This window comes from Hymenobacter cellulosivorans, from assembly GCF_022919135.1.
Lineage (GTDB): Bacteria > Bacteroidota > Bacteroidia > Cytophagales > Hymenobacteraceae > Hymenobacter > Hymenobacter cellulosivorans.
The window spans coordinates 4,334,107-4,791,944 of the sequence record NZ_CP095049.1 but is presented as its reverse complement, the minus strand read 5'-3'; the positions used below and the strand labels follow the sequence as shown (position 1 = coordinate 4,791,944).

The 457,838-nt window shown below is 59.9% G+C and carries 393 protein-coding genes, 5 tRNA genes, 1 pseudogene and 2 riboswitches (2 of these 401 only partly in view); of the genes and pseudogenes, 184 read left to right on the top strand and 215 right to left on the bottom strand.

Annotated elements, in window-relative coordinates:
• Both MUN80_RS20290 and MUN80_RS20285 read left to right on the top strand, forming a co-directional pair.
• Positions 1-1,714: the 3' portion of an eCIS core domain-containing protein gene (locus MUN80_RS20290; RefSeq protein WP_244715748.1), read on the top strand. It extends 707 nt beyond the left edge of the window; only the last 1,714 of its 2,421 coding nucleotides appear in the window; its start codon lies off the left edge, out of view; it ends in the stop codon at positions 1,712-1,714.
• Between the two features lie 46 nt (positions 1,715-1,760).
• Complete coding sequence (locus MUN80_RS20285; protein WP_244715746.1) at positions 1,761-2,033, top strand: hypothetical protein; 273 nt, start codon at positions 1,761-1,763, stop codon at positions 2,031-2,033.
• A 15-nt stretch (positions 2,034-2,048) separates the two neighbouring features.
• Here the strand turns inward: MUN80_RS20285 and MUN80_RS20280 are convergent, their stop codons facing one another.
• The 23 genes from MUN80_RS20280 to MUN80_RS20170 all read right to left on the bottom strand — a co-directional run bounded on the left by MUN80_RS20280 (position 2,049) and on the right by MUN80_RS20170 (position 36,592).
• A complete protein-coding gene (locus MUN80_RS20280; protein ID WP_244715744.1) occupies positions 2,049-4,430 on the bottom strand; it encodes a glycosyl hydrolase family 18 protein in 2,382 nt (793 codons plus the stop codon).
• Positions 4,431-4,508: 78 nt separating this feature from the next.
• On the bottom strand, positions 4,509-5,870 hold the full coding sequence (locus MUN80_RS20275; protein ID WP_244715742.1) for an ATP-binding protein: 1,362 nt from the start codon (positions 5,868-5,870) through the stop codon (positions 4,509-4,511).
• Positions 5,861-10,642: a contractile injection system tape measure protein gene (locus MUN80_RS20270; RefSeq protein ID WP_244715740.1), complete on the bottom strand. Its 4,782-nt coding sequence runs from the start codon at positions 10,640-10,642 to the stop codon at positions 5,861-5,863. The genes MUN80_RS20275 and MUN80_RS20270 overlap by 10 nt, the downstream gene beginning before the upstream one ends.
• 12 nt (positions 10,643-10,654) lie before the next feature.
• The gene (locus MUN80_RS20265; protein ID WP_244715738.1) at positions 10,655-13,171 is read right to left on the bottom strand and encodes a hypothetical protein; all 2,517 of its coding nucleotides are present in this window, start codon (positions 13,169-13,171) and stop codon (positions 10,655-10,657) included.
• Complete coding sequence (locus MUN80_RS20260; RefSeq protein WP_244715736.1) at positions 13,168-14,040, bottom strand: contractile injection system tail -fiber like adhesin; 873 nt, start codon at positions 14,038-14,040, stop codon at positions 13,168-13,170. Before MUN80_RS20260 ends, MUN80_RS20265 begins: the two co-directional genes overlap by 4 nt.
• Positions 14,037-17,801 (bottom strand): baseplate J/gp47 family protein, encoded by a 3,765-nt coding sequence (locus tag MUN80_RS20255; RefSeq protein ID WP_244715734.1) that lies wholly within the window; start codon positions 17,799-17,801, stop codon positions 14,037-14,039. The genes MUN80_RS20260 and MUN80_RS20255 overlap by 4 nt, the downstream gene beginning before the upstream one ends.
• Before the next feature lie 22 nt (positions 17,802-17,823).
• On the bottom strand, positions 17,824-18,246 hold the full coding sequence (locus tag MUN80_RS20250) for a gp25 family contractile injection system sheath assembly initiator (RefSeq protein WP_244715732.1): 423 nt from the start codon (positions 18,244-18,246) through the stop codon (positions 17,824-17,826).
• Between the two features lie 16 nt (positions 18,247-18,262).
• On the bottom strand, positions 18,263-18,562 hold the full coding sequence (locus tag MUN80_RS20245) for a PAAR domain-containing contractile injection system baseplate protein (protein ID WP_244715730.1): 300 nt from the start codon (positions 18,560-18,562) through the stop codon (positions 18,263-18,265).
• Between the two features lie 50 nt (positions 18,563-18,612).
• Positions 18,613-20,385, bottom strand: a complete 1,773-nt coding sequence (gene vgrG / locus MUN80_RS20240) for a type VI secretion system tip protein VgrG (protein WP_244715728.1) — start codon at positions 20,383-20,385, stop codon at positions 18,613-18,615.
• Positions 20,378-21,079 carry a CIS tube protein gene (locus MUN80_RS20235; protein WP_244715726.1) on the bottom strand — a complete coding sequence of 234 codons (702 nt, stop codon included), beginning with the start codon at positions 21,077-21,079 and terminating at the stop codon, positions 20,378-20,380. The genes vgrG and MUN80_RS20235 overlap by 8 nt, the downstream gene beginning before the upstream one ends.
• 18 nt (positions 21,080-21,097) lie before the next feature.
• Positions 21,098-21,280, bottom strand: a complete 183-nt coding sequence (locus tag MUN80_RS20230) for a DUF5908 family protein (RefSeq protein WP_244715724.1) — start codon at positions 21,278-21,280, stop codon at positions 21,098-21,100.
• 5 nt (positions 21,281-21,285) lie between these two features.
• Positions 21,286-21,807 (bottom strand): phage tail protein, encoded by a 522-nt coding sequence (locus tag MUN80_RS20225; protein WP_244715722.1) that lies wholly within the window; start codon positions 21,805-21,807, stop codon positions 21,286-21,288.
• A gap of 10 nt (positions 21,808-21,817) precedes the next feature.
• Positions 21,818-22,270, bottom strand: a complete 453-nt coding sequence (locus tag MUN80_RS20220; RefSeq protein WP_100336406.1) for a phage tail protein — start codon at positions 22,268-22,270, stop codon at positions 21,818-21,820.
• Positions 22,271-22,328: 58 nt separating this feature from the next.
• A complete protein-coding gene (locus MUN80_RS20215) occupies positions 22,329-24,728 on the bottom strand; it encodes a contractile injection system sheath protein (protein WP_244715720.1) in 2,400 nt (799 codons plus the stop codon).
• Positions 24,729-24,764: 36 nt separating this feature from the next.
• On the bottom strand, positions 24,765-25,820 hold the full coding sequence (locus tag MUN80_RS20210; protein WP_244715718.1) for a hypothetical protein: 1,056 nt from the start codon (positions 25,818-25,820) through the stop codon (positions 24,765-24,767).
• Positions 25,817-26,386: a contractile injection system cap protein gene (locus MUN80_RS20205; protein WP_511181440.1), complete on the bottom strand. Its 570-nt coding sequence runs from the start codon at positions 26,384-26,386 to the stop codon at positions 25,817-25,819. Before MUN80_RS20205 ends, MUN80_RS20210 begins: the two co-directional genes overlap by 4 nt.
• Before the next feature lie 503 nt (positions 26,387-26,889).
• Positions 26,890-29,307: a hypothetical protein gene (locus MUN80_RS20200; protein ID WP_244715714.1), complete on the bottom strand. Its 2,418-nt coding sequence runs from the start codon at positions 29,305-29,307 to the stop codon at positions 26,890-26,892.
• 66 nt (positions 29,308-29,373) lie between these two features.
• Positions 29,374-30,507, bottom strand: a complete 1,134-nt coding sequence (locus MUN80_RS20195; RefSeq protein ID WP_244715712.1) for a DUF4249 domain-containing protein — start codon at positions 30,505-30,507, stop codon at positions 29,374-29,376.
• Complete coding sequence (locus tag MUN80_RS20190; protein WP_375373964.1) at positions 30,508-33,273, bottom strand: TonB-dependent receptor; 2,766 nt, start codon at positions 33,271-33,273, stop codon at positions 30,508-30,510.
• Positions 33,274-33,331: 58 nt separating this feature from the next.
• Positions 33,332-34,078 carry a hypothetical protein gene (locus MUN80_RS20185; RefSeq protein WP_244715708.1) on the bottom strand — a complete coding sequence of 249 codons (747 nt, stop codon included), beginning with the start codon at positions 34,076-34,078 and terminating at the stop codon, positions 33,332-33,334.
• A gap of 331 nt (positions 34,079-34,409) precedes the next feature.
• Positions 34,410-34,481 (bottom strand) — tRNA-Glu (locus tag MUN80_RS20180).
• Between the two features lie 272 nt (positions 34,482-34,753).
• Positions 34,754-36,379, bottom strand: a complete 1,626-nt coding sequence (locus tag MUN80_RS20175; protein ID WP_244715706.1) for a T9SS type A sorting domain-containing protein — start codon at positions 36,377-36,379, stop codon at positions 34,754-34,756.
• Between the two features lie 141 nt (positions 36,380-36,520).
• Positions 36,521-36,592: transfer RNA gene (locus MUN80_RS20170), tRNA-Glu, on the bottom strand.
• A gap of 332 nt (positions 36,593-36,924) precedes the next feature.
• On the opposite strand from MUN80_RS20170, the gene gap reads away from it, so the two are divergent.
• The 4 genes from gap (at position 36,925) to MUN80_RS20150 (ending at position 39,907) form a co-directional block, all read left to right on the top strand.
• Complete coding sequence (gene gap, locus MUN80_RS20165; RefSeq protein WP_244715704.1) at positions 36,925-37,932, top strand: type I glyceraldehyde-3-phosphate dehydrogenase; 1,008 nt, start codon at positions 36,925-36,927, stop codon at positions 37,930-37,932.
• Positions 37,933-38,042: 110 nt separating this feature from the next.
• Positions 38,043-38,930, top strand: coding sequence for a diacylglycerol/lipid kinase family protein (locus MUN80_RS20160; protein WP_244715702.1), 888 nt, complete (start codon positions 38,043-38,045; stop codon positions 38,928-38,930).
• Positions 38,931-39,033: 103 nt separating this feature from the next.
• A complete protein-coding gene (locus MUN80_RS20155; protein ID WP_244715700.1) occupies positions 39,034-39,384 on the top strand; it encodes a translation initiation factor in 351 nt (116 codons plus the stop codon).
• 88 nt (positions 39,385-39,472) lie between these two features.
• Positions 39,473-39,907, top strand: coding sequence for a DUF1622 domain-containing protein (locus MUN80_RS20150; protein WP_244715698.1), 435 nt, complete (start codon positions 39,473-39,475; stop codon positions 39,905-39,907).
• Between the two features lie 7 nt (positions 39,908-39,914).
• Here the strand turns inward: MUN80_RS20150 and kdsB are convergent, their stop codons facing one another.
• Positions 39,915-40,667 (bottom strand): 3-deoxy-manno-octulosonate cytidylyltransferase, encoded by a 753-nt coding sequence (gene kdsB / locus MUN80_RS20145; protein ID WP_244724922.1) that lies wholly within the window; start codon positions 40,665-40,667, stop codon positions 39,915-39,917.
• Positions 40,668-40,929: 262 nt separating this feature from the next.
• Here kdsB and MUN80_RS20140 point away from each other — a divergent pair, with 262 nt between their 5' ends.
• Positions 40,930-41,916, top strand: a complete 987-nt coding sequence (locus MUN80_RS20140; protein ID WP_244715696.1) for a LysM peptidoglycan-binding domain-containing protein — start codon at positions 40,930-40,932, stop codon at positions 41,914-41,916.
• A 75-nt stretch (positions 41,917-41,991) separates the two neighbouring features.
• A complete protein-coding gene (locus MUN80_RS20135; protein ID WP_375373993.1) occupies positions 41,992-42,765 on the top strand; it encodes a TIGR02757 family protein in 774 nt (257 codons plus the stop codon).
• 139 nt (positions 42,766-42,904) lie between these two features.
• Here the strand turns inward: MUN80_RS20135 and MUN80_RS20130 are convergent, their stop codons facing one another.
• From MUN80_RS20130 to MUN80_RS20115, 4 genes are all read right to left on the bottom strand, one after another.
• On the bottom strand, positions 42,905-44,476 hold the full coding sequence (locus tag MUN80_RS20130) for a hypothetical protein (protein ID WP_244715693.1): 1,572 nt from the start codon (positions 44,474-44,476) through the stop codon (positions 42,905-42,907).
• Positions 44,477-45,028: 552 nt separating this feature from the next.
• A complete protein-coding gene (locus MUN80_RS20125; protein ID WP_244715691.1) occupies positions 45,029-46,630 on the bottom strand; it encodes a hypothetical protein in 1,602 nt (533 codons plus the stop codon).
• A gap of 108 nt (positions 46,631-46,738) precedes the next feature.
• Positions 46,739-47,380 (bottom strand): hypothetical protein, encoded by a 642-nt coding sequence (locus tag MUN80_RS20120; RefSeq protein WP_244715689.1) that lies wholly within the window; start codon positions 47,378-47,380, stop codon positions 46,739-46,741.
• Between the two features lie 6 nt (positions 47,381-47,386).
• Positions 47,387-48,337, bottom strand: coding sequence for a WD40/YVTN/BNR-like repeat-containing protein (locus MUN80_RS20115; protein ID WP_244715687.1), 951 nt, complete (start codon positions 48,335-48,337; stop codon positions 47,387-47,389).
• Positions 48,338-48,704: 367 nt separating this feature from the next.
• Between MUN80_RS20115 and MUN80_RS20110 the strand changes: the two genes are divergently transcribed.
• Positions 48,705-51,128, top strand: a complete 2,424-nt coding sequence (locus tag MUN80_RS20110) for an endonuclease MutS2 (RefSeq protein WP_244715685.1) — start codon at positions 48,705-48,707, stop codon at positions 51,126-51,128.
• A gap of 95 nt (positions 51,129-51,223) precedes the next feature.
• Here MUN80_RS20110 and MUN80_RS20105 read toward each other — a convergent pair whose 3' ends face one another.
• The 3 genes from MUN80_RS20105 to murB all read right to left on the bottom strand — a co-directional run bounded on the left by MUN80_RS20105 (position 51,224) and on the right by murB (position 55,811).
• A complete protein-coding gene (locus tag MUN80_RS20105) occupies positions 51,224-53,512 on the bottom strand; it encodes a phospholipase D-like domain-containing protein (RefSeq protein ID WP_244715683.1) in 2,289 nt (762 codons plus the stop codon).
• Positions 53,513-53,644: 132 nt separating this feature from the next.
• A complete protein-coding gene (locus MUN80_RS20100; RefSeq protein WP_244715681.1) occupies positions 53,645-54,631 on the bottom strand; it encodes a fibronectin type III domain-containing protein in 987 nt (328 codons plus the stop codon).
• A 145-nt stretch (positions 54,632-54,776) separates the two neighbouring features.
• The gene (murB, locus tag MUN80_RS20095) at positions 54,777-55,811 is read right to left on the bottom strand and encodes a UDP-N-acetylmuramate dehydrogenase (RefSeq protein WP_244715679.1); all 1,035 of its coding nucleotides are present in this window, start codon (positions 55,809-55,811) and stop codon (positions 54,777-54,779) included.
• Positions 55,812-56,259: 448 nt separating this feature from the next.
• Here murB and MUN80_RS26290 point away from each other — a divergent pair, with 448 nt between their 5' ends.
• Both MUN80_RS26290 and MUN80_RS20085 read left to right on the top strand, forming a co-directional pair.
• The gene (locus MUN80_RS26290) at positions 56,260-56,886 is read left to right on the top strand and encodes a Riean_0653 family protein (protein WP_511181439.1); all 627 of its coding nucleotides are present in this window, start codon (positions 56,260-56,262) and stop codon (positions 56,884-56,886) included.
• Positions 56,887-57,039: 153 nt separating this feature from the next.
• Complete coding sequence (locus MUN80_RS20085) at positions 57,040-57,300, top strand: hypothetical protein (RefSeq protein ID WP_244715675.1); 261 nt, start codon at positions 57,040-57,042, stop codon at positions 57,298-57,300.
• Between the two features lie 207 nt (positions 57,301-57,507).
• Here MUN80_RS20085 and MUN80_RS20080 read toward each other — a convergent pair whose 3' ends face one another.
• Entirely contained in the window at positions 57,508-58,908 is a 1,401-nt protein-coding gene (locus MUN80_RS20080) for a sugar MFS transporter (RefSeq protein WP_244715673.1), read from the bottom strand.
• A 140-nt stretch (positions 58,909-59,048) separates the two neighbouring features.
• Here MUN80_RS20080 and MUN80_RS20075 point away from each other — a divergent pair, with 140 nt between their 5' ends.
• Positions 59,049-60,236 carry a THUMP domain-containing class I SAM-dependent RNA methyltransferase gene (locus tag MUN80_RS20075; RefSeq protein ID WP_244715671.1) on the top strand — a complete coding sequence of 396 codons (1,188 nt, stop codon included), beginning with the start codon at positions 59,049-59,051 and terminating at the stop codon, positions 60,234-60,236.
• Between the two features lie 61 nt (positions 60,237-60,297).
• Here MUN80_RS20075 and MUN80_RS20070 read toward each other — a convergent pair whose 3' ends face one another.
• Entirely contained in the window at positions 60,298-60,552 is a 255-nt protein-coding gene (locus MUN80_RS20070) for a hypothetical protein (protein WP_244715669.1), read from the bottom strand.
• 54 nt (positions 60,553-60,606) lie between these two features.
• Positions 60,607-62,049: an NrfD/PsrC family molybdoenzyme membrane anchor subunit gene (gene nrfD, locus MUN80_RS20065; RefSeq protein WP_244715667.1), complete on the bottom strand. Its 1,443-nt coding sequence runs from the start codon at positions 62,047-62,049 to the stop codon at positions 60,607-60,609.
• Positions 62,050-62,471: 422 nt separating this feature from the next.
• On the opposite strand from nrfD, the gene nudK reads away from it, so the two are divergent.
• Entirely contained in the window at positions 62,472-63,059 is a 588-nt protein-coding gene (nudK, locus tag MUN80_RS20060; RefSeq protein WP_244715665.1) for a GDP-mannose pyrophosphatase NudK, read from the top strand.
• A 98-nt stretch (positions 63,060-63,157) separates the two neighbouring features.
• Here the strand turns inward: nudK and MUN80_RS20055 are convergent, their stop codons facing one another.
• The 4 genes from MUN80_RS20055 to MUN80_RS20040 all read right to left on the bottom strand — a co-directional run bounded on the left by MUN80_RS20055 (position 63,158) and on the right by MUN80_RS20040 (position 66,800).
• The gene (locus tag MUN80_RS20055; protein WP_244715663.1) at positions 63,158-64,174 is read right to left on the bottom strand and encodes a helix-turn-helix transcriptional regulator; all 1,017 of its coding nucleotides are present in this window, start codon (positions 64,172-64,174) and stop codon (positions 63,158-63,160) included.
• A gap of 159 nt (positions 64,175-64,333) precedes the next feature.
• Positions 64,334-64,897 (bottom strand): GNAT family N-acetyltransferase, encoded by a 564-nt coding sequence (locus MUN80_RS20050; RefSeq protein ID WP_244715661.1) that lies wholly within the window; start codon positions 64,895-64,897, stop codon positions 64,334-64,336.
• 131 nt (positions 64,898-65,028) lie between these two features.
• The gene (locus MUN80_RS20045) at positions 65,029-65,751 is read right to left on the bottom strand and encodes a LytR/AlgR family response regulator transcription factor (protein WP_244715659.1); all 723 of its coding nucleotides are present in this window, start codon (positions 65,749-65,751) and stop codon (positions 65,029-65,031) included.
• Positions 65,748-66,800 (bottom strand): sensor histidine kinase, encoded by a 1,053-nt coding sequence (locus MUN80_RS20040; RefSeq protein ID WP_244715657.1) that lies wholly within the window; start codon positions 66,798-66,800, stop codon positions 65,748-65,750. The genes MUN80_RS20045 and MUN80_RS20040 overlap by 4 nt, the downstream gene beginning before the upstream one ends.
• Before the next feature lie 244 nt (positions 66,801-67,044).
• Between MUN80_RS20040 and MUN80_RS20035 the strand changes: the two genes are divergently transcribed.
• The 14 genes from MUN80_RS20035 to MUN80_RS19970 all read left to right on the top strand — a co-directional run bounded on the left by MUN80_RS20035 (position 67,045) and on the right by MUN80_RS19970 (position 82,036).
• Complete coding sequence (locus tag MUN80_RS20035) at positions 67,045-68,442, top strand: S41 family peptidase (RefSeq protein WP_244715655.1); 1,398 nt, start codon at positions 67,045-67,047, stop codon at positions 68,440-68,442.
• Between the two features lie 213 nt (positions 68,443-68,655).
• Positions 68,656-70,209, top strand: coding sequence for a T9SS type A sorting domain-containing protein (locus tag MUN80_RS20030; protein WP_244715653.1), 1,554 nt, complete (start codon positions 68,656-68,658; stop codon positions 70,207-70,209).
• A gap of 79 nt (positions 70,210-70,288) precedes the next feature.
• Entirely contained in the window at positions 70,289-71,524 is a 1,236-nt protein-coding gene (locus MUN80_RS20025) for a helix-turn-helix domain-containing protein (protein ID WP_244715651.1), read from the top strand.
• A gap of 75 nt (positions 71,525-71,599) precedes the next feature.
• Positions 71,600-73,063, top strand: a complete 1,464-nt coding sequence (locus MUN80_RS20020; protein ID WP_244715649.1) for a S41 family peptidase — start codon at positions 71,600-71,602, stop codon at positions 73,061-73,063.
• A 92-nt stretch (positions 73,064-73,155) separates the two neighbouring features.
• A complete protein-coding gene (locus tag MUN80_RS20015) occupies positions 73,156-73,998 on the top strand; it encodes a hypothetical protein (protein ID WP_244715647.1) in 843 nt (280 codons plus the stop codon).
• A 20-nt stretch (positions 73,999-74,018) separates the two neighbouring features.
• Complete coding sequence (locus MUN80_RS20010) at positions 74,019-75,050, top strand: S41 family peptidase (protein WP_244715645.1); 1,032 nt, start codon at positions 74,019-74,021, stop codon at positions 75,048-75,050.
• A 294-nt stretch (positions 75,051-75,344) separates the two neighbouring features.
• A complete protein-coding gene (locus MUN80_RS20005; RefSeq protein ID WP_244715643.1) occupies positions 75,345-75,917 on the top strand; it encodes a hypothetical protein in 573 nt (190 codons plus the stop codon).
• Entirely contained in the window at positions 75,910-76,794 is an 885-nt protein-coding gene (locus MUN80_RS20000) for a hypothetical protein (RefSeq protein WP_244715641.1), read from the top strand. Before MUN80_RS20005 ends, MUN80_RS20000 begins: the two co-directional genes overlap by 8 nt.
• 202 nt (positions 76,795-76,996) lie before the next feature.
• The gene (locus tag MUN80_RS19995) at positions 76,997-78,391 is read left to right on the top strand and encodes a T9SS type A sorting domain-containing protein (protein WP_244715639.1); all 1,395 of its coding nucleotides are present in this window, start codon (positions 76,997-76,999) and stop codon (positions 78,389-78,391) included.
• Between the two features lie 56 nt (positions 78,392-78,447).
• A complete protein-coding gene (locus MUN80_RS19990) occupies positions 78,448-79,677 on the top strand; it encodes an FISUMP domain-containing protein (protein WP_244715637.1) in 1,230 nt (409 codons plus the stop codon).
• 106 nt (positions 79,678-79,783) lie between these two features.
• Positions 79,784-80,203: an NUDIX hydrolase gene (locus tag MUN80_RS19985; RefSeq protein WP_244715635.1), complete on the top strand. Its 420-nt coding sequence runs from the start codon at positions 79,784-79,786 to the stop codon at positions 80,201-80,203.
• Between the two features lie 160 nt (positions 80,204-80,363).
• A complete protein-coding gene (locus MUN80_RS19980; RefSeq protein WP_244715633.1) occupies positions 80,364-80,816 on the top strand; it encodes a DinB family protein in 453 nt (150 codons plus the stop codon).
• A gap of 124 nt (positions 80,817-80,940) precedes the next feature.
• Complete coding sequence (locus tag MUN80_RS19975; RefSeq protein ID WP_244715631.1) at positions 80,941-81,504, top strand: GNAT family N-acetyltransferase; 564 nt, start codon at positions 80,941-80,943, stop codon at positions 81,502-81,504.
• Positions 81,491-82,036: a GrpB family protein gene (locus tag MUN80_RS19970; RefSeq protein WP_244715629.1), complete on the top strand. Its 546-nt coding sequence runs from the start codon at positions 81,491-81,493 to the stop codon at positions 82,034-82,036. The genes MUN80_RS19975 and MUN80_RS19970 overlap by 14 nt, the downstream gene beginning before the upstream one ends.
• Before the next feature lie 247 nt (positions 82,037-82,283).
• Here the strand turns inward: MUN80_RS19970 and MUN80_RS19965 are convergent, their stop codons facing one another.
• The 5 genes from MUN80_RS19965 to MUN80_RS19945 form a co-directional block, all read right to left on the bottom strand.
• Positions 82,284-83,861, bottom strand: coding sequence for a flavin-containing monooxygenase (locus tag MUN80_RS19965; protein ID WP_244715627.1), 1,578 nt, complete (start codon positions 83,859-83,861; stop codon positions 82,284-82,286).
• Positions 83,862-83,949: 88 nt separating this feature from the next.
• The gene (locus tag MUN80_RS19960) at positions 83,950-84,492 is read right to left on the bottom strand and encodes a hypothetical protein (RefSeq protein WP_244715625.1); all 543 of its coding nucleotides are present in this window, start codon (positions 84,490-84,492) and stop codon (positions 83,950-83,952) included.
• Between the two features lie 228 nt (positions 84,493-84,720).
• Positions 84,721-85,302: a cysteine hydrolase family protein gene (locus tag MUN80_RS19955; RefSeq protein ID WP_244715623.1), complete on the bottom strand. Its 582-nt coding sequence runs from the start codon at positions 85,300-85,302 to the stop codon at positions 84,721-84,723.
• 102 nt (positions 85,303-85,404) lie between these two features.
• Positions 85,405-86,403 carry a helix-turn-helix transcriptional regulator gene (locus tag MUN80_RS19950; protein WP_244715621.1) on the bottom strand — a complete coding sequence of 333 codons (999 nt, stop codon included), beginning with the start codon at positions 86,401-86,403 and terminating at the stop codon, positions 85,405-85,407.
• Positions 86,404-86,672: 269 nt separating this feature from the next.
• Positions 86,673-86,849: a hypothetical protein gene (locus MUN80_RS19945; protein WP_244715619.1), complete on the bottom strand. Its 177-nt coding sequence runs from the start codon at positions 86,847-86,849 to the stop codon at positions 86,673-86,675.
• Between the two features lie 432 nt (positions 86,850-87,281).
• Here MUN80_RS19945 and MUN80_RS19940 point away from each other — a divergent pair, with 432 nt between their 5' ends.
• The gene (locus tag MUN80_RS19940; protein ID WP_244715617.1) at positions 87,282-87,905 is read left to right on the top strand and encodes a hypothetical protein; all 624 of its coding nucleotides are present in this window, start codon (positions 87,282-87,284) and stop codon (positions 87,903-87,905) included.
• A 200-nt stretch (positions 87,906-88,105) separates the two neighbouring features.
• Here the strand turns inward: MUN80_RS19940 and MUN80_RS19935 are convergent, their stop codons facing one another.
• The 6 genes from MUN80_RS19935 to MUN80_RS19910 all read right to left on the bottom strand — a co-directional run bounded on the left by MUN80_RS19935 (position 88,106) and on the right by MUN80_RS19910 (position 98,695).
• Positions 88,106-88,675: a GNAT family N-acetyltransferase gene (locus tag MUN80_RS19935; protein WP_244715615.1), complete on the bottom strand. Its 570-nt coding sequence runs from the start codon at positions 88,673-88,675 to the stop codon at positions 88,106-88,108.
• Between the two features lie 164 nt (positions 88,676-88,839).
• Complete coding sequence (locus MUN80_RS19930; RefSeq protein WP_244715613.1) at positions 88,840-90,768, bottom strand: PKD domain-containing protein; 1,929 nt, start codon at positions 90,766-90,768, stop codon at positions 88,840-88,842.
• A 275-nt stretch (positions 90,769-91,043) separates the two neighbouring features.
• Positions 91,044-92,501 carry a T9SS type A sorting domain-containing protein gene (locus MUN80_RS19925; protein WP_244715611.1) on the bottom strand — a complete coding sequence of 486 codons (1,458 nt, stop codon included), beginning with the start codon at positions 92,499-92,501 and terminating at the stop codon, positions 91,044-91,046.
• Between the two features lie 8 nt (positions 92,502-92,509).
• Positions 92,510-94,285, bottom strand: coding sequence for a phage tail-like protein (locus MUN80_RS19920; protein ID WP_244715609.1), 1,776 nt, complete (start codon positions 94,283-94,285; stop codon positions 92,510-92,512).
• 445 nt (positions 94,286-94,730) lie between these two features.
• Positions 94,731-96,005, bottom strand: a complete 1,275-nt coding sequence (locus MUN80_RS19915; protein WP_244715607.1) for a T9SS type A sorting domain-containing protein — start codon at positions 96,003-96,005, stop codon at positions 94,731-94,733.
• A gap of 155 nt (positions 96,006-96,160) precedes the next feature.
• Positions 96,161-98,695 carry a DUF5686 and carboxypeptidase-like regulatory domain-containing protein gene (locus MUN80_RS19910; RefSeq protein WP_244715605.1) on the bottom strand — a complete coding sequence of 845 codons (2,535 nt, stop codon included), beginning with the start codon at positions 98,693-98,695 and terminating at the stop codon, positions 96,161-96,163.
• Positions 98,696-99,187: 492 nt separating this feature from the next.
• Between MUN80_RS19910 and MUN80_RS19905 the strand changes: the two genes are divergently transcribed.
• Together MUN80_RS19905 and MUN80_RS19900 are read left to right on the top strand one after the other, a co-directional pair.
• Entirely contained in the window at positions 99,188-100,048 is an 861-nt protein-coding gene (locus tag MUN80_RS19905) for an NAD(P)-dependent oxidoreductase (protein ID WP_244715603.1), read from the top strand.
• A 171-nt stretch (positions 100,049-100,219) separates the two neighbouring features.
• On the top strand, positions 100,220-102,103 hold the full coding sequence (locus MUN80_RS19900) for an alpha-amylase family glycosyl hydrolase (RefSeq protein WP_244715601.1): 1,884 nt from the start codon (positions 100,220-100,222) through the stop codon (positions 102,101-102,103).
• Between the two features lie 129 nt (positions 102,104-102,232).
• Here MUN80_RS19900 and MUN80_RS19895 read toward each other — a convergent pair whose 3' ends face one another.
• Positions 102,233-103,945 carry a T9SS type A sorting domain-containing protein gene (locus tag MUN80_RS19895; protein WP_244715599.1) on the bottom strand — a complete coding sequence of 571 codons (1,713 nt, stop codon included), beginning with the start codon at positions 103,943-103,945 and terminating at the stop codon, positions 102,233-102,235.
• Between the two features lie 448 nt (positions 103,946-104,393).
• Here MUN80_RS19895 and MUN80_RS19890 point away from each other — a divergent pair, with 448 nt between their 5' ends.
• Positions 104,394-105,014, top strand: coding sequence for a hypothetical protein (locus MUN80_RS19890; protein WP_244715597.1), 621 nt, complete (start codon positions 104,394-104,396; stop codon positions 105,012-105,014).
• Positions 105,015-105,084: 70 nt separating this feature from the next.
• Here MUN80_RS19890 and MUN80_RS19885 read toward each other — a convergent pair whose 3' ends face one another.
• Entirely contained in the window at positions 105,085-105,828 is a 744-nt protein-coding gene (locus MUN80_RS19885; RefSeq protein WP_244715595.1) for a hypothetical protein, read from the bottom strand.
• 254 nt (positions 105,829-106,082) lie between these two features.
• On the opposite strand from MUN80_RS19885, the gene recQ reads away from it, so the two are divergent.
• From recQ to MUN80_RS19855, 6 genes are all read left to right on the top strand, one after another.
• Entirely contained in the window at positions 106,083-108,314 is a 2,232-nt protein-coding gene (gene recQ / locus MUN80_RS19880; RefSeq protein ID WP_244715593.1) for a DNA helicase RecQ, read from the top strand.
• A 327-nt stretch (positions 108,315-108,641) separates the two neighbouring features.
• Positions 108,642-109,328: a DUF2306 domain-containing protein gene (locus MUN80_RS19875; RefSeq protein ID WP_244715591.1), complete on the top strand. Its 687-nt coding sequence runs from the start codon at positions 108,642-108,644 to the stop codon at positions 109,326-109,328.
• Between the two features lie 101 nt (positions 109,329-109,429).
• Positions 109,430-109,609 carry a hypothetical protein gene (locus MUN80_RS19870; RefSeq protein ID WP_244715589.1) on the top strand — a complete coding sequence of 60 codons (180 nt, stop codon included), beginning with the start codon at positions 109,430-109,432 and terminating at the stop codon, positions 109,607-109,609.
• Positions 109,606-111,291: a hypothetical protein gene (locus MUN80_RS19865; RefSeq protein WP_244715587.1), complete on the top strand. Its 1,686-nt coding sequence runs from the start codon at positions 109,606-109,608 to the stop codon at positions 111,289-111,291. The genes MUN80_RS19870 and MUN80_RS19865 overlap by 4 nt, the downstream gene beginning before the upstream one ends.
• Before the next feature lie 257 nt (positions 111,292-111,548).
• Positions 111,549-112,358: a LexA family transcriptional regulator gene (locus MUN80_RS19860; protein WP_244715585.1), complete on the top strand. Its 810-nt coding sequence runs from the start codon at positions 111,549-111,551 to the stop codon at positions 112,356-112,358.
• A gap of 152 nt (positions 112,359-112,510) precedes the next feature.
• Positions 112,511-113,230, top strand: coding sequence for a pirin family protein (locus tag MUN80_RS19855; RefSeq protein ID WP_244715583.1), 720 nt, complete (start codon positions 112,511-112,513; stop codon positions 113,228-113,230).
• 376 nt (positions 113,231-113,606) lie between these two features.
• On the opposite strand, the gene MUN80_RS19850 is transcribed toward MUN80_RS19855, so the two are convergent.
• The 11 genes from MUN80_RS19850 to MUN80_RS19800 form a co-directional block, all read right to left on the bottom strand.
• Positions 113,607-114,452, bottom strand: a complete 846-nt coding sequence (locus MUN80_RS19850; RefSeq protein WP_244715581.1) for an alpha/beta hydrolase — start codon at positions 114,450-114,452, stop codon at positions 113,607-113,609.
• Between the two features lie 15 nt (positions 114,453-114,467).
• Positions 114,468-114,776 (bottom strand): hypothetical protein, encoded by a 309-nt coding sequence (locus tag MUN80_RS19845; RefSeq protein WP_244715579.1) that lies wholly within the window; start codon positions 114,774-114,776, stop codon positions 114,468-114,470.
• Positions 114,777-114,803: 27 nt separating this feature from the next.
• Positions 114,804-115,298, bottom strand: coding sequence for a hypothetical protein (locus tag MUN80_RS19840; protein WP_244715577.1), 495 nt, complete (start codon positions 115,296-115,298; stop codon positions 114,804-114,806).
• A gap of 6 nt (positions 115,299-115,304) precedes the next feature.
• The gene (locus tag MUN80_RS19835) at positions 115,305-117,191 is read right to left on the bottom strand and encodes a M2 family metallopeptidase (protein ID WP_244715575.1); all 1,887 of its coding nucleotides are present in this window, start codon (positions 117,189-117,191) and stop codon (positions 115,305-115,307) included.
• A 391-nt stretch (positions 117,192-117,582) separates the two neighbouring features.
• On the bottom strand, positions 117,583-118,530 hold the full coding sequence (locus MUN80_RS19830) for a M90 family metallopeptidase (protein ID WP_244715573.1): 948 nt from the start codon (positions 118,528-118,530) through the stop codon (positions 117,583-117,585).
• Positions 118,531-118,572: 42 nt separating this feature from the next.
• Positions 118,573-119,874 carry a hypothetical protein gene (locus MUN80_RS19825; protein ID WP_244715571.1) on the bottom strand — a complete coding sequence of 434 codons (1,302 nt, stop codon included), beginning with the start codon at positions 119,872-119,874 and terminating at the stop codon, positions 118,573-118,575.
• A gap of 79 nt (positions 119,875-119,953) precedes the next feature.
• Positions 119,954-120,859, bottom strand: coding sequence for a carboxypeptidase-like regulatory domain-containing protein (locus MUN80_RS19820; protein ID WP_244715570.1), 906 nt, complete (start codon positions 120,857-120,859; stop codon positions 119,954-119,956).
• A 36-nt stretch (positions 120,860-120,895) separates the two neighbouring features.
• Positions 120,896-121,060 (bottom strand): hypothetical protein, encoded by a 165-nt coding sequence (locus MUN80_RS19815; RefSeq protein ID WP_244715568.1) that lies wholly within the window; start codon positions 121,058-121,060, stop codon positions 120,896-120,898.
• Positions 121,061-121,263: 203 nt separating this feature from the next.
• Positions 121,264-121,860, bottom strand: a complete 597-nt coding sequence (locus MUN80_RS19810) for a hypothetical protein (protein ID WP_244715566.1) — start codon at positions 121,858-121,860, stop codon at positions 121,264-121,266.
• Positions 121,861-121,889: 29 nt separating this feature from the next.
• Positions 121,890-123,272, bottom strand: coding sequence for a DEAD/DEAH box helicase (locus tag MUN80_RS19805; RefSeq protein WP_244715564.1), 1,383 nt, complete (start codon positions 123,270-123,272; stop codon positions 121,890-121,892).
• A 298-nt stretch (positions 123,273-123,570) separates the two neighbouring features.
• Positions 123,571-125,049 carry an aminotransferase-like domain-containing protein gene (locus tag MUN80_RS19800; protein WP_244715562.1) on the bottom strand — a complete coding sequence of 493 codons (1,479 nt, stop codon included), beginning with the start codon at positions 125,047-125,049 and terminating at the stop codon, positions 123,571-123,573.
• Positions 125,050-125,185: 136 nt separating this feature from the next.
• Between MUN80_RS19800 and MUN80_RS19795 the strand changes: the two genes are divergently transcribed.
• Both MUN80_RS19795 and MUN80_RS19790 read left to right on the top strand, forming a co-directional pair.
• The gene (locus tag MUN80_RS19795; protein WP_244715560.1) at positions 125,186-125,956 is read left to right on the top strand and encodes a metal-dependent hydrolase; all 771 of its coding nucleotides are present in this window, start codon (positions 125,186-125,188) and stop codon (positions 125,954-125,956) included.
• Positions 125,957-126,071: 115 nt separating this feature from the next.
• Positions 126,072-126,554, top strand: coding sequence for a GNAT family N-acetyltransferase (locus MUN80_RS19790; RefSeq protein WP_244715558.1), 483 nt, complete (start codon positions 126,072-126,074; stop codon positions 126,552-126,554).
• Between the two features lie 73 nt (positions 126,555-126,627).
• Here MUN80_RS19790 and MUN80_RS19785 read toward each other — a convergent pair whose 3' ends face one another.
• Positions 126,628-127,596 carry a YihY/virulence factor BrkB family protein gene (locus MUN80_RS19785; protein WP_244715556.1) on the bottom strand — a complete coding sequence of 323 codons (969 nt, stop codon included), beginning with the start codon at positions 127,594-127,596 and terminating at the stop codon, positions 126,628-126,630.
• A 98-nt stretch (positions 127,597-127,694) separates the two neighbouring features.
• Between MUN80_RS19785 and MUN80_RS19780 the strand changes: the two genes are divergently transcribed.
• On the top strand, positions 127,695-128,231 hold the full coding sequence (locus MUN80_RS19780) for a DUF2062 domain-containing protein (RefSeq protein WP_244715554.1): 537 nt from the start codon (positions 127,695-127,697) through the stop codon (positions 128,229-128,231).
• Positions 128,232-128,429: 198 nt separating this feature from the next.
• Here the strand turns inward: MUN80_RS19780 and MUN80_RS19775 are convergent, their stop codons facing one another.
• The 6 genes from MUN80_RS19775 to MUN80_RS19750 all read right to left on the bottom strand — a co-directional run bounded on the left by MUN80_RS19775 (position 128,430) and on the right by MUN80_RS19750 (position 133,941).
• Positions 128,430-129,407 (bottom strand): enhanced serine sensitivity protein SseB C-terminal domain-containing protein, encoded by a 978-nt coding sequence (locus MUN80_RS19775; protein ID WP_244715552.1) that lies wholly within the window; start codon positions 129,405-129,407, stop codon positions 128,430-128,432.
• Positions 129,408-129,524: 117 nt separating this feature from the next.
• Positions 129,525-129,959, bottom strand: a complete 435-nt coding sequence (locus tag MUN80_RS19770; RefSeq protein ID WP_244715550.1) for a c-type cytochrome — start codon at positions 129,957-129,959, stop codon at positions 129,525-129,527.
• Positions 129,959-130,645 (bottom strand): SCO family protein, encoded by a 687-nt coding sequence (locus MUN80_RS19765; RefSeq protein WP_244715548.1) that lies wholly within the window; start codon positions 130,643-130,645, stop codon positions 129,959-129,961. Before MUN80_RS19765 ends, MUN80_RS19770 begins: the two co-directional genes overlap by 1 nt.
• Entirely contained in the window at positions 130,642-131,076 is a 435-nt protein-coding gene (locus MUN80_RS19760; protein WP_244715546.1) for a hypothetical protein, read from the bottom strand. The genes MUN80_RS19765 and MUN80_RS19760 overlap by 4 nt, the downstream gene beginning before the upstream one ends.
• Positions 131,077-131,405: 329 nt before the next feature.
• Positions 131,406-132,572 carry an LLM class flavin-dependent oxidoreductase gene (locus MUN80_RS19755; RefSeq protein ID WP_244715544.1) on the bottom strand — a complete coding sequence of 389 codons (1,167 nt, stop codon included), beginning with the start codon at positions 132,570-132,572 and terminating at the stop codon, positions 131,406-131,408.
• 61 nt (positions 132,573-132,633) lie between these two features.
• A complete protein-coding gene (locus MUN80_RS19750) occupies positions 132,634-133,941 on the bottom strand; it encodes an APC family permease (RefSeq protein WP_244715542.1) in 1,308 nt (435 codons plus the stop codon).
• 346 nt (positions 133,942-134,287) lie between these two features.
• A riboswitch (SAM riboswitch) is annotated at positions 134,288-134,379 on the top strand.
• Between the two features lie 567 nt (positions 134,380-134,946).
• On the opposite strand from MUN80_RS19750, the gene MUN80_RS19745 reads away from it, so the two are divergent.
• The 3 genes from MUN80_RS19745 to MUN80_RS19735 are packed head-to-tail and all read left to right on the top strand — an operon-like array spanning position 134,947 to position 142,064.
• Positions 134,947-137,997 carry a SusC/RagA family TonB-linked outer membrane protein gene (locus MUN80_RS19745; RefSeq protein ID WP_244715540.1) on the top strand — a complete coding sequence of 1,017 codons (3,051 nt, stop codon included), beginning with the start codon at positions 134,947-134,949 and terminating at the stop codon, positions 137,995-137,997.
• A 15-nt stretch (positions 137,998-138,012) separates the two neighbouring features.
• On the top strand, positions 138,013-139,368 hold the full coding sequence (locus MUN80_RS19740) for a RagB/SusD family nutrient uptake outer membrane protein (RefSeq protein ID WP_244715538.1): 1,356 nt from the start codon (positions 138,013-138,015) through the stop codon (positions 139,366-139,368).
• A 44-nt stretch (positions 139,369-139,412) separates the two neighbouring features.
• Positions 139,413-142,064 (top strand): M14 family zinc carboxypeptidase, encoded by a 2,652-nt coding sequence (locus MUN80_RS19735; RefSeq protein WP_244715536.1) that lies wholly within the window; start codon positions 139,413-139,415, stop codon positions 142,062-142,064.
• Between the two features lie 168 nt (positions 142,065-142,232).
• Here the strand turns inward: MUN80_RS19735 and MUN80_RS19730 are convergent, their stop codons facing one another.
• Positions 142,233-142,748, bottom strand: coding sequence for a DUF4112 domain-containing protein (locus tag MUN80_RS19730; protein ID WP_244715534.1), 516 nt, complete (start codon positions 142,746-142,748; stop codon positions 142,233-142,235).
• 131 nt (positions 142,749-142,879) lie between these two features.
• On the opposite strand from MUN80_RS19730, the gene MUN80_RS19725 reads away from it, so the two are divergent.
• Positions 142,880-143,869, top strand: a complete 990-nt coding sequence (locus MUN80_RS19725; protein ID WP_244715532.1) for an aldo/keto reductase — start codon at positions 142,880-142,882, stop codon at positions 143,867-143,869.
• A gap of 223 nt (positions 143,870-144,092) precedes the next feature.
• Here the strand turns inward: MUN80_RS19725 and MUN80_RS19720 are convergent, their stop codons facing one another.
• A complete protein-coding gene (locus MUN80_RS19720; RefSeq protein WP_244715530.1) occupies positions 144,093-145,565 on the bottom strand; it encodes a diadenylate cyclase in 1,473 nt (490 codons plus the stop codon).
• Between the two features lie 229 nt (positions 145,566-145,794).
• Between MUN80_RS19720 and MUN80_RS19715 the strand changes: the two genes are divergently transcribed.
• Positions 145,795-146,061: a hypothetical protein gene (locus MUN80_RS19715; protein WP_244715528.1), complete on the top strand. Its 267-nt coding sequence runs from the start codon at positions 145,795-145,797 to the stop codon at positions 146,059-146,061.
• Positions 146,062-146,080: 19 nt separating this feature from the next.
• Here MUN80_RS19715 and MUN80_RS26045 read toward each other — a convergent pair whose 3' ends face one another.
• Both MUN80_RS26045 and MUN80_RS19710 read right to left on the bottom strand, forming a co-directional pair.
• A complete protein-coding gene (locus MUN80_RS26045; RefSeq protein ID WP_375373963.1) occupies positions 146,081-146,293 on the bottom strand; it encodes an NAD(P)/FAD-dependent oxidoreductase in 213 nt (70 codons plus the stop codon).
• Complete coding sequence (locus MUN80_RS19710; protein ID WP_262922022.1) at positions 146,233-147,324, bottom strand: TIGR03862 family flavoprotein; 1,092 nt, start codon at positions 147,322-147,324, stop codon at positions 146,233-146,235. The genes MUN80_RS26045 and MUN80_RS19710 overlap by 61 nt, the downstream gene beginning before the upstream one ends.
• A gap of 161 nt (positions 147,325-147,485) precedes the next feature.
• Between MUN80_RS19710 and MUN80_RS19705 the strand changes: the two genes are divergently transcribed.
• Entirely contained in the window at positions 147,486-148,673 is a 1,188-nt protein-coding gene (locus tag MUN80_RS19705; protein ID WP_244715526.1) for a cation:proton antiporter, read from the top strand.
• Between the two features lie 210 nt (positions 148,674-148,883).
• Here MUN80_RS19705 and MUN80_RS19700 read toward each other — a convergent pair whose 3' ends face one another.
• The 4 genes from MUN80_RS19700 to MUN80_RS19685 all read right to left on the bottom strand — a co-directional run bounded on the left by MUN80_RS19700 (position 148,884) and on the right by MUN80_RS19685 (position 152,378).
• Complete coding sequence (locus MUN80_RS19700) at positions 148,884-150,662, bottom strand: chloride channel protein (RefSeq protein ID WP_244715525.1); 1,779 nt, start codon at positions 150,660-150,662, stop codon at positions 148,884-148,886.
• Between the two features lie 111 nt (positions 150,663-150,773).
• Complete coding sequence (locus tag MUN80_RS19695; RefSeq protein ID WP_244715523.1) at positions 150,774-151,601, bottom strand: mechanosensitive ion channel family protein; 828 nt, start codon at positions 151,599-151,601, stop codon at positions 150,774-150,776.
• A gap of 100 nt (positions 151,602-151,701) precedes the next feature.
• A complete protein-coding gene (locus MUN80_RS19690) occupies positions 151,702-152,070 on the bottom strand; it encodes a magnesium citrate secondary transporter (protein WP_244715521.1) in 369 nt (122 codons plus the stop codon).
• Positions 152,070-152,378: a hypothetical protein gene (locus MUN80_RS19685; RefSeq protein WP_244715519.1), complete on the bottom strand. Its 309-nt coding sequence runs from the start codon at positions 152,376-152,378 to the stop codon at positions 152,070-152,072. Before MUN80_RS19685 ends, MUN80_RS19690 begins: the two co-directional genes overlap by 1 nt.
• 136 nt (positions 152,379-152,514) lie before the next feature.
• Between MUN80_RS19685 and MUN80_RS19680 the strand changes: the two genes are divergently transcribed.
• From MUN80_RS19680 to cobA, 9 genes are all read left to right on the top strand, one after another.
• Positions 152,515-153,456 (top strand): ADP-ribosylglycohydrolase family protein, encoded by a 942-nt coding sequence (locus tag MUN80_RS19680; RefSeq protein WP_244715517.1) that lies wholly within the window; start codon positions 152,515-152,517, stop codon positions 153,454-153,456.
• A 411-nt stretch (positions 153,457-153,867) separates the two neighbouring features.
• Positions 153,868-156,372, top strand: a complete 2,505-nt coding sequence (nirB, locus tag MUN80_RS19675; RefSeq protein ID WP_244715515.1) for a nitrite reductase large subunit NirB — start codon at positions 153,868-153,870, stop codon at positions 156,370-156,372.
• Between the two features lie 149 nt (positions 156,373-156,521).
• Complete coding sequence (nirD, locus tag MUN80_RS19670; protein ID WP_244715513.1) at positions 156,522-156,878, top strand: nitrite reductase small subunit NirD; 357 nt, start codon at positions 156,522-156,524, stop codon at positions 156,876-156,878.
• A 53-nt stretch (positions 156,879-156,931) separates the two neighbouring features.
• Entirely contained in the window at positions 156,932-158,221 is a 1,290-nt protein-coding gene (locus MUN80_RS19665) for an alginate export family protein (protein WP_244715511.1), read from the top strand.
• A gap of 62 nt (positions 158,222-158,283) precedes the next feature.
• The gene (locus MUN80_RS19660; RefSeq protein ID WP_244715509.1) at positions 158,284-159,606 is read left to right on the top strand and encodes an MFS transporter; all 1,323 of its coding nucleotides are present in this window, start codon (positions 158,284-158,286) and stop codon (positions 159,604-159,606) included.
• Between the two features lie 36 nt (positions 159,607-159,642).
• The gene (locus tag MUN80_RS19655) at positions 159,643-163,179 is read left to right on the top strand and encodes a molybdopterin-dependent oxidoreductase (RefSeq protein ID WP_244715507.1); all 3,537 of its coding nucleotides are present in this window, start codon (positions 159,643-159,645) and stop codon (positions 163,177-163,179) included.
• On the top strand, positions 163,176-164,681 hold the full coding sequence (locus MUN80_RS19650; protein WP_244715505.1) for a rubredoxin: 1,506 nt from the start codon (positions 163,176-163,178) through the stop codon (positions 164,679-164,681). Before MUN80_RS19655 ends, MUN80_RS19650 begins: the two co-directional genes overlap by 4 nt.
• Before the next feature lie 49 nt (positions 164,682-164,730).
• Positions 164,731-165,456 (top strand): precorrin-2 dehydrogenase/sirohydrochlorin ferrochelatase family protein, encoded by a 726-nt coding sequence (locus MUN80_RS19645; protein ID WP_311136248.1) that lies wholly within the window; start codon positions 164,731-164,733, stop codon positions 165,454-165,456.
• Positions 165,449-166,237, top strand: coding sequence for a uroporphyrinogen-III C-methyltransferase (gene cobA, locus MUN80_RS19640; protein WP_244715503.1), 789 nt, complete (start codon positions 165,449-165,451; stop codon positions 166,235-166,237). The genes MUN80_RS19645 and cobA overlap by 8 nt, the downstream gene beginning before the upstream one ends.
• On the opposite strand, the gene MUN80_RS19635 is transcribed toward cobA, so the two are convergent.
• The 3 genes from MUN80_RS19635 to MUN80_RS19625 all read right to left on the bottom strand — a co-directional run bounded on the left by MUN80_RS19635 (position 166,207) and on the right by MUN80_RS19625 (position 170,611).
• Positions 166,207-166,800: a DUF4202 domain-containing protein gene (locus tag MUN80_RS19635; protein WP_244715501.1), complete on the bottom strand. Its 594-nt coding sequence runs from the start codon at positions 166,798-166,800 to the stop codon at positions 166,207-166,209. The genes cobA and MUN80_RS19635 overlap by 31 nt on opposite strands.
• Before the next feature lie 195 nt (positions 166,801-166,995).
• Positions 166,996-167,430, bottom strand: coding sequence for a nucleoside deaminase (locus MUN80_RS19630; protein WP_244715499.1), 435 nt, complete (start codon positions 167,428-167,430; stop codon positions 166,996-166,998).
• Between the two features lie 211 nt (positions 167,431-167,641).
• Complete coding sequence (locus MUN80_RS19625; protein WP_244715497.1) at positions 167,642-170,611, bottom strand: PD-(D/E)XK nuclease family protein; 2,970 nt, start codon at positions 170,609-170,611, stop codon at positions 167,642-167,644.
• 112 nt (positions 170,612-170,723) lie between these two features.
• On the opposite strand from MUN80_RS19625, the gene MUN80_RS19620 reads away from it, so the two are divergent.
• Positions 170,724-171,479, top strand: a complete 756-nt coding sequence (locus MUN80_RS19620) for a YwqG family protein (RefSeq protein ID WP_244715495.1) — start codon at positions 170,724-170,726, stop codon at positions 171,477-171,479.
• Positions 171,480-171,496: 17 nt separating this feature from the next.
• Here the strand turns inward: MUN80_RS19620 and MUN80_RS19615 are convergent, their stop codons facing one another.
• On the bottom strand, positions 171,497-172,756 hold the full coding sequence (locus tag MUN80_RS19615; RefSeq protein WP_244715493.1) for a TCR/Tet family MFS transporter: 1,260 nt from the start codon (positions 172,754-172,756) through the stop codon (positions 171,497-171,499).
• A gap of 190 nt (positions 172,757-172,946) precedes the next feature.
• Here MUN80_RS19615 and MUN80_RS19610 point away from each other — a divergent pair, with 190 nt between their 5' ends.
• Positions 172,947-173,615: a zinc ribbon domain-containing protein gene (locus MUN80_RS19610; protein WP_244715491.1), complete on the top strand. Its 669-nt coding sequence runs from the start codon at positions 172,947-172,949 to the stop codon at positions 173,613-173,615.
• A gap of 28 nt (positions 173,616-173,643) precedes the next feature.
• Here the strand turns inward: MUN80_RS19610 and MUN80_RS19605 are convergent, their stop codons facing one another.
• Positions 173,644-177,057, bottom strand: a complete 3,414-nt coding sequence (locus MUN80_RS19605) for a UvrD-helicase domain-containing protein (protein ID WP_244715489.1) — start codon at positions 177,055-177,057, stop codon at positions 173,644-173,646.
• Positions 177,058-177,160: 103 nt separating this feature from the next.
• Here MUN80_RS19605 and MUN80_RS19600 point away from each other — a divergent pair, with 103 nt between their 5' ends.
• Positions 177,161-177,979: an energy transducer TonB family protein gene (locus tag MUN80_RS19600; protein WP_244715487.1), complete on the top strand. Its 819-nt coding sequence runs from the start codon at positions 177,161-177,163 to the stop codon at positions 177,977-177,979.
• Positions 177,980-177,996: 17 nt separating this feature from the next.
• Positions 177,997-178,122, top strand: coding sequence for a hypothetical protein (locus MUN80_RS26040; protein WP_262922021.1), 126 nt, complete (start codon positions 177,997-177,999; stop codon positions 178,120-178,122).
• A gap of 49 nt (positions 178,123-178,171) precedes the next feature.
• On the opposite strand, the gene MUN80_RS19595 is transcribed toward MUN80_RS26040, so the two are convergent.
• Positions 178,172-178,591 carry an acyl-CoA thioesterase gene (locus tag MUN80_RS19595; protein WP_244715485.1) on the bottom strand — a complete coding sequence of 140 codons (420 nt, stop codon included), beginning with the start codon at positions 178,589-178,591 and terminating at the stop codon, positions 178,172-178,174.
• A gap of 403 nt (positions 178,592-178,994) precedes the next feature.
• Between MUN80_RS19595 and MUN80_RS19590 the strand changes: the two genes are divergently transcribed.
• Complete coding sequence (locus MUN80_RS19590) at positions 178,995-179,186, top strand: cold-shock protein (protein ID WP_244715483.1); 192 nt, start codon at positions 178,995-178,997, stop codon at positions 179,184-179,186.
• Positions 179,187-179,653: 467 nt separating this feature from the next.
• A complete protein-coding gene (locus MUN80_RS19585; RefSeq protein ID WP_244715481.1) occupies positions 179,654-181,618 on the top strand; it encodes a DEAD/DEAH box helicase in 1,965 nt (654 codons plus the stop codon).
• A 109-nt stretch (positions 181,619-181,727) separates the two neighbouring features.
• Here MUN80_RS19585 and MUN80_RS19580 read toward each other — a convergent pair whose 3' ends face one another.
• The 4 genes from MUN80_RS19580 to MUN80_RS19565 all read right to left on the bottom strand — a co-directional run bounded on the left by MUN80_RS19580 (position 181,728) and on the right by MUN80_RS19565 (position 188,999).
• Positions 181,728-182,180 (bottom strand): ferritin-like domain-containing protein, encoded by a 453-nt coding sequence (locus MUN80_RS19580; protein ID WP_244715479.1) that lies wholly within the window; start codon positions 182,178-182,180, stop codon positions 181,728-181,730.
• 316 nt (positions 182,181-182,496) lie between these two features.
• Positions 182,497-186,333: a beta strand repeat-containing protein gene (locus MUN80_RS19575; RefSeq protein WP_244715477.1), complete on the bottom strand. Its 3,837-nt coding sequence runs from the start codon at positions 186,331-186,333 to the stop codon at positions 182,497-182,499.
• A gap of 339 nt (positions 186,334-186,672) precedes the next feature.
• Positions 186,673-187,920 (bottom strand): BaiN/RdsA family NAD(P)/FAD-dependent oxidoreductase, encoded by a 1,248-nt coding sequence (locus MUN80_RS19570; RefSeq protein WP_244715475.1) that lies wholly within the window; start codon positions 187,918-187,920, stop codon positions 186,673-186,675.
• Positions 187,921-188,147: 227 nt separating this feature from the next.
• On the bottom strand, positions 188,148-188,999 hold the full coding sequence (locus MUN80_RS19565) for a Rossmann-fold NAD(P)-binding domain-containing protein (RefSeq protein WP_244715473.1): 852 nt from the start codon (positions 188,997-188,999) through the stop codon (positions 188,148-188,150).
• 108 nt (positions 189,000-189,107) lie between these two features.
• Here MUN80_RS19565 and MUN80_RS19560 point away from each other — a divergent pair, with 108 nt between their 5' ends.
• The gene (locus MUN80_RS19560; RefSeq protein ID WP_244715471.1) at positions 189,108-189,983 is read left to right on the top strand and encodes an SDR family oxidoreductase; all 876 of its coding nucleotides are present in this window, start codon (positions 189,108-189,110) and stop codon (positions 189,981-189,983) included.
• Between the two features lie 346 nt (positions 189,984-190,329).
• Positions 190,330-191,655 (top strand): hypothetical protein, encoded by a 1,326-nt coding sequence (locus MUN80_RS19555; RefSeq protein ID WP_244715469.1) that lies wholly within the window; start codon positions 190,330-190,332, stop codon positions 191,653-191,655.
• 126 nt (positions 191,656-191,781) lie between these two features.
• On the opposite strand, the gene MUN80_RS19550 is transcribed toward MUN80_RS19555, so the two are convergent.
• Positions 191,782-192,636: a DUF1571 domain-containing protein gene (locus MUN80_RS19550; protein WP_244715467.1), complete on the bottom strand. Its 855-nt coding sequence runs from the start codon at positions 192,634-192,636 to the stop codon at positions 191,782-191,784.
• 85 nt (positions 192,637-192,721) lie between these two features.
• The gene (locus MUN80_RS19545) at positions 192,722-193,021 is read right to left on the bottom strand and encodes a hypothetical protein (protein WP_244715465.1); all 300 of its coding nucleotides are present in this window, start codon (positions 193,019-193,021) and stop codon (positions 192,722-192,724) included.
• 102 nt (positions 193,022-193,123) lie between these two features.
• Between MUN80_RS19545 and MUN80_RS19540 the strand changes: the two genes are divergently transcribed.
• The gene (locus MUN80_RS19540; protein ID WP_244715463.1) at positions 193,124-193,873 is read left to right on the top strand and encodes a glycosyltransferase family 2 protein; all 750 of its coding nucleotides are present in this window, start codon (positions 193,124-193,126) and stop codon (positions 193,871-193,873) included.
• Positions 193,874-193,875: 2 nt separating this feature from the next.
• Here the strand turns inward: MUN80_RS19540 and MUN80_RS19535 are convergent, their stop codons facing one another.
• The 4 genes from MUN80_RS19535 to MUN80_RS19520 all read right to left on the bottom strand — a co-directional run bounded on the left by MUN80_RS19535 (position 193,876) and on the right by MUN80_RS19520 (position 198,844).
• On the bottom strand, positions 193,876-195,168 hold the full coding sequence (locus MUN80_RS19535) for a metal-dependent hydrolase family protein (protein ID WP_244715461.1): 1,293 nt from the start codon (positions 195,166-195,168) through the stop codon (positions 193,876-193,878).
• Positions 195,152-195,775 carry a hypothetical protein gene (locus MUN80_RS19530; RefSeq protein WP_244715459.1) on the bottom strand — a complete coding sequence of 208 codons (624 nt, stop codon included), beginning with the start codon at positions 195,773-195,775 and terminating at the stop codon, positions 195,152-195,154. Before MUN80_RS19530 ends, MUN80_RS19535 begins: the two co-directional genes overlap by 17 nt.
• 145 nt (positions 195,776-195,920) lie before the next feature.
• On the bottom strand, positions 195,921-198,179 hold the full coding sequence (locus MUN80_RS19525; RefSeq protein WP_244715457.1) for a S46 family peptidase: 2,259 nt from the start codon (positions 198,177-198,179) through the stop codon (positions 195,921-195,923).
• Between the two features lie 146 nt (positions 198,180-198,325).
• On the bottom strand, positions 198,326-198,844 hold the full coding sequence (locus tag MUN80_RS19520; protein ID WP_244715455.1) for a YkvA family protein: 519 nt from the start codon (positions 198,842-198,844) through the stop codon (positions 198,326-198,328).
• Between the two features lie 99 nt (positions 198,845-198,943).
• Between MUN80_RS19520 and MUN80_RS19515 the strand changes: the two genes are divergently transcribed.
• A complete protein-coding gene (locus tag MUN80_RS19515; RefSeq protein ID WP_244715453.1) occupies positions 198,944-199,477 on the top strand; it encodes a DinB family protein in 534 nt (177 codons plus the stop codon).
• A gap of 434 nt (positions 199,478-199,911) precedes the next feature.
• Here the strand turns inward: MUN80_RS19515 and MUN80_RS19510 are convergent, their stop codons facing one another.
• The 3 genes from MUN80_RS19510 to MUN80_RS19500 all read right to left on the bottom strand — a co-directional run bounded on the left by MUN80_RS19510 (position 199,912) and on the right by MUN80_RS19500 (position 202,129).
• Positions 199,912-200,535: an AlbA family DNA-binding domain-containing protein gene (locus tag MUN80_RS19510; RefSeq protein WP_244715451.1), complete on the bottom strand. Its 624-nt coding sequence runs from the start codon at positions 200,533-200,535 to the stop codon at positions 199,912-199,914.
• Positions 200,536-200,613: 78 nt separating this feature from the next.
• Positions 200,614-201,489, bottom strand: a complete 876-nt coding sequence (locus tag MUN80_RS19505) for an SDR family oxidoreductase (RefSeq protein ID WP_244715449.1) — start codon at positions 201,487-201,489, stop codon at positions 200,614-200,616.
• Between the two features lie 214 nt (positions 201,490-201,703).
• A complete protein-coding gene (locus tag MUN80_RS19500) occupies positions 201,704-202,129 on the bottom strand; it encodes a DUF3127 domain-containing protein (protein WP_226180213.1) in 426 nt (141 codons plus the stop codon).
• A gap of 150 nt (positions 202,130-202,279) precedes the next feature.
• Between MUN80_RS19500 and MUN80_RS19495 the strand changes: the two genes are divergently transcribed.
• Complete coding sequence (locus MUN80_RS19495) at positions 202,280-203,260, top strand: isoaspartyl peptidase/L-asparaginase family protein (protein ID WP_244715447.1); 981 nt, start codon at positions 202,280-202,282, stop codon at positions 203,258-203,260.
• 199 nt (positions 203,261-203,459) lie between these two features.
• Here the strand turns inward: MUN80_RS19495 and MUN80_RS19490 are convergent, their stop codons facing one another.
• Together MUN80_RS19490 and MUN80_RS19485 are read right to left on the bottom strand one after the other, a co-directional pair.
• Positions 203,460-204,401, bottom strand: a complete 942-nt coding sequence (locus MUN80_RS19490) for a cyanophycinase (protein ID WP_244715445.1) — start codon at positions 204,399-204,401, stop codon at positions 203,460-203,462.
• Between the two features lie 92 nt (positions 204,402-204,493).
• On the bottom strand, positions 204,494-206,281 hold the full coding sequence (locus tag MUN80_RS19485) for a M1 family metallopeptidase (protein ID WP_244715443.1): 1,788 nt from the start codon (positions 206,279-206,281) through the stop codon (positions 204,494-204,496).
• A gap of 273 nt (positions 206,282-206,554) precedes the next feature.
• Here MUN80_RS19485 and MUN80_RS19480 point away from each other — a divergent pair, with 273 nt between their 5' ends.
• From MUN80_RS19480 to MUN80_RS19470, 4 genes and pseudogenes are all read left to right on the top strand, one after another.
• The gene (locus MUN80_RS19480; protein WP_244715441.1) at positions 206,555-208,318 is read left to right on the top strand and encodes a L,D-transpeptidase family protein; all 1,764 of its coding nucleotides are present in this window, start codon (positions 206,555-206,557) and stop codon (positions 208,316-208,318) included.
• A gap of 340 nt (positions 208,319-208,658) precedes the next feature.
• A pseudogene (locus tag MUN80_RS26230) lies at positions 208,659-208,826 on the top strand (helix-turn-helix transcriptional regulator); the annotation flags it as partial.
• A 228-nt stretch (positions 208,827-209,054) separates the two neighbouring features.
• Positions 209,055-209,255, top strand: coding sequence for a hypothetical protein (locus tag MUN80_RS19475; protein ID WP_244715439.1), 201 nt, complete (start codon positions 209,055-209,057; stop codon positions 209,253-209,255).
• 709 nt (positions 209,256-209,964) lie between these two features.
• Positions 209,965-210,135 (top strand): hypothetical protein, encoded by a 171-nt coding sequence (locus MUN80_RS19470; RefSeq protein WP_244715437.1) that lies wholly within the window; start codon positions 209,965-209,967, stop codon positions 210,133-210,135.
• Positions 210,136-210,244: 109 nt separating this feature from the next.
• Here the strand turns inward: MUN80_RS19470 and MUN80_RS19465 are convergent, their stop codons facing one another.
• The gene (locus MUN80_RS19465) at positions 210,245-210,733 is read right to left on the bottom strand and encodes a hypothetical protein (protein WP_244715435.1); all 489 of its coding nucleotides are present in this window, start codon (positions 210,731-210,733) and stop codon (positions 210,245-210,247) included.
• Between the two features lie 245 nt (positions 210,734-210,978).
• Complete coding sequence (locus MUN80_RS19460) at positions 210,979-212,433, bottom strand: DEAD/DEAH box helicase (protein ID WP_244715433.1); 1,455 nt, start codon at positions 212,431-212,433, stop codon at positions 210,979-210,981.
• 218 nt (positions 212,434-212,651) lie between these two features.
• On the opposite strand from MUN80_RS19460, the gene MUN80_RS19455 reads away from it, so the two are divergent.
• Positions 212,652-213,164, top strand: a complete 513-nt coding sequence (locus MUN80_RS19455) for an NUDIX domain-containing protein (RefSeq protein ID WP_244715431.1) — start codon at positions 212,652-212,654, stop codon at positions 213,162-213,164.
• 112 nt (positions 213,165-213,276) lie between these two features.
• On the opposite strand, the gene MUN80_RS19450 is transcribed toward MUN80_RS19455, so the two are convergent.
• Positions 213,277-213,828, bottom strand: a complete 552-nt coding sequence (locus MUN80_RS19450) for a hypothetical protein (RefSeq protein WP_244715429.1) — start codon at positions 213,826-213,828, stop codon at positions 213,277-213,279.
• Positions 213,829-214,049: 221 nt separating this feature from the next.
• On the opposite strand from MUN80_RS19450, the gene MUN80_RS19445 reads away from it, so the two are divergent.
• From MUN80_RS19445 to MUN80_RS19425, 5 genes are all read left to right on the top strand, one after another.
• A complete protein-coding gene (locus tag MUN80_RS19445) occupies positions 214,050-214,244 on the top strand; it encodes a hypothetical protein (RefSeq protein ID WP_244715427.1) in 195 nt (64 codons plus the stop codon).
• Positions 214,237-215,115 (top strand): UDP-2,3-diacylglucosamine diphosphatase, encoded by an 879-nt coding sequence (locus MUN80_RS19440; RefSeq protein ID WP_244715425.1) that lies wholly within the window; start codon positions 214,237-214,239, stop codon positions 215,113-215,115. The genes MUN80_RS19445 and MUN80_RS19440 overlap by 8 nt, the downstream gene beginning before the upstream one ends.
• Before the next feature lie 43 nt (positions 215,116-215,158).
• A complete protein-coding gene (locus MUN80_RS19435) occupies positions 215,159-216,169 on the top strand; it encodes a glycosyltransferase family protein (RefSeq protein ID WP_244715423.1) in 1,011 nt (336 codons plus the stop codon).
• 48 nt (positions 216,170-216,217) lie between these two features.
• On the top strand, positions 216,218-217,639 hold the full coding sequence (locus tag MUN80_RS19430) for a GH1 family beta-glucosidase (RefSeq protein ID WP_244715421.1): 1,422 nt from the start codon (positions 216,218-216,220) through the stop codon (positions 217,637-217,639).
• Between the two features lie 134 nt (positions 217,640-217,773).
• Entirely contained in the window at positions 217,774-220,515 is a 2,742-nt protein-coding gene (locus MUN80_RS19425; protein WP_244715419.1) for a choice-of-anchor I family protein, read from the top strand.
• Between the two features lie 169 nt (positions 220,516-220,684).
• On the opposite strand, the gene MUN80_RS19420 is transcribed toward MUN80_RS19425, so the two are convergent.
• From MUN80_RS19420 to MUN80_RS19410, 3 genes are all read right to left on the bottom strand, one after another.
• Positions 220,685-220,758 (bottom strand) — tRNA-Asp (locus MUN80_RS19420).
• Between the two features lie 203 nt (positions 220,759-220,961).
• On the bottom strand, positions 220,962-221,519 hold the full coding sequence (locus tag MUN80_RS19415) for a GNAT family N-acetyltransferase (RefSeq protein ID WP_244715417.1): 558 nt from the start codon (positions 221,517-221,519) through the stop codon (positions 220,962-220,964).
• 106 nt (positions 221,520-221,625) lie between these two features.
• A tRNA-Asp gene (locus MUN80_RS19410) sits at positions 221,626-221,699 on the bottom strand.
• Positions 221,700-221,976: 277 nt separating this feature from the next.
• Between MUN80_RS19410 and MUN80_RS19405 the strand changes: the two genes are divergently transcribed.
• The 7 genes from MUN80_RS19405 to MUN80_RS19375 all read left to right on the top strand — a co-directional run bounded on the left by MUN80_RS19405 (position 221,977) and on the right by MUN80_RS19375 (position 228,087).
• Positions 221,977-222,924: an acetyl-CoA carboxylase carboxyltransferase subunit alpha gene (locus tag MUN80_RS19405; RefSeq protein ID WP_244674556.1), complete on the top strand. Its 948-nt coding sequence runs from the start codon at positions 221,977-221,979 to the stop codon at positions 222,922-222,924.
• 133 nt (positions 222,925-223,057) lie between these two features.
• Positions 223,058-223,906, top strand: a complete 849-nt coding sequence (locus MUN80_RS19400; RefSeq protein WP_244715415.1) for an MBL fold metallo-hydrolase — start codon at positions 223,058-223,060, stop codon at positions 223,904-223,906.
• 34 nt (positions 223,907-223,940) lie between these two features.
• Positions 223,941-224,729 carry a patatin-like phospholipase family protein gene (locus tag MUN80_RS19395; protein WP_244715413.1) on the top strand — a complete coding sequence of 263 codons (789 nt, stop codon included), beginning with the start codon at positions 223,941-223,943 and terminating at the stop codon, positions 224,727-224,729.
• Positions 224,730-224,899: 170 nt separating this feature from the next.
• The gene (locus MUN80_RS19390; protein ID WP_311136247.1) at positions 224,900-225,364 is read left to right on the top strand and encodes a 1-acyl-sn-glycerol-3-phosphate acyltransferase; all 465 of its coding nucleotides are present in this window, start codon (positions 224,900-224,902) and stop codon (positions 225,362-225,364) included.
• 89 nt (positions 225,365-225,453) lie between these two features.
• On the top strand, positions 225,454-225,972 hold the full coding sequence (locus tag MUN80_RS19385; RefSeq protein WP_244715409.1) for a hypothetical protein: 519 nt from the start codon (positions 225,454-225,456) through the stop codon (positions 225,970-225,972).
• Between the two features lie 323 nt (positions 225,973-226,295).
• A complete protein-coding gene (locus MUN80_RS19380) occupies positions 226,296-227,240 on the top strand; it encodes a helix-turn-helix domain-containing protein (RefSeq protein ID WP_244715407.1) in 945 nt (314 codons plus the stop codon).
• A 94-nt stretch (positions 227,241-227,334) separates the two neighbouring features.
• Positions 227,335-228,087, top strand: a complete 753-nt coding sequence (locus tag MUN80_RS19375) for an SDR family NAD(P)-dependent oxidoreductase (protein ID WP_244715405.1) — start codon at positions 227,335-227,337, stop codon at positions 228,085-228,087.
• Positions 228,088-228,416: 329 nt separating this feature from the next.
• On the opposite strand, the gene MUN80_RS19370 is transcribed toward MUN80_RS19375, so the two are convergent.
• Positions 228,417-229,076, bottom strand: a complete 660-nt coding sequence (locus MUN80_RS19370; RefSeq protein ID WP_244715403.1) for a DUF4159 domain-containing protein — start codon at positions 229,074-229,076, stop codon at positions 228,417-228,419.
• 176 nt (positions 229,077-229,252) lie between these two features.
• On the opposite strand from MUN80_RS19370, the gene MUN80_RS19365 reads away from it, so the two are divergent.
• Together MUN80_RS19365 and MUN80_RS19360 are read left to right on the top strand one after the other, a co-directional pair.
• Entirely contained in the window at positions 229,253-229,819 is a 567-nt protein-coding gene (locus tag MUN80_RS19365) for a YdcF family protein (protein ID WP_244715401.1), read from the top strand.
• A 112-nt stretch (positions 229,820-229,931) separates the two neighbouring features.
• Complete coding sequence (locus tag MUN80_RS19360) at positions 229,932-231,374, top strand: RtcB family protein (protein ID WP_244715400.1); 1,443 nt, start codon at positions 229,932-229,934, stop codon at positions 231,372-231,374.
• An 88-nt stretch (positions 231,375-231,462) separates the two neighbouring features.
• Here MUN80_RS19360 and MUN80_RS19355 read toward each other — a convergent pair whose 3' ends face one another.
• Positions 231,463-232,173, bottom strand: coding sequence for a 16S rRNA (uracil(1498)-N(3))-methyltransferase (locus MUN80_RS19355; RefSeq protein ID WP_244715398.1), 711 nt, complete (start codon positions 232,171-232,173; stop codon positions 231,463-231,465).
• Positions 232,174-232,315: 142 nt separating this feature from the next.
• Between MUN80_RS19355 and MUN80_RS19350 the strand changes: the two genes are divergently transcribed.
• A complete protein-coding gene (locus MUN80_RS19350; protein ID WP_244715396.1) occupies positions 232,316-233,386 on the top strand; it encodes an SDR family oxidoreductase in 1,071 nt (356 codons plus the stop codon).
• A 93-nt stretch (positions 233,387-233,479) separates the two neighbouring features.
• Here MUN80_RS19350 and pckA read toward each other — a convergent pair whose 3' ends face one another.
• Positions 233,480-235,102: a phosphoenolpyruvate carboxykinase (ATP) gene (pckA, locus tag MUN80_RS19345; protein ID WP_375373992.1), complete on the bottom strand. Its 1,623-nt coding sequence runs from the start codon at positions 235,100-235,102 to the stop codon at positions 233,480-233,482.
• Between the two features lie 261 nt (positions 235,103-235,363).
• Here pckA and MUN80_RS19340 point away from each other — a divergent pair, with 261 nt between their 5' ends.
• Positions 235,364-236,788: a peptide MFS transporter gene (locus MUN80_RS19340; RefSeq protein ID WP_244715392.1), complete on the top strand. Its 1,425-nt coding sequence runs from the start codon at positions 235,364-235,366 to the stop codon at positions 236,786-236,788.
• A 252-nt stretch (positions 236,789-237,040) separates the two neighbouring features.
• Here the strand turns inward: MUN80_RS19340 and groL are convergent, their stop codons facing one another.
• The 9 genes from groL to MUN80_RS19295 form a co-directional block, all read right to left on the bottom strand.
• Complete coding sequence (groL, locus tag MUN80_RS19335) at positions 237,041-238,678, bottom strand: chaperonin GroEL (RefSeq protein WP_244715390.1); 1,638 nt, start codon at positions 238,676-238,678, stop codon at positions 237,041-237,043.
• A gap of 43 nt (positions 238,679-238,721) precedes the next feature.
• Positions 238,722-239,012, bottom strand: a complete 291-nt coding sequence (gene groES, locus MUN80_RS19330; RefSeq protein WP_135391854.1) for a co-chaperone GroES — start codon at positions 239,010-239,012, stop codon at positions 238,722-238,724.
• Positions 239,013-239,310: 298 nt separating this feature from the next.
• Entirely contained in the window at positions 239,311-239,715 is a 405-nt protein-coding gene (gene secG / locus MUN80_RS19325; protein ID WP_244715388.1) for a preprotein translocase subunit SecG, read from the bottom strand.
• Positions 239,716-241,269: a DUF8458 domain-containing protein gene (locus MUN80_RS19320; RefSeq protein ID WP_244715386.1), complete on the bottom strand. Its 1,554-nt coding sequence runs from the start codon at positions 241,267-241,269 to the stop codon at positions 239,716-239,718.
• A gap of 151 nt (positions 241,270-241,420) precedes the next feature.
• Positions 241,421-241,957, bottom strand: coding sequence for an LptE family protein (locus tag MUN80_RS19315; RefSeq protein WP_244715384.1), 537 nt, complete (start codon positions 241,955-241,957; stop codon positions 241,421-241,423).
• Positions 241,938-243,260: a sigma-54 interaction domain-containing protein gene (locus MUN80_RS19310; protein WP_244715382.1), complete on the bottom strand. Its 1,323-nt coding sequence runs from the start codon at positions 243,258-243,260 to the stop codon at positions 241,938-241,940. The genes MUN80_RS19315 and MUN80_RS19310 overlap by 20 nt, the downstream gene beginning before the upstream one ends.
• Positions 243,261-243,331: 71 nt before the next feature.
• Positions 243,332-243,643: a hypothetical protein gene (locus MUN80_RS19305; RefSeq protein WP_244715380.1), complete on the bottom strand. Its 312-nt coding sequence runs from the start codon at positions 243,641-243,643 to the stop codon at positions 243,332-243,334.
• Complete coding sequence (gene miaB, locus MUN80_RS19300) at positions 243,643-245,103, bottom strand: tRNA (N6-isopentenyl adenosine(37)-C2)-methylthiotransferase MiaB (RefSeq protein WP_244715378.1); 1,461 nt, start codon at positions 245,101-245,103, stop codon at positions 243,643-243,645. Before miaB ends, MUN80_RS19305 begins: the two co-directional genes overlap by 1 nt.
• A 329-nt stretch (positions 245,104-245,432) precedes the next feature.
• Positions 245,433-246,128 (bottom strand): HAD family hydrolase, encoded by a 696-nt coding sequence (locus MUN80_RS19295; protein WP_244715376.1) that lies wholly within the window; start codon positions 246,126-246,128, stop codon positions 245,433-245,435.
• A 68-nt stretch (positions 246,129-246,196) separates the two neighbouring features.
• Here MUN80_RS19295 and MUN80_RS19290 point away from each other — a divergent pair, with 68 nt between their 5' ends.
• The gene (locus MUN80_RS19290; protein ID WP_244715374.1) at positions 246,197-246,844 is read left to right on the top strand and encodes a chloramphenicol acetyltransferase; all 648 of its coding nucleotides are present in this window, start codon (positions 246,197-246,199) and stop codon (positions 246,842-246,844) included.
• Positions 246,845-247,155: 311 nt separating this feature from the next.
• Here the strand turns inward: MUN80_RS19290 and MUN80_RS19285 are convergent, their stop codons facing one another.
• The 5 genes from MUN80_RS19285 to MUN80_RS19265 all read right to left on the bottom strand — a co-directional run bounded on the left by MUN80_RS19285 (position 247,156) and on the right by MUN80_RS19265 (position 252,804).
• Positions 247,156-248,448, bottom strand: coding sequence for an anthranilate synthase component I family protein (locus MUN80_RS19285; protein WP_244715372.1), 1,293 nt, complete (start codon positions 248,446-248,448; stop codon positions 247,156-247,158).
• Positions 248,449-248,496: 48 nt separating this feature from the next.
• Entirely contained in the window at positions 248,497-250,059 is a 1,563-nt protein-coding gene (locus tag MUN80_RS19280) for a tetratricopeptide repeat protein (protein WP_244715370.1), read from the bottom strand.
• 81 nt (positions 250,060-250,140) lie between these two features.
• Positions 250,141-250,893 (bottom strand): zinc ribbon domain-containing protein, encoded by a 753-nt coding sequence (locus tag MUN80_RS19275; protein ID WP_244715368.1) that lies wholly within the window; start codon positions 250,891-250,893, stop codon positions 250,141-250,143.
• Complete coding sequence (locus MUN80_RS19270; protein ID WP_244715366.1) at positions 250,883-251,983, bottom strand: Nif3-like dinuclear metal center hexameric protein; 1,101 nt, start codon at positions 251,981-251,983, stop codon at positions 250,883-250,885. The genes MUN80_RS19275 and MUN80_RS19270 overlap by 11 nt, the downstream gene beginning before the upstream one ends.
• Positions 251,984-252,105: 122 nt before the next feature.
• Positions 252,106-252,804, bottom strand: a complete 699-nt coding sequence (locus MUN80_RS19265; protein WP_244715364.1) for a uracil-DNA glycosylase family protein — start codon at positions 252,802-252,804, stop codon at positions 252,106-252,108.
• A gap of 164 nt (positions 252,805-252,968) precedes the next feature.
• On the opposite strand from MUN80_RS19265, the gene lpxK reads away from it, so the two are divergent.
• The 4 genes from lpxK (at position 252,969) to MUN80_RS19245 (ending at position 257,232) form a co-directional block, all read left to right on the top strand.
• Positions 252,969-254,024 carry a tetraacyldisaccharide 4'-kinase gene (gene lpxK, locus MUN80_RS19260; RefSeq protein ID WP_244715362.1) on the top strand — a complete coding sequence of 352 codons (1,056 nt, stop codon included), beginning with the start codon at positions 252,969-252,971 and terminating at the stop codon, positions 254,022-254,024.
• Positions 254,017-256,032, top strand: coding sequence for a putative porin (locus MUN80_RS19255; RefSeq protein ID WP_244715360.1), 2,016 nt, complete (start codon positions 254,017-254,019; stop codon positions 256,030-256,032). Before lpxK ends, MUN80_RS19255 begins: the two co-directional genes overlap by 8 nt.
• Before the next feature lie 41 nt (positions 256,033-256,073).
• Entirely contained in the window at positions 256,074-256,685 is a 612-nt protein-coding gene (locus MUN80_RS19250) for a MiaE family protein (protein WP_244715358.1), read from the top strand.
• 88 nt (positions 256,686-256,773) lie between these two features.
• Positions 256,774-257,232: a hypothetical protein gene (locus MUN80_RS19245; RefSeq protein WP_244715356.1), complete on the top strand. Its 459-nt coding sequence runs from the start codon at positions 256,774-256,776 to the stop codon at positions 257,230-257,232.
• 107 nt (positions 257,233-257,339) lie between these two features.
• Here the strand turns inward: MUN80_RS19245 and MUN80_RS19240 are convergent, their stop codons facing one another.
• From MUN80_RS19240 to MUN80_RS19230, 3 genes are all read right to left on the bottom strand, one after another.
• On the bottom strand, positions 257,340-259,187 hold the full coding sequence (locus MUN80_RS19240) for a glycoside hydrolase family 2 protein (protein WP_244715354.1): 1,848 nt from the start codon (positions 259,185-259,187) through the stop codon (positions 257,340-257,342).
• Positions 259,188-259,444: 257 nt separating this feature from the next.
• Positions 259,445-260,230, bottom strand: coding sequence for a DUF6252 domain-containing protein (locus MUN80_RS19235; RefSeq protein WP_244715352.1), 786 nt, complete (start codon positions 260,228-260,230; stop codon positions 259,445-259,447).
• 124 nt (positions 260,231-260,354) lie between these two features.
• Entirely contained in the window at positions 260,355-261,632 is a 1,278-nt protein-coding gene (locus MUN80_RS19230) for an asparagine synthetase B (protein WP_244715351.1), read from the bottom strand.
• A 238-nt stretch (positions 261,633-261,870) separates the two neighbouring features.
• Between MUN80_RS19230 and MUN80_RS19225 the strand changes: the two genes are divergently transcribed.
• From MUN80_RS19225 to MUN80_RS19210, 4 genes are read left to right on the top strand one after another with little or no spacing between them, the layout of a single operon-like run.
• Complete coding sequence (locus MUN80_RS19225; RefSeq protein WP_244715349.1) at positions 261,871-263,109, top strand: ABC transporter permease; 1,239 nt, start codon at positions 261,871-261,873, stop codon at positions 263,107-263,109.
• Between the two features lie 30 nt (positions 263,110-263,139).
• Positions 263,140-263,646, top strand: coding sequence for a hypothetical protein (locus MUN80_RS19220; protein WP_244715347.1), 507 nt, complete (start codon positions 263,140-263,142; stop codon positions 263,644-263,646).
• Between the two features lie 24 nt (positions 263,647-263,670).
• Positions 263,671-263,949, top strand: coding sequence for a hypothetical protein (locus tag MUN80_RS19215; protein ID WP_244715345.1), 279 nt, complete (start codon positions 263,671-263,673; stop codon positions 263,947-263,949).
• A gap of 17 nt (positions 263,950-263,966) precedes the next feature.
• A complete protein-coding gene (locus tag MUN80_RS19210) occupies positions 263,967-264,773 on the top strand; it encodes a ribonuclease E domain-containing protein (RefSeq protein WP_244715343.1) in 807 nt (268 codons plus the stop codon).
• A gap of 108 nt (positions 264,774-264,881) precedes the next feature.
• Here MUN80_RS19210 and mtaB read toward each other — a convergent pair whose 3' ends face one another.
• The 3 genes from mtaB to MUN80_RS19195 form a co-directional block, all read right to left on the bottom strand.
• Positions 264,882-266,222, bottom strand: coding sequence for a tRNA (N(6)-L-threonylcarbamoyladenosine(37)-C(2))-methylthiotransferase MtaB (gene mtaB / locus MUN80_RS19205; protein ID WP_244715341.1), 1,341 nt, complete (start codon positions 266,220-266,222; stop codon positions 264,882-264,884).
• A gap of 99 nt (positions 266,223-266,321) precedes the next feature.
• Positions 266,322-266,684 carry a hypothetical protein gene (locus MUN80_RS19200; RefSeq protein WP_244715339.1) on the bottom strand — a complete coding sequence of 121 codons (363 nt, stop codon included), beginning with the start codon at positions 266,682-266,684 and terminating at the stop codon, positions 266,322-266,324.
• A gap of 51 nt (positions 266,685-266,735) precedes the next feature.
• Positions 266,736-268,592: an LTA synthase family protein gene (locus MUN80_RS19195; protein WP_244715337.1), complete on the bottom strand. Its 1,857-nt coding sequence runs from the start codon at positions 268,590-268,592 to the stop codon at positions 266,736-266,738.
• A 279-nt stretch (positions 268,593-268,871) separates the two neighbouring features.
• Here MUN80_RS19195 and MUN80_RS19190 point away from each other — a divergent pair, with 279 nt between their 5' ends.
• Positions 268,872-271,061, top strand: a complete 2,190-nt coding sequence (locus MUN80_RS19190) for a glutamine synthetase III family protein (RefSeq protein WP_244715335.1) — start codon at positions 268,872-268,874, stop codon at positions 271,059-271,061.
• Positions 271,062-271,229: 168 nt separating this feature from the next.
• Here MUN80_RS19190 and MUN80_RS19185 read toward each other — a convergent pair whose 3' ends face one another.
• From MUN80_RS19185 to MUN80_RS19165, 5 genes are all read right to left on the bottom strand, one after another.
• Positions 271,230-271,649, bottom strand: coding sequence for a hypothetical protein (locus MUN80_RS19185; RefSeq protein WP_244715333.1), 420 nt, complete (start codon positions 271,647-271,649; stop codon positions 271,230-271,232).
• Positions 271,650-271,714: 65 nt separating this feature from the next.
• On the bottom strand, positions 271,715-272,137 hold the full coding sequence (locus MUN80_RS19180; RefSeq protein WP_244715331.1) for a hypothetical protein: 423 nt from the start codon (positions 272,135-272,137) through the stop codon (positions 271,715-271,717).
• A 63-nt stretch (positions 272,138-272,200) separates the two neighbouring features.
• Positions 272,201-272,440: a hypothetical protein gene (locus tag MUN80_RS19175; RefSeq protein WP_244715329.1), complete on the bottom strand. Its 240-nt coding sequence runs from the start codon at positions 272,438-272,440 to the stop codon at positions 272,201-272,203.
• A gap of 407 nt (positions 272,441-272,847) precedes the next feature.
• Complete coding sequence (locus MUN80_RS19170; protein ID WP_244715327.1) at positions 272,848-273,183, bottom strand: hypothetical protein; 336 nt, start codon at positions 273,181-273,183, stop codon at positions 272,848-272,850.
• 374 nt (positions 273,184-273,557) lie between these two features.
• A complete protein-coding gene (locus MUN80_RS19165; protein WP_244715325.1) occupies positions 273,558-273,737 on the bottom strand; it encodes a hypothetical protein in 180 nt (59 codons plus the stop codon).
• Positions 273,738-273,938: 201 nt separating this feature from the next.
• Between MUN80_RS19165 and MUN80_RS19160 the strand changes: the two genes are divergently transcribed.
• On the top strand, positions 273,939-274,388 hold the full coding sequence (locus tag MUN80_RS19160; RefSeq protein ID WP_244715323.1) for a hypothetical protein: 450 nt from the start codon (positions 273,939-273,941) through the stop codon (positions 274,386-274,388).
• Between the two features lie 42 nt (positions 274,389-274,430).
• Here MUN80_RS19160 and MUN80_RS19155 read toward each other — a convergent pair whose 3' ends face one another.
• Positions 274,431-276,062, bottom strand: coding sequence for a T9SS type A sorting domain-containing protein (locus MUN80_RS19155; RefSeq protein ID WP_244715321.1), 1,632 nt, complete (start codon positions 276,060-276,062; stop codon positions 274,431-274,433).
• 103 nt (positions 276,063-276,165) lie between these two features.
• Entirely contained in the window at positions 276,166-276,681 is a 516-nt protein-coding gene (locus tag MUN80_RS19150) for a hypothetical protein (RefSeq protein ID WP_244715320.1), read from the bottom strand.
• A 215-nt stretch (positions 276,682-276,896) separates the two neighbouring features.
• Here MUN80_RS19150 and MUN80_RS19145 point away from each other — a divergent pair, with 215 nt between their 5' ends.
• Positions 276,897-281,471: a PAS domain-containing protein gene (locus MUN80_RS19145; RefSeq protein ID WP_244715318.1), complete on the top strand. Its 4,575-nt coding sequence runs from the start codon at positions 276,897-276,899 to the stop codon at positions 281,469-281,471.
• Between the two features lie 8 nt (positions 281,472-281,479).
• The gene (locus MUN80_RS19140; protein WP_244715316.1) at positions 281,480-282,448 is read left to right on the top strand and encodes an NAD(P)H-quinone oxidoreductase; all 969 of its coding nucleotides are present in this window, start codon (positions 281,480-281,482) and stop codon (positions 282,446-282,448) included.
• A gap of 218 nt (positions 282,449-282,666) precedes the next feature.
• On the opposite strand, the gene MUN80_RS19135 is transcribed toward MUN80_RS19140, so the two are convergent.
• Both MUN80_RS19135 and MUN80_RS19130 read right to left on the bottom strand, forming a co-directional pair.
• Positions 282,667-283,284, bottom strand: coding sequence for a thioredoxin family protein (locus MUN80_RS19135; RefSeq protein WP_244715314.1), 618 nt, complete (start codon positions 283,282-283,284; stop codon positions 282,667-282,669).
• 29 nt (positions 283,285-283,313) lie between these two features.
• Positions 283,314-283,799, bottom strand: coding sequence for a TlpA disulfide reductase family protein (locus tag MUN80_RS19130; protein WP_244715312.1), 486 nt, complete (start codon positions 283,797-283,799; stop codon positions 283,314-283,316).
• Between the two features lie 241 nt (positions 283,800-284,040).
• Here MUN80_RS19130 and ispG point away from each other — a divergent pair, with 241 nt between their 5' ends.
• The 4 genes from ispG to MUN80_RS19110 all read left to right on the top strand — a co-directional run bounded on the left by ispG (position 284,041) and on the right by MUN80_RS19110 (position 287,628).
• Positions 284,041-286,122 (top strand): (E)-4-hydroxy-3-methylbut-2-enyl-diphosphate synthase, encoded by a 2,082-nt coding sequence (gene ispG, locus MUN80_RS19125; protein ID WP_244715310.1) that lies wholly within the window; start codon positions 284,041-284,043, stop codon positions 286,120-286,122.
• Between the two features lie 76 nt (positions 286,123-286,198).
• Positions 286,199-286,495: a hypothetical protein gene (locus tag MUN80_RS19120; protein WP_244715308.1), complete on the top strand. Its 297-nt coding sequence runs from the start codon at positions 286,199-286,201 to the stop codon at positions 286,493-286,495.
• Between the two features lie 77 nt (positions 286,496-286,572).
• On the top strand, positions 286,573-286,932 hold the full coding sequence (locus tag MUN80_RS19115; RefSeq protein ID WP_244715306.1) for a hypothetical protein: 360 nt from the start codon (positions 286,573-286,575) through the stop codon (positions 286,930-286,932).
• A 33-nt stretch (positions 286,933-286,965) separates the two neighbouring features.
• Positions 286,966-287,628: an NAD-dependent epimerase/dehydratase family protein gene (locus MUN80_RS19110; RefSeq protein ID WP_244715304.1), complete on the top strand. Its 663-nt coding sequence runs from the start codon at positions 286,966-286,968 to the stop codon at positions 287,626-287,628.
• A 133-nt stretch (positions 287,629-287,761) separates the two neighbouring features.
• Here MUN80_RS19110 and MUN80_RS19105 read toward each other — a convergent pair whose 3' ends face one another.
• A complete protein-coding gene (locus MUN80_RS19105; RefSeq protein ID WP_244715302.1) occupies positions 287,762-288,691 on the bottom strand; it encodes a DUF389 domain-containing protein in 930 nt (309 codons plus the stop codon).
• A gap of 139 nt (positions 288,692-288,830) precedes the next feature.
• Between MUN80_RS19105 and MUN80_RS19100 the strand changes: the two genes are divergently transcribed.
• Entirely contained in the window at positions 288,831-289,484 is a 654-nt protein-coding gene (locus MUN80_RS19100; protein WP_244715300.1) for an HAD family hydrolase, read from the top strand.
• Between the two features lie 115 nt (positions 289,485-289,599).
• Positions 289,600-289,920: a DUF6984 family protein gene (locus tag MUN80_RS19095; protein ID WP_244715298.1), complete on the top strand. Its 321-nt coding sequence runs from the start codon at positions 289,600-289,602 to the stop codon at positions 289,918-289,920.
• Between the two features lie 26 nt (positions 289,921-289,946).
• Here MUN80_RS19095 and MUN80_RS19090 read toward each other — a convergent pair whose 3' ends face one another.
• Positions 289,947-290,405 (bottom strand): nuclear transport factor 2 family protein, encoded by a 459-nt coding sequence (locus MUN80_RS19090; RefSeq protein ID WP_244715296.1) that lies wholly within the window; start codon positions 290,403-290,405, stop codon positions 289,947-289,949.
• A 154-nt stretch (positions 290,406-290,559) separates the two neighbouring features.
• Here MUN80_RS19090 and MUN80_RS19085 point away from each other — a divergent pair, with 154 nt between their 5' ends.
• From MUN80_RS19085 to MUN80_RS19070, 4 genes are all read left to right on the top strand, one after another.
• Positions 290,560-291,252, top strand: a complete 693-nt coding sequence (locus MUN80_RS19085; RefSeq protein WP_244715294.1) for a phytanoyl-CoA dioxygenase family protein — start codon at positions 290,560-290,562, stop codon at positions 291,250-291,252.
• Between the two features lie 105 nt (positions 291,253-291,357).
• Positions 291,358-291,570 carry a DUF6728 family protein gene (locus tag MUN80_RS19080; RefSeq protein WP_244724969.1) on the top strand — a complete coding sequence of 71 codons (213 nt, stop codon included), beginning with the start codon at positions 291,358-291,360 and terminating at the stop codon, positions 291,568-291,570.
• Between the two features lie 87 nt (positions 291,571-291,657).
• Entirely contained in the window at positions 291,658-292,023 is a 366-nt protein-coding gene (locus tag MUN80_RS19075; protein ID WP_244715292.1) for an MmcQ/YjbR family DNA-binding protein, read from the top strand.
• Positions 292,024-292,279: 256 nt separating this feature from the next.
• Entirely contained in the window at positions 292,280-293,497 is a 1,218-nt protein-coding gene (locus MUN80_RS19070) for a Bcr/CflA family multidrug efflux MFS transporter (protein WP_244715290.1), read from the top strand.
• Between the two features lie 98 nt (positions 293,498-293,595).
• Here MUN80_RS19070 and leuS read toward each other — a convergent pair whose 3' ends face one another.
• On the bottom strand, positions 293,596-296,373 hold the full coding sequence (gene leuS / locus MUN80_RS19065) for a leucine--tRNA ligase (RefSeq protein ID WP_244715288.1): 2,778 nt from the start codon (positions 296,371-296,373) through the stop codon (positions 293,596-293,598).
• A 488-nt stretch (positions 296,374-296,861) separates the two neighbouring features.
• On the opposite strand from leuS, the gene MUN80_RS19060 reads away from it, so the two are divergent.
• Positions 296,862-297,395: a hypothetical protein gene (locus MUN80_RS19060; protein ID WP_244715286.1), complete on the top strand. Its 534-nt coding sequence runs from the start codon at positions 296,862-296,864 to the stop codon at positions 297,393-297,395.
• 82 nt (positions 297,396-297,477) lie between these two features.
• Here MUN80_RS19060 and MUN80_RS19055 read toward each other — a convergent pair whose 3' ends face one another.
• Entirely contained in the window at positions 297,478-298,170 is a 693-nt protein-coding gene (locus MUN80_RS19055) for a spheroidene monooxygenase (protein WP_244715284.1), read from the bottom strand.
• 118 nt (positions 298,171-298,288) lie between these two features.
• Entirely contained in the window at positions 298,289-298,795 is a 507-nt protein-coding gene (locus tag MUN80_RS19050; RefSeq protein WP_244715282.1) for a pyridoxamine 5'-phosphate oxidase family protein, read from the bottom strand.
• 118 nt (positions 298,796-298,913) lie between these two features.
• On the opposite strand from MUN80_RS19050, the gene MUN80_RS19045 reads away from it, so the two are divergent.
• Positions 298,914-299,519, top strand: coding sequence for an acyl carrier protein phosphodiesterase (locus MUN80_RS19045; protein WP_244715281.1), 606 nt, complete (start codon positions 298,914-298,916; stop codon positions 299,517-299,519).
• Positions 299,520-299,538: 19 nt separating this feature from the next.
• On the opposite strand, the gene MUN80_RS19040 is transcribed toward MUN80_RS19045, so the two are convergent.
• Both MUN80_RS19040 and MUN80_RS19035 read right to left on the bottom strand, forming a co-directional pair.
• Positions 299,539-299,856, bottom strand: a complete 318-nt coding sequence (locus MUN80_RS19040) for a hypothetical protein (RefSeq protein WP_244715279.1) — start codon at positions 299,854-299,856, stop codon at positions 299,539-299,541.
• A 284-nt stretch (positions 299,857-300,140) separates the two neighbouring features.
• On the bottom strand, positions 300,141-300,656 hold the full coding sequence (locus MUN80_RS19035) for an FKBP-type peptidyl-prolyl cis-trans isomerase (RefSeq protein ID WP_244715277.1): 516 nt from the start codon (positions 300,654-300,656) through the stop codon (positions 300,141-300,143).
• Between the two features lie 233 nt (positions 300,657-300,889).
• Between MUN80_RS19035 and MUN80_RS19030 the strand changes: the two genes are divergently transcribed.
• Positions 300,890-301,444, top strand: a complete 555-nt coding sequence (locus tag MUN80_RS19030) for a hypothetical protein (RefSeq protein ID WP_244715275.1) — start codon at positions 300,890-300,892, stop codon at positions 301,442-301,444.
• Between the two features lie 88 nt (positions 301,445-301,532).
• On the opposite strand, the gene MUN80_RS19025 is transcribed toward MUN80_RS19030, so the two are convergent.
• Entirely contained in the window at positions 301,533-302,621 is a 1,089-nt protein-coding gene (locus tag MUN80_RS19025; protein WP_244715273.1) for a LacI family DNA-binding transcriptional regulator, read from the bottom strand.
• 577 nt (positions 302,622-303,198) lie between these two features.
• Between MUN80_RS19025 and nagB the strand changes: the two genes are divergently transcribed.
• From nagB to MUN80_RS18985, 8 genes are all read left to right on the top strand, one after another.
• Positions 303,199-305,115 (top strand): glucosamine-6-phosphate deaminase, encoded by a 1,917-nt coding sequence (gene nagB / locus MUN80_RS19020; RefSeq protein WP_244715271.1) that lies wholly within the window; start codon positions 303,199-303,201, stop codon positions 305,113-305,115.
• 139 nt (positions 305,116-305,254) lie between these two features.
• Positions 305,255-306,541 (top strand): sugar MFS transporter, encoded by a 1,287-nt coding sequence (locus MUN80_RS19015; RefSeq protein WP_244715269.1) that lies wholly within the window; start codon positions 305,255-305,257, stop codon positions 306,539-306,541.
• Between the two features lie 730 nt (positions 306,542-307,271).
• On the top strand, positions 307,272-310,316 hold the full coding sequence (locus tag MUN80_RS19010; RefSeq protein WP_244715267.1) for a SusC/RagA family TonB-linked outer membrane protein: 3,045 nt from the start codon (positions 307,272-307,274) through the stop codon (positions 310,314-310,316).
• A gap of 36 nt (positions 310,317-310,352) precedes the next feature.
• Entirely contained in the window at positions 310,353-311,942 is a 1,590-nt protein-coding gene (locus tag MUN80_RS19005; RefSeq protein WP_244715265.1) for a SusD/RagB family nutrient-binding outer membrane lipoprotein, read from the top strand.
• Positions 311,943-312,134: 192 nt separating this feature from the next.
• Positions 312,135-314,006 (top strand): beta-N-acetylhexosaminidase, encoded by a 1,872-nt coding sequence (locus MUN80_RS19000; protein WP_244715263.1) that lies wholly within the window; start codon positions 312,135-312,137, stop codon positions 314,004-314,006.
• 297 nt (positions 314,007-314,303) lie between these two features.
• Positions 314,304-316,529, top strand: a complete 2,226-nt coding sequence (locus tag MUN80_RS18995; protein WP_244715261.1) for a glycosyl hydrolase family 18 protein — start codon at positions 314,304-314,306, stop codon at positions 316,527-316,529.
• Positions 316,496-316,888 (top strand): T9SS type A sorting domain-containing protein, encoded by a 393-nt coding sequence (locus MUN80_RS18990; protein WP_244715259.1) that lies wholly within the window; start codon positions 316,496-316,498, stop codon positions 316,886-316,888. The genes MUN80_RS18995 and MUN80_RS18990 overlap by 34 nt, the downstream gene beginning before the upstream one ends.
• A 68-nt stretch (positions 316,889-316,956) precedes the next feature.
• On the top strand, positions 316,957-319,089 hold the full coding sequence (locus tag MUN80_RS18985) for an Ig-like domain-containing protein (RefSeq protein WP_244715257.1): 2,133 nt from the start codon (positions 316,957-316,959) through the stop codon (positions 319,087-319,089).
• A gap of 116 nt (positions 319,090-319,205) precedes the next feature.
• On the opposite strand, the gene MUN80_RS18980 is transcribed toward MUN80_RS18985, so the two are convergent.
• On the bottom strand, positions 319,206-321,188 hold the full coding sequence (locus tag MUN80_RS18980) for an AAA domain-containing protein (protein ID WP_244715255.1): 1,983 nt from the start codon (positions 321,186-321,188) through the stop codon (positions 319,206-319,208).
• 261 nt (positions 321,189-321,449) lie between these two features.
• Between MUN80_RS18980 and MUN80_RS18975 the strand changes: the two genes are divergently transcribed.
• Entirely contained in the window at positions 321,450-322,553 is a 1,104-nt protein-coding gene (locus MUN80_RS18975) for a DUF5700 domain-containing putative Zn-dependent protease (protein WP_244715253.1), read from the top strand.
• Between the two features lie 79 nt (positions 322,554-322,632).
• Here the strand turns inward: MUN80_RS18975 and MUN80_RS18970 are convergent, their stop codons facing one another.
• Both MUN80_RS18970 and MUN80_RS18965 read right to left on the bottom strand, forming a co-directional pair.
• Positions 322,633-323,235: a hypothetical protein gene (locus tag MUN80_RS18970; protein WP_244715251.1), complete on the bottom strand. Its 603-nt coding sequence runs from the start codon at positions 323,233-323,235 to the stop codon at positions 322,633-322,635.
• 89 nt (positions 323,236-323,324) lie between these two features.
• On the bottom strand, positions 323,325-323,969 hold the full coding sequence (locus MUN80_RS18965) for a hypothetical protein (RefSeq protein WP_244715249.1): 645 nt from the start codon (positions 323,967-323,969) through the stop codon (positions 323,325-323,327).
• A 120-nt stretch (positions 323,970-324,089) separates the two neighbouring features.
• On the opposite strand from MUN80_RS18965, the gene MUN80_RS18960 reads away from it, so the two are divergent.
• Entirely contained in the window at positions 324,090-324,284 is a 195-nt protein-coding gene (locus MUN80_RS18960; protein ID WP_244715247.1) for a hypothetical protein, read from the top strand.
• Positions 324,285-324,372: 88 nt separating this feature from the next.
• Here MUN80_RS18960 and MUN80_RS18955 read toward each other — a convergent pair whose 3' ends face one another.
• On the bottom strand, positions 324,373-324,744 hold the full coding sequence (locus MUN80_RS18955; protein ID WP_244715245.1) for an Imm51 family immunity protein: 372 nt from the start codon (positions 324,742-324,744) through the stop codon (positions 324,373-324,375).
• A 142-nt stretch (positions 324,745-324,886) separates the two neighbouring features.
• Between MUN80_RS18955 and MUN80_RS18950 the strand changes: the two genes are divergently transcribed.
• On the top strand, positions 324,887-325,822 hold the full coding sequence (locus MUN80_RS18950; RefSeq protein WP_244715243.1) for an alpha/beta fold hydrolase: 936 nt from the start codon (positions 324,887-324,889) through the stop codon (positions 325,820-325,822).
• On the opposite strand, the gene MUN80_RS18945 is transcribed toward MUN80_RS18950, so the two are convergent.
• The 7 genes from MUN80_RS18945 to MUN80_RS18915 form a co-directional block, all read right to left on the bottom strand.
• A complete protein-coding gene (locus MUN80_RS18945; protein WP_244715241.1) occupies positions 325,819-326,247 on the bottom strand; it encodes a DUF1810 domain-containing protein in 429 nt (142 codons plus the stop codon). The two genes, MUN80_RS18950 and MUN80_RS18945, sit on opposite strands and share 4 nt — an antisense overlap.
• A 66-nt stretch (positions 326,248-326,313) precedes the next feature.
• Positions 326,314-326,817, bottom strand: a complete 504-nt coding sequence (locus MUN80_RS18940; protein ID WP_244715239.1) for a PPC domain-containing DNA-binding protein — start codon at positions 326,815-326,817, stop codon at positions 326,314-326,316.
• A 151-nt stretch (positions 326,818-326,968) separates the two neighbouring features.
• A complete protein-coding gene (locus MUN80_RS18935; protein ID WP_244715237.1) occupies positions 326,969-327,832 on the bottom strand; it encodes an aldo/keto reductase in 864 nt (287 codons plus the stop codon).
• A gap of 146 nt (positions 327,833-327,978) precedes the next feature.
• Positions 327,979-328,329, bottom strand: coding sequence for a hypothetical protein (locus MUN80_RS18930; protein ID WP_244715235.1), 351 nt, complete (start codon positions 328,327-328,329; stop codon positions 327,979-327,981).
• A gap of 83 nt (positions 328,330-328,412) precedes the next feature.
• Positions 328,413-329,003: a hypothetical protein gene (locus tag MUN80_RS18925; protein WP_244715233.1), complete on the bottom strand. Its 591-nt coding sequence runs from the start codon at positions 329,001-329,003 to the stop codon at positions 328,413-328,415.
• A gap of 172 nt (positions 329,004-329,175) precedes the next feature.
• A complete protein-coding gene (locus MUN80_RS18920; protein WP_244715231.1) occupies positions 329,176-329,625 on the bottom strand; it encodes a hypothetical protein in 450 nt (149 codons plus the stop codon).
• A gap of 289 nt (positions 329,626-329,914) precedes the next feature.
• On the bottom strand, positions 329,915-332,215 hold the full coding sequence (locus tag MUN80_RS18915) for an efflux RND transporter permease subunit (RefSeq protein ID WP_244715229.1): 2,301 nt from the start codon (positions 332,213-332,215) through the stop codon (positions 329,915-329,917).
• A gap of 158 nt (positions 332,216-332,373) precedes the next feature.
• Between MUN80_RS18915 and MUN80_RS18910 the strand changes: the two genes are divergently transcribed.
• The 6 genes from MUN80_RS18910 to MUN80_RS18885 all read left to right on the top strand — a co-directional run bounded on the left by MUN80_RS18910 (position 332,374) and on the right by MUN80_RS18885 (position 335,781).
• Positions 332,374-332,595, top strand: a complete 222-nt coding sequence (locus MUN80_RS18910) for a hypothetical protein (protein ID WP_244715227.1) — start codon at positions 332,374-332,376, stop codon at positions 332,593-332,595.
• A gap of 163 nt (positions 332,596-332,758) precedes the next feature.
• Positions 332,759-333,493 carry a protein phosphatase 2C domain-containing protein gene (locus MUN80_RS18905; protein WP_244715225.1) on the top strand — a complete coding sequence of 245 codons (735 nt, stop codon included), beginning with the start codon at positions 332,759-332,761 and terminating at the stop codon, positions 333,491-333,493.
• Positions 333,494-333,551: 58 nt separating this feature from the next.
• Complete coding sequence (locus MUN80_RS18900) at positions 333,552-334,037, top strand: cupin domain-containing protein (RefSeq protein ID WP_244715223.1); 486 nt, start codon at positions 333,552-333,554, stop codon at positions 334,035-334,037.
• A gap of 136 nt (positions 334,038-334,173) precedes the next feature.
• Entirely contained in the window at positions 334,174-334,644 is a 471-nt protein-coding gene (locus MUN80_RS18895; protein WP_244715221.1) for a nuclear transport factor 2 family protein, read from the top strand.
• Positions 334,645-334,677: 33 nt separating this feature from the next.
• Positions 334,678-335,472, top strand: coding sequence for a thymidylate synthase (locus MUN80_RS18890; protein ID WP_244715219.1), 795 nt, complete (start codon positions 334,678-334,680; stop codon positions 335,470-335,472).
• A gap of 3 nt (positions 335,473-335,475) precedes the next feature.
• Positions 335,476-335,781 carry a hypothetical protein gene (locus tag MUN80_RS18885; protein ID WP_244715217.1) on the top strand — a complete coding sequence of 102 codons (306 nt, stop codon included), beginning with the start codon at positions 335,476-335,478 and terminating at the stop codon, positions 335,779-335,781.
• 533 nt (positions 335,782-336,314) lie between these two features.
• On the opposite strand, the gene MUN80_RS18880 is transcribed toward MUN80_RS18885, so the two are convergent.
• From MUN80_RS18880 to MUN80_RS18860, 5 genes are all read right to left on the bottom strand, one after another.
• A complete protein-coding gene (locus MUN80_RS18880; RefSeq protein ID WP_244715215.1) occupies positions 336,315-337,124 on the bottom strand; it encodes an aminotransferase class IV in 810 nt (269 codons plus the stop codon).
• Between the two features lie 94 nt (positions 337,125-337,218).
• Positions 337,219-339,738 (bottom strand): T9SS type A sorting domain-containing protein, encoded by a 2,520-nt coding sequence (locus MUN80_RS18875; RefSeq protein ID WP_244715213.1) that lies wholly within the window; start codon positions 339,736-339,738, stop codon positions 337,219-337,221.
• A gap of 28 nt (positions 339,739-339,766) precedes the next feature.
• Positions 339,767-340,897, bottom strand: a complete 1,131-nt coding sequence (gene dprA / locus MUN80_RS18870; RefSeq protein WP_244715211.1) for a DNA-processing protein DprA — start codon at positions 340,895-340,897, stop codon at positions 339,767-339,769.
• Between the two features lie 76 nt (positions 340,898-340,973).
• Complete coding sequence (locus MUN80_RS18865; protein WP_244715209.1) at positions 340,974-341,723, bottom strand: DUF4241 domain-containing protein; 750 nt, start codon at positions 341,721-341,723, stop codon at positions 340,974-340,976.
• Positions 341,724-341,789: 66 nt separating this feature from the next.
• Positions 341,790-342,152 (bottom strand): MerR family transcriptional regulator, encoded by a 363-nt coding sequence (locus tag MUN80_RS18860; protein ID WP_100336180.1) that lies wholly within the window; start codon positions 342,150-342,152, stop codon positions 341,790-341,792.
• A 260-nt stretch (positions 342,153-342,412) separates the two neighbouring features.
• Between MUN80_RS18860 and alaS the strand changes: the two genes are divergently transcribed.
• From alaS to MUN80_RS18815, 9 genes are all read left to right on the top strand, one after another.
• Positions 342,413-345,097, top strand: coding sequence for an alanine--tRNA ligase (gene alaS, locus MUN80_RS18855; RefSeq protein WP_244715207.1), 2,685 nt, complete (start codon positions 342,413-342,415; stop codon positions 345,095-345,097).
• Between the two features lie 170 nt (positions 345,098-345,267).
• Entirely contained in the window at positions 345,268-345,993 is a 726-nt protein-coding gene (locus MUN80_RS18850; protein WP_244715205.1) for a hypothetical protein, read from the top strand.
• A 139-nt stretch (positions 345,994-346,132) separates the two neighbouring features.
• A complete protein-coding gene (locus MUN80_RS18845; RefSeq protein WP_244715202.1) occupies positions 346,133-346,702 on the top strand; it encodes a hypothetical protein in 570 nt (189 codons plus the stop codon).
• Positions 346,703-346,737: 35 nt separating this feature from the next.
• Positions 346,738-347,481 carry an energy transducer TonB gene (locus MUN80_RS18840; protein ID WP_244715200.1) on the top strand — a complete coding sequence of 248 codons (744 nt, stop codon included), beginning with the start codon at positions 346,738-346,740 and terminating at the stop codon, positions 347,479-347,481.
• A gap of 57 nt (positions 347,482-347,538) precedes the next feature.
• On the top strand, positions 347,539-347,937 hold the full coding sequence (locus tag MUN80_RS18835; RefSeq protein ID WP_244715198.1) for a toxin-antitoxin system YwqK family antitoxin: 399 nt from the start codon (positions 347,539-347,541) through the stop codon (positions 347,935-347,937).
• A 231-nt stretch (positions 347,938-348,168) separates the two neighbouring features.
• Positions 348,169-348,918 (top strand): energy transducer TonB, encoded by a 750-nt coding sequence (locus MUN80_RS18830; protein WP_244715196.1) that lies wholly within the window; start codon positions 348,169-348,171, stop codon positions 348,916-348,918.
• The gene (locus tag MUN80_RS18825; protein WP_445991643.1) at positions 348,919-349,764 is read left to right on the top strand and encodes an LIC11966 family surface protein; all 846 of its coding nucleotides are present in this window, start codon (positions 348,919-348,921) and stop codon (positions 349,762-349,764) included.
• A 149-nt stretch (positions 349,765-349,913) separates the two neighbouring features.
• Positions 349,914-351,371: an Asp-tRNA(Asn)/Glu-tRNA(Gln) amidotransferase subunit GatB gene (gene gatB, locus MUN80_RS18820; protein WP_244715192.1), complete on the top strand. Its 1,458-nt coding sequence runs from the start codon at positions 349,914-349,916 to the stop codon at positions 351,369-351,371.
• A 146-nt stretch (positions 351,372-351,517) separates the two neighbouring features.
• Positions 351,518-352,648: a TlpA disulfide reductase family protein gene (locus MUN80_RS18815; protein ID WP_244715190.1), complete on the top strand. Its 1,131-nt coding sequence runs from the start codon at positions 351,518-351,520 to the stop codon at positions 352,646-352,648.
• A gap of 166 nt (positions 352,649-352,814) precedes the next feature.
• Here MUN80_RS18815 and MUN80_RS18810 read toward each other — a convergent pair whose 3' ends face one another.
• The gene (locus MUN80_RS18810) at positions 352,815-353,348 is read right to left on the bottom strand and encodes a hypothetical protein (RefSeq protein WP_244715188.1); all 534 of its coding nucleotides are present in this window, start codon (positions 353,346-353,348) and stop codon (positions 352,815-352,817) included.
• A gap of 25 nt (positions 353,349-353,373) precedes the next feature.
• Between MUN80_RS18810 and MUN80_RS18805 the strand changes: the two genes are divergently transcribed.
• Positions 353,374-353,661 carry a hypothetical protein gene (locus MUN80_RS18805; protein WP_244715186.1) on the top strand — a complete coding sequence of 96 codons (288 nt, stop codon included), beginning with the start codon at positions 353,374-353,376 and terminating at the stop codon, positions 353,659-353,661.
• 124 nt (positions 353,662-353,785) lie between these two features.
• Here MUN80_RS18805 and MUN80_RS18800 read toward each other — a convergent pair whose 3' ends face one another.
• Positions 353,786-354,304, bottom strand: coding sequence for an acyl-CoA thioesterase (locus MUN80_RS18800; RefSeq protein WP_244715184.1), 519 nt, complete (start codon positions 354,302-354,304; stop codon positions 353,786-353,788).
• Positions 354,305-354,452: 148 nt separating this feature from the next.
• Entirely contained in the window at positions 354,453-355,106 is a 654-nt protein-coding gene (locus MUN80_RS18795) for a protein-L-isoaspartate(D-aspartate) O-methyltransferase (RefSeq protein WP_244715182.1), read from the bottom strand.
• Between the two features lie 170 nt (positions 355,107-355,276).
• On the opposite strand from MUN80_RS18795, the gene MUN80_RS18790 reads away from it, so the two are divergent.
• From MUN80_RS18790 to MUN80_RS18775, 4 genes are all read left to right on the top strand, one after another.
• Positions 355,277-356,695, top strand: coding sequence for a sugar transferase (locus tag MUN80_RS18790; protein ID WP_244715180.1), 1,419 nt, complete (start codon positions 355,277-355,279; stop codon positions 356,693-356,695).
• Between the two features lie 263 nt (positions 356,696-356,958).
• On the top strand, positions 356,959-357,549 hold the full coding sequence (locus tag MUN80_RS18785; protein WP_244715178.1) for a riboflavin synthase: 591 nt from the start codon (positions 356,959-356,961) through the stop codon (positions 357,547-357,549).
• 69 nt (positions 357,550-357,618) lie between these two features.
• Positions 357,619-358,311 (top strand): phosphodiester glycosidase family protein, encoded by a 693-nt coding sequence (locus tag MUN80_RS18780; RefSeq protein ID WP_244715176.1) that lies wholly within the window; start codon positions 357,619-357,621, stop codon positions 358,309-358,311.
• A gap of 283 nt (positions 358,312-358,594) precedes the next feature.
• Positions 358,595-358,798: a hypothetical protein gene (locus MUN80_RS18775; RefSeq protein ID WP_244715174.1), complete on the top strand. Its 204-nt coding sequence runs from the start codon at positions 358,595-358,597 to the stop codon at positions 358,796-358,798.
• Positions 358,799-358,882: 84 nt separating this feature from the next.
• Here the strand turns inward: MUN80_RS18775 and MUN80_RS18770 are convergent, their stop codons facing one another.
• Genes MUN80_RS18770 through hemF form a run of 3 tightly spaced genes read right to left on the bottom strand, consistent with a single transcriptional unit; the run spans position 358,883 to position 360,993 of the window.
• Positions 358,883-359,446 (bottom strand): flavodoxin family protein, encoded by a 564-nt coding sequence (locus MUN80_RS18770; protein WP_244715173.1) that lies wholly within the window; start codon positions 359,444-359,446, stop codon positions 358,883-358,885.
• A gap of 15 nt (positions 359,447-359,461) precedes the next feature.
• Positions 359,462-360,046 (bottom strand): phosphatase PAP2 family protein, encoded by a 585-nt coding sequence (locus MUN80_RS18765; RefSeq protein ID WP_244715171.1) that lies wholly within the window; start codon positions 360,044-360,046, stop codon positions 359,462-359,464.
• Positions 360,043-360,993 carry an oxygen-dependent coproporphyrinogen oxidase gene (gene hemF, locus MUN80_RS18760; protein ID WP_244715169.1) on the bottom strand — a complete coding sequence of 317 codons (951 nt, stop codon included), beginning with the start codon at positions 360,991-360,993 and terminating at the stop codon, positions 360,043-360,045. The genes MUN80_RS18765 and hemF overlap by 4 nt, the downstream gene beginning before the upstream one ends.
• Before the next feature lie 359 nt (positions 360,994-361,352).
• Between hemF and MUN80_RS18755 the strand changes: the two genes are divergently transcribed.
• Complete coding sequence (locus tag MUN80_RS18755; protein ID WP_244715167.1) at positions 361,353-363,542, top strand: alpha-ketoacid dehydrogenase subunit alpha/beta; 2,190 nt, start codon at positions 361,353-361,355, stop codon at positions 363,540-363,542.
• Positions 363,543-363,812: 270 nt separating this feature from the next.
• Here MUN80_RS18755 and tamL read toward each other — a convergent pair whose 3' ends face one another.
• Positions 363,813-366,350: a translocation and assembly module lipoprotein TamL gene (tamL, locus tag MUN80_RS18750; RefSeq protein ID WP_244715165.1), complete on the bottom strand. Its 2,538-nt coding sequence runs from the start codon at positions 366,348-366,350 to the stop codon at positions 363,813-363,815.
• Here tamL and MUN80_RS18745 point away from each other — a divergent pair.
• Positions 366,341-367,084: a TrmH family RNA methyltransferase gene (locus MUN80_RS18745; protein WP_244715163.1), complete on the top strand. Its 744-nt coding sequence runs from the start codon at positions 366,341-366,343 to the stop codon at positions 367,082-367,084. The genes tamL and MUN80_RS18745 overlap by 10 nt on opposite strands.
• A 75-nt stretch (positions 367,085-367,159) precedes the next feature.
• On the opposite strand, the gene MUN80_RS18740 is transcribed toward MUN80_RS18745, so the two are convergent.
• The 7 genes from MUN80_RS18740 to MUN80_RS18710 form a co-directional block, all read right to left on the bottom strand.
• Entirely contained in the window at positions 367,160-368,305 is a 1,146-nt protein-coding gene (locus tag MUN80_RS18740) for an outer membrane beta-barrel protein (protein WP_244715161.1), read from the bottom strand.
• 21 nt (positions 368,306-368,326) lie between these two features.
• Complete coding sequence (locus MUN80_RS18735; protein WP_244715159.1) at positions 368,327-369,187, bottom strand: hypothetical protein; 861 nt, start codon at positions 369,185-369,187, stop codon at positions 368,327-368,329.
• Positions 369,168-369,743, bottom strand: coding sequence for an RNA polymerase sigma factor (locus tag MUN80_RS18730; RefSeq protein ID WP_244715157.1), 576 nt, complete (start codon positions 369,741-369,743; stop codon positions 369,168-369,170). The genes MUN80_RS18735 and MUN80_RS18730 overlap by 20 nt, the downstream gene beginning before the upstream one ends.
• A gap of 432 nt (positions 369,744-370,175) precedes the next feature.
• A complete protein-coding gene (locus MUN80_RS26035; protein WP_262922020.1) occupies positions 370,176-373,451 on the bottom strand; it encodes a T9SS type A sorting domain-containing protein in 3,276 nt (1,091 codons plus the stop codon).
• 264 nt (positions 373,452-373,715) lie between these two features.
• Positions 373,716-374,075 (bottom strand): CoA-binding protein, encoded by a 360-nt coding sequence (locus MUN80_RS18720; protein ID WP_244715155.1) that lies wholly within the window; start codon positions 374,073-374,075, stop codon positions 373,716-373,718.
• A gap of 130 nt (positions 374,076-374,205) precedes the next feature.
• Positions 374,206-375,783: an NAD(P)/FAD-dependent oxidoreductase gene (locus tag MUN80_RS18715; protein WP_244715153.1), complete on the bottom strand. Its 1,578-nt coding sequence runs from the start codon at positions 375,781-375,783 to the stop codon at positions 374,206-374,208.
• Positions 375,784-375,984: 201 nt separating this feature from the next.
• Complete coding sequence (locus MUN80_RS18710) at positions 375,985-376,395, bottom strand: acyl-CoA thioesterase (RefSeq protein WP_244715151.1); 411 nt, start codon at positions 376,393-376,395, stop codon at positions 375,985-375,987.
• A 172-nt stretch (positions 376,396-376,567) separates the two neighbouring features.
• A riboswitch (cobalamin riboswitch) is annotated at positions 376,568-376,769 on the bottom strand.
• 169 nt (positions 376,770-376,938) lie between these two features.
• On the opposite strand from MUN80_RS18710, the gene MUN80_RS18705 reads away from it, so the two are divergent.
• Positions 376,939-378,246 (top strand): MFS transporter, encoded by a 1,308-nt coding sequence (locus MUN80_RS18705; RefSeq protein WP_244715149.1) that lies wholly within the window; start codon positions 376,939-376,941, stop codon positions 378,244-378,246.
• A gap of 3 nt (positions 378,247-378,249) precedes the next feature.
• Here MUN80_RS18705 and MUN80_RS18700 read toward each other — a convergent pair whose 3' ends face one another.
• Together MUN80_RS18700 and MUN80_RS18695 are read right to left on the bottom strand one after the other, a co-directional pair.
• On the bottom strand, positions 378,250-378,519 hold the full coding sequence (locus tag MUN80_RS18700; protein ID WP_244715148.1) for a hypothetical protein: 270 nt from the start codon (positions 378,517-378,519) through the stop codon (positions 378,250-378,252).
• A gap of 87 nt (positions 378,520-378,606) precedes the next feature.
• Positions 378,607-379,569 carry a tetratricopeptide repeat protein gene (locus MUN80_RS18695; protein WP_244715146.1) on the bottom strand — a complete coding sequence of 321 codons (963 nt, stop codon included), beginning with the start codon at positions 379,567-379,569 and terminating at the stop codon, positions 378,607-378,609.
• A 214-nt stretch (positions 379,570-379,783) separates the two neighbouring features.
• On the opposite strand from MUN80_RS18695, the gene MUN80_RS18690 reads away from it, so the two are divergent.
• Positions 379,784-380,185, top strand: a complete 402-nt coding sequence (locus MUN80_RS18690; RefSeq protein ID WP_244715144.1) for a hypothetical protein — start codon at positions 379,784-379,786, stop codon at positions 380,183-380,185.
• Between the two features lie 107 nt (positions 380,186-380,292).
• Here the strand turns inward: MUN80_RS18690 and MUN80_RS18685 are convergent, their stop codons facing one another.
• Positions 380,293-381,270: a tryptophan 2,3-dioxygenase family protein gene (locus MUN80_RS18685; protein WP_244715142.1), complete on the bottom strand. Its 978-nt coding sequence runs from the start codon at positions 381,268-381,270 to the stop codon at positions 380,293-380,295.
• A 216-nt stretch (positions 381,271-381,486) separates the two neighbouring features.
• On the opposite strand from MUN80_RS18685, the gene sdaAB reads away from it, so the two are divergent.
• From sdaAB to MUN80_RS18650, 7 genes are all read left to right on the top strand, one after another.
• On the top strand, positions 381,487-382,167 hold the full coding sequence (gene sdaAB, locus MUN80_RS18680; RefSeq protein ID WP_244715140.1) for an L-serine ammonia-lyase, iron-sulfur-dependent subunit beta: 681 nt from the start codon (positions 381,487-381,489) through the stop codon (positions 382,165-382,167).
• A gap of 39 nt (positions 382,168-382,206) precedes the next feature.
• Positions 382,207-383,739 (top strand): TolC family protein, encoded by a 1,533-nt coding sequence (locus tag MUN80_RS18675; protein WP_244715138.1) that lies wholly within the window; start codon positions 382,207-382,209, stop codon positions 383,737-383,739.
• 126 nt (positions 383,740-383,865) lie between these two features.
• The gene (locus MUN80_RS18670) at positions 383,866-385,251 is read left to right on the top strand and encodes an efflux RND transporter periplasmic adaptor subunit (RefSeq protein ID WP_244715136.1); all 1,386 of its coding nucleotides are present in this window, start codon (positions 383,866-383,868) and stop codon (positions 385,249-385,251) included.
• Between the two features lie 152 nt (positions 385,252-385,403).
• The gene (locus MUN80_RS18665) at positions 385,404-386,393 is read left to right on the top strand and encodes an NAD(P)H-dependent glycerol-3-phosphate dehydrogenase (RefSeq protein ID WP_244715134.1); all 990 of its coding nucleotides are present in this window, start codon (positions 385,404-385,406) and stop codon (positions 386,391-386,393) included.
• Positions 386,394-386,906, top strand: a complete 513-nt coding sequence (locus MUN80_RS18660; RefSeq protein WP_244715132.1) for a hypothetical protein — start codon at positions 386,394-386,396, stop codon at positions 386,904-386,906.
• A gap of 491 nt (positions 386,907-387,397) precedes the next feature.
• Positions 387,398-387,793 (top strand): DUF4259 domain-containing protein, encoded by a 396-nt coding sequence (locus MUN80_RS18655; RefSeq protein ID WP_244715130.1) that lies wholly within the window; start codon positions 387,398-387,400, stop codon positions 387,791-387,793.
• Between the two features lies 1 nt (position 387,794).
• On the top strand, positions 387,795-388,223 hold the full coding sequence (locus MUN80_RS18650; RefSeq protein WP_244715128.1) for an EamA family transporter: 429 nt from the start codon (positions 387,795-387,797) through the stop codon (positions 388,221-388,223).
• On the opposite strand, the gene MUN80_RS18645 is transcribed toward MUN80_RS18650, so the two are convergent.
• A complete protein-coding gene (locus MUN80_RS18645; RefSeq protein ID WP_244715126.1) occupies positions 388,220-388,663 on the bottom strand; it encodes a hypothetical protein in 444 nt (147 codons plus the stop codon). The two genes, MUN80_RS18650 and MUN80_RS18645, sit on opposite strands and share 4 nt — an antisense overlap.
• A gap of 299 nt (positions 388,664-388,962) precedes the next feature.
• On the opposite strand from MUN80_RS18645, the gene MUN80_RS18640 reads away from it, so the two are divergent.
• Entirely contained in the window at positions 388,963-390,117 is a 1,155-nt protein-coding gene (locus MUN80_RS18640) for an MFS transporter (protein WP_244715124.1), read from the top strand.
• A 271-nt stretch (positions 390,118-390,388) separates the two neighbouring features.
• Positions 390,389-392,083, top strand: a complete 1,695-nt coding sequence (locus MUN80_RS18635) for a catalase (protein ID WP_244715122.1) — start codon at positions 390,389-390,391, stop codon at positions 392,081-392,083.
• 85 nt (positions 392,084-392,168) lie between these two features.
• Here the strand turns inward: MUN80_RS18635 and MUN80_RS18630 are convergent, their stop codons facing one another.
• On the bottom strand, positions 392,169-393,641 hold the full coding sequence (locus MUN80_RS18630) for a hypothetical protein (protein WP_244715120.1): 1,473 nt from the start codon (positions 393,639-393,641) through the stop codon (positions 392,169-392,171).
• Between the two features lie 231 nt (positions 393,642-393,872).
• Between MUN80_RS18630 and MUN80_RS18625 the strand changes: the two genes are divergently transcribed.
• Positions 393,873-395,060 carry a glycoside hydrolase family 88 protein gene (locus MUN80_RS18625; protein WP_311136246.1) on the top strand — a complete coding sequence of 396 codons (1,188 nt, stop codon included), beginning with the start codon at positions 393,873-393,875 and terminating at the stop codon, positions 395,058-395,060.
• A gap of 137 nt (positions 395,061-395,197) precedes the next feature.
• Here MUN80_RS18625 and MUN80_RS18620 read toward each other — a convergent pair whose 3' ends face one another.
• The 3 genes from MUN80_RS18620 to pdxH form a co-directional block, all read right to left on the bottom strand.
• On the bottom strand, positions 395,198-395,806 hold the full coding sequence (locus tag MUN80_RS18620) for a Maf family nucleotide pyrophosphatase (protein ID WP_244715118.1): 609 nt from the start codon (positions 395,804-395,806) through the stop codon (positions 395,198-395,200).
• Positions 395,763-397,094 carry a DUF1015 domain-containing protein gene (locus MUN80_RS18615; protein WP_244715116.1) on the bottom strand — a complete coding sequence of 444 codons (1,332 nt, stop codon included), beginning with the start codon at positions 397,092-397,094 and terminating at the stop codon, positions 395,763-395,765. The genes MUN80_RS18620 and MUN80_RS18615 overlap by 44 nt, the downstream gene beginning before the upstream one ends.
• A gap of 119 nt (positions 397,095-397,213) precedes the next feature.
• Positions 397,214-397,864: a pyridoxamine 5'-phosphate oxidase gene (pdxH, locus tag MUN80_RS18610; RefSeq protein ID WP_244715114.1), complete on the bottom strand. Its 651-nt coding sequence runs from the start codon at positions 397,862-397,864 to the stop codon at positions 397,214-397,216.
• Positions 397,865-398,314: 450 nt separating this feature from the next.
• Between pdxH and MUN80_RS18605 the strand changes: the two genes are divergently transcribed.
• From MUN80_RS18605 to MUN80_RS18580, 6 genes are all read left to right on the top strand, one after another.
• Positions 398,315-398,857 carry a YqgE/AlgH family protein gene (locus MUN80_RS18605; protein WP_244715112.1) on the top strand — a complete coding sequence of 181 codons (543 nt, stop codon included), beginning with the start codon at positions 398,315-398,317 and terminating at the stop codon, positions 398,855-398,857.
• 63 nt (positions 398,858-398,920) lie between these two features.
• Positions 398,921-401,353, top strand: a complete 2,433-nt coding sequence (locus tag MUN80_RS18600; RefSeq protein WP_244715111.1) for a DUF349 domain-containing protein — start codon at positions 398,921-398,923, stop codon at positions 401,351-401,353.
• A gap of 42 nt (positions 401,354-401,395) precedes the next feature.
• Positions 401,396-401,468 (top strand) — tRNA-Thr (locus MUN80_RS18595).
• Between the two features lie 128 nt (positions 401,469-401,596).
• Positions 401,597-402,883 carry a site-specific integrase gene (locus tag MUN80_RS18590; protein WP_244715109.1) on the top strand — a complete coding sequence of 429 codons (1,287 nt, stop codon included), beginning with the start codon at positions 401,597-401,599 and terminating at the stop codon, positions 402,881-402,883.
• Between the two features lie 571 nt (positions 402,884-403,454).
• Entirely contained in the window at positions 403,455-403,880 is a 426-nt protein-coding gene (locus tag MUN80_RS18585) for a thermonuclease family protein (RefSeq protein WP_311136245.1), read from the top strand.
• A gap of 55 nt (positions 403,881-403,935) precedes the next feature.
• The gene (locus MUN80_RS18580) at positions 403,936-404,571 is read left to right on the top strand and encodes a DUF6266 family protein (RefSeq protein WP_244715105.1); all 636 of its coding nucleotides are present in this window, start codon (positions 403,936-403,938) and stop codon (positions 404,569-404,571) included.
• Between the two features lie 218 nt (positions 404,572-404,789).
• On the opposite strand, the gene MUN80_RS18575 is transcribed toward MUN80_RS18580, so the two are convergent.
• On the bottom strand, positions 404,790-405,185 hold the full coding sequence (locus MUN80_RS18575) for a hypothetical protein (protein ID WP_244715103.1): 396 nt from the start codon (positions 405,183-405,185) through the stop codon (positions 404,790-404,792).
• Between the two features lie 288 nt (positions 405,186-405,473).
• On the opposite strand from MUN80_RS18575, the gene MUN80_RS18570 reads away from it, so the two are divergent.
• From MUN80_RS18570 to MUN80_RS18555, 4 genes are all read left to right on the top strand, one after another.
• The gene (locus MUN80_RS18570; protein ID WP_244715101.1) at positions 405,474-405,830 is read left to right on the top strand and encodes a hypothetical protein; all 357 of its coding nucleotides are present in this window, start codon (positions 405,474-405,476) and stop codon (positions 405,828-405,830) included.
• A gap of 114 nt (positions 405,831-405,944) precedes the next feature.
• Positions 405,945-406,394 (top strand): macro domain-containing protein, encoded by a 450-nt coding sequence (locus tag MUN80_RS18565; RefSeq protein ID WP_244715099.1) that lies wholly within the window; start codon positions 405,945-405,947, stop codon positions 406,392-406,394.
• A 119-nt stretch (positions 406,395-406,513) separates the two neighbouring features.
• Complete coding sequence (locus MUN80_RS18560; protein ID WP_244715097.1) at positions 406,514-406,978, top strand: hypothetical protein; 465 nt, start codon at positions 406,514-406,516, stop codon at positions 406,976-406,978.
• Positions 406,979-407,184: 206 nt separating this feature from the next.
• Positions 407,185-407,463, top strand: coding sequence for a DUF1294 domain-containing protein (locus MUN80_RS18555; protein ID WP_244715095.1), 279 nt, complete (start codon positions 407,185-407,187; stop codon positions 407,461-407,463).
• Positions 407,464-407,513: 50 nt separating this feature from the next.
• On the opposite strand, the gene MUN80_RS18550 is transcribed toward MUN80_RS18555, so the two are convergent.
• The 6 genes from MUN80_RS18550 to MUN80_RS18525 form a co-directional block, all read right to left on the bottom strand.
• Positions 407,514-408,407, bottom strand: coding sequence for an alpha/beta fold hydrolase (locus tag MUN80_RS18550; RefSeq protein WP_244715093.1), 894 nt, complete (start codon positions 408,405-408,407; stop codon positions 407,514-407,516).
• 77 nt (positions 408,408-408,484) lie between these two features.
• Entirely contained in the window at positions 408,485-409,405 is a 921-nt protein-coding gene (locus MUN80_RS18545; protein WP_244715091.1) for a helix-turn-helix domain-containing protein, read from the bottom strand.
• 306 nt (positions 409,406-409,711) lie between these two features.
• Positions 409,712-410,152 (bottom strand): cupin domain-containing protein, encoded by a 441-nt coding sequence (locus tag MUN80_RS18540; protein WP_244715089.1) that lies wholly within the window; start codon positions 410,150-410,152, stop codon positions 409,712-409,714.
• 150 nt (positions 410,153-410,302) lie between these two features.
• On the bottom strand, positions 410,303-411,073 hold the full coding sequence (locus MUN80_RS18535) for an SDR family NAD(P)-dependent oxidoreductase (protein ID WP_244715087.1): 771 nt from the start codon (positions 411,071-411,073) through the stop codon (positions 410,303-410,305).
• Between the two features lie 12 nt (positions 411,074-411,085).
• The gene (locus MUN80_RS18530; RefSeq protein WP_244715085.1) at positions 411,086-411,598 is read right to left on the bottom strand and encodes a cupin domain-containing protein; all 513 of its coding nucleotides are present in this window, start codon (positions 411,596-411,598) and stop codon (positions 411,086-411,088) included.
• 778 nt (positions 411,599-412,376) lie between these two features.
• Positions 412,377-412,844: a nuclear transport factor 2 family protein gene (locus tag MUN80_RS18525; protein WP_244715084.1), complete on the bottom strand. Its 468-nt coding sequence runs from the start codon at positions 412,842-412,844 to the stop codon at positions 412,377-412,379.
• Positions 412,845-412,898: 54 nt separating this feature from the next.
• On the opposite strand from MUN80_RS18525, the gene MUN80_RS18520 reads away from it, so the two are divergent.
• Positions 412,899-413,303 (top strand): winged helix-turn-helix transcriptional regulator, encoded by a 405-nt coding sequence (locus MUN80_RS18520; RefSeq protein WP_244715082.1) that lies wholly within the window; start codon positions 412,899-412,901, stop codon positions 413,301-413,303.
• 137 nt (positions 413,304-413,440) lie between these two features.
• On the opposite strand, the gene MUN80_RS18515 is transcribed toward MUN80_RS18520, so the two are convergent.
• Positions 413,441-413,779: a TfoX/Sxy family protein gene (locus MUN80_RS18515; protein WP_244715080.1), complete on the bottom strand. Its 339-nt coding sequence runs from the start codon at positions 413,777-413,779 to the stop codon at positions 413,441-413,443.
• A gap of 1,381 nt (positions 413,780-415,160) precedes the next feature.
• Here MUN80_RS18515 and MUN80_RS18510 point away from each other — a divergent pair.
• The gene (locus tag MUN80_RS18510; protein WP_244715078.1) at positions 415,161-416,351 is read left to right on the top strand and encodes a PDDEXK-like family protein; all 1,191 of its coding nucleotides are present in this window, start codon (positions 415,161-415,163) and stop codon (positions 416,349-416,351) included.
• 97 nt (positions 416,352-416,448) lie between these two features.
• Here MUN80_RS18510 and MUN80_RS18505 read toward each other — a convergent pair whose 3' ends face one another.
• Together MUN80_RS18505 and MUN80_RS18500 are read right to left on the bottom strand one after the other, a co-directional pair.
• Positions 416,449-417,102, bottom strand: a complete 654-nt coding sequence (locus MUN80_RS18505; RefSeq protein WP_244715076.1) for a PD-(D/E)XK nuclease-like domain-containing protein — start codon at positions 417,100-417,102, stop codon at positions 416,449-416,451.
• 11 nt (positions 417,103-417,113) lie between these two features.
• Positions 417,114-417,410 (bottom strand): hypothetical protein, encoded by a 297-nt coding sequence (locus MUN80_RS18500; RefSeq protein WP_244715074.1) that lies wholly within the window; start codon positions 417,408-417,410, stop codon positions 417,114-417,116.
• Between the two features lie 989 nt (positions 417,411-418,399).
• Between MUN80_RS18500 and MUN80_RS18495 the strand changes: the two genes are divergently transcribed.
• Both MUN80_RS18495 and MUN80_RS26030 read left to right on the top strand, forming a co-directional pair.
• Complete coding sequence (locus MUN80_RS18495; protein ID WP_244715072.1) at positions 418,400-418,855, top strand: hypothetical protein; 456 nt, start codon at positions 418,400-418,402, stop codon at positions 418,853-418,855.
• 27 nt (positions 418,856-418,882) lie between these two features.
• Entirely contained in the window at positions 418,883-419,164 is a 282-nt protein-coding gene (locus MUN80_RS26030) for a hypothetical protein (protein WP_262922019.1), read from the top strand.
• Positions 419,165-419,359: 195 nt separating this feature from the next.
• Here MUN80_RS26030 and MUN80_RS18485 read toward each other — a convergent pair whose 3' ends face one another.
• The 6 genes from MUN80_RS18485 to MUN80_RS18460 all read right to left on the bottom strand — a co-directional run bounded on the left by MUN80_RS18485 (position 419,360) and on the right by MUN80_RS18460 (position 427,207).
• Positions 419,360-419,794, bottom strand: a complete 435-nt coding sequence (locus MUN80_RS18485) for a DMP19 family protein (protein ID WP_244715070.1) — start codon at positions 419,792-419,794, stop codon at positions 419,360-419,362.
• A gap of 774 nt (positions 419,795-420,568) precedes the next feature.
• A complete protein-coding gene (locus tag MUN80_RS18480) occupies positions 420,569-420,862 on the bottom strand; it encodes a DUF3349 domain-containing protein (protein ID WP_244715068.1) in 294 nt (97 codons plus the stop codon).
• Positions 420,863-420,864: 2 nt separating this feature from the next.
• A complete protein-coding gene (locus MUN80_RS18475; protein ID WP_262922085.1) occupies positions 420,865-421,512 on the bottom strand; it encodes a DUF1308 domain-containing protein in 648 nt (215 codons plus the stop codon).
• A gap of 59 nt (positions 421,513-421,571) precedes the next feature.
• Positions 421,572-421,895: a hypothetical protein gene (locus MUN80_RS18470; protein ID WP_244715064.1), complete on the bottom strand. Its 324-nt coding sequence runs from the start codon at positions 421,893-421,895 to the stop codon at positions 421,572-421,574.
• A 2-nt stretch (positions 421,896-421,897) separates the two neighbouring features.
• Entirely contained in the window at positions 421,898-426,325 is a 4,428-nt protein-coding gene (locus MUN80_RS18465; RefSeq protein ID WP_244715062.1) for a DUF6531 domain-containing protein, read from the bottom strand.
• Between the two features lie 45 nt (positions 426,326-426,370).
• On the bottom strand, positions 426,371-427,207 hold the full coding sequence (locus MUN80_RS18460) for a hypothetical protein (protein ID WP_244715060.1): 837 nt from the start codon (positions 427,205-427,207) through the stop codon (positions 426,371-426,373).
• Positions 427,208-427,524: 317 nt separating this feature from the next.
• Here MUN80_RS18460 and MUN80_RS18455 point away from each other — a divergent pair, with 317 nt between their 5' ends.
• Positions 427,525-427,863, top strand: a complete 339-nt coding sequence (locus tag MUN80_RS18455; RefSeq protein WP_244715058.1) for a hypothetical protein — start codon at positions 427,525-427,527, stop codon at positions 427,861-427,863.
• A gap of 152 nt (positions 427,864-428,015) precedes the next feature.
• Here the strand turns inward: MUN80_RS18455 and MUN80_RS18450 are convergent, their stop codons facing one another.
• The 9 genes from MUN80_RS18450 to MUN80_RS18410 all read right to left on the bottom strand — a co-directional run bounded on the left by MUN80_RS18450 (position 428,016) and on the right by MUN80_RS18410 (position 438,105).
• Complete coding sequence (locus MUN80_RS18450) at positions 428,016-429,338, bottom strand: Y-family DNA polymerase (RefSeq protein ID WP_244715056.1); 1,323 nt, start codon at positions 429,336-429,338, stop codon at positions 428,016-428,018.
• A gap of 9 nt (positions 429,339-429,347) precedes the next feature.
• Positions 429,348-429,815 carry a LexA family protein gene (locus MUN80_RS18445; RefSeq protein ID WP_244715054.1) on the bottom strand — a complete coding sequence of 156 codons (468 nt, stop codon included), beginning with the start codon at positions 429,813-429,815 and terminating at the stop codon, positions 429,348-429,350.
• A 368-nt stretch (positions 429,816-430,183) separates the two neighbouring features.
• Positions 430,184-434,077, bottom strand: coding sequence for a hypothetical protein (locus tag MUN80_RS18440; protein ID WP_244715052.1), 3,894 nt, complete (start codon positions 434,075-434,077; stop codon positions 430,184-430,186).
• Between the two features lie 369 nt (positions 434,078-434,446).
• On the bottom strand, positions 434,447-435,181 hold the full coding sequence (locus MUN80_RS18435; protein WP_244715050.1) for a DNA adenine methylase: 735 nt from the start codon (positions 435,179-435,181) through the stop codon (positions 434,447-434,449).
• Entirely contained in the window at positions 435,174-435,683 is a 510-nt protein-coding gene (locus MUN80_RS18430; protein WP_244715048.1) for a VRR-NUC domain-containing protein, read from the bottom strand. The genes MUN80_RS18435 and MUN80_RS18430 overlap by 8 nt, the downstream gene beginning before the upstream one ends.
• A 3-nt stretch (positions 435,684-435,686) precedes the next feature.
• Complete coding sequence (locus tag MUN80_RS18425; RefSeq protein ID WP_244715046.1) at positions 435,687-436,433, bottom strand: hypothetical protein; 747 nt, start codon at positions 436,431-436,433, stop codon at positions 435,687-435,689.
• Positions 436,426-437,427, bottom strand: a complete 1,002-nt coding sequence (locus MUN80_RS18420) for a hypothetical protein (RefSeq protein ID WP_244715044.1) — start codon at positions 437,425-437,427, stop codon at positions 436,426-436,428. Before MUN80_RS18420 ends, MUN80_RS18425 begins: the two co-directional genes overlap by 8 nt.
• A 118-nt stretch (positions 437,428-437,545) precedes the next feature.
• Positions 437,546-437,845 carry a helix-turn-helix domain-containing protein gene (locus MUN80_RS18415; protein ID WP_244715042.1) on the bottom strand — a complete coding sequence of 100 codons (300 nt, stop codon included), beginning with the start codon at positions 437,843-437,845 and terminating at the stop codon, positions 437,546-437,548.
• Positions 437,845-438,105: a hypothetical protein gene (locus MUN80_RS18410; protein ID WP_244715040.1), complete on the bottom strand. Its 261-nt coding sequence runs from the start codon at positions 438,103-438,105 to the stop codon at positions 437,845-437,847. The genes MUN80_RS18415 and MUN80_RS18410 overlap by 1 nt, the downstream gene beginning before the upstream one ends.
• A gap of 145 nt (positions 438,106-438,250) precedes the next feature.
• Here MUN80_RS18410 and MUN80_RS18405 point away from each other — a divergent pair, with 145 nt between their 5' ends.
• A complete protein-coding gene (locus MUN80_RS18405) occupies positions 438,251-439,063 on the top strand; it encodes a S24 family peptidase (RefSeq protein WP_244715038.1) in 813 nt (270 codons plus the stop codon).
• A 399-nt stretch (positions 439,064-439,462) separates the two neighbouring features.
• Here MUN80_RS18405 and MUN80_RS18400 read toward each other — a convergent pair whose 3' ends face one another.
• The 7 genes from MUN80_RS18400 to MUN80_RS18370 all read right to left on the bottom strand — a co-directional run bounded on the left by MUN80_RS18400 (position 439,463) and on the right by MUN80_RS18370 (position 444,935).
• Entirely contained in the window at positions 439,463-439,828 is a 366-nt protein-coding gene (locus tag MUN80_RS18400) for a hypothetical protein (RefSeq protein WP_244715036.1), read from the bottom strand.
• Positions 439,829-440,450: 622 nt separating this feature from the next.
• The gene (locus MUN80_RS18395) at positions 440,451-441,359 is read right to left on the bottom strand and encodes a hypothetical protein (protein ID WP_244715034.1); all 909 of its coding nucleotides are present in this window, start codon (positions 441,357-441,359) and stop codon (positions 440,451-440,453) included.
• Between the two features lie 293 nt (positions 441,360-441,652).
• A complete protein-coding gene (locus tag MUN80_RS18390; protein ID WP_244715032.1) occupies positions 441,653-442,120 on the bottom strand; it encodes a hypothetical protein in 468 nt (155 codons plus the stop codon).
• Positions 442,121-442,221: 101 nt separating this feature from the next.
• Positions 442,222-443,850, bottom strand: coding sequence for a T9SS type A sorting domain-containing protein (locus MUN80_RS18385; RefSeq protein ID WP_244715030.1), 1,629 nt, complete (start codon positions 443,848-443,850; stop codon positions 442,222-442,224).
• 109 nt (positions 443,851-443,959) lie between these two features.
• Complete coding sequence (locus tag MUN80_RS18380) at positions 443,960-444,247, bottom strand: hypothetical protein (RefSeq protein ID WP_244715028.1); 288 nt, start codon at positions 444,245-444,247, stop codon at positions 443,960-443,962.
• Positions 444,229-444,396: a hypothetical protein gene (locus tag MUN80_RS18375; RefSeq protein WP_244715026.1), complete on the bottom strand. Its 168-nt coding sequence runs from the start codon at positions 444,394-444,396 to the stop codon at positions 444,229-444,231. Before MUN80_RS18375 ends, MUN80_RS18380 begins: the two co-directional genes overlap by 19 nt.
• Before the next feature lie 395 nt (positions 444,397-444,791).
• Entirely contained in the window at positions 444,792-444,935 is a 144-nt protein-coding gene (locus tag MUN80_RS18370; RefSeq protein WP_244715024.1) for a hypothetical protein, read from the bottom strand.
• Between the two features lie 214 nt (positions 444,936-445,149).
• Here MUN80_RS18370 and MUN80_RS18365 point away from each other — a divergent pair, with 214 nt between their 5' ends.
• The 10 genes from MUN80_RS18365 (at position 445,150) to MUN80_RS18320 (ending at position 455,360) form a co-directional block, all read left to right on the top strand.
• Positions 445,150-446,877, top strand: a complete 1,728-nt coding sequence (locus tag MUN80_RS18365) for an OmpA family protein (RefSeq protein ID WP_244715022.1) — start codon at positions 445,150-445,152, stop codon at positions 446,875-446,877.
• 141 nt (positions 446,878-447,018) lie between these two features.
• A complete protein-coding gene (locus tag MUN80_RS18360; RefSeq protein WP_244715020.1) occupies positions 447,019-447,309 on the top strand; it encodes a hypothetical protein in 291 nt (96 codons plus the stop codon).
• A gap of 822 nt (positions 447,310-448,131) precedes the next feature.
• Positions 448,132-448,383 carry a hypothetical protein gene (locus MUN80_RS18355; protein WP_244715018.1) on the top strand — a complete coding sequence of 84 codons (252 nt, stop codon included), beginning with the start codon at positions 448,132-448,134 and terminating at the stop codon, positions 448,381-448,383.
• 426 nt (positions 448,384-448,809) lie between these two features.
• Positions 448,810-450,126 carry an SWIM zinc finger family protein gene (locus MUN80_RS18350; protein ID WP_244715016.1) on the top strand — a complete coding sequence of 439 codons (1,317 nt, stop codon included), beginning with the start codon at positions 448,810-448,812 and terminating at the stop codon, positions 450,124-450,126.
• 2 nt (positions 450,127-450,128) lie between these two features.
• A complete protein-coding gene (locus tag MUN80_RS18345; RefSeq protein WP_244715013.1) occupies positions 450,129-451,712 on the top strand; it encodes a DUF5691 domain-containing protein in 1,584 nt (527 codons plus the stop codon).
• A 79-nt stretch (positions 451,713-451,791) separates the two neighbouring features.
• Entirely contained in the window at positions 451,792-452,889 is a 1,098-nt protein-coding gene (locus tag MUN80_RS18340) for an ATP-binding protein (RefSeq protein WP_244715011.1), read from the top strand.
• Between the two features lie 8 nt (positions 452,890-452,897).
• Complete coding sequence (locus MUN80_RS18335; RefSeq protein ID WP_244715009.1) at positions 452,898-453,437, top strand: hypothetical protein; 540 nt, start codon at positions 452,898-452,900, stop codon at positions 453,435-453,437.
• Between the two features lie 34 nt (positions 453,438-453,471).
• Positions 453,472-454,047, top strand: a complete 576-nt coding sequence (locus tag MUN80_RS18330) for an SMI1/KNR4 family protein (protein WP_244715007.1) — start codon at positions 453,472-453,474, stop codon at positions 454,045-454,047.
• A 95-nt stretch (positions 454,048-454,142) separates the two neighbouring features.
• Positions 454,143-454,685: a prolyl hydroxylase family protein gene (locus MUN80_RS18325; RefSeq protein WP_244715005.1), complete on the top strand. Its 543-nt coding sequence runs from the start codon at positions 454,143-454,145 to the stop codon at positions 454,683-454,685.
• 30 nt (positions 454,686-454,715) lie between these two features.
• Positions 454,716-455,360 (top strand): SMI1/KNR4 family protein, encoded by a 645-nt coding sequence (locus MUN80_RS18320; RefSeq protein ID WP_244715003.1) that lies wholly within the window; start codon positions 454,716-454,718, stop codon positions 455,358-455,360.
• A gap of 146 nt (positions 455,361-455,506) precedes the next feature.
• On the opposite strand, the gene MUN80_RS18315 is transcribed toward MUN80_RS18320, so the two are convergent.
• Positions 455,507-457,838 carry the 3' portion of a T9SS type A sorting domain-containing protein gene (locus MUN80_RS18315; protein WP_244715001.1) on the bottom strand. 803 nt of this gene lie beyond the right edge of the window, so 2,332 of the gene's 3,135 nt are visible here — the last part of the coding sequence; its start codon lies off the right edge, out of view; its stop codon occupies positions 455,507-455,509.

Here is a 457,838-nt window from a genome sequence, read left to right as displayed (position 1 = left end):
GGACAAGCATTTGCAGCAGTGGTATAAGGCGGCTAATCAGTATTCGGCGGAACCCGAGGAGGCCATGAAAATCATTTATGCCCGCTTTGGGTACGCCATTGAAACCCTGGTAAACAATGAATTGAGTGCCCGGCTGGAAGGTCTGGACATTATTAAGCAGCATGCTTCCGGCCACACCCGCCCCGATATTGTGGCCGCGGATGGGGACAACCAGATTGCCTGGATTGACATTACCAGTGAAGGTTCCCGCGACCATATCCAGAGCAAAACGGGTACGAGCTGGCGCAACCGACCCTTCGTGTACGAGATTCGTTACAACCAACTCGACCTGAAGGAGGTACTGAGCGCCACCAACGACGAATTTTACAACGAGTACGGGCGCTTCGTGGCCGATGAGCGCAACATCGAGCTAGCCGCTATTGAGGCCAAGCGTAACGAGTTGAGCCAGACGTTTATAGCCTTGCAGGAAAAACACCAGTGGCGGACGGGTACCGATAATGCCAAGACCAAGCAAAATATAACCCAGGAACACTTTTTTGGCAAGCTCCGGACGGAAGACGAGGATTCAGACGACTACCGCTTTAAAAAGCAGGCTACCCGCGGTGCCTTGGCGTATGCGGGCGTAAACCCGGGCACCTTTGGCTTTAACGTTGGGAAAATAGGCGCCAAAATCGAGCTGGCTCGGGAAGAGGTGCGGAAGCAAGCCGGGCCCGCCATGGAAGCCGGCAAGCTGAAGCTGACCGTTGGTAAGGCCCAGGAGCTACTGACTTTCTTTGCCGGCCACTCGCAGCATCTGGTAGTGCGCGAGTATATCGATATCGTCAGGATGAATGCGGATTCCCGCGAAGTAATCAAGCTCGGGTTTATGCTCAAGCACGCCGTGCTGGACCTAGCTCAAATCGGCAATGCGCTGGGCTCGATCCACGCTGATCTGAATCGGGCCGACGAGCGGGTGCGGGAACTGGTGCCCGCTTTGCAGGCGCAGCAGCTATTCCGGATTGAGGAAGCCGATTTTGAGCTGATTCAAAGTTGGCGGCAGCAAACCAGCCGCCTGCTGGCCTACGCGCAGCGGCTCCACACCACGATGCAGGTGCAGGAAAGATTCAAAGCGTATGTTCAGCAGCAGTTTACTTTCTTCGATCGGCCCGCTGAGGTAAACCGGATTTTAAGCGGCCTAGGTGAAAAGCCAGGAGATGCCCGCTACGAAGTGCAGGCCGAGCACTGGATGCACAAAAACCTGCTGGGCCACGCTACCACCGACCTGAACCGGCTGGAGCATGCCCTGCTGTTCGTGCGCAGCCACCTGCCCGCCTCCGACGCGCGGGTGCAGGAGTTGGAGCAGCTCTTAGCTAATCAGCTGGGAGCCAACCTTCGGGCCGCCGACTTTGCGGGCCTGCAGCAGTGGCGGCAGCACACCGCGGAGTTGGAGCAGTACACTCAGCTGCTGAACACTACCTTGCGAATGCAGCAATTGTTTCAGCAGTACGTGCGCGCCAAGTATGGATTCTTTGACCGGCCCGCTGAGGTAACTACGCTGCTCAACGCCCTGGCCGCCCGGCCAGTTGATCAGCAGGTGCACCTGCGGGCCCAGCACTGGATGACGCAGCATCCCATTGGGGCACCGGCCCCGGAAGCCACCTCGCCGCTGGTGCTTTCGCCCACCGCCGAGCCCGATGAAGGCTATAATGAAGAAATGGAACACGAAAGCAGCTGATTGGGGAGCCTAGCGCCCGCCATTCACTACTTCTTAGTATCACTATATGAAAGACTTTCTGGCCAACCTGAAGCAGTCCTTTTTGCGGGAGTTTCTGTGGTTGTTTGGGGCCCTGATTGTGGCGCTGCTGCTCTCCACGGGCCTGCGCGAGCTGCTGGAAATATCCACGGTCAACTACGAGCGGATTGTGCAGGAGCTGCACCACAACGAAACCACCCTCAAGGTGTTGCTCTTCGTGCTGTGCCTGGTGGGTATCTACCTGACCCGGCTGGTCGTGGCGGCCGTGAGCATGCTGGCCGACACGGCTACGGTAGAGTAAGTCAGTGGCGGCTGATTAGGGCAATACCTGCTGGCGCCAGTAGCGGCTGTACACAAAGCCGATGAAGACCAGCAGCCACAGGCCGGCCATAGCCAGAATCCAGGGCAGCTGGGTAGAGGAAAAGTCGAGCTCATCAATAAACCACAGGTAAAGGCCCAGGCTGGCCACGCATAGCACAATGAGTACGCAGATGGTAGCAAACAGCGTCGGGTTGGGCACAATGGCGTAGGCCCGCAAGGCCAGGGCCAAGGCCAGCCCAAACAGGAAGAACGCCACCAGCACTGCCACCGACAGCAGCAGCACGTGCAGAACCTGGTCGAGCAGGGGTTCGGCAATAGGTACGCCAAACCGTTCCCGTAGCAGGTTCCAGGTTTGGTCGTCGCTGTTGTCGTAGCCCAGGGCCCAGATGCCCACGCCGGCCAGGTGCTGCTTGGTTATCCAGTAGTACTTGGGGCCCAGTGTAGCCGAATCCTCCACCCAGGCCTGCATTTTTCGCAAATCCGTCAAGGTGCCGAGCGTGGTGCTGTCGGGCTGCGCGAGCAGGGTGTTCTGAGTCCAGAATACGCTGTTGGTCAGGTAGCGGAAGGGTGCCTGGTCCTGCCCGGCGGCTCCCAGCAAGCGGGACGGCAATTGATTGGCCTGGGGCCATACCTTATTGAGGTGGGCAAAAGTTACCAGCAGTTGGCCGGGCAGCACCCCCTGGTTCAGGTAATACTTCACGGAGGTGCTGACTGCGTGCCCGCCCGATTGGGGCGTGGGCTTCAGCGGCATGATAGGGCCGGGCGGCAACTGGCCGGCGGTGTAGTCGTGAGGCTTGATAACGAACAAGTCCACCACTTTGGTCAGCACCTGCAAGTGGGAGTAGGTGCCGGCCGCGTCGACGGCCGGCAGGCTGAGCGTGAGCACAAATGAGGAGTCTTCCTGGCGCAGGCTCATCGCCAGATCAGCCACGAAGGAGCGCAGGCGCCCGGCCCGGGCCTGCTGGGTTTGCAGGCGCTGGGGCAGCTGCTGGGCGTAGGTAGCCGAGTCGGCGGCGGCCTGCGTCAGCAACTGGTCCAGCGCGACCTGGTCCTGGGCTACTACGGCCGAGTCGGCTTTGTAGGCCGCTTTGCGCCGGGCATAACTGGCCGCCAGTTGCTCTACTTCCTGCTCCTTATAGGCCGAGTCGAGCGCAGCCCGACTGAGGGCTGCCTGGGCCGCCTGCCGCTGACCTGCCAGCGTGCCACGGTCAGTCAGGCTTTGCCTGTAAGCAGCCATCTGTTGGCGGTAGGCAGCCACGTCTTGGCGGTGTTGCTGTAGCTGCAAGCCATACGCCACCAGCAGCGTCGAATCCTGACGGTAGCGCAGCAGCTTTTTCTGGTAGTTGAGCCGCACCATAGCGGGCCACTTCTTGCGGCGCTCCAGTTTTTTCTTCTGGCTGGGCAGCTGCTGGTTTTTGGCCGTGAGGGGCTGTTTGCGCAGACCCAGGTCCACATATTCCTGAGCTTGCCGGTTCAGTTCAGTGGACAGGCGCTGCATTTCCTTCTGCAAATCAGCGGTTTTGGTGGTTAGCTGCTCGGTGCGCTGGTTGAGGTATTTGCGGGCCGCATCCAGGGAGCCCTGGGCCAGCAGCACCATCACCTGGGCGTGGTTGAGGGCCGCCAGAGCGGGACCCAGCGAGTCGCGCTTTTGCTGCCAGGCCTGTTGGCGCTTGGCCAGTTGCTTGCTTTCCTGCACCAGCTGCTGGCGGGTTTGGGGCGTCCAGGTGGCAGCGGGTAGAGCGAAATCCAGATTCAGGTTTACACCGTCGGCATTCTGGGCCAGCACCTCATCTACCACGTTTTCTACCAGTTGGTTGCGGGCCGCCGTAGCGACACTGTCGGCGCTGAAGAGCAGGGTATCAGCCTCCGTTTCGCGGTACGCCACGCTGAGCAGCACTTTGCAGTGCGGATTCATGCGGTGGGCGGACCGCAGCAGCCCGTCGAAGTCGCCGCGCGGGGGCTCCGTAAGCTCGCCTTTCCGGGTGGCCTCGTAGCCGTGAAATGCCACGTAGGTAAGCAGGTTGAAATCGTAGTTGACGTAGGCGTTGTCCATCCAGTAGGGGTGCCAGCCAAACACGGTAGCGCCCCGGCGCAGCTGATAGCGCACCGGGCTGTGGGGCCGGGGCCGGGCCTGGTACACTGTGTCGTGAGCCAGGCGCTGCTGGTCGAGCCGGTCGTACTGCTGAAAATCGAATAAACTGCCCGGGGGTGTGGCCGTGAAAGCTGCCGAGGCCGGAGCCACAGCCGGCTGCTGGGCGCGGGCAGGCCGCTGACTGCTATAGAAAGCCAGCCCGTTGAGCCCGATAATAAAGGCCAGCAGCACCGCCAGGAATCGGGCGCTGAAGTAAGAATTGGCTGCCGAGAAAAGCTGCTTCACGAGGCTAGGTCGCTAAAGGTAACCGGGCAACTTGGCGGGCCCGTTGGAAACGTACTGCTTGGGGAGCAACAAGCATAATCAAAGAGTTTTGCCGTCCTTGGCTACTTCGCGTTGCACGCCCCGCACAATGTCGGCGCGGGTAATGGACCGGGCCGGCTGCAGGGTGTGGAGCACGCAGTAGCGCAGCACGTTAATAATGGCCCCGCCGGTAAGACTGTACTCTTCGGCCAGGTCGCGAAAATTCACGTCGTCGGCTAGCTGCAGCGGGGCGGCAAAGGCCTGGCGCCAGAGCCGTTCCCGCTCGGTAGGTTTGGGAGCCAGAAAGTGAATCATGGCTTGGAAGCGGCGGGCAAAGGCTTCGTCGAGGTTGGCTTTCAGGTTCGACGACAGCACGATGATGCCGGGAAAGTCCTCGATGCGCTGCAGCAGGTAGGCCACTTCCTGGTTGGCATACCGGTCGTTGGACGAGGACGTGGCGGTGCGCTTGCCAAACAGGGCATCGGCCTCGTCAAAAAACAGGATCCAGCGGCGGTGCTCGGCCAGATCAAACACCCGGCCCAGGTTTTTCTCGGTTTCCCCGATAAACTTCGACACGACCATCGACAGGTCGATGCGGTAGACTTCGTGGCCGGTGATGTTGCCCAGCAAACAGGCCGTAAGGGTTTTACCCGTGCCGGGCGGGCCGTAAAACAGAGCCCGGTAGCCCGGCTTGAGGTGGCGGCGCAAGTGGGGGCGTCGCAGCAGCTCGTCCTGGTTTTCCAGCCACACCCGCATTTCTAGCAGCTGTTCCTGCACGTGGTGGTCCAGCACCAGGTCGGTCCACTCCAGGGTGGTGCTGACGCGCTTGGCCGGAAAGTCGGGGCTGTAGTCGGGGCGGGGCGGCTGCCCGGTCGTGAGCAAGGCCAGCGTATCGGCCGGTACCGTGAGGGCCCCGCTTAGGGCCGGCTCCCCGGCTTCGGTGGTGCCTAGCTGCACGAGTTGGGCCCGGCCCAGCGGCGAATGGTGCCAGAGGGTGCTGTGGTAGGTCAGACGCTGAGCCAGGTCGGGCCCAGCCAGCAGAAACAGCGCTGTTTCGCCAGTGGGCAGAAAGCCGCTATGATTTTTGCCTTTCAGGCCCCCAAACTCGGTAAAGCCCCGGTCGTAGGTGCTGTTGCGGATAAACAGCGCGTCCAGCGCCTGGGGCCGCAGGTGGGGCGCCAGGGCCAGGGCTAGTACCAGCCGGTCGGCCCAGGCCAGCGCGTGCCGGCTGACGAGCTGGGCGTAGAAGTCGTCGGGCATGACAAGCTCCGGGGCCGGGAACACGGGGAGCGGGTCGGTGCTGTTCTCGAAAAAGTGGTGCAGGCGGGCTTCAAGTACGTGCGTGAGCCAGTCGAGCTCCCGGGCCAGGGTAGCCCCGGTGGCAGCCACGGCCGTCGGAGAAAGGGTAGAGGTTAGCGCCATGTTACGTAAAGAGGAAGCTGCATCCAGGGCAGGCGGATAACGGCAATGGACCAGGGACGCTGGTCGAGCAGCATGTCGAAGGCCTTGGTTTCCACGGTGAGTAATACTTTGTCGTCCTGCCAGTCAAGGCGGCCGTTGCGGGCCAGAAAAGTCTCGCGCAAGCCCGCCACGCTGGTTTTCTTTAAAATTTCCCAGCGGCTGATAACGGCCCCGAGCAAGCCGTGGCCGGTTTCTTTTTCCTCGTCGGTCAGGGCTAGTTCCCGCACCACGGGCTGGGTTTGTTGCACGCCGCAGAGCAGCTTGTTGAGCACCAGCATGTACTCGGGAAAATCTTCGGCCCCGGTAGCCAGAAATTGCAGCAGATGCACGGCCCGGTACGCCTCCTCAATTGACTTAAACTGGCGGTTTTCGAGGTAGCCCAGCCGGTCGAAGAGCATGGTCAGAAACGGCCAGAGCAGCACCAGCCCGGCATTGGTAATATAAGCCGTGGCCAGGGCCGGTACTTCGGGCGCTTCTACCGTTGCCGGAGCCACTGCCGCGGCGGCCTTCTGCCGGTCGGCCAGGCGGGCCGTGGTGTCCAGGTGTTGCAGCAGCGCCGGCAGCCGGCTCCGGAACGGTAGTCCGGCCCGGCCCGCCTGCCGCAGGATGATGCCCGCTACCGAAGCCCCGCGCGCCGCTGGCGCCTGCTGCTTCCCCAGCGTGGTTTCGGCGGCCAACAGGCGGCTCAGCAGCAGCTCGGTATGAAAGCGGGCCGCCGCCGTGGTTTCCACCGCCGTCAGTACCAGTTCCCATAGCGCCGCCGCTTGGCTGCCCAGGCGCACCACACCTTGTGCAGCCAGGGCCAGCCAGTCGTGCAGCGGGGCGGCCAGAATGCGGAAATGCACCGGATACAGGCGTCGCAGCAGAGTAAAAAACTGGTCCTGGCTAACGCTGCCGGCCACCCGCTCCCGCACTACGCTCAGCGTCAGGTACGGCCGGATTCGTAGTAGCAGGGCCCGGTTTGCGGGCCGCAGAAAAGTCGTCCAGAGGCTGGCTACGCTCCCGGCCGCGCCGCCGGGCGTTGGGTGGGGCAGCTTGCCGGTTTGCAGGTAGTGCTCCAGCCCGTCATAAAGCGCAGAATAGGCCGGACGTGTGCCGGACGTAGTCTGTGGCGGCTGGGCGGCAGCCTGGCGCGCCCGGGCAATGATCGGGCGGCGGTTGTGGCGCCGTTGTTCCTCGGCTTCCTGCGCCCCGAGCAGCCAGGCAAAAAACGGTTCCGCGGCCAGGACCGGCTGCTGCTGGCTTAGTTCGTCGATGAGGTGCAGCATGCTCTTCCAGCTTAGGCCGTAGCTTGCTGCCAGCTGCCGCACCACGCGAAGCGCCGGTATAGCCGATGATTGGGCCAGGGAGAAGTGGAAAAGCAGGTACGTTTCCTTGAGAAAAAGCCGGAACTGCTCCGCGGTGTACTGGGAGGTGTGGGGCACGGCCTGCTCCAGCGCCAGCAATGCCCGCCGAATACTCGTCCCCCGGCCGGAACTCGGCCCGGTGGCCGTTGTAAGCTGGGTAAGCGTAGCAAAATCGGCCAACTGGGCCAAGCGCTGCCGCACGGCGGGCTCGGCCGCGTGACTGGCCAAAAAAGTCTGAACTTGAGCCGCCCGCGCCCGCACGAGCTGGGCCAGATGCCGGCGCAGCTCGGGTAAGGTTACGGCCGTGGGTTGCCACCACGGCAGCTGGCCGTGGCGCAGGAAGTGAAACACCAGGTCCTGCATGGCAATGGTCAGCAGCGGAGGCACCGTAGCCGCGCCGGGAGCTGCCTCGTAAGCGGGGGCCGGATTGGGAAACCCATTGGCCGAGCTCTGGAAAGTGGCTGAAGCAGCGGAAGCAGCAGAGGCCGGTATGCCGGCACCCGACTTCCCGGAGCTAAACGCCGGCCGTTTTCTGCCCGGGCTCACGAATACGGAGTGACTAAGCGTGGGGCGCGGCGCGGCTGGCGCGGGCCTGGAAGGAGCCACCAGAAAAACCTGGTTGAAAAGCGGCTCCCGGGCCAGGTTGGGATGTTGGGTAGCCAGTTGGCGCATCGTGCGCAGCACAGCCGCCCACGACAGGTTGTGGGCGGCAGCCATCCGGCGGGTTTCCCGCTGCTGAGCTGGGGCAGAAAGCCGGTGGTCGGTCAGCGTAAACCGGTAATACACGGCTTGTACCAGGCGGCGGAGCCGGGGAGTTACGACAGAAGCTCCGCTCCGGTTCTGGGTGCCGAAAACCTGAACCACCGGCTCCCACAGGTGCCGTGCCCGGTTTGCCCGGGCCGGTGCCACGTCGCGCAGCCGAAGCAGCAGGTCGAAGTCGAGCAGCGCCGAGAGGCGCTGCTGCGCCAGCGCCTGAGTCGGGTAAATACGCAGAAATGCCAGGGTTTCGGCGTCGCCTTGTTCAATAAGATGACGTAGCAACTGCCGGATGGCATGGCCCGATAAGCGGGCCGCTACCAGCACCGCGTCGCCCGCCCGCAGGTATTGGTGCACCATGCCGCGGCTTACCGGGAGTGGCCACTGGTGAAGCGGCAGCTGTTCCGGTCCGGCTCCGGGTACTTGGTTTAGGGTCAGTTCTTTAGCAGCGACTGTCGTGCCGTAATCAGCGGCCATTGCGTAGCCCGCTGCTGACCTCCCCGACTCCACGTTTGCGAAAAAGGGCTCTATAGTGCCGGAAGCAACCGCCGCAGGACTGGCTTGAGATAGGGCACCCGCACCCCCGGTTGAATGACCGGGAAAGAATCCGGTGGTAGCGGTGTGGCCGGCCGTAGCAGCCAAAGAGGTTCCCGAATGTCCAACATACGGTTGGTTTGGGCGCTGCTCTGCCAGCGCCGCAGTGGTACGGTCCGCATAGCCAGCGGCCCCCAAACTCTGGGGCGCTGATAGGGCGGATGGTACTAGGCGGTTTGCTATTTGGGCAGTCGAAAGCTCACTCACTAGGTGCCTGTCCGGCAGCTCCGAGCTGGAATAGCTGGTTGGGGCCGCCGGAGAAGGGCGCTGACCGGCTGGCAAGCTAGCCGGTTGAGCCAGCCCGTCAGACCTGGCTGCCAGCGGGGAGGCAGCAGGTGCTAAAGGACTGTTTGCCAGCGCCTGATTGGAGGCCGCTGAATAAGGGCCGCTGGGGAAGATACCGGTGGCACCCAGCGGCTGGCGTTGCGGCGCGACAAGGACCTCTCGGCCGAGGGCATCGTACGCAGCGCCCTCTGTCGTATTGAGAGGAAGCAAAATGGGCAAAGGCTGGTCCCGGAGCTCTTTCCGGCTCCCAGCCGGGGGGCTGATGGTTTGCAAGGAGCCAGCGGCCGGCCCCAAAGTCGGTGGCCCAACGCTTGCCGTAGCCTGTGCACCCGCGGCCAGCACGGCCGGCTCCGGACCGGCCACGGACAACTGCCGGGCCAGCCAGCGGCTGAAATGCTGACTGTTGAACGGCGTCGGCTTATGGGGTAGCAGGTACTGGAAGGACTTCTCCCATAATTGTTGCTGAGCTGCCGCCGCCCCGAAGTGTAGCGCGGCCACCTGACGATGCTCAGCCAGCACGGCCAGAAAAGGCCGCACCTGCCCCGGCACCGCCAGCCGAACCACCTGCTGCAGCAGGTCGGTCGGAAAGCGGCGGGCCAGCGTCGCGGCGGCCGGTTGGGGACCGGCCTGGCGCACCACACTCACCAACGCTTCCCACCCCTGCTGCAGCACGGTGCTGAAAGTAGCCCGCAGATCGGTGGCGGTGCGGCGGGCCCCGGCCCAGTAAGGCAGCGACTCGTGGCGGAGAAAGTAAATCAGCATTTCCAGCGGGGCGGCGGCCGCTTCGGCTGCCTCCGTAACCACCGCCACGACTGGGCGGCCAGCCGTACTGGCCGGGGGCGGCGCGACGTGCGGAGGGGTGGGGCTACTGGGCGCTTTGGTCGAAATATCCTGATAAATAGAGCGCAGAATGCCGGGCAAGGACGATTGGGCCGAAAACGGCAGCGGCTTCTGCGACAAGACGACCAAGCGGCGCAGTAGCCCCTCGAAGGTCAGGTTGAAGCGGGCCGCCAGCCGCCGAATCTGGCTTTCCACAAAGGTGCGGCGGTTGAACTGCGTGCTGCGGCTGATAAGCAAGTCGGTCAGCACCAGCTCGTACACCACCTGCTGCAGGTCGGCGTCGCGCACTGGGGCCAGGCGCTGCGCTTCCTGGGCCCGAATGGTTTCCTGAATGTAGGCCTGAATCAGCAGCGCGTGCGTGGGCTCCAGCAGGCCAATCAGGCGCTGCAGATGATCTGGGCGCAGCTGTCGCACCAGCCGCTGCCGCACCGATTCCTGCTGGCCAAGGCGGCGGAGCAAGCTGCGAAATTCGACCGGCGTCTGGTTGAGCGCCTGCAATACGGCTTCGGCCAGGGAAAAATGGCTGGCGTCGGTTTGCCAGGGCAAGTAGCCGTGCGCCAGAAAAAAAGGCAGCACGCCCAGCGCCCCGGCGGCCTGCTTCGGCTCAAAATGGGCCTGGGTGGCCCGGCGCTGCAATTCCGGGCCCAGCGCCGCGTATAAGGCCTGCCGCAGCCGGGCCGGCAACTCGTTTTCCAACTGGCTGTCGGCAATGCTTCCCAGGTCCAGCACTAGCTCAGGCAAGGTCAGCAGCAGGTCGGGCGGGCAGTTGTGCGACAATTCTTCCCCAAGCAGCGCCTCCAACTGGTGTCGGTACAGGCTGCTGACTCGGTCCTGCAGCCGGGGCGCCAGTTGGGAGTTATCTGACGCAAGCTCGAAGCGAAGCTGCTGAATGGCGTGGGGCTGCCGGGACATAGAAGCGCGGGCCTAGTAGGTGTGGGCCGCCAGATGGCGCCGTAAAAAAGCCGTCAGCTGCTGCTGGGGCTGCACCCGCGCCGCCGAATTGTGGCGCTGCAGGGCCGCCCGGAACTCCAGGTACAGCGTTTCCCAGGCTCGCAGTTCCTCATAGCTGAGCCACAGCACGTTTACCAGCAGGTGGGCCGGAGCATTCTGCTGCACCAGGTGTTGGAAATACTCCCGGTAGGAGTAGGTCGAGCGGTGGTCCTTGGCTTCGGTCTTGAGGCTGAACCGCCGCGTGAAGGAGGGCAAGACCAGCGTGGCCTGGTACTGGAAAAAGCCGGGTTCGGGTTTGCCCGTAGCAGGGGCGTCGGTATCGTCGGCGGGCCGCAGCAGCACGTGGTCCAGCAGGTAGAAGCGTTCCAGCTGCTCGTCCAGGTTCTGAAAATACCGCTGCACCCACTGCACCACGCCCACCCGGGCCACGCGCGGCAACTTCCGGCGCAAGCTCAGGGCCACGGTTTTACCACCCAGCGCAAGGTGCACCGAGGTGGGGGTCAGGCGGGTGGGGGCCGTGGTGCGGGCCTGCTGCATCAGCCGCAGAAATGCCGCAAAATCGGGCACGTCGCCCTGCACCAGCAGCTGGGCGGCGGGCTCGGGACCGGTTCCGCGGGCTGAAAGATGTACCCGGGCCTCCAGCTGAGCCAGGGTAAGCTGCCGGGCTATTTTCAGTTCAACATACTCAACGCCGGTGAGCAGATACAGGAAAAATTCCAGGCCCGAGGTTTCGTGCGCCTCGGCTAGGCCCGGCAGCGTGACCTCGAAGCGCGCCGCGCCCCGGTGGTAGGTAGCCGCCGAAAGGTAGCGCAGCAGCTGTTCCCGCGTTCTGATGGCGTACTGGTTGATGGCGCGGGCCTGGCTGAGCAAAGGCTGGTAGGGACTGATGCTGTAGCCAAACCGGGCCAGCAAATGCACCAAAAAAGCGTTGCGGCGCTCCAGAAACTCATCCGGCTGCTCCCGCAACGAGCGGCGCAGGGTGCGCTGGTAGCGGGTATCGGCCGTGGTCGGGCTCTGCTGCTCGCGCCGCCGCTGGTAGCTGGTAGCATCGTGCAGAATCTCGTGGGAGGAGGCCGGCACGTCGCCCAGCAGCAGGTCCCAGCGCGGAACCGTGTGCAGGGGCTGGCTAAAGTAGGTAGTGCGCTGCGAATCGGCGGAAAGCAAATCCTTGGCGTGGTCTACCTGGGCGCAGAAATTGGCCATAATCTGCTCAAACAGCAGCAAGTAGCCCTTGAGCTGCAAGGCCTGGGCCTGGGCTAGCAGGGAAGAATTGCTCGGTGGTCCTTCTTCGCCCAACCCGTAAATGGCCGGGAAAGCAGTTTGAATCGACTCGTAGTGGCTCAGATTCAGGTAGTCGCCCAGGGGCGGAGCAAAGTGCAGCTGCTCTTCAGGCAAGCGGCTGCGCAGGCGGTTGTCGGCCAGCCGTTCCCGCTCCTTGAACAGCCGAAAAACCCGCTGCCGGTCAAAGTCCAGCCCCATGCCTTGGTAATTTACGACTAGGTCGGCGAGGCTGACGCGGGCGTCCAGCACCGGAAACTCGTCCGCTTCGAGTAAAACCACGCCCGTGGCCGGGCCCTGGTCGAGGCGGAGCATCAGGCCGCTGGTGCCCCGCACACCGGGAAGCTTCAGCAGGCGCTTGAGAATACTGGCCAGGTGCACTTGCTGGTGCCGGGCCCGGAAGGCGGTTTCCTGCAGCAGGTAGCTTTTAAGAAGGGGCCCGGCATAAATATCCTCCACCCGTTGTCCGGCCGCCCGCTGATCCTGCAGGTGCTGCGGCGATACGTACGGGTCCAGGTAGAAATCAATCAACCATAGGATTTCGGCCAGAATTTCTTCCTGCGCGAAGCCCTTCTCAATCTCGATAGTGCCGCTGATGCTGACCTGGCGGGGCTTGAGAATCACCACTTTGGTAAAACTCTCGCCCAGGTTGCGGTGCAGGTTCAGAAAGTCCCGGATGTCGTCGGCCAGCACGGCCTCGCGCAGCTGAGCCGCCGCTTCCAGGCGGTTGTTCTGGCCCAGGGCCAACACGTCCATCGGCGGCTTGCTCAGCACTACTTCCACCTGATACTGGCCCGGCTGCTCCTGCGGCGTCGCGTGCTCAAGCGGCTCAATCCAGACGTTCTTAAGCTGGGTCCGAAAGTTGTCGAGCAGCAGGGCCTTGTAATCGGCCAGGGTTACGGGGTGGTTGGAGAAGGCCTCGTGGGGCGGCGTAAAGGTGCTGCTGACCGCTGCTTCGGGCTGGCGTGGGTCGGGAGCCAGCAGGTCGGGTACCGACTGATTCGCCCGGTTTGTGAGGTCGGTCAGGGCGTAACATAAGGCTTCCAGCATCGTGATGCCCGGGTCGTGGACGTTGTAGTCGGTCCAGATTCGCCCGCTCAGTTGCTGGAGCATTTCCAGGCCCTGGTGGCGCAGAAAAGCGTAGTCCTCGCCCGGTTCCAGGGGCAAATCCTTATAGATAGCCGGGTTTTGGTCGAATAAAGGACTGCTCATGGCACGAGGGGACGACGGTCGTCGAACAGATGCGTGATGGAATAAGTAATGTAGCCCCCCGGCCCGTAGTGGCTGGCCGAGCGCATTTCCAGGGAATAGTTGTGCAGCTCGCCGGTCCAGCGGAACTGAATTTTCTGAAACCAGCCCCGGAACCAGGCATTTTTGCGGTAAATGCGGCTGCGCGACTTGCCGAACGCACTCAGGGCCGTGGCGTGGGTCAGGGCGTAGCGACCCTTGCCGGTAGGGCCGTAGGCGGCGGCCACAATCTCGAACACGTGCAGCCCATCCAGGCCTTCGATAATGGGGTGCCACTCCCGGTCGGCCGGAACGGCCTTATTGTTGGGTCGCGAGCCGATATAGGTGCCGATGCGGCCCTTGCTGCCTACAAAGCCGTTCACGTCCAGGCGCTCAGTTGGGTGGGTTGTCCCGATGCCTACGTTGCCGCCCGGCTGCAGCAGCACCCGGCTGACAGTTTTGGGCCGGGCCGGGCCCACGCTGGCGTCCTCGTCGTCGCAGCCGCAGTCGTAGCCGACCGGGTTGCCGGTCGAATCCGGGTCCGGGTCCGTCTGCAACTCCGAGAAGCTCAGCCCGGCCGAAGGAGCCTGACTATCGCTCTGCAGTAGCTCCAGCAGCCAGGCCGGGGCATCTTCCTGCAGCTGGCGCATGTTTTTGTACAACGACAGCAGCCGGCGATAGTCCTCGCTGGCCGCCAGCATCATGCCCGCTTCCGGCGACTTCTCGAAGCCGTCGTCGCGGCGATTAACCACCGATTCAATCAGGTTGGCAAAGCTCTTCTCGGTGGGCATGGCGCCCTGTTTGAAGTAATCCTTTAGCTCCTGGCGGTTTTTGAGCCCGTCGGTATTTCTCATAACGCGGCAGCCGGCGGGCCCGATTCGTGGTCGAAATGCAGGCCAATAGTAAAGCCTTCCTCAATGCGCAGGTCGCCGATGCCGGTGGGCTGCGGGGCGGCCCACTCTTTCTGGGTTTTGATTTCCAGGTAGTGGCGCGGGGCGGGCACAAACACCGTCCAGGGCCAGTCGGCCCGGATTTCCACGTCGTCCTGCTCCTGGAAAGCAGCCGAGTCATAATAGCGGTGCAGCTCGTCGACCAGGCCAGTTTTGATCAGCGAAAAGCCCCAGATCCGGTCCACGTAGGGCCGCTGGTTGATGAAGGAGGTAATCAGGGACGTGTGAAAATGGTCGTGAAACCCGCCACGCAGCGCCTCCGTCAGGCCCCAGGGCGAAAGGAAGTCGGCCAGGTCGCGGTGCAGCTGCCGCGACTGGTCGAATTTCTGGTACACCGGCTTGTAGAGAATCTGGCAGCGCACGGTCAGCACCTCGTACTGCGGGTTGCGCACTTCCACCTCCACGTGGGGCGAGGCCACGGCCTTCACCCAGTTGCGGATGCGCTGGAGCTGGGCGGCATTGAAAAACGGCCACGTAGTGCTGGGTTCCCCGCTTTCGGACAGGGCATGCTGGTGCGGCAGCACGGCCAGAATGATGCGGCCCGGCGGATAGCCCAACTGGCGCACCTGCTGAGCTGTGAGGCATTTGACGCTGTGCACTTCCGGAAACTGGGCCAGCACGATCCGCTCGTAGTCCCAGGGCGTAATGGCGCGGTTGCGGTGGCGCAGCCGCTCACTAACGCGGGTGTAGTAGGCCGCAGTGGTTTCCGCGTCGCGGCCACCAAGCCAGGGCAAGGCCAGGCGCACCCCCGCTACGCCCAGCAAGCCTTTGGGCGGGGTCGGCAGCGGGTCGGGCAGTACCTGCACCACCCGCACTAGCTGGGGATGTACCGCCTGCACGTGGCTGAATAGCTTGGTGTTGTTCTTCACCTGGACCCGCACCCAAAACAGGCCGCTGGGCATCAGCGCGTGCTCGGTTTGCAGCAGGTCGGGCAGCGTCAAATACGTCTGGCCCAGGTGGGTAAACCCCTCACTGACGTCGCGCAGCGTATGGCCCGGGACAAACGAAACCCACTGGTCATCGGCCAAGTAAGCCCAGCTAACGGCCGGAAAATCCTGAGCCGAGGTAATCGTGCGGCTTTGTGGGTGCAGCACGAACACCAGGTTAATAATCGAGCCCGGCGTAAGGTTGCTCAGGCCCAGGTACAGGCTGCCCTCGGCCGGAAATTCGGGGAGCAACGGCACCAGGTGGCTGTCGGCGGCCTGCTGGCCCAGCATCCGGGCCGGCTCGTACTCGGCAAAGGGATGCACGTGGAAAAAGTGGCGGTGCTCGACGCCTTGCCGCAGCGACATCAGCGACATATCCAGCTCATCCTCGGCCTGGTAAGAAAGCTTGAGGCTTTTCACCTGAGGCACAAACGGGGGCCGGGGCAAAGGACGCTTGGTGGAGCTGCGCACGTTGTGTTGCAAGGTTTCAGCCAGCAGCAGTGGGTACTGCTCGTCGCCGAAGCCCATGGCCGGCTCCCGCAGCTCCAGGCGCACATAGCCCGGGTCGTTGAGCGGGCCTGTCGTCGCGGTTGACGTTGCCTGGACGGCGCCTACCGGCGTAAGATCAAGCTGGGTGCAGGTCCGCAGCTGGTCCGGCGCACTGGGCTCGGGCTGAAACAGCGGATACCGTTGGCGTTGCGGCAGTGTCGGCACCCACTGCCAGCCCGAGCGGAAGCTGGTTTCGACCGTAAAAGAGTCGTTGGAAATGGGCGGGGTGTAGCCCCGGTAGTAAGACGTGAAGCCGCCGGGCTCGGTGGGCAGCTGCAGCCAGTCGACGAGCAAGGTAAGCTTGGTGACGTGCTTGCCGTAGAGCTCGGGCAGACCCACCTGCAGGTAGGAGCCGCAGCGTACGGCCGCCCCAAACGGGAAAAACGGCTTGCTGGCGTCGAGGCGGCCGAGCTGGTTGCTCAGCAGCAGCCCCTGCACGTGCCGGGCCCTGACTGAAAGCTGAATCTTGCGGGGGCGCAGCGCGGCAAACGACGAGTAGCCGTATTCCGCCACGTTCGGGTTCAGCACCAGCTTCACCACGGGCTGGGTGGTAGCGTAGCGGCCCGGGTGCAGGGCCGGGTCGTAGCCCACCACGGCGGGCTGGCCCGCGTCGAGGGTGAGCAGCCACGTAACGGTGTTCTGCCCCCGGTCCAGGGTCAGGGTTCGGATGGTGAGCGGCTGCCAGCCGCCCGCCCCGGTGATGTGCGCCTGGAAAGCGGGCAGCCCCAGCCGCTCAAAGGCCGTTACCCAGTGCTGGGCACGGTGGGCGTCGGTGGTCGTGCGGTGGGCATTAGCGGCAAAGAGTTGCAGGCCTAGCGCTTTAATATTGTCGGGCGGGCAGTGCAGGCACAGCTGAATGGTACGGTGTCCTTCCTGGAGCAGCAGCACGGGCGAGGCCACCGCAAAGCCCACCGTGGCATCGGCCATGGTGCGGTATAGGTGGCTTTTCAGGGCCTGATCTTCGCCAAACAGCGGCCAGTTTGCATTGGTCAGCCCTGCGCCCGGTCCGGCCGCGGCGTCGGCCACGCGGGAAAGGTAGAGGCCCGTCACCGCGGCCCCGGCCGCCGTGCGGGCCACGTGCAGCGTCGACAGGGTTTCGAGGCGCCAGGGGGTGAGGGTCTGTTCTTCGGCCGTGCGGAAAAAGGTGCGCTGCCCGGCCTCGTCCTTGTTTCCTTCCACCAGCAGCTCATTGGGTATGCGCACCTCCCGGCTGCCTTTAAGCAATTCAAAGTGGGCGTAGGAGTGGGGTACTACCGCCTCGCGGGGCTGCATGCGCAGCACTTTGCGGTAGTAGTAATCAAGATGGCGCGCCGGAATGTTGTTCAGAGCCCGCTGCGCGTACCGGTACAGGTGAGTAAACGTAATGAGCAGGCCGATTTCGGGCAGGTAGTCGCCCTTGCCTCTGGCGTCCTGGCGCAGGGTTTTCTGGGCCAGGTTGGCCAGGTGAATCTGGGTGTTCTGAAACTTGCGCAGTAGGTCCAGCACCTCATTGACCACCGTGGAGGGGTGCAGCGTGTGGGCCAGCAGCTGTTGGTGCAAGGCCTCTACTTCCGCCGGCACCAGCCAGGCCTCTGCCGCCTGCGAATGGTGCCAGTTGCGCAGGTTAAAAGCCTGCAGAAACTCTTCGGTCAGAGTCGTGCGCCGCACTACCTGCTGCCGGGCCAGCACGGCTTCGTAGAGCGCCGCGCCGCGCAGCACGGGCCCAAGCTTGTCGAGGGCTTCTTCCAGCTCGCCCTGAAACACGGGGTGCAGGCCGGCCATGCGGTGGTACTCACACCATTTGTTGAGCGTGGTAGCCATGGTGCCGATAGCGGCAAACAAACGCTGCAGGGCCTTACGCTGCTGCACCGTGTCGTTGTTTTTGGCGCGCAGCCGCCCAATCAGGGCCGCGTAGTTTTCAGCCTGGGTTTTCACCGGCTGGGCCGCAATGACGGCCAGAATCAGGGTGCTGCGGTGGTGCTCCAGGCTCCAGAAGCCGTCGGCAATGAGCTGGTCTTCGGCCACGCGGTAGTAGCGCACCACCTCCGAAAACCGGGTGATATAGGCCAGCAGGTCTTCCGGCTGGCGGGCATCCAGCTCCAGGTGCCCGGGCAGCAGGTCGGGCAGCAGGCGGGCGTGCTGCGAAATGCCGCCGCTCTGCAGGTGCGCTTGATGCTTGGGGGTGGAAAAAGTAGGGGCCGGAGTGGACATTAAGCTAAAGCGTAATCAGAAGTTAAATCTTGCCGCCCAGCAGCGTAGCCTCGCGCAGGAAGGGAAACACCACGTTGTGGCGGCTGTTGACGGTGCGAATCGTGTAGTCGACGTGAATGAAGAGCAGCGCATCGTTGAGTTGCTGGGTATCGACGAGTACGGCCTGCACCAGAATGCGGGGCTCAAAGCGCAGGATGGCCTTGGAAATCACATCCTGCATGTGCGTAATAGTCGAGAGGGAAGGATGCTCGAACAAGAACTGGCGCAGGGCACAGCCGTACTCGGGCTGCATGATTCGCTCGCCCGGCTCGGTGTGAAACAGAATGTGCAGGCTCTGGCGGATGTCGTCCTCGTCGGTGGCCGTCACCAGCAGCTTGGTACGCTCATCGAAGTGGGGTGGAAAGCTCCAGCCCCGGCCCAGAAAAGAGGCAATGCCGTGTTCCATGAAGAAGTAGGGTTGCTTAGCCGCCAATCAGGACTGTAGGGAAGCCCAGCACAATGCTGCCCCCGTGGGCCGTGGGGTCGCCCATGCGGGCCGCCGGTCTGCCACCAATCATGACCGTGGTAGAGCCCATGACAATAGAATCGGGTGGACCAACGCACACGGCCGAGTCGCCGAGCACGGCCGCGGGCAGCCCCCCGATGAGCACCGTGGGCACGCCCGGGCCCACGATGGGGCCGCCCACGTGCGGAATAGGCGGCACGGCCGGGGTTTGCATGGGGCAGGTATGCATGTCGGTAAGGCGGGCGGCGAAGGGCATAGCGTGAAGAGGAAAGCGGTTGGTAGAAAGAGAGTTGCGGTAAGGAAAGCTTAGTTGATCATGACCATGGCCCCGCGCACGGTGGTCTGGCCGCTGGCGGAAAGCTCGGCGCTCACGGAGCCGCTCATTTTAAGCTGGGTTTGGGCGGTGCCGGCCACTTCCAGGCCTTCGAACGATAGTTTCTGGGTGGCCTTGAGCGTCACGTTGCCGGTGCTGGCTTCGGCCTGCACGTCGGTCTGGGCTTTGAGCTGAATGCTGCCCGCGCTTTTAAGCAAAATGCCGGACGAGGACAGCTCAATCTTGTTGTTGTTCTGGTCGGAGATGGTGATGCCCTTGGCGTCGTCGCTGATAATGAGCTGGTTGTTGCCGGGCGTCTTGAGGGTAATAACTTTTTTCTCGTCGTCGAACGCCAGGGTGAGCTTATTAGGCGTGGTCCAGGCTTTGGTGGCGTTTTTCTCGTCGGGGGTGTAGCCCGGGGCCCGGCCGCTGCTGTAGAGGCTGCCCAGAATCACGGGAAATTGCGGGTCGTTGTTGAAAAAGCCCAGGATTACCTCGTCGCTCACCTCGGGAAAGCTGTAGAGCCCGTTGCCGGAGGAAGCGTAGGGCAGCCCTAACCGGGCCCAGAGGGTCTTATTCTGCATAATCGGCACCGTGACCTGCACCCGGAACTGGTTGTCGGGGTCAGCATTGATTTTGGTAACCACCGCGTTATAAAGGCCCTGCACGCCGGGCACGATGCCCGCCGGGGTGTTATTCAGGTCCGGATTGCGCTCTGTAAACCAGTGCTCATCCAGGCCCAGGCCCACTTCGGTGGTCCAGTTGCCGTCGGCAATGGCGTGCGTTACTTCCGAGACGTAGGCGGCCCCGTTGAAGCGCGCCCCCAGGCCCTTGAGCTGCACCACGCTGCCCGGCTTTACGTTGGCCGTGCCCGGAAACTTAACGGTGCCCCGCACTTTGGCCAGCACCGACTTCAGTTGCAGCGCATCGGCCCAGCTTTGCAGACTGGGCTTGTCCAGGGCGGCGCTGGTTTGCAGGCTGTACACGTCCGGCGACACCACGTCGGCCAGCGTCGGGCTGGTCACGTTGCCGGGGCCCTTGGCGCTGGGCGTCGCGGCTGTGGCTTCCAGCATCTGCTGGTTTTTGAAGTCCCAGCCCTGGCTGGTCACCGATTTGTACTGGCTGCTGGCGTCCAGCTGCAGGGCAAAGCTGAGCAGCGCGTCGCCGTAGGTCAGGGTCAGGACCGGGGAAGCCGAGGGGTCGGGCTTGGTTACGGTTAGCTTGCCTTGCTCACTGAGTACTACCAGGCCGTTGGCCTCGGCCCGGGCCACTATAAAATCCCAGTCGGTGCAGTAGTACTGCACCAAGCTGGCGTGGGTGGTGCTGGTCGAGTCCACAGCCGTGCTCAGGCCATAGGTGCCGATAATCTGGCTGATGGCGGCGCTGTCGGTACTGTCGGCAAAGACTTGGCTTTTGCGGCCTACGGTCATTTTCAGGGCCTTGTCCCGGCATTCCAGCACCAGCATCGGTGCCTGGCCTTCCCGCACTTCAATGCCGTGCTTGACGATGATGCCCTGAAAGATAGTTGTGTCTTCGGTGTGGTAGCCGGCCTGAATAGTAATGGCGGCCCCGGGCAGAAACGTGGCCGAGTCGCTGATGGGAAAGTCTTCGTCGGAAGGGCTGCCGTCGTGAATGTGGACGAAGGCCGTACTGATACGGTTGACGGCTTTATACACCTCCAGCGCCTCCACGATGTAGGCGCTGCTGATTTCCTGCCCGTCGGTCAGGATGCGGTAGGTAACTAAGTCGGTAGAGGTATCAGGCATCGGTGCGGGTAGTCAGGCGGGGAAATACCAGGTAGGTGCCCGGCTGCAGGTGGCGGAAATGCACCAGCTTGTTGAAGCGCGCCACCTGCAGATAATACTCGGAGGAGCCGTACACCTGGTGGCAGAGCAGCGGCAGCGTGTCACCACTTTTGACCAAATGCTGGTGCGACAAATCGGCCGACTGCTTATCGGCCTGCTGGGCCAGGGTTTTGGGGTCGGTGAAGCTGATGAACGTCATCGACACCTTGGCCCGCAGCGGCGAGCCGTCGGGCCGGAACAGCGTGTAGTCGACCTTGAACTTGGTCAGGCGGCACTTAAAGATAAAGCTGCCCCAGAGCAATTGCAGGTAGTAGGGCCCGTGGAGCTTGCCGTGGTAGTCGAACACGACGTCGCGCAGCTTTTTAATCTCGTTTTTGACTTCCCTGGGCTTGCTGACTTTGTTGGGACTAGTGCCCGGACCAGTGGGCCGGATAGCCCCGGTGCTGTCCAGAAACAAGTCAAAGCTGACCTCGCCGTTGTCCAGGTTCTTGAACTTGGGCGAAGGTCCCAGTCCGCCCGGTCCCTGATTATTACTATAGTTAATGGACTGGGTGTGCGACAGGGATTCGGGGTTAATCAGGGCGTCGTAGCTACTGGCCTCCATGCTGAACAGGGGGTCCTTGTAGGCCTGAATCTTGAGCTTAACGAGAGTCATAACACGCTACTGAGATACTTACCGTTGCCGGCGTTTGCTGAGTTCACTGAGTACCTGCTGAACGCAGCTGTCGGTCAGCTCCTTGCGCAGGCGGCGCAGGGCATCTTCGCCCACGATGCCAGCCGCTGCCGGCTCGGGCAGCGGCCGGGCATCGTCGTGCACGGTTACTTTGATGACTAACTCCCGGATTTCGATGGGCATAGTGGTTACTTCTTATTCAGTTTTTTCTTGGCTTCTTCGGCGTCGTAGTCCCGCGCCGCCGCCACCGTCTGCACTTTCTCAAACCGGGTGTAGCTGAGCTCCAGCGTTTCAATGGCCAGTTCGGCCTCTTTCATGGCCCGGAAGTCTGAAAGGCTGCACTTCACGGGCCAAGCGTCGATAAAGGTCCACTTCTGCAGGGGCTGCTGGGCCTCGCTGAGTAGGGTCAGCAGCACATTGTGCAGCACGATGGGCGCGGAAAGATCCGCGCCCACTGTACTCATGCACCACTCCGTCAGGGGCGACTGGGCGTTCATCAACCCGCGCTTCAGCACCAGGTTGGTGTATTTGGCCACAGTCGGGACCCGGTACTTGTACTGGTTCTGGCCGCCTTCCCGGATTTCCATGGTTTCCATTTCGGCCGTCAGCCCCGACACTTCCTGAAAAGCATTGTCGACCGAGGCCTTGGGCAAGCCCACGATTTCGAGGGTGAAATAGAAACTGAGCAGCGGGTAGCCCTCGTCTGGCATAGCTTTCGGCTTAAGCGTTGGCTACGGTCAGGGTTTCGCAGGCAATTTCCAGGGTTTCGACGGCCACCTCGTTGCCTTCCGACTTGAGGTCGGTGCCCTGAATCTTGACCGGCCAGGCGTTGTTCAGCGTCCAGACCATGGTCGGGTTGCCGCCCTCGTCGAGAAGCTTAATAACCACCGTCGAGCGTTTGATGGTGTTGAGCTTGATGGTCGAGTACCAGTCCCAGAACTTGTTGTCCTTGGCGAAAATGCCCTTTTTCAGGGTCACGTTGCCCACTTTGGCAATGCCGGGCATCTTGATGACCGAAAACACCGGGCTGTTGCCGGCGCGGTATTCTACCACCTGGGTTTCGACTTCGAGCCCACTTACTTCCTGAAAGGGCACGTCCGTTTGGTCGCCCAGGTCTACTTTGAAATAAAATTTAGGTAGGGGCCAATTGTTATCCTGTGCTTCGCCAGCCATCTGTGAAAAAGGTTAAAGAGTAAATGCTTGAGTGAGAGACGTAAGTGAATAGTGCGGACTAGGATTTCTGCATCTGCTGCTGGAAAGTCAGCACGATAAATTCGGCGGGCCGCACGATGGCCAGCAGCACCGTGACGTTCATGTAGCCGTTGAGAATATCTTCAGCCGTCATCGTCGAGCCCAGCCCGATCTGCACGCTGTAGGCATCGTCGGGGGAGCCGCCGGCCAAAGCGCCCTGCTTCCAAAGGTTGAAGAGGAAGTTATTGATCATGCTGCGCACTGTGGTCCAGGTGTTGGCATCGTTGGGCTCAAACACGTAGGCGCGGGCTGCCAGCTTGATAGACTGCTCAATCATAATCATGGTGCGGCGCACGTTGATGTAGCGCCAGTCCTGGCTGTTGCCGTCCAGAGTGCGGGCACCCCACACCAGCGTACCCAGGCCGGGGAAGGGCCGGATGGCGTTGATGGACTTGCCCGACACAGCGTCGATGTTTAGGCGGCCCTGGTCTTTGTCGCTCAGGGCCACGGTGGGGGCCACCACGCCGTTCATGCTCACGTTGGCCGGCGCCTTCCACACGCCACGGTTGGTATCTACGGCCGTGAAAATACCGGCCATAGCTGCCGCCGGGGGCAGGGTGTTGAGGTAGGTCATGATGGCCTTCACCAGCACCATATAATCCTTGCTCAGGGTCTTCATGGCGTTGTGCACCACCGTGTTGTCCAGGGCTTCGCGCTGCGGATTGGCCGACACGGGCAGGTTCATGTCCTTGGCCAAATCGAAGATGTTGGTCTGGGTAACCCGGGTGAGCAGGTTGCTCTTGTCGGTCACATCCTTGTAGGCCGTCAGGGAGTTGTACTCGGCATCCTTGAGGGGCTCCTTTCTCAGGTTGAGTAGTTCTCCGGTGGTGCTGGTTTCCGCCTCGATAACCGAAATATCCAGTTGGTTGCCGGGCTCTACCCGGGCCCGTTGAAACTGGCTCAGGGTCTTAGCCCGGATGGTGTCCATGAGCGAATCAGAGAAGTTAGCAAACGACACGTTGGCCTCCGAGAGCACTGCCGACTTCACCCAGGGGAAGTAAGCGGCCCCGTAGTTCAGGTAATTCTGACCCACGCCTTCGCGGAAGTCCTTGATAATCGGATCAATAATGGGTGCCTGGGGCATGGTCACGGCGCCGTTGTACACGTCCAGCAGAGCCACCCGGTTCTGGTTGTCCTTGCAGTGCATCAGCATGTACTGGGCCACAGTGTAGTAATCCTGCTTCGAGAGCAGCAGCGCGTCGGGGCACACCAGCATGGTCGGGTCCTGCTCGTACTCCAGCGAGTCGATGGCCGTCAGGAAGTCCTCCTTCTTCACCGTTACCCGCTCGTACGTCACAGTGGAGGCCACCGCTACTGCCGTTCCGCCGGCCGGAGCACCTAGGTCGTCGACCAGCTTTTGGGCCTTGTCTACTTTGGCATTGACCAGCGTAAGCCGCTGGTGGGCGTCCAGCAGGGCCTGGGCGTGCTCCTGCATTTGCAGTTTGAAGGTCAGGACCGAGTTAGCAGCATCCTTGTACGCCTGCTGGGCTTTCTGCAGATCCTGAATCAGGGGTTCACGCTGGGCGGCATCCGTTTCTTTATCCAGCGCGGCCTGAGCGTCGTCAATGGCTTTTTCCAGGGCCGCGTCCAGGGTGGGGGCAGTAGCGGCAGCATCGGCATCTACGGCGGCCTTGGCATCAGTCACTTCTTTCAGCACAGCCTTCTGTTCGTCCTGCACGATGGCCAGAGCTGATTTGGCCGCGGCTTGCTTCTGCTTCCGCTCTACCGTCGCCACCGCGGCCGCGGCCGTGCCCTGGGCCAGCACCAGCGCCTGACTCGACTGCTGGAATGAAAGCTGCGCCTGGGCCGAGTCTACGTCGGCCTGAGCGGCTGCCACGGCCGGATCATCGGCTTTCAGAGCGGGGTCCAACGCTTTTTGCCGGTCCTGAGCGGCTTTTAGTTGAGCCTGGGCCTTTTCCAGGGAGGCCTGATTGCCACCCGCGCTGGGTGCCGCTGCGCCGCTGACAGGCGTTTGATAGAGCCCGATGGAAATGACGTAGCAGGTAGCCCCGCCGTTCAGGTAAAACAGTCGGACGCTGTTGTAGAGGTAGAATGGGTCGGTATCGGGCACCAGCAAAAAGGTGCTGCCGTCGCTGAGTTGCACATCGGGCGTGGCCACGTGCCGGGTTTCCCGGACCTCCGGTACAGCCCCGCCAGCCTTGTCGAGCAGGCTAAACTTGACCGTGGCGCCCTGGCCGAAATAGTCCTCAAACTCTTTCAGCGAATCGACCCGCACGGGCTTGTTGCTCATGTTCAGGCCGTTGAAGTCGGCCTTGGCCGTGTAGCCGATAAAGGCCGGAATGGCCGTGGCCACCTCCACCACAGAATTGGGAAAGGCGTTTTTCTCGACGGTGTAAACACCCGGGGTTTGGTATTCCATGTTCGCTGATTAGGTAAAGGGTTGGGGATATGAGAGTTAGATTTGGATGAAGACCTCGGAGAATACTGCGGCCTGTCCGGCGTGGCGCTCTACCCGCACCGAGGCCACATCGGGCTGGGGCAGGTCGGGCAATACTACCTGTGGAGTGTCGGGGGCAGCGGGCAGCGTACTTAGCAGTTGGTAGGCAATGGTGGGACGCTCGGTCAGCGCAATTGCCTCGGCCGACACAAAGCCTGCACTGATGCCTTTCGGCTGGGTTTGGGTAGGGGCGAAGGTGACCAGCGGGGGGGGCACCGCCGCTGGCTTCGCGGCCCCGGCCGGCTTTTTTCGTGGCGAGGCCACAATGCTCAATGCGGGCGGCAACGGGGCGCTTTTGCTGGTCAGCCAGTAGTGCCAGAAGGTAGCGCGGGCTCCGCACTCCAACTCAAACGTGGGAGCCTGGTCCTGCGGCAGCTCCCGAATTTTCAGTAGGCCCCAACCCGGGAAAATTTCCCGCGAATCAGCAGCGTAGAAGTCCAGCAGCGTTGTAGTAGCCGTCCGGAGCTGGTAGCGGCCACTGCCGCGGCGGCGCAGGTCCACGGGCCAGGCGGTGACTTCCGCTGGCAGCTCGGCCTTCTGCACCAGTTCGTTACGCATCAGGTCAAATAGCTCCAGCTCTACCTTCTGGCCCGGGTGCGCATCCACGGTAAAGTCGAAGGCGAGCGGGCGGAGCGGCAGCAGGTCGGCTGCGCCCAGCTGGGTTTCTGCCGTTAGTCGCCACGGAGCCACTTCCGGGCCCGGGGCACTCAGGTAATAGAACTCCCCAGCACCGGTAGTTAAGGGCAGGTCGGTGAAGTTGTGGAAATACGGGCTGTCGGGCTGCACCCGAAACGTAAGGGGGAAAAAGCCCGCCGGCCACTTGTGCTCTACCAGGGGCCTAGGCGAGAGCACCACGAAGTCGGAGCCTACGTAGCGGGTTAGCAGGCCGGCCCGCCGCAGCCGCTCGGCCGTGGTCGGAGTGGGCCCGATGGTCAGGCACTTGGTAGTCGGGTCCTGAAAGTAATGGTGCCGCACACGGATGGTCAGCAGTACCGAGTAGGTGGTCTGCCTCATGCGTTGGAGCCGGCTTGGCCGATGGTTGAAATGACGGGCAGGGCCGCACCTGGCCGTTCGTTCTGGACCGGCACCATCCGGAGCTTGTAGATGACGCCAGGCAGGTACTTACCGCCCAGCATCCCCCACACCTTGCTCCACTCGTCGTAGCCGGTGCGCTCCAGCTCCACAATCAGCTTATCGAAGCCGGCATCGAGGCGGGGTGAGTTTTGGGGGGTGAAAACGTTCCGGTCCTGAAAAAAAGCCAGGGTGTAGGAAATAAATTTCAGCCCTTCCAGATAGTCCGTGAAGTTGGCCGCGCATAGTACGTACAGGTTGAGCTTGATGGCCGGATTCAGCCTTGCTGACGTTCCAGCCGCGCTTTTACCGGCCGGGGCATTGCGTGTAGCCGTCTCCTGTTCCAGGTTGATAAGCGTCACGCAGAGCTTATTTTGGTTGAGAGTGACAACCGAACCTTCGTGGGTTACGTAGGAAGAAAGCACGGCCTTACCTTCCGGACTGCGAGCTACGCTCTGGAGGTAAACGTTGAGCTCGTCAACGAAGAAAGACAAAGCTGAGTGAAGCATGGCACGGCCGGCCGCAGCCGGTTGCAGATTGCGTAAATCCAGCAGTCTTAATCAAATACCGGCCGTTTTAGAGCACCATTGCCAATCTTGGCAAACCCGGTTCGAAAGAACATAGCTTACCTGTTAAGCCAAGAAATGGCTCATGACAAACACCTCACCGGACAGTAAAGCCGGTAGGGCAGAAGCAAGCAAAGAGGGGGTGCGGGTAAAAAGGTGGCTCTAGATAGAAGACGGCTAGGGGTGGGATAAAGCAAAGGCAATAAAAATCCTTCCTAAAAGACGCAAGCGCCCAGTTGGTGGAAGGATCAGGAGCCAGGGCTCCCATACAATAGGATAGGTAAGGACTAGAGGAGCGGGGAAATAAGTACCTCCTTACTGGTATTCACCGACAAGTATAGCAGTTTTCAGGTGAATAGTATACTGTCCCGACGAGTTTAATTGGGAAATATTTAAAGAAAAAGTAGCACCGATACCGGAGACTGCAAGCTACGCCATAGGCTCGGCTATAAGGCCGGCTTCACCTGTAGCAGAATCCGGCGGCTGCCTGTCAGTCCATTGGCTGCTAGACCTTGCACCACCACGACGTAACTGCCGGGCTGGTCGGCGGTGTAGAAAGACAGCGTTGCGGCAGGGTTGGCGGCGGTAGTAGTTACCTGCGGGTTCCAGTACAGCAGGTTGCGAAAGTCGGGCAGGCGGCTCTGCTGGGCCTGGGGCGTATCGTAGCGCGGCGCGTAAAACTCGCGCTGCAGTTGCAAGCCTTCGTACTCCTGAAGCAAGGCGTGGGCGTCGAGCTTGTAGCTGCCCAGGTCGCCCTTGTACGTGGTGTAGCTGACCAGGCCCTGGTGAATCTGACGGCCATGGAAGTATTTGCTGGTAATGACGTCTAGCCGCTGAATTTTCAGCGGATCGAGGGCTATAACCTTGTTGATGTTGAAAATCGGTACCCCGTCCAGTAGCACCAGCGGGTCATCGGTCATGGGAGCATCGTTCAGGTGGTTTATTACCTGGAAGTGGAACTGGCGCTTCCGAATCCGGACCATCACGCCCGGTACGTATTCGCGCATCACTTCTTCCATCACCTTGAATCGGGTATAGGTATCAAGCATATACCGCTCGTCGGGCTTGCCGTAAAAGGGCAGGCTGTCGGTTTGGGGCAGGGTGTAGCGGTTGGTAAACTTCTTGAAGTAAGCCGTTTGCACCTGGGCCTGCAGATGGCGCTGCGCCAGCTCGGGCCGGAGTGTTTCGGACAACTGCAGGGTGGGCACCCGGCTGGGGGCGTAGGCCGTCGAAAATGGCGAGTCAATCTCCACCCGGTAGGTGCTGTCTACCTGCGTGTTGGTTTGCACCACGATTTCCTTCGGGCCGTAGAAGTCCCGCAGATCGAACTGCACGCGGCCATTGGGTTGGCTAACTGCACTGTATAGGCGGGGCTGCCGGCTCGGGCTGGCCAGGTACACCGGAATCCCGGGCGCGGCCTGCCCGGTGGCGCGGTGGGTAAGCTTGCCCTGAATCCAGTGCCCGCTCGTCTCGGGGTAAAATGCGGGGGCTGGTCGGGGGCCGCCTACCACATCGGCCCAGCGGAAGCGGCTCCAGCCCTGGGTTAGCATCAGGTTGTCGGCGGCCTGGGCTACTTCTGGCGAGGTGGGGGAGAAATAGTAGTCGGGGTTTTCAATGCGGCCCTTCAGGTCGGCACTCAGCCACAGGTAGCTGTTGATAGACGCGCCGGGGGCCGTGGCCAAGGAGTCGAGGCGGTACACGGCTACCGAGGCATTGGCAGCCAAAGGCTGGGCGCCCGGCCCGGCGGCAGAAAGCTGCAGGCTCACTTTTTCGCGGGCCTGGTATTCGGGCTTATCGGTCGAGGCGCTGAGGCTAAGCTGCTGAGTGGGTGGGGTAAAGTAGAGCCGCTCGCAGAGCGGCTGCCGGGCATTATTGAACACCGTAAAGTGGGCAACGCCGTCGGGTAAGTCCTTTTTGTTGATGGTAAAAACGGCCTTGTTGTCCCGGAATCGGCCCATGGTGGCTACGAAGGGCTGCTGGCGGGCATGGCCGAGCAGCAGCACGTCGGCGGCTTCGGTGGCTGTGGTCTGGACTGTGACGGTTAGCACGTCGGCCGCGGTAGGAGCCAGGTGCAGCACGTAGCCTTGCTCCTGCACGGCGGGCAGCTTACGGGTCAGCGTCTGGTTATTGGGCAGCTGAATAATGGCGCTGTACGTAGCTCCGGCCTCGGTGGGCGTAAACGTAAACGAGCCCAGACCGAATTTGAGCGTATTGAACTGGGCCACGTTCTGGCCGCGCTGGTCCACGATAATGCCGGAGGCCGCCACGCCCTGGTCCCACTGGTCGGTTACCTTAAAGGCTACGGTGCTGGTCAGACCCTTCACCAAATGCCCACCTTCGGGAAAAAACTGCGTGTCGAAACCGCTCTGCGCCGGGGGGCCAGCCTTGGTCACGCTGCCAAAGGTGTTGACCACCGTGACGCTGCTCTGGAAATAGTACTCCGGAGGGAAGTTCTTCATCCAGTTGGTATAGGCCCGTAGCGTGTAAGTACCCGACGCCAGGGACTTGGGCAGCACAAAGGAGCCCTGGCCGCTGGCCTGCTGCAAGTCGATTTTGCCCTGCAGCACGGGCTTATGCTCCCGGTCCAGCAGCTCCACGTAGGCCACCTTGCTTACGGACAAGGGCTTGTGCTGCACGCCATCTACGGCATACACCTTAAACCACATGAGTTCCCCGCTGACGTATAACGGCCGGTCGACGTGCAGAAACAGCTTTTCTGGCAGACGCTGCTGGCTGTAGCGGCTCAGCTGCCGGTCCAGGGTCCGTAGCGAGTCAGACTGGGCGTGGGCGGAGCCTAGGCTCAGGCTCCAGAGCAGCCCGCCCGTAAGCAGGCCTGCCCCAACGCGGGCGACGCAGCGAGACATGAAGGAAAAAGCAGGCAGATAGGCAGTAGATGGTTGCAACACGGGAATAGTGACGTAAGGCAAGAGTTACTTCCAGAACGAGGGCGGGACGTTGGTACCCCGGCGGCGGCAGTCGGCGCAGTCGGCTGGACTGCCCAGATAGACCTTGCCCTCCAGTTCGACAAGGGGTAGGAAGTTAGGGTCCCTAAAGACGTTTATCTCGGAAGGTAGGATGGTATCGGGCCGCAGGCAGTTGCCAAATCCGGTTTCGGGCACCCAGTCGGCGGGCAGCTCATCCCGGCTGATGAAAATTCTTTTTTCCTGCACGGAATATGCTCCGATGTAGCCCAGTACCACTTCGGTCGGGTCAGTTACGCAGTGAATATTGCCCGTCAGCTGGGAAGGCAGCGGGTCAAAGAGCGTCCCAATGTTTTCAGTGTTCTTGCGAATGAGCTCCCAGTACGCAAATTCCTCCACGGTCTGGGCATACTGCTTTACCAACACGCTGTACTTGAAGCGCAGCTTGGTGGTGGTGGAGGGCAGCGTCAGCAGCGGGTTGTCGGCCACCACGTCCTGGCTGAGCTTGGTGGTGGTAGCGAGGCGGATAAAAGTGCTGGGCTGGCTGGTCCAGCATCGGAAGGTATTTTCGGTGCGGTAGCGTAGCCCGCCATTGACGTACTCCAGGTAGCTGCGGAAGGCCGAGGTAAACTCCCAGGTTTCGTTCATGTCCCAGCGGTAATACTGGGTTTGGTTGGTCGCGTCGTGGGTGCTGACCAGCACCCGCACGCCGTTGCCCTCCACGTCCCAGCTTACTTTGTCGATGGGCGGGGTGATTTTGGCCCGGGTGTAGTCGGTTACATACTCGTGGTTATTGGCCGTGTTGAAGTGCAGGCGGTAGCGCTTGGCCGGGTTCAGACTCAGCCGGGCCGAAATGTAGGTGCCGGCCGTGGTTTCGGTCAGGGCGTAGCGCGGCCCGTTTTCCTCTTCTATAAACAGCTTGGCCCTGGCTTCCACCGGCGGGTCCGTTTTGGTCTTAAGGCTCAGGCTGCGGGTGAGCTTGATCGTAGTCACGCCGTCGCTATTCAAAAAGCCGTCGACCACTAGAAAATTCGGGTTAGCGTTGCCGCCGCTGGGCTCAAACGGCTCAATGCAGCTGCTCAGGCTCAGCAGCAGCGCGCAACCCAGCAGCAGGCCGGCCCGCAGGTGTAGGAGGATGTTCATCTAGAACTTGAAGTTGTAGGTAATGGTCGGGATGGGCCGGCCGAAGATGGAGAGCTGGTAACCGTTAATTTGCCCATTCTCGGCCTTGTAGTACACCGAATACGGGTTTTTACGCCCGGTCAGGTTGTAGACCGAAATGGTCCAGGAGCTGTGGGCCAGCTTCTTGATTTTGTGGTTGCCCTCAATGTTGAGCGCAAAATCGGCCCGGTAGTAGTCGGGCACGCGGAAGGCGTTGCGCTCCGAGTAGTACACCCGCATGGAGTTGCCGGCGTAGAACTTGGCCAGGGGCAGGGTGATGGGGCGGCCGGTGCTGTAGTTGAAGTTGAGCGAAGTGCTGAACCGCCGGCTAAACCGGTAGTTGCCAATCAGGGTCACGTCGTGGGGCTTGTCGAAATTGCTGGGGTAGAACTTGCCGCCGTTGATAACGTCGCCGTTGGGGCCGGTATCCACCTGTACCAGGGAGCGGGAATAGGTGTAGCTTACCCAGCCGTTGAGCTTACCGGTCAGCTTTTTTACCATTACCTCCACCCCGTAGGCTTTGCCCTTGGCGTTCACCACGTCGGTTTCAATGTGGTTGTTGAGCAGCAGCGTAGCCCCGCTTTTATAGTCTACAAAGTCGTGCATGGCCTTGTAGTAAGTCTCTACCGAGGTTTCAATCGTGTTGTTCTTGAAATTGCGGTAGTAACCGATGGAGTACTGGTCGCCGACCTGGGGCCGGATATGCTCGTCGCTAAGCTTCCAGATGTCGGTCGGCGACATGGAGGCCGTATTCGAAAGCATGTGAATGTACTGGCGCATGCGGTTGTAGCTGGCCTTCACCGAGGAGTTGTCCGACAGCGAGTACTTGGCCGAAATCCGGTATTCGGGGCCGTGGTAGGTGGCAATGCTCGAACCGGCCTTGTGCGAAACCGTGTCGGTTATCGTGTTTTCCGACTTGGATAAGCCTGGGAGGTAGCGGTAAGTGTCGCGCGGACCCAGGGCGTTGAAGAGCGAGTAGCGCAGCCCCAACGAGACGGCAAAGCGGGGCGTCACGTCTATTTTATCCGATACGTAGAGGGCGTGCTCCAGGGCCTGTTCCCGCGGCAGCACATTGCGCTTGATGAGCGACTCCGACCCGAGCGGCACCAGGCTGCCGGCCGCCACCGAGTAGAAGATATTATTTAGCCCAAAGTCGATGGTGTGCTTGTTGTTATGAAAGTAGCTGAAGTCGGCCTGCAGGTTGCTTTGGTTGATGCCAAAGGCCAGCTCGGCGGCGTTGACCGGGTTTTTCTGGTTCGTGATGCTGTACTGGTACTTGCTGAAGGAGCCCGTCAGCACGCCGTAGAGCCGGTTGTTGAAGTTGTGCTGCCACTTCAGGCTGGCCGTCTGGTTCAGGTACTTATACAGCGTGTCGGAAGCCAGCTTAAACTGGTCCCGGCTGAGGTAGCCGGTGGCGTAAATTGTGTTCTTGTCGTTGATCTGGTGGCTGATATGAGCATTCAGATCATAAAAAGCGGCGGAGCTTTCCTGGTAGGTCTTGTTAGGAATCTGGTGCAGAATCCAGTCGGAGTAGCTGGTGCGGCCGGCTACGAGAAACGACGAGCGGTCCTTGATAAGTGGGCCTTCCAGGGCGAGGCGGCTGGTCATCAGGCCAATGCCGCCCGAGCCGGTGAACTTCTTCTTGTTTCCGTCGCGGGTAGTAATTTCCAGCACCGACGACAACCGCCCGCCGTACTTGGCGGGCACGGCGCTTTTATACAGCTCCACGCTCTTGAGCACGTCGGGGTTGAAGGCGGAAAAAAAGCCGAACAAGTGGGCCGGATTGTAGATAGTCGCGTCGTTGAACAGAATCAGGTTCTGGTCGGTAGCCCCACCGCGCACGTTCATGCCGGTGCTGCCCTCACCCACCGACTTCACGCCGGGCAGCGTCAGCACGACGCGCAGGATGTCGGTTTCACCAAAGGCTGTGGGCACCTGGCGCATGGTTTTGATGTCGAGCTTTTCCACGCCCATCTGCATGCCGGCCACGTTGCGGTCCTTCTCGGCTTCAATCACTACCTCCTTGAGGGGCGTGATATCTTCCTCCACTTCGATTTCCAGCTTCCCATCGGCGTTTAGCTGCACCTGGCGCTTGGTGTTCTTGATGCCAATGCCGCGCACGCGCACCTCGTAGCGACCCGCAGGCAGGGTAAGAGCATAGTAGCCGAACTGGTCGGTGGTAGTGCCGGTAGTTGTGGGCGCTTCCACGAATACGGCCGCCCCGATGACGGGCTCCCCGCTGGTCTTGTCGCGCACGTGGCCCGCCAGCGTTACGCGACCGGGGGCAGTTCCCGCCGTATTTCGCCCAATTTCGTAGAGCCGCAGCTCGGACCCGCCCGTGGTCGGCTTCGATTCCGGCGTTGGCTCATCGGCTACTACCACGGCTTCCGTCGCGCCCGAAAGGAAAAACGGGTTGGGCAGGTTGGGCTGAATGGCGCTGCCGGTGGTGATAAAGACGCGCTGCTGCTGGTCGATAGCGAATCGAAAGGGCGTTTTGGCCAGCACGGTGCGCAACACGCTGTCCAGCGGCTGATTCTGGGCCCGCAGCGTTACGGTGAGCGTATCCAGCGCGTCGGGCTGATAATACAGGCGGTAGGGCGTCTGGGCTTCCAGCTGTTTTACCAGCTCCGGAAACCGACTCTTATTGAAGTCCCCGCTGAACAGGGGCGCCGGCTGCTGCTGGCCCAGCGCGACACCACTGGTGCCCATGCACAGAAAAAGAAAAGCTAAACGGTAAAAAGACCTCATAACAACAGATGTGCAGCAGGTAACGGAAGAATAGGAGCGGACCAGAAAAAGTTGCCGCTTAGCGCAGGGTATCGTAGTACTGAACCAGTTTCACCAGAGAAGCTTCTTGCTTGCTTTTGCTGAATTTCAGCTTCTGGGTACTCACGTACTGCCGTAGTTCCTTCTTTTTGTCGGCTAAGGCCGTCAGTAGGTCCCCTTTACCACCAATTGAATAGGTTTTGCCGTCCTTTTCCAGGTAAAACCGGTTCGACTCCTGGAAAGAAAGCTCTACTGCGCCGCCGGTCAGGGTTTCCCGGGTCTTTTTTAAGCGCTTGGCCAGCAACTGTGCCCGGCCTTCAGACAGCGCCTCGTAAAAACCCGTTGGGAGGGACTCCGGCGCGGGGCCGGCAGCTACCCGTACAAACCGGCGGCCGCTGACGGTGAAATAAGCCACTTTCTCGTTGAGCAGCTTAAGTTGGTAAGGGGTACCGGGAAAGCGCAAAACCAGTTGGTCATACCGGATATCGTACTGCAGTGGCACTTTCAAGTACAGGGCCCCGTCGTAGAAAATATCCCCAGTTTGCTCTTCGGCAGCTAGAAAGAACTGGTGCCCCTTCACGGTGCGGTAGTTCTTCTCGTAGTGCACGTATTCGGTGCCATTGTAGAGGTTGGAATTGTCTTCCACGGGTACCATTTGCAGATTGCCCAATCGGGCTGCCGCCGTGGCCACTAGGCCGGAGTCATGCGCCGGAGCTTGGCCCACTGCCTGATGAATACCAAGCCAATTGGTCAATGTCAGACAGCAGAGCGGGTAGAAATACTTCATAAAAGCAAGCAGGTGTGATAAGCGGGCAGTACGGAGAGTAGAATAGCAGCTTAAAAGGTAGACAGGGATAGGTGAGTTTTAATATATTGTTAGATAAGTTATATATTTTATTAGGAATGCATCAGGTATTGCCGTAAACAGTTTGCCGGGTATTACGTAGCGGGTAAGCGTCATAGCTACATGACCAGGAATCCGGCATCCGCGTTGCATCAGCTAACCGATACTTTGCCGCCGCACTAAGCGGGACAAGAAGACGTGTGGTCGGGCCGGAAAACAAAAAAGCCTTCTGGGGTGAACCAGAAGGCTTTTCGTGTCTCAAAACGAGGGGTAGTAGTCCGTAGGGGAATCGAACCCCTGTTGGTAGAATGAAAATCTACTGTCCTAACCCCTAGACGAACGGACCAGATAACGTTCCAACCCCGTTTTGATGCTGCAAAGGTAGTAAAGGGATTCGTTAGGATGCAAAAGAAAATGTAGAATTCCCCCAGATTTGAATAATCATTGCCTGTATTTTTGAAGTAATTACTAGACTATCAATCTCTTCAATGAGAAGCAAGCCTAGTAAAAATCTTGTATACTTTCAGTAGGGGATAAGTAGTCTGAGCATATTTCGTAGGTAGTGTATGCTCAGACCACTCATTGCCTGTCTTGTTCTTGCCCAGGGTCAGCGTAGGCTTATTGCAAGACAATCTGCTGCGTAGCCAGGTAGCCATTTGGGGCTTGCAGGCGCAACAGATACAATCCGGCTGGGTGCTGACCGATGGATAAAGGCACTTCGGTGCTGCCAGCCGACGCAAGATTCTGAGAACTTACCACACGCCCCGTTGCATCGAGGAGCGAAACGTGTAAGCCGGTACGGGGGAAATCCTGGGGGAGAGAAAGAGTCAACTCCGACTGGGCCGGGTTAGGGTAGGTGCGCAGTACTTGGCGCGCGGCAGCCGGCGTGGTAGCGGTAGTCGTGCCGCTGAGCTTGACTACCCAATAATCCCGGTCGCCCTGGCTGGCCTGGGTTTTATCCCCACTGAGGGGCGAATTGGAGTACCCCCCCACAATATAACCGCCATCCTTGGTTGCCTCCAGCGCAAATGAAAAGTCGGCGCCGCTGCCGCCGAAGGAACGGTCCCAGAGTTTGTTGCCGCTGGCGCTGAGCTGGATAAGCCAGAAGTCATTGAGGCCTTGGCTGGCCTGCGTTTTATCAAAACCACTGCCCGACTGGGAATAGCCGCTGAGCAAATAGCTGCCATCGGGGGCGAGCTGGAAGGTAAACAGATTGTCATCAGCGCTGCCGCCGTAGGAACGGTCCCACTGCTTATTGCCCAAGGCATCGGTTTTAACCAGCCAATAGTCAGCGCCGCCGTGGCTGGCCTGGGTTTTCGTACTGCTCGCCGGCGAATCGGAAGAGCCGCCCAGCAACAGGCCGCCGTCGCTGGTCAGGCGCACAGCCTGCGGCCGGTCGAGCCCGCTGCCCCCGTACGACTGGTCCCAGAGCTTGGTGCCCGTGGCATCGGTTTTAACCACCCAAAAGTCGTTGCCGCCGTAGCTGGGCTGGGTTTTGTCACCCCCCTGGCCCGAGTTGGAATAGCCGCTGAATAGGTAGCTGTTATCGGGCAGTTGCAGCAGGGACGTCAGCACCTCATCGCCGCTGCCGCCAAAGGTTCGGTCCCAGAGTTTGTTGCCCATAGCGTCGACCTTCAGCACCCAGTAATCCGTGCCACCCTGCCGGGTCTGGGTTTTGTCGCCGCTAATTAGGGAATAGGAGTTGCCGCCGAGCAGAAAACCACCATCATTAGTGGGCTCAAGCAAACTGATAATATCGGCTTCACTGCCGCCAAAGGTTCGGTCCCAGAGTTTATTGCCGTTGGCGTCGATCTTAATCAGCCAGCAGTCGAAGTCGCCCTGGCCGGCTTGGGTTTTGTCGGGGCCGCTACCGGAGTCCGAATAGCCGCACAGCAGATACCCGCCGTCGGGGGTGAGGCGCACAGTTTGTAGCCGGTCGCTGCCCGTGCCGCCGAAAGAACGGTCCCAGATTTTATTACCCGTGGCGTCGAGCTTGATTACCCAATAATCAGCTTGCCCTTTGCCGGCTTGCGATTTATCGGAGCTGGTGCCCGATGCAGAGTGCCCTCCCAAAATATAGCCTCCGTCGGGCGTAGGCTGTACTGAGTAGAGGTAGTCGGCACCACTGCCGCCGAAAGAACGGTCCCACTGCTTGGTAGGGGCCTGAGCGGAGGCCTGGTAAATCGAAGGGCTACCAAGCAGTAGCGTAATGCCGAACAGAACGGAGGGTAAAACTTGAGGCATAGCAACAGGGTAAGGTAAAGGACGGGAAAAGTAGCGGAAATATACTGCTGTTCCAATCAGAGTAGGGCCTGTGGGGCCGGAAAACAAAAAAGCCTTCTGGGATGAACCAGAAGGCTTTTCGTGTCTCAAAACGAGGGGTAGTAGTCCGTAGGGGAATCGAACCCCTGTTGGTAGAATGAAAATCTACTGTCCTAACCCCTAGACGAACGGACCAGATAACGTTCCAACCCCGTTTTGATGCTGCAAAGATAGATACGGGAACCTTCACCGCAATACCCTCTCGAAAAAAAAGTGCCTTGATAAGCTAAAATGGCTGATTTACAGGGTGAAAAAATGTTACCAGATTGTTGCCTGTCCGGGTAGCATACCTCGGTGCGCTCAAATAAATGCCCGAGTAAAGAAAATTGCCAGAGCCCGGAAATGCCCTCGGTAGACTGGCTTTTACCTAGTTGGATATTGATTTGGCGAAGTTAGCAGGACCCGGTACCTTCGCTCCGCGTTTTCACTCGGCCTCTTGTGGGCCGTTAAACCTCATCTCCCTTATTATGGCTAAAATTAAAGTCGCCATCAACGGCTTCGGCCGCATTGGCCGCCTGACGTTCAAGTCTCTTCTTGGCCGCGACAACGTGGAAGTTGTAGCAATCAATGACCTGACTGATAACAAGACGCTGGCGCACCTGCTGAAGTACGACTCGGTACACGGCCGCTTCGATGGCACCGTGTCTTACGACGAGGAAAGCCTGACGGTAAACGGCCAGCGTATTGCCGCCCTGGCTGAGCGCGACCCCAAATTGTTGCCCTGGGGCAGCATGGGTGTTGACGTGGTGCTGGAATCGACCGGCCGCTTCGTGGACGAGGCTGGCGCTGGTCAGCACATCACTGCTGGCGCCAAGAAAGTTGTGATTTCGGCTCCTGCTACCGGTAACATTCCGACCGTAGTACTGGGCGTTAACGAAGATATCCTGACCGGCGAGGAGACCATCATCTCTAACGCCAGCTGCACTACCAACTGCCTGGCCCCCATGGCCAAGGTACTCGACGAGGTGTTCGGCATCGAGAAAGGCTACATCACCACGGTACACGCCTATACTTCCGACCAGAACCTGCAGGACGCTCCTCACAAAGACCTGCGTCGTGCCCGCGCCGCGGCGTACAGCATCATCCCGACCAGCACCGGTGCCGCCAAGGCCGTTGGTCTGGTGCTGCCCACGCTGAAGGGCAAGCTCGATGGTTTGGCTATGCGCGTACCCGTGCCGGACGGCTCGATGACTGACCTGACCGTGATTCTGAAAAAAGAAGCCACGAAAGAGCAGATCAACGAGGCCCTGAAGTCGGCTTCGCAAGGTGCCATGAAAGGCATCATCGAGTACGCCACCGACCCGCTGGTAAGCATCGACATCGTGGGCAACACGCACAGCTGCATCTTCGACTCGGAGCTGACGGCCGCTAGCGGTACGCTGGCCAAGGTTATCGGCTGGTACGACAACGAAACCGGCTACAGCACCCGCACTGCCGACCTGATCCAGAAGCTGGGTGAGGCCATGACCAAGTAAGCAGAAACCGTTTTTGCTGCCCAATAAAAGAAGCCTGCCCGCTTGGGCGGGCTTTTTTTATTGGGGCCCGGCCGTTCAACTTTTCACTTCTCCCTGCGTTGTTGCCGTCTATGTCTGACCAGCTGCGAATCTGCTTTCTTATCAACCCCAACTCCGGCACCAACCGGCGGCAGGATGTACCCGCCCTGATTGCGCGGCACCTGCAGGGCACGGGGGTAGCCTACGAGGTGCGCCTGACCCAGTACGCCGGGCACGCCGTGGAGCTGGCCCAGCAAGCTGCCCTGGAGGGCTTCCGCATCGTGGTGGCCGTGGGCGGGGACGGGACGGTAAATGAAGTAGGCCGCGGCCTGCTCGGTACGCCGGCGGCGCTGGGAATTTTGCCCCGGGGCTCGGGTAACGGGCTGGCCCGGCACCTGCGCGTGCCACTGGATTTGCCGGCAGCCATCCGGCAGCTGGCCCGGCCTTCATTTCAGCGCATCGACGTGGGCTATATCAATGAGCGGCCGTTTTTCTGCACTGCGGGCCTGGGTTTCGATGCCCACGTGAGCAAGTGCTTTGCCTCGGCCGGCACCCGGGGGCTGGGCACCTACGTGCAGGTGGCCCTGCGCGAGTACCGGCGCTACCGCCCCACGCCCATTACAGTGACCATGAAGGGCCAGACCACGGACACCAACTGCTACGTGCTGGCCTTTGCCAACGCGGCTCAGTACGGCAACAACGCCTACATTGCGCCCCTGGCCGATATTTCCGACGGGCTGCTGGACTTGTGCCTGATCGACGCCTTACCGCTGTTGCGGGCCGTGCGCGTAGGTTTGGGACTGGCCCTGGGCAACTTGCCCGCGTCCGGCGCGGCCGTATACCACACCTGCAGCGCCGTGCAGGTGCAGGCCGCTCAGGACCTGGGCTACCACGTCGATGGTGACTACGTGGGCGACGCCCGCACCTTCGATGTAAAGTTGCAGCCCCTGGCCCTGGAAGTTGCCGTTCCTTTTAAGTAGTAAAATGGTGAGGTGGATGCTGGGATGGCGCACTGACACGCTCATATCATTTCTCACATTCTTCCACCTGAGCACCTGAGCACATTTCTCATATTCACCCCTTATGAAAGCCGATAAGAACCGCAAGAGCCGGGAAGGAGTGGTGTATTCCACCAGCTCCGATTTCGAGTACCAGCACAGCCAGGAGGAAGAAACCGAAACCCTGCCGCCCCAGCAGCAGAACCTGCGGGTCCAGCTCGACAAAAAGTCGCGCGGGGGTAAGCAAGTAACCCTCGTTACGGGCTTCGTGGGCACCGATGCCGATTTGCAGAGCCTGGGCAAGCTGCTCAAAACCAAGTGCGGGGTGGGCGGCAATGCCAAGGATGGGGAAATCCTGATTCAGGGCGACTTCCGCGACAAAGTGCTGGCCGTGCTGCTCGAACAAAAATACAAGGCCAAAAAGGCCGGTGGGTAAAATGCCTCAGCTCGTTTATGGCTGCCGGTGCCCATGCAAGTTGCCAATGTAGGCACGTGTTGGTCTTTCTTTTTCTCAGTTGCTTACCATGCTGCTTCTCTCTGAACCCACTACGACTCTTACCCTGGCCGAGCACGGCGTTATTACCGCGGTGCAGTGGCTGAAGCTTGGGGTCGAAACAGTGGGGGCCTTCATTATCGGGCTCGGGATTCTGGTGGCCGGCCGCCTGTTCGTGCTGGCGCTCTGGCACCGCCGCACTGCCGACTTTACCGCCATCCGCCTAACGCTGGCCCGATATCTGGCCCTGGCCCTGGAGTTTCAGCTCGGCGCTGATATTCTGTCGACGGCCATAGCGCCGAGCTGGGAGCAAATTGGTAAGCTGGGCGCCATTGCCGTTATCCGCACGGCGCTCAACTTTTTTCTGTCGAAGGAAATGAAGGACGAGCGCCACATGCAGGGCGAAGAGCGCGTAGAGCGCCGCACCGACCGGATAACCGGCCCAAGCCCGGAGCCACGGCGCTAGGCGGGTCTTAGTGGCCCGAGCCGTCCAGCTGCTGGCGGGCCCGCTCCACGTCATCGGGCGTGTCGATGCCGAGCGTGGCTACGGTAGTTTCGGCGGTCTGAATCTGGTAGCCGTGCTCCAGCCAGCGCAGCTGCTCCAAGGACTCGGCCAGCTCCAGGGTGGAAGGTGGCAGCCGGGTTATTTCAGCCAGAATATCGGCCCGGTAGGCGTAGAGGCCGATGTGACGCAGGTAGCGGTGCTGATCCAGCCACTGCTCCTGCGGGTATTGGCGCTGGTAGGGCAGGGGGTGGCGGCTAAAATACAGGGCCTGGCCTCTGCCATTGAGCACCACCTTGGGCATGTGCGGGCTAAACAGCTCCTCATTTGTTTCCACGGGCTTCACCAATGTGGCCAGCTGAGTGCTGGGAGCCTGGACGAATAAGTCAATCAGGGCGTTGATCTGCCCGGGCTGAATGAAGGGCTCGTCGCCCTGGATGTTGATGATGCAGTCGGCGGGCGTGTCGAGCTGGCAGTAGGCCTCAAATACCCGGTCGGTGCCGCTGGGATGGTCGGCGGAAGTCAGCACGGCTTCGCCCCCGAAGCTGCGTACGTGGTCTAGAATCCGCTCGTCGTCGGTGGCTACTACCACGCGGCTCAGGCGGCTCAGGCGGGCCTGTTCCACCACCCGCTGAATCATGGATTTGTTGCCCAGATCAACCAGGGGCTTGCCCGGTAGGCGGGTGGAGGCGTAGCGAGCGGGAATAATGCCGATGGCGTTAATCATGGTGGGAGCGGGCTGGGAGACGGAAAAATACGGCCGAAAGTAAGGCCAATACGAGCTTTAACCCAATATGGCGCTAAATTGGCTTACGCGGCCCTGGGTAGCTAGCTCTCAGCCCAAACGCCGCGTCAGGGCCGGTTTTCCGCGTCTTATCCAGTCTGCTCAAGGATTATTTATTTATCTTTCGGCTGCGTTTATTCTGCTGGCAGCGTGCCACCCGTCTCGATTTTCGCCCGTTGCCTGTTTTTCGCGCCCTGTCCGTATGACTCGTTTTTCTTTGCTGCTTGCCACGTGTGTTTTCTGTGGTTTTTCCGCCTCGGCGGCCGTTCGTCCCGTCGCCCTACCCGATTCCATCGGCGTTGAGTACCGCAACAACAAAGTAATCATCAAGCACCGCGTGGCGCCCGGCGAAACCCTCTACGGCTTGAGCCGCCGCTACAAAGTGCCCGTCGACCAGATTGTGGAGGAAAATCCCAAGCTCGAAGGCACCCTCGTCACGGGCCAGATTGTGCTGGTGCCCCGCAACCGGGTGGTTATGAGTACGGCCGGCGCGGCCAAAAAGACGGCTCCAGCCCCAGCTACTCCAGCCCCCGCCGCTACGGCCGGCCTGACCACCGACGCCCGCGGCAACAAGGTCTACAAAGTGGAAAAAGGCCAGACCCTGTTTTCCATTGCCCGGCGCTTCAACACCACGCCCGCTACCATTACGCGCGTCAATAAGCTGCCCGACAATGCTGGCGTACGCATCGGCCAGACCCTGATTATCGTGCCCGCCAGCGGCGCGGCGGCCGCGCCCGAGCCGGCCCCGGTAGCCGCTGCTCCGGCCCCTAAAGCAGCTCCGGCCGCGCCCGCCAACCGCCCTGAGCGGGCCGAGGACACCGACCGGGATAAGGAGAAGGATAAGGAAAAAGAAACAGCCGCTGCTACCACCCCCGCGCCCAAGGAAGAGGAGAAGGTACCCGAGCGGGCCAGTGAGATTGTGCGCAAAGTTACGGAGGGCGGCCTGGCGGCCGTGATTGAAGGCGGCGGCACCGACAAATACCTGGCCCTGCACAAAACCGCTCCGGTGGGCACCATCATGCAGGTGCGCAATATCATGAACGGCCAGTCGGTATATGTGCGCGTGATTGGGCAGCTGCCCGATACGGGCGAGAACAGCAACATCCTGGTGCGCCTCTCGCGCCGGGCCGTGCAGAAGCTGGCCACCCCCGATTCGCGCTTCCGGGTGGAGACATCCTACGTGCCGTAGGGTACTTTTCTTCGATTGTATTGCAAAGGCCGTCAGTACGATGGCCTTTGTGGTTTTCAGCTTCTTCTCCCGCGTATTCCCGTGCAAGCTTCCCAACTCCAAGAAATCCGGTCGGTGCTGGAAGAGCGTTATCAGCGCTACAACCAGCCCGGCTTTATCGAGCACGACCCCATCAGTATTCCTCACCGCTTCAGCCAGCTTCAGGACGTGGAAATCAGCGGGCTGTTTGCGGCCCTGCTGGCCTGGGGCCGCCGACCCACGATTATCAGCAAGGTAACCGAGTTGCTGCGCCGCATGGACGACGCCCCTTACCAGTTCATTACCCAGCACCACGACGAGGACCTGAAAAAACTGCTTGGCTTCTGCCACCGCACCTTCTGCGACACCGACCTGCTGTACTTCGTGCACTGGCTGCGCTGGTTTTATGCCGACCATAGCACGCTGGAAGAGGCCTTTCTGCACGGCACCACTCAGCGGGAGCGGCTCGAAAATTTCCACGACCTGTTCTTTAGCCTGGCAGATGCTCCGCCGCGCACCCGCAAGCACGTGGCTACGCCGGCCCGGGGCTCGGCCTGCAAGCGGGTGAACATGTACCTGCGCTGGATGGCCCGGCAGGACGGCCGGGGCGTGGATTTTGGCCTTTGGACCCGCCTGCCTATGGCCGAGCTTATCTGCCCCATCGACGTGCATGTGGAGCGGCAAGCCCGGCAGCTGGGCCTGCTTGTCCGCCCCGTTGTCGACTGGCGGGCCGCCGAAGAGCTGACCGCCAACCTGCGCCTGCTCGACCCCCTGGACCCGGTGAAATATGATTTCGCCTTGTTCGGGCTGGGGGTAGAGCAGGCGCACTAACTCCTCGTGGGTGCCCAGCAGCAGGCGGAACGCAGCCTGCTCTGGTCGGGTGATGTGCTGCTACAAAACAGAAGCCCCCTCGTCCGGCAGCGCAAGACGGAGCCGCGGACGAAGGGGCCAAAAAGAAGGCTGTGCCGTCTTACTTAATTGTGTAGACGTTGATTACACCGTGATTCTGCTTGGTATAGTCGATAAGCAATGGTGCCGAGCGGCTGGTGGCCTGACCAACATAGTACCGGATGTGTTCCTTCTCGGGTACTTTCAACAGGTTGTCGTACAGCGTCAGGTAGAGCGGCGAGCTTTCAATGAAATAGTAAATGGGCAGGGTTTCATCCACTTTGGGCGTGGTGCTGCCGTAGGCGTTGTAGGAGAAGTTTTTCGGGTTGGAAGCCAGTCGGTATTGCAGCCAGATATTCTCGGACAACTTATCATGCTCCTTGTCGGTGATGTAAGTCGACCTTTCAAATTTGAGGTTGGGGTCGAAGTACATCGTGACATACCCGTCGGCAATTTTTACCTCTGCCGCGACTTTGCGGGTCAGGTTGTCGGGGATGATGGTTACCTCATCGGTTTCGGCGAGCTGCTTGGCCAGGCCTTTGTGCTTATCCGACAAGGCATTAGCGTACACCACCTGCTTATGGGAAAGCAGGCGGCCAGTCAGGTCATAGCGCTCAAAGAAGAACCCTTCGGTGGTTGGATTGGGTGCCTGTTTGTTTTTGGATAGTTTCTGATAAGCCCCGCAGAAGACGATGCTTTCATTGGCCTCATCAATGTAAAAAGCCGGCTCGTGCAGCTTTTTTCCTACCGTCCGGTAAGCGCCCAGCTGCAGCTCGGGCTGGACGGAAGCCACCAGCTTGCCTTGGTTGTCGAAGCCTAGGAGCTCGAACCGTTGTTCTACTACATGCTCCGCGGTAGAGCCTTTATCCGACTTAAAGCGTCGGGATAAATACGTGACGCCCTTGTAGCGGGTAAGCAAATGCCAGTCCTCCTTGAAGTTAGGGGCCCACTTTTCGTTAGCGGGCTTGGCTAGTGGCAGCCGGATATGCTGAGTTTCTTTCCCCGTTAAGCTGAAGGAGTTCAGGAAAAAGGCGTCAGTGTCCTTTCGGTAGTTAACCTCCCGGCTGATCTGGTAGAACGTGTCGTTCTCGACATAGCTCAAGTAGCTGAATACCGTAGTGGAGGGCGAAATGGTAGCGTAGGTCAGGATCTGCTCCTTTTTTGCGCCCGTAGAATCCAGGCTCTGCAGAAGGATATCGTGGGGGTGTATATTTTCTTTTTTAACGTTCCGTTTTAAGTCGTCGTCGAGCACTTCGGCCGCATAAATGGTATTGCCGGCGGCAAATACTTCCAGGGGGTCGAGCGTCGGATACAGGCTTTCAATCGGGGTGCCGTTGGGCTGATTGGCCGCCGTGGCACCCGGAACCTTGCGAAATATGGTCTGCATCTTGGTGAGCGACTTCTCCCAGCGCAGCTTTCCTTCCCCATTGAGCATCAGTACCCGCACGTTGCTTTCCTCGGGTTTGGATATGAAAAGCGCAACGTTGCCATTTTGCAGCTGTAGGGCTGCTCCCAGCAGTTCCTTCTTGTTAAGCTTAACGGCCGTTGCCAATTGGGTTTGCCCAACCGCCGGCAGGGAAAAAGCACAGGACACCAGGGCGGCGGTGAGCCAGCCGTACCAGGTACTAGAGGACTTTGGTAAGTTTGAAATCATAGTTGAGTGAGAGTGAAGCGGGTAGTAGTGGAGTGGGAACCTGCCAGAGCTTGCGGGTATGGTTGAGCTTGAGGGGGTGGGTGGAGAGATATTTATTCAGTGCTATTTTTTCTTGCTCACAACCCAATAATCCAAAAAGAGAAGAAATACTTCTCAGTAATAAGCCACTATTCATATCTTAGACGTAGGGCTAGTCCAAAAATAAGTGGCGCGCCGCACAATTGAAAGCAATGAGGCCCGAGGCCAAAATTTTCTTCTCTCCCCGCCGACTTTCTTTGTCTACCGAAGCTTTTCTTAACTACCACGGGGGTACCTTATTATGCTCTTCCTTAGTCCGCGCTACCCGGATTACCCACTACCGAGTTTGATCCTTCCCCATAACTTCGAGCAGGAAACCGGCTTCGCACAGCTGCGCAAGATGCTGGAGAGCCTGTGCCTGAGCACCCTGGGACCGCCATGCGGTGTCCGAGAGTGGAGTTAAACTAAAAGCCACGGGGCGCAAACCAGCATTGGTTTGCGCCCCGTGGCCTTTAGAGAAAAACGAATACGGTGTTACTTGATAGTATACACGTTGATTACTCCGTCATTCTGATCGGTGTAGTCTACCAGGAGGGATGTCGCGTTACTGGTCGGCCTGCCAATATAATATCGAATATGGTTGTTCTCGTGCTCTTTCGAGAGGTTAGCCGACATGGTTGAGTAAAGTGGGGAGCTACCTTTGAAATAATAAATGGGCAGTGTTTCTCCCATCATGGGCTCTTTCTGCCTGAGGCCATAGTAGGTAAGGCCTTGAAAGTATGGTACTCGCTGGTTATAGGATAAATTTTTAAAAGTTGATGCTAGCTTATATTGCTTCCAAGTGTGCTTTGATACTTTATTACGCTCCTTTGTAGTGACAAATACCGATTTTTCAAATTTTAGATTCTGGTCGAAGTACATAGTAACATACCCGTCCGATATTTTTACTTCGGCTGCTATATTGTTGGTGATATTATCTGGAATAATGGTCACGTCATCCGTTCCCAGAAACTGCTTGGCCAGGGGTTTGTGCTTATCTGATAAAGCTTCCGCGTAAATTACCTGCTGATGGGAGAGCAATTTTCCTTGCAGACTATACTTTTCTAAATAGAAGCCTTCCGTTGTTGGATTGGTGAGCAGCTTGCTTTTAGTAGTTTTTTGGTACACTCCACAGAATACGATATTATCATTTGCTTCATCGATGTAAAATGAAGGCTCGTGCGCGTTTTTGTCAACGATACGGTAAGGCCCCAAGTCTAGCTCCGGTTGAATACGAGCAGCTAGGTTTCCCTGGTTATCGAAGCCCAACAATTCAAATCGTTGTTCTATAAAACGATCAGCAGTAGCCCCTTCGGTTGACTTATAACGACGATATAAATAAGTGATGCCTTTATACCGGGACAATACGTGCCAGTCTTCTATGAATTCAGGTACCCACTTGCTGTTAGATGGCCGGGCTAATGGAAGACGAACACGCAGAGTGTTTTTGCCACTTAAATCGAAAGAATTGAGGAAGAAGTCATCTGTATCCTTTCGGTAGTTTCTCTCCCGGCTTATCTGGTAAAAAACATTGTTCTCGAAGTAGCTGAAGGCGCTCGTTACGGCCGTTGCTTGTGGAATGTCCGCGTAGGTCAGAACGTGACGCTTTATTGCACCGGTGGAATCTAGGCGCTGCAGGAGGATATTATGGGCGTCAACTTTGTCTTTTTTATCATTTTGAAATAAGTCTTTATTGATAACCTCCGCCGCGTAAAGCGTATTGCCGGTAGCAAATACCTCTAGGGGGTCAAGCGTAGGATAATAATCTTCGATAGGCGTGCCGTTTAATAGAGTCGCTAATCCTTCCGAATCCTTAAAAAAGATATTCTGCATTTTAGTAAGAGGTTTCTCCCACCGTAGTTTGCCATCAGCATTCAGAAGCAATACCCGTACAGTGCTTTCCTTCGGTTTCGAGACAAAAAGCGCAACGTCACCGTTCTTGAGTTGGAGCGCGGCCCCAAGCAACTCTCTTTTATTTAGCTTGATAGTGTTTACTAATTTTTTTTGTCCGGCCGCAGGCAATGCTATGGCAAACGACAACAAGCCTGCTGACAGCAGGCCAAGGCAGGTGCTACGGAAGGTAGAATTGAACATCATTAGAAGAAAAGTAGATAAGCGTTGCAAAGGGAAATTCCACCGAAGCGGTGGAGCGGAAAAACAGGGAAGGACTAGTATGTCGGAATGGGCAGCCGAGCGGCTTAGGCATCAGAATGACATGCCTAGTATCACGTGCAGTTGCTGCTGAATCGACAGCGACTCAACCAGACCCTCACTGGAGTAATCGGAGTAGAGGCGGCTGGGCACCAAATCGGAAGAGAGTCGTAGGTAAATGTCACTTTTGCCATAAGTGTGCACGCCTTCTACCATCACGCTGGGAGAGCTGAATGGAACAGCATAACGGGCATAGCGGTAGCCCGCCCCCAAACCGATTCCCCAGGATTTATCAGAGTCCCGGGTGGCCTTGCAGCCGTAGCGCCAGGTCACGTACTCCGGGAAATCAAGCAGGGCAGATTTGTTGAATCCCTCGATATCCTGGGGCGCGCCAATCAGTCCGCCATTGATATTGAGGGAAAGCCCCAGGGCCTGGTCTTCGCTGATTTTCCAGATGGGCGCATCAAAGGCAAAACCTAGCGAAACCAGTAGCGCCCGGGCCCGGACATCCTTCAGAACGTACTCACCTCGGTCTTGGGTAGCTGTTGGCTGCTCCAGCAGTTCTACGTAGTGTGCCTTCACAGGCAAGGTACCCACGCCGAAGTTCATGGAGAAATGACTGACTTGCGCCTGGGCTGCGGAAGCAGTTAAAGTAGCGGCTACCGCAATGGCTAGCTGGGTAAGCGTTTTAAGCATAAGAATTTACCTGTAATCAAAGCGGGAAATAATACCTTCTTCTCCCACCGCGTAAAGAGCGGATGCGTCACCGAAATCAGCGGAGTGGTACGCGTGCTGGATAGTTGTGCCGTCCTGATCCGAGAGGGTTACCCAGGGCGTTTGCTCGGGTTCGGCGGCATAGTCGGGATAGTTGCGCAGCAAGGTTTTTTTGCCCACGGCCACCACTTCCCCCTGGTACTGGGCGAAGTCGTACACGGGTACATTCAGCAGATCCTGCGCCGAAACCTGCCGATACTCTTTCGTGCCCGGCTGGTACGTCATCGACCAGAAAGCATTGTTGCGGTTGATATCGTCGGTGCCCGTTATCAGGTAATCCGTGCCATTAGGGTAGGCAAACAGGTCAAAAACCTGGCGGGGCTTTTCCAGCACGGTTGATTCCCAGGAGGCACCTCCATTGAGCGTTTTAAAACTCTGGTTTTCTCCTAAGACAAAGCCCACTTGAGGGCTGGCAAAAGCAACCGCCTGCAGCGTGGTCGTAACGGGAGGCCACACCAGAAAAACATAATCTTTCCACGTCCGGCCACCATCGGTAGTTTTGCTGAGCAGCCCGGCGTTGCCCACCAGGAAGCCCGTGCTGGCATCCAGCATCTGCAGGTCGGTAAGGGCGGCGTAAGACCCTTGTTTAACTAAGACCCAGCTCCGGCCGCTGGTTGTGGTCCGATACAAGCCGGTGGTGGTGAGTGCTAAACCGGTGGTAGCCGAAGCGAAGTGCAACTGCTTGATATCGCCTAGAGAAGGGGTACTCAGAATCTGCCAACTAGAACCACCCGTGTCGGTACTGAGCAGTGCCCCATTCTCTCCGCCTACATACCCCGTAAGCGCCGTTACGAAATCAACGCTTAACCAGGTGGTTTTGGGTATCGAGGCCGGGACGGCCAGATCGACGTGGCGAATAGTAGCGTGCTTCTCCAGCACTATCTTATCCTGTTCGCAACTGAAAAGTACAAAAGCACTACAACACAGTAAGAGTCTATTCATTGATCCGTCTAAAGGAACTTCAAAAGTAGATCTATGAAAGCGTAATTGAAAACGATGGCAGGCCACCGGTGAAATTTACTCTCATAGAAGGTGTTTGCTTGAGCTTGGCTGCGCTTTTCTTGATCTACGGCAATGGGTTGGCGTACCTGGACGCCTAGCCAACTGCCTGGGGCAAAAGGGCTGGCAGCTAGGTGATACTCTAACCCTCACACTTTATTAACTCTCTTGAATCTTTCCCGTCGCTGCAGATGTTTACCTTAGCATTCTCTTTCTAATTCCGCAGTACCAATCCCCACTACCGAGTTTGATTCTTCCCAATAACTTCGAGCAGAAAATCGGCTTCGCGCAGTTGCGCGAAATGCTGGAAAGCTTGTGCCTGAGTGCCCTGGGCCGCCAGTTTGTGGCCAAGATGCAGTTTCAGACCAAGCACGACCAGCTGGAAAAGCTGCTGCTGCAAACCGACGAGTTCCGCGTCCTGCTCCAGTCGGGCGCCGACTTCCCCAGCCAGCACTACCACGACGTGCACCCCCATCTGGTGCGGGCCAGCCTGCCTGGTGCCTACCTCGACGTGCCCGCGTTTTTCGCGGTGAAAATGTCGCTGCGCACGATTCGCCAGGCCCTGACTTTCTTCACCCACGCCGAGGAAACGCTCTACCCCACGCTGCGCCTGTTGGGCATCGGCGTGCAGGTCGACCGTAACTTAATGGCGGCCATGGACAAGGTAATCGACGACGAGGGCCAGGTGCGCGACAATGCCTCTCCGCTGCTTTCCCAGCTGCGCCAGGAGCTGATTAACCGCCAAAGCATGCTGCGCAAGCAGATTTCCGGCATCCTGCGCCACGCCAAAACCGAAGGCTGGATTCCCGGCGACGCTGAGCCTACCATTCGTGGGGGGCGCCTGGTGCTGCCCGTCATTGCCGAGCACAAGCGCCGCGTCAAGGGCCTGATTCACGACGAGTCGGCTTCGGGGCAGACCGTGTTTATCGAGCCGGAAGCCGTTTTTGAGCTGAACAACGACATCAAGGACCTCGAAAATGCCTACCAGCGCGAGCTGATCCGCATTCTGACGGCCCTCACCAGCCAGCTGCGCCCCCACATTCCGGACTTGCGCAAGGCCTACCAGTACCTGGGCCTTTTGGACTTTATCCGGGCCAAAGCCTTGCTGGCCGGCCGCCTCGAAGCCACCATGCCGGTGCTGCACCCCCGCCCGCTGCTGCTTTGGAAGCGGGTGCGCCACCCGCTGCTCTACCTGACTTTCAAGGAGCACTTCAAGGACAACCCGCGTGAGGTAGTGCCCCTGGACATGGACCTCAATCCTGACCAGCGCATCCTGCTGATTTCAGGCCCCAATGCCGGTGGTAAGTCGGTAGCTATGAAGACCGTGGGCCTGGTGCAGTACATGCTGCAGTGCGGCCTGCTGATTCCGGCCGGCGACGGTTCGGAGGCGGGCGTGTTCGACGATATTTTCCTCGACATCGGCGACGAGCAGAGCCTGGAAAATGACCTGAGTACCTACTCGTCGCACCTGCTGAGCATGAAGCAGTTCGTGACTCTGGCCGGCAAGCGCAGCCTGGTCCTCATCGACGAATTCGGTACCGGCACCGAGCCTGCTCTCGGCGGGGCCATTGCCGAGGCCGTGCTCGACCAGCTCAACCGGGCCCGCAGCTTCGGCGTGATTACCACGCACTATACTAACCTGAAGAACTTTGCCGAGCGCAATGCCGGCATCGTCAACGGGGCCATGCGCTACGACCCCGAGCAGCTCCAGCCGCTCTACCGCCTCGAAATCGGGAAGCCGGGCTCTTCGTTTGCCATCGAAATTGCCCGCAAAATCGGCTTGCCCAAGCAGATTGTAGAGCGAGCCACCCAGCTCGTGGGCAAGGATAAAATCCGTTATGACCGGCTGCTGGAAGGCCTGGAAAAGGAAAAGGCGGACCTGGAGCAGCGCACCGCCGAAGCCGCTAAGGCCGAGAAACGCATGAAAAAAGCGGCTCAGGAATACCAGGACCTCAAAAAGCACCTCGACGAAACCACGCTCGACGTGTTGCGCAACGCCAAGGCCCAGGCCAAGCTCCTGCTCAAGGACACCAACCAGCAGATTGAAGCCACTATTGCCGAAATCCGCTCCAACCAGGCCGACAAGGAGAAAACCAAGGACGCCCGGCACAAGCTCGACACCTTCGTCCGCGAGAAGCTCCAAATCGAGCCGCCCAAGCCCAAGGCTACCCGCGAAACGGCCGACCCGAAAACCCTCAAGGCCGGCGACAAAGTGGCCCTCATCGGCCAGGATGGCTACGGCGAGCTGATCAGCATCAAAGGCAAAACGGCCGAGGTGCTGTTTGGCGGCATGAAAACCATTGTTAAGGCCAGTCAGCTGGAAAAGGTGGGGCGGGCCGAAATTCGGGAACGGGAGAAGAAGGCCGAAAAAGCCAGCTTCAGCTCCTCGGCCAGCCTGGGCATGGACCTGACCGGCCGTATGGCTAACTTCAGCCCGGTGCTCGACTTGCGCGGGGAACGGGCCGAAGACGCCCTGCATAAGGTGATGGCTTTCGTGGATGATGCCGTGATGCTGGGAATTCCCGAAATCAAGTTCCTGCACGGCCGCGGCAACGGCGTACTGCGCCAGGTGGTGCGTGACTACCTGCACCGGGTGCGGGCCGCCGCCAGCGTGGCCGATGAGCACGCCGACCGGGGCGGCGACGGGGCGACGGTAGCCGTGTTGAAGTAACAAACACCAACAGCCCTGTCTGCATACTTCCAGCTACAAAAAAGGCGGCCTCCAAATCCGGAGGCCGCCTTTTTTGTGGCTGGAAGGTGAGAAGATTACTCTACTACCACGCGGCTTACCTGCGTCGATTCAGGCGTTACGACCTGCACCATGTACAAGCCGGCTTTCAGGCTCGAAGCGTCTACTTTCACTTCTTCCCCGGCTCCAATCGCCTGGGTTTGGGTCAGGGCTACGCGGCCGGTAGCGTCGCGCAGGGTTACGGTAGCGGTGCGGGCCTTGCCGGCTTCTACGCGCAACTGGAACTTGCCCTTGGTCGGGTTCGGGTACACCTGAATGGAGGATTGCTGCACCGTGGCCGTTTTGTTGGCCAGTACCAGGTTACACACCGAGATGCCCCGGTTCTGGTCGGCAATGCGGGCCGCAAATTCTTGGTAGTAACGGTTCACCACCAGCGGGTCGTGGACCACCAGGGTGTTTTCGTCGTTGGTCGTGTTGGCCGACAGGCTCCAGTTGTGCGAGCCCACGAATACCTGCGGATCCGACTGCGAAGCCCCAGCGTCCACAATCAGCGTTTTGTGGTGCATGATGCCGCCGGTGTTCTTCACCATAATGCGGGTACCCAGGGCCGTGCGGATAGTACGGAAAATAGAGCCCGTGCCCGTGTTGGAGGTGTCATTGAGCAGGACCTCCGAGCAGCCAGCAATGTTACGCAGCTGCACCTGGTCCCGCACTACCTGCCCGATTTCGCTCAGCGTGATGAGCATAGTCTCGATGTGCAGGTCGTTGTCGGCCGTGCGGATGCTTTCCAGCAGGCGGGCGTTTACGTTGTCGGTGGGGCTGAACCACGACTCCACGCGCGAGCCCCCAATGACGAAGAAGTGGGGTGTATTGTCCGTTTTACGGTTGCCGAAAACCGGCGTGCCGGGTGTCAGGCCCGTCGACCCCCAGATTTCCTCAAACTCCATCGTATAGGTGCGGGCCAGGCTCTGGTCCTGCACGGCAATGACGTTGTTGTTGTCGGTAAACAACTGGGCCTGAGTCCAGTTGGTGGAGCCAGTCCACACCCAGGGGCGGTTGGCGTTGGTGCTGTTGGCGTCGATGACCACAAACTTGTTGTGCATGATGCCGCGGTTGCTGGCATCACTATCCGAGTCGCGGCCGATGCGGGGAATAGCTGCGTTCAGGAGCTTTATGCTGTTGTTGGCGTTGGTGGCCTCATAAATCAGGCGCACTTTTATCCCCCGAGCCTGGGCCCGGTTAATAGCATCCACAATCGTTTGGTTGTTCCAGTTATAAATGGCCACGTCCAGGGTTTCCTGGGCCCGGTCGATATAGCGGGCCAGCGTGTCGGGCACGGTCTGGTTCAGGTACAGGGCCGCGTTGGAGGGCAGCGCCAGGCTGGTGTTGACCGAGCTATTGAAGTAGTTGCGGATTTTGCCCGTCGAGTTCGACACCGTAATCATGGGCACGATGCCGCTGGAGGAGGTCCCGTTGGCATTGGTCGAGGATACGCGCACGTAGTAAACCGTGGCGGGCTGCAGGCCGGTCAGGCTCACCTGGTGGGCCGTAGTGGCCGCGGGCGTAGTTAGCACGGTGCCCAAAGCGGGGGTGGTACCGTACTCCAGCTTCGTGTCGCCGGCAAACTGGGTGGCAAAGGAAACCGTGAAGCTGGTGCGCGTCAGGGCCGAGGGGGTAGGACCGTTCAGAATCTTGGGGCCTTCCAGCACGATATCCGCGTACAGGCGCGGCAGCAGCTGGTAGCCGCCCGCACCCGTGGTAGAAAACTGGCTCATGATGCCGATGATGTCAAACGGGCCTGTGGGTACAGGTTTACCCACTAGGCCATTGGCCCCCGTTGAAGACGTGTTGGGCCGGAAAACCAGCGTGGGCTGGGCGTTGAGCAGGTAATTGGTATTGCCCGCAAAAACCGTGGCGGTGCCCCCGTTAGCCGCCGTGACGCTCGTGGCGTCGTTGATGCGCACCAAGCGGCCCTCATACGCTTCGGCGTACACCGAGCTGGCCGTGGCGATATCCACCTGGGCTACCGTCAGCGGGCGATTCTGCCCCAACACCGTAACGGAAGTCACGGGGTCTATTTCCAGAATGCCGTTGAAGTTTTTCAGCGTGCCCCGCACCTCAATACTGTCGCCCACGCCCAGGCTAGTAAACACGGACGTCGTTGCATAGGCGGCCAGGCCGGCTTCTTTATCCTGCAGGTAGCGAATGGCGCCCAACTCAGCTCCGTTGGAGACGGTACCGCGCACCGCTACCGTTGCGCCCACCCCCTTGGCCCGGGCGGAGGCAATGGTTTCCACGCTTTGAGCAAAAGCCGGCCGGAAGCTTGCCCCAAGAGCAAGCAGGCCTAAAAGAGTAAATTTTTTCATGAAATGTGGGTAGGAAGCACTAAAAAAGGCGCACAAAGAAACACAGCGCCGGGTTAACCACAGGTTAAGTTATGGCTGACCCGGCGTTTGTGAGCAAAGCAGGATTACAAAAGAATGGTTCGGCGGGCCGGATTATTCCGCGCTGTCGGTGCTGCGCGTGCGGGTCGTAGCGCGCTTTTTGGTGTCGGTAATCATCGGTACAGCCGCCGACTCCGACTTGCCCACCGCGTTAGTGGATGATACCTTGACGTAATACACCGTGCCGGGTTGCAGGTCGGTCAGGGCAATGCTGTGCTTGGTGGTCTGGTTGGCGTTGGTCACGACCGTGCCCAGGTCCGAGGTCTTGCCGTACTCCACGCGGGTGTCGCCGGGGTTTTGGGTGGTAAAGGACACGGTGAAGCCGGTGCGGCTCATTTCCGTCGGTACGGGCTCCCCCACAACATTGGGCAGACCACCGCCGAGAACGAAGTCGGTGTAGAGACGGGGCAGAATCTGGTAGCCGCCGGTGCCGCTCGGGGAGAACTGGCTCACCACACCTACCAGGTCGAAGTCGGTCTTGGGCACAGGCTTGCCGACCAGGCCGATTTCGGTGCTGGAAGCGCTGTTGATGCGAATGGGCGCCGTTTTCTGGCCGTTGATGAGGTAGTTGTTGTTACCGTTCATGGCCGCCAGGGGCGAACCATTGGTGGTGGTAATGTTGGTTACACCTTTAATTCTTACCAACCGGCCCTCGTAGGCTTCGGCATATACTTTAGCCAGATCGGCGGCGGGTACTTCCACCACGCTCAGGCGGCGGTTTTTGGCCAGAACTTTCACCGACGCAATCGGGTCCATTTCCAGCAGACCGTTGTAGTTTTTCAGGGTCCCGCGCAGCTCTACACTGTCGCCCAAGACCAGGTCGGCAAAGCCAGGGGCGCGCAGGGAGTAAGCAGCTAACCCAGCGTCTTTGTCTTGCACGTAGCGCAGGCCGCCGAGCTCGGGACCATTGCTAACTGTGCCCCGAATGGTTACGGTAGCTCCGGGGCCCGCCGTTCGCGCGGCCGAGATGGAAACAGGAGCTTGGGCATACGTACTAGTTGCCCCGCTAGCCAGCAGGGCAAAAAAGGTAAAGGTTTTCATCAGGCAAAAAAGCAATAAGTGGGAAAGTCAGGCCAGTACGGAAAACACAAATATGCCTATTTTCAGGCTAATTGTATTGTAAGGTTGGTGCCAAATGCCCTGCTTTGTTGCGCAGATGATAGAATTTAGTCGAATAGCTGCGGATTTACAAAATATTGACCTCGGGGTGCAGCTCGATGCCGAACTTTTCGCGCACCGACGCAATGATTTCCTGAGCTAAATCCCGGATGGCGCTGCCCTGGGCTCCGCCGTGGTTGACGAGCACCAGCGCCTGCCGGTCGTGGACGCCGTGGGCCCCGAAGCGCCGGCCTTTCCAGCCGCATTGCTCGATGAGCCAGGCGGCCGGCACCTTCACGCCGCCGGGCACGGGGTAGCCAGGCAAATCGGCGTACTGGCTTTTGAGCTCGTCGTACTTGGCCTGGGAAATTTCGGGGTTCTTGAAAAAGCTGCCGGCGTTGCCAATCTGGGCCGGGTCGGGGAGTTTGCTGCGCCGGATCTGGATGACGGCCTCGCTCACGTCGTGGGGCGTGGGGTCGGTTTCGATGCCCATGTCGGCCAGGGTGGTGCTGATGGCCCCGTAGCTGACGTTGAGCTGGTGCTTACGCTGCAGCTGCAACACCACGCCCGTGACGATGTACTGGTTGCGCAGGGGGCCCTTGAACACACTTTCGCGGTAGCCGAAACCGCACTGCTCGTGGGTGAAGGTGCGTAGCTGTCCTGTGCTGATTTCCACGGCTTCGAGGTGGTCGAAGGTGTCTTTGAGCTCAGCCCCGTAGGCTCCGATATTCTGCAAAGGCGCCGCGCCCACCGTGCCCGGAATCAGCGACAGGTTTTCGATGCCGCTCAGGTTTTGGCTTAGTGCGTACTGCACCAGTCCGTGCCACGACTCGCCGGCGCCGGCCCGCACCAGAGCCGTGTCGTGGGCTTCGTCCTGGGCAATGATTTCGAGGCCGGTTATTTCGTTTTTGAGCACTACGCCGTCGAAATCCTGGGTGAAGAGCAGGTTGGAGCCCCCGCCCAGCACCAGCTTATCGGCCTGCTGCACTTCGGGCAAGGCCAGCAGGGCACGCAACTCCTCGACCGAGCGGAAGCGGGCAAACAGGCGGGCCTGGGCATCGATGCCGAAGGTGTTGAAAGGCAGCAGAGAAACGTGGTGTTCTAAAACGGGAGCCGAAGCCATAGCAAAGCGGAATAAATGCGTGTAACGGCAAAGTTAGCCGTTTGCTACTTGTTGGCGCAGCTTACAGGATTTAGTGAAATGATGCCTCCGAAATCGTCGGGCGAAACGAAAAGCCTACTGGTTGGACTAGCTTGCCCTTAGCCCAATCTTCTGAAACCGATGAGTTCACGAAACTTATCCCTAATCTGGGTTTCCTGAACCTTGAAAGGTGAACCAGTTTCTTGGACTTAATCTGGTCTGTAGGGCTGCTTTGCTATGCCACTAGATGTAGATGGGTAGCGCTTCAGGAAAAGGAGCGTTTGGGTTGACGTCCGGTAGAGCGCCTTGCGGGTAATGTCCTTTTATAGGCAGTTAATAATCTGACATAAAACAAATTATTGACACTAGGCACCGTGAAAGAAGTCAAAACAGGCTGCCGATTGGCGCGCGGAGGCCCGGTCGGCGTGCTATGTTTGTGTACCGGCTCGCCAGTGGGCCATGCTACTCTTCTACTGCCGTGACCATTCGTCTTCCTGTGCTCCTGTTAGCCATCACTTTAGGCTTAAGCCACTGCAAAAAGAAAGAGGTGACGCCCCAAGACCAGCTTCCGCCCGCTACCCAAAACGGCCAGAATACCGCTGGCTGCCGCGTAGATGGTATTGCCTGGACTGCCCAAGCCTCAGGCCTTTTTAGTCCTAAGCCCATTTTTGCGTCCTGGGATAATGCATTCACTACGAAACGCGGGTTAAGGCTTTCCTTCGCTAAGGTCCTTAACTATGCTGAATCGCACGTGCATGCCCGGACCAGAATTAGTTTCTTCGTGCCCGACCTGCGTAGCGCCAGCACCTTTGTGCTTGACCAACCTGCCAATCCTCAACTCGCTAGCTCCAACCCCGCCTACGGTTCTTTCACCTTCGCAAAGCCCTCGCCCGAACAAGTGCTGCTCACTGGCCCCTCGGCCACGGGCCAGTTGGTTATCACCCGGTTCGACTCCGTGGCGCGGGTCGTGGCCGGCACCTTCGAGTTCACGGCCCACGAGGCTTCGGGCGGGGCTACTGTGCGCGTGACCGAGGGCCGGTTTGACTGCACATTTTAGCCGCGTTCCGGCGTGCGGGCACTGGCCCCCGGTGCGCATCCGCAGAGTCACGGCAACGATTCAGAGTGAGAAGCCCCGTTCACTGAAACGGTCGAAACGCTAAACGAGCTATATATTGCACGGTATCTTCTTTGCTTACCCTATACGCTCGTTATGTTTCCCACAACAGACTATTCCAAAATGACCCAGGAGGAATTGGAATCGGAAGAGAAAAAAATGAACTCGCAGAAAACACTCACGGCGTTACTCATCGGGGTGACGGTGGGCGTGGCAGTATGGTCGGCTACTCACCACGGGGGCATCCTGACCTTCGGGTTGCTTGGGCTGGCAGTTATAGTGGGGTACCGGGCCTCACACGCCCGCAAGCGCCTCCAGGCTGAAATAAGTCGCCGGGACAAGGCCCCCAATGACTGAATGCCCCTCAGAGCACAAGTTCACCTAAACGCTGGTTGTCATTAAAAGAGTGGTGCGTGCCGCTCACTGTGCTACACCTCCCGTTTTTTTGAGAGGTACCCGACAATAATAAAAAAGTGTTTCAGCTTGGGACCAAAACACTTTTAAAATTTGGGTAACAACAAGCTGTTAGAACGGCAGGCTTTCGACAGAATCAATCAAGCCACTCTACCGTACCCGGTAGCCGCTCAAGCTATAAAACAGCAGGTAGGCATAGCACAAGGCCGGCAACACGAAGGCCACGCGCAGCCCGCCGCCGTTGGTGGCAATCCAGCCCATCAGGGGCGGAATGATGGCCCCGCCCACAATGGCCATAATCAGGTAGGACGAGCCCTGCTTGGTGAACTTGCCCAAGCCGGTAATGGCCAGCGGAAACACCACGGGCCAGATAATGGAGTTGCACAAGCCGCAGAGCACCACCAGCCACAGAGCCGTTTCGCCGCTACTGGCAATGGAGGCCAGCACGAATAGGGTGCCGGCCGCGCACACGCCCACCAGCAGCTTGCGGGCATTGAAGCGGCTAAGCAACGGAATACCGATAATGCGGCCCACCATCAGCCCAAACCAGTAAGACGAGACCAGCACGGCACCCACGGCCTTAGTGAAGCCGGTGGCCGTGTCGATGGGTTCGGGGGAGTGGCCAAACAAAGCTGCCGCCCAGCCCGTAGCCAGACTCAGGCCCCGCACCAGCTGCTGAGTAAAGCCGCTGAGCTGGGTGATATTCTGGCTTTCCCCGTAGCGAATCAGGAAGGAACCCAGGCCCACTTCGACGCCCACGTACATAAAAATAGCGCCCACGCCCAGGGCCAGGTGGCGGTAGTCGAGGGCGGAACGGCGGCCGGTGGGGCCGGCTTCGGCAGTCAGGGCGGCTTCCTCCTCAGCGGGGATACTCTCGATTTCGGGCAGGCGCACCAAGAAAAACAGCACGGCCAGCATCGCCAAGAACAAGGCTAGGCCCAGGTAGAGCGGCTTGACCAGGGTGGCTTCCTGGGTTAGGCGCTGCTCCAGGGGCATGGCCGCCAGCTGAGCCTTGAGCACGGCCGAGCCCCCGAACAGAATCAGGCCGCCGATAAGCGGGGAGATAGTGCCGCCCAGCCCGTTGGCCACGCCGACAATGCTAACCCGGCTGGCCGCCGTGCGGGCCGGGCCCAGCACCGACACGTAGGGGTTGGCCGCTACCTGCAGCAGCGTGACGCCCGCACCTAATAAGCTCAGGGCCAGTAGAAACAAGCCAAAGGTGCGCGAATTGGCCGCCGGAACAAACAGCAACGCCCCGGCCGCCATGACCAATAAGCCCAGCACAATGCCGCGCTTGAAGCCGATACGCTCCAGCACCTTGCCGGCCGGCAATGACATCAGAAAGTAGGCTCCGAAGAACGCCGACTGCACCAACGACGACTGCAAATCGGTGAGCTGGCACACGTCCTTGAGGTAGGGCATGAGCACGTCGTTGAAGTTGGTAACGGCCCCGAACAGGAAAAACAGGGTCGTCATCAGCAGCATGGGCCCGGCGTAGGAGCGGGTGGCAGTGCTGGCAGAAACGGAGGAGGAAGAGACGGGAGCAGCCATGCAGGCAGGATAGGGAGAAAGTGAAGGCCTTAAAGATAGGAATTCGCGCGAAGCCCAGCAGCAAGACGAACATGGGTGAAATTGACCCGCCAAAAACTCCGACCTTTGCCGCTCTACTTTTCCCTAGCACTCCCTGCCTTATGTCCGAGAACCGCCGCGACGCCACCTTCTTTATGACCGCCACCACCCAGTTTGGCCTGGAAGAAGTGCTGGCCCAGGAGCTGCGGGACCTGGGCGCCAAAATCGAGAAGGTGGGACAGCGGGCTATTGAATTTACCGGCACCAAGCAGCTCCTCTACGAAGCCAACCTCTGGTGCCGCACCGCCGTGCGCATCCTGAAGCCCTTTGCTGGCTTCTACGCCCGCGACGAAAAAGCCCTCTACCGCGAAGTCGGCCGTATCGACTGGCAGGACTACATCCGTCCCGACCAAACCTTTGCCATTACGGCCGTAGTCAACAAGTCCTCCTTCGAGCACTCCTTGTATGTGGCCCAGCTCACCAAGGATGCCATTGTGGATCAGTTTCGCAACCGCACCGGCTCGCGGCCCAGCGTGGACGTCAAGAACCCCGACATCCGGCTGCACCTGCACATGATTGAAAACGACGTGGTGCTCAGCCTCGACGCCTCTGGCGACTCGCTGCACCGCCGCGGCTACCGTCAGCAAACCAACGTGGCTCCGCTCAACGAGGCCCTAGCCGCTGGCATTATCCTGCTTACCGGCTGGGACGGCAAAAAGCCCTTTATTGACCCTATGTGCGGCTCGGGTACCTTGCTAACCGAAGCGGCCCTCATTGCCCAGCGCATTGCGCCCGGCCTCTACCACCAGGGCAAGTTCAGCTTCCAGAATTGGGCCGACTTTGACCAGCAGCTCTGGGATTCGGTGGTGATGGACGCCCGCAGTGCCCGCATTGAGGAGTCCCAGGCCTACATTGCCGGCTCCGATTTGTCGCGCGAGTACATTGAGCTGGCCCGGGAAAACGTGGCCGCCGCCGATTTGGAGGACTATATCCGCCTCGGCGTGCGCGACGTGAAAGACGCCCAGGCGCCCAAGAATGAGCCGGCCGGCATCGTGGTGTCGAACCCGCCGTACGGGGAGCGAATCGGGGAGGAAGCCCAGATGGAAGCCTTGTACAAAACCATCGGCGACACGCTCAAAACCGGCTTCCAGGGTTACGATGCATACTTATTTACCGGCAACCTGGAAGCAGCCAAACGCGTGGGCTTGAAAGCCTCCCGCCGCATTCCCTTGTTTAACGGCCCCATCGACTGCCGCCTGCTCAAGTATGAGCTCTACCAGGGCACGCGTAAAGTATCGAAGCCGGAGTAGCAGGCTGTAGCCAGGTTTCACCCGCTTAGTAGGGTTCCGGTAAGTGCGGCGGCCTGCTTGGCTAATAGCGCATCCCTACTTTCGGGGCGGCAGCCGTAGCCAGGATCTGCTTGGCCTCCCGCACTAGTCGCTCGCCGGGCGTCATTTCCTTGCGGTACAGCAACACCGTAAGCACTACGAAAGACACCCCCGGCAGCACGACGCCCAGTCCGCACCAGAGCGCGAAGGAGCGGCCGTAGCTGTAGGCGCAATAGCCCGTTACCAGGGGCACGAAAATCAGGACGCTCAGAGCGGCTAGTAATAGGTCAATCAGCATGATAAGGGGAAGTAACGCGTGTGAAGGATAGGCCCCAGCAGTGATACTTGCCGGCTAATGGTGCGGCGTGGCGGCAGATGGTGCCGAGGCTGCTGGGGTAGAGCGTGTGAGATGGTGCGGGTCGTGACCGGTGTAGGTCGGACCATTGTCCACCGTGTATTTCAGCACGGTCTTCACTTCAGCCATGTTTACCACGGGGAAGAACTTAGCGAAGAGCAGGAACAGGGTGAAGAATAAGCCCATCGTCCCCACATAAATACCGATGTCGATAATCGTGGGCGAGAACATGACCCAGCTCGAAGGCAGGTAGTCACGGTGCAGCGAGGTGACGATAATCACGAACCGCTCGAACCACATGCCGATGTTGACGATGATCGACAGCACGAACGTGAGCGGGATACTGTAGCGCACTTTGCGGATCCACACCAGCTGGGGCGTAATCACGTTGCAGGTCATCATCGACCAGTACGCCCACCAGTACGGACCCGTGGCCCGGTTGATGAAAGCGTACTGCTCAAACTCCACCTGCGAATACCAGGCAATGAAGAATTCGGTGATGTAAGCTACCCCGACAATCGAGCCGGTGATCATCATGATTTTGTTCATCAGGGCGATGTGCTCCATCGTGATGTAATCTTCCAGCTTGAACACGACCCGGGTGATGAGCATCAGGGTCAGTACCATGGCGAAGCCCGAGAAGATAGCCCCGGCCACGAAGTAGGGCGGGAAGATGGTCGTGTGCCAGCCCGGCACCACCGAGGTGGCAAAGTCCATTGACACGATGGTGTGGACCGAGAGTACCAGCGGGGTCGACACCCCGGCCAGGATCAGCGAGACGGTTTCGTAGCGGCTCCAGTGCTTGGCCGAACCCGTCCAGCCCATGCTCAGCAGCGAGTAGGCTACTTTGGCAATCGGGCCCTTAGCACGGTCGCGGATTGTAGCGAAGTCAGGTACCAGACCCGTGTACCAGAACACGAGCGAGACGGTGAAATAGGTCGAAATAGCGAATACGTCCCAGAGCAGGGGCGAATTGAAGTTTACCCACAGCGAACCGAAGGTGTTTTGCAGCGGGAATACCCAGTAAGCGAGCCACGGACGGCCCAGGTGAAGCACGGGATACATAGCGGCGCAGATGACGGCGAAAATCGTCATGGCTTCGGCCGCGCGGTTGATAGAGCTGCGCCACTTCTGGCGGAACAGCAGAAGCACGGCCGAAATCAGCGTGCCGGCGTGGCCGATGCCCACCCACCACACGAAATTGGTGATGTCCCAGGCCCAGCCCACAGTTTTGTTCAGACCCCATTCCCCGATACCATACCACAGGGTGCGGTACACGGAGTAGAAGAAGATGCCCAGCAAGACCAGGGCCCCAGCCAAAGCGGCCATCCAGCGGGCGTTTGGCCGGGCTTCAACGTGGCGGCTGATATCCTGGGTGACGTCGTGAAGGGTTTTGTTGCCGGTGACGAGCGGCTCGCGGAGTGACGATACGTGCTGCATAACTGAAGTAATTGACAGCAGCAAAGCACGGGGCTGGGCACAAGCAAAATCTTGATTGAGCGCAAGATTTAGCGGTAATTTCACACAAGCCCGAAACCAGGTCGGCCTATGGATACCGCTGGCCCCATCAGGATCCGGAAGGAAGTTAAGTTGTGCTGTGGGTGGGGCTATAAGCGGCCCCGACTGCCGGGCTGGTACAGCCGAGCGCTTGACCTGGGCCCCGATAAAAGCGGCTGGCAACGGCAATTTATCCGTCTGGCAAAAGTTCCGAGAAGTCGTACCCGCTACTTTTGCCCGGCAGCTGCCTTTGTCGCCGGCCAGCAGCCTGGGCCGCTTAACGCTGGCGGGGCGCTACCGCAAATGGGCCAGCCGCTTGGGCCCCGCTCCGCATTCCTTTTTTAATTTACCCGAATACGGCAACCATGTATATCCCCGAAGTTAAGACCACCTCAATTGAAGTTCTCTCCGACAACTGGTTCACGTTGCGTAAGATTACCTTTTCATTGCGGCACCCGGATGGGCAGTGGGGCGCATCCCAAAGCCGCGAGGCCTACGACCGGGGCAATGGGGCCGTGATTCTATTGTACAACCCCCAGAAAAAAACCGTGGTGCTTACCCGGCAGTTTCGCATGCCCACCTACCTGAACGGCAACGAAACCGGCCTGCTTATCGAGGCCTGCGCCGGGCTGCTGGACCAGGACGATGCGGAAGCCTGCATCCGGCGGGAAACCGAGGAAGAAACCGGCTACCGGGTGCACAACGTGCAGAAAGTATTCGAGGCTTATATGTCGCCGGGCTCGGTGACGGAGCTGGTCTATTTCTTCGTGGCCGAGTATTCGGAAGAGCAGCGCATCCACGGCGGGGGTGGCGTGGCCGAGGAGCAGGAGAACATCGAGGTGCTGGAGCTACCCTTCACCCAGGCCGTGCGCATGATGCAGACTGGCGAAATCCGGGACGGTAAAACCATCATGCTGCTACAGTACGTGCAGATTAACCGCCTGCTGGAGTAAGTTTTACCCGGAAATACCCGTTGCCAGGTAAGCCGCCATTACCCGGCTGGGGCTCAACCGTTCGCACCCCGGCACAGCTATGAGTCAGTCTCGGTAGCTTAGTGCGCAAGAAGAGCAGCCGACGAAGTAAGGTTTAGGCCAGCGGCAAAGGCCTGGGGTGCCCGGCGCACGTGGGAGGGGCTCAGTCCAAACTTGCGGCGAAAGGCAGTGGCAAAGTGAGCCGGGTTGCCAAAACCCACACTTTCGGCGACTTCCTGCACGGGCTGATCGGTGAGGGTGAGCAGCTGCCAGGCCACGGTGAGGCGTCGCTCGGCAATGTAGCCAAAGACGGTGGTGCCGAACAGCTCGCGGAAGCCTTTCTTAAGTTTGAAGTCGTTGGTGCCGAACAGGCGGGCCAGCTCGAGCAGGCTCGGCGGCTCGGCGTAGTGCGTGTCGAGAAAGTCGCGGATGGCGTGCAGCGTGTCCCGGTCGCGCGAGGAAGCGCCACTGGGCCGCAGCACAGGCTGGGTTTGCTGCTCGATAAACAAGTCCAGGAAGCGGGCCTCCAGAAACAGCTTTTTCAAAGCCCCGCTGTAGGGACACTCGATGATTTGCTGGATGATGGCCCGCTGGGCCGTAGTAACGGCCATGCCCGGGGGCAGCAAGACGAAAGGCGTGGGGTTGACCAGGCGGGCTTCGTGCTTGGCTAACCACTCGGGGTTACCCTGCACCAGCCGGGAAAAGAAGGCGGGGGCGAGGTGGGCCGAAAAACAGGTATACTGCTCTCCCTCAAAGGTGTAAGTGTTCGCCGAGGCCTCGTCGGCCATCAGGTTGTGCTGGCCCGGCCCGATGTGCAGCGGCCGCAGCGCGCACGACTTGGAGCTGACCTGACCCTCAAGCTGGAAGAGAGTCGCCAGCCAGGGCCGCTCCACGGCCAGCTCTATCTGGAAGGGCCGCTGCAGGTGCCCACGCACCACCGACATCTGCAAGCCATCCAGAAAATAATCCTGGAAGTTTATGTGGCTGTCGGCTAGTTGCCACCGCGTGGCGGCCTGCACAAAGCCGGGTTGTTGCTGTAGAATAGTTTGCGCGTTGTCGGTGAACTCAGCCGTGCGAAACTGGAAGAATGTCTCCATAGAGCTAAATGGTTTTAGCGAGCTATATATTTTTGATACCTATTTAATTCTGCTGCTACGCCAGAGTGCAGATTCGTACTAGCCTCGCTCCATCGGGCTTGCACGAAATGAGTGGCAATTAGAGAGTTAACCTGTTAATTTCCAAGCGTTGCCCACATCTTATGCCTTCTGGCTTTCTGACTGGGCCGGGCGTTCGAGCAACAGCGCCGGCTCATCGTGGTAGGTAGTGCGGGCATACTCCCGGTAGCCGAATTTCTCAGCCAGCCGCCGCGAGGCCTCGTTGTCGGGGTCCATCAGGCAGACCGTGCGCGCACCCTGGAAGTGCTTGTCGCCCCAGGCAATGACGGCCTGCACGGCTTCCGTGGCGAGGCCCTGGCCGTGCACGGCGGGGTCGAGCAGCCAGCCAATTTCCGGCGCGTCGCCAATAGGAGGGACGATGTCGCGCTTCCGGTCGACAAAGCCGATGGAGCCGATAAAATGACCTGTAGCCTTTTCTTCCACGGCCCAGAAGCCGAAGCCCTTCAGCACCCAGTGCCCGGCGCTGCGCATAATGGCCACCCACACGTCTTCCTCGCCCAGGGGCTTGCCGGTGAGGTAACGGTAGAAATCCGGGTTCTGGAACATAGCCACAAAGGCCGGCAGGTCGTCAGGGTGGTAGCCGCGCAGCCACAGGCGGGCCGTCTCGAGGACCGGAACAGGATGATTCGGGGTGGCAGCAGGCATAGAGGTAGTATAAAATGGGCTTCAAAAATAACAGGCAGCTCCCATTATGGAAGCATATTCACGTCGCCCGGCAGGCCCAACTATATAATTACGATGAAGTAAAAATGGGCAAGGAGCGGCGCACAACGGCCTTAGCCTGCCTGCGCGGCCCGGTAGAGCTGCTCCCAAAAGGCTTTGCCCACGGGCAGCACGGCCGGGCCGACCTGCACCTGATGCCGCTCGATGAGCTGCACCTGCCGCAAGGCCACGATAAACGATTTGTGCACCCGCACAAAATGCGCGGCGGGCAGCAGCGCGGCGGCTTCCTGCAGCGTCATCAGCACCGATACCTTGCGCATGGTCGTCACGAAGGTGCAGTAGTTACGGTCGGCTTCCACGTACAGGATTTCATCCAGGCGCAGGCGCACCAGCTGCGGGCCGCTTTTCAGAAAGACAAATTCCGGGCTGGGTAGCGGCGCGGCCGAGGGTGCCACCGGAGCGGGTGACGGTCGGGGCAGGGCATCGGTGGCTTTGTGCACGGCTCTGAGGAACCGGTCAAACTCGATGGGCTTCAGCAGGTAATCCACGGCGTCGAAGTCGTAGCTTTTCACGGCGTACTCGGTGTAGGCCGTGGTGAACACCACCAGAGGCGGGTGGCGCAGGGCCTTGAGCAGCTGAATGCCGGACAAATCGGGCATGTTCACGTCCAGAAAGAGCAGGTCGACGGGGTGGGCCTGCAGATAAGTAAGGGCCTGAATGGCGTCCTGGAACGTGTGGGTCAGGTGCAGGGCGGGCGTGAGGCGGGCGTAGTCGCGCAGCACGTCCAGAGCCAGGGGCTCATCGTCGATGGCAATACAGGTCAGCGGGAGGCTCATGGGGCGAGGTCCAGGGTAAGGCAGATGGAAAACGTATCGGGAGCGGCTTTTACCTGCAGCTCATGCCGGCCGGGATAGAGCAGGGCCAGTCGGCGGCGCACGTTTTCCAGCCCGATGCCGCCGGCCGTGGGCAGGGACTCGTGCGTGCGTGGCGCCAGGCTGTTGCGCACGCTAAACCGCAGCTGCCCAGGCTCGGCGGCGCTCAGCTCGATGGCAATAAACGAAGCCTGGCGCAGACTTACGCCGTGCTTGAAGGCATTTTCCACGAAGGGCAGCAGCAGCATGGGCGGCAGCTGCACGGCAGCTAGCGGGCCGGCTTCATCCAGGCTGATGCGCACGGCCTGGTCGGCGGCAAAGCGCATTTGTTGGAGCTCGATAAAGTCGCGGATGTACTGCAGCTCCCGCTCGGCCTCCACCAACGGCACGTTGCTCTCGTAAAGCTGGTAGCGCATCATGTGGGCCAGCTTGGCTACGCTGCGCGCCGTGGTAGGGGCCTGTTCCTGCCGGGCCTGGGCAAAGATGTTGTTGAGTGTGTTAAAGAGAAAATGCGGATTGACCTGGGCCTTGAGAAACTGCAGCTCGGCGGTAAGCTGCTGCTGGGCCCGCTCGTGCTCGGTGCGCTGCCGGGCCATCAGCTCCTGCACGTAGCGGTAGGTAAAGGCCAGAAACACGATGATAAGGTTGTGCACCACTTCCTGATGCAGGGCAAACCAGAACCGGCGGGGCGGCCGCAGCGCGTAGTAATCGTGGAAGGCGTAGACGGTGTATACTTCCACCAGCGACACAACCAGCAGCACCGGCAGCAGCGCCGGCAGGTAAGCCCACCAGCCGCCGGTGCGCAGGCGCCGGGGCATGAGCCAGAGCGTGTTGGCGTAGAAAAGAGTTGCGTTGGCCAGGGTCCAGACGGCGTTGGGCAGCCAGAGCGTATCGGCGGCCAGCCGGTATACCTGCCCGCCCCGGATAAGGTCGAGGCTGGCGGCCAGGTAGCCGGCCACCCAGGCCAGAAGGTGCCACCAGATTTTACGGTTCCAGGTTCGTGGGCTGCGCATAAGGGGCGTTTGAGTGAGCAGTAGGCTGCCATATTGCCTATCGGCGAAAGTACAAAGGCCCACAGGCTCCAGCGCCCAGGAAGGACGAAAGAACGAGAAAGCAGGACGAACGACAAATCAGCAACCCAGTGGCTGTTGGTCCGGGCTAGCCGTCGTTGGGCCCTAATTCCGGGCCGTTGGTGAAAAGGCGTTGGGTGGGGCCGGTGGGGTAGGTTGGTTTGGGCCTTCATCAACTCCTTCCGTTATGCCCTACTTTTCACTCCCGGTTCTTTTCCGCCGGCTCAGCTCAGCCGGCAAGGTGTTGCTGCTGTTGCTGGTTTCTTTCCCCACCGCCGCCCAGCATATCCGCAGCAACGAAGCGCCCATCGACAAGGCCTTCGTGCGCGAGGCCGTGCAGCGCGGCGCGGCCCTGTTCGAGCAGGAGTACATCTATCCGGCCGTGGCGCGCAAAACCAGTCAGCTGCTGCTGCGCAACCTGCAGAAGGGCCGCTACGACGCCATTACCGACATTCACGCGTTGGCTACCCGCCTCACGGCCGACATGCGCACCGTCTGCCCCGACCAGCACGTGGGCTGGCGGGTGCAGGCGCCGCGGCCTGCTACAGCCGCGCCCCGGCCAAGCGGTATCAACGTCAAGGGCTTTTACCGCGTCGATATTCTGCCCGGCAACGTGGGCTACCTGGAAGTGCGCGCCTTTCCCGACGAGAGCGTGGCTGCCCACCAAGTCGTCGGGGCCATGACCTACCTGAGTGGCTGCGACGCCGTGATTCTGGACTTTCGCCAGAACGGGGGCGGCAGTCTGCTCAAAGACCTGCTGCTGGGCTACTTCTTCCCCAAACCTGTGCACCTGAATGACATCGTAAGCCGCGACTACGTGGAGCACGAGTACAGCCAGCCCGTGCAAGTCCGGCTGCGGCGTCTGAAACTCGATTCGGCCAGCAACCAACTGCGTGCCGATACGCTGCTGCGCGTGCCAAGCAAGTTGCAGCAGGCTCCCGTGTACGTGCTGACCAGTTCCCGCACGTTTTCGGCGGCCGAGGCGGTGGCCTACGAGCTGAAAGCGTTGAAGCGCGGCCTTACGGTTGGCGAAACCACCCGGGGCGGGGCCAACCCGGTCGGGGGCAAGGCCGTCAACGAGCGGCTGCTGCTGCGCATTCCCTTTGCCCACGTCGAAAATGCGGTGACCAAGGCCAACTGGGAAGGCGTGGGTGTGCCGCCCGACATCCCCGTAAAAGCCACTCACGCCCTGGAAACCGCCCATTTGGAAGCCCTGAAGCGCCTGATCGAACAAGCTCCCACCCCCGAAGCTAAGCAGCGGCTAACCTGGGACCTGGAAACGGCGCGGGCCCTGTACCGCCCAGCCCCGCTCGACCCGGTTGCCGCTGAACGCTACGTGGGCAGCTTTGATTTCGAGCAGATCGTGCGGGAGCAGGGCCGCCTCTTCCGCCTCGACCGGGGCTACCCCGTGGCCCTGACGCCCCTGGGCCCGCACACCTTCGTGGTGGATGAAGAGCTGCGCTTCGAGTTTCAGCCCGACGCCAGCGGCGCCATTACCTCCCTGACCCTGCTCCGCAAAGACGGCAGCCTCGTCAGTTTGCCACGCCGCGCTACGGGCGAGAAGCCGGCCAGTGCCAGCCAGTAAAGGCTGTTGGCCGGGGCTCAGGGGCACAGTTGACGCGCCGCGAATAATCCCAGAAACAGAAGGAGGAATCCGTTTGGCGAAGGTCGGCGACGGTAGCGGCCGGTAATTTTGCTAGGCGCCAGAAGGGAGAACAAAGGAGCTGTCCTGCTGGCTGCTGGTGGGGCGCTGCGGCACCCCGGTTCGCCTATTTCTTCCCTTGCCCATTGTACCGTTATGAAATTCTCATTCGCTCTGCTAGCCGGTAGCCTGTTGCTTGCTACTTCCGCCCTGGCTCAAATTCCGACCAAGCAGTGGGATGTTACCGTCGGCGGCAGCGACGAGGAGCGCTTTGCCAATATGCAGCCCACGCCCGATGGCGGCTATATTCTGGTGGGTACTTCCGTTTCGCCAGCCTCGGGCGACAAAAGCCAGGACAACCAGGGAGGGGAAGATATCTGGGTGGTGAAACTTGATGCCAACCGGACCAAGCAGTGGGACCGGACCCTGGGCGGCACCAGCTACGACGGGGCCCAGCGCGTGCTGCCCACCGCCGACGGCGGCTACCTGATAGGCGGCTATTCCAATTCCCCGATATCAGGTGACAAAACCCAGCCCAGCCAGGGAGATACCGATTTCTGGCTCATCAAGCTCAATGCCCAGGGCCATAAACTCTGGGACCGGAGCTTCGGCGGAACCGGCGACGATAACCTGCTAAGTCTGGTGCCAACGCCCGACGGCGGGTTCTTGGCTGGAGGCAGTTCCAACTCGCCCGTGTCGGGGCAGAAAACCCAGGCCAGCCAGGGTGGCAACGACTTTTGGCTGGTGAAAGTCGATGCCCAGGGTACCAAGCAGTGGGACCAAACCTACGGGGGCAGCGCCGCCGAGGTGCTGGCCAGCGTGCAGGTGCTGGCCGACGGCAGCTACCTGCTCGGGGGCTCTTCCAAATCAGGCGTTTCGGGCCATAAAACGCAGGCGAGCCAAGGCAACTGGGATTACTGGCTGGTAAAAACCGATGCTCAGGGCCGTAAGCTCTGGGACCGGACCTTCGGCGGCGCTGGCAGCGACTACCTGTCTGATATGCGCCTAAGCGCCGATGGCAGTGTGCTGCTGGCCGGCCGTTGCGCCTCCGCGGCCGGCGGCGACAAAACCCAGCCCCAACTGGGCAGCTGGGACTACTGGGTTGTGAAAACCGATGGGCAGGGCACCAAGCTCTGGGACCGGACCGTGGGCACGCCCCAGGAAGACCTGCTCAACTGCCTGCTGCCTACCACTGACGGTGGCTGCCTGCTCGGGGGCAGTTTAGGAGCTGCTGCCATGTATGGCGTGGTGAAGCTGGATGCCCAGGGCACCCAGCAATGGACGCACCGCTGGGGTGGCGACGGGGACGCGCGACTGATGCAGATGCTACCCGCTGCCGACGGAAGCTACCTGCTCGGAGGCATGTCCACCTCCACCGCTACGGGCGACAAAACCCAGCCCAGCCGGGGCGGCCTGCTCTACGGCGACTACTGGGGCCTGAAGTTCGATATCAGCCAGCCTCTGCCGGTAGAGTCTGCTCAGGAGGCCTCCGGCCGCGCGCTGGCCGTATTTCCTAATCCCGCTGCCCGCTCCAAGCCGGTGCAGCTGCGGTACCGCCCGACGGCGGCCCCGGTAGGGCTGTTTACGTATCTGGGCCAACTCGTGCGGCAGTGGCCGGCCGGTACTACTCTCCTCGACGTGCAGCATGTGGCTCCGGGTCAGTATCTGGTGCGGGTCGGGACGCATACTACCCGCCTGATCGTGCAGTAAATGCTGGTTGGAAACTGAAGGAGGCGCAGCGCGAATTCGCGCGGCATAACGTATTTTTCCTGCTCAATTAAGGGCCGTTATGTCAATTTTCGCGCTGCAGATTCTATTGGTGGGGGGCGCCACGCAGGGGCTGTGCCTGGCCTTGCTGCTGGCCACCCGCCACGCCAATCCCTTGGCTAACCGGCTGTTGGCCCTGCTAATGCTACTCGTGTCGGCGCAGTCGGTGCTGGTGGCCTTCGACACCCGGGAGTTCTTTCTGGCCTTTCCGCACCTGAGCCGGATCGGCTGGCTGCTGCCCAGCTTGTTTGGGCCGTTGCTTTACTTGTTTACCCGCAAGCTCACCAGTCCCGCGCCCCGCTTGCGCCGCGCCGATGCCTGGCACCTGCTGCCCTTCGCCTTGGTGCTGGCTTATCTGCTGCCGTATTACCTGCAGCCGGCCGCCGCCAAAATAGCCTACCTCCGTGACTTCCAGGCCGCCTCGCGCGACGACTTTGGCTGGCTAAACCAATTGCTCAACCTGGAACATATCGGTTACCTGCTGGCCGCCCTACACGCGCTGCGACGCCACGGCCAGCGGATACGCGACGAGTTTTCGGACCTGACCCGCCTGCGTCTGCGCTGGCTGCGGCAGTTTCTGCTTTTCACCCTGGGCATCGTCTTGGTGGGGGTGGCCGCCTTTTACGGCCGCAAGTGGGGCCTGTCTTGGATCAGCAACGTCTACCATTTCCACTACCTGGGCGTCATTGGCCTCATTTATTGGATTGGCTACCGGGCCCTGGCGCAACCCGAGCTGTTTAGCTCCGCCCAGCAGGATATTCCGCCAGGTGCGGCCGCCGGGGGGCCAAACGTCGGTGCGGCTGCCTTGGTAGTGGCACTGGAGCCGACCCCCGCGGCCCTGCCCGCGCCTCCGGATACAACGGCAGCGCCAGCGGCCAAGTACCAGAAGTCGACCCTGACGCCGGAGCAGGCCCAGGAAGTAGCCGACGCCCTGCTCGCCTTTATGCGGGCGCACAAGCCCTACCGCCAGAATAGCCTTACTATCCAGGAGCTGGCCCGGCAGTTGGAGCTGCCCAAGCATCGTCTCTCGCAAGTGCTCAATGAGCAGCTCGGGAAAAACTTTTACGATTTCGTGAATGAGTACCGGGTGGAGGAGGTGAAGCACCTGCTCCGCGACCCGCGCTACGCCCACTACAGCACCCTGGGAATAGCCGAGGAAGCGGGCTTCAACTCCAAGGCTACCTTTAACGCCGTTTTCAAGAAAATAACGGGTGTGACTCCGTCGGAATACGCCAAACAGTCGGAAATAGGGGTCTGAATTCGCCGGGTCGGACGACGCGCCTGGTGTGGCTGCCTACGTTTGCAGCTTCAGACAACCACTTTCTCTTTCGTTATGAAAACGACTATTTGGCCCCTGCTGCTGGTTCTGTTGCTCGGGGCCCCGCGAATGGTATTCAGCCAAGATGAGCCCGCCCAGCGCCAGCTCACCGTCGAGCAGCAGCAGACCGACTTTCGCCTGTTCCGCGCCGCCCTGGAGCAGGTGCACCCGGGCGTGTACCGCTACACGCCCAAGGCCCGGTTCGATGCCCTCTTCGACAGCGTGTATGGCCGCCTCCAAGCCCCGCTGAGCGAGCAAGCCTACTACGCCATGCTCACCCCGCTGATGGTGCAGCTGCGGTGCGGCCACACCAAGTTCATTCCCGCCCAGCGCGACGATAAGTACCCGTACCACACCAGTCAGCTGTTTCCGCTGCGTCTGCACCTGCTCGGCGGCCGGGCTTACGCGCTGTATGCCTATGATGGTAGGAATATCGTGCCGCCCGGGGCCGAAATCCTGCAGATCAACGGCCGCCCGGTGGGGGATATCCTGACCGGCCTGCTGCCCTACGTGTCGTTTGCTGACGGGGCCACTACCACGGCCAAATGGCTGGAGCTCGATGCCTTCTTTGCCGGTTATTACGCGGCTTTCGGTCAGGCCGCCGACCGCTACACGGTGCAGTACCGGCAGCCCGACGGGCGCCTGGCCCAGGCCGAGCTGCCCGCCACCACGCTGGCCACGATTAAGGCCGTGGAAAAGCAGCGGGCCCCGGCTCCGCGCTACCCGGTGCGCCTGGAGTTCTTGCCCAACGACGTGGCTACGCTGACCATCGACCATTTCTGGGTAGGCGAGCAGGAAGAACCGTTCGAGAAGTTTCTGGCCTCGGCCTTCCGCCAGCTGCGGGCCCGCGGCACCAAGGCGCTGATCTTGGACGTGCGCAACAACGAGGGCGGCATGGACGGCTACGGCTCCCTGCTGTATTCCTACCTGGCCCGGCAGCCCTTCAGCTATTATAGCCGCATTACGACCCATCCGCGCCGGGTGGCTATTCAGGAGCAAGTCCACAGCGAATGGTTTTACGGGATATACCGGCACCTGCTGATTAGCCGGGCCAAAGACGGCACCTACGAATACCGGCACCGCCAGGGCCTGAAACGGCAGCAGCCCCAGAAAAAAGCCTTTGTCGGCGACGTGTACGTGCTGACCAACGGCTGGAGCTTCTCGGCCACGGCCGAGTTTGCCACCGCCGTCCGGGCTCAGGGTCGAGCCACGTTTATCGGGCAGGAAACCGGCGGGGCTGCCGGGGGCGACAACAGCGGCTTTTTTGCCTTTGTCAACCTGCCCCACAGCGGCATCACGATGGGCCTGCCGGTGTGGAGCTACTACATGGCCCAGCCCGGCAGCCACCCGGAGCGCGGCATCATTCCCGACTACGTAGTGGAGCCCACCGCCGCCGATGTCCTCAGCGGCACGGACCCCGAAATGCAGCTGGCCCAGGACCTGATCCGCAAAAAAGCGGAAGCAGCCGCCCGCCAGTAACCCGCTTCCTTCCTGTCTTTTCTCCTGCTTTTTTCAGAGCAGCTGCCACCGGCTTGCCCTGGTCATTCGTGCTTTTTCCTGTTGAACCTCTTATGAAAACCTATTGCCTTGCCCTGGCGCTGGCTGCGCTACCGGGCGTCCTCCTGGCCCAGGATGCGCCGGCGGGCTTCGCCACCCGAAACCAGCTGACCGTCGGGCCTACTTTGGGAAACCGGAAAGTGAAAGATCTGCAGGCCTCGCCGCTGATGTACGTGGCCAACCCCGCGGGCCTGCAGCTGACCTACGCCCACATTTCCGAGCGCAGCCGCTTTCGGGCCGAAGTGCAGGCCGGCACCAGCTCCTTTACTGCCCCGGCCCTGGGACCCCGCACCTACATCTTCACCGACGAAAAAATAACCGGCGAAACCACCCGCAGCACCCTGGTGCTGGCCCCCGACCTCTACCAGGGCTCCGTGCAGATTAGCTACTTGCGCCGGGTAAACACTGCCAACCCGGCCAACAAGTGGCGCAGCTTTGCCGGCCTGAGCCTGCACGACCAGGTGAGCTATGCCGACGGGGTAGCCATGACCACCTGGGCCCTGAACTCGGCCACGCTGAATCTGGCCCTGGCCGGCGAGTGGCACCTGCGGCCGGCCCACGTGCTGACTCTGCAGGGCGCTGTGCCGCTGGTCGGGCTGGTGTCGCGGCTGCCTTATAGCAACGTGCTGTCGTACCCGGAGCGCAGCTACGCGCACTTGTTTTTCAGCCAGGGAACCCGCCTGGCCACCTGGAACCGGCTGCAGCGCCTGCAGCTGCAGGTCGGCTACGAGGCCCAACTCAGCCCGCATTTCGGCCTGGGCCTGCAGTACCAGGTCGAGTGGTTTCACTATAGCCGGCCCCGCTCCATTACGAGCTTGTCGAACCAGGGCAACCTGCAGGTTATCTATCATTTCTAGGCCGACGTCCGGCATCTACTATGAAAGCAACGAAACAACTAGCTCGGGCAGTAGCCCTGGGCCTGCTGCTACTAACGGGGACCGGCTGCGAGAAAATGCTGGTGGGTCCTCAGGTCACGAATACGCCCGAGGAAAACTTCGACCTGCTCTGGCGCGAGTTCGATCAGCTTTACGGCAGCTTCGAGGTGCGGGGCGTCGACTGGAACGGCCTCTACGCCCAGTATCGTCCGCAGGTGACGCCCGCTACGTCCGAGGCCGAGCTGCTGGGCATCGTGGGCCACCTGCTCGACCACCTCAACGACGGCCACGTCTGGATTGCCACGCCCGGCGACCCGCCCCGGCGCTACGACAGTGGCAAGCACTACGCCAAAACGGACTTCGATCTGAGCGTGGTGAAAAGCCGCTACCTAAAGAATGCGCAGCAGATCGGGAACGACGTTACGTATGGCACGCTCGCCAACGGCCGCCTGGGCTACGTGCACTTGCTCAGCCTGGGCGCTTCCCCCAAATTCTACGAGGAAGCCATGGGGAAGGCCCTGGACGCGTTAAAGGACACCGAGGGTCTCATCGTGGATGCGCGGGAGCTGACCGGTGGGGATGACCGCAGCAGCCAGCTCGTGGCCAGCCGGTTTGCCTCGGCCCGCAAGCTCTTCATGACCAGCCGCTGGCGCAACGGGCCCGGCCACCAGGATTTCACGCCCCGGGTAGAGTGGTACGTGCAGCCCGGCGGCGCCTGGCAGTACCGCAAGCCCGTGGTGCTGCTTACCAACCGTTTTACGCAGAGCGCGGGCGAAACCTTCACGCTGGCCATGCGCCAAAACCCGAACGTGACGCAGCTGGGCGACTCCACCTACGGCATCTTCTCGGAGGCCACCCGGCGGGAGCTGCCCAACGGCTGGATCGTGAGCCTGAGCGTGGGCGACTACCGCGCCGCCGACGGGCAGAGCTACGAAGGCATCGGGCTGGCCCCGCAGGTGCTGGTGAAAAACCGCAAGCAAGACGTGCTGGCCGGCCGCGACGAAGCCCTGGAAAAGGCCATGCAGCGCCTCTAAACCGGGAGTGGGGTGGGGGCGGAGGAGGACATCGAACAAAAAATCCGGCTCAGAAAAGCGGGAATCCGGCTGGCAAAAGTCCCCGCGACCAGGGCCCGGTAGCTTTGTTCATGCTTCACGCAACCGTGCTGGCAGCTCACTTCTACTCCCTTTCCCGTGCTTGCCTTCTTCCTTTCGACCCGGTTTTGGGCCTTTCTTTATTCGTCGGGCTTGGCCTTACTTCTGCTTGGGGCCGGCTGCGAACTTTCGGCGCCCCAGTCGGCTGAGCAACCGTCCGCAACTTCTGGGCAGGGCTTGGGAACAAGCGCCCCGGCAGCTTCCGCTGACTCGGCTCCGGGTGTCCCGCTGCCGGTGGCGGCCAGCCTGACGGGAGCACCGCGCCCGGAAGTAGAAGCTTACGACACCGTGCCCCCGGCCAGTATTCGGATAAATGAGCACCCGCTGGTGCAGCGCCGGGTCGATGTGATACGCCGCCTGGGCGCGGCTGATTCCACCTTTGGCTTCACCGACGATATTGCCTCCTGCCTGCGGGCAGCTGATACGGCAGCCGTGTACGAGGTCTACGACCGGGCCGTGTATCTGCGCCGCGGAGGCCGGCTGCAGTTTATGCAAAGCTGGCCGGTAGGAGCCGAGTTCAGCGTGGAAGTTGGCAACAGGCGCATCCGGCGGGGCGACCCGCTAACGGCCCTGCAACGTCTTTTTCCCGTGAGCTACCAGCACCGTATCACCCTGGCCGACCCGCGTTACCAGAGCCTGGTGATTTGCCCGCCGGCTAAGGTGGCCGATGATGAGCAGTATGAATTCGTGTTGTTTGAGGGCCGCGTGGTGCAGTTCAAACGCACCCTGATTTGTGACTACCATGACTAAGCCGCGGTTAACTCGCCGCCAGTCCGGCGCGCCCCGCCAGTTGCGTTGGTGCCTGGCGCTTGCCGTACTACTGGGGTGTAGCCCGGAAAACACGCCCCAGGGAATTCTACCTTCGGCTTTAGCCGCGGCTGCCACTCCCACGAATCTGGTAGTTCCGCTGCCGCTCGAACCTTCACTGGCCAAACCCACCGCAACGCCGCAAGAGTGGGAGGGCAGCTGGCAGCTGAAGTCAACCTTTGCCGCCTCGAACCTAACGATAACGCCCGGCCGGGACGGTACCTTCAAATTTGCGCTGTCGGCCTACGATGGAGCCCATACCGGGGAGCTTTCGGGCTCGGCCACCATCTACCAGAACACGGCTACTTTCACCGGCAATGCCGAGGAAACCGCCGGTTGCCGCCTGCGCTTTGAGCTGGAAGGCAACATCATCCGGGTCGAGCAGCTGGCCGGTACCTGCGACGCTGGCGTGGGCGTTACCTACGCGGGCCGCTATACCAAAGCGGCTGAATTCCGCCAGCAGGCCGCTAGAGTAGCCACCATGCGCAGCCTGGGAATTCTGACTGAGCCCCAAGACGAGGCCTTACGCCGCCTGGTGGGGCCCGACTACGCCCTGTTTACCGGCTCCTCCCAGCTTAGCGACGAGGCTCCGGACAGCACCGGAACCGGCGCCACCGTGCATCATTCCTATGTGCGGGGCCTGGCCAGCATTCTGGAAAACGTGGTTCTGACCAAGCATGACGCGGTGCTTTGGGCCGCCGTGATTCAGGACGACAGTATCCTCTTTTACTCCACCCAGCCCCGGCAGGCCGCCCTTCCGCTAACCCGTATTCAAGAGCTGCTGGGCGACAAGACCGTGCGTGATAAAACGCCCCGCTGAGCTAGCCTCTGGTGGTTTTTGCCCCCGCGTTTCGCTTCCGCTGCCGGTTTGAATCCGGCAGGGACAAGTTGTAATCCGTTTGGCAAAAGTCCTTGGAAAAGCGGTGCTCTAGCTTTGCAGCATCGATAAACACTTCCGCCCAGGCCTGCTATTCCGGCGCGAGAGCCGACCCATCGGTGCTACCTCTTCAACTGCTTTTGCCATGAGTTCTTCCCCTCGGCCCCGGCTTGCCCAGGCAACCTTCCGGGCGGCCTTCTGCCTACTCTTGCTATTCGTAGGCTCTACCAGCGCCCAAGCCCAAATACCAACGGCCTGGCAAACCACTCACTCGTTTCCGTACGGGCCCAAAATGGGCCTGGCCGCTACCGGCGACTCGACGCTGATAACCGCCGTGGAGGCCGGAGTTTTGCGCACTGCCAATCGGGGCCGCACCTGGACGCTGGCGCTGCGGGCCCACTATGTGACCTCCATTTTTGCCACGCCCAGTGGGCTGCTGTTGGCTGGCGGCGTGGGTAAACTATACCGGAGCCGCAACGGCGGGCTCAACTGGGACTCAACCCGGCTGGCCACTGTTTACCCGGTCGTGGCTATGACCGCAGCGCCGCAGGGGGGCTTGCTCGTAGGCACTGGGGCCCTTGATGCTGCTGGCAACGAAGTCGGCAGCGGGGTGTTTTTCTCCGCCGACAACGGGCAAACCTGGAGTGCGCGCAACACCGGGCTGGGAGCCGGGCGCTTTGTGAATCACGTGGCCGCCGACAGTCAGGGCCGCCTCTACGCCACTGTTACGGATGAGGTAGTAAAAAACCAACCTGGGCTGTATATGTCCTTCGACGACGGCCTGCACTGGCAGTATTTGCCGATTCGCCTCGCGGGCCCCGGCTGGCCCGACCCGGTATCGGCCTTCGATGTAACGGCCCTGGCGGTAAGCCCCCAGGACTCCCTGCTGTGCAGCTTCACCGGCGCCTATCAGGGCATTGGGGTGATGGGCAACTTCGCCAAGAGCCTGAGCCAGATAACGGACCCAACCATCGGCTGGACCGTGCGTGGGGGCACCAGCGGCCAAAACTGGTGGTTTCGGGAGCCGCTGAATACCTTCTTTTTCGCCCGCAACGGTACCTGGTTCAACTCGCGGCAGGGCCTGCCGAATACCGGCGGTACTCTGATGTCCCGAAACCATGGCCGCTCGTGGACGCTGCTGCGCAATGGGCTGGGCGTGGGGGTGGGTGGGCTCCGCGAAGTACAGCAGTTCGCCGAGTTTGCCGACGGCAAAGTCTACATGGTGCAGAACACCGACCCGCTGGTATACTGGCTTGATGCGGGCACAGCGCTGGCCAGCGCCCCGCCCCAGCTAACGGCCTCGCTCCAGCTATTTCCTAATCCGGCTACCAGCGTGGTGCACCTGGCAAACCATACGGGCCAGGCCATCCGCAGCCTTACGCTCACCGACCTGAGCGGCCGCCTCGTGCGCCGCTTCGAGGTAGCCGCCGCCGACAATGCCCCGGCGCTGCCTCTCCACGACCAGGCTCCGGGCCTCTACCTGCTCAACGTCACGCTCGGTGATGCCCGCGTTGTGCGGCTGCACCTGATTCGGCAATAATACCGGGCCGCATGGCTCACTTCCTTACTTCTCGCTCCTCCAACCTTTTACCCGCTATGAAATCAACAAAAATCTTCACCCTCCTCTTACCCCTCGCCCTGCTGACCGGTGTGCTCGGCGGCTGCAAAGAAGACGGCGCCGCGCCGGCCAACCCGACGACGAACCCGCCGACTACCGACCCCGAGCCGCTGCCGAACACGCCGTTCACTACCATTCCCAATGAGCTGGTCGGTACCTGGTTTGCCGCTCACAACGCCGAGCCGCTGACGACCAACTGGGAAAAGGGGACCTTCCAGGGCGAGCAGGGTTACCGCGAATTCCGCACGATGGTCTTTACCAAAGACGGCAAAAATGCCCAGGAGTATACCTCGCAGGTGTACATCAACGGCGACGAAACCAAGCAGTACCTCTCCAAAGTTACCGGTACGCTGGAGTACAAAACCACGCCCGCGTCCCTGATTTTTCACGCCCAGGCCGGCACCGTACGGGTGTTCAGCAACAAGTATTCGGGCTATAAGGAGTCGCCCATCATCCGCAAGGACATTGACGCCTATATCAGCGTGCTCTACGGCCCCCAGGCCACAACCTTTCCGACTGCTACCAACTTCCTCGACGCGCAACGCGCAGATGGCACGAATCACTTTTCGGTGCGGTATCAGAAGGTGAGCGGGACGGACGCGCCTCCCACCAACCCGGACGGGCTCTACACCTCGCCGCCGGCCACGGGACCCTACGTCAAGGTTGGGAGCCTGTACTATCCCACCGTCGTCATTGGCACCCAGGAGTGGATGAGCGTCAACTACGCGGGCGACGGGGGCATCAAAGTCAACACCAAGCCCCACTACGGTACCTTCCTCAAATTCGCCGACCTGAACACGATTCCGGTGCCCGCCGGCTGGCGCATTCCGACCAAGGACGACTACGTGAAACTGCTGGCCTCCCAGGGCCTGGTTATGAGCAGCTGGGAATCGACGGACGGGTCGGACCTGGAATCGAAGCGGCGGCTGGGCAAGCTCATGGCCACCACCGGCTGGCTGAAGCAGGACGGCTACGCCACCAACAGCTCGGGCTTTACGGCGGTGCCGGCCAATATGCAGGCCGTCAACGGCACTCCCAACGGGGAAGGCGCGAACTGCCTGCTCTGGACGGCGGAGAGAAACGCCGAGGATAACCCGGTAGCCTTCAAGATTATCCAGCTGCCCAGCGACTCCTTCGCCGCCTTCGGTCCGTACCCGGTCGGCTACAATCCCGCGCATTTGCCCGTACGCCTGGTGCGGGATAAATAAGGCCCTACGGTCGGCCGTGCTAGCTGCTTGCAGCTGGCCCGGCCGGCTTTTCTTTTTTATACTTCTGCTTCCGACTTGAACCAACCGCTACTACTTGCTTACTGCCATGATTGATAAACTAGCCTGGATACGCGTTGAGAACGGCAAGATCCTGACGGCCCGCAGCCGCAACCGCGACATCTACTACATTCCCGGCGGCAAGCGGGAAGCCGGGGAAACGGACGAGCAGGCCCTGCGCCGCGAAATCAGCGAGGAGCTCACCGTCGACCTGATTCCTGAGTCGGTGCAGCTGCTCGGCGAGTTTGAGGCCCCGGCTCACGGTCAGCCGGCGGGCACCCTGGTGCGGCTGCGCTGCTACTCGGCCGAGTATGCGGGCGTTTTGCACCCCTCGGCCGAAATCGAGGAAATGCAGTGGCTCAGCTACGCCGACCGGCACCGCGTCTCGGAAGTGGCCCGGCTCGTGTTCGACTTTCTGCACCAGCGCGGCCTACTGACCGGCAGCCTGGTGGCCGCAGCCGGCTTATAGCAGTACTGCAGCGGCAGTGACCCCCAGGGCTCTGCCCAATACAGGTGCTAACCCCGCCTGGCCGTCGGTGGCGGCCGAGCGGGGCGTACTATTTTTTCCGCCTGCTTTTTGGGGCCCGCCGATTACACAAGCTACGGGCTCCGCAACCCAGCCTCAACCGATGACTACTTTCTTCGAAAAGCTATTCGACTACAACTACCAGAGCAACCTGCGGGTGATAGAAGCGCTGTTGATCCAGGAGACGAAAAGCTCCTCCAAAGCCCTGGAGCTGCTCGGCCACATTCAGCAGGTGCATGCCGTGTGGAACCGCCGGGCCGCTACCCCAGGGCAGCTTGAGGAAGCAAACCTGGCGGCCGGGCTCCAGGACACGGAAACCGTGAATTATCAGAATACCCTGTGGCTTATTCGTCACGCGAGCCTGTCGGAGCTGGTGCACTACCAGACTACCACCGGTCTGGCCCGGGCCGATTCGCGGCAGGATCTACTGTTTCACATCCTTAATCATTCCACCTACCACCGGGCCCAGATTGCCACCGAGTGTCGGCACCAAGGAACAGAGCCCGTAGCCACGGACTATCTACTGTACGCCTGGAAAAGCAAGCCCTATCAGTAGGCCATCCGCTAATAAAAAGGCTGTTGGAGGCTGGTATTCTCGAGGAGAAGTGGTTTGTCACCCCTTGTCCTGCTGCCTGGCACCCTTGACATAAGAGTTCATTTAAATCAGTTAAACCAAAAGAATGGAGAAACTACTTCCCCACGTATTGTCTACCCCGCGGCTGCTGTTGCGGCAGTGGCGTCCGCAAGACCTCGACGCGTTTGCCGCCCTGAATGCCGATACGGAGGTAATGGAGCATTTTCCGGCCGTGCTAAGCTGGGAAGAAAGCGCCGCGCTGCAGGCCCGGCTTTCGGCGCACATAGCGGCTACGGGCTGGGGCTTATGGGCCGTAGAAATACCCGGCCTGGCGCACTGCATCGGTTATTGTGGTCTAAAACACGTGCCGTTCGAGTCGTTCTTCACGCCGGCCGTCGAAGTGGCGTGGCGGCTGGCCCGCCCGTACTGGGGCCAGGGCTACGCCTGGGAGGCGGCTACGGCCGCCCTGGCGTTTGGCTTTCAGGAGCTGGGCCTGCCCGAAATCGTGGCCTACACCATTCCCAGAAACTACCGCTCGGAGCGGCTTATGCAGCGCCTGGGTATGGTAAAACAAGGCCCGGAAACCTTTGAGCACCCACTTCTGTCGCCGGGCCACCCAATGCGCCCGCACGTGCTTTACCGCAAAAGTCAACTTGATGCAACCCATTGAAATCGTAGACTATAATCCGGCCTGGCCTTCCTGGTTTGAGGAGCTGAAAAACGTGTATGCAACTGAAGTAGGGCCGTGGGTACGGGCCATTGAGCACGTCGGCAGCACTTCCGTGCCCGGCCTGGCCGCCAAACCGATTCTGGACATTGACCTGATAATTGAGTCGCCCGGGCGACTGGCCTTGTTGGTTGAGAAGCTGGCCGGGCTGGGCTATCAGCACGCGGGCGACCAGGGCATTCCGGAGCGGGAGGCATTTAAACGGCTTGATGAAACTGTGCCCTATATTTCTCCCCGTCGCAGCTGGCCCGCGCACCACCTCTACGTGTGCATTGCCGGCAGCGCCAGCCTGACCAACCATCTGACCCTGCGCAACTACTTACGAACTCACCCGGCTCAAGCCCAGGCATATGCCGCGCTTAAGCGCAAATTAGCCCGGCAGCATCCTTATGCTATAGAGAGTTACGTTGAAGGCAAAACAGCGTTTATCCTCGATATTATCGGCCGAAGTTCCGCTCAGCCCGCGGCCAAGTAGGAGTGTTCGTGGTAAGTGCGGGCTGAGTTCTCCACCTGACTCATACTTCTTCCACCGGCTAGACTGTTGAACTTGCTACAATAAAGCCCGCAAAGCAAAAGCCCCGTGCTGGGCGGACAACAAATCTGTTATCTGCCCGGCACGGGGCTTTTGCTTTGTAAACAAAAACGGTACGCAGCAACACGTCCCGCCCACGAACCTCCGGCCAGAGGAGCGCGAGCGAAACGGAAGCCGGGGCCAGCCGCTGCTAGGCTACTAGCTCGGGCTGTAGCTGCTGCACTAGCTCTTGCAGGGCCTGGTGCTGGGGCAGGCGGGCGGCCAGCATCTGCAGTTGCTGCAGGTGCTGCGGCGTTAGGGGCATGGGCTGGCCATCCGTGAAGTAGCGCACGTTGCGCTCGAACCGGGCACGGGCGTCGGGCTGACTGCCGTGGCCTTCCATGCGGAATTGGGCCGGGGCCAGCATACCGAAAAATAGCTCCTGGGCCAGCTCTGGGTAGCGGGACAGGGCAGGGGCCACGCCCAGGTTGCCGGCAAACAGCTCAGCGGCTTCCTGACAGGTAAACATGCGCCGATATTGGCGAAAATGCTGGAAATCAGCCACGCCGCCGACCATTTCTTCGGCCGTGGGCGGCATGCAGGCCCCACTCCAGCAGCCGGCAATCCAGCGGGCCTGCAGCTCGGCCGACACGAAGTAGGAGCCAATCTGCTCGAACATCCCCATAAAGGCCATGTTGGGCAGGGCGGGGTGAAAGGTGAAGTCGTGCAGGTCAATGAACTTGTCGTCGAGGTTGGTTTCCCGCCGCAGCTCTTCACTCAAATAGGGCAGGTTCAAATCGTAGCCCGTGGCCAGAATAATGGCATCGATGGGCAGCTCCCGTCCGTCGGTGAGCACCACGCTGGTGGTGGTGAAAGACTCCACGCCTGGCACGGCCTGGATGCGGCCTGCGGCCACGTGGTCGAGGTAGTCTTGGCACTGCGACACGCCGGCTTCGAGCAGGCTCTCGGCCGGACGTGGGGCCCCGTAGTCGGCCGGGTTGCCCACGGCGCTCAGGATAATCTGCCGGAGGCCTTCGGCGGCTTCGGCCGGGGGCAGGGCCTGGTTGGCATAAGCGCCGAAGCGGGTGAAGGCTAGCTGGTCGGTGGGCACGCCGTGCATGATTTTGCGGGCAATGTAGCGGGGCTTGCGGCAGGAGGAAATCACCTGCGTGCCCTCGGCGCTGGCCACGTCGCTGGCAATTTCCAGCCCGCTGATGCTGTTGCCCACTACTAAGACGCGTTTTCCCCGGAACTCCTCCCGGCCCCGGTAGTCGAAGGAGTGCAGCACCCGGCCCCAGAACTGGTCGAGGCCCGGCGTGGCGGGGTAGTAGGGCTTGTTGTAGCGGCCCGAGGCCACGATGACGTGTGAGAAAAGCTCCGTGCGTCGCTCCCCGGCCTCATTTACGGTCTGAAGCAGATACTGGCCCTGCGGCCCGCGGCTAAGCTGCTCCACGCGGGTATTGAAGCGCACGTGGGCATTCACGCCAAACCGCTCGGCATAGGAGCGCAGGTAAGCCAGCACCTGCTCAGTGGGCGGATACATGGGCGTGCCGGCGGGGTAATCGGCATCGGAAAACGACATTTTGATGTGGCAGGAGTTGGCCGGCATTCCCGGCCACTGCCCGCTGTGGGCGGCGCCCTGGTTCCACTGGCCGCCCAGCCCGTTGCTTTGCTCAAAGAGTACCGGCGTGAGGCCGTCTTCGAGCAATGATTTGGCCGCCACGATACCGGCCGGCCCCCCGCCGATAATGGCCACTTTGGGGGAGAAAAGAGAGGAAGTTGTGTTCATAGCTGTAGAAAGAGAGTGGAAAAGCGTGATTTCAGAGAGCAGAAAATTGCACCGGCAGCGGTAGAAATTCCGGCTGCCGAATGGCGCACTAGGGCGCTACGACGGAGAATTCGCCGCTAAACGACTTGCCGGCCTTCGAGCACTCGTCCTCTGCATTCTGGTCGAGCAGTTCGCCGGAAAAGGTGCCTTTGGCGCGCTTGCCAGCCACGTACTCCGTCAGCTGCACCTGGCCGGTGGTAGAGTAGTAGTCTGACGTGGTGGGGCACAGCAGGGCCTTGTAGTTGTTGAATTTCGTGTCGTGAATCTGGTACTCTACCTGGCTGACCTGCTCGTAGATGTTGAGGTCGGTGCGGTAGGGGTAGTTGCCCGGGGTGGAGCCGAATACGGAGATGGTCAGGTAGTCCTTGCTCGTCGAGCCGGCAGTAATTGTCAGGCTCTTGATAGAGCCCATCTGCCCAACACTGATGCGGGCATCGGAGTACACCTTGGTCTGGCCGTCGAAGTTTACTTTCAGATACCCTTGCGCGGCCGTGGGCGTGGGGTCCTGATCTTTGGAAGAGGAATTGGATTGGCACGAAGCCAGCAGACTCACCAGCACGCTGGCAGCGGTAATTGTGGTCAGCAGACGCATGACGAACAACGGTTAGATGGAAAAGAGAAGGGTGGAAGCAGGCTGGCAAGGCTGCCACTCGCCGCTTGGCGAAATGGTGCGCCAGGTACACTCGCGAGGTTGGCTAACTTGCTGATACAAAGCTACCGGGCGTAGCTGCTGCGGGCTTTTTCCAAACGGACTTTTCCTTTTCTCTACCGGATTCTAACGGCGCGGCTTTGCCTGAGTACTTACCAAAAGGGTGTGGAATTAGCTCTGTAGAGCGAGTTTCGAAGTAATTTTATCTATCACCTGGTCGGTGGTCAGAACGGTGGCAAATTCGCCGTGCAGGCTGGCCAGGGCGGTGTGGTGAACCAGCTCGGCGGGGTAGAGCTGCCCGTCGAAGCCCTGTTTGTCAAACGTGGCTGAAGCATCGGCAACCAGGTAGGTTTCGAAGCCCAGGTTGCCCGCCATGCGGGTCGTGGTCGACACGCAGTGGTCGGTAGTAAGGCCGGCAATGACGAGGGTGTGAATCTGCTGTTCTTCCAGGTAAGCTTGCAAATTGGTGCCAATGAAAGCACTGTTCACCGACTTGGCGAAAACCGGCTCTTCTGCAATTGGCTTCATCTCGTCCTTGAACTCGTTGCCCGGCTGGCCTAGGCGCAAGGGCGAAGTCGGGCTGCTGGAGTCATGCTTTACGTGGATGACCGGCCAGCCCTGCGTCCGCCAGTGCGTAAGCAGCCGCCCGGCATTGGCTTCGGCCTGCATATTATTTCTATTTCCACCCCAATAGGCCTGGTCGTCAAACGCCTTTTGAATGTCGATAAGTAGCAGTGCGGGTGTAGTCTTCATGGCCTAAATCAGGTGAAATATAGCTAGGGATAAATGTCGATGGGAGGTCGGGAAAGAACTCCGGCCCCGACATTCGAATAGGCAAAGCAGCTGGGAATCCGCTTACCGCATGCTTACCAGGTCGGCGTAGTGGGCGTGGGGCACGCGGCGTACCTGGGAAGGCGTTTGCCCAAACTTGCGGCGGAAAGCGGTGGCAAAGTGGGCGGCATTGACGAAGCCGACGCTTTCGGCGACTTCCTGCACGGGCTGGTCGGTGAGGGTGAGCAGCTGCCAGGCCACGGTGAGGCGACGCTCGGCAATGTAGCCAAAGACGGTGGTGCCGAACAGTTCGCGGAAGCCTTTTTTGAGCTTGAAGTCGTTGGTGCCGAACAGGCGGGCCAGCTCGAGCAGGCTCGGCGGCTCGGCGTAGTGGGTGTCGAGAAAGTCGCGGATGGCATGCAGCGTGTCCCGGTCGCGCGAGGAGGAGCGGGTTTTCATCTGGGTGAGCAGGGTTTGCTGCTCGATAAACAAGTCCAGGAAGCGGGCTTCCAGAAACAGCTTTTTCAGGGCCCCGCTATACGGGCACTCTATAATCTGCTGGATGATGGCGCGCTGCTTAGGCGAAATACCGATGCCCGGGGGCAGTAGCACGAAGGGGTCGATGCGGTCCAGGCGGGCCCGGTGAATGGTGAGCCACTCCTCGTTGCCAACGACCAGCTGGGTAAAAAACTCGGGCTCCACGTGCACCGAGAAGCTGGCGTAGTCCTGTCCCTGAAAGGTGTAGTGGTTTTTCGTCGTCTCGTCGCCCATTACGTTCTGGTGGCCGTGCCCGATATGGAGCGGGCGCATAGCGCAGGACTTGGAGTTGATCTGTCCGTCGAGCTGGTAGAGCATGGCCGTCCAGGGGCGCTCCACGTCCAGCTCCAGCTTCAGGGGCTGCTTCAGGTTGCCGCGCATGGTGGTGAGCTGCACGCCACCGAGCAGGAAATGGTCCGTGAACTGCAACTGCCCATTGTCGCTTTGCCACGTCGAATCGGCCTGTAGCAGGCCCGCCTGCTGGTGCAGCGTGGTCTGGCAGTTGTCGGTAAATTCGGCCGTGCGAAATTGGAAGAAGGGTTGCATAAGCATTCCTGGTAAGTACCGTGTAAGAATAAGTAGCGTGGGCACCGCAAAATTGGCCTTTCCCCGTACGCGTGGCAATCGCACAAACATGTTACGCCCCAAAGTCGGGAAAGCGTTGCCGATATTGCCCACCAGGCCCGTCCGGCTCTGATACGGTAGATTCCGGCTTGGAATTGATATGGGGAAGCTGCAAATGCGGGAGCGGCAATGGTTAGCAGCGACCTGCCAAAGCCAACTTCGCCGGTCCACACAAAGATGTTAGCCTGGGCTTAGCAGAGTCCGGCCTGAAGCTCTTTGCCGGGGCGGTAGTGGCAGTTGTCGGGGCCCGTTTTGGTTAGTCCGGCCGGAGCAGTCTGGGCAGGCTCCGAAGGGCGAAGCTGCTTTTTGTTTTGGGTGTTTAAGCAGGCCATACCATTCAGAAAGGCGTGTACAAAATGAGGATTCATTACGGGTGCCAGATAAGAGTTAGGCGAAAATTTTACGTGGTGGCAGTTCCGGTGCTGGTCGGCTAGGACGGCGGTTGCAGGCCGTTAGGCCAGCCCCGGAAGTGAATGCAAAACTAAGCGGCCCTTTCCTGGCTGGCTTTCGCGAAACGGAGTCATACTTTCCTCTGCAGGACTTTCGGACCCGCCCGGCAAGCCTATTAGCGGGCAGCTAAGTGGCTAAGGGCGACATAGAATTGGGTGGGTGAGCTGCCCAGCGCCGGCCAAAAATCCGGGAGGCACAAATGGGAATCCGTTTGAGGAAACTCCGCCGCAAAAGGGGGCTGTAATTTTACACTACCAGTAAGCTGCCTGCTCCCGCCCCGCGCCTACATGCGAAGTGCCGCCGTGCCAGACAGCTTCGGGAATACGCCGCGCTTTTTTCTATTAGACACTATGTCAGAGTCATCGGAGCCACTACCGCTCCAGGAGGAGGGTCCCATGCCCATCTCATTCCGGGCTACCCCTTATGACGCTGCCGGCCCCGCTCCGGTAGTGGCCATGGGGTATTACTTCTATTTTCCGGTCCCGGGCCGCTGCCAGAGCCAGATTCATCACACCCCCCACAATACGGGGCGGGCTAGGCTGGGTCAGCAATATCTGCGGCTGCAGTTCTCGTCTCTGCTCGACGCCGTTCATTTCCGCATCGACCGGACCGAGCTGCTACCGGGCTGGATCGGTACGTACCAGCTGCGCTGCCCCACGGTACCCGCCGCGCCCGGCCGCGTTACGTATTGCTATACCTGCCAGGAAAAGCCCGGCAGCGGCGTCAGCCGCCTGCGCTTCCGTGGCGTGGGCTCCCGGCTCACGGGCGGAGTTACTATCACGGCGTATGATCCGCAGCGCCAGTTGCTTAGCGGCTACTACGAGGTTCGGGCCAGCAACCAGCCAGCTCCCGCGCATCGGGGCCTGGCAGAGCACCGGTGCACGATTGTGCTGGCCGGCGACTTCAACGACCTTTGCGTGGGAGCCAAACCAGCACCCGATACACTGCCGGTGCCGACTACGGGCGGCATTTGAACGTGCTATATGTACAAAAGCAACAAGGGCTCGGCATTGCCGGGCCCTTGTTGCTTTTGCAGGGTTCAGAGCTTATAACACGCCTGGTCGCCACGAACGCCGGCCTGCGAAATGCCTAAGTGGTTGAAAAGTTGTAATAATCGGTTGATTATAAGGCAAAAGCGAGGCGCTTGAAAGTGTCTGGTTTTCATGTAGCTTAACTACTGCAGTTGCCAACTGTCCCATTCATCGAACAGCAGCACGTAGCGGTACTCATCGCCCCAGGCTCCCTTCAGCCAGGTGTTTTTTCGCAAATGGACCTCTTGCCGCATGCCTACCCGCTCCAGTAGTCGGGCGGCAGCCAGGTTCAGCGAGTCCGTAATGGCTACCACCCGCTGAAGCTTTAGCTCCGCGAAACAGTAGTGCAGCAAGCCGTGCAGGGCTTCCTGGGCATAGCCGCGGCCCTGCACGGCCGGCGCCAGCGTAATCCCGATTTCAGCAGTGCCCGGATCGTGAGCATACAGTTGCAGGGCACAGTTGCCTAAAAGCATATTCGTGCGGCGCCCGGCAATGCCAATCGGGGCCCAGGTGCCGGGCGCGGCGGGCACGCCGGTTTGCCCGTGCTGCCCCAGAAATTCGGCGGCCTGAGTTCGGAAAAAGGACTCCCAGCTCGGGTAGCGGGCCTCTTCCGGACCGCCCTGGCAGGCACTGAAAGCAACCAGGTCGGTTGGCTGCAGGGGGCGCAGAATCAGGCGCGAGGTCGCCAGGGTAAAGGGAACGGTAGGGTTCATTGGTAAAAAAGCAAAAGCCAGAAAAGATTGGGGAAGCCACCACCATTGTTTGGGCGGCTTCCCCAATCTTTTTGGGTATTCGGCCCGCTACGCGAGGGGCGTAGCGGGCCGGAAGAAACAAGAGGGGAGCCTGGCTACGAGAGTTAAGCCGGGCCTGAGCGGGGCTAGTGGCTGTCGTAGTGAATAGTGGCCCAGGTTTGCCAGGTGCCGGCATACACGCCCTTCCAGTCGTTGTTGGCCGGGCTGTCGGCGCTGCCATTACCATTGGAGTCGCCGCCGCGTGTGTCGTCTTTGTAGGACGTGAAGGCAACGCCGGTGCCGGCCGCATTCTGGAGCTGCTCGGCCTTTTCGCGCAGGAAGACCTCCGTGCCGGGCAGGAACTTAAGCGTCACGCTATTGCCCAGGCGCAGGGTTTTGCCGGCCACCAGGTCAATGCTTTGCGAATTAACGTAGGCCACTTCCGTTTCCTCCCAGTTCACGCTCTGTTTGGTAGCGTTGACGTCCCAGTACACGACAATGCCCTGAAACTGATTTTTTTCGTTGGTGTTCTGTGGGTTATGAAATGAGTTGGAGTTGTCCAGATCAAAGCTGGAGGCAATAGAGAGCGGGCGGACGTTGTCGTAGAATACGTTGTCCTGAATAACGGTGCCGGCCTTGGCCCGCGAGGCATCCACGGTGCCTTCCGTTATCTGGTCGTCCTGCCCGTTGTGGGCGAAAGTGCAGTGCGTAATGCGGACCGTGCAGGCAAACAGGTTGATGGTGCTGCCCCCGTTGCCGCCGTACATGAACTGGCAATGGTCAAACTCCGAGTCGGCGCTGCTGCCGGCGATGATATTGCGCCAGTCTTTCTTGGCCGGGGCCGAGGCGCTGCCGTCGTGGTTGGTGTCGCCGCCGTGGGCATCGTCCTTGTAGGAGGTAAAGATAACCGGCTGTGCGGCCGTGCCGCGGGCCGTGAGGTAGCCACCGCTGCCAAACTGCATGGCCGCGTTGGGCAGCAGCTTCAGCGTCACGCCCGGGCCCAGGGTCAGCTGGGACTGCCAGTAGGTGTTGTCCAGCACGAAGGGCACTTCCGTCTCGTTCCAGCTCAGGGGCAGGGAGCTTGCCGAGGGGTCCTCCACCCAAATGCCGTTGTAATCGTTTTTCTGGCTGGCATTCTGAGGGTTATGAAACGAGTTAGAGTTGTCCAGGCTAAAGAGCGTACTCACGCGCAAAGGCATCTCGTTGTCGTAGAACGTGTTGTTGTCGATAACCACGTTGGCCGAGGCTTCGCCCGCGTTCAGGGCGCCGCGCATGCTGGCGCCGCCCCCGGCGTTGTGGGCAAAGGTGGAGTTGCGGATGGTAGCCTCGCCGCCGCTCAGGCCCAGGGCGTAGCTGTAGGTACCCCCACCGCCGGCGTACAGAAACTCGCAGTACTCCAGGCGGGAGCCATTTTTACCGTTCAGGTTGACGTGGTCCCAGTCTTTGCGGGCCGGCACCGAGGCGCCATCGGCGTTGGTGCCGCCACCGTGGGCGTCGTCTTTCACCGAGGTAAAGACAATCGGTGCGTTGGCCGTGCCGACAGCTTCGATGCGGCCCGCGCCGTTCAGCGTAAGGCCGCTGCCGGGCTTAAACTTGACGACCGTACCGGGCTGCAGCGTCAGGATGTTGCTGATGCCCACGTCGCCATCCACCACGTACACGTTGCACGATTCCCAGGTCGTAGCCGTGGTAATGGCATTCGTGACGGGAATAATTTGGCGGATGCAGCCAGTAGGCACGCCCACAGTAATGCGCTGGCTGGTGGTATCGGCGCCCCCGGCGCCAGTGGCCGTCAGCTTCACGCGGTACACGCCGGCCTGAGCATAGGCGTGGTTGAAAGTGGCGTCGGTGCTGGTGCTGGTGGTATTGTCGCCGAAGTTCCAGGTGTAGCTGCTCGCGTTCTGCGACGTATTCTGGAACGACACCGGGCATACACTCTGGCAGGCGCTGGCCGTGTAGGCGAAGGCCGCTTTGGGTTTGGGCGAGCTGGCTACCGGGTCGTCCTTTTTACAGGCGCCCAGGGCCAGGGCTGACAAGACGACGCACTGGGGCAGTCGGGGAAAGGAAAGCTGCATGACAATGAAGGAAATGAAGTGAGAAATCGATTAGAATCTGATGGTGCATAGAGGAGGCCGGCCCAAAAGGCAGCCCGTGCCGGGTGCCGGCCAGGGTAGTGGGGGTAGGGCGGCCCGGTATGCCGACTGCGGCAGAAACAGGGGCAGCTACTGGGCCGCTAGTGAGGGCTTAGCGCGGTTGCGGAGCCGCGTGCCGGTCCGGCTTCTCGGTAAGAGGAGCTAGTTATAATCTGAAAAAGCTGAGCCTCCGAAGCGGGGCTGCCAGACTTATTCCGCTAGTTGCGCACCACTTTCAGCGTGGTGTGCTGCTGGACCTGGATTAAGCGCAATTGGTACACTCCCTGGGGCCACTGAGCAGCTTCGGGCAGCGTAAGAGTGGTACTACCAGCGGGCAAGCTCAGGCGGCGCTGCAGCAGGGCTCGGCCCAGGGCATCGACGACAACCAAGTCGGCCGCGCCGGCCTGCCCGGTCAGCACGCGCAGCTGCAGCTGTTGCCCAGCGGGCAAGGGCACCGGGAAAGCTTCGGCTACGAGCTTGGTAGGAGCGGGCACCTGCAGGGTCCGGACGGGCGAAAGGGTTTCCGCGCCATCCGCATCTACCTGGCGCAGGCGGTAATACACGATGCTGGCCGCGTAGCGGGCCAGGTTTGCATCAACGAACTGGTAGTCGCTGCGCCGGGTAGTGCTGCCTTGGCCCGCTACCCGCCCAAGAGCGTGGAAGAGGCGGGCATCGGTGCTGCTTTCTACCACGAAGTAGGCGCTGTTTTTCTCCGAAGCCGTAGCCCAGCGCAGCAGGCCGTCGGTGTTGCGACGCTCGGCCGAGAAGCTCACCAGTTCCACGGGCAGGGGAGCCTGCGTATTGCCCACTGTAAAGCGGCCCAGGCTGGTGGTGGTAAAGCTGATGCGGCGCGAGGAAGCATCGGCCCGGGGGCCAGTTGGCGCCCAGGCAGTAGAACTGCCGGCTTGCTGCCACACCTGGGCGGCGCTTCGGTTGGTAAACCCGTTGTCGTCGGCAGCGGGCCAGGTTACTTCAACCGCAACGGGCGCAACGGGGGCATTGGCGCTCGTAATCCTCCAGATCCGGTCGATGCCGGGGCCGGTGCTGCCCAGAGTGGCGTAGCTGCTGCCGTCCTGGTGCAAGCCAGAGGTGCGCGTTACGGAGATTAGGCCCAGGTTCTGACCCTGGGGGTCGAGCGTGAAGCCGTGGCCAAAGTCGGTGCTGCCGCTGGCGGTTCGGCTAATGCGCAGATTGCCCTGCACGGTGCGCCCGGCCGTTTCGCCCACCAGCACGGCCCCGGCGGGCAGGCTGATGGTGCTCGTAGCCGTCGTCCGAATCAGGCCGGTGGTGAGGCGCAGCTCCTGATCCACGGTCAGGCTATTGGCTACGAGCAGCAAACTTTGTGGCGCATTGCCGGTATTGTCAGCTTCCAGCTTCGCAATGCCGAAGCCGTTGTGAGCCAGTCGCTGCTGGTCGGAGCCGCTGAAGCGCAGCAGACCGGGGGAAGTCATCGTGCCCGTATTGCGCAGGGTGCGGCCCACTTGCAGGGTACCCGCGTTGTAGACCTGACCCACCGGCAGGTTCAGGAGCGAATCAGCTACGGCCAAGAAAGTGCCGGGCTGCACCGAGATGCGGCTGCCGTGGTTGGTCAGGGTCTGAGCGGCCAAGGGTGAGAAACTCAGGGTGAGCAGCGCCAGCGCCAGGGGCCGGGGTAGGGAAGGGAGAGGATGTTGCACGGCCGGCTCTAGTTACGGCTGGTGACAATCCATTTGGCTCCGTCACTCTGCACGGTAATCCGCTGGTTGGTCGGCAACGAGGTAATGGCGGCGTTCAGCACGTCATCCTGAATAGGAGCGTTGCCACCCGAGTACAGGTAAAGGGTCGTGCTGCCCCCTTGCGAAGAGTTAATCAGCGTGTAGATACGGCCTTTACAGGTGCTGGGCGTCGGCAAGGTGATGTTATTGCAGATGCCGGTGCGGCGCACCGTCTGGTGGGCGCTGGTCAGGATCATGCTGCTGCTTACGCTGCTGGTTTCCGTGTAGGGCGCTACGTTCGTGGCCGCCGCCGTATTCTGGGCGGTGCCGTCGGGGAAGATCAGGGCACTGCCCGCGCTGCTGATCAAGACGCTGCCGGCTACTTCCAGGCGCTGCTTGGGGGCAGTGGTGCCGATGCCCACGTTGACGGCGTCGATATCGGTGCCGCCCAGCACCAGCGAGTTGCTCTGGCTGACCTTGGCCCGGTAGCCGATAGCCCCGGCGTTGGTGAGCCCATCTACGCTCGGGCCGGCCCGGTAGCCAAGGCCCAGGTTGTTGCCACCGACAACGTTATTTTCTCCGCTTTCAGCGCCAAGAAACACGTTGTAGCTGCCGGTGGTAGTCCGCCAGCCGCTGTTGGCGCCGCTGAAGGTATTGTTCTCCCCGGTCGTGTTGCTCGAGCCGCTACTTCTGCCGGTAAACGCGTTGTAGGAGCCGGTCGTGTTAAAGTAGCCGCTCATGTAGCCGCTGAACAGGTTGTGGGCTCCAGTGGTATTTTTCCACCCGCTGCTATAGCCGCTGAACACGTTGGCTTCCCCGGAGATGTTGCTGTAGCCGCTCTCATTTCCCACGAACACGTTGTAGTTTCCTATCGTGTTCTTCAGGCCGCTGCCACTGCCAAGAAATACGTTCTTTTCCCCGCTCGTATTGTAGTGGCCGCTCCCGTCGCCGACGAACACATTTCGGCTGCCTGAGATGTTATAGTAGCCGCTCACGTTCCCGGTGAATACATTTGAATTCCCTGTCGTGTTATAGTGGCCGCTGGCATAGCCGGTAAACACGTTGTCAGATCCAGTTGTATTAGACTCGCCAGTGAAGGTGCCAGTAAACACGTTGTTACCACCGGTCGTGTTAACTTCTCCACTGGCGTAGCCGAGGAACACGTTGTTGGAGCCGGTCGTGTTGACGGTGCCGGTGCGGTTGCCCAAAAAGACGTTGTCCCGGCCAATGTTTTGCTTGCCGCTGCTGTAGCCCACAAACACGTTGTCGTAGCCGGAACCCGAATAAGGAGCACCGGTCTTGTAACCCAGGTACACGTTGTTATTGGGGGCGTTGCCAATATCGAGGCCGCCCAGGGCACTCACGCCGATGCCCAGCGTGCCGGTACCCAGCAGCTGAAAGTTTTGCAGGCTCACATTCTGGGTAGCCGTATGGTTGCCCAGGTCGTCGTCGCCCACCCGCTGCCAGCTGGGAGTTGTGGCCGTGCCCTTGTTCTGCCAGAGCCCGGCTTCGGCGCCGTCCGTTTGGTACACGAGCAGGCCCTGGGCCGGGTTCTTGAGGGTAGCGCGCTCGGTGCCGCTCATGCGCGGCGGCAGCAGACCCTGAGTGGTAGAGCGCATTTCCAGCAGGGCGCTGGGGTCGGGGGTAAAGATGCTGGCCCCGATGCTGACGCCCGTGCTCTGGGCCAGGCTGGTAGTAGAAAGGGTGCCGGAAAGGCCCAGCAGGCAAAGCAGGCCAAACTGACGTGGACGAGTCGAAAAGTGCATGGTATTATGAAAAGGAGTTCTGTTAAGTAGCCGGCCGAATTCGGCCTCGGTAGCCGTTGCCAGGCTGCACCCCGGCGGGGCCGGCAGGGCGGGCTAAACCAGGGCCGGAGCGCCAGGACTTCCGGTGGCGCGTCCCGGTTGCGCTTGTCGGACTACTAGGTGGAGGGGCGGCTGCAGCCTTCGTTCGGCTCGTTGCGCCGCGGGTGAGAGCCAGGCTACCAGATGGTTATAAATGTTTATGCAAAACTACCGGCGCCCTGCTCCGCAAGCTTTTGCCAAACGGATAAGAGGTTTTCAAAAGCGGATTTTGTCGGGCGCCTCTGTCAAAGAGGCGGCTATCCGAAGGCTGGATATAGGCACACAGGTGCTGTATCCGGCCCGGTAGAGTTACCGGGCCCGGAAAAAAGCTGGATGCAATGGGTATGCGCAGGTGTTCTGCCGGAGCTTACTCTTTGCTGAAATGGCCCGTGCGTACTTCTTCACCGGCTGTGAGGCGCACGTGGTAGAGGCCCCGGGGCCAGGACTGCACTGCCAGTTGCACCGATTGGCGGCCAAGTACCTGCTCCTGGTGCAGCAGGCGGCCGGCCGTGTCGTACACGGTCAGGGCGTAGCGGGGCAGGTCGGCGCGCACTTCCACCGTCGCGGAGGCCGGGTTGGGCACCATGGTCAGGGCCAGCTTGGTTTCGGGAGCTCGTTGCGCCGTCACGACGGTTTCGTACACGGCCAGGCCCTGGTCGGCGGTGCCTACCCAGACCTTGAGCCGGCCCCCGGTTTGCTGCAAAGCCACCGAGGAAAGCAGGTTGGTGGGCAAGGCCGAGTTAGCCATGTTGAACTGCTGCACCACGGTGTTGCTGTTGGAATCGTACACCAGCAGGCCCCTGGGGGCAGTTCCGGCCGTGCCGAAGCTTTCGGTGGCTACCCACACGCGGGCCGGGTTGCTGGGGTCGGGGGCCATGCCGCCCAGGGCCACGCAGCTGCTAGGCGTGGGGGTGCTCAGCCAGCCGTTATCCAGGGTCAGCAGCATGCTGGTGTTGCAGGTGCCTATTACCACGGCGCCCAGGTTGTTGACGGCCACGCCGTGCACGCAGTTGTTACCGGTCAGTTTATGGTAGCGGAAGGAGAAATTGAGCGTGTTTAGCCCATACAAGCCGCTGTTGGTGCTGTTGCAGTTGGTGCCAATCCAGAGCATGTTCACGGTTTCGTCCAGGGCCAGGGAGGTTACGGCCTCTTCCTTCAGGCTGGAGTTTGAGCTGTTGAATTTGGTCCAGGTAATGCCGTCGAAGCGGGCTATGCCCCGGCTGCCGGCCATCCACACCGTGCCCGTGCTGCTGATTACCAGCTCGGTAATAGTCAGGTCATTGCCTCCGAACCGGCCCACGGGTAGCTTGGTCGGGTCGTTGAAGTAGGTCCAGGTGGTGCCGTCGAAGCGGCTCAGGCCCTTGTCGGTACCCACCCACACGATGCCGTTGCGCACGGCCAGGCTCACCACGTTGCTGGAGGGCAGCCCGTTGGCGGCCGTAAAAGTCGTCCAGGTGGTGCCGCTCAGGTGTTGCAGGGCGCGCTGGGTGGCAATCCACTGGCTGCCGTCGGAATCAATGGCTACTTCCCGCACCACGTTGCTGTGCAGGGGCGAGTTAGTCACGTTCAGGGTTTGCCACTGGGCCAGGGCCGCCGTGCCGGTCAGCAGCCAGGCGCAAAGAAGGGTAACCATGGATTTCATATGCGGATTCTAAGTTGCGGTGCCACCGACTCCAGCTGGAGGTAGTTCAGGCACCTGGTGGAGAATAAAGACCTTTGGGAATCAGACTACAGGCGCAAGGACACTGGTAATCAGGCTTACTTTTGCGCCCGGCCAGCCGAGCTTCGGCGGCCGACTTAGAGCCGGAACTGGGCGCCGACTTTGATGCCGAAGTTGTCGGCATTCGGATGGTGGCGGTAGGTGAGGCGATGCATAAAGTCGACCCGGACAAACTTGCAGATGTTCTCGATGCCGTAGCCGGCTTCCAGGTAGGGCTGCCGGTCCAGGGTCGGCACCCCGGGCAGGGCGTGGCCCTCCTGGTCGTAGCGGGGCTGCACGCGGTTGTTGGCCGAGAGGCCCCCATAGAGCACGTTGGCCGTGCCCACCAGCCGCCAGTTCAGGGCCCGGATACCAGGCAGGCTGTTGAGCAGCAAACCCTGGAAGTGATGATCCAGCCGCAAGGACACGCTACGGTCAGTGACGAACTCGAAGTAGTTCATCAGGTTGAAGGCGTTGGCGTTATAGAAGGGCGTCTGGTTGCCAAGCGGGGTTTTCAGCACCAGGTAAGGTACTGCGTCGGGAATGTAGCTGCCCTCCAGGCGGTAGTTGAGGCGCCCCAGCTGCCCAGCCGACACGCTATGGGTCAGCAGCAGGTTGAACTTCTGGTAGGCCGGCGGCGTGCGTGGGGTGAATATATTGCGGAAGCCCAGCGTGTAGCGAAACGTCACTATTGGCCAGCGCTTTAGCCCGATGGAGCGGCGGCGGTTGTCGCTCTGCACCAGGTTTTCGTCCCGGGCGTAGCGCGATTCTAACACCAGTTCCGACAAGGTCAGATGGTGGCCCAGCGGGGCGGCGGGGCCGTGGTCGTCGGTGGCGTAGTAGGCAAAGTCGTGCAGGGGCTTGATGTCCTGGTGGCGCAGGGTCAGGGTTTGGGTAAAGCCCCGGAACAGGTCGCGCTGCCCGGACACGGCGTAGAGGTTGCGCAGAATGGGCCGGCCCTGGGCGAAGCGGCCCCAGCGGGCGGCGGCCAGAAACAGGTTGTTGTCGGGCAGAAAGTCGTTGTCGAGCAAGGCCACCTGCTCCACGTCGTGGCGGTATTCGGCGCTGAGCACCGACCAGTGACGGCGCTCGGCTATAAAGCTGGTTTTCAGCCCGTACTTCAGGCGCTCGTCCAGGGTACCGTAGGCCAGGTAGCCCTGCGTCACCCAGTCGCGGCTGATATCGGACGTGGTGCGGAAGCCCACCCGGATGCGGCTGCCTTCATAGTCATTGTGGGCGTAGGTGTTCAAAATCGGGCCCAACTCCCAGCGGCCCACGCGCTTGTAGCCGTTCACGAGCAGCTCCACCCAGTCCAGCACATTGCGCACCGAGGGCAGCTGCCGGGCCGAGTCGAGCACGGCAAAGGTCTGCTGCTCGGCCAGACTGAGCGTGTCGGGCCGGTGCTGGTCGAAGTAGCCCGGCACGCCGGCCGGGTTGGCGTCTGTTTCGGTTGATTCAAGAGAAGCCGCGACGATGGACTGGTCGTAGAAATCCGGCTCGGCGTGCACCCGGTTGCGCACGAAGTGGCTATTTACGGTGGTAAAGCGCAGCTGCGTGGCTACCTGCTTGCGGGCCGGCCGCACGCTCACGACCAGCTTGGTGCGCACCGGCAGCCCGGGGCCGTCGGTAGGCGAGGTCAGTTCCTGAAAAATGCGCAGGTCGCTGACAAAATTCAGGTTGGCCTCGGGGCTGGCTACCAGGTCGGCGCGGCGCAGGGCGTAGCTTTCGGCCGTAATCCAGACGGTGCCTTTAAAGGCCAAATCGTGGGCGCGCTTGGGTGTTACGGCAATTCGGTAGCACCAGTCCGGGCCCACAAAGACCGAATCCTGTAGCTCGTAGTCGTAGGTCAGGCGGCTACCCTCGGCCAGGGGCGAAATGAAGTCCTTGCCCAGGATATTCTGCCAGTTGGGGTAGAAGTCGAAGTTCTGAAAGTTGGCGCCCAGCAGCTCCGAGGCCACCGAGCCTTCCCGGGGGGCAGCCCCGCGCATCTGCCGGTGCAACAAATCTTCCCGGCGGCGCAGGGGCGAGTAGGTCTGGTACACCCGCGAGCTGACTTCCGACGCAAAAATGGGCAGGGGTGCGTCGGGGTCGGCAGCGGCCGTGGCACCCTGGCGCACGGCCAGCTGGCGGATGTCCTGGATGACCTTGCGCTTAGCCAGGCGCTGGGGCAATTCGATCAGGCTGGTTTCGATGCGGTTGTAGGAGTCGTACTCGGCAGCCTGCAACGCCGTGCGAGCGTTTTGGGGCTTGTGTTTCTGCACTTCGCGCAGAATGCGGAAGGCCGGGTTTTCGGGCTGACGGGCGTGCACCACTACTTCGGCCAGCACCCGGCTGTCGGTTTTGAGGCGGAACAGCACGGTTTGCTCGGCGGCCGAACTGAGCTTCAGGCGCTGGGTAGCGAAGCCCAAAGCCGAAGCGGCAATGGAATCGGGGGCGGCAGCTACGGCCAGTTTGAAGCGGCCCTCGGCGTCGGCGGTAGCGCCGGTCGTAGTTCTTGGAACGAAGACGGAGGCAAACGGTACGGGCTCCCCGGTACTAGCTTCGACCACTTGCCCGCTCACGACGAGGCGTTGGGCAGCAGTTGGCAATACACGCAGATTCAGGAGTAATACTAGTAAAGCAAGAAATTTCATAAAAATTCTACTTGAAGCAGTTAGTCATTTAGGCCGCCGGACTACTAGAGCGCAGCAACGGAGTAGGGGTGAGGACCTGACTCGGGCGTTGCTGCCGGTTCTGGCATAGCCAGGGCGCTGCTGCGCGGGCGTTGCCGGGTCTACCCCATTGTGCCTGCGTTTCTATGGGCCTATTTTCAATAGGTTGCGCAGTTAGGAAGCGTTGCCGGGTACAAAAGTAGAGTGGGCTTCAGGGCCGGACTTTGGTCAAACGGATTCCGTTCTTTCTGTCGCGGATTCTGTGGGCGGCACTTCCGAAAGCTGCGTTTTGGCGCCGGTTTATGGCTCGGATGTTACCAGTGCCTGGTTGGCAGGCTGAATTTTCAGCTCCGAGTATGCGCCCTGACTCGGCAGCCCGTCAGGTTTGAGAGCAAAATGCGGCGGGCTACAACTAATCCGGCCCGGGCCTGTATAGCATACCTCACCTCTTTTTATCATTTCCCGCAATACAAAATGAGTGCATTAACCACCATCGGCTGGATTGGGCTAGGAAACATGGGCACCCCCATGTCGCAGCGGCTGCTGAGTGCCGGCTACCCGGTTTTCGTCTATAATCGAAGCCCGGAAAAGACAACCGCCCTGCGCGACCTGGGCGCTACCGTGGCCACTTCTCCGGCGGCCCTGCTAGCCGAAACGGACGTCGTGTTCCTGATGGTTTCCGATGACCAGGCCGTGCGGGAGCTGTTTACTGGTTCCGAGGGACTGTTGCAGGCTCGGGCCACTGGTAAGCTGCTGATTAACATGAGCACCGTGTCGCCGGGCGTAAGTCGGGAAGTAGCCGCGCTGTGCCAGGCCCAGGGCCACACTTACCTTGATGCCCCGGTATCGGGCAGCGTTAAGCAGGCCGAGTCGGGCCAACTGGTAATTATGGTGGGCGGCGAGGAAAGCGGCTTTACCCAGGCCCAGCCCCTGTTTCAGCACCTGGGCAAGCTGGCCCGCCACCTGGGTCCTACCGGCAACGGCAACCTGGCTAAGCTGGCTATGAACACCCTGCTGGGTTTTCAGGCCCAGGGTCTGGCCGAGGCCCTGCTGTTTGCCCAGCAGCACCAGCTCAAAACTGACGACCTAATGGAGCTGATTAACAACAGCGCCCTGAGCAGCGTCTTTATCAAGCTCAAAGGCGAGGCCGTGCAGGCCGATAATTACGCGGCGGCCTTTGCCCTGAAGCTGCTGGCCAAGGACTTACGCCTGGCTCAGGCCGAAGGCTTGGCTACGCCCCTGGCCGAAACCGTCGTTCAGACCTTCCAGCAAGCCGAACCCGCCCTGGGCGACGAGGATGTAATAGCTATCCTCAAGCACCTGAAGCGTCGGTAAGCATTTGGTTAGCTATTGGTTGCTATAATCAACGAGCCGCAGAGCGGAAACGCCCCGCAGCCTGGAAGTCATTAGAGAATGTCCTGTTGAGCAGACCGCTCGGCAGGACATTCTTTCTTTTGGTGGCTCATCTTCTAACTTACGGCTCTGTTCCAACTCTCTCTCCCGCCCATGAAACAACATTTTTTACAGCTGCTGCTAGCCGCCGCACTGCTGCCCTTGGGCGCCACGGCCCAGTCGATTACCCGCGTAAACCCAACCAACTGGTGGACGGGCATGAAAAACGGCAACGTGCAGCTGCTCATCTACGGGCCCCAGGCCGGCACGCTGAGCTATACCATCAGTTATCCGGGCGTCAAGCTACTGAAGGCCAGTACGGTGGAAAACCCGAACTACGCTTTTCTCGACCTGGCTATTGCCGCCTCCGCCAAGCCTGGTACGGTCAGCATCATCGGCAAAAAGGGCACCCAGACCGTAACCCAGAAGTGGGAGCTGCTGGCCCGCGACAACCGCCCCAAGGGCCAGGGAGTGACGCAGGCCGACCTGATTTACCTGGCCATGCCTGACCGGTTTGCCAACGGGGACCCCTCAAACGACAAGTTTGCCGATATGGCCGACCCCAACTCGGACCGCGCCAACCCGTTCTTCCGCCACGGCGGCGACCTGCAGGGTGCGGCCCAGCGCATCGGCTACCTCAAGGACCTGGGCGTGACGGCCGTGTGGTTTACGCCCGTGCTGGAAAACAACCAGGGCCTGACCAACGAGGGCGGCACCATGCGCTCGGCTTACCACGGCTACGGTTTCACCGACCATTACAATGTGGACCGGCGCCTGGGCGGCAACGCGGCGTACAAGGCCTACGTGGAGCAGGCCCACGCTGCGGGCCTCAAGGTGGTGCAGGACGCGGTGTACAACCACGTGGGCAACAACCACTGGTTTATCAAGGACTTGCCCATGAAAAACTGGGTTCACCAGTGGCCCACTTACACCAACACCAGCTACCGGCAGCAGCCCATCACCGACCCCCACGCCGCCCAGATTGACCGGGCCGTGACGCTCAACGGCTGGTTTGTACCCTTCCTGCCCGACCTCGACCAGCAGAATCCTTACGTGGCCAACTTTCTGATTCAGCACGCCATCTGGTCGGTGGAGACCTTCGGGGTGGATGCCTGGCGCATTGATACCTACATGTACAACGACCAGCCCTTCATGAACCGCTGCAATGCGGCGTTGCTAGCCGAGTACCCCAAGATTCACATCTTCGGTGAGTCGTCGGTGACCAGCACCGTGGACCAGGCCTACTACGTCAAGAACAAGATTGACTTTCCGTTCAAGTCCAACCAGCCCGGCGGGTTGGATTTCGTGCTGGAAGGCTCCATGCTGGCCGGCCTCAAGGAAGTGGGCACGCCCGCTGCTACCGGTTGGGACAACGGGCCCCAGCGCGTGTACCAGGCCCTGGCCCAGGACGCCGTGTACCAGGACCCGACCAAGCTCGTCACCTTTATCGATAACCATGACCACAACCGGTTTTTGTCGGAAGTAGGCGAGGACTTCGACCGGTACAAAATCGGGCTGACCTGGCTGCTGACTACCCGCGGCATTCCGAGCCTATACTACGGCACCGAAATCCTGATGAAAAAATTCAAGGACCCCACCGATGCCGAGGTCCGCAAGGACTTTCCCGGCGGCTGGCCCGGCGACAAGGAAGACAAGTTCACCGCCGCTGGCCGCTCGGCCAAGGAGAACGAGGCCTTCCAGTTTGTGAAAACCCTGGCTACCTACCGCAAAACTCACCCCGCGCTGCACAGCGGCCAGCTGATGCAATACCTGCCCGAAAACGGCCTTTACGTATACTTCCGCTACGATGCTACCGGCACCGTGATGGTCGCCACCAACACCACCGACAAGCCAGCCACGCTGCCCACGGCCCGCTTCTCGGAGCGCCTTAGCGGCTTCAGTAAGGCCCGCAACGTGCTGACTGACGAGCCCATTGCCAGCCTGACGACGCTGCAGCTGCCGGCTAAAACCGCTCTGGTCCTGGAGCTCGGAAAGTAGTGCCGGAGCCGTTGCCGGACGCTCAACGGCTGCCCGTCCGGCAACGGCCTCTATTGGTTAAGCAAAACAGCGGCGGCTTCCTGAGTAACAGGAAGCCGCCGCTGTTTTGCCAAGAAAGTTTACCCGGCACTACTCGACTACCAACGGCCGGGCGGCGCGCAGCTTCCCGAGCTGCACCTGCACGTAATACAGGCCGGCCCGCAGTCCGGTCAGGGGCACTTCCACCACCCCGTTGGCCGTGGGCGTCACCAAGCTGCTGCGCACGATTCGGCCGGTGGCATCAAGCAGGGTGGCAGTGGCCGCGGCTCCTGAGCCGGCCGGCAGCTGTAGCATCACGCGGTGGTGGGCCGGGTTGGGGTAGAGGCTCAGGCCAGCCAGCTCTGCTGCCTCGGCCTGGGCCGTAATGACGTTGGTATCCAGCAGTGTAGCCAGGAAAGAGGTAGTGGTGCCGGCCGTGCCCGAAAGCTGTTGGCTGCCGAAGCGGGCCGGCAACGTGACACTCCCGACCATATACACCCGCGCCCCCGATACAGCCAGGCCCTTGGCATAATCGTGCTGCGGACTGCCAGCCTGTTGGGCCCAGGTAAAGTTATTGCTCGGACCCAGGTCGTTGATTTTAGCCACCAGAATATCGAAGAAGCCGCTCTGGCTGTTCGACAGCGCCGCGGCGGTGCCAAAGCCAACCAGCGGGCTGTTGAACTGCCCGGCTACATAGAGGCTGCTGCCATTCAGGGCCAGCGCCGTGGCCTGCTCGAAGCCAGTCCCCCCGGCCCGCTGGGCCCAGCTAAAGACCGGTGCCGTGGTGCCTATATCGTTGAGCTTCGCCACGAATAAGTCGGCATTGCCGTTGTTGGCCAGAATAACACCGGTGAAATTGGCGGCAATACTGGCGAAACTGCCGGCCACGTATACCCCGCTGCCCCGCACGGCCAGGCAGGTGGCCAGGTCGTCGTTGGCGCCGCCCGCACGCTGCACCCAGGCGAAGCTGCTGGTGCTGCCCGCATCGGTCAGGCGCGTTACAAACAGGTCCTGGTTGCCGGCGCTGAATACCAGGTTGGTACCGAAGCTGCCGGTGTTGCTGAAGCTGCCGGCCACGTACACGTTGGCCCCGCTGACGCCCACAGCCGTAGCGGCATCGGGGCCGGGGCCGCCCGCGCTTTGGGTCCAAACGAAGCCGCCTGCGCTGCCGGTAGTTGTAAGCTTGGTGATGAATATATCGGGGCTGGTGCTTACGGAGCTGGTTAGAAATGCGTTGCCGAAGCGGGCGGAGCCCACAAATGAGCCCACGGCGTATACATCGGCGGCTGTAGCGGCCACGGCGTTCAGCTCGTCGTTGGCGGTTCCGCCGGCCTGCTGGGCCCAGTTAAGATTGGCGGCCGAACCCGCGTCGGTATAGCGGGCCACGAAAATATCGGTGGTTGGCGCGGTGCCGGCATTGGTGAGCGTGGTGCTGCCAAACGCCGCCGTGGCTCCGGCAAACGTGCCGCCTACGTACACACTGCCGCTGTGAGTGGCTACGGCCGTGGCTGCGTCGTCGCCCACGCCCCCGGCCCGTTGGGCCCACACAAAGCCGCTGGTATTCCATTTGGCTAGGAAGACATCTGTGCCGCCCACGCTGGTAAGGGTCTGGCTGCCCAGGGTTACAGTCCCGGAGAAGGCCCCCGCCAAGTACACGTTACCAGCTTCATCGGTGGTAGTAGCCCGCACATCGGAGATGTTACCGCCGAGGTTGGCTACCGACTGCCAGTCGCCCTGAGCGTAGCCTGGGGAACCGGCTAGTGATAGTCCCACGAAGAGCAGCCACCGACGGTGCGAGAAAGTGGACAGGAAAGATGTTTTCATAGAAGAGCGACAAGGTGAACAGAATAACGCGGTCCGACAGCAGAAACCTGCTGAAGGCTTCTGCTGTCGGGCCTCGGCAGATACGGGAGCAAAAAAACGGAGTTGCGTTCAAAGCATTCTGCAATTATTCAAAATGCAGATTATTATTTGGTATTATATTTACAATATATTGATTATTTCTAATAAACTAAGTGTACCTAATTCGGGCGCTGGTCGCAAGTAGGGCAGGGACTAGGATGGGGAGCAGTGCTCTATTGCTGGTTTGGTCCTGGCCAGTGGCAGTAATTGGGTAGCTACCCCAGGGCCCGGCCGCGGCTATCCGAAGCTTAGCGCCTGTTGGTAGCCTTCTTACTGCTTCTGCCCGCGGTGAACTCTGTGGGCAAGCTCGGGGAAGAAAAAAGCAGCCTATTTTGGGCCTTCGAAGAAGAAAGTATCCTTGCTCAGCACCATGGCTCTGAAAATACTCTATATCGTGGGCAGCATAGTCGTAGCCGTCGTGGCCGGCGGCGTGCTGGTCTTTTCCCTGGGCCAACGGTCCGTGGCCTACGAGCTCCGGCTCAGAGTGCTCGACGCCGCTGGCCGGCCGCTGCCGGCGCAACGGTTGCTGCTCTGGGACCGGAGCAGCGGGCAGCACGAGTTTCGCCTCGACGAGAACGGACACTTTAGCCGGGAGCTTTCCGAGTCGTTTGGCTCCAGCGCCCTGGGGCCGTTGCGGCCGGAGTCGTTCGGCGTGCGGCTGGTGTTTCCCGACCTAGCGCCGCTGTATTACTGGTTTGCTGTCCGCCGCAGTGGCCCGGTTTCTTCCTACGAGGTGTATAATGACTACTACAGTTCGGGCACCAGTCAGTGGGTTGGCGACTTCAACGCCCAGGGCTTTACCCGCCGCCAAACCAAACCCGACGCTACAGGCGCGGTAGCCACGGCCGTGCCGCCCCGGGGCGGGCAGGTACCGCGCTGGCAGGCCACGGCTACGCTGCAGCGGGCTGGCAACACGCCCGACGGCCGCCGCAAATACACCCTCGACCTGACCCTGCAACAAAGTGGGACGGAGCTTGTGCAGCCCGATTAAACAAGCGCCCGGTCTGCTACGAAAAGCAAACCGGGCGCGGAAATTCGATGCTTACTTTCCGCGGCAGCGGCTACGGTTGCAGCATCAACTCACTTTCGGTGAAGCAGGTGTAAGGACAGGGCATGGAGATGTCGTAGAGCAGGCCCTTGGTCATGTCGGCGCCTTCCTTATCTACGCCGACCAGTACGAAGCATTCCTGCTTGTCTTCCTTGATGCCCCGGTAGATGCGGATGCCAATACAGCCGGGCTGGGCCAGCAGATTCGTATAGACATAGGCGCTGTAGTAACCGGCCCACAAGGCGGCAGGGTGCTGCTTCTGGTAGAGCTTGGTCATGGCCGCCGCCTGGTCTAGCTCAATCATGCCGCCCGCGGGCAACGTGGGCGGCAGGAGCTGTTCGGCGGGCTTCGCGAGCAAAATACTATTATAATGGCCTGGTGGGCAGGGAGTGGCCATATCGGCTACCAGCTTGGTCATATCGGCCCCGGCATCATTGACCCCCACCATCACGATGGTGTTCTTGCCCTGCGGGGTAGTGGCGTGGTAGAGTCGGATACCCTGGCATTTCTCCTGGGCCAGCAGTTGCTTATACACGCTGGCCTCCGTGAATACCGCCCACACTTCGTCGGGGTACGCCTCTTGGTAGCTCGTCGTCCAGCTCACGGCCTGAGCCGAGGAAATGATTTCCCCCGTCAGCGGCACGACACTGGCATTTTGCACGACTAATTCCTGCTTCTGGGCTTGCTTTTCCGCGCAGCCCGCAGCTCCCAGCAGCAGTATTGCTGCTGCCAGCATCCAGGTAACGTGTTTTTTCATAAAGAGAATTAGTTGAAAGTGAATAAGTAAGGAATGTAAATTATTTACCTGGAATATAAATAATATTGAATGTTAAGGATTATGGTGCTAGCCTGGCCGGTGGCGAAGGGAAAAGGGCAAACCAGACGTTCCGAAGCTCTACGGGAAGCTAGCTGCCGGGACGGTGTAGGATTCTGCCAAACCCGCGCACTATTTCCCCACCGCCGCGGTTTATTTACGTCTGTCAAGTCCTGGTTTAGCCGTATTTTTACCGCATGTTATTTGCCCCCGAACCCCTCGCGCCCACGCTGGCTTCTGCCCGGCGCGTCCTGAAGCAGTATTATGGTTACGATACGTTCCGGCCTATGCAGGAAAGTATCATTTCCAACATCATGAGCGGCAAGGATACCGTGGTGCTCATGCCCACCGGGGGCGGCAAATCGGTGTGCTTCCAGGTGCCGGCCGTGGTGCAGGAAGGCGTCTGCGTGGTCGTCTCGCCACTGATTGCGCTGATGAAGGACCAGGTCGAAGCCCTGAAAGCCAACGGTATACCGGCCGAATACATCAACAGCAGCGTGGGCCAGAGCGAGCAAACCAGCATTGCCTCCGACTGCCTCAACGGCTACCTCAAGCTGCTCTACGTAAGCCCCGAGAAGCTGGTCTCCCCGGGCTTTATCCAGTTTCTGCAGCGCCTGCGCATCAGCATGTTTGCCATCGACGAGGCCCACTGCATCTCGTCCTGGGGGCACGACTTCCGCCCCGAGTACACCCAGCTGCGGGTCTTGCGGGAGCAGTTTCCGCGGGTGCCCATCATTGCCCTCACCGCCACCGCCGACCGCCTCACCCAGCGCGACATCCAGCAGCAGCTGCGCATGCACGAGCCCCAGGTGTTTTTGTCGAGCTTCGACCGGCCCAACCTCAACCTGATTGTGCGGCCCGGCCAAAACCGGGTGGGCAGCATCGTGGAGTTTGTCACGGGCCGACCTTCGGAAGCGGGCATCGTGTACTGCCTCTCGCGCAAGCAGTGCGAAACGTTGGCCCAGAAGCTCAAGGAGAAAGGCGTGCGCGCCGGCCATTACCACGCCGGCATGACGCCCAACCAGCGCGGGGCCGTGCAGGAAGCCTTTCTGCGCGACGATTTGCAGGTCATCGTGGCTACCATTGCCTTCGGCATGGGCATCGATAAAAGCAACGTGCGCTGGGTAATCCACTACAACCTGCCCAAGAACATCGAAGGCTACTACCAGGAAATCGGGCGGGCCGGGCGCGACGGAGCCCCGTCCACGGCGGTGCTCTTCTACAGCTACGCCGACGTGATGAGCCTGCGCGACATGCTCACCAAGGACGCCGACCCGCGCCTGGCCCAACTCAGCCTGACCAAGCTGGAGCGCATGCAGCAGTTTGCCGAAGCCGCCAGCTGCCGGCGCAAAATTCTGCTCAACTACTTCGGTGAAACCCTGGCTACCGACTGCGGCAACTGTGACATCTGCCGCAACCCGCCCACAACGTTTGACGGCACCGAACTAGCTCAGAAAGCCTTGTCGGCGGTGGTGCGTATGCGCGAAAAAGCCCCCATCGGCCTACTCATCGACGTGCTGCGGGGCATGCGCAACCAGGCCATCCTGCAGGGCGGCTACGAGCAGATCAAAACCTACGGCGCGGGCCGCGACCTGCCGTATCTGGACTGGTACAGCTACATCCACCAGATGCTCAACGACGGCCTGCTCTACATTGCCTACGAGGAAGGCTACGCGCTGAAAATCACCGACCTGGGCAAGCAGGTGCTGCAGGGCCAGCGCCAGCTGCCGATGAAGAAGTTTCAGCCCGCCGAAAAAGCCGAAAAGCAGCCCCGGGGCAAGAAAGCTGCCAGCGCCGCCGCTACGCCTACCGATGCCACGACCCAGCTCTTCGAGCGGCTGCGGCAGCTGCGCAAGCGCATTGCCGACGAGCAGAACGTGCCCCCGTACGTCATCTTCACCGATACTACGCTCCAGGAAATGGCGGCCGAGCGGCCCATGTCGCGTACGGCCATGCTGGCCATTGGCGGCGTAGGCATGAAAAAGTTCGAGAACTACGGCGAGGTCTTTATCAAAGCCATTCTGGAGCACGGCGGCGCACCCAACCCCGCCGATACGGAGGACAACGATGAAGACGAGGACCTGCCCAGCACCCGCAAGCCTCGCCGCCCCCGCGAGGCCGGCGACACCCACGAAAACACCCTGCAGCTGCACCGCGCCGGCCTGAGCGTAGAAGCCATTGCCGAGCGCCGCAGCCTGAGCCCCAGCACCATCCGGGCCCATATCGAAACGCTCTATGCCAAGGGCCAGCCCATCCGCCTGGAGGAGTTTCTGAGCATGGACGAATTCGCCAAGATCCAGACCGCCATCGGGCAGCTCGGCGGCGACCCGCCCCTGCGCGACCTGTTCGACCACCTGCGCGAACAGTATGACTACTTTAAGCTTCGCCTGGCCGTGATGTACCAAAAGCGCCTGCGGGGAAACAAGTGAGATAGTGAAGTGGTGTCATTGCGAGGCCAAAGGCCGTGACAATCCGTCCGCTGCAATGTGCTGAGCTTTCTAAAGTGAAAAGCCCTGACGTCTGTTCTGGCGTTAGGGCTTTCTGGTAAAAGAGCGTTTGTCACCAGCAGCGGACGGATTGCTTCTCGCTGCGTCCTCGCAAGGACAAGGCAAAGACACCCCGCTGGAAGCTGGGTCTTCGGTTGTATTTTGCGGGTTGAACAGTCTGGGAAAAATACTTTTCCGGCGGTATCATAAGAATATGCCAGCCGCGTTATATTGCCCTAGTGCTTCGCCCGCCTGCCCATGTTTTCCTCTTTGTCTTTTCCGAGCCTGCTGCAGTGGCTGGCGGGTGCGGCCGTTGCCGCCTTTACCATTCTGATGGGCACCAAAGTGTGGCCCTACCTGTCATTCGAGCCCGGTATACATTTTCTGACTACCAAGTCAGAAGCGACGAATAGCAGTGGGCTGTTTCGGTTGGGTTTCTACGTGCACATCACTAGCAGCCTGTGGGTACTGGCGACCGGGCTGGCCCAGTTTTTTCCGCGCCTGTTCCGAGGCCGGGCGGCGCTGCACCACCGCCTGGGTAAGCTCTACGTCGTGTCTGTTCTGGCCCTGGCCGCACCCTCGGGGCTGATTCTGGCCGGCTTTGCCAACGGTGGGCTGGTGGCCAAAGTGGGCTTTTCCCTGCAGTGCGTGGTATGGTGGCTCAGCACCTGGCAGGCCTACCGCCTGGCCCGGCAGCGCCGCTGGGAACCCCACACCGAGTGGATGATCCGCAGCTTTGCCGTCACGCTGGCGGCCATGAGTCTGCGCACCGAAAGCTACGTGCTCTACTACGTGTTCGGCACCAAGCCTATCGAAACCTACCTGACCGTGACCTGGCTTTCCTGGACTGGCAATCTGGTGCTGGCCGAGGTGCTCATTCAGCTGGGCGCGGCCCGGCGCCTGCTGCGGCAGGCGCGCTTTACCCCGGCCCGGGAAACGGCGGTAGTTGCCCAGTAATTCCTTGCCTCGTTTTCGTCCTGCTTTTATGACCAAATTCCTACTGCTTACTGGGCTTCAGAGCGCTGCGTGTAGCGCTGGCTTGCCAACGCCAGGGCCAAGTGCAAACTGGCACGGGGGTGGCGGCCCTGGAATGCGATGAGGTTCCAGACCCCACCAGCCTGCCTTTGCCGCCCGGTGACACCACCCCGACCCGCCACCGGTACTCCCGGGGCCTGCGCCAGTTGGTATCTGTGGAGGCCCACCCGGTGGCGGGCATCGATACACTGCTGCCCCAATGAAACTATTGCTGCTCCCCTTGGTATTGCTCACGCTGCTGGCCGATCCGCCCTCAGGCCGGCCCGCGCCCAAGTCGGCCCCGGCAGCTGGCGTGGCCACGTCGTTCCGCCGTTTTAACCTGGCACCGTTGTGGGTGCTTTACCCCCGGGAAGCCGAGGCTCAGACGATGCTGGGCTGCATGGGCCCGCAGTACCGACCTTTCAACCTAGTGTTTGAGAAAGTGCAGCGCGACGCAAAAAAACCGGCCCTGTACCATGTGCGGGGCAAAAGCCGGGAGCAGGAGCGGATCCTGCCATTTAGCGGCACCATCACGCTGACTTCCCTGAAAAAGGTGCGGATACCGGATTATGCCAACAATGACCAGTTTAAGTCGCTGGGACACTACCAGGCCAATGGGCGCTTCCGCTTCGTGGAAAGCGCCACCGAGGAGGGCGCGGGTACCTTCACGGGGCAGCTTACCATCACTTTTTCCCGAACCGCCAGCGGCTTGGCTTATATGCCCAGGCTGGCATCTTGGTGGGACGAGGGCAGCGCCAGCGAGGGTAGCAAGTTTACCAGTACCTGGACCAGTCCGGCCCACCCCGCAGCCGTTAAGCTGGTATGGGCCAGTAACTTCATGGAAATTGCCGGCAGCGTCATGGAGCGTTTCAACGTGGGTGACCGGGGCCGCACATCAACCGCAAGTACCGGCAGGTGGGTTGGCAAAGCTTCTGGGAAAATGAGGAATGGTGGGTCGAAGACGAGAAGCCAGTTTTGTAAACCTGAAAGCAGTATTTTACCGGCTCAACTTCTATTTATACTACTCTTACGCCTTATGCGCACGTCACTGGTTATTTCCTTCCTTGCTATGCTCGCCAGCTCGGGTTGTCAGCAGCAAACCGCTTCTACGGCCACGGAGGTTGCCCCTGTAGCCCCCGAGGTTACGGCTGCCTCTTCCGCAGCCACTACTGCCGCACCGCTGGCTCCTGTTGCCTCGGCATCTTCCCTCACCAAGCTGCTGCCCGAAAAGCGAGCCTTCCTGCAGCAGAATAACATAGCCCCTTTGTGGCAGAACGATACGGAGGAGCGCCGGCAGTATCCTGCTTTCTCGGGTTTTTACGGTGCCGACCACTACCGCATCAGCTTCGTTTTCACCCGCGTAACCCAGGACCAGCAGCGCCCCGAGCTGTTTCACGTGCAGGGGAAAAGTCAGTTTAAAAAGGCTGTTACCCCCTTTGCCGGTACGCTGACGGTGAGCCAGATAGCCGAGTTGGATACCTTCCTCGACCTGGATTCGGCCAGCAGTGCTACGGCGAAGGCCTACACGGTCACGGCCGGCTTTGAACTCCGGGAAAACTCGGCCGCAAAAGGGGCCGGAGTGTTTCGGGGAACCGGCTACCTGGATCTGTACCGCACCGCCGACGGCAAGCTTCACCAATGCAGCAGTATGCCCAGCTCGGCCGACAAAGACCCGACCCGGGGCTCAGGCTTGTTATTTTCCGGCGAATGGGTGAGCAATACCACTGGCCAGCACAAGCCCCTGCTGTTGGCCAACGACCCCTTCGTTATAGCTCCCGATGTGCTCAAAGACTTCGGAATCGGGGAAAGAAGTGGCGAAATCAACCCGAAATACGCCAAGCTGGGCTGGACGGAGGTGTGGGAAAATGAGGAATGGTGGGCCGATAAGCCCGTATCATCTTTATAAGAGCCTTTGAACCTGAAGGCTGCTATTCCGCTGAAAAAGCTCTTTTACCCGCTGCGAAGCCCGTTGTACTGTGTTAGCCAAGCAGGCTTGGGCGGTGGCCGAAAGTCTCTAATAAGTAGAACGGGGCTATAAAGCATGCCCGGAACTTTTTTCTAAAAAATTAAAGCTAATTGAATTAGTAAAGCTGCGGGTTTGTTGCTAATTTCACGAGCCGATAACCCTTTGATGTCGAAGCCTTTCCCGGCTCCCTACCCGCGATGATAAATACTAACCTGAAATTCTGGCGGCGCGAACTGGCCCTGACTCAGGCTCAGATGGCCGAAAAACTAGGTATCAAACGCTCACTAGTAGGTGCTTACGAGGAGGGCCGCGCCGAGCCCAAGCTCAGCACCCTGGTGAATATGGCCCGCCTTTTCGGCATCAGCCTCGATTCCCTGGTCACGACTGACTTCACCAAGAAGAGCGCCCAGAAGGCCGCTTTGCGCCAGCTAGAGCCCGCTTCCACCTCGCCCGAGCCGCCCACGCCGCGCCCGGCCAACGGCCTGCGCATCCTGGCCCTGACCGTCGATAAAGAGCAAAACGAGAACATCGAGCTCGTGCCGCTTAAAGCCAGTGCCGGCTACCTCAATGGCTACGCCGACCCCGAATTTATTGAGGAGCTGCCCAAGTTCCGCCTGCCCATGCTCAGCACCGGTGGCACGTATCGAGCCTTCGAAATTGCCGGCGACTCGATGCTGCCCATTGCTTCGGGTACCGTCATCGTAGGCAAATACGTGGAGGATTGGATGACTATCAAGGACGGCACGCCCTGCGTGGTGGTCAGCAACAAGGAAGGCATCGTTTTCAAGCGGATCTTCAACAAGCTCAAGGACGGCGCCACGCTTTCCCTGCACTCCGACAACCCTGTGTACTCGCCCTACGAAATCGGGGTGGAGGACGTGGTGGAAATCTGGGAAGCCAAGTCTTACATCAGCAGCACGTTCCCCATTGCGGACCTGTCGCTCTCGCGCCTGGCCAGCATCGTGCTGGACCTGCAACAGCAGATGAGCACGCTCAAAAAGGCTTAGTCTGCGCTTCGCCGCTGAGCAGCTACTCGTATAGTGAGGCTCACTCGTATTTGACGGGTGAGCCTTGCTGTTTGGGGGTGGTTTCTAACTTAGCCCAGCTTTAGCGCGTATGCTTTAGGCAATTTGCTACCACACCAACCCCTGAACCTGCCATGCTGAAGTATATTCCCGCCACCGACCGCCACCACGCTGCGCCCGTGAGCTGGCTGAGCAGCTACTTCCTGTTTTCCTTCGCCGACTATTACGACCCCAACAACGTGCAGTTTGGGCCGCTACGGGTGTTCAACGACGACAGCATTGCGCCCAATTCGGGCTTCCCGCAGCATCCGCATTCCGAAATGGAAATCGTGACTATCGTGCTGGATGGGGAAGTGACCCACGAAGACACGATGGGCAACAAAACGACTATTCCCAAGGGCGAGGTGCAGCGCATGACAGCTGGCACCGGCCTGGCCCACTCCGAGTTCAACCACTCCGATAAGCCCCTGCACATCTACCAGCTGTGGTTTGTACCCAATCAGAAAGGGCTGGCGCCCAGCTACGAGCAGAAAGACCTCGATTTGCTTGATAGCAAAAACGAACTGATGCCGCTCGTGTCGGGGCAGAAAGTGCTGGAAGACGTGGTGTATATGAACTCTAACAGCACGATCTACTGGTCGAATCTGAAAGAAGGCAAGGAAATCGAGTTCAAGACCTTCCCGATTCGCAACACCTTTATCTACGTCAAAGAGGGCACAATTTACGTGAACGGCACCGAGCTGGGCCCCAACGACCAGGCCCGCATGACCGACGAGCACGTCGTCCAGATTCGGGCCACCAAGGATTCGCAGTTTATCCTGATTGATTTGCCCGCCGCCGAGGCCAACTTCTAGGCCCTACAAAAGAGCGACGAAAAAGGCCCGGAGATTCTCCGGGCCTTTTTTGTTAGAGCTGCTGAATAAGTACCCTAGTTTGCCTCAATACCCAGTATGAGAAGAATAAGGGGAAACTGTAGAGTATCGTTTGTGGCAGGAAATAGACCACGCGCTGCGGATAGGTTTTGCCCGCAACGGGAAGGAGCCCAACCAGAACGGTCGTTGCTAATCCAATGGCCAGTTGGAACCCAAAACTATAGCGTACTCCGTCCCAGGTAGTACGGTACAGGCTCCGGAGGTTGCCTAACACCGTGCTGGCCCCGTGCAATGCAAGGATGAGGAGCATCAGGAGCTTGGGGCGGTTGAGAGTGTAGTGCATACGCAGGTAGGAACTCTACTTCGTCGCGCTTTCTGGGGCAGGCTTAAATACGTACCGGAAGCCCCGCAGCGCCGAGGGGTGGTAAATGGTGCCGTGGGTTTCAGTAGGCATCGACTCGTAGTGCCAGGTAAGGGCGGGGTTGGGCGTGTCCTGCAGAATCTTGGCCAGGCGGGCCGAGGCGGCGGCAATAACCGGCTCGTCGCTCGAAGTCATGAACAGGGTTTTAGCCGGGCCCTTGTAAGCCTTGATGGTTGCGGCGGCTTGGCTAACGAGCTGCTCGTTGTTCCACCACAAGCTGGGGTCGAAGGCCAAGTAATGGTCGAACAGGTCGGGCTCCAGCAGCAGGGTTTCGACCACAAACAGGCCCGCCAGAGACTCGCCGACAATGGCTTTTTCCGGGGTGGTGCGGTAGCGGTGCTGCACCTGGGGCATCAGTTCCTGGCGGATAAACTTGCGAAACGCCACCGACTCGCCCACTTTGGGCGCAATCTTCTTATCCTCGGCCACCGTCGTGGGGCCGGTCAGGTCGCGGCGACGCTGGGTGTTTTCGATGCCGACCAGGATAAAGGGCCGCATGGTGTTGTTGCCGACCCCTACCTGCACCAAACCCGCCACGTGCAGAAAGTCTTCGGCTAGGCCACCGTCGGGCATGTAGAGCACCGGCAGCCGGAGCGTCGGGGTTTCGGCGTAGCCGGCGGGCAGGTACACGTTGATGCGCCGCGTTTCACCCAGGATTTTGGAAGCAATGGTGAAGGTTTCACCGATGACCAGGGGGGCAGCTTTGGTTTGGGCCGTGGCCTGGGAGGCAACAGTGGCCAGCAGGAGTAATAAGAAACCGCAGAAAAGATGCTTGGTATTCATGTTGGAGGATGGATGCTAGAGTTCTGCTACTTGAATGTCCTCATTCGTAGTAAGCATGAATTCGCATAGTTGCTTGAAGATGAGAGCCGCTTCCTGGGCGGCACAAAGATTGTCGCAGAAGTAGAATCCGGTGGCTTCCACGCTTACGAACACTGGAGGCCACGTTTCAGGGCTACTGAGCCGAGCCGACGTGGCTTCTGGAGTCAGCATAAAAAGACCCATTAGCGAGGTGCCGTGTTGCTCTACACGAAAACGGCGCTGCACGAACTGTAGCGCCGCTTCGGGATTGAAATTCTGGCCACTAAGCCGAAGCTCTTTGCCCATTACAGGATGTACTTTGTGATTCGACTGCTAAAGCAGGGTTTTCCAAACGTCAAGATAGTAGACAGAACTATCATCAGCCGTTTCATTGGCAGCTGAGGTAGCAGCCGCCAACTCATCCCAGGTAATTCCATCGTGGTATTTGGAGCTCAGGAAGGCGGACAAGATACTGTTGAGGTCAGCCGTAAGCCGAACCGGACAGCCAAAGGGCAAAGCCGCCGCGCTGGCCGAAATAAGGCTAAACCGCAATTGCGCAGCCTGCTCATCATGCCAGCAATAGAACTGCATGGGGTAACTCTGGCCGCGCTGAGCGAGTAGCTGCTGCCGCTTTGCTCCCATAATACCCAGCATCATCCGGTGTAGGTTTTCGGTGGTCAGTTGCCCGGCCTGTTCTGCCGTCAGAGACATAGAATGCTGATTGCTCAGCGCTTCCTTATTCACATCTTCAAACCCTGAACCAAGAAACAAGGGCGTCACCGAAAAGTCCCGCTCTACTTCAGCCACAAACTCCAGCGCATCACGCATACCTGACTACATCGTGTACTTGCGGCCCTTGTTCTGCTCCTTAAGGTAGGCCATCAGGGGCTGGAAGTAATCCACCATGGCGCGGGCCGAGAGGTCTTCGCCGGTTTTCTCCTTCAGCACCTGCCGCCAGTCCTTGCTGGCCCCGGGCCGCATGATGTCGGCCAGGAACGTGCCCACTTCCTTGCTGCCGTAGTAGTTGGTAGCGTGCGGGTCCTGCTTCAGGATTTTCTTGCTGATATGGTCGTGGAGCTGGAACAGGATGACGTAGCTCAGGGCATAGTCGTAGTACTGGGCTGGGTCGTCGTTGATGTGGGTTTTGGTGGCCGGGTCGAGGAAATTCTCCCCGCGCGTGGTGGGCGGCACGATGCCCTGGTACTTTTTCACCAGCTCCCACCACTTGGCGTTGAGCTGGTCGGCGGGCAGGTTGTCGGCGTAGAAGCTGTTTTCCCACTCGCTCATCACGCCCGAGGAGAAGGGAATGAAGGTCACGTAGTTCAGGGCTTCCTTAAGCAACGTTTGGGTCTGGTCGGTTTTGGCCTTGGCATCCTGCAAGCCCAGGCCCACCAGGAAGGGCTTCTGGGTGGCGGCCAGGCCCATCAGGCTGCCCATGGCCTCGTGGTAGGCACGGTTGGCCCCGGCCCGCAGCAGCACCGGCACCTCGGGGTTGGTGTAGGTCAGGTAGTAGTAGATGTGGCCCAGCTCGTGGTGGGTCGTTTCGTACCACTCGGTATTGGGCTCCACGCTCATCAGGCTCCGGACGTCGTTGTTGAGGTCCAGGTGCCAGGCCGAAGCGTGGTTATTCTTCTTGTAGGTCGCGGTTTTAGGTAGCGGATACAGACTGCTTTTCTCCCAGAACACCGGCGGCAGGGCCTGAAAGCCCAGGCTCTGGTAAAACCGCTCGGCCTGCTTCACTTGCCACTCGGCGCCTTTCTTAGCCAGTGTCCCGTCCAGGTTCACACCTTTCACATCGACCATGGCACTCCAGTCCTGGCCCCAACGGTTGGGCAGCCAGGAGGCGGGCAGGTAGTCGGGCACTTGCTTCTGCCCGTACTTTTTGGCCAGCTCGTAGCGGGCGTAGGTATGCAGTTCGCGGTACAAAGGCCGCAGCTCCTCGTTGATTTTGCGCACCAGCTGCATCATTTCCTCCCGGCTCATGCCGTAGTCGGAGGCCTGGTAGGTGAAGTAGTCGGGGTAGCCCAGGGCCTGCACGGTCTGGTTGCGCAGCCCGCGCAGGTTCAGCAGGCCGTCCTTGAGGGTGGGGCCAATGGCCTTGCTGGCTTCCCAGATGGCCTGGCGCTTTTTGGGGTCTTTTTCCTTGCGCAGCAGCTCGTCCAGGTCGTTGGTCGTGACGGACTTGCCGTTGTATTTATAGTCAAAGCCGTAGAGCTTTTCCGTCTGTTGGGTTTCGGCCTTGATGCGGCGCTTTACCACGTCGGCAATGGTCTGGGGGGAGTTGGCGGCGTTATAGAGGGCCGTTTGCAGCTGCTTGACCTGGATTTCGGTGAGCTGGTCTTTGTGCTCGAGCAGCTGGCGCAAATCGGCAATGTTCTGGCTGCTGCCCGTGAAGGCGGCCATGGCCTCGTTAGCCCGGGCTGTAGCGGCCGAGTTGGTCGTGTCGCCAGCTACAATGCGGGTGTTGGAGCGCCACTCCGCCTCCGCCGACTGGGTGTAGAGCTGCTGGTATTGAGCCGAGTAGTTGGCCAGAAACTCATCGGCCTGCCGGCCCCAGTCGATGGGGGCGGGTGGGGTAGAGGACTGAGCAGGAGCCGCGTCGGCAGCCGGGGCGGTGGCCGTAGCCGTCTTGGCCGTAGCCGTCTTGGCCGTAGGTGCGCAGGCCCAGAGCGCCGAGCCCAGCGTAGCCAGGGCCAGGCCCGAAATCAAAGGTTTTTTCATTGGAAGGGAAGTGGAGCGGAAAGGGCAAAGGGGTATTTCACGGGCTAAAATAGCCACTTGCCGGCAAAAGAAACCGAAGAGGCCACAAGGAGCCTCTATTTGCTTTTGGTTGAGAGCAGTCGGCAAACAACTGCCCGCTGCTTGCTTTACTTTTTAACCGGCTTCTAAAAAAAGTAAAGCAAACCGGTAGCGCTGCGCAACCCGGGAAAGTGCCGTTTAATGAGCGTGTCCTTGCCCGGCACAGCGTGGTAATCCGTCCTCTGAAATGGGCTGGGTGTTCTAAGGCGCAAAGCCCCTTCCTGCGGGGTGTAGGAAGGGGCTTTCTGGTAACAAAACGTTTATCACGAGCCGAGGACGGATGGCTTCGTTCCTCGCCATGACGGCGGAAAATCTAGGCGGCTTGTGCCTCCTGTTGCAGCAAATGACAGTCCTTGTACTTCTTGCCGCTACCGCAGGGGCAAGGGTCGTTGCGGCCGAATTTGCGCTTGGAGCGCAGGGTCTTGAGCCATTCCCGTGGGTCGACGCTGAAGCGCAGAAATCGTTTCTTGGGGTTTTGGCGCAAAGCCCGGCTTAGGAGCTGATACAGTTCGGGGTGGTTTTCCTGGAGCTTCTCGGGCTTTTCAAAGAAGTACTCCGTCACGACGGCGAAGAACTCGGCCTCGTTGGTGCCGCCGTAGGAATTGATTTCCGACTTGCCTTCCCGGATGGCTGCAATTTCGCGCTCCATCACCTCGGCCCAGGGCTTGAGCAGCTCGGGCGGCAAGGCCAGCTTGGGCACCCCGTCGATAACGCCGTCGGCCTCGTCGAGCATGTGGGCAAACTCGTGAATGCCCACGTTCTGCTTGTCCATGCCATCCTGAAAGCCTTTCTCCAGCGAGGCTTTCGACAGGTGCATGTAGTGCTGATTCTGGAAGTTGCGGACTGAGCCCAGTAGCTGCCCTTGCAGTGGGGCCAGCTCCCGGTTTGGGTCCCGGGCCTCCCGCCAGGCGTCGGGCACGATGAGCACCTCACCCAGGTTGCCGTACTCCCAGTCGCGGAAGCCGAAGATGGGAATGATGGCCGAAGCCGCCACCAGCACCCGCGTCACGTCGTCGACCTCGGTTTGCAGGCCCGTAATGCGGGTTTGGGCCAGAAACACCTGCACTTCCCGCTCGAAGCGCTTCTTCTCATCGACGGTGAGCGAGAGGTAAAAGGCCACGCGGGTAGCCAGAATCTGTCGCCATTCCTCGGGAAAATCGGCGGCCAGGGCGGCGGCTTTCACGCGGCTGTCCCGGGTTGCGTAGCGGTAAAAGAGGAAGATAATCCCGGCCAGTACGGCCAGGTAAATGATGTAATTCATGGCCCGCTAAACGGGTGGAAGCGGTTTAGGTTGGCCTGCGCCTTATTTTGCGCGGAAGGTCTTATCGGGGTTACGCCCCAGCCGGTAAGCCAGGCCCAGGCGCGCCACATAGTTGTTGCCCACAAAGGCCTGGATAATGTAGGAGTCGGAACCGGTGCTGCTGGCATAGAGCTGCCCGTCGAGGGTAGCGGTCAGGCGCTGGGCCCGCCAGCCCAGGCTTATGTTGGGCAGCAAGGTGGTGGCGCCAAATTTCAATTCCCGGGTATCCGGCGCTACCAGCAGCGGAGTAGAGGCACTGACCTCGGGCGAGAAGACCTTATTCAATTCATAGCCAAAGCCGATGAGCCACTGTTGCTCGCTGTGCGCCAGCGGGAACACAAAGCGAATCCCGAGGCGGGCCGTACCCAGCAGGGCCCGGTAGGTGAAGGGAGTGTAGCCGAGGCCAGCGGGGGTAAACTGGGTATACTGGCTGCCGCGGCTTTGGAACGGGCTCAGACTCAGCTCCCCGTAGACGGCCGCAATTCGGCCCGGCTGAAACAGTTCGGCATACAGACCGCCAAAGGGGCGGGGCTTGCAATCCGAGCAGCTGCCGTCGGTGCGGCCATACACCGACTCGATGCGGTTGTAGCGGACGCCGCCCAGCAGGCCCCCGCGAAAGGCCACGCGCCGCCGCAGCGTAGACTGCGACAACCAGCTGCGGCTAGGCTGCCTTTCGGGCGCGCACTCTGCTGAATACGCCTGAGCTACCGCCGCCAGCCCTTCGGCCGTGAATGGAGCAGAATCCACTACGGTTAAGGCCGCCGGACAATCGCCAAAAAGCAGGCCCAGCTGGCTGCGGTAGTTGTTGCCCTCAACTATGACCAGCTTACCCTGGCTGTCTATGCTCAGGTATTTTCGCTCACTCAAATCGAGGACGGGCTGGCCCGGGCGGTCCAGAAAGTAGTGCGTCGTGCTGATGGTAACCACCCGCAGGAGCCTGACCGGACCCTCCAGTAACACCTCCGCCAGGACTGAGTCGAGGCGCACATCGGGATAGAAGCCCTTGGGAAGCCGGTCAAGGCGGGTTTCGGCGGCGTGGTCGAGGGGCAGGGCCTCGTAGCGGAAGTACCGCCCGCCGGTAAAGCTGACGGTCCGGAGCTGCCGGGGTCTAAACAGCTCACTCGGACCTTGGGGAGTAGCCCGAAAGCGGATGTAGGTCGGCGGCTCCGTCCAGAAGCTGTTCTCTACTTCGCCCCGGAGTGTGTCCCCGTTGCTGCGTACCAGCAGGCCCGGCTCAAAGGTCTGGGCCTGGGCGGCAAGGCAATGAAGGAGAATATAGGTTAGTAACAGTAAACGTTTACGCATACGCTGGAATAATGCGGTTCAGTGCTTTAGAAATAAGGCTCTAAAGGTATAGCGTTTGGGGGCCGGCCAGCTCTATTTTTTACCGTTGTCGGCGAGGCCTGGCGCCGGCTGGCTGCCAGCTGGTGGCGGCGGTCAGGTAGAAAGCCGGCGCCGTCCCTTGCAGCTGCTGCCAGGGCTCCTGGGCCGTGTTTCGGGTCAGGTACTGCTGGGCCCGGCCGGGTGTGGAGGCCACCACAAAGCTGTTGCGGTGTACCGCTACCGTATCGTGCCTGATCCACTGCAGACTAGCCACCAGCTCTTCGCCCGCCGCCAGCTCTACATTCAGCTCCCGCAGGTCTACCTGTATCCAGCCGCGCTTTTGGGCTACGGCTACCGGTACGCTGTAAGTTGGCAGGGCCGGCGTAGGCTGTCCGGCGCGGGTGCGGTACAGATTTAACCGGACCGGAATCGTGCGAAAGGTGTTGAAGGCAACCCCGAAGTTAAAATACTGCAGCGTGCAGGCCTGGGGCATGGTCAGCCGGGCCGCTATTTCGTGGGCCGGCGCCGTGCTGATCAGGTTATGGGCGTTGTAGGCGTCGGTGGTCAACTCCTTGGCGCTTCGCCGGGTTCCTACCGTAGTGGTCGTTTCCAGGCGGGGCCGAATCGTGACCTCCTGCAGCGTCTGGGTCGTGACGGCAAGTCGCACGAGCTGCGGACCGGCCGAAAAAGCTGTGGCCGCCAGCCGCTGCGGCTCGTAGCCCAGGCACGAAATAAGGAGCTGAGCTTCCGGCGCCAGGGGCGAGGGTAGCGGAAGTTCAAATTTGCCCTGACCGTCGGCGGTGGTTCCGAGCGAGGTGCCCACCAGGCTGATGGTGGCGAAAGGAACACTGGTCAACGTCCGCGCCTCCAGCACCTGGCCCTGCGCCAAGAGCGTTTGCCCAAGAGTTGCCGGAATCGAAAGAAAAGAAAAGGCCCAGGACAGGAGCCACGCAAACAAGCCTTTCATTGGTGCGGTTAGCAAGAGCAGTGCGGGCAGGGAAAGCTAGAACGGCTGAGTCAGGTGCCCTTGCAGCCGCTCGCGCAGCAACTCAACCAGCAGCGGCGCCAGAAACTGGAATTTATCAGGAATGCGCAGATTGACAACGCGCTTGCCCGCCAGCTCCTCCCCAAACTTGTCGCGCAGAATATCGGCGTGGCGGCGCTCCATTACGAAAATAACGTCGGCCCACCCAATATGCCCGGCCTGCACGCGCACCCGGGCGCCCGGCTCGGTGCCGGCCGAGCGGGCCTCGTAGTGCGGGTGCCCGTCGAAGAGCCGCTCGGCCGTGAGGCTGCGCCAGCGGTTCTGGCTACAGATAAACAGGAGTTGGCGCAGGGCGGGGGCTGTAGTCGGATCGTTAATGGTAGAAGCTATTTTTTGAGCGTGAGCTTTTCGATAGAAGCCAGTAAAGCTGTCCGGTTTTTAGCTGATTTGATAAACGACGGCAGCCGTTCAACCATCGGTGAGTACGTAAGGGTCTGACGTTGGCGCAGCTTTGCTTGAATGTACTCCTTCAGATGCTGCAGGTGCTCGTAGTTATATGCCCATAAGATATCCGCCCCAAAGGAGGTTTGCAGCCAGAGCGTGGTTCCAAAGTAGGGTTCCGTTTCCGCACTCTGCGTTTTAACCGGGGCAAGATCTTCGTAAGTAGGGGTAAACTTGCTGGTCTGTAAGCAGGCTGGGCATTTGAGCCGCACAAAGCTTGTTTTTTGCTTTACCTTCTGCTGACTAGACGTAACCCGGTACCCGCATTCAGGACAGTATTGATGGACGGAGAGCTTATACAGCGGCCGGTGCGCAATAGCCCGGTGGCAGGCATAGCAGTGAAATTCGTGGTGCCCGGAGCTGGTTCTTTTGCTGACTTCAGCCCGTTGCCCGCAATGTGGGCACTCGACTACAAATGAATTGGTAAAGCTGTAAATGGTGTGGGGGCCGCCGGTGAACCGTTCAGAACCTTCGTCCTTCATTATGCTGACCCCCACATCAAAGGTTGTCTTTATTCGACGACCGATACCCGAATTTTCCGGCCCTTAATCTTGGCGCCCGTCACGCGGTTGGCTACTTCCTGGGCCTGCTCTCGGGGCACGGCCACGTAGCTGTAGTGGTCGAATACCTCGATGTGGCCTACCGCGTCGCGCTCCAGGCCACCGTGGGCGACGAAGGTACCTACCAGGTCGTGGGCACTGACTTTGTCGCGGCGGCCGGCCGATACGTGCAGCGTCGTGCTGGTGGGGCGAGGAGCCTTGGGCGCGGCGGGCGGCAGCTTGGGCGCGTGCATGTCCTGCCACTGGATGGTTTCGGCCACCGGCCACTTCTGCACGTGCTTCTGCTCGTGGGGCGTGGTCAGGATGTGGGCCACGCCCTCGGCGCCGGCGCGGGCCGTGCGACCCGCCCGGTGCTGGAAGGAGTCGGCCTTGTCGGGCGCATCGTACTGAATGACCGTATCGAGGGCCGTAACGTCGAGGCCGCGGGCGGCTACGTCGGTGGCTACTACCACTTGGCTGGAGCCGTTGCGCAGCTTCATCAGGGCCTTGTCGCGCTCGGGCTGGGGCATCTTGCCGTGCAGCACTTCAGCTGCTACGCCCCGGCCCTGCAGGAAGCGGGCCAGCTCGGCGCACTTTTCGCGGGTGTTGCAGAAAATCAGGGCCCGGCCGGTTTCGGGCTGGTGCAGCAGGTGCAACAGGGCAGCCGGCTTCTTCTCGATGGGGCCCACGTGGCCGCGCAGGGTCAGGTTTTCGGGCAGCGTGCCTTCGTCTTCACCGGCATTTACCACCCGGGGCCGGGTCAGATTCTTGCGAATCAAGTCCAGCACCTTATCCGACATCGTGGCCGAGAACAGCAACGTCTGGCGGCGGCGGGGCAGGCGCTTGATGATTTCGACCAGCTCGTCCTGAAAGCCCAGTTCCAGCAGCTTGTCGGCCTCGTCCAGAATCAGGACTTTGAGCTGGTTGGGAATAATGGTGCGGCGCTCGAAGTGGTCGAGCAAACGACCGGGCGTGGCCACCACAATGTGGGGCGCCTGCTTGAGCGAGGCGGTTTCGTCGCGGAAGGCGTGGCCCCCGTAGAAGGCCGCTACCCGCAGGTTGGGAATGTATTTGCCGAGCTTTTTGAGGGCATCACGCACCTGCAGGGCCAGCTCCCGGGCCGGCACCAGCACGATAATCTGCACCGCGTCGAGCTTCACATCCACCTGATGCAGGATAGACAAACCGTAGGCAGCGGTTTTACCCGAGCCGGTCGGTGCCTGTCCCACCACGTCCTGGGCGGCCAGCGCCATCGGAATAACTTGTTCCTGCACAGGCGTGGGAACGGTAAAATTCAGTTCTTCCAGGGCTTGTAACAGGGAAGGCGCGAGGCCAAGGTCGGCAAAAGAGGGCATGCGAATCGAAATAGTAGAAAGACAAAGGTACGCCGGATTTCGGCGGGAGTGGTAACCGTGCGCCTAACCGTGTAGTAAGGGGCACCCCGACCTGGCTGGGCTAGTTGTTTATTATTGGCTTTCTGAGAATAAACAACTAGCACGGTCGAGGCCAGCCGGGGGAGCGGGCAAGTCCTTACCAGGGTGGAAACTTCGGGTCGGCTATACACTCCTGCTTAGATACCTACCGGCGACTAAATGCCGGAAGCTTCGCGAAACTAGGGCAGAGGTGTGCGGGATAGAGAATGTTTTCCTTGCATCAGCCGGGGTATAGATGCTGCAGGACCTGGCTCAGAATCCGGATACTTTGGGCCAGCTCCTCGCTGTTCAGGGCGGCAAATCCCAGCCGCACGTGAAAGGGGCTGGCTTCGACGGCCGTCTGGTAGAGTTTACCGTCGCTTATTCCCAATCCTTGCCGCTGGCACTGCCGGGCAACTTCAGGCAGGTCCACGCAGTCGGCAAACCGGCCCCAAACGGCCAGCCCTCCCGTGGGCGCTTCGAACGTAAACCAGGCCGGCAGCTGTTCGCCCAGCAACTGGCAGAACACGTCCCGCCGCTGGTGATAGGCCAGGCGGGCCCGCTTTAAGTGAGTACCCATTTCGCCCTCGGCAAACAACTCGGCAATACCCTGCTCCAGTACCGTGTCGCCTTGCCGGTCGATGCGCCGCTGCCAGTGGCCCAGCTCCTCCACGACATCAGCGGGAGCCACTATATAGCCCACGCGGAAAGCCGGCGCCAGTACCTTGCTGAGTGAGCCCATATAAAGCACCCGACCGGTGCGGTCGGTGCTGGCCAGCGGCAGAATAGGGGCCCCGTCGTAGTGGAAGTCGAAGTCGTAGTCGTCTTCCAGAATAATAAAGTCGTGCTGCGTGGCGAGCTGCAACAGGCGCACCCGGCGCTCCGCGGACAGGGTGACGGTCGTCGGGTAATGATGATGGGGCGTCACGTACACAAGGCGCACAGCCTGCTGCTTACAAAGGGCCGCCAGTTCCTCGATACACAAGCCCTGGGCATCAACTCCCACACGGTGGAGGCGGGCGCCCTGGACAAGGAAGGCCCGGTCGGCGCCGTGGTAGCTGCGCTGCCCCACCACGACGGCGTCGCCGGGTTGCAGGAGCAGTTGGGCCAGCAAAAACAGCGACATCGTGCCGCCGCGGGTGATGGCCACGTTCTCCGGCTGAGCCGGCAGGCCCCGGGTAGCACGCAGATGCTCGGCCAGCTGCTGGCGCAAAGCCAGACTGCCGTTGGCCCCGGCATAGCCCAACAAATGGCGGCGGGCTGGCTGCAGGCACAAGGCGCGGTACTTGCGGGCCAGCGCCGCCAGCGGGGCCAGGCGGCTGTCGGGCGTGCTGCTCAGGGTCAGGGGGAGCGGCGCAGCAGGCCGCGGTGCGGCAGCCGGTCGGGACTTCGGGTACGAAAAAGCGGCCCGGGGCGCAATGTGGCGGGCCGCTTCCGATTGAAACGGCTGGGGTGCCACCGTCGGCAGGCGGGAGCTGACTACGGCTGCCCGGCAGGACCGCTGCTCAATCCAGCCCTGGGCTTCGAGCTCGTCGAAGGCCACCACGACGGTTTGGCGGTGCACGGCCAGCAGGCGGGCCAGGGTGCGCGTGCCCGGGAGCGGGTCGCGGGCGGCCAGCAGGCCCTGCTGCATCAGGTGAATCAGGCCGGTGGTCAGCTGCTGACTCAGGGAGGTGGCCGCGTGACGGTTTAGGGGAAGCAGCGTGGCGTAGGGAAGCATAACTGGCCCACTAGCTATCTGCAAACCGGACTACGCCACTGGGCCGGCAAGCTACTACGTTTGGGGGTGCTTGCGAAATAGCCCCGCCGGCAGCGGCTGCTTGCCATCCGTTTACTAGCTACCCTTTCCCGAGTCTATGTACCCCGAACCCACTACCATTCAGCTCCTAGGCCACGCCACGTTCAAAATAACCACGCCCGAAAAGAAGGTTATTCTGGTCGACCCCTGGCTGTTCGACAACCCCTATATCCCCCGGGGCCTGGAGCAGCAGCCGGTGGTGGACCTGATGCTGGTAACGCATGGGCACGAAGACCACATGGATATTCGGCTGAAAGAGCTCATCGACCAGACTTCGCCGACTATTATTGCCAACAACATCTGCCGGCGCTTTCTCATCGAGCAAGCCGTGGAGGAGGGCTTGTTTGAGCCCATGAACCTGGGCGGCAGCCTGCAGGTGCACGGCGTGACCGTGACCATGGTCAACGCCTTTCATCACGCGCACGTCTACCTCACCGAGAAGACCGTAACCTTTCCGCACGCCGCCAATGGCTTTGTGGTGTGCCTCTCGGACGGCACGACCGTGTATTTTGCGGGCGACACCTGCGTCTTCGGCGATATGCAGCTGATTCGGGAGCTTTACCAGCCCACGATTGCCGTGTTGCCCATCGGGGGCCGCTCCATGATGGGCGCCCTGGAGGCGGCCCACGCGGTAAAGCTGCTCCAGGTCGACCATGTGATTCCCTTCCATTACGGCACGGCCCCCGAACACACCCAAACCCCGGACGAGTTTGTGGCCCGCACCCGGCAGTATCCTAATACCCACATTCATCTGCTACAGGCCGGACAGGTATTGGATTGCTCGTCCATGACCGTGGGTGCTATGGCAAACCCCGAGTCTGCTTTGTAATCTTGCCAAACGTCCTTACGGCTTGGTCTTGGGCCGGCAGCTGGCTGGGCCGCCTATTCCGCCGCCTGTGCCTTCCCCCAAATAACCACCTATCCTTTTCTTTCTCTCCTTTCTGATGCTTCACCTTCAGCGGACCACTGGCACTCATCCTGATTTTCAGACCCTGGTTGCCCTCTTGGATCAGGACCTAGCCTTACGTGACGGGACCGAGCACACCTTCTACGCGGCGTTTAACAGCAGCACCTCGCTCCAGCACGTCGTCGTGGCCTATGAGCAGGGTTTTCCGGTCGGCTGCGGGGCGTTTAAAGAGTATGCCCCCGACCTGGTGGAAATCAAGCGCATGTTCGTGCGGGCCAGTAGCCGAAGAAAGGGGGTGGCCGCTAAAATTCTGCGCGAGCTAGAGGTCTGGGCCCAGGAGCTGCACTACGCGGGCAGCGTGCTGGAGACGGGCAAAAGACAACCGGAAGCCATTCGCCTGTATCAGCAGAGCGGCTACCGCTTCGTGCCTAACTACGGGCCCTACGTCGGGGTTGAAAACAGCGTGTGCCTGCAAAAAGCCCTGGACATTTCCCCAGCGGCAGATAGGGAAGCCCGCTAAGAAAAGGCCCGCCGCTGTGTTAGGAGCCTGGTTTCCGGCCCCGGTAGAATTTCAGGCTTGCTCCCTTGCCGCCTTACCAGCTGCCCGAGGCGCCGCGGTGCCGGGGCTCGTCGGGCAGGTCGACGAGGCGGTAGCGCACCGCGTTTTTCTTGGGCCGGATATCCAGGCCCACGTAGTGCGCATAGACTTTGGTAAAGCAGGCCCCGAAGTAGAAAATCATGGCCGAGTAAAACACGAACAACAGCACGAGCACGATGCTGGAGGCGTGGCCGTAAATCGGACCCAGGTTGCGGGGCACCAGCAAATGACCCAGGGCAAATTCCCCTAAATCGATGAGTACGGCCGTAACCAGGGCCCCGCGCAGCACGGCCTTCCAGGGCACGTGGGCGTAGCTCAGGTTGCGAAACGTGACGCCAAACCACACGGCCAGAATCAGCAGGGACACCAGCTGGTTGAGCGCCTGTACCACAAAGTAGCCGAAATTAGGGTCGAAGTCGCGGATGTAGTCGGCAAAGAAGGCCAGCCCGGCGTCGCTTCCAAAGGCCACCAACGAGAGCAGGCCCGTAGTGAGCAGCAACCCCAGGGAGCGGGTACGTTCCTTGAGCATCTTGCTGAAGCGGCCGGTTGTGCGGTTGGAACGCACCTGCCAGAGCTGGTTCAGGGAGTTCTGGATGACCACGAACAGCGTAGTGGCAATGAAGAGCAGGAAGCCGAATCCCAGCCAGGTAAGCAGGCGGCTGCGCTCAATGTTGCCTACGTTGAGCAAAATCTGCTCGACCAGCTCGGCGGCCGAGGTACCCAGCAGGGCCGAGAGCTTATCGAGCAGCCGCTGGCGCACTCCCGAGGTCGAATACACCGAACCCAGCACCTGAATCAGGATAATCAGGATGGGAGGGAGGGCAAACGTGGTGAAAAAAGCGGTGGCCGCGCCCAGCCGTAGCGGGTCGTTGAGGGCAAACTCCTTGGCGGCGCGGCGCAGCAGCAAAAAGAAATCTGTCCAGACTTTTCGGCGGGGCTGCCCCGGCTGGCGTACCTTTGTCATCGGCTTCACGTACGAACTTCGGGGTAAAGCCGTTTGGTGCGAACAACGAAGGTAAGGTGCCAGCGTCGTACTGTCTAGTCTCTTTTTTCCTGCTGTCCGTGTCTGCTCCCGTCCCCTCCGTGCTGCCCGCCGCCCCGCCCCCGCGCCCCGAGAACTGGTGGCGCCGTCGGGTGCTGGGCCCGTTGCGCAATATTCTGAAGCAGGGCCTGACCCCGCCCCAGCTGGCCCTGACCGTCGCTTTGGCCGTGCCGCTGGGCTTGGTGCCGATACTGGGCATCACCACGCTGCTGGCCTCATTTGCCGCCGTGCGCCTGCGTCTGAACGTGGCCGCCACACTGATTGTGAGTCACTTGATGAGCCCGCTGCAACTGGTGGTCCTGATTCCGCTGCTGCGCTTTGGGGCCCGTCTGCTCGGCAACGGGCAGGGGCCGGAGCTTAGCCTCAGCCAGTTGCAACACCTGTTTGCCACCGACTGGACCAGCGCCCTGTCGTTGTTGTGGCGGGCCGGGGCCGGGGCCGTGCTGCTCTGGGCCCTGGTATCGGTGCCGGTGGGGCTGGGGCTGTACTTTGGCCTACGGCCCGTGTTTCGGCGCCTGCTGGCCCGGCAAGTGGCGCCGGCCCAGGTGCAAGCGTAAAAACTACCAGAATCAGGGCGCAGCTTGGCTTAGTTTAGTGCAGTCTTCTATCTGCTGTGGCTCAGACAAAAGCAGGCTGCTTCTGAGAAGCTACTCTGAATCCACCCCGAAGAACCCACAGCGGGAAAATACGAAAGGCCGCCCCAGTTTCCGGGGCGGCCTTTGGCTTGGTGCGTAGCACGAATGCGGACTAGGTGGTTAGACCTCGGTGCGCGTATATACCGGAATGGCCTGCAGGAAGTACTGGTTGAGGGGCTCGTCGGAGTTCTTGTCGAGCACCATCACGTCTACCAGGTCGTCTTCCTTGAGCTTGCCCTGCACTACGGGGCCCATTTCCTCCAGGAAAGCGGGGTCGTTGTCGTCGGTGTAGAAAGCCAGCAGCAGGCGCGGCGGCGTGGTTTCGTCCTGGAAGCGTACCAGCGCTACGTGGGCCGTTTCAATCTGGGGCTTGCTCTGGGCAAAGCCCTGAATGGCCTCAATCAGGGGCATGTGGGCTTCGGTGGCGGGGCCCAGCGTGACCTGCATGTTGCCGCCGGGAGGGCCCTGCATGATGCTGCTGCTGAGCAGTTCGGCAATTTCATTGGCCGGCAGCATTTTGCCCACCGTCGAGAAGGGGTTCAGGGCGCAGTCGGCTCCTTGCACCATCTGGAAGAAATCGAGGCCGCGCAGGCGCATGTAGGGCAGGGAGTCTTGCTCGGTGCCACTTTCGAAAATCCGCTCCTTGGAGGTAAACACCGGAATTTTACCGTCGTTGAGCACCTGGAGCTGGATTTCCATGCCTTCCACCGGCGTTACTTCGCCCAGCGGCTCGCCTTCCTTCGGAATGGTCACCACGAATACTTCCTCATTGAGCAAAGCCTGGTAGAAACCGGGGCGGAACTCGGGCATGGTCGCGGCGTTGAAGAGCAACTGCTCCAGTACGTTGACGGGCTCGAAATGAGGCATGCTGGGCAGTTCCGGAATCGGCATCTGCGGCATGGGCATCGGCGGCATTTGCGGTATGGGAGCCGGGCTGGCCGGTGTGGGCGAGGTATAGCTGGAGCCCTTGTAGCGCGGGCCGCCCGGAGCCGGGGTTTCAGCGGGGGCGGAAGAAGCGGCGCCGGGAGTGGCGGGAGCCGGAGTTTCCGGCGTCTGGGGGGCCGGTTTGTTGGATTTCAGAAAGTCGAAGAGACCCATAAGACGTAGTGGATTGGATACGCAAGCTAAGGAGGTTTGCGGAAGAATGCCGCCAAAAATGCTCCTTCGTATGACTTTTATGGTAGCAATTTGGTTCCCAGCGGGTTTGAGAAGGCCTTAGCGCCCGTCGCTCGCCCCGCAGCCCCGCAACTGCTCGGAGACCTCCCGAATCGTGAAAATCTCGCCCTGATTGCCCCAGGACGTCTGCACGAAGTTCAGAATGTTGGTAATCTGCGAATCGGTCAGGTGAGTGTCGGCTGGGGGCATCACCTGATTGAACTCCACGCCATTTACCAGCAGTGGCCCTTTCAGGCCCTTGCGCACTAGGCAGGCCAGGCCCTGGCGGTTTTTGGTCAGGTAATCGGAGCCGGCCAGGGGCGGAATCAGGCGCTTGAGTCCTTCGCCCTTCGCGCCGTGGCAGTTGGAGCAGTGGGTTTCGTACAGCTTGGCGCCCTCGTTCTGCCGGTTGGAAAAGCAGCCCATAACGCTGGCGCCCCCGGCCAGTACGGCCAGGGCACGCAACATCCATACGGGCTGCTGGAGCATTTTCATTACTGCGCTTTTTTCTGCTTGGCGGCCTCTTCCTGTAGCAGCACGGGCAGGTCCTTAATAAGCTGGTCGACTTTCTCTTTCACCATGCCGTCGTACACGCCCCGGATGTGGCGGTCGGAGTCGACCAGGGCGAAGGCGCCGCTGTGGGCGTAGCCGCCGGCCACGGTGCTGTCTTTCTGGGCCGCGGCAAAGTAGCGCGGGGCCAGGCGAAAAATCGTGTCGTGGGGGGCCGTAGCGAAGTGCCAGCGGCTGGCGTCCTTGATGCCCAGGCGCTCGGCGTAGTCGCGCAGCACCGGGATGGAGTCGTGGGCCGGGTCGATGGTGTGCGACAGAAACACCACCTGCGGGTTGTCCTTGAATTGCTCGTACACCCGCAGCATTTCGCTCTGCATCTTGGGGCAGATGCTGGGGCAGGAGGCAAAGAAGAAGTCGGCAATGTAGACCTTGCCGGCAAAGGTCTGGTTGGTAATGGTCTTGCCTTCCTGGTTGGTCAGCGTGAAGGTGGGAATGGCGGCGAAAATCGTGTCGGCCGGGCCACCATCGGCGCGGGGGCGCACGTCCCGCTCCCCGTAGTAGGGCAGGGTTTGGGCGGTGTCGGCTTTATCGGAGCAGGAGGCAAAAGCCAGGGCACTGCCCACGGTCAGCAAAGAGACCTGGCAAGCGCGGCGGAAGGACAAGGAAATCATTGAGCGGAAGAGTTAGCGGCCGGAGTAGCCAGTTGTAAAACCAGCTTGGCCGAGTCAAGGTTCTGGCGCATGAGCTGGCCCACCGAATCTATTTTCTGCTGCTGGACGGCGAAGTAGCGCAGCTTAGCGGCGGTGGCTACCGTGTCGGCGGGCTTGCGGTACTGGTGCATCCAGCCCATCATGGCCGCATCGGCCCGGAGCAGGTTGTGACGCTGCCGGCCGGCCAGCACGGTGTCGGGCCCGGGAGCCTTTTGCAACTGCTGGCGTAGGTCGTAGAGCTGGCCCATCTGGGCCATGAGGGTATCGTGGCTGGCCAGCACGGCTTTTTCGGCAGCCTCCACTTGCTGCTGCTCATCGGGGCCGGCGCTGCAGGCAGCTACCAGGGCTGCGCAGCCCACGGCCAGCAGCAGGGAAGGACGGAATGTAAACACGCGGCAAAGGTAAGCCACGCGGCCCGGACTAGGAGGCGTGGCGGTGGTTAGTTGTCAGTTGCTGGTTGTCAGGCAAAGAATGTCACGTCCGGCAACGCGAGACATTCCGCGTGCTGTCGTTGCTATAGCGCCTGTCTGCCTGAGCTTTACGAAGAACTGTGTAGAATAGAAACGACCAGCAGAACAACAACTCGTGCTGATGTGCTAAGGCTCTTCGTACGTGGAATGCTCAGGATGACGGCCAGTTTCCAACAACGTCAGCACGCGCAATTCCTCGGCAAGCTCGGAATGACGTTCTGATTGCTCACCACTACTTCCTTTACCGCACTTTACCGCAGCGGGGCCGTGGTCAGCGGGGTGACGGGCGTTTCACGGGGCACCCGGCCCTGGAAGTGGGGCATGGAGACGTTTGGCAGGCGGGGCAGCACGTAGCGGGCAAAGTAGTCGGCCTCGCCCAGCAGGGGGTAGCCCGAGAAGATAAAGGCCCGGAAGCCCATGTCCATGTAGCGGTTGAGCTTCTCGACAATCTGGTCAGGGTTGCCAACCAAGGCCCCACCGGCCCCGGAGCGGGCCTTGCCGATATCGGTCCAGAGCAGGGGCTCCACGAAGCCTTCCATGTCGGCGTGCTCGCGCAGCTGGTTCTGGCGGTGCACGCCCAAGGACCACGAATCCTGGGCCCGGCTCTTGATTTCGGCGCCTTTCACGGGGTCAAACTTGGACATGAGCTTTTTAGCGTAGGCCCGGGCCTCGTCCTCAGTTTCGCGCACGATGACGTGAATGCGCAGCCCAAAGTCAATCTGCCGGCCGTGGGCGGCAGCCCGGGCGCTGAGGTCCTGCATCGTGTCGTAGAGCATTTCCTCGGTTTCGGGCCACATCAAAAACATGTCGCAGTACTGGGCGCACACCGCCCGGGCGCCTTCCGAGGTGCCACCGAAGTAGAGCAGGGGTCCGCCGTTTTGCTGGTAGGGCTTGGCCGGGTCGGCGGGCATGTCAAACTGGTACAACTCGCCTTGGTGCACGATACGCTCCTGGGTCCAGGCCTGGCGCAGGATTTCGATGGTTTCGGCGCAGCGCTGGTAGCGCAGCTCGGGCACCTCGCGCAGGCCGGGCAAGTCGGAGTTGATGATGTTGATGGTCAGCCGGCCCTCCAGCATGTGGTCGAGCGAGGCCAGGGCCCGGGCCAGCATGGGCGGGTGAATTTCCCCGGTCCGGATGGCGGTCAGTAGGTTGATGCGCGAGGTCTGGGGGGCAATGCCGGCGGCAAAGGTCATGACGTCCTGACCTACGGTGTAGGAGGTCGGCAGCAGGATGTTGGAATAGCCCAGCTCCTCGGACTTGAGCACGATGTCGCGGCAATGGGCCCAGGAACTGCGGTAGGCCCCGTCGAGCACGCTCAAATACTGGGTGTCGCCGCCGCAGAGGTCGTCGAACCAGGAGACTTCGGCCACCCGCTGCGGGGTGCGAATGGCAACGGAGGAAATGGGAGTGGAGAGCATCGGTAACGAGTCAGGAGTAGGATCGGCAGTAAGTAGTTGAGGCGTAACGGGCAAGTTGCGCTTACGAGGGAGAAGCCTGCCGCCGGTTAGAAACAAAGTAGAGCACCAGGCCCGCTACGGCTACGATGGCCACGTCGCGGGCCTCGTGGGCCGCGCTGTTCGACAACAGCCACAGACAGAGCCCTACGCACAACGCCGCCACCGCCACCCCACCCCACACCCGAAACGGCGCGGGCCGCTCGGGGTGGCGCCGCCGCAACACCGGCAGCGCGGCGCAGGTCAGGGCAAAGTAGGTCAGGCGAATAATGGTGCTCAGCGTCAGGGCGTAGATAAACGTGCCGGAAATGGCCAGTGCCAGCTTCAATACGGCCGACACCAGAATAGCCACGTAGGGCGTGCGAAACCGCGGGTGAGTCGCGCCGAAAAAGGCCGGAATCTGACCCTGCTCGGCCAAGGCAAACAGCAGACGGGGGCCAGTCAGCATCAGGGCGTTGAGCGTGCCCAGGGCCGTGAGCATGGCCGCTGCCGCCACGAAAGCCGCCCCAATGGGACCCAGAAACTGCTGGGTGGCACTGGCCAGGGGCCGCTCGGCCGAAGCCAGGTCGGGCAGGGTGCCGATGCACACCACCTGGACCAGCAGAAACAACACGGCCACGGTGGCAATGGCCGTGAATAGGGCGAAGGGCACGTTGCGCTGGGGCTGCTGGATTTCGGCGGCCGGAATAGCGGCCACATCGAAGCCCGAGAAGGTGAAAATCAGCAGGAGCACGGCGCTGGAAAAGCCGGTGTAGGTGGGCACCACGGCAAAGGAAAACGCCTGCCAGTCGACGAAAAACAAGCCCACCACCGTGAACAGGATAAGTAGCAGGACCTTGCTGACCGTAAACACGTTATTGGCCAGCGAAGCCCGCCGCACACCCACCAGGTTCAGCAGCGTCAGGGTTACAATCAAGGCGGCCATGAGCAAGCCACGGCCCAGGCCCGCGCCCATGCTGGGCCAGAAGTAGGCGGCGTAGTCGACAAACAGGTTGCAGAGGGCCGCGAAGCTGGCCAGGCGCGACACCCACAACAGCCAGCCGACTTCAAAACCGACCAGCGGCCCGAAGGCTTCCCGGGCGTAGAGGTAGGGCCCGCCCGCCCCGCTGAAGCGGCTGCTGACCTCGGCAAAGCAGAGAATAATCAGGGTTACAAGAGCGGCTGCGGCCCCGTAGGCCACCAGGCTGTAGGCGCCTACCAGGGCATAAATCTTGGCCGGCAAACCCAGGATACCGGCCCCGATGGTGATGTTGACAATAAGGGCCACGAAGTCCCAGCGGCGGATGCCACGCACGAGGTCGGGCCGCGGGGCGGCGACGGAAGGGGAGGACATGCAAAAAGCGAAAAGCAACGGAAAACGGGCGGCGCACTCGGCCCCCACGACGCGGAAGTCAGGTAGTTGCGGGGCAACAACAACAGCGGTTTTCGAACAACTTAACGGCAGGCATGCGGGTAAAAAACAGGAAAGGCGGGCAGCAGAATCACCCGATTTTTAGGAGCCATGACCGGCTGCGAGTGGCGGCAAATATAGACAGCGCGGCTCGCAGTGCAAGTTTTTAGCCGGGACGACCTGGGCGGTGAGAACTCAGGATTTTACCCGGATGAAAAATAATATTTGCGTTTCTGAAATCCGCTGCTTTACCTTTGGAGCACCAATTCTTTTACCCATCAAAGGATTGTTTTTATACAGAGGCGTGGAGAGACAGGCTCTATGAAACGCCGACAACCCCCGGAACATCCGGAACGGTGCCAAGTCCTGACCATATAAAAACAACAACGCCGTGAAAGCCTTTACCAGCTCCTCCGCCTTCCTCGCACCCCGCGCTGCCCAATCGTTTGGCTGTTGTGGGATGATGTGTTGCGCGGTCTGTATGCCCACGCTGGGCTAGAGCTGCTAAGGATCAGGTACTTCCTCGTTTTCCTTCTTGTTTGCTCACGTAGTCGGCTGACCTAGCACGTTGGCTTGCTGCACCCCCGCCGGGCCGCGTCTGCGCCGGGCGGGTCAGGCCGCGGCCGTTTCCGTCGGCCTGAATGACCAGATTTTCTTTCTGGCCACTCCGCTTTTTCTGCTCATAATCCTATTTTGGCTGCCCTATCGCAGTTGGAAGCAGTCCGGCTGTGCACAAGTCGGACTGGAGCGAAGAAGCCCCATGTTTTCTGATTTTACCCCCTCCCGTTTGGCGCCGCTGGTACCGTTACGCTGGGCAAGCTGCGACCTTTCTGGTATGCGTGATTTGTCGGGTAACTGCTTGGTATAGTGGCGATAAATGGCGGGTAGAATCGGAGTGGGGCAGGGTTGGCCGGGAGCTTTTGCTTCCCAGATAGCCACTTCCTTTTTATGAAATCCTCTACTCTTCTGGCGGTGCCGGCCGCCTTAGCGGGCATCGTGTGCATCGCCAGTCCGGCCTGGGCCCAAACTGCACCGTCGGCTCAAACCGCCGCGCAACCCATTACGGGCACTATCACCGACGCGGCCGACGGCAGCCCCCTTCCAGGCGTTACCGTCGTGGTGAAAGGCACCACCGTCGGCGCCTCCACTGACCCCAGCGGACAATTCACGCTGAGTTTGCCGGCGGGTAGTAATGCGTTGGTCATTAGCGCCGTAGGTTACGAAAGTCAGACGGTAACAGCCTCCGGCGGCCTGGTGCGCGTCCGGTTGAAAGCCGACATCAAGCAGCTCTCCGAAGTAGTCGTGACCGGCTACAGTGAGCAAAACCGCAAGACGCTGACCAGCGCCATCAGCTCGGTGAAGGGCGACGCGCTAAAGGACATACCGGCCGCCAGCCCCGACCAGCTCCTGCAGGGCAAGGCGCCGGGCGTGCAGGTATCGGCCAATTCGGGCGTGCCCGGGGGCGGTATTTTCATCCGCATCCGCGGGAGCAACTCGGTGAATGCCAGCAACGACCCGCTCTACGTGGTCGACGGTGTATTTATCAACAATACCAACCTTATTGCTACCGGCCTAGGCAACCAGGTGTCGTCGAACCCGCTGGCCGATCTGAATCCGCAGGACATCGAAAGCATCGAAATCCTCAAGGATGCCAACGCCACGGCCATTTATGGCTCCCGCGGGGCCAACGGGGTGGTGCTGATTCAAACCAAGCGCGGCAAGGCCGGCGACAAAACCCGCATTACCTTCAACACCTACCACGGTTGGTCGAGGGCGGCCAAGCAGTACGATTTGGTAACTGGGCCCGAGCTAGCCGAATTGGAAAATGAGCGGTTTCTGAACGACGGGGGCAACCCGGCGCAATTGCCCTACCGCTCGGTAGCCTCGGGCGGGCGGGGTCTGCCCGAGGAGCAGCCCACTTACGACCGGCTTTCCGACGTGTTTCGCACGGCCCAGACCCAGAGCTACGAATTGTCGGCGGCCGGGGGCTCGGACAAAACCCAGTTCTACATCGGGGCGGGCTATTTCCAGCAGGAATCCATTGCGAGGCCCAGCGCCTTCGACCGGTTTTCGCTGCGCGTAAACCTCGACAACTCCGTGACTGACAAGCTGCGCATCGGCACCAGCACGGCCCTGGCCCGCACCCACCGCAACGTGAGCAGCAACGACAACAACCCGGTGGGCGTCATCAACTCGGCCTTGTTTCCGCGCACGAATTTGCCGGTGTATAACCCTGACGGTACCTACGCCAAGTACGGCTCCTTCGACAACCACCAGGCCCTGATTGACCACCTCAACAACGACGCGGTAGGCACCCGTATCATTTCTAACGTCTACGGCGAGTACCGCCTGCGGAAAAACCTGACGTTGCGCAGCAGTTGGAGCATCGACTTCAACGACATGTACGAAAACAACTTCAACAACACCCTGATTCTGGCCGGTCAGCCCCGGGGCACAGCCTCGTCCTACCTCTCGCGCGACATAACGTTGCTCAACGAGCAGACCCTGAACTACAACGTTGATTTGGGTGAAAACCACTCCCTGCAGGCCCTGGTGGGCAATACCCTGCAACGCAACACCTTCCAGCGCACTAGCCTGCTGGGCCAGCAGTTTCCCGGCAACGACCTGACCACCATTGCCTCCGCCGCTACCCAAACAGGCTCTTCATCCCGCTCCCAGGCCGGGTTGGTATCGTTCTTCGGCAAGGCCACTTACTCCTATAAGAGCCGCTACACCGCCGACGTGAGCGTGCGAGCCGACGCCTCGTCACGCTTCGGGCGCGACAACCGCTGGGGCTATTTCCCGGCCGTGGGCCTGGGCTGGCGCCTGGGTGAGGAAGCCTTTATCCAGAACCTCAACGTGTTCCAGGAGCTTAAGCTACGGGCTAGCGTGGGCAAAACCGGCAACCAGGCCGGCATCAGCGACTTTGCCGCCCTGGGCCTGGTGCAAGGCGGGGCCAACTACCTCGACTTGCCCGGCACGGCTCCGCTGCAGCTGGCCAACCCCAACTTGAGCTGGGAAAGCACCCGGCAGTGGAACGTGGGCCTGGATGCTGCCGTGCTCGACAACCGCCTGCAGCTGGAGCTCAACTACTACGATAAGTACACCTCGGGCCTGCTGCTCAACGTGCCGGTGCCGCGCAAGACCGGCTTTGCCTCGGTCGTGGAAAACTACGGGGCCGTCAGCAACAAGGGCTTTGAGGCCCAGGCCACCGTGAACTGGCTGGCCAAAGGGCCGCTGCAGTGGAGCACCACGGTGAACCTGGCCCGCAACGTGAACAAGATTCAAAAGCTGGCCGCGCCCATTACCACCGGCTCGCGCGACATTTTCCGCCTCGAAGAAGGCGCCCCGCTCTACTCGTTCTGGCTCTACCGCCAAACGGGCGTGAACCCCGAAAGCGGGGACGCGCAGTACGAGGACGTGAACGGCGACGGGCAGATTACGGTGGCCGACCGGCAGCTGGTCGGCAACGCCTGGCCCGACTACTTCGGCGGCCTCACCAACTCGGTGACGTATAAAGGAGTGGACTTTGGCTTTTCGCTCAACTTTGAGCAGGGTGCCAAAATCATGAACATGAACCGCTTCTTCCTTGTGCACGGCGGTACCCAGAGCAACATCGGCTACCTGCGCGAGCAGCTCGACCGGTGGCAAAACCCCGGCGACCAGACCGACATTCCGCGCCTGACCACTAACCCGTCCAGCAACAACTACGGCGGGGTGGTGCAAAACCTCAGTGACCGGTACCTCGAAGACGGCTCCTTTCTGCGCCTGCGCACTCTCACGCTGGGCTACACCATCCCGAAGGAAACCCTGGACAAGGCCCGCCTGAACTCGGTGCGCGTGTATGTGCAGGCGGCTAACCTGTTCACCCTCACGCCTTACTCCGGCCTCGATCCCGAGGTGAACTCCCAGAGCGGGGTGAGCAACACCAAAAACTTCGACTGGGCCACGGTGCCCCAGCCCCGCACTTTCCAGGTGGGCGTCACGGTCGGACTCTAAAACGGACAACGCAAGATGAAATCCACGATACACCACCTGTTTTTTGCGGCTTTGCTCGGCGCTACTACGCTCAGCATCACGGCCTGCAATGATTTGCTGGAGCCCACGCCGGTGCAGCAGCTGGCCGACGACAAGGCCATTACCGACGCCGGCAGTGCCCGCTCGGCTACCATTGGCGTGTACGACCGGGTGCAGGCTTACTACCAGCTCAACTGGCCGGTGCTGGGCTTTCTGCCCGGCGACAATGTGCGCTTCAACGGCACGCTCAACCAGTTCCTGCAAATCGACCAGAACCAACTCAGCGCCGACAACGTGCTGATTACCGAGGCCTGGACCCAGATGTACCAGGCCGTGAACGGGGCCAACAATGTGCTGGCCGCCCTGCCCGCCATCAACGACCCGCTGCTGCCGGCGGCCGAGAAAAACCAGCTGCTCGGCGAAGCTTACTTCCTGCGGGCCCTGGTCTATTTTGACTTAGGCCGGGGGTGGGGTGGGGTACCACTGGTGCTCACGCCCACCCGTTCCAAGGAAAATGGGGCTGGCCTGCGCCGCAGCACCCTGGCCCAGACCTACGACCAGGTGCTGGCCGACCTGACCCAGGCCGAGACGCTGCTGCCCGAAACCGCCACCCGCAACCGCGCCGTGAAGGCCGCGGCCCGGGCCCTGCGGGCCCGCCTGCACCTCTACCGCCAGCAGTGGAGCGAGGCCGAAGCCTACGCCACCCAGGTGATTGGCAGCAGCAACTACCGCCTCGTAACGCCCTACCGCGCCATTTCCACGGCTCCGTTTCTAAGCCAGGAATCCGTGTTTGAGTTGACTTTCAGCAACTCCGACGCCAACAGCATGTGGAACAACTGGTTTCCCAGCGCCCTGGGCGGACAGTTCAACTTCCAGCCCCTGCCCGCCGCCATTACCCTGCTCAATGACCCGGCCGTTGGCGGCAGCCGCTCGGCGTTGCTGGCTTCCACGACCATCAACGGCAGCAGCGTAACCTACGGCAACCTCTACAGCCGCTCGGCCCAGCGCGACGACCCGAGCTACGTGCTACGCCTGGCCGAGCAGTACCTCATCCGGGCCGAAGCCCGCGCCAAGCAAAACAAGCTGACCGACGCCCTGAGTGACCTGAACGCCGTGCGGGCCCGCGCCGGGGTAGAGCCCAGCAAGGCCGCCACCGCCGAAGCCCTGCTGCTGGCCATTGAAAACGAGCGGCGGGTGGAATTCGCCTTCGAAGCCGACCGGTGGTTTGACCTCGTCCGCACCGGCCGCGCCGCCACCGTGCTCGGCGTGACCGACCAGCGCCGCTGGCTGTTCCCGATTCCTTTTAACGACCTGGTAGCCGACCCCAGCCTGGAGCAGAATCCGGGCTACTAGGCTCTTACTGACAACTTAACTGGCTTTTACAGCCCGCTATACCCATGGTGAAATCATCCTTTTCCGCTGCCTTGCTTTCCCTTGGCTTGGCACTAGCCCAACCCGCCGCGGCCCAGAACAGCTACTTTTTCCCCGCGGCCCAGGCCAGCACTTTCGACTCCAAAATCCCGACGCCGGAGCAGTTTCTGGGGTACGCCATTGGCACGCACTACACCCGCACCGACCAGATTGTAGCCTACCTGCGGGAATTGGACAGGGTGTCGGACCGGGTGAGTCTGCGCACGATTGGGACGACGTTTGAGGAGCGGCCCCAGGTGGTGGCCACCATCACCGCGCCCCAGAACCAGCAGAACCTGGCCGGCTTGCAGCAGGCCCGCCAGGCCCTGGTCGACCCCGCGCAGCCGGCGCCTGACTACCGCAAGCTGCCGGTGGTCGTCAGCCTCAACTTCGGGGTGCATGGCAACGAAAGCTCCTCGTCGGAAGCGGCGTTGCTGCTGGCCTATTACCTGACGGCTTCCACCAGCCCCGAAACCCAGCAATGGCTCGAGCAGTCGGTTATTACCATTGACCCGCTGGAAAACCCCGACGGGCGCGACCGGGCCTCGCACTGGTTTGACCAGAATAAGTCGTGGCCCAACCCCACGGACCCGCTCGATAGGGAACACACCGAGGCCTGGCCGGGTGGCCGCACCAACCATTTCTACACCGATTTGAACCGCGACTGGCTGGCCCTGACCCAACCGGAAAGCCGGGCCCGGATGGCGTTTTTCCACGAGTGGTACCCCAACGTGATGATCGACTTTCACGAAATGGGCACCAACGGTACGTACTATTTCGAACCGTCCAAGCCCTTCAGCACCGAAAATGACCTGATTCCGCGGGCTACCTACGAAGTGCTCAACGTGCACCTGGCTAAGTACTTTGCCAAGGCTCTCGACAACCTGGGCTCCCTGTACTGGACCAAGGAGCAGTTCGACAACCTCTCGCCCATCTACGGCTCGACCTACCCCGATTTCCAGGGGGGCGTGGGCATCACCTTCGAAGTGGGCAGCTCCCGCGGCCTGGCCCAGGAAGGCACCAACGGCGTGGTCACGTTTCCCTTCACCATCCGCAACCACGTGGCTACCGGCCTGGCTACGGTACGGGGTGCAGTCGAGGAAAAAGAGCTGTACCTGAAGCATCAGCGCGAGTTTTTTGCCTCGGCCCTGACTGACGCCCGCAAGTTTCCGACCAAAGCCTACGTCTTTGGCAATGCCCAGGACGAGACGTTGACCAACAAGTTTCTGAATCTGCTGCTCCAGCACAAAATCGAGGTGCACGAGCTGGGCAAAACAGTGACGCTCGACAAGCAGCAATTTGAAAAGGGCAAGGCCTACGTGGTGCCCACCGCCCAGCCCCAGTACCGCATCGTCAACTCCCTGTTCGAGGAGCTGACCGCCTTTCACGACAGTGTATTCTACGACGTAACCGGCTGGAGTCAGGCCCACGCCTACGGCTTGGCGGTGGCCAAGCAAAAGAATACCAGCCTGGTACAGGGCGCTCCGGTGCAGGCCGTCAAAACCCTCAGCGGCACCGTGCGCGGCGGCCAAAGCGCCTACGCCTACCTGCTGCCCTGGTCCGACTACAACGCGCCCCGCACCCTTACGGCCCTGCAGCGGGCCGGCCTGACCGCCAAAATCAGCTTTAAGCCCTTCAGCGCCGGCACCACCGAAAGCTCCACCGACTTTGGTTACGGCACCCTGGTCTTACCCGTAGCGGCTCAGAAGCTGCCGGCCGACTCGGTGTTTCAGATTGTAAGCCGCATCAGCCGCCAAAACCAAGTCACCTTTACCAGCGTCGGCACGGGTTTCAGCGCCAAGGGCATAGACCTGGGTTCCAACAACGTACGCACCGCGCCCGAAACCAAGGCGGCCATTCTGGTGGGGCAGGGGACTAACGCCTCGGAAGTGGGTGAGGCCTGGTTTGTGGCCAGTCAGCAGTTGGGTGTGCCCCTGAGCCGGATTGAAGTCGGCAACTTCGGCCGGGCCCCGCTGGGGCGCTACTCCAGCTTGGTGCTGGTGGGCGGCACCTACGCCAGCCTCGACAAGGCCGCCGTGGCCCGGCTGCGGCAGTGGGTGCAGGACGGGGGCACACTCATCACCCTGAAAAACGCCTCGGAATGGGCCATTAAGCAGGGCATCGTGAAAGAAAAGCTGCTGATTCCGGCCAATGGCGGCTGGTCCGATACCACGGCGTCCACTGCTAAAGGCAAAGCCGCCCTAGCCCGCCGCGCCGACTTCGTGCAGCAGGAGCAGGAAGGCACCCGCGCCATTGCCGGCTCTATCTACTCCGCCGACATCGATATTTCCAACCCCATTGGCTTTGGCCTGACCAACCGCCGCCTCTACGTATTCCGCAACGGCACGACCTTCCTCAAACCCAGCCGCAACCCCTACGCCACCGTGGCCCAGTACACGGCCAAACCCCTGGTCAGTGGTTATGTGTCGCAGGCCAACCTGCAGCAAATCAGCAACTCGGCTGCCGTGGTGGTAAGCAAAGTAGGTGCGGGCCGCGTCGTGCTCTTCGCCGACGACCCCAACTTCCGCCACTACTGGCACGGCACGTCCCGCTTGTTTGCCAACGCCCTGCTGCTGGGTCCGCTGCTGAATCTGCCCGAAGGCCCGGCCGCTATTTCAGCCGAGGAAGAACAGGAGTAGGGGCGTAGCTTAGCTCTGTGTTCTATTACGGCAAGCAAACCGGCATAAAAAGAACGTCATGCTGAGCGCAGTCGACGCATCTTTCCCGCAGGAGTAAGTAAACTACTTTGGCGGGAGAGATGCCTCAACTGCGCTCAGCATGATGCGTTTCAGGGGCCTAAAAAGCGTTTACCACCAGTTTTGGCTACCGTACTGCCAGAACCAGGCCGTTAGCGTCCAGAGGCCCCAGATCAGAGCCGCCAGGAAGATGAAAAAGCCGATGAGCACTACCGTAAGCAGGCCTCGGCCACTGCCCTGGTGCTTGCCCTCGGCGTAGTGGGCCCGCAGCAAAGCCACGTTTCGGTCATTGCTTTTGTAGGCGAAGTCGAAGATGTTGCCCAGGATGGGAATGGCGCCTATGATGGTGTCAAGCAGAATGTTGAGCACCATGCGCACCACTAGCGCCCCGCTGGCTCCGTGCCGCATCATGGTCATTACCAGCACCCCCGATACGGCTAAGGTTGGCAGCCCACCCACCACCGGCAACAGGCCCAGGATGGGGTCCAGGCCGAAGCGGAAGTTGGTGCCCGGAAGCTTAAACTGACTGTCGAGCAGATGAGCCACGCGCTCCACCCAGCGCAGCCGCTCGTCCTGGTCGAAGGTGGCGGAAGAAGTCGGAATCGTCGGGCGGGTCGGGGTAGCCATAGTCGGAAGGGTTTCTGCCTTTAACGCACAACCCGCCAAAATGGCGAAACCAGTGTTGTTACGTAGCCAATCAAATCGGCGGCTCGTAGGTTATACCTGCTCGAACCTATTTCACCACAACCACACACTACATGGAAACTCGCAATTTGGGCCAGCAGGGCCTGCGCGTCTCGGCCCTGGGCCTGGGCTGCATGGGCATGTCCGACTTCTACGGCCAGCGCGACGACGCTGAAAGCACCCGCACCCTGCACCGGGCCCAGGAACTGGGCGTCACCTTTTTCGACACGGCCGATATGTACGGCCCCTACCTAAACGAGGAGCTGGTGGGTCGGGCCTTCCAGGGCCGGCGCCAGCAACTTGTGCTGGCTACCAAGTTTGGCATTCAGCGCGACCCGAACGACCCGGCCAAGCGCGGCGTCAACGGCCGCCCTGAGTACGTGCGCCAGGCCTGCGAAGGCAGCCTCAAGCGCCTGGGCACCGACTACATTGACCTCTACTACCAGCACCGCGTTGACCCCAACACGCCCATCGAGGAAACCGTGGGGGCCATGAGCCGCCTGGTAGAAGAGGGCAAGGTGCGCTTCCTGGGCCTTTCCGAAGCCGCCGCCGATACCGTGCGCCGGGCCAACAGTGTCCACCCTATTTCGGCCTTGCAAACCGAGTATTCGCTCTGGAGCCGGGAGCCGGAAGACGAGATTCTGCCTACAATACGCGAATTAGGTGTTGGTTTTGTGCCCTACAGTCCGCTGGGCCGTGGCTTCCTTACGGGCCAGATTCAGAAGTTCGAGGACCTCGACCAGGACGACTACCGCCGCCACACGCCCCGCTTTCAGGGTGGGAATTTCCAGAAAAACCTGGACCTAGTGGCCCGGATCAAGGACCTGGCCGGCCAGAAAGGCTGCTCGGCTAGTCAACTGGCCCTGGCCTGGGTACTGGCCCAAGGCTCGGATATTGCCCCAATTCCTGGAACCAAGCGCATCAGCTACCTCGAGGAGAATCTAGGTGCCCTGGAAGTACAGCTCAGTCAGGATGAGCTCCGCCAACTCGATGAAATTGCCCCCAAAGGCGTAGCTGCCGGCCAGCGCTACCCCGAGCAGATGATGCGCAGCGTGAATGGATAAAGGGTTAATGGGCTAATGCTCCATGTGTCCTGGCGAGGCACAGCCCTGGTAATCCGTCCTCTGAACTGTGCGGAGTATGCTTAACTGAAAAGCCCCTTTCTACGGCGTGTAGGAAGGGGCTTTCTGGTAAAAGAGCGTTAGTCACGAGCAGAGGACGGATGGCCGTGATTCGCTCGCAGGGACACGAAAAATTAGCATATTACCCACATTCGCACGTTAACGCCTACCGTTTCAGTGGGGGCAGCAAGTCAATCAGGCCGTCTTCGCTGACGACGATGGCCAGGCAAGGGTAGCGGCTGCTTTCCACGTAGCGCACGGCCGAATTGTAGCGGGAGCCGCGGGAGGAGTCGCCTTTTTCGGTGGCCAAGCCGTCGAGGATGGCCCCGATGGCGTAGCACACGCCGGTGGGGTCGATGAAGACGGCCCCGTCAATGTTGGTTACCAGGCGCAAAACCGAGGGCGTCATGATGCGGGGCGTCACGCGGAAGCACTGCCGGGTAAGGCGCACCGCCTCCTGGGCCGCGCCCTCGGAAATGACCAGGATGGTGCCGTTGGTTTGCTTGGTAGCGTTTTGGGTCAGTTCCCAGAGGTAGGCAATGCCGGGCTCATCCACTTGGGGAAAGACCCGCTCCACGGCCCGGGCAAAGTTGTCGGCATCGACGCGGCCCTGGGGCAGGCGGGGCGTATTCGACACCACCTTCATCATCACGTGCCCGGCGTGACTAAGCTCCCAGCTGTAGTGCTTGGTGAAGTGCACCGTAAACAGGGGCTCGTAGTGCGGGTCGCTGGGCTCCACCACGTGGCCTAGGCCAAAGACGTCGGAGGCGTCGGTAATCAGGGAGGTGCGGCCTTCGCTGAGTTCCAGTAGCTTGCGGATGGAGCGGTGGTCACGCAGCGGAATCGGGGTTTCCAGGGTCAGGACCGGCACCACGGCCGGGTGGTGGCGGCGGGCTACGAGCATAGTGCCCACGCCTTCGTCGCCCTCGTGGCGCAGGGCGGCCACGCCGTTGCAGGCATCGTAGAGGCCGTGGCTACCGGCGGCGGCACGCAGCATAAACCGGCGGCCGGCGGCGCGCAGCACCTCATTGTAGTCCCGGTCGAGCACGGGCCGGTCCTCATCCGTATCCGACTCGCGCAGAGCCCGGGAGCAATCCTGCAGAAACTCGTATACGGCTGCGTTGAGCAGCGAAGGCGAGCGAGCCCCGCGCTGCTGCACCGGCAAGGAGTAATAGCTGTGGTAGGCTTCGCTGGACAGCTGTAGCACCACGACCACGAGGTAGCCGTGCAAACTTACAGGCAGGGAGCAAAAGCTGATTCGGTCTTCCCCCCGCAGTTCGCTCAGGTCGGTGAGGATGTTCAGGGCCGAGCGACGCATCAAATCATACCAGCGCAGCTTTTCGTAGCGGTCCTGGTCGGTAGAGTACAGGTGATACACCATGTCGCGGGGCCCGTCGGGTTCGAGGGCAGCGGCCTGGGCTTTTACCTCGGCAAAGTCGGCGGGCGAGTAGCGGTGGGTGGCAGGCTCAATTACAACGGCCTGGGGCTCATCCGTTTCGCGGGCAGAAGCCAGGCCAAGCAGAAAAACTTCGGGTTTTAAGTTGCGGTCGAGCAGGTTGAAAATGCCGTCGGCGAAGAGTTGCGCCGTGACACGGAATAGGCTTTGATGGTCCCACATGGGCATTCGGGGGGCGGGCAAACAAACGAGAGGAAGGGGGCGTACTGCGGAAGGTACGGGAAAACAGGACAGAAGGTGGTATTTGCCTTAGCCAACATTCTGGCCGCACGGGCCAACATCCGGGCCGCCGGGCGGTTATCCTGCTGCAAAAAGCCACGGTTTTCTTTGCCTATCGGCGGCAACCAGCGTACCTTAGGTAGCTGCCGGGTGCATCCGGCTTTTCTTCTGTCAGCATTTAGCGGCCCCCGTTATGTTTATTGATATACTGCTGGCTCTTGTCTGCGCCCTGTCCTTTCTGCCGCTCACCACGGGCTACTGCGCCTACAGCTACGGCCGCTCGTTCTGGCTCTGGTTTACCCTGGGGTGCGTGCTGCCGATTGTGTCCTTCTTCATTCTGTTTGCCCTGCTTTACCGCAAGGAAATGGACCGGGGCGAGCAACTACTGGCCGAAGCCAAAGCCATTCTGGCCAAAGCCGACGCCCGCGCCCGGGGCGTCGAAATCCCGGACGAGGACTAGGGCCGCGCCCGGCTGCTGCTTACGTTGGCTGGCCGCTGCCGAGCCAGTGCTGAACGCCGTGCGCTACCCAGGCGCCGGTGCTCAGGCAGCCCTGCAATAAGTAGCCGCCGGTGGGCGCTTCCCAATCCAGCATTTCGCCGGCCAAGAATACGCCCGGCAGCCGCCGCAGCATCAGATTTTCATCAACTTCCGGCCAGGCCACACCTCCAGCCGTGGAAATGGCTTCGTCCAAGGGCCGCAACCCCGTGACGGGAATGGGCAGCCGCTGCAACAGCGCCGCCAACGCATCCGCCGAGGCCCCCGCCTCAGCTGGGGCCAGCTCCCGCAGCAGCGTCGGGACGGGCGGGCCCAGGCGCAGGGCTTTTTCCAGGTAAACGGCCACGGACTTGCCGTTGCGGGGGCCAGCAGCTTGTGCCGGAGCTGTTCGGCCGTCAGGTCGGGCTTCAGATTCAGATAGAGCCGGGCTGGTTCCGAAGCTTGCAGGGCCGCGCGCAGCGGCGGCGTCAGGGCGTACACCGGGGTGCCTTCCACGCCGTAATCAGTTAGCAGCAGCTCGCCGCGCACCGTCTGGCCGCCGCATTCGAGGGCAATATTCTTGAGCGGGGCGCGGCCTACTTTCGTTCGAAAAAACTCCGACCAAGCTACTTCGGCCCCGCAGTTGGAGGGCGCGAAGGGCTCCAGCGCCACGCCCCAGGAGCTGAGCAGGCTGGTCCATTGCCCGTCCGAACCGGTCTTGGCCCAACTGGCTCCTCCTAAAGCCAGTACCGTGGCAGCGGGCTGCACGCTGAACTCCTGCCCGCTGGCTTCGTCGCGCAAAAGCAGGGCGCGCTCGGGCGTGAAGCCCAGCCAGCGGTGGCGCACCCGCAGCTGTACGCCCAGCGTTTGCAAGTGCTGGAGCCAGGCCCGCAGCACCTGGGCCGGCTTGTGGGCCTCGACAGGAAAAACCCGGCCACTGGTGCCTACGAAGGTGTCGATGCCTAGGCTGCCGAGCCACTGGCGCAGGTCGGTGGGGGTGAAGTGGCTCAGGAAGCGGCCGAAATCGGTTTGTCGGGCGCCGTAGCGTTGGGTAAAGGCCGGCAACGGCTCGGCGTTGGTCAGGTTGAAGCCCCCGTGCCCGGCCACCAGAAACTTGCGGCCCACGGTGGGCTGAGCTTCGAAAACCGTGACCCGGTGGCCGGCTTCGGCCAGGCGCTGGGCGGCCAGCAGGCCCGCCGGTCCGCCGCCGACTACGGCAATAAAAGGCGCTGAGGAAGTAGGTGCCATGCGGCCGCAAGGTACGAGTGATTCGGGTGCGAATGGGCGAAATGGGCTACGGTCCCGTTTCCAATTTCGGGTCAACAGGGCCGCTCAGACCAAACAAAAAGTCGGCGGAATGTCTAACCGGGCCGTATAGTTGAGCTGATTGTCTGACTTTTCCGCGCCGTATGGGTCCGTATTCCATCCTGATTGGGCTGAGCATCGCCGTCATTCTGTCCTACTTGTTTGACCTGGCCGCCCGGGCTACCAAGGTGCCCTCGGTGCTGATGCTGCTGCTCACCGGCATTGCCCTGCGCCAAGCCGCCGACTACCTCGACTTTGCCCTGCGCATTCCGTCGGTAGTACTGCAGATCTTCGGCATTATCGGCCTCATTATGATTGTGCTGGAAGGGGCCATGGATCTGAAAATCAGCCGCGACAAAGCCCCGCTGATTCGGCGCTCCTTTCTGGCGGCGGCCCTGATGCTGGTGGTGCAGGCCCTGGCTATTGCCTTCTTGCTGCGGGCCTATGTGGGCGCGTCCCTGCAAAGCTGCCTGGTGAATGCCGTGCCGCTGGCCGTTATCAGCAGCGCTATTGCTATTCCCAGCGTGGCCGGGCTTTGGGGTGAAAAGCAGGAGTTTATCGTCTACGAAAGCACGTTTTCGGACATTCTGGGCATCATGTTCTTCAACTTCGCCTTGCAGGACGACTTTGCCCAAGGCGTTTCGGTCATCACCTTCTCGCGCGATGTACTGGCCATCATCGTCGTGGCCATCGTGAGCACGCTGCTTCTGGCGTTTCTGCTCGACCGGATCCGGCTGCACATCAAGTTCTTCCTGATTTTCGCCTTCCTAATTTTGCTCTACAGCGCCGCCAAAAAGCTTCACCTCTCGTCGCTGCTGCTGGTGCTGGTATTCGGACTGGCCGTCAACAACGCGGAACTGTTTCTGAAGGGCCCACTCAAGCGCTGGTTTCGGCCCGAGAGACTGGCCGGCGAGCTGCACCAGCTCAAGAGCATCACCGCCGAGTCGGCCTTTCTGATTCGCACGTTTTTCTTTCTGCTCTTCGGCTATTCCATCACGCTGGCCAGTTTGCTGAGCGTCACGCTGCTGCTCCAGGGCTTGCTTATCGTGGGTGTGCTCACAGCCATCCGCTACGTTTACCTGCGCTTCGTGGCCCGCACCGATCTGGTGCCCGAGCTTTTTATTGCGCCCAAAGGCCTGATAACGGTGCTGCTCTTCTACAGCATTCCTCCCGAACACTCCATCGGCGAAGTCAGCGAGAATATCCTCTTCGTGGTCATCCTACTTACTGGTGTTCTCATGATGATTGGCTTGCTAATGGCCCGTAAAGAGCCCGAAATCGGAGAATACTAGGTTAATGTGGGGAATGTGTTTCACATGTCCTTGCGAGGCACAGCCGTGGTAATCCGTCCTCTAAAATGTGCTCAGCCTTCTAATGTGAAAAGCCCCTTCATACATGTCGTAGGAAGGAGCTTTTTCGTAAAAGTGCGGGACTACTTGCGCAGAGGAAGGATGGCTTCAGATCCGCCTAGCAAGGACACATGGCGCATTAACACATCAAAACTATTCCGTTTCCTTCAGCAGCTGCCGGCGGTAACTGGCCAGGATGACAGACTTTAGGATGAAGCCCACGTAACGGCCATTGCTGACTAGGGGCAGGGCCCAGGCGTTGAGCTGGTCCATGCAGCGCAGCACGTCGAGCATGGTGTCGTCGGGGTTGACGTAGGCGGGTGGGGGTGTCATCAGGTCGCGCACCCGGGTGGTGTTGTAGTGCTCGTCGTCGAATAGCGCGTCGCGCACGGTATCGAGCGAGACGACGCCCACGAGCCGGCCGTCGCCATCCACCACCGGAAACAGGTTGCGCGTCGCGTGCCGAAACACGGTAACCAGTTCACCCAGCGTACTATCGGGGCTCACGGGCATAAAATCAGTGCTGACCAGCGACATGGGGTCGAGCTGAGCCAGCAGGCCCCGGTCACGGTCGGCGTGCATGTACACGCCGCGGGTAACGAGCTTGCGGGTGTATACCGAGTAAGGCTCGAAATAGCGCGTAATGAGGTAGGAGCTGGAGCAGACCACCATCAGGGGCACAAACAGCGCGTAGCCGCCGGTGATTTCGGCAATCAGGAAGATGGCCGTAAGCGGAGCGTGAATCACGCCGGCCAGCGTGCCGGCCATGCCCAGCACCACGAAGTGCACCTCCGAAATGGGGTAAATACCGCTCAGATTGATAAGGCGGGCCGCAATAAAGCCGATTAGGGCACCGGCAAACAGGGAGGAGCCGAACATGCCCCCGTTGCCGCCCGAGCCCACCGTAATGCAGGTCGCAAACACTTTGAGCAGCATACTGGCTACGGCGACGAGCAAGATCGTCCACACATTTTCGTCGCGGTATACCGAAAACAGCGAGGCATCGGTAAGCTGCTCGGGGTGGCCGCTGAGCAGCAGCTGCACCGTGTTATAGCCTTCGCCATACAGCGGCGGGAAGATGAATACCATGACGCCCAGGGCCAGGCCCCCGAGCAGGACCTTGCTGAACGTACCCTTTTTGCGCTCGAAGTACTTGTCGGCCAGAAAGTAAATCCGGATCATGTACACCGACAGCAGGGCCGTGAGCAAGCCCAGCACGATGTAAAACGGAATGCCCTGCACCGGCCAGGTCGTGGTAACCAGCACGAAGGGCTGGCCCGCGTACAACGACTTGGACACCACTGTGGCCGTGGCCGAGGAAATGAGCAGGGGAATGAAAAACGGCGCCGAGAGCTCCGACAGAATGACTTCTACGGCAAACAGCACCCCGGCAATAGGGCTGTTGAAGATGGCCGCCACGCCGGCCGCAGCCCCGCAGCCCACCAGCAGTCGCCTTTCGCGCCGCCCCACCCGCAGAATCCGGCCCACGTTGGAACCCAGGGCCGAGCCCGTCACCGAAATCGGGGCTTCCAGACCGGCCGAGCCACCGAAGGTGACGGTCAGAAAAGAGGTGACCAGCTGGGAGTAGAGCTTGCTGCGCGGCACGATGCTGCTCTGCCGGGCAATGTTATAGATGATGGGCCCGATGCCCCGGCTCAGGGAGCCGCCCAGCACGTAGCGCGTAAAAAGCACCGTGAGGCCAATACCGATAATGGGGTAGAGAAACAGGGCAAATACCCGATCCTGCTCGGGTACCCACGAATAGAGCAGGTCCTGGGCTTTCTGCACCGAGGTTTTGAGAATGACGGCCGCTAGTCCCGCCAGGCCGCCCACCAGCACGCTCACCAGAATCAGATACACTCGGTCGTTGACGTGACGCAAGCGCCACAGCAGCAGGGGGCTAAGGGTACGGTGAAGCAGGGTTTTGGCCATCGGCAAGGGAAACGGAACGGGACGGGGCCAAGCATGCCGCCGCTCAGCTAGTGTATCTCAACGCATGATAGTGAAAAACGGGTGGAGCTGGCCCCGGCAAATCCGAAAAAACTACTGTACCACGTTGGTCACCGTGTAGCCTTCCCGGTTGAGGCCGGCTTTGATGCCGCGCATCAGTCCACTTTTAAGCTGCAGCGTGCCCCGGCGGTAGTCCTCGGAAAAGGTCCAGAAATAAGCCCGCAGGTCGGCCGTGGTGGCAGTGGCTTTTTCCAGGATGACGTAGGGCGTGTGCGGGTCCTTATCCTCGACGTCCTTGTTGGAGCGCAGGTAGTTCAATACTAGTTCGGAGGCTTCCTGGCTGGAGCCTTCGGCCCCGTACTCGATAGTTACCAGGAAATCCTGGCGGATGTACCCGTCGCGGGTAAAGTTGATGAGCGGCTCGCGCAGCACCATGGCGTTGGGCAGAAAGATGTGCTTGCCGTCGAAAGTCTTGATTATCGTCACGCGCAAACTCAGGTCTTCTACTTTGCCCACCAAATCTTTGATTTGCACCGTGTCGTGGATGCGGAACGGGCGGTTGAAGGCCAGTACCACTCCGGCCAGAAAGTTCTCGGCAATATCCTTGAGGGCAAAGCCCACGATGAAGGCCGACAAGCCCGCGCCGGCCACCAGGCCGCCCACAATGGCGTACAGCCCCACGACTTCCATGGCCAGCACCGCGCCCGCCAGAATCAGGGCCCACTTGCTGAAGCGGGTCAGGAAGTCGGCCATCAGCGGGTCGTGGGACTTGGCGCGCAGCTTGCCCCCGATGAGGCCGCTGAGGTGGTTGGCCACGAAAATGGCCAGCACCAGCACGATAAAGGCAATAAGTAGCTTGGGAGAAATGTAAAGGAACTGCTGCCAGTAGGTGTTCAGCACGCGCTGCAAATCGGAGAACATACGTCGGAGTTAGGTGCACAACCTCAACGGAGCAGCCGTGCCGGCGCCCGTCCTGAGACCCGCTTGTACGAGCAAGGCCGACGGGAAGGTTCCCGGCGGCCTAAGCAGGCCGGTTCAGAAAGCGCCGGTAAAACAGCGTGCCCAGGCCGTAGGCTACGGCGTCGAAGAAGTCGCCGGTGTGGCGGGCCGACAGCAGGGGCAGGAGCAGCTCAAACCAGACCGATATATACAGCCAGGCCCCCAGCAGCCACGAATCGGGCAGAATGAATGAGGTGCGGCGGTGCACCCAGCGGCGCTGTACCACCAGGGCCAACGTCAGAATGACGGGCATGGCCAGCAGGTCGGAAAGGTAGGCCCGCAGCAGGAGCGGGAGCGGAAAGTGGCCGAAGCGGGCATTGACCTGGTAGAGCAGATACACCAGCAGCGGCAGCCAGAAGGCCGGGCGGCAAAACTCGCGGGGCACGACCATTAGCCAGCGGCCAGGGCCAAAAACCACAAAATAAAGGACAGGGTGGCCGCAAAAGCCAACTGTCCGCCCCGGATGAGCTGCTTCCCAAGGCGTACCAGGCCTTTGTCGTCGGGACTTATTTCAAGGAGCATGAACTGGGACATGGGCTGTTTGCTTTCCTGGTCCCGGGCCTGCTCACTACGGTTGCGTACCGGGTCGAGCAGCTGCCCGCACCGCGCACAGGTGTCGTCCGACTTCTGCTGCCACGGTGACCAGAAACCGCAGTGGGGGCATTTTTTGGAAGCAGAGAGGGGCGCAGCGTCGTTCATGGCCCCAAAGGTAAGGCCCGGACTACAGATTCGGCCGGCCCGGGCCTTACACAATCATGTGATACCCCAAACCGGCGGGCAGAAGCGGGAAACCGGGAATCTGCCTACTTTGCGGCAAACGAATAAACCAGAGTATATGCATGCAGATACCTGCCGCGGCGCCCTGCTGGGCCTAGCCGTAGCCGACGCCCTGGGCGTGCCCGTGGAGTTTGCCAGCCGGGCCCAGCGCCGCCTCGACCCCGTTGTGGGCATGCGCGAATACGGCACCCACCAGCAGCCCGTCGGCACCTGGTCTGACGATTCTTCCCTGACGTTCTGCCTGGCCGAGTCCTTGACCAGAGTGGGGGCCTACGCCATTGATGTAGCCGATTTGAGCCGCCGCTTTATCAACTGGCTGGACTTTGGCTACTGGACGCCCCACGGTACGGTGTTCGACATAGGTATTGCCACGCGGGAAGCCATTCTGCGGTTGCAGGAAGGCGTAGCGCCCAAAAAAGCCGGCGGTACCCGGGAGTACGACAACGGCAACGGGGCCCTGATGCGGATTCTGCCCCTGGTGTTTCATCCGCTCTGGCAACGGGCCAACCCGGCTGAGCGGCAGCGCCTCACCCACGACGTATGTAGCCTTACCCATGGGCACTACCGCTCCACGCTGGCCTGCTACCTCTACCTGGAAGTTGCCTGGGGTCTCCTGCAAGGCCTGACGCCAGTGCAAGCCCAGCAGCGGCTATATCCGGCAATAACCCGCGAGCTGCTGCCGAAGCTGGCCAAGGAAATCAAGGTGTTTGAACGGGTGCTGGACCCGCAGCTGAACCTGGTTTCGGAAGCGGATATCCAGTCGTCGGGCTACGTGGTGCACACCCTGGAAGCGGCGCTGTGGTGCCTGCTGCGCGGCGAATTCTACGCCGACACGGTATTAACGGCCGTGAACCTGGGCGACGATACTGATACTACCGGTGCCGTTACGGGTGGTTTAGCCGGGTTGTATTTCGGGGTAGAGCAGATTCCGGCGGAATGGCAGCGGGTGCTGGTGCAGCGGGCCGAAATCGAAGCTCTGTCCGACCGGCTCCTATTCTAGCAGCGCCCGGATTCTAGGCCGACTATTCTACCAGGCCCCGCTGAGCAACGTCTCGGCGGGGCCTGGTGCTTCTGGTAGAGTGGTTCGGAACCTGTAAGGTTGGCGCGCCACGGAGTCCTTTGATATTCCTTGAGCCAAATAGGTACCGTAGTAATAAAGGATATTTTGAAAAGCGAAAATTTGTAAAATATGCCCTTAATTAAAGGGTGTGTTTTTCAATATTTATGTAAAAATGCTGAAACAGGCCTTTTGAAATATGGGGTATTTGCTTATACTTGTAAAAAAGGTGGTAAAAACCCCTTTAAATTGAAGGGTAAGATATTTTGTGCTCTTCGTAGAGTAGCCGCTCCACTCGACCTATCCCACCCACCCTTAACGCTCGTCTCATTTCTCGTCCTAACCTTTAGGCATATGGTACCGCAGCCGCTTCCAATCGTCGTTGTCATTGGCAATGGCATGGTTGGCTACAAGTTTTGCGAGAAGCTTCTCGCCAAAACCCCGGCCTTCAATCTGGTGGTGTTTGGCGAAGAGCCCCGCGTGGCCTACGACCGAGTGCACCTGAGTGAATATTTTGGGGGCAAAACGGCCGACGACCTGCTGATGGCCCCCCTGCAGTGGTACCACGACCACCATATCACCCTGCACCTGGGCGACCCGGTGCAGGAAATAGACCGGGCCAGCCAAACGGTTCATTCCCGCGGCGGCCTAGTGCAGCCCTACGACTACCTCGTGCTGGCCACTGGCTCCTCGGCCTTTGTGCCCGACATTCCCGGCGTGGAAAAGGCTGGCGTGATGGTCTACCGCACCATCGAGGACTTGGAAGAAATAAAAGCCTGCGCGGCCACGGCCCGCAGCGGGGCTGTATTAGGTGGCGGCCTGCTGGGCCTGGAAGCGGCCAAAGCTCTGCTCGACCTGGGCGTGCCCGAAACCCACGTCATCGAGTTTGCGCCCCGCCTCATGCCCCGGCAGATCGACGCGGCCGGCAGCCAAATGCTGCAAACCAAGCTTGAAGCCCTGGGCCTCAACATTCACCTGAGCAAAGCCACCGCCAGCATCGGCGGCGAAGACAAGATTGAGGCCCTGCACTTCGGCGACGGCTCCCAGCTGCCCGTTGACATGTTGGTGATTTCGGCCGGCATCCGGCCCCGCGACGAGCTGGCCAAGCTTGCCGGCCTGGAAGTGGGCCTGCGGGGCGGTATTGTCGTCAACGATGAGATGCAAACCTCGGACCCGCGCATCTTTGCCATTGGCGAGTGCGCCCTGCACGGGGGGATGATTTACGGTTTGGTCGCTCCCGGCTACGACATGGCCGAGGTAGTCGTCAGTCAACTGACCCAGGGTGCCCGGGCCTTCACCGGCTACGACATGAGCAGCAAGCTCAAGCTCATCGGCGTGGACGTGGCCAGCTTCGGCGACCCGTTTATTGCCGAGCCCCACAGCCGCTCCATCGTGTTTGAGGATGCCCACCGCGGAGTCTACAAGCGCATCAATATCAGCCCCGACGGCAAGTATCTGCTCGGCGGCGTGCTCATTGGCGACGCCGAAGCCTACAACCTGCTGCTACAAACCGTCAACAACAAAATCGTGCTGCCGCCCCACCCCGAAGACCTGATCCTGGGCGCCCGGGGCGGGGAGGCCGCCGAAGGCGCGGGCGTACTGAGCCTGCCCGATGAGGCTCTGGTCTGCTCCTGCGAAGCCGTGACGAAAGGTGCCATCTGCGGGGCCGTGACTGAACTGGGTGTCACGACGGTGGACGGCATGAAAAAGTGCAACAAGGCCGGCACCGGCTGCGGGGGCTGCGTACCCATGGTCAAGGACTTGATTAACGGTACCCTACTGGCCCAGGGCGCTTATATCAAGAACGTGCTGTGTGAGCATTTTGAGTACTCCCGGCAGGAGCTGTTCGATTTGTGCAAAATCAACGAAATCCGCACCTACGATGCCGCCCTCGACCACTTTGGCCGGGGCGACGGCTGCGAAACCTGCAAGCCGGCCATCGGCAGCATTTTGTCGGGCTTGTGGAATGATCTGATTGTCAAGCAAAACACCATTCAGGACACCAACGACCGGTATTTGGCCAACATCCAGAAGGGCGGCAGCTACTCGGTGGTGCCCCGCATTGCCGGCGGCGAAGTTACGCCCGAGCAGTTGATGGTCATTGGCCGCGTGGCCCAGAAGTACGGGCTCTACACCAAGATTACGGGCGGGCAGCGCATCGATATGTTCGGGGCCCACGTGAGTGACCTGCCCGATATCTGGGAAGAGCTCATCAACGCCGGCTTTGAGAGCGGACACGCCTACGGGAAGTCGTTGCGGACCGTAAAAAGCTGCGTGGGCAGCACCTGGTGCCGGTTTGGCCTGCACGACAGCGTGTCGCTGGCCATCGAAATTGAGAACCGTTACAAGGGCATTCGCTCCCCGCATAAGCTCAAAAGCGGCGTAAGCGGCTGCGTGCGGGAGTGCGCCGAGGCCCAGGCCAAGGACTTCGGTATCATTGCCACCGAGAAGGGCTGGAACCTGTACGTGTGTGGCAATGGCGGCGCCAAGCCCCAGCACGCCCAGCTCTTGGCCACCGACATCGACAAGGAAACCCTGGTGCGCTACCTCGACCGGTTCCTGATGTTCTACATCAAAACCGCCGACCCGCTGATGCGCACCGCCACTTGGCTCAACAAGCTGGACGGAGGCCTGGCCTACCTCAAAAACGTGGTGGTCAACGACAGCCTGGGCATTTGCACCGAGCTGGAAGCCGAAATGGCCCTGCTGATCCAGAACTACCACTGCGAGTGGCGCGAGGTGGTCGAAAACCCCGAGCTGCGCCGGCAGTTCACCCACTTCGTGAATGCGCCCACGGTCAAGGATCCTTCCATCGAGTTCGAGCCGGTGCGGGGGCAGAAGATTGTAAAAGCCTGGTAACAGGTACTCCAAAGCACTTTTTTAAGACAAAACCCTTGCCGCCCCACGCCGGGGTGGCCCGGAAGTCCAACGAGCAAAACGGGCGCGGTGGGTGGTGTTGCAGCGCCGCTCATTTGCCGCCCAAATCCTTTCAAATCAAGCTACGACCGATGGAAGCTGTCATTGACGTAACGTGGGTGGCCGTGTGCCAGGCCACAGACATTCCGGCCGACGGCGGGGCCTGCGCCCTGGTGGAAGGCGAGCAGATTGCCATTTTCAACTTCGCCCGCCGCGGCGAGTGGTACGCCACCCAGAACCTGTGCCCGCACAAGCAGCAGATGGCCCTGGCCCGCGGCATGATCGGCAGCACCGGCGAGGCCTGTGAGCCCAAAGTGGCCTGTCCGTTTCACAAGCGCACCTTTTCGTTGCTCACCGGCGAGTGCCTGAACGGCGACGAGTGCAGCATCCGCACGTACCCGGTGAAGGTCGAGGACGGGCTGGTATTCATCGGCCTGGAAGCCGGGTGAGGCGTTGCCAACTGCTGCTCAATTTATTGTCTACTCACCGCTAACCACTTTGTATGCCCGAGAACTGTACTGCGAATAGGCTTTCTTGGGTAGCATTGGCGGTGGCGCTGCTGCCCGGCCCGGCGGCGGTGGGACAAGTGGTGGTATCGGCCGAAATCCGGCCGCGCACGGAGCTGCGCGACGGGTTCCGGACGGTGAACACGCCCCGTGAGCAGCCGGCTTTCTTCGTCGAGCAACGCTCCCGCCTCAATCTGGACTACGGGCGCGATAAAGTGAGCGTGCGGCTTTCAATGCAGGACGTGCGCATCTGGGGCAGCACCAATCAGGTCTATAAAACCGACCCCAACCTGTTCAACGTGTTTGAGGCCTACGGGCAGTACCGCCTCAACTCCCGGCTGGCCGTGCGGGTAGGCCGGCAGGTGCTCGACTACGACAACGCCCGGTTTTTGGGCGGGCTCGACTGGGCCCAGCAGGGCCGCAGCCACGACGCGCTGAAGCTCATGTATGCCGACAGCTCGGGCTTCACGGTGCACGGTGGGGCAGGGTTCAACCAGTCGTTTTCCCTGGAGCCCGCCAAGCTCGCTGACACCTACTACGGGGGCGTCGACAACTACAAATCTATGGAGTACCTGTGGCTGCATCAGGAGTGGACCCGCGGCAAGCTCTCGGCCCTGTTTTTCAACGACGGCCGGCAGCGCCCTGATTCCACGACCTACTACCGCCAAACCTACGGCCTGACGGGTGAAGCCACCGCCGGCCGCACAACCCTGACTGGCGAAGCGTATTACCAGACCGGCTACGATGCCGTCGGCCGGGCCGTGCGGGCCTACCTAGCGGCGGGCAGCCTGACGCTGGCCACCAAGCTCACCCCGCTCACGCTGGGCCTGGACTACCTCTCGGGCTCCGACGCTACCGACTCCCGCAACCACGCCTTTGTACCGCTCTACGGCACCAACCACGCCTTTTACGGGCACATGGACTACTTCTACGTGGGCAACAACCACGGGCAGAATGGCCGCACCGCCGGCCTGGCTGATTTCTACCTGAAAACCACTTTCAAGCTGGCTCCCAAAACCAGCCTGCTAGCTCACCTGCACCACTTCGAGGCCCCCGCCCGGGTGTACGCTTCGGGCACAACCGAGCAGGCCCTGAGCAGGCGGCTGGGCGAGGAGCTGGATGTGCAGCTTAGTGCCAACGTGAGTCCGGAGTTCAGCTTTAAGCTGGGCTACTCGCACTTGCTGGCCACCGCCTCGCTCGATGCCCTGAAGGGGCGCGACGGACAGCAACACAACCAGTGGGCCTGGGCCATGCTCACCTTCAAGCCGGTTCTGTTCAATAACTGACCTGGTTTATTAAGCCGGAATCTAGCCTGAAAACAGCCTTTCATTCAAAACGCTTTGCCCGTATGATGGATGCTTTGCCCGCTGCCCAGCAGCCCCTGACCCGCCTCAACATCTTCGCTACCAAGGGCGTGCAGATGCGCACGTTTCACCTGACCTGGCTCACGTTTTTCTTCTGCTTTTTTGGCTGGTTTGGCATTGCCCCGCTCATGCCCCTAGTGCGCGAGCAGCTCCACCTTGATAAGGGGCAGATTGGCAACATCGTTATTGCCTCGGTGTCCGCCACGATTCTGGCCCGCCTCATCGTCGGCAAGCTCTGCGACACGCTGGGGCCCCGTTTGACGTACTCACTGCTGCTCGTGGTGGGGGCCGTGCCGGTGCTGCTCATTGGCCTGAGCAACAGCTACGAGGTCTTTCTGCTGTTTCGGCTGGCCATTGGCATCATCGGGGCCTCGTTTGTCATCACCCAGTTTCACACCTCGATGATGTTTGCGCCCAAGGTGGTAGGCACGGCCAACGCCGTGGCCGGCGGCTGGGGCAACCTCGGCGGCGGCATTGCCAACATGGTGATGCCCCTGGTGGCCGCCGGCTTCGTTTCGCTGGGCTACGTCGATCAGGCCAACTCCTGGCGGCTGGCCATGGTGGTGCCGGGCGTCGTTCTGCTGGTCATGGCCGGGCTCTATTACAAATACACCCAGGACACGCCCCGTGGCAACTACGGCGATATTGAGCGCGACACCGCCCAAAAATCGAAGGGTACCTTTCTGCTGGCCTTGCGCGACTACCGTACCTGGGTGCTGGCCCTGGCCTACGGGGCCTGCTTCGGCATCGAAATCACCATCGACAACGTGGCGGCCGTCTACTTCGTCGACCACTTCGGGGCCAGCCTGGTACTGGCCGGGATGCTGGCCGGTGTCTTTGGGTTCATGAACATCTTTGCCCGGGGCCTGGGTGGCTGGGTGAGCGACGTAGTGGGCCGCCGGGCCGGCATGCGGGGCAAGTGGCTGCTGCTGAGTGGGCTGCTGATTCTGGAAGGCATAGGCATTGCCTTATTTGCCCTGGCGCCTAGCCTGCCGCTGGCTATTGCGGCCATGCTGGGGTTTGCCCTGTTTTTGAAAATGGCCAACGGCTGTACCTATTCCATCGTGCCCTTCGTGAACAAGCAGGCCCTGGGCAGCGTGAGCGGGGTGGTAGGGGCGGGTGGCAACCTGGGCGCCATGCTGGTAGGCTTCCTGTTCAAATCGGCCTCCATCAGCTACAGCACAGCCTTTCTCTACATCGGCATCGGGGTGGGCGCTGTGGGCGGCCTGGTGCTGCTGATCCGCCTGATTCGCAAGGAGCTGGGCGAAACGGCCCCCGAAGCCCCGCTCACACTGGCCGGCGCCTAAGCGTTATCCATTTCTCCATTCGTTACCCTCCCCCGTATGGCCCATTCAGCTGTCGCGCTTCCTTCTACTTGTTGCTACTGCGGCGTGGGCTGCGGAGTGCTGGTCGAGCCGGACAAGCAGGGCGACGTGCGCGTAACGGGCAACCCCGATTACCCCGTTAACCGCGGGGCGCTGTGCAGCAAGGGCCTGCACCTACAATACACCGTGAATGACCGCCGCGACCGGCTGCTCTTCCCCCAGATGCGCTATGCTAAAAGCCGCCCGTTGCAGCGGGTAAGCTGGGACGAAGCCCTGGAGCGGACGGCCGCGGTATTCACCACTTTCATCCGGCAGTACGGTCCCGATTCGGTGGCTTTCTACGCCTCCGGCCAGTGCCTGACCGAGGAGTACTACGTGCTCAACAAGCTCATGAAGGGCTTTATCGGCTCGAACAACCTCGACACTAACTCCCGCCTCTGCATGAGTAGCGCGGTGGTGGGCTACAAAATGGCTCTGGGCGAAGACAGCGTACCGGTCTGCTACGACGACATCGAGCTGGCCGACTGCCTGCTCGTGACCGGGGCCAACCCGGCCTGGTGCCACCCCATTCTATGGCGGCGCGTGGAGGCTCACAAAGCCGCCAACCCGGCCACCAAAATCATCGTCGTAGACCCGCGCGTAACCGACACCTGCACCCTGGCCGACGTGCACCTGCAGCTCTTGCCCGGCACCGACGTAGTGCTGCACCAGGCCCTGGCCCGGGTGCTGATTGAAAACGGCGACATCGACTTAAACTTCATTGAGCAGCACGCCGAGGGGTTCGAGGCCTACAAGAAGCTGGTTTTTGAGCGGAGCGTAGCCGAGGCGGCCGACCTATGCGGGGTAGCGGAAGCCGACCTGCGCCGGGCGGCCGGCTACATTGGGGCGGCTCAGGGCTTTTTGTCGATGTGGACGATGGGCCTGAACCAGAGCGTGGTGGGGGTAGATAAGAACCTGAGTCTGCTCAACCTGCACCTGATTACGGGCCAGATCGGCAAGCCGGGCGCGGGGCCTTTGTCGCTCACCGGGCAGCCCAACGCCATGGGCGGGCGGGAAGTAGGTGGCTTGAGCAACCTGCTGCCGGCCCACCGCAACCTGGCTAATGCCCAGCACCGCACGGAAGTGCAGCAGTTCTGGGGCAGCGGGCCGTTGGCGGAGAAGCCCGGCTATACGGCCACCGAAATGTTTGAGGCCCTGGAAGACGGCCGGCTCAAGGCCATCTGGATAGTCTGCACCAACCCGCTGACCAGCCTGCCCAACGTGCGGCAGGCCGAGGCAGCACTGGCCAAAGCCAGGTTCGTGGTGGTGCAGGATATCAGCTCCAAGCCCGAAACCCTGGCCTACGCCGACGTGGTGCTGCCTGCCGCCGCCTGGGCCGAAAAAGAAGGCACCATGACCAACTCCGAGCGCCGCATCAGCTACCTGCCCCGCGTGGTGGCCGCCCCCGGCGAAGCCCTGCCCGACGTGGAAATCCTCTGCCGCTTTGCCCGCAAAATGGGTTTCTCCGGCTTCGACTATGCCACCACCGAAGCCATTTACCTGGAGCACACCCGCCTGACGGCCGGCACCACGCTCGACATTGCAGGCCTGACCTACGCCGAGTTGCGCCAGCGCGGCTCCGTGCAGTGGCCCTACCGCCCTGGCCAGGCCGCTTCCGGAACGCCCCGGCTTTTCACCGACCACCGCTTTTACACGCCTTCGGGCCGGGCCCAGATTCACCCCGTGGCCGCCACCTTCCGCAGCGAAGCACCCGATTTGGACTTTCCCTTCATCCTGACCACCGGCCGCCTGCGTGACCAGTGGCACACCATGACCAAGACCGGCAAGGTCAGCAAGCTCCGCCAGCACAGCCCCCAGGCCTTCATCGAGGTACATCCTCATGATGCCCAGGCTTTGCAGGTGCAGGAGGGAGAGTTGGTTACGGTTTCGTCGCGGCGGGGTAGTGTGCGGGTGGCGGCCCGGCTGACGACCGGCATCCGGCCGGGGGTGGTGTTTTTGCCCATGCACTGGGGCAAAATCCTGGGCTCCGACCTGCACCGGGCCAACAACGTCACCTCGAATGCAGTGGACCCGATTTCCAAGGAGCCCGATTTCAAATTCTGCGCCGTGCAGCTCGAAAAGTACCGCAAGCCCCGGCAGCGCGTCGTGGTGGTAGGGGCCGGGGCCGGGGCGTATGGCTTCGTGAAGGCCTACCGGGAGCTAAACCAGGACGACAGCATCACCATTTTCAGCAAGGAAGACTTTCCTTTTTACAACCGCGTCATGCTGCCCGACTACATCAGTGGGCATCAGCAGTGGGAGCAGCTGGTGAAAATGCGCGACGAGGAAGAGCCCGGCTTCCAGATCACGCTGTGGCGTGGCGTGAGCGTGGAAGAAATTAACCGCCAGGAAAAATACGTGGTGGACTCCCGGGGGCAGCGCACCGACTACGACGTGCTGCTGCTGGCTACCGGCAGCCGGGCGGCCGTGCCCCGCAACGTGCCTGCCCTGCCCGGTATCTTCACCATGCGCAGCCGCCTCGACGCCGATTCATTCAGGCAGCACCTGCCCGCTCGGGACGCGCACGTGGTCATCGTAGGCGGCGGGCTGCTGGGCTTGGAAATGGCCGCCTCCCTGCGCGAAACCGGGGTGCGAGTGTCCATCATCCAGCGGATTTCCCGCTTCCTCGACCGGCAGCTCGACCCGCTGGGCAGCCAGCTGCTGCAGGAAGAAATGCTCGACCAGGGCTGCGACCTGTATTTCAACGACGAGGTGGAGCTCTACTACGGCCGCACCCGGCTTACCGGTGTGGGCTTGAAAAGTGGCCGCCGCCTCGACTGCGACGCGCTGATTCTGGCCATCGGCACCGTGCCCAACCTGGAGCTGGCCCGCGAGGCCGGCCTGGACTGCCGCCGCGGTGTGGTGGTAAACCAGCGGCTGCAAACCAGTGACCCAAGCGTGTTTGCCGTGGGCGAAATTGCCGAGTTCGAGGGCACGCTCTACGGCATCACGGCCGCTGCCGAGCAGCAGGCCGCCGTGGTAGCCCGTTTCCTCAGCGGCGACGTGGGTAGCTTCTACCAGGGCAGCACGTTTATGAACATCATCAAGATTCACGGCTTCGATTTGTGCAGCATTGGCCTGCCCGAGTGCCCCGCCGGCGTGCCGGGCTACGAGGAAATCGTGTTTATCGACAAAGCCCAGCGCTACTACAAGAAGTGCATCATTTACCAGGACCGCCTGGTCGGGGCCATTCTCATCGGCGACAAAGCCGAGTTCCAGGAATTCCGGGAGCTGATTGCCAACGGTACTGAGCTGAGCGACAAACGTCTACAGCTGCTGCGCAGTGGCCGCCCCGCGACGCCCGTGCTCGGCAAGCTCATCTGCAGCTGCAACAACGTGGGCGCCGGCAATCTGCGTCAGGCCATTGAAGCGGGCTGCACTACGCTACCGGCCCTGTGCTCGGCCACGGGCGCGAGTACCGGCTGCGGTTCCTGCCGGCCCGAAGTACAACGCCTGCTGGCCGATGAGCTGGCGCCTCAAGCTGTAGTAGCGGTGACTTACGCTGAGTCTGTATGAAGGCCGCTGAAGCTTCGCCCCGTGTGGTGGCCGTAAATCTGCCCGGCGGTATCGTGCCGGCCGGCGACCTGCTGGCCGTGCTAGCGGCGGCTGAGGCGGCCGGCATTGAGCAGGTGCAGCTTGGGCACCGCCAGCAGCTCTTGCTGACCGTGGAGCCGGCCCGGCGGCGGGCGTTGCTGCAGGCCCTGGCCGCAGCCGGGGTGCTGGCCGAGCCCGACCCGGAAGCCCACCCCAATATCGTGAGTTCCTACGTGGGCGAAGACGTGTTTTACAGCGCTGCCTGGCTGCGGGAAGGCGTCTACAAGGACATTCTGGATGGGTTTGACTACCGCCCCCGGCTGAAAATCAACCTCGTCGACAGCCGACAGACCTTCGTGCCGTTCTTTACCGGTCACCTCAATTTCATTGCCGCCGAAACCAGCAACTACTGGCAGTTGCACGTGCGCTTTCCCCGCACCGGCCACCTCTATGCCTGGCCCCGGCTGGTGTATTCGGAGGATATCCCAGCTCTTAGTGCCGCCGTGGAGCGGGTGCTGCTGGCCGAACCGGCCCCACTTCCCGACCTGACGACGGCGGGGGAGCGGCTCTATGAGCAGGTCAGCGCGGGCCTGCCCTTGGGAACGAGAATGGCGGCGGAGGCCCTGACGCTGCCGCCCTTTATGCTGCCCTACTACGAAGGCTTTAACCGCAGCGGGCAGCAGCTCTGGCTGGGTATCTACCGTCGCAACGAGCAGTTTTCGGTGGCCTTTCTGCAGGATGTGTGCCGGGTGTGTTTGCAAACGCGCGTGGGTCAGCTCTGCACTACACCCTGGAAGTCGCTCGTCGTCAAGGGTATTGCGCCGGCCGACCGCAGCCAGTGGGACGCCGTGCTCTGCCGCCACCGCATCAACGTGCGGCACGCGGCCAACGAACTCAACTGGCAAGTCGAGGATACTTGCCCCCTGGGTCTGGCCCTGAAGCACGAGCTGGTGCGCTACCTCAATGAGGAGGATGTGCGTACCTACCAGCTGTGCTTTGCCATCAAAACCCGGCCCCAAACCGGCCTGTTCGGCTCCATTATTATCCGCCTTTCGACCGGATTGCGCCCAGGTGCCGAGCACTACGAAATCCTGCACACCCGCGACTTCAACCCTAACTCCCGCGACTTTGTATCCTTCCGCCAGCAGGTGCGCCGCGACCTGCTGGGCTGGTATCTGAGCGAACTATGCCAGCAGTTCTACGCCCAGGCAGAAACCGAAACACTGGAACGAGCAGAAGAACTCCCTGCCCACCTCGCCGCGGAATCTACTAACCCCGCTGCGGCCCTACCGCGCTGCCGCCACTGCCTGACGGTATACGACGCGGCCTACGGCGACCCAGCCCAGGGGGTGGCTCCGGGCACCGCCTGGGCCGACGTGCCCGACTATCACTGCCCAACCTGCGAGGCCCCTGCGACGGAATTTGCGTTCTGGGAAGAGCCGGTAGCGGTGGGAATGAGCTTGGGCCGGGCAGCAGCTACGTAGGCGGTCTGACGTACGGTCTTGCTTTTCATCTTCTATCATTCCCGGTCCCATGCTACCCCCACCCAGCGCCAACCCCCTTTTTCCGGTCTTTCTCAAGCTGGAGCAGCTGCGGGTGCTGCTCGTTGGCGGCGGCAACGTGGGTTTAGAGAAACTCACCGCTATCCTGCGCAGCAGCCCGGCCACGGCCGTAACGGTCGTCAGCATTACCTTTTTGCCCGCGCTGCGGGAGCTGGCGGCCCGCTACCCAGCGGTGCAGTTGCGCACGGAGCCCTACGCCGACGACCTGCTCGATGAAGCGGATATTGTATTTGCCGCCACCGACGACCCGGCCCTGCACGCGCGCATCAAAGCCGCCGCCCGCCACCGCCGCCTGCTCGTGAACGTGGCCGACACGCCCCCGCTGTGCGACTTTTACCTGTCATCAGTGGTGCAGAAAGGGGCGTTGAAAATTGCGGTTTCCACCAATGGCCAGTCGCCCACGGTGGCCAAGCGGGTGCGGGCTGTGCTGGAAGAAGCCCTACCCGAGGAGCTCGATGCGGTGCTGCAGAAGATGCCCGCCATCCGGCAGCAGCTCGCCGGCGACTTTGCCGCCAAGGTCCGTACCCTGAATGCCGTGACAGCCGGGCTGGCTGGCGGCCCCGGCTTCGAAGTGCCGGCCACGCGGCGGTGGCGGCGCTTGGCTGTGGGCGCCTTGCTGGCCGCCGCGGCCCTGGCTACCGTGCAGGTACGCAGCCTGCTTTTTTCTTCCGACCAAAAAAATAAAACCCTTGAGTAGCAAGCAGGAAAGCGCGGCCGGCATGGGCCCGGAACTGTACGTAGTAGGAGCAGGCCCCGGCGACCCGGAATTGCTCACACTGAAGGCCTACCGGGTGCTGCAGGCGGCCCCGGTGATTCTCTATGACAACCTGGCTAACCAGGAACTGCTGGCCCTAGCTCCGGCTGATTGTGAGTGCATTTATGTGGGTAAAAAGCCCTACGGCGAGTACACGCCCCAGGAAACCATTCACGAACTGATCCTGGAAAAAGCCCTGACCCGCGGCCGGGTTATCCGGCTCAAGGGCGGCGACCCCTACATTTTTGGGCGGGGCTTCGAGGAAGTGTTGTTTGCCCGCAGCCATGGCATTGCCACGCACTACATTCCCGGTATTTCGAGCATGCAGGCCCTAGGTTTCGAGGATATTCCCCTGACCCACCGCATCGTCAGTGAAGGTGTGTGGATGCTGACGGGCACCAAAAAAGACGGCTCTCTGTCGGCCGACCTGCGCCTGGCCATGCAAAGCAACTCCACGGTGGTCATTTACATGGGCCTGAAAAAAGCCGCCGAAATTGCCGCCGCCTACTGCCAGATGGGCAAAGGCGACACACCCGCCGCCGTGGTCCAGCATCTTACCTTACCCCAGCGCCGGTGTGCTACGGGTCCGGTCGGCCACCTGCCCAAGTTAGTAGCCACCCACGGCATTACCTATCCGGCCCTCATCGTCATCGGCGACGTGGTGGGACTGGGTCGGGAAGTACCGGCCCTGGATTATGCCAGGGCCCGGGCTACCAGTGCCTGAGCATCAGCGGGCAGGGGTAGCTGCAGGGCCAACTCGTGCCCGCGCGCGGTCATCTTGCGCCAGGTTTTCTGCACGATGTCGATGACCTTCTCTTCCGGGTGCTGGCGGGCAAAGTCGAGGAAGTAGTATTCCAGAAACACCAGGCAGATAACGTCTTCCAGCAGCTGCACGTCGGCGTCCCGGCTGAGCTGCTGCTTTTGCAGCAGGGCCTGCACCCGTTCGATGGTCGCTGCCTCGTAGCCCACCTCAGCCAGCAACTCGCCGGCCACCTGGGCGTGATATTTCTTGAGCGTGTTGCGCCACTGGTGGTAGCCCGCCCGGTCCATCGGAAAATCGGCCCGGGGAATAGCCCAGCGGCGAATGTGCTGGCAGCGGGCGGCCAGATGCACGGCCTCAGGGGCTTCGGGAGCTACCCGGGCCAGACAGGCACTCATGCGGTGCCCGTAGAGCAGCTCCTTAGGCCAGCTACGGCCTTCAGCGTCGGTATCCTGGTTAGGGTCTTCGGCATTGGCCGCGTCGAATGTTGCCAGAGCGGCCGTGAAACGGGCAGTAGAAGAGGGCATACGGGCAGAATACAGGGGTGCGGGACGGGCAGAAGCTGGTTGCTAACCACGTATGCAGGGGCTATAAAAGCAATAGAAGGGGAAGAATAAAAGATAGTTTGCAGCCCGCACGCCTTGTAAGCAACGCCAAAAAGCAGAACGTCATGTCGACCAGCGGGAGACATGACGTTCTGCTTTGCTAGGCTGAAAGCTAATTTACAGCTCCATAATGTCCTCGTTCCAGAGGGTAGGCTCGGCCTCGACGAACTCATTCATTATGTCGACGCACTCCTGCAGGTCCAGGTCCACGACCTCTACGCCGTGGCTTTCCAAAAAGGCCCGCGACTCGCCAAACGTGCGCGACTCGCCCACCATCACCTTCGGAATCTTGAACTGCACGATGGTACCGGCGCACATGTAGCAGGGCATCAGGGTGGTGTAGATAACGGTGTCGCGGTAGCTGCGCTGGCGGCCGGCGTTGAAGAGGCAGTCCATTTCGCCGTGCTTGATGGGGTTGTCTTCCTGCACGCGCTTGTTGCGGCCCCGGGCCACGATTTTGCCGTCGCGCACCAGTACCGAGCCGATGGGAATCCCGCCTTCCTGGCGGCCCTGCCGCGCCTCGTCGATGGCGGCCTGCATGAATTCGTCCATGATATGTCTTTTTTTGTGGGAAGTAGAGAGATGAAGAAAGCAAAGGTAAGGCTCCCTGCCAGGTTTTTTCTGGCTGGTTAAAAATGGCCTGTCATCCTGAGCCCTACAAAGGTCCTTGTCACGGGGGCGGCGAGTCGTTGCTACGGTTGTCGAGCTACCGTGATAAGGTCTTTCGCGGAACTCAGGATGAGAGACTATATAAACTAACCATTTAACGGGCGCAGATACCGCGGTAAGGGCAGTACTGGCACCGTTCCAAATCGTCGGTTTTGCGGATGGGCTCCAGTGGGTCCAGGATTTTCTGGGCAAACTCATTCAGCAACGCTTTGCCCTTTTCCACGAACGAGGTGCCGTCTTCGGTCAGGAAGGCCATGTCGGCTGTCATGGGGCCAGCCGCGAGGTTGCGCAAGGAAATAATGGCGGCATCGGCGGCGGGCTGGCCGGCGTGTTCCAGCATAAAGCGGTACAGCCAGAGCTGCCGTACCTTGTCGGCCGAGGAGGTGGCGTCGTGGAGCAGGCGCTGAGTGGCGGCCGCCGCATCGTCGCCGCGCTTCTGCAGCTTTAGGTCGTAGGGCTGTACCAGGCCGGTTTTGTAGTCGACCACCCGCAGGCGGCCGTCGGGCAGCTCGTCGAGCCGGTCGGTGTAGCCGAACACAATCAGGTCGAAGGCCTCGCCGCTGGGCAGCGTCACGGGTACGCGGGCATCCAGGATTTTTTCTAGGGCCACCACGCGCAAGGGAAGGGCACCGGGCGTTTCGGCGAGGCCTTCCAGGTAGCGGCGCACCAGCTGGGCGGCCACCTGACCCAGCACGTGGTTGAGGCCCTCATCGGCGCGGGCGTGGCGCTCGTCCTGCTCGTGGCGCAGGGCCCGCTCCAGCTCCTGGGGAATCAGGCGGATGAGCACCGGAATATCCTCGGTCGTTATGGCTTTTTTGCCTTCCACAAAGGGCTGAAACAGCATTTCCAAGGTTTCGTGGACCACCGTGCCGAAGCTGTCGGCCTCCAGCTTTTCCTCTACTTCGTCGTTTTCCTTGAACTTGGCCAGGCGGGCGAAATAAAACTGCAAGGAGCAATTCAGGTACTGATTCAGGGCTGAGGGCGAAAGGCCTTTTTCCAGCAGCTCCCGCAGGGCAGCCAGCATTTCAGGGTCTTTTTCCAGCACCAAGTCGCCCCCGTACTCGCGCCGGGCGGCCGAGTCGGGCGCGTCGTCCAGGACGCTGGCCGTCAGGTCGCGCAGGATCAGGTTCGGGTTCTGAGGCAGTAAGTCGTTCTGAATCTGGAGCAGGAAGCGGCTTCTCTCCCCGGTGCGGGTGCCCTCGGCGCCGGGCAGTACGTGCAGCAAATCCACGCGGCGGGCCCGCTGCAGCAGACGCCAGAACTGGTGGGCCGTGGCCGCCTCGTGGTCGGCGTAGGTGGGCATCTTGAACTGCGTCAGCACGTCGTAAGGGAACAGCGAGGAGTTGTTCTTCGGGGCTGGCAGCACCCGCTCGTTGCAGCTCAGGATAATGACGTGGTCAAAGTCCAGGGCCCGGGTTTCGAGCAGGCCCATCACCTGCACGTCGGCAATGGGTTCCCCGCTGAAAGGCAGGCGGGTGCGGGTCATCTGCTCGTAGAGAAACCGGCGGAAGGAGCGCACCGACAGCCGCTGTTCCCGGCAGTCAAACACCGAATCCAGGCGCTTGACCAAGGTAAAGAACAGGAACAGATACTCCGCCTCAATGGCCGAATGTTGGTCCTGATAGGCCTTTTTGAGCAGATCAATGAGCGTGTAGCAGGCCGCAATGATATCGTCGCAGGTGTCCCAGGTGGCAAACAGCGCCTCTACCAGTGGGTGCTGCTGGCCTAGTTCCAGCAGCTCCGAAGCCGGCAGCAGCACGGCGTTGCGCTTGATAATCTGGTTGCAGATTTTGTCGAGCAAACCATGGTACTGCTTCTGGGGCTGCTTGTCGAGCCACTGCTGGTAGCGCCGCAGAAACGGGTGACCCAGCAGCTTGCTCACGGCTAGGTGGTGGTAGCGCGGCACCCCGTAGCCGGTTTCGGCGCTGCCCTCCCGAATGCCCGTTAAGTGCACTTCAAACAGCAGGTCTACCAGGTTGAACAAGGGGGTGCTCTGAAAGCTCAAACCCATGGTCACGTTGTACTCGGGCACTTCCTCGGGCGGCAAGCCGTGGAGCACCGGCAGCAGCAGGGTTTCGTCGGGCAGCACCACGGCTACTTTGGCCCGCGGGTTTTCCCGGCGCGAAGCGGCCAGCAGCTGCCCGGCCACTTTGCCCTGCATGCTGGCGTTGGCCACGCCCACAAACTGAATTTCCCGCTCCAGGGTGCGCAGCAAATTAGGCAAACCGGTGCCGGTGTCCCCGAAAGCCTCGGCCGGCAAATCCCAGTTTTTGCGGTACTGGCGCAGGTGCTGGCCGGCGCGGTTGGGCGAGTCGGTTTCCAGGTAAAACGCATCCCCGTCGAAGCGCACCTCGGCCCGGCCTTCCTTGAGCAGCAACTGAATCAAACGTTGCTCGGCCCTCGATAAGGAGCCCAGGCCCAGAAACACGTGCCGGGGCAGGGTGTCGCCGTGCTCCAGGCGGTTTTGTACCTTATTTACGGCCAGGCGGTAGGCCAGGCCGGGGTAAGCCAGGTGGGTTTGCTCCATGCGGCGGCGCAGGCGCCAATACACTTTTTCCAGGTCGTCCCAGAAGCGGAAGTAAGCCGCCGTGGTGCTGACTTCGGTGGGCGTATCGGCCAGATCCCAGCGTTCCAGCGCCTTGGCCTGGGTCAGGTACTCAAACACTTTGGCCGGCGAGGCCAGGTTCTGGTCGAGGTGGGAGAAGTCCTGCACCAGCAGCCCCGACCAGCCCACAAACTGGTCGAAGTCGAGCTTGGGGTCAATGTCGCGCAGGATGTCGAAGAGCAAGAGCTGCAGGGCAATGGGTTCCTCCACCTGCACGCCCGAGAGCTCCACCATATAGTCTTCCATGGCCGCTACGCGCGGACTCCACACCGCTGAGCCCACTTCGGCGGCTAAACTCAGCTCATTCTTCAGATAGACCACGGCCCGCCGCGTAGGCACTACCACCACCAAATCCGACAGCTCGGCGCCGGGAAAGCGCGTGAGCAGGTCGCGGGCAGCCTGGCTCAGGAAAGAGTCGGTAGTCGTGATGGGTAGGGTAGAGGAGGCAATGGTTTCCATGGAAAGTAAAGATACCTTGCGGGGGAGGATATCCCGCCGGTTATTGAGCCCAAACAAGCAGGGTGGAGCTCCGGGCTACAGGCTGCAACAACTAACCGTTTCTGCTAACTCTATGATTCCCGAATTCTTAGCGCCCTTCGCCGAGCAACTCCAGCAGTACGCGCTGCAAAGCATAAAAATTAAGGCAACCCCAAGAGGAGAAGACGGACCGGCGTCGGCGACCAGCAAGTTTCGGGGCCTGCCGTTTCTGCCCCTGAGTGTTGTGTACCCGTGCGACGAGCAAGGTGTGCCATTGTTGCTGCTGGCTCAGATCAACCTGGCTGAGTTGCCCGCCACGGATTGGCTGCCTGCCGCGGGCCTGCTGCAGTTCTACGTGCCCACCGATTTAGGCTACGAATCAGCGGATGTAGTGCTCTTCCTTACCCCTGAGCAGCTCACGCAGCCTTGCCAGCAGGATTTCAGCTTTCTGCCCGCTGACCACTACGACAATAGCCCGATTTATTGTGAGCACAGCCTGCAATTTGAGCTAACCACGGAGTATGGTGGCCTGGAAGATTCCCGCTTCACCGTCGATTTCAACGGCCGCAATGCCCGTGCCTACCAAAAGAAGCTGCCGATGGAGCAGAAACGGGAATTCGGGAAGTTATTCAACAGCGAAGGGCACAAACTGGGCGGCTACGCCATGTTTACTCAGGGTGACCCGCGCGACTACTCCCCCGCAACGGCCGCCGACGTGCAGTTGCTGCAAATCGATATAGACGAGCAGATTATGTTCGGCGACTCCGGGGTAGCGCACTTTTTTATTGCCCCGCTGGCCCTGCAAAACCGGGAGTTCGATAAGGCCTATTTCTACTGGGACTGCTGTTAAAAAACGCGTCAACGCCGCTAGTGCCCCACCACGGCTTCCTCCGGCACGGCTGTGGGTAAGGTTGGGGCCACGTAGTGCCGCAAGGAGCGCATAGCCAGCAGCATACTGATTATGACCAGTGCCGAGCCGGTGAGAAAGGCTGCCCCGGGAAAGTGTACGGGAGCCTTAGAACTAGTGAAATAGGAAAACAAATTGGTCATCAAAGGCGGCCCGATGATAGACGTAAGGCTGATGAGGCTGGTCAGGGCCCCTTGCAACTCGCCCTGCTCGTTGGGGGGGACCTGCCCCGACATGATGCCCTGCAAGGCCGGGCCGGCAATTCCGCCCAGGGAATAAGGAACTAGGAAGGCAAACATAAGCCAGCCTACGGGTGCAAAAGCAAATAGCGCAAAGCCCACTGCATAAAGGCCCAGGCCCAGAAAAACGGAGCGTTTGGGGCCGAGAACCGGCGCACTATAGCGGATAAGCACCCCCTGAACCAGCGCTGTTAGGATGCCAATTACCCCCAGCGAATCGCCCACCCGACTTTCATTCCAGTGAAACCGGTACATGGTGTAGTACGACCAGGTGCTCTGAGTGGCGTGGGCAGCAATGTATATCAGCATCAGGGACGCCACCATGCCCATGATGACCGGGTACTTTTTCAACTGCCGCAACGAGCCAATCGGGTTAGCCCGTTTCCAACTGAATGGTCGACGGTTTTCCTTGGCCAACGACTCCGGCAACACGAAATAGCCGTAGAGCAAATTCAGAAAGGTAAGGGCGGCGGCGACCAGGAACGGAGCCTGGGTGCCAAAGTGAGCAAGCTTGCCGCCCAGCACCGGCCCAATGACGAAGCCTAGACCAAAGGCAGCGCCAATCATACCAAAATTCTGGGCCCGCTTTTCGGGGGTGCTGATGTCGGCAATGTAGGCCGAGGCCGTGGTAAAGCTAGCTCCCGTGATGCCGGCAATAATGCGGCCTACAAACAGCCAGGCAATAGTGGGAGCAAAGGCTACGACCAGATAATCCAGCCCAAAGCCGAGCAAAGCAAAGAGCAGCACCGGCCGGCGACCATACTGGTCAGACAGGTTGCCGAGAATGGGGGAGAAGAGGAACTGCATGCTGGCAAAAGCAAACATGAGCCAGCCCCCGTACCGGGAAGCATCACTAATGGTTCCGCCCGTGAGGTTGCTGATGAGCCTGGGAATCACGGGGATAATAATGCCGAACCCAATAACGTCCAGCAGGAGCGTGATGAAGATGAAGCCGAGAGCGGCCTGGCGTTTATCCGACATGATGAATCAGGTTGCTAATTTTTTTGGCGAAGCAAAATACTAATATTTTACGCAATTAGAATAGGCAAGAGCTATATAGTTGTGAGAAAACTACTGCATTGTTGAGCTGGACAACGCTCGGGTGCTGCCCGCAAACCGAAGAATTTGGGTTTCTTGCGGCTATATTCCCAACTCTCTATTCCTTCCTGCTATGCTGTTTTTCTTTGGATTGGGTCAGACCCGCATCACGACGACTGCCTTGCCCAGCGTTACCTGTACCCACTGCGGCACCCCGGATTCGTTGACGGCCACGGTCTTCTCGCGCTACTTTCACTTCTTCTGGATTCCGGTAATTCCCATCGGCAAGTTTAGCCTGACCCAGTGTGGGCACTGCAAGCAGGTGTTGGAAAAAAAGGAAATGCCCGCCGCCTACCAAGCCCCGGTAGCCGCCGCCCAAAGCCAGGCCCGTTTGCCCATTACCAATTATCTGGCCCTGATTCTGCTGGGTATCGGCGTGCTGTTTATTATTGGCGTCGGCCTGTTCAGCGACAAAACCTCAACGCCCAAATCCACGGCCGCCGCTGTTTCTGAGGACGACCCAGCCGCTACCGAAGATCCCTCGGCTATTCCTGCCGTCGGGGCCGTGTACTCGATGCCGACGGATGCCGGGCGGTACGCACTGATACAGATTACCAAAACCACCGCCGATAGTATTCACTTTCTGGTCAGCAACTCGCTGAGAACCGAACCCACGGAAGTCTTTATCACCAGTGCTCTGCGCGATTCAATGAGCATTCCTAATCCGGCCGCCAACAGGTGGAGTACCCAGCAGTGGCAAACTATCCGGCAGTACAACAAAAAGTTGGTTCGCCTGAAATAAACGACTACCCCTAAGCGGAAACCGGGCTTTAAAACACCACAACCTCTTCCGAATCAAAGTAGTAGAGCACGCACTGCACGTCGGTGTAGCCCAACTGCCGAAACAGGCCGGCATACTGCTGTAGCTGCCGGCGGTGCTGGGGCTCGGGCGGCGGAATCTTGAAATCAATCAGCGTCACGCGGCCCGGCGCAGGCTTCACGTCCGGCTCAAACACAATCCGGTCGGGCTTATAGTCCTGGCGGCGGGTACCACCCACCAGGATTTCCCGCTCGGTTTCCACGGCCACCGCTAGGCTGAAGTAGTGGGCCATCTGCGGGTTTTCCACGGTGCGGCACAACAAGCTCACCAGCTGGCCTTTTTCCTTGCTGCTGACCAGTCCCTCGGCCACCAGCTGGGCCGTCACGCGGTCCACGTCGGTGGCTACTTCGAGGCGGCGTAGGGCGTAGTGCAGCTTGCGGTTCCACTCACGCTGCACCTGCTGGTCGTCGAAGTCGAAAATAGTATTGGCGTGCCGGCGCAGGCGGAGCCGTTCCTCCCAGGGCGTGCTGCTCAGGTTGGCTAACGGGTATGTTTCGGTAACTTCCCGGCTTTTGAGCCGGGGCACGAAGTTGTGACTGTCGGCCAGCGTGTAGGCGGTGCGCTCGTCGTTCCAGGTGCCGGTAGCCAGCAGGTAGCGGTGCAGCAGCTCAGCCACCGTCTTGGCTGGCTCGGCGGGGCTACTTACCTCCAGTTCCTTGGCCGTTTTGGTCGGTTTGGGCCGGCGGCTGATGATGTAGAGCCGGTGCCGGGGCCGGGTGAAGGCCACGTAGAGCATGTTGAGGCCTTCCAGAAAGGTCTTCTCCAGCTCCTCGGTATACTGCTGGGCCAGCGGGGTGCGCAGCAGGGCCTGGGTCTGGCTGACCACCGCAATGGGCGGCATTTCAGGCACCGGTTTGGCATCTTCCGGCAGCTGGCCCCAGAGCAAGGTGCCGCGGTAGGGCGTCAGGCTCCAGTCGGCGAAGGGCACGATGACTACCCCGTAGGCCAGGCCCTTGGCCTTGTGCACAGTAGTAATGGTAATAGCGTCCCGGCCCGCCGGGGCATTGATGCTCAGCGCACTTTTCTTCTGCTCCCAGTAGGCCAGGAAGTTATTGAGGTTGTTGCCAAAGCGCAGGCTGTACTCCAGGGTAAGGTCCAGGAAACGAAACAGGTACTCACTTTCCTCGTTGCGGCCCAAGAGCCCGAAGGTGCCCATGAGCCGCTCAGTCAGCTCGTAGAGGCCCAGGTTACCGGTTTCCCGCTCCCGTACGTCGTAACCCAGGGCGCGCAGCTCGTCGAAAAAGTCCTGGGCCTTCTCGGCATTGGCTAGCGTGGCAATGTGGCGGGCCCGGGCCGGGGTAGGGGCCAACTGCCGCACCACTTTATCGACCAGCAGCAGGGCTTCGGCTCGGGCCAGGGTGTCAGCAGGCCGGTTCAGCACCCGGAACAAGGCCACCAACAGGTTCACTACTTCGGCAAACTCCAACGACAGCGAATCGGCCGAAATAATGGGGTAGCCCCGCTCTTTCAGGAACTTGGCCACCCGGCGGCTGGAGTCGCGGCGGCGGCAAAGCACGGCAATGTCCTGAAGCCGGAACCCATCCTGCATAGCCTGCTCCACGAGTTGCAGGGTGAGGTAGAGCGTGCTGGCTTCGTAGTCAAATACCTCGTCGGGGCCCACACCGGGGAGAATTTCCGTGGTGTAGTCGCCCGTTACGGGGTTGTAGCGCCGGGCTGGGGCATTATCTTCGGTGAAGAGCAGCTCCACGTGGCCAGCCTCCCCACCGGGGGTTTGCTGCCCAAAATGCTCATCGTAAATGCTCTGCACCAGCGGCAGCTGCGGATGCGTGCTGCTGACCTGTCCGAAGAAGTCGTTGTTGAACTGGATAATCTCCGGAGCCGAGCGGTAGTTGGTATTCAGGTGCTCGGGCGTCAGGGCCTGGTCCAGGGTGTAGTAGCGGTCCTGCAGCAGCCCGCGCAGCTCCTCATCGGCCACGCGGCCGTAGAGGTACTGCGTTTCATTCTTGTGCAAACGCAGAATCTGCTCCATTTCCCCGCCCCGCCAGCGGTAAATAGCCTGCTTGGCGTCGCCCACGGCCAACGACAGGTTGCCGGTCGACACGGCGTTTTCCACCAGGGGCAGCAGGTTGTTCCACTGCAGCACAGACGTGTCCTGAAACTCGTCGATGAGCAGGTGCAGGTACCGTTCCCCCATTCGCTCGTAGAGAAAGGGCACCGGCTCGCGCAGCACGATGCTGGCAATGCGGCGGTTAAACTCGGCAATGAGTACCACGCCCCGCTCCCGGCTCAGCTGGTCCACGGCCTTGCTCAGCTCACTCAGCAACGACACGTGAAACAGGTAGGGGAGCATGCCGTTCACCAGAATATAGTCCGAAAGCAGCGTGGCCCGCAGGTTCTCCAGCTCCAGGTAGTAGCGCGTTACTTCCTCTTTCACGGCGTCCACCCGCTGCTTGTCGGCCGCCGTTTTCACCTTGCCACTGTACCACTTATCCTGCTCAAAGGTGGCCCGCACGTAGCTGTTGGCCTCCTTGTCGGGCAGCAGCCGCTCTTCCCACTTCGTAAAATAGCCGATGATGCCGTTTTTGCCCTGGTACAAGTCAGCCTCCGTCACGCCGGCCGTTTCCAACGCTACAATAGCCTGCAAGGCCGCCAGCTGAAACTTGCCCTCAATAACTTCCTTGCGCTTCCGCAGCGTTTCGTGCAGCCGCCGGTAGTCCTGCAGCGACATCTTTTGCAGCTGGGTCACGGCCTCGTGCACGGGCTCACTCAGCAGAAAGCGCCCGAACTGTACCAGCTCGTCCGAGAGGTTATTCCAGCTGCGGCCCTCGTCGGCCTTGCTCAAGGCGTAGTCGGCCAGGGAGCGGCTGAGCAGGGCCGCGTTGGGGTCTCGGTTGACGCGGTCCAGCAACAGGGCCACCGCGCTTTGCAGCACCGCGTCGCCGTCGAGCTCCACCTCAAACGTGGCCGGCAAGCCCAGTTCCCGGGTAAAGGCCTGCACGATGCGCTGTACGAAGGAGTCGATGGTGCTCACGCCGAAGTCGGCGTAGTGGTAGAGCACCAGCCGGAACGTGGCCGCCGCCCGGCGCCGCAGTTCCTGCCGTTGCTCTTCGGGCGTCTCGGCCCGCTTCGGCAGCAGGCCTTCCTCGGCCAACTCCCGGGCAATGTCGCCGAGCAGGGCGTCTTGCTGCTGAGCGTCGTCCGAGGGGTAGGCAAAGCTGCGCAAGGCACTGATGATGCGCTCCTTCATTTCGCCCGCCGCGTCGTTGGTGAAGGTAATGGCCAGGATGCTCTTGAAATAAGCCGGGTCCTCCGAGCCCAGGGCCAGCTTCAGGTATTCCTTGGTTAGCTGGTACGTTTTGCCGGAGCCGGCGGAAGACGAGTAGATGCGGAACGTGGCGGGCATTGCGGGAAAGGAAAGCGGCGTGCAAGATAACCCATAAATGACCGTACTTAGTCCGCCAGCCAATCGTTTATATTAGCCTGTGTAAGGGAAATTCTATACTCATATGATAAAGTATATAAGCTGGACCGTTGCTTTGCTTCTGTGGATACATTCTTGCCCGCTGGCTTATGCAACTGCCCAAATTCCGGATCAATTGCGCTACAAAGGACAAGAGGTACGGCTATTTGCAAACCCACTTGAGCAGTGGGATAAATTAGAGTCTATACGCCCCAAACTATTTGGTAGCAAACCGGGGTGTGCATCCACTGCTTGTTGGAGAAATTATATGGCCCATTGGGAAATAATTGCTGGGGAGCTTTATCTGCTAGGAATCTACAGCTGTTGCTTTAGTGATGATAAATTGAGCGCCAATTTGAAAAAACTATTTGGTGAAAAATGTATAAATGGTAAGGTTAAAGCGGATTGGTTTAGTGGCGAAGTGCTAGTGCCAGAAGGTAAATTGCTGCGCTACGAGCACATGGGGTACGGTTCTATATACGAAAAGGAGAGGATTATACAACTCAAGCAAGGCCGAGTAATTACAGAGAAGATATATGATAACTCTAAGTCACGTACTTCCGTGTATGAGACTGATTCGAGGAAGTTGCTGCAATTTATTTATAAAAATATTGTCTGGCATAAGCTACCCCAACCGGTTAGTAATGCCCGGGTTTTTGTGCAGTTCTCTGCCAATGAGCAGGGCATAATTGATAAAGTGGAAATAGTAAAAAGTTATGATTCTAAATATAACAATGAAGCTATTCGGGTAGTCAGGCTACTATCTGCGTGGAGTATTATATACAGCCACGGTAAGTTTCAAAGAATGCCGTGGACAGTACCTATCACTTTTAGTGAGGAAAATAGAAAAAAGTACAGCCAGTGACAAGAAACATATCAAAATTGAGTAACCGTTCTACTGGCGAATCCACACAAGTCGAAACCATATCGGTGCGAACTTCCCAACTAGTCTACAAGTTCTACGAGAAGGGCGGCTTCGACTTGGTCGAGGTCAACAAAGACTACTAGGCCCCGGGCTTCGACCTGTACCGCATGGTTTACCGGCGCTAGCTTGGGCTTAGCCCACCGCCACGCGCAGCCGCTGCTCCACCTCCGGCGTCACGCGCTTGGGACGCTGGGTACCGGGGTCGAGCAGCACCCACTGGGTTTCGGCCTCGCAGAGCAGCACTCCGTCCGTAGCCCGCTCGATGCGCACGAAGCGCTGCGACTGGGCCCCGCGCACTTCCCCGATCCAGGTGGTGCAGCGCAGCTCCTCGCCCAGAAAGGCGGGCTTGTGGTAGCGCACCCGGTGTTCCAGCACTACCCATATATACTGTTCCCGCTCACCGGCCGGGAAAGCCGCATGCCAATGCGCCGCAGCCGTGTCCTGCACGAATTGCACGTACTGCACATTATTGACGTGGTTGAGTTCGTCGATATCAGCCTCCACAATGGTAAGCAGGCGGGAAAAGCGGAAGGAGACAGGAGAGTCTGTCATATAAGAAGAACGAAGAGACGTGAATAAGTGCGCTAGCAGGTATACTAGTCAATATACAGGTTGCCGAAAAGCCAGCGCATGCCACGCTGAGGCTAGGCGGTAAGCCAATATTAGATACGCTACAGGTGCTGTGTACGCCGGATGCCGTTGAGCTGTACAAAAAAATCTTCAAAAATCATCGGTCAATAAGTGGCGTTTGCAGGCTGTCAGGGCCACTTTACCGGAAACACCGGCTTGGCGAGCAGAAGCATAATACTGCCTAACGCGAACCGTTACATTCAGAATGCGTATCTTTGGTTCAAGTTTAAGATAATGTGCTTCATTATTCTGCTATTCGTTCTGCAAGGAGCTACATCAGATAACAATGGCCACCTTGCTTGAATGACATCCATACAATATCCTCATGCAAACAGGAACAGTAAAATTCTTCAATGACACCAAGGGCTTTGGTTTCATTAAATCTGACGAAAACGGTCAGGACATCTTCGTACACGTAAGTGACCTGATCGACGAAATTCGTGAGAACGACAAAGTGCAATTCGACGTTGCACAGGGTAAAAAAGGCCTGAATGCCGTAAAGGTATCGTTGGTTTAATTACCTCACTTCTCGCAAGTGAAACAGAAAAGCCTGCCTCGCGCAGGCTTTTTTGCGTTCAGGCTAATTGCCAGAGAGCCTAGGAGTTGAGCCTTACAGCCCTAAAAACTTATATAGCCATAGAACTTCTGGGCTCGGGGCTCTGTTGCCCCAAACCAAGCCGGAAGAGGAGCCCAGGCAAGCTGCCTGTTTGCCCGCCGGCTTATAGTAAACTGAACTGTACCCAGGAATAAGAATTAGCTAAAAATGCCTGCTAGGTATCTTTTTTCACCGAAAAGACGTACCTTTGCAGCCGCATTGAGAACAGCCATGTTCCGCGCAGCATAGGCTGCTGTAATCTAATAGGCTGGCCGCCTTCGTCTTCCGTCCGTTGCTTTCGTCGCTTGTCGTTGTTGTTGAGTGGGAGAGGAACGTCGCTGAATCCGCTGTTTTCAGAGCTAGTGTCTCTCATTCCATCTAACATAGACATGGAAAAAGTAAAATTTGAAGAGTTAAATCTCTCCGAGGAGCTGCAGCGCGCCATTGCTGAGCTCGGCTACGAAGAAGCATCCCCCATCCAAACGGCCGCCATTCCGGTTCTGCTCGAGGGCAAGGACGTCATTGGCCAGGCCCAGACCGGTACCGGCAAGACCGCCGCTTTCGGCATTCCCGCCATCGAGGGCGTCGACACCAACAACCGCGCCGTGCAGGTGCTGATTCTCTGCCCCACCCGCGAATTGGCGGTGCAGGTTTCGGGTGAAATCCAGAAACTGGGCAAATACAAGCGTGGTTTGGCCGTGGTGCCCATCTACGGCGGGCAGAGCTACGACCGGCAGTTCCAGGCTCTGGAGCGCGGCGTGCAGATCGTAATCGGTACGCCCGGCCGGGTGATGGACCACCTGGAGCGCGGTACGCTGAAGCTGGATCAGGTAAAGAAAATCATCCTCGATGAGGCTGACGAAATGCTCGACATGGGCTTCCGCGACGACATCGAGGTGGTACTGAGCAAGATGCCCGAAGACCGCCAGACGGTGTTCTTCTCGGCTACGATGAGCAAGCCGATTATGGAGCTCACCAAAAAGTACCAGACCAACCCGAAAATCGTAAAGGTTAACCACCAGGAACTGACGGTTACCAACATCGAGCAGATGTACTACGAGGTGCGTAACCCGATGAAAAAGGACGTTTTGTCCCGCATCATCGACATGTACAACCTGAAGTCCACCATCGTGTTCTGCAACACGAAGCGCATGGTCGACGAGTGCGTGGCTGAACTGCAGGCCCGCGGCTACTTTGCCGACGGTTTGCACGGCGACATGGGCCAGCAGCAGCGCCAGAATACGCTCGACAAGTTCCGCAAGGGCACGCTCGAAATCCTGGTTGCTACCGACGTAGCTGCCCGCGGTATCGACGTGGAGAACGTGGAAGCTGTCGTTAACTACGACCTGCCCGCCGATGAGGAGTACTACGTGCACCGCATTGGCCGCACGGGCCGCGCTGGTAAGCTGGGCAAGGCCTTCACCTTCGTGAGTGGCCGCGACATCTACAAGCTGCGCGACATCATGCGCTACACTAAGGCCAACATCAAGCAGGAGCGGATTCCGTCGTTTGAGGATGTGTCGGAAGTGAAAACCACGCTGTTCCTGGCCCAGATCAAAGAAATCATTGAGAAGGGCAAGCTGGAGAAGTACGTTGCCCGCGTGCAGCGCCTGCTTGACCAGGAAGAAGAAATTACTTCCCTCGACGTGGCCGCCGCTCTGCTGCGCATGACGATGAAGGAGGATAAGCAGGCCGAAAAGAGCCTCGAAGTAGGTCGTCAGCAAGGTGCCGTGCGCCCCGGCTTCACCCGCCTCTTCGTCACGATGGGCAAGAAAGACCGGGTTCATCCCCGCGACATCGTGGACCTGATTGCCGAAAACACCGCCCTGACCGGCAGCAAAGTCGGTGACATTGCCCTCTACGACAAGTTCAGCTTCGTGGAAGTGCCTTCGGAGTTTGCCGAGGAAATCACGACCAAGCTGGGCCGCACCTCGATTCAGGGTCGTCCCGTGTCATTCAACATTGCTACGCCCCGCCAGGAAGGTGATGCCCAGCAGGAAGGCAACACCCGCGGCCCCGGTGGCTTCGGTGGCGGTGAGGACCGTCCGCGCCGCAGCTTCGGCGAGCGTCGCGAAGGCGGCTTCGGTGGTAACCGCGGCGGTAGCTACGGTGAGCGCCGCGAAGGCGGCTTCAACCGTGGTGGCAGCTCGTACGGCGGCAACCGGGAAGGTGGCTACCGCGGCGGTAACAGCGGGGGCAGCTCCTACGGCGGCGGCTACAAAGGCAACCGCGACGGGGGCAGCTCTTATGGCGGTGGCTACAAGGGCAAGCGCGACAATGATGGTGGCGGGTTCCGCGGCGGCAACCGCAGCGAAGGCCCAGCACCCCGTCCGCGTCAGGATTTCGACGAATAGTTTGCAGCATAAGTAAGGGTAGGGCTACGGCCTTACCCAGTGCTAGCTGAATATAAAAAGCCCCGCCGGGATTCCGGCGGGGCTTTTTTATGCGTTTGAAACAACGCGCTTACTTCGAGGCCGAAGCGTCGCGCAGGGAGCGAATTTCGTTGTGGGCTTCCTGGATGCCCTGGTATTGCTTCTCGATGATGGTCTTGAGCTGACCGGGCAGGCCTTCGGCTTTCAGGGCCGTCTGGTAGGCCTTCACGGCATAATCTTCGCCCCGCTCGCACTCGTTCAGAATGCTTTCCCGGCTTTTGCTGGTAATAGCGGCCTTCAGGTTAATGAAGGCACGGTGGACGGTGCCCGTAATCGAGCTTTCCTCATCGGCCTTCAGATTGAGCTGGTGCATCTGGTCTTCGAGCTCGGTCAGGAAACCGTCGCGCTGCACGGCGTACTTCTTGAATACCTGCTTCAGATCATGATCTTCAACGTCAGCGGTGGCGGTAGAATAGCCTTTTTCGCCGTCTTTCAGCGTTTCGAGCAGTTCGTTGAGCAGGGCTTGGGTTGCTTTGGCTTCCATGAGTGGGTCAGTAAATTTAGGTGTAGTAGAAACTAAGGTTGTGTAGGTCTTTACTGCCTGGGCGTGAATAGGGTTGCAGAAAGGCTCTGTTATAACAGTGCAAGCGACTATTACGCAAAGTCCGGGTCTGCTGGAGTTGTGGCTTCAAACCCAACGGCAGCTTTTCCTGCTTCGGGGTATTTTCAGCCGTGACGCATTGCTTACTTCTGAGCGCTTACTGCCATACAAAAGCAGATGTATGTAACCGGGCCAAACCTGTTGCAAACACAAACGGCCGCCCTATGCAGGACGGCCGTTTGTGTTTGCAGCAGATTCTCTAGCGCACTACCAGCTTGCTGGTGCCGCCAGATGAGCGCACGGTGTAAATACCGGCCGGCAACTGCGCCGGTATTTTCAGCACCAACGGTCCTTGCTCTGGGCTAATGCCGGAGGCGACTACCCGGCCTACGCCGTCGAGCAGCTGCACAAGCTGCTTGGGAGCGACTCCGCTTACCTGCACCTCTTCGCGCGCTGGGTTGGGCCACAGCAGCAAAGGTTGGGTAGCTTCCGACATACCTATAGTCCGCACCGGACTCAGGTGCACCGACCCATCCGCGTCAAGTTGCCGCAGACGGTAGTACAGCGTAGGTGCAGTGGCCCGTACGGCGGCATCCGTGAATTCGTAGTGGCGGGGCGTGCTGCTGGTGCCGTGGCCGGCAATGCGGCCTAAGGACCGGAAGTTGTGCCCGTCGGAACTGGTTTCCACGATGAAGTAGGCGTTGTCCTTTTCCTGGGCCGTAGACCAGCGCAAGACCACTGCGGCTCCCTGGCGCTTGGCAGTGAAGCTGGTCAGGGTGACGGGGAGCGGGCTGCCGCTACCAGTCAGGTAGAACTCGGAAAAGTGGTTGAATACGGCTACCTGCGCCACAAACCAGGGGTAGTTTGCACCGGGGGAGCTGGCTGGGGCGGCCAGGCTGCGGAATTCACCGGTGCTAAAGTCGTTGTTATTAAAGTCGCAGTCCTCATTGGCCCCGCGGTACTGGGTCGTGTTGAGGCTGGTCATCGTCACGGTTGGGTCGGCTTCCTGCAGATGGCTTAGTTCGCTGAGCAGAGCATAGAAGCGCACGTTCACAAGTTGCCCCGTAAAGTCGCCGCCGCTGGTAGTGATTTTGAAGTTGCGGTCCAGGTACTTCCGGCCACTGCCGTCCTGCCGCACGGCGGCGGTTGGGCTGCTTACCTGCAAGCTGACAGTCACGGTGCCTAAAGCGGCGCGGGTATCCTGTAGGGCGGCCACAACCCGGCCGTTCGCAGTCCGCAGGTAGTGCCACAGCCCGTCGCCGGTTGCCACGTAGGCCGTCGTGCTGGGGCAGGTTGATACGGGGCCCTCGTATACGTGCAGTACTTCAAATGCCGGGCTACCCACACTGCTGCCGTTGGCCGTAGTAACGACTACGCTGCTAGCGCCTGCCGGAGCTGCGGCGGGTATCAGCGCCGTCAGCGAACTTGCCGAGTTATACGTCACGTTGGCTGCCAGTACTCCGCCGAAGCTAACGGTGCTGCCGGGAGTGAAGTTGGAGCCGGTTATCGTCACGGGCATGCCCACCAGTTCGGCGGCGGTGCTCAGGCCACTTACCACGGGTAGTGGCGCAGTTACCGTGAAGCTGGTAGCCGAGGTAGCTGTGCCGCTGGGTGTCGTTACGCTGATCGGGCCGGTGGTGGCGCCGGCGGGTACATTGACGGTGATGCGGGTGTCAGAAACCACGATGAAGCCTGGCGCCAGCGTACCGTTGAAGGCTACCGCAGTGGTTGAAGTGAAATTGGTACCGGTAAGTGTTACGTTGGTGCCAACCGGCCCGTTTGGGGGCGTAAAGTTGGTTAGCGTGGGGGCCGGCGCGTCGCTGTAGATGCCCAGATAGGGAAACACCTTCGAGCCGTCACCCACGTTAGTGAAGCTGCCGCCCACGTACACTTTGCTGCCGGCTCCTACGGTTAGGGCCAGCACGGAGCCGTTGAGGCCGGTGCCCAGCGGGCTCCAGTTCGAGCTGGCCCACTTGGCAATGTAAAAGGCAGACTGGCCGCCGGCAGTGCCAAATTCGCCGCCCACGTACAGGTCGGTGCCGTTGGTGGCAAGACGAATAACGGGTCCGTTGACGCCAGAACCCAGGGTCGACCAGCTGCTGTTGCTCCACTTCGCAATATTATTGGCCGCCAGGCTGCCAGCAGTAGTGAATTCGCCGCCTACGTACAGGTCGCCGTTGCTGTCGGTAGCCAGGGTATGCACGATGCTATAGCCACCGCCGGTAGTGGTAACGCCGGTACCCAGCGCCGACCATGCGGCTCCGTCCCACTTCGCCACCCGGTTTACGGGTATACCAGAGCCGTTGGCGCCCGTGAGGCCACCGCCGACGTAGAGCGTGGAGCCAGCTACGGCCAAGGCCCGAACCTGCCCCCGGACGCCGCCGCCCAGGCGCGACCAAGTAGCAGTAGTAGCGTCCCATTTGGCCACGCCGCTGGCTGTTACGGCACCAGCCGTCGTGAAGGCGCCGCCGGCGTACAGGGTTGAGCCACTGGTAGCCAGCGCTTGCACCGTGTTGTTTACTCCGTCGCCCAGAGAGTTCCATGTCGTTCCGTTCCAGCGGGCCAGGTACTTGATGGCTGTACTTCCGATCTGGGTAAACTCGCCGCCCACGTATAGTTGGCCGTTGCCATCCACTGCCATTACGTTGACGAAGCTATTGAACGCCTCACCCACGGGCACCCAGGACGTCCCATTCCACTGCACGATGTAATAGGCCGGGGCGGGGGAGTTGAAGAGGTAGGAAGCGTAAATGGTATTGCCCGATACGGCTACTGCCCGGACCGGCAAATTCAGCCCTTCGCCCAGAGCCGCCCAGGTGCTGCCGTCCCAGACGGTCACGCGGTTGGCCGGCCGGCCCCCGGCCGCAATAAAGTCGCCGGCAATGTAAACGCGCTGACCGGCTACGGCAATGCCTTGCAGGTTGCTGTTGCCTAAGCCTGCACCGGGCAGCTCTGCCCAAGTGCCGTTCCAGCGTGCAATGCCGTTTATATTCTGGCCCCCAGCCTGCGCTGGCCCGACCAGATACAACTCGTCGGTAGCACTAAGGGCAAGTCGTACGGCTGGGCTGCTCAGACCCGTTCCCAGGGCACTCCAGGTCGTTCCATTCCACTTGGCAATGTTGTTGGCCGCAACGCCGCCTATCTGAGTAAAGTAGCCACTAGCATACAGTTCATTTGTGCTGCTGAGCCCGAGTGCCTGTACGTTCCGGTAGCCCGTGCCGCCAACTCCCGTGCCAACGTTGGACCAAGTGCTGCCGTCCCACTGCGCCAGGTAGCTGATAGCCTGCCCGCCCGCTTGGGTGTAGTCGCCGCCCACGTATACCCGGCCCGTGGAAGTTGCCGCCAGCGCCCGCACGGAGCCATTTACACCTTCGGCCGTACCGGTGCCGAGCGTGCTCCAGTTGGTGCCGTCCCACTTGGCCACGCGGCTGGCAGTAGTGCCACTGGCCGTTGTAAACGAGCCGCCTACGTACAGATTATTCCCTGCTACAGCCAGTGCCGACACGCTGCTGTTCAGCCCCGTGCCTAGGCCGCTCCAGGTGGAACCGTTCCACTTGGCAATATAATTGGCCGTTTGCCCGCCAGCCTGGGTGAAGTTGCCACCCACGTACACGTCCGTGCCGCTTATGGCCAGGGCATTCACGCTGTTGTTTACCCCGCTTCCCAGCGCACTCCAGGTCGTGCCGTTCCAGCGGGCCACGTTCAGGGCAATGACTTTGCCGGCAATGGAAAATTGACCGCCGATGTAGAGGTCCCCGTTAGGAGCCACCACGGCTACATTGACTTGGCCATTGGTGCCGGGCGTGCCAAACCCGTCCTGCCAGCGGTTGTCGCCGGCCCCAGTGGTGTTCAGAGGCCGAAAAGCCGGCCGTCCGTCCTCAGTGGTGCTTAATTGATAGCCCAAGGCATCAAAAGAGCCGGTAGTTCCGGGGCGCAGGGTGCCGTCCGGATTGAGGGCTTGTGCCAGCGAAAGGTCTGGGCCTCGCTTAGGGCCTGGGCCATCACTAGCCCAGGCAGGCCAGGTCAGACCGGAAACAAACAGGAGCAACAGCAACCATTTGGCTAGGGCATGCTGCATGAAAGACAGGGTACGCATTTAAACATTAATGAATGGAGAATGCAAAATTCTGCAAATCTCCATAAGTGTCCTCGCTCTGGCAATACCCACTTTATGGTATTTTTTTAATTTCTATACAGCTAAGATATGTTAAATAGATAATGCATTGAGTACAACTTTATCCTAGTTCAAATTAGGTCTGGGTCGATGGATTGCCGCTATATTGGGTGTGAATCAGCTTTTTCCAGGCACGGCTTAGTCTGCCAAAAGGCACGATTTGGTAACAGGCTGAATTTGCACTTGCCCAGGCGACAGTAGGGCTTGCCCAGTAACCGGTATCTACTGTGCGCTAGGTCAGTAGATGCACTGGGGCGGAGGCTACCGAGTAGAGGCAGCCATGGCCTGCCCGGCCAGATACCCGGTCGTCCAGGCAGCCTGAAAGTTGAAGCCCCCCGTAATACCGTCGATATCGAGCACCTCGCCGGCAAAGTGCAGGCCGGGCACCAGGCGGCTTTCCATGGTTTTCATATTGACCTCACCCAGTACCACGCCGCCGCAGGTCACGAATTCCTCTTTGAAAGTAGTCTTACCGCGCACGGCCAGCGGCATGCGCAACAGCAACTCAATCAGGCGGTTTTGGGGCTTGGCCGGCAGCTCGCTCCAGCGGACTTCGGCCCCGATGCCGGCCTGCTCCGCCAAGGCCCGCCACAGGCGCTGAGGCAGGCCAAACAGTGCGTTGACCAGCACCACCTTCTTCCCGTTTTCGTCGCGGAAGGTGTGCAGCCACTGGCGCAAGGACTCCTCGGTGTAGGTCGGAATCCAGTTGACCAGGGCTGTTCCCGTGTAACTGAGCTCGTGCAACCGCCGGGCCCCCCAGGCCGAGAGTTTGAGCACGGCCGGCCCGCTCACGCCCCAGTGGGTAATGAGCAGGGGGCCTTCGTAATCGAGCTTTTCGCCGGCAATGACCACCCGGGCCTGGGGCACGCTCACGCCCATGAGTTCTTTGAGCGGCGACTCGGGCACATTGAACGTAAACAACGACGGTACCGGCTCGGCAATGGTGTGGCCCAGCTGCCGCAGCCAGTTGTAGCCCTCGGTTTTGGGTACGCCGCCGGTGGCAATGAGTAGGCGCTGAGCCGTCAGGGTTTGGGCGTGCGTCCCGGTCAGGGTTACGCGGAACCCCCCTTCGGGTAAGGGCTCAAAGTGCTCGGCGGTGGTAGTAAGCAGGATGTGCACGCCGGCCTTATGGGCCGCTTCGAGCAGGCATTGAGCAATGGTTTCCGAGGAGTCAGTGGTGGGAAACATGCGGCCGTCGGCTTCGGTCTTGAGCTGCACACCGCGCTGCTCAAACCAGCGCACCGTATCCTGGGCCCCAAACTGCTGGAAGGGCTCCTTGAGCTTTTTGCCGCCCCGCGGGTAGTGCTGGATCAGCTGGGCGGCCGAAAAGCAGGCGTGGGTCACGTTGCATCTTCCCCCGCCCGACACCCGCACTTTGCTCAGCAGCTTGCCGGTTTTCTCCACCAGCAGCACCCGGGCGGCGGGATTGGCCTCGGCGCAGGCAATGGCTCCAAAGAAGCCGGCCGCCCCGCCACCCAGCACCACGACCGTCAGTTTATCAGTATTCACAAGGCAAAGATAACCCACGGATGCCCGCCGATTTCAACTCGACCCCGTTCGTTCCGCTAAATCGTGCCGGCCATTTTTACAATCGACGGGACGATTTGCCAAAAGGTCCCGTCGATTGTAAAAACGGACGGGACCTTTTGCCTAGTTAGTCGGTAGGAACTTCCCCAATCCTCGCCCAATCCCTAACAGCCGCCGAAACCGAAGCTCCGCAAAGTCGAGCCCTGGGTTTAGCAGTACGCCAGGGCGGCCAGCAGATCGTCGTGCGCAAACTCGTAGTGGAGCGTGCGGCGAACCAGGCTGCTGTCGATGGTTTTGCCCCCGGTCGAGTCGGGCTGGAAAACCGGGGCGGCCAGGCCCAGCTGCTGGGCGGCTGCCGGGTAAAACTCCCGCCGCCGCAGGTGCTGGGCGGCGCTGGCGTTGAAGGTATAGCCCCAGGCGTGCTGCTCAATGATGCTCGTTAGCAAGCCGATACAGTCCTGAAGGTGAATCAGGTTGACCGGGGCGTCGCCATTGGGCACGTTCTGGCGGCCGGCCAGAAAGCGGCCCGGGGGCCGCTCCGGGCCAATCAGGCCGCTCAGACGCACTACCGTTGTTTGCCATTGCCCTTGGGCGGAAGTAAACTGTCCTTCGGCCCGCAGCAGGTCAGAAGCAGCTTCGGCCGAGGCTACGGCGTCGGCCTCGGTCATGGGCCGGGGCTCATCGGGGTAAACGCTCGTGGAACTCACGAACAGCACGTGCTTGACCCCGGCCGCGGCTACGGCACTGCCCACCGGCCGCAGCAGGGCGGGGTAGCCGCCGGGCCCGGCTTTGCTGGGCGGAATGTTGAGCACCAGCACCTCGACGCCCCCCAGCATAACCCGCAGCGTGTCGGCGTCGGTAGCGCTGAAATCGGGACCCAGGCGCAGCAGGTAGGGCGTGATGCCCGCGTCGCGCAGGGTGAGCAGCTGCTTGGGGGTAGTGGTGGACCCCACCACGGGGTAGCCGGCTTGCACCAGGCTTTTGGCCAGGGGCAGGCCGAGCCAGCCGCAGCCGAGCACGGCAATAGAAGGGAGGGCCGAAGAAGAGGGAGGGGCAGTCATGGAGCCCAAAGGTGGGAAAAAATCCTTCTTCTCGTTTATATAGGGGCAAAGCCAACAATTACCGTTCTTGCAGCTTTCCCATCCTTCCCCTTCTTACTCTCCTTTTCTATGTCAGCCTACTCTCAACCCATGCTCCGCGACAATGCCCTGCAGGGCAAAACCATCGTCGTGACGGGCGGCGGCACTGGCCTGGGCCGGGCCATGACCACCTACTTTCTGCAGCTGGGTGCCAACGTAACCATCAGCAGCCGCAAGCTTGAGGTGCTGGAAAAAACGGCCGAGGAGCTGCGCCAGCAAACCGGTGGCAAGGTGCTGGCCGTGCAGTGCGACGTGCGTAAGTACGACGAGGTAGAGGCCATGCTGCAAAAAACCATCGACACCTTTGGCGGTGTGGATGTGCTGCTCAATAACGCGGCCGGTAACTTCATTTCGCCCACCGAGCGGCTTTCCCACAAGGCCTTCGACGTCATTGTCGACATCGTGCTGCGCGGCTCCTACAACTGCACTCTGGCCTTTGGCAAGCGCTGGATTGCCGACCAGAAGCCTGGTACCATTCTCAACATCGTGACGACCTACGCTTCCGTGGGCTCGGCCTACGTGGTGCCCTCGGCCGCAGCCAAAGCCGGCGTGCTGGCCATGACCCGCTCCCTGGCCGTGGAATGGGCCAAGTACGGCATCCGCTCCAACGCCATTGCCCCCGGCCCCTTCCCGACGGAGGGCGCCTGGAGCCGTCTGTTTCCGGCTCCGCTGGCCCAGAAGCTCGATCCGGCCGCTTCGGTGCCGCTCAAGCGGGTCGGTGAGTATCAGGAGCTAGCCAACCTGGCCGCCTACCTCGTGTCCGACTTCTCGGCCTACGTCAATGGCGAGGTCGTAACCATCGATGGGGGCGAGTGGCTCAACGGCGCGGGCGAGTTCAACAAGCTGGAAATGATTCCGGCCCCGATGTGGGACGAAATCGAAAAAGCCATGCGCGGCAACCGCTAGGCGGCACGATCTGCTCTGGTCGGCAAGCACACGTAAACGCCGCCGTTCGATACCGAGTCCTAGGCCGGACCGGTAGCTGGAAGTTAACCGCTTCTGGCTGCCGGTCCGGCTTTGTTTATTAGGCAAGAGCTACCCGTTACCATGCAAGATTGGCGGTAGCAAATGGATGGGTTCAGGTAGTTCCGTACAAACTAGGTGTTTCTACGCGAACTGATAATCAGGTGTTTGTGCGCTGCTGGTGGTCAAGCTCATGAGCTTCCTTTGAATTGTCAAACGAAGCTTCAACCTGACAACGCCGCTTAGCATCAAAGCACCTTTTTCCCATCCCGTAACCTTTCAAAGAATCATGGAAACCACCACGGTTATTTCTCAAGAGACCGAGCAGGCAGCCTTCGCTGGTCCGATCAATAATGTTAGCCAATTGTGGGCCGCCGTTATTGCGGGCTTTCAACAGGGAAATTCAGATACCGATGTAATGTATCCTGTCTACCAGGCCCTGAATCCGAAGATAACCCTGCAAACCTTCAGCAACGTTTTCGGGGCCGTCTTCTGCGACACCTATTGGAATCTGACGTTTATGGATTCCACCATCTTGGCTAAAAGCCTGGTGCAGGGAATCGGCCTGGATCCAGGTATTGCGAGCAACTACGCCGCCACTACCATGGCAAACTGGCGCGGAATCTTATGCCGTAAAAACAGCAGTGACGTGGGCAGCATTCCCGTACCCGGCAGCCTGACGGAAAGCCTGGATATTGTGTGCAACGAAAATTCTCCCCTGAACCAGATGCAGCTGATTCAGCAGTGGAACAACGAGTTCTGGAAGCAACCCACTATCGGCAAGAACTTCGTGTACGTTCGGTGCCAAAACCTTAATTTTCTCGGCGGCATCACGGCGCCCGTCGTCCGGCTGTTTTATACGGATGGAGGGTTTAACCAGCCGCCGACTTCCTGGACGCAGTGCTCCACGGTAGCCAATAACTCAACCACGGGCTCGATTTCGATTATTGATGACGCTACCGGGGAGCTGGTGCAGGTAAGCGCCAAAAATCCGCTGCTCACCAGCGGAAAAGCCGCTTCGGAAGCCTTCTACTTCACCACTACCTCAAGCGCGCATGTCTGTGTTATTGCCGCTATTGCCTCCGAGTTTTTCACGCAAGACAACCCGCTGAACCTGAACGAGGGCAACTGGAATTCGGCGCAGTGGATATCCCATAATGGCTCGGCGGCCTGGCACAACGTCGACCCGCAAAAGCAGGTTGAGGACACGCTCAAATTCTACAACCAGGACGAATCGCCGGAGGATTTCTACTTCTCGGTAACGTGTCGGAATGTGCCCGAGGGCTCCCTTATTTCCCTGCGCACGGACGATGCCAACGCCGCTTTCGACACGGGCGCGCTACGCGTGACGGGTCGGGCCCAGTCGTTCAAACAAAACGTAACGTTGCCGGCCAAGTACGAGGGCAACCTCAAGGTAAGACTTGAGTCGCCGGAGGGTGGCCTGCTGCCCGCCAACGCGGCCGTGGAAATCACCATGTTGTGGGTTCTGAAACCCGGCCACGAACGCTACGCCGACGCCGCACAGCACTTCAGCGCTCAGGCAGCGGCTGCTAATGGGCAAGAAATAGCTCTGCAGCTGGGAAGCTTCACGATTCTGGGCGGCGCTCAGGCGTAATTCCTCAACATCGTCTTAGCAGCCTGCCGCCCGCTACTAAATAGCTATAATTTATTCGCTACTACATCAAAAAGGCCCGGGAGCTACCCGGGCCTTTTTCTATGCCTCTATACCGCAACGGTGGCTCTAAAACTTATAGCCTTTATACTCTTTCGAAAACTCGGTCGCCGGAATCGGCTGATTGGCTACAACATCCGAAAACTCGAACTTCTCGAACAGGCCCTTGTCGTCGTGTACCTGTACCATGGTGGGCAGGAAGGTTTTCTGGTCGACGCAGACGATGGTGCGGCGGCCGTAGCTATTGGGCACCTGCAGCGCCTTGCCGGCGGGTACGGTTTCCTCCACCGACAGGCCGTTGCGCTCCATAATGCGGTATTCGCCGCAGCCAAACCGCTCGGCAATCCGGGCAATGGACTCGGCCTTGGCGGGCTTGTAGGTCACGTAGCGAAACTGCGGGAAGTCGGAGCGGAGCACGTGGCAGGCGCGGCCCGCCACCACGGAGTCGCCGGTGTAGCGGAAGCTGCGCTCGTAGGCATGGTCCTGGCGCAGATTGGAGCCCTTGATCAGGTCGGCAATGGTGCCGAAGCCCGCGTTGAGCACGGTGTGGTGCTGGTTGCGGCGCATGACCGAGCCGTTGGGGTCTAGGGTGAGCGTCACGTAGGGAAAGGCATTGGGGTTGACCCAGGCATCGCCGTTGTTCTGGCCCGTCACCCAGAGCACTTCCACGCCTTTTTGGTTGCGCACGTACACCTTCAGCGGCTCAAAGGCAATTTTCATCGTCGAGCGGGCCGCCTGGTATTTGTTGCCTTCCAGCCGCTCCCGGGCCTGCACGGTGCAGCGCAGGGTTTTCAGGGATTCAATAGAGCCGGACAGACGGGCGAGCAGCAGCTCGGAGGTCATCTTATCGGCCGGGGCAGGGGCGGCCGCCAGGGCTGCCAGGAGTAGCAAGGCCACTGCCGGAAGCCGGAAAATAGAAGTCATGCGGGAATGGATAGGAAGAGAAATAAGCCTAAAAACCGGCGGCAGTGCGAAAACCGCGCCGGAGCTGAAAACTAGCGAATAAAGCTTAATTCAGGCTAATGCGCGGAAACCGCGAGGCCGTGCTGTCGAAGACGAACAGCTCGTCGATTTCGACCTGCACGAAAAAGCGGTAGAGCGGAAATTGCTCCACCGTGGTGCGGATGGCTTCTTCGCTGCTGCCGTTCATCGTAATCCAGCCCCGGGTGCGGTTGGCGCTGATGGCGTAGGCCTCCACCACGTTGGCCTCAATGAGCTCATTGATGAGGTGGCGGTGCTCGGGAATAAGCGCAATGAACTCTTCGTCAAAGAAATCCGGAAAGCGGATGGTAACAACAAACTTGGCCATGCGGAGAGAATATGGTACTAGCATAACGCCAGCCGCAGGGGTAAAGTTGGGCTTGGCTGGCGCTGGAGGCAACTTTTTGCCGGCAAAACCAGAATAGCGGGTATGCATTTCGCCCTGATTACCCCCAGCCACAACCGGCGGCAGTATCTGCCCGAAGCCATTGCCAGCGTGCAAGCCAGCGTCAGCGCCCCGCTGGATTTTTCCCGGGAGCACCTCATCTACGAAAACGGCTCGACCGACGGCAGCCGAGAGTGGTTGCAGCAGCTCGACCAGCCCGACCTGCGCTACTGGACCACCCCGGAAAAAGTGCTAGCCGGCCTGGCCCGCAACCGCCTGATCGAGCACGCCCCGGCCGAGGCCTGGGTCGTGCCGCTGGATGATGATGACATTCTGCTGCAGCGCTGCCTCTACCACTACGCGGCCCTGATTGAGCAGCACCCCGAGCAGCCCTGGTTTGTGGCCGACTTCCTGCGCATGGACCAGGACCGGCGCTACCTGCCCAATGAGGACTACTACGCCTGGCGCTTCGACTCACCCGTGGCTATGTTACACGCCATTTTCAAGGCCGAGCACTTTATTCAGGGCAACGTGTGCTACAGCCGCACCTTGTTCGACCAGGTCGGGGGCTACGACGGTGAGCTGGCCATGGCCGAAGATCTGGACCTGTACGTGCGGTTTCTGCTGGCCGGGCATCTGCCGGTGCTTTCGCCCCATATCAGCCACCTGCACCGCTTCCACAACAGCAACGTCAGCATCGGTGTGGACGCGGGCAAGCACAACGAAGACCTGCGGGTGATTTATGACAAGTACGCCGAGCAGCTCAAGGTCCTGGGCGTGGAGCGGCCGGGGTAGGGCTACTCTTTGTATACCACGCCGCCTTTCACGACCAGCCGCACTTGGCGTAGGGCCGTAATCTGCTGGGTTGGGTCGCCTTCCACAGCTACCAGGTCGGCGAGCAGGCCGGGCAGGATGCGGCCCCGGTCGAGGAGGTGGAAGATACGGGCGTTGCCGCTGGTTTGGGCCTGTACTACTTCCAGGGGGCTGAAGCCGTATTCCTGTACCAGCAGCTCGGCCTCGCGGCTGTTTTCACCGTGGCGGAACACGCCTACGTCGCCACCTACGGCCAGCGTCACGCCACTTTTGCGGGCGGCCTGCACGCTCAGCCGTTTTTGCTGAATCCGGTCGGGCTCCGGCCCCTGGCCTTTTTTCCAGCCCTGGTACTGGGAAATAGCGTCGCCGGCGGCCACGGTGGGGCAGAGGGCCACGCCGCGCTGCTTCATGAGCTTGAATACTTCCGCCGTACCTCCGTCGCCGTGCTCAATGGTTTCGACGCCAGCCAGCGTAGCCCGGCGCATGCCCTCGGGCGTGGAGGCGTGGGCTACTACGGGCCGGCCGGCGCCTTTAGCGGTTTGCACAATCAAGGTCAGCTCTTCCTGCGAAAAAGTGGGCCGAGACGGTTCGCCCTTGCCCCAGCGGTAGTCGGCGTACACCTTGATGATGTCGGCACCTTTGCCGATTTGCTCGCGCACGGCTCGCACGATGCCGTCGGTGCCGTCGGCTTCCTGGGCACCCTGGGGTACTTCCACGTCCACGGAAAGCTTGGGGCCGTAGCTGCCGGTGGCCACCAGGGCCCGGGTAGCAATCAGCAGGCGGGGTCCGGGAATAAAGCCCTGGTCAATAGCCTGTTTAAGGCCCACGTCGGCGTAGTCGGCGCCTTCGGTACCCAGGTCGCGGGCGGTGGTGTAACCGGCCAGCAGCGTGGCGCGGGCATGGGCCGTGGCCCGCGCCACCCGCAGCGCCTGCGACTCAAGCAGCACTTGGTCGTTCCAGGTGGTTTCGTTGTAGGGGTGGAGCAGCAGGTGGGAGTGGCCCTCAATCAGGCCCGGCAGCAGGGTTTGGCCCGGCAAGTCCACGGTGCGGGCGCCGGCCGGGGCACTAATTTGGGCGGCCGGGCCGGCGGCTTTGATTGTGGAGCCTTCCACCAACACCACCCAGCCCGGGTGCATCGTTTCGCCGTCGAAAACGGCGGCGGGGCGCAGCAAGAGCGGAGTTGGCGGAGTAGATTGCGCCGGGGCGTTTATCGTAGCGGAAACGAGCAGAACGAGCCCGACCGAACTCCGGCGGAGTGCGTCAACGAAGTTTACCATGGGAAAGCTTGTAATACTGACGACCCAGATAGCGAAGGAAAATAATGCCCGAGGCTGATGGTGGGTTCATGTTGGTTAGTGCGGGAATCCCAGTCAGGTCGCGCAGAAGGGTGGCAGCTTGATTAGCGGCCTGGGCCGTTGGAAGTTGCGCAAAAAGAAGCCAGGGCCCGGGCTGCGTCAGCTGCACTTCAACGAGCCCGTAGCTGGGTTGATCCGAATCACTGTTTGGAAGCATCCGCACCCGAATGCTCTGAACAGTAGGAAGAGCCAACTCAGCCCCGATGGGTAGGGGCGTTTGGTCGGTCAGCTTGATTGGGGAAAAGTAGCAGGATGCCTCCCCAGCCGTATAGTGCAGACGAATTTCGCCCGCGTATGCCGCCAGCACAGGCGCCGGAGAAGGAGGTAGGAAGGACTGCCCAACCCACAGTAGAACAACCAGGATGCTCCAGAGCCAAACCGGTTGCTTAAAGTAAATCAGTGCGTTATAAGTAAGCGCTACTACTGCGCCGGTACCGATTAGCAGCACCATCCAGTGCAGGCCCGGGCCCAACTCTTGCTCGGTATGATACTCGTAGGAAAGCTCCAACTCCGAGTGGGAATAACGCAAGTGCGTACGGCTTCCACGAAGGAGAACCGCTAGGTCGCGCAGCTGGTAGAATACGGGGCGACTGAATTCCATGCCCGAACCTACGCAAAACGCGTGGCTCCCAAGCAGGAGCCACGCGTTTTGCGGGTAGAAAGCAAGGCTGAACTTATAATTGCGCGGCGGCCTTGCGCTTTACTTTCATCTTTTTCACTTCCTTGCCCGCTTCGGGCGCCGCAGTGCCGTTAGGCCCGCCCACCAAGGTCATTTCCTTGACCAGGTGGCCGGCGCCGGCGTATTTGTCGACCACGAACAGCATGTAACGCACGTCGAGGGTGATGTTGCGCACCCGGTCGGGGTCAAACATAATGTCGCTCATGGTGCCCTCCCAGTTCCGGTCGAAGTTGGTGCCGATTAGCTCGCCGTTGCCGTTGATGACGGGGGAGCCGGAGTTGCCGCCGGTGGTGTGGTTGGTGGCAATAAAGGCCACGGGCACAGTGCCATTCTGGGCATAGGGGCCGTAATCCTTGTTCTTATACAGCTCCGCCAGACGGGCCGGTACCTCGAAATCGGGGTTGGTCGGGTCGGCTTTTTCCATGATACCGTCGAGGGTGGTGTAGTAGTCGTACTTCACGCCGTCGGCGGGCTCGTAGGTGGCAACTTGGCCGTAGGCGACGCGCAGCGTAGAGTTGGCGTCCGGGTAGAACTTCCGGTCGGTCTGCATCTGGCGCAGGCCAGCCACGTAGGTGCGCTGCAGCAGGGTAATATTATCGGTGTAGGTGGTGTAGTTGGGCAGAATGTTCGCGCGGTAGTTGGTAATAATGGCGCGGATAAGCTGCACGGCCGGGTCGTCGGCCAGGGCCTTGACGTTGCCCTGGCCCACCTCGTCGAGTACTGTCTGGGTGCTGGCCTCAGTCGTCAGCCGCGACTTGGTGTAGAGCGAGCTGACGTAGGTAGCCCAGCCGGTTTTGCCCGCGTACTGCTTCTGTAGGTTTTGCACGTAAGCCGGCAGCAAGGCCCTGGGCGTGCCCTCGGCATAGAGCGGGAGCAGGGCGGCGGCCACTTTCTGGTCGGTGCTCAGGGAATAGTTGCGGAAGAAGCCCACGATGCCCTTTTTGGCTTTGCCAACGGCGGTGGCCACGTCAGCAGCCGGAGCTTTTTTCTCCGCTAAGTCCAGCAGGGGCAGCAGGCTGTTGGCGTGGGCCAGCAACTCCACGCCCATGGCGGCTTCGGTCACGTAGTCCCGGGCCAGGGTGTAGTCGCGCACGGCGCGGTAATTTTTCTCCAGCTCGGGCAGCAATGGGCCGTAGGCGGCTTTCTGGGCTTCGTTACCCTGCTGCGCCCACTGCGTAAACTTGGCTTCCTGCTCTTTTTTGCGGTTCACGGCGTCGAGCTTTTTCAGGCCCCGGGTTTCACCAATCCACTTTTTCCAGTAGTTGGCAATGCTGGCATACTTGGCCGCGTACTGAATCCGGACCTTGTCGGAGGCCTTCATATCCTGGTCGAGCAGGCGGAGCTTGGCGTCGCGCACCTTGATTTTGGCCGGATTCGAAAGGGAGTACACCTCATCCACGCCCCAGGAAGTCAGATATTCGTTGGTGCGGCCGGGGAAGCCGAAGACCAGCGTAAAGTCGCCGGGCTTGATGCCGTTGAGCGAAATGGGCAGGTGGTGGCGGGGCTTGAAAGGCTTGTTGTCCTTGGAATAGGCGGCGGGCTTGTTGTCGGGGCCGGCGTAGATGCGGAAGATGCTGAAGTCGCCGGTGTGGCGGGGCCAGGCCCAGTTGTCGGTGTCGCCGCCAAACTTGCCGATGCTGCTCGGGGGCGCGCCCACCAGACGGATGTCTTCAAAGACCTCGGTAACAAACATATAGTACTCATTGCCGTTATAGAACGGCCGGATAAACGCCTCGTAGTGCGTGTTTTGCACGGCAGCCTGGGCTACGCGGGCAATGTTGGTCTGCACCATCTTTTCCCGGTCGGCTTCGGCAATGTTGCCCGTCGGCACGCCGGCCAGCACTTGGCTGGTTACGTCTTCCATCCGGACGATGAACGTAGCCGTCAGGCCCGGATTGGGCAGTTCCTGGTCCCGGTTCATGGCCCAGTAGCCGTTGGTCAGGTAGTCTTTTTCCACCGAAGAGTGCTGCTGAATCTGGCTGTAGCCGCAGTGGTGGTTGGTGAGCAGCAGGCCCTGGTCGGAAATAATCTCGCCGGTGCAGCCCCCGCCGAACTGGACCACCGCGTCCTTGAGGCTGCCCTGGTTGACGCTGTAAATCTGCTCGGCGGTGAGCTTGAGGCCCTTGCTTTGCATGTCGGCCTCATTAAGCTGCTTGAGCAGCAGGGGGAGCCACATGCCTTCGTCGGCGCGGGCCGCGGGCACGAAGGAAAGAAGAGACAGGGCCAGCAGCGCCAGCCGGGTAGTAATGCGCATAGAGGACGGGAGTGGATGAACAGAAAAGGGTGGGGCGCAAATTTCGCGGAATTTTAGTGTCGTCCGACTTTGGGACCGGGTCACTGAAAAAAGAAACCCCAACCGGTTCGGTTGGGGTTCAAGGGCAGCGCAAAAGTGCGGGGCGCTTACGAATGGCCCAGCTCGGCTACGGCAGGCGTGGCTTTATCGGTATCTACGGCTACGGCGGCAGGCACTAGGTCTTTTTCGGCTTCCTCGGCTTCACTGGCGTGGGTTTTCTCCCACTCCCGGAACCGGGTAATTTCCTCCTGGAAGGCGCCCACAAACCAGCTCATGAGGCTCAGATCATCCAGAAAGCCAACGACGGGAATGAAGTCGGGTACCAGGTCGATGGGCGAGAGGGTGTAGAGCAGCACGCCCAGGCCGGAAAGAATAGTCTGGGTTTCAATCTGACGGTAGGAGCCGCTCACGTAGTTTTTCACCAGCCGCACCACGGTCAGCATCACGTCCAGCAGCTGCTTGAACTTGTTGTCGCCGCTTTTCTTGTCGGCCAGCTTGTTGGCTACTTCGTTGAGGACCAGTACTACTTTAAAAGGGCGGCCTAACAGGCGGCCGGCGCGGTTCATAAAAACGCTGAACAGCGCATTCTTGGAAATGGACAGACCTTTTTCGGCGAGTGACGACATAGTCGAGGGGGAGGGGTTAGGAGCGAATATTTGCAGCGTGTACGCAGCCCCAGCCCGGGAAGTTGGTTACCTTCGCCCCGCTACCAAGCTCCACCGTCTATGTCTACCACCGAGCGGCCCATCGAGGGCCAGTATTTGCCCTACTACGACACCTACATTCGCCACATTCCCGAGGGCGCCGACCCGCTCTACATGCTGGACAAGCTGCCCGATGCCCTGCAGCAGGCCGTGGGCCAGCTCACCGACGAGCAGGCGCGTTTTGCCTATGCCCCCGGCAAGTGGAGTATTAAGGAAATGCTGGTCCACGTCATCGATACGGAGCGGATTTTTGCCTACCGCGCTCTGCGGATGGCCCGGAACGACAAAACCGATTTGCCCGGCTTCGAGCAGGACGACTACGTGCCCAATTCCGAAGCCAACGAGCGGGACCTGAGCGATATCCTAGATGAGTACGCCTCGGTGCGCGCCGCCACGCTGTCGTTGTTTCGGTCGTTTTCGGAAACCCAGCTGGCGCGCACCGGCACGGCCAATGGCGGGCCAGCCAGCGTGCGGGCCTTGCTGTTCATCATTCCCGGCCACGAGCTGCACCATCTGAGCATCCTGCGCGAACGGTACCTGCCCGGGCTAGTTTAGAACCCCGGAGGCACAACACCGACCCGCCCGACTGCGTTAGGAAGCAGGAAACCCATCTTCTACCCAATCATACTCCACCATGGCTAAAGCACAAGACGCCCGCAAAGAGAAAAAGAAGGAGCCCGCTAAATCTCCCAAGGAGAAAAAAGCCGCCAAAGACGAGAAGAAAAAAGCCAAAAACAGCAGCAGCGAATAACCCGCTCCTAGTTATTGAAACGCAAAAATCCCCGGTAGCTGAACTCAGCTGCCGGGGATTTTTGCGTTTTGAAGGTAGGGGTAAGGCAACGGGGCCCTGGGTAGCTAAGCCGGGAAAAGCCGTGACCATGACTTAAGCAGTTAAGACGAAGGCTTGGAGCAATGCCGCTTAAACTTGGGGCATAAACTGGAGACTTCGCACCTAGCCATTCGGGTTTTGCGAAGAGACTAATCGTGGATCAGAGCGTGTAATACGGCTCCTTCTCCTTGTCGTGGTGACGGATGTAGCCGTGCAGCGTGAGCTTGATGAGCGTCTGGTAGGCCCGGCGCTTGCCCAGGTTGCCGAGTTTCATGTACTGAGCCAGGGTGATGCGCGGGTGCTTACGCAGGTAGTCGAGCACGGCTAGCTCGTGGCGGTTGAGCGGAAGCTTTTCAAACTGCTGGGGTTGCTGGCGCTCCAGCACTTTTTCGGTCAGGCCGCTGGTTTGCACACTTTCGTCGCGCACTCGCACGTAGCCGCGCCAGTCGCCCTCGGCCACCTGGGCCCGGTGAGGCTTGTGGGTACTTTCGCGCACGGTTACAATCACCACGGTGCGGCCTTCTTCCTCGACTTCCTTGAAATTCAGTGGGATGGGCGGGTCAATGTATTGTTCGGCGGCCAGGCGCAGCACGTACATCTCCTCTTCCGCGTCGCGCACACCCACAATGCGCCCATCGTCGTCGACGCCCACCAGCACCCGGCCACCGTGCGTGTTGGCCAGCGAGGCCAGGGTCCGGGAAATACGGGTAGGATGGGTGGTTTTCTTCTTGAATTCCAGCCGTTCGCCCTCGCCGTGCCGGATGAGTTCCTGTAGTTCTGACATAGGTTCCGTAGTGCCTGCTGAGAACCGGGGCCAGCCAATTCAGGCTGGCCCCGCTCCCGGTTAGTGTACGCAAGGAGACTAATCCAGGCCTGCTTCTTCTTCTGAAATGCGCCACAGTCGGCTGGCTTCGGCCCGGTTCTGGGCTGTAGCCGAAGTGCGGGCGGGCTTACTGTTCTTGAAATAGCGCCCACTGATGGCTGCTACTTGCGGGTCGGTGGCCAGATAAATCGTGGTTTTGGCGCCTACTTCGGCCGTCACCATCACCGGGCGGGCCAGCCACCACAGCAGCTTCATGGACCGGGAGCTACCCGGGTTTACCAGGCCCGTATCCACGATGCCGGGGTGCAGGCAGTTGGCCGTAATGCCGGTAAGCTCCAGGCGGTGGGCCAGCTCGTTGGTAAACAGAATGTTGGCCAGTTTCGAGTCGCAGTAGGCCGTAAACGAGCTGTACTTGTCGGGGGCGTTGCGGAAGGTCTGGGCCGGCTCAATCTCCCCCAGCCAATGCGCCTCCGACGCCACATTGATAATCCGGGCCTGACCGGCCGCATCCAGCAGCGGCAGCAATAGATTGGTCAAGAGAAACGGGGCCAGGTGGTTGGTAACCCAGCTCAGCTCGTGGCCTTCGTCGGTAATGGTGAGCGGGCCGGGCATTAGGCCGGCGTTGTTGATGAGCACATCCAGCTTGGGGTAGCGCCGCACCACTTCCGCTGCCAAGGTGCGCACTTCGCTGAGCCGCGACAGGTCGCAGAGCAGAATATCGGGCGTGCTCTCGGGGGTAGCCTGTTGGATCAGGGCCTTGGTTTGCTCGGCCTTTTCCGGGCTGCGGCACACCAAGATGAGGTGGGCACCGCGCCGGGCCAGCTCCCGGGCCGTAACTTGGCCGATACCACCCGAGGCGCCGGTAATAAGAATATTTTTTCCATTCAGCGAATGGGAATCAGCAAGCGCAGCCATGAGCGGGCGGAAGGAGGAGGGCAGGAAAAGCAATTGATGAACTACGGCATAGCCACAGAACAGTTCCTAAACGATAAAACGATACCCGGAAGTTTTCCTTTTTAACAGAAGATGCCAGCTGGGCCTATATGCAAAACGGAAGCCGGTGCTCCCAGAGAGGAGTTCCAGCTTCCGTTTTGTACAAGTGCAGGGCTAGCGCCCGACGGTGCTTGCCTTAGAAGGGCAGGTCGTTGTCGTCGTCGCCGGCAATGGGAGCTGCGGGTGCAGCGCGCAGGTTCGGGTTCTGATTCTGAGCAGGAGCAGCAGCGCGGGGAGCCGCTTGCTGGTTGTAGCCACCACCGCCAGCGGGAGCACCGCCGCCCGTGCCAGCCTCAATACGCCAGGCTTCCAGGTTGGTGAAGTACAGCATCTGGCCGTTCTTGTTGAAGCCGCGGCCACGCAGGTTGAAGGTAACTTTTACCTCGTCGCCTACTTTGTAGGAGTCGATGAGGGCCGTTTTATCTTGAACCAACTGGAACTTGATATGCTCAGGGTACTGGCCATCCTGAACTTCCAGCACAAATTCGCGCTTGCGGAATTTCTCACTCACCTGCTGTTCGTCAAAAATCTCGTGCAGGCGGCCGGTAGCGTCGTAAGCCATAAAAAAAATCGTTAAGTGGGTAAATCCTTACTTCAAACGTACGAAAAAAAACGCGTTATGGCTATCCACGCCGCCCAAAATCCGGACCGTGGAGCTGCGTATCTTTGCCTTTCGATCTTGCCCTCAGCCCTCTAAATAACCCCCCATCCAATGGATTTTCCTCTTGCTTTGGCCTTGCACGGCGGTGCCGGTACCATCTCCCGCACCCTGATGTCGGTTGAAGCCGAACAGAACTACCGCCTGGCGTTGCAGGCCGCCCTGGAAACCGGCTACGACGTACTGCGCCACGGTGGCGCGGCTCTCGATGCGGTAGAAGCGGCCGTCATTAGTCTCGAAGATTGCCCCTTGTTCAATGCCGGCCGCGGCGCGGTGTTTACCCACGAAGGCCACCACGAAATGGATGCCTCCCTGATGGACGGCCGCAACCGTGCGGCCGGGGCCGTAACCGGGGCCCGCCACATTCAGAACCCGATTCGGGCCGCCCGCCTGGTGATGGACAAAACTGAGCACGTGCTGCTGGCCTATCCCGGCAACGAAGAACTGGCCCGGGAATTTGGTCTGGCGATGCAGCCCACCGAATACTTTTTCACCCAGCACCGTTTCGACCAGCTCCAGGAAGCGCTGGCCGAAGGACGCATGCGCCTCGATCATAGCCAGGCCGTCAAGGCCCCGCTGGAAGAGCCCGTGGCTTTCGTGGATGAAGACCCGAAGAAAAAAATGGGTACTGTGGGGGCCGTGGCCCGCGACCAGTACGGCAACCTGGCCGCCGCCACTTCCACCGGAGGCATGACCAACAAGCGTTACTCCCGCATCGGCGACTCGCCCATCATCGGCTCGGGCACCTTTGCCGACAACCGCACATGCGCCATCAGCTGCACCGGGCACGGCGAATTTTTCCTGCGCGCGGTGGTGGCCCACGATATTTCCTGCCTCATGGAATACCGCGGCCTGAGTCTGGCCGAAGCCTGCCGTATCGTGGTGCACGACAAGCTTGCGCCGGTTGGCGGGGAAGGTGGCTTGGTGGCCGTCGACAGCACCGGTCAGATTGCGTTGCCCTTTAACTCCGACGGCATGTACCGCGCCAGCCTCAGCTCCAATGGCCCTTTATACGTGGGGATTTATAAGGACTAAGGCTGCTCTGCTGCCGCGAAAATCTCTACCTGATGTCTGTCCTAAATCTGAGGACGGAACCGGGAATACCAGGTGGGTATTTTAGCGCCTATTATATAAGGAGTAAAAATCGTCTTTTGCTTGCTTATAAAACGTCAAATGCAGAACGCCGACTTTCTTCTCGAAAGTCGGCGTTCTGCATATAGGCAGGTACAGATGCCTATGCCGTGGCCGTTTGGGGAGCAGACGATGTTTCGGGCGTCGGCTCCGGCGACACGGTGGGAGCCGGAGCGTAGGCCGTTTTGTCGGCGTAGAACTTACGGTTCTCGATGTCGTAGGTGTTGCCCTTGGCCAGCACGTGCAGAGTCATGTTCTCCATCGACAGCGCCGCCCCTTTCTTGGCCGCCGCCGCGTTGTTATGCTGCAGGTTGTGGCCGTCCATGATGATGACTAGGTTGGAGCCGATAGTTTCAATGATGTTGCCTTCGGTAATCAACACCCCGGTATCTTCGCCCAGACCAATGCCGATGAGCTTGGGGTGCAACGCTACGGCTTCCATCAGACGGCCGAAGCGGCCTCGCTTCACGAAGTGCGAGTCGATGACCACGCTGCGGTTCAGACTCAGGCCAGTGCCAATCTTGACGGCACCTTTCATCAGAGCATCCGGTACGCTGCCGCCCATAATCATGATGTGCGACATGGCCATGGCCCCGGCGCTGGTGCCAGCAATAACGAAGTTGGGCTCATTGTAGTAGCGGGCCGTCATCCGGTCCAGAAACTCACTTTCTCCGAACATCATTTTCAGCCGCGACTGGTTGCCACCGCTCATCATTACGATGTCGGCTTCGAGCAGGCGGGCCAGGTACTCGGGCTGCTGCGCATCTTCCGGCGTGCGAATGTCGAGGATGCCCACGTTCATGCAGTTAAGCATGGCAAACGACGACACGTAAATCTTGGCAACTTCCTCCGGAATCATGGAGGCCGTGGTGATGACCTCGATGCGCGGATTGGCTTTGCCCGACTCCGTCACGACGCGCTTGAGAATACCGAGCTCAAAAAAGTTGAGGTAGTATTTTTTCTTGGTACGCGGGTTGGGGTAGGTGCCTTTATCCTCATTGCCTCCGATGGCAATTAACTTCCCGAGAGGTTTAGATGCTTTCAACGCGACAAATCAACTTTAATGACAACGAAAGGAAAATAACTCCGAACGGGCCAGCAAGGTTCAGGCCACACCTGCCGGAGCTCAACGGCAAGTTAAGTTGTTTGACCTACCATCGTATCGAAGGTACTGGTGGCAACCGAATGATAATTAGCCCGCGCCTGGGCGTAGATGCGCTGAGCCCGCGCCCGGCCGCCCGGCACGGCCAGCAGGGCTTTGTAAATCGGGACCAGAAATTTGCGCCGCCCCACCTTGGTTAAAAAGTTTTCTGTGGCTTCGTCGGCAGGAGAGTAGCCGGCGGCCAGTGCCAGCGGAAACCAGGCTGCCAGGATTTCAGCATTGCCCGACTGGGTAAACCCGAAGGCCGCGTCTAGTTCAGCCAATTGCTGTGGCGACAAACTTTTGGGTAAGCCGTGCAGGAAGTGCACCCACTCGTGGGAGCTCCACTCCGTTGTGGGCAGAGCTGCCGCCGGTGACCCTTGCTGCCATTTCTGCAACGCCGCTTCCACGGCCGCAAAACGCTCCGACGCCACCGGTGGAGCCGCCGCCGGAACGCCGGGGCCATTAATCCAGGCATCGAGCTGCAACTTGGCTTCCAGGGCCGGCTCGTTGTCGAGCAGCTCCCGGCGCAGGTAGGCCACGAAGGAAACCGTATCCATCGACTGAAAGCTGAAGCGGGCAAAGTACTCCTTAATAAAGGTGTCGAGCTTGGCGCGGCCCACCAGCTTTTCCAGGGTTAGCAGCAGGTAGTCGCCCTTCTCGTAAGCAATTTCATTGAGGCCTTCGTCGGGGTCCCGGCCGGCCAGGTCGAGGTGGAGGTGGGTGTCTTTGCTGGTTGCGCCAAGCTCTTCCACGGTATGCAGCAGGCCGGTGTGGCCCAACACCTGCAGCATATCCGAGTAAGAGCTGCCGTAGAGGCGCTCCATAATGCGGCGCTCAAAGTACACTGTAAAGCCCTCGTTCAGCCAGAAGTCATTCCATGTAGCGTTAGTCACCAGGTTGCCCGACCAGGAGTGGGCCAACTCGTGGGCCACCAAGCTGGTCAGGCTTCGGTCGCCAGCCAAAATGGTGGGTGTTACAAATGTTAAACGTGGATTTTCCATGCCGCCAAATGGGAAGCTGGGCGGCAATACCAGCAAATCGTACCGGTCCCAACGGTAAGGGCCATAAAGATCTTCGGCGGCGGCCACCATTTTTTCCAGATCTACAAACTCGTGTGTGGCGCTGGGCAGGGTGATGGGCTCGGCATAAATACCGGTGCGGGTGCTTAGGGCCTGAAACTCCACGTTACCCACGGCCAGGGCCATAAGGTAGGAAGGAATAGGTTGCTCCATTCTAAAGGAGTACTCGCCGCGTGGGTCGAGCTGCTGCGGATTCTCGGCGCTCATCAAGGCCAGCAGCTGAGCCGGTACCTGCACCCGGGCCTCGTAGGTGAAGCGCACCCCGGGCGAGTCCTGGCACGGAATCCAGGTGCGGGCCAAGATAGCCTGCGACTGGGTGAACAGAAACGGCTGCTCCCGGCCGGCCGTTTGCTCGGGCGTTAGCCACTGCAGAGCCGCTGCCCCGGGCGAGGTATGGTACTGAATGCTGACCACTGTCGTGTCGGGACGTACCGTGATGCGCAGGGGTTGACCCAGCACCGGGTCGCCGGCCCCCAGTTCGAAATCGGTGAGTGGGCCGGTGGGACCATCAAGGTGCACGGCCTCCACAATTAGAGTGCGGGCGTCGAGCCAGAGCTCGGTGGCACCGGTGTGGTTGGTGAGCTGCCAGGTGGCTTGGCCCCGCAGCGTGCGGGCCGAGAAATCAACCTGGAGGTCGAGGTGTAAGTGACGCACCTGTACCTGGGCGGGGCGGGCGTAGCTATGCGGGTCGGGAGTAAACATATCGTCAGAAGCCGAAGAAGCGGAACAGTACCTGTCCTGTACGGGAAAGGCGGCAAATATAGCCTAAACCCCGAGGGGAATTTGCGGGGCCGCTGCACAAACCAGTAGCGGCAAAACTAGTATCTTGCAGCGTGGTGCGGTTCTGCTTCCCCGACAACCCCAGGGCTCGGAAAGCAGTAAAACGCGCAGAGGGTTACGCCGCACGTTGGTCAGCTTTCTAATCGACCTGTAGCAGCGGTAGCCGACTCTGCCTCTCTCACCACACCTACCTACATGAAGCAAGTAAATCATCCGGCTTTTCTTACCGTCCTCCTGTTCTGGCTGATCAGCCTGAGCATGATGTGCACGGCATGCAGCCAGGATCAGAAAGATAAAATTAAGAGCGCCGTAACCGGCGGCCCTACCATCGCCGGTGGAGCCCAGCCCACGCTCGACAGCACCTTCGTCATCCGCTACATGACGGCTGAACCCGCCTTCAAAGATCAGCTGGAATGGGGCAAAAAGTTTTACCGGGAGCGGGACTACCGCCTCGGTTGGTTTCGCAACCACGAACTGGTACCCCAGGCCAAAACCCTGCTCAGCGTTATCAATAAGGCTGCCGACGAAGGCCTCGACCCCCGCGACTACAAGGTGAAGGACTTCGACAAGCTCTTCGCCGAGTTTGAAAAGTCTAAGTCGGACTCGACCAAGCGCAATACCTTGGAAAAGGAGATAGATGTCGCGTTATCAGGTACTTACTTTAACTGGGCTTCCGATTTTTATCGGGGAACAGTAAATCCGCGCGAGGTAAAAAGCATTGATTGGAAGGTCAAGCGCAACAAGATAAAGTTGCACAAGGCTTTGATGACTATCCTCAAGGAGCGCGAGAGTACCTACCCATACTACGAGTTTGAGCCCCTGCACCCCGAATACGACCGGCTCAAGAAAGCCCTGGCCGACTACCGCACGGTGCAGCGCAATGGTGGCTGGCCTACCTTGCCCGCTACCACCAAGATCAAGCCGGGTGATGCATCGCCGGCGGTAGCGCTGTTGCGTAAGCGCTTGCTGGGTGGCACCGCTGCGGCGGAACCTGCGGCCCCGGCTACTCCGGCGGCGAATGCAACGCCGGTGCAAAGTACGGGCAACGTAACTCCCGCAGCGGCCCCCGCCGAGAAGTACACTGGCGAACTGGTCAATGCGGTGAAGCAGTTTCAGGAATTCAACGGCCTGAAAGCAGATGGCATCGTGAGCGGCGAAACGCTCAAAGCCCTGAACATTCCTATCTCGGCTCGTATCGATCAGATCATTCTGAATATGGAGCGCTGGCGCTGGATTCCGAAGAAGTTTGAGCCCAGCTACCTGCTGGTCAATATTCCGGATTACAAGCTGCACGTCATCGAAAATAACAAGGAAGTTTTCGATATGCGCGTCATCGTGGGCAAGACCCTGAACGCTACGCCCGTGTTCAGCGACAAGATGGAATACGTAGTGTTGTCGCCCTACTGGAACGTGCCGTGGAGCATTATTGAGAAGGAGTTAAAGCCGAAGCTGATCAACAACCCCAGCTACCTGGACCGGCTCGATATGGAAGTGGTAAAAGGCTATGGCAAAAAAGCAGTAGCCGTTGACCCCGGCTCTATCGATTGGTCGAGCATCCGGCAGGAGACGTTCAAGTACACGGTCCGGCGCCGTCCTGGGCCCAAGAACGACCTGGGTGAGGTGAAGTTCATCTTCCCTAACTCGAACGATATCTACCTGCACGACACGCCCCACGACGAGCTATTTAGCCAGACCAAGCGGGGCTTCAGCCACGGTTGCGTACGAGTAGCGGAGCCGCTGAAACTAGCCGAGTACCTGTTGCGTGACAAGCCGGGCTGGGACTTGCAAACCATTCAGGATACCATTGCCAACCGCAAGGAGAAGTATGTTTCTTTGAAGGAAAAACTTCCCGTGTACCTGGTGTACTTCACGGCCTGGGTTGACGAGGCTGGAAACCTACACTTCCGCGACGACATTTATAACCACGACAAAGCTTTGGCACGGGAGTATTTCGACTAGGCAGGGCCAGGAAAATAACTATGCTACAAACAGGCTACCGGCAAGAATTGCCGGTAGCCTGTTTTCGTTTCAGCTCCTCGCTACTAGTAACCCAGCAAGTACGGCGCCCATTAATTAATACGCCCTAAGTATGGACTGATACAAACTCAATGCATTCTCTGGATAGAGTAAATTGATAGTTTACAAATGTTTTAGTTTTGTAAACTGTATGGGAGGGATAATAACACTGTATACAAAAGTAATCGCTCATTATGTTGTTTGTTTACATCTGTTTTATTGTAAAACTTGTTCTCCAGCCCATCGGTAGTTTCGTACATTTGTAAATCTAGATTGTACTTTCATGGTTGAGCGTATTCGAGCCCTGTTACAAGCCCGGCAGTTGAGCCCTACTCAATTTGCGGATGTTATCGGGGTGGCTCGACCTATTGTAAGCCATATTCTGAGTGGACGCAACAAGCCTAGCTTGGAAGTAGTGCAGAAGATCATCGGGGCCTTCCCGGATCTTTCGTTAGCCTGGCTACTGAGTGGTACTGGCCCTATGCTGCCCTCTAGTGAGCCCGAGCCCCCCGTTCTGCTCACCCCCATCAAGGAACCCGAGCGTGCTGTAGAGGCTACAGAAACAGCCGTAAAACGGGCAAGGTCTACGCCTATCCCACCGGTTGCCCCTCTTGAAGCTACTTTGCCGCCACCAGCAGCTAAAAGCCTACCCGTTGCGGAGCCTGCCCCACCTACGCCCGTGGCTGAAGCTCTGGTTGCCCCAGCGCCTGTTGCCCCCGTGGCACCGCCAATATCAACTGCTACTAAACCGACCAACGAAAACGAGCTGATGGCACCTTCAGCAGCTTCCCTGTTGGCTTTGGCAGAGCCAGGTAAGAAGATTAGGCGTATCGTCATCTTCTACCACGACGGCACCTTTGCCGACTACCAGCCGGAGTAACGCTTATTGACTATTGGGTAGCGCTAAACAGCTTGATTGTGGGCGCACTGAGTAGGTAGTACAATTTGGCAGAGTGTAAAAAGGCTCCCCTGTTTTTCCGCTATTCTCGTCATCCTCTCCGGCATTTTGGTAGTGTGTTAGCCTATTGTTGTGCTCCGGATAAGTATAGTGCGGGAGAGTTTGTGCGTGTATGTATAGCGAAGGAGATATTTGTGTGTTAACATTCTGTATTTCAGAGAATATATGAGACAAAAATAAAGTAGAAGTTAACCCGAATATGGTATTTGGCTTAGACTCGTTTTTAGAAGATTAGTCTAATTTAATAAAGATGGTTAAGAAAATGAGGTATTCGGCAATACAGCTTGCTGCTTGCTAAGAGGTTTGACAAGTGGTAGCCGTGGAAAAAGGCAATATCAGGCGACGGTTCCGGCGCTAACGGATTTAGCGAGGTAGTTCTGTTTTATTACTGAGGCCTAGAAGCTGAATTTGGGGCAGAGAAATGAATTGAAGTGGAGTCCTGCGTAGAGAATTAAGTAAATACGCCAGTTGTCAAATGTAACAAAGGTGGAGAGTGGGACACGGGATATTGCAGCAGGGCTAGCCGCGTTACATTTCTTTGCCCTAGCAAAAGCGTAGCTGCTACTCGCTGGGCAGGTAGAGATGCGTCGGAATACTTGGCTGTTTTAGAGACGGTGCTTACCTTTGGGCCATGAAAAAGTCCCGTCTGCTCTTCCTGATTGCCGCTTGCGGCTCGTTGTTCCTCGCCTCCTGCGAGCAAGCTCCTGACCCTGAGAAGGACCCCAACGCTGATGCTGCTTATAAGCGTAACCACCGGGCCGAAATGTACCGGGAAGCGCAGCGCAGCAACGTAACCCAGTAATATCTGCTTAGGGGGTACCGCTAAAGTGCCCGCCAAAAATAAAAGCCCCGCTCGACGACAGTCGGCGGGGCTTTGGCATTTCGGGTTGTGTAGCGGCCTGTCTGCTCTATTAGCTGGCGACCGGGGCGGGCAGCGGAGCCAGAGCCCCAACCAACTCCGTGGGTAGCTGGATAGTGCCCAGCAGCTGAGTTTCCAGGAGCTGCGCCCAGGTTTGCATATAGTACACCACGTCGTCGCGGTAGTTGTGGCGTAGCGCGTTGCGGCGCTCGAAAGGCATAGCCGCCCGGATGGTAGGGTCGGAAAGGCGCTCCAGATGAGTTAGATCGGAGCGGGTAAAGCCCAGAGCCAGCATTTCATCAATGGTCTGGTCGATGGGCAGGCCACTGGTGGGACAATAGTCGAGTAGCTGCCGCTCCCAGTCGCCGTAGCGCTGCATGGCGCGGGCGTGGATTTCGGCTTTGGTCAGGTGGGTAACGGTCTGGGCCAAGTGGCCGCAGTTGCAACTGCCCATGTGGCCCCACTGGTAGGGCGCTTGCGTGGCAAGGCGCTGGGCAGTGTCGCGCAGGGCCTGAATGACAGGAAATGTGCTGAGGGCCATACTAATTACGGGAATAAAGAAAGAAGGAAAAACAAGATCAAACGGCTGCGTTAATAAGCTGGAAACAGCTTTTTTTGTTTCAACCGCCGGCAGTATCCGTCGAAACCAACTTTGGTTCGATTGATAATTCTGCGCTGATACGCAGTACTCTTAGCTTATTCTCTAAACGAAACAGGCATAAAAAGAGCGTCCAAACTAGGGTTCGGACGCTCTTTTTGGAGAAAGCAAAAGTGTGTCAGCTACCGTTACCGGCTTCCGCCGCCATTGCCGCCGCGGAAACGCCGCCGCTGCCCCCCACCACTGCCGCTACCGGGAGTCCGCTCACCGGCGGGGCGGTTGGCATTAGCCGAAGAAGAGCGGCCCCCGCCCGAAGCAGCCGGCCGCGACTCGCCCCGGCCGGAGGAAGTGCCGCCGCCGGAGCGACCCGAAGCCTGGCCAGAGCCCGCCGCGCGGGGCGGGCGGGCCTCACCACCACGGCCGGGCCGGGGAGCCCGCCCCGCCGGGCCCTTGGGACGCTGAATGGCCGGGCCGCCAGTGAGCGGCACGGGCACCACGAACACGCTGAAGAACGGATGGTCGGAAACTACCGGAATTTGACGGCGAATCAGCTTCTGGATGTCCTGCAAGTAAGCCCGCTCTTCCTCGTCGCAGAAGGACAAGGCCACGCCATCAGCACCAGCCCGGCCGGTGCGGCCAATGCGGTGCACGTAGGTTTCGGGCTCGTTCGGGATTTCGTAGTTAATCACGTGCGTCAGTTCGTCCACGTCAATGCCGCGGGCGGCAATGTCGGTGGCAACCAGCACGCGGGTACTGCCGGCTTTGAAGTTCGACAAGGCCCGCTGCCGGTGGTTCTGGGACTTGTTGCCGTGAATAGCTTCGGCCGGAATGTTGGCCTTGGCCAGCGTTTTCACGACTTTATCGGCTCCGTGCTTGGTGCGGGTAAAGACGAGCACGCGCTTAATGTTCTTATCCTTGAGGATGTGCTCCAGCAGCTCGGGTTTGTCGTTTTTAGGCACCATGTACACCGACTGGGTAATCGTGTCGGCGGTGCTCGAAACGGGCGTCACGGCCACTTTTACCGGGTTCGGCTTCAGAATGGAGCCGGCCAGCTCCTGGATGGCCCCGGGCATGGTAGCCGAGAAAAACAGCGTCTGGCGGGAAGTCGGCAGCTTGGGCAGAATCCGCTTGATGTCGTTGATAAAGCCCATGTCGAGCATGCGGTCGGCCTCATCAAGCACAAATACCTCGATGTGGCGCAGATCCACGAAGCCCTGGTTCATCAGGTCGAGCAGGCGGCCGGGCGTGGCAATGAGCACTTCCACGCCGCGCTTGAGGGCATTGGTTTGGGGCAACTGGCCCACGCCGCCGAAAATAACGGTGTGGCGCAAGGGTAAGTGGCGGCCGTAGGCGGCAAAGCTTTCCCCGATCTGGATGGCCAGCTCCCGGGTAGGAGTCAGGACCATGCAGCGGATGCGGGAGTGCGACTGGTTTTGCAGCTTGGCCGTCTGGCTCAGAATCTGCAGAATGGGAACGGTAAAGGCCGCGGTTTTGCCGGTGCCGGTTTGGGCCACGCCCAGCAGGTCGCGCCCGTCGAGCACGTGCGGAATGGCTTGCTGCTGAATGGGCGTGGGGGTGGTGTAGCCTTCCTCGTGCAAGGCACGCAGGATAGGCGGAATTAGATTGAGTTCGTCGAACGTCATCAGAAAGGAAATGGAAAAGAAAAAAGGCCGCGGCACTACTTGAAACGGCCGGTGCAGCCTTTTTTCTAAAAAGCAGGCTGCGGGTAAGCGGATTAATTTGGCGGAAAAAGAAACCTTTGGCCCGGCCGAAGCCCTGGGCCGCGCCCAGCGTATAAGCCAGGCAGCACACCGGCGGTTGTACGCGCCGGCCAGTGAAAAGTCACTAACCTTACTTATTTATGAACATCACCGACCGCAAAATCCTTCACGACGGATTCTACAAACTTACGCAATTGCTGGTGCAGGACGGCGACCAGCAGCTCAAGCGGGAGCGTTTTGAGCCTGGGCAAGCCGTCGGAGCCCTGGTTTTCGACACCCAAAAGCAGCGTTACATCTTTGTCCGACAGTTTCGCGTCGGGGCCGAAGCAGAGGTGCTGGAGATTCCGGCCGGCATGCTCGATAAGGCAGGTGAGAACCCAGAAGACGCCATGCGGCGCGAAATTCAGGAAGAGCTTGGCTACGAAGTCGACCAGATAACCTTTATCCGCAACTTCTACTCTTCGCCCGGTGGCAGCGCCGAGCAGCTCTGGCTTTACTACGCCGAAGTGAGCCGGCAGACTGGCGCGGGTGGGGGCGTAGCCGACGAAAACGAGAATATCGACGTCGTTTACCTGAGCTACGACGAGCTCGTGGCCGAACCCTGGGAGGACGCCAAAACCCTGATTGCCGTGCAGTGGGCGCAGCTCCGGTAAGCCTTTTGGGTAAGCTGGAGAAAGCCGGTTTTTACTATTTATAAAAGCCGGACAACATAAGGCCGAGTGGGGTAAACCTCACTCGGCCTTATGTTTAACGACGTTCAGGTAGTTACTGAACGTTGATGATGTATTCGAAGTCCTGCTTTAGCTTGGCATCGGAAATAACCAGGGTTAAGGGCTGAGGCGTCTCCATTTTTACAAATGGAATAACCCGCTCGCTCTTGTACTGGTCCTGGTTCCAGAAGCGGCCGGTGCCGGCCGTGAGGGTCTGGGCCAGCACTTCCTTGCCGTCTTTGGTGGTAGCTTTCAGGGCCAGGGCCGAGGGGTCGGCGTTCTGGGCGCCGCGGCGGTACATGGTCACCTGCAGCTCCCCGCCCAGGGGCAGGTTTTTGAAGCGGCGCTGGTAGGTGCTGTCGGCCCAGCGGTTCATTTCACGCATGGCATTGAGGGCCGTGACCAGCTCGGCGTAGGGCCGGTAAGCCACGCGCGTCATGGAGGCATCTTTTTGGGAATCCTCGTCGGTATTTTTCGTCACGTTCTGCACCAAGGCACATTCTTCGTCCTTCTTAGGACGCATATAGCGCTTGCGCTCCGGGGTCACCATTTGGGCGGAGGCGGCAAAGGAAGAAAGCAGGGCAACGAGGAGGAAAAGCTTTTTCATCAAGAGATAAAAGGGAAATATAGGGGAGTGGGCAGACCACCATGCCACAAAGGTACGCAAGTGCGCGACACGTCCATAGGGGCTTCGTTCAACCCCGGCTGCCAAGCGACGCAACCCGCCAATCGGCAGGTCAACCAAAACGTGACCTAGTCATAACCCCAGGGTAACGCCCAGGTCACACGCGGTGGCGAGCTTTGTAGTGGGTCAAACGTTCTGATTCTATGCCTGCTCCCGTGGTTGTTCCTGTTGGCCGGCGCCTGCTGCGGTGGCTGGCTTACGCGCTGTTTCAGCTGGCCCTGGTGCTGGCCTTTGCCCTGCATTCGGTGGCCGGGCTGTCGTCAGCTTTCCGGCGCAAAAATACCGCCCTGGACACTCCCGTGCCCACTGGCCGCCTAACGCTGCCCCGCCATGCGTGAGCCCCGGCCCCGGCGGCGCAAGCTCGACGTGGTGGTCGTTTCCGACGTGCACCTGGGCACCTACGGCTGCCACGCCACTGAGCTGCTGCGCTACCTCAAAAGCGTGAAGCCCAAGGTGCTGGTGCTCAACGGTGACATCGTCGACATCTGGCAGTTCAGCAAAAACTACTGGCCCGCGTCCCACATGCGGGTGGTGCGCTACCTGGCCGGGCTGGCCGCCAAAGGCACCCATATTCACTACCTGACCGGCAACCACGACGAGTTGCTGCGCAAGTTTGCCGGCACCCGTCTGGGCAATCTGCGCATTGATAATAAGCTGGTGCTGGAGCTGCCGGCGGGCAAGGCCTGGTTTTTTCACGGCGACGTATTCGACGTGACCATGCAGCACTCGCGCTGGCTGGCCAAGCTTGGCGCCCACGGCTACGACTTTCTGATTGTGCTCAACCGGGTGGTCAATTTTCTGCTGCACAAGCTTGGTCGGCCGCGGGTAGCCTTGTCGAAGGCGGTGAAAGACCGGGTGAAGGGCGCGGTGAACCTGGTCAGTAACTTCGAGCAGACGGCCGCGGGCATTGCCGGGGAGGGCGGCTACCAGTTCGTGGTCTGCGGGCATATTCACCAGCCGGAAATAAAGGAGCTGCCCACGTCCCGCGGACCCGTAACCTACCTGAACTCGGGCGACTGGGTCGAAAACCTAACGGCCCTGGAGTACGCAGCTGATACCGGGTGGCAGCTCTACCGCTACGCCGCCGATGCGGCCATGCAGCAGCCTGCCGCCCCAGCCGACGCCCACGACCAAGCCGCCGACGCGCCCGTGGCCGAGCTGCTCAGCGACTTACTGGTGGAGTTTCAACTGCACCGCCGCCCCGAATGAGCCTGCCCCGAGCCACTTTCCTCCGGCCAATTTTCTGCTGCTAATGCCCCGAATTCTCTATGCCATCCAAGGGACCGGCAACGGCCACCTGAGCCGCGCCCTCGATATCGTGCCCCTGCTCCAGCAGCGGGCCAGCCGCGTGGATGTGCTGCTCAGCGGCCCGCCAGCCGATATTGTCCTGCCTTTTCCGGTGCGCTACCGCTGTCACGGCATGGGCTTTATCTTCGGCAAGAAAGGCGGGGTCAACTTCGTCAAAACCTTCTGGCAGCTTAATTCGGCCGCTTTTCTGCGCGAAATTCGCCAACTGCCGGTGGAAAACTACGATTTGGTTATCAGTGACTTTGAGCCCGTGTCGGCCTGGGCTTGCCAGCTGCGGCGGGTGCCCTGCGTGGCACTGAGCCACCAAAGTGCCGTGCTGAGCGAATATGCTCCACGCCCCGAGAAGGAAGACCTCATCGGCCGGGCTGTGCTGCGGCATTACGCCCCGGCCACGGCCCACTACGGCTTTCACTTCGACCAGTACGAGCCCGGCATTCACACCCCCGTTATCCGGCGGCAGGTGCGGGAGCTGGCCCCGCGCAACGACGGCCACTACACAGTGTACTTGCCCGCCTTCGATGAGGAAACCCTGGTGCGGCGCCTGCGCTACCTGAGCGGGGCCACGCGCTGGGAAGTGTTTTCCAAGCACAGCACCCAGGAGTCGGAGCACGGCAACGTGCGGGTGCGGCCCGTGAGCGGCGCGGCCTTCACCGACAGCCTGGCCCGTAGCGCCGGGGTGCTCTGCGGGGCGGGGTTTGAAACGCCGGCTGAGGCCCTGTACTTGGGCAAAAAGCTGCTGGTCATTCCCATGAAGCACCAGTACGAGCAGGCCTGCAACGCGGCGGCCCTGGCCCGGTTGGGCGTGCCGGTCGTCAAGAGCCTTAAGGACAAGCACCTGGTGGCCCTCGACGACTGGCTGCGCTCCGGCCGCCCCGTGCCGGTGCAGTATCCCGACCAAACCGAGGCCGTGCTCGACAAGCTCCTGCTGGAGCAGTTGCCGGTGCTGGTCCGCTAAGTGCCGCGGCCGGTACGGCCGGCCCGGCTTTTCCTTCGTTAGTAGCACATGCCTGAACGTGACGCGGCCCTGCCCGCCGCCTTTTTTCCGTCGACCACGCCCGTCCAGTTTTCCCGCGCCGACTTTGGCCCCGACTTCCGCTGGGGCGTGTCGGCGGCGGCTTACCAAACCGAAGGGGCCTGGAACCTGGACGGGAAAGGGCCCAGTATCTGGGACGAGTTTGTGCGCCGGCCCGGCAAAATTCGCCGCCGCGAAACGGCCAATGTGGCCTGCGACTTCTACCACCGCTGGCCCCAGGACGTAGACCTGTTGCAGGAGCTGGGAATTCCCGATTTCCGCTTTTCCGTGGCCTGGTCGCGGGTGCAGCCCCAGGGAACCGGCCCGGTCAATGCCGCCGGCCTCGATTTCTACGAGCGGCTGGTGGATGGCTGCCTGGAGCGGGGAATTACGCCCTGGCTCACGCTCTACCACTGGGATTTGCCGGCCGAGCTGCAGCGTCGTGGGGGCTGGGCTCACCGCGACGTGGTGGGCTGGTTCACCGACTACGCCCAGCACGTGGCGGCCCGCCTCGGCGACCGGGTCACGAACTGGATGGTGCTCAATGAGCCTATGGTGTTCGTCGGGGCGGGGCAGTTGCTGGGGCTGCACGCGCCGGGGCGGCGTAGTTTGGGCGGGTTTCTGGCTTCGGTGCACCACGCAACCCTGGCCCAGGCCGAAGGCGGCCGGGCCTTGCGCGCCGCGTTGCCGGCCGGGGCCCAGATTGGTACTACCTTTTCCTGTTCGTATCTGACGCCCTGGCGGCCGGAGTCGGGGCGGGACGCGCGGGCCCTGCGCCGCGCCGACGCGCTGTTGAACCGCCTGTTCGTAGAGCCGGCCCTGGGCCTGGGCTACCCCAGCGCCGACTTGCCCGTGCTCCGCTGGCTGGACCGCTACATCCGCCCCGGCGACGAGGCCCGGCTGCCCTTCGCCTTCGACTTTCTGGGCGTGCAGAACTACACCCGGGAGGTTGTGCGCTTTTCGCCCTACGTGCCCCTGGCCTGGGCCACGCTGGTAGGCGCCAAGCTGCGGGGCGTGCCTTATACCCAAATGGGGTGGGAGGTGTATCCTGAAAGCCTTTACCACATGCTCCGGCAGTTTGCCGCTTATCCTAATGCTCCCCGGCTGATTGTTACCGAAAACGGCGCGGCCTTTCCCGACCCGACCCCGCAACTAGGTTGCCTGGCTGACCCCGAGCGGCAGGCGTTTCTGCAGGCCTGCATCGGGCAGGTGTTGCGGGCCAAGCGCGAAGGAATAGCTGTGGACGGGTATTTTGCCTGGTCCTTTACCGATAATTTCGAGTGGGCCGAAGGCTACGAGCCCCGCTTCGGCCTGGTCAGCGTCGACTTCGAAAGCCAGCAGCGCACCGTCAAGGATTCGGGCCGCTGGTACCAGCAGTTTCTGGCCGGGAAGGCAGCAGCAGGAGCAGTATAAAGGCGAATCCCGGGTATAAACATTTGGGTAAAAGCGGTTGAATAAGCCTGTTCACAATTCGGTAATTGACTCATAAACATGCCGTAACAGACTGCCGGTAGCTTTGATGCATTCAACCACCAAGTTCCTGTTTGATGCCATCAAAACTCTACGCTCTGGGCGCTACCGCGCTAAGCTTACTTGCCCTTTCGCGGCCCGCGGCCCAGGCCCAAACCCTGCGCCAGGGGTTCGAAGCCAGTGCCGCCGACACCTGGACTTTCACCCCAACCCCGGCCACCTACAGCTTCCCCAGCCTGACCGATACCTGGGCCGCCGTACCCAGCATCGGCACAACCAGTGGCACGGCTAGCGTGCAGGCCCTGCCCGCCGCCGGGGCTACGCTCTGGGGCATGCAGGACTTGCAAAATCCGGCCACCAACGACGTGCTGATTTGGCACTACCTGGATTTTGCTCCGGTGCAGCTGCAAACCGGAACGGGCGCGGCAAATACAGTCAGCTTTAAATACTTCACCAACGCCTTCGACGGCCCGGATTCCCTGGCCTACGTGGTGCAGTACGACAACGGCACGACCTGGCCGGCCACCAAAACCTACGTGCAGCTCAGCAAGGACACCCGGTCCTACCAAACCGTAACCGTATCTATTCCGGCCGGTAGCACCCACGTGCGCCTGCGCCTGGCCGCCAAGCAGAACGGCAACGACGACTGGGCCGCCTGGGATGAGGTAGAACTGACCCGCTCAGCCGTGGCCATCACGCCCACCATCCGCCTGGCTGCCAGCTCAGCCGTGGTCAACGAAAACGCCGGCACTATTACCCTTCCGGTCAGCATTCAGAACCCCGGCACGACGGCTAGCACTGTAGAAGTGGCCCTGCAGCCCGGCCTGGGCACTGCCACGGTTGGTACCGATTTTACCTATGCTAGCCCCCGCACCCTCACGTTTCCGGCCGGCAGCACCGCCGACCAAAGCCTGGTGATTCCGCTGACCGATGATGCCCTGGCTGAGGGAGCAGAGTATTTCAGTTTGAAGCTGCAAAACCCCACCAATGCCACGCTGGCCGCCGGGGCCAGTGAGTTCCTGGTCTATATCAAGGACAATGACGGGGTGGCTCCAACCCAGACCAAGGGCTTTACGCTGCGTCACCTGGGCAGCTACCAGAATGGCGCTTCCGGTACCAACTCGGCCGAAATCGTGGCCCACGACCCTACTACCCAGCGCCTGTACGTGGCCAACTCGGTAGGGGGCAAGCTCGACATTCTGAGTCTGGCCGGCAACGGAGCACTTACGCCGGTTTCGTCAGTAAACATTCTGCCTTATGGCAACATCAACTCCGTGGCCGTGCGCAATGGTGTGGTGGCCTGTGCCGTCGAAAACACCAACCCGCAGCAAAACGGCAGTGTGGTATTCTTCGACCAGAACGGCACGTTTCTCAAGCAGGTAGCAGTAGGGGCCCTGCCCGACATGATTACCTTCTCGCCCGACGGCCGTCTGCTGCTGACGGCCAACGAAGGCGAGCCAAAGTCGGACTACAGCACTGATCCGGAAGGCTCGGTTTCGGTTATCGACTTCAGCGGGGGAGTGGCCGGCCTAACCCAGGCCAGCGTGACGACGGTAGGCTTTACCAACTATAACGGCCAGGCTGCCCAGCTCCGCGCCGACGGCATCCGCCTCTACGGCGGCACGGCTACTACGCCCAGCACCGTGGCCCAGGACCTGGAGCCCGAATACGTAGCCGTATCGGCCGACTCGCGCACGGCCTATATTACGCTGCAGGAAAATAACGCCCTGGCCACGCTCGACCTGACGACCAAGCAATTCACCAGCGTACGGGCCCTGGGCTACCAGGACCACAGCCAGCCCGGCTTTGCCCTCGATGCTTCCGACCAGACGCCCGACGTGCTGCTGGCCAACTGGCCCATCCGCGGCATGCGCCAGCCCGACGCCCTGGCCACGTTTGAAGTAGCTGGTCAGCGCTACCTGCTCACGGCCAACGAAGGCGACGCCCGCGAATACTCGGCCCTGACCGAAGCCGTGCGCCTTGGCGACGCGGCCTACCCGCTCGATGCTACGGCCTTTCCTCAGGCGGCCCTGCTCAAGAACACCCAGGCGTTGGGCCGCCTGAACGTAACCAACAAGCTCGGCGACACCGACGGAGACGGCGACTTCGACCAGATTTACGCCTTCGGGGGCCGCTCCTTTAGCATTCTGAATGCCACCACCGGCGCCCTGGTCCACGATAGTGGCGACTTTCTGGAACGCCTCACCAGCACCGATGCCACCTTTGGCAGCATTTTCAACGCCAGCAACAGCACGGGCGTACCTGTCCGGAAAAACCGCTCCGACGACAAAGGCCCCGAGCCGGAAGGCGTCACCACGGCCGTCCTGCGCGACACGGTGTATGCCTTTGTGTCCCTGGAGCGCATCGGCGGCGTGGCCGTATTCAACGTAAACGACCCGGCCCAGCCGCGGCTGGTAGAGTACATCAACAACCGCAGCACCACCGCCGGCACCGGCGACCAGGGCCCCGAGGGCATCGTATTCGTTTCGGCCGCCAACAGCCCGACCCGGCAGCCGCTGGTGATTCTGGCCAATGAGGTCAGCAGCACGGTGGCCGTGTACGGGGTACAGCTGCGTGGCATCGTTACGGCCACTACGCCGGCCCAGGCCGCGGCCCAGCCATTGCTGGTCTACCCCAACCCGACGACGGGTGGTGTGGTGCAGTTCAGCCGCCCCGTCACCGGCACGCTCTCCGACGTACTCGGGCGGCCAGTGCGGGAGCTGCGGCAGGCCTCGCAGGTCGAAACCAAGGGGCTCACGCCCGGCCTGTACGTGGTGCGGGCCCAGGATGGAGCCACCACCAAGCTGGTGCTACGCTAAGAGCTGGCACTAGCTAAAAAGTCGGGCCCCGGTTCACTACGAACCGGGGCCCGACTTTTTATATTTAGATCAGGTGAGCAATATCAACTTACTGAAGCGCGGGCGAACCTACTAAAAGCGAAAGGCATAAAAAGCAAAAGGCCCTCCAGACGAATCTGAAGGGCCTTTGCGGTCCGGACGGGACTCGAACCCGCGACCTCCGCCGTGACAGGGCGGCATTCTAACCAACTGAACTACCGAACCATTTTCTCCTTCGGAAGCCAACTGCGTTCCGTTGAAGTGATGCAAAAGTAGAGGCTCAGTTTAGATTACACAACCCTGGGGCAATGTTTTTGCCGAAAAAAGCTGCGTGACGAGGCTTTGTAGCTGGTTTTAAGCGACATTAATTTTTGGACGGCTAGTCCTTTTCAAGCCAGCAGGAGCAGACTGGCGTCTGGGGTAGGGGCCTAGCGGCGCCGTTCCAGCAGCACAATAGGGGCGTCGTGGTAGGTAGTGCGGGCAAATTCCCGGAAGCCAAACTTATCGGCCAGCCGCAAAGAGGCCACGTTGTCGGGGTCGATGATGCAGGTGATACGGTCGGCGGCCAGATGCGCCTCTGCCCAGCCAAAGGCCGCCTGCAGAGCCTGGCTGGCAAAGCCGCGGCCGTGCACGCTCGGCGTTAGCACCCAGCCGGCTTCTGGCGCGCCGCTGATGGAAGGAGTTAGGTCGCGCTGAAAATCGAAGAAGCCGACGGTGCCGATGTAGCGGCCGGTAGCTTTTTCCTCAATAGCCCAGGAGCCATAGCCAAGCATGGCCCAGTGCCCAAGCTGGCCCAGCAGGCGGCGCCACACGTCTTCCTGAGACTGGGGCTTATTGCCCAGGAAACGATAAAAATCCGGGTCGGTATGCATGGCCGCGGCGTCGGGTAAGTCGCTGAGGCGAGGGCCGCGCAGGAGCAAGTCGGGCGTTTCGAGCAGCGGGACTACGGGGGCCGGGGTTGCCAGCAGGCTTAGGGGAGACTTCATGGCGGCAAAGTAGCAAATGCGGCGGGCATTGGCTGATGCTACAGGGTTTGCAGACGGGAGGGCTAAAAACGAAAAAGGCTCCTAGCGTGATGCTAAGAGCCTTTTGCGGTCCGGACGGGACTCGAACCCGCGACCTCCGCCGTGACAGGGCGGCATTCTAACCAACTGAACTACCGAACCATTTTCTTCCCGGAAGCCAGCTGCGTTCCGTTGAAGTGGTGCAAAAGTAGAGGCTCCGTTTAGATTACACAACCCTAGCGCGGCTTTTTCTGCAAATAAATTGCTGCGGCCGAGCTTTCTGGCTGTTTTTCAGCGACATTATTTTTTCAAAAAATCATTCCCGGCCCCAGGCGGCACGTATGGAGGCGTTTCGCTTACCTTTGCTTTTCTCTGGGGCTGCTTCGGGCAACCTCAACCCAGTTCCATTTCTGCCACCCCTGACGCATTCACCCCGGCGATGCTCCTCGATTTCGAACAACCCATTGCTGCCCTCGAAGGCAAGCTCCGCGAAATGCAACAACTGGCTCTCGACAGCCAGGTTGATGTATCGGAAGCCGTAACGGCCCTGGAAGCTAAAATCAAGGCTCTTAAGAAGGAAACCTATACCAACCTCACCCGCTGGCAGCGGGTGCAGCTCTCGCGCCACCCCGACCGGCCCTACACCTTCGACTATATCGAGGGCATGACCTCCAAATTTGTGGAGCTGCACGGCGACCGGACCGTGGGCGACGATAAGGCCATGGTCGGTGGGTTTGCCGACCTGAACGGCCGCTCGGTGATGTTCATTGGTCAGCAAAAAGGTCGTAACACCAAGGAGCGGCAGTACCGCAACTTCGGTATGGCCAACCCCGAGGGCTACCGCAAGGCCCTGCGCCTGATGAAGCTGGCCGAGAAGTTCAATAAGCCCATCGTCACCCTGATTGACACGATGGGCGCTTTCCCGGGCCAGGAAGCCGAGGAACGGGGGCAGGGCGAGGCCATTGCCCGCAACCTGAAGGAAATGTTCATGCTCAAGGTGCCCGTCATCTGCGTCGTTATCGGCGAAGGCGCTTCGGGCGGGGCCCTGGGCATCGGTATCGGCGACCGGGTACTGATGCTGGAAAACACCTGGTACTCGGTTATTTCGCCCGAGTCGTGCTCCAGCATCCTGTGGCGCTCCTGGGACTACAAGGAGCAGGCGGCCCAGGCCCTCAAGCTCACCGCTACCGACATGCTGGCCGCCAAGCTGGTGGACGGCATCGTGAAGGAGCCCCTGGGTGGTGCTCACACGGCCCCGGCCAAGATGATTGACACCCTGAAGAAAACCCTGATCAAAGCCCTGGATGAGCTCGAAGCCGTACCCGCCGAGGAGCGTATCAGCCAGCGGATTGATAAGTTTTCGGCCATGGGCGTGGTTATCGAATAACGCGCTGCCGCCACACAACTTAACGGCGTAAGGAAGACGTCATGCTGGGTTCTGCGGAGCCGGGCATGACGTTTTTTTTATTCCTTGCTACCTTTCCGCCGATTCCCTGACTCCCACCTAACCTCCTTTCCCAATGACGGTTCATACCCTCGATACCGGCCTGTTCAAGCTCGATGGCGGCGCTATGTTTGGCGTAGTACCCAAATCCATGTGGCAGAAGCTCAACCCACCCGACGCCAACAACATGTGTACCTGGGCCATGCGCTGTTTGCTCATCGAGGACGGCAACCGCCTGCTGCTGGTCGACAACGGCATTGGTGACAAGCAGGACGAGAAGTTCCGGGGCCATTTCTACCTGCACGGCGACGATACCCTGGAAAAGTCGCTGCGGCAGCGGGGCTTCACTTCGGCCGACATTACCGACGTATTTCTGACCCACCTGCACTTCGACCACTGCGGCGGCTCGGTGGTGCGCTCCGCCGACGGCAAGCTGGATCCGGCCTTCCCCAACGCGACGTACTGGAGCAACGAGGCCCACTGGGACTGGGCCGTGCAGCCCAACCCCCGGGAAAAAGCCAGCTTCCTGAAGGAAAACATCCTGCCCATCCAGGAGAGCGGCCATCTGCGCTTTGTAGACCCCGCTGTGGGCGTGCCGGCTGAATTGTCACAGCTGCGGGAAATTGTGTTTGCCGACGGCCATACCGAGAAGATGATGGTGCCCCTGGTGGACTACAAAGGTCGGAAACTGGCGTTTATGGCCGATTTGCTGCCTTCTACGGGGCACATTCCGCTGCCCTACGTGATGAGCTACGATATGCGCCCCCTGGTGACGATGACCGAGAAGGAAGCCGTGCTGCGCCGGGCCGCCGACGAAAACTGGGTGCTGCTGCTGGAGCATGACCCTACGGTGCCTTGCTGCACGGTGCAGCACACCGAAAAAGGTGTGCGCCTGGCCGAAACCTTCCGCCTCGAAGACCTGTAGGCTGACTCGGACGTAACTACTTAACCCTGCCCTTATGCGCAAGCTCGGATTGGCCTTGTCGGGAGGCGCCGCGCGCGGAATTGCCCATTTGGGCGTGCTCCAGGCTTTGGATGAGCTGGAATTACCCATCGGCCACATTGCCGGCGTCAGCTCCGGGGCCATTGCCGGGGCTTTCTACGCGGCGGGCTTTCCGCCCCGGCAGATTTACCAACTCCTGACCGACACCCGCTTCGTGCGCCTGCTGCGGCCCTCGTTTCGCCTGGGCCTGGTGCGCCTCGACTTGGTCGAAAAGCTCTACCAGCACTATTTGGGTGCCGCCCCGACTTTTGCCGAGCTCAAAGTGCCGCTCACGCTGGTAGCCACCGACTTAACGGCGGGCCAGACGGTATATTTTCAGGATGGACCGCTGATTCCGCCTTTGCTGGGGGCCGCGGCCGTGCCCATTGTGTGCCGGCCGGTGGAGTGGCAGGGGCAGGTATTGGTGGATGGAGGCGTGATGAACAACTTGCCCGTGGAGCCGTTGCTGCTGCAAAGCAATCTGGCCGTAGTGGGTGTGCACTGCAACCCGATGAGCCCCGAGGCGCCTTTGACGACCCTGCGGGAAGTAGGGGAGCGGACAGCGTATTTGGCTATTTCCATGAATGTGCAGCCCCGCCTGGCCCAGTGTGCCATCGTGCTGGAGCCGCCTGCGTTGCAGCAGTACCGCGTGACGGATTTGCGGCGGGCCAGTGAAATATTCAACATTGGCTATGCCTACACCATGACCCAGGCCGAAGCCCTACGCCAGTGCTTAGCCGAGGATTTCCCCGCGGGGCAGGATTGAAATTTCTTTAGTTTTGGCTTCTGATTACTGCCATTTTAGTGGTAGCCACACCTCTTTGCATGGAAAAAGCACGAAAGACTTCTACGTTCTGGTATCAATTCTCCCGTTTCTGGTTTTGGATAACGGGTTGGCGTTTAGGTCCTCAGGTGCCGCCCGGTATTCCCAAAAGCATGATGATTGCCGCGCCCCACACCAGCAACTGGGACTTCATGTTTGCCCGCGCTGCCTTTTACCTGATGGACGTGGACGTGCGCTTTACGGTGAAAAAATCCTGGGTGGATATTCCCGTGCTGGGCAAGCTGATGCTGGCTTTGGGCGCGCTGCCCGTCGACCGGCAGAAAAATAACAGCCTTGTTGACGGCATGGTGCAGCTTTTCAACGAGCGGGAGGAACTGGTCATTCTCATCACCCCCGAAGGCACGCGCGCCTACCAGCCCCGCTGGAAAAAAGGCTTCTACTTCGCTGCCATGGGTGCCAATGTGCCGATTCTGCTCGGCTACCTCGACTATAAGAATAAGGAAGCCGGCGTGGGCCCTGCCTTCTGGCCCACCGGCGACTATGAAAAGGACCTGGAGGATATCAAGGCATTTTACCGCACCAAAACCGGCCGTTTCCCCGAAAAAGGGGTGCGGTAGCCACGTCCTGACGCAATAGTTGCTAGAAATTGAAAAGGTACGTCCCAAAAAGGCGTACCTTTTCTGCGTTACCGGGGCTGACTTTTGCTATGGAAAAACTCAAAGTACTGCTGCTGATTCTGGGTGGGCTTGTTGTCTTCGTGTGGCGCATGGTGCAGAAAATGCGCGAAACAGCCCGGCGCGAGCAGCAGGAGCGGCCCTCGGTCCGCCGGGCTCCGCTGCCAGGCTCCTCCTTTGACGAACTGCTCAAGCAGATGCAGCAGCAGAACCAGCGCGGCAACCCTAGTGTGCCTGCCCCGACGACGCCCGCGGGCCGACGCCTGCCGCAGGAAGCAGCAGCCCCCAAGGCCCGCACCCTGGAACAGCCCGCGCGCAAGGCCCAGTCGCAGGAGCGCCGCGCGACGAATACGTCCCTGGAAAAAACGGTGGCTCCCGCCCGCCGCAATACCGGCATGGACCACCCAGCCGCCGACAACCCGCTACGCCGCCCCCGGCCCACCGCTCCGGCTCCCGTGGCCCGGCGCGTCATCACCGACCGGCTCCGCACCCCCACCGATTTGCGGGAGGCCTTCATTCTGAGCGAAATCCTGAAACGCAAGTTCGAGTAGGGAGTGGTCTTCGCTTAGCTCAATCTATGGCGCTATTGGCTCGTGAAGTCCCTTAATCTGTTATTGGAGCAGGAGGCGCAGCGCCAGGTGGCCTACCAGCGCGTGTGCTAGCAGGCAGCCGCACAGCCGCAGCGGCGGGTAAGTATATAAAGAGTAACCTTGCGTAACCCACCGTTTGCGTGAACGCCGATGCAGTAGAGGCCTACTGCTCGAGAAACTGCTTGCCGCCGAAGATGCAGCAGGACGTCACTCTCAGCAATACCAGCCATTTGGCCTCCTGCAGGAGCTGTTGTAGCTTTGAATCCTACAATTGGTTTGTTCCCATGACTACTACCGCGCTTCATACGCTCTACCAGGAGTTAGCTCCCTGTACCAGCCTCGATTTGAACACGCTGCTACCCGGCGGCATTCAGCGCGAAGTCGGCCATTTTAATGTGTTTGACATCGCCGACCTCTGGGAGCCTACCCAAATGCGCCCCGCCACCCCTTACACGTGCCGCTCATTCTACAAAATCAGCCTTTTGCGCAGCCGTAGCCGCGCCGAGTACGCCCAACAAGCTATTACCATTGAGCCCGATGCCCTGGTGTTTTCGACGCCCAAAGTATCGTTTGAGTGGTGGCCAGCCGAGCCGCAGCAAGGACAGTTTTGCCTGTTCACGGCCGAGTTTCTGCTGCCTGTGCTGGGGGGGCGCACCCCCGACGAGCTGCCCCTGTTCCGGGCTGACGGCTACCCCGTATTTCAGCTAACACCCGCCGAATCGGCGCGGGCAACGGCCATTTTTAGCCAGATGCAGGAGGAACTGGCCTCTGACTACGCCCACAAGTACGACCTGCTGCGGGCCTACGTGCTGGAATTGTTACACCTAGGCCAGAAGCGGCAGCCCGCCACTGCGCTGCACCCCGCCCACTCGGCGGCGGCTCGGCTGAGCTCGCGCTTTGTGGAGCTGCTGGAGCAGCAGTTTCCCCTGACTACGGCCCAGCAACGGGTTCCGCTGCGCACGGCTAAGGACTTTGCCGATTACCTGGCCGTGCACGTCAACCACCTCAACAAAGTGCTTAAGGACAGCACCGGCCGCACCACTACCGACCTCATCGGCGGGCGACTGGTGCAGGAAGCCAAGGTACTGCTCCAACAATCTGACTGGACGCTGTGGGAAATTGCCGACAGCCTGGGCTTCGTCGATGTAGCCCACTTTTCCCACTTCTTCCGCCGCTACGCCGCCATGAGTCCCGGTGCATTTCGGGCTCTGAAAATGGCGTTGGATTGATTTCTACAAAAAACTGATTGGCCGATACAACGCGGCTGCCAACGGACCAGGGGACCTTTGTCGTGTTCAAATCAACACCACACTTACACTCCCTATGCGTACTTCCAAAATCGCCTTGCTCACCGGTGGCAGCCGGGGCCTGGGCAAAGACATGGCCCTGAAACTGGCCCAGCAGGGCATCGACGTTGTCCTGACCTACCGCAGCCAGCAAGCAGAAGCCGCCGCGGTAGTGGCCGAAATCGAAGCCCTGGGCCGCCGCGCCGTGGCCCTGCCGCTGAACGCCGCCGACATCAGCACGTTTGATACGTTTTTCGCCCAGGTCACCACAGCCCTAGCCGATACCTTTGGTACCGACCGGTTCGACTTTCTGATCAACAACGCTGGGACCAGCCTCACTGCCCCTATTGCCGAGAATACGGAGGCGCAGTTTGACGAAATGCTCAATATTCATTTTAAGGGCGTGTACTTCCTCACGCAAAAGGCGTTGCCGTTCCTGCGCGACGGGGGCCGGATTATTAATATTTCCTCCGGTACCACGCGGGTTGCTTTCGCCGGGAGCTCGGCCTACGCTAGCATGAAAGGCGCAGTGGAAGTATTCACGCGCTACCTGGCCCTGGAGCTCGGCAGTCGGGGCATTGCCGCCAATGTGGTAGCGCCTGGGGCCGTATTTGGGGGCGGAGCCATGCTGGATACGCCCGAAATCCGGGCCTATGTGGCCCAGATTACGGCCCTGGGCCGCGTGGCCGAGCCCGACGACATCGGGGGTATTGTCGCCTTCCTCTGCTCGGATGCCGCCGGGTGGCTCAATGGGCAGCGCCTCGAAGCAACGGGCGGAATGATGCTGTAGTAATAGCTTGTACATCAGCTGTTCACCCAAACGAAAGACCTTTGCTCTGGTTATGCCAGCAAGGGTTTTTCGTTTGCGCTGTTTTAGCCTGGGACGTCCTGTTAGGCGCTACTGGGAAACGTAGGAGGCTACGGCAGGCAGGCAGGCAGATTTTAGCGCTCTGCGGAAAAAACCGGCCTGTGCCGAGCGGAATGGTTGCCATGGCCACAGTGCCTGCCATGCTGAGCTGCTTTTATCCCAAGATCGGAGCTGGTAGGAAATCTAGCGCGAACGTGCCTTCGGTTAAGAGTAGAAAACCAGACAAGCAGTCTATCCAGCTCACTCCTTGACTAATCCTGGGTCAGCGCGTACGTCACCAGGTTAGCCCCCATGCGCAGGGCCGCCTCGTGCACAGCGGGTGGGTCGTCGTAAGTGCCCACGTCTTCCCAGCCGTTGCCCAGGTCGCACTCAAAGCTGTAGAAGCACACCAGCCGACCTTTATAGAGCAGGCCGAAGCCTTGAGGGCGCTTGCCGTCGTGCTCGTGTACTTTGGGTAAGCCCTTGGGAAACTGATATTTTTGGTGGTAAATCGGGTGGGAGTAGGGCAGCTCCACAAATTCCAGTTCGGGAAATACCTTCTTCATTTCGGGCCGGATAAACTTGTCGAGACCGTAGTTGTCGTCGATGTGCAGAAAGCCGCCGCCGGTGAGGTAGCGCCGCAGGTTTTTGGCCTCGGCCTCGGTGAAAGCTACGTTGCCGTGGCCGGTCATGTGCACGAAAGGATAGGTGAACAGCTCCGGCGAGTCGAGCTCCACCACGGCTTCATCGGGGGCAATGTTGGTTTTGAGGGCCTGGTTGCAGAAGCGGATCAGGTTCGGCAGGCTGGTTTTATTGGCGTACCAGTCGCCCCCGCCACCGTAGTGCAGCTTGGCGATGCGGAAGCTGGGCACGGGCGCGGCGGCCGTCAGGGAAAAAAGCAGGAGCAGCGGGAGCAGCAGGTTTTTCAGCATAAGAAAGGACTAGCGGGTGATGCCCAATAGACTACAAAGTAACGACCAGGTGGCAAAGTTCAGTGAGTGGTCATCTTGAGGCCGAATTAGCCTCCGTTGTCGTTGGGGTAGTTGCCGGGTTACCGACGATTCGCGAAGTTGCCGCGTTTGGTTACCGCTACTCCTCACCCCAAGGCATGAAAATTCGCCGGCTAGTCTACTTTGCCACTGCTCTGCTGGCCGCCTGGTTCCTGTTGCATACCGGCTTTGTGGTAGCCGACGGCCTGACCGATACCGGGGAGCGGGCCGAAGTGGGCGTGATTCTGGGCAACACGGTCAACCCGGACGGTACCTTGTCGGAGCGGCTGCGGCAACGGCTGAACTGCGGCCTGCACCTCTATCAGAAGGGGCGGGTACAGCGGCTGCTCGTCAGCGGCGGGCTGGGCAAGGAGGGCTTTTATGAGGGCAGCAAGATGCGGGAATACCTGCGGCAGCACGGCGTGCCTGATTCGCTCATTGTCGTTGACAATAAGGGAAATACCACCGGGATGACGGTGCAGAACACCTTGCGTCTACAAGACAGCCTGGGCTTCCGCCGCCTGCTTGCGGTTTCTCAGTACTACCACCTGACGCGCACCAAAATGCTGTTTCGCAAGGCGGGTTTCACCCAAATCAGCAGCGTAAGCCCCCGGTACGTTGAGCTGCGGGATGGGTATTCACTGGCGCGGGAGTTCGTGGGCTTCTACCAGCAACTATTGTTTTAGGTCGAATTCACCCTTGTCGGCCCTAAGAGTTGAGCTCTGGCCGCAAAAAGTTGTTTCTTGCTACCCGCTGCAGTGCTGACCAATGCGCTTAGTGCCCTAACTGACTTCCTCTATGATTACCGGTAATGATTTATTAAGCCTGGGTTTGAAGCCTGGCAAGTGGTTTAAAGAAGCTCTGGAGCATATCAATACGCACGCCCTGGAAGGCGAGGCCCTGCACGCCTATCTCGATACGGTGAAGCCCGCCCCGGAAATTCCGCTGCTAACCCAGGCGGTGCCCTTTCACGAGAACATCAGCGCCGACTCCCCCGTGGAGCAGGCCAACATTGCCTACGTCCGGCAGTCGATGCAGCAACTGATGCGCACGCCCACGGTGGTGGCCGGCGCCATCATGCCCGACGCCTGCCCGGCTGGCCCGCTGGGTACGATTCCGGTCGGGGGCATCGTGGTGGCCCGCAACGCCATTCACCCCGGTATGCACAGCGCCGACATCTGCTGCTCGGTGATGCTAACCAATCTGGGAAAAACGGCCCCCAAAAGCGTGCTGGACGCCGCCCAGCAGATTACCCATTTCGGCCCGGGCGGCCGCCCCGAGGGCCAGCAGTTTGCGCTGCCTGCCGAAATTGAAGCCGAATTTCGGGCTAACCCGTTTCTCAACTCGTTGCGCAGCCTCAAGTTTGCCCATGAGCATCTGGGTACTCAGGGCGACGGCAACCACTTTCTTTACGTGGGCATTTCGCGCAACACCGGCGACACGGTACTCGTGACTCACCACGGCTCCCGGGGCCCTGGCGCGGCATTGTACACCCAGGGTATGAAAGTAGCCGAACGATTCCGCCAAGCTATTTCGCCCGAAACCGCCCCGCCCAACGCCTGGATTCCTGGTAACTCGGAGGAAGGAAAGCAGTACTGGGCCGCGCTGCAAACCATCCGGAAATGGACCAAGCAAAATCACCAGTGCCTGCACGAGGCCATTGCCACGGAGCTGGGCGCGGCCGTGCAGCAGCGGTTCTGGAACGAGCACAACTTTGTGTTTCGCGACGGCGACCTGTACTACCACGCCAAAGGCGCCACGCCGCTCGACCCGAAATTCATGCCCGACATTACCGGCCCGCGCATTATTCCGCTGAACATGGCCCAGCCCATTCTGCTAGTGGAAGGCACAACTACGGAGAATAACCTGGGCTTTGCGCCCCACGGAGCCGGCCGCAATCTAAGCCGCACCCGCCACAAGTACAGCAAGATTGGGCAAACCAAGGAAGAACTGTTTGCCGAAGAAACCCAGGGCATCGACGCCCGATTTTTTTTCAACCAGATTGATATTTCCGAACTGCCCAGCGCCTATAAGGATGCCGGGGAAGTACAGCGGCAGATTCAGGCGTTCAACCTGGCCACCATCGTAGACGAAATTCGGCCCTACGGCTGCATCATGGCCGGCGACTGGGAGCAGGACGCGCCCTGGCGCAAGAAAAAGCTGGCCAAAGCCGCGGCAGCTTTAGAAGCGCAGGGCGCTGCTGATTCGCAAGCGGATGCGTCGGCGTTGGCTGAAGGTTGAGTACTACCCCCTTTTTATAGGCCTCAAGCATCCTTAATGGCAAGCTGACAGAAAAACGCTGGTAGCGCACTGGCAGGCAGAATAAGGCTTACGCGCCTAGTTCCCGCACCACGTGCACCGTGTGCACTGCCGCCAGAGCGGCCGTTTCGGTGCGCAGCCGGGAAACTCCCAGCGTCACGGGGCGGATGCCGCGCTGCCGGGCCAATTCGATTTCCTGCGGGGTAAAGTCGCCTTCGGGGCCGATGAGCACGCAGCAGCCCGCTCCCTGCGCCGCTACGTGGGATAAAGCGGTTCTTTCGCCTTCTTCCAGGTGAGCAATAAAGGTGGTAGCGGGCTCCACGGTCGGGATGAAGGCGGCAAAATCAGTTAGCTCATCGAGCTGGGGCAGCCAGGCCTGGCCCGATTGCTTGAGGGCACTGACCGCAATTTTCTCCAAGCGCTCCAGCTTTAGCTCCCGCCGCTCCGAGCGGCTGCCGCGCAAAAACGTAATCCGCTCTACCCCAATTTCCACCGCCTTTTCAACCAGCCACTCCATCCGGTCCAGGTTTTTAGTAGGTGCCACGGCCACGTGCACAAAGTAGGGGCGGCGGGCTATCTGCTCGGTTTGTGTCACGCGCAGCTGGCAGCGTTTGGGGTTGGCATCAGCCACCTCGGCCTGGAATACACCACCGCGGCCATCCACCAGCACGACGGCGTCGGCGGAACCCAGGCGCAGGACCCGCACGGCGTGCTTGCTTTCGTCTTCGGGCAGGGTGTAGGTCGGTCCGACGAGGTCGGGGGCGTAGAAGGTGTGGGGCATGGCGCAAAAGTATCATTTCCGGGGCTGAGAAGTGCGGTGAAGGCCTCTAGGCGCTAAAATGACGGGGTGCCGCAATTTTTTATGCATCTAACCCCGCTTTCGGGCGTAGAAGCAAGCATTCCAACCTGAACACTTCTACGCTATGACACCCAAACTCAAAAAACTATCTGCTCAAACAATTGTCATTACCGGTGCCTCTTCGGGCATTGGCTTAGTGACGGCCCGTATGGCGGCCGAAAAAGGCGCGAAGCTAGTCTTGGCTGCCCGCAGTGAAAATGCGTTACGCCAGCTCTGTGAGGAAATCAACGACCAGGGCGGCCACGCCACTTATGTGGTAGCCGACGTGAGCAACCAGGAAGACGTGCGCCGCGTGGCCCAGGCCGCCCAGGCCGAGTTCGGCGGCTTCGATACCTGGATCAACGACGCGGGCGTATCTATCTACGGCAAGCTGGAGGATATCCCGGTCGAGGATATGCGCAAGCTGTTCGAAACCAACGTCTGGGGCCTGATTTACGGCTCCCTGGAAGCTACTAAGCACCTCAAGCAGCGGGGCGGCGCCATCATCAACATCGGCAGCATTCTGTCGGAAAGTACGGCCATTCTGCAAACCATCTATTCGGCCAGCAAGCACGCCGTGAAAGGCTTTACCGACGGCCTGCGCATGGAACTGGAAATGGACGAAGCCCCAGTGGTAGTAACCCTGATCAAGCCCGCCGCTATTGATACGCCTTATCCGCTGCACGCCAAAAACTACATGGAGCGCGAGGCTCAGCACGCTCCACCCGCCTACGCACCCGAAACCGTAGCCCGCGCCATTCTGCACTGCTGCGAAGTGCCCGAGCGCGAAATCACCGTCGGGGGCGGCGGCAAAATGATTACCAGCATGGCCACGCTCGCTCCGCGTTTGCTCGACAAATTCATGGAAAACGTGTTTGCCAAGCAGGAAAAAGCCGATTACGCCCCGCGCCCCCGCAACCAGAACGGCCTCGACCACGCCGCTGGCCGCCTGGAAGAGCGCGGCAACTACCCCGGTCATACCCGCGAAAGCAGCTACTACACCACTGCCACCCTGCACCCGCTGGTAACGGCCGCTGTAGCTGGGGCCGTAGGATTGGGTGTAGCCGCCCTGGTGCGCAAATCCCGCACCGGCACCGGCAGCGCTACCGACGCGGCGAACCTGCAAGAGTCGCACAGCGCCCAGTGGGTGGAATAATTGTCCGCTTTGCCGTACCGACTCTACAGAAAAAGCCCTGCTGGCAGCTGCCAGCAGGGCTTTTTCTTATTTAGGAATACGACTGCGACTCGATTAAGCCGTTACCTCGGCTACTTTCGGTGCGCCGGCCAGGATTTCCTCGTTGGCAAAGTCGGCGTACTTCTGGAAGTTATTGACAAACTTGTCGGCCAGGGAAGCAGCAGTTTTGTCGTAGGCTTCCTTGTCGGCCCAGGTGTTGCGCGGGTCCAGAATATCGGTAGGCACGCCCGGTACGGCGGCGGGAACTTCCACGCCGAAGATGGGGTGCTTAGTGAAGGTCACGTCGTTTAGCTCGCCGTTCAGGGCAGCCGTAATCATGGCCCGGGTGTAGCCCAGCTTCATGCGTGAGCCCACGCCGTAGGAGCCCCCGGTCCAGCCCGTGTTGATCAGCCACACATTCACGTCGGGGTTCTCGTCCATTTTCTGGCCCAGCATCTCGGCGTACTTAGTGGGGTGCAGGGGCAGGAACACGGCGCCAAAGCAAGCCGAGAAGGTAGTCTGGGGCTCAGTAATGCCCATTTCGGTACCTGCTACCTTAGCCGTGTAGCCGCTCATGAAGTGGTACATGGCGTGGCTCTTATCCAGCTTGCTGATGGGAGGCAGCACGCCAAATGCATCGGCCGTAAGGAAGAAAATGTTCTTGGGCGCATCCGCTACCGATGGCTCAATGGCGTTGTCGATGTAGTTGATGGGGTAAGCCGTGCGCGTATTCTCCGTCACCGACTTATTGGCGTAGTCTACCGTGTGGGTACCGGGAATAAAGCGGGTATTCTCCACGATGGAGCCGAACTTGATAGCATCCCAGATCTGGGGCTCCTTTTCGCGGCTCAGGTCGATAACCTTGGCGTAGCAGCCGCCTTCGAAGTTGAAGATGCCCGCGTCGGGCGTCCAGCCGTGCTCGTCGTCGCCGATGAGGCCGCGGTTGGGGTCAGCCGAGAGGGTCGTTTTGCCCGTACCCGACAGGCCGAAGAATACGGCTGTGTCGCCATCCTCGCCTACGTTGGCCGAGCAGTGCATGCTCAGCGTGTTGTGCTCGTGGGGCAACAGGTAGTTCAGAACCCCGAAAATGCCCTTCTTCATCTCGCCAGCGTAGCCCGTACCCCCAATCAGAATCATCTTCTTGGTGAAGTTCAGGATGGCGAAGTTGGCTTGGCGCGTACCATCTACAGCCGGATCGGCTTCGAAGCCGGGGGCGCAGATGATAGTGAAGTCCGGCAGCCACGAAGTGTCGGCGCCTTCTTCGGGACGCAGGAACATGTTGTAGCAAAACAGGTTATGCCACGCCAGCTCATTCACCACGCGAAGCTTAAGTTGGTAATCGGGATTGGCGCCGGCGTAGGCTTCCCGCACGTACAGCTCCTTGTCGGCCAGATAGTTCACCATTTTGGTGTGGAGCTGGTCAAACTTGTCGGCGTCGAAGGCAATGTTGATGTCGCCCCACCATACGGAGTCAGCCGTGTTGGCGTCTTTCACGACGAAGCGGTCCTTGGGTGAGCGGCCGGTGAACTTGCCGGTGTCGGCCATCAGGGCGCCCGTGTCGGTGAGGGTGCCTTCACCGCGGCGCAGAGCATGCTCAACAAGCTCTGCCGGCGTTAGGTTAAGGTGCACTTCACCGGTTTGGGAGAATCCGAGCGGCTGCAAACGATTGCGGAGAGAGGTAGTAGCGGCAGTGTCCATCATGGGGCCGGGAACGGGGAAAAGTGGGTGGGAGATGGGGGAATTGCAGGACAAAAGTAGACAAAAAACTGATACCAAGGCTTACGCCTGTTAGTTTATGCAGGATATTAGCGAAAATTCGCTAATTAGGTTTCGTTTTTCCTTGAAATCTTGGCTAGACATGTGGAACTGTCCAGGGTTAGGAAACTTTTGTAGCTTTACAAACCTGCCCCAGGTTTGCCGCAGGCAGCTTTTCTCTTTCCACCCTTTCATTTTCTTTCCATGCAAACGACCTCCGCTGTGCGGGAGCAGCCTAGTACGCAACAAGGGCATCCTCCGGGGCTCTATCTATTGTTCTTCACCGAAATGTGGGAACGGTTCAGCTACTATGGTATGCGGGGCCTGCTTATGCTTTACCTCTCCAAGACGGCCATTGAAGGCGGTCTGGGTATCGATGCGGCCAGTGCTTCCCTGATTTATGGCTACTTCACCGGCTTCGTTTACCTGACGCCCATCATCGGGGGCTGGCTAGCCGATAAATACATTGGTCAGCGGCGGGCCATTCTGATTGGTGGTCTGACCATGGCCCTGGGGCAGTTCTTTCTGTTTATGCAGCCCACCCTGTCAACTGAAGGCGCGCTTTTCGGTTTGCCTTGGCCTACATTGCTGGGCCTGTTGCTGCTAATATTGGGTAACGGCTTTTTCAAGCCGAATATTTCGACCATCGTTGGTAAGCTCTATGAGCAAGGTGACCCGCGCCGGGATGCGGCTTTTACCATCTTCTACATGGGTATCAATACAGGTGCTTTCCTGGCACCTCTCGTATGTGGCTATTTTGCCGAAGATCTGTTTGCCACCAAAACGTTGGTAAATGGGGCTGAGCAAGTAGCCAGCTACGGCTTCCGCTACGGCTTCCTGGCGGCAGGCGTCGGTATGTTACTGGGCCAATTAGCGTTTAACCTGCTGGGCAAGCGTTTCCTGGGCGACGTAGGAATGTACCCCGAGGGCCGGAACGAGGGCACAACGGTCGAAAAAGCTCCGTTGACCAAGGAAGAAACGGACCGTATGGCCGTAATCTTCATCATCACCCTGTTTGTGGTCTTCTTCTGGGCTGGCTTCGAACAGGCTGGTTCTTCCCTCACGCTCTACACCGACAAGTTTATTGACCGGGAGGTCGGCGGATTCCTGATTCCGACTTCGTGGTTCCAGTCGGTAAATGCGGGCTTTATTGTGTTGCTAGGCGCGCCGGTAGCAGCGTTGTGGGTATACCTGGGCCGCCGGGGCAAAGATCTGAGCATTCCCGTGAAAATGGGCCTGGGCATGGTGTTGCTTGGCGTAGGCTTCCTGTTCATGGTTGGGGCCGTAATGGAGCGGGGCGGTGATGTGGCCGATCAGGCCATCAAGGCCAGCATCTGGTGGCTGCTCGCTACCTATTTCTTCCATACGATTGGCGAGCTGTGTCTCTCACCGGTGGGCCTCTCGATGGTGTCGCGCCTGTCGCCGGCCGCTCTCACCTCCATGCTGATGGGCGTGTGGTTCCTGGCTCCCTTCGTGGCCCAGATTGCCGGTGGCTACATTGCCGCTTACGTAGAAGAACTCGGGGCTCTGAAAGTGTTTGGCCTGATTGCCGGGTTTGTTATCCTGGCCGGTTTAATTCTGATTGCCATTGCCAAGAAGCTATTCCACATGATGCACGGCCGCGGCTAGTAGCTGCCGGTCCGGTCTCGTAGCAAAATACAAAAAGCCCTGCCAGATACGTTCGGCGGGGCTTTTTTATGCTATAGGGCTATGGGTTTCGGGCCCTACATCCCGCCAAAGCGTGGTTTCTTTCCGGCTTGGCAGATGAAGACTAATTCAATACGCAAAAGTGTGCCGCGCACCTGTTTAACAGAAAAAACCCCGCCGAACATTGTCCAGCGGGGCTTTTTACTTGTCGAGCAGCTAGCTCAGGCGGGCTGATTACATCATGCCGCCCATGCCACCCATGCCGGGGTTGCCACCACCGGCAGCACCTTTGTCCTCCTCGGGCTCGTCCGAAATCACGCACTCAGTGGTCAGGAGCAGGCCGGCAATCGAAGCGGCATTTTCCAGGGCCAGACGCGTTACTTTGGTTGGATCGAGGATACCAGCGGCCATCAGGTTTTCGTAGCGGTCTTCGCGGGCGTTGTAGCCGTAGTCGCCCGAACCTTCACGTACTTTCTGTACGACTACCGAGCCTTCACCACCGGCGTTGGCTACGATGGTGCGCAGGGGAGCCTCGATGGCCGTGCGGATGATGTTTACACCGGTCCGCTCATCGCCATTCAGCGTATCAACAGCTTCCAGAGCATCCAGAGCGCGTACCAGGGCTACACCGCCGCCGGGCACTACACCTTCTTCCACGGCCGCGCGGGTTGCGTGCAGCGCATCGTCAACGCGGTCCTTCTTTTCTTTCATCTCAACCTCCGTAGAGGCGCCGATGTAGAGGATGGCCACGCCACCCGACAGCTTGGCCAAGCGCTCCTGCAGCTTCTCCTTGTCGTAATCCGACGTGGTGGTGCTGATTTGGGCTTTGATTTCGTTGATACGGGCGGTGATGGTTTCCTTCTCACCTTTACCGTTGACAATCGTGGTGTTGTCTTTGTCAATGATGATTTTCTCCGCCGTGCCGAGGTACTCCAACGTGGCGCTGTCGAGCTTGTAGCCGCGCTCTTCCGAAATAACGGTACCGCCGGTCAGGACGGCAATGTCTTCCAGCATGGCTTTGCGACGGTCGCCGAAGCCGGGAGCCTTAACGGCCGCAATTTTCAGCGAACCACGCAGCTTGTTTACCACCAAGGTTGCCAGGGCTTCGCCATCTACATCTTCGGAGATGATAACCAGGGGCTTACCAGTCTGAACTACCTGCTCGAGTACGGGCAGCAGCTCTTTCATGGTGCTTACTTTCTTGTCGTAGATGAGAACGAAAGGATTGTCGAACTCAGCCTCCATTTTCTCCGGATTGGTCACGAAGTAGGGGGAGAGGTAGCCACGGTCGAACTGCATGCCTTCCACCGTTTTTACTTCGGTTTCGGTACCGCGGGCTTCTTCGACGGTGATAACACCTTCTTTGCCTACTTTATCCATGGCGTCGGCAATCATTTTGCCGATTTCCATGTCGTTGTTGGCCGAAATAGCGCCTACTTGGGCAATTTCCGAGGAGTTCTCAATTTTCTTGGACTGCGCCTTCAGGTTAGCAACCACGGCAATAACTGCCTTGTCGATACCACGCTTCAGATCCATAGGGTTGGCACCGGCAGCTACGTTTTTCGAGCCGGCAGCATAGATAGCCTGGGCCAATACGGTAGCAGTAGTCGTGCCGTCACCAGCCTGGTCGGCGGTTTTGGAAGCTACTTCCTTCACCAGTTGAGCACCCATGTTTTCTACTGGGTCGCTCAGTTCAATTTCCTTGGCTACGGTTACACCGTCCTTGGTGATGCTGGGAGCCCCAAATTTCTTGTCGATAACCACGTTGCGGCCTTTGGGGCCCAGGGTTACTTTCACGGCATTCGCCAGTTTGTCTACGCCGCGCTTCAGTTTGTCGCGGCCGTCGGTATCGAATTGGATGTTCTTAGCCATCGTATGTTAACAGAGAGGATGAATTCGGAAAGGAGAGGGTGATTTACAGGACGGCGAAAATGTCCGACTCGCGCATGATCAGATAGTCCTGGCCATCGACGGTGATTTCCGTACCGGCATATTTGCCATACAGCACTTGGTCGCCCACTTTTACCTGCGGCTGAATCAGGGTGCCGCTGTCGGCCACTTTGCCTTCGCCTACAGCCACTACTTCGCCACGCTGGGGCTTCTCTTTTGCTGTATCGGGGATGATGATGCCCGATTTGGTTTTTTCCTCAGCAGCAGCCGGTGCAATGATGACGCGGTCAGCCAGCGGTTTCATGCTTAGTGACATATTGTTCGTTTTGGTTGAAAGGGTTGGTTGAAATGAACCTGTGCCCGCAGGCATCACTTCTTATGCCAGCCTCCGCGAACCTGACAGAATGAACACGTTTTAGCTCTGTTCTCAGTCAGGTTTTCACAGCAGCGTGCCCAGGTGTCAGGGTAGCGGCGGAAAAAAGACCGGCTGCTAGGGGTAGCCGACCCTGCTATTGGTCGCCGGAAGCAGACCAGGAAGTGCCAAAACCGGTAAAAAGAAAAGCCGCTGCCTCCGGTAAGGAAGCAGCGGCTGAAAAAGCAGGTAAGCTTTACGTTTACTGAGCCGGCGTAGCGGCAGGCTGCTGAGCAGGCGTGGCGGCTGGAGCAGCAGCGCCGGGAGCCGTAGCGGCACCAGGGGCGGCCGGCGCAGGCGTGGTGGGAGCACCGGTTGGCAGTTTGGTTTCTAAGGCCCGCTGCTGGTTTACGCTACGGGTAGGGCCGGCGGCTGAGGTCGTTCCCAGCACCACGTGGGTACCCAGCGTCAGTACCATCAGGCCGATGGCGAAGCCCCAAGTCAGGCGCTCCAGCAAATCACCGGTCCGCTTTACGCCCATCAGGTTGGCTGCGCCGCCCGAACCAAACTGGCTCGACAGTCCACCTCCTTTAGGGTTTTGGGCCAGCACTACCAGCGCCAGCAGCAAGCATACGAACAGAATCAGGCCAATGAGAGCGTAATACATTTACTCGGTGGATTTCAGTTGTTGGATTTGTTCGGCAAAATACGCCTTTTTTTCCGGCTGACGCATCATCAGCCGTTCATATATTTCAATTGCTTTCTGAAGCTTGCCCTGGCGAATCATGATTTTAGCCAGGCTTTCCGAGGCTATATCCGGCGCGCCCTGGGTACTGCGCACCGACAAATCGGCTTGCTCCTCGGCTGAAGCGGGCAGGGCCGCCGGGGACCGAAGCCGGGGCTGATTGCGCAGGAATTTGTTGATCAAGTCGAACGGCGACGGAGTAGGCGGCGGGGTGGGCTGATACCGCCGGGCGTGCTCCTGCAACAGCGCGTCGGGGCTGAAAAACTCGGTAGTAGGCAAGGCGTTGGTCAGCTCATCGGTGAGCTGCAGGCAGAAACCGTAGCGGCTACCACCGGTTAGGGCGTAGCCCAGGTGGTCGTCGCCCCGGAACTCGGGTACTGTTTCCACCGGTATGGAGGGTACTTCTTCCTCCAGCGTAGGCAATTCGTAGATAACCTGCTCAGCGGGCTCGGGCAGGCTCAGACCGAATTCGAAGCGGGACGTGCCAACTTCCACCGGCGGGCGAATCGGGGGTGCTACGGCTGGCAGAATGTCTTCTTCGGGTCCGTTTTCAACCAGCTCGGGTAGTTCTACAGTAAACTCTTCTTCTTGAGAAGGGGTAAATACTTGGCCGGTAGAATCCAAGTCCGATGCTTGCTCAAGGAGAGCTTCAGCTGGCTGGTCCTCGGTAAACGCTTCGGCAGCGGACAGGGCAGTGGCTTCCCCTGTAATTTGGTGGTCTGTAGTAGCGGATAGCTCCGGCAACTCTGGCAGCGAGAATTCGTCTGCAGCGACGGGCTCAGCTTCGGGGGTTAGGGTTTGCGGCGCTACTTCGGAAACAGCCAGGATATCCTGGTCCATTGCGACAGGTTCAGGCTCGATGCAGGCTGCAGGCGCGATTTCCAGAAGCTGCTCTTCCTGCGCTTCCTCTTCCGCAGCAAGGGCGGGAGCTATTGCCGGCAATTCCATCGCCGTAGTATCGTCTTCAGGAGCTGCTGGGCTGTGTGTTGCAGTCTCTAAGACTTCCGTTTCCCCCGTGCCCGGCGCAGGGGCGCTCAACTCGGGTTGGTCGGGAGCAAAAAATGCTTCCGGCCGGGCGTCCTGCGCAGGCTCCTCTACTTCCGCTATGGCTTCTGCTGCTACCGAAGTTGTTTCTGTAATTAGTTTGCTATCAGTAGGTAGCGCCTTAGTAAAGGAAGAAGTGGCAACTAACTGCTCAGCGGCAGGAGCTACCGTAGCGGGAGTCGGGCTGGATGAATGCGTAGCGGGCTGCTCGATGAGCTGGCGCAGCAGCTGCCGGTCGGTGGCATACGTAGCTGCCCGGCGCAGGCGCTGACTGGCCAGCATGCTGCCTTGGTCGTGCGCGGCCTTGGCTAGCAGTACGTGGGCCGTTTGGCAGTAGGGAAAGGCGGCGGCTAATTGCTCAAGCTCCCGAATCTCAGCCTCCGAAATGGTGCCGACGTGGTCAAGAATGTGCAACAGCGACGCGCGGGTCATAGACAAAGGAGTTAAAAGCCAGCCCACTGGCACTTAAAGGAAGGCTTCAAGCAGACCGAAGCCGGGAAACCCGGTCGAATACGGGGCGGCAAAAGTGCATCAAATTACGCAAGAAACCCACGCCGGCCGCAAATTGGCGCAAAACTGGCGCTTACCAGTTGGCTACCGACTTGTTGAAGGTGTCGGTAATAATGTTGGTGACCGGGACCCGAATAGCGTTTGGGTTGTTGTTGATGCTGGTTGGGTCCTGGTCGGCGTTGAAGTCGGCATAGCTCTGGAAGGTCTGCTCGAAATCCTGTTTCGGGTCCTTGGTATTCGTAAACCGCACCCGCACCTGAATGGTAAGGCGGTTCAGCCCGGCCTGGGTAACGCCGTTGGTATTCTGAATGGCAGCCGGAGCAAAGTCGAAGCCAATGATTTGGCCTTCAAACTGCAAATCCCCGTCGCGCGGCACGAGCTTGAGCGTGGTATTGCGCTGGTAGAAGTCCTTGAAATCCTCGGTAAACCGCTGGGAAATGTAGGCCGGGCCGTTATTAGCCGTGTTCTGGAACGTCTGCACGGAGAACGTTTTGACCGATGGATCAATGTTGGTGCCCGTGAAGGAGTACACGCTGCACCCGGCCAGGAAAGGTACTAAAGTCAGTACTACCAGCCAGGCAGCTAGGTGCTTACAATTGTTCCAGATCATATTGTTTCAGCTTGCGGTATAAGGTGCGCTCCGAGATGCCCAGATCGTGGGCCGCGTACTTGCGCTTGTTGTGGTGCTTTTTCAGGGCCTTCATAATCATCTCCTTTTCCTTGGCCTCCAGGGAAAGGGTTTCCTCTTCGGTTTCGTGCGGAATGTCCTCCACGCGCTGTGGCTCCTCTTCGTAGGTAGCTGCATCATCCACCGTTATTTCGGGGCGGGGCGTGATGAAGTACTCGGCAGTGCTGCCCTCAATGGGAGCAGAACGGGTCAGACGGTTGTTTTCGTACACCGGAGCCACGTTCAGGTTGTTGAAAAGGTGGCTGTTCTGCCGCAGCAGCTCCTGGGCTTCGGCTGGGCGCTGTCCGGCGGCCATATCGAGTACCATTTTCTTCAGGTCCGTCATGTCGCGGCGCATGTCGAAGAGCACCTTGTAGAGCAGGTCCCGCTCAGAGTAGCCGTTGGCTTCGGCCCCGGCCCCGGAGGCGCTCAGCAGCATGGGCAGGCGGCTGCTTTGCTCGGCGGGCAGGTACTGGCGCAGGCGGCTGTGGTCCACCTCCCGGTCGGTTTCCAATACCGACATCTGCTCGGCCACATTCTTAAGCTGGCGGATGTTGCCGGGAAAGCTGAAGCGCTGCAGTTCGGTCACGGCCTCCGGGCTCAGGGCAATGGGCTTGACGCGGTAACGCTCGGCAAAGTCGGTAGCAAACTTTCTGAACAGTAGATAAATATCGTCCCCTCGTTCACGCAACGGTGGAACAGTAATCGGAACGGTGTTGAGGCGGTAGTAGAGGTCTTCCCGGAACTTCCCTTCGCGCACGGCGTCGAGCAGGTTCACGTTGGTAGCGGCTACTACGCGCACGTCGGTTTTCTGCACCTTGCTGGAGCCCACGCGAATGAACTCGCCGTTTTCGAGTACGCGCAAGAGGCGGGCCTGGGTGCCCAGGGGCATTTCCCCGATTTCGTCGAGGAAGATGGTGCCGCCATTGGTGACCTCGAAATAGCCCTTACGGGCTTCTTGGGCGCCGGTAAACGAGCCTTTCTCGTGGCCAAACAGCTCGGAGTCAATCGTGCCCTCGGGAATGGCCCCGCAGTTAATGGCAATGAACTGCCCGTGCTTGCGCGGCGAGAGGGCGTGGATAATCTTGGAAAAGGATTCCTTGCCCGAGCCGCTTTCCCCGGTGATGAGCACCGTCATATCGGTGGGCGCTACCTGGGCCGCCACCTGAATGGCGTAGTTCAGCGCCGGCGCATTACCGATAATGCCGAAGCGTTGCTTGATGGATTGTATTTCGGAAGGTGTCAAGGTCGGGAGTAGGTTTTTCGGGAGGAAGACGGAAAGCAGCAGGAATTACTTTACTATCAAGAAATATGCTTCTATGAATTGCAGTAGTTCGCAAAGAATAGGTCAAACTTTTTCCGCTTTCCTATTCCTCCGCTGCTCTTTAAAAAGAGAGTTTCAGGTTCGTATTCATCTACTGCACCTGTGATGGTCCATGCCGCATTCCAGAAGCTGGATGTTCGATAAAAGGAATAGGTTTTAAAAGAAACCTGGTCCGTTTCAGCGTCAATGAACACTTGTTCAATTTCAGCTTGGTCAAAGCGGACTCCTAAAAATGCCTGCAGTTGCGCAAGAGTGTTGCGCAGTTTCTCGTCGATTAAAAGGACCTGAAAAGGTGAGCTAGCCATTAGTAGCCAGAATCCTGGCTCACAATCTCACCCAGCAGTGCCGCGCCCGTCGTGCTGGTAACTAGGACGTTCACGTAGTCGCCTTTCTGGGCGGTGCCTTTGGGGAAGATGACTACCTGATTCTGGCTGTTGCGGCCGCTGAGTTGCTCTTCCGACCGTTTGGAGCGGCCTTCCACCAGCACGCGGTGCACGCGGCCGACCATGCGGGCGTAGCGGGCCCGGGCGTGGAGCTGCTGCCGGTCGATGACTTCCTGCAGGCGGCGCTTCTTCACGTCCAGCGGCACGTCGTCGGCCAGCTTGCGGGCGGCCAGCGTGCCGGGGCGCTCGGAGTAGAAGAAGTTGTAACCCATGTCGTACTGCACGAAGTCGATCAGGCTCAGGGTTTCCAGGTGTTCTTCCTCGGTTTCGGAGCAGAAGCCCGAAATCATATCGGTGCTGATGGCGCAATCCTCGCCCAGAATGCGGCGGATGGCCTGCACCCGTTCCTCGTACCAGGGCCGGTCGTAGGTGCGGTTCATGAGCTTGAGCACCCGCGAGTTACCGCTTTGGGCGGGCAGGTGAATGTACTTGCAGATGTTCTCGTACTTGCCCATGGTGTAGAGCACCTCGTCGGTGATATCCTTGGGGTGAGACGTAGAGAAGCGCACCCGCAGCTCGGGGCTGATAAGAGCTACACGCTCCAGCAGCTGGGCGAAGTTGACGAACTCCAGGCCGTCCTCGGACGTCCACTTGTAGGAGTCCACATTCTGGCCCAGCAGGGTCACTTCCTTGTAGCCCTGGGCCACCAGGTCGCGGCATTCCTGCACGATGCTGTGCGCGTCGCGGCTCCGCTCGCGGCCCCGGGTGAAGGGCACCACGCAGAACGAGCACATATTGTCGCAGCCGCGCATGATGCTCACAAAGGCAGTGATGCCATTGGAGTTGAGGCGCACGGGCGTGATGTCGGCGTAGGTTTCGTCGCGCGAGAGCAGCACGTTTACCGCTTTCTGGCCACCGTCGACTTCCCGGATCAGGTTGGGCAGGTCGCGGTAGGCGTCGGGGCCCACGACGAGGTCGACGAGCTTTTCTTCCTCCAGGAACTTGCTTTTCAGGCGCTCGGCCATACAGCCCAGCACGCCCACGAGCAGGCCGGGGTTGCGCTTTTTGTGGCTGTTGATCTGCGAGAGGCGCATGCGCACGGTTTGCTCGGCCTTTTCGCGGATGGAGCAGGTGTTGAGCAGCACCAAATCGGCGTCGGAGAGTTGCTCGGTGGTATCAAAGCCTTCCTCGAAGAGGATGGAGGAGACGATTTCGGAGTCGGAGAAATTCATCTGGCAGCCGTAGCTCTCGATGTAGAGCTTGCGCTGCCGGCCGGTGCGGGTGGCCGGGCTGACGCGCACCTCCTGAGCCGGTTGGTGGTCGGCAGCGGTGGGTGCGGCGGGCGTATCGAGAAAGTCGAGGGTGAGCAGAGGCTGGGACATAGATATCGTAAACACAGAAGGAGGGCAAAGGTAAGGGTTTTTGCCCCAAAATGACAGAATGGCAGAGCTTCCGAAGTGGTGAACTAGTGAAATGGCGAAATGGTGAGTTGTCGTTCGGCTGGCGCGAAAGGCATACTCGTGTCCTTGTGAGGAGGCAGGACGAAGCTATCCGTCCTCTGAAGTGGGCAAAGTGCCTTGAAGCGAAAAGCCCTAACGTCAACTCTGGCGTTGGGGCTTTCTGGTAAAGAACGTTTGTCACAAGCAGCGGACGGATGGTTTAGCTCTGCTCGCAAGGACACAAGGTAATTGAACAGCAACTCACCAGTTCACTAGTCCACCAAATCCAGCACCTGGCGCAAATCCGTGACGGCGTGAAATTCTAGGCCGGCGAGCTTTTCGGGGTCGACGTGCTCGAAGACCCAGGTGGCGTGGAAGGGAACGTGTACGGCGCGGAAACCGAGCTGGGCTACGGGTAGGATGTCGGACTTGAGGGAGTTGCCAATCATGAAAAACTCGCCGGGCAGGGCGTTGTAGCGGGCCAGCAGACGCTGGTAGGTGGCCTCGTCCTTTTCACTGACGATTTCCACGTAGTCGAAATACTCGCCCAGGCCGGAGCGGGCCAGCTTGCTTTCCTGGTCGAACAGGTCGCCCTTGGTGAGCACCATCAGGCGGTGGCCGCGGCGGCGCAGCTCGGTGAGCACCTCGACTACGCCCGGCAGGGGCTCGATGGGGTAGCGCAACAGGTCCTTGCCCATATCCAGGATCTGCTGGATTTCGACGCCGGTGACCTTGCCGTCGGTGAGCTGGATGGCAGTTTCAATCATGGAGAGCATGAAGGACTTGGCCCCGTAGCCAAAGAGCTTCATGTTCTGGCGCTGCACCTGGTTGAGCTGCTCGGTGATGCGCTGGGCATCACCGCAGTGGGCCAGAATTTCCAGGAGCTGGGCTTCGACCTGGTCGAAGTGGGGCTGGTTGGACCAGAGCGTGTCGTCGGCGTCGAAGGCAATCAGATGGGGAGCAGACATGGGCTAGAAAAAGGGAAAAACCAGGTTACAGAGTCATGCGGCGGGTAAAGTTACCGAACTTGCCGCCCATGAAACAGCTGATTGACCTACAAACCTGGAACCGGCGGGAGCATTTTGCCTTCTTCGGCGCTTTTGAAGAACCGTTTTTTGGCCTCGTAGCGCCAGTAGACTGCACCGGGGCCCAGGCCGAAGCCAAGCGCCTAGGCGTGTCGTTTTTCCTGTACTACCTCTACCACGCGGTGCAGGCCGCCAACGAAGTGCCCGAGTTCCGGACCCGCATCGAAGACGGGCAGGTGTACCGCTACGACCGGGTACACGCCTCGGCTACCCTGGGTCGCTCCGACCACACCTTCGCCTTTTCCTTTATCGAGCAGCACGATGAGCTAGCCGGATTTGTGGCTGCCGCTCAGGCCGAAATCGAAGCCGTGCAAAACAGCTCCGGCCTGCGCCTGAGCAACACCACTGCCCGCGTCGACGTGCTGCACTGCTCGGCTATCCCATGGGTGCGCTTCACCGGCCTGACCCACGCCCGCAGCTTCCAGCACCCCGACAGCTGCCCCAAGATTTCCTTTAGCCAGCTCTACGAGGAGAACGGCCGCACCTACATGAACGTGGCCGTCAACGTGCACCACGCCCTGGCCGACGGTTATCACGTGGGTCAGTTTCTGCAAGCCTTCGAGCAAAGACTTGCCGTGAATGAGCGAATGAGCGATTAAGTGAGTTGTCGTTCGGCTGGTGCGGCGGGCATCAGAGGTATATTGCCAAGCCGCCGCTTCTACTCGCTGGGGCTTGTAATGCGTAGAGAAATGGCCCACGAATAGAAGCGGCGGCTTGCAGCGCTACCAAAAGTGCTTCCCGAGTAGGCGGGGAGGGCTACATGAATTGCAAAAGCCTCTTCTGAGTACTCGGGAGGGGCTTCACGACTTGCAAAAGGCCTTCCCGAGTACTCGGAAGAGGCTTACCAAACTCCAAGAATGCCTCCCGAGTAGATGTAGCGCCGTTGGTGCAGAATGAACGGTAAACTCACTCATTCGCTCATTCGCTCATTCACCGTAGCTCCCAGCACCTGGAGCAGGGCGCGGGCCTTGAGCAGGCATTCGTCGTATTCACGCTCCGGTACCGAATCGTAGGTGATGGCCGAGCCGACCTGGAAGCTAAGGTAGCCGGTGCCGGCGTGGTACTGCAGGCTGCGAATAATGACGTTGAAGTCGAAGTCGCCGCTGGGGGTGAGGTAGCCCATGCTGCCGCTGTACAGGCCCCGTTTGGTGCGCTCATAGTGCTCAATGAGCTCCATTGCCCGGATTTTGGGGGCGCCCGTCATCGAGCCCATCGGGAAAGTGGCGCGCAGCATATCAACCAAACCGAGGCCGGGCCGAGCCTGGGCCTGCACGGTGGAAATCATCTGCCAGACGTGACGAAAAGGGTAGAGGCCGAATAGCTCGGGAACCTGGACGGTGCCGGTTTGGGCCACGCGGGCCAGGTCGTTGCGCACCAGATCCACAATCATCAGGTTTTCGGCCCGTTCTTTTTCGTCGTGCAGGAGGTGCTGGCGCAACTGCGCGTCCTCGGCGGGCGTGGCCCCGCGCCGGATGGTACCTTTGATGGGCTGGGAAACCAGCTGCGGGCCTTTTTTCTGCAAAAACCGCTCGGGTGAGGCGCAGAGCAGGTACCGGTCCTGCCACTTGTAAAAGCCCGCAAACGGCGTGGGTGAAGCTTCCAGCAGGCGCAGAAAAGTTTCGACGGGCTCCAGGGTTACTTGCTCGGCGTAGAACTCCTGGCACAGGTTCAGCTCGTAGACTTCCCCGTTGAGAATGTCCTCCCGAATGGCTTCTACGGCGGCCAGGTACTCTCCCTTTGGCAAGCGGGGCCGCATGGTTTTTACCTGCGCAGGCGCCTCAGTCGGCACTTCAGTAGCAAGGATGGCCTCCAGTACGCCCACCGTATCCCCCTGAATTTCCACACCATCCGGGCGCCAGCACAGCCAGGTGTCGGGCGCGAAGAAATGCAGCGCGGGCCATTGCAGCCCATCAAAATGGCGGCTGTGCAGGGCCTCCACCTCATTTTTTACGTCGTAGGTCACGATGCCGCAGCGCGGACCAGTGGCGGATTGCGCCAGCCAGGCTTGTAGCTCGGGCAGGCTAGCCGGCGACGCCTGCGGGGCCTGCGCCACAGCCAGCAACTGCTCAAAGGCGCCCTGCGGATAGTCCAGGCCATTAGCTTCATAGTAGGCGCAATACGCAAACTGCGCGGCCCAGTGCAGGGCGCGGGCCCGAAACTCGGCCGGGGCGGGTAAGGAGCCAAAAGAAACGAAAACAGCCACGGGCAGGAAGAGAGGAACGGGAAAACAGGGCCGCAAAAGTAACCCCCGCTACCGAACCTTAGCCGCGGGCAGTCCGGCTAGCGCCACTTTAGCCTTGGCGTCGGTGCTGTTCTTATACTCGTGCTTGGGCGAATCGAGCACTTTCTGGAAGTAAAGTCGGGCCATGTTTAGCTGCCCCTCGGCCTGGCAGAGGTAGCCCATCTGCAGCGCCGACTGCGGCCCGAAGTAGTAGGGAGCCTTGCCCGCCAGCGCAATGGTGCGAGTATAATACAGGCGGGCCGAGTCGAGGCGGCCCAGGCCCTGATAGGCCCGGGCCCGGCGGTAAGGCTCTTCGAGCCGGTCGCGCAGTAGTCCGCCCGCAGCCGTGAAGCCGCGCAACGTGGCCAGGGCCGGGCGGTAGTAGCCCCCGTCAATCTGCAGGCGGGCCCGGGTCAGGGTGCGGTTCAGCGGAACCCGGTCCTCAAAAAAGCGCTGGGCATAGGCATCTTCCTCCACTACCGTACGGCCCCCCTGGTTTATTTGCTGGCGGTACCGCTCGGCAGCTTTGTCGTCGCCACTCAGCCAGGAAGCCAGGTACAGCTTAAAAGCAGCATCCTTGCGGTAGTGCGTGCCCGGGTAGTCCTGCAAAAACTGCTGGTTAGCCCGCGTCGAAGCCGCGTACTGGCCCTGGTAAAGCAGTAAATCGGCGGCCATGTGGTGCAGGTAGGGCACGCTCAAATAGCCCGGGCCGGTGGGCCGGCTGCGGTAGGCAGCCAAGGCCGCGTCGGTGCGGTGCAGGCGCTTATTGAGGCTGAGCAGCAGGTAGGAGTAAAGCAGGTTATCCGGCTGCTGGGCGGCGAGCTGCTGCACGAGCCGGGCCGATTCTTCACCTTTCTTGAAGTAGGTTTCCTGCACCAGCGCCAGAATAATGCGGGCCTCTGGCTGAAAGTCGTTGGGCTTTTGAGCCGCCAGACCCAGATTCTGCACCCCGGCGGCCACGCTGCCCGGCAGCCCAAGCAGCTTCAGAAACCACCGGTAGCCTTCGGGCACGGAGCCAATCATAAACTGACACATGCCCAGGGTTTTGCGGGCCGGAATAAAGTCGGGGTAGCGCTGCACCACTGCCTGCATCTGCTGGTAAGCCTGGCGCAAGCTCCAGGCCCCCTGGATTTCGTGCTGGTACGTAACCTGGGCCGCGGCTTGGTGCAGACGGATTTCGGCCCGGGCAAACTCGCGTAGCGGCCCGGGCTCCCGCAATTTTTCCAGCGCCGCCAGCCGCCGGTTCTGGGCCGCCACTACGGCCTCGTAGCGGCTGGCGTCCTGCCGGATCATGAGCTCGGTAAAGTCGATACAGTCGGCCACAAGCAGCGTGCCGGCGCTGGCAGGGGCTCGTTTGGCTTCTTCCAGGAGTAATAGCCGGGCCGGCTCTATGCGCAGCTTGAGCAGCTCGGCGTAGGCCAAGCGGGCGCCAGGTGTCAGGTTGCCAGCGGCTGCATTAGCCGCTTCCGGGGCCTGCGTGGCCGCCGGCTCGTGCTGGGATGGGCCAGCGGCGCACAGAAGCACGAGCAGCAGCCCCAGCAGCAGCCGGAGTCCGGAGAAAGGGAGAGCGGAAGGAGCTGGAATGTGAGCCACGGAAAAGCCAGAGCAAATAAAAAAGGAACGACTGGTGGGCCGTTCCTTTTTGGGGTGCGTTCGAAAAACGAAGCGCGGAAATTAAGCCGGCTGCTTCACGTCCACGTCGGCCAGAACCCGGCCGCAGTGCTCGCACACGATGATTTTCTTGTGCGAGATGATGTCGGCCTGGCGCTGAGGCGGTACGGTGTTGAAGCAGCCGCCGCAGGCGTCACGCTTCACCATTACCACAGCCAGCCCGTTGCGGACGTTGCCGCGGATGCGGGTGTAGGCCGTCAGCAGGCGCTCCTCGATGGGCTTTACGGCGTTTTCACGCTCGTCGAGCAGCTTTTTCTCGTCGGCTTCGCTTTCGCCGATGATAGTCTGGAGCTCGGTGTTCTTGTTGGTCAGATCTTTCTTGCGCTCATCGAGGCGCTGCTTGGTGCCGGCGATGTCGTTGTTTTTCTGCTCAATCTGGTACTGGGCCTCCTTGATTTTCTTTTCCGAAATCTGGATTTCCAGGCGCTGCAGCTCGATTTCCTTGGCAATTGCCTCGTATTCGCGGTTGTTGCGCACGTTTTGCTGCTGGTCCTCATACTTCTTGATGAGGCCTTCGGCGTCTTTGGCGTTCTGCTTGCGCTGCTTGATTTGGTCGTTCAGGGCTTGAATTTCCTCGTCAAACTTGCTCACGCGCACCTCATAGCCAGCAATTTCGTCTTCCAGGTCGCGCACTTCTTCGGGCAGGTCGCCGCGGACGCGCCGAATTTCGTCGAGCTGCGAGTCGAGGCGCTGCAGGTTCAGAAGGGCTTCCAGCTTACTGGCGACGGTGGTTTCCGTGGAAGGATTAGAAATCATAACGGACAGGGTTGGTGAGGGTCTCAGCGATTAAGACCGCAAAAGTACTTTTAAAGTTGGCCGTAAGCAAATCCCGGAAGATTTCCCCGGTAAATTGCTCACTTTCGAAGTGCCCTACGTCGCAGAGCAGCAACTGGCCCTCGGCCCCAAAGTACTCGTGGTACTTCAAATCGCCGGTGACGTAGGCGTCGGCCCCGGCCCGACGGGCATTGCTGATCAAAAAGCTGCCGGCTCCGCCGCACAGGGCTACTTTTTTGATGGGACGGTCAAATTCGGTGTGTTTAACTACAAGTACGCCCAGGGCCGAGCGCAGGCGTTGCCGGAACTCGGCCGGCGACAGGGCTTCGGGCAGTTCGCCGATCATGCCGGATCCCACATCCTGGTGCGAATTTTCCAGTTTTACGAGCTCATAAGCCACTTCCTCGTAGGGATGCGCGGCCCGCAATGCCCGCAACGCCGCGCCTTGCAGGTGCAAGGGCAGCAGCACTTCCACGCGTTCTTCCCGCACTTTTTCCGGCTGGCCCGGCCCGCCAATATACGGGTTGGTGCCGGCGCCAGGCGTGAAAGTGCCGGTGCCTTCCACCCGGAAGCTGCACTCCGAATAATGACCGATCTGACCCGCCCCAGCCGCATATAGAGCCTGCAGGACGGCCTCGGTGTGGGTGGTGGGCACGTAAGTGATGAGCTTGCCTAGCGTACCGCTTTTGGGGTCGAGGATGCGCAGGTTTTCCAGGCCTAATTTTTCGGCCAACTTACGGTTTACGCCCGGCAGTACATTGTCGAGGTTGGTATGGGCCGCGTAAATGGCCACATCGTTCTTGATGGCCTTAATCAGGGTCTGCTCTACTTCATTGGCTCCGGTCAGGCGCTTCAGAGGCCGAAACACCACCGGATGATGAGCTACCACCACGTTGCAGCCCCGCCGCAGGGCCTCGTCGATAACGGCCGGAGTGCAGTCGAGGGCAATGAGTACGCCCTGCACCGCGGCCTGCGGGTCGCCGCACTGCAGGCCGGCATTGTCGTAGGATTCCTGGTAGGCCAGGGGCGCCACACGTTCCAGGACGCGGGCAAGGTCAGCTACGGTCGGCATTTTGAGAAAGTAGGAATGGTGAGTTTTGAAGTAGGAATTGGGGCGGTTGCCGGGGTGCAAATTGAGAGTTTCAACTCAATTTGGCAGTCAACGGCTCCTGTTTATCGGCTGTCAAACCTGAATTAGTCTTTGCCATTCACCATTTCCCGGGCTTCGTGCAGCACTTCCACGTAGCGGTCCACGTGGTGGGCCAGTTCCCGGCGCTTGTACTGCATCAGGTAGCGCGGGTGGTCGAGAATGTGAATCTGGTCGAAAAGCTGCAGCTCCGCATTGAGCCGCAGCAGGTGCTGACCATTGCGGCGACCCAGGCATACAGCCACCGGCCGGGACAATCCTACCTCCAGTACCTGCTGATTTAGTGAGAGAATCATATCCGGATCTAAAGCTTTGGTTAGCGCTGGCGAGTCATAATAATTGTAGTTGCGGCCGTGGCGCAGCAGCACCAGCGGGTAAAGGGACCCCAGGAAGAAATCCTGGTAGAAAGCCGCTGGCCCGCCTAGCGCAGCTATTACTTCGTACACGAATTGGCTCGACAATTCGCGGTGCCGGGGCAGCTCGTTGGCAATGTCGCAGACGTCGGCTAAAGCCACCGGGTCGGTGAAAGCCACACCGGTGCGGCCGTGGCCGAGGCGGCCCGGATTGATACCCAGCAGCGCCACCCGGGGCCGGTTGTCGTGGTAATATTGCCGGGCAAAGCGGGTAAACAGCGTCAGCGGCGTATTTTCCTGGTACGGGCTCAGGGCTACTGCCTCGTCGGGCAAAGTAGCAGGAACGGGAAACGTGGTCAGAAAATGTAGCAGGCGGTCAGCAAAGGTGGGCATAGGCAGTAGGGCGTAGAATTTGGGCATACGCAGAAGCCGCGCGGTCCGGTCGGGTGGCCCGGTTAGCTGCGGCGGACCCGAATAGCAGCCCGGTAGCTCCGCCAGGTTTCGTAGCTTGGCGAAGTAGGCGTACTTTTGTGGCTCTGCCTTGTTGCCGCCTTCTTATGCCTCATCCGTTAGCCTTGCTGCTGTTGCCCTTCGCTTGGCTGTACGCCGCGGTGCTGGGTGTGCGCAACTGGCTATACGACAAGGGTATAAAAGAAACCGCGCGGTTTGCAGTGCCCGTTATCAGCGTAGGCAACCTGCGGGCCGGAGGCACGGGCAAAACGCCCCACGTGGCTTGGCTGGTGCGCCAGTTGCAGGCGGCCGGGCAGCAGCCGGCCATTCTGAGCCGGGGCTACGGCCGCCAAACCCGGGGCTATATCGAGGCCGATGCTGCGGCTACGGCCGCTACCATCGGCGACGAGCCCCTGCAGCACTACCAGGACTTTCGGGGCCAGGTGCCGGTTGTCGTGTGCGAAAACCGGCGGACGGGACTGGAAAATCTGCTGCGGCAGGAACCGGCACCCTCCGTCGTGGTGCTCGACGATGCCTACCAGCACCGCCGCGTGCAGCCTACCCTGAATATTCTGCTGACCGAGCAGCAACGGCCTTTCTACCAGGACTACGTGCTGCCGGCCGGCCGGCTGCGCGAAAGCCGGGTCGGGGCCCGTCGGGCCGATGTGGTGGTCGTAACCAAGTGTGAATCACTTCTGAACGCGGCCCAGCAAGCCGCTATTACCGCCTGGGTGCGGCGCTACACCCGGCCGCGGGTGCTGGTGCTGTTTTCGACCTACGCCTACGGGGCGCCGGTAGCGGTGGGTGGTACCGGGCAGGTCGGAAGTCCGGAAATCGTGCTGCTGACCGGCATTGCCCAGCCGGGTCCGCTGCTCGACTATCTGACCGGGGCGGGCTACCAGATTGTGCACCACGCCGCTTTTGCCGACCACCATGCCTTTACTGCCGCTGATATTGCGGCCGTAGCCAAACAATTACAACCGGGTCAGAGCGTTTTCACTACTCAAAAGGACGCCGTCCGGCTACTGGAGCCTGCTCTGCAGGCGGCCGTGGCAGCTCTGCCCATCTTTTATATTCCCATCCAGGTCGAGTTTCTGGCCGATGGGGCTGCCCAGTTGCAGCAGTTGCTTTCTTCCTTATTTCAGCCCCACGCTGTTGTCTGATCTGCTCGTTCCGTTGGCTTCCTTCCGCTTTTTTCACCGCGTTTCCTTTGTTCTGCTGCTCGGGCTGCTCCTGTGGCCGGCTCTGCTGCGGGCCCAGGTCCTCGACGACTCCACCAAAGTCATCTACGGGGCCAAAACCACCCGGGTCCTGTACGAGGCCGACATCATGCGCGAGCAGTACGAAGGCCGGGTTATCGATACTACGCTTACCAATCAGGTGCGCGACCGGTACTGGTTTCACGATACGACCTTCCAGCAGGATCTGGGCAACATCGGGACGGCCTCGCGCCGCCTGCTCTGGGAGCCCAACAACGGCATTGGGGCCCGCTACGGCCGCACTGTGTTTGACAAATTTGCCCGCAATTCGGCTGAAATTCCTTACTACGATACCCGTTCGCCCTTCACGTTTTTCCGCTTTATCCAGAGTGCTGTGGGTGAGCAGGTGTTCGAGCTGTCGTACTCGCGCAGCCTGGGCAGAAACCTGAACGTGGGCCTAGCCTACGAGCGGTTTGCCTCCCGTAAGGTCATAGCAGCCAACGGGCGGGAAAACTTAACTGAGCACAGCAACGTGCTGTTGTTTGCCCGCTACCAAACCCAGGACGACCGGTACCACGCCCTGTTCAACATCAATACCGCCCGCCACCGCGTCCCCGAGCAGGGTGGAATTAGCTACGGCCCCACGGATAGAATTGAAGAAGGCGACCGGAAGGGCGCCCCCCGCCCGGGCAGCCTGTTCGGCTACGATCTGGAGGATGTCCGGCTGGAGCGGTCATTGAACATTGATGATCGGGACGAAATCCGGCTGGTGCAAACCCTGCGGCTGCTGGGCCGGGGCCTGACGGCCTACCACATCTTCGACTGGAAGCGGCAGTTCAACAACTACACCGACCGGCCTCGCAACGGCCCGTTGCCCGTCAATGCCACCACCGGTCTGCTTCAGTTTTACAATTCGGAGCCCCGGCTGAACGCCAACCTGACCAACGACCGGTCAGAATACCGGCAGCTGGAAAACGAAGTGGGCGTGATGGGCCACACCCCGGCCGTAGGCTACCGCCTCTACGGGCGCTACCGCAACGCCAATTTATTTACCAAAAACGTCCAGAATCGCTACTTGAGCCGCGGCGACTCAATTCCTTACCAGCTGCGCTACGGCCAGATTTTTCTGGGCGGCACGGCCAGTTTCCGCTACCGCGACCTGGTGGCCGTGGAAACGGCTGGCGAAATCCTGGGCCCGCAGGTGGCCGGAGACCAGAGCAAAGCCTTTAGCGAATACTGGTTCCGGGGCACGGCCCGGCTGGGGCCCCTGAGCGGCGAGTTTTACAGCTCCTCGTATTCGCCCACGCTCACCCAGCAGCGCTTCGAGGGCAACCACTATGCCTGGGACCACACCCGCAACTCCGGGGCCGAGTTCCAGAACACGCTGGTTAACCAACTAACTGGCCGGCTCAACCAGCAGCTGGGGCGCCACCACCTCGAGGCTTCGGGCAGCTTCGTCACCATCAACGACCTGGTGTACTACAACCAGGCTGCCGTGCCGGCCCAGCTCGATGAGGCCAAGGTGCTGCTTATTGGCACCTTGCGGCACCGCTTCAACCTGGGCAAGTTCTTCTTCGACAACCTGGGGACCGGTACGCTGGGCGGGGAAGACGAGGGGCTGCGCATTCCCAAGCTGGTCGCCAATAGCCGGGCTTACTACCAGGGCTACCTGTTCAAGAAGGCCATGTTCAGCCAGATTGGGGCCGATGTGTATTTTCAGTCGCGCTTCAAGGGCTACGACTACAACCCCACAACCCAGCAGTTTTATCTGCAAGACCACTTCAGCATCCGTAGCTACGCCGTGGCCGACGTGTTTTTGGTGACGGATATTAAAACTGTATCCGTATTTTTGAAGATGGCTTACATCAACCAGGGGCTCTACAATACTGGGAACGGCTACTTTGCTACCCCGCTCTACACGGGGCTGCCCCGCCGTTTTCAGTTCGGGATTCGGTGGCAGTTTTTTGATTAAGGTAGATAACGAATCCAGCGTCCGGCGGCGCTTTGCATAATATGGAACCCTTCGAACCCAAGGAAAAAACCATTCTCAAGCTCAAACTCAATACCGACCCACGGTGGGTGGATATTGCCAGCAAAAACATTGAGGATATTCTCGTCGACCACGCTTACTGCGAGCAGAAGGCGGCTAGCACCGGTATTTCCCTGATTGTGAAGTACCCCGAGAAAACCCGCCTCGTGGACGAGCTTACCGCCCTAGTGGCCGAGGAGTGGGCCCACTTTGAGCGGGTGTTGCTCGAGCTGCGCAAGCGGGGCTTCGAGCTGGGCCCGCAGCGGCGCGACGAGTACGTGGTGCAGCTCATGACCCACGTGCGCCGTGGCGACCACCGCGACCGGCAACTGATGGATATGCTGCTGGTGTCGGCCCTGATTGAGGCCCGCAGCTGCGAGCGGTTTAAGCTGCTGTGGAAACACATTCCCGATCCTGACCTGAGCAAGTTTTACTACGAACTGATGGTTTCGGAGGCGGCCCACTTCGTGAGCTACGTGGATCTGGCCAAGGAATACCGCGACCCCAAGGAGGTAGACGCCCGCCTGCAGGAACTACTCAAGATTGAGGGTGAAATAATTACCAACCTGCCCGTGCGCGATGACCGGATGCACTAGCCGGATTTATGGCCGGAATATTGGTAATGAAAAAAATAGCAGTTGCTGCTGTTCTGCTTATTAACTAAAACGTTTTACTTTACTGACCATGAAAGTACTGTATACCCTGCTCCTGTTATTTACCTCTGTCGTTGCCTTTGGGCAAACGAGTCCGGCCTCGGTCAACTTCTGCGGACAGGATTATCCTCTCCCGGAAGGTGCCACGCTGGTGTCGTCGTACGAGGTGAAGGCCGACAAGTTTGACCTGATGCTGATGTACCTCAATCCCGCGGACCTGCGCAACGGGGCCCCGGCTGATTACACCAAACAACGAATGAAGAAGCTAAAAGGCAAGGACTTACAGGAAATGGCCTGCTTTATTCAGGGCACCCCAGCCAAGGCCTTCAAGTTTAGCCACCCCACCGAGACGGGAACATCCTACGAGCTTCTGGCCTACGGCATAACCAAGGGGCAGCCGGTGATGATTCAGCTCACGCTCGACGTGGACCCCTACAATAACGTCGAGATACCCGAGTTTCCGCGGCAGTTCGTGCACTTCGATAAGTAGAAGGCGGCAGTCAGGTCCGGGTTCAACGATAAGTACAAAAAGCCCGGCTGCTACAGGCCTGTAGCAGCCGGGCTTTTCTATGCCTCGGAAAATTGACACCAGGAGTGCTAGCGCGGCCCTTCAAACTGGCGGGAGTTGAGCAGGCCCGGCGGCACCGACAATTCGCCGGTGTGCGGGTCGATTACGCCATTGCGCTCATCCTCAATGTTGGTGGCTTGGGTATACACGTCGCCGGCAATGGAGCGGGCCCGCAGTTCCTGTTTAAACTGCCGAATCCGCTCGGTGCGCTCTTCCCCGGCTTGGGGGCCGCCGTAATCGGCAAAGCCAAAGCCGCCCCACTCACTGACAATCAGTGGTTTCTGGCGGCGGTAGAAAAACGCGTCGCCGATAACCAGCGGAAAAGCCGCCACGCCGATCATTTCCCCAGCCACGAGCCGGTCGAGCAGGTCGCGCCAGCGGGGCAGGTCGGGCGTGTAGAGGTGGGCCGTGAGCAGGTCCGACTTCAAACGGCCTTCCTGGGAAATATGCTGCCAGCCGTCGTTATCGACCACCAGAAACTGCGGATGCTCGATCTGCATGTAGTGGTAGGTGTCGGTGATGTAGCGCCGGGTTTCGGGGTTGGTGGCAATGTCCTGGCAGCCCCAGTCCTCGTTATACAGGCTCCAGATAACCACCGACGGGTGGGACTCAATCAGGGCCAGCATGCGCAGCAGTTCCTCTTTATGGTTTTGGCGGCTGCGCGGGCTAGAGGTGTGCGGGCTCGGCACTTCCACCCACAAGAGCAGGCCCAGTTCGTCGGCTAGGTTGTAGATGCGCGGGTCGACGCCGGCAATGTGTACCCGCACCAGATTGCAGCCCAGCTTCTGCATGGCGTGCATGTGGCGCTGCATTTCCTCGTAAGTAGCCGTGCCGGGCTGGTAGAGGATGCCGTCGAGGTAGGTAGGTTCGTTGTTCAGGTATACGTGCTTACCCCGGGACTCGATTTTACGCAGGCCGAAGTGGGTTTCAATCTGGGCCGCGTAGCCTTCCGAGTCCACGAGCTGGGCCACGAGCTGGTAGAGGTTGGGCGCTTCCGGGGACCAAAGCCGGGCGCCGGGCATCTCCAGCACCACGCGCTGCTGCCGCTGCCCGGCTTCCAGGCGCAGGGGAAAGTCGGAAGTATAGAGGGGAGGCGTGCCGTTTTTGCGGCCCCGCTCATATACCTGCAGCCGCAACGTATACAGGCCTGGGTCGTGAATACGAGTGGTGATGTTGAAGCGCACGAGCTGGTCTTCTACCACGCTGTCGACGCCCACGCGGGAGCGGAGCCGGTTGCGCTCCACCATTTCCAGCCACACGCTGCGCACGGCCCCAGTATAGGTCTGGTACCAGATACCGCCGCGCTTATAAATGTGTGACTCCTGCTTGCCCCGGGTAGTTTCGGCGTCCATCGTGTCGGCAATGCGGACGGTGAGCCGGTTGACCAGATGCAGGTTTTCTTCCCGCAGCTCGTAGGAAAACGAGGTATACTCGCCGTAGTGCACGTCTTCGCCCTCGATGGTGCGCAGCTGCCGGCCGTTGAGCCACACCCGGGTTTCGTAGCCGCAGGCCCCGAAGGTGAGCTGAAACATGGAGCGCAGCAGGGGCTCCTCGACCTCGGGCAGGGTAAACTCCCGCTCGTACCAGGCTACCACCCGATCCTGCCACTGCGTAGGCTGGCTCTGGCCTTTGGCCTGGGCCATGTGCGCCTCGATGGAGCCGGGCCACTGGGCTTTGTATTCATAGTTGTGCCCCAAATACCATCCATCCCGCAGGCCCCGGTCGTCGGCGTCGAGGGCGAAGTTCCATTCCCCGTCGAGCAGGGCGTGGTTATTCAGGCGTAGTACGGCCCGCGGCAGCGGGTTGGGCATCTCCTCAATCGGTTTGGTTTCTTCCTGGCTGGCCGAGAGGCCATAGTTGATGTGCTCTAGGTTCATACGAGGGGCGTTGGTGCAAAAAGCAGCTTTGTGGCCGTAGCTAGGCGGGCCATGGTTGTTTGGTATACGGGGAGCTTACGGGATTTAGTTTGTCGAAGCAACGGTTCGGTTCAAACAATATGCCCGAGCCCGCACTTCCCGTTGGCCATCCCGCCCCGTGATGTAACTGCCAAAAGCCCCACTAGGGTATCCAGCGGGGCTTTTGGCAATTGCGCCGGAACCCAGCAGGCTCTCTCGGCTACTGGCGGCTGGGCTGTTTAGTATGTTACGTTGAAACGGCCGTTCGTTACCGCTACGTCCTCATACCCAAGGGTAAGTGGGGTACCCACAAACTCAAACGTCCCGGCGACGGTGCGGGCATTTTCGTCGAAGCTGGTTATTGTGATTGTGCCTCCCGGTTTGCCAGGAAAACCTGTAACATGCCTGATCGGGTTGCCATTAGCATAGGACGTAAAATCGGCGAAGAGGTAGTCGGACGTTTCTAGCGGGTATGTGCCCACGCCTTTGAAGGGAGCGGCAGTGCCAAACCCCTCCCCGGGAATAACCAGGCTGACTTGTTGCCAAACCGAGCCCAGACTGGTGGTCCCGGTCAGAATCATGCTCGATTTACGGATGCTTCCATAGTAGAGTGTGGCGGAATAGGAGGTAGAGCCCACATTCCACGTCATCATACCCCGAATTTTGCCATCCCGGACCGAAACGATGCGGCCCACTGATACCGAGCGGCCGGGTTCAGCTGTTACTTTCACCGGGTCCGGATTCACATAGCCCGTTACGGAACGGAATGTCAGGGTATAGACACCGGCGGGTAAGCTGGTTAAGCTAAACTGGCCGGTAGTACCATCCGGTGTCGCCTCAAACGTGCGCCCGTCAGGGCCTGTCGCCGTCACCAGCTGCAGCGCATGAGCCGGAGAAACGGTGCCCTCTACTATTCCGGTTGTAGGTTGGGCAATATCTTCTTTAGAGCAGGCAAGCAGCACAAACGGCAGGCATAGGCTCAGCCACAGCAGCAGAGCACGAAACCGGGGAACGAAGTACATCATGGATAGGGAAGAGTTAGCTTAGTATAGAAGGGCAAGTAAAGTAGGGCAGTAGGCCGGTAATAAAAAAGCCTGCTGCGGACTGCAGCAGGCTTTTTTATTACCGAATTCAGAAGGGCCCTATGGCTTAGGTCTTTTGCTTTTTCTTCTTGGCCGCCGGAAACAAGATATTATTCAGAATCAGGCGGTAACCAGGCGAATTGGGGTGCAGCGCCAGGTCGGTGGGCTCTTCCTCCACCAGGTGCTGGTAGTCTTCCGGGTCGTGGCCGCCATAAAAGGTCCAGGTACCCTTGCCCAGCGTGCCGTGCATGTAGCGCACTTCTCCCGAGGCCTTGTTGTCGCCCATCACCACCACGTCCGACTTGATGAGCTGCTTGCGGAAGGCGGTGGTCTGGCCCATAAAGCCCTTGATGGTTTTTTCGTGGTTCTGGGTCAGCATGGTCGGCACCGGGTCGTACTTGGCCGAGAAAGTGAAGAGCTGGAAATAGTCGTTGTCCTCGTACACGCCCCGCTCCCCGGGCTGCATGTCGATATTGGAGTACTCGTACTGATACGGGTCCCGCACGATCTGGAAATCCTTAAAAGCCAGGGTGCGGTTGAAGTTGAGCTTGGACTGGGCCGTGGGGTCGGCCGGGTCGCCGTCGTACATGCTTTCCACCATATCCAGGCCCAGGCCGGCCAGGGCAATGTCGTAGGTGTCGGTGGCCGAGCACATGGCAAACTGGAATCCGCCGCCGGCAATGAATTCCTGCATCTTGGTCACGACGGCGCCCTTCATCTGGCTTACCTTGTTGAAGCCGTGGCGTTTGGCGGCAGCCTCCGCGTCGCGCTGCTGCTGCTGGTACCAGGGCCGGTTGCGGTAGGAGGCATAGAACTTGCCGTATTCGCCGGTGAAGTCCTCGTGGTGCAGGTGCAGCCAGTCGTACTTGGGCAGCACCCCGTTGAGCACGTCGTCGTCGTAGATTTCGGTGTAGGGAATTTCGGCGTAGGTCAGCACCATCGTCACCGCGTCGTCCCAGGGTTGCTTGCCCTTGGGCGTGTACACCGCAATTTTGGGTGCCTTCTCCAGCTTCATGATGTCCATGTTGGCGTTGGGGTCGGCAATTTGCTGCAGGATGCTGCTGTACTGGGCTTCGGAAATGACCTGGTAGCTGATGCCGCGCACGGCCAGCTCATTCTCCAGGCCCTGGGCCGCCTCGCAGGCAAAGCTGCCCCCGCGGTAGTTCAGCAGCCAGTCGACTTCCACCTGCCGGGCCAGCAGCCAGTAGGCAATGCCGTAGGCCTTCAGGTGCTCTTTCTGCGCCTGGTCCATCGGAATAAAAACGTGGTTGGCCCAGGCTGCGGCCGGGCCACCAAGCCAGAGAGCCACCAGCAGCAGCAAAGGCAAAATTCGCTTCAGCACCATCGGGTTCTGCTAAGTCAGGGAAGAAGGGGTACAACAACCGTACAACAAACCGACGCAGAGAATTCCGTTGGGGTTGCCAGGGTGGGCCGGGCGGGCCTAAACAAATGTAGCGAAACGGCCCGGAGTTTGCCGGAAACGGGTTACCTTGCGGAGCCCGTGTATGGCTTAAAATCGGTGTTTAAGCCCGATAAAGCCAGTTTTAGCTTTTTACTTCCGGTCGATTTTATCCTTAGCTGCTATGCACCTGCTCGAAAACATCAAGGAGGCGTTTCGCTCCATTCACAGCAACTTGCTGCGGACCGTCCTGACGGCCCTGATTGTGAGCATCGGTATCATGTCGTTGGTTGGCATCCTGACGGCCATCGACGCCATTAAGTATTCCCTGAACCAGACGTTTGCCAGCCTGGGCGCCAATTCTTTCGAAATCAAGGCCAAGGGCTACTTTAACCGCATGCGGCGCGGCGGGGTGCAGGACAAAGTGTATCCGGCCATTACCTACCTGCAGGCCCAGCAGTACAAGGAACAGGTCGGCGACGACGGGCAGGTTGGTATTTCCGCCTTCATTGCCGGGGCGGCCGAGGTGAAGTCTAACGGCAAGAAAACCAACCCGAATATGAGTGTGGTGGCCGGCGACGAAAACTACCTCCAGATTCAGAACTACAACCTGGCCCGGGGCCGGGCCTTTTCGTCGATTGAGCTAGAAAACGGCACTAACGTGGCCATCGTAGGCAAGGAAATTACCGACAAGCTGTTTCCCAACCAGAGCCCGGTCGATAAGTACATCTACCTGCTGGGCCGCCGCTTTCAGGTGGTAGGCGAGCTGGAAAAAAGCGGCTCGACCATGGGCGGGGGCGGAGCCGACCGGATGGTGCTGATTCCGTTGGAAACCGGCAACCAGATGCCCCGGCAGCGGGCCCTGACCTACGACGTGAAAACGGCAACACTGGAGCCTGAAAACTTGGCTTATCTCACGGGGCAAGCCACCGGCATCATGCGCGCCGTGCGCCACGACCAGCTCGGACAGGAAGACAGCTTCGACGTGGAACGTAGCGACTCGCTGGCCGGCAAGCTCGACTCCCTCTCGGGTAACCTGCGCGTGGGGGGCGGCTTAGTGGGCTTCATTACCCTGCTTGGGGCCAGTATTGCCCTGATGAATATCATGATGGTATCGGTGACCGAGCGCACCCGCGAAATCGGGATCCGCAAGGCTCTGGGCGCCACTTCCCGCCAGATTCGCCAGCAGTTCCTGATTGAGGCCATCGTAATCTGCGTGATGGGCGGTTTGCTCGGCATCCTGCTCGGCGTCACGATGGGCAACTCGATTTCCCTGCTCATCGGCGAAGGCGCCTTCTTGGTGCCCTGGTTCTGGATGACGCTGGGCCTGGCCATCTGCATTGCCGTGGGCTTGGCCTCGGGCTACTACCCGGCCAGCAAAGCCGCCGGCCTCGACCCGATTGAGTCTCTGCGCTACGAATAAAGCGTTACTGGTGGGCTAAAGGTCGGGTAAGTGAAGCAGCTGCTGCGGTGGTTGCTGAGGATAGGAGTGGGGCTGGCTGGTTGCTCGGCGGCCGGGGCCCAAATACGGCCCGGCCAGCAGGCCCAGGTATATACCATCACCCATGAAGGCAGGGGCGGAAACTTTCAAATTCCCCAGGTTCGGCTGCCCAATACGGTCGTGGCCCGGCGCATCAACCGGCAGCTGCTAGGCCTCGTCACCGACTATAGCAGCGCTGTCGACTCGACTGCTAGTCCGCGGCGGCAACTGACCCAGCTGGCCCGCGAATGCTGCTATGATGAAGAAAGTCGCCACTGGCTGGCCGCGGGCAGCGGTCTGACCGGCATGACGTACGAGGTGCTGCTCAACCAGAATTATCTGCTTTCCTTTCAGTTTCAGCGGAAAGATCAGGGCCTCGTCCAACCGGGCACCAGCCACCTGACCTTCGATTTGCGCACCGGCCGGCTGGTGACGCTTCCAAAGCTAGTTGCCGACCCTCTCGCGCAACTGGAGCGTTGACTAGGAGCCGCTATCCGCCGCCGTTTGCACGACGAGCTGGCTGACGTAGTGGCCTATTACGGCGACGACTCAACGCTGATTGCGCGTGTAGCGCAGCTTTACGGCCTCAATGAATGGAGCACCACGCCACAGGGAGCTATTAGACTTGAGGCAGGCAATTGGGCTGCAGCTGGCCCGAACGAATCTACGTTGCATCTAACCGAATTCGCCCTGCGTCCCGATGCACTGCTGCTGTTTCATCCCGTGGGTATGTCACGCCTCGACTTTGAGTTTTTGCCTGACGAAACCTACGTGTTTCCCTAGGCACGGCTGCAGCCGCATTGCTACAGCCCGTAGCGCAAGCCGGCTCCATAAAGAAAAAGAAAACCCCACATGCACGGCAACAGTATTATTGTTACATTTGGGATATAAAACATTTGGATATGGTGGCTACTGGAACAGTTGGGCAGCGCTTTACACAGCTTATTGCTCATTTGGGGATATCAAAAAATGCCTTTGCTTCGTCGCTGGATAAGACGGCAACCGTCATTCAGCACATTGTGGATGAGCGAAATAAGCCCGGGTTTGACCTTTTGTGTAAGATTTTTGAGGTGTATCCAAATGTGTCAAAAGATTGGCTGTTGCAGGGAACGGGCAGTATGCTGGTTGCCGGCTCCTCACTGCCGATTGACCCCGTGCCAACTGCGCCGACAGTTAGCGCCCGGGTAGCAGAGCCCCGGCCAGAAGCGTCTGTTGTAAGTCATTCACCTGTTGTGGAGCCAGTAGTTGCCAACCCCTCTGTATCCGCTCCAGTTGCTGAGCCAGCAGTTGTAACAGCCTCTGTTGTGGTAGAACCCACAGTAGCTCCCGTAAAAGAAGGCGCTGTAGCTGAAGTACCTGCGGCTGCCCCGGTTATAGAGCCTGTTGCGGCCGCCCCTGCTGTGTCACCAGCACCAGCACCAGCACCAGCACCAGCACCAGCACCAGCACCAGCACCAGCACCAGATATCAGCTGGCAGACGGCTTTGTACACTCAGCAAATGGCGCATCAGCTGGCTATGGCTGAACTGCGTAACCAGCATCTGCAGGAACAACAGCGGATGATGCAGCAAATGATGGATTTGATGAAACAACAAATGGTTAAGTAAGATATTGTTCATTTGGATAAAACAAAAAAGGCCCGTCACTTCAGTTGACGGGCCTTTTTTGTTGGTAAAAGCAGTGTTGCCAGATTGATTTGCTAGCCAGGAGAGGCCTCAGTGCTGAAAAACTTCTACGCCCAGCTCTTCGGCTTCCATCAGGTTCTGCGGATTAACAGCCGTTAGGCGCAGGCGCTTCAGTTCACCCACCAGCAGCGGGTCATATTTGGCCACTACCCGGATGTAGTTCGGCGTAAAACCTTCCATGTGTCCGTTGGTCACGTCGTCCTCAAACAAGACCGCCGTTTCGGTACCTAAGTGCTGCTCGTAGAAATAGCGCTTCTTCTTTTCCGACAACCCGCGCAGCTGCGTGGTCCGCTCGTGGCGGTGGCGGTCCTGTACCCGGCCGGGCAGCGTGGGGGCCAGCGTATTTTCGCGCTCCGAATACGGGAAAACGTGCAGGTAGCTCACATCCAGATCGTTCAGAAACTGGTAGGTTTCCAGGAAATCGGCCTCAGTTTCGCCGGGGAAGCCGACGATGACGTCGACGCCAATGCAGGCGTGGGGCATTACTTCCTTGATTAGGGCCACGCGCTCCTGGTACAGCTCCCGGCGGTAGCGGCGGCGCATTAGACCCAGAATCTTATTGGAGCCCGACTGCAACGGGATGTGGAAGTGGGGCATAAAGCGCTTCGAGCGGGCTACGAAGCGGATAATGTCGTCGGTGAGCAGGTTGGGCTCGCAGCTGCTGATGCGGAATCGCTCGATGCCTTCTACCTCGTCGAGGGCCTGGACCAGGTCGTAGAAGTCTTCCAGCCGTTGCCGGTCGGGGCCCTGCAAGCCGAAGTCGCCCAGGTTCACACCCGTCAGCACGATTTCCTTGACGCCAGTTTCGGCCAGCTTCTGCACCCGCTCTACCACACTTTGCACGCTGCCCGAGCGACTTTTGCCCCGGGCCAGAGGAATGGTGCAGAATGAGCAGGAATAGTCGCAGCCGTCCTGCACCTTGAGGAAGGTACGGGTCCGGTCGCCGTAGGAGTGGGCGGCGTGAAACTCGGTGGCCGCCGCAATGGGTGAGGCGTGCACATGACCGGGTTGCCCGATTGCGGGCTTTTCGAACCCGGCCAGAATGTCCACGAGCTGAAACTTCTCGGCGGCCCCAAGTACGGCGTGCACCCCGGGAATTTCGGCAATTTCCTGGGGCTTGAGCTGGGCGTAACAGCCCACGATGGTCACGAAGGCCTCGGGATTATGCTTCAAGGCTTCCTTGACCACCTTGCGGCACTTCCGGTCGGCGTGGTCGGTGACGGAGCAGGTATTGATGACGTAGATGTCGGCAGCATCCTCGAAGGCTACTTTGCTGAACCCGCGTTCCTCAAACTGCCGTCCGATGGCCGACGTTTCGGAGAAGTTGAGCTTGCAGCCCAGCGTATAAAAGGCAACTTTTCTGGTTTCCATAAGTCAAGACCACAAAGATACAGCTTCGGAAGTTCAAGCACGGACCAGCCGTCGGAAATAATGCGTGAACTTTTTGGTAAGAAGCCCTGCCCGACCCGCTTACATTACTGCGGCCAACCGCTGCTGAATCAGCTGCATCAGGCCCGGCAGGTCGGTTTGGTTGAGCTCGGCAGCCGTAATAAAGGGCGTTAGCTCACCGATATCATTTGTTAGAAAGACGGCCGGCAGGGCCGTAGCGGCCTGCTGCGGGTACCTTGCTAAGAACTCGTCTCGATGCAAAAACTCCGTCGGCAGGGGCAGGCCTGCCACAAACTCCTTCCATTCGGGGCGCATCCGGGTGCCGTGGGTAATGGCGCACAAGGAGCACGGATAAGTAGCCGGCGAAACGAGCTTGTGCGCCAAATCCAGCAAGCTGTTGACCAACCCGGTATCGGCATTGTAAATAAAAAGCAGATGTGGCATCACGCAGCAATAGGGAAAAGTCGGTCCGGCTGAGTTGGCCGCTAACGAAGCTTACTTACGCAGAAAATCCTCATACGAAGCCTGCTCAAACGCCTGGCCCTGGCGCAGCTGCTCTTTCGTGACCCGTGGGTCGCTCTTGATTACTTTGCGCGGTACGTTGTCGAACGTAACCGTGCCGGAGGAACTGACCATGCCGAAGCCGTCGGAAAAGCAGTAGAAAGCAAACGGCTGTCGCAGGGGCTGCAGCAAGTCGTGGCTCCACTTGTAGTCGGCAGTGGGTAGCTGCAGCTGCCGCAGCAGCGTGGCGGCGATGTCAGTCTGGGAGGCTATTTGCGAGTACACCCGGCCGCGGGCTTCGGGGCGTAGCGCGCCGCCGGCCAGCACCAGCGGAATCCCGAATTTGCGGCCACTCTCGTTCGGGTCGTTGCCTGGCAGCGTATGGCCGTGGTCGGCTACGAGTACCAGCAGGGTATTATCCCACCAAGGCTGCTGCCGGGCTGTGTGCAGAAAGCGGCCCAGAGCCCAGTCGGTGTAGTACACGGAATTGCGGAACAGGGCTGTTTCGTCGGTGCCGGGAAACTTGCGCGCTATCGGAATTTCGAACGGCTCGTGGCTGCTCAAGGTGAAGGCCGTAACGAAAAACGGCATCGGCTGCGTCTTCAGATCCTGCAGCACCCGGTCGAAGAGCACGTGGTCCTGGGCGCCCCACTTGGAGTTCTGCTGGCTGCGCGAGAAGTCGGCTCGTTCGGTAAACTGGTCATAACCGGCCGCCACCAGGTAGCTTTTCATGTTGGCAAATGCCAGTTCCCCGCCATAATAATAGTGGGACTTGTAGCCAACCTGCTCCAGGGAGCGGCAGAGGTGGGGGAGCCGCTCGGTTTTGCGTGGGTACTTGATAATGCTGGTGGTGGGCTGGCTGGGGTAGCCGCTAAGCAAAGCCACCAGGCCCTTCTGGCTTCGGTCGCCGGCCGCGTAGATGTTGTTGAAGAGCACCCCGGTGCGGGCCAGGCTGTCGAGGTTGGGCGTCACGTTGATTTCGCCGCCGGTGCTGGCCACAAACTTACCCGTGAAACTCTCCAGGATGATAAACAGCACGTTGGGTCGGGTGGTGCGCAGCAGACGGGCTGTATCGGGCGCGGCGGGCTGGGCTGGGGCATAGAGCTGGCGCACGGTGCGCGTAGCGGCCGAGTCGGGCATAAACTGGTAGGGGTTCGGGCCGTTGTCGGTCAGCAGCAGGGTCTGGGCCACATTCCAGGGCACGTTCAGGGCGGCATGGTTGGCAAAGGGCAAGGCACTGAAATACACGTCGCTCTGGTTGATGGGAATCTGCTGCAGGCCTCCGCGCAGGGGCACAATGAGCAGGGCCAGGTACAACACGCTGGCCAGCACGGCCCGGGGCCGGCCAAAGTGCGGCGGCAAGTCCGGAATCGGGCCCACCATCTTTTGGTATAGCCACCAGCCCAGCCCGAGCAGGCCGGCCAGAATGCCCGTTAATACTAGGAGGGGCGCGCTGCCGGCCGAGGCCGCCATTTCGCCCGGCGAATTCAAATACTGCAGCGGCGTCGCGTCGAGCCGGAAACCCCAGGCCCGGTACAGCTCCAGGTCGGCCACGGTGAAAAAGGCCACCACCACGCCCAGCACAGCCGAGTAGAATGTAAGCAGGCGGCGCGGAAACCAGCGGGCGGGCAGGGCACTGCCGATGGCGAAGAGCAGAAAGGGCACTACGCTCAGGTAGGCCGTGGCCGAAGCGTCGAGGCGCAGGCCGTAGCCAAAGATGCGCGCGACGCTGCCTGGTGGCAGGGCGGCCGTTTGGGTGAAGTGGTAAAGTAAAAAAGCAGCCTTCGTAATGACGAAGTACACCAGCCAGAACAAAAAGTAGCGGGGCTGGAACGCAAAGCGGTTTCTCACCCCGCAAAGGTAGGAGGAAAGCCAGTGGCTACCGAAACCCGACCTAGGAAACCACAATTCCGAAAATTCACGGGTTGAATTGCCTTTTTAGGGTAGTCGCTGGTAAAAACATGTTAGTATTTTGTAAAGTGCCCCGAATCGGAGAGGGTTAGAAAGGAAAATTAGGGTGTTTGTCGAAAAATTACTCATATTTGAAGGGTGGTAGTTGCAAATGCCAAGGGAGTGCTCTTACATTTGCCCCTGTCAATTACCCATCGTTGCTTTCCGTCTAAACAGTACATGGCAATTCTCCGCTTTAAAGCTCTTGAGTTAGTCGACCAGCGCAAGCCGCAGGCCGTTGTTACTTCCGATGAGCGTCGCTCCGACAGCTTCGGCAAGAACGTGTTCAACCTGGACGCCATGCGCGCTACCATGCCGGGCGAATATTTCAAGAAGCTGCAAGCCGCTATCAAGCAAGGCTCGCCGGTAGAGCGCTCCGTAGCCGACGCCGTGGCTTCGGCCATGAAAACCTGGGCCATGGCTAAGGGTGCCACGCACTACACCCACTGGTTCCAGCCCCTGACCGGCTCGACGGCCGAGAAGCACGACTCTTTCTTTGATCTGAACTCCGACGGCCGCCCGGTTGAGAACTTTAAAGGTTCGGCGCTGGTGCAGCAGGAGCCCGATGCTTCCTCGTTCCCCAACGGCGGCATCCGCAATACCTTCGAGGCCCGTGGCTACACTGCCTGGGACCCGACTTCCCCCGCCTTCATCATCGAAACGGCCGGCGCCAAAACCCTGTGCATTCCCACGATTTTCGTGGCTTACACCGGTGAAGCCCTCGACTACAAAGCCCCACTGCTCAAGTCGCTGGCCGCGTTGGAACAGGCTGCCGTCGACGTGTGCCAGTACTTCGATAAGGACGTAAACCGCGTGAGCACTACGCTGGGTATCGAGCAGGAGTACTTTATCGTCGATAAGGCGCTGTTCGACGCCCGCCCCGACCTGGTAATGACCGGCCGCACGCTGTTTGGTCATGCTCCAGCCAAGGGTCAGCAGCTCGAAGACCACTACTTCGGCTCCATCCCGAGCCGGGTACACGCCTTCATGCTTGACTTCGAGGAAGAGTCGAACCGCCTCGGTATTCCGCTGCGCACCCGCCACAACGAAGTAGCGCCCAACCAGTTTGAGTGCGCCCCGACTTTCGAGGACGCTAACTTGGCTGTCGACCATAACCAGCTGCTCATGGACATCATGGACCGTGTGGCCGAGAAGCACAACCTGAAAGTGCTGCTGCACGAGAAGCCCTTCTCGGGCGTCAACGGCTCGGGCAAGCATAACAACTGGGCCATGAGCACCGACACGGGCGTCAACCTGCTGGCTCCCGGCCGCCGCCCCAAGGAAAACCTCCAGTTCCTGGCGTTCTTCATCACGACTATTAAGGCCGTGCACCGCTACGGCGATTTGCTGCGCGCCAGCATTGCCTCGGCTTCCAATGACCACCGCCTCGGTGCCAACGAAGCCCCGCCGGCCATCATGTCGGTCTTCGTGGGTTCCCAGCTGAACTCGGTACTCGACGAGCTGGAGCGCACGGCCAAGCTGCCGCTCGACAAAGGCGACAACATCTACCTCAAGCTCGGCATCGACAAGATTCCGGCCATTCTGCTCGACAACACCGACCGTAACCGTACCTCGCCTTTCGCCTTCACCGGCAACAAGTTCGAGTTCCGCGCCGTGGGTTCGTCGGCCAACTGCTCGTCATCGATGACGGTGCTCAATACCATCGTGGCCGACCAGCTCATCGAGTTTAAGAACTCGGTCGACGCGCTGATTGAGCAGGGCAAAAAGAAGGAAGTGGCCATCGTGGAGGTGCTGCGCGAGTACGTTATCAGCTCCAAAAACATCCGCTTCGAGGGCAACGGTTACTCCGACGAGTGGAAGGAAGAGGCCGCTAGCCGTGGTCTGTCGAACATCCCGACTACGCCTCAGGCTCTCGACGCCCTGGTGCGCGAAGACGCCGCCGACCTGTTTGCCCGTCATAACATCTTCTCGCACGTGGAGCTGCACGCCCGCCACGACATCTTGCTGGAAGAATACATGAAGAAAATCCAGATCGAGAGCCGTGTTATGGGTGATCTGGCCGTGAACCACATCATTCCGACGGCCGTGGCCTACCAGACCAAGCTCATCACCAACGTGCGCGGTCTGCGCGAGCTGGGCCTCGACGACGAGCTGTCGCAGGTGACGGTGGATACCATCAAAGCCATTTCGCGCCACATCAGCACCATCAAAACCCAGGTAGATGAGATGGTGAATGCCCGTAAGGTGGCCAACAAAATTGAAGATACCCGGGAGCGTGCCATTGCGTACTGCGACACGGTTAAAACGCATTTCGACACCATTCGCCGCTCCGTCGACAAGTTGGAGCTGATGGTAGCCGATGAGGACTGGCCTTTGGTAAAGTACCGCGAACTGTTGTTCCGTCACTAAGTCCAGAGGTTAGAATCGGGCCGGAGTTGGGTGGGAATTTTCTCCGGTTTCTCGATTTCACTAAAAGCCGTTCCGGGTGGGGCGGCTTTTTTTGTGCTTTACAGTTTATGAGAAGACGGTATCTGACTCAGGCGCAGCTCAAGCTACAACGGCAGCGAAACGCGGAGCTTACCGGGCGCAGGTTGTCGTCGAAATAGAGTAATACCCGCCGGGGCGAGTTGCGCGCCGCTGAAAAACCAACCGGGCATCGGTTAGCTCGGTAATCGTCAAATCATACTGGTCCATCCGGCGCATGTTCACGTTGTACTGCATCACGTGCAACACCGAGCCTTCCCGGGCGTAGCGGCTGTGCGAAAGAAGCGTTTGATTCTCGAAGTACCGTATCGTGTCGGCAGAGATGGTGTAGTACAGCTCTAGTCCCGTTGGCTGATCCTCGTAAGTTGCCAGCACGTTGCCCGTTGCATCATAGTCGATGGATACAAAGGCATTTCTGTTCCAGCGGCCTTGCAGTGCTGGCTCAGGCTCGGCGGCTTCCTTCTTACAGGCAGCCGTGAGCAGCAGAAAGCTTAATAGGAGCAGGCGGGGCATGGGATAAGGAATAACGAATTGCAAAGGCGCCGCCCCGGTGGCCCCCTGGAGAAACCAGCCCTGGGCTAGCGGGAAAAGGTCAACCGCCAGTCGGTACGGTTGCCATTGGCATCCGGGAATTGCTTCTCGTAGAACAACACCAGCTGGTGCTGGGTCAAGGTGAGGATTTGCGCTACTTCCCCGTTCTGGTCATGCATGAGCTTGTTGCCCACTCGTTTGAAGGTGAGCGGGGGGCCAGCCGGCGTGTATTGCCCGCGATACGTGAAAAAAAGCTGATGGCTGGTAGAGGTAAACTCCCAGGTGAATCCCTCAAGGTTGGGGGAAGTATAGGTGTCGAGCAGTTTGCCGGTAGGGTCGTAGATAGACTTGACATCTTCGACCTTCAGCCAAGCGCCTTCCAGCGGCGGCTCAGGCTCGGCAGAGTCTTTCTTACAGGCGGCCAGCAACAGCGTCAGGCACAGTAAGAGCAAGGGGAACAAGCGAGGCATAGGAATACGAATAGCAGCGAGAAAACTACGCCGCCGCGGCGGGCCCTAGGGCGACTGAGCGCACTAGCGGGTGTACTTACGCACGACTATAGTATAGACATCTTCAGAAAGAAAGACCGTATCGGAGTGCAGAGTAAGGCGGTGCTCGGTCAACTCGATAAGATGTTCGTCGATGCGAGTGACGGGAACAAAGTCGATGCGGTTGTTGGTGCGGATATAGTTGGCCGTGTGGAGGAGCGAATTATCCTTCACGTCGTGCTCCGTAATGACATCGGCTGTGATAACCCGGTGACTGGGTAGCATAGACAGGCTATCTGCGAGCAGGAGGGTGCCGTTGGAGCGATAGAGGTTGTAGACAATACTTTTATGTTTCCAACGGCCTTCTAACGTGGGCCCGGGTTCGGCCGCGTCTTTGGTACAGGCGGCCGCGAGCAGCGTCAGGCACAGCAGGAGCAGGAGTAACAGGCGAGGTGTGGAAATGGTAGGTAACATGCTCATCTATTGATTGTTAAAGTGTTGTTGCATAGCTTCTAGATCACCTGCAATTTTTGTCAGCAACTCAAACTGCTCATTGCTAAACATGGAAAGAGTGGAATACTGCACGAAGCCCGCAAAGCCAAGTCGTTCGGTTACTTCGGGGAGCTCTTGCTCTTGGGGCAATTTGCCATAACGTATTGAAATAGGGTTAAATGGATATGTTCTGGCTTGTGCTAAAGTGTCTTGTACTGATTCGTTAGTGTGGCCTCGTGCCAAGTGAAGTCTTTGGAATCGTCGTCTACCATAGCAGCAGGAAATTTTACCAGATCATCAGAAGGATGAAAAATCATTTCGATAGAGTCAAAATAGAGCTCGACTTTATCATCTTGGAAAAGCCGTGCTACTTCCTGCTCTATAGCTTCAGGTAGATAATCGTTCGGATTTACTTCGGGAGTATCCCATTCAGATATGAATCCAGAGGGCCGCACAGGAGTGTTAGGAAACCGGACTAATCGTACCGTTTTACCTTCCCATGGAATGTCAGTATACCTGATTTGGACTTGGCTCATACCATTTCAGAAGAGATGAATTGCTTAAGAACTACTTTGATAAATTTTGTTGCCGCTCCAACAGCTGGATAATCCGCTCCTTATCCGCCAGCTGGCTCCGGAGTAGGTCGTTCTCCGAGCGCAGAGCAGCTGCGTTCCTCTCGCAATCAAGGAGATAAACTTGGTTTTCGTGAGCAGATTGGGTTATAGAAACTCAGCAGCAAGCTACTCAATTCCTCGCAAGCGAATACATGCCTTTGCCATGCTTTTTACTGAGTTTTCGCCTCTACTGCTGATTACATAATCCAACCTTAGCAGTAGCAGTGTGGCGCACACTGTCAGGGGAGAAGTGTAAGGCTGGGCTTCGAAGTCACTAGTGGTGGCGTTCCGCCTGATCACTCGGCTACTGAGTCTGCTACAGTTGCTTGCCCGGGCTTTGCTGCAGGGGGCGTGGAGGTAGTGGACTTACCGAACAGGGCAATCAGGATCAGGATGATAACTAGAACAATGATGCCATTTTTACTGGAAATAGAAACCCCGGCTACGTGGGGTGCGGGAGTAGGATGCTGGGGCATAAGAAGAGTAAAGAAAGATCAGTAGCTAGTGGAAAAAGACGTCGTGCTCAGCGGATCGAAAGATAGTAAAATGCTTATGCTTGCCGTTCAGCTTTAGCCCACTAGCTGGCTCTTGTGCCCCGAATGCAGCAAGAGCCACCCAAGAATTGGAAATCCCGGTGCGGCGGCCGTACTTTAGGAGAGCACTAGATTCGTCATGGCATGGAGGCTGATAACAACAGGGGAGAAGTAATGCTGGATACGGCCGGGGCACCGCCGGAAGAAGCACTGCTGGCGGAGCGGCTCCGCAAGCGCGACCGGCTCATGAACCCGCTGGTGGCTACGGCCGCTACTACGGCCACCAAGCTGCTGCCCCTGGTGGAACTGGTGGAGCGAATCCGGCCCCACATGGAAAACGACTCGGTGTTCACCTCCCGGCGCGACAAGCTCCGCGCCCAGTTGGCCATTGTGCAGCAGGAGCTGCACGCCGACAAGCCCCGGCACGAGGCCATTGCCCACTCCTTTAAGCTCCTGGCCGAGTTTGTGCGCGAAGAATCCCGGGAAGTCAGCAAGGACGAGGTGAAAGAGTCGGCCAAGCGCTTCGTGCACGTGGCCCTCAAAACCGCCCCGGAACTGATTCGGGCGGCCCACACGGCGGGGCTGTTTTCCTGATGCCTACCGGCTCCCCTGAGGCCGGCCCGACCCGTTGCCAAATCAGTTCAGCTGCAGACGCTGCGTGGCCACGTAACCCTCGGGACCTTCCAGGCGCAATAGGTAGAGCCCGGCCGGGTGCTCACGAAGCGTAAGCGGTACTTCGGCCTCGCCGGTTGCTGTTACGCGTTGACTGTATACAGTGCGGCCCGTGGCATCGAGTAGTGACAGGCGCAGGTTGGTGCGCGGGGCGCCATTGCCCAGGCGCACGGTGAGCTGGCGCGTGGCCGGGTTGGGATAAGCCTGCAAAACCTGGCCGGCTACCGGGGCCGCCGTGGCCGTCGTGACATTGCCCAGCTTGATAATCCAGTAGTCTTGCAGGCCTTTGCTGGACTGCGTTTTATCAAAGCCGCTATTGGATTCACTGAATACGGCCAGCAGCAGGCTGCCGTCCGGGGCCACCTGCATGGCCTGGAAGGTCAGCAGGTAATCCAGTTTGGTGCCGCCCATGGTGCGGTCCCACTGTTTGATACCGTTGGCGTCGATCTTAATCATCCAGACGTCGGAGAGGCCAATGATATTCTGGGTCTTGTCGCCGCTGATATTCGAGTTGGAGTAGCCCGCGGCCAGAAAGCCGCCGTCGTTGGTTGCCACTACCGAGGCGGGTTCCTCGGTGGCAATGCCTCCGAAGGTGCGGTCCCATTGCTTGGTACCGTTAGCGTTGAGCTTAATCAGCCACATATCTCGCCCGCCGCGGCTGGGTTGCGTTTTATTGCCGCCCTGGCCCGAGATTGAAGACCCCGCCACGATGTACCCCCCGTCCAGGGCCTGCCGGATACCGGTGGCCTGGTCGTCGTCGGTACCCCCAAGGGTGCGGTCCCACTGTTTGGTTCCGGCGGCATCAATCTTGACAACCCAATAGTCGGAGCCGCCCTGGTTGGCCTCCGTTTTGTCGGCGCCGAGCACCGAGCCGGAAGTCCCGGCCAGGATGGCTCCTCCATCCTGGGTGGCCACCATGGTGCTCAGGTTATCATAGAAGGTACCGCCGTATACCTGGTCCCAGAGCTTGTTACCGGCGGCGTCAATCTTGATTACCCAGTAGTCATTGTCGCCTTTGCCGGGTTGGGTTTTGTTGCCGCTAACGCCCGCGCCCGACGTGCCGCCCAGCAGAAAGCCCCCGTCCGGGGTGCGGACCATGGCCGTCAGCGCATCGGGGCCCGTACTGCCGTAGACCCGGTCCCAGAGCTTGGTGCCGTTGGCATCAAGCTTAATCACCCAGAAATCGGTGCCTCCGGGCCCGGCCTGGGTTTTGTCGCCACTGACGGCTGTATTGGTAGTGCCGCCCAACAGAAAGCCGCCGTCGGCCGTAGCTTCCAGCGTTGTAAACATATCGTTGCCGAAGGTGCCGAAAGTCCGGTCCCAGATCTTGTTGCCACTGGCGTCGAGCCGCAGAATCCAGTAGTCGGTATCCGTGCTGCTCTGCGTCTTATCACCCCCAGCGTCCGAGTACGACTGTCCGCCAATGATGGAGCCGCCATCGGGTGTCAGGACCACTGCTAGGGGGCGGTCCTCCAGGGTGCCGCCGTAGGTTTTGTCCCATTGCTTAACGGGACCCTGGGCTAGGGCTTGGTGGGCGCTGGAGCCGGCAAACAGCAGCGTTAGGCCTAAAAATAGTTGGGGTAGCGTTTTAATCATGCCCGCAAGGTAGGAAAATCGGCTGCCGGCTTACTGCCTTTTCGACCAAACCAGCCGGGCAGCGGGTGGGACTCACGCCGGGAGCCTGGGTTTTCCTTGTTCCTTACAACTCAGAACCGGCCGTAGGCGGCAGTTGCGCGGGCATCGGGTGGTCGTCGGGCAGCACTTCGGCGCCGCTGCCGGCATCGGGAACCATGGTTTTCCAGGCGGCGCGCTTGAGCTCGTCGAGGCGGCGGAGCGTGTCGGCAACGGTAGCGTGGGTGCGCACCTTCTCGAAGAAGCCGGTACTGACCCCCACTTTGATCAGGCGCTCCAGCACGAAGGGCAGAATCCAGCCGACGACATTGGTTGCCAGGGCCCCGCGCAGTCCGATGCGGATCAGCAGCCGGGCGGCCATGCGCTCCAGCAGCAGGGCTTTAGCGGCGGGCAGGGCCTTGTCGGCCAGAAAATCGGCCACGAGCTGCACGTTGCCCTTCTGCACTTCGGCCCGCAGAATGTCCTGGATGGAGTCCAGGGCTTTTTTGGCCAGCTGCTGGAAAAGGCGGCCGGTTTGCCAGGCCGTCATTCCGGCGGCGCGGGCGGCACTGAACAGGGGCGGAAGAAACAAGGGCTTTTTCATGACTAATATGGGCGTATCATTGCTACGCGGCGGGGCAAAGAAAGGCTACAAAAAGCAAAGGCGGCCCTTCTGCTGACTACGAGCCGGCACCAGCTAGTGCCAGTTAAGAAACGCTCCGCCGGGCAACAATCGTGCGGCGGAATGCTTCAGTATGGCGGCGCTTACGTATACTGCCCCGCCAGCAAGGAGCTTCTGCGGCCCGTTATGATTCTCTTATGCCCGCCCAACCCGACTATCAAGCTCTTTTTGCAGCCCTGCCCGGTATTCACCTGGCCCTTTCGCCGGCGCTGACCATCGTGGCAGCTTCGGCCGAGGCTGCCGAAACCGCTGGGCAGCCGCTGGAGCAGCTGCTGGGCCAGGTCGTGGAGGCGGTATTTGGGCCGGAGTCATCGGCGGAGTGGGGAACGGTAGGCGCCGAGCTGCAGGCCGGCTTGGCGGCCGTAGCCAACACTTGGGCCGCGCACGAAGCGCGGGCTGGCGGCTGGCAGCACCGTACCTGGCCCGTGCTGGGGCCCGAAAACGAAATCCGCTACTTTCTCTACCGGGCCGAGCCCGTCGTGGAAGCCAGTCCTGCGCCAGCGGCTGACTTCCGGCAGCTGTTCGACACGTTGCCGGTAATCGTGTGGACGACCCGCCCCGACGGCGGCGCCGACTACCACAGTGCGCGCTGGCTGGAGTACACGGGCATTAGCCGTGCCCAGGCTGATGCCGACGGCTGGCTGTCGGTGGTGCACCCCGAGGACCGGGCCCGGGTGCTGGAAAACTGGCACCGAACCCGGGCCGCGGGCACTGAGTATTCGGTCGAATACCGCCTGCGCCGGGCCGATGGGCAGTACCGCTGGCAACTGGCCCGCGGAGTGCCACGCCGGGATGCGGCCGGCACCCTGATAGGCTGGACGGGCACTACGCTCGACATTCACGACCAGAAGCTAATCGAGCAGCGCCTAGCTTCCCAGGATCGGCACTTTCAGCAGATTCTTAGTCAGGTGCCGGCTCATATTGCCACCCTGCTCGGGCCCGACCACGTGTATGGCTTCCTCAATGAGAGGGGCAATCAGCTTTTTGGGGGCAAAGTGCAACTAGGTATGCCCGCCGCCCTGGCCGTGCCCGAGCTAGTAACCAACGGGTACATCAAGCTCGTGGACGAAATCTACCGGACCGGGGCGCCGTTTGTGCTGTCGGAAATGCCGATGGTGCAGCCCGCCGCCGCCGATGGCTCGGTCACTACGCTCTATTTCGACGGCGTGCTGCAGCCTCTGACCGACGAACAGGGCCAGACCCAGGGCATTCTGGTGTTCGGCATCGACGTGACTGAGCGGGTGGAGGCCAAGCAGCGTACGGCCGAGCTGATGGCTGAAATTCGGGCCCAGGACGCCCAGTTTCGGACCATGGTAGAGTCGTTGCCGCTGTTCATCTATATTGCCGATGCGCAGGGCCAGATTCTCTACATCAACCCCCAGCGCCACGAGTTTACGGGCCAGCAGCCCGCCCAAGGCCTCCTACACTGGGCCGAGCCCCTGCACCCCGCCGACCGGCGCCGCCTCAAAGATGATTTTGCCCGCGGCCGCAGGCTGGGTCAGGCCTGGTCGGGGGAGTACCGCCTGCGCCGCCACGACGGCCAGTACCGCTGGCACCTGCTGCGGGCCGTGCCCATGCTCCGGCCCGACGACGGTTCGGTGAGCCGCTGGTACGCTTCCAGCGTGGATATCGACGACCAGAAGCAGTTTCAGCGCCAGCTCGAAACCAAGGACGAATACCTGCGCCAGATTCTGACCCAGGCCCCGGCCATGATTGCCACGCTGGAAGGGCCCGAACACCGCTACGCCTTTTTCAATGCCCGCTACGAGCAATTCGTGGGTGGCCGGGCCGTGCTGGGCCAGTGCGTGGCCGACGTGCTGCCCGAGCTGGTAGAACAGGATTTTATTCCGCTTCTCGACCAGGTGTACCGCAGCCAGAAGCCCCTTGTGGGCCAGGAAATGCCCATCTGGCTAACTGACCCCGCTACCGGGCAGCGACGGCAGCACTACCTCAATTTCTCGTACCAAGCCCTACGCGACAGTCAGGGCCAGCCCCGGGGCATCCTGGTCTTTTTGGTAGAAGTAACCGAGCAGGTACTGGCCCGGCAGCGGGCCGATGGCCTGGTCACCCAGCTGCAGCGCAGCGACGAGCGGCTGCGGCGTATGACGGAGGCTCTGCCCGTTATGACGTTCATCAACGACGCCACGGGCCACACCGAGTATACCAGTCCGCAGTGGCACCAGTACGCGGGCTACCCTCCCGGTACCGACGTGAACGAGGTCTGGGACGCGCTGCTGCATCCCGACGACCGGGCCCGGGCCCGGGCTGAGTATGCCGCGGCGCTGGCCGAAAAGCGGGGCTGGAACCTGGAAGTGCGTCTGCGCCGCTACGACGGGGAGTACCGCTGGCACCTGAGCCACACCGTGCCCGCCGATACCGATGAAGGCCTGAAGTGGTACGGCTCGACAGTCGACATTCACGAGCAGAAACGCCTGAGCCAGGAGCTGGCTGCCAGCACGGCCCACTTCAGCCAGCTGCTCGAAGCCCTGCCCCAGCTCACCTGGACGGCTAGCCCCGTCGACGGGCAGGTGACGTATACCAACCGGAGCTTTCAGGCCTACACCGGGGCTGCCGCTCCGGAGCTGCTCGGCACGGGCTGGTCCCGCTACGTGCACCCCGCCGACCAGACCACGACGTTTCAGGGCCTGCCGGCCGTAATTCGCACCGGAGTTGGGGCCCAGACCGAGCACCGCCTGCGCGGGGCCGACGGGCGCTACCGGTGGTTTTTGGGCAACCTGCTGCCGCTGCGCAACTCGGCCGGCGAAATCACCCAGTGGCTGGGCACTAATACGGACATCGACGACCAGAAGGGGGTGCAGGAACAGCTGCGCCGTCAGGATCAGCGCCTAAGCCAGATTCTAGGCCAGGCCCCGGCTATTATTGCCACGCTGGAAGGGCCTGAGCACCGCTACGCCTTCTTCAACGAGGCGCATAATATCCTGATGGGCAACCGCGCTGGACTAGGCAAGCCCCTGGCCGAGGTACTGCCCGAGCTGGTCGAGCAGGGCTTTGTAACGCGGCTCGACCAGGTGTACCAAACCGGGGAAACCTTCGTCGGCCACGAAATGCCAATGCAGCCGATAGGTAACCGGACCGGGACGCCCAGCCTCTACCTGGACCTCACGTTTCAGGCCCTGCGCGACGAACAGGGGCAGATTTTCGGGGTGCTGGCCTTTGCCGTGGAAGCCACCGAGCGGGTGCGGGCCCGGCAGAGCGCCGGGGCCCTGGCCGCCGAAGTCGGCCGCCGCGACGTGCGCCTGCGCCGCATGACCGAAGCCTTGCCCGCCGTGTCGTTTATCTGCGCCCCGGATGGCCAGATGGAATACCTCAGCCCGCAGTGGTACCACTACACGGGCCAGACCACGGAGCTGCAAACCGGCGACATCTTCACGGCCCTGGTGCACCCCGATGACCAAGCCGAGGTGCGCCGGAGCCTGCGCCGGGCCCTGATGCGGGGCCAGCCCTGGGAACTACAGTACCGCCTGCGTCACCACGACGGGCAGTACCGCTGGCAAATCAGTCGGGGCGTGCCCGAATACGACGCCCAGGGCCAGGCCCTGCGCTGGTACGGCACATTGGTCGACAACCACGAGCAGAAAGAGCTGCAAAACCAGTTGCAGCGCAGCGAGGAGCAGTTTCGCTTCATGGCCGAAAGCATCCCGCAAATTGTGTGGACAGCCGGCCCGGATGGTAAGCTGGACTACATCAACCGGCGCTGGACCGAGCTGACGGGCCGCTCGGTAGCCTATGGGCTGGAGTTTGGCTGGACTGAGCTGCTGCCGCCTCAGGAGCGGGAGCGAATTACAGCCAACTTCATGGCCGGCATGCGTGGCGGGGCAGATTACGAGCAGGAAAGTCAGCTGCTTTCGGCCCAGGATGGGCGCTACCGCTGGTTTTTGCACCGGGGCACGCCCATGCGCGACGCGGCCGGCAACGTCATCAAGTGGTTTGGGACCAGCACCGATATCGACGACTTTAAGCAGGCTAGTCAGCAGCTCGAAGCCCGCAACCAGCAGCTGGCCCGCACCAATGCCGACCTGGATAGCTTCGTTTATACCGCCTCCCACGATTTGACCCAGCCCATCAACAATATGGCCGGTATCTTCGAGGAGCTGACCCGCACGGCCTACTTCCGCGACCCGGATGCCATGAAGCTCATCGTCATGTTTGAGCGGGCCCTGCAGCAGATTCACCAGACCATTCACGACCTCTCCGACGTGGTGCAGCTGCAGCGCCGCCACGCCTTGGTGCCGGCCGAAAACGTGGACTTGGCTGCCTTGACCCAGGAAGTACTGGGTAGTATGCAGGAGCAGAGCGCCGCACTAGGGGCCGAGTTTCGCCTCGATTTTACGGCCGTACCTACCGTGCGCTTCGTGCGACCCAACCTGCAGAGTATTCTCTACAACCTGCTGAGCAACGCCCTGAAGTACTCGGAGCCCGGCCGGCCGCCCCGGGTACAGGTGTCGAGCGGCATTCAGGATGGAGTGCCCGTGCTGACCGTGCGCGACAATGGGCAGGGCATTGACCTGGAGCGGCACGGCAGCCAGCTGTTTCAGCTTTTCCGGCGCTTTCACGAGCACATCGAAGGCTCGGGAATGGGCCTCTACCTGGTTAACCGCATGGTGCAGCTCAACGGTGCCTGGCTCGAAGTCGACAGCCAGGTAGGCGTGGGCTCCACGTTCCGTATTTATTTCAAAGCTCAGGAATCCTGATTCTGTTTATGAACGCCATTGTCATCACCGAGCCCGGCGGCCCCGCGGTATTGCAGCTCCAGAGCCAGCAAAAGCCGGCGCCCGCGCCCCACGAAGTGCTGATTCGGGTGGCTGCCGCCGGCATCAACCGGCCCGATGTGCTGCTGCGCCAGGGCAAGTACGGCGGTGCCGATGACGTGACGGGTACCGTGCCCGGTCTGGAGCTGGCCGGCACCGTGGAAGTCTGCGGCTCCGCCGTCACGCGCTGGCAGCCCGGCGACGAGGTCTGCGCCCTGCTTACGGCTGGGGCCTACGCTGAGTACGCCGTAGTAGATGCCCGCCACTGCTTACCCGTGCCCACCGGCTGGACACTCCCGCAAGCTGCCTCCCTGCCCGAAACCGTGTTTACGGTCTGGCACAACGTGTTTCAGCGCGGGGGCCTGCAGCCCGGCGAAACCCTGCTGGTCCACGGCGGCAGCAGTGGCATTGGGATTACCGCCATTCAACTGGCCGCTGCCTTGGATTCCCCGGTTTTTGCCACCGCCGGCAGCGCCGACAAGTGCCGGGCCTGCGAGCAGCTCGGCGCCCAGCGCTGTATCAACTATAAGGAAGAAGACTTCGAAGACGCCCTGCGCGAAACCGGCGTCGACGTAATTCTGGACATGATAGGCGGCGACTATACGGCCAAAAACATGAGCCTGCTCCAGGACGACGGCCGCCTGGTGTTCATCAACGCCATGCGCGGACCCCGGGCCGAGTTCAACGCCCTGGACGTCATGCGCCGCCGCCTCACTATCACCGGCAGCACCCTGCGTCCCCGCTCCGCCGATTTCAAAGCTGCCCTGGCCGCCGAGGTCGAACGGCACGTCTGGCCGCTGCTGGCCGCTGGCAAGTTTAAGCCCGTCATCTACCGCACGTTTCCGCTGGCCGAAGCCGCCGCCGCCCACGAGCTCATGGAAAGCAGCGAACAGATTGGCAAAATCATGTTATTAAGGTGAGAAATATGAAGAATGTGTCCTTGCGAGACTGAAGGCCGAAGCCATCCGTTCTCTGCTTGTGACAAACATCCTTTAACTAAAAAGCCCTTTACTCCAGCTGGAGTAAAGGGCTTTTCACTGTAGAAGGCTTTCTATATTTCAGAGGACAGATGGCTTCGTCGGGCCTCCCCGCAAGGACAAATAATCAACACATCAACCCCACATTCGCACATTAGAAATCAGCTTTTCTTCCACTTAATCGTGCAGCCGATGGCTTTGGTAGAGTTGGTGGCGGCGGGCTTGCCGGCCAGCAGGTCGGTCATGGCTTGCTCCACGTACTTGGTTTTGACCAGCTTGGCGTCTTCCGAATTGTCGTCGATGGCGCCAATGTAGCTCACCACGAAGTCCGAGCCCTGGCGGGTGACGACGTAGAGGTGGGGCGTGCGGGTAGCGCCGTAGGTGCGGGCTACTTGCTGGGTTTCATCCTGCAGATAGGGAAAGGGGTACTTTTTGCTGCTGGCCCGGGCCTTCATTTCGGCAAAGGAGTCGCCGGGCACGGTGGCCGCGTCGTTGGGGTTGATGGCTACCACCGGATAGCCCTTAGGCGCGTACTTCTGGTGCAGCTCGATGATGCGACTTTCGTAGGCTTTGGCGTAGGGGCAGGTGTTGCAGGTAAAAACCACGATGTAGCCCTTCACGGCCTTATCGTCGGCCAACGACACCATTTTGCCGTCCACATTCTTGAGCTTGAAATCCGCGACTTTGTCGCCAACCTGGTAGCCGGTCGGATCGGCTACGAAGCCCGTGAGCAGTGCCAGCGCCAGCAGGGCAGGGAAGAAGGAGAGGAGCTTTTTCATGACAAACAGAATGGTGGTGAAAGGTTTGACTACAAAAACTTATTGATTTCAGCCGTTAACTCCGCTTGGGTGAATTTCCGCTCGAAGGTGGCGCGTCTGTTCTTTTTGCCGTTCCAGATCAGCGTAAACGGAATGGCCCCCGACCATTTGGGGTCTACCTTATCCATATAGGAGTTGGGGTCCGACTCGTTGAGCAGCACCACTTCTGATTTGAGCCCGCGCTTTTGCACGAAGGGCTTGACCTTCTTATCGAGCTGGGAGGCGTAGTCGAGGCTGACGAGCAGCACTTTCACCTTTTTGCCCGCCTGCGATGTTCCCAGTTGCTCAAACAAGGGCAGCTCCTTCACGCAGGGCGCGCACCAGGTAGCCCAGAAGTTGACCACGTAGGTCGTGTCGTTTTGCCGGCTCAGGCGCTGCTGCAGGTCCGCGAATTTGATAACCGAAACCTGTTGGGCCCGGCCCGGGGCCGCCCACAGCAGGGCGGCAGCCAGCAGCAACAATGTAAAGGACTTCATGGAAGCGTGGTTGGTATAAAACCATAGACAGGTGGCGAAGCTAAAAGTTGCTACAGGGTGGCAATCGGCCGCCTTTCGCACCGGCTTCGGCCCGCCGCCCCGGCCGGGCTGGTACCGGCCAACGGCAGCTTTATACCGGCCAAGCGCCGACGTGTCCCGCGCCTAAACCTTGCGTACCTTTGCCGTCCGCAACTTTACGCGACTATCCGTAGTTTTGGCTACGCCTATCCAGCTTCTGAGCATGACCACTGCCTCCGCTTCCAAAATTTATTGCCCCAGCCTGACCCAGTACCAGCGTCGCCTTTCGCGCGAAGTCAAAATCGGGGACCTGCCCATGGGCGGCCTCAACCCGATACGGGTGCAGAGCATGACCACCGTGGACACGATGGATACCCTGGGCTCGGTGGAGCAGACCCTGCGCATGGTAGAGGCCGGCTGCGAGTATGTGCGCATCACGGCCCCCAGCGTGAAGGAGGCCCAGAACCTGCTCGAAATCAAGAAGGAGCTGCGCAAGCGCGGCTGCTCGGTGCCCCTTATTGCCGACATTCACTTCACGCCCAACGCCGCCGAGCTGGCCGCCCGCATCGTGGAGAAAGTGCGCGTCAACCCCGGTAACTACGCCGACAAGAAGAAATTCGACGTCATCGACTACACCGACAGCAGCTACGCGGCCGAGGTGGAGCGTATCCGGGAGCGGTTCCGGCCTCTGGTCCAGATCTGCAAGCAGTACGGTACGGCCATGCGCATTGGCACCAACCACGGCTCCCTGTCCGACCGGATTCTGAGCCGTTACGGTGATACCCCACTGGGCATGGTGGAGTCGGCCCTGGAGTTTTTGCGCCTGTGCGAGGAAGAAAACTACTACGACGTAGTGCTCAGTATGAAGGCCTCTAACACCCAGGTAATGGTGCAGGCCTACCGTTTGCTGGTGCAGAAGCTCGATGAGGAAGGCCTGCAGCCCTACCCGCTGCACCTGGGCGTCACCGAAGCCGGTGAGGCCGAAGACGGCCGTATCAAGTCGGCTGTGGGCATCGGGACCCTGCTCGAGGACGGCCTGGGCGACACCGTGCGCGTTTCACTCACCGAAGCTCCCGAAGCCGAAGCCCCCGTGGCCAAGGCCCTGATTGACCGCTACACCACCCGCGCCGCCGAAGCCCGGCCTATTAAGCCATTAGTCGTTAGTTCTCAGTTGTCAGTTGGTAGTGAAAAAGCTGCTCAGAACAACCTAGCAACTAACAACGAGCAACTAACAACTAAACAAATTCCCATCGACCCTTTCCAGTACTTCCGCCGCTACACGCGCGAAGTGCAGAACCTGGGCGGGCAGAACGTGCCCCGGGTGATGGTGGATATTTCCCGGCTGTCGGCAGTAGAGTATGCCGATCTGCGGGCCGTGGGCCACTTGTACTCAGCCTTTCTCGACAAGTTCCAGATGAATGACCTGGGTGCCGACTACGTCTATAGCGGCCAGCGCCCGGTGCCGTTTATGCTGCCCAACGGCCTAAAGGAAGTGGTAGACTACAGTGCCTGGGTCGACGGCGGGGCCCGCGCCGACCATTACCCGGTGCTCACCGCGGCTGAATACGCCGGGAGCGGCGCCAAGCACGCCGAGCTGAACTTTGTGTTCCAGACCCTGGACTCGCTCACGCCCGCCGCCCTCGACCAGCTCCGCCAGGATACCACGGCTGTCCTTATCCTGCGCACCGACAACGCCCACGCCATGCCCGAAATTCGCCGCGCGTTTTTTGAGCTGCTGAATGAAGGCATTACCAACCCCGTCATCATCCAGCGCCAGTATCCCGAGCTGACGCCAGAGCAAACTCAGCTCTACGCCGCTACCGACGTGGGCGGCCTGCTGCTCGACGGCCTCGGCGACGGGGTGATTCTGAGCACCGAGCTGCTGCCCGAGCGCCCCAAAGAAGAGTGGCTTCAGACCCTGGACCAGCTCAACCAGCTCAGCTTCGGCATCCTGCAGGCGGCCCGCACCCGCATGTCCAAGACCGAGTACATCAGCTGCCCCAGCTGCGGCCGCACCCTGTTCGACCTGCAGGAAACCACGGCCATGATCCGCAAGCGCACCGACCACCTGAAGGGCGTCAAAATCGGCATCATGGGCTGCATCGTAAATGGCCCCGGCGAAATGGCCGACGCCGACTACGGCTACGTGGGCGTGGGCAAAGGCAAAATTGCCCTCTACCGCGGCCAGGAAGTCATCAAGAAAGCCGTGCCCGAGGAGCAGGCCGTAGACCAGCTCATTGAGCTCATGCGCGAGGACGGCAAGTGGATAGAGCCCGTGACGCTAGAAGAGCCGGTGGGGGTGTAGATGAGTCTGTAAAGGAACGTGAACGGGATTGAGCTATAGAGTTCAATCCCGTTTTGCTTAGCTATTAACTCAACGGATGCTTGATCTTTATTTGCTCGACGACTCCCTGCCGAAACCAAACCGGCCTATAGAATTAAACCATATAGGTGGTATAGAAGAGAAGTTGTTTCTGCAATTACAAGCAGAAGGCATAATAGAGCCTTGGTTTGATTACTACCGTGATTTTCGTTGGGGCAGTGAAATTGTAAATAGAATGTTGCTAAAGCTTCCGCAAAAATCTGCGGCGTTGCAGAGTCCAAAGCAAACCAACTTTATAGCCATTTTGCAAAAGGCAGTTGCTGCAAAAAGTGGGCTCATGGCCTATGCAGATTAAGCATCTAGATCAGCAGTATACTGCCGCCAAAACAAACCTGGCTGCCCGCTGAGGGCCCCGATTTCAAGTTCTTTCCTATGGATCTATCAACTGGGACTAATATCCTACACGACGCAGTTGTCGAAACATTTACGCTTGACTTGCCACGCCGACGTTTGGTGGTAGTTGTTTGGGAGAAAAAAGACGGGGGCGCTAGTTTCTGGTCACAGCTTGTTATTTCGGGTATCAAAAATGTCGGGGAAGCGCAGCAAGTGCAAGCCTGCATAGATACTATCGTGACACGTGAAAAGCGGGTGGGGCTGGGTTATCGGATAGACGAGCTCACGTTATCCAAGGCCGCAGACGTGCAGGTCGCGCTGGATATAGATCATCTGCCGCCCCTGCGGTTAACTTGTGCTAAGTTCACGCTGCAAAGCCTTCCTGAGAAGCCTGCCTAAAACATCCGCGCCGCTTACCCGTCTACCTTGCGTATGAAGATCAAAGCAATTCTGACCGGGGCCACCGGCATGGTGGGCGAGGGCGTGCTACACGAAGCCCTGAACCATCCCGACGTGGAGCAAGTGCTCAGCATCAGCCGCCGGCCCTCGGGCGTGACTCACCCTAAGCTGCGCGAAATCATCCAAGCCGACTTCCACGACCTGACCCCGATTCAGGACCAGCTCACGGGCTACAACGCCTGCTTTTTCTGCCTGGGCGTGTCGTCGGTGGGCATGAAGCAGCCCGAGTACCAGCGCCTGACCTACGATTTGACCCTGCACTTCGCCCAAACCCTGCTGCCCCACAACCCCGAGCTGACGTTCTGTTACGTCTCGGGCGCGGGCACCGACAGCACCGCCCACGGCCGCAGCATGTGGGCCCGGGTAAAAGGGCGTACCGAAAACGACCTGCTGGCGCTGGGCTTTAAAAGCGCCTACATGTTCCGGCCGGGCTTTCTGAAGGCCACGCCGGGGCAGCAGCACGTATTGTCCTACTACAAATACTTTGGCTGGCTCTATCCAGTGCTGCGGACTCTCACGCCCCGCTACGTTTCCACGCTGGCCGAGCTAGGCCAGGCCATGCTCAACGTGGTGCGCTTGGGCTACCCGAAGCCCGTGCTGGAAGTACCCGACATTGTAGCCCTGGCGAAGAAATAGGTAGCCGGGGGAGCGTTGTCAATAATTATTGCTGCGGAGCGCGAATTATTGACAAGCCTTGGCAATACCTATTGCTCGTGAAAGAAAATTGTTGCCAGCCTTAGCTTCGCCCTTTATCCGGAAGGACGGCCTGCTACACAATAGGGCGACGCTGGTGCAAAAACTTCTGCTTCAGCCAGAAAAATGGCACGCCCAGCGCCACAATAAAGCCCCAGTCGGCACCAAAGCGCTGCAAGCCTTCCAGCGCCAGGTCGAAGCGGCCCACGGCCAGGCCGGCCCCAATCAAAGCGGCGGCCGGAATAAAGGCCATGGCAATCAGGGGCCCGGCCTGGAAGCTGCGGCGGAAGGCGGCCAGCATCACTACGCCCGCCAGGGCCCCGGCGGCGGCCACCAGCAGCTCCATCCATTTGGGGTGCAGCAGGTGTTCCACTTCGGGGTTGGCGGCCAGCTCCGCGGCCGAGGTTTCGCCGGTGGCTACCAGTACGTACATTGTCAGGGCGGCCGTCAGGATCAGTACCGCGTAGCCCACCAGCGCCGACTCAATGCCGCGCCACACCAGAATCCAGCGCCGCAGGGCCAAACCCACGGGCACCTTGGTCATGGGGTCGAAGCCGGGCGCAATAATGGCCGAGGAAATAAAGGCTACTGCCTGCGGCACGGGCTCCGATACCAGCCCTACGGCGCAGATCAGGCCACCCAGGGCCATCAGCAGCAGGTAATTGGTAGTAATGGCGCCCTGGTGGCGCAGGCCGCTTTCCATTTCCTCCCAGATGGCCTCGTCCTTGTCATCGACAATGGTTTTGTGGTGGGAAGGGGAAATAAAGCTGGCCGCCTCGCTGGTCACTACGCTCAGGTCCTTGTCATCGGGTACGGCGGCCCGGGCCCGGCGCAGCACTTCGTCGGCCCCGCGGTTGAGCACGTGCACGATGAGCACGTCGCCGGCGGGCTTGCGGGAGGCCCCAAGCTGCACGCTCAGGCCAATAACTTCCGTTAGGTCAGTTAGTTCTTGACATAGGGATTCCGTTACCGCGGCCGGGACGGTAATTTCCAGGGTTCGATGCATAAAGAATAGGGAAAAGCAGCCGGTAGCAGCTGGGTAATACCCGGTGTACGGGTAGCGGGCCGCTGCTGTTCCTGGATTGGGACTGGTAAGGGCCAACCCGGCCGGATTGCTACCTTTGCCCGCCACCCCACTTTTCCGCATGATTCGCACCGTTATTTTCGATATGGACGGCGTGCTCGTCGACACCGAGCCCCTCCACCACGACGCTTTCTTTCGCCACTTTGCTGAGCTGGGCATCCCGATGACGGCCCAGGAGTACGCCACCTTTCTGGGCGCCTCCACCCGCAACGTATACCAGGCTCTCAAGGAGCAGTTTGGTCTGGAAGCAGAGGTTGAAGCCCTTATTCAGCGCAAGCGCGAGCTGTTTGGCAAGTCGTTCGATGAGTCCCGGGACCTGGATTTGCTGCCCGGGGCCCGCGCCCTGATTGAGGAACTGCACCGGGCCGGGGTGCCGCTGCAACTGGCCTCGTCGGCTTCCAAGGAAACCATTGCCCGGGTCTTCACCCGCTTCGGCCTCTACCCGTACTTCGACAATCTGGTCAGCGGCGAAGATTTTCCCCGTTCCAAGCCCGATCCGGCCATTTTTCGGCATGCAGCCGAGCTAGCCGGCATTCCGCCCCACGAGTGTGTAGTCATCGAGGACTCGGCCAATGGCGTGACGGCGGCCAAGGCGGCGGGCATGGTTTGCATCGGCTACAAAAGTGAGCATTCCGAAGGGCAGGACCTGCACCACGCCGACCAGGTAGTTTCGCACCTGGGCCAGCTGAGCGCCGCGGCTATTCTGGCGCTGTAATCCTGGTCACTCTCACTTCTACACTACCCTTTGCCGGCCTTTGCCGGCGTTTGGGCTGCCGACTTTTCCCTGCCGGAACCGTATGATAAGGCAGTAGCTAGGGGAGACAAATCAAATGGCTAACCGCACCCTCAAACTGCCCGAACTGGGCTTGCTGGTTTTTCTGCTTCGGGACAAACCCCACGCTGAGCCCCTACTGGCCAAGCTCTACACGTCGGAAGTCCGGGAAATAGATGAGGCCCAGACTGGCAGCCTGCGCTTCGCAAGTCAGCAGGCCGAGCGCCGCCTGGGGGAAAAAATTGCCAGCACCCGCTTTCTGGACGAAGACGGCGTGCCGGTCTTCGTGTCGCTCTACCTCGACCAGCGCGGGGAACTCTACGAGCTGGACTGCTGGAAAGTAGACGACACGCCCTTGCGGCGAATGCCGGCTTTTTAAGCTGAATATTACGCGGTTAGCCTGGGTTACTTGCAGCCCTCCTTGCGGCGGGTGTCGATGATGTGCACGATTTTCCAGCCCTCCGTGAATTTGACCAGCTGAAACGAGTTGTAGCCGCAGTGGCTGAACTTGGGGCCCACGTAAAACTGGTAGGGCGTCCAGACGCTAGCCAGGTTGGCATCGATGAGGACCTGCTCGAAGCTGATTCGCTCGTCGTATACTTCCTTGTGCGGGGTGCCGACGAGCTTGAGAAACTCCGCCGCCTTTTCCGTGCCCGTTTGCACCGCGCCGTTGCGGCTCATGATGGTATGCAGCACCACGCCCGGGGCCAGCGTGCTGCGTACCATCGCGCTGTCGCCCTTGCGCATGCCGTCGAAAAAGGTGGTAATGGTTTTCTTGACGGCAGCGGTTTCGGCGGGGCTGGTTTGGGCAAAGGCGGCGGGGGCCAGGGCCAGGAAGCAGGAGGCGAGGAGTAGTTTTTTCATCAGGCAAGGCGTAGACAGGGAGAATATGCCAAGGTAACGGGTTTGGCCGCGCAGTTGCACCACTTGTTCGTAGCCGCCGGCTGCGTAGCTTGCACCCCAGTTGTATCCCGTTTCCAGTGGCATAAATTCGACCTATTTCCCTTTAACCCAGCAGTTGCAAGATCAGGGCTTTGCCGTGCAGCCGGCGTTATTGCAGCCCGCCGAAACCGCCGCCGTGCTACACGCCATTGAGCAGGCTCCGACAACCGGACCTAACTTTCGCCGCAGCCAGGACCTGTTTGCCATCCGCAACGTGCTGGGCGAGATTCCATCCTTGCAGCCCATTTTAGCCGCCTCAACACTGCCCCAGCTGCTGCGGGCGTTGTTTCCGGCCGGCTGCCACCTGGTTAAGTCCATCTATTTCGACAAGCCGGCCCACTCCAACTGGCTGGTGGCCTGGCACCAGGATCTGATGATCAGCGTCAACCACCGGGCCGAGCTGCCGGGCTACGGTCCCTGGACCAGCAAGGCCGAAGGTGTGGCCGTGCAGCCGCCCCGGCAGGTGCTGGAGAATATCTGCACCATCCGCCTCCACCTTGACGCCTGCGACGCCGACAACGGGGCCCTGAAAGTAGTGCTGGGCTCCCACCAGGAAGGCCCACTGCCGGGCGCCAAGTTGGCCGGCCGTACCGCTGGCGCCGTAGTATGCCCCGCGCCGGCCGGCGGGGCCATGCTCATGAAGCCCTTGCTACTGCACGCTTCCAACCGCAGCCAGAGTGCCCGTAGCCGCCGGGTACTGCACCTAGAATTCGCCTCGGTGGAGTTGCCCCAGGGTCTGCAGTGGCGGGAAAAGCGCCAACTGGCCTAGCCCCCAGCTGGCCGCGCCGGGCAGGAATTTCTGACCTTGGCCGCCCCCTCGAATCCCGAATATTTTCCGAATCTATTTACCTTTCCGGCAAATCATTCCGCCCGTTTGGGTGTTCTGTTTCTGTACCAAAAGCCCACTAATATGGACGGCCGCAACCTGTTTAACTTTGGTCCCGCACTCGGATATTTCTTCCGGAAAAACGACCCTAACCGCAAAACCAACTTCAACCTGCGCACGATGCACTTCATCAACAAGCTCAGCATGGCCATGTTCCTGGTCGGGCTGTGCGTGGTGCTGTATCGGTTGTTTACGCGCTAAGCGTTGAAGTAATCCTATACCAGGCCTTCGGGCGGCAGCTAGGCCGTTCGAAGGCTTCCTTTTTGTATTTTATCCAACTGCCGCTCTATGCACATCGAAGAGTTCCGCGACTATTGCCTGCTTAAAGCCGGCGTGACCGAAGAAACCCCGTTTGGCCCCGATACTCTGGTTTTCAAGGTGGGCGGTAAGGTATTCGCCCTCACCGATATCGAAACCTTTGGCAGCATCAACCTCAAGTGTGACCCGGAGCGGGCCGTCGACCTGCGCGAGCAGCACGACTACGTAGTGCCGGGCTACCACATGAACAAAAAGCACTGGAACACGGTGCTCATCGGCACGGGCATCCCTGGCGCGCAGCTGCGCGAGCTCATTGACCATTCCTATGACCTGGTCCGGGCCTCTCTGCCCAAAAAACAGCGCGAGGAGCTGGCTGAGGCCGAACAGGAAAGCTAGGCGGAGGCAGTCGTAAATCAGGATTTGTTCGACTGGCCGGCGCTCCACTTTCGGCTTTGCTGCTAGCTACCTACGCTCACAGCAAAGGGGCGGAAAGTAGGGTGTTAGGACCAGAGAATGGTAGAGCAACGTCGACCTAGCGGGTTTGCTATATAGGCCGTGAGAAAGCCTAAAATAGTGGGGGCCAAGCCCAACCGATGGCATTGCCACGTTTGCTGCCGACCTTTGCGGCTGCTTGTTCCGTGATTCTGCTTTGATGCCAAAAAACCACGCCGGCCACACTAGCCTGATTCTGCTGCTGGGCTTGCTCACGGCCTTTGGGCCTATGAGTATCGATATGTATCTGCCCGCCTTCCCGGCCATTGCCCGCGAGTTTGGCGTCTCAATATCGACGGTACAGTTTACCCTGGCTTCCTACAACATCGGTATTGCCCTGGGCCAGCTGCTCTATGGCCCTCTGGCCGACCAGCTGGGGCGCAAGCGCAACCTGCTGGCCGGCATGCTGCTCTACGGCCTGGCCGCCATGGGTTGCGCTTTTGCTACTTCCGTCGACAACCTGATTGCGGCGCGCTTCCTGCAGGCCGTCGGTGGCTGCGCCGGAATGGTCCTGGCCCGCGCCATCGTGCGTGACCGGTTCGACGGTAACGAGTCGGCCAAGGTGTTTTCTACCCTCATGCTTATCATGGGCGTAGCCCCGATTTTGGCGCCCACTGTGGGTGGCCTCATCATTGCCCACTTCGACTGGCGCTACATTTTCGGCCTGCTGGCCCTGCTGGCCGCCTTTACGCTGGTGTGCATCGTCTTTGTGCTGCCCGAAACGTTGCCCGCCGAGCGCCGCAACCCAGTGGCCGTGCGCAACTCCTTCCGCACCTACGGCGCCCTGCTGCGCGACCGGGAATTCGTAGGCTACGCCCTGACGGCGGGCATGGTGCAGGGCGGCATGTTTACCTACATCACCGGCTCATCGTTCGTGTTCATGAAGCTCTTTGGGCTTAGCGAGCAGCAGTTCGGTATTCTGTTTGGCCTGAACGCCGCCGGCATTATCACCGCTTCCCAGGTCAATAATCTGCTGCTCAAGCGCTTCACCTTCCAGCAGATTCTCCGGGCCGTGACGGTATTCTACTTCGGCGCGGCCCTGGTCTTGCTGCTAATGGCCAGCACAGGCTGGCTGGGTATGTACGGCATTGCCATACCCCTGTTTTGCACTGTGGGCTGCGTGGGCTTGGCAATTCCCAACGCCACGGCCGGGGCCATGATGCACCACGGCAAGCAAGCCGGTAGCGCCTCGGCCCTGATGGGCACGCTCATGTACAGCTGCGGGGCCCTGGCCGCCATCAGCGTCAGTGCCTTTGCCAACAATACCGCCCTGCCCATGGCTGCCACCATCACCGCCTGTGCCGTGGCTAGCGTGTTGATATTTAGAGTGATGGTGGGAAAGACGAAGGTGGAGGTGCCGGAAGCAGTTGCAAAATAAGTTGTGTCCTTGCTTTGCGTTGCTCGCAATGACAGACATAAAAAAAGGCCCACTGGATTGCTCCAGTGGGCCTTTCTGCTAAGTTACAAGCAGTTAAGCTACACTACCACGTTCACCATGCGGCCGGGCACAACGATAAACTTCTTGGGCTCCTTACCCTCGGCAAACCGGGTCAGGAAGCCGGATCCGCGTACGGCGGCTTCGATTTCGGCGGCGGTGGCGGCGGCGGCAAACTGCTGGGTTTCGCGCACCTTGCCGTTGATGGCTACCGGGTAGTTCACGGTGTCTTCCACCAGATACTCCTCCTTAAATTCGGGGTACTTAGCTTGGCTGATGCTGCCGGCTTCGTGGCCCAGCTTCACCCAAAGCTCCTCGGCCAGGTGGGGCGCGTAGGGCGAAATCAGGATGGTGAGGGGCTCCAGGATGGCGCGCTTGTGCGAATCGAGGGCCGTCAGCTCGTTGACCGTAATCATCAGGGCGCTGACGGTGGTGTTGAACGAGAACTTCTCAATGTCCTCTTCCACCTTCCGGATGGCCTTATGCAAGGCCTTCAACTCGGCAGGCGCCGCCGCTTCGTCGGTTACGGCGAAATCACCGTCCTGGGGGTGGTAGAGGCGCCAGAGCTTCTTGAGGAAGCCCGCCACGCCGCTCATGCCATTGGTGTTCCAAGGCTTAAACTGCTCCAGTGGACCCAGGAACATTTCGTACAAACGCAGGGCATCGGCTCCGTAACGGTCAATCAGCACGTCGGGGCTCACCACGTTATATTTCGACTTCGACATCTTTTCAACTTCCACACCGCAGACGTAGGTGCCGTTGTCTTCGAGGATGAACTCGGCCGTAGCATACTCATCGCGCCACTTTTTATAAGCCTCAATGTTCAGAACATCGTTGTCCACGATATTTACATCGACGTGCAATGCAGTGGTTTCGTGCTGGTCTTTCTTGCCGGCCGTCACGAACGTGTTGGTACCGTTGATGCGGTACACGAAGTTGGAGCGGCCCAGAATCATGCCCTGGTTGATGAGCTTTTGGAAAGGCTCAGCAGCCGAAACCAGGCCCAGGTCTTTGAGAAACAGGTGCCAGAAGCGGGAGTAGAGCAAGTGGCCCGTAGCGTGTTCTGCGCCACCGAGATATAAATCCACATTCTGCCAGTACTGCTCAGCCTCCTGGCCCACGAAACGTTCGTTATTCGTGGGGTCCATGTAGCGCAGGAAGTACCAGGAGGAGCCAGCCCAGCCGGGCATGGTGCTCAGCTCGTACTCGTACTGGCCCTTGTACTTCCAGTCCTTGGCCCGGCCCAGGGGTGGCTCGCCGGTTTCGGTGGGCTTGTACTCGTCAATTTCGGGCAGCACCAGGGGCAGGTCTTCTTCGGCCACGCCGTAGGCCACGCCATCCTTGTAGTAAATCGGGATGGGCTCACCCCAGTAGCGCTGCCGGCCAAAGATGGCGTCGCGGATACGGAAGTTGGTTTTGCCTTTACCGATGCCGCGTTCCTCAAGCTGCTGAATCAGGGTTTGGGTGGCTTCTTTGTAGCCCATGCCCTGGATGAGGCCGTGCAGGTACTTGCCTTCCTTGGTGGGGTCGGCCTGCTCTTCGATCTGCTGCTGATCGACGACCTGCACGATGGGCAGGTTGAAGTGCTTGGCAAACACGTAGTCGCGCTGGTCGCCCGAGGGCACGGCCATGACGGCGCCGGTGCCGTAGCCGGCCAGCACGTAGTCGGCAATCCAGATCTGGATGGGCTCGTTGCTGAAGGGGTTGATGCCGTAGGAACCCGTGAAGGCGCCCGACACAGTTTTGGTGTCGGCCATCCGGTCGCGCTCCGAGCGGCGCTTGGTGGCGTCGATGTAGTCCTGAATTTCGGCCTGCTGCTCGGGCGTGGTCAGCTCTTTTACCAGCTCGTGCTCGGGAGCCAAAACGAGGAAGGTCGCGCCGTAAATGGTGTCGACGCGGGTAGTGTAGACCTTAATCTGAGCTTGCTCGTGGTCCTGGACCTGAAAGGTCACTTCGGCGCCGATGGATTTGCCAATCCAGTTGCGCTGCATTTCCTTCACGGCTTCGGGCCAGTCGATGTGGTCGAGGCCCTGCAACAGGCGGTCGGCGTAGGCGGTAATGCGCAGGTTCCACTGGGGCATCAGCCGACGTTCCACGGGGAACCCTCCGCGCTCCGAGAGGCCGTCCTTCACTTCGTCGTTGCTCAGGACCGTGCCTAAGCCGGCGCACCAGTTAACATAAGTATCTGACTGATAAGCTAAACGGTAGGGGTGAACGGCCTGGAGCTTTTGCTTTTCGCTCCACATCTGCCACTGGCCGGCCGTGAAATCGTGGCGCTCTTCCTCGTCACCGGCGGCGCGCACGCCCTGGCTGCCGTTCTCGGCAAACTTGGCGAGCAGGGTTTTCAGGGGCTCGGCGCGGTCGGTGTCGAGGTTGTACCAGGAGTTGAAGAGCTTGAGGAAAATCCATTGCGTCCACTTGTAGTACGAGGGGTCAGAAGTGCGCACCTCGCGGCTCCAGTCGTAGCTGAAACCCAGGGACGAAAGCTGCTCGATGTAGCGGGCAATGTTCTCGCGGGTGGTTTTCTCGGGGTGCTGGCCGGTCTGGATGGCGTACTGCTCGGCGGGCAGGCCGAAGGAGTCGAAGCCCATGGGGTGCAGCACGTTGAAGCCCTGCAGGCGCTTGTAGCGCGTCACGATGTCGGAGGCAATGTAGCCCAGGGGGTGGCCGACGTGCAGACCCGCCCCTGAGGGGTAGGGGAACATGTCGAGGACGTAGTATTTGGGCTTGTCCGAGTTGTTATCGGCCTTGAAGGTGCCGTTATCTTTCCAGTGGGCTTGCCACTTCTTCTCAATTTCCTGGGGACTATAGCCGGGCATGGGCTTCCGATTAGGTGGTTACTTGCTGAACTGGCGAAATTAAGCGGAAATGCCGGGAAAGGGTAATTCTCGGCCGGATTAGGCGGCGGAAGCGGGGTGTTTAGCTTTAGGGCAGAGGTGTTTTCGATTTGGTTCGGGGTGTTTTTGATTCGGGCGGACGCATTTCGTAAGAGGGCGGGGGTGTTTTGGCTTTAGGCGGAAGTGTTTCAGGAGAGGACGGAGGTATTTCGCACAGGGGCGGACGTGTTTTCGGTTTGGGCGGAAGTGTTTCGCAACGGGGCGGACGTGTTTTCGATAAGGCCCAGGGTGTTTTGCCTATGGGCGGACGTGTTTTGACTTGGCAAGTGGTGGCACAGCAGACTACTGAGGTACTTTACCCGGTTCGGGTAGTGTTCTGCCTAGTTCTATTGGTTAGAAGGTGCCAAATTGTACTGTAGAGTATATATTGCCAGCTTCTGATGCTCTGTACCACTTCTAATTTGTCTTTAATGAAGCTCTACTCTACCTTGACCGGCCTGCTGCTGCTCAGCGCCGCGCCGCTGCTGGCCCAGCAGGCTCCGCCCAGCCTGCAGGCCCTGGACGAAACCTACGGCTACCGTGGCGCCCGTTTCGAGAGTGATACCAGCGCCTTCCGCGACTTGGCGTTGGCCGAAACTGCGGGGCAGACGCGCTACTACCGCCGCAAGACGGAGCCCAAAACGCTGGGGGAGGGGGAAGTATCCGACGTGACCTACGGCTTTTACCAGGGCAAGCTCAGCGTGATTTTGATTAAGGCCCAAGGGGTGAACAACAGCCGGGCCATGCTGGCTGCCCTGCAGCAAAAGGCCGGCCCGGGCACGCGCAGCAGTGCCTTTGCCCAGCGCTACGCCTGGAACGGCAAGAAAGTCCACATGAGCTACGACGAAAACGCCATGAGCAACGATGCCGTGGCGGTCTTGACGTGTAAGAAGCTCAAGGAGAAGGAGATGAAGCAGGCCCTGAAAGCCCAGCCGACTACCCGAACGGCCCCCATCGGGAGCTAGTTTCGGGTTACTCAGAAGCCCAAAAAGCCCGGCTTGCCGGGCTTTTTACGTGTCGGGGATTGGCAGCAGGCCGCCGGCTGGGTCAGATCAAGCCTTCCAGCGGGTTGCGCCCATCGAGCGTGCCCTGGCTGCGGAGCACCGTGAAGCGGGCAAACAGCTCCTCGCCGTACCACTTTTCCTGGCGGGTGCGCTGAATAACACCCTTGTGCGCCGCTCCCCGGTAGGCATACTGCTGCATGCTGGCCGCCGATTCCCACACGCTGAAGGTGGCTTGGCGCACAACGGGGATTTCGCCCAGGCCAATGGCGGCCCGGACGCCCTCGGCCTGGGCAAAGGCGGCACTGGTGGCGGGCACAGCCCGCCAGAACTGCGGAGCTTTCCAGAGCTTAATTGAGGCGCGGGTGAGTACGGCCACCGGCCCGTCGGGCGGGGCGGGCACGGTCTGGTAGTCGAATGGGTTTTGGCCGTCCCAGAGGCCGTGGGCTTTGAGCGGAGCCAGGTGCAGCGTCCAAGTTTCGGTGCTGTGCTGCTGGTAGCCCAGCCACAATGGGTGGGTGGCAAAGAAGGTGTCGGCGGCGGCCGGGTTTTCCCAAACGGCCATCAGGGCGTAGCGCTGAAAGTTGGGCTTCAGGCCAAAGTTATAGCCGCTGCCCAGCATCTTGAAAAAGCGCAGGCCGGGCACGCGCTGCAGCTGCCGCGGCGCGGTGCCCATCTGGGCCAGGCCCCAGCGGGTAGTGCCGGGCTGCAGCGTAACGATGGTGAGGGTGGTAAGCAAGAGCGGAAACGAAGTGGGAGGGGAGAAAAGCCCTAGCAAGAAGAACCAAGGGGCTTGGCAAAACAACAAAAAAGGGCCGGAATTGCTTCCGGCCCTTTCGTTCGATTCAACGTTGACCTTAGGGATTCACCTTGGCGTGCTCGTCGCCGGTAGGCTGGTACCGCTCGCCGGTCGTAACGGCCTTGGCGTAGCCGAAGGCACGCACCAGGACGTTGCTGGGCTGGTCCCAGTACTCGCCGCGGCTGATATCAATGCGCAGCAGGGAAATGTTCGGGTCGTCGGAGCCTTTGGGGAACCAGGCGCGCAGGCCTTCGCTCCACAGGTCTTTGATTTTCTGGCGGTCATTTACCACCGTCGCAATGCCCGAAATGGACACGTACAGGTTCTGGTCGGGCTTGGAGTAGCCCAGGTTTACGTGCCGCTCCTGCTTTACTTCGTCGATTTTGGCGGAGTCGCGCTCGGTAAAGAACCACAGCGTGCCGTCTTCTTCCGGCTCGTGGGTGTACATCGGGCGGCTATGCAGCTCCCCGCTGGGCTCCACGGTGGTCATCATGGCAATTTTGATGTCTTTAATGCGCTCCACGAGCTTCGTGACATCGTGGCTAACGGCTACTTGCTCGGCCATAGTATCTAGGGTTTGGGTAGTGTAAGGGTGTGCAAGGAAGTACGGCAGCAGAGAGGGAAGGTTCTACGGTCGGGCTGGGCGGGGCTGGTTGCCGCAGTTTTCCAGTACTTTGCCCTCCATGAATTTTCTGGCCCACCTGCTGCTCTCCGGCGCCCCCGCCACTACCCCCGATTACGAGGACATCGTCATAGGCAACTTCGCGGCCGAGGCCGTGCGCGGCCGGGCCCAGGTGCAGGCCTACCCCGAAACGGTGCAGCGCGGCATCCGTCTGCACCGCTTCATCGACTCCTTTACCGATGCACACCCCGTTGTGCGCCGTACCACTGCCCGCCTGCGCACGGCTGGCCTGGGCAAGTGGGCTGGCGTGGTGGCCGACGTGGGCTACGACTACCTATTGGCCCGCAACTTCCCCGAGTTTCATCCCACCGAGCCCCTGCCAGAGTTTAGTCAGCGCCTTTACGCCCTGCTTCACGCCCGCCGAGAGGAACTGCCGGACCGCTTGCAGCACATGCTGCACTATATGCGCCGTGATGATTGGCTGACGGGTTATGCGCAGCCGGAAGGCTTGGAGCGGGCCTTGCATGGCCTGAGTCGTCGGGTACCTAGTGGGGGTGTGCTGGTTACCGGCGCGGCGGCGTTTCTGGCGGAGGTAGAGGCGTACGAGGCCGATTTTCGGGAGTTCTGGCCGGAGCTGCGGGTGGGCATAGCCCAGACAACCTTCTAATGCCAAACCTGCGGAAAGCTTATTGACGGTCGAGGTGAATGGTAAAGTCGATGCGGGTATCCTGATTGCCGTACGATTGGTATTCTCCGCGTAGGTACAAATCCAGTTCTTTATCAGTGAGCTTACGGATTGTGTAGGACCGCTCGGGTTGCGGACACGTGAGCTGGTCTCCCTTACGCACGTAGGAAGAGCTGGAGCGGCCATTCGTTACGGCATTGTAGTACTGCAACTCGGTACCCGTAATAGTAAGCTGAGTATAGCCGGCCGCATCGGTAGGAGCATACGTGGCCACTATTTTATCCTGGCGGTCATACATCACCGGGTCTACATTGCGCACTTTCCAGACGCCTTCTAAGGGCCTTCACCCTGTTGGGGCGCTGGCTCATTCGTCTCCCGACAGGCTCCCAGCAGTACAGCTAGGGTAAACAACGCCGTGGTACGGCCAGAGAGTAGGGTAGAAAATGCCATAGATACTAAAAAGTAGTATGTAGAAAATAGAGCGGGACAAGTTACGTGGAGCCGGGCACTGTTCAATCCAGCTGGCTGCAATAAGGACTTAAGCGACAAAATAAAAACGGGGCCTTTGGGCCCCGTTTTCAGTATCTAGTAAGTAGCAACACCTTAGTGGTGGTGGCCGCCTTCGCCGTGTACGTGGCCGTGGGCCAGCTCTTCCTGGGTGGCGTCGCGCACGGCGGCTACTTTACCGTCGAAGTGCATGACCATGCCGGCCAGGGGGTGGTTGAAGTCCATCTTCACGGTATCGGCACCGATTTCGACGATTTTGCCCTGCATGTGGTTGCCTTGGTTGTCGGACATGGGTAGGAAGTTGCCTTCCTGTAGCATTTCCTCGTCGATCTTGCCGTCGACTTCGAAGACGTTTTTCGGAATGTCAACTACAGCCTGCTGGTCGTAGTCGCCGTAGGCCTGCTCGGGGGTGAGGGAGAAGTTGAACGAGTCACCGGCGCCTTTGCCGCTGAGCTGGCTCTCGAACTCCTCGGGCAGGCCGCTCTGGCCAAACAGGAATACCATCGGGGCATCGGCTTCGGCCGATTCTACCAGTACTTTTTCTTGGTTCTCGTCGGTCACGCTCAAGTCGTAGGTGATAGTGACGACTTTATTGGGGCTGATCTGGGCCATAATCGGGGTGGATTCGATATCCGGGGTTGGGTGAAAAAACAGTTTAGAGCGGCTAGTTACGGAAAAGGCCCGTAAATCGGTCTGGTAATACCTCTGCACGTAATCAGTACATACCGGAAGCTACGGGGTAAGGTTGTGGCCCAGCCGGTTTGGCTACTTCGGGGTGTTCAGGTTGCGAATAATCCACTATGTTTATCAGGCAATATTTACCGAATCTATTTAGCTAAGCAGTTATGCGTACTTCCTTGCTTTCCGGTTTGCTCGTCTTATCCGGTACGCTATTCAGTCAATGCAACTCTACCCAGCCTATTCAAGCACCCAGGGCAACGGCCTCGTCCGTAGCGCCGGCGACTGCCACGGAAAGTTCATCTTCAACGGACACGATTACCGTCTATACCGGCCAAGCAGAGTCTATGGAACCCGATCCAAACAAGCCTTATCGGGAAATGGCGATAGAACCATTGGGGAATGAGCCGACCAACTATACTGCCTTCCTAATCTGCAAGCGGGACTCGTTTGGGGTAGTAACTCTGAAAGTAAAACTGAATCCGTCGCGGCATTCTATCGAGAAGGTCTCCCTGGGATTTGGCATGTCTAGCTCCAGGCATACCGCCGAACAAATTACGGACGGGGTAGGGTACTATGATGCTGAACGTCAACGATATTATTTCGCGGCCTATTACCAGGTAATTAGTCAGCTGTCGAGTAATCAATATCTCCATAGCGAGCTGTACCCGGTGCACGGTTGGGTTTCTACCAGCACCAACACTCTCGGGCTACGATTCTAGCTGTTCTGGCACCACGGCAAGAATTTCGGCCGAAGCCCTACTATTCTGCCACGCACCTCAATCCCGCCAAGCGGGGGGCCAACCGCGGTTACAGGTAGTAGTCCAGGTTTTCCTTGGTGATGATGTCGAGCGGCAGGTACTTGAGCCGCAGTACCTCTTTCTTGAAGACCAGCAGGTCGGCCAACGCGTAGATGCCCCGGTAACCCTGCTTCTTCGGGTTCTGATTGATTAGGAAGTCAATGACGCCCTCGTTGAGGAAGTGGATGTTTTTCTCCAGCAGATCATAGCCCACCAGGCGAATGTCTTCGCGGCGGTAGGCTTGCAGGTAGGGCGCAATTTCGTAGGCCTTGGAGGTACTCACAAAAATGCCCTTGAGCTGGGTTTGTTCCTCGTCCAGCAGCCGGTTGAGCAGCCGGGCAAACGACGGGTCGGAAGGGTGGGGCAAGTCCACGCTGAGAACCGTGTGCGTACTCTTGGGCTGATACGCAGCAGCCACGTCAGGTGTCGTATCCAACTGGGCAAAGTAGTCGCGGAAGCCGCGCTCCTTCTGGGTGATATGGGCCGAGTTGGCAATATCCTCGGCGATGTGCGCAATCAGAAAAGTACCCGGCTGAGTTTGGCCGATATGCACAAGTTTGCCCGCCAGAAAGCCACTCTGGTAGGAATCCTGTCCTACGTAGCTCAGGGGCTGCAATTCGGCGATATACGTGTTAAATAACACGTAGGGAATGCCCTGTTGCTGCCATTGTTCAAAGAAAGCCAGCGACTCGCGGTAGAACAGCGGGGCAATAAGAATTCCGTCGGGGCCGGCCTGAGTGGCTGCCTCGGCCTGCTCCCGAAAGGATTCTACCTCCGTCAGATTATACGGATATACCACAATGCTCAGCCCGTACTGCTTGAGTTCCCGGGCCGCTTTTTCGATGCCGTTCCAGGGGGCCTGCCAGTAAGGATCCAGGGTGTGATCAGGCTGTAAAACAGCTAGTTGGTAGGTGCGGTTGGAGCCGAGCGTACGCGCAATCATATTGGGCTCATACTCCATTTCCTTCATCATCAACAGCACTTTCTGCCGCACATCCTCCGCCACCCGGCCCCGGTTATGTAACACGCGGTCTACCGTTCCTACCGAAACGTTGGCCTTAGCCGCTATATCCTTGATGCGCACCGCGTTTTTCTTCATAGGGGTACCTGGCGCTTACTGGTAAAACATGCTCAAGATAGCACGAAGGTAACATGTGGGTGGCAAGTGCAGAGGAACCCGGTATTACGGTCGTGGAAAGGAAGAAGGTAAAAAAAGTAGTGGTAACAGCAGGGCAATGACTACGATAGGGGCCGCAACAAGCTACTGAGTTGCCAAACTCCCGGCCGCCAAGCGGAGGTTGGTAACGCTATCTGGATTTTTTCCTACTTATCCTGCTGTGTTCGTTAAATATAGCACGTTTTGGATGAAATGACGCGTGTGCGCACACTCACTGAAATATTTTCTGCGTGTGCGCACACATTTTTTTATCAGTTCCCTTGCTTTAGTTCCTTAGCTTGCTTACGTTTGACTTAGATGCTATACCGATTGCCAGGAAAGTCCTATTCATTTCCTGTCCCGAATACCATATAGGTTATCCCGCTCAGCTAGTAGTAATACGCCCGGCTTACTGACCCGCTGCCTGATACAGGATGGTTTCACCATGGGGTGGGCCTCCCGCAATGGCCACCTCTTGCTTCGTTCTTAAAATCCCCACTTTTTAAATACGAAAGGCCGAATGGAAGTCCTCAATTACCCCGAAACCACCTTTGAAAAGCTCCCAGTCACTATTTTTGACAACGCCCAGGAAGGAGCCGTTACCCTGGCCTACGAAATTGCCGAGCTGATTCGCAGCAAGCAGCGCAAGGGCGAAATGGTTGTGCTGGGCCTAGCAACTGGCTCGTCGCCCATCAGCGTATACCGGGAGTTGGTTCGGCTGCACCGCGAGGAAGGGCTAAGCTTCCGCAACGTCATTACCTTCAACCTCGACGAGTACTACCCGATGCAGCCCGACGAGCTTCAGAGCTACGTCTACTTCATGCACGAGCATCTGTTTGATCATATTGATATTCTGCCCCAGAACATTCATATTCCGGATGGCACCCTGCCCATCGACAAGGTCAAGGATTACTGCCAAGCCTACGAAAAGCAGATTGAGGAGTGCGGCGGGCTGGATCTGCAGCTGCTAGGCATTGGCCGCACCGGCCACATTGGCTTCAATGAGCCGGGCTCGGCTATTACCTCGACTACCCGTCTGGTAAAGCTCGACCCCTTGACTATTACGGACGCGGCCAAGGATTTTATTAAGGAAGAATACGTGCCACTCCGCGCCCTGACCATGGGGGTTGGTACCATCATGAAGGCCCGCAAAATCATGCTCATGGCCTGGGGCGAGGGCAAGGCCAAAATCCTGCATAAAACGGTGGAAGGCCGGGTTTCGGACGAGGTGCCGGCTTCCTTTCTACAGTTGCACCCGCGCGTGGCGGTAGTGGTCGACCAGTGGGCCGCCGCCGAGCTGACCCGGGTCAAAACGCCCTGGCTGGTGGGTATGTGCAGCTGGGATGATAACCTGATTCGGCGCGCCGTAATCTGGCTGAGTTTGAAAACCCAGAAACCCATCCTCAAGCTGACTGACGAAGATTACAAAGATGGTAGTCTGAGCGACCTGCTGGTGGAAGCTGGTAACGCCTATAATCTTAACTTAAAGGTGTTTAACGCCATTCAGCGCACCATTACGGGCTGGCCCGGCGGCAAACCCAACTCCAATGACACCCACCGTCCCGAGCGGGCCGAGCCGGCCATCAAACGGTCGTTGATTTTCAGCCCGCACCCCGACGACGACGTTATTTCCATGGGCGGCACGCTGCTGCGCCTCGTCGACCAGGGCCACGATGTGCACGTGGCTTACCAGACCAGCGGCAACATTGCCGTGTTTGACGATGATGCCCGCCGCTACGCCGATTTTGCCCTTGACTTTGCCCAGAAAATGAACGTGGGCGCGGCCGATATGCAGCAGAAGCACAGCGAAGTAGTGGAGTTTTTGCGGCATAAGAAGCTGGGCGAGGAAGATAGTGCGCTGGTGCAGGATATCAAGGCGCTGATCCGCAAGGGCGAAGCCGCCGCCGCCTGCCGTTTCTGCGGCGTTAAGGAGTCGAATGTGCACTTCATGAATATGCCGTTTTACGAAACCGGCCAAGTGAAGAAAAAGCCGCTCGGTGAGGCCGATATTCAGGCAGTAGTCGACATTCTGCAGGATATCCAGCCCCACCAGATCTTTGCTGCCGGCGACCTGCGTGACCCGCACGGCACGCACCGGGTGTGCCTGGACGCCATTTTTGCGGCTCTGGCCCGTCTGAAAGGCAAGGAGGCCTGGGTAGAGGACTGCAACCTGTGGCTCTACCGGGGCGCCTGGCAGGAATGGGACGTGGAAGAAATCGAAATGGCCGTGCCCATCAGCCCGGAAGAGCTGCTGCGCAAGCGCAAGGCCATTTTCAAGCACCAGTCGCAGAAAGACAGCGCCGTGTTCCCCGGCAACGACAAGCGCGAGTTCTGGCAACGGTCCGAAGACCGTAACCATACAACGGCCAAGCTCTACGACAAGCTCGGCCTAGCCGAGTACGAAGCCATGGAGGCTTTCGTCCGCCACCGGTTTTAGCACTGGTTCAGAAAAGTCCTAAAAAATCCCACTAAAGGCCGGATACTAGCCGTTTTTGAACAGCCGCTGCGCGAAAAAGCGGCTGTTCCTGCCACTGCTGTGGCTCTGCTGGTTACCCGCCCCAAGCCCTTTCTGACCTATGAAACAAGATTCACGCAGCGTGGTGCCGCCGCTGGCTATTATCGGCGCCCTGTTTTTTATTTTCGGATTTATAACCTGGCTCAACGGAACGCTGATTCCGTTTCTGAAGCTGGCCTGTGAGCTGACTTACTCCCAGGCCCTGCTGGTGACCTTTGCCTTCTACATTGCCTACGTTTTTCTGGCAGTTCCCTCGTCGGTTATTCTGCAAAAAACCGGTTTTAAGAATGGTATGGCCCTGGGCTTGGTAGTCATGGCGGCCGGAGCTATACTGTTTGTTCCAGCGGCCCAGGCCCGCTCATTCGGGCTGTTTTTGCTGGGGCTTTTTGTGCAGGGAGCCGGTCTGGCCTTGCTGCAAACCGCTTCTAACCCGTACGCTACGATCTTGGGGCCACTGGAAAGCGCCGCCCAGCGTATCAGCATCATGGGGATCTGTAGTAAAATAGCAGGTGCCCTGAGCCCGGTAATCATTGGGGCCGTCGTGCTGAAGGGAGCCACCGCCCTGGAAGCCCAGCTGGCCGCCGCCAGTTCCGCGGCGGCCAAGGAAGCCTTGCTCCAGCAGCTAGCCGACCGGGTAATACTGCCCTACGTGTGCATGGCGGCGGTGCTGGTGGGGCTAGCCGGGCTGATCCGGCTTTCGAGCCTACCCGAAATCGACCCACGGCCGGAAAACCCCATTGAGGCCAGTGAGGAGCCGGCCCGCAGTGTTTTTCAGTTTCCCCACCTGCTGCTGGGTGTACTAGCTATTTTCTGCTGCGTTGGGGTAGAAGTCATTGCTGGCGACACCATCACCCAGTACGGCCGGGCCCAGGGCATTAGTCTCGATGTGGCCCGCAACTTCACGTCGCTGACTTTGGTGGCCATGCTGGTAGGCTACGTTATTGGCGTAGTCACCATCCCGAAGTATGTGGAGCAGCAGACGGCGCTGAGTATCTGTGCCGTAATAGGCGTGGGCTGTACCGTCGGGGTTGTGTTTACCCAGGGCTATACGTCGGTGCTGCTGGTGGCCCTGCTCGGGCTAGCCAACTCGCTAATGTGGCCGGCTATATTTCCGTTAAGCATTCAGCGCCTGGGAACCTTCACCGAGCGGGGCTCCGCATTGCTGATAACCGGCATCGGGGGAGGAGCTATTCTGCCGTATGTCTATGGCTGGCTGTCGGAAAGCATCGGCCTGCAGCATGCGTATCTGCTACTGATTCCGTGCTACCTCTACATCCTGTTTTTTGGCTTGAAAGGCCACGCGTACCAGGTGAAAAGCCGGCTGAAGTATGCCGTGCCTGCTACCTGAACCGCCATTCTGTTTTGACATCCGCCGCCCCGGAAAAAGTGAGCTGCCCCGGATAGATAAAAGAAAAAGTTATATCAGTACTACTTGAATACTTGGGTGACCAGAAGAACGGCGTCTAATCTGCCCCAGAGTCCTGCATTGCACTATTGCTGAAAAATAATTTGCGTGTGCGGGCACTCAATCCAGGGATTTTTGCGTGTGCGCACACATATTTTTATAAAGACGCTTGCTTAGTCGCCTCAGGAAATCTATGTTTGGAACATAACTGTCACTGACGGTTTCATCAATCCTTGCTTTGTTCGTGGAATCAGGCAATCTGGTGAGCCAGTGACAACGGTTAGCATTGGTCGACCTACGCACCAATGTTTTGCCCTGTGAGGAGTTTGGTTACTGCTAGCCAGCTCTCCACCCGTGGCCGCTCATCAATACGCCCGAGTGCATTGCCCCACGCTCCCTTACCAGCCTCTGAAGCCCTCCCTGGCTTCGGCCGCCGGTAATACTTCAGTTCCGGCCGGATAATCCCTGATTACTTCAGCCGCTTCGCCCGTCAGAGCCTGCTCCCAGTACTGTCCCGCAGTACATCCACCTAGTTGCGCATTCAATACGAATTCTGCTTTCCTGCCTGATTGCCAGGTGGTTTCTGGGCCTGTGTAGCCCGGAAGTCCGCTAGGGTTGGGCTTGTAAAGCTGGTTTGCCGCGTTTTCTCTCTCACCAACCCCCACTGAAGGCTATGCAAAAATCTACTTGGCTTACTTTACTGCTGCTTCTAAGCCTGCCGGGCTTGGGGTTGGCGCAAGCCCTGACCGTGACCGGTAAGGTCACCGACCCGAAGGGTGGCACTCTACCGGGCGTCACTGTTATTGTCCGCGGTACCCAGCAGGGTACCAGTACCGATGCCAACGGGGCGTATTCCATTGCTGCTTCTGATACGGCCGCCCTGGTATTTTCTTCTATTGGCTTTGCCCCGCAAACCATTGCGGTGCGGTCCAGAAGAGTTATCGACGTGACCTTGAGCGAGAATACGCAGGAGCTGGGCGAAGTAGTTGTAACGGCTCTGAACGTAGCGCGGGAGCGTAAAACCCTGGGCTACTCCGTCACGGAAGTAAAGGGTGAAACCCTGACCCAGGCCCGGGAAACCAACGTGGCTAACTCCCTGGTCGGGAAAGTGGCCGGTCTGAACGTCAACTCCACCTCCGGCGGGGCGGGCTCTTCCAGCAACGTTATCATCCGGGGCGTATCGAGCCTGAACCAAACCAACCAGCCGCTCTACGTCATCAACGGGGTGCCGGTGGAAAGTCAGCCCAGCGTTGCCAACACCGGTGGGCAGTATGACAACTCCCCCGACCTGGGCGACGCCATTTCCAACATCAACCCCGACGACATTGAAAGCATTTCGGTGCTGAAGGGTGCTGCTGCCTCGGCCCTGTACGGCTACCGGGCCAAGGCCGGGGTAATTCTGATTACGACCAAGAGCGCCAAGAATAACGGCGGTATTGAGTTCAACAGCAACTTCGTAGTTGAGCGGATCTATAACCTCACCGACTGGCAGTACGAGTACGGGCAGGGCGCCAACAATATCAAGCCGACCACGGCTGTCGGGGCGGCGCAGGTCGGCAACTCCAGCTGGGGTGGCCGGCTCGACGGCTCCCCGGTTATTCAGTTCGACGGTACGCTGCGGCCCTACGTGGCCCAGAAAGATAACCTGCAGAACTTCTACCGCACGGGCTCCAGCTGGACCAACACCCTGGCGTTCAGCAAGGCCTTCACCGGCGGCTCGGTCCGGCTTTCGGCCAGCAACCTGACCAACAAGGCCGTAGTACCCAACTCGGGCCTGGGCCGGCAGACCTTCAACTTTGTCGGTACCTTCGACCCGTTTAAGAACCTGACCATCGACGCGCGGGCCAACTACATCCTGGAGCAGGCCGATAACCGCCCGATTCTGGCCGATGGCGCCGGCAATGCCAACTTCAACGTGACCTTCCTGCCCACCAGCCTGGACGTACGCTCCTTGGAACCGACGGTAAATCCGGACCGCTCCGAGTTGCAGTACAACACCGGCAACCCCTACAACACCAACCCGTACTTTGCCGCTTATCGGTTCGTCAACGACACGCGCCGGGAACGGCTGCTCTCGTCGGTGAGTGCACGCTACGCCTTCGAAAACGGCCTGTTTCTGCAGGGCCGGGTAGGGCGCGACGGTTACACCGACCGGTTTACGAGCGTGACGCCCTCGGGCACGGCCTACCTGCCCGCCGGCCGCATTACGGAGCTGACCACCCAGTTTACGGACCTGAACGCGGACGGGCTGATTGGGAAGACCTTCTCGGTGGGCGACGACTTTGCCTTCACGCCCAACCTGGGCACCAGCTACCGCCGTACCAAATCTGAGGCCTTCCAGAACATCGGCTCCGACCTGGCCGTGTTTGGGGTGAACACCCTGGGCAATGCCAAAAACAAGTCGGCCCAGAGCTTTTTCAGCGACCAGGAAGTGCAGTCGGCCTACGGCTCGCTGGAGATGGCCTACCGGGAGCTGCTGTTTCTGACGGCTACCGTGCGCCGCGACTGGTTTTCGACCCTGGCTACACCCGGCAAAGACAACAAGCTCTACAACACGACGCCCGGTATCAGCGCCTCGTTCGTCTTCTCCGAGCTGGTGAAGCCCGAGTTCCTGTCGTTCGGCAAGATTCGGGCGGGTTACTCGGAAGTAAGCCAAGCTACGTTGCCTTTCCAGACCCAGCTGAGCTACGCCTTTCTGCCCACCTCGCTCAATGGCCTGCCGCTGGGCACCATCAGCCCCGACAACATCAACATCCCTAACACAGGACTGCGGCCTTCCCGGGCTACGGAGATAGAAGTCGGTACGGAGCTGGCATTTATCCAGAACCGCGTGCGACTGGACCTGACGTTCTACAAGAAGAATTCGAAGGACGAAATTGTCTTTGCCCCGGCCTCTATCAGCTCGGGTTATCAGGGTGCCGTGCTCAACTCGGGCGAGATGGAAAACAAGGGCGTGGAGATGCTGCTAACCGTGCAGCCCATCCGCACCACGAATTTTACCTGGACCTCGTCCTTCAACGCGGCCTACAACAAGAACACGGTGCTGTCTTTGGCCGCTGGGCAGCAGCAGTCGGTGTATGCTACGTCGCGCTCAGGCGTCGGCTTCGTCGGCCAAATCGTCGGCCAACCCTACGGGCAGGTGCTAGCCTACGACTACAAGTACAACGCCGACGGCAGCATTGCTACCACGCCCAACGGCGTACCGGCCCGCGGCGAACTCAAGTCCTTTGGCACTGCCTTCCATCCCTGGACCGAAGGCTGGAGCAACGACTTCGTTTACAAAAACCTGAGCCTGGGCGTGCTGATTGACGGCAAGTTCGGGGGCAAGATCTTCTCGGCTACCGACTACTACGGCACCCTGTTCGGGCTGCACAAACGCACCCTGGAAAACCGCGAAGGCACATTTGGCACCGACAAGATTGACGCAGCCACTTACTACAGCACGCTGGCCAATAACGTGTCGAAGGACTTCGTGCAGGATGCCAGCTTTATCAAATTGCGGCAAGTGACGCTGGGGTATTCCTTTCCCAGCGCACTGTTTGGCAACCACATTCAGCGTCTGACTTTGAGCCTGGTGGCTCGCAACCTGGCCTTCCTGAAGCGCAACACCGACAACATTGACCCCGAGGGCAACTACAACGCCTTTGCCCAGGGGCTGGAGCTGGGCGGCGTACCCCCGGTCCGCACGTTCGGCCTGAACCTGAGCGCCAGATTCTAGGGCTTGCCCAAGCAGTTCCTCTCAACGCACTTCCCCATGAAAAATATCTTCTTCAAATACTCCGCCGCTACGCTGGCCACGCTACTGCTCGTCAGTGGCTGTACCGATGATTTCGAGGACATCAACACCAACCCGTCGACCTACACCCAGTCGTCGTTTGATGCCAACTACCTGCTCACCACTTCCCAGCTGGCCTATACCGGCAGCTCCGACTTTGCCTACGACACCTGGCGGGGCAACCTGATTTACAGTTCCACGATGATTCAGGGCCTCTCGACGGTGGTCAGCTACTGGGCCGGCGACAAGTACCTGCTCAACGAGGCGTATACCGCCGCCTACTGGGGCAACAACACCGTGGGGGCGTACGCCGAGCAGGTGAAGCCCGTCACGGATATGGTCGAGTTCACCAAGGGCAAGGCGCAGTACAAAAATCTGCATCAGGTGGGCCGTATCATGCGGGCCCTGGTGATGTCCCGGCTTACCGACCTCTACGGCGACGTGCCCTACACCGACGCGGGCAAGGGCTACTACACGGGCGTAATCCGGCCCCGGTATGACAAGCAGCAGGACATCTACAACGACCTGCTCAAAGAAGTGGAAGAAGCTACCACCGCCCTGGACCCCAGCGCTGACATTCCGACCGGAGACGTGTTCTACAAGGGCAATATCGCCCAGTGGCAGCGGTTGGGCAACACCCTGCTGCTACGCCTGGCTATGCGCCTGACCAAAGTCGATCCGGCCAAGGCTCAGGCCTACGCCACCAAAGTGCAGGGCAAAACCATGCAGAGCAACGCCGACAACGCATACGTGCTGCACGACGTGGCCGGCGCCCGGGTAACCCAGAACCGCAACAGTCAGGTGCTGCTCGGTGATGGTGGCCAGGAGCACTACTACGTGAAATGGTCGCAGACCTTTATTGACTTTCTCAAGAACAACAACGACCCCCGGCTCTCGAAAGTGGCCGTCACTGAGCTCTATACCAGCGAGGTAACCAAGACCCAGAATCCGGGCGCCATCTCAGCTCCAGCGGCGCAGAAGGGCATGCCCAACGGTAAGGATCTGAGTGGCCGGGCGGCCTACGACATTTCGGGAGCCGCCAACTATACGACGATGTCGGCCTACTCCTCGCCCAGCCCCGGGATGATCAAGCGTAACGGGCCCACGTTTGTCCTTACCTATGCGGAGTCGGAACTGCTGCTGGCCGAGGCGGCTCAGCGCTGGGGCCTGGGCAGCGCCTCCCAGCACTACAATGCCGGTGTAAGGGCTGCTATGACTTACCTGAGTCAGTATGACCCGACTATGGCTGTGGCTGAGGCAGATGTCAGCACCTACCTGACGGCTCATCCTTACGCGGCCGGCTCGGGGCTGGAGCAAATCAACACCCAGTACTGGGCCCTAACCAACACGATGCTGGACTTCTACGAATCGTGGTCCAACTATCGGCGTAGCGGTTTTCCGCTGCTCACGCCAGTGGTGTATCCTAACAATGCCACCAACGGCCAGATTCCGCGCCGTTTTCCGTACCCCACGACAGAAATCACCAGTAATCCAGACAACTACAGAACGGCCCACGAGTCCGTACCGGGTGGGGACTTCCTGACCGGCCGGGTATGGTGGGATAAGTAAACAGGAGGGGAGAGCCTGTGCAAGGCCAGCCGGCAGCTTCCCCGCGGCAACGCGGCAGCTGCCGGCTCGGTTGCCGGGCGACTCTTGCTTCTTTAATGACAGAGAATATCTTACCCAGCTGTTTTTCGAGTGCTTACTTTGGCGCCGCTAGTATTTCGCCAGCCTTTTCTTTTTCCGACCAACCCACCGTTTATGCCCTTGTCTTTCTCTTTTGCTACCCGACTGGGTGGAATTCTGGCGGTAAGCCTGCTGGCCGGCCGGCCGGCCCAAGCCCAGTTGACCGAAATGCCGGTGCAACGTTTGGGCTTGGTGCCGATGCCGCGCGAGGTGAAAGCTTATACTGCTACGTATGCCCTGCCCCAGAAAGTGAGCATCTACGCCACGGGCAAAGACGGAGGAAACGTGGCCAGTCTGCTGAAGGAGATGCTGACCAGTCTGGGCAAAACTGTCACTATGACCTCGACCCGGGCGGGAGCGCACATTGCTTTGCTCACGGCCGCCACGCCTAATCCCGAAGGCTACCAACTCACAGTTGATCAGCAGGGAATCCGGATTACGGCGGCCAGTGGACCGGGCCTGTTCTACGGTGCCCAGACCTTGGTGCAACTGCTGCCAGCCCGGTCGGCGGCTACGGCCGCGGTGCCTTACGTGCGCATCAGTGACCAGCCGGCCTTCCGCTGGCGCGGGTCCATGCTCGACGTGAGCCGCCACTTCTTCTCGGTGGACTTCGTCAAGCGCTACATCGACTTGCTGGCGGCCTACAAGCTCAACACCTTTCATTGGCACCTGACCGACGACCAGGGCTGGCGCATCGAAATCAAGAAGTATCCCAAGCTCACCCAGGTCAGCGCCTTCCGCAAGGAAACCCTGATTGGGGCCCAGCAGCTGTTTAAAACGCCCGCCGAGTTTAAGTACGACGCTACGCCCTACGGCGGCTTCTACACCCAGGACCAGATTCGCGACGTGGTGGCCTACGCCCAGAAGCGCTACGTGACCATCGTGCCCGAAATCGAGATGCCGGGTCACTCGGTAGCCATTCTGGCCGCGTATCCGGAGCTGGCCTGCAAGCCCGGTACCTACGAAACCTGGACCATGTGGGGCGTGAATGAGGACATCGTGTGCCCCACCGAGCCTACGTTCCGCTTTTTTGAGGACGTGCTGAGTGAAGTAACGGCCCTGTTTCCGGGTCCCTACGTGCACATCGGCGGCGACGAAGCGCCCAAAACCCGCTGGAAGGAAAGCGCCGCGGTGCAGGAAATCATGAAGAAGGAGGGCTACACCGACGTGGAGAAAGTCCAGGGCTGGTTTAACCGCCGCATCGAGAAGTTCCTCGAAAGCAAGGGCAAGAAGCTCATCGGCTGGGACGAAATCCTGGAGGGCGGCATTGCGCCCAGTGCCACGGTGATGAGCTGGCGGGGCGAGAAAGGGGGCATTGAGGCCGCCAAAATGGGCCACGACGTGGTCATGTCGCCTACTACCCATTTGTACATTAACTACGGGCAGAGCAAGAAGCCCCACAGCCCCTACGAGCCCCTGATGATTGGGGGCTACATTCCGCTCGACGTCATCTACAACTACAACCCGCTGCCCGCCGAGCTGACTGCGGAGCAGCAAAAGCACGTGCTCGGGCCCCAGGCCAATATGTGGACCGAGTATATCACCACCCCGGCCGCGGCCGAGTACATGCTGTTTCCGCGGTTGCTGGCCGTGTCGGAAGTAGCCTGGCGGCCGGCAGCCGGCAAAAGCTACACTGAGTTTCTGCCCCGCATGGGCCAGCAGTTTGCCCGCCTCGACGCCAAGAAAGTGTACTACCGGGTGCCCGAGCCGCTGGGCCTTGACAGCGCCAGCGTAGTCCGCCAGAACGGCAAGGCCGTGTTTACGCTTCGTTCCCTGGTGCCCGGCGCCCAGATTCACTACACCCTCGACGGCCACCTGCCCGACGAAACCACGGAACTCTACACCAAGCCCCTGGCCGTGCCCCTGAACAAGGGCCTGACCGTGCGGGCCGTCACCATTACTCCTGGTGGTCGGAAGAGTCCGCCGGCCGAGCTGTTGGTCAACTAATACTTCCGCTTTTCCCGTCCTTCTTGTTTCCGCAAGAGCACACCACGGCGGTTGCGCCGTTCTTGCCCATACTCTGAGTTCCCGGGGCCCCTGGCCCCGCGGCCTGCGTCTGCCTAAGCAACTCATTTGGTAGCCATTCTGGTCCCGCCGCGGCGGGGTCCCAGCCGGTTGTTGCCCCTCGCACAACCGGCACTACCTGCCCCGCACTCTTGCGGGGCCGCAAGAACCTAGCGCAACTTCCGCGGCATTCATTGCTGCTGGATTTTTTGGATTCCCCATCTAACCCCATTCACAGCTATGAAAACTCTTACGATGCTTCGGCCAGCCGAAGCCCGGCCCCGCCTTGCCCAAAAGGCCGCCCCGGCTAAGCGCCTGCTTGGCCTGCTCGCCCTGCTGCTTTGTCTGCTGCCCGGCACCTTGCAGGCCCAGGTCAGCCCCACGGTGCCCAAGAAGCGCACCGACCACAACAAGCAGATTATTGGCTACCTGACCCAATGGGGGCCCTGGAAAGACATTCCGGGCCTGATTCCCAAGGGCAGCCTCAACCAGCTGAACGTGGACTATTCGCAGTACACGATTCTGAACTTCTCCTTTTTCGGGGTGGCCGTCGACGGCTCCATTCACAGCGGCGACTACCGCAACCCCAACATTGCCCAGCCCGGCTCGGTGCAACAGCCGGCCCCGCTCGTCAATTCTGACACGTACAGCAGCTGGGATTTGTACCTGCTGCAGGGCGAGCTGGAGCTGGTACAGTACATTTCCGACGGCAGCTACGCCTACTCCCTGGGCTACCGCAACGCCGCCGGCGGTTGGTCGAACGTGAATACCGGGGCCACGGGCACGTTTCCGCTGGCTATTCGTAAGCAGAACGGCCGGCTCGGCCTCATCGACCTGGCCCACCAGCAGGGTGTGAAGGTTATGGCCTCCATCGGGGGCTGGAGCATGAGCAAGCACTTCGGCGACATGGCCGCCGACCCCACCAAGCGGGCCCGCTTCGTGAGTGACTGCCAGAAGCTCATTGCCTTGGGCTTCGACGGCATCGACCTGGACTGGGAATACCCTGGGCAAGAGGGCATGAACTTCGTCGGCCAGGCCCAGGACTACGCCAACTTTGCCGTGCTAGTGGAAGCCATCCGGGCGGCCGTGGGGCCTAATAAGCTGATTACGGCTGCTTTCACGGCCGTGCCGTCCCGCTTCAGTCAGTTTGACTGGGCTCGGCTGAGCCGGTCGATGGACTACTTCAACTTTATGACCTACGATTACAACGGGGGCTGGTCGACCAAGGCCGGGCACAACTCCCCGCTGTTTGACTACCCCGGCGCCGAGGCCGCCAATTTCTCCCTCGATGCCACTACCAAGGGCATCAAGGCGGCCGGCATTCCGCTGAACAAGGTAAATCTGGGCGTGGCTTTCTACGGCCGGGGCGTGGTAACCAATGGCCCGGCGGCCCTGAACGCACCCACCGTGAAGCGGCCCGAAACCGTGACTCCCGACGGCCAGGTCTCGACCAGCGCCGACTTTACCAACTGGCCCAAGGACGTGTGGGACGGCACGCCCAACTACCAGGCCATTGTGGCCCAGACGGCCAGCTGGGCCGAGTTCTGGGACGACAACGCCAAGGTACCCTACAAAACCAACGGCAATTACTTCCTCAGCTACGACAACGAACGCTCGGTGGGCCTGAAGGCGCAGTACGTGAAGGACCAGCAACTGGCCGGCGTCATCGTCTGGTCGGCCAGCGGCGACTGGCTGGATCTGGCGAGTAATACCACTACTTACGGCGGCAAGCTGGTGTTCAGCCCCAACACCAAGGCCCCGCTGGTCAACAAGCTCAACGAAGTATTCGCCTCGGGCACGGCAGCCAACACGCCGCCGACGGTGAGTCTGACGGGTCCGGCCAATAATGCCACGTTTGCCGCGCCGGCTGCTATCACGCTGACGGCCAACGCGGCCGACGCCAACGGCACGGTGAGCAAAGTCGAGTTCTTCCAAGGCACGAGCAAGCTGGGAGAGGACCTAACCGCTCCCTACAGCTTCAGCTGGACGGGCGTAGCAGCGGGCACGTATTCTATTACGGCCCGGGCCACCGACAACGCCGGCGCCGCCACGACGTCGGCTGCCGTGAGTGTCACGGTAACTGGGACCACCACGAATACGCCGCCCACCGTTAGCCTGACCGCTCCAACGGGTGGTTCGTCGTACACGGCCCCGGCCAGCATTACGCTGTCGGCCAATGCAGCCGATGCTAATGGCACGGTGAGCAAAGTGGAGTTCTTCCAGGGCAGCACGAAACTAGGCGAAGACCTAACTGCTCCCTACAGCTACAGCTGGACCGGGGTGGCTGCGGGCACCTACTCGATTACGGCCCGGGCTACCGACAATGCCGGGGCTACCACCACTTCGGCAGCGGTGAGCGTGACGGTGACGGGCGGCTCGACGGGGGCTGCACGGTGGCGGCGTGGTCGGCGACAGCCGTGTATACGAAGGACATGCAGGCCAGTCGCAACGGCAACGTGTACGTAGCCAAGTGGTGGACCCAGAACGAGGACCCAATTACGGCCAGCTGCCAGTACTGCCCCTGGCAGCTGGTGGGGCCCTGCGCCTCTGCCCGCGCCGCCGCTCCCGCTAGCGTAACCTCCGACGCGCTGACGGTCTTCCCCAATCCGGTACTGACCGGCAATCGGCTTAGCGTGGACCTGGGCCAGCGCTACGAGCAAGTAGAGCTGGAGCTGGTTGGCATCAGTGGGGGCAAACCCTACAAAGTGGTGGCCAAAAACACGCGTACCGTCGAGCTGACGCTGCCTGCGCTGCCCAAGGGTGTAGTGGTACTGCAGGTACGGGCCGACGGCCACACCTTTACTAAGCGCCTGCTGAATCAATAGGTATTTCTCCGGGGAAGCTCCGCACGGGCTTCCCCTTTTTCTTTCCCAACCAACTCTTTCTCACCACTATGAAAACACGCAAACTATTACCGCCGCACCAGTCTGCCCGCCCTGGGCGTAAACAGCCCTTGCTGCGGCTGCTGGCCCTCTTCTTCGCACTGCTGACCTGTGGCTTCGATGCCGCGGCCCAGAGCCGGGTAATCGTGGGGTACTTTCACAACTGGAACAACGCCAGCGCGCCCTACATCCGCCTGCGCGACGTGGATTCGCGCTACAACGTCATTGATATTGCCTTTGCCACGCCCGTGGCCTACGGCGACATGACCATGACCTTCACCCCGACCCAGCAGTCCAAAGCGGAGTTCATTGCCGACATCCGCACCTTGCAAAGCCAGGGCCGTAAGGTGCTGATTTCGATAGGCGGGGCCGACGCGCCCGTGGAGCTCAATACTACCGCCGACAAGGACAAGTTCGTCACGTCGATGAAGGCTATTATCACCGAGTACGGCTTCGATGGGTTCGATATTGACCTGGAAGGCACCTCGGTGATTCTCAACTCCGGCGACACCAACTTCAAAAGCTCCACCACGCCCAAAATCAACAACCTGGTGACGGCGGCCCGGGAGCTGACCACGTATTACCGCGGGCAGGGCAAGGATTTCTGGCTGACCTCGGCCCCGGAAGTGCAGTACGTACAGGGTGGCTACGGCAACTACGGCACGGCCTTCGGCGGCTATCTGCCCGTGCTCTATGGCCTGCGCGACCTGCTCACCTTCGTGCACGTGCAGTACTACAATACCGGCTCCCAGAACGCGCTGGACGACAAGATCTACTCGCAGGGCACGGCCGACTTTATCGTAGCCATGACTGACATGCTGCTTAAAGGCTTCCCGGTAGCCCGCAACGCGGCCAATTTCTTTCCTGCCCTACGCCAGGATCAGGTGGCTTTCGGGCTGCCCGCCACCGGCAACGGCGCCGCTCCCGCCGGCGGCTACGTCACTCCGGCCGACGTGACCAAGGCCCTGAACTACCTGGTCAAGGGCATATCCTACGGCGGCCAATATGTGCTCAACACGACCTATCCCAACCTGCGGGGCATCATGACCTGGTCAATTAACTGGGACAAAACCCAGAACTATCCCTTCGTGACCAATGCCTACAATTTCTTCAGCACTTTGGGCACCCCGAACACGCCGCCGACGGTGAGCCTGACGGGGCCGGCCAACAACGCCACATTCGCCGCCCCGGCTACTATCACGCTGACAGCCAACGCGGCCGACGCCAACGGGACAGTGAGCAAGGTCGAGTTCTTCCAAGGGGCCACCAAACTAGGCGAGGACCTGACAGCTCCTTATAGCTTCAGCTGGAGCAGCGTTTCGGCCGGCACCTATTCGCTGACGGCGCGGGCCACCGACAACGCCGGCGCGGCCACGACTTCGGCAGCGGTGAGTGTGACCGTCACCGGCGGTACCACCAACACGCCGCCCACGGTCAGCCTCACAGCTCCAGCCAGCGGGGCAGCGTACCCGGCTCCGGCCAGCATTACCATCACGGCCAACGCAGCGGATGCTAACGGGACGGTCAGCAAAGTGGAGTTTTTCCAGGGTACGACCAAGCTCGGAGAGGACCTATCGGCTCCCTACAGCTTCAGCTGGAGCAGCGTAGCGGCCGGTACCTATTCGCTGACGGCCCGAGCCACCGATAATTCTGGCGCTGTGACGACCTCGGCAGCGGTGAGCGTGACGGTGACGGGCGGCTCGACGGGGGGCTGCACGGTGGCAGCTTGGTCGGCGACAGCCGTGTATACGAAGGACATGCAGGCCAGTCGCAACGGCAACGTGTACGTAGCCAAGTGGTGGACCCAGAACGAGGACCCAATTACGGCCAGCTGCCAGTACTGCCCCTGGCAGCTGGTCGGGCCCTGCGCCTCTGCCCGCGCCACCGCTCCCGCCGATATAGCCGCTGAATTGCTGGTGTATCCGAACCCAGTCCAGGGTTCGGCGCTGACGGTGGAGCTGGGGCGTAGCTACGAGCAAGTAACAGTGGTTGTCGTCAACGACCGGGGCCATGAGGCCAGCCGGGCCACGTACCAGAACGTTGCCAGCCTACAGCTGCCGGTGACAAAGCTGCCCAAGGGCCTGCTGGTGCTTCGGATAACGGCCGATGGCAAGACGCTGACCAAGCGGATTATGAATCAGTAAGGCTTTCAGCCATCTACAAAAAAGGGGCATCCGGCATGGATGCCCCTTTTTGTTGGGTATTAGGGAAGGAGGAAGCAAAACAACCTCTTGACTCCTCGCAATGACACGAGGCTTAATTACTGTAATTCCCAAGCAGTGCGGTAAGCGCCGATGCTTTCTACGTAGTCCAGAAAGGCTTTGTAAAAGGGGTGAGAACCGAGCGTTGAGGAGTCGCCGACGATGAGCAGCTTGCGGCGGGCCCGGGTCATGCCCACGTTCATGCGGCGAATGTCGGAGAGGAAGCCGATTTCACTCTGGGCGTTGCTGCGCGTCAGGCTGATGGCAATAATGTCGCGCTCCTGGCCCTGGAACGAGTCGACGGTGCCGATGCTGAGCATGCGGTGCTCCATCAGGCCGACGAGCTCGTCGTTGTCTTCCACCGCATCCTTGAGGTAGTTGATCTGGGCGCGGTAGGGCGCAATGACGCCGATAGTGAGCAGGTCGTTTTCGTGGTCGGCCGCGTCGTAGACCTCCAACAGCTGCGAGAGGCGCTTGAGCAGCAGGTCGGCTTCCTCGGGGTTGGCAATGGAGCGGCTTTCCTCGATGCCCAGCTCCTGAAAGCCGAAGCCGGCCGTGTCCAGAAACTCCACGGGCAGGTCGGGAGCAAAGCGCAGGTCGTAGTCGGGCAGGTCGGCGTGGGCCACGCTGGGCGCGGCTTTCAGGCGGCCTTCGTAGAACTGCTCGGAGCTGAACTCCATGATCTGCTCGTGCATGCGGTACTGCACTTCCAGCATCCGGGCCGAGTCGGGCTGGCGCTTGATGCACTTCTCAAACAGGGTTTCGCGCAACCCATCCCGGGCCGCCTGCTCGCTTTTCACCGTGGGCGGCAGCTGCTGATGGTCGCCGGCCAGCACCACGCGGTTGCCCTTGGTTATCGGAATCCAGCAGCCGGGCTCCAGGGCCTGGGCCGCCTCGTCGATAAACACGGTCTCGTAGGTCAGGTGGCGAATGGCGCGGTTGCTGGCGCCCACCAGGGTACAGGTAATCACCTGCACTTTTTCCAGCAAGTCCTCGGTGATGTAGCGCTCTAGGTTGTCGGAGTCCTGCAGCATCTGGTGGGCCATTTCCTTGAGCAAGCGGCGCTGCTCGCGCTCCTCCCAGCCGAAGTGGCGCTTAAACTTGCCGGCCTGCTCGCGGTACTGCTCGGCCGTCTGGCGCATGGCTTTCAGCTCCCCATAGCTCTTGTGCTCCATAATCTGGGCGTCGAGCGTATGGTGCAAGAGCAGGTCCGACACGCGCGAGGGGTTGCCCATGCGAATCACGTTAACGCCCCGCTCGGCCAGCTTTTCGGTCAGCAAATCCACGGCCGTATTCGAGGGCGCGCACACCAGCACCCGCCGCTCGCGCCGGATGGTTTCCAGGATGGCCTGCACCAGGGTGGTGGTTTTGCCCGTGCCGGGCGGACCGTGAATAATGGCCACATCCTTGGCCGCCAGCACGTGGCGCACGGCCGCCAGCTGCGACTCATTCAGCGGCGAAGGGTAGTACAACGTGGCTTCCGATTCGTCGCGGTAGCGGGCGGGGCGGGCACCCAGCAGCACGTCGCGCAGCTCGGCCAGGCGGCTTTCGTAGGCGCCCATCACCTTGCCCAGGGCGTGCTCCATCTCCCGGTAGCTCACCTCGTCGAAGGTCAGATCCACGCCCAGCTTGCCGTCGTCGACCCAGTCGGGCAGGTCTTCCTTGTTGGTAGCCAGCAGGATTTTATTGCGCTTGACGCTGGTAATCACGCCCGAGAGGGTGGGGCGGTCGGTGGCGGCGCGGCCGGGAATGTTGCCGAACAGGGCCGCGTTTTTGCCCACCTGAAACAGGTGCAAACCGCCCTGGCCCGCCGGCCGCTCGATTTCGAGCACCAGCTTGCCGCCGAAGCCGATTTCTTCCTGGGTGATTTTAACCGGGTACCAAGTCAGGCCGCGCTTCTGACGCTCGGCAATGGTGGCCTGGGCACTCTTGATTTTAAACTGTTCAAGGTCCTCTTTCTGCTCGAGCTTCATGAGGGCCTGCACCTTACGCAGCTCTTTCTCGATGGCGTAAGGGTCGGTATACGTGGGTTGTTCAGACAAAAGGGTAGTCGTTATGAAGTCCGCTATAACAACGGAAACGGCAAAATGGTGGCCGAAGGTCGGGGAGTTTTTTGAATCCGAGCAGTTGCCGGCTTGCCAAGCTCAGCCTGCGCCCCAGTAAGGATACGGAGCTAAGCACGGCAGGGCCTTGTCTGCAGGCGGCAAACTGATACCTTCGCTTTGCTGCCTGTCTCCCGACAGATGATTTATTGGGTACCATCCTTCTTTTACCTCTTTATCCTTCTTTTACCTCTTTCTTTTATGCGTGTAGCTTACCACTACCTCTTACTTCTGCTGGTCTCTGCGCTAAACCTAGCGCCCGTCTCGGCCCAAACCATCAACGTCGACGCGGTGAACCGCTACTGGGAAATCACCAACGAGCTGCGGCAGGACCAGCCCCTGACCGACCAGGCCTGGCAGGACTTTCTGGAACTGCCCGGCAACAAAGTCTACGTGAAGAACGTCTTCTCGGCCCGCGACCTGGCTGCCTACCGCCGCGCTATCGAAGTGGTGTACATGCCCCGCCACGACTCGCTGCGGCAGGCCAAGATTCGGGCAAAGTCCTGGTACTACGTGCTAGTAAACGACTACAAGCAGCGCGAGCAGGAATACAAAGCCTTCATCAGCCAGGTGGCGGCCAGCCCGGCCGCTGTGGACCTGATGTACACCAACGCCTACGCCTACCTGCCCAAGCGCTACCAGACCCGGGTTGCCGATTTGAAAATCTATTATGTGGCCATGGGCAATGACGCCACTTCGCAGCACGAAGGCATTTTCTACAGCCTGCGGTCGGCCGTGGATGCTCACGCCATCAAGCCCGGCATCCTGGAAGGCCACGAAATGCACCACCAGCTCAATCAGGGTAGCGACCTAGGCACCATTGCTGCTGCCGATGAAGGTCTGCTGGGCATTCTGCTCCGCGTGCAAGGGGAGGGTATTCCCGATCTGATTGACAAAAAGTGGGAAGTTGCGCTTCCGGGCGACCCCCAGGGAATCCGAGCCTGGGGCCTGGACCCGGCCCCCACCTTTTTGCAACGCATGGACTCGGTGCTGCAATCCCAGGCCCGGGGCGGGGCCGGAGCCAGCCTGAAGTTTTACCGCCAGCTCTCCTGGGGGTCCAACGGCCATGTGCCGGGCTTCTACATGGCTTCCGTTATCGAGCGAAATGGCTACACCAAGCAAATGTTGGCCACCATCGACGACCGGTTTGCCTTTGTGCAGCTGTATCAGAAAGCGGCCAAAAAGGACAAAGCCAAGCCCTACGTCTTTTCGGCGGCGGCCATGCGCTACCTGAAGCAGCTGGCCCGCACCTACAGCCACCCCCGGCCAGCCCCCGCCGCCGAGGCCGTGGGCGCGGCCCAGTAGCCGGCGGCCCATTGTCGGCAAGTCGTGCGGGAAGCCCGACGCCGGCCCGCACTACCGCAGCAAGAGGTTCTGTCTTTGCTCAATTATTGTTGAGCACCCTGGTATAGTACCGCTTCACTTTGCCATCGGGGCTGAAAAGCAGCAAGTAGCGCAGGGTCTTATTCAGCGGCGACACAATATCCCGCACCCGGGCACCGCCTTCCTCGTTGAGGCTGACCTCGGCCAGCAGCGTATTCTGGCTCAGGCGGGAAAACAGGATAACCGTACAGCCTTTTTGGGTACCAGAAGTGGCCGTCAGCTTGGCCGCCAGGGGGGAGTAAAACGGCTTATGGTCGGCCCGCTCATCCATGCGAAAAAGCGAGTCGAGCAACTGCACCTGGGGGTGGTCTTTGGGAAAATTCAGCTCGGTACGCAGAGCCTCGCTAAAGGTCACATAGTCCTGAAACACGAGGCTGTCGAAGACGGCCACGCAGGGCTGGCGGTATTCCTCAAACTCCGGGCTGCGCAGAATGTGCTGGTAGGCGGCCTGGTACACCAGGGCCGGGGCCACTGCCGCTTTGGCTGCCGGCACGGTCTTCTGAATCCGGGCTCGCCCCCGGGTCCGTTTCCGGGTCTGGGCCGCACTCTGAAATGGCAGGGCCAGCAGCAGGCTAGCCCCAAGTATCCACGCAAAAACTTTCATTGTCTTTCGGCAAGCAAGCGGTTGTCCTGAGTCGTGCTCCCCGCAGCCAATATAGAGGCTTTCCCCTAAAGCGCCGGAGAAAGCCGTTTTCACCCTGCCGAAGTGGTTTCCGCAGTCAGCAGCTTCTCCAGCTCTTCGGCCTCCTCCCGTAGCAGCCGCTCGCGCAGCACCAGGTGGGCCCGGGCCAGGGGGCCGGGGCGGGGCACAGCGGCCGTGGCAGCTTCAAGGCGCTCAAGCCACTTTTCGGCCTCGGCCGGCACGAAGCCGGGGTCGAAGACGGAACCAGGCGTAGCCAGGGCTTGGCGCAGCACAGCCAACCCCTGGCGGCGGCGCAGCAGCGCGGCATCCTGCAAGGCGATGTTTTCGAGCTGGTAGCGCAGGTTATAGGCCAGGTGCTCACAGCGCCTCTGTCGTCGGCGTAGCTCCGAGGCTTCGTCAGCCACCTGATAGGCGGGTGGGGGCGGTGGAGGCAAGGGGGGCGGCAGTGGCAAGGCCTCCGACCGAGGCTGCCCATCAGGGCCGAGCAGGCGGGTTGTCATCCACATATCCGCGAGCTGACTTAGGCGACGCTCCACGGCGGGCGAAAACTGGCGGCGGCCGGCTTCTACTGCTTCTACGTGGCGGGCAGTGACCTCGAGCCAGCTAGCCAAATCGGCTTGGGTGAGGGCAAACCACTCGCGCACGGTAGCAGCACGGCTGGAAGAAAAGGATGTTGGTGGCGTAATACGACCCATAACACAATGGAGTACCCTTTAAAAAATAAAGTAGAAGATACTACAGCTGAGGCGTACCTTCTACTTTATTTTTTAAAGGGTACTACTGCCCCCGCTCCCCTGGATTTGCCGCAGTCCACCTTGGCGCAAGGCCTTCCCATCAAGCAGATCAAGTTCGTAGCGTCCATCCGGATTGCCGGCCCCAATGACGACCGGCTGAGTAATGGGGTCGACACCCTTTATGATCAGCGCCCTGCCTACCAAGGTCTTTTCCTGACTAACTACCCCAAGCTGCTTTTGGCTGAGCTCTGCTCTTGTTTCCTCACTGGGGGCTAACCGGGCACAGGAGGCAAGCACGAAAAGCAGCGTAGCCTGGTAGAGGAAGGGGGAATTTCTAACAGAAGAATAGTGCCACGCCCTTCTTTTACGCGAAAAAGTCGCTTGAATCGGTTTGGCTCAGGTACTTATTCAGGCTGCCCAAATCGGCGAAGATGGGCTGGATCAGGCGCACGAACTCGCGCACGGCCGCTTCCGAGTCGGCGTAGAGCAGCAGGTTGGCCTCCGTGGAGAAGCCTTCGATGTGCTCCAGCAGGTCGGGCGCTTCCTCTTCCAGAATGGTCAGGATGTGCTCTTCCCAGCTGGTGCCCCCGCCGCCGTAGCCGTGCTTCTCGAACAGGTAGAAGTGGCCTTCCAGGGCCGGGTCGGCCTCTACGTTAGCGGTGATACCGAACTGGAAATCCTCCACGCGCATGTCGGCGGGCAGGGCGAAAATCTTGAAGGGAAAGGTGGTTTGCATGGGGCGCGGCCGGGGTAAGCAGCAAAGCTACGCCCAATAGTTGGGGAAGGCCGGCTAACTCTGCCGAAGCGGGGGCGTATGCGCTTATGCGCTCCTTCTCCACCGCCCGCCGCCTCCGCCGGGCGTTTTTCCGCGCCCAGCTATGGCACTGCACTACATCCGGCAAGGTTCCGGCCCAGCTCTTCTTTTGGTTCACGGTATCGGCGGGAGCTGGCGCTCCTGGAACCCCATCCTGCACGCGCTGGCCGCCGAACACGACGTTGTGGCCGTCGACTTGCCCGGCCACGGGGCCTCGCCGCCTTTAGCTGGTCCGCACACTATTGCCACCCTGGCCGATGCGCTGACTGACTTCCTGACCGAGCACAACCTGCTGGGTATCGACGCCGTCGGTAGCTCGATGGGGGCCCGGCTGGTGCTGGAGCTGGCCCGGCGCGGGGGCGTACTCGGGGCCGTCGTGTCCCTGGACCCGGGCGGGTTCTGGGCCGGGTGGGAGGTGCCGTTTTTCTACCATTCGGTGGCCGTTTCGCAACAGCTGGTGACGGCCCTGCAGCCCATTATGCCCGCCCTGATGGACTCGGCCCTGGGCCGCACGGCCCTGCTGCCCCAGTTTTCGGCCCGGCCCTGGGCCCTGGCCGCCGAGCACGCCCAGAACGAAATGTACTCAATGGCCCACACGCCGGTTTTCGACGAACTGCTCGATGCCCTGGCCCACGGCCAGGTGCAACCGCCAGCCCCGGCCGGCAGTATTACCGCCCCGCTCGTTATCGGCTGGGGCCGGCAAGACCGGGTGTGCTTGCCCGAGCAGGCCGAGCGAGCGTTGGCCAAATTTCCCGATGCCCGCCTGTACTGGTTTGCAAACTGCGGCCACTTCCCGCAGTGGGACCAGCCCGCCGAAGCCGCCCGCCTGATTCTGGCCACCCTGCGTCGCCAACTGTTCCGCGACGAGGATATTGCCCAGCATGCCCGGCAGCCGGCCCCAACGCAGGCCAAACCCGTGGCGGCAATAGCGGCGGCCTTGGCCGTGGCAGCAGTGGGAAGCTGGCTGCTGTGGCGGCGCCGCGCGGTGGCCGGCCGCTAAGCCGGGCCCAGCAACTGCAGGGTTTTGGAATCCGGGGTACCGCCGAAAAACGTAGCCAGTACCTGCTGAAAAACCGGGTCGGCATGGTCGAGGGCGGCGAAGAGCGTCATGCTGGACTTGAGCTTCACGTCGTCGGGGCTGCCGAAGATGCGGGTGGCGTCGGAGCCCGGCAGCTCCAGCAAGGCCCGGCTAATTTCGACCAGGCGCGGGCCTAGCATTGGGTGCGCCAGGTAGGCCGCAGCTTCGGTCCGGTCCTGAATGGCGTAAAAGCGCGAGGTTTCGCTAAAGCCCAAGCCCTGGATTTGGGGAAAAATGTACCACATCCAGTGGCTACGCTTGCGCCCGGCCTTGATTTCGGCCAGCGCCGTGGCGTAGTCGGAGGCTTGAGCAGATACGAAGCGCTGTAAGTCGGGGCGTGACGGCATGGTGAAGGGGGCTAGTAGAATAAAAGAGCTAGCTGGTTTCTACGCAAAATGAGCTGACAGCGCTGCTTACCAGCTCATCACCGTTGCCCCGTTCCGCTCGTCGACTTCCCGGATCAGCCGCTGCGGGTGCACCGTCACGGTCACTTCGACCGAGCCGGTGCTCACTTCCAGGGCCAGGATATGGCCGCCGTAGGCCGCGAAGGCTTTGTCGGTAACTACGCCGTGCAGGTGCAGGGCCGGCTTGTTGTCTTTCCAGGCAATGCTGCCGGTAAGGCTGGCCAGCTCCGTGTCGCGGAAGGATTTGGGGTCGTAGGTTTTCGTTTGCTGGTTCCAAAACCCGAAGGTGGGATGCACGAAGCCCAGGCCGGTAAGGCTGGCCCCAGGAATTTTTTCCCGCGTGGCCAGCTGCTCCAATTCCTGCAGCACGTTGTCGCCCTGCCGCAGTACCAGCAGAAAGCCCGTCGGGGTCTTGACGTATTTCGGGGCCGGAGCGGCCGGTTGGGCACTCACTCCGTGAGCCGCCAGCGTGGCGGCCAGGGCCAGGCCGAGGCTAAGAAAAGAAGGCATCATAACAAGCAGATAAAAAAAGCGGATAGGTGCTTCCAGCCGGGTAGCGGCAAAAGAAATCCGACCCGTAGGAAGCACTACTGGAGCACTTCCTACGGGCCGGAATGGGGCTAGGGTTGGCTTACGCCGCCGGATAAGCCTGTATTGGCCGCTGTTAGCTGCCGAAGTTGTCGAGCTCGGCCATGTCCTCGGCTGAGAGCTGCACGTCGGCCGCCTTCACGTTTTCCTCCAGGTGCTTCACTTTGGAGGTGCCCGGAATGAGCAGGATGTTGGGCGAGCGGTGCAGCAGCCAGCTCAGGGCCACTTGCTGCTTGCTTACGCCGTGCTTCTCGCCAATCTGGGTGAGCTTGCTCAGGGCCTGCTCGTTGCCGCCGGCCAGTGGGTACCACGGAATAAAGGCCAGACCGTTTTGCTCGCAGAATTCCAGCTCGGCTTCCCACTTGCGGTTGTCGACGCTGTACATATTCTGCACCGACACCACTTTCACGTACTGCTGGGCCTGCTGAATCTGCTCCACGGTCACTTCCGACAAGCCAATGTGCTTGATCAGACCGTCTTCCTGGGCCTGTTGCAGGAATTCCAGGGTTTTCTCAAACGGCACGTTCGGGTCGACGCGGTGCAGCTGGTAGAGGTCAATTTTATCTAGTTTGAGGCGCTGCAGGCTGCCTTCCAGGGCCTCCTTGAGGTGCTCGGGGCTGGAGTCGATAGGCCACTGGTTGGGGCCGGTGCGTAGCAGGCCGCCCTTGGTGCCGATAATCAGGCCCGATGCGTAGGGGTGCAAGGCCTCGGCAATCAGCTCCTCCGACACGTTGGGACCGTAGCTGTCGGCCGTGTCGATGAAGTTGATGCCCAGCTCGACGGCGCGCTGCAGCACCCGGATGGATTCGGCGTGGTCCTGGGGTGGGCCCCAGATACCGTCGCCGGTGATGCGCATGGCGCCATAGCCCATGCGGTTAACGGTCAGGTCGCCACCGAGGGCGAAGGTTTTAGCGGGGGCAGAAGTGGTGTGGTCAGCCATTGAGAGGGTTGAAAGAAGTTGTTCGAAGGAAATAGACGGATAATCCGGACAATTACCGTGTTTCAATAACTACCCAACGCCCTAAAAGTCTTGGTTTACTCTGGTTGATTATAGGTAAGATTCTACACTAGAGAGGAATAGAATGATTAGGCAGCGAAATTTCGGCCGCAGTCGGCGCAGCCGTACAGCGTCGTGCCGGCGTAGTAGAGGCGTTGCCAGAGGCTGCGCCTCGCCAGCGGCCCGGTGTCGGGGCTGCCGCAGCGGGGGCAGCGCAGCACGGCCACCGCAGCCCGTCCGGCCTCAAACTGCTCTACCGTTTCCCGGGCCGCCGCCGCGTCGGTTTCCTCGATAAGCAATTGGTACCAGATTCCGTCGCCGAAGGGAAAGGAGGGAGGCCCGCAGGTTTTGACCAAGGCATTTATTTCCAGCGCCAGCAGCTCGTTATAGAGCTGCACCGCCTCCGCGTAAGTCAGGTAGTGGGCGGCCGGAATGAGCATGGTGTTAGGGTAGGCAAAGAGCAAAAGAACGTCATGTCGAGCCCAAGCGAGACAAGACGTTCGGAACGAAAACAGGGCCCGTTCTACCGCCGGGCCGGGCGGCGGGCGGGGCGTGCTTGGCCGCGCAGCTTGAAAATGTACCACAGCAGCAGAATGCTCAGCCCGGCCAGGCCAGCGGCAATCAGCTCCCGGCTCGTGCGGGCTTCCTCGGCTTCGGTAGCGGCGGCTTGGGCATCCAGCAGCTTTTTCTCGCGCTGCTTGTCCCGAATTTGCAGGTTCTGAATCTGGTTTTCCAGATCGTAAAACCGCTCCCGGGTCATCGACTGGTCGCCGCGGGCTACGGTGGCCTGGCGCTCGGCCTGGGTCTTCTCGGCCACGATGGTTGCCGTGCGCCGAATAGAGGATTCCTTCAGGGCCTTCACAATTTCGGTGTCCTTGCGGACAATGCCTTTTAGGGCGTCCACGACTTCCTCCAAGTCTTTTTTGGAGGGTTTGTTAGCCAGAAAGGCATTGCGCTGGGCGTTAGCCTCTTCGTACTGGCGGATCAGCGTTTCCCGCTCCTTAATCAAGGGCGTTAAGGGGTCAGGCTGGGCGGTGGCGGGAGCCGTTTCCGGAGTTTGGGCGTGGGTGGTCAGGCTGACAAACAGTAGGAGGGCAAGCAAGCGAATCGTCATAGGGCAGAAAGGTGGTAGGAGCTGTAATACGTGGCCCCCGGCCATTGGTAAGCAACAAGTAGTCGGCAGGGGCCGCGGGCCATGCAAGGTGGGAGAAAAAACCGGGTCACCCGCGAATTTCACCCCCGCCGAACCGCAAGGGCACGGCTTGACAGCGGCCGGATCAGTCGCTTTACTTGGCCGTATCCGGGGCGCAGGTCCAGGTGGTCAGCTGGTTGCCGCGCCGCAGGGTCAAGAGGGGAGAATTGGCGGCTTTTTGCAGCTCATCCCCCTTTTTGATGTAGTACGCCAGCGTGTTGTAGTAATAGATATTATCCTTGTTCCGGGCCAGAATCTGGTCCTGCATCCGCTGGGTGGCTGAGTCGCCGGCCGTGAAGGACCAGAGGTCGTAGCGCACGGGCTTGTCGTCGAGGTACCAGTAATAGTGCTGGCGGTTTACATCACACTTGGTGACCCGGCCGGACAGGGCCGTAGCGGTAGTGACCTGCACCCGGTCGTCGCCCATCATCCACCGAAACACTAGCACCACCAGCACAAAGCCCAAAACGCCGTACAAAAAACGGCCTCCGGTATACAGCATTCGGCGCTTGGCAAAGGAGTGGGGCAGTCGGATAAAGGCCATAGACTAGAGGATAAGCTGACGCTTGGAGTCACAAAGGAACCTAATCGTAGCCAACCTGTAGTCTTGCCTCGAAAAGCCCTTGCGCGTTGTCATCGCGAGGAAGAATGACATTCCACGCATCAAGCGGGGGCAATCCGTCCTCTGCGCAGGTAGGCACAGCCTTTTACCAGAAAGCCCTTTACTCCAACTGGAATAAAGGGCTTTTCACTTGAGAAGGCTCGGTACCTTTCAGAGGACGGATGGCTTCGTCGGGCCTCCCCGCAAGGACTGATAAGTTGCACCGTAAACCCTATTCCGTGAGCATGGGCACGGGCTGGCGGATTTCCTTGGGCTTGTGCTTGTAGAAATACAGGATGAGGATGGGCAGCAAGGTCAGCTCGGCCACTACGCCGAAGAGCAGGGTCAGGCCGATGAGCAGGCCCACGTAGAACGTGCCGTCGAAAGAGGAGAAGATAAGCGTGCTGAAGCCGCCGACCAGAATCAGGGAAGTCACGATAACCGCCTTGCCGGCCATCAGGTAGGTCTTGCGCACGGCTTTAAACAAACTGGGCTCCTGCAACAGGGTGAGCTTGAGCTTGCTGATGAAGTGAATCGTGTCGTCGACGGCAATACCGAAGGCAATGGTGAAGATGATGCTGGTGCTGACTTTCATACTCACGCCGGCCAGGCCCATGACGCCGGCCACAATCAGAATCGGGACCAGGTTGGGAATCAGCACCACGATGGTCATGCGCAGGCTGCGGAAGAGCAGCAGCACGATGAGCGTGACCATCACAATGTCGATGCTCATGCCCGTAATCATGTTGAGCGTGAGGTTTTCGTTGTTTTTGTCAATCAGGTTGGCCGAGCCCGTCAGGCGGGTTTGCAGGATCTTCGGGTCAATATTCTGTTGCAGAAACCGGCGCAAATCGGCATTCAGGGCGTCGGCCCGGATGCTGCCCACGTCGGGCATGCGGCCGGTAAGGCGGCCCTCGGAGGCGTCGGGCAGCACCAGGGCCCGAAACTCGGGCTTCTTGCGAAACAGCTTCACCTTGCGCACCAGCCCGGCCAGCTCTGTTTCGGAAGCCGGCAGGCGGTACTCTTCGAGCAGGCCGCCATTCAGGGCTTTGCGCACCGATTTGATGAGGGTCACGGGCGAGGCCACGAAGTTCAGGCCGTAGGTTTTCTGCAAGTACTGCTCGATTTCCTCGGTTTCGCGCAGCACCTGCAAGTCATAGATGGTGCGCCCAGGCGCCGGGTCCAGGGCCAGCTCAAAGGGCCGCACGCCGGCGAAGTTCTTCTCAAAAAAGGCGAAATCCAGCTTCACTGGGTCGTTTTTCGACAAATCATCCAGCAGAGCCGAGTTGATGCGGATGCGGGAAGCCGAGGCCACCGACCCAATCAGAATCAGGGCGCTCAGGCCGACTACCAGCCGCCGGTGAGCCAAGACGGTGCGGAACATCCGGCCCAGCACGCCGTCCCAGCTGTGGCCTTCCGCCCGCGGCACCCGCAGCTGGGGCTTGCGCAGGAGCACGAGCATGGCCGGCAGCAGCGTAAACGACAAGATAAACGTGAGCAGCACGGCAATGCCGGTAAAGAGGCCGAAGTTGTAAATCGGCCGGATGGTGCTGGTCATCAGGGTGAAGAAGCCGATGCTGGTCGTCAGGGCCGACAAGCCCGAGCCGAAGCCCGACTCCTTCAGCGCAATCAGCAACGAATCCTTCTTGCTGGCCCCGTAGCCCAGCTCGGTGCTATAGCGCGTGATGATGTGAATCGTATCGGACATGCCCACTACGAAGAGCATGATGGGCAGCAACGCCGTCATCAAATCGATGCTGACCCCGCAGGCACTCATCAGGCCCAGGCCCCAGATAATGGCGCCCAGCACTACCACCAGCGGCAAGACCACGCCCCACCAGGTCCGGAACGTAAACCAGAGCAGCACCGTGACCAGCACTACCGATAAGCTCATAAACACGACCAGCTCCCACTGCAGCCGGTCGACGAACACCGACTGGGCCACCATTTTGCCGGCCAGGTGGTACTGCTCGTCAGCAATGCCCTGGCGGGCTAACTCCGTGCGCACGGCTGCCAGCAGGGAGTCGCCGGGCGGCTTGCTCAGGTTGGGCGTAGTCTGAAACAGGAGGGTCACCGACCGGGCATCGCGCGCAATCAGGTTGTCGACCAGGCCCGGCGTGCGGTAGATCAGCGTCGAGTCCTGGGCGCGGCGGGCGGGTTCAGCGGGGTGCAGGTAGGGCACGTTGAACACGCCAAAGCCTTCTACCACGGGGTTGGTAGCGTTGGTCGGGGAGGTAACGTGCACCACGTGCCGCCGCTGCTGAATAAAGCGCGTCAGCGAATCGACTTTGGTTAGGAACTGCGGCTCAAACACCGAGCGGCCCGGCGGCGCTTCCAGGCCCAGCAGCACATAGTCGTTGTCGTTGCCGAAGCGGGCCGAGTACTGCTCGTAGTAGGCCAGGTCCGGGTCGCCAGCCGGGTAGAAGTCGTTGAAATTGTAGTTGAACCGCAGCTGAGCCACGAAATAGATGCTGACGGCCGTCAGCAGAGACAGCAACAGCAGGGTAAGGTAACTGAGTTTGCGAAGCGGCATTCGGGGAGCTAGGGCCCCGGCAGCGGGCCGGGGCAAACAGACAAAAAAGCAGCCTCCGGCAGCGTCGAACTATGCCGCCGCTTTTGTACTTTAGAGGCACCAGGGAGCCAACCACGCCCCGCCGGCTTTTGTTTCCTCACTTCTTAAGATATCTACCCATGAAAAACGTCCTGCTCGCCCTGACCCTGCTGGCCTTTGTCGGTACCGCTTCCGCCCACGAGGGCAAAGACGACAAGAAAGGCAAGAAAAGCGCGAAATCCTGCTCCATGGCCGAGAAAGGCACGGCCAGCTGCTGCATGAAAAAAGGCGGTAAAACGGCTTCGGTAAAGCCCGCCGAGAATACCCCCGCCGCCGTGACGCCGGTTGCTAAGTCGCTGTAAGACGCTTCTTGAGTTTGTTTAAAAAAAGCCGCCTGAGAAGGCGGCTTTTTTTTGTTTTGTATTTAATCTGAATTTTCAACTCTTGGATTATTTGAAAGCAAAAACTTCTTCTGCTACCCTATGCTATTTAGCCCTGTCGAAGATAAAATATACCTTTGCTTAAATGAAAATATACTCTGCTTTACAAATAGGGGAATACCACACGAACCATTGCGAAGATTATGTATTTGTAGGGGATATCGGGTCCGATAAGATCTTGTGCGCCGTAATGGATGGCTGTACAATGGCAACGGATAGTTACTTTGTCTCTACCTTAGTTGGTAAGATTCTGCGCAAGATTGCCAAAGAAAGGGGGTATCAGGAATTATATCAGCCCGATACGGCAAACAACATAGATATATACCTAAAGTCTGTGGTAGCCAGTTTGTTCAACGAGCTGAACCTTGCAAAAGAGCAGCTCATGCTTGAGCGCAATGAATTGTTGACTACATTGATTATTATGCTTTTTGACCGAAAAACTGAGCAGGGAATTGTCTTGGTAATCGGTGATGGATTGGTGAGCATTAATGGCAGGGTTACCGAATTTGATCAGGACAACAAACCAGATTACCTTGGCTTTCATTTACAGGATAACTTCGATGTGTGGTACGATAGTCAGCCTCAGAAGATAGTATTTACTACGCTGCAGGATGTTAGCATTGCTACGGATGGGATATTTATGTTCGCGCCCGTTAAAAAAGCAGTTGCAGTGGATAAAATAAATCCTATTGATTTTTTGCTCGTCGATAAAGAGAATGCCGATAGCAAAGAAATGCTTAGCTTGAAATTGAAGAAGCTGGAGCATCTTTATGGGCTCAAACCAACCGACGATTTTGCTATGGTCAGACTTATCGCCTAAAGCAATTGACTCGTCAACCGATGAGTTACCCATTGAGAATCCCGAGCTTGCCTGCCCTATGAGCGTTCAACCCATCATCGAGAAGCTGCAGTTGCTGCCGCACCCGGAAGGAGGCTATTACAAGGAAACCTACCGGGCCGCTACCAGTATCACGACCGAGCAAGGCGCGGCCCGCAACGTCAGCACGGCTATTTATTACTTGCTGGAAGGTGCCGACAAGTCTCATTTGCACCGGATTCAGTCGGATGAGCTCTGGTTTTTTCACCAGGGGCAGGCCCTGGAAATCGTGCTTGTTGAGCAGGGCCAGCTGGTTACTATCGAGTTGGGCAACGACCTTGCCCAGGGCCAGTTACCTCAGGCCGTCATTCCGGCCCAGACCTGGTTTGGAGCCCGGGTGAAAGGCGAAACCGGCTTTGCGCTGGTGAGCTGCACCGTGGCCCCGGGCTTCGATTTTCGGGACTTCGAGCTGGCCGAGCGCGACGCTCTGACTCAAGAGTTTCCGCAGCTGCAGGCCATTATTGAGCAGTTTACCCGCAATAATTAAGGCGACCTAAGCTTGCCGTAGTAGCACCGATAAGAAGAGCAAGCTGCCCACAAGGGCGGCTTTTTCGTTATTACCCACTCTGCTCCTTCATCTGGCAAAGACGTTGTCCTGCTGATTTTTAGCCCACCCGATTCTCATGCGCTCCATCCTGGTTTTTCTCTTTAGCCTGCTTATCCTGCCCGCCGCCTTTGCCCAGCGCGGTGCGCCCCGGCCACCCGACCCCAAAGTGGCCCAGCAGGTGTTGCAGCTGGAGCACCGCTGGAACGAGGCCATCGTCAGCCGTGATACAGCCTTTATTAGCGGCCTGCTGGCTTCTGATTTCCTGCATATTGCCGCCGATGGCAGCGTGAACGATAAGAAAACCATGCTGCGGGCCGTAAGCAACCCCAATTCGGTTATCAACCCCTTCCAAAGCCAGGACGTGCGGGTGCGACAGTACGGCAAGAATACCGTGATTCTGACCGGCTGGTTTCTGCAAACCGGCACCTGGCTGGGCCAGCCTTTTGCGCTGCGCCTGCGCTATACCGACGTGTTTGTGAAGCTCAATGGCCGATGGCAAGCGGTGTCGACCCAGGTAGCGCTGCTGCCTGCGGCCCGCAAATCCTGACGAGAATACCGGCGAGGTTCGTACTTTCGCGCCATGCAGCAGTACCTCGACCTCGTCCAGCACATCCTCGACCACGGCACCCAGAAAACCGACCGCACCGGCACCGGTACGCTCAGCATTTTCGGCCACCAGATGCGCTTCGACCTGCAACAGGGCTTTCCGCTGGTGACGACTAAAAAGGTGCACCTGAAAAGCATTATCCACGAGTTGCTGTGGTTTTTGCAGGGTGATACCAATATTAAGTACTTGACCGACAACGGGGTAAAAATCTGGGATGAGTGGGCCGACGAAAACGGCGACCTGGGCCCCGTGTACGGCAAGCAGTGGCGCAACTGGCCCCGGCCCGACGGCTCCCACATCGACCAGATTTCGGAAGTCGTGCGCCAGCTCACTACCTCACCCGATTCGCGCCGCATCCTGGTATCAGCCTGGAACGTGGCCGAACTCGACCAGATGCATTTGATGCCCTGCCACGCCCTGTTCCAATTCTACGTGGCCGACGGCAAGCTCAGCTGCCAGCTCTACCAGCGCTCCGCCGACGTCTTCCTGGGCGTGCCCTTCAACATTGCCTCTTACGCCCTGCTCACGCTCATGATGGCCCAGGTGACCGGCCTGCAGCCCGGCGAATTCATCTGGACCGGCGGCGACACCCACCTGTATTCCAACCACCTGGAGCAAGCCCGGCTGCAACTCACGCGGGAGCCGCGCCCCCTGCCCCAGATGCGCCTAAACCCCGCCGTAAAGGACATCTTTGGCTTCCAATACGAAGACTTCGAGTTGGAAAACTACGACCCGCACCCCGCCATCAAAGCGCCTGTAGCAGTGTAAGCTATGCTGGAATGGCTGGCTGATATGCTGGGTGATGCCCTGGGACAGGCTTTTTGGAGCTTGCTGGGTGGGCTGGTCAAGCTGCTTTTTTATGGTCCGCTGGTGGTCATCGGGTGGCTGGGCTTGAGCTGGCTTCAGCGCCATTCTGCCAGACCAAGCCAGGTGTGGCAGCAGCACAGTGTGACAGCGCTGCACCGTGCTGGCTACCACTACACCATTCAGGGGGCTCAGTATGTGGCGGCCGTAGTAATTATGCTGCCGCTGCTGCTGCTGCTGGTCTGGATACTTGGCCGAATGCTGCAGTACTGAGCTAGTGCAAAGGTAGTAGTCAGAGAAGATATAATTTTTAAAACAATTTGTATTTAATCGTGGGCAGGCAAGCTAGGTTATACCTTCAGTTGTAGATTTTTAGAGCATATAGCTACATATACAGTCTTTTATGCCGGTATTGTAACCTTCACGGCCTCTATACGTTAGGACGGCATAGTAAATGCTTTTTGGAAATTTCTAATACTTAGGGAATTTTACGGCTGGGCTTTCGTTTAGAAAGAGTTCAATTGTATATATAAAATCCAAAACAGCGTAGCTTGCGTAAGTATCCGCGGTTCAAACTCTCCCTTTGTAGTGCCTAGTTCTCCAGTGTCTCCTCTCGAATCACCTGCGCTTTCCCGTAAGCACCGCGCTTGGATTGCTCTTTACGCCCTAGAGGGCTGTGATGAGCAGGATCGTACCGAAATCCTGCGCGTGAACAACGTCACGGAAGCCGACCTGGTTGAATTCGAGGAAAGCTGGCTGCGGCTGCGTTGCAGTAGCCCCTCATCAAACCGCTAGAGCGGCTTAGCCTACTGCTCCCCGTGCAGGAGCTGTTCCAGTAGCGGGTGCCCAAGCTTAAAGCTCGTGGTGCCCAGCCTGAGCACCGGCCGGATAGCGGCCACATTGGCCACAAATACCGCCTCCGCTGCGTGTAGCTCTGCCCTGGTAAACAAGCCTTCCACGTAGGGTATGTGGTGCTGCCGCGCTACGGCCAGCAGGTGCTGGCGGCGTACACCCGCCACGCAGCCCGTGGTTAGGGCCGGCGTGTATAGAGTCTCGTTTCGGAGCCAGAAGACGGCTGCGGCCCCGGCTTCGGCCACGTGCCCGGCAGCATCCGTCAGGATAATTTCGTCGAGGCCGCGTTGCTGCCGCTCGTGGGCGGCGCGCACGTAGAGCCAGGCCTGCGGACCTTTGCAAAAGCTTAGCGGGGAATAGATAGTCTGAGTTTCCTCCGCGAAATCGGCCTGCTGAATCAGGGAGTTATCTAGCGTCAAGGCTTCGGCTGTGGCCAGCCACTCCACTGAGTCTGTCGGCGGCGTATACCGGCCCCCGCCAGCGCGCCAAAGCTGCACCCGTAGGCGGGCTTCTGTTGGGAGGTTTTGTGCCTGTAGCAGCCGGTGCAGCGTGTTTTCCAGCGCTGTTGCCGAGGCCAGGGGTGGGGGCAGTTCCAGGTATAGCGCAGCGGCGGCCTGTTGCATACGGGCCGCGTGCAGGGCGGCGTAGCGCAGCCGGCCGCCGGCAAAAACCATCGTTTCGAAAAACCCGTCACTGAAGGCTAGCCCGCGGTTTGGCCAAGCTAATGGGGCCGTGGGCTGGAGGTTGTCGTTGTAGAGCAGCATACGCCGCAAGGTAGGCCCGAACCTGCGGCATTCAGTTACAAAAAAAGACGAACCATTTGATTCGTCTTTTTTTGTAACTGAATGCCGCGGCAGATTACTGGACCTGAATGCGGCGCACCACGGCGCCTTCTTTGTAGGTCACGCGTAGCAGGTAGGTGCCCGCCGGCAGCGTTGGCAGGGCCAAGCTGGTGGTAGCAGCCCCGGAGCGTAGCGCCTGATGCAGCACCGGGCGGCCCAGCACGTCAAGCAAATCCAGAAATGTAGCCTGGGCACTTGGGTCGGTGGCAACGTGCAAGGTAGAATGGGCCGGTACGGGCCAGGCCTGGGTGCGGTCGGCTACGGCCTGGGAGGCCACGTGCAGCACGTTGGGAGCCGTAATGCGGGCCAGAGACAAGCGGCTTTGCGTGCCAATAGCCGTAAAAGTGCCGCCGACCACCAAGCCTCCGTCGGGCTGTACGAGTACAGTGTGGACGGTGCTGTCGGGTGTCGCCGTTGTGCCGAAGGATGCGTCTGCCCGGCCGTCGGGCAGCAGTCGGGCCAGATTGGCAGGCAACCCGGCCCCGGCAAACAGGCCGCCTAGCAGCACCCGGTTATTGGGCTGAACCAGCACAGAATGCACTTCGCCGCTGGTTACGGGTGGGGTAAAGCCTGAATCGAGCGTCCCATCGGTGTTCAGTCGGGCTACATTGGCGCGGGCCATGGTGCCATAGGTACTAAATGCGCCCCCAACCACTACTTTCCCGTCGGGCTGCACCACCAGACTGTTGAAACGGGTATCCTCATTGGCCGGGCTTTCAAACTCTTCACCAGTGAAGCTCGGATCCACGGCCCCGGAAGCAGTCAGGCGGGCTACCGTTCGGATGGAATATGTGCTGGTGGGATAGTAAGACCCGGCTACGAGCAGCTTCCCGTCGGGCTGCAGGGCCAGGCTCTGCACCGAAGAAAACCGCCCGGCCCCGGTGGTTGGCGGAGTAAAGGAATTGTCCAGGGCGCCGTCTGCGGTTAGCCGGATAAGGTCGGCAGCCAGGGAAGTGCCATTGGCCACTATACCACCCCCGGCGAGCAGAATGCGGCCGTCGGGCTGCAGAACCAGGCGCCGAAGGCGGCTGAATCCAAAATCCGGAGCATTCAGGCTGGCGTCGCTCTGACCAGTAGGCTGATAGCGGCGCACTTCTTCTTCCGTAGCGGCCAGCAAGCGCCCATCAGGCTGCTGGGCCAGGGCTACCACGGTGCCATTAAGGCCGGTAGTAGCACTGCTAAAGGTGGCATCCAGGCTGCCGCTGGCCGTGAGGCGGGCCAGGCGCTGGGCCGGTTGCCCATTTATTTCCGAAAAGTTACCGCCCACCACCAGCTTGCCATCGGCCTGGCGAAGCATGGCCTGCACAGTGCCCGTGTGCTGCAGTACCGGCGCAAAGGTGGGGGCCAGGGCTCCGGTGCTGGTGAGCTGCACCAGGCCCCGGTTCAGGGTGCCGCTGAAAGCAGTAATGTCGCCACCTACCAGCACCTGGCCGCTGCTGAGCAGGGTCAGAAAGTCGGGCTTATTATTCGGGCCGGTTCCGATGCGGAACGATGAATCATAGGAGCCGTCGGCATTCAGGCGGCCCACGCCGGAAATACTCGTGTTCGGTTGGGCATTGAAGCTGATGAACAGGATTTTGCCATCGGGTTGTAGCTCAATGGCATTGCCCGAGTAAGAGTAAAGGGTGCCCAGCGGCAGGTCAGGCGGCGTGGCGAAGCTGGCATCGGGCGTGCCATTGGCAAGCAGTCGCACCAGCGAGGATGCTCCGGAACCAATAAATTCGTCGCCGGCCAGCAGCAGCTTCCCGTCGGGCTGCACCACAATGTGGCGGGTAGCACTGGTGGGGTTCAATGCCTGGGTAAAGGTCGCATCGAAGCTGCCATCGGCATTCAGGCGGGCTATGCCATGGCAGGGATTTCCATTATAGGAGGTGAAGTCGCCGCCAATAAGGAGCTTGCCGCCGGGCAGAGCCACAACACGGGCAATTTCCTTGTGGTTTACCCCGAGCCCGGCCTGAAAGGTGTTGTCTACCGAGCCGGTAGCCGTCAGCCGCACGATGCCGGGCGCCGGCACCCCGTTAAATGTATCGAAGTAGCCCACCACCATCGTTTTGCCATCGGGCAGCAGCACGGCATCATTCACGAAACCGTAGTCATTGGGCATTTCGGCTCCGGAGCCCACATGGAAGGAGGCATCGGCGGTACCGTCGGCGTTCAGGCGCAGAGGCTCCATGCGGCTGATGCCACCTGCTACGACGGGCGCACCGGATAGCACCGAGGTGAGGTAGAGCTGCCCGTTGCTGAGCGGAATGAGGCGGTAGGCGCCGGTGGAGGCGCCCAGGTGTTGCTGGAAGGCCGCATCGACCGAGCCATCAGCATTGAAGCGGACAAGGTGGGGCACGGCGCTGCCATTGGCGCGGGTGAAGCTGCCGGTTACGAGGCGCTTACCATTTGCCTGCTCCACGGCCGAGTAGACGTGGCTGGGCGCATAGATAGAGCCGGCCGAAAAGCCCGCGTCGAGCTGCTGGGCCCCGGCCTGCTGGCAGATGCTACTAGAAAGGACAAAGCCAGTGATGAGTAACGAGAGTTTGTTCATAGAGGGAGGGTAGGGTGGAAAGAAAGGGTTATACCAGCACGAATTTCTTGCCCGGTAAGGCCTTCACCACGCCCCGGAACTCCAGGCCCAGCAGCAGCGTGGCCACTTGATTTACCGGCAACTGGGCTTTCCAGCTCAGGTTATCCATCTGCTCCTCCTTGCTGACGAGCAACACTTCCAGCAGCTGATATTCCTCGGCGGTGAAGTCGGCCGGGTCGTAGGTGGGCGTGGGCTTAAACTTGCCAGTCTGGTGCAGGGCCGCGTCCCAGTTCAGGAGCTGCTCCAAATCGGCCGGCTCGCCATAGAGGGCGGCTTTGTTGGCTTTGATCAGGTCGTTGCAGCCCTCGGAGGCCTCACTGCCCAGGTTGCCGGGCACGGCCAGCACGTCCTTGTTGTAGCTCAGGGCAATTTCGGCCGTTATCAGCGCCCCGCCCTTCCTGGCCGCTTCCACTACCACGGTGCCGTCAGACAAGCCGGCAATGATGCGGTTGCGGGCCGGGAAGTTGTAGCGGTCTGGCTGGGTGCCAAAGGCAAACTCGGTAAGCAAACCGCCCTGGGTCAGCATCTTCTCGGCCGTTTTGCGATGGGCCGCCGGGTAGAGCACATCCAGGCCCGTCGCCATCACGCCCACGGTTTCCAGGCCTTCCTGCAAGGCGGCGCGGTGGGCGGCGATATCGATGCCGTAGGCCAGGCCGCTAATCACCAGGGGGCGGTGGGGCACCAGGCCCTGCACCAGTTTCTCGGTTTGCTCCCGGCCGTAGTCGGTGGCCTTGCGCGTGCCCACGATGCCGATGGTTTTGGGCTGGTTCAAATCGGCCGTGCCCTGATAATAGAGCAGCACGGGCGCGTCGGGAATAGTTTTGAGCCGGCTCGGGTACTGCCGGCTGGTGTAGAATAAGAGCTGCACGCCGTCCTTTTCGGCCTTGCGCAGCGCGTCCTCGGCTTTTTTCAGAGCGGCGGTTCGTTCTGCGCCCGTTAGCGTGGCCACGGTAGTGGGGCCCACGCCGGGAATCTTGCGCAGCTTGCCCGGGGGCAGCATCAGCACGTTTTTAGCCGAGCCCCCGTAGCTCATCAGCTGCCGCGTCAGCTGCGGCCCGATGCCGGGGAATAACGTCAGGGCGACTTCGTGGAAGAGTAATTCGTCGGTAGAAATAGGCATAAGAAAAATGGATAAGTGCTAGGAAATAAATAATTGGGAGTCTGCTTTAGCCGTTGAATCTAGCTAAGGTTGAGGCTTACTGCCAAGAAATGACTTGAAAGTCAGTTAGTAAACGGCAGGGGTGATTCTGGGCGTCGAAGCCGACATACGTAGCGTAGAATCCATCTCCCCAGCCTGTAGAGAAAGTGGCTAGCGTATCACTGTGCGCCGCAATTAAAAAGCCGGTTCGATACGATTGCCCAGAGGGTGACAACTCAAAGCCTTTGATAAATAACTCCTCGTAAGCGCCCTGATTATTTAAATAGTTTTTGAGCCCCATCATGTGCCTAGCATCAATAAAGAGGCCCGTACCACCATCCACCGGATAGCCATAATAAGCAGAGTCGTGGATAGCTAGGGGTTTTTGACCCCGGAGAAGGGCCATTTCCCATCTTGCTACCGGCTGTGCTGAAAATACAATGCGGGCAAAGGCAACACGCTCGTCCTCATTGAAATGCGCTACTGCCAGTTCCACTGGAAAGCGGCCGCGGGGAAATTTGGTTGTGAAAGCCGTAGTGCGCATTGAAACCGGGTCAGTGGCAATGATGCGGCCGGAGGGCACGGGCAGGTTACCCAGAAAGTCGGGCGTCAGATTAATCGTGAGGCTGTCTCTGCGGACCTGAGCGTTCGGAAAAAAGCTGGTTTCAAACACAGCGGGCTCTGCTGTTACCTGGTACGGCGGGAGCAGTATCGTCTTTTTTCCGGGTTTAGTTATTCTGCTTGGTTTAGAAATACAAAATCCGGTAGTTAAACTAATGATAGCGAACAGTGCATAAAAAGAGCGCATAAGCAGAAATAATAGGAGTCGTAACAGCGAGATAGGAGATAGAGAATTGTGCTGGTAGAACCATAATTACCCCTGCTGGGCCTTGCCAATGGCATCCAACTCCTTTTTCATGGTCACCAGAAAGCCGCGTACTTTTTCCAGGCTCTGAATCACGTCGATTTTCTCCTTGAGCTGGGGGCCTTTCTGCTTGAGCATGTCGCGGGCGCCGGGAATAGTGTAGCCGCGCTCCTTGACCAAGTGGTAAATCGTGCGGAAAATATCCACGTCCTGGGGCGTGTAGAGGCGGTTGCCCTTCTTGCTTTTGCGCGGGCGCAGCTCCTCAAACTCGGTTTCCCAGAAGCGAATCAGCGAAGGGGCCACGTTGAACTGGGCCGCCACCTCGCCGATGGTGAAATACTGCTTCTCGATGTCGCGCTCTTTGTAGGGCATACTATAGAACTTAGAACTGAGAGGTTAGAATCAAGAAGGGCCAGCGCAGAAAAAAGTCCAGACCGCCTGTCGGAACAGGTCTAAGTTCTGAGTTCTGATTTCTCACTTCTATAAAGTCGGCTAACTTTGCCGGAACGGCCTTTCCGCTGGAAAGTCGAAAAGTAACCAAATTCCCGGCTGCCGCCAATTACACGGCGCGCGTGGCCGGTTTCGTTCACCGCATTATCCGCTTCGCGAAGCTGACCTTCGCGTTACCAGTTATGTCACTTCCCACCGCCAGCCACGTCCGCCAGCAGTTCCTGGATTTCTTCGCTTCCAAAGGCCACCACATTGTGCCCTCGGCGCCCATCGTGGTAAAGGACGACCCTACGCTGCTGTTCATCAACTCGGGCATGGCCCCGTTCAAGGATTACTTCCTGGGCAACAAGCCCGCCCCCTACAAGCGCATTGCCGACACCCAGAAGTGCCTGCGCGTGTCGGGCAAGCACAACGATTTGGAAGAGGTAGGCTACGACACCTACCACCATACCATGTTCGAAATGCTGGGCAACTGGTCGTTTGGCGACTATTTCAAGAAGGACGCCATTGCCTGGGCCTGGGAGCTGCTCACCGAAGTCTATAAGCTGGAAAAAGACCGCCTCTACGTCACCTACTTCGAGGGCGACGAGAAAGACGGCACTGCCGCCGACACCGAAACCCAGGACTTGTGGCGCCAGTACACCACCGACGACCGGATTCTGCCCGGCAACAAGAAGGACAACTTCTGGGAAATGGGCGACACCGGTCCCTGCGGCCCTTGCACCGAAATCCACATCGACCTGCGCTCCGCAGAGGAGCGGGCCCAGAAGCCCGGCCGTGAGCTGGTAAATGCCGACCACCCGCAGGTAGTCGAAATCTGGAACAACGTGTTCATGGAGTTTCAGCGCCTGGCCGACAAGTCCCTCATTAAGCTGCCCGAGCAGAGCGTGGACACCGGCATGGGCTTCGAGCGCCTGATGATGGCCGTCTCGGGCGTGAAGTCGAACTACGACACCGACGTGTTCCAGCCCCTGATTCAGTTTATTGCTGCTGAAGCTGGCGTAAAATACCACGGCACGGCCCCAGCCACCGTAAACGACCAGCCGGCCACCGAGGAAGAAAAAACCGACATTGCCATCCGGGTGCTGGCCGACCACATCCGTACCATCAGCTTCGCCATTGCCGACGGACAGCTGCCTTCCAACGTGAAGGCCGGCTACGTGATTCGCCGCATCCTGCGCCGTGCCGTGCGCTACGCGTTTTCATCCTTGGGTCAGAAACAGCCCTTCCTCTATAAGCTCGTGCCGGTATTGGCCGACCAGATGGCCAGCATTTTTCCCGAGCTCAAGCAGCAGACTCAATTTGTGCAGCGCGTGGTAGAGGAGGAGGAAGTAGCTTTCCTCAAAACCCTCGAAAACGGCCTGCGCCGCCTCGACGCCCTGGAAGAAACCGCCCGCCAGAACGGCAACCGTATCGACGGCAAAACCGCCTTTGAATTGTCGGATACCTTCGGCTTCCCCTTGGACCTCACGGCCCTGATTGCCCGCGAAAAGGGCCTGACCGTGGACGAGGAAGGCTTCCAGAAAGAGCTGGCCCAGCAGAAAAACCGCAGCCGCAACGCCCAGGAAACCGAGCAGAGCGACTGGACGGTGGTGCTGGAATCGGAGGAGCAGCCGGCTTTCGTGGGCTACGACCTGGAGGAGGCCCCGGCCAAAATCCTGCGCTACCGCAAAATCGACAAGAAGGGCAAAACCGAGTACCAGGTGGTGCTCGACCAGACTCCGTTCTACGCCGAGTCGGGTGGGCAGATCGGCGACACGGGCTACCTGGAGTCACCGTTGAGCAAGGTGCGGGTCATTGACACCAAGAAGGAAAACGACCTGATTGTGCACACCGTCCTGGACCTGCCCCAGGACCTGGACGCCGACTTCTCGGCCCGCATCGACCACGCCCGGCGCGAGCTGATTCGCAAAAACCACACGGCCACCCACTTGCTGCAGGCCGCCCTGCGCGAGGTGCTGGGCTCGCACGTGCAGCAGAAAGGCTCCCTGGTGAACGACAAGCTGCTGCGCTTCGACTTCTCGCACTTCACCAAGGTTACCGACGAGCAGCTGCGCGAGATTGAGCGGATGGTCAATGAGCAGATTCGCCGGCAGATTCCCCTGGATGAGCGCCGCAACGTGCCCATTGCCGAGGCCAAAAGCCTGGGCGCCATGGCCTTGTTCGGCGAGAAGTACGGTGAGTTCGTGCGCGTCATCACCTTCGACAAAGACTACTCCGTAGAGCTCTGCGGCGGTACTCACGTGCGCGGTACCGGTGAAATCGGCTTCTTTAAAATCACCTCCGAAAGCGCCGTGGGTGCCGGTGTGCGCCGCATCGAGGCCGTAACCGGCGAAACCGCCGAAGCCTACGTGGACCAGCAAATTGACCTGCTGAATCAGGTGCGCGAGGCCCTGGGCAACCCCCAGCACCTGCTGCCCAGCCTGCAGAAGCAAACCGAGGAAATTGCCGCCCTACGTAAGCAAATCGAGCAGTTTGAGCAGCAAAGCATCAACCAGCAGAAAGACCAGCTAGCCGCCCAGGTCAAGCCGCTCGGCGGCGTCAACTTCCTGGCCGCTCAGGTGCAGGTCGGCTCGGCCGACGGCCTCAAAACCCTAGCCTACAACCTGCGCCAGACCGTAGAAAACCTGGTGCTGGTGCTCGGCGCCGACATCGAAGGCAAGCCCCAGTTGGCCGTCATGCTCGACGACGACATTGCCAAAGCCGGCAAGCTCAATGCCTCCACGCTGGTGCGGGAGCTGGCCAAGGAAATCCAGGGCGGGGGCGGTGGTCAGCCCTTCTTCGCCACGGCCGGCGGCAAGAACGTGGCCGGCCTGGGTGCCGCCATTGCCAAGGCCGAGGAGCTCATTGGCAAGTCGCTGGCGTAATACCCCCACAGCGGCCCCCATTCAGTGCAAAAAAGGCCCGGCTACTACAGCCGGGCCTTTTTTGTGCGTAAGTGAAGTGCCCCTGGAGCTGCCGAAAGCTGCGTATTCCGGCGGCTTGTTGTTTGGCAGTTCGACTCCTCCCTATCTTGCCGGCCCTATATAGCCCATGTATGATTGAAGTAGACCTCGTTACGAAGCACGGTAAAAAAGCCCTGGGTATGGAACAACACGGCCACCACTCCCCAACGTGGCGGCAGCGCCTGCCCGAGATTCTGCTCGAAATCGGCATTATCGTCTTTGCCATTACTCTTTCCATCCAACTCCACAGCTGGCACGAACACTCGCTGGAGCGCGAAAAGGAACGTAAGTTTTTGCTGGGGCTGCGCCAGGATTTAGGGCACGATATCGAGGAAATGCAGGGCGACTCGGCCTCCTATGTCATCCAGCAGAAGGCATTTCGCTATTTCCGGGCCCTGACGCCCCAGAGTCTGCACGCCGACAGCCTGCGAAAGTATAACTGGACCCTGCGCAATACCACGGTGCTCGTGCCCAATGCCTCGCGGTTTGAGGGACTGAAATCGTCGGGCGACCTGGATATTATTGACGATGAAGCCCTGCTCAACGGCATCCTCGACCACTACCAGGAGCTCATACCCGGTCTGGTAAACGAAGCCAGTGCATTTTCAGATTATAAAGGCCAAACCATCGGCCGCTACCTCGACGACCACTTAGCGCCCAATCAGCAGAATATAGCCGCCGTAATGGCCGTGGGACCCATGCAGAACTACCTCCGCCACGGCGAAACCATTCCCCTTATTCTGAAGTCATACCACCAGGTGATGCAGCACAGCCGCCAGTTGATCCGGCAGATTGATGCCCGGCTGGGCGCCCACTAAGCTGTAGGCGGCCTTCTAGTCGGAGGAGCCACGCCTTGTAGGAAAATAATGTCTGGTCGCCGCAGCTCCCTCTGGGTGCTGCGGCTTTCTGTTGGCAACAATTCTGGTCCACATGCATGAATTATTGCCAAGCTCCCGTATGGCCCGTCCCGCCACTGATTCCTGGTTGGCGCACTTATGCGCCCATTTTGGCCTGCGGGCCTACCAACTGGCCCAGTACCTGGGCGTGGATTCGGGGCAGCTAAGCCGTCTGAGCAACGGGCAGCGTCCTACGGGGCCGGCGGTGCAGGAAGCACTGGCTCCCTTCCTGGCCTGCCTGCAGGCAGCCGAAGCGGAGCCACCACCACTGGCCGTGGCCGCGCCCGCTGCCGCCCCGCTCGAAGCCCGCCTCGACTATTGCCGCCACCACGCCCGCCGCCTGCGTCGGCAGCTGCGCCCCCTGGAAGCTCAGGCCCAGGCTGCCGCTCACTGGGCTCAGGCGCTGCCCACGTTGCGGGCGGCCTTGCCACCCGACCCCGGACCAGGCGCTGAGCCCGACGGAGCCACCGACTGGCCCAGCTGGCATACCTGGTTTCGCCACCGCTGGCTTACCCGGCATTCCGGCGCGCTTTCGCCCGAACTGAGTGCGCGCTACCACTTGCTGCGCCTGCAGGCCAAGGCCCTGGAAACCGAAGCCGCCGCCTTGCAGGCCTTGCTGCAACGTGGTTAATTTGCTGCCTTTTATTTCTCTTTTTTTAGTTCTCCATGCGTATTTCTACCCTGCTGCTGGTTGGGGCCTTGCTCGCAGGAGCAGTTGCTCCTGGCCGCGCCCAAACGCTCAACCAAGCCTTCAAAGCCAAAGGAGCCCCCTCAGACCTAAGCTTCGGCCCGGGCCTGCTGTTTCGGCGCGACACGCTGCGGACCACCGGAACGGCGGGCGTGGTGACCAGCTATTACCCCTCGGGCAAGAAGTACCAGGAACTGCCGCTGGCCGATATTAAAAAGGGTGAGCTGCAGGGTACCCAAACCCGTTGGTACGAAAGCGGGCAGGTACAGCTCACGGCCGAATACGCGGCCGGCCAGCGCCAGGGCCTGCTGCTGACTTATTACCCGGATGGCAGCAAGCGGCGGCGGGAAGAGTTCCAGCAGGGCGTCAGCCGCACAAGCGCGTGTTACTCCGCTGCCAGCCAGCCCCAGACCTGTACCGAATACGTCGAGTTTCCGGAGTACCCTGGGGGTCTCAAGGCCCTGCTGACCGATATTGGGAGACGGGTGAAGTATCCCCGTAAGCAAATCCGGCAGGGCGTGGAGGGCAAGGTGCTTATCAACTTCATCATCGACAAAACTGGGTCCGTGCAGGGCGCTTACGTGCTCAAAAGCCTGGCACCGGTGCTGGACCAGGAAGCCCTGCGCGTAGTCAACAGCTTGGTGGGCTGGACGCCCGGCCGGCTGGATGGGGAATTGGTCGACGCTTTGTTTACGCTGCCGGTCACGTTTGCTATTCAATAAAGCCGGGTAAATCAATATATTGCTGGAGTCTACTTATCCGGTATTTTCCTGGTTATCATGCGCCGTTGGCTCTTTGGCCTCCTGTTTTCCACGCTGCCTTGCGCCGCCCACGCCCAGCACCTAGCTGCCCCATCCGACACGATTTTCTACGATGCCACGGCTGAGCGGTTGCCCACACGGACGGGAGCCGTGCGCTTTATCATAACCGTGACCCAGCCCACGGGCGGGGGCGGGGTACTGCAGAAAATCTACGCCGCCAACGGCACACTGCTGGAGCAGATTCCCTACGCCGATGCCCAGGCCAAAAAGCGCGAGGGCGTGGCCCTGAAAGTGTTCGGCAACGGCGAAATCCGCAGCCGGCGTACCAACCGCAACGGGCAACTGGAAGGCCAGTTGCAGCTGTTCTATCTGAATGGCAACCTGCAGGAGCTGAGTAGCCCTGCGGGTCGTCAATGAGCTGCACGGTACCTTCTCGCCCCAGCTGTTGAACGGCGAGCCGACAGAGTCCTTTTTTACCCTGGAAGTCAACTTTATTCCGCCCGTGCAGCCCAGGCTGTGAGCTAGCCGGGAGCCGGAGTAGGGCGGTGGTAGTTGCCGGCCGGCAAACGCTGTCATTCGGCCGTTGCCCGGGCGTTGGGCATGGGCTAAAACCGGTATATTTACGGCCCTTTTAGCCTTATTCTCTTCGTGAAGCATTCTTTTCTGGTTATAAGCGCCTTGCTCGGCAGCGCCCTTACGGCCCAGGCCCAGCAGGCTCCGGCCGCCGTTATTTTTCACAACTACTGGTCGGAAACTGTGCCCGAGGCGCAGGCGGCCTACCGGGTGCAGCGCACCGAAACGCCCGGCACCACTCGCCTCGACAGCGTGTACCGGCTGGTTTCGCCGCGCCTCTGGACCGTGAAGCGCACCGTGTGGCAGCCCAATGGCGACACGCTGACGACCACGACCCACTGGCGGGCCAACGGTACGTTATTTTATGTCAGCAACGAGCTGGGAACCAAGCTGCACGGCGAGCAGCTGAGCTACGATGCCCAAGGCCAGCTGCGGGGGCGTAGTCACTACGAGCACGGCCAGAAAAAAACGAGCGAGTGCCTGACCAAAGTGGCCACCGTGCGGGCCTGCGACGAGGCGGAATATGTAGAGCAGATGCCCGAGTACCCGGGTGGGATGGAAGCTATGCTGCGCTACCTGGGCCAGTCCATCCGCTACCCGGCCGCCGCGCTGAAAAAGCGCAAGCAGGGCAAGGTTTTCCTGCAATTCGTGGTCAACGAAACCGGTGAGCTGCGGGATATCCGCGTGCAGAAGGGCGTATCGGCCGAGATTGATGCCGAAGCTTTGCGGGTAGTCCGGCTGATGCCGCGCTGGACGCCGGGCACCCAGAACGGGGAGCCGGTGCCGGTGCACTACACCGTGCCCATTTCCTTTGCCATCCGATAACTGACCACTCTTACCTATTGCTACATCAGCAAATCGGCCCACAGTGAGAATGAGCGCAAAATCGAGGCCCGCCGCCAGGATGTGGTGGCCCAGAACAAGGCGTCGTTAGCCAAAATATCCCACATGCCCGGCTTCAAGGGCAATACCGAGTTTCGGGACCGGGCCAAGGCCGCGTTTCAGCAGATGCTCAGCGTGTATTCGATTGACTACCAGAAGGTGAATACTCTGGCCGCCAGCCGCAGCAAGAGCCTGGAGGCCATGCAACGCTACTTCGACGCCCTGGAAGCTGCCGAAAACAAGCTGGAAATAGCCGGCGACAGTGTGCAGGCCGCCCAGCAGCGCTTCGCCACCCGCTTCAACCTGACCATGACCGAAGACCGCGAAGCCCGCAAGATGAACGAGGTCATCCGGCAGGTGTCGGAGGTGAATACCTACCAGCACAAGATTTTCCTGGCGTACTTCCGCCTGGAGCGCGCCAACGCCAAGCTCACCGACGGCCTCAACGCCCAGGATGCCAAGGTCTTCGAAGCGGCCCGGCTGGAGCTCGAAGCCGAAACCGATAAAACCCTGGCCGAACTGGACGCCATTCCGGCCTTCCGCGGCAAAGACACCCAGTACCGCGACGCCGTGCGCGACTACGCCAAGTTCTACGTTATCTGGAGCGGCAACCAGTTCAAGAAGATGACCGAGCTGCTTGAACAGAAGGACCGCCTCACCAAAGCCGATGCGAATGCCTTCAACGGTTACATCACGGCCTATAACAAGCAGAATCACAAGCTGCTGGAAGCCTACAACAACGCCGGCAACGCCTTCCAGGCTGCCTATATCCCGGTTTTCAACGACTAAGCAAACTTCAGCTCAACCTTGGTGGTTTGAGTAAACCGGGCCGGCAGCATCGCCGGCCCGGTTTTTTTGTCCGGTTGGGGCCGCGGATAGTTTTTATCTTGCGTCCGCATTGGGGCAAAAACTTGCCCCAACGGCTCAATTTGATTGATATGGACGACGCAATAAAAGCCAAATACCAGCCCGTCATCGGCCTGGAAGTACACGCCCAGCTGCTGACGCAGAGCAAGATGTACTCCTCGGACGAGAATGAGTACGGCGCCCTGCCCAACAACAACCTGTCGGTAATCACGCTGGGCCACCCCGGTACCCTGCCCAAGGTAAACCGCTCGGCCGTGGAGTACGCCATGAAAATGGGCCTGGCCACCAACTGCCAGATTACCCGCGACAACCTGTTTGCCCGCAAAAACTACTTCTACCCCGACCTTCCCAAGGGCTACCAGATAACCCAGGATAAAACCCCGATCTGCACGGCCGGCAACGTACCGATTCGCCTGGCCGACGGCTCGACCAAGAACATCGGCATCACCCGCATCCACATGGAGGAAGACGCGGGCAAGTCGATGCACCTGGCCGGGGAAGTCGAAACACTCGTGGATTTGAACCGCGCCGGCGTGCCGCTGATTGAAATCGTGTCGGAGCCCGATATCCGCAACGCCGACGAAGCCTACGCTTACCTGAGTGAAATCAAGAAGCTGGTGGTGTACCTGGGCATCTGCGACGGCAACATGGAGGAAGGCTCTTTGCGCTGCGACGCCAACATTTCGGTGATGCTCAAGGGCGCCGACAAGTTTGGCACCAAGGTGGAGGTCAAGAACATGAACTCCTTCCGCAACGTGCAGCGGGCCATTGAGTACGAAATCGAGCGGCAGATTGAGGTCCTGGAAGCCGGCGGCACGCTCGACAGCGAAACCCGGGGCTTCGATGCTGCTACTGGCACCACCAGCGGGCAGCGCTCCAAGGAAACCCTGAACGACTACCGCTACTTCCCTGAGCCTGACCTGCCCCCGCTTATCATCAGCGACCAGTGGCTGCACGAGGTGCAGGCTTCCTTGCCGGCCCTGCCGCAGCAGCTCTACGCCCGCTTTACCGGCGAGCTGGGCCTCTCGGACTACGACGCGACGGTGCTTACCGACCAGAAGGAAGTGGCTTTGTTCTTCGACGAAGTTTCGCGCCTGACTCCCAATGCCAAGGCTGCCGCCAACTGGGTGCAGGGCCCCGTGAAATCCTTCCTCAACGAGCGGGCTCTGACAATGCAGGACTTTCCGCTCACGCCCCAGCACCTGGCCGACATCATTAAACTCATTGATGAAAACAAGGTAGGCCACTCGGTAGCAGCCAAGCAGTTATTCCCGTACCTGCTCGATAACCATGGCCAGTCGGCAGCGGCAGCAGCGGAGGCCCAGGGCCTCACGCAGCAGTCGGACGCCGGGGCCCTGGAGGCCATGATTCAGCAGGTGCTGGACGCCAACCCCGCTAAAGTAGAAGAGTACCGCGGCGGCAAAAAGTCGTTGACCGGCATGTTTATGGGGGAGCTCATGAAGCTCACTGGCGGCAAGGCCGACCCCAAGCTGGCCAACCAATTGCTGCGCCAGAAGCTCGACGCCTAAGGACCACGCCGCCGCACCCGGAACCCCGGGTGCGGCGGCGTTTTGCTTTGTAGCTGAACCAAATAGCCGGTTGGTTGCTTGTTTTCACAAAAAGCGGTAAGCCCCACGTGCAGCCGCTGGTAGCGTAACTAAGAATGATTCAGAAAATGAAAAGCTTACTTCTGGTAACCACCGTGCTGGGTATGGCCAACGCCTGCAGCAAATCGACGACGCCCACCACGGGTGCAGGCGGGGCCGGCTACCAGATCAACGGGCAGCTGACCAACGCCCCGGCCGGCACCAAGGTGTACCTGGCCGAGCTCGGTGAAACGCAGTTCGTGTCGCGCGACACGGCCTCGGTGGACGAGCAGGGGCGCTTCACGCTCAAGGGCTCGGTGCCCGAAGCCGGCTTGTACCAAGTGAAGATAAACGACGCCAACCAGGTAATGCTGGCCCTCGACAACCAAAGCAACATCCAGCTTTCCGGCGACGCCAAAAAGCTGACCGACGGCTATGTGGTGAAGGGCTCCAAAGATTCGGAGAGCCTGCAGCAGCTGGGCCGCGCCATGATGCAGTCGAAGCACGACATGGCCATGCTCGAAATGCGTTACAACAACAGCGCCCAGGCCGGGCAGTCAGACTCAATGAAGGTGATTGAGGCCAAGTTCTACGCCGCCCAGGCCCAGAACACGGCCGTACTCAAGCAGCTGATTCGCCAGAACCCCAACTCGGTAGTATCGGCCTTCGCCGTGGGCAACCTGCTCAACCCCGAGGAGCAGTTTGCCTTTATCGACTCCATTGCCACCGGGCTGAAGAAAAACCTGCCCGACTCGCGCTATACCAAGTCGTTGGCGGCCAAGCTTGACCCACTGCGGGCCACAGCCGTCGGTGCTGCCGCCCCGGAAATCAGCCTGCCCGCCCCCGATGGCAAGACTGTGCCGTTGTCCTCATTGCGCGGCAAGTACGTGCTGATTGACTTCTGGGCTTCTTGGTGCGGACCTTGCCGCAAGGAAAACCCGAACGTAGTACGGGCCTATAATAAGTTTAAGGGCAAGGGCTTCGAGATCTACAGCGTGTCATTCGACCAGGACCGCGAGAAGTGGCTTAAAGCTATTACCGCCGACGGCCTGACCTGGACCCACGTGTCGGATCTGCGGGGCTGGGAGAGTGCCGCCGGCCAGACCTACGGCGTAAAGGCCATCCCACAGTCGGTCCTGCTTGACCCCCAGGGGCGCATCGTGGCCAAAAACCTGCGCGGCGACGCTCTGGAAGCCAAGCTAGCCTCGGTACTGAAGTAGGGTTATAGTTGTCAGTTGGTAGTTGTCCGTGGTTAGTTCGGACCTCACCCAAAAGAAAAGGCTCGTCGTACGACGAGCCTTTTCTTTTGGGTCGGAGTTGGCAGTCTTTTCCTGGCTTTTAGCACTAACAACGGACAACTACCAACTACCAACTGATAACTAACGCCTAGCTCAGAAACATACGCTGCATAGCTTGCCAGAGCAGTTTCTTGCGACTGTTGTCTTCTTCAATCAGCTCTATTTCGGCGGCGGGAAGATAGGCTGCGTCGCCGGCCAGCAGCACAGGCTCATACAGTTGGGTGGTGCGAATGGCCACGTCGAGCAGGTTTTTGCCGAAGGCAATTATCTGCCTGGCGGCCAGCTTTTGCCGGATGGTTTTGAGCTCTACCGGCAGGTGCGACTCCACGTTGATGAGCACCACGTCTTCCATCACCAGCCGGATGGCCTTGAGCAGGTTATTCAGAAACACGTTTTTGGGCAGGCGCTGGAAGCGTACCGGGTCCATGCGCACTAGAATTACTAGGCCGTTGGGGTTGCTGCCCAGCGTTGAGTAAGGCGTCTCGCTCAGGGGCGGAGCCGTGCGCTGGGGTGGCCCGTCGGCGGTCGGTGGTGTGGGACGGGGAGGAACGGCAGCAGCCGGCGGTACTACGGGAGCCGCTGCCGGGGCTACCGGGGCCCGCTCCACGGACGTCTGAGGCAAATTCAGCGCGCCCAACGAGGGTAGCTTGCCTGGCAAAGCTCCTGCTGGTGCCGGAGCCGCCGCTGGAGCTACGGCCGCCGGTACTGGCCGCACTGGGGCGACGGGCGGCGTAGGTACCACCCGGGTGGAAGCCGGCGGCACTGGAGCCGCTACTGGCGGGGTGGGCGGCACGGCCGCTACTACGGGCGGTGTAACGGCGGCTGGCGTAGCGGCTGCCACTGGCGCTGCTGCCGGCTTATGCAGCGGCTCGGCGACTACGGGCGACCCCGCTGCGTCGGGCTCTGGCACCACGTATAGCGACACGTTAGTGTAGAAACTCTGAAAAAATGCCAGGGAAGCCTGATCCATGCTAGTTGTCAGTTGTTGGTTGTCAGTTGTTAGGTTTTTGCCGACGACTATTCGCCTATTAACTGACAACCAACAACTAACAACTAAAATTACTCTAAATCAAACAACGCCTTGAGCTCGGTGGCCTCGTGGGGCTTCATGCGGCCGCCGAGCACGAGGCGGAGCTGGCGGCGGCGCAGGGCCCCGTCATAGAGGCGGATTTCCTCCTCGGTTTCGGCCACGGCCTCGGGCACGTCGATGGGGCGCCCAGTTTGGTCGACGGCTACGAAGGTGAAAAAGGCCTCGTTGGTTTTCATCTTCGTGCCGCTGGGAATATCCTCGGCCCACACGTCGATGTGCACTTCCATCGAGGAGTTGAAGGAGCGCGTCACCTGGGCCTGCAGCGTCACGACGCTGCCCAGGGCGATACTGTCGCGGAACGACACGTTGTCGACCGAGGCCGTCACGACGATGCGGTTGGAGTGTTTCTGCGCCGAAATGGCCGCGGCAATGTCCATCAGGTGCATCATGCGGCCTCCCATCAGGTTGTGGAGCGTGTTGGTATCGTTGGGCAGTACCAGCTCGGTCATAATCACGAAGGATTCTTTAACGGGCTTTTGTTTGCGCATCAGAAAGGGGAGTTGCTGAAAAAAATGGGAGCCCAAAGATAGCGCCGCCCGGCCCGCATTGCCGAATCAAAGCCGATAATACCTGGCTTGCACCCTGTGTTTAGCTCAGCAACAACGGTAGAGTGCCACGGCGGCTGAGCCGGCGATATTATTTCGGCCAGCCGGCCTGGCCCAACAGGGGCACGAAGCGAAACTCCTCGAATTCCTCCCGCACAAACTCCTCGGCGCTTTCGCGCACCACCCGCATCATGCGCTGGCTGCTTTCGTTGCCCACCGGAATCACCAGGGAGCCGCCCACGCGCAGCTGCCGCAGCAACGTGCGGGGAATGGTGGGCGAGCCGGCCGTCACCAGAATCTTGTCGAAGGGCGCGTGCTCGGGCAAACCCATCGAGCCGTCGCCGCAAAATAAATGAGCCGGCAGCCCGAAGGCAGCCAGGCGGCGGCGCGTATTCTCAAACAGCACCGCGTTGTATTCGATGCTATACACGGTGGGCGTAAGCTGCAGCAGCACCGCGCACTGGTAGCCCGAGCCCGTCCCGATTTCCAGTACCCGGTCGGTGGGCTGTAGGCGCAGCAGCTCCGTTTGGTAAGCTACCGTGTAGGGCTGGGAAATGGTCTGGCCTTGCCCGATGGGAAAGGCTTTATCCTGGTAGGCGTGCTGCTGAAAGGCTTGCTCAAAAAACAAGTGGCGCGGCACGGTGGCCAGGGCCGTCAGTACCCGCTCGTCCCGGATTCCCTTGCGGCGCAGTTCTTCAACCAGGGTACGGCGCAGGCCTCGGTGGCGGTAGGTATCAGCGTGCATGCAATGTGGGTTAAGCCGATGTTGAGGGTATAGGTTAATGCCCTACCTTTGCACGGCTCAGTTAGCGGATAAAGGCCCTTTTTCAGGCCATATCTGCGGCGAAATTACGGCATCGTGCCCACATAACCCATTTGTTTACCGGCTCCGGTCGGTCTGCTTACCCTATCCCCTTGACTCGCACCTTTCAAAAGCTGAAGCTCATTGCTGCCGACTTTCTGGCAGCCCTGCTGGCGTGGATGTGTTTTTTTCTGCTGCGCAAGTATCTGCTCAGTGAAATCAATGCCGGCTACCGCTTCACCGGTGGGGAGCTGTTTACGCTCACGGGCTCGGCCCTGATGATTGCCGCCTTCTGGACGGTGCTCTACACACTCATCGGTGAATACCGCGACATCTTCCGCAAGTCGCGCCTATCGGAGATTATTCGCCTGGGCCGCATTTCGGTCCTGGGCGCGCTGGTTATCTTCTTCGCCCTGCTGCTCGACGACCAGGGGGTGAGTTCTTACCGGCTTTATTACAAGACGATTACAGCCTATTTCCTGCTGCACTTCTTTATCACGGCGGTGCTGCGGACCTGGGCCATTACCAGCGTGCAGCATCTGGTGCGCGAGGGCGTCATTTCGTTTAATACCCTGCTGGTAGGCTCCAACCTGCTGGCCCGCGAAACCTACCACGAACTAGCCCGCACCGGCAAGCATCTGGGGTTGAAACTGGTTGGCTTTGCACCCGTCGGCGACACCGTGGACCCCGGCCTGGCGGCCGAGCTGCCCGCCCGCGGCTCCTACACCCGCCTGCCGGCCCTAATTCGGGCTCTTAAAATCGAGCAGATCATCATTGCTATTGAGCCCAGTGAGCACCGCATGATTCAGGAGATTCTGTCCTTGCTGGAAGGCACGCCGGCCCGGGTCAGCATTCTGCCCGACTTATACCAGATGCTTTTGGGTTCGGTGAAGGTAAACCACTTGTTTGGCACGCCCCTCATCGAAATCAAGCACGACTTGCTGCCGCCGTGGCAGGAATTTACCAAGCGCGGCCTGGACATCGTGGGCTCGGCCTTGTTTCTGCTGCTGGCCTGGCCGGTGTATGCCTTCACGGCCGTCATGGTGCGGCTCTCGTCGCCGGGGCCAATTTTCTACGCCCAGGAGCGTATTGGGATCAACGCCCAGCCCTTCCGCATCTACAAATTCCGCTCGATGTACGTGGACGCCGAGAAGATGGGCCCCGCGCTGTCGTCGGACCGCGACCCGCGCATCACGCCCTGGGGCCGCTTTATGCGCAAAGTTCGCCTTGACGAGCTGCCCCAGTTCTGGAACGTGCTTAAGGGCGACATGAGCCTGGTCGGCCCCCGGCCCGAGCGCCGCTTCTACATCGACCAAATCGTGAAAGTAGCGCCCCACTACCGCCACCTGCACCGCGTGCGGCCCGGAATTACTAGTCTGGGGCAGGTGAAATACGGCTACGCCGAAACCGTGGACCAGATGGTCGAGCGCCTCAAGTTCGACATCCTCTACATCGAAAACATGAGCCTGGCCATGGACTTCCGCGTGATGCTTTACACGCTCAAGATCATCGTGGAAGGTCGCGGGAAGTAGGTTTTTGAGGTGCTGATGAGCCGCTATGCGAATGGGGGTTGAATGTGAGAAATGTGTCCTGGCGAGCAAGGCGAAGCACTCCGTCCTCTGCGAAGCTAAACGCGTCCTTTCACCATAAAGCCCTTTTCGTTGTTATACCTTGAGGCTGGTCACAAAAGATAGCTGAGCCCATCTAAGGGGACGGATGGCTTCGTCCTCGCAAAGACACGAGTTCGGCATTAGCACTTCAGCACATTCAACCACATTCGCACATTAACAACGCCATGTTCACTGGAATTGTAGAAACCCTGGGCACTATTACCGACGTGAAAACGGAGGGCTCCAACCGGCACTTCACCGTGGCCGCGCCCTTTGCCCACGAGCTGCAGATTGACCAGAGTGTGGCCCACGACGGCGTGTGCCTGACGGTAGTGGCCGTGGATGCTGCCGCTGGTACCCACGTCGTAACGGCCATCGACGAAACCCTGCAGAAAACCAACCTGGGCTCCTGGGCTCCGGGCCGGCAGGTTAATCTGGAGCGCTGCCTGGCGGCTAACGGCCGCTTCGACGGCCACATCGTGCAGGGCCACGTCGATTTAACGGCCGTGTGCGAGAGTGTAACCGACCAGAACGGCAGCTGGCTCTACCGCTTCCGTCATGAGCCTGGCCCGAGCCGCGTGACGGTGGAAAAAGGCTCGATCTGCATTAACGGCACCAGCCTGACCTGCTTCGACTCGACCGACGACAGTTTTGCCGTGGCCATCATTCCCTACACCTACGAGCACACCACCTTCCAGCACCTGCGCCCCGGCGACCTGGTGAACCTGGAGTTCGACATCGTGGGCAAGTACGTGGCCAAGCTCCTGGGCCGGTAGCGGCTCGCGCTAATGGTAGGGCGTGTGCCAAGCCGCTGGAAGGGCAGAGGCCACTTGGTAGCGCTATGGATGCTAGGCGGACTTGCCACTGCAGCGCTGACCCCGAGCAGCTGCGCGCCGGCCGATTCGGATTATGTAAGCTACCAAGTCAATTTGCAGAAGCAGGACCTGCGGCTGTACTGGAAGGATGAAACAAATCGGCCCCTGCAAAGCCTGCAGCGCCTGACGGCCTGGCTTAGTGGGCGCGGGCACCGGGTGGTTTTCGCCATGAATGCCGGCATGTTTCGGCCCGATTACTCGCCCCAGGGCCTGTTTGTTGAGGATGGCCGGGTGGTTGCGCCGCTGGATACAACTTCGGGGGCGGGCAACTTCTACCTCAAACCCAACGGCGTGTTTTACACGACCGTGGACCAGCACGCGGTGGTGTGCCCCACTGCGAGCTTCCGGTATTTTCGCCGCATCCTGTACGCTACGCAGTCGGGGCCGATGCTGGTGGTGCGGGGCCAGATTCATCCGGCTTTTACGCCCGGCTCCAGCAACCGGCAGATTCGCAACGGGGTGGGAATTTTACCCAACGGCCACGTGCTGCTAGCCATGTCGAAGCATAAAGTGAGCCTCTACGAGTTTGCCGACTACTTCCGCCGCCAGGGCTGCCGCAACGCGCTTTACCTCGACGGCTTCGTGTCGCGCACATATGCGCCCGGCCAGCAGTGGGTCCAAACCGACGGCAACTTTGGGGTGATGCTGGCAGTGAGTGAGTAGCTGATTCCAAAGTTGGTATGGGGCCGGGAGGAAGTGGTGCGAGCTTGGAAACGATTGTTGTAGGACACCTACCAGCCGGTAAATGGCTTGGGACAATTGGTTTAAGTAAAGCCACGGGGAATGTGCCTTGATGCTACTGCGGGTAAGCCCTTACTCTTGTCTCGGCTACCTATGAGCCACTGCTTGAACAACAAGAAGTTAAGCTCAACAGCCCGCGCCGGGCAGCTTAACCTGGCAGGGCAGGCCGCGTATAGAGACTATCTCACCTTGATTTCCCTACGCCATGTCGAAACGCGAATTGATAGAACCCACCCCGGGCGACAAGCGCTACGTGCGCCGCAACGAGAAAGGTCAGTTTACCAGCGAAGTGGACCTGAACCGTTCCCTGTCCCAGGATGATAAGCACAACTCCAGCCGCACCAGTCGTCCCGGTCAGGGCGACCGGGGCGACGGGCACACCGGCAACCGCAAGCCCGGCAAAAAGTAACTCCTTCAGGCACCAACACAACGCCCCTGCTCGGTTTTCCCGAGCAGGGGCGTTGTGTTATAGAGGACCCCAACCGGGCCTGATTTACAATTGAGGCTCGCTCAGAAAGAACGTTTCGGCTGCCGTTAGGGCCGTTTTGTCTTGCAGGATGTCACCGGGGCGGGAGCCATTGCCGAAGAGCAGGCCGCCCCAGGGCATGCGCATGTAGTTTGCGCTTAGCTGGAGCGTATCGGCCAGGGGTTGGGCTTCCGCCCGCTCGCCGCTGCTGACCACCACGGCCCAGAAGTTCTTACCCGCCATCCGCACCCTGAAATCAAGGTCGGGAACCCGCATCCAGGCACTCCAGTAGTCGAGGTATTGCTTGGTCGGCACCGGCATGGTGTACCAGTACAGGGGCATGACCAGCACTAAGTCGGTGGCCTGCAAAGTGGCATCGACCAGCACTTGGGCATTGCCTTCCGGGGCAGGGTAGACTCCATCGTGGCGCAAGTCCACGAAATCGGGCAGGGGATAGTCGAGCAGATTCAGCCAGTGCTGTTCGGCGCCGGCCGGTACGTATTGGGCGGCTATACGGGCCAGCTGCTCACTGTTGCCCTGGCGGCGGGTGCTGCCGGGCAGAAACAGAAACCGGCGGTTGGCATCGGTCATATTAGCGTGCTTTATCTAGGAAGGAAAGACAGGGGCGGGCCACCATCGGGCCGCCCCCCACTGATACAGCCGGAAGCAGCCCCAGGCGGCCAAGCTGCCCAGCACGGAGCCGGCCAGCACGTCGGAAGGGTAGTGGGCCCCCAGGTACATGCGGCTGTACGACACCAGCACGGCCCAGATGAATACCAGCACTTTGGCCAGCCGGTAGCGCCGGGGCAAAGCTAAACACAGAAAAACAACCAGGGCAAAGGCGTTGGCGGCGTGCGACGACATAAAGCCAAACTGCCCGCCGCAGCCACTGGCCAGGTTGAGCGTAGCCGAAAGCTGCGGGTCGTGACAGGGGCGCAGACGGGCGAAGTAAGGTTTGAAGAAGCGGCTCGAAATACCGTCGGCTAACGCCACGCTTAGGCCCAGCAGGGGCAGCAGTAGCATAGCCCGCATTCGGTACATGTAACCCAGCACGAGCAGAATCACCAGGTAGGCCGGAAACCACACGAAGCGTTCTGAAAAGAAAATCATCCAGGCGTCCAGCGCGTTGGAATGATGGTTATTGGCCGCCAGCAAGAGCCAGCGGTCCAGGGCTTGCAGTTGGTTGATCAAAGCGTGCTGGGGTTTTCGGCGAGCCACTCCACGCCCTTACGCAGCCACTGCTGAGTGGCGGCTTCGGCCGAGCCGGGCTCGGGGCGCTGGTCGTAGTGCCATTCGCAGCGCGGAGGCAGGCTCATCAGGATACTTTCAGTGCGGCCCCCGGTCTCGAGGCCAAAGCGCGTGCCCCGGTCGAAGGCCAGGTTAAACTCGGCGTAGCGGGCCCGGCGCAGCATGTGCCACTGCACCTGCCGCTCCCCGAAAGGCAGGTCGCGGTTCTGCCGCAGCAGCTCGGTGTAGGTGGGGCCAAACACGTTGCCCACGGCCTGGATAAAGGCAAACAGCTCCTCGCGGGTGCCGTCTTTGCCCACGGTAAGCCGGTCGAAGAAGATGCCACCCACGCCCCGGGTTTCCTGGCGGTGAGGCAGGTAAAAGTACTCGTCGGCCCAGGGCTTGAAGCGGGCATAATAGGCCGGGTTATGCGCGTCACAGACCTGCCGGAGCTGCTCGTGAAACCAGCGGGCCTGCTGCTCATCCACGTAAATGGGGGTTAAATCGATGCCGCCGCCAAACCAGGCCTCGCCATTGCCGGCCTCGAAATAGCGCACGTTCATGTGGGCAATGGGCACCATGGGGCTGCGCGGGTGCTGCACCACCGAAACGCCGGTGGCGAAGTAGTTGGGGTTGGGCATGAGCAGCACCCGGGCCGCCTGCTCGCTCATTTCGCCCCACACGGCCGAGAAGTTGACCCCGCCTTTTTCCAGCACCGCCCCACCCTGAATCACGCGGGAGAGGCCGCCTCCGCCGCTGCCGTGCTGCCACTCGTCGGACTGAAACGTGGCTTGGCCGTCGGCGGCTTCGAGCTGCTGGCAGAGACGGAGCTGGAAGTCGCGCAGCCAGGTGGCTACGGTGTCGCGGAAGGTGGACGCAACGGGCGCGAGAGAAGAAGAAGCGGACAGCATACGGGTAAAAACGGCCAAGGCTGACGAGCCGCCTACGGGGCCGACTCGAGCAGAAAAGGAAAACCGCCTGGCGGCGGAGCAATTAGCAAGCCGCAAAGGTAGGAGTTTGCGCGCGTTTGGTTTGGGTTGCTGCAAGCAAAAGGCCACGAGCGAAGCTGGTCCTGCGGGGAAACGGGCATCGGGCTTCGGCCAGAAAAGAAACTGCGGGTGGTTTTACGGATGAGCCGCGGGGAGCAGCTGCCGGATACAAGGGTCGGGCTACCTCATCAGGCAGGGCCCGTAACAACGCAACTCCCGGCCGGCTTACCATGTTGCTGTCGTTTTGATGCCGTACTTTCGCCCCGTATTCCTAGCCTCCCATGCCGAATTCAACTGCTCCCACCCTGGAAACCGACTTCACCACTCAGCTCAACGCCACTCAGCCCGACCGGGCCACCCTGCTGCGCGTGTATTCTTTGATGCGCACGGGGGATGAGCTGGCCCGCCTCTACGAAGAAAACAAGGCCGTAACGGCCAAGTACGTACACGCCACGGCCCGGGGCCACGAGGCCATTCAGCTGGCCGCCGCCTGCTTTCTGGGCCCCCAGGACTACGTGACGCCCTACTACCGCGACGACGCCATGCTGCTGGGCCTGGGCCTGGAGCCCTACGAGCTGATGCTGCAGCTCATGGCCAAGCGCGACGACCCGTTTTCGGGCGGCCGCACATATTATTCGCACCCCTCGCTACGCCGGGCCGGTTTCCCGACTATTCCGCACAACAGCTCGGCCACGGGCATGCAGGCTATTCCGGCTACGGGCATGGCCCACGGCATCAAATACCTGGAAAGCCAGGGCCTGAATCCGGTGATGCCCGACCCGCGCGACTGGTATGAAAGCGGCAAAAGCGGCCCCGGCCTGTATAGCCTGCTGCCTGCCGAGGCCCAGCAGGGTGGCCCGGTCGTGGTCTGCTCCATCGGCGACGGGGCCATGACGGAGGGCGAAGTGTCCGAGGCCCTGCAAATGGCCGTGCTGCATCAGTTGCCCATTATTTATTTGGTGCAAGACAACGACTGGGGCATTTCGGCCACCGGCCGGGAGATGCGCGCCATGGATGCCTACGAGTTTGCTGCCGGCTTTAAGGGCTTGCAGCGCCTGCGCGTGAACGGGGCCGACTTCCCCGATTCCTACGCCGGCCTGGCCACGGCTTTCGACTACGTGCGCCGCACCCGCGGCCCGATTCTGGTGCACGCCAAGTGCCCACTGCTGGGGCACCATACCAGCGGCGTGCGGCGCGAGTGGTACCGCGGCGACAATCTGGCTGAGCACACTACCAACGACCCGCTGCCCCGCCTGCACCAGCAGCTGCTCGACCTGGGCATTGCTGAAGCCGAGCTAGAGGAGCTGGGTCAGCAGGCCCGCACGCTGGTACAAACCGACTACCAGCGCGCCCTGGCCGCCCCTAACCCCGAGCCCGCCACCTTCGCCGACCACGAGTTTGCCGAGCCCACCGTGACTCAGGAAATCGGGGAACGGAGCCCCGCCGGCGCCGACAAAGCCCTGATGGTGGACGCGGCCCTGCACACCGTGGACGATATTCTGCGCGAGTTTCCCGAGGCCTTGTTCTACGGGCAGGACGTGGGTGGGGAGCTGGGCGGCGTGTTCCGCGAAGCGGCCCTGCTGGCCAAAAAGTACGGCGACACCCGCGTGTTCAACACCCCGATTCAGGAGGCCTACATCGTGGGTTCCACGGCGGGAATGAGTGCCGTGGGTGCCAAGGCCATTGTCGAAATTCAGTTTGCCGACTACATCTGGCCCAGCCTCAACCAGCTCGTGGAAGAGCTCAGCAAGTCGTGCTACCTCTCCAATGGCAAGTTTCCGGTGCAGAGCCTGATTCGGGTGCCCATCGGGGCCTACGGCGGGGGCGGACCTTATCACTCGGGCTCCGTTGAAAGCACCCTGCTCACGATTCGCGGCATCAAGGTGGTGTACCCCAGCAACGCGGCCGACATGAAGGGCCTGCTGCGCGCCGCCTTCCTCGACCCTAACCCGGTGGTAATGCTAGAGCACAAAGGCCTGTACTGGAGCAAAGTACCCGGCACCGAGGAGGCCAAAACCGTGGAGCCGGCCACCGGCTACGCTATTCCGCTGGGTAAAGCTGCCATTGCCCAGGAGGCTGATGCGGAAAAGCTGCGGCAGGGCGACACCTGCGTGGTCATCACCTACGGCATGGGCGTGCATTGGGCCAAAACCGCCAGCAAGCAGTTTGCCGGCCAGGTCGAAATCCTGGATTTGCGCACCCTCAACCCGCTCGATTTCGACGCCGTGCAGGCTGCTGTGCGCCGCCACGGCAAAGCTCTGGTCCTGACCGAGGAGCCGCTGATGAACTCCTTTGCCGAGTCCCTGGCCGGCCGGATTCAACGTACCTGCTTCCAGCAGCTCGACGCACCGGTCTTCACCCTGGGTGCCGCCAACCTGCCCGCCATTGCCCTCAACGTGGAGCTGGAGCGCCAGATGCTGCCCAGCGCCGAAAAAGTAGCCGCCGCCCTAGCCGAGCTGCTGGAATACTAAGTGGTTAGATGGTGAAGTGGTGAAATAGCGAGTTGTCGTTCAGGCCTTACCACCCACCATCTGAAATGTGCCAAGCTTAAGTAAAAAGCCCCTTACTACACGTGGTAGTAAGGGGCTTTCTGGTACAAGGGAGCCGTATACATACTAAGTAGGGTAAAGATTATAGCCGCGTGATGCACACAATATCGGTTTCTTGAAGGGCATCGGCTCATTATGCTTCGTGCTATTCAAAGGAAAACTCACTATCTCACCACATCACCTTTTCACCTTTTAGAATGGATAGCCGATGCCGAGGTTGAAGGCGGTTTGGTTGGGGGATTTGGCAAGGCGGAAGTTGGGCAGTACAAACTTGTTGCCTGGTGCGGTCGGGTCGTAGACCTTGGTGGCTATGTCGAGGCGCAGGATGAGGAAGGTGAAATCGAAGCGGATACCAATACCCGAGCCCACAGCAAACTGGCGGTAAAACTGGCTGGGACGGAAAACCGCATCCTGCCGGGTGCCCTGGTCCTGCAGGGTCCAGACGTTGCCAAAATCGGTAAACAAGGCCCCGTTGATGAAGCTGTAAAGCGGAAAGCGGTATTCCAGGTTGCCTTCAATCAGCACTTCGCCGGGCTGCTCCAGGTCGTAGTCGCGCACGGGCAGGCCGGTCGTCTTGTCGATTTGGTTGGTGCCGTCGTCGTTGAGCTTGTAGGTGGTGTAGGTGCCTGTGCCCAGGCGCCGCGGCCGCCAGGCCCGCACGCTGGAGCTGCCGCCGGCAAAGAAGTACTTGTCGTAGGGAATCGTGTACTGGCCGTCGGTTTTGGTCAAAGCATGCGCCACGCCGGTGTTGAGGCGGTACACGAAAAAGGAGTGGGGCCCCAGCTTGTGGTAGCGACGGTAGTCGGCACTGAGCCGGACAAAGTCGTAGACGCTGAGCTTGAGCTTGTCCTGGTACAGGGAGCGGGTCAGGCCGCCGACCTCGGCAAACAGGCGCAGGTAGCGCGCGTCGCGGGTCTGCGTGAAATCGTTGGAGTTGTAGAGCGAGGTGGCGTTGATGCTGGGCACAAACAGGTTAGTAAAGCTGCGGAACAGCGGCGAGCCCTGCGTCACGCGCAGCTTTTCCAGGTCGGCGGAAAACCGGTCACTGATCGTCGGGGTGTAAATAACGCTCAGGTCGATGGGCGTAAGCACGTACTGGTGAAAAGCAGAGCGCTGCCAGATATAGTCGTAGGAGGCCTCCAGGTTGGTGCGGGTGTATTCGGGCCGGTTGACGTAGGTGTAGCTGGCGCTGATGCGGGTCTTGGGGTTGTAGCGCGTCAGGAAGCGGTTCGTGTTCCAGGGCACCAGAAACTGCGGAATAATCAGGTTGACGTTGCCCCCGAGCTGGGTGGTCAGCACGCTTTTGTTTTCGAGGCCCAGGCGGCTCAGCTGGCCTTCGAAGCCAGAGCGCAAACCAATTTCCAGCACTTCGGCCCCGCCCAGAATGTTGCGCACTTTCAGCCGGAAGTTGATAAACGGCCCCGGCAGGCCGGCCACGTACGTACCCCCAAACTCGGTGGTTTCCTGGTACTTCTTGGTCGGTGAGGCATTCACGGTGGCAATGAGCTGGCCCCGGCCGCTGATACTGTCGCCGTTGGTGGGGCGGATCTTATTGTAATTCACCGTGTTGAACCGGAACATGTCCAGGTCGGTGAGCTGGCGCTGGGTTAGCAGCGTGTTTTGTAGGCTGTACCGGTCGCCGGGGCGCACGGTGAGCTTGCGGTCCAGAATCTTGGTGCTGAAGCGCTGCCTGAAGGCCAGGTAGTACACCGAGTCACGCACCAGCGTGTCGCGCTTCACGCCGAAGCGCACCGTGCCGGCATCCGTAATAAAGCGTACCCGCCGCACGGTGTATACCTGGTGCTGTTCGCCGGGGCCGGGGTTAGAAATGATGGTGCGCAGGCGCACGGTAGTAGGCGCAAAGCTGGTATCGGCTTCCAGGGAAATGTACTGCTGGCGAAAGTCGAAGTAGCCCGCGTTTTTGAGCAAGGTTTCCAGGCGGCTGCGCTCCTGGCCGATAACGGCCTCGTTGTAGCGGTCATTGATGCGCAGCAGCGAGGCCGGCTGCCCGGCCATGACTACTCGCGCCACGGCCGAATCGGCAATGTCGTAATCGAGCTGGGTGTAGTGAAACGGCTGGTTTTCGGTTACGCGGTACGTTACCGTTACGCGGCGGTTGTGCACCGTATCGGGAGCGGCAAACAGGTGGCCTATCGAAAAGTGACGGTCGACTACCGTGTCGGTGGCCGTGACGCGGCTGCGGAAAAAGCCCTCGGATTTGAGAAACGTGGCAATCTGCTGCACGGTCTTGGCCGTCAGGGCCGAGTCGTAAATCACCGGCGGTTCGCCCAGGCGCATAATGGCGTTGCCCTTGTCGAGGGCCAGCTGTAGGCGGCGGGTGCGCTTCTCGCGCCGGGCCAGCAGCTTACCCACTTTCACCGAGTCGGGGCGGGCGGCCTGCATGCGCTCATCAAACTCGGTGCGGATGCGCTGGAGCTTGGTTTCGAGCCGGGGCTTGTTGTAAAAGCGGTTTCCCAGCTGGTAGATTGTTAGCTTTGGCAGCGGAAAGCGGCTGTTGGGCTTCTGCTGATACAGCGCCTCGATGCGCTCGGCATCGGCCTCCTTGACGCCTTCCAGCCGGATGCGACTGAGCAGCTTCTGCTTGGGACCCAGCAGCCGCAGCGGCGAGCAGCCCGCCAGCAGCAACAGCACGCTGACCAGCACTGCGCCGGTTGTCCATTTTATAATAAGCCGCTCGGGGCGGTTAGTAAACAGCGAATATGGTTTCAAAAGCAGTAGCGAAATACGTGCACGCGCTGCACCTGAAGAAATACCGGCTCCGCCACAACGCCTTTTTGGTGGAAGGCGGCAAAAGTGTGGCCGAGCTGTTACGTTCCGGGCTCTTAACGGAGCGGGTGTTCCTGACGGCTGAGTTTGCCGCAAAAATCCCGACCCTACCTGCGAAGGTACCGGTTGAAATCGTCACGGAGGAAGAATTAACCAAACTCGGTACGCTCTCCAACAATACCACGGCCCTGGCTATTGCCCGCCTGCCCGAAGAAACGCCCCTGCAGCCCGCCCCCGATAAGCTACTGCTGGCCCTGGACGAAGTGCGCGACCCGGGCAACCTGGGCACCCTCATCCGCCTGGCCGACTGGTACGGGCTGCAGGGCGTGGTCTGCTCCGAGTCGTGCGCCGACCCGTGGGCACCCAAGACCATTGCCGCCACCATGGGCTCGTTTGCCCGGGTACCGGTGTGGCAGCGCGAGCTGCCCGAGTGGCTTGACTCGTTGCCCGCCGCGCTGCCCCGCTACGGGGCTCACCTCGAAGGCGACAATGTGCACCGGCTCACGCTGCGCCCCGGCGGCGTGCTCATTATGGGCAGCGAGTCGCACGGGCCGCGGCCTGAGGTGCTGGACCGCCTGACCCAGCGCCTGTTTATTCCCGGCGCCGGCGGGGCCGAAAGCCTGAACGTGGCCGTGTCGGCTGCCATTCTGCTCGACAACTTTCACCGGGCAATGTAAGCAAGCAGCTTTCCTGGTAGCACAAAGGCCCGGCAGAATCGTCTGCCGGGCCTTTGTGCGTGTAGTGAAAACGGATTAGTCCAGAATCGAGATGCCGAAGCTGATGGACTGGGCCTGGGGGCCGCGGTTTTCCTTGAATAGCTCGTTCATGTTGTACTTGACGAACAGGTCCAGGCCTCGCACCCCGATTTTGCCCTGCAAACCGTACTGAAAGTCTTCCAAGTTGAAGCTGCCCCGGTCTTTGTCCTTGCGGGTGTTGCCCTCGTCTTCGTACTTGATTTTGGTGTGGCTGGCCAAGCGGTAGCCGGCAAAACCGCCCGCCCCAATCCGGAACGCGTCCCGGCCCGATTTGTCTTTGAAGGTGAGCTTGGCCATGATGGGCAGATTGATAACCGTGGTGGCCAGCTTGCTTTTTTCTAGGCCTAGCGTGGGTTCCCGCAAAATGCTGGTGCGGGTGTCGGAGGTGACCAGGCGGCGGTTGTTGTCGAACATGTAGTTGTTGAAGGCCAGCTCCGGACCCAGGGTCAGGAACAGCGGGCTGCGGCGGCCACCCACCCGGATGTCGTAGTACCAGTTCAGGCTGACGTAGCGCGAGCCGGTGGGCTTGAGGTCGAACTGCTCCTCGCTCAGGTTCGAGCGGTTGGTCAGCGCATTCAGGCCCAGGTCGATGGCGAAGTTGCTGTGCACGGCCCGGTTGGCCCGCTCTTCTCTGCGGGCGTTGCGCTCAACATTGCGCAGCGAGTCGGATTTATGGTCGTCGTTGTCGCCGATGCTGATGGACACCTCGTCGTCGTTCTTACCGTTCTTGCCTTCCTTCACCGTCACGCTGAACACCTGCCCGAACTTGTAGCCTTTCACGGCCACTTTGGTAGCGGGCTCCTCGTTGCGCACCGTCACCCGGATCTGCTCGGGGGCCTGGGTGCCGGGGCGGTCCTTGGCCGGGTAGAATTCCATGGTTACCGAGCTGTTGCCGGCATTCTTGCTGGCTACTTCCGCTTGGTGAATGTAGCGGTCCAGCAGGGCCATAAGCGTGTCGAGGCGGTAGGTGCGCAGCTCACGCAGCTGTTCCTTGTTCTTGGTATGCAGGGTCATGGTGGCCTGGTTGGGCAGTTTCACCACGATGGTGTCGTCGTTGGCGGGCTTAGAGGCGGCCTGAGAACGGGTGGGGCCCGTCAAAACTGTCAGCAGCAGCAGGGCCAACAGCGCGGAAAAACGTTTCATGACGTAGGGAGTTGAGAAATCTTAGAGTTGAATGACTTTGGTGGTCGAGTGATTAAACACGTTGACCTGCACCGTTACCGATTCGGGGAGCTCCACTTTGGGCAGCTTCACCCGGCCGTCCTTGACGGCGGTTTTGGCTTTGTGAAACAAGTTTTTGAGGTGAGAATCCGACGCATACGGCTGCGGCGCGTCCGCCGGGGCTGCTAGGGCTACTACCGGAGCTTCCGTGCCGCGGTGCACTTCCACTTCGATAGGGCCCGTGGGGGCCGGGTTCGGGGTAGGTTCTACCACGGCTACAGCCTCGTCGGGGCGGCGCTCCGGTTGCGTCGCGGCGGCAGAGGAAGTAGTAGCCTCCGGCCGGGCGGGTACCGACGCCGGGCGGATGGCTTTCGTGGAGTAGGAACTGGTTTGGGCTAGCAGGGCGGTGCGTTCCGTCGTCGGAGTAGCACCGCTGGGCCGGTGAACTGCTTCCGGCTTTGCAGCAGGAACGGAAGCATTCGTGGTGGCTACCTCGGTAGCAGCCTGGCCCTGCTGGCCTTCTACACCGCTAGATGGCAACTCGGTGGCGGCAGTTGCCTGGGAAGCCGCAGATTTTTTTTCGGGGCCGGCAGCGGCTGGTTTAGCCGAGGAAGCCGGGCGGGTAGTTGTTGCCAGCGTGCCCGAGGCCAGGCCCGAATCCGAACCAGGAGTCCGCAGCAGCCAGCCGCCGCCGGCCACGATGAGTAGGGCAATCATGGCCGCGGCGGCGTAGAGCCACAGGGCCGGCCGCTTGCGGGCCGGCCGGATTTCTTCCTCCAGCTGGTCCCAGAGGAAAGCGGGCGGCGTGGGAGCGTGGTGCTGCAGCTTATCGCGAAACAGCTTATCAATATCTTCCGGTTGCATAATATTCTTTCGGTGAGGAGGTGGAAGCGCTGCTGCTGGCGGCAGCCAGGCGGCGCTGGAGCATGGCGCGGGCCTTGCTCAGCTGCGATTTGGAAGTGCCCTCAGAAATGCCCAGCAGCTCGGCAATTTCGGGGTGGGAATAGCCTTCCAGGGCGTAGAGGTTAAACACGGTGCGGTAGCCGGCCGGCAGATCAGCTAGCAAAGCCAGCAGGTCGGCCGCGTTCAGGTTGCTTTCGGCCTCGGCGGCCGTGGCCGGCACGTCGGTCACCATGTCGTCGATGGCCAGGTGCAGAGGCTCCTTGCGGCGCAGCTGGCCCAGGGCCTCGTTGACCATAATGCGGCGAATCCAGCCCTCGAAGCTACCCTCGTGGCGGTACTGGTCCAGGGCCCGAAACACTTTGGCAAACCCGCCCAGCATGGCTTCCTCGGCGTCTTCGCGCCGGCGCAGATACCGGATGCACACGCCCAGCATCATGCCCGCAAACCGCTCGTAGAGCAGTTTCTGGGCACGGCCACTGCCTTGGCGGCACGCAGCAATCAGGTCGGCGTCAGTCACGGGTAAAGGGTAGAATCAGACGATAAAAAGGTGTTTGGCGGGTTAGATACCAAAGTCTCCGCCCCGGTTGCCCGGTGCAGTAAATAATTTATAAAAAAGAGGCTGGCGTGCTGCCGAAAGCAACGGCTGGGGGCCCACTAGGTCCCGTGCCTCATAAGCGGCAGCGTATCAGTAGTTGCGGCCAGCAAGCTTGATTACGCTATTCGCTCGCAGCGTGAAAGCCTGCCGACCGCTCACTTATTATTGTCTGTAAAGGCTGTACTGCTTGCTGTTATATAAAACCAGTCCTTGCATATGCCCGAACAACAGAAAAGCCCTAAGGCTGACCCCGGGGCTTGTCTGTTGTTCGGAAGAAGGCTACTTACTTTCTGCTTCACATTGTCCTGGTGTCTTAAGTCGGTGCATTGGGGGCTAGAATTCTTAGGACAAGGATTACTCCACGACCACGCGCACCGTCTGGCTGCCGCTACGTACCAGATAGAGTCCGGCTGGCAGCATGAGCCGGGCAACTCCTGCTGCATTGGCCACAGCGGCCCGCACTCGGCGGCCCTGCGCGTCATACACTACGATGCCCGCGCCGGCCTCGGCCCCCGTCAGCGTGACCGGACCGGCCGTCGGGTTGGGGTAGGCGGCCAGCCGCCCCGCCGCTTGACCCGCACGTACGCCTAACGGAGTGCCCGGCTCAGCCAGGGTTGCTAATACTGAGCTGTACCGGCTGCCGTTGCCCGCGAGCAGCAGGCTACCGAAGGTGGCCGGCGGCTGCACCCAATTGGTAACGTGTACGCCCTGGGCGTTAACGGCCACGCTGTAGCTGTCGTCGCTGCCGGGGCTCCCGGCGGCCAGGGCCCAGTCGCCGGTGACCGAACTGCCCGCATCGGTGTAGCGGGCCACGAACAAGTCCTGGGTGTAAGCCGACTGGGTGCCCGCTAGGGGCAGCCCCCCCAGCTGTACCTGCGAAACGTTGCTCAGCGTGTTGCTCATGTGGCCGGTCACGTACAGGTGCCCACTGCGCACGGCCAGCCCAATGCCTTGGTCGGAGCCAGTGCCGCCATCGGCCCGGGCCCAGTTGAGGGCGGCACTGCTGCCTTGGTCGGTGAACCGGGCCAACAGGATATCGTTACCGGTGTTGCCGGTGGCACCGGCCAACGGGACGCCGGCAACCTGCACGTTGGTGCCAATGGTGCGGCTGTTGAACACGCTGCCCGTCAGGTAGAGGCTGGTGCCGCTGGCGGTCAGGGCCGTGCCGTAGTCGGAGCTGGTACCCCCAATGGCCCGGCTCCAGGCAAAGGTGGCGCGGGTGCCGGCGTCCGTGTACTTTACCAAAAAGGCATCGGAGCTAAGGCTGGTACTGGCCCCGGGCACGGGCTGGCCTGCAAAGCGCAGGCCGCCCAAGTCGCTCGTATTGTTGGTGAACTCGCCCGTGACGTAGACGCTGGTGCCCACGGCGGCCAGGCTACGGATGTAGCACGCGTAGCTTGAGAGGCTGCCGGCGGCCGTAGCCCAGGCGCAGGTTGCGCTCGTGCCCCCATCGGTGTACTTGGCCACGAAGGCATTGACCCCTATGCCTCCCACGGCGGGTAGGGGTTGGGTGCCGAAATACACGTTATTGACATTCGCGTTGTTATTGTACATGTCGCCCGCCAGGTACACGCTCGTGCCGCTCACGGCCACGTCGGTGGCTTGGTCGTAGGAATTGCCGCCGCCCCCCGCTGCCCAGGCCCAGCTGGCGCTGCTGCCCGCATCCACGCACTTGACCAGAAGCGCATCGCTTTGCGCGGCTCCGTACAGCCGGTGGGGCCCAAACCGCGCCGGCAACAGGCTATTGCCGTTGAAGCCGCCGGCCAGGTATATGTTGGGGCCACCTATAGCCAACCGGATGGCATAGTCGTCGTCCTCGCCGCCGCCGCTGAGCAGCCACACCCACGCGCCAGCGTCCGGGTCAAACTTGCCCACGAAGACGTCGCCACTGCCCATGCTTACGTACAGGTCGGTGCCGAAGAGAACTTGCCCCGTCAACTCGCCAGTGACCAGTAACTCGCCGGCGGCGTTGGTGGCCACGGCCTGGGGCGAAAGGATGCCGCTAGCCGTGCGGGTCGCAACAGCGCTTTGCCAGGCTCCGGCCGTTGTTAGCAGGGCCACTCCAGCCGCGTTGGGTGCCAGTGGTCGGAGGGTGCCGCAGAGGGCCGGGGTGGGGCCGATACTCAGTCCCATCCACACCCCGGTGCTGCTCACAGCGAGGCCGTTGGCCGCATCGGCGCTGGTGCCGCCCGCAGGCCGGGCCCAGCTGCACGAGGAACCAGTGGCACTGACCTCGAAGCGGGCTACCACCGCGTCGGCAGTGATACTGGCGCTGGCCCCGAGCACCGTGAGGGTGCCAAACCGGACGTCAGAGCTGTTGTTCTCGTTGTTGGTGAGCGAGCCGGCTACGTACACGCTCGTGCCGCTCACGGCCACGGCGTGGCCTGCGTCGGAGCCCCGCCCGCCGCCTCTGGTTGCCCAGTTAAAGGTGGCGCTGCCGCCGGCGTCGGTGTAACGGGCCAGCAACATGTCGGCGCTAAGGGCGGTGGTGGTGCCGTTGAATGCAGCCCCGCCCACGCGCACCGACTGGGAATTGGTACTGGTGTTGGTATAGAAGCCCGTGACGTACACACTGGAGCCACTCACGGCCAAGCCATTGCCCTGATCGGCCCCGGTGCCCCCGGCGGCCACTGCCCAGTTATAAGTTGCGCCGGAGCCCGTGCTGGTGTAGCGGGCCACAAACAAGTCGGTGCTAACGGCCACGGCGGCGCTGGTATTGGCACTGGCTCCGGCCAGGGTCACACCCCCAAACTGTACCCCGTTGACCCCGGCGCCGTTGTTGGTGACGCTGCCGGTCAGGTATACATTGCTACCATTTACGGCCAGGCCATTGCCTTGGTCGGGGCCGGTGCCCCCGGCCGCCACCGCCCATTGGTAGCTGGCGTTGTTGCCCTGGTCGAGGAAGCTGGCCAGCACCACGTCGGCGCTGGAGGCGGTGCTGGCCCCGGCCAGGGCAGCGTTACCCACCAGCACGGCCTGGGCGTTGGCCGCGTTGTTGGTGACGCTGCCGGTCAAGTACACATTGCTGCCGTTTACAGCCAGGGCATTGCCCTGGTCGGGGCCGGTGCCGCCGGCCGCCAGGGCCCAGGTGCAGGTGGCGCTGCCGCCCGCATCGGTATAGCGGGCCACGAATACGTCGGTGCTGGCGTTGCTGCCCCGGCCGGCTACTTGCAGGGTGCCAAAGCGCACGGCCTGGGTGTTGAGGGCGCTGGCGGTGACACTTCCGGTGACGTACACGCTGGTGCCGTTTACGGCCAAGCCCTGCCCGGTGTCAGCATCGGTACCGCCGCCGGCCACGGCCCACGTCCACGTATTGGTGGCCACAGCGTATTTGGCCAGGAACATATCGGTGTTGCCCGTGCTGACAAGCAGCGTGGTGCCGAAAGCCACCTGCCCGGTGAAAGTGCCTACTACCAGCACGTCGCCGCTGGAGTTAGGGACCGTGGACCGCATCACGGCCGTGCCGTTGAGGCTGGCTTGCGGAAAATTCAGCGCCGCCTTCCAGGTGGGGCCTTGGGCGCGACCAGGAACGGCCAGTACCAGCAGGAAGAGCAGCAGGGCCAAGCAGCCGGCAGCAGTAACCGGACGCTTCGGGTGGGCCGCCTTGGGGGCAGCAATTCGTTGTAGCATGAGGTGTCGTTGGCCCGCACTGGCCGCCCGGGCCGTGGCGGCACCCAGGAGCTGCTGAGCGGCAGGCCAACACGCGCAACCGTTACCCGTGCGTGCCTTGGCGGAGCTAAAGATACTTCCGTCCCGGCCCTGACTCCAAGTATTCGTGTTGCATAACGTCCAATTACCCAGCCACTGCCGACAACGCACCCGGCCTGCTACGAGGCGGCCGTGAACTGTCTTGTAGCAGGCCGGGTGTATTGTCGGCAGAAGTTTGCTGCTGAACTAGTAGTTGCCGATGCTGAGCATAACCAAAGTACAGGCTTCTTCGGTACGGATGCCGCGCTCCTGGGCCATACGCTCCAGCTCCTCGTTTTCGGTGCCGGGGTTGAAGATGATGCGCTTGGGCTTTAGGTCCAAGATGTAATCGTACCAAGCGGGCTGGTTTTGCGGGCCTACGTACAGGGTCACGGTGTCAATATCCTCGCCAGTGGGCCGGTCGGTGTGAATGTCGAGGCCGGCAACCTGACCTTTGCGGATGCCGACGGGTACGACCTCGTGGCCGTGGCGTTGGAGCTGGTGTACGGCGCGGTAGGAATAGCGGGCCGGGTTGTCGCTGGCGCCGAGAACAAGGGTCTTTTTCATCTTGGGTGTTGGTTTATCGTGGTTGGTTTTTGGCCGCAGTTTCAAGCTGGTCAAGCTGAACTAGGGCAAGCGCTACGGGCGGCGCTAGGTCTTAAACGGATTCCCGCGGCAAAAAACCAAAAACCAACCTCTAAAAACGCGCAACCAGCGCCGCTACGGCTTCGGCGCACCGCTCCCCGTCCATGGCCGCCGACACAATGCCGCCCGCGTAGCCGGCGCCTTCGCCGCAGGGAAACAGCCCTGTAGTTTCGGGGTGCTGCAGCGTGGCCGGGTCGCGGGGGATGCGCACCGGGGCCGAGGTGCGGCTTTCCACGCCCACAATCTGGGCCGCGTTGGTGGCGTAGCCGGGAATCTTGCGGCCGAAGTTCTCGAAGCCCTGCCGCAGCCGGGCCGCCAAGCCTTTGCCCAGCACCTGCTCCATGTTCACCGACACCAGGCCGGGCTGGTAGGAAGTCTCCAGCAGTTCGGGTGAGACTTTGCCTTTCAAGAAGTCGCCCAGGCGTTGGGCCGGGGCTAGTTGGGTGTTGCCGGCCAGGGCACAGGCTCGCTGCTCGATTTCCTGCTGCAGCTGCAGGCCGGCCAGGGCCCCGTAGCGCTTCAGATCCATGTCTTCGAGCTCAATGGCCGTCACGATGCCGGAGTTGGCAAAGCGGGAGTCGCGGCGGCTGGGGCTCATGCCGTTCACCACCACCTCGCCGGGGGCCGTAGCGGCGGGCACGATAAAGCCGCCGGGGCACATGCAAAACGAAAACACGCCCCGCTGCTTGCCCTGCCACTGGGTTTGGTGCACTAGCGAGTACGAGGCGGCCGGCAATGGACCCCGGTCGGAGCGGCGGTACTGGGCCTGGTCGATGAGCTCCTGCTGGTGCTCCACGCGCACACCCAGCGCAAACGGCTTGGCCTCGATGCGAACCCCACGCTTATGCAGCAGCTCGTAAATATCCCGGGCCGAGTGACCAGTAGCCAGAATCACGGCATCGGCTTCCAGGGCTTCCCCGGCGGCCGTTACTACCCCGCGCAGGTGCTGGCCTTCCAGAATCAAATCCGTGACACGGGTGTCGAAGCGCACTTCCCCGCCGGCCTGCCGGATGGACTCGCGCAGGGCCGCCACCACGTTGGGCAGCTTGTTGGTACCAATGTGGGGGTGGGCATCGACCATGATTTCGGGCGTGGCCCCGTGCTGCACCAGCAGCTTGAGAATACGCTGAATGTCGCCGCGCTTGGTAGAGCGGGTGTAGAGCTTACCGTCGGAGTAGGTGCCGGCCCCGCCTTCGCCAAAGCAGTAGTTGGAGTCGGGGTTTACGACGTGCTCCTTGTTCAGGGCGGCCAAGTCGCGGCGGCGGGTGCGCACGTCCTTGCCTCGCTCCAGCACGATGGGCTTCATTCCCAGCTCAATGGCTCGCAGGGCGGCAAACAAGCCAGCCGGACCGGCGCCCACGATAAGCACCGAACGGCGCGCCTGGCTCACATCCGGGTATTGAAACCAAGGGCCAAATAAATCGGTGGGTGGGGCCGTGCGCCAGATGTCGGCCCGCAGGCGCACCAGAGGCTGCCGGCCCCGGGCGTCGATGCTGCGCTTACGCAGGTGGACAAAGTCGGCCTCGCCGGGCTCCAGGCCCGCGGCGGCCAGCAGGGCGCGGTAGCGCGCATACTCGTCGTAGGCCACTTCCGGGGGAAGCAGGGCCTCAATTTCTTGTTTTTCGGACATAACGGGTGAAAGGTGTTTAGCCTTTAGACCTAGCAAAAGGTGTTTTTTGAACCGCAAAGATACGCAAGCGGGGTGGTAGCTTGGGAATGCAGTGGTAAATAGAACGTCCTATCGACCAGCGGGAGACATCTTGCGGGCTGCTGCTGGATTAGTATACTCAACTAAACACGCGAGATGTCTCCCGCTGGTCGATAGGACGGTTTACTCTGCCACCACGACCGCCTCGGGCAGGATGCGTACGGGGCGCTTTTCGTTGTCGATGGCTACGAAGGTAAACGTACCCGTCACGGCTTTAATTCGCTCTTCGGAGTACATTTGCTCCACAAATAAGTCCACGCGCACCTGCAGGCTGGTGTTACCCACGCGCACCACGTTGCCGATCAGCTCGACGAGGGTACCGCCGGGAATGGGGTGGGTAAAATCGACCTTGTCGGAAGACACGGTCACCATTTTGAGGCGCGAAAAGCGGGTGGCGCAGATAAAGGCTACTTCGTCCATCATGTGGAGTGTGGCCCCGCCAAAGAGCGTGTCGTAGTGGTTGGTGGTGTTGGGAAATACCGCTTTGAAAATACGCGTTTCGGCGCGGGCAATTTTCTCGTCGAGCGTGAGCATAGGACTGGGAAAAAGAGGAAAAGAAAGGTCCTGCAGCCGATTTCGGGCCGCCCGCGCACCAAGAGAAAAGTCGAGAAAAGCCGGATTCGGACGCGGCCAGACGCAGCAAAATGCCCGGCCGGCCCCCGAAATCCACCAGTACCCGACAAGAGCCCATAGCGCGAGGGCAGTCTTATCCATGCGGCGCAAGGCAGGTCTCCTGACTTATACCAGTTTTCACGGCCCTTCTCAAACCGGCGCAGCGGCCGGCTCAATGGGCGGGAATTGGGGGTGAAAACCAACTCGGTACTTACAGTAGCGCGTCTGTCCGGGATTTGCACCCGGTTCCCTATTAATTCCGGTATTACCCGGAAACCTTGCGGCCGTCTGATTGAAATCAAACCAAGAACAACGCCGGCAAAGGTAGGAGTTTGTCGGTAGCCCCCTACCTTGGCTACAGCTCCGAACCCCGTAAAGCGGCGGCCTCGGCCCGTTTTGTAGGCTGCTGCGGAAGGTTTATAAGGCTGTAGTCCACTTTATTCTGCTCCGATTTCCTGTCCCTATATGTCTGCCTCTCTGCCCGTCCCGCCACCTGCCCGCACCATGGCTTCCCGCATCCGGTCCATTGTCAGCGGCTCCATCGGCAATTTGGTGGAGTGGTACGACTGGTACGTGTACTCGGCCTTTTCCCTGTATTTCGCCCCGGCGTTCTTCCCCAAAGGCAACCTGACGGCCCAGCTGCTCAACTCGGCTGCCGTGTTTGCCGTGGGTTTTCTGATGCGCCCTTTGGGCGGCTGGCTTATGGGCGCCTACGCCGACCGGCACGGCCGCAAAGCCGCCCTGGTCGTGTCGGTGCTGCTTATGTGCGGGGGCTCGTTGCTGATTGCCCTCACGCCCGGCTACGAACAAATTGGGGTGGCGGCGCCGGTCTTGCTGGTGCTGGCCCGCCTGCTGCAGGGCCTGAGCGTGGGCGGGGAGTACGGCACCTCGGCCACGTACCTGAGCGAAATGGCTGACCGCCAAAACCGGGGCTTTTTCTCCAGCTTCCAGTACGTGACCTTGCTGGGCGGGCAGCTGCTGGCCTTGTCGGTGCAACTAGGGCTGCAGCAGGGCCTAAGTGAGGCGCAGATGTATAGTTGGGGCTGGCGGGTACCGTTCGTAATAGGCGCGGCGGCAGCCCTGGTGGCGCTGTATCTGCGCCGCCACATGGATGAAACCGACTCGTTTGTAACCCAGGAACAAAACGTCCAAACCCAGGAGCCCAGCAAGCTGGAGCTGCTGCTGCGCTACCCCAAGGAAATCCTGACCGTAGTGGGCCTCACCTTAGGCGGCACTATCGTGTTTTACACCTTTACCACCTACGCCCAGAAGTTTCTGGTCAACACGGCCGGTTTCAGCAAGGCCCAGGCGTCCTGGATTTCCTTTCTCACGCTGGGCATTGCTTTGGTGCTGCAACCCTTGTTCGGGGCCTTGTCGGATAGGGTAGGGCGGCGGCCGGTGCTGCTGTTTTTCGGCGTCGGCGCCACGCTCGGAACCGTGCCCCTGATGACCTTGCTGGGTCGGGCCGATAGCCAGTGGGCCGCCCTAAGCTTATTGGCTGTAGCCATGCTGATTATGAGCGGCTATACCTCCATTAATGCCGTGGTAAAGGCTGAGCTGTTTCCTACCACCATCCGGGCCCTGGGCGTGGGGTTGCCCTACGCCCTGACGGTGGCCATCTTCGGCGGCTCGGCCGAATATGTGGCGCTGCAAGCCAAGCAGTGGGGCGTAGAAACCTGGTTTTACTGGTACGTCACCGGCTGCGCGGCGCTTTCCCTGCTCGTATACTGGCGCATGCCCGACACCCAGAAGGCCGGCCGCATGGAGGGCTAATGATTAGGAGCCCAGGTTGGTGTTATCGGCTGTGCCGTTCATGCCGATTTGTCCCAGGCTGGCGTGGGCCTTGGTGGCGTTGTCGAATTTCTCGCTCAGAATGGCGCTGATGGCCTGGGCTACCTCGGGCCCGTGGCGGGCAATAGTTCCGCTGAGCACTTCGTAGTAAAAGGCGGCCAGCGTATCGGCTGGCCAAAGCTGACCAATGTTCTGGTGCAGGGTGCGCAGTTGCTCCAAAGAAGTATCAATGATTTTGCGGTCGGTAGCGTCCATGGTAAAGGGCTCAAGTGAAAGGCTATACCCCAGGCCTTACGCGCCGACGCGGGCCCAGGGTTGCCGGTGCGGCGGCTGCCGTCGGGCTTAGCGGCAGTGCTCTTTCAGAATACGCTTGAGCTCCTTTTCGCCCACGGCCGCGTCGCCCCACCGCAGGGCCTGCCGTAGCGACTCGCAGGCGCTGGGGTCGTCCAGCTTGATTTGGGCAATGGCCAGCATGCGGTAAAACTGGCCTTTGTCGACGAATTCGGCCATTTCCAGGCACTTGTTGTAGTCGGCGACGGCCTGGGCCAGCTGGCCCTGCTGCTCGTAGGCCAGGCCCCGGGCGGCGTAGGCATCAAGGTAGCGCGGGTTTAGGCGCAGCGCCTGGCTGTAGGCGCCCACGGCCCGGGCGTAGTCCTGGCGGCCATAGGCCAGCTGTCCCAGCCCCAGGTAGGTCACCGAGTCGGTTGGGTTCAGGCTTAGGGCTTTCTGCAGGTGCTGGCGGGCCCGGGCGCTGTCTTGCAGCGCGGCGTAGGTAGTACCCAGCACCCGGTAAGCCATGGCATTGCCGGGGTCCAGCTTCAGCACTTCCCGGTAGGAAGCCAGCACGCCGGCGTGGTCGCCCAGCTTTTCCTGCAGGTCGGCCAGGCGTACGTAGTAGGTGCGGGCTCCGCGACTTTGCGGGTCGCGCTGCCGGGCCAAGGCGAAATACCGCTCCACTTCGGCCGGGGTGCCGCGTTTGGTGAGGTAGGCACTAAAGCCATAATATACGTTGGCACTGGCTGAGTCGAGCAGCCAGGCGCGGTTGTAGCTCTGCAGAGCCTGTGGGTATTTTTCCTGGTAAAAAGCCGTCCAGCCCTCGTCCACGTAGCTTTCGGAGGCTGCCGCCCGGGTTTTGTACTGCTGCAGGGCCTGGGTCACAAACTCCTGGTCGGCCTGGCGCTGGGCGGACGTCTGGGCACGGCCGGCGTAGCGGGGGCGTTCGGGCGCACTACCGCCAGGCTGAGCCTGGGCTAGGTGGGTAGTAATAAGGCAACCAAACAGGTAAAAGAGTATTGCCTTTCGCATAGGAAGTACGACTAGAAGGATAGGGTACTGGCCTACTACGTTTCTGCTTCCGGCAGGATGCTTTCCAGTTGATTTTTGCCCTGGTCCTGGAGGAAGGTGCCAGCCGCTGGACAAGATGACAGGGGAGTCCGGGGGGGGAAGCTGTTCAGTAGTTACTAACAAAGTGGCCTGGATGGTGTTGCTTGGATACTTTACTACCTCAAGAACATAGTACATGCAGCTGTTGGCTTCCTATCCTCATCTAAGTCTCTACCTGCACGAAGAGGGTGTTTTTCGGGCGTTAGAGGCTCAATGGCAGGGATTCATGAGCAGCTCGGTGCTGCGCCAAACCATTCTGGAGGCGCTGGCCCAGGCCCGGCAGCAGCAGATTACGGCCTGGATTGCCGATGACCGTCTGCTCGGGCCCGTGCGCCCCGCCGACCTGGAGTGGATTGCCCAGCAGATGTTGCCGGAGTTGGTCGATATCGGGCTCCGCCGGTTCGCCCGGGTGGAAGCCGCTGACCCGCTTAATAAGCTGCTGATCGGGCAGGCCCAGGATACGGCGGAGCCATTATTCCCGTTTGAGATGCGCACTTTTACCGACGTGCAAGCCGCCCGACTCTGGGCCTGCAGCTAACGGCGGGGCTACCAAAAGAAAATACCCCCAAGTGCCCGGCAGAAAGAGGTTCATTGATAACGTCTTTCTGCCGGGCACTTGGGGGTAGGGGTCTGGCTTGCTTAGCTTCAGCTTCGAGCTTCTTCCAGAATACTTTCCACCCAGTTTTTGCCCCAGTCTTCTAATTCCTGACTGGTCCAGAGCTGGGGGTAGAAGATGCGCTTCTGAAACTTGGGAGGCAGGTATTTCTTCCAGTTGGTGCCGCCCGTCGCCGCTAGGGCCGTGGGGTCGCGCTCCAGGTAACGCACTGCCGACTTAAAGTGCATCAGCGGCCAGTTGATGTTCACGTTGGTATCGAGCAGCTTGAGCTGGCGCAGCAGGCGCGGGTGCTGGCGGTCTTCCTCGGGCAAGCGCTGCACCACGGTCCACACGTTGCGGTCCTGGTATTCGGCCGCGTGCTGGCTGAGTTGCTTGGTATACTTCTCCTCGAACTGAATCAGGGTCAGGGCTTTGGCGCCGGTTTCCTCGACGGTGGCCCCGGCTTTCCAGTAGATGCAGCCCATGAGCTCGTCGTGGGCGGCGGCTTCGCCCAGCAGGCGGCGCTTTTCCTTGTTGAGCAGGTTGTCGAGGGCCGTGGAGGCAATTTCAATCATGCGGTACTGCACACTCTGAAAGCCCGAGGCGGGCATCAGGGCCATGCGAAACTGCAAAAACTGGTTTTTGTCCATGCCGTCGACCATCACGTCGAACGAGTCAATCAGGTTCTCGAAGTAGCGGTTGATGCGGCCCAGGCGCAGGACCAGTTCGCCCACGGTCGGCTCCTGGAGCTGTCCGATTTGCTCGTACTCGCAGAGGCAGAGCTTGAAGTAGAGCTCCGTAATCTGGTGGTACATAATGAAAATCCGCTCGTCGGGAATCTGGGTGAGCGGGCGCTGCAAGGAGAGCAGCGTGTCCAGCTCGATATAGTCCCAGTAGTTGACGTAGTCAGCGTAGTACAGGCCCTCGAGGTAGCCTGCCAGATCCTGACCGTCGGCGGCGTACTTCTGCTGCAGGCGGCGCAGCTGTTCGAGCACGGCGGGCGAGAATTCGTCCTGTGGCAAAGACATTGAATTGGGGTGGTTGGAAGCGGGAGAAAAGTAACCGTCTGGGTGGGAACGGCGGCACAAGGAACAAAAAAGCCACCGAATCTGCCAGCCGCAGGCAACCCTTGGCCCCGGGTTGCCATCTGCTAGGAAGCCGGCGTTTGGCCCGGGGCGGGCTCCTACGTAAACCCGACGATTTTGGTTGGTTTCCCGGGCAAATCCCCTACTTTTAGCCCACTTATGGCCGAAAAGAGCAGCATTTTTGATATGATCGGGCCCGTGATGATCGGGCCCAGCAGTTCGCACACGGCAGGCGTGGTCCGGATTGCCGGCGCCGCCATCCGCATTCTGGGCTCTTTGCCCACGCATGCCACCATCACCTTTTATAATTCCTTTGCCCGCACCTACGAGGGCCACGGCTCCGACCGCGCCATCGTGGCTGGCCTGCTGGGCATGGCCACAGACGATAAGCGTATCCGCGAAGCCTTCGAGCATGCCCGCGAAGCTGGTCTGCAATACACGTTTCAGAGCGTGGGCAACGCTTCTACGATGCACCCCAATACCATCCGCCTGCAATTGCGCGACGAGCGCACGGGCCACAGCGTGGAGGTGATAGGCCAGAGCCGGGGTGGGGGCGTCATTCGCATCGTGGAGGTCGACGGGTTTCCGTCTGATTTCTCGGCTTCTCTGCACACGCTCATCGTCGACGCCGATGACCGGACTGGCTCCATTGCCTTCATTGCCTCCGTCATTGCCCACGACGACTGCAACATTGCCACCATGTTTGTGAGCCGCAAAGGCAAAAACGACGCGGCCCGGCAGTTTATCGAAATGGACTCGGGTATCAAGGAAATAACCCTCGAATACCTGCGCCAGCTCAGTTGGGTGCACCGAGTAACGTATATTCCTAATATTGAATAATTACCTTTGCCGCGCCGGCTCCTGCCAGCTCCTTCTCCTATGAAAACACTTCGTACTCCGTTTCTGCACCAGTTAGCTACGGCAGGCGTCGGGGCGCTGCTGAGTGCCGTGAGCCTGCCCGCCGCGGCCCAAACGACCTCGCCCACGCAGCCCCCGGCGGCGGCCCTGGCCACGCCGGCACCCAGCGGCCCTTACAGCCTGCAGCGGGCCGTGGATGTGGCCCTGCAAAACAACTTGACGGTGCGGCAGACCCAGCTGTCGGCCGAACTGAGTGAGGCCGCGCTGCGTCAGAGCCGGGCCGCCATGCTGCCCACGGCCAACGCCTCGGCCTCCCAGAGCTGGAACTACGGTACCAACGTGGACCCGCTGACCTTCCAGTTTCAGAATCAGACCACCCGGGCCAACAACTTCTCGGCCACGGCCGGCCTGAACCTGTTTTCGGGCTTCCAGGTGCGCAACACCATTAAACGCAACCAGCTCGACTACCAGGCCGGGCTAAGCGACATTGAAACCTCGCGCAACGACATTGCCCTGAACGTGGCCTCGTCGTTTCTGCAGCTGGTGCTGGCCCAGGAGCTGGTGCGGGCCAACGAGGCACGCGTGAATACCAGTCAGCAGCAGGTGGCCCGGGCCCAGAAGCTGCTCCGAGCCGGCAGCGTGGCCGAAAGCAACGTGCTCGACAGCCAGGCCCAGCTGGCCTCCGATGAGCTCAACGTTATTACGGCCCAGAACCAGGTGGCCTTTTACCGCTTGCAACTGGCCCAGCTCCTGAATTTGCCCTCGGCCAACGGATTCGAAATTGAGGTGCCCACCCTGGCCGACCCCGACGACGAAGCCCAGCTGTTGAATAACCCCGATGGCACTTACCAAACGGCCGTGAGCCTGCGGCCAGAAATAAAAGCCGCCGACCTGCGGGTGGAAAGCGCTATGCGAGGCGTCGAAATTTCCCGCGGAGCCTACTACCCGCGCTTGTCTTTCGGGGCCAGCATCTTCTCGGGCTACTCCTCGGCCCGCATCGGGCGCAAGCTCACCGGCGACTCGACCATCGTGCCCTCGGGCTTTATCTACCAGCTCACGCCGACTGGTCCGAAGGCAATGCCGGGCGTATTTGCCGGGATTCTGCAGCCCCGCTTCGAGACCCTGCCCGAAGGCTTTAGCTCGCAGGTGAAAAACAACCTGGGCAAGCAGCTCAACTTCAACCTTTCGATTCCGATTCTCAACGGCTTTCAGGCGCGGACCAACGTGCAGCGCTCCGTCATCGGGGTGAAGCAGGCTGAGCTGCGTGCCGAGCAGGCCCGCCTGACGCTGCGCCAGAATATCCAGCAGGCCTACGCCGACGCTATTGCCGCTCAGCGCCGCTACTCGGCCGCCAAGCGCCAGACCGAAGCCCTGAGCACGGCCTACCGCAACGCCGAAATTCGCTTCAACAACGGCCTGCTCAACGGCACCGACTTTAACATTGCCAAAAACAACCTCTACGGCGCCGAATCGAGCATGATTCAGGCCAAGTACGAGTTCATCTTCCGCCGCAAGGTGCTGGATTTCTACGAAGGCCGTGCCATCAGTCTGTAAGACCTTTTTCGCGTGAGAGAAGCCAGTAGCCGGGATATTTAAGCCGGGCCACTGGCTTCTTCCTTTTTTTGCCCCAACTTTCCGCCGTTTCGCTCAACTTACCCTCGATTCGCCATTCTATCGAACATGAAAAACAACCGCTTACTGTACATCTTACTGGCTGTCATCTTGGTGATGATTGGCGGCTTTGTGGTCGCGAAAAAGAAGGGCTGGGTCGGGCAGCCAGCCGGCATGGAGGTGATGACGGCCAAGGCTGCGCCCCAGACCATCGTGGAGAAGGTGAGTGCCTCGGGCAAGATTCAACCCGAGACCGAAGTGAAAATCTCGCCCGACGTCTCCGGCGAAATCATTGAGCTGTATGTAGCCGAGGGCGACTCAGTAAAAAAAGGCCAGTTGTTGCTGCGCATCCGCCCCGATAACTACCAGGCCAACGTGAATATGCAGTCGGCTACGGTGAACACCCAGCGCGCCAACGTGGGCCAAACCCAGGCCCGCTTGCAGCAGCTTATTGCTTCGGCCAAGCAAACCGAGCTGACCTACCGCCGCAACGCCTCGCTGTATAAGCAAAAGGTGATTTCGCAGGCTGATTTCGAAGCCAGCAAAGCTGCCTACGATGCCTCGCAGGAGGAAATAAACTCGGCTCGCCAGAGCATCCGGGCGGCCCAGAGCAACGTAGCCAGCGCCCAGGCCGGCCTGGAAGAAGCCCGCAAGAACTTGAATAAAACCACGATTTACGCCCCGGTAAGCGGCACGGTGAGCAAGCTCAACGTGGAGAAAGGCGAGCGGGTAGTGGGCACGACCCAGATGGCCGGTACCGAAATCATGCGTATCGCCAACCTCAACTCGATGGAAGTGCGGGTGAACGTGAATGAAAACGACATCATCAACGTGCACCTCGGCGACTCGGCCGACGTGGAAGTGGACAGCTACGCCAGCAAGGACGAGAAATTCCGGGGCATCGTGACCAGCATTGCCAACACGGCCAAGGACGCGCTGACAGCCGAAGCCGTAACCGAGTTCGAAGTGCGCATCCGCCTCTTGCCTGACTCGTACCGCCACTTGGTGCGCACGGTGCAGGGCCGCACGGTAGTGCCCTTCCGCCCCGGTATGACGGCCTCCGTGGACGTCATCACCGACCGGAAAAGCAACGTGTTGAGCGTGCCCCTGGCTGCCGTCACGACGCGCTCCGACAGCACCCTGGCCTCGACGGCCAAGCCTGACGAAAAAGGGGCGGCCATTCCGGTGAGCAACAAAACAGCGCCCAAGACTGAAATTCAGGAAGTAGTATTCGTGGTGCGCAACGGTAAATCGGTGCTGACGCCCGTGAAGACCGGCATCAGTGACTTTGCCAATATCGAAATCCGCAGCGGCCTGCAGGCCGGCGACGAGGTGGTGAGTGGGCCGTTCCGGGCCGTGGCCAAAACCCTGAAGGATGGGGCTCAAGTGGTAGTGAAAGACGCCAAAACCATCAATAAGGCCGCCCTGAAGGAGGAGCCCGAGGGCGACAAGTAAGCCGCCGCCGGCCCCAAAGGCTAACGGGTGCATGCCAAACGCTAACAAACGCATTTTCGGCTAGTTGAGAGGCCGGGAGCAGGTAGTGCTTCCGGCCTCTCATTTTTTTTGCCTAAACTCGGCTCCCTGACCTTCAAAATTCCCAATCCCCAGTGGATAAAATAGCCATGATTGGCGGTGGCTCCTGGGCTACCGCGCTTACCAAAATCCTGTCGGAAAATGGTGCCCACGTGGGCTGGTGGATGCGCAGCAAAGACGACGTGCAGCACCTCTTGCGCACCCGCCACAACCCGCGCTACCTGTCCTCGGTAGCCTTCGACCTGAGCCGCGTATTTCCCTCCACCGAACTCAAGGAAACCGTAGAGGAGGCCGATTGGCTGGTGCTGGCCGTGCCCGCGGCTTTCGTGCAAAGCTCTTTGGATAAGCTCGACCGGGACTTACTGAAGAATAAGCGCGTCATTTCGGCCATCAAGGGCATGGTGCCCAGCAAGAACGTGCTGGTAACCGACTACGTGGCCGAGCGGTTTCGCCTCTCGCACGAGCGGATTGGCGTCGTGGCCGGGCCCTGCCACGCCGAGGAAGTGGCCCTGGAAAAGCAGAGCTACCTCACTATTGGCTCGCCTAGCCTGGCCCTGGCCGACGACTTTTGCCACCTGCTGCGCAACCGCTACGTGAAGGCTCACCCCATGGAGGACCTCGACGGCATCGAGTACTTTGCCGTGATGAAAAACATCATTGCCCTAACCTGCGGCATTGCCCACGGCCTGGGCTACGGCGACAATTTTCAGGCGGTGCTGGTCAGCAATGCGGTGCAGGAAATGCGCCGCTTCGTGCACGCCATGAACCCCCAACCCCGGGACTTGTCGGCCTCGGCCTACCTGGGCGACTTGCTGGTGACGGCCTACTCGCAGTTTTCGCGCAACCGCACCTTCGGCAACATGATTGGGCGGGGCTATTCGGTCAAGTCGGCGCAGATGGAGATGAATATGGTGGCCGAGGGCTACTACGCCGTCAAGAGCATCCATGAGCTCAACAAGAAGCTGGGCGTGCACATGCCCATCACCTCGGCGGCCTACCACGTGCTCTACGAGAAGATTTCCCCGGCCGTGGAGTTGGAGATTCTCAAGGAGAAGTTTCGGTAGATGAGCCGGAGCCGAACCTTACTGCTGCTGGCTACGGGCGCGGCAGCAGCATCCGTGGCCTGTATTGCAGCTTGCCATTGGCTGCTGCCCAAGCCGCCGTGGCTCTACGACCAAGTAGGTGGCTGGACGATTTATCCCCCACTAGGAGGCCCCCCACAGGCTATTCCGGCGAGGGTGGGTCCTACGCTGCTGGAATACTATAGCTATTTAGGTCTACTGGCCGGCGCTAGTGGGGCGGCGGGAGCAGCGTTGCTGTTCTGGCTGCCGGGACTGATAGGAGCCGCAAGAAATACGCAAGAGAGCCCGCAGAGCATTGGCCTAAAAATGCTGCCGGTACTACTGCTCGTTCCCTGCGCCATTCACCTGCTGGGCATGATTGCGTTAGTCCGGCGGGATGAGGCCCGGCAAGAGGAGGGAGTCTATAGCTCCCCGGCAGATTATGAGCAGACTATACGCTATGATACCTCCGGCTATGCCGTGCCAGTGGATTCCTTGTCGGATCCTGGGGATTAGCTCGCCTTTGCCTAAACATTAGGGCAGGGACGCTGGCGGCCACGCATGATGAAAATAGGCGTACTCCTTGTTTTGCAGATCATGAAGCTCGGTTCGGTGCCGGAAACCATGCTCGGCTAAGGCCAGCGAAGCATTTTGGCAGACGCGGAGTAGCTGTTGCGACGTTTCGGAATCGCCGCTGAGCAGGATATCAGAATCGGTCTTTTCACAGATGAGTCGGGCATCAGCATCTTTGCTTAGCCATAAGTAGTGACCATCCTGGTAACGACTTGAGTCGCGAATCTGGCTCCCGGCAAAAGCGGCTGCATTCTTTTCAGGCTCAGGGGCGTGGCAATCTGTCCATACGCTACTAGCATTCCTGCGGGTCGTCGGGCTGCATAGTGTCGGTACTACTGCTAGAGTGTAGGGTACTGCGGGCAAATTATGCACTCTACGACGCCTCTTTTTCTTTTTTTTCGTATTCAAGCACTCCTAAAACCAACACACCACCTATGGGCGCCTGGGGCTACTACAATTTCGACAACGACGACGCGGCCGACTTCGCCGGTGATTTTCGCGACAACCACACCGAGGCCATGCTGTATGAGGCCTTGGCTACGGCGGCCGAGGAGGAAGACTATCTGGAAATCGATGCGGCCGGGCAGGCCCTGGCGGCGGCCGAAATCGTGGCCGCCATTCTAGGCAAGCCATCCAAAGACTTTCCTGCCGACCTGATTCCGGTAATCGTCAAGCTGGACGCCTCCGAAAGTGAGGACCTGCGCGACCTGGCCACCGAAGCTGTCGAAGCCGTGCTGAAGAAATCGGAAATGCAGGAGTCGTGGGCCGAATCGGAGGACTATGCCAATTGGCAAAAGCTGCAGCAGGAGCTGCTGGAGCGCCTCAAGTAGCATGCCCTGGTTGGCTCTGGCGCTGCTGACGGCTTTTTGCTTGGCGCTTTACAATTTCTTTATCAAACTGGCCGCCGACCATGTGCCCGCGGCCGTGGGCGCCGTGGTGCTACAGCTCGTGGCCGCCTCTCTGGGCGCCGTGTGGCTGCTGCGGCTTAAGCTGCAGGGCCAGCCGCTGCCCATTACCGGTAAAGGTCTGCTGCTGGCCACGCTGGCCGGGCTGGGTGTAGGGCTAGCCGAAATTCTGACGTTCGTGGTCTTCAGCCGTGGCGTGCCTTCCTCGGTCGGTACGCCGGTCATTGTGGGGGGCTCGGTGCTGCTCACCGCCCTGCTGGGCCTGGTGGTGCTACGGGAAGCCCTGTCCTTATCCCAGGCGCTGGGCCTGGTCAGCATTGTAGTTGGCATTGCCCTGCTAGCCCGCGGGCACTAGGCCTTTTGGCCTTTCTTCTGGCTGTGCTGCTGCTGGCTGAGCTTCTGCATGCTCTTGTGCAAGGCCGCGCACAAATGACTATGATGACAGGCCAGGTAAGTACCCAGCAACGAACCGTGGTACAGAAAAATCTTGGTGTCGGGGTACCAGGGCTGCGTGTCCTGGGGCGGACAAAACACGTTGATCAGCAACTGGTGGTTGCCCTTGAAGCTCAAGCTGAGTGTGGCGGCGTGGTGTTCTTTATCCTGCCAGCCACGTACCTTCTTCGGGTGAAAAGCCAGTAGCAGCGGCAGGCATTCCTGCATCTGGCCCTGAGTGATTTCCACGCACGTTTCGGATAAGGTACCGACCAGCAGGAGCTGTTTTTGCAATTCCTGCTGGATCTTCTGACTAAGGCGGTCGTGTTTCTTATGCTTCCTGAACAGTAGCAATTTTTTCATCTAGGGCGCTGACTCAGTCGTGGGCGGAAAACTCCTGTACAGAGGAGGTGGCCGTACAAAGGCTGGCCACCCCGAATTTGTTCCACGTCTCGAAACTATTTAGCGCGATTGTTGTGAAGCCCGCGCTCAAACCAAGACGGCGAGCCACTTTTTCCGGCTTCGCGAATAGCCCACAACGGAGGCTGGGAGAAGGCGAAAGAGCTGTTGCTGCGGTATGGTTTGGTGCGGTAATGTTCTCGGTGGTCAGGCGCAGTAGAACTGTAGGTGATGTTGAGTAGTAGATTTTAAACCAAAGCTTTATGCTTTCTTTGCTTTCCCCGGGTAAGGTTTCTCATAAGGCCCATCGGGTGGCCGTCAGTACGCTGTTTTTCTTGCAGGGCCTGTGCTTCGCCAGCTGGGCGTCCCGCATTCCAAACATTCAGCAGACAATGGGCCTCTCGGAAGCCGAGTTGGGCGTGGTGCTCATTACCCTGCCCGTAGGCCTGATGCTGTCCTTGCCGTTGGCGGGGTGGCTGGTAGCCACGCAGGGCAGCCGCAAAATGGCCCTGGTCGGGGCCGTGCTCTACAGCAGCACCCTGGTCAGCATTGGCTGGGCTCAGAATTTGTACCAGCTCGTGGGCTGCCTGTTTCTCTACGGGGTGACCAGCAACCTGACCAATATAGCCGTCAACACCCAGGCCGTGGGGGTGGAGGCCTTGTATCAGCGCCCGATTATGGCTGCTTTTCACGGCCTGTGGAGTCTGGCCGGGTTTACCGGGGCGGCCATTGGCAACCTGATGAATGCCCGCGGCATTGATCCGCTCGGGCACTTCGCCGTTATCTGGGGCGCTATTCTGCTGGGGCTGGTGGCCTGCTGGCCCTACACCCTGCGCGAAGAACGGGGCGGGGAAGCCAATCAGCCCATCTTTGCCCGCCCCGATAAAGCCCTGCTCGGTCTGGGCCTGATTGCCTTCTGCTCCATGATTTGTGAGGGCGCCATGTTCGACTGGAGCGGGATTTACTTTCGCAAGGTGGTGCAGGCCGAAAAAGCCTGGGTGGGCGTGGGCTACACGGCCTTTATGAGCACCATGGCCGGGGGGCGCTTCGTGGCCGACTGGTTTGCCCACCGGTACGGCGTGCGGGCGGTTCTGCAGGCCAGTGGGCTGCTCACGGCGGCGGGGCTGCTGCTGGCGGTGGCGCTGCCGAGCTTGCCCACGGCTGTGCTCGGCTTTTTGCTGGTCGGGTTCGGCGTGTCGTCGGTAGTGCCGCTGGTATATAGCGCGGCGGGCAAGGCCTCCACGATGTCGCCGGGTGTGGCACTGGCGGCTGTGTCCACGGTTGGCTTCCTGGGCTTTCTGATTGGGCCGCCGCTGATTGGGCTGGTAGCCGGAGCTTCCAGCCTGCGGATTTCCTTCTCGATTATTGCCGTTATGGGCTTTTGCATTACCCTGGTGGCTAGCCGGGCCAAAGTGTAAGATTTGGGGGTGCCGAAGCAAGCCAGGTGTTCCAGGTGTTTAGAGCTTCAACAGGACCTGCTGCTGAAGCTGGCTATAGTAATGCTTCGTTTCAAGCTAGTTAGGCTCTGTCGCTTCGGATAAGACTTGAAGGGCTACAGCTCTGGTGCGTAAACCAGCCGTAGCTTAAGCTAACTAGTTCTTAGAAAAGAGCAAAGATGTTTGAATTAGTTATAAAACATTCTCGGCCTTTTTTGGTATTTTACTACTTCCAATCCATCCCAAAATACCAATGGCACAGAACGAAGAACAGAACCAGAACGGCTCGACTGGCTCCAATGGCCACGATGTATCCGGCGACGGCACGGGCACGGCGGTTACGGGCGCCGGCACTTCCCACGATTCGCGCACGGCCGACGGGGAAAATGCCCAGACCCTGACCACCCGCCAGGGCCACCCGCTGACCAACAACCAGAACATCCGCACCATCGGCAACCGGGGCGCGGCCACGCTGGAAAACTACGCCTTCATCGAAAAAATCAGCCACTTCGACCGGGAGCGTATTCCCGAGCGGGTGGTGCACGCCCGCGGCGCCGGGGCCCACGGCGTATTCGAAGCTTATGGCACGGTTGGTGGCGAGCCTATTGCCAAGTACACCCGCGCCAAGCTGTTCCAGGAAAAAGGTAAGCAGACGCCCGTTTTTGTGCGCTTCAGTACAGTAGGCCACGGTGGCCACTCGCCCGAAACCCTGCGCGACCCGCGCGGCTTTGCGGTGAAGTTCTACACCGAAGACGGCAACTGGGACTTGGTGGGCAACAACCTGAAGGTGTTCTTCATCCGCGACGCCATGAAGTTCCCGGATCTGATTCACTCTCAGAAGCCCGACCCGGTGCACAACCGCCAAACCGGGGAGCGGATTTTCGACTTTATCAGCAACACCCCGGAAGCCATGCACATGGTGGCGTTCCTGTTTTCGCCCTGGGGCATTCCGGCCAACTACCGGCAAATGCAGGGCTCGGGCGTGAATACCTACAAGTGGGTGAATGCCCAAGGCGAGGCCGTGCTGGTGAAATACCACTGGGAGCCGCTGCAGGGCATCAAAAACCTGACGGCTCAGGAAGCGGAGGCTATTCAGGCCAAAAACTTCAACCACGCCACCCAGGACCTGTTCGAGCACATTGCCAAGGGTGACTTCCCGCAGTGGGAGCTCTGCGTGCAGATCATGAGCGACGATGAGCACCCTGAGCTGGACTTCGACCCGCTCGACGACACCAAGATCTGGCCCGAGGACCAGTTCCCCTTCCTGCCCGTGGGCAAAATGACGCTGAACCGTAACCCCGAAAACTACTTCGCCGAAGTAGAGCAGTCGGCTTTCGGTACCGGAGTGCTGGTCGATGGCCTTGACTTCTCCGACGACAAGATGCTGCAGGGGCGGACCTTCTCGTACTCGGATACCCAGCGCTACCGTGTGGGTACCAACTACTTGCAGCTGCCCATCAACGCGCCCAAAAAGCATGTGGCCACCAACCAGCGCGACGGCCAGATGGCCTACCACGTCGATTCGGCTCCTGACCAGAACCTGCACATCAACTACGAGCCCAGTTCGCTCAACGGCCTGAAGGAAGCGCCCCGCAGCGCCCCCGACCACATGCCCGAGTATAAGGGCCGCTTGATGAAGCAAACCATTGACCGCCAAAACAACTTCAAGCAGGCCGGGGAGCGGTACCGTCTGCACGAGGACTGGGAGCGTGATGACCTCATCAACAACATGGTGGGCGCTTTGACCAATGCTGACCGCCGCGTGAGCGACAAAATGGTGGAGCTTTGCACCAACTGCGACCCAGACTGGGGCCGGCGCCTGGCCGAAGGCCTGGAGCAAGCCCGCAGCGGCAAAACCGCCGAGGGTGGCAACCAGTACAACGAAGCCCGTGGCTCGGAAGCCGTGGCCCAAGCCGAAGCTACGGCCCACGACGCTAAGCCATACTAGTAGATACTGGAAGTATGCCAACAAAAAGGCCTCTGGAGCACTCCAGAGGCCTTTTTGTTTTGTAATATGGCTGCTACTAAGCCCCCTAGTTGCCTTCCTGGTACGTATCATCCAGTTCTGGCTCAGCAACCTCCGGCATTACCTCCGAGGAATCGGCGGGTGGCGTGGGCACGACAGTAGAGTCCTGAATGACGGGCTCCTCACTCTGGTACAGGAACTCGTCGGTAGAATCTATGCTTGGGGCCGCAGCCGGAGCGGGTTGTTCCTGCGCCTGCTGGGGGCGTGGCCGGGATACAGTGGTTTTGGGCTTTGGAGCGGAAATAAGCTTGCCGGCCAAGTGTATAGCACCCCACACGCCCCAGCCTAAACCACCCGCTACGGCTGCCACCACGGCTACCCGGTGCCAGCGCACCTGCCAGTCCGCCGCTGGGCGGGACGGGCCCGATACCCGGCGAGGTGGTCTCGCGGCCGCTGCAGGCGCTGGCGCAGTTGCCGATAGGGGAGCGGAGGCGGAAGGAGCCGTAGCAGCCGTAGCAGGGCGGGCTTGTAATTGTTGCAACGCCTGGCCAAGCTGCTCGATTCGGGCATCCAGCTGGCGGTTACGGGCAGCCAGCTCGGCCTGGGCTTGGCGCACGGCTTCGGCCAGGGCGGCTTTTTCCTGGGTTTCGGCAGCCAGCCGGGCTTGCAGCGCGGCCGTTTCGGGAGCCACCGCCGACGCCTGCCGCAGCTGGGCCTGGAGCTGGGCAATGGTCTGTTCCCGGGCAGCTTCGCGGGCCGCGGCGGCCTGGTTTTGCTCCTGCAGTTCGGCCCGCACCTGCTGGCGGATTTGCTCCAACCGCGCTTTTTCGTCCTGGCTGGCGGCCACCGCGTCCGGGGCCGGGTAGCCGTAGGGCTGGTCGTGGGGCACGTCTTCGGCCCCGAGCCAGCGCCAGAGCTGCCGCGCCTTGTGCTCCCAAAAGCCCACAGGGGCTACCAGCTCCGACACTTCTTCCGCCAGGTCTTCTTCCACGTCGCCGGCCAGCTCCTGAAACCAGCTCCGTAGCGCCGCTTCCGGCAAATTGATACCGGCGCGGGTCAGGTTCCAGAGCCGGCGCGGCAGGTGGGCGGGCTGGCGCAGCAGGTGCAAGTCGTCGGCCGTGGGTAAATGCCGCAGCTGGGGCTCCACGGAAGGGCCAAACTCTACGGTCGGACCGAACACGACGAGGCCCGTCACATCGTGGGCGGCAAGGGGAGCGGCGCTCAGGTCGGCGCTCAGCCAGGTGGCCAGCACTTGGCGCTGCAACTCGAAGGCCGCTACCGGATTATCCAGCGCCTGCCCGCCCAGTTGCCAGGCAGTTGGGGCAAGGTGCAACTGGCCCTGGCCGGGCACCAGGAGCAGGGCCGTGATGCTGTGAGGCCGGACGACGACGGCGTCGAAGGAAGCCTCGGCTACGGTGAAGTTCCCCAACAGTAGGGTAGGCGTGGGCGGAGTTTCGTCGGCTAACGCGGCCAGCAGGGCGTCGTACTGCGCCTGACGGGCGGCATCGGCAAAGGGCGCGAATAACAGGCTGTGGAGCATCAGGCAAAGAAAGCAGATTCCGTGGAGCCGGCCGTTGGGCACTGCCAAGCCCGGCGGCTGGTCCTTACGCAGGCGCGCCGGGCCCCGTTTGATTTCCGCTAACCCAAACCGTTGCTAAAACGCTTTAGGCCCGGGGCAGCTTTTAACCGGCTCTGGTGAGCAAGTATGCCCAGACTATCCTTACTTGCGTCCACTCTCCCCGAGTTTTTTCTATTTTTCAACTTCTAGCCCGTGAAACGTTTCGCTGTATTTGGGCCCGCTTTGGCGGCGGTGCTCACCCTGTTTATTTCCGTACCGGCCCCGGCGCAAAAGCGCAAAATCAACGTCCAGCAGGAGTTTGCCCGGGCCGGGGAGCAGCTGATACAGTTGCTGAAAACCCACCCCGACCGCACCAAATTCCCGTACTCGACCCGGCCCGACGGTTCGCTCAAGGACACCAAGTCGGAGTGGTGGACCAGCGGCTTTTTCGGCGGCACACTCTGGTACATGTACGAGTACACCAAGCAGCCCCAGTGGCAGCAAGCCGCCGACCAGTGGACCCAGGCCATGCAGCCGGAGCAGCACAATACCGGTACCCACGACCTGGGCTTTATGCTGTATTGCCCCTTCGGCAACGGCTACCGCCTCACCCAAAACCCGGCGTATAAGCCTGTCTTGCTCACCGGCGCCCAGTCGTTGGCCACGCGCTTCAACCCGCAGGTGGGCCTGATTAAGTCCTGGAACGACTTTGCCGGCTATAAGTACCCGGTCATCATCGACAACATGATGAACCTGGAACTGCTCTGCTGGGCGGCCCGCACCAGCGCCGACTCCACGCTGCGCCACCTGAGCATCACGCACGCCGACAACACGCTCAAAAACCACTTCCGGCCCGACGGCAGCACATTTCACGTGGTCTGCTACGATGATAAAGGGCAGGTATTAGCCCGCAAAACGGCCCAGGGCGCGGCCGACAACTCGGCCTGGGCGCGCGGGCAGGCCTGGGCCATTTATGGCTACACCATGCTCTACCGCGAAACCAAGCTGGACCGCTACCGCCAGCAGGCCCGTAAAACCGCCGACTTCTTCCTAAACCACCCCAACCTGCCGGCCGACAAGATTCCTTACTGGGATTTCAACGCCCCGGGCATTCCGAAAGAAGAGCGCGACGCCTCCGCGGCGGCCATTGTGGCCTCGGCTCTGCTCGAATTGCAACAATACAGCCCCGCTGCCGATGCCAAGCGTTACCGCCAGGCCGCCGAGCAGATGCTGGTGAGCCTGAGCAGCCCCGCCTACCGCGCCGCCTTGGGCGACAACCAGAATTTCCTGATTAAGCACTGCGTGGCCCACAAGCCGGCCAAGACCGAAGTCGACGCCCCGCTGGTGTACGCCGACTACTACTACCTGGAAGCCCTGCTGCGCTACGACCGGCTCAAGTAGCTCAGCAGCCGACGGCGTCCGGCCCGCCGTTATTATAATTCATAAAAAAAGCCCTTCAGCTATGTCTGAAGGGCTTTTTTATAACAATAAAATGAAGTTCGTCAAGCCAACAGACCAGAGACGGAACATTACTTTTACTACGCCGAAGTAAGCAGGCCGCTGACGCCGAGCTTTTCCAGTTCTTCCCAGACGCGGTGCACGGGCAGGCCCATGACGTTAAAATACGAGCCCTCGAGCTTGGTGACAGCCACCATACCAATCCAGTCCTGGGCACCGTAGGCTCCGGCTTTGTCCAGGGGCTTGTAACTGCGCACGTAGAACTCGATTTCGGTGGGCGTCAGGGAACGGAAGTACACCCGGGTTTGGTCCGAAAATACCACGCGGCGCCCGTCGCCACAGAGCAGGCACACGCCGGTGTATACGTCGTGGGCGCGGCCCTGCAAACGGGTGAGCATGGCTATGGCCTCGGCCTCATCGGCGGGCTTATTAAGCACGTCGTCGTCGAGGCAGACGATGGTATCGGCGGTGAGCACCACTTCGTTGGGGGCCAGGCCAGCGCGGTAGGCTTCGGCCTTGTGAGCCGCCAGAAACTCGGCTACTTCGGCCCGACGTAGGGTAGCAGGGAAGCTTTCGTCGACTTCCTGCAGGCGCACTTCGTACCGAAGGCCCAGATCGGTGAGCAGCTGGCGGCGGCGCGGGGAGTTAGAGGCCAGAATCAGGCGCAAGGTGGGGAGCGTAGAAGGCATGGTCGTGTTCGTCGTCGCGGATAGAGGTAAACAGGAATCCGCCGATGGTTTTAGGGTAGAAAAACGTCGATTTGGGGGGCATTACGGCCCCGGAGTGGCACACCCGCTCCACTTCTTCCATCGTCACCTCATTTACAATAAGGGCGGCGCGGGCTTCCTGCCGGTCGACGCGGGCTAGGCACTCGGAAAAGGTGCGCACGTAGGCCACACCGGACCAAGCGCGCTGGGCGTCGGGGCCCACGATGCCCAGGGCTTTTTCGAGCACGAAGAAGTGCAGCACCGTCAAATCCAGGTTTTTGACTTCGGGCGTGGTGTCCCAATCGAGCTGCTCGTGTACCTCCGGGCGCAGGCGCAGCTTGTAGGCCAGCCCATTCAGGTAAAGGCCAAAGGCCCACTGCTTGCCGGCAATGCGCTCGGGCAAGTCGTAGGCATCGTCCATGGACAGCAGGGAGAAGTAGGGCTCCAACTGGGCCAGAAACTCCGCGTCCGAAATGCCGCCGGGCAGTTCCAGCAGCAGGCGGTGGGTGGGCAGAATCCGCAGGTCGTCGGCTGCTGCGTTGGTCAAATACATCAAGTGGAAATTCCACGGCTCCTGGCCAGTAGAATTGGGTTCGGCCAGCATGCGGGCCTGGCGGTAGGCCAGGGAGCCTTCGTAGCGGTGGTGCCCATCGGCCAGAATAACCTCGCGCCGACTGAGCACCTGCTGGAACCGTCGAATCACCCGGGCGTCCTGAATCACGGCCAGCACGTCGCGGGCGCCCTGATAGTCTTCCTCGGTCTGGTAGAGCGGGTCCTGCATGGCCTCGTCGAGGTAGCGCTCCAGCTCAAAATCGTCGTCGCGGTAGAGGCCGTGGGTGGCGCTGCTCTGAAACTGGGTGCGGGCCAGCAGCTCAGCCCGGTCGTTGACGGCCGCGGGCAGGGTGTTTTCGTGGCGTAGCACCACGTTTTCGCTCCAGTCGTAGGCCCGGATGTGGCACATAAAGCCCTTACGGCAATACTCGCGGGAAGAGCCCGGCAGCCGGAAATACTGGTAGTACACGTAAATGCCCGGCAGCTCATCCTGGCGCAGCACGCCGGTTTGCTGCCACTCCAGCAGGCGCGCCAATGCGGCCCCCGCCGGGTCCTCGCCCCGGGGCACCGACAGATGGATGCTGTTCAGCTCATTACGGTACAGGGCCTCGCGCTGCTTCTGCGACACCACATCAAATAGCGGCGACACGTAGTCATCAATATGCGCGCTCAGCTCGGCAGTATAGCGCCAGCCGCGCACGGGTTGAATTTCAGCCAAAATCAGGTGGTGAAATAGTGAGGTGGTGAGATGGTGAAGTGGTAAACAGGTGAGTTTTTGTTTTCTTGGCGCAAGCCGCGCAGCTCGAGCATCAAACTCACCAGTTCACTATCTCACCCTTAAGGCGCCAGCCGGCTGCGGGTCCAGGATTCCCCTTGGCGCTCGTACACGATTCGGTCGTGGAGGCGGCTGGGGCGGCCCTGCCAGAACTCGATGCGGTGGGGCCGCACGATATAGCCGCCCCAGTGTGGGGGGCGGGGCAGCGGGTCCTGGCCGGTGAAGCGCTGCTCCACGGCCTTTTCCTGGGCTTCCAGCTCTTCCCGGCTTCCGATTTTCTGGCTCTGTGGCGAGGCCCAGGCCCCAATCTGGCTGCCGCGGGGCCGGCTCTGGAAGTAACTGTCTGACATGTGCTCCGGGGCTTTTTCTACCCGGCCTTCCACCCGCACCTGCCGCTCTAGGCCGGGCCAGAAGAAGGTTAGGGCTGCCAGGGGCTGCTCGGCCAGATCGTGGCCTTTGTGGCTGTCGTAGTTGGTGTAGAACAGAAAACCCGCGTCGTCGGGCAGGCCCTTGAGCAGCACCACCCGGGCCGAGGGCTGCCCCTGGCTGTTCACCGTCGAAACGGTCATGGCTGTGGGCTCATCGAGGTGGGCGCTCAGGGCTTCGTCGAGCCACTGCCGGAACTGGCGCACGGCGTCGGGCTGCACTTCGGCTTCCGACAGGGTGCGCTGGGAGTAAGTCTGGCGCAGGTCGGCTAGTTGTTGGTCGGTCATAGCAGGTAGGTCGGCGAAAAGCCAGGGGGCGGGCCCCGGCACCGGCTGGGCGAAGGTCGGAAGTTCGGTGGAAAAATGAGCGGGTCGCCGGAAGGTGAGCCGGCCGGAAAAGGCGGTGCCGGGTGGTAGCGTCCGGTTTCTGCCGAACTACCGGCCTGCCGACTAGCTTTTTACCGGAAAAAAGTTTCCTTTACAGTAGTTCAGCCAGCGGAAACCTGCCAGGCTCAGAAACCTGGAGCCGCTGGAAAAGTTACTAGCTGGAGCGTGTCGGCGCCAGAAAATGGCCAAGGCGGGGCCCGGCCCCGGTTTGTAGTACTTCTGGCCGGGCTCTGGAACTTGCGCCGCAACAGAAGCCTTTTCAAAAAGCGGCTGAATCCCTTCCGTCTTCGTATTTACCTTTCTTCCCATCCCCAAGCACTTCTTCCGATGCCTCGTCCTCTTCCCGGCAGTATGCTCATTTCCCAGCCTTTCTTAGGTGATCCTAACTTCGAGCGGACGGTGGTCTTGATGTGCCACTACTCGGAGGAAGAAGGCTCCTACGGTCTGGTGCTCAACCGGCCCTCCAACCTGCTGCTCGGCGACGTGCTGGAGCTGCCCGACGGCGACGCCTCGCCCGCGGCCAAGCTGCCGCTGGGCTTGGGCGGGCCCGTATATCCCGATACGCTCCATTACCTGCACCGCCGCGCCGACGTGCCCAACGCCATCAGCGTGGGCCAGGACGTGTACTGGGGCGGTGACTTCCAAGTGGTGCTGGGCCTGCTGCTGAGCGGCGAACTGGCCGCCGACGATATCCGCCTGTACGCGGGCTATTCGGGCTGGACAGCGGGCCAATTAGAGGAGGAAGTCAAGGAAAATGTTTGGATTGTCCACCCCAATGCTGCCGGGAAAGTATTTACTTTGGACAATGATGCCTTCTGGCAGGCCATTTTGCGGGAAAAGGGCGGCCGCTACCGGGTCCTGTCCAACTACCCGCTGGACCCCCGCCTAAACTAGCTTTTGCTTACTTCGCTGCCGGGCTACCTATTCTTTCCTGAGCCGGGCCTTTTCCTTTGACCTATGTTACCTGAAAACGAAAACACCGCCCCCAACAACTCCGACGCCAACTCGGAGTCGCCGATGAGCATCCTGGAGCGCCGCTTGGCGGAAATCCAGGCCAAGCAGAATCCGGCCGATGAAGCGGCTACCCCGCCCGTCCAAGCTCCTGCCGCTCCCAACGAGCCAGCCTCGGCGCCCGTAGCTTCCACCACGACCAATGAAATCACCGAGCGGCCCGCCCAGGGCACGCCGCCCGTAACTGATGCGCCCGGCGCTGGCACGGCCGAGCCCGCCGCGGCCGTTACCGAAGCCACCGCCGATACGGCCGCAACATTGCGCGCTGGCGAAGCCTCCGAGTCCCTGACCCGCGCCGAAAGTCATTACGGACACGATAATCCCGGCGTACAGTCGGCTGAAGCGGCCGCCGAAACGCCGAGTGCTGCGGGCCTGTCGCCCGAGGCTACCACTGCCGAAGCTAGTGCCCTGACTGATACAACTCCCGTTACGCCCGAAGCAGAAGCCGACAGCACCCAGCCCGAAGCCGTGCGCGAGCCAGTGATGGCCCTGGAAACGGCCGCTGATATTGAAACGGCAGACGCCCCCGTAGCCGCCCTGCCAACTTCCAATAATGAGTCGGCTGCTGAGGCGGCCGAAGCGGCGGAAGCCGCCGACACGGCCCACAGCGCGGGCACGGAGGAAGAAGAAGAGTACGTGCCCGAAATTCCGGTGCCCGACTTTACCACCCTGGATTTGCCCGCCCAGGCGGCTCATCTGCTCACGTTGCTGCGCCGCCCCGATGCCCGCCAGAACCGTAAGCAGATATTTGACTTATACCGCCAGTACGAAACCAGCATCAACGCCGACCGCACAGCCGCTCGGCAGCGCTTCACCGAAGGTGGGGCTGAGGCCGATGACTTTGCTTATACCGGCCCCGAAGGCCACGCCGAGCTGACCCGTGCCTTACAGGAATTTCGCGACAGCCGGGCCAAGGATGCCCGCGCCGAGGACGAGCAGCGGGCCAAAAACCTAGCGCACAAGCAGTACCTGTTGTCACAGCTGCGGCAGCTGGTGGAGTCGGCCGAAACCAAGGACAGCTCGGTGCGCATCAAAGCCCTGCAGAACGATTGGAAAGCTACCGGTGCCGTACCGCAGAAGGAGGCCCAGGAAATCTGGAACAGCTACCACGCCCTGCTTGACATCTATTACAACAACCGCGGCCTGTTCTTCGAAATGAAGGAGCTGGACCGCCGCCGCAACCTCGAAGCCAAAGAAGCCCTGATTCAGCGCGCCGAGGCCCTATCCCAGCAGTCGAGCATCAATAAGGCTTTGCAAGAGCTGCGTCAGCTGCATGAGGAGTGGAAGCACATCGGCCCCGTGGCCAACGAGCAGCGCGACGCCATCTGGAACCGTTTCCTGCAGGCTTCGGAGAAGGTGCACGACCGCAAAAAGGAATTCCTGAACGTGCGCTCGACCCAGGAAAATGCCAATCTGACCCGTAAAACGGCTTTGCTGGACCAGATCAAGCCCTTCGCCGAGTTCCAAACGGAGCGGGTAAATGAGTGGCGCGCCAAAACCGATGAGCTGCAAAAGCTGAAAGAGGAGTGGGATGCCGCTGGCCTCGTGCCCCGCGACAAAGCCGAGCAGCTCAACAAACAGTTTTGGTCGGCCTACAAAGGGTTCTTCCAGCGCAAGAATCAATTCTTTAAGTCGCTTGATGAGGAGAAGAACGCCAACCTGCAGCGCAAGCTTGATCTGTGCAACCAAGCCGAAGCCGCCTTGCAAAACCCTAACTGGGAAGAAGGCCGCGAAATTGTGATTCGCTTGCAGAAGGAATGGAAGCTTATTGGCCGCGTGCCGGAGAAGCAGTCGGATAAAGTTTGGAACCGCTTCCGCACGGCCTGCGACGCCTTCTTCGAGCGCAAAAACGAAGAAGCCAAGCAGCGCGTGCAGCAGGCTCAGCAGGTGTCGCAGGAGCAGGCTACCCACCTCGACCGGGTTGCCGAGGCCGTAACGGCCCTGTCGGTAGACACGCCCGGCACGCTGGAAGGCTTCCGTCAGCACGTGGAAGAGTGGCGCAACTTTGATGGCGCTTCGGGCGGCCCGCGCGGCTCTGCTGAGCGGGCTGAGGAAAAATTCCAGTCATTGATGGGCAAGTATCTGGACCACGTACCGGGCCTGTCTTACGCCGAGCGCGCCGACTTGCTGTTTCAGCTGCAAGTGGAGCGCCTCAAATCCAGCCCCGATTCCCAGCAGGCCCTTTACCGCAAGGAACAGGCTCTGCGCCGCGAAATCAATGAGCTGGAAAACGACATCGCCACGTTACAGACTAACCTTGAGTTCTTTGCGCGCTCTAAAAACGCCAGCCAGCTGCGCGAGGAGTACCAGGGTCGCATCGACGAGGCGAAGGGGCGAATCGACGGACTCAAAAAACAATTGAAAATTATCCGCTCCTAGTTTGGGAATTTGGTGCGAAGCACTAGTTTTGCACCACAATTCGCCTCCATAGCTCAGCTGGTAGAGCAACTGACTTGTAATCAGTAGGTCGCTGGTTCGATCCCGGCTGGGGGCTCTTTTATTCAATCCCGGAAGACCCGGAAGTTCGCAAATCTGTTCACAGAAGCGAATTTCCGGGTTTTTTGCGTTTAGGCCAATCCCGTATTCAAGCCCGCTTACGCCCCTATTCACGCCCCACTATTTATGACGATTCAATTTCATCATCGGACGGAAAACACGGATGCGGCCGGGTGTTCCGTCGTGTACCTGATTGCCCACTTCAACCAGCAGCGGTTGCGGATGAGCACCAACGAAAAATGTTTGCCTTCACAGTGGGATGCGAAGCGGCAGCAGTTCCGGCGCTCGTACCCAGGCTTCCAAGAGGCAAACGAACTACTGGCGTCGTTGTCGGCGCGCGTGGTAGAGGCGCACCGTAAGCAGCGGGCAGAGGGACTGACACCGACGCCGACCAGCTTGAAGGCTGCATTGGGTCCCGCGCCTATGCCGGTGGTGCTGGAGCAGAATGTGGTGCTGCTGATGAATGAATTTCGCGCGGTGCTGCGGGGCCGCGGCTACATGCGGGAGACGCTGCGGCATTATTTGGTGTCGAATAACTGGCTGCGGGACTTTGCTGAGCATCGCGGGCGGAAGCTGCAGGCGGAGGCCTACACGCTGCAGGACCACGACGCGCTGCTGCATTATTTGACGCTGACGCGCAAGCTGGCGCCAAACTCGGTATACACGCTAGTGAAGAACCTGAAGGCGCTCCTGAAGGATCTGCGCGATGAACGGGGATATAAGCTCAGTGTGGATGTGCGGCAGATAAAGGCAACCTACGCGGAGGTGGATAAAGTATACCTGACGGCGGCCGAGCTGACCCAGCTGCAAACGGCGGTGCTGCCGGCCAATCTGGTGCCGGTTCGGGACGTGTTTCTGTTCTGCTACACGGGTCTGCGCTACTCGGACGTGTACGACCTGCACGGCGGCAACGTGTCGGGGTGGGACGGGGGGCATGTACTACGCCTGACGCAGAGTAAGACGCGGCGGCCGGTGAGCATCTACTTGACGGAGGCGGCGCGGGGCATTTTGGACAAGTATGCGGGGGAGCGGGCCAAGTTGCTGCCGGTGTACCAGAACCAGGTAATGAACCGCTACCTGAAGCGTATTTGTCGTCTGGGCGGGGTGTCGTCGGCGGTGGAAGTGGTCGAGGTGCGGGCCGGGCGGGTGGAAAAGCGGATGGAGGCCAAGCACGAGCTGGTGACGATGCACACGGCGCGGCACACGTTTGCTACCCAAAGCCTGCTACGGGGGATGCCAGTGGAGGTGCTGCAGAAGAGACTGGGGCACGCCAGCATCAAAACGACGCTGATCTACGCTAAGATTGTAGAGGACTTCCAGCACCAGACGATGCGGCGCATTTGGGAAGGCGGTCAGTATGACAACGACGCCGGGGCGTCGAGCACGATTTGCGCAGTGGAGCCAGCGGCCTGAATGCGGCCTCTGACGGTAACGACCCGACCCACGAGCTGGGCCGGGTCTTTTTTAGTCGGCTGGTGACGTCGGCAAACATGACCACTTCCAGGGGACAGTCGGGGAAGGGCTTGCTGAGGTGCAGGAAGGTTGGGGCGCCGTTGGCGTGGTGGGCGGTGTGGGCCCGGACTACTTTGCCGGTCACGGCGGCGTAACGGCCGATGTACCGCGGGGCCTAGTCGGCTGATACCTTCAGCGGCGGGGTCGTCGAGCAGAGCAGGAGGGCGGCAGGTAGGAAATAGCGGACCAGGACGTGAGGCATGGACCAAATATAACAAAGGCAGTGTAGGAGTTATTTGCATTTAAATAGATATTATATTCTATTTTGATGCAAAGTATTTCCATATTTGTGATATGAACCGTTTCCTACTGCTGCTACTCGCTGCCTGGGCTACCCACTCGGAGGCCCAAACGGTGCGGGCGGCACAGGTGCTACAGGCCCGAAATCCTGCTGGGGCGTCCGAGGTGCTGAAGCCAATGGCAGGTTGGCAGCTGGTGCGGGTAGTGGAAGTAGTCGACGCTGACACCTACGATGTGGAGGCTTGGGTGGGCCGGGCCTGGGTGCGGCTGTTGGGGGCGGATGCCCCAGAGCTGGGCCAGCCGTATGGGCGCCAGGCTACGGAAACAAGTAAGAGCCTTGGTATTGCGCCGCTACGTACGGGTGCGGGCCCAGGGGGCGGACGCCTACGGGCGGACCCTGGCGGCGGTACGGCTACGGCCGGCAGCCTTCAGCGGGCAGGCTTCGGTAGCGCTGGATTCGCTGCTGGTGGTGAGCGGCTGGGCCTGGGCTTACGACCCGGAGCACGCGGTGGCAAAACGCAGGCGCGAGCAGGAACTGGCGCAGGCGGCCGGCCGTGGGCTATGGAAATGTAGCTTGGCGGCGCCGGTGCGGCCTGGGGTATGGCGGGCCTTTAACAGACAAGAAAAGAGTACGCACTGGGGTAGCTGCTCCTGGTGAGAATGCGCGCAAAACAGCAGCTGAAATCTTCTTTCACTCAACCTTTTTCTAATGTATGGCACGTATTCGTAGCATCCTCGGCGACATTGAAGGCAGCGCCGGCCAACTGACTTTTACGAAGGTCAACGGGCAAAACATCCTTCGGCAGAAAGTGGGCAGCAACACCAGCAACACGCCCGCGCAGCAGAACACTCGTTCGCGCTTCAAACTGCTCGCGGACCTGTACAAGAAACTGGCTCCGGCGCTGACCCTGGGCTTGAAGGCGCAGGGCGGCCAGTCGGCCTACAACCGCTTCGTGGGCCAAAACTTCTCGGCTACCAGCGCCGACGCGCAGAACGTGGCCAGTATCGACTACCTGCTGATGCAGCTTTCGGCTGGGTCAGTGGAGCCGTTGGATGACTTCGTAGCCTCGAAGGGGCCAATGGGCAGCGACACCATTACGGCTACCTGGGCGGACAACAGCAACGGGGCTGGTGCGCTGGCTGCTGATACGGTGACAGTGGTTGTCATCAACAAGCTAACCGGCCTGATCGTGACGGACGCCGAGGGCGCCGTGCGGTCGGATGGGACGCTGAGTGTGACGAATGCCCGCTTCGCGGGTGTAGCGTCTGCTAATCTGGTGGCCTATGGCTTTGCTCGTCGTTTCGATGGGAGTGATGCCAGCAGCACAGCGGTGGAGCAGGTGTCGTAAACTGACCGCCCTGCAAACGGAAAGCCCCGGCCGGATGGCTTATACTTTCCCAAAATTCCTGAAGCGTTCCGGTAATAAAGCCGGAACGCTTTTTTTTGTATTGTTAGTGGTGTCTCAAAACAGAAACTATAGCACGTTAAGCAGTACCCGCCACTCTTTTAGTGAAACCACCGTTTCGCTGAACGTTCGTTGAGAGAACTACTTATTCCCCAGACACTCTACGGGTAGGTAATAATACCGCCTGTATTCTGATCCAAAACTAGAATTTTCTTAGTCGTGCGGTTAGCCAAGTACCCGTACTCTTCCGAAAAGGGTTTCTTCTCGACAATAACGTCCCAGACCAGATAACCAGGATTGTACCTGATCGGAACATGTTCAAAGGTGATGACGTGGTTCCGGGAAGAAAACGAGATAGTAAAGCGTTTAGTGAGCAAGCGAGCCGGGATGATGAACACGCTATTGTTGCGCTGCTCCAAGGTAACTACTTCGTCTTTTGACATGAAGACGATTTTATCAACGGTCTGAGGCTTGCCGTATCGGGACAGGTGGACTGTGATGGCGGGGTCACCGGCAAGCGTTTGAAGCAGGGCGTTGACGCAAAGAAACAGAAGCATATGTATTAGGCGGTTACGAGTCGCAAGTACAGTGTTTTCCTCCTTCAATTGAACAGCGCTTGTTTACCTTGCCTAGCGGTGCTGGGCGCCACGGCTTGTCACCCCCAGGAAGAGGCCGAAGTCATGGACAATCCCACTCAGCACGCCGGGGTAGCCGAGGCTTATTACGCACTGCTCTCCAGTCATTGTGATGGCGCTGAAATCGCGGCGGACGGGCCGCCAGTACGCCATTCGCTGGCCCCCAAAGGCACCATGCGTTTCGGACAGCGTACCCGCTTCATCAGCGGAATGAATCCACTGCTCACTCAGCATTACGTCCGACTGTTTCTGCAGAAGCAGCACTTGAACACGACCGTGGTAGGGCTGGACCACCTCGTCCCCCAGGTCCCGGCCGAGGGGCCTCCACGCGCATTTTCGGTCTGCCGAGGCCGGGCAGTGCTGTTTACCAATGCTGACACAACCAGGCCCACCATCAATGATTTTCTGACGGTGTCCAAGCCCTTGGCGTTGCGCTCCGGTCAGCAGCTGGTATACTACGAAATGGGCCGCGAACGTCGAATGATGATGGCGGGCGTGGTGCTATTGGTCGTGGAGCCCACGGGCCGACGGCGTTTGGTGGCCGAGTCGCTGCTGTGGATTAACTAGCTACCCCTAAACCCTCGTTTCGCTAGAACCTCCGTTTGCGTGAACGAGAGTTCGTCGAGTTTCAGTAGGTTCACTACCTTGAAGCTTCTCCATCCCGACTGACGCAGCATGCATATGGAACAAGGCGATTTGGTACAGAAGGCGAAAGCCGGCGAATTCGATGTTATCGTGCACTGCTGCAACTGCTTTTGCACGATGGGCGCCGGCATTGCCAAAACCATCAAACAGGTCTTTCCTGCCGCCTATGAAGCGGATGCAGCCACCGTTGCCGGCGATACAACCAAGCTGGGACACTACACCGTGGCCACCGTTGAGGCCGGGGGCAAGCCCTTAGCCATTGTAAACGCCTACACCCAATACCAGTGGAAGGGGCCGGGTCGCAAAGCTGACAACGAGTCCCTGCGTCAGGTGTTTCGGCGCGTGAAACAGGAATACGCGGGCCAACGCATCGGTTATCCCGCCATTGGGGCAGGGTTGGCTGGGGGCGAGTGGTCAGTGATTGCAGCGATTATCGAGGAAGAGTTAGCGGGCGAGGACCACGTTTTTGTGGAATGGCAGAAGTGAGCAGGCTTTTATTTCGACCGTTTGGCTAAACGATATAAGCGGCCAAATTTGAGCGTGCATATAGTTTCGTGTTACCCATTTTTCCCTTTTGCAGCGCCCACTGGCCCCCTTACACCCCCATGGAAATCAGCAGCATTGACCAAGAAGTAACAGATTTTGACTGGTACGCAGTGGATACCTCTGGTTGCGTCATCCAGTTTGCTTCCGGTGGCGGCCCGCTACCTGGCTCCGTGGCCGCATCGATTGAAGCGCTCACGCAGTTGCACGACTATTTTCTTTCTCTATCCACTGAAACAACCACGGCCCGCCTTAACCCCCATTTGGCCCAGGTAGTGAGGAATATAGTGGGGAAAGATGAGGACGCTTATCGTCGCTACGCGCACAGTTTCCTAAATTATGGCAAGCGGGGGCTCTTTGCCTTTGACAAAACGGACCTAGCTCACGCAGAAAACCGATACCATTTGGTTGCTTATCCAGAAACACCTCTATATGCTGGCGGCACTGCCACCGGATATAAGCGCGTTGATTTCCCGTACCTGTGTGCCGTTTGCCATTTCAGGGGCGGAGACAGTGGATGCCGATAATATCCAGTAACATAAATACGGTTAGTGCATTCGCCAAAATCCTCCTTTTGGTAGAACGACCGTTTCACTGAACGCAACTCAATTCCTTGTGGTCCCGCTGGTGCACTCTACGTCTTCCTAGCGCGCCCAACCGATTTGGAGCCGTGCAGCGACCACCCCGGCCGAAACCCAGCCCAGACGAATCAGTAGGACCCACCTCCCACATCATGACCCTACTCTTGAGTTGCCTGCTGCTTTTCAATCTGCTGTGTTTTCTGCTCTTCGCCTGGGATAAACGCAACGCCCAACAGGGCCAGCGGCGCATTACCGAAAAAACGCTGCAGCAGGCAGCACTGCCTAGCACGATGCCAGGCACGTGGGCAGCGATATTGTTGCTGCACCATAAAAACCGCAAAGCCGCTTTCGGGGGCGTTACCCTGCTACTGACGCTGCTGCAAGGGGCGGTCCTCTATGTCACGTGGCCCTATGTTAAGACGCAGTTTTAAGGCTTCAGCTACAAGGGCCACAATGCTGGATAGCGCCGCGCTTGGGAACCCTAGCGCGGGGCTTTGTCAATGAGAAAAGCTTGGATGTGGTGGGCTACGACATCCGGGACCTCCCGGTGGGGAAAGTGCCCAACGCCCTCTAATACCAGCCGCTGATAGCCGGAGGTAAAGTATTGTTCCAGTCCTTCCGATTCCTGGGGCGCGTCGCAGGTGTCAGCGGCTCCCTGCAGCATGAGGGTAGGGGTGGTCAGGTACTCAATTGTGTGCAGGCGTTCTTGCAGCGCGGCGTAACGAGGGTCGGTAGCCTCGCCGGGCAGCCACCGGGAGCGGTAGGCATTTAGCGTAACTTCGGCCCAGTCAGGCGCGCTGAAAGGAGCCACCGTGGCTGAAAACTCCGCCTCGTCAAACCAGCCCGGCGGGCTCCAGGTGTCCCATTGGATGCGGGCAAAGCCCACCGGATCCTGACGCACGGCGGCAGCACCCGCCTCGGTACACATAAACCACTGGTACCAAAATAGCCGGGACTGGGCAAAATCGGGCAGGGTAAAGCGGCCCTGGGGCTGATACGCCAGCGCCAACGCCACGATGGACGTGACCCGCTCGGGAAACAGCGCGGCCAACGTATAGGCGGCACGGGCACCCCAATCGTGCCCCACGACGGCTACCTGCTGTATCTGCAAAGCGTCTAGCAGGTCAATTGCGTCCTGGGCCAGGGCAACGCCGGGTGCTACGCGGGGCATATCTTCGGACAGAAACCGGGTGGGCGCTGTACCCCGCAACGCCGGGATGATGGTGCGCCAACCGGCGGCCTGCAGGTGCTCAGCCACTGCCCGCCAGCCGCGGGGAGCATCGGGCCAGCCGTGGAGCAGCAGGACCGGCGGCCCGGTGGCGGGGCCTCCTTCCTCATAGTTCAGATCAAGCACTTCGGTGCGAATAGTAGGCATAAGCAGTTGAAATCGAACTGGTCTGATTCGGGTTACGTGAAATACGGCGAAGCGCCAGTGGGGCTTGCCTAGTGGCCCTACGCTATACGGAGCCGGGCGGCCTCAGCCAGGGAGGAAAAAGCCGCGCGGTGATACTTCTCGTGCATCTCCCGCCGATAAGCGGCGGGCCGGACTTGGGTGTTCTTCTTGAACTGCCGGGAGAAATAGGAGAAGTCCTGAAAGCCCAAATCTTCCGCAATCTGGCCAATGGGCGTGTCGCTGTGCACCAGCTGCTGCTTGGCTTCCAGCAGCCGCCGGTCGCGCAGAATGTCTCCCGCCGTTTTGCCCGTCATGTACTTACACACCTCGTTTACGCGGTGCACGGTCAGGGCTAGCTGCTCGGCGTAAAAGGAGAGGCTGTGCGGCGTCCGGAAATGCTGCTCGACCAGGGACCGAAAGCGCCGCACCAATAGCATGCTGGCCAAATCCTGCCGGCTGGAATACGGGCAGGTAATCAGGCGCTGAATCCGGTTGAGCAGGATAAAGAGCAGATGGCCCAACAGCGCGGCCGATTTTTCCGGTCGGCCGGCTTCCTCTTTGAGCAGCGCCAATACGGGCTCCAGTTCATGAAGGGCTTCCTCATCCATCTTAAGCACGGCACTCGTGGCGCTATTAGCCAGAAAGGCAAGCCGCAGTACCACGTCCTGCTGACTGACGTACTGCAGCAAAAAAATTTCCGTGAAAGCAATGCTGTAGCCCTTCACCCCGGTGGTTTGACTTAGCAGGTGCAGCTGGCCCGGGCCCACAAAAAACAGCGTCTGTGGCTCGATGGTAGTTTCGTGGTAGTCGACGACGTTGGTTGCCGAGCCTTCGGTGAGCCACAGAATTTCGTAAAAACTGCGCCGGTGAGGCCATTGGTAGGAAGCCGGGCGCTGCAGCTGCTCAACCCGCTCGATGAGTACCTGCCCGGGCAAGGCATTATCGGATGGAAAATCGTGGAGGTGATAGGTAGGAAACATGAGCTGGGGTAAGCATCAGCCGTGCGCTACAGCTGCCAAGTGCCCGTTAGAGAAGGATAAAAGTAAACGCAGATTCGACAACAAACAGGCAGACGCCTAGTAGCTACGAAGCCCACCGGAGCAGTTTCTTATCCGTTTACTGGTTGACCATCAGTCATTCCGTAGCGGGTGCCGCCTTCCTGAAGGGTTAAGCTTCACCCTACTTATCTAGTTTTACGAAGGCAATAACCACGTACGTGAAGCAGGCAGGCAGAATCAGCCGGCCTCGCATGGCGGAATAGAGTAGCAGAAGGTGAGCGTGACCGGCTACACGAAAGAAACGCCGTAGCGGCCACAGATGGCCGCCACCTGAGCTACGTCGGGCGGATCGGCTGGCAATTGACTTAGTTCCTGGAACATATTCTCCAGGCCAGCGGGTGAAATGTGAATCAGCATCCGGACGGGCGTGTCGCCCACCACCCGGAAGCTGTGCGCCGTGCCCCGCGGGGCGTAGGCCAGCCCGCCGGCTTCTACGATGGACGAATCGGCGCCAATGACAAATTCTACCTGGCCTTCCAGCACCAGAAAGGTTTCGTCTTCCTGCGTGTGCAAGTGCAGGGGCAGGCCGGTGCCCGGCTTATTTACTTGTTCAGTCAGCGCAAATTGAGCGTTGGTGTCCTGGCCTGTAAGCTTCACCAGCACCTGGTCACCGAGCACGTTGAGCGGGGTGCCGGCAGCAGCGGGCACCAATTTGGGAATGGCAGTCATGGAAACCGAAAGGAAAAAAGGGAGTTTAGCTGCTCTAGTGGAGCAGTCATACAGACGACCAGCGATGCGCTCTACTAAGCGCCGCCCGCGGGTAGTATTCAAGAAAAACTGCGCTTACGTGCCGTTTCGCGACACGCAATGCGTGCGTTGCTACACCGTATGCAGCTGCTGGCGACTGAGCTTATCGACCAAGTGCAGGCCCATTTTGGGAGCCAGCCGGCGAATCAGGCCTAGTTGCCAAGCGTTGGCCCCGGGGGCGTAGTCGAGTTTACCGGCCTCGAGCTGCTTTACCAGCCCCAGGGCAAAGTCGGTGGGTAGCACCAAGGGCCCCGAGTTGCGCAGGTCCTGCGTCGTCATGCGGCTTTCCACGGGGGGCGGCATCACCTCCATTACCACAAACGGGTGATTTTTGAGCTGCACCCGCAGGCTCTGGGTAAACACGCTCAACCCCGTTTTGGACGCGGAATACAGCGGCAGAACGGGCACCGGCATGATGGCCGCTTCGCTCGTGACGTTGACAATATAGTTGGTGCGCTTCCGGTCTGCCTGCCGGACGAAGCGTTGCGTGAGGCAGATGGGGGCCGCCAAATTGATGCTCACGCGGTTGAAGATTTCGGCTGACGGCAGGGGCTGCTCCAGAATATCCCACATTTCCAGCACGGCTGCATTGTTGATCAGCGCGTCGAGCACGATGCCTTGGGCCTGTAGGCTGGCAAACAGCGCGTCGATGGCCGCCGGGTCAGCAACATCACACTGAAAAATCTCCAACTCGGGTGTCAGCTGCTGGGCTTCTTGCAGCTTGTCGAGCCGGCGGCCGATAATGATGACGTGGTTGCGCCGCTGAGCTAAGAGCTGGGCCAGGGCCAGCCCAATTCCGGTGCCACCCCCGGTAATAAGCACGGTTTTGTTTGTAAATTTCATTTTTGCAGTTTGTTAGGCAGTTGGTGCGGCCAGCGGCGCGAAGAATATATTATACTTTGGGGCCCACGCCAGGGTGCGCTGAAGCGCATCCATCTCCGGTGGGCCGGCCGGCAGCGGGTCGGAGGCGGTTACCGTACGGGCGGCCTCATCGAAATAGGCTTGGTGTAGCTGATTGGCCGTGCTTAGCAGCCGCGCCAGCACGCCACTGCGGTTGGCGAAGCTGCGAAAGGCATTCGGCGGTACAATCAGCGGGTCGCCTTGGGCGCACGTCACCCAATTCAACTGATCTTCCGTCAGGCGCATAAAATTCACCTGGCCTTCCAGGATGTAGAATACTTCCGAGGCATGCCGCGGCACGTCTTTGCCGCGCTCCTGGGGCAGTTCATGGATAGCAAAGGCATAGCCCGTATCAACGCCCTTGGCTTTCCAGGTAAAGTGGGAGTTGGCTATTTCGAAATGCTCGCTTTCGCCGCGCCCCACTGTGCGCACACCTTCAGCGGGTGGAATCAGCAGTAAATCACTCATGGCAAGAAACAAGAGAAAGGAAAAAGGAAATGGTGCAGACGAGCAAGGTGACTCGCCATGCGTCAGAATAGAAAGTTTAAGGAAGGGGTGAGGCTTCTAGCTACCGCCCGCCAGCCCCAGCAGGTGCCCCCGACGAGCTTTCTTGCCCCCATGGCCTATGGTTGCTAAGACACATACTGGCCGGCCTAACGGGTTCTGTCGCCCCCGCAGAGTAGCGGTGTCTTAGATAAGCTGCTTACCGCCGGCCACCGAATAGTCGCACCCTTCGACCGAATCAGCTGTATTGTTTAGCCGTCTAGTCGAGGCCTTTACCAAGCAGTTGAACAAGAATAAACTGTTAGGTTGGTAGAGCATTGCTGCACGTGACGTACAGGCTTTCCCCGCCAACTGCACACCTGCTAGCTACCTTCTTGGTAAACTGCTAGAGAGCCGGCAGGTACGATGCGGAACCTTGCGCCGGGCTAAGCAAGCAACGCTGAAGGGGCCTATACGCTTGCCAGGGTTCGGTTTTGCAACGATTGTTTCACTTGGTTGATGATGCAAAACTAGTAGATAGGTTTGCCCGGCTGTTAGTACAAATAATTCGCGTTTTGGCACTTTTCGTACATGAGTGTCCGCAAGGCGGTAAGCATACTAACAGCCGGACAATAGCTGCTTAAGTGACCGTTTCGCTGAACGATACTGGAGCAGGCACTACGCCAAGAACCGCTCCTCTTAGTAGTGAAGTAGGTAGTACTTTTCGTTAAGAAGCAGAGCGCCTGAGCGCCAGCGCCGGTATCTATTCCATTACTCGCGCTAAGTTTAGGTGCTGGCTGGTGTTGCCGCGCAAGTCGAATAGAGTATAGTCCCGGTAGGCAAACCGCCACTGACCTTCCACATACTCGAACCGGTCGTGGTAACGTCCACCGGCAATGACTTGCAAGGGCAGCTCGTCCGTGGCCTGGAAGACGGTGTACTGCGAACGGCTAGAAGCCGTGCCCGCCGCCTCGTCAATGTCAATAATCGGGTTGGTAACGATATGCTTGGTTTTGGGAGTCCCATCGGCATACAGAATGACCACTCGCTGCAGCAGCGCCAGGCAGGCCTCATAGCCTTGCAACTCGGGGGAGGTAACAAGCTTGAGTTGCGCGTGCTGAAACAGGCCGACCGCACCGGCTAGGTCGCCGCTGTCGATGAGTTCATTGTAGCGATAGAGTAAATTGGTGATTTCGAGGGCGCTGTTACGCGGCAGCAGGGATGTTGACATGGTGGAAAACGGTAGATTTGAGGTAGCAAAAGTACCGGCCACCAGCAAGTAAAAATGAGTACTATCCCGAAGTATAGTCCTGTCGTAGAGGATAGTAACCCGCAACTGACCCCTGTCGCCTCAGAAGCTGCAGCGGTTTTGGGGGAAATACTGCAGCCTGTGACGGATGCGCTGTACGTACTGCAGGGCAAATGGAAGCTGCCAATTTTACTGGCACTTGCCCCGGGTACCAAACGATTTGGAGAGCTGACTAAAGCGCTGCCCACCATCACCGACCGGATGCTGTCTAAGGAATTGAAAGAGCTGGAAGCTAATCTGTTGATAACCAGATCGGTTATTGAGGGTGTCCCGGTCAAAGTAGAGTATGCGCTGACTGACCACGGTATTTCTTTGCACGATGTAATCATCGAGTTGCAGAAATGGGGCCTCCGACACCGTAAAAAAGTGGGTCTGCAGTAGAGGCAAGCTCTCTTTTTACGTTCTTACAAGCAGTTCAAGCCTTAGCAACCTCAGATAGTCTGGGTCCCAAAGCCTCACTGATGAAGCTTCGGGGCCTGACATTATTGGTCGGACCGTTTCGTCAGTCAAGCTCCTGGTTAGGGGCTGATACGCCGTTTGGGAGACTTCGGCTTGGGTTCCGGCAATTCCTCTACCGTCAGGCGAGCGAATGTCGCCAACCACTGCCGATCTTCTAACTGCTCTTCAATCAGAAAGCTGGGTTTTGCGCCCGGGTACGGCGCCGCCTCGACTACGACTGGCCAGAAGGCGCGCCCGGCGGCGGTAGGCTTCATGTATAACCGATTGTCACAGACCAGGGCAAAGAGCTTGTCGCCCCAATACAGACCGTACTCCCCGAACATTTTCTTCGTGCTCACCTGCCCGGAGGCATTGAGTTGCTCGACGACGAAGTCGACAAATTGCGGGGTAGAGGCCATCGTACACAGGACTAGTTAAGCATGCGGATTCTTTGGATAGATCTTCGTTTCCCTGCCGCAAAGGTCGAAAAAAACGTTGTTGTCATGGCGGCATGTCTCGTCGTAGAGAGGCTATAGTAACCTCGTATAAACCGAACCCCTCCTTTTCCTGAACTGCGCCAATGCACGTTTACCCGCATGGCAAGTGGCTCTACGGACCAGATTGAGTTCATGAAACTGGTTCACTTTTCAAAGTTCATTTAAATCGGATTGTCGATGAGTTTCGTGAACTCCTACCGTTTCGGAAGATTTGGGCAAGGACAAGCCCGGATGGTCGGGGCTTTTTGTATTTCGGCGTAGTGGGCTGCATAGGAGCCAGCTAGAAGAAAGTAAGGAGGAACCTAGGAGCTTTGGTATTGGCTGCTTGGTGGCTGGTTATTGTATTTTCCTAATTCTGTGAAACGAACAGAATTAAACTATGGCCGAGCTGAGAAACAAGCACTCGAAACAGATTAGATTGCTTCGAACTTGTCCCCACCGATACATGCCTACTATTATTGTTGAGAATGACGTTTCAGAATGGAACTACGTCACCGGAGAGCATTACCATTTTCCTAAGAGGTATTTACAGGATTTGCTGCCAGGTACACCTATAATCTACTATAAAGGTGCCCAGAAAGAGGCCAGGTTTGCCGACTTTCGATTGAGCAAGGGGCCGTATTACTTTGGTGTTGGTGAGGTCGGTACAGTCATGCCAGACACAGAGAGTCTGAAGGGGGACTATTTCTGTGAAATACTCAACTTCAGAAGCTTTGATCGGTCTGTTCCTTCCCGGGCGCCTGATACAAACGAAACGTTTGAGGAAATTCCTCCGAGCCGAGTTACTAACTTCTGGCGTGATGGAGTGAGGCCCTGCACCCAGGAAGTATTCGACCGAATTATAGCAGCTAGCGGCTTAGTTATTCTGCCTGGGCAATCTGTCCCGGTTGCGCTGAATGATGATATACAGGGGGCCACTGGTGCCTATGAAACAATCGTCGAGGACGGTACGGGGCGGCGTGTTTATGGGACACGCTACGAGCGTAACCCCAGGTTACGTGCTCGTGCACTACAGATACACGGAGTGGTTTGTAAGGGCTGCGGATTTGACTATGAAGGGGTGTATGGTGCGCACGGCCGTGGTTACATTCATGTGCACCATTTGAACCCTATTTCTGGGACCCAAGGGGGTGTAGAGGTTAATCCTCGGACTGATATGACCGTTTTGTGTGCTAACTGCCACTCGATGGTTCACCGATACCCGGGCAGGATGCTAAGCCTGTCTGACTTAATAACCCTGATTACTGCGCACTAAGAGTAAGTATGGCATTTTTCACCTCAGAGGATATTTCGGAATCGTAGGATGAGTGAATTAAATACGCTACAATCATTGCTGAGCCAAGTAATGGTTATAGAGGCGCGTCACCGAAGCCAGGCGCAAGTAACTGGGGAGCAATTCAATATATTTCGAATTCTCGGACTTGAGTCAGCAGAAGTCAGGACACATTCTGCATTCTTAGCTGAACTACTAAGCCCAAGAGGAAGTCATGGGCAAAAAGAACTGTTTCTGAACCTGTTTGTGCAGCAGATTGGGCTGCCAGAGTTTGATACAGCAACCGCCACAATAGAAATTGAGAAACACATTGGCTTCATCAACGAAAGTAGCCTGGAGGGTGGTCGGATAGATATCTGTATTTTCCCGAAAGGTGGTTATCCTATCTTTATCGAAAACAAAATTTACACAGGAGACCAGAAGAATCAGCTCCTGCGCTATCACAATTACAACTCAGAGGCAAAACTTATCTATCTGACGCTGGATGGGTCGGAACCAGGGGAGTATACGACGGGCAGCAGCATCCCACCGGAAGCCGTGCAAGCCTTATCGTACGCAACGGGCATTATTTCCTGGCTTGAGGCTTGTCGGAAAGAGGCGGCCATGCAGCCGCTGGTGCGGGAAACTATCACCCAGTATATCAACTTGCTCAAGGGTTTAACGGGTCAGAGTACCAACAAGATGATGACAGACGAAGTCAAGAAGCTGATTTTGCAAAACAAGGATTCGGTAGCCAGTGCCCAAAATATCCGAAACGCCTTTAATCAAATCCGGAGCGAAGTGCAGACCGCTCTTTGTGAAGACCTGATCAACGGTTTTAGAATGCTAATCGACTTGCCGGCAGACCGTTTACTCTTCACTTATAAGGGCTACAACGTAAAATTCAAGTGGGATAAAGACGGGAGTTATGACTTTTATTATGGTTGTATCGTCTATGACCAAGATGGCAAAGGAGGTGTTTGCAAACGAGGTGAACTTGATGAATTGGCAGCTGATTTGCGGGCGATGAACAGCAATTTCAAGCGCACCACCTGGTGGTTAGGCTGGATTACCCCACCCGGCTTTACGAAAGTTGATAACTGTTCGGCTCAATTTCTATTCGAGTTATCAACCCCGGAAGGCCGACAAGAACTGGTGGCTAAAACAATGAAGGAGGCACAGAGCTACCTCAACCAGCTGCTTCAGAAATACGGGCAGCAACCTGCCGAGCTTTTGAAGTAACAGGTCTTATCATTTGCCTTAACACAATAGCCTGTGAATCCGATTCACAGGCTATTGTGTTGATTGACTATCTGGAATTCAAAAGCCATCGAATTACTTAGGCGACTACTAATGCATCCTGCTCGGCGTAGGCTCGTAAGAGGCGGCGGTACTTCTTGCGGCCCTGCTCCATCGAGGCGGTATCGGCGGAAAGCTCCACTAGCCAAATGTCATGCGGGGCTTTTTTCTGGACACCGATAAACAAGAAGCGGTCGGCCTGGAGCACGTCGGAGTAGAAAGCGGCCTGGCGGTCGTAGTCGTACTGTTCGATGGTGCTCACAAAGTGGGCGTAGTCGCGGCAGCTGGTGGTTTTAAAGTCGACCAGGACGCGGCGGCCCAGGCGGGGCGTCACCATTAGCAGGTCGGGGCGGATTTTGACGGTGAGGCCGGTTTCCTCGTGGGTGGCGGTGTGGGTCAGTTCGGCGGTGCCCCGGTAAAGTAGGTCGCGGCAGTAGCGTTGGCGGCGCACGGCGGCCAGGGTATCGAGCAACCGCAGTTGTGCCGGTGGTAACTCCTGCGGGGCGTGGTAGCGGTCGGGCTCCAGAACGGCCTCGTGAAAGGCGCTGCCGAAGATGAGGGCCTGGGTATTGCTGGTGCGGGTGAGGCCCAGCAGCTCGTTTTTGAGGTTGCTCAGGTCGGTATTGCTGACGAAGGGGAGGGCGCGGTGCTCGGGCTGCGTAAGGCCGGACCGGGCGGTAACGGAATGAAACATGGCGGACAGGGTTAAAATGTGACTTCGTTCGGGTCGTTCGGGTCGGCGGGGGTGTAGTGGTAGCGGCCATCGGCACCCAGTGCCCAGGTACCTTCGCCGTGGCGGCTTTTGGCGCTGTTGGCCCCGTAGGGCAGCACTTTGATGTTCCAGATATGGTAGCCGTGGTGGGCGTCTTTGCGGTCGATGCTGGCGGCATCGGCGGTGCGGCCGGTTTGGAGGTGGTAGCCCGTCCACTCGCACCACTGGCGGAAGTTGTCGAGGGTGATGGTCCACTCGTGGCCGCGCTGTTTGGCGCGCTGTTTCCGCATGGAATAGATGTAGCTCACCAGGTCGCGCGCCTTATGAGGCGTTAGCCGAGGCAAGCCAGAGCGAAGCGGAGGCTAAAAGGCCGCAGCAGACAGGTGATCGAAGCCAGACAGGTTCAGCGGCCGGGCGCGAAGCCCAGAAGGGTTACTCCATGCTTCAGGAACACAGTAGCCGCGTCGAGCCGCTGCAAGCCGCAGTAGCTGCTATATCGTCAGGAGTGCGTGGGAAACGGCCAGGGCGCCCGCATGGGAGCTGGCGATGCCAGGAGCGGGCGACCTTGCGAATTGGCGGCCTAGGCCGGTGTGGTGGGCAAGCGAAAGGATAGTTGGGTAGTGCAATTCGTGTAGTGGTGGTATTTGTATAATTATATTATGTTATCGAAATACAAAGCGAGGTGTAAATTTCCTTGTTTGCATTACAATGTAATACTGCATTGCTTAATAGCATTATAATAGAAATGAAAGCATTGGCTTTAACAGTTGCACAACAGCAGACGCAGGCTACCCGACTGCGTGATGTACGTGGGGATTTGGCAGCGGCTTATGGAGTAGCGTTGGGCCGGTGGATGGGTGACCCTGCATTGATGGCATTGGGCCTGCCGATTGTGACGCAAGGCCACCGGAGCCAGGCCGAACAAGCGGCGCTGTATGCTCAGGGGCGGCAGCCGTTGGCGGAAGTAAACCGGCTTCGCAAACTGGCGGGGCTGCAGGCCATTGGCGCACTAGAGGCCGGGCGTGAGGTTACCTGGGTGATGACCAGTCGACACACGGAACTGCCTAGTGGCCGCTGGATGTGGCGTTGCTGCAGGCGGATGGTTCGGTGACGTGGCCGGCGGATGGGCTGCTGAAATTTGCTCGGCTGGTGAAGGCGGCGAATCCGGTGGTTCGGTGGGGTGGGGATTGGGACGGGGACGGGCAGACTACTGACGAACGAAAGCCGGACCAGCCGCACTTTGAGGTGCCTGTGCTGGCCCAGAAAGGAGGGCCGGGCCGTGGCTGATTCAGTGTTGGAGCACTGGGGAGTGGTTACGTCGGTGGTGGGCGGTTTTGTGGCCGTGCTGCTGTATTTCGTGAAAAGCTGGCGGGACGTGGAGATGTTGAAAACGGAGTGTCAGACCCAGCAGCAACGGGCCGAGTCGCTGACGCTGAAGGTGGACGAGTACCATGTGGCAGCGGTGGCCCGGGAGGCCAAGCTCCGGGAGGAAGTCAAGCTGAACATCGAGCAGCTGCGCACCGAGGCTTTGCAGCAACGCTCGGAGCTACGCAAGGAAATGATGGACCTGGTAATGAAGCTGACGGAAACGCTGAGCGGCATCGACAAAACCCTGATGCTGGTGGATGAGCGCACGAAGGTGCTAACGGAGGCCAGCAAGGAGCAGCAGGAGCACAATAAATGGGCCGACCGGATACTGGCGCGCCTGGATAATAGCGGGCCGACGCTGGCCTGATTGTTCACTTAAACCCTGCTTACTGTTATGGAAACAAAGAAATTGAGTTTGCTGGACCGGGTGACGCTGCGCACGCCCCGGTTCTTTCGGAAGGTGCGCACAGTGTCGGCGGCTGTGGGGGCTGTGGGCGCCGTGCTGGTGGCTTCACCTGCATTGCTGCCGGCGGGGTTGGTGGCGCTGGGCGGGTACCTGGTGTTGGCGGGGAGTATCGGGGCTGCGGTGGCGTCGGTGGCAGTGGAGCCGGGGGCCCAGGAGTTGGTTGTTCAGGAGCGACGTGAACTGGGTGGGTCGTCGGGGGAGACGTTGTAGAGTCGTATTTAAGTAAGAGAGGTCTACTATTGGTACATCTACCAGTGGTAGACCTCTCTTATTGCTATGTGTTTTTAGCAACATCTGTCAAGCCATCATTATCATTACTGGCTTCAACTACTCCCACTGCTATACCCATATAAATTAAACGGCCGCTTTTTAGGCGGCCGTTCTTGTTGTTGATTTAAAGCCTCGTCAACTTTCTAAAATGTTGCTTCTGTTCTCCTGCAGGTAGAGCGATAACTGCTCACCCACATTTCCATCTTCGTTGGAAGGGTATAATTGGTGTAGCTTATCATCTATCTCCTGAAATGATGCAGCGGCCTTATCATCTTCAAGGACCAATTCTGCATCAAGATTGGTACTTGCTTCAAGCAAAGAAGCTATCTGCTTAGCCCCGACTCTAGTAAAGCTTTGGATTGTTTCGTCAGCAAATCTTCCTGAACTGTTTGTGAGAAACTGATGGACGCCTCCGTTGTAGAATTCCGTTTCAAAATTTGAAATAAAATATGCTGTTTGAACAGGCAGGCTCAAATCATTGATTTCTGATTCGCGTTTAAAAGCATACTCTACAACAAAATTGAGTAATTCATCGCCTTCTAAGCGTTCTATTTCAAAGTTCGTACTCATGAGTTTTTTATGGTTTAGGGCAAGAAAGGTATATTCTAGTAGTGAATTTGCCTTCATAAAGAAACTCGTTCAAAGATTGATAATACGATTCTCGCACAACCTTAGGGAGAGCGAGGCTTTGCGCCAGGCCCTGCGTGCGCCGCCTGCTGGGCTCAACGCGCACTCCGACCGGGCAGCTAGTACACGGCTGCCCGATTCAAAAACTTAGTCGCCAAACACGGCGCCGCAACTGCTATGACAAGGCCCTCGTCGAATCCTTTTGGGACCGCTTCAAAGCCGAGCTATTCGATGACGGCAACTTCTCTGGCCGAGGCTAAGCTTGCAATTGGCCACTACATCGCTTACTACATCGCCGAGCGGTGGCATTTTGTGCTTGGTTGCCTTGTCCCAAACCACTGCAAAACTTACCTTCAACAACGTCTCAAATCTGTCCGGCCTAGTTAGACCACCTCATGTAGTATAGACCTGTCTCGGGGTCTTCGTATTGACCTTGGTAGCGGAAAGGGCAGTCTTGAGGTCGGCCCCTGCCTTTACGAACTTGGCCGTAGCAATCGAGCCTAGCTTGCCTCTTTTTTTGGTCTTGAGTTTTGCTAACGGAGCAAACGACCCTTCTTCAAAAAGCCAAGTGGCCAAGTCTTGGGCCGCCCCGGCGCCGGGGCCCACTTCCAACTCGCTCCACTCGTGCAGCGGCTTGTCGCCGTCCCATACCCACTGCGTCACCTTGCCGCGGAAGCGCCGGTCAATTTGCTGCCATGATGGTCAACACGGTTGTAACTACTGCTCCTCAAGCCAGTCGTTATATCCGTTGGCAACTAGTCTGTCATAAACTGATTTGTTCGACTTTAACTTAGCATCCAAGCTGTGAACTTTGTACACATCGTTAAGTATCGCCACGTAATCCTCTTGGCCGATCAGCAAGCCGACAACTTGGGCTAATTGTCTATCAGACATTCCCTCGTACAAGTAGTGTATTAGGGCAAAGTACTCTTCTGGGGACACCCCGTCTGGAAACGCAGCCTTCAACATAATATAAGTTGAACGCAATTCGGGAGCAATTTTTTCTTCCATGTCTAGAGGCCGGTTAGAGGAACGGGAGGGTGTACAATAGCGTCAAACGTAACGCCTTGCGCTTCGGCACCTCTGAGGAATTTAGCGTCAACTGTTAGGGTTTTGATGCCTAGCTTATCAGCTGTACCAAATATTATTTTGTCGTTGGCACCAACTTTTTTAGTCACCGCAAGCGCACTGGATCGTGCCGATGCATCATCAGCAATCATCTGAGTTCTTCCTAGGAATCGACTCGCTCTAGCTTGCTCCTGAGGACCTGCGATTGTACTTATTACGCTCACAAACTCAGCATGGGCAGTTTGCGTCATAACCATCTGCTTACCCGCAACTTCTGCTTTGAGCAGATGTCGTACAGGCGAACCTTCTGACACAAAGGCGAAAGCTGAGCCAGTATCGATATTGATGTTTTCTAAAGCTGGACAGGTCGCTAACCCAAGTGGATCGGTCCATACCGCTGGGTCGTGAACGTAAGAGTACAAGCCGGATAGACCGCCGCCCAATCCAATGGGGTCTTGGCTGATATAGCTGCCGGCTTCCGGGTCATAGTAGCGGAAGCGGTTGTAGTAGAGGCCTGTTTCTGTGTCCTCGTACTGTCCTTGGTATAGGAAAGGGCAGTTCCCTGGCCCTGGCGCACTGCCGTAGGCTGTTATAGCATAACTCTTCTAAGTCACTGCTAGCTATCTGCTTTAAGCTAATAAGTTTCTGTTAATTAAAATCTCTTGGAGCCCTTCGCTGGCCCCAATTCCTCTAAGCTGATATTTAGCCGAGATTTTAACAATTCTTCTGCCATATCCAAGGTTGGTACAGTGTATAACTCGTCAACATCCCAACCTCTTTCCAGAAAAGCAATTTCACCCGGATACTCTATTTCCTGGATTGATATCAGGAATTTATTTTCTTGAAAAATTACTGCCACTGTTCCGCAAATGGTGTTAGGGGCTTTTTCAAGGGGAGTAAGCAGATAATCTTTTTTCTGCTCCTTTCCCCGAAGAAGAGCATTAACAACTATCTCTTTCCTAGAAGGCTTTTTCATAATTATTTACCCCTTCTAATGACTATGTGGACAATGTCTTTTACCCCTTGGGAGCCTCGATTAATATCGATGTGCGGTGCATCATGCCAAGGCTGATTAGGTCCGTGGCTTACTGCTCGGCCAGTTGCTTTGTCCATAGCATAATCTTTATGGTATGCTTTACCAACCTTTTCAAATCTTCTTTGCATTTCAGGAATTCTCCCTCTGTTTTGTGGAGCGATTAGCTGATTACCGATGCCTTTAACTTTTTGATAACCTGGGAACGATTCATGCAGCAAAGCATCTGCTTCTGCTTTAGTGCGCACTTCTACTACCGTACCACTCGGCCCTTCTTGAAGAGCTTTGATTTTCTTAGGAGAGCATATAGCCAGGCCATAAGGGTCTAGCCAACTCGTTGGATTACTTACATAGCTGTAAAAACTCAACCCACCCTCTAAGTCAATCGGGTCCTGGCTAATGTAGCTTCCTGCTTCGGGGTTGTAGTAGCGAAAGCGGTTGTAATATAAGCCGGTTTCCGCGTCTTCGTACTGGCCCTGGTAGCGAAACGGGCAGTCCTGCGGCTTGCCTTTGCCTTGCCGCACGTCGCCGTAGCTGTCCAGGCTCATCTCCCAGGTGGGAGCCCCCTGGCTATCGTAGAGCATCAACGGTGTACCCAGGTGGTCGCACACCACACTATAGGCCCCTTCTGAGGTAAGCTTGGCGGCCGGCGCAAAGCTATCATCTTCAAAGAGCCAAGTCACCACATCGGCCACGCCGCCCGCGCCGGGTCCAACTTCCAACTCGCTCCACTCGTGCAGCGGCTTGTCCCCGTCCCATACCCACCGCGTCACTTTACCCCGGTACCGCTTGCTGATGCGCCGCCCTAGTGCATCATAGCTGAAGGTCACGGCGTAGCCGTCGGGCCGCGTTACACTCGTGAGTTGGCCGGCCCCGTCCCAGGCATAGCGCCACTTTTGCCCATTGGGCCGCGTCTTGCGGATGAGGTTGCCTTCCGCGTCGTATTTGTAGCGAATACCGTGGGCCTCGCGCAGCTGCCCGCCTTTGCCGTAGCGGCGGTCGGTGCGCTCAGCGGTGCGGAATAGATTACCTACCGCGTCAGGCTGGCGCAGTTCCTGCTCGCCGTCGGCGTAGGTCGCCGCTGCCAGGTTGCCCCACGTATCATAAGCAAAGCGGGTAGTGCCGTGGTGGCTGTCATCAATGGCTGTCAGTTGGTCCGTGTCTTGCCATTGATACCGACGCTGGCGCGCCACGCCGCCAACCGTGATGCGCTGGCTGGTAGGTCGCCCCAGCTCATCGCGCCGCCAGCCCATGCGCACGCCGCCGCTCAAGGTGCGGTAGAGTTCCAGCCCCTCACTATCCCGCTCCACGACGCACTGCCAACTGGCCGCCTGCATTTGGCGCACCTGTCCTAGGGCATCGTGCGCGAAGCGCACATTGGCACCCAGGGAGGAGGTCAGAGCCGTGCGTCGCCCACCGGCATCGTAGGTACTCTCCACCGCATGGCCGTTCTGTACCTCGCGCACCACCCGGCCTAGCGGATCGCGCTCAAACTGCACCGTGCTGCCTTCGGTAACTGCTTCGAGCAGCACTCCATCGGGGCGGTAGTGGTAGCGCACGTGCTCGGCGCCATTGTGTACCGTTTCCGTTACACGCCCGGCCTGGTCGTACTGGTAAGATGTGGTGCGTCCATCCGGCCGTTGAATTCGGCTGACGCGGCCAGCAGCATCGCGCTCGTAGCGACGGGTCAATCCATCAAAGCCCACTTCCTCTATAACCTGGCCTACTGCGTTAAGAGTAAAGCCATACTGTTCGCCGTGCTCGTTGATCAGGCTCATCAGGCGGCCCTCCTGGTCGTAGGCAAACTCGACAGCCTGCCCTCCCTGCCGACGCCGGGCCAACTGCCCCATCGGAGTGTAGTCGTACTCTACCTGCTGCGTCCCCTCGGCGGCGTGCACCACGTTGCCCTCCGCATCGTAAACAAAGTGTCGAGCGGTACCAGCGGGTGATCGAGCAGCGGTGAGCCGGCCGAGCCGGTCGTAGTGGCGGCGCTCACTGTTGCTCGCTGCATCGGTTACCGCGACTAACCGCCCCAGCGCATCGTAGGAACGGGAACGAATGCTGGCATCCGGGGCAACGATATGGGCTACGCTCCCGGCCTCATTGTAGCGCAGGCGCGTGACGTGGCCTAACGCATCGATGGCTTCCGCCAAGCGCCCGAGAGCATCGTAGCGGTACCGGGTTGTCGCTCCTGTGGGGTCCATGCCTTCAAGTAGCCTGCCCTGTTCATCGTATTGCCACTGCCAAGTACCACCATTGGCATCAAAGCCCTGAACCGGCAGATCCTGCTCGTTGAACTGCGTCGTAATGGTCGCCCCGTCGGGATAGGCGGTGGCTACTTGGTTGCCGCGGGCGTCGTAGTCGTAGAGCGTCACTTGTCCCAGCGGGTCGATGGTGCGCTCCAACTCGGCGTATTGGTTGTAGCGCCACTGTTGCACGGCGTCGAGCGCGTTCTGCAAGTGCGTGACCAGGCCTCGCTCGTGGTAGTACTCCTTCTGGTGTCCATACGAATCCCAGACGGTGGTATGGCCGGGACTGTTGTAGCGCAGCTTCGTGTCGTAGATGCCGCCGTCGCCCCAGGTGTGGATGCAGCGGGCACCGGGGCCGGTACCGTCGTACTCGAAGTAGAAGTTGAGCCCACTCTTGAAGGTCTCGCGGGTCATCAGATGCGCCTCGTACGCGAAGTGGGCGGCGTGGCCCAGTGCGTCCGTAACCGTTACCAGGTCGTCCGTCTCCTCGTCGTAGGCGTAACGCACCAGCGCGAAGGTAGCGCCGGGCTGCTCGGGGTCGGGGGCGTGCAGGGCCAGTAGTCGGCCAGAGGCATCAGTGTCGCAGGGCAGCACCCGGCCCGCGCTGTCGGTGATGCTGGTTAAGTGGCCGGTTGGAGCGTAGATAAACTGGATGCGGAAGCCGTTGGCGTCTTCTACAGCTTGTAAGAGTCGTTCGGTGGTATCGGCCGGGGCGGCCGCGTTGAACACATACCAGACCCGCTCGCGCACGCTCCACACCCGCCAGCCAGTGCCCTCGTGCGCTAGCTCCAGCTTGTGGCGGCGGTTGAAGCTGCGCTCCCCGGGGGCGGGCGGCGCAAACACCACCCGCCGACCATCGGCCAGCCGCAGGGTCGCGCCACCCTCGGGATTCGGCGTCAGGCCCAGGTCGTAGTCGTGGTGCCAGCCGTGGCCCAGGGCGCCCTGGTGGGTAGAGCTGGAAAACCAGGTGCGCGTCCAGACCAGCGGCACCGGGCCGGGCAGGGTGAAGTCGGTGGCCTGCGTGAACAGCAGGCCCGAGGCCACGTCTACAGGGTGGCCTTCGGTGAAGCACTCCTTGATGCCGGCAAACAACTCTTCCAGCTTGCCCGGGGCCTTGGCGGCTTCGGCAGCCCCCTCGGCGCCGGTTTTCACTTCCCCCAACAACCGCATGCCGTCGGCGGCTTCGCCCGCCTTAGCGAGCTTGCTGGCCTCGGCCAGCTTGGCCGCTTCAGCGACTTTGGCGGCCTGCCCGATCTTGGCCTCGGGCACGAGCAGGGCGGCCACCTCGAACTTGATGCGGCCTTTCAAGGTGCTGCGCTCGTAGTCGGTCAGGCCGGCTTCCCAGGCTTTGGCCTTGTCGATGGCCGCGCCCACTTTGGCCCGGTTCTGCTCATCGCTGAGCCAAACGGCGCCCCGCACGGCCGCCACGCCGGGCAGGGCGTTGGCGGCCATGCTACCGGCTGCCAACCAGTTGTCTTCGTTGGTCACAGCCTCCCAACCAGCGGCGGCGGCTTTCTTGGTGCCTTCGGCCACTGCCTGCGCGGACTCGGCCGGGTTGGTGACGGCGTAGAGCAGCGCGTCGTTGACTTTGTCGTCGAAAGCGGCCTTGAGCTTGGCCAGCTCCCAGAGGCCGGTGGCCATGTCACGCACGCCTTCCCACGCGCCCTTGGCCTGACCCAGCTCGTCGCGGAGCAGGCCGCCGAAGGGCGGGCCCACGCTTTCGAGGTAGGCGTAGGCCGAATCGAAGCTGCGCGTCACTACATCGGGCAGCGTGGCCATGGCGGCGGCTTTGGTCAAGAACAGGCTGATCTGCCCGCCCACAGCGCAGCGGATTTTGGAGTCCTCGAGCAGCGCCCGGCCGCCGAGGGCGCCCACCAACACGTCGTCCTGCACCGGATTCCAGCCGGGGGGCAGCGGCGCGTAGGTACAGGGAACGTGGGTAATGGCGCACACGCCGAAGGGCGGCACGTTGAGCACGGGCAGTTCGTCGAAGTCGGTGGCCATCAGCCCGCCGGGCAGGTGCACCAACTGCTGCGAGGTAACGGTCAGCGGGACTGGAACGGGCGCCACGCATTTGTCGCAGAGCAGGAACGCTCCGGAATGCACGTATTTCTTCTCACTCATAATTGATTGATAAACATCTCAGAAAGGATAGCAGTAAATCGGGCGTCAGTTGGCACGGGTGTGCAGCAGCACGGTGAGCTGCTGGCCCAGCACTCCCGGCACTTCGGCGCGGGTGTGCCGCGTGGCTTCCACCAGCTCGTGTCTGGGGCCGAAGACGTAGCTTTCGTGGTGCAGGGCCCACACGCGGGCGTCGAGGTTGGGCTGGTCGGCAAGGGCGCACAGGCCGCGGCGGGCGGCCGCGGCGTCGTAGCGGTCTTCGTCCACCTCCCCGGCCACCTGTACCGTCGCGGCCACGGCCGCGGTGGGGGCGGCGTTCATCAGCCGGGCTTCGGTGCGGAAGGGCAGCTCCAATTCTCCAACGAAGCGCGGCACGGTGGCCGTGCCCGGCACCGGTTCGGCGGCGGAATACACCCTGCCATAGAGCGGCGGCAGCAGCGCGCCAAAGGCCGGGTTACGGGCCAGGGCCGCCGGCAGCGCGTCGGCGTCCAGCACCTGCCCGAGCTGGTCGATCAGCGCCGGGGGAATGTCGGCCGCGCCGCGGTACTTGGCGTGCAGGCGGGGGCGCAAGGCGGCCCACTGCCGATGCAATTCGGGCAAGTTGTCTACGCGCACCAAGCGCCCCGCCGCGTCGGTTTCCACCACCAAGTGCTGCTGGAGTGCCATCAGGTCGGCGGTTAGCTGGTCGGGGCCGTGCGCCGGAGTTTGGGCAAAGTCCAGGGTCGTCAGGTCGAAGACGAAGCCCGCAACTGAGGCGTGACGCAGGGTTTTGCGCACCTGCCAGCGGGCGGCACTTTCGCTTTTCAGGTTCCCGGCCCGCAGCACGGTGTGCACAGTAAGCGTACAAACCTGGCTACCGACGGGTGCGGCGGGGGAAAACAGCATCGAATAAAGCAGGATTAAATAATAACGATAAGCTAAATTGCCCAACTACAACTAGGTAAGCGCACCTAAATATAGACGAGATTTTGGTAAGCATCTCAGCAGTGAAGCCCTAGTGACCAGCGAACTTGCTGCCGGTTTAAGTCGCGAATGTAGGGCCTAACTACGGCTAAAGAGTACAACAGCGGCCATTCGCTTTGGCTGTACGTTTTCCGTCGGCGCAACAGGCAGCTGTTGCAATTTCCACACTACCTTGTGGCCCTGAGTTAACCGGCCATAGCCCACGCTAGGACAGCCGAGGTTCTTTTCTCTCTACCGCCTTGCGCCGCATTACGCTACCTCTGCCGGAAGGCACGCCTGATCTTACCGCAAGCCTAGCGCTACTCAAAGCCCTGCAGACCGGCTATGCACCGGCCCTGTCCGACGAGTTAGCGGCCTACCTGAACACCAAAGCCCCGTTTGTGGTGTCGGTCGCCCGCCAATATCGCCGCCTCGGCGTGGCGTGGCCGGAGTTGCTTAGGGCGGGGCAGCAGGCCCTGGTGCGGGCGTGGGCGACCTGCCAGGGCGACCAAAACCTGCTGGACCTTTGGGCCGCTTGGCAGGTCCGGGCAGCGCTGGTGCGCCTCATGCAAGAACACGGCGGCGGCGGCGCCAGCTGAACTGCACTCCGTGGTATTCGCCCGCCTGCGCCTCGGTGCATAAGTGTACATTTACTAACGGTGCCAGCTCATTTTTAAGAAGTGGCTACACCAACCACCGGACACAAGCCGGATGTTTCACGCTGGGGAGGGTGAGGCAAACGCGGTGTGAACTAAGAGACGATCAGTATGTCCTCAAAGCGGGTGGTGTAGGATTGGCTTCGGTGTTGGGCCTTGCCCTGCCAGGGCGCGGGCTGGGGGCCAACTACAGCGGTGGCGGCGGGTCGAACAGTACCGCGCCCGAAACGATGGTTTAAGGTATCGAGGGTGCACATAAGCTTCTGAACACGCTCCTGATCGGGTGCGGGTACCACCGCTTCGGTGGAAGGCTCAAACAAGTTCAGCTGCTGGCCGCGGCTAGGCGGCTCCAAGCCGACGAGCACCACGCCAGCTTTCACATACTGGCGGCCGGGCTCATAGAGCTTTTCCAGCAGTCGGCGCCCGTAGGCCAGCAGCTGCAGGGTGTTGCTGGTAGGGCCGCTGGGCAGGGTAAGCGTGGCCGAGCGAGTATAGGGTGGTGGTATGTGGGCACTGTAGCGGTCCTGGCTGATGAACACGGTCAGGATGTGGGCCTGGTCGCCCTGGGCGCGAAGCTTTTCGGCTGCACGGCTTAAGTAGGTGGTGACGGCGCCCCAGAGGTCGTCGAAGGCGGTGAGGTGCTGGCCGAAGCTGCGGGAGCAACTGATGCTTTGGCGGGCCAGGGTGCCATCTTCCGATGGTTGCAGGCCTTGGCAGGGCTGGCCGCGTAGCTCCTGGATTAGTCGCCAGCCGACTATGCCTCCAAGGTTCTTGCGGGCCCAGGCCTCAGACACGCCGGCCAGTTCCCAGGCGGTGCGTATGCCGTGGGCGGAGAGTAGTTGAGCGTACTGGCGGCCAATACCCCAGACGTCGGCGGCGGGTAAAGCTCGTAGGGCCCGTTCACGGCGGCTGTCGGTGTCGAGGCGCAGGATGCCGTGCAGCTCGGGGTATTTCTTGGCGAGTCGGTTAACCACTTTGGCCAGCGTCTTGGTAGGGGCCATGCCCACGCAGGTAGGAATGCCAGTGCAGGCTAGCACATCACGCCGGATTTGCTGGGCCCGGGCGTCGAGGGTGCCGCACCAAGTCGTGAGCCCCTGCAGGTCAAGAAAGGCCTCATCAATGCTGTAGACCTCCACGGCGGGGACCTGATCGGCGAGGCGGGCCATGACACGGCGGCTCATGTCGCCGTAGAGAGCATAGTTTGAGCTCAGGGCCTGGCCCTGGTGACGACGCAGCAGCTCGCGTACTTCGAAGTAGGGGGCACCCATCGGAATACCGAGTTGCTTGGCCTCGGCCGAGCGGCTGACGACGTTGCCGTCGTTGTTGCTCAGGACTACGACGGGGCGCCCGTCGAGCCGGGGCTGAAAAACCCGCTCACAGGATACGTAGAAGTTATTGCCATCGACCAAGCCGAACATAGCTCCCCGTTAGTCGCGGCTGCGCAGCAGCGCGGTGAGTTTGCCCGGCACCAGTTCGTGGACGACGTGGGTAACCACGCCCCAGATGCGCAGGTTCTCGGGGGCGGTTATCTCGTAGTCGGGGTACGCGGGGTTCTCGGCTTTCAACCACCAGCTGCCGTCGCGGCATACGAGGCGCTTCACCGTGCAGTCGCCGTCGACTACAGCCACTACGATGTGGTTATGGTCGGCCTCCATCCGCTTGTCGACGGCCAACAGGTCGCCGGCGTGGATTTCGGCGTCCTTCATGCTTTCCCCGGCCACCCGTACCAGGTAAGTAGCCTCGGGGTGACGGAATAAGATGCGGTTCAAATCAAAAAGGCCTTCCAATTCATCCGAGGCGGGAGAGGGGAAGCCAGCAGGTACCAGCGTAGCGAACAACGGCAGCCACAACGGGGTGGATGGCTCGCCAACTTCGATTAGTTCGATGGTTGTCATAGGGTGTGGGTCGTATACAGAGCACGGCAATTATACTAAATATATTAGTATAATGTTTGAGTGGTCATGTATCTTCGACTTTAGAAGCAAAAGGTGTACACCCTGCTAAATATTAAAAAAACCAGCTTTATTATGGTTAAATACGCGTTTCGCTAAGCGCTGCGTATGTCTCGATGCCACCAAAAAAAGTAAAGCTAAAATAAATAGTAAAGCCAATATAGAGTTATAGGAAATGCAAAAGGAAGTCTTCGATGCAAATAGTCAAACTATAGCTTGAGTGAAGTCGGTTATGATATACTAGAAGCAAACAGCCCCGGCCGGTGAGGTCGGGGCTGTGTTATTTAGCCGGTGCTCTCAGAACTAGTTAACTACATGCCAAATTGATCTTCACGGGCTGCCTGCTGCCTTTCCTGGTCGGCCATCTGGTTGAACGTATCAGCAAGCTGACGAAGTAGACCAGCGGCAGCCGGGTGGCTGGTCCGGTAATGATCTGCCCAGATTGTATAATCGTTAGCAATAGCCTGCTCCCGCTGGCCGCCTGTGACTGGATGGGTTTTTCCGTGCCGATTGTAGCAGCCGGTGCGAAACTCTTCGAAAAGCTTTTGGTTGTTCCGTTCCTGTTGTAGGATATCACAAACTGCCGGGTGAGGCCAGTTTCCGTCAGGTCCGGATGGAGCGTGGCTTAGTGTTTTGCCTACCTGTATACTGAACGCCTTCGTGAGTTGCTTCGAAGAGGTTAGTGCACGAACTTCATCTACCCAAGCTTTTAGGGCGTCACCATTGAAAGTGCCATCCGGCTGTTTGCCAGGTACTGATTCCCAATCGTGCAGGAGGTGCCAAGCCAACGTCGCGAGCATCATGCGTGTAGAGGCCTGTCCAGTGTCCTCGGTTTCGTTACTTTCGGTTTCAGTGTCTGAAGTAGCATCAGATTGCTCTTCAGTGTCGATGTCCGGTTTGTAGAGATACCCAAGCACTTCGACGAAAAAGCTAGGCTCTTCCCGTAGAGCACGGTCGAGGATGGTGGGGGTTTTATAAGAATTTTGCCGACTGAAAATGAATGCCATAGAAATAGCCCTGTTGCGGTGTTCGGCCGGCGTATTTTCCAGTTCTTCTAAGAGCGTATCCAACTCATAGCCGCGCAGTTGCTGACCTTCGTCAGCGCCGTGTCCTTCCCGAGCAATAAATTCAAGCGTTTCTAGAACGAGTTCATTAGGCATAGGAACCGCACTGCGCTGATAAAGACTCAATACATGCGCTGCTGTGAGTGGGCGACGATATGAAAGAAGCTGGCGAGCTGCTGCCACACTGTCGTCATCATTTTGCACGTAACCCGGAACCATCAGCCAGTATGATTCTTCGACAGCTGCCCCGGCTTCCTTAGCTAATTGCCATGTAGCGGGCGTAGCAGGCATTATCCGAAGCCATGTGGCTATCTGAGCAGGTGACCAACTATTGAAATGTGGCCGAATAAACATTTCAGCTGCCTCTGCTCCCATTCTCCAGGCGTAACTGCTAGCTATGCCAAGGGCAAATTTATTTTCCCGATCATCGGGGCTGGCCAGATATTTCTGCAATAGGTCAGTTTTATCTGCTTCGGTGAGTTGTGTGCTCAGTCCTACTGCATCACCCACATGATAAGCCGAGGGTGCCAGGGTGAGCAATTCCGGAATGACGTCGAGGCCGTGAGTGGCAACAAGCTCGGATAACGCGTTAGCCTGAACTGTCCGGATGATTTCATGGGAATCGTTGCCGCTTTTGTAAACTATACCTTCAGCTAATAAAGGCCACTGGTCGAAATACCAAGCGTTGCGTTGTAGAAGGTCAACTGGCTGGAGCTGGTCGTATAGCTGTTGTAGGGGTACCAGACGCTCTTCTAACCACGCCCAATCCGCGTCGGGATGGGAACGATGATGATTCAAAAACTTACGCACTTCTCTAAGCAAGTCGGCTTGCTGCTCCGCCGGAATGCCGAGCGTTCCTAAGCTTGAGAGTTGCTGCAGGACACGTTGACCAAGGCTTGGAGAAATTCTACTCAGCAATTGTGGAAGGTCCGAAATGACCTGTGACCAACGCTCGGCGTCCGTGCCGGCGTCGGTTAATAACCGCTGGGTGACTCCCTCAATGAATGCGAAATAATCTTTGGCGCTTACTTTCTGATCGGGATTGATTTGCCAATCGCGCCAATGAAACGTTGGGGTATGATTTTCCCAACTGGTATCATGGTACTGAGGCAACAACCGCAGCAACAGTATCCAGGCAACACCAGGCTCTTCATGGCGGAGTCGGTCAATGACAGCTAATCGTTCAGCTACGGTTGCGTTGGTTTGCGGCTTCCAGCCCAAGAAGATTAGGCGCAGTGAATTCGCGGGGCGGTTGGATAACTGCCCACCGGGGTCAAGGCGAGCCAAGCCCGCCAAAACTGCGGAAGCATCGGACAAATATTGCGGAACCCAAGCCAAACCTTCCAGAGCCCACAGGAGGCCGGTATGATGGGAAACGTTATGCATCAGGCCACGCTCCTCCTGAAACAGGGTAAGTAACACTGATTCTGGCTGTTGCAGTTCGCGCAATAAACTAGTTAGGAACAGGTCCGGCGCCGCTTCGGCCAAAGCAGGAATATGGTAATTGAGCGAGGCTAGCAGATGGCCAGAAGGGTCAGCGAATGCCTGTTCGAATAATTGGCTCAGCTGCTGATTTACCCAGGCAATCAACGCAGACTGATTACCGGATTCGGCACCGAGACTACTGCTGATGAGGGCCAGCGTTGATACTAACCCCTTACGCAGTGTTGATGAGTACTTATCATGAATCGGGCGCACACCGGCGAACATACGCTCGTCAGGGGGAAGGGAGAAGCGGACCAATGGACGGGCCAACACCTCCTGGACTGCTTCACCAAACCGCTGGTAAATGGTGGGAGTAAGAAACCGGGCGCATTGTTCCCAAACATCGGCAGGGTCGATTATGAACCATTCATCCGTAATTCTGCGAACGGGAGAATTAGATAGTGCGGCCCACTCGGTTAGTTGCGCCTGCACCTCCGGGTACGGCTTGCCTGTCAGGCCGGAAACTATGGCTTGGTCACCTTCTTCGGTGTCGGTCCAGCGGCCCAGCAGGGCCAACGGAAGTAATTTGACAGCAACGGCTGGCTCCTGCCACCACAGGCGTTGTAGGGATTTGTCGACCAGAAGTGTGCGGTGAAACGCCGTGAAACTACGGCGGGCAAGGCTTGCCTTTTCGGCCGCATCGAGCTTGGAAATTCCTACATCTTCGAGCGTCTGCCGCAGTTCCTCACGGCCTAAAGGCGGCACAACGTCGTCGGTTGCTGCTGCCTGAGTGCTTGGCCGCGGTAGTATTACGCGGTGCCCCTGTCGAGTAGCTGCGGCACAGAGTTGACCAAGGCGGTCGGATTCAAACTCAACCACTAGTAACAGTTTTTCCTGGGTATTGATCAGTTGTTGCCAGATATACTCGTCGCTGACTACAATTGTGCGTGCCAACCAGTTAACGCGCTGCTCATCGGGCAGTGCCAATATAGATGCTGCAAAGAATGCCCGGGCTTCATCTGCGGTGCTGGCAAATACCGAATACGGTTTGGGTGCTGGGCTCGGCTCGTTCAGCCAGGTTGTCAGGCGGTTTTGTGCGGCCGTGCGGCCGGCTAACAGCCATTCCGGTTGCATGATGGGGGTTGTCTGGTTTGCCCAATCCTGCCACCAACTCTCCAGGTCCTGAACACCATTGGGCTGTTTGGATAGCAACCTTGAAAGCCAAATGTGGGTCGCGGGAGCATCGGTCAACCAAGTAATCAAGTCGTCGGCATCGTAGGCGCGAACGTCGCGCCACTTGCCCTCTTTGCTACGTGCATCGGCCCACTTTTTACGTTTACCCCACCGGCGAGGCGTGCAGAAAATGAAGGTGGCATCTGCGGGATTCAGCTCTAACGGGTTGGCAGTACGCGTGTCATAATCGTCGTCGGCTTTTCCTTTCTGATCCACGTTAGTTCCCAATTCCCAGCCGGTGGAGCCGGAAGGGACGAAAGGTGTGGCGGTACCAGCAGAAGTGAGGCCATCCCAGCCTTCGAGCTGTACTCCTTCAGCGGAAGGAAAGCTGAGTCTAGTAAGTGTTGGAGTTGTAGCGCGGATCAGCCGGCGCATTAACTCAGGGAAGGTAGATTTTCCTTCAAGTAAGCTGGCCCAGTGGGCAAGGTCGGAGGCAGTGGCGAGAAGAGAGTGAAGCACAGTAAAAGTGGTTTTATAAGACAAAAAGGCGAAGGAATGTGGGCTATTTGGTCATCTCATCGAATAACCTTTTCTATTGCTTCAGCCGCTTAAGGGTTGGTATAGCGGTACAGAAATAAAAGCCCGTTCCGCACGCGCGAAACAGGCTTTTGTGTACCATCGACAAGAGTAAAACTATTTGCCAGGCTGATGCTTGTGTGGTTTCAAAGACGGGTGTTTCGGCTGAACTTCTGGGGTAACCCTTCTTCTACGGTCATCGGTACCGTCTTCTTTTTTGGGCTTGGGTCCGGGTTTGATGGACATAGCGTTGATTGTGTATGTTTATTGCCCGAAATATTTCGGATGAAAGCTCAACTACATTCTGCTATATATTAGTTTCAAATACCGTCTTTTTTAGCGAGGCTGTACTAACTTTTTTATCAATTCGTCTGGGGTATGCTGTAGAATTTGGCCCAGAATGCGCTGCTGTTCATGGGGAGGCATCTCGCGGTAACGGGCGACCCAGCTGCCAGCCTTGCGCTTGGTGTACTCGCGTTGGCGGTAATCTTGTCCGCTGAAACTGTCGTCGTGGAGCACTTGGGGCGCGGGGTAGTTGTAGAACAGCCATTCAGTGGCGGGACCTTTGCGGGTCTGGCTTTGGAACTCGGTGCGGTTCCAATGGCTGAGCTGGTTGGCGTACAGGTCGTTTGGGTAGGTGCTGATGAGGCAGTCGACGCGGAGCCAGCGCACAGCGTCGAGGAACCGGCGGTGCTGCAGGTCGGTCATCTCGTGGGTGTAGATGAGGCGCTGGGACTTGCGGCTGTCGAGCGGATACGGTGGGTCGCAGTAGATAACGACGCGGCCCAGGTCGGGGCGGCGGAGCACCTGGGCCAGAAAGTCGAGGGCGGGTAAGTTGTGTAGTTCCAGGCTGGGGCCCAGGTCGGCCGCCCGCCAGGCGTCGACCACCGCCGGGTCGAGGTCGTTGGCCATGACGCGGGTGGGCCAGTGGATGGCGCGGGTGATGGCGCAGTTACCCAGAAAGGGAATTATCAGGGTATCATGGGGGCGAATGTGGTTGATGATGCGCTGGTAGGTGCCGCTGCTGCCCTTGCCGCCGAAGTAGGTGCTGATGCCGGGTATTTTACGCATAGTAGTAGGGGGTGGGCTCGTCGTTTGTGGCGGTGGAGCCTGGTAGGCTCGTTGGAGCAGGCGGTGCTGTAGCAGCGGCGGGCTTGGCGATGCTGCCGGCAGTATCGTTGGGCGCGGCGGTAGCGGCCACCCGATGCAGGCCGCGCCGCTCGAAGGACTGCACGAAGCCGGCGAAGTCGTAGGCAATGAAGGCCAGGCCCCCGGCGGCCTTCAGCTCGTTTAGAAATTCGGTTTGCTCAGGCCGTACCCGGTCGGTGCCAGCTTTGACTTCTACCCCGAGAAACTTACCGTCTGAGCGACGGAAACCGAGAATATCGGGTACACCCCGGCGGGCGTTGGGGTGAGGCCGCCACTTGTTGGTTTTGGGGTCGTACTCGCCTCGGTTGGGCTGGGCCCAGGCGCTGAAGCCGTGGGCGTCGAGGTAGCCCAGGATGGCGGCCGTTATCTGCTCGGCGGTGAGGGTGCCGAAGTCGAGCGGGGTTTGGTTGGTAGCTGCTGGCATGGCTCAGAGGTGGTTGGGGTTAATGCCGTGGCGCTCGGCAAAGCGTCGGGTAGTGTCGCGGCCCCGGCGGTTGATGGCCTGCTGGGCTTCGGGGCTGGGCTGCCAGTCGGAGCGGGCCTTGCGTTGGGTGGCTTGCTGGACTTCGGCGCGCTGCTGTTCGGCTTCTTTCTCGGTGAGCAGGCCGCGGCGCTGCTTCTGGTTGATGATGGTCAAGCGCTGGCGCAGGTGCTCGGCGTTGGGGTGGTCGGGGGGAATCTGGCGGCCGATGCTGGCCACGAGCTGCGGGGTTACTTGCTGCAGCTGGTGGATGGCCACGGCCTGCTGACTGGCACCTTGGGCCTTCTGGTCGAGGTGGCCGTTTTCGAGGTACTTGGCCTTGCGGTCGAAGTAGGTGCGGATCAGCTCGTAGATTTTGGCCGAGTCGAGGGCCTGGTAGAATTTGGTGCCGTTGGTGCGGGCCTCCTTCAGGGCCAGAATTATATCTTTCAGGCTGTCGTGGGTGTAGGTCTGGGCCAGCGTGTCGGCCAGTTCCAGGATGTCGGCCGCGTCGGGCTTGTCCTGGACGCGCAGGGAGTCGACGAAAGCCCGCAGGATGACCACCAGCAGCTTGACGAGCACCGATTCACCTACCTGTTTGCGGAGCTGAAACAGCTTGGGCGCGGCGGCGGCCTGGGCCAGCGTGAGGCCCACCGACACCTCAGCCAGCAGGGCGCGGGCGTCGGGGTTGGGGGTGCTGGCCAGCTCACGCATCGTACTTGGAGCGGTAGCCAGTTTCAGCAGGCCGTGTTCCGGGGTCGGCAGGGGAGTGGCCGGGGCGGTGCTGTTGGGCACCTGGGGCAAGTTTGAGGCGGTTATCGTGTGCATCGTTGAGCATAAATTTGGTGGCGGTGGCTTTCCAGTCGCGCCGGCGCGGGGGCTCCCCGTCCTTGCGCCAGTTGGTGACCTGCGCGTGGTAGAATCGTAAATCGGCCAGCTGGTAATCGGTGCCCTCGAAGGCGGCGGCGAAATCCTCGTAGCGGGCCAACTCAGATTCAGCGAAGGGTACTTCGGGGCGCTGGGGCCTGGCCTTCCCGCCGCGGCCGGTGGTGGCAGCTCGAGCGGCGGCCTTGCGGATGGTGGCTTGGCCTACCCCTTTTCTTTTTGGCGCAACTTTTTCTTTTGGGGCTCCGGCTGCGCCGTTGGTCGGTAGCTCGTCGGGTAGTATTTCCGCCGCTGAAAGCCCTTCGCCCGCGAAAACCTGCCCTCCTTTTTTTTGCGGGATGCCGCCCTGTTTATGTACCTGTTTAGTATCTACTGTTTTATTATATAAGGAGTGTCGGCCCACTTCCGGGCCAACCTCGGGGCCTAGTCGGCTCACTTCTGGGGCAACCTGTTGGCCCGCTTCCGGGCTAACATGTGCGGGTGGGGTCGGCTCACTTTTGGGCATAGCTCCCGGCCGGGGTATGCTCACTTCTGGGCCAACCTCCACCATCTGAATGCGGCTGCCCTGGGCGGTGTTGTGGCTGGGCCGGTAGGTAAGCAGGCTCCAGGCTTCCAGGTCGCGTAGGGCCGCCAGGTAGGTATCCCGGTTGCCGATGCGGGCGGCCTGCATCACCTCGCGGCGGTCTATCTGCATGCTCTCGGGAAACCGCTCGGTATTCCACTGACGAAACAGGGCCAGATAGAGGCTGATGTGGTGCGGGCGGCTGGTAGGCTGGGCCAGCAGCTGCTCGTGGGCGGCGCGGGTATGGTGGACGTAGTTCACGGGGCCGGGGGCATTACTGGCCCGGTGTGAGTTGCCGGGGCTCGGTGGTTTGATCGAATTGGTAGAGCTGGAGGCCGGCGTAGAGGCCGACGATGGGGGCGAGTTGGGTAGACATAGCTCAAGCGGCTGCGGTGAGTGGCTGCCGGTTATAGCGGTTCTGATAGCGCGTCAGCTCGGAGCGGCGGAACCCCCATTCTTTTTCGTTGATGCGTACGCCCTTAATCCGCTGGGCGCGGCGGGCCTTGCGCAGCCCGTCCGGCTTCATGCCGAGCAGGGCCGCGGCCTCGCGCACGTTCAGAATTTCGTCGGGTTTGGCAGAAGAGCTCGTGGTGGCCGCCTGGGTGGCTTGTTCGAGCTTGTCCAGCCGCTGCAGGACCTGGCGCCACTCCGGTTCGGGAATGATCACGACAGTTTGCATCAGGAAGCGCCTAGAAGTTGACGGGCTCGTTCTTCAACTTGGCGGCGACGCTCAAATTCAGCCTCAGCCACTTCCAGGAACACATCGACAATCTCCTTGCTGTGGCTGCGACCAGCTATGGTTTGGTACAGGGCCGATTGACTGATTTTGATACTTTTTTCCTGTAGACGCGCTAGGGTATCACGCACTACAGTGTGCTTTCCGCCTAGCTTTTGTAGCACTTTTTGCAGTGCGGTAGGCTCTTTCTCTTTTGGTTCCATGTTATTTCCTGTTTGTTGTGTATATTGCTCTTGAAAGGTGGTTGCTTTCAGATGTGAATATAATTGCGTTGTAAAGCAATTTTACATCAAAACAGGAAAAACATTTGAAATGTCTGTGGCAGAGGCGAAAAAGATACCGGAAGTAGTGCACAGAGTACAGCAGTTGCTGACTCATTACGGCCTGAATGCCAGCAGTGCAACGCAAAAACTGGGGTACAGTACTACCAGCAAGCTCTACAACATTCTGAAAGGCTCGGAACCCAGCTATCCTACTTTGGTAGACTTTCTGAAGCTGTGGCCGGAGCTGTCGGCTGAGTGGCTGATGCTGGGCACGGGGCCGATGCTGCGCGACGAGAAGGGTGCTGCAAAGCCGAAAGCCGATACTACTCCGCCGAATACGACGGGTGTCGACCGGGTGCTGACGGTGACGGTAGACAAAGACGGGGAGGAGAATGTATCGTTCGTGCCAGTGGTGGCCCAGGGGGGCTACACGAAGCAGTTCAACGAAGCTATTTTCCTGCAGCAGCTGCGGCACTACCGGATACCGGGTTTTGAGCACGGCACCTTCCGGGCTTTCGAGGTAAGCGGGGACAGCATGGAGCCCACGCTGAACCACCGCGACATCGTGATAGGGTCGGCGGTGGAACGGTGGGACCTGTTAACGCCTGGCGAGGTCTACGTGGTTGTGACGGCCGAGAGCGTGATGCTGAAACGGATCCGGGCCCGGATTACAGATATGGAAGGGCTAGTGGAACTACACTCGGACAACCACCATGTAAAACCCTACTCTCTGCCTGCATCGGACATCTCGCAGTTGTGGCGGGTGCGGGGCTATTTGTCGACTTACATTCCAAGTGCACCTGATGTGACGGCCGACCGACTGTGGGAGGTTATCGAGCAGCTAGGCTTTGACCGTGGCGAGGTACGCCGACACCTGGACGAAGACGCCCCAAAATAAGCCCCAGCCTAATACCAAAAGATTTTCACTTGGGGTTAAGTACTTGACTGAATTGGACTTGCGTGGTCTTCTTGGAAAATAAGAGAGTCCCGGCTGGGGGCTCATTGCCCTGAAAACCCCTTGTAAATCATGTGTTTACAAGGGGTTTTTTCTTGGTGTGCCCGTTTGGAATGAGCAGTGGCTGATTAGGCCATATAAACGCCCCGTCGCTGGCGCCGTCTGGGCTTGTTATGGTACTAGGGAAAAGGTGCCGGTTTCTGCTGAAAGCATACAAACGCGTGATCATGCCGGTAAACAAAAAGTCCTGACGTGAGCCGGGGCTTTTTTGCTGCAATAGGCTTTGCACAATGTACACCTCTGTGAATTCTGGGCAGGTCAACTATATCAGGTCGGTAGTGGTCAGATAAATCGGCTACCCAGCTTAAACAGCTTCGGCCCCAGGTAACCCAGCGCCGTGCCGACCAGCAGCCATTTCCACCAAGTGCTCGGCGCGGCTGGCGGCGCAACCGTGTTGCCCTGCCCCAATACCGCGAGCCCTTTCCGGGAACTGGCCACCTGGCTTCCGTCGCCGACTGCAACGCCATTCGACTTCTTTACCTGAGCAGGGGCTCCGGGACCAGCGGCCATGGTGCTTGGCTTGGTGGCGGAGGCCACCGTATTGCCATCACCGGTGATGGTCGTTTGATTCCCGCCAATACCGCCAGCCTCCACAATCTTGCAGGCGGCCAGCCCGAAGGCGAGTAGTCCAAGCACGAGGGAGCGCATCAGTGGAGCCAGTTAGCGGCGGCATAAAATTCCCAGGTGGCCCTGAGCAGCAGATGCATGCCGGCTCCGTCCCGGCCGCCACCGGTGCCGGTGTTGCCTTCATTGCAATACCAGCCGCGGGTACCGCGCTTGCAAGCTGGAGCCACCGTACGAGCGACGTGCGCGATGCGGCCCAGGTTGGGGTGATAGAAGCCGACCTGGTGCCCGGGCTAAATCTGATCCACCGAGCCCCGCTTGCCTTTGATATAGTAAGTGCGCGGGCTACTCGGCAAAAACCAATTGTAGGAGCCGGCGGCGCCCTTCGGGTAGGACAACCCACAGTGTCGCTGACCAGCTGCTTGATATACCCCACACCACGGGCCGCGCAGGGCCGCACCGGCTGCCCGCTGCTAGGTGTCGATTTTGGGCCCGTCATTGTGACCGGTGGCCTCGCGTACACCCAACTGGGAAGCTGACCACTGCAGGGGCAGACGGTTGGCTCGGATACGCTACCAGGCTGGCCCCAAGCCAGCACAGGGCAAAGAAGAAGAGTAAGGAAAGCGGTGCTGTAAAGCCCTTGTGCTAGCAGTGAGAGATGTAGCAATAAAGAAAAAGCCCCGACCTAATGGCCAGGGCTTTTCTATTAGCCACTAATTTTCAGACTGAGCAATAAGCCAAGGTAGGGGGCTTCACTATAGCGTGATTTCCACCCGGAGCTAGAAAGTGGCACATACCAGCCTAGGACGAATCCTCCACTTAGTTTGGTGGTTCCTCGCAGATAGCCTACGCCAAAGTTCAAAAAGGGAGCTGCCCCTTTGTCATCTTCACTAAGGTCAGGTGTATTCTTCTTGCTTAGATCAAGTTCGGCAGCACCGCCATACACTAGTGGCGTACGGGAGATAGTTTTCGAAACGCCACCTGTGTAGTAACGGGTAAAACCATAGTTACGTCCTACATATATCCCAGCGTTTGGCTTTACACTAGCAATGGAGTGCTGGTGCAGTAACACGGTTATAGGAATGGCGATAATGCCTACATCAATGCTGCGTTTGGAATATCTAATGGTTGGATTGAAAGCTTGAGCATCGGCGGTAGCCTTATTGCGTTCCTTAACGGTTTGAGTTGCGTCTATCACATCACCAACCACTCGGAAGAACTTCCCGTTAATTGTTGTCTCATTGTTGATGGCATTAGCTTCTGTAGGATTACCAACTGTCCATTTCCAGGGTTTAAAGTATAACGTATCACCCTTTTGAATAATCGTTACTTCAATTGCTTTCCCTTCTGAAGGCCTTGCTTCCTTTGGATCTGATTCTTCATATCCTTTAGAAGCATCTGCGGTTGGTTTAGTCGTTGTTTTGCGGGTGATCGTAGTTACGACTCCGCCAGTAGTCGTTTCAATATCTTGCTCTTCTACCTTGGCTTTAGGGCCAGAAGTTGAAGGAATGAGATAGCGAACCTTATCTCCCTTGAAAAGAATATGGCTGGCACGAAATATACCAGCGGGTTCGTCTTGAGCATAACAGCGTTGAGAAAGGAGAAGGGTCGTCATGAGGAATGCACCTACATGAATGCTTCGGGTAATCGTTGCATGGCACATATGGAAGAAGCGTGTGGTTGTTTTCAACTTTAGCCTCTAATCACGCCCACCTTCCATTCTATTACCTCAGTGCCAGCACTGAATCTTTAGATCTCTGCCTTCAGCTGTTCGCTGGAAAGACGGACTTCAAATAAGAGCTTTTCTGTGGTATCCTGGGCCATACGGCAACCTACTACATGCAAAAAGCCACGGCAAACGCCGTGGCTCCATTCCGTCGCGCAAGTAGGGTAAAACGTCGCGCAGTATTAGTCTTGGGTGTAGTGCACCGTGGCCCCAGGGTAAGAAGCCGCTATTTCCATTAGCCAGCGGAAGTAACCGGTGGGCTTTTTTCCGTTACTAAAAACGCGCGTCACTGTATGCTCGCTGCCGGGTGAGATGGCCCGTATTTCCGTTGTGACTTCCGCCGAGAGCGAGATACCGGTGGGGGTAGCTGCGCCTCGTATGGCGATTACAGTGTACCACTGCGTTCCCATGACGGCTTTTGGCTCGGTGGTGATGGTGTTAAAATCGGTATCGAGCTTTTTGATGTTGTAGCCTTTCGCCACCAGAATGGCTCCTAGCTTTTTTAGGGCGACGGATGCACTATCGGAGGTGATTACCAGAACAGCATTCGCCCGCTTATAGGGAGTGGCAGACACAGGGTTCGCAGCCGACTGGGCGCGAAGAGTTAACGTGGCAAATAGCAGGCTAACGGCCAATAGCAGTGTTTTCATACAGTCAAGCTTGCAAGAACCAGCCCAACTGTTTTACGAAATGGAACGAAAAAGCCCCGACCTGTTCAGGGCGGGGCTTTTCGTAGCAAATACTCGTCGTGTTACTCCAGTACCACCCGTTGCGTGGCTGCATAGCCATCGGGGCCTTCTACACGAAGCAAGTACAACCCGGCCGGGTGCTGGCCTACCTCAACGGATACATCCGGGCCTCCAGCTCCCAGGGGTTGCGCATACACACTACGGCCTAATGCATCCAGCAGGGAAAGACGCAGGCCCGTGCGCGGGGCCTCAGCTGCCAGGTGCAGGGTTAGGCGGTTGTGCGCTGGGTTGGGGTATATAGTTAACGGCTCTTTGGTTAGCGTTGGCCTCACACCTGTAATGGTAGCGTCCTGTAGCTTGACCAGCCAAAAGTCTTCTTCTCCATAGCCAATCTGGGTCTTGTCTCCTCCGATGCCCGGGTAAGTGGTACCAGCCACTACTAATCCGCCATTGGGCTGGCTGGCTAGCGCGGAAGCAGGGTCATGATCTGGCCCTCCCAAGGATAGGTCCCATTGGGTAGTTCCCACACCATCCAGCTTGACCAACCAAAAATCATATCCGCCGCGGCTGGGCTGTGTTTTATCACCGCTAATACCAGAGAAGGAACTACCGGCAACGATCATGCCCCCGTCACTGGTTGCAAGAATAGAATTAGCGTCCTCGTGCCTATTGCCCCCGAGCGAGCGGTCCCAGACTTTGTTGCCCAGAGGGTCCAGTTTCACAACCCATATATCGGAATTTCCTTTACTGGCTTGAGTTTTATCACCGCTAATACCAGAGTAGGATGTGCCTGCAATCAAATAGTTGCCATCCGGGGCTTGCTGCACACCCAAGGCTTGATCGGAAAGACTACCGCCTAGCGTGCGGTCCCATTCTTTGGTACCGGTTGCGTTGAGCTTGACAACCCAAAAGTCGAGGTTGCCTTGCTCGGCCTGGCTTTTATCACCACTAATTGGCGAACTAGAGTCGCCAACTAGTAGGACGCCCCCGTCGCGAGTAGTGCACAAAGAAAAGGCGTAATCCCTGGTGGCACCACCAAAGGTTTTGTCCCATACTTTGTTCCCTACTGCGTCGATTTTTACGACCCAGAAGTCATAGCTTCCTCGGTTTGCTTGTGTCTTATCGCCGCCGATACCCGAGTCAGAACTCCCAAGAAGAATATAGCCTCCGTCAGCCGTGAGTTCTACACCGGTTAAGTGATCAACACCTTGGCCCCCGAAGGTCTTGTCCCACTGTTTTGTCCCATTCGCGTCAATTTTTATGATCCAGTAGTCATAGTCTCCGTTGCCCACTTGAGTTTTATCCCCATCGGCGATAGACTCAGCCTCTCCTCCGAGTAAGTAACCTCCATCCGGCGTTTGCTGCAGAGCTTTTAACAGACCATTTCCGCTGCTTCCAAAGGCTTTATCCCACTGCTTATTGCCAGCGGCATCCACCTTGACAACCCAGTAGTCGCCATAACCTGGGCTTGCCTGCGTTCTATCACCACTGATGTTCGAGGTGGAATAGCCTCCTAGAATAACCCCTCCCTCGCGGGTAGGACGCATTACGGTCAGCTCATCTCTATAGCTTCCGCCAAAGGTTTTATCCCATTGCTTCGCAGGAGCCTGGGCGGCAGCCGGGGTTGATAGCAAGCTAGTACCGAGCAGGACGGCACTGGCCAGTAATGAGGGTAAGAATGTACGTATCAAAGAAGGATTGAAAAGATTATAAACGGTGAATTTGGACAGCCTGCACAAACAAGTGGGCAAAGCTACTACACTGGCTTGTGTCTATATCTATCTAGAATACACTGACCCTTCAAAACGTCAGTCGCAGCAACTCCACAGAGGTCAAGGCCTGGCCTTCCTCCCAGTTCGTGATTTTATTGCAGTAGAAATAGCTGCCTTCCTTTTCCGGCCACACGGGCACGAGCTGGTTGAAGTCCAGCACGTCCTGGGCGCTCAGGCGCACCGAGGGCTTGAGCACCAGCGGCCGGGCGTACACGGCGCGCAGGTGGGCGTAGTAAGTGGGCAGCAGGTCGATGGCGAAGCTCAGGCCAGCAAACGTGCTGATGCCGCGGGCTGACGCTAATTGGTGTCGTGCCATCGGTCAGCTTCACAGTGCGAGGGGGCGGTCTGCTGGGTCAGGCCGAACAGGCCTACTACGCCCTTTATAAAGTCCTTCAGCGGCCACTTCGGCAGCAGGTGCTCCAGGCAGATGCAGCCAGCCGGCGGGAAATCCAGTAGAATTTTCACCGAGAAGCCCAAAGAGTTCTAGCTCGTAACCCGCTGCTTTGGCTTGTTTGTAAAGGTTGGCGGCGGTTGCAGGTGGGGAGCGGCGGTTGAAAAACAAGACAGATCTGCTTAACCTGCGAGGGGAGGATATCGGGCTGGGTACGGGTGATGCAATCCGTGAGGTCTTTCTGCAACTTATTGGGTAGGTTTTGATGAGCGGTGGCGTAGGCCAGAAACACAAAGCGGCCATCAAACAATAAGGCCCAAGCATCGGGGGGTGCCAGTGCGGTCTTTGTCGGCCCTAATCATGGTGCCCCATGACTGAGTCCGCCAGCCCCGGAAACGGGCCAAGTATGCGTCGCCAAGTTTCTGGAAGTTGGCAGGGCTTAAAGTCAATAACTCTTTCTCAATGCGTGCTAGTTGAGACTTAGGGTATAGTTGGTTACGGTAGCTGGGCTGAGCTGGGCGGCGCACAGGTCGTTGAGGTAAGTACTAATGAGACAGCCGACGCAGAGCCAGCGCACGGCGTTGAGGAATTGACAGTGCTGCTGGATGGGCATTTCGGGCGTAAGGGGCTGAGACTTGAGGCTGTTGAATGGATATGCTCGGTCACAATAAAATATGACTACACCTAGCCTGGCTTGAAAATCAGTGCTGGTACTGATGAGAAATATAATTGATAATCAAAATTTTACAGATGTATCAGCGCCTAGGAGCTTTTAGGAGCTGGATACTTCTGCGGCAATAAGCATTATCAATGAACCACCTTCTGCTATGGTAAAGGCATTCAATGAGCTTCAAATAAGAAGATTTGGTGGTGCATTCCGGCGTGGCTTACGGATGCTTATACTTTTACTCTTTTTCACGTCTTGCAGTGACTTTAAACTATGGCGCAAACGCGACAAAGACTTTGACGGCGTAACTGATAAGAAAGATAGATGTCCAGATACGCCCCGTGATATGGCCGTAGATCCCAACGGCTGCCCGCTGGACAGCGACGGTGACGGCGTGCCGGACTATCAGGATCGTTGCCCTACCGAAAAAGGTCAGGCTACGCTAGAGGGGTGCTATGACCGCGACAACGATGGTGTACGCGACGCCGATGACAAATGTCCTGATGTTCCTGGCAAGCCCGAGCACAATGGTTGTGCAGATGCAGATAGCGACGGCATAATTGACCAGAACGACAAGTGTCCTGATACACCAGCCGGAGAGCAGGTTGATGGTAATGGCTGCCCACTGGTGCTGGATATGGATAGCGACGGCACGACTGATCAGAAAGATAAGTGCCCCGATACCCCAGCTGGTACACAGGTTGACGGTAATGGCTGTCCGATTGATGGCGACAGAGACGGCGTACCCGATGACCAAGACAGTTGCCCTGACCGTGCTGGTTTAGCCTTTAACAAGGGTTGCCCAGAGGGCAAAACCATAACGAAGAAGATACTGCAGAAAACCACGAAATATATCTACTTCGAGGTCAACAAGGCAATTCCGCCTCCAAAGTCGTTGCCTATAATCGAGAGCATTGCTGCCTTCATGGCCGAATCCCCAGAATATAGTGTGAGTATTGCTGCACATACTGACAACTTAGAAGGCAGCGGTGACCAAGGCTTAAAGCTTGCGCAGGAACGTGCAACTTTGACTAGGACCTACTTACTCAGTCAAGGTGTCCCGTCGGCCCGCATCGAGACTCGGATTTACGGTGCAACAAAGCCAATAGCGGATAATACTACCGCTGATGGTCAGGCCCTGAATCGCCGAGTAGATATCGACCTCTACCCTACGGGTGCGCCTAATGCTGCAGAATCAAAATATGGTCCGGCTCTATATGTTAGAGCGAGCACCTCGGGACAGTCAAATAGGTGCTTTGAAGAAGGATCGGCAGTTTATAATACGCCTCGTAAGATGGAGAAAGGGAAGTTGTATAATGTAGTGCTCAGCCTTGTGGCCGGAGTAGTTGACGGTCTGCAGTCACCCCAGCGGGGCACTTCGTCAGAGCGTCGGTTACCCAGCACCAAAATAACCTCGCACCATCTTGTTGTCAATTCTTATTTAGGAGTTCCAGTGGTTCCTGACGAAAGGAATATCATATTAGAACAGATAAAAATCACTCCGTTCATGAGCGTAGACCTTAGATCGGATAGTTCATATTTTCTCGTTACCCCTGAGGAGCCGCAAGTCTTCGTGAACGTTAAAAACGATACAATTCAGCAGAGAGTGTGGAGGGTAAAACCAATAAAGTCTGGTGAAAGACTACCCCTGAATTTCATCATTAAAGGCTCCTGTGATGATAGTAGTCTAAAAAACAGCAGGCCATTTTATAAAACTATTGAAGTCAACGTGATTGAGTCACCGAAACCTGTATCAGACCAAATCACTGACTTTATGGAATGGCTTAAGAAAAATTTACTGACCCTTGCAGCAATACTAGCCGCGTTATCAGGAATCTATGCCTGGTTCAAACGGGGGAGAACCGGCGAAATACAGCCTGATAAGTAAGCTTAGCAAGGACTAATTACTTGACTTAAAGCTTGGCTCTTTTTCTCTTGTATTCTGTAGCGTCAGGTCTAGGGAAGGTTGAGTGCCACTACTGCCGCAATAGGTAGCGCACTAATGGGAACCTTTTGCAGTAACTCAAAGATGGTTGGAGTTGATGCCGTGACGTTCGGCAAAGTGATGGGTGACGTCGCGGCCCCAGCGGTTGATGGCCTGCTGAGCTTCCAGGCTGAGCTGCTAGTCGGTGCTGGCCTTGCGTTGGGTGGCTTGCTGCATTTCGGCGCGCTGCTGCTTGGCTTCTTCGTTGGTGAGCAGGCCGTGGCGCTGCTTTTGGTTGATGGTCAGGCGCTGGCGCAGGTGCTCAGCATTAGGTTACTTGCTTCAGTTGGCGGATGGTTATGCCCTGCTGACTGGCACCCTGGGCCTTCTAGATGAGGTGAACCTCCTTGCAGTGGCTGCGTCCGACTATAGTTCGGTACAGCGCCGATTAACTGATTTTGATGCTTTTCCCCGTAAACGCGCTAGGGTGTCACGCATTACAGTGTTCTTGCCTCTCAGTTTTTGCAGTACTTATTGAAGTGCGGTAAGCTCTTACTCCTTTGAGTCCTTCCTACTTTGGTGGGCTTTCTGAAGCTGTGCCGGAAGGGTCGGCCGAGTGGCTGATGCTGCATGATGAGAGGCACAACCAGATGCCAAAAGCAGGTACTACGCCGCTCAATACGATGGATGTCGACCGGGGGCTGAAAGCGACGGCGGATAAAGCCAGGGAAGAGAGCGTAGCGTTCGTGCCGGCCACTGCCTACCCGAGGTCACGTAGCCTAGTGCAACTACATTGGGACTGACAATGGTCGCAGTTAAGGCAGGCATATACGATTAGCTTGTATATGATGCGAGCTATAACCAATAGCTGATAATAGACGAAGAGGCTTCCATTATTTCCTGATTAAAAAGGCCCTGAACTGAATAGGGCAGATTTCCCCTTTTTTGTTAATAGTACTACATTCGTTTTTTGCTGAGGTAGAGCTAGTTTAGGAGTATACTCTGGGATACTATCTCTTAATCAGTTTATGTATATTCAACTAGTAATGGCTGTTTTTGCTGTCTAGAACTACTGAAAATAGTGTGCAGCTTGCGCGGTGGAAATACTATTGTTTAAAAAGATTTATTTAAATAATTGAAAACGAAAATGAATATGTTACGTTTGCGGCAGAGTCAGTCATTGGCTTTTCCTTCCATCCACTCTAAATAAACTTCAGCATGGCCCTAGATTTCAGCCAATTCGAAGAAGTTCTCAAAGTTGCGAAAAGCAGCGAGGTCGTTAAAAAAGATTTGCGCAAGGCGCTTCGGGGCGTTTCCTCGGCTATTAACGCGCTGAATCAGGCCGTAGCCGATATGGAAACCGTATTGGCCGACGATTACGAGCCCGCTCCCAAGGTGCGTAAACCCCGTACCACCAATCCGAATGGAGCCAAGCGTGGCCGTAAGCCCAAGGCTGCTGCCGCAGAGTAATACGCCGACAGAAAACCGTGTTTTCTGGATTTTATAAAAAAAGGGCCACTTGCGGGCCCTTTTTTTATGGAACAGGTAGCTCCCCATTTTCACACTTACCGAATAACCAAACCGACGACAGCGTTCTGTTCGGCGGAAGTCAGGCCTGACTTCTGAATGCATAGGCAGATATATTTCGACGAGCAACTTGTGACGGTATGCTCTAATTCCGGGGAATGAATTCTAAATCAGGTAGGGTAGAGCACCAATTAAGTTGCGCAATTGGCGAGCGGAATTACCCATGCGGGGTAGGGATTAATTTGCGCTGTAAGGGCACCCCGCCGTGCTTCATGGTCAGGGGCCAGCAGCGGTGCGGTAGTTTGCCGACGAACTGCTACTTTGCCGCTGCAGGGTAGTTTTACCGTGAAATAAATACGCAAGCAATACGTGGTTTGGACGGAAGAGCAGGTTCGGGCCTTGGTACCCGATGCCGGAACGTTGAAACGGGGATTGGAGCTGGCCCGCCCGGCTCCGTGGCAAAACCTGGGGCAAACTCCCACAGCAGTTTGGGGGGAGTGCGCGGGCAGCGGCGCCCGGCCCTACCAAACCGCCATCGACCTGAGTGAGCCGGCCTTTAAGTGCTCCTGTCCGAGTCGGGTGTTCCCCTGCAAGCACGGCGTGGGCCTGCTGCTACTGGTAGTCCGCTCCCCGCAGCTGTTTGGTCCGCTGGCCGAGCCCGAATGGCTGACCGAGTGGCTGAGTAAGCGGCAAACCCGGCGGCCCCAGCCCCGCGAGGAAAGCGCGCCGCCCACGGTGGAGCCCGATGACACGGCCCGGCAAAAACGCGAAAGTCAGCGGCTGGAGCGAATGCAGCGCGGGGTGCAGGAGCTGGAAGTGTGGCTCATAGACGTGGTTCGTAATGGCCTGGCCCGGGTAGACCGCGCCCCCGACAGCTTCTGGGAGCAGCAGGCGGCCCGCCTGGTCGATGCGCAACTGCCGGGCCTGGCCGCCGTGGTGCGGGGCTTGGCGGCCCTGCGCTTTACCGGCCTGACCTGGCCCGAAACCATGCTGGCCCGGCTGGGGGAGCTATATGGGCTGCTGCAGGCCTTCCAGCGGCTGGCCCAGCTGCCGGCTACGGCGCAGCAGGAAGTACTGCAGCTGCTGGGGGTTACGCTTAAAAAAGATGAAATACTGGCCCAGCAGCCCGCCGTGGCGGATACCTGGCTCGTGGTGGGCCAGTACCGCTGGCAGGAAGAGCGTCTCACGGCCCGCCGCACCTGGCTGTGGGGCGTCCAGACCCGGCGCTATGCCCTGCTGCTGGAATATGCCTTTGGTGAACAGCCTTTTGCTACCACGCTGGTGCCCAATGGCCGGTACGAAGGCTCCCTGACGTTTTACCCGGGGCTGCAGCCGTTGCGGGCGGTGGGCGGCCCGCTGGTGTACGCCGGCGCCGGACCACGCGCCGCGCCGGCCGATGCCGCCCTGACGCCCAACCAGCTGCTGGCCCAGTATGCCGCCGTGCTCCGCCAGAACCCGTGGGTGCGGGAGTGGCCCGCGGTGCTGCGCGACCTGCTGCCCGTGCGCCTCGCCGACGAAACCTGGGCGCTGGAACACTCTCCGACGCGCCAACAGCTGGCCCTGCTGGGAGCCGATGGCTGGCAGTTGCTGGCGGCGGGTGGCGGCAGGCCTATGAGCTTCTTTGGGGAGTGGAACGGCCAGGACTTCCGCGTGTTAAGCTACTTTCCCGGCCCCCCAACGTCCTGACCATGACCGACGCTTCCCAAGCCTGGAGCCAGCTGATGCGCATTGCGCTGCTCGGCACGGGTCAAACCACTGAGGCTGTGCCGCAAATACCGGGCTTTACGCCTCCGGCCGCCCCCGAAGATACAACGGACCACCCCGAAAAACTGGTGCTGCTAACGGCCGCGGCCCTGGCCCTGGTGCGCAAAGCGGGCCGGCCGCTGCCCGTGCCAACGGAACGCCTGGTCCAGGGAGAGCCCGCCCCGGCCGAGCTTCTGCCCGCGTTGGGAGGCCAGGCCCAGGAGCACCTGGAGCTTCTGCTTGAGGCCCGGTTCAGCCACTTATTGCCCAACTATCTGCAGCAAATGGCCCGCCATGACCGTCGTGTGCCGCATCGGCTGCTAGTGCCACTGCTGGAACTAGCCCGCACCCAAGCCCAATTGGGGCCGCTGCTAAACCCGGTAATCGGGGAGCGGGGCCGGTGGCTGGCTGGCCTTAATCCAGCCTGGAGCCTACTGTCGGCGGCGGCTGAAACGGGTGAATTTGAGGAGGCAGAGTGGGAAACAGGCACCGTGCGGCAGCGTCACCAAATGGTGAGCGCGCTCCGGCGCCGGCAACCCGCCCGGGCCCGGGAACTGCTGACGGCGGCGCTACCCCAGGAACCAGCCAAGAACCAGGCGCAGCTGCTGGCAGCGCTAACCCTAAATCTAAGTTCGGCTGATGGTGCACTGCTGGAACAGTACCTAGCTTCAAAAAGCAAGGAAGTACGGCAGACTGTGCTGCCTTTGCTGGCTAAAATGCCGGACAGCCCCTTGGTGGAGCGCCTCTGGGCCCGAGCGGAGGCGCTGCTGCGCCTGGACGGAAAAGCTGGTAGCAAAAGGCTGGTGGTCACCTTGCCCGCTGACTGGGATAAATCCTGGCTGGCGGATGGCGTCGAGCAAAAGGATAGCCGCTTTGCGGGCGAGAAAGGGGCATGGCTGGGGCAAATGCTCAGCTTGATTCCTCCGGCTCGCTGGACCAAACACTGGCGGCTGAGCCCGGCGGAAATTCTGGCGCTAGCGGCCGGCTCCGACTGGGCTGCGGTGCTGCTGCGGGCCTGGTACGAAGCCTTGCTACTGCATCAGGCCGCCGACTGGGCATTGGCCTACGCCCAGGCGCAGTTCAGCAATGACAAGCTGCCGCTGCTGTCGGCTGGGCAGGCTGTGGACCTGCTGGGGGCCACCGGGCCCGTGCAGGAGCTGCTGCTCTCTGTCATGCCAACCGACCCCTTGCTGCGTCAGCCCGCGGCCCGCTGGGAAACCTGGCTGCTAAGCCTGCCCGGTCCCTGGTCCGTGGCCCTGACGCACCGGGCTTTTGCCACTTTGGCCACTACGCTGCGGGCTGCGGGCGCCTCGTGGAACCACACGATGCAGACCCGAATGCAGCAACTGCTGCGCCACATGGAACAGGCTGTGCCGCCCGAGCAGTATGAATTTTGCGCCGGCGCAATGGAAGAGTTGCAGGCCCTGGATTACGCTAATTACTTAGCTTACAACCAGCTGCTCGAAACCCTGGATTTTCGCCGCCGCCTGGCGCAAGCCCTGACCGAGCCTGCCGACCCCGATTCCTGACCTTGCGTACCTTTCTGCCGCCTGCTGCTCTGCATTGGCAAGGCGGGCACCCTTTAAAAACTATTTCTTTTCCTGCTTTATGGCCCTGCCCACTGCTGATAATATTCTGCGCCCCCACGCCGAGGTGCAATACGCCGAAGAGCTAGCCGCCCTGGTAGCGGCCGACGACCGGCCTAAACCGCCCAATTGGCACCTCTCGCCCTGGGCCGTGGTAACCTACCTGCTGGGCGGCACACTCGACAACGGCTTTGAGATTGAGCCCAAGTACATTGGGCAGCGGCGACTGATGGAAATTGCCGTGGCTACCCTGGCCACCGACCGGGCGCTGCTGTTGCTGGGCGTGCCGGGAACGGCCAAAAGCTGGGTGAGTGAGCACCTGACGGCCGCCATCAGCGGCCACTCCAACCTGCTGATTCAGGGCACGGCCGGCACCTCGGAAGACGCCATCCGCTACTCCTGGAACTACGCCCGCCTGATTGCCGAAGGTCCCTCAGCTGGGGCCCTGGTGCCCTCGCCGCTGCTCAAGGGCATGCAGGAAGGCAGCCTGGTGCGCATTGAGGAGCTGACCCGCATTCCGGCCGATGTGCAGGATACGCTCATCACGGTGCTGTCGGAGAAAGTGCTTCCGGTGCCCGAGCTGGCTACCGAAGTGCAGGCCACGCGCGGCTTCAACGTTATTGCCACCGCCAACGACCGGGACAAAGGGGTAAACGAGCTCAGCAGCGCCCTGCGCCGCCGCTTCAACACGGTCGTGCTGCCCTTGCCGACGTCGGTAGCTGAGGAAGTGCAGATTGTGCAGAGCCGGGTCGAGAAAACCGGGCGGGCCCTGCAGCTGCCGCCCACCACGGCCGGCTTAGAGCAGATCAGCCGCCTGGTGACCATCTTCCGGGAGCTGCGCGGGGGCGTGACGGAAAACGGCAAAACCAAGCTCAAAAGCCCCAGCGGCACGCTCAGCACCGGCGAGGCCATTTCGGTGCTCAACAGTGGCCTGGCCCTTGCTGCCTATTTCGGCGACGGTACCCTACAGGCCGCCGACCTGGCCGCCGGCCTCACCGGAGCCGTGGTCAAGGACCCGGTGCAGGACCGCGTGGTGTGGCTCGAATACCTGGAAACCGTGGTGAAAGAGCGGGAAGGGTGGAAGGACTTGTACCGGGCCTGCCGGGAGGTAGTGGAGTAGTCTGTCGAATGAGGTACTACCTGTTATTCGGGCTGCTGCTGTTACACCTAAGCGCGCTGGGTCAGGCGCGCAAGAAACCGCCGCGGCGGCCCCCACCGTCTTATGGGGGCTACAAAGATATGGTGGTGCTGGACAGCACGATCTGGGCCCTGGGCATAATGGGCACCCTGAGTTTGAGTAGCTGCATCACTCGTTTCGAAGACTTTCAGGCCAGGCACGTGTTTCACAGTAATTATCAAGAAAACTACCGGACCATAGGCTACGACAATACGCCCCGTGGCGAAGACATCCGGGCAATAGCCTACAGCAGCGCCGAGCAGCGGCTGTACTATTATTCCGACCACGGAATATTCCGGGCCAAGTCCGCCACCGATCTTGCCAAGGCCGGGGCCTGGCAACTGGTGTGCGCTCCGGATGGGTTTTCAGGGCAGAATTACCCCAGCAGAGGAAGTGAAATGGGCTTCACAGCCGACAATAAATTGGTATTTCTGGCCCAAAGCAGTGCCATTGGCATTTGGGATGGGCACGTTCTTCGTCTTATCCCTTGATTATACCGGCCTAGCGGGCCGTAACATTTTTTCGATGACCTTCCCCGCATTGCTTGCCCGCCTCGACGCCCTGCTCCAGCAGCGCCGCCCGGCATATTACGCCACGCTCAACCCACCCGCTACGGCGGCCGAGCTGGCCGCGTTTGAGGCTGAGTTTGAATTGACCTTGCCGGCCGAGCTGCGCTGGTGGTTTGGCTGGCACAATGGGCAGCAGGGCTTCGAAAGCTTTGTGCAGAACAACTGCCTGCAATCCTTGGGCAGTGCCGCCGAAACCATGCGGGTAAACCTGGAACTGCTGGAGGCCGGGGATTTTGTGCCCAACTGGTGGCAGCCCGGCTGGGTGCCCTTCCTGGAAAACGGCGGCGGCGACCATGTCTGCGTGGATTTGGCCGGCACCTTCACCGGCCACGCCGGGCAGATCATGGAGCACTGGCACGACTGGGAAGCCCGCTCCGTGCTGTTTCCTGACCTGACGACCTGGCTCCAAGCCGTGGTGCAGGTCTACGAAACGGCCGGGGAAGGCGGGCAGGAGCTGACGGATGAGCACATGGAGGAAATAGAGCTGGAGCACCCAGCCAACTTTCCGAAGGATTTTGAGGCCGGCGACTAACTGCCCCGGCTATTTCGGCGAGTCGCCGGAGCTGGCTGCGGAAGGGCTGTTGCCGGCCGGTTTTTGTTTTACTTATTTATCCTGATCCTGGCCGTATGCCGCTACACTTTCTGACCGATTCCATCCTGGAAATTCCCGACTTTCTCTCGCCAGCCGAGTGCGCGGCGCTTATTGCGCGCAGTGAGCAACACGGCTTTGTCGAAGCCGGGGTGGGCCTGGCTACCGGGGCGCAGGTGATTAAATCCATCCGTAATAATTACCGGCTCGAATACAGCGACACCCAACTGGCCAATACCTTCTGGCAGCGCCTGCCGGCCGAGCTGCCCGCCGAAGCCGACGGGGCCACACCGGTCGGCCTGTACGACCAGTTCCGGTTTTACCGCTACGACGTGGGGGAGCGGTTCAACCGGCACCGGGACGGCAGCATCCAACTCAGGGAGCAAGTAGCCAGCCGGTGGACGTTTCTGCTGTACTTGAACGACGATTTCGAGGGCGGAGCTACCGAGTTTGATACTCTGACCGTAGCGCCCCGGCGGGGCTCTGCCCTGTGCTTTCGTCACGAGCTGCGCCACAAGGGCTGCCCCGTGACCCAGGGCCGCAAGTACGTGCTACGCACCGATATTCTGTACCGCAGCTGAACCCGAGCTTTTCCCCCAAACCTGTACCCTATGAGCCTAGAAGACGCTTTTCGCCGCGTAGAGAACTGGCTGGAGGTTCACGCCCCGCGCATTTTGCACGAGTCCCTGCAGTCGGGCGCTACCGAGCCCGAGCTGGCCGAGCTGGCGCAGGCCCTGGGCCAGCCGCTGCCCGCTGATTACCAGGACCTGTACCGCTGGCGCAACGGCCTGGATGAAGATGCCGACAACTTTGGCAACCTGTTCTACGGCCTGAGCTTTACGCCCCTGGCCCAGGTGCTAGCCACCCAGCAGGAGCGGCAAGCATCCGAACCCGTGCCGCTGGTTCATGCCCAGGCTGCGGTCAGGGCTGAGAATCTGTTCAACCCCGCCTGGCTGCAACTCGGTTTCGACTGCTCCCACTGCTGGCTTTACGTGGACCTGGACCCGGCCGTGGCGGGCCGCTACGGGCAGGTGATTTTCGTGGATGAGGAAAACGAAGCTGCCTTTCGCGTCGCCGAGTCCGTGGAAGCTCTGCTTGGCGAGTTTGCCGATGACCTGGAGCAGGGCCGTTACCAGCTGGAGCCCGAGGCTCTCGACGACGGCAACGAGTACCTAGACGCCGCCGAAAGCATTGACCTGGTGAATTGGTATCGCGCCGCTCGCTGGCAGAAAGTGTTGCCGCCTGCCGCTTATTAAATGGCCGAAAGACAGTTTGTAGTCTATTTCTCCAAATCTGAAAATAGCCTACACTACTGGCCGCTACTAGAAACCTACTACTGCCAAAAATCCCGGCCTCCAGGAAAAGGAAGCCGGAATTTTTCACAGTTGGAATAACGCTGCAACTACTCCAGAACCACTTTTTTGGTGGCTACTTCCTGGTTGGTTTTAATTTGCAGCGTATAAAGACCAGGCGCCAGGTTGCTCACGTCTACCTGGGCTTCGGTGCCCGCGGCCGTCAGGGGCAGGGTGCGGGTGAGCACCTGCTGGCCCAGCGTATTGAGCAGGGTAAGTGCGGCCGTGCGCTGGCCGGCAATGGCGGGCAGGGTCAGGGTGAAGCTCCGGTGCGCGGGGTTGGGATACACGTTCAGCGTGCCAGCACCAATGGCGTCTTTGCTGGCCAGAACGGTGCCCAGCGTAACGTCAACGGCCAGGCGCGTGTCCGACGTCGCGCTGATATCGGTCCAGGAGCCGGCCCCGGACAGGCGGTACAGGAAGGTGCCGCTACGCAGGGGCGTTTCCCGCTGGTAGCCGATCATCAGGTTGTTGGTCGTCGTGTTACTCAAGCCCACGAAGAAGGTGCCCTCCACGGGTATTTCCGGAATGGCAACAACATCAGCGCCCCCACTGATGGGCCGGGGCCGGGCGGGCGTAGCGTAAATTACCGTGCCGGGCATACCCCCCGGCGCGTCGGCCAGGAAGACCAGCAGCTGGTAGTTGCCGCCGCCGCCGCCAAAGAAATGAGTGGTGATACTGCGGATGGTAGCGGGCTTACTGGCTTCGTGGCGCACGGCAATGGTCGTGTTGGCCGCCGTAACGCCGGCTCCGTCCGCAAAGGTGTTGCCTACGTTGTAGCTCAGCGTAGCGGCCGAAACCACTTGCGCCATGGTCCGGGAATTGTTGGTTGCCAGTCCATCGGCGGGTACCGTCACCGTAAGCTGGTTGGTGCCGGAAGTAGCCGTCACGGGATAGGACGTGAAGGTAACCGTGGCGTAGTCGCCAACGGCCAGGGTTGGAATGGACTTGGTATCGGTGTAGGTAGTCGCCCCGCTGACGGTCAGCGTGACCGGCACGTTGGTAAGGGCTGCTCCGCCGTTATTGCGCACCACGGCCCGCACCGTAACCGGGGAGCTATAGGTGCCGGCGATAGTGCCCAGCGAGTAGATTGCCTGCACGGCCGCGTCGTTAGCGGGCAAGGTCGTCACGCAGATGCTGAAGTTCCCATCCACCACATCGCCGTCATAATAGGGGTAGTAGCGTACTTTATACGTAGTGCCCGGCGTGAGCGAAAGCAGCTTCAGGCTCTCGGTATTGTCGGCGGAAGCATCCGAGCAATCTACGCTGGTAAGCGAGCCGCAAGTGCCGCTGAGTACTTCCAGGACGCCGTCGAAGTCACCGGAGGTCGTGATGATGTGCGCCGTGGCAGTAGCGGTGAAGCTATACCACACGTCGGGGGCAGTAACGGTAAGCGTGCTGTTGCAGGTCGTAGGCGCCAGACTTTGCGTGGCACCCAATACTTTGCCATCGGTAGGCGTGCAGGTTGCGCCTGGGGTCAGCGTCACGGCCGTGGCGCACTCGTCGTTGGTGGGTGCGGTAGTAAACGTCTGCGTGATAAGCGGGGTAGTGCCGCCGGCCGAGCACAGGGGCTGCAGGGTCACGAGGTACTCGGTGCTGGGCAGCAGGTTGACCAGCGGCACCGGCGAGGTGGTGGGCGTCAGGGTGGTGATATTCGTGCTGTTCATGGCCGGGTAATAAGTAACCCGGTAGCTCGTGTTGCCGGCCCCGGCGGCAAAGTTCAGGCTAGCCGACGTAGCCGTGATACTGCCTACCGACACGGCCGTTGGGGCAATGCAGAGAATGACAGGCGTGCTCGTTACGCAAATCGTGAACGGGCCAACCTCGTCGCTCGAGTCGTAACCAGCCACCGACACGTAGTACGTAGTGCCGGGCGTAAGACCAGTCAGGTTCAGAGGAACCGAAACCGTGTTGCTGGCCCCGCCCGAGGCGCAGCTTATTTCCGTAAATGGACCGGCCGCCCCGGCGGCGCTGGAAAACACGCGGATGTAACCGGCGGCATTGCCCGTCACCCGGATGGTAGCGGCCGTGCTGCCGGTGCCGCTGGCGGCCGTCGTGAAGGTGTACCACACGTCCCGGGGTGCCGTAGCAATGCCGCAGGCCGTGTTCGGGTTTACGCCGTTGGTATAGCCGTTGGGCCGGGTGGTGGCCGTGTTGGCGTTGGTGCCGGTGGTAGGCGTGCAGGTAGCAGCCAGGGACAGCGCAATGGCGCCGGCTGGGTCGTCGTTGGCGGGCGGCGGCACGGGTACCGTTACGCAGATGCCAAACTGCCCTGTGGGCGTGCTGCTGTAGCCGAACACCCGCGCATACACGGTGCTGCCCGCCGTGAGGCCCCGGGCCGTGACGCTGGAAAACCGGTCGGAGCCGCCCACCGCGTCGTCG

Bases quoted from the DNA above. Each gene is read 5' to 3' on its own strand.
- MUN80_RS20285 (WP_244715746.1), top strand. From the start codon at position 1,761: ATGAAAGACTTTCTGGCCAACCTGAAGCAGTCCTTTTTGCGGGAGTTT.
- MUN80_RS20275 (WP_244715742.1), bottom strand. From the start codon at position 5,870: ATGGCGCTAACCTCTACCCTTTCTCCGACGGCCGTGGCTGCCACCGGG.
- MUN80_RS20270 (WP_244715740.1), bottom strand. From the start codon at position 10,642: ATGTCCCGGCAGCCCCACGCCATTCAGCAGCTTCGCTTCGAGCTTGCG.
- MUN80_RS20265 (WP_244715738.1), bottom strand. From the start codon at position 13,171: ATGAGCAGTCCTTTATTCGACCAAAACCCGGCTATCTATAAGGATTTG.
- MUN80_RS20260 (WP_244715736.1), bottom strand. From the start codon at position 14,040: ATGAGAAATACCGACGGGCTCAAAAACCGCCAGGAGCTAAAGGATTAC.
- MUN80_RS20255 (WP_244715734.1), bottom strand. From the start codon at position 17,801: ATGTCCACTCCGGCCCCTACTTTTTCCACCCCCAAGCATCAAGCGCAC.
- MUN80_RS20250 (WP_244715732.1), bottom strand. From the start codon at position 18,246: ATGGAACACGGCATTGCCTCTTTTCTGGGCCGGGGCTGGAGCTTTCCA.
- MUN80_RS20245 (WP_244715730.1), bottom strand. From the start codon at position 18,562: ATGCCCTTCGCCGCCCGCCTTACCGACATGCATACCTGCCCCATGCAA.
- vgrG (WP_244715728.1), bottom strand. From the start codon at position 20,385: ATGCCTGATACCTCTACCGACTTAGTTACCTACCGCATCCTGACCGAC.
- MUN80_RS20235 (WP_244715726.1), bottom strand. From the start codon at position 21,079: ATGACTCTCGTTAAGCTCAAGATTCAGGCCTACAAGGACCCCCTGTTC.
- MUN80_RS20230 (WP_244715724.1), bottom strand. From the start codon at position 21,280: ATGCCCATCGAAATCCGGGAGTTAGTCATCAAAGTAACCGTGCACGAC.
- MUN80_RS20225 (WP_244715722.1), bottom strand. From the start codon at position 21,807: ATGCCAGACGAGGGCTACCCGCTGCTCAGTTTCTATTTCACCCTCGAA.
- MUN80_RS20220 (WP_100336406.1), bottom strand. From the start codon at position 22,270: ATGGCTGGCGAAGCACAGGATAACAATTGGCCCCTACCTAAATTTTAT.
- MUN80_RS20215 (WP_244715720.1), bottom strand. From the start codon at position 24,728: ATGGAATACCAAACCCCGGGTGTTTACACCGTCGAGAAAAACGCCTTT.
- MUN80_RS20210 (WP_244715718.1), bottom strand. From the start codon at position 25,820: ATGAGGCAGACCACCTACTCGGTACTGCTGACCATCCGTGTGCGGCAC.
- MUN80_RS20205 (WP_511181440.1), bottom strand. From the start codon at position 26,386: ATGCTTCACTCAGCTTTGTCTTTCTTCGTTGACGAGCTCAACGTTTAC.
- MUN80_RS20200 (WP_244715714.1), bottom strand. From the start codon at position 29,307: ATGTCTCGCTGCGTCGCCCGCGTTGGGGCAGGCCTGCTTACGGGCGGG.
- MUN80_RS20195 (WP_244715712.1), bottom strand. From the start codon at position 30,507: ATGAACATCCTCCTACACCTGCGGGCCGGCCTGCTGCTGGGTTGCGCG.
- MUN80_RS20190 (WP_375373964.1), bottom strand. From the start codon at position 33,273: ATGAGGTCTTTTTACCGTTTAGCTTTTCTTTTTCTGTGCATGGGCACC.
- MUN80_RS20185 (WP_244715708.1), bottom strand. From the start codon at position 34,078: ATGAAGTATTTCTACCCGCTCTGCTGTCTGACATTGACCAATTGGCTT.
- MUN80_RS20175 (WP_244715706.1), bottom strand. From the start codon at position 36,379: ATGCCTCAAGTTTTACCCTCCGTTCTGTTCGGCATTACGCTACTGCTT.
- gap (WP_244715704.1), top strand. From the start codon at position 36,925: ATGGCTAAAATTAAAGTCGCCATCAACGGCTTCGGCCGCATTGGCCGC.
- MUN80_RS20160 (WP_244715702.1), top strand. From the start codon at position 38,043: ATGTCTGACCAGCTGCGAATCTGCTTTCTTATCAACCCCAACTCCGGC.
- MUN80_RS20155 (WP_244715700.1), top strand. From the start codon at position 39,034: ATGAAAGCCGATAAGAACCGCAAGAGCCGGGAAGGAGTGGTGTATTCC.
- MUN80_RS20150 (WP_244715698.1), top strand. From the start codon at position 39,473: ATGCTGCTTCTCTCTGAACCCACTACGACTCTTACCCTGGCCGAGCAC.
- MUN80_RS20140 (WP_244715696.1), top strand. From the start codon at position 40,930: ATGACTCGTTTTTCTTTGCTGCTTGCCACGTGTGTTTTCTGTGGTTTT.
- MUN80_RS20130 (WP_244715693.1), bottom strand. From the start codon at position 44,476: ATGATTTCAAACTTACCAAAGTCCTCTAGTACCTGGTACGGCTGGCTC.
- MUN80_RS20125 (WP_244715691.1), bottom strand. From the start codon at position 46,630: ATGATGTTCAATTCTACCTTCCGTAGCACCTGCCTTGGCCTGCTGTCA.
- MUN80_RS20120 (WP_244715689.1), bottom strand. From the start codon at position 47,380: ATGCTTAAAACGCTTACCCAGCTAGCCATTGCGGTAGCCGCTACTTTA.
- MUN80_RS20105 (WP_244715683.1), bottom strand. From the start codon at position 53,512: ATGAAAAAATTTACTCTTTTAGGCCTGCTTGCTCTTGGGGCAAGCTTC.
- MUN80_RS20100 (WP_244715681.1), bottom strand. From the start codon at position 54,631: ATGAAAACCTTTACCTTTTTTGCCCTGCTGGCTAGCGGGGCAACTAGT.
- murB (WP_244715679.1), bottom strand. From the start codon at position 55,811: ATGGCTTCGGCTCCCGTTTTAGAACACCACGTTTCTCTGCTGCCTTTC.
- MUN80_RS26290 (WP_511181439.1), top strand. From the start codon at position 56,260: ATGTTTGTGTACCGGCTCGCCAGTGGGCCATGCTACTCTTCTACTGCC.
- MUN80_RS20085 (WP_244715675.1), top strand. From the start codon at position 57,040: ATGTTTCCCACAACAGACTATTCCAAAATGACCCAGGAGGAATTGGAA.
- MUN80_RS20080 (WP_244715673.1), bottom strand. From the start codon at position 58,908: ATGGCTGCTCCCGTCTCTTCCTCCTCCGTTTCTGCCAGCACTGCCACC.
- MUN80_RS20075 (WP_244715671.1), top strand. From the start codon at position 59,049: ATGTCCGAGAACCGCCGCGACGCCACCTTCTTTATGACCGCCACCACC.
- MUN80_RS20070 (WP_244715669.1), bottom strand. From the start codon at position 60,552: ATGCTGATTGACCTATTACTAGCCGCTCTGAGCGTCCTGATTTTCGTG.
- nrfD (WP_244715667.1), bottom strand. From the start codon at position 62,049: ATGCAGCACGTATCGTCACTCCGCGAGCCGCTCGTCACCGGCAACAAA.
- nudK (WP_244715665.1), top strand. From the start codon at position 62,472: ATGTATATCCCCGAAGTTAAGACCACCTCAATTGAAGTTCTCTCCGAC.
- MUN80_RS20055 (WP_244715663.1), bottom strand. From the start codon at position 64,174: ATGGAGACATTCTTCCAGTTTCGCACGGCTGAGTTCACCGACAACGCG.
- MUN80_RS20050 (WP_244715661.1), bottom strand. From the start codon at position 64,897: ATGCCTGCTGCCACCCCGAATCATCCTGTTCCGGTCCTCGAGACGGCC.
- MUN80_RS20045 (WP_244715659.1), bottom strand. From the start codon at position 65,751: ATGAGCCTCCCGCTGACCTGTATTGCCATCGACGATGAGCCCCTGGCT.
- MUN80_RS20040 (WP_244715657.1), bottom strand. From the start codon at position 66,800: ATGCGCAGCCCACGAACCTGGAACCGTAAAATCTGGTGGCACCTTCTG.
- MUN80_RS20035 (WP_244715655.1), top strand. From the start codon at position 67,045: ATGCCCTACTTTTCACTCCCGGTTCTTTTCCGCCGGCTCAGCTCAGCC.
- MUN80_RS20030 (WP_244715653.1), top strand. From the start codon at position 68,656: ATGAAATTCTCATTCGCTCTGCTAGCCGGTAGCCTGTTGCTTGCTACT.
- MUN80_RS20025 (WP_244715651.1), top strand. From the start codon at position 70,289: ATGTCAATTTTCGCGCTGCAGATTCTATTGGTGGGGGGCGCCACGCAG.
- MUN80_RS20020 (WP_244715649.1), top strand. From the start codon at position 71,600: ATGAAAACGACTATTTGGCCCCTGCTGCTGGTTCTGTTGCTCGGGGCC.
- MUN80_RS20015 (WP_244715647.1), top strand. From the start codon at position 73,156: ATGAAAACCTATTGCCTTGCCCTGGCGCTGGCTGCGCTACCGGGCGTC.
- MUN80_RS20010 (WP_244715645.1), top strand. From the start codon at position 74,019: ATGAAAGCAACGAAACAACTAGCTCGGGCAGTAGCCCTGGGCCTGCTG.
- MUN80_RS20000 (WP_244715641.1), top strand. From the start codon at position 75,910: ATGACTAAGCCGCGGTTAACTCGCCGCCAGTCCGGCGCGCCCCGCCAG.
- MUN80_RS19995 (WP_244715639.1), top strand. From the start codon at position 76,997: ATGAGTTCTTCCCCTCGGCCCCGGCTTGCCCAGGCAACCTTCCGGGCG.
- MUN80_RS19990 (WP_244715637.1), top strand. From the start codon at position 78,448: ATGAAATCAACAAAAATCTTCACCCTCCTCTTACCCCTCGCCCTGCTG.
- MUN80_RS19985 (WP_244715635.1), top strand. From the start codon at position 79,784: ATGATTGATAAACTAGCCTGGATACGCGTTGAGAACGGCAAGATCCTG.
- MUN80_RS19980 (WP_244715633.1), top strand. From the start codon at position 80,364: ATGACTACTTTCTTCGAAAAGCTATTCGACTACAACTACCAGAGCAAC.
- MUN80_RS19975 (WP_244715631.1), top strand. From the start codon at position 80,941: ATGGAGAAACTACTTCCCCACGTATTGTCTACCCCGCGGCTGCTGTTG.
- MUN80_RS19970 (WP_244715629.1), top strand. From the start codon at position 81,491: ATGCAACCCATTGAAATCGTAGACTATAATCCGGCCTGGCCTTCCTGG.
- MUN80_RS19965 (WP_244715627.1), bottom strand. From the start codon at position 83,861: ATGAACACAACTTCCTCTCTTTTCTCCCCCAAAGTGGCCATTATCGGC.
- MUN80_RS19960 (WP_244715625.1), bottom strand. From the start codon at position 84,492: ATGCGTCTGCTGACCACAATTACCGCTGCCAGCGTGCTGGTGAGTCTG.
- MUN80_RS19955 (WP_244715623.1), bottom strand. From the start codon at position 85,302: ATGAAGACTACACCCGCACTGCTACTTATCGACATTCAAAAGGCGTTT.
- MUN80_RS19950 (WP_244715621.1), bottom strand. From the start codon at position 86,403: ATGCAACCCTTCTTCCAATTTCGCACGGCCGAATTTACCGACAACTGC.
- MUN80_RS19945 (WP_244715619.1), bottom strand. From the start codon at position 86,849: ATGAATCCTCATTTTGTACACGCCTTTCTGAATGGTATGGCCTGCTTA.
- MUN80_RS19940 (WP_244715617.1), top strand. From the start codon at position 87,282: ATGTCAGAGTCATCGGAGCCACTACCGCTCCAGGAGGAGGGTCCCATG.
- MUN80_RS19935 (WP_244715615.1), bottom strand. From the start codon at position 88,675: ATGAACCCTACCGTTCCCTTTACCCTGGCGACCTCGCGCCTGATTCTG.
- MUN80_RS19930 (WP_244715613.1), bottom strand. From the start codon at position 90,768: ATGCAGCTTTCCTTTCCCCGACTGCCCCAGTGCGTCGTCTTGTCAGCC.
- MUN80_RS19920 (WP_244715609.1), bottom strand. From the start codon at position 94,285: ATGCACTTTTCGACTCGTCCACGTCAGTTTGGCCTGCTTTGCCTGCTG.
- MUN80_RS19915 (WP_244715607.1), bottom strand. From the start codon at position 96,005: ATGAAATCCATGGTTACCCTTCTTTGCGCCTGGCTGCTGACCGGCACG.
- MUN80_RS19910 (WP_244715605.1), bottom strand. From the start codon at position 98,695: ATGAAATTTCTTGCTTTACTAGTATTACTCCTGAATCTGCGTGTATTG.
- MUN80_RS19905 (WP_244715603.1), top strand. From the start codon at position 99,188: ATGAGTGCATTAACCACCATCGGCTGGATTGGGCTAGGAAACATGGGC.
- MUN80_RS19900 (WP_244715601.1), top strand. From the start codon at position 100,220: ATGAAACAACATTTTTTACAGCTGCTGCTAGCCGCCGCACTGCTGCCC.
- MUN80_RS19895 (WP_244715599.1), bottom strand. From the start codon at position 103,945: ATGAAAACATCTTTCCTGTCCACTTTCTCGCACCGTCGGTGGCTGCTC.
- MUN80_RS19890 (WP_244715597.1), top strand. From the start codon at position 104,394: ATGGCTCTGAAAATACTCTATATCGTGGGCAGCATAGTCGTAGCCGTC.
- MUN80_RS19885 (WP_244715595.1), bottom strand. From the start codon at position 105,828: ATGAAAAAACACGTTACCTGGATGCTGGCAGCAGCAATACTGCTGCTG.
- recQ (WP_244715593.1), top strand. From the start codon at position 106,083: ATGTTATTTGCCCCCGAACCCCTCGCGCCCACGCTGGCTTCTGCCCGG.
- MUN80_RS19865 (WP_244715587.1), top strand. From the start codon at position 109,606: ATGAAACTATTGCTGCTCCCCTTGGTATTGCTCACGCTGCTGGCCGAT.
- MUN80_RS19860 (WP_244715585.1), top strand. From the start codon at position 111,549: ATGATAAATACTAACCTGAAATTCTGGCGGCGCGAACTGGCCCTGACT.
- MUN80_RS19855 (WP_244715583.1), top strand. From the start codon at position 112,511: ATGCTGAAGTATATTCCCGCCACCGACCGCCACCACGCTGCGCCCGTG.
- MUN80_RS19850 (WP_244715581.1), bottom strand. From the start codon at position 114,452: ATGAATACCAAGCATCTTTTCTGCGGTTTCTTATTACTCCTGCTGGCC.
- MUN80_RS19845 (WP_244715579.1), bottom strand. From the start codon at position 114,776: ATGGGCAAAGAGCTTCGGCTTAGTGGCCAGAATTTCAATCCCGAAGCG.
- MUN80_RS19840 (WP_244715577.1), bottom strand. From the start codon at position 115,298: ATGCGTGATGCGCTGGAGTTTGTGGCTGAAGTAGAGCGGGACTTTTCG.
- MUN80_RS19835 (WP_244715575.1), bottom strand. From the start codon at position 117,191: ATGAAAAAACCTTTGATTTCGGGCCTGGCCCTGGCTACGCTGGGCTCG.
- MUN80_RS19830 (WP_244715573.1), bottom strand. From the start codon at position 118,530: ATGAATTACATCATTTACCTGGCCGTACTGGCCGGGATTATCTTCCTC.
- MUN80_RS19825 (WP_244715571.1), bottom strand. From the start codon at position 119,874: ATGCGTAAACGTTTACTGTTACTAACCTATATTCTCCTTCATTGCCTT.
- MUN80_RS19820 (WP_244715570.1), bottom strand. From the start codon at position 120,859: ATGAAAGGCTTGTTTGCGTGGCTCCTGTCCTGGGCCTTTTCTTTTCTT.
- MUN80_RS19815 (WP_244715568.1), bottom strand. From the start codon at position 121,060: ATGGAGCGCCGCCACGCCGATATTCTGCGCGACAAGTTTGGGGAGGAG.
- MUN80_RS19810 (WP_244715566.1), bottom strand. From the start codon at position 121,860: ATGAAGGACGAAGGTTCTGAACGGTTCACCGGCGGCCCCCACACCATT.
- MUN80_RS19805 (WP_244715564.1), bottom strand. From the start codon at position 123,272: ATGCCCTCTTTTGCCGACCTTGGCCTCGCGCCTTCCCTGTTACAAGCC.
- MUN80_RS19800 (WP_244715562.1), bottom strand. From the start codon at position 125,049: ATGCTTCCCTACGCCACGCTGCTTCCCCTAAACCGTCACGCGGCCACC.
- MUN80_RS19795 (WP_244715560.1), top strand. From the start codon at position 125,186: ATGTACCCCGAACCCACTACCATTCAGCTCCTAGGCCACGCCACGTTC.
- MUN80_RS19790 (WP_244715558.1), top strand. From the start codon at position 126,072: ATGCTTCACCTTCAGCGGACCACTGGCACTCATCCTGATTTTCAGACC.
- MUN80_RS19785 (WP_244715556.1), bottom strand. From the start codon at position 127,596: ATGACAAAGGTACGCCAGCCGGGGCAGCCCCGCCGAAAAGTCTGGACA.
- MUN80_RS19775 (WP_244715552.1), bottom strand. From the start codon at position 129,407: ATGGGTCTCTTCGACTTTCTGAAATCCAACAAACCGGCCCCCCAGACG.
- MUN80_RS19770 (WP_244715550.1), bottom strand. From the start codon at position 129,959: ATGAAAATGCTCCAGCAGCCCGTATGGATGTTGCGTGCCCTGGCCGTA.
- MUN80_RS19765 (WP_244715548.1), bottom strand. From the start codon at position 130,645: ATGATTTCCTTGTCCTTCCGCCGCGCTTGCCAGGTCTCTTTGCTGACC.
- MUN80_RS19755 (WP_244715544.1), bottom strand. From the start codon at position 132,572: ATGCTCTCCACTCCCATTTCCTCCGTTGCCATTCGCACCCCGCAGCGG.
- MUN80_RS19750 (WP_244715542.1), bottom strand. From the start codon at position 133,941: ATGTCCTCCCCTTCCGTCGCCGCCCCGCGGCCCGACCTCGTGCGTGGC.
- MUN80_RS19745 (WP_244715540.1), top strand. From the start codon at position 134,947: ATGAAATCCTCTACTCTTCTGGCGGTGCCGGCCGCCTTAGCGGGCATC.
- MUN80_RS19740 (WP_244715538.1), top strand. From the start codon at position 138,013: ATGAAATCCACGATACACCACCTGTTTTTTGCGGCTTTGCTCGGCGCT.
- MUN80_RS19735 (WP_244715536.1), top strand. From the start codon at position 139,413: ATGGTGAAATCATCCTTTTCCGCTGCCTTGCTTTCCCTTGGCTTGGCA.
- MUN80_RS19730 (WP_244715534.1), bottom strand. From the start codon at position 142,748: ATGGCTACCCCGACCCGCCCGACGATTCCGACTTCTTCCGCCACCTTC.
- MUN80_RS19725 (WP_244715532.1), top strand. From the start codon at position 142,880: ATGGAAACTCGCAATTTGGGCCAGCAGGGCCTGCGCGTCTCGGCCCTG.
- MUN80_RS19715 (WP_244715528.1), top strand. From the start codon at position 145,795: ATGTTTATTGATATACTGCTGGCTCTTGTCTGCGCCCTGTCCTTTCTG.
- MUN80_RS19710 (WP_262922022.1), bottom strand. From the start codon at position 147,324: ATGGCACCTACTTCCTCAGCGCCTTTTATTGCCGTAGTCGGCGGCGGA.
- MUN80_RS19705 (WP_244715526.1), top strand. From the start codon at position 147,486: ATGGGTCCGTATTCCATCCTGATTGGGCTGAGCATCGCCGTCATTCTG.
- MUN80_RS19700 (WP_244715525.1), bottom strand. From the start codon at position 150,662: ATGGCCAAAACCCTGCTTCACCGTACCCTTAGCCCCCTGCTGCTGTGG.
- MUN80_RS19695 (WP_244715523.1), bottom strand. From the start codon at position 151,601: ATGTTCTCCGATTTGCAGCGCGTGCTGAACACCTACTGGCAGCAGTTC.
- MUN80_RS19690 (WP_244715521.1), bottom strand. From the start codon at position 152,070: ATGGTCGTGCCCCGCGAGTTTTGCCGCCCGGCCTTCTGGCTGCCGCTG.
- MUN80_RS19685 (WP_244715519.1), bottom strand. From the start codon at position 152,378: ATGAACGACGCTGCGCCCCTCTCTGCTTCCAAAAAATGCCCCCACTGC.
- MUN80_RS19680 (WP_244715517.1), top strand. From the start codon at position 152,515: ATGCATGCAGATACCTGCCGCGGCGCCCTGCTGGGCCTAGCCGTAGCC.
- nirB (WP_244715515.1), top strand. From the start codon at position 153,868: ATGGTACCGCAGCCGCTTCCAATCGTCGTTGTCATTGGCAATGGCATG.
- nirD (WP_244715513.1), top strand. From the start codon at position 156,522: ATGGAAGCTGTCATTGACGTAACGTGGGTGGCCGTGTGCCAGGCCACA.
- MUN80_RS19665 (WP_244715511.1), top strand. From the start codon at position 156,932: ATGCCCGAGAACTGTACTGCGAATAGGCTTTCTTGGGTAGCATTGGCG.
- MUN80_RS19660 (WP_244715509.1), top strand. From the start codon at position 158,284: ATGATGGATGCTTTGCCCGCTGCCCAGCAGCCCCTGACCCGCCTCAAC.
- MUN80_RS19655 (WP_244715507.1), top strand. From the start codon at position 159,643: ATGGCCCATTCAGCTGTCGCGCTTCCTTCTACTTGTTGCTACTGCGGC.
- MUN80_RS19650 (WP_244715505.1), top strand. From the start codon at position 163,176: ATGAAGGCCGCTGAAGCTTCGCCCCGTGTGGTGGCCGTAAATCTGCCC.
- MUN80_RS19645 (WP_311136248.1), top strand. From the start codon at position 164,731: ATGCTACCCCCACCCAGCGCCAACCCCCTTTTTCCGGTCTTTCTCAAG.
- MUN80_RS19635 (WP_244715501.1), bottom strand. From the start codon at position 166,800: ATGCCCTCTTCTACTGCCCGTTTCACGGCCGCTCTGGCAACATTCGAC.
- MUN80_RS19630 (WP_244715499.1), bottom strand. From the start codon at position 167,430: ATGGACGAATTCATGCAGGCCGCCATCGACGAGGCGCGGCAGGGCCGC.
- MUN80_RS19625 (WP_244715497.1), bottom strand. From the start codon at position 170,611: ATGGAAACCATTGCCTCCTCTACCCTACCCATCACGACTACCGACTCT.
- MUN80_RS19620 (WP_244715495.1), top strand. From the start codon at position 170,724: ATGATTCCCGAATTCTTAGCGCCCTTCGCCGAGCAACTCCAGCAGTAC.
- MUN80_RS19615 (WP_244715493.1), bottom strand. From the start codon at position 172,756: ATGTCGGATAAACGCCAGGCCGCTCTCGGCTTCATCTTCATCACGCTC.
- MUN80_RS19610 (WP_244715491.1), top strand. From the start codon at position 172,947: ATGCTGTTTTTCTTTGGATTGGGTCAGACCCGCATCACGACGACTGCC.
- MUN80_RS19605 (WP_244715489.1), bottom strand. From the start codon at position 177,057: ATGCCCGCCACGTTCCGCATCTACTCGTCTTCCGCCGGCTCCGGCAAA.
- MUN80_RS19600 (WP_244715487.1), top strand. From the start codon at position 177,161: ATGATAAAGTATATAAGCTGGACCGTTGCTTTGCTTCTGTGGATACAT.
- MUN80_RS19595 (WP_244715485.1), bottom strand. From the start codon at position 178,591: ATGACAGACTCTCCTGTCTCCTTCCGCTTTTCCCGCCTGCTTACCATT.
- MUN80_RS19590 (WP_244715483.1), top strand. From the start codon at position 178,995: ATGCAAACAGGAACAGTAAAATTCTTCAATGACACCAAGGGCTTTGGT.
- MUN80_RS19585 (WP_244715481.1), top strand. From the start codon at position 179,654: ATGGAAAAAGTAAAATTTGAAGAGTTAAATCTCTCCGAGGAGCTGCAG.
- MUN80_RS19580 (WP_244715479.1), bottom strand. From the start codon at position 182,180: ATGGAAGCCAAAGCAACCCAAGCCCTGCTCAACGAACTGCTCGAAACG.
- MUN80_RS19575 (WP_244715477.1), bottom strand. From the start codon at position 186,333: ATGCGTACCCTGTCTTTCATGCAGCATGCCCTAGCCAAATGGTTGCTG.
- MUN80_RS19565 (WP_244715473.1), bottom strand. From the start codon at position 188,999: ATGACTGCCCCTCCCTCTTCTTCGGCCCTCCCTTCTATTGCCGTGCTC.
- MUN80_RS19560 (WP_244715471.1), top strand. From the start codon at position 189,108: ATGTCAGCCTACTCTCAACCCATGCTCCGCGACAATGCCCTGCAGGGC.
- MUN80_RS19555 (WP_244715469.1), top strand. From the start codon at position 190,330: ATGGAAACCACCACGGTTATTTCTCAAGAGACCGAGCAGGCAGCCTTC.
- MUN80_RS19550 (WP_244715467.1), bottom strand. From the start codon at position 192,636: ATGACTTCTATTTTCCGGCTTCCGGCAGTGGCCTTGCTACTCCTGGCA.
- MUN80_RS19545 (WP_244715465.1), bottom strand. From the start codon at position 193,021: ATGGCCAAGTTTGTTGTTACCATCCGCTTTCCGGATTTCTTTGACGAA.
- MUN80_RS19540 (WP_244715463.1), top strand. From the start codon at position 193,124: ATGCATTTCGCCCTGATTACCCCCAGCCACAACCGGCGGCAGTATCTG.
- MUN80_RS19535 (WP_244715461.1), bottom strand. From the start codon at position 195,168: ATGGTAAACTTCGTTGACGCACTCCGCCGGAGTTCGGTCGGGCTCGTT.
- MUN80_RS19525 (WP_244715457.1), bottom strand. From the start codon at position 198,179: ATGCGCATTACTACCCGGCTGGCGCTGCTGGCCCTGTCTCTTCTTTCC.
- MUN80_RS19520 (WP_244715455.1), bottom strand. From the start codon at position 198,844: ATGTCGTCACTCGCCGAAAAAGGTCTGTCCATTTCCAAGAATGCGCTG.
- MUN80_RS19515 (WP_244715453.1), top strand. From the start codon at position 198,944: ATGTCTACCACCGAGCGGCCCATCGAGGGCCAGTATTTGCCCTACTAC.
- MUN80_RS19510 (WP_244715451.1), bottom strand. From the start codon at position 200,535: ATGTCAGAACTACAGGAACTCATCCGGCACGGCGAGGGCGAACGGCTG.
- MUN80_RS19505 (WP_244715449.1), bottom strand. From the start codon at position 201,489: ATGGCTGCGCTTGCTGATTCCCATTCGCTGAATGGAAAAAATATTCTT.
- MUN80_RS19500 (WP_226180213.1), bottom strand. From the start codon at position 202,129: ATGGCTTACGACGCTACCGGCCGCCTGCACGAGATTTTTGACGAACAG.
- MUN80_RS19495 (WP_244715447.1), top strand. From the start codon at position 202,280: ATGGATTTTCCTCTTGCTTTGGCCTTGCACGGCGGTGCCGGTACCATC.
- MUN80_RS19485 (WP_244715443.1), bottom strand. From the start codon at position 206,281: ATGTTTACTCCCGACCCGCATAGCTACGCCCGCCCCGCCCAGGTACAG.
- MUN80_RS19480 (WP_244715441.1), top strand. From the start codon at position 206,555: ATGAAGCAAGTAAATCATCCGGCTTTTCTTACCGTCCTCCTGTTCTGG.
- MUN80_RS19470 (WP_244715437.1), top strand. From the start codon at position 209,965: ATGAAAAAGTCCCGTCTGCTCTTCCTGATTGCCGCTTGCGGCTCGTTG.
- MUN80_RS19465 (WP_244715435.1), bottom strand. From the start codon at position 210,733: ATGGCCCTCAGCACATTTCCTGTCATTCAGGCCCTGCGCGACACTGCC.
- MUN80_RS19460 (WP_244715433.1), bottom strand. From the start codon at position 212,433: ATGACGTTCGACGAACTCAATCTAATTCCGCCTATCCTGCGTGCCTTG.
- MUN80_RS19455 (WP_244715431.1), top strand. From the start codon at position 212,652: ATGAACATCACCGACCGCAAAATCCTTCACGACGGATTCTACAAACTT.
- MUN80_RS19450 (WP_244715429.1), bottom strand. From the start codon at position 213,828: ATGAAAAAGCTTTTCCTCCTCGTTGCCCTGCTTTCTTCCTTTGCCGCC.
- MUN80_RS19445 (WP_244715427.1), top strand. From the start codon at position 214,050: ATGCCTGCTCCCGTGGTTGTTCCTGTTGGCCGGCGCCTGCTGCGGTGG.
- MUN80_RS19440 (WP_244715425.1), top strand. From the start codon at position 214,237: ATGCGTGAGCCCCGGCCCCGGCGGCGCAAGCTCGACGTGGTGGTCGTT.
- MUN80_RS19435 (WP_244715423.1), top strand. From the start codon at position 215,159: ATGCCCCGAATTCTCTATGCCATCCAAGGGACCGGCAACGGCCACCTG.
- MUN80_RS19430 (WP_244715421.1), top strand. From the start codon at position 216,218: ATGCCTGAACGTGACGCGGCCCTGCCCGCCGCCTTTTTTCCGTCGACC.
- MUN80_RS19425 (WP_244715419.1), top strand. From the start codon at position 217,774: ATGCCATCAAAACTCTACGCTCTGGGCGCTACCGCGCTAAGCTTACTT.
- MUN80_RS19415 (WP_244715417.1), bottom strand. From the start codon at position 221,519: ATGAAGTCTCCCCTAAGCCTGCTGGCAACCCCGGCCCCCGTAGTCCCG.
- MUN80_RS19405 (WP_244674556.1), top strand. From the start codon at position 221,977: ATGCTCCTCGATTTCGAACAACCCATTGCTGCCCTCGAAGGCAAGCTC.
- MUN80_RS19400 (WP_244715415.1), top strand. From the start codon at position 223,058: ATGACGGTTCATACCCTCGATACCGGCCTGTTCAAGCTCGATGGCGGC.
- MUN80_RS19395 (WP_244715413.1), top strand. From the start codon at position 223,941: ATGCGCAAGCTCGGATTGGCCTTGTCGGGAGGCGCCGCGCGCGGAATT.
- MUN80_RS19390 (WP_311136247.1), top strand. From the start codon at position 224,900: ATGATGATTGCCGCGCCCCACACCAGCAACTGGGACTTCATGTTTGCC.
- MUN80_RS19385 (WP_244715409.1), top strand. From the start codon at position 225,454: ATGGAAAAACTCAAAGTACTGCTGCTGATTCTGGGTGGGCTTGTTGTC.
- MUN80_RS19380 (WP_244715407.1), top strand. From the start codon at position 226,296: ATGACTACTACCGCGCTTCATACGCTCTACCAGGAGTTAGCTCCCTGT.
- MUN80_RS19375 (WP_244715405.1), top strand. From the start codon at position 227,335: ATGCGTACTTCCAAAATCGCCTTGCTCACCGGTGGCAGCCGGGGCCTG.
- MUN80_RS19370 (WP_244715403.1), bottom strand. From the start codon at position 229,076: ATGCTGAAAAACCTGCTGCTCCCGCTGCTCCTGCTTTTTTCCCTGACG.
- MUN80_RS19365 (WP_244715401.1), top strand. From the start codon at position 229,253: ATGAAAATTCGCCGGCTAGTCTACTTTGCCACTGCTCTGCTGGCCGCC.
- MUN80_RS19360 (WP_244715400.1), top strand. From the start codon at position 229,932: ATGATTACCGGTAATGATTTATTAAGCCTGGGTTTGAAGCCTGGCAAG.
- MUN80_RS19355 (WP_244715398.1), bottom strand. From the start codon at position 232,173: ATGCCCCACACCTTCTACGCCCCCGACCTCGTCGGACCGACCTACACC.
- MUN80_RS19350 (WP_244715396.1), top strand. From the start codon at position 232,316: ATGACACCCAAACTCAAAAAACTATCTGCTCAAACAATTGTCATTACC.
- pckA (WP_375373992.1), bottom strand. From the start codon at position 235,102: ATGGACACTGCCGCTACTACCTCTCTCCGCAATCGTTTGCAGCCGCTC.
- MUN80_RS19340 (WP_244715392.1), top strand. From the start codon at position 235,364: ATGCAAACGACCTCCGCTGTGCGGGAGCAGCCTAGTACGCAACAAGGG.
- groL (WP_244715390.1), bottom strand. From the start codon at position 238,678: ATGGCTAAGAACATCCAATTCGATACCGACGGCCGCGACAAACTGAAG.
- groES (WP_135391854.1), bottom strand. From the start codon at position 239,012: ATGTCACTAAGCATGAAACCGCTGGCTGACCGCGTCATCATTGCACCG.
- secG (WP_244715388.1), bottom strand. From the start codon at position 239,715: ATGTATTACGCTCTCATTGGCCTGATTCTGTTCGTATGCTTGCTGCTG.
- MUN80_RS19320 (WP_244715386.1), bottom strand. From the start codon at position 241,269: ATGACCCGCGCGTCGCTGTTGCACATTCTTGACCACGTCGGCACCATT.
- MUN80_RS19315 (WP_244715384.1), bottom strand. From the start codon at position 241,957: ATGATCTGGAACAATTGTAAGCACCTAGCTGCCTGGCTGGTAGTACTG.
- MUN80_RS19305 (WP_244715380.1), bottom strand. From the start codon at position 243,643: ATGGCTAGCTCACCTTTTCAGGTCCTTTTAATCGACGAGAAACTGCGC.
- miaB (WP_244715378.1), bottom strand. From the start codon at position 245,103: ATGTCCCAGCCTCTGCTCACCCTCGACTTTCTCGATACGCCCGCCGCA.
- MUN80_RS19295 (WP_244715376.1), bottom strand. From the start codon at position 246,128: ATGTCTGCTCCCCATCTGATTGCCTTCGACGCCGACGACACGCTCTGG.
- MUN80_RS19290 (WP_244715374.1), top strand. From the start codon at position 246,197: ATGAAACAGCTGATTGACCTACAAACCTGGAACCGGCGGGAGCATTTT.
- MUN80_RS19275 (WP_244715368.1), bottom strand. From the start codon at position 250,893: ATGATTTCTAATCCTTCCACGGAAACCACCGTCGCCAGTAAGCTGGAA.
- MUN80_RS19270 (WP_244715366.1), bottom strand. From the start codon at position 251,983: ATGCCGACCGTAGCTGACCTTGCCCGCGTCCTGGAACGTGTGGCGCCC.
- MUN80_RS19265 (WP_244715364.1), bottom strand. From the start codon at position 252,804: ATGCCCACCTTTGCTGACCGCCTGCTACATTTTCTGACCACGTTTCCC.
- lpxK (WP_244715362.1), top strand. From the start codon at position 252,969: ATGCCTCATCCGTTAGCCTTGCTGCTGTTGCCCTTCGCTTGGCTGTAC.
- MUN80_RS19250 (WP_244715358.1), top strand. From the start codon at position 256,074: ATGGAACCCTTCGAACCCAAGGAAAAAACCATTCTCAAGCTCAAACTC.
- MUN80_RS19245 (WP_244715356.1), top strand. From the start codon at position 256,774: ATGAAAGTACTGTATACCCTGCTCCTGTTATTTACCTCTGTCGTTGCC.
- MUN80_RS19240 (WP_244715354.1), bottom strand. From the start codon at position 259,187: ATGAACCTAGAGCACATCAACTATGGCCTCTCGGCCAGCCAGGAAGAA.
- MUN80_RS19235 (WP_244715352.1), bottom strand. From the start codon at position 260,230: ATGATGTACTTCGTTCCCCGGTTTCGTGCTCTGCTGCTGTGGCTGAGC.
- MUN80_RS19230 (WP_244715351.1), bottom strand. From the start codon at position 261,632: ATGGTGCTGAAGCGAATTTTGCCTTTGCTGCTGCTGGTGGCTCTCTGG.
- MUN80_RS19225 (WP_244715349.1), top strand. From the start codon at position 261,871: ATGCACCTGCTCGAAAACATCAAGGAGGCGTTTCGCTCCATTCACAGC.
- mtaB (WP_244715341.1), bottom strand. From the start codon at position 266,222: ATGGAAACCAGAAAAGTTGCCTTTTATACGCTGGGCTGCAAGCTCAAC.
- MUN80_RS19200 (WP_244715339.1), bottom strand. From the start codon at position 266,684: ATGCCACATCTGCTTTTTATTTACAATGCCGATACCGGGTTGGTCAAC.
- MUN80_RS19190 (WP_244715335.1), top strand. From the start codon at position 268,872: ATGGCAATTCTCCGCTTTAAAGCTCTTGAGTTAGTCGACCAGCGCAAG.
- MUN80_RS19185 (WP_244715333.1), bottom strand. From the start codon at position 271,649: ATGCCCCGCCTGCTCCTATTAAGCTTTCTGCTGCTCACGGCTGCCTGT.
- MUN80_RS19180 (WP_244715331.1), bottom strand. From the start codon at position 272,137: ATGCCTCGCTTGTTCCCCTTGCTCTTACTGTGCCTGACGCTGTTGCTG.
- MUN80_RS19175 (WP_244715329.1), bottom strand. From the start codon at position 272,440: ATGCTACCCAGTCACCGGGTTATCACAGCCGATGTCATTACGGAGCAC.
- MUN80_RS19170 (WP_244715327.1), bottom strand. From the start codon at position 273,183: ATGAGCCAAGTCCAAATCAGGTATACTGACATTCCATGGGAAGGTAAA.
- MUN80_RS19165 (WP_244715325.1), bottom strand. From the start codon at position 273,737: ATGCCCCAGCATCCTACTCCCGCACCCCACGTAGCCGGGGTTTCTATT.
- MUN80_RS19160 (WP_244715323.1), top strand. From the start codon at position 273,939: ATGGAGGCTGATAACAACAGGGGAGAAGTAATGCTGGATACGGCCGGG.
- MUN80_RS19155 (WP_244715321.1), bottom strand. From the start codon at position 276,062: ATGATTAAAACGCTACCCCAACTATTTTTAGGCCTAACGCTGCTGTTT.
- MUN80_RS19150 (WP_244715320.1), bottom strand. From the start codon at position 276,681: ATGAAAAAGCCCTTGTTTCTTCCGCCCCTGTTCAGTGCCGCCCGCGCC.
- MUN80_RS19145 (WP_244715318.1), top strand. From the start codon at position 276,897: ATGCCCGCCCAACCCGACTATCAAGCTCTTTTTGCAGCCCTGCCCGGT.
- MUN80_RS19140 (WP_244715316.1), top strand. From the start codon at position 281,480: ATGAACGCCATTGTCATCACCGAGCCCGGCGGCCCCGCGGTATTGCAG.
- MUN80_RS19135 (WP_244715314.1), bottom strand. From the start codon at position 283,284: ATGAAAAAGCTCCTCTCCTTCTTCCCTGCCCTGCTGGCGCTGGCACTG.
- MUN80_RS19130 (WP_244715312.1), bottom strand. From the start codon at position 283,799: ATGAAGTCCTTTACATTGTTGCTGCTGGCTGCCGCCCTGCTGTGGGCG.
- ispG (WP_244715310.1), top strand. From the start codon at position 284,041: ATGACCACTGCCTCCGCTTCCAAAATTTATTGCCCCAGCCTGACCCAG.
- MUN80_RS19120 (WP_244715308.1), top strand. From the start codon at position 286,199: ATGCTTGATCTTTATTTGCTCGACGACTCCCTGCCGAAACCAAACCGG.
- MUN80_RS19115 (WP_244715306.1), top strand. From the start codon at position 286,573: ATGGATCTATCAACTGGGACTAATATCCTACACGACGCAGTTGTCGAA.
- MUN80_RS19110 (WP_244715304.1), top strand. From the start codon at position 286,966: ATGAAGATCAAAGCAATTCTGACCGGGGCCACCGGCATGGTGGGCGAG.
- MUN80_RS19105 (WP_244715302.1), bottom strand. From the start codon at position 288,691: ATGCATCGAACCCTGGAAATTACCGTCCCGGCCGCGGTAACGGAATCC.
- MUN80_RS19100 (WP_244715300.1), top strand. From the start codon at position 288,831: ATGATTCGCACCGTTATTTTCGATATGGACGGCGTGCTCGTCGACACC.
- MUN80_RS19095 (WP_244715298.1), top strand. From the start codon at position 289,600: ATGGCTAACCGCACCCTCAAACTGCCCGAACTGGGCTTGCTGGTTTTT.
- MUN80_RS19090 (WP_244715296.1), bottom strand. From the start codon at position 290,405: ATGAAAAAACTACTCCTCGCCTCCTGCTTCCTGGCCCTGGCCCCCGCC.
- MUN80_RS19075 (WP_244715292.1), top strand. From the start codon at position 291,658: ATGCACATCGAAGAGTTCCGCGACTATTGCCTGCTTAAAGCCGGCGTG.
- MUN80_RS19070 (WP_244715290.1), top strand. From the start codon at position 292,280: ATGCCAAAAAACCACGCCGGCCACACTAGCCTGATTCTGCTGCTGGGC.
- leuS (WP_244715288.1), bottom strand. From the start codon at position 296,373: ATGCCCGGCTATAGTCCCCAGGAAATTGAGAAGAAGTGGCAAGCCCAC.
- MUN80_RS19060 (WP_244715286.1), top strand. From the start codon at position 296,862: ATGAAGCTCTACTCTACCTTGACCGGCCTGCTGCTGCTCAGCGCCGCG.
- MUN80_RS19050 (WP_244715282.1), bottom strand. From the start codon at position 298,795: ATGGCCGAGCAAGTAGCCGTTAGCCACGATGTCACGAAGCTCGTGGAG.
- MUN80_RS19045 (WP_244715281.1), top strand. From the start codon at position 298,914: ATGAATTTTCTGGCCCACCTGCTGCTCTCCGGCGCCCCCGCCACTACC.
- MUN80_RS19035 (WP_244715277.1), bottom strand. From the start codon at position 300,656: ATGGCCCAGATCAGCCCCAATAAAGTCGTCACTATCACCTACGACTTG.
- MUN80_RS19030 (WP_244715275.1), top strand. From the start codon at position 300,890: ATGCGTACTTCCTTGCTTTCCGGTTTGCTCGTCTTATCCGGTACGCTA.
- MUN80_RS19025 (WP_244715273.1), bottom strand. From the start codon at position 302,621: ATGAAGAAAAACGCGGTGCGCATCAAGGATATAGCGGCTAAGGCCAAC.
- nagB (WP_244715271.1), top strand. From the start codon at position 303,199: ATGGAAGTCCTCAATTACCCCGAAACCACCTTTGAAAAGCTCCCAGTC.
- MUN80_RS19015 (WP_244715269.1), top strand. From the start codon at position 305,255: ATGAAACAAGATTCACGCAGCGTGGTGCCGCCGCTGGCTATTATCGGC.
- MUN80_RS19010 (WP_244715267.1), top strand. From the start codon at position 307,272: ATGCAAAAATCTACTTGGCTTACTTTACTGCTGCTTCTAAGCCTGCCG.
- MUN80_RS19005 (WP_244715265.1), top strand. From the start codon at position 310,353: ATGAAAAATATCTTCTTCAAATACTCCGCCGCTACGCTGGCCACGCTA.
- MUN80_RS19000 (WP_244715263.1), top strand. From the start codon at position 312,135: ATGCCCTTGTCTTTCTCTTTTGCTACCCGACTGGGTGGAATTCTGGCG.
- MUN80_RS18995 (WP_244715261.1), top strand. From the start codon at position 314,304: ATGAAAACTCTTACGATGCTTCGGCCAGCCGAAGCCCGGCCCCGCCTT.
- MUN80_RS18990 (WP_244715259.1), top strand. From the start codon at position 316,496: ATGCAGGCCAGTCGCAACGGCAACGTGTACGTAGCCAAGTGGTGGACC.
- MUN80_RS18985 (WP_244715257.1), top strand. From the start codon at position 316,957: ATGAAAACACGCAAACTATTACCGCCGCACCAGTCTGCCCGCCCTGGG.
- MUN80_RS18975 (WP_244715253.1), top strand. From the start codon at position 321,450: ATGCGTGTAGCTTACCACTACCTCTTACTTCTGCTGGTCTCTGCGCTA.
- MUN80_RS18970 (WP_244715251.1), bottom strand. From the start codon at position 323,235: ATGAAAGTTTTTGCGTGGATACTTGGGGCTAGCCTGCTGCTGGCCCTG.
- MUN80_RS18965 (WP_244715249.1), bottom strand. From the start codon at position 323,969: ATGGGTCGTATTACGCCACCAACATCCTTTTCTTCCAGCCGTGCTGCT.
- MUN80_RS18955 (WP_244715245.1), bottom strand. From the start codon at position 324,744: ATGCAAACCACCTTTCCCTTCAAGATTTTCGCCCTGCCCGCCGACATG.
- MUN80_RS18950 (WP_244715243.1), top strand. From the start codon at position 324,887: ATGGCACTGCACTACATCCGGCAAGGTTCCGGCCCAGCTCTTCTTTTG.
- MUN80_RS18945 (WP_244715241.1), bottom strand. From the start codon at position 326,247: ATGCCGTCACGCCCCGACTTACAGCGCTTCGTATCTGCTCAAGCCTCC.
- MUN80_RS18940 (WP_244715239.1), bottom strand. From the start codon at position 326,817: ATGATGCCTTCTTTTCTTAGCCTCGGCCTGGCCCTGGCCGCCACGCTG.
- MUN80_RS18935 (WP_244715237.1), bottom strand. From the start codon at position 327,832: ATGGCTGACCACACCACTTCTGCCCCCGCTAAAACCTTCGCCCTCGGT.
- MUN80_RS18930 (WP_244715235.1), bottom strand. From the start codon at position 328,329: ATGCTCATTCCGGCCGCCCACTACCTGACTTACGCGGAGGCGGTGCAG.
- MUN80_RS18925 (WP_244715233.1), bottom strand. From the start codon at position 329,003: ATGACGATTCGCTTGCTTGCCCTCCTACTGTTTGTCAGCCTGACCACC.
- MUN80_RS18920 (WP_244715231.1), bottom strand. From the start codon at position 329,625: ATGGCCTTTATCCGACTGCCCCACTCCTTTGCCAAGCGCCGAATGCTG.
- MUN80_RS18915 (WP_244715229.1), bottom strand. From the start codon at position 332,215: ATGCCGCTTCGCAAACTCAGTTACCTTACCCTGCTGTTGCTGTCTCTG.
- MUN80_RS18910 (WP_244715227.1), top strand. From the start codon at position 332,374: ATGAAAAACGTCCTGCTCGCCCTGACCCTGCTGGCCTTTGTCGGTACC.
- MUN80_RS18905 (WP_244715225.1), top strand. From the start codon at position 332,759: ATGAAAATATACTCTGCTTTACAAATAGGGGAATACCACACGAACCAT.
- MUN80_RS18900 (WP_244715223.1), top strand. From the start codon at position 333,552: ATGAGCGTTCAACCCATCATCGAGAAGCTGCAGTTGCTGCCGCACCCG.
- MUN80_RS18895 (WP_244715221.1), top strand. From the start codon at position 334,174: ATGCGCTCCATCCTGGTTTTTCTCTTTAGCCTGCTTATCCTGCCCGCC.
- MUN80_RS18890 (WP_244715219.1), top strand. From the start codon at position 334,678: ATGCAGCAGTACCTCGACCTCGTCCAGCACATCCTCGACCACGGCACC.
- MUN80_RS18885 (WP_244715217.1), top strand. From the start codon at position 335,476: ATGCTGGAATGGCTGGCTGATATGCTGGGTGATGCCCTGGGACAGGCT.
- MUN80_RS18880 (WP_244715215.1), bottom strand. From the start codon at position 337,124: ATGCTGCTCTACAACGACAACCTCCAGCCCACGGCCCCATTAGCTTGG.
- MUN80_RS18875 (WP_244715213.1), bottom strand. From the start codon at position 339,738: ATGAACAAACTCTCGTTACTCATCACTGGCTTTGTCCTTTCTAGTAGC.
- dprA (WP_244715211.1), bottom strand. From the start codon at position 340,897: ATGCCTATTTCTACCGACGAATTACTCTTCCACGAAGTCGCCCTGACG.
- MUN80_RS18865 (WP_244715209.1), bottom strand. From the start codon at position 341,723: ATGCGCTCTTTTTATGCACTGTTCGCTATCATTAGTTTAACTACCGGA.
- MUN80_RS18860 (WP_100336180.1), bottom strand. From the start codon at position 342,152: ATGCCCTACAAAGAGCGCGACATCGAGAAGCAGTATTTCACCATCGGC.
- alaS (WP_244715207.1), top strand. From the start codon at position 342,413: ATGTCACTTCCCACCGCCAGCCACGTCCGCCAGCAGTTCCTGGATTTC.
- MUN80_RS18850 (WP_244715205.1), top strand. From the start codon at position 345,268: ATGATTGAAGTAGACCTCGTTACGAAGCACGGTAAAAAAGCCCTGGGT.
- MUN80_RS18845 (WP_244715202.1), top strand. From the start codon at position 346,133: ATGGCCCGTCCCGCCACTGATTCCTGGTTGGCGCACTTATGCGCCCAT.
- MUN80_RS18840 (WP_244715200.1), top strand. From the start codon at position 346,738: ATGCGTATTTCTACCCTGCTGCTGGTTGGGGCCTTGCTCGCAGGAGCA.
- MUN80_RS18835 (WP_244715198.1), top strand. From the start codon at position 347,539: ATGCGCCGTTGGCTCTTTGGCCTCCTGTTTTCCACGCTGCCTTGCGCC.
- gatB (WP_244715192.1), top strand. From the start codon at position 349,914: ATGGACGACGCAATAAAAGCCAAATACCAGCCCGTCATCGGCCTGGAA.
- MUN80_RS18815 (WP_244715190.1), top strand. From the start codon at position 351,518: ATGAAAAGCTTACTTCTGGTAACCACCGTGCTGGGTATGGCCAACGCC.
- MUN80_RS18800 (WP_244715184.1), bottom strand. From the start codon at position 354,304: ATGCGCAAACAAAAGCCCGTTAAAGAATCCTTCGTGATTATGACCGAG.
- MUN80_RS18795 (WP_244715182.1), bottom strand. From the start codon at position 355,106: ATGCACGCTGATACCTACCGCCACCGAGGCCTGCGCCGTACCCTGGTT.
- MUN80_RS18785 (WP_244715178.1), top strand. From the start codon at position 356,959: ATGTTCACTGGAATTGTAGAAACCCTGGGCACTATTACCGACGTGAAA.
- MUN80_RS18780 (WP_244715176.1), top strand. From the start codon at position 357,619: ATGCTAGGCGGACTTGCCACTGCAGCGCTGACCCCGAGCAGCTGCGCG.
- MUN80_RS18775 (WP_244715174.1), top strand. From the start codon at position 358,595: ATGTCGAAACGCGAATTGATAGAACCCACCCCGGGCGACAAGCGCTAC.
- MUN80_RS18770 (WP_244715173.1), bottom strand. From the start codon at position 359,446: ATGACCGATGCCAACCGCCGGTTTCTGTTTCTGCCCGGCAGCACCCGC.
- hemF (WP_244715169.1), bottom strand. From the start codon at position 360,993: ATGCTGTCCGCTTCTTCTTCTCTCGCGCCCGTTGCGTCCACCTTCCGC.
- MUN80_RS18755 (WP_244715167.1), top strand. From the start codon at position 361,353: ATGCCGAATTCAACTGCTCCCACCCTGGAAACCGACTTCACCACTCAG.
- MUN80_RS18745 (WP_244715163.1), top strand. From the start codon at position 366,341: ATGGTTTCAAAAGCAGTAGCGAAATACGTGCACGCGCTGCACCTGAAG.
- MUN80_RS18740 (WP_244715161.1), bottom strand. From the start codon at position 368,305: ATGAAACGTTTTTCCGCGCTGTTGGCCCTGCTGCTGCTGACAGTTTTG.
- MUN80_RS18735 (WP_244715159.1), bottom strand. From the start codon at position 369,187: ATGCAACCGGAAGATATTGATAAGCTGTTTCGCGATAAGCTGCAGCAC.
- MUN80_RS26035 (WP_262922020.1), bottom strand. From the start codon at position 373,451: ATGCTACAACGAATTGCTGCCCCCAAGGCGGCCCACCCGAAGCGTCCG.
- MUN80_RS18720 (WP_244715155.1), bottom strand. From the start codon at position 374,075: ATGAAAAAGACCCTTGTTCTCGGCGCCAGCGACAACCCGGCCCGCTAT.
- MUN80_RS18715 (WP_244715153.1), bottom strand. From the start codon at position 375,783: ATGTCCGAAAAACAAGAAATTGAGGCCCTGCTTCCCCCGGAAGTGGCC.
- MUN80_RS18710 (WP_244715151.1), bottom strand. From the start codon at position 376,395: ATGCTCACGCTCGACGAGAAAATTGCCCGCGCCGAAACGCGTATTTTC.
- MUN80_RS18705 (WP_244715149.1), top strand. From the start codon at position 376,939: ATGTCTGCCTCTCTGCCCGTCCCGCCACCTGCCCGCACCATGGCTTCC.
- MUN80_RS18700 (WP_244715148.1), bottom strand. From the start codon at position 378,519: ATGGACGCTACCGACCGCAAAATCATTGATACTTCTTTGGAGCAACTG.
- MUN80_RS18695 (WP_244715146.1), bottom strand. From the start codon at position 379,569: ATGCGAAAGGCAATACTCTTTTACCTGTTTGGTTGCCTTATTACTACC.
- MUN80_RS18690 (WP_244715144.1), top strand. From the start codon at position 379,784: ATGCAGCTGTTGGCTTCCTATCCTCATCTAAGTCTCTACCTGCACGAA.
- MUN80_RS18685 (WP_244715142.1), bottom strand. From the start codon at position 381,270: ATGTCTTTGCCACAGGACGAATTCTCGCCCGCCGTGCTCGAACAGCTG.
- sdaAB (WP_244715140.1), top strand. From the start codon at position 381,487: ATGGCCGAAAAGAGCAGCATTTTTGATATGATCGGGCCCGTGATGATC.
- MUN80_RS18675 (WP_244715138.1), top strand. From the start codon at position 382,207: ATGAAAACACTTCGTACTCCGTTTCTGCACCAGTTAGCTACGGCAGGC.
- MUN80_RS18670 (WP_244715136.1), top strand. From the start codon at position 383,866: ATGAAAAACAACCGCTTACTGTACATCTTACTGGCTGTCATCTTGGTG.
- MUN80_RS18660 (WP_244715132.1), top strand. From the start codon at position 386,394: ATGAGCCGGAGCCGAACCTTACTGCTGCTGGCTACGGGCGCGGCAGCA.
- MUN80_RS18655 (WP_244715130.1), top strand. From the start codon at position 387,398: ATGGGCGCCTGGGGCTACTACAATTTCGACAACGACGACGCGGCCGAC.
- MUN80_RS18650 (WP_244715128.1), top strand. From the start codon at position 387,795: ATGCCCTGGTTGGCTCTGGCGCTGCTGACGGCTTTTTGCTTGGCGCTT.
- MUN80_RS18645 (WP_244715126.1), bottom strand. From the start codon at position 388,663: ATGAAAAAATTGCTACTGTTCAGGAAGCATAAGAAACACGACCGCCTT.
- MUN80_RS18640 (WP_244715124.1), top strand. From the start codon at position 388,963: ATGCTTTCTTTGCTTTCCCCGGGTAAGGTTTCTCATAAGGCCCATCGG.
- MUN80_RS18635 (WP_244715122.1), top strand. From the start codon at position 390,389: ATGGCACAGAACGAAGAACAGAACCAGAACGGCTCGACTGGCTCCAAT.
- MUN80_RS18630 (WP_244715120.1), bottom strand. From the start codon at position 393,641: ATGCTCCACAGCCTGTTATTCGCGCCCTTTGCCGATGCCGCCCGTCAG.
- MUN80_RS18620 (WP_244715118.1), bottom strand. From the start codon at position 395,806: ATGCCTTCTACGCTCCCCACCTTGCGCCTGATTCTGGCCTCTAACTCC.
- pdxH (WP_244715114.1), bottom strand. From the start codon at position 397,864: ATGACCGACCAACAACTAGCCGACCTGCGCCAGACTTACTCCCAGCGC.
- MUN80_RS18605 (WP_244715112.1), top strand. From the start codon at position 398,315: ATGCTCATTTCCCAGCCTTTCTTAGGTGATCCTAACTTCGAGCGGACG.
- MUN80_RS18600 (WP_244715111.1), top strand. From the start codon at position 398,921: ATGTTACCTGAAAACGAAAACACCGCCCCCAACAACTCCGACGCCAAC.
- MUN80_RS18590 (WP_244715109.1), top strand. From the start codon at position 401,597: ATGACGATTCAATTTCATCATCGGACGGAAAACACGGATGCGGCCGGG.
- MUN80_RS18585 (WP_311136245.1), top strand. From the start codon at position 403,455: ATGTGGAGGCTTGGGTGGGCCGGGCCTGGGTGCGGCTGTTGGGGGCGG.
- MUN80_RS18580 (WP_244715105.1), top strand. From the start codon at position 403,936: ATGGCACGTATTCGTAGCATCCTCGGCGACATTGAAGGCAGCGCCGGC.
- MUN80_RS18575 (WP_244715103.1), bottom strand. From the start codon at position 405,185: ATGCTTCTGTTTCTTTGCGTCAACGCCCTGCTTCAAACGCTTGCCGGT.
- MUN80_RS18570 (WP_244715101.1), top strand. From the start codon at position 405,474: ATGAATCCACTGCTCACTCAGCATTACGTCCGACTGTTTCTGCAGAAG.
- MUN80_RS18565 (WP_244715099.1), top strand. From the start codon at position 405,945: ATGGAACAAGGCGATTTGGTACAGAAGGCGAAAGCCGGCGAATTCGAT.
- MUN80_RS18560 (WP_244715097.1), top strand. From the start codon at position 406,514: ATGGAAATCAGCAGCATTGACCAAGAAGTAACAGATTTTGACTGGTAC.
- MUN80_RS18555 (WP_244715095.1), top strand. From the start codon at position 407,185: ATGACCCTACTCTTGAGTTGCCTGCTGCTTTTCAATCTGCTGTGTTTT.
- MUN80_RS18550 (WP_244715093.1), bottom strand. From the start codon at position 408,407: ATGCCTACTATTCGCACCGAAGTGCTTGATCTGAACTATGAGGAAGGA.
- MUN80_RS18545 (WP_244715091.1), bottom strand. From the start codon at position 409,405: ATGTTTCCTACCTATCACCTCCACGATTTTCCATCCGATAATGCCTTG.
- MUN80_RS18540 (WP_244715089.1), bottom strand. From the start codon at position 410,152: ATGACTGCCATTCCCAAATTGGTGCCCGCTGCTGCCGGCACCCCGCTC.
- MUN80_RS18535 (WP_244715087.1), bottom strand. From the start codon at position 411,073: ATGAAATTTACAAACAAAACCGTGCTTATTACCGGGGGTGGCACCGGA.
- MUN80_RS18530 (WP_244715085.1), bottom strand. From the start codon at position 411,598: ATGAGTGATTTACTGCTGATTCCACCCGCTGAAGGTGTGCGCACAGTG.
- MUN80_RS18525 (WP_244715084.1), bottom strand. From the start codon at position 412,844: ATGTCAACATCCCTGCTGCCGCGTAACAGCGCCCTCGAAATCACCAAT.
- MUN80_RS18520 (WP_244715082.1), top strand. From the start codon at position 412,899: ATGAGTACTATCCCGAAGTATAGTCCTGTCGTAGAGGATAGTAACCCG.
- MUN80_RS18515 (WP_244715080.1), bottom strand. From the start codon at position 413,779: ATGGCCTCTACCCCGCAATTTGTCGACTTCGTCGTCGAGCAACTCAAT.
- MUN80_RS18510 (WP_244715078.1), top strand. From the start codon at position 415,161: ATGAGTGAATTAAATACGCTACAATCATTGCTGAGCCAAGTAATGGTT.
- MUN80_RS18505 (WP_244715076.1), bottom strand. From the start codon at position 417,102: ATGTTTCATTCCGTTACCGCCCGGTCCGGCCTTACGCAGCCCGAGCAC.
- MUN80_RS18500 (WP_244715074.1), bottom strand. From the start codon at position 417,410: ATGCGGAAACAGCGCGCCAAACAGCGCGGCCACGAGTGGACCATCACC.
- MUN80_RS26030 (WP_262922019.1), top strand. From the start codon at position 418,883: ATGGAAACAAAGAAATTGAGTTTGCTGGACCGGGTGACGCTGCGCACG.
- MUN80_RS18485 (WP_244715070.1), bottom strand. From the start codon at position 419,794: ATGAGTACGAACTTTGAAATAGAACGCTTAGAAGGCGATGAATTACTC.
- MUN80_RS18480 (WP_244715068.1), bottom strand. From the start codon at position 420,862: ATGGAAGAAAAAATTGCTCCCGAATTGCGTTCAACTTATATTATGTTG.
- MUN80_RS18470 (WP_244715064.1), bottom strand. From the start codon at position 421,895: ATGAAAAAGCCTTCTAGGAAAGAGATAGTTGTTAATGCTCTTCTTCGG.
- MUN80_RS18465 (WP_244715062.1), bottom strand. From the start codon at position 426,325: ATGAGTGAGAAGAAATACGTGCATTCCGGAGCGTTCCTGCTCTGCGAC.
- MUN80_RS18460 (WP_244715060.1), bottom strand. From the start codon at position 427,207: ATGCTGTTTTCCCCCGCCGCACCCGTCGGTAGCCAGGTTTGTACGCTT.
- MUN80_RS18450 (WP_244715056.1), bottom strand. From the start codon at position 429,338: ATGTTCGGCTTGGTCGATGGCAATAACTTCTACGTATCCTGTGAGCGG.
- MUN80_RS18445 (WP_244715054.1), bottom strand. From the start codon at position 429,815: ATGACAACCATCGAACTAATCGAAGTTGGCGAGCCATCCACCCCGTTG.
- MUN80_RS18435 (WP_244715050.1), bottom strand. From the start codon at position 435,181: ATGCGTAAAATACCCGGCATCAGCACCTACTTCGGCGGCAAGGGCAGC.
- MUN80_RS18430 (WP_244715048.1), bottom strand. From the start codon at position 435,683: ATGCCAGCAGCTACCAACCAAACCCCGCTCGACTTCGGCACCCTCACC.
- MUN80_RS18425 (WP_244715046.1), bottom strand. From the start codon at position 436,433: ATGCGTGAGCTGGCCAGCACCCCCAACCCCGACGCCCGCGCCCTGCTG.
- MUN80_RS18415 (WP_244715042.1), bottom strand. From the start codon at position 437,845: ATGCAAACTGTCGTGATCATTCCCGAACCGGAGTGGCGCCAGGTCCTG.
- MUN80_RS18410 (WP_244715040.1), bottom strand. From the start codon at position 438,105: ATGGAACCAAAAGAGAAAGAGCCTACCGCACTGCAAAAAGTGCTACAA.
- MUN80_RS18400 (WP_244715036.1), bottom strand. From the start codon at position 439,828: ATGCGCTCCCTCGTGCTTGGACTACTCGCCTTCGGGCTGGCCGCCTGC.
- MUN80_RS18395 (WP_244715034.1), bottom strand. From the start codon at position 441,359: ATGACGACCCTTCTCCTTTCTCAACGCTGTTATGCTCAAGACGAACCC.
- MUN80_RS18390 (WP_244715032.1), bottom strand. From the start codon at position 442,120: ATGAAAACACTGCTATTGGCCGTTAGCCTGCTATTTGCCACGTTAACT.
- MUN80_RS18380 (WP_244715028.1), bottom strand. From the start codon at position 444,247: ATGGCACGACACCAATTAGCGTCAGCCCGCGGCATCAGCACGTTTGCT.
- MUN80_RS18370 (WP_244715024.1), bottom strand. From the start codon at position 444,935: ATGCCCATCCAGCAGCACTGTCAATTCCTCAACGCCGTGCGCTGGCTC.
- MUN80_RS18365 (WP_244715022.1), top strand. From the start codon at position 445,150: ATGGTAAAGGCATTCAATGAGCTTCAAATAAGAAGATTTGGTGGTGCA.
- MUN80_RS18360 (WP_244715020.1), top strand. From the start codon at position 447,019: ATGGTTGGAGTTGATGCCGTGACGTTCGGCAAAGTGATGGGTGACGTC.
- MUN80_RS18355 (WP_244715018.1), top strand. From the start codon at position 448,132: ATGGCCCTAGATTTCAGCCAATTCGAAGAAGTTCTCAAAGTTGCGAAA.
- MUN80_RS18345 (WP_244715013.1), top strand. From the start codon at position 450,129: ATGACCGACGCTTCCCAAGCCTGGAGCCAGCTGATGCGCATTGCGCTG.
- MUN80_RS18340 (WP_244715011.1), top strand. From the start codon at position 451,792: ATGGCCCTGCCCACTGCTGATAATATTCTGCGCCCCCACGCCGAGGTG.
- MUN80_RS18335 (WP_244715009.1), top strand. From the start codon at position 452,898: ATGAGGTACTACCTGTTATTCGGGCTGCTGCTGTTACACCTAAGCGCG.
- MUN80_RS18330 (WP_244715007.1), top strand. From the start codon at position 453,472: ATGACCTTCCCCGCATTGCTTGCCCGCCTCGACGCCCTGCTCCAGCAG.
- MUN80_RS18325 (WP_244715005.1), top strand. From the start codon at position 454,143: ATGCCGCTACACTTTCTGACCGATTCCATCCTGGAAATTCCCGACTTT.
- MUN80_RS18320 (WP_244715003.1), top strand. From the start codon at position 454,716: ATGAGCCTAGAAGACGCTTTTCGCCGCGTAGAGAACTGGCTGGAGGTT.